Annotated in this window: 406 protein-coding genes, 1 tRNA gene, 4 pseudogenes and 1 riboswitch (2 of these 412 only partly in view); of the genes and pseudogenes, 181 read left to right on the top strand and 230 right to left on the bottom strand. The window is 59.7% G+C overall.

Translation table 11 applies throughout. The features are described 5' to 3' along the window. Positions 1 to 368, bottom strand: partial view of a Cd(II)/Pb(II)-responsive transcriptional regulator gene (cadR, locus tag HB633_RS11365; protein WP_213778188.1) — the 5' portion only. 64 nt of this gene lie to the left of the window's left edge; only the first 368 of its 432 coding nucleotides appear in the window; it begins with the start codon at positions 366 to 368; its stop codon lies beyond the left edge, outside the window. A 78-nt stretch (positions 369 to 446) separates the two neighbouring features. On the opposite strand from cadR, the gene HB633_RS11360 reads away from it, so the two are divergent. Further along, complete coding sequence (locus HB633_RS11360) at positions 447 to 2,699, top strand: heavy metal translocating P-type ATPase (RefSeq protein WP_213778187.1); 2,253 nt, start codon at positions 447 to 449, stop codon at positions 2,697 to 2,699. 17 nt (positions 2,700 to 2,716) lie between these two features. Here the strand turns inward: HB633_RS11360 and HB633_RS11355 are convergent, their stop codons facing one another. The 4 genes from HB633_RS11355 to HB633_RS11340 all read right to left on the bottom strand — a co-directional run bounded on the left by HB633_RS11355 (position 2,717) and on the right by HB633_RS11340 (position 11,113). Beyond that, the gene (locus tag HB633_RS11355) at positions 2,717 to 6,532 is read right to left on the bottom strand and encodes a chemotaxis protein CheB (protein WP_213778186.1); all 3,816 of its coding nucleotides are present in this window, start codon (positions 6,530 to 6,532) and stop codon (positions 2,717 to 2,719) included. Positions 6,533 to 6,754: 222 nt separating this feature from the next. Then, on the bottom strand, positions 6,755 to 7,303 hold the full coding sequence (locus HB633_RS11350) for a cytochrome b (RefSeq protein WP_213778185.1): 549 nt from the start codon (positions 7,301 to 7,303) through the stop codon (positions 6,755 to 6,757). A gap of 268 nt (positions 7,304 to 7,571) precedes the next feature. Then, complete coding sequence (locus HB633_RS11345) at positions 7,572 to 7,892, bottom strand: hypothetical protein (protein WP_213778184.1); 321 nt, start codon at positions 7,890 to 7,892, stop codon at positions 7,572 to 7,574. Positions 7,893 to 7,996: 104 nt separating this feature from the next. Next, a complete protein-coding gene (locus HB633_RS11340; protein ID WP_255580865.1) occupies positions 7,997 to 11,113 on the bottom strand; it encodes an ImcF-related family protein in 3,117 nt (1,038 codons plus the stop codon). Positions 11,114 to 11,143: 30 nt separating this feature from the next. Between HB633_RS11340 and HB633_RS30840 the strand changes: the two genes are divergently transcribed. After that, on the top strand, positions 11,144 to 11,620 hold the full coding sequence (locus tag HB633_RS30840; protein ID WP_255580864.1) for a hypothetical protein: 477 nt from the start codon (positions 11,144 to 11,146) through the stop codon (positions 11,618 to 11,620). Positions 11,621 to 11,651: 31 nt separating this feature from the next. On the opposite strand, the gene HB633_RS11335 is transcribed toward HB633_RS30840, so the two are convergent. From HB633_RS11335 to HB633_RS11285, 11 genes are all read right to left on the bottom strand, one after another. Then, positions 11,652 to 12,833: a hypothetical protein gene (locus HB633_RS11335; protein ID WP_213778182.1), complete on the bottom strand. Its 1,182-nt coding sequence runs from the start codon at positions 12,831 to 12,833 to the stop codon at positions 11,652 to 11,654. A 92-nt stretch (positions 12,834 to 12,925) separates the two neighbouring features. Beyond that, complete coding sequence (locus HB633_RS11330) at positions 12,926 to 13,183, bottom strand: PAAR domain-containing protein (RefSeq protein WP_213778181.1); 258 nt, start codon at positions 13,181 to 13,183, stop codon at positions 12,926 to 12,928. Positions 13,184 to 13,263: 80 nt separating this feature from the next. Then, complete coding sequence (locus HB633_RS11325; RefSeq protein ID WP_213778180.1) at positions 13,264 to 14,091, bottom strand: DUF6708 domain-containing protein; 828 nt, start codon at positions 14,089 to 14,091, stop codon at positions 13,264 to 13,266. Between the two features lie 73 nt (positions 14,092 to 14,164). Continuing rightward, positions 14,165 to 15,094 carry a DUF6708 domain-containing protein gene (locus HB633_RS11320; RefSeq protein WP_213778179.1) on the bottom strand — a complete coding sequence of 310 codons (930 nt, stop codon included), beginning with the start codon at positions 15,092 to 15,094 and terminating at the stop codon, positions 14,165 to 14,167. A 110-nt stretch (positions 15,095 to 15,204) separates the two neighbouring features. Continuing rightward, positions 15,205 to 15,966: a hypothetical protein gene (locus HB633_RS11315; protein ID WP_213778178.1), complete on the bottom strand. Its 762-nt coding sequence runs from the start codon at positions 15,964 to 15,966 to the stop codon at positions 15,205 to 15,207. Then, positions 15,963 to 16,901, bottom strand: coding sequence for a DUF6708 domain-containing protein (locus HB633_RS11310; RefSeq protein WP_213778177.1), 939 nt, complete (start codon positions 16,899 to 16,901; stop codon positions 15,963 to 15,965). Before HB633_RS11310 ends, HB633_RS11315 begins: the two co-directional genes overlap by 4 nt. Then, positions 16,886 to 17,734, bottom strand: a complete 849-nt coding sequence (locus HB633_RS11305; protein WP_213778176.1) for a hypothetical protein — start codon at positions 17,732 to 17,734, stop codon at positions 16,886 to 16,888. The genes HB633_RS11310 and HB633_RS11305 overlap by 16 nt, the downstream gene beginning before the upstream one ends. Further along, positions 17,731 to 18,666, bottom strand: coding sequence for a DUF6708 domain-containing protein (locus tag HB633_RS11300; RefSeq protein WP_213778175.1), 936 nt, complete (start codon positions 18,664 to 18,666; stop codon positions 17,731 to 17,733). The genes HB633_RS11305 and HB633_RS11300 overlap by 4 nt, the downstream gene beginning before the upstream one ends. Next, positions 18,666 to 21,719, bottom strand: coding sequence for a T6SS effector BTH_I2691 family protein (locus HB633_RS11295; RefSeq protein ID WP_213778174.1), 3,054 nt, complete (start codon positions 21,717 to 21,719; stop codon positions 18,666 to 18,668). The genes HB633_RS11300 and HB633_RS11295 overlap by 1 nt, the downstream gene beginning before the upstream one ends. Before the next feature lie 39 nt (positions 21,720 to 21,758). Beyond that, the gene (locus HB633_RS11290; protein WP_213778173.1) at positions 21,759 to 22,733 is read right to left on the bottom strand and encodes a hypothetical protein; all 975 of its coding nucleotides are present in this window, start codon (positions 22,731 to 22,733) and stop codon (positions 21,759 to 21,761) included. Next, the gene (locus HB633_RS11285) at positions 22,730 to 25,075 is read right to left on the bottom strand and encodes a type VI secretion system tip protein VgrG (protein WP_213778172.1); all 2,346 of its coding nucleotides are present in this window, start codon (positions 25,073 to 25,075) and stop codon (positions 22,730 to 22,732) included. The genes HB633_RS11290 and HB633_RS11285 overlap by 4 nt, the downstream gene beginning before the upstream one ends. Positions 25,076 to 25,972: 897 nt before the next feature. Here HB633_RS11285 and HB633_RS11280 point away from each other — a divergent pair. The 7 genes from HB633_RS11280 to HB633_RS11250 all read left to right on the top strand — a co-directional run bounded on the left by HB633_RS11280 (position 25,973) and on the right by HB633_RS11250 (position 34,473). After that, positions 25,973 to 28,138, top strand: coding sequence for a TonB-dependent siderophore receptor (locus HB633_RS11280; RefSeq protein WP_213778171.1), 2,166 nt, complete (start codon positions 25,973 to 25,975; stop codon positions 28,136 to 28,138). Positions 28,139 to 28,378: 240 nt separating this feature from the next. Further along, positions 28,379 to 29,743 (top strand): LLM class flavin-dependent oxidoreductase, encoded by a 1,365-nt coding sequence (locus HB633_RS11275; protein ID WP_213778170.1) that lies wholly within the window; start codon positions 28,379 to 28,381, stop codon positions 29,741 to 29,743. A gap of 153 nt (positions 29,744 to 29,896) precedes the next feature. Next, positions 29,897 to 30,814, top strand: a complete 918-nt coding sequence (locus HB633_RS11270; protein WP_213778169.1) for a TauD/TfdA family dioxygenase — start codon at positions 29,897 to 29,899, stop codon at positions 30,812 to 30,814. 64 nt (positions 30,815 to 30,878) lie between these two features. Then, positions 30,879 to 31,946, top strand: a complete 1,068-nt coding sequence (locus tag HB633_RS11265; protein ID WP_213778168.1) for an ABC transporter substrate-binding protein — start codon at positions 30,879 to 30,881, stop codon at positions 31,944 to 31,946. A gap of 40 nt (positions 31,947 to 31,986) precedes the next feature. Then, positions 31,987 to 32,823 carry an ABC transporter permease gene (locus HB633_RS11260; protein ID WP_213778167.1) on the top strand — a complete coding sequence of 279 codons (837 nt, stop codon included), beginning with the start codon at positions 31,987 to 31,989 and terminating at the stop codon, positions 32,821 to 32,823. Between the two features lie 12 nt (positions 32,824 to 32,835). Next, the gene (locus HB633_RS11255) at positions 32,836 to 33,651 is read left to right on the top strand and encodes an ABC transporter permease (RefSeq protein WP_213778166.1); all 816 of its coding nucleotides are present in this window, start codon (positions 32,836 to 32,838) and stop codon (positions 33,649 to 33,651) included. 39 nt (positions 33,652 to 33,690) lie between these two features. Beyond that, the gene (locus HB633_RS11250) at positions 33,691 to 34,473 is read left to right on the top strand and encodes an ABC transporter ATP-binding protein (RefSeq protein ID WP_213778165.1); all 783 of its coding nucleotides are present in this window, start codon (positions 33,691 to 33,693) and stop codon (positions 34,471 to 34,473) included. 48 nt (positions 34,474 to 34,521) lie between these two features. Here HB633_RS11250 and HB633_RS11245 read toward each other — a convergent pair whose 3' ends face one another. From HB633_RS11245 to HB633_RS11190, 12 genes are all read right to left on the bottom strand, one after another. Further along, positions 34,522 to 35,469 (bottom strand): TauD/TfdA family dioxygenase, encoded by a 948-nt coding sequence (locus HB633_RS11245; RefSeq protein ID WP_213778164.1) that lies wholly within the window; start codon positions 35,467 to 35,469, stop codon positions 34,522 to 34,524. Positions 35,470 to 35,491: 22 nt separating this feature from the next. Beyond that, entirely contained in the window at positions 35,492 to 36,709 is a 1,218-nt protein-coding gene (locus HB633_RS11240) for an acyl-CoA dehydrogenase family protein (protein ID WP_213778163.1), read from the bottom strand. 122 nt (positions 36,710 to 36,831) lie between these two features. Next, positions 36,832 to 37,572, bottom strand: a complete 741-nt coding sequence (locus tag HB633_RS11235; protein WP_213778162.1) for an amino acid ABC transporter permease — start codon at positions 37,570 to 37,572, stop codon at positions 36,832 to 36,834. Beyond that, entirely contained in the window at positions 37,569 to 38,294 is a 726-nt protein-coding gene (locus tag HB633_RS11230) for an ABC transporter permease subunit (RefSeq protein WP_213778231.1), read from the bottom strand. The genes HB633_RS11235 and HB633_RS11230 overlap by 4 nt, the downstream gene beginning before the upstream one ends. Before the next feature lie 94 nt (positions 38,295 to 38,388). Further along, on the bottom strand, positions 38,389 to 39,207 hold the full coding sequence (locus tag HB633_RS11225) for an ABC transporter substrate-binding protein (RefSeq protein ID WP_213778161.1): 819 nt from the start codon (positions 39,205 to 39,207) through the stop codon (positions 38,389 to 38,391). Between the two features lie 160 nt (positions 39,208 to 39,367). Next, entirely contained in the window at positions 39,368 to 39,760 is a 393-nt protein-coding gene (locus HB633_RS11220) for a carboxymuconolactone decarboxylase family protein (protein ID WP_213778160.1), read from the bottom strand. 173 nt (positions 39,761 to 39,933) lie between these two features. Then, a complete protein-coding gene (locus tag HB633_RS11215; RefSeq protein WP_255580882.1) occupies positions 39,934 to 40,812 on the bottom strand; it encodes a GNAT family N-acetyltransferase in 879 nt (292 codons plus the stop codon). Between the two features lie 145 nt (positions 40,813 to 40,957). After that, complete coding sequence (locus HB633_RS11210) at positions 40,958 to 41,800, bottom strand: formyltransferase family protein (protein WP_213778158.1); 843 nt, start codon at positions 41,798 to 41,800, stop codon at positions 40,958 to 40,960. Between the two features lie 94 nt (positions 41,801 to 41,894). Then, positions 41,895 to 44,120, bottom strand: coding sequence for a TonB-dependent siderophore receptor (locus HB633_RS11205; RefSeq protein WP_213778157.1), 2,226 nt, complete (start codon positions 44,118 to 44,120; stop codon positions 41,895 to 41,897). Between the two features lie 50 nt (positions 44,121 to 44,170). Then, complete coding sequence (locus HB633_RS11200) at positions 44,171 to 45,547, bottom strand: lysine N(6)-hydroxylase/L-ornithine N(5)-oxygenase family protein (RefSeq protein ID WP_213778156.1); 1,377 nt, start codon at positions 45,545 to 45,547, stop codon at positions 44,171 to 44,173. Positions 45,548 to 45,612: 65 nt separating this feature from the next. Next, positions 45,613 to 50,568: a non-ribosomal peptide synthetase gene (locus HB633_RS11195; RefSeq protein ID WP_213778155.1), complete on the bottom strand. Its 4,956-nt coding sequence runs from the start codon at positions 50,566 to 50,568 to the stop codon at positions 45,613 to 45,615. A 23-nt stretch (positions 50,569 to 50,591) separates the two neighbouring features. Next, a complete protein-coding gene (locus HB633_RS11190) occupies positions 50,592 to 60,182 on the bottom strand; it encodes a non-ribosomal peptide synthetase (RefSeq protein WP_213778154.1) in 9,591 nt (3,196 codons plus the stop codon). 217 nt (positions 60,183 to 60,399) lie between these two features. Between HB633_RS11190 and HB633_RS11185 the strand changes: the two genes are divergently transcribed. Then, the gene (locus HB633_RS11185) at positions 60,400 to 62,136 is read left to right on the top strand and encodes a cyclic peptide export ABC transporter (protein WP_213778153.1); all 1,737 of its coding nucleotides are present in this window, start codon (positions 60,400 to 60,402) and stop codon (positions 62,134 to 62,136) included. Between the two features lie 35 nt (positions 62,137 to 62,171). Here the strand turns inward: HB633_RS11185 and HB633_RS11180 are convergent, their stop codons facing one another. Next, entirely contained in the window at positions 62,172 to 62,462 is a 291-nt protein-coding gene (locus HB633_RS11180; RefSeq protein ID WP_213778152.1) for a hypothetical protein, read from the bottom strand. 120 nt (positions 62,463 to 62,582) lie between these two features. Further along, positions 62,583 to 63,428: a helix-turn-helix transcriptional regulator gene (locus HB633_RS11175; RefSeq protein ID WP_213778151.1), complete on the bottom strand. Its 846-nt coding sequence runs from the start codon at positions 63,426 to 63,428 to the stop codon at positions 62,583 to 62,585. Between the two features lie 289 nt (positions 63,429 to 63,717). Here HB633_RS11175 and HB633_RS11170 point away from each other — a divergent pair, with 289 nt between their 5' ends. The 6 genes from HB633_RS11170 (at position 63,718) to HB633_RS11145 (ending at position 68,497) form a co-directional block, all read left to right on the top strand. Then, on the top strand, positions 63,718 to 64,557 hold the full coding sequence (locus HB633_RS11170; RefSeq protein WP_213778150.1) for a universal stress protein: 840 nt from the start codon (positions 63,718 to 63,720) through the stop codon (positions 64,555 to 64,557). Between the two features lie 15 nt (positions 64,558 to 64,572). Continuing rightward, entirely contained in the window at positions 64,573 to 65,061 is a 489-nt protein-coding gene (locus HB633_RS11165) for a universal stress protein (protein ID WP_213778149.1), read from the top strand. Continuing rightward, the gene (locus HB633_RS11160; RefSeq protein ID WP_213778148.1) at positions 65,058 to 65,897 is read left to right on the top strand and encodes a universal stress protein; all 840 of its coding nucleotides are present in this window, start codon (positions 65,058 to 65,060) and stop codon (positions 65,895 to 65,897) included. The genes HB633_RS11165 and HB633_RS11160 overlap by 4 nt, the downstream gene beginning before the upstream one ends. Positions 65,898 to 66,031: 134 nt before the next feature. Beyond that, positions 66,032 to 66,679, top strand: coding sequence for a response regulator transcription factor (locus HB633_RS11155; RefSeq protein ID WP_213778147.1), 648 nt, complete (start codon positions 66,032 to 66,034; stop codon positions 66,677 to 66,679). A gap of 245 nt (positions 66,680 to 66,924) precedes the next feature. Next, positions 66,925 to 67,701: a fumarate/nitrate reduction transcriptional regulator Fnr gene (fnr, locus tag HB633_RS11150; RefSeq protein ID WP_213778146.1), complete on the top strand. Its 777-nt coding sequence runs from the start codon at positions 66,925 to 66,927 to the stop codon at positions 67,699 to 67,701. 46 nt (positions 67,702 to 67,747) lie between these two features. After that, positions 67,748 to 68,497: a YoaK family protein gene (locus HB633_RS11145; RefSeq protein WP_213778145.1), complete on the top strand. Its 750-nt coding sequence runs from the start codon at positions 67,748 to 67,750 to the stop codon at positions 68,495 to 68,497. Positions 68,498 to 68,512: 15 nt separating this feature from the next. On the opposite strand, the gene HB633_RS11140 is transcribed toward HB633_RS11145, so the two are convergent. The 3 genes from HB633_RS11140 to HB633_RS11130 are packed head-to-tail and all read right to left on the bottom strand — an operon-like array spanning position 68,513 to position 70,813. Continuing rightward, entirely contained in the window at positions 68,513 to 69,103 is a 591-nt protein-coding gene (locus tag HB633_RS11140; protein ID WP_213778144.1) for a flavin reductase family protein, read from the bottom strand. A gap of 25 nt (positions 69,104 to 69,128) precedes the next feature. Continuing rightward, positions 69,129 to 69,839 (bottom strand): GntR family transcriptional regulator, encoded by a 711-nt coding sequence (locus tag HB633_RS11135; RefSeq protein WP_213778143.1) that lies wholly within the window; start codon positions 69,837 to 69,839, stop codon positions 69,129 to 69,131. After that, the gene (locus tag HB633_RS11130) at positions 69,836 to 70,813 is read right to left on the bottom strand and encodes a polysaccharide deacetylase family protein (protein WP_213778142.1); all 978 of its coding nucleotides are present in this window, start codon (positions 70,811 to 70,813) and stop codon (positions 69,836 to 69,838) included. Before HB633_RS11130 ends, HB633_RS11135 begins: the two co-directional genes overlap by 4 nt. A 299-nt stretch (positions 70,814 to 71,112) precedes the next feature. Here HB633_RS11130 and HB633_RS11125 point away from each other — a divergent pair, with 299 nt between their 5' ends. From HB633_RS11125 to HB633_RS11110, 4 genes are all read left to right on the top strand, one after another. Then, positions 71,113 to 72,171 (top strand): ABC transporter ATP-binding protein, encoded by a 1,059-nt coding sequence (locus HB633_RS11125; RefSeq protein ID WP_213778141.1) that lies wholly within the window; start codon positions 71,113 to 71,115, stop codon positions 72,169 to 72,171. Positions 72,172 to 72,234: 63 nt separating this feature from the next. After that, positions 72,235 to 73,551 carry a PotD/PotF family extracellular solute-binding protein gene (locus tag HB633_RS11120; protein WP_255580863.1) on the top strand — a complete coding sequence of 439 codons (1,317 nt, stop codon included), beginning with the start codon at positions 72,235 to 72,237 and terminating at the stop codon, positions 73,549 to 73,551. Positions 73,552 to 73,621: 70 nt separating this feature from the next. After that, positions 73,622 to 74,536 (top strand): ABC transporter permease, encoded by a 915-nt coding sequence (locus HB633_RS11115; protein ID WP_213778140.1) that lies wholly within the window; start codon positions 73,622 to 73,624, stop codon positions 74,534 to 74,536. Position 74,537: 1 nt separating this feature from the next. Then, the gene (locus HB633_RS11110; RefSeq protein ID WP_213778139.1) at positions 74,538 to 75,461 is read left to right on the top strand and encodes an ABC transporter permease; all 924 of its coding nucleotides are present in this window, start codon (positions 74,538 to 74,540) and stop codon (positions 75,459 to 75,461) included. 19 nt (positions 75,462 to 75,480) lie between these two features. Here the strand turns inward: HB633_RS11110 and HB633_RS11105 are convergent, their stop codons facing one another. Beyond that, positions 75,481 to 75,807: a superinfection immunity protein gene (locus HB633_RS11105; protein ID WP_213778138.1), complete on the bottom strand. Its 327-nt coding sequence runs from the start codon at positions 75,805 to 75,807 to the stop codon at positions 75,481 to 75,483. Between the two features lie 1,222 nt (positions 75,808 to 77,029). Between HB633_RS11105 and HB633_RS11100 the strand changes: the two genes are divergently transcribed. Both HB633_RS11100 and HB633_RS11095 read left to right on the top strand, forming a co-directional pair. Next, a complete protein-coding gene (locus HB633_RS11100; RefSeq protein ID WP_213778137.1) occupies positions 77,030 to 78,364 on the top strand; it encodes a cellulase family glycosylhydrolase in 1,335 nt (444 codons plus the stop codon). Positions 78,365 to 78,485: 121 nt separating this feature from the next. Beyond that, positions 78,486 to 79,163: a hypothetical protein gene (locus HB633_RS11095; RefSeq protein ID WP_213778136.1), complete on the top strand. Its 678-nt coding sequence runs from the start codon at positions 78,486 to 78,488 to the stop codon at positions 79,161 to 79,163. Between the two features lie 13 nt (positions 79,164 to 79,176). Here the strand turns inward: HB633_RS11095 and HB633_RS11090 are convergent. From HB633_RS11090 to HB633_RS11070, 5 genes and pseudogenes are all read right to left on the bottom strand, one after another. Continuing rightward, positions 79,177 to 79,431: pseudogene (locus tag HB633_RS11090) on the bottom strand (3-beta hydroxysteroid dehydrogenase); the annotation flags it as partial. A 98-nt stretch (positions 79,432 to 79,529) separates the two neighbouring features. Further along, entirely contained in the window at positions 79,530 to 81,326 is a 1,797-nt protein-coding gene (locus HB633_RS11085; protein ID WP_213778134.1) for an ABC transporter transmembrane domain-containing protein, read from the bottom strand. A 54-nt stretch (positions 81,327 to 81,380) separates the two neighbouring features. Continuing rightward, positions 81,381 to 82,586: a multidrug effflux MFS transporter gene (locus HB633_RS11080; RefSeq protein WP_213778133.1), complete on the bottom strand. Its 1,206-nt coding sequence runs from the start codon at positions 82,584 to 82,586 to the stop codon at positions 81,381 to 81,383. A 177-nt stretch (positions 82,587 to 82,763) separates the two neighbouring features. Further along, positions 82,764 to 83,558 (bottom strand): alpha/beta hydrolase, encoded by a 795-nt coding sequence (locus HB633_RS11075; RefSeq protein ID WP_213778132.1) that lies wholly within the window; start codon positions 83,556 to 83,558, stop codon positions 82,764 to 82,766. A 109-nt stretch (positions 83,559 to 83,667) separates the two neighbouring features. Continuing rightward, a complete protein-coding gene (locus HB633_RS11070; RefSeq protein WP_213778229.1) occupies positions 83,668 to 84,198 on the bottom strand; it encodes a sigma-70 family RNA polymerase sigma factor in 531 nt (176 codons plus the stop codon). Positions 84,199 to 84,499: 301 nt separating this feature from the next. On the opposite strand from HB633_RS11070, the gene HB633_RS11065 reads away from it, so the two are divergent. Beyond that, on the top strand, positions 84,500 to 85,186 hold the full coding sequence (locus HB633_RS11065; protein WP_213778228.1) for a response regulator: 687 nt from the start codon (positions 84,500 to 84,502) through the stop codon (positions 85,184 to 85,186). Positions 85,187 to 85,193: 7 nt separating this feature from the next. Here HB633_RS11065 and HB633_RS11060 read toward each other — a convergent pair whose 3' ends face one another. Together HB633_RS11060 and HB633_RS11055 are read right to left on the bottom strand one after the other, a co-directional pair. Continuing rightward, positions 85,194 to 87,434, bottom strand: a complete 2,241-nt coding sequence (locus HB633_RS11060) for a PAS domain-containing sensor histidine kinase (protein ID WP_213778131.1) — start codon at positions 87,432 to 87,434, stop codon at positions 85,194 to 85,196. Between the two features lie 17 nt (positions 87,435 to 87,451). Next, entirely contained in the window at positions 87,452 to 87,847 is a 396-nt protein-coding gene (locus HB633_RS11055; protein ID WP_213778227.1) for a response regulator, read from the bottom strand. Positions 87,848 to 88,100: 253 nt separating this feature from the next. Here HB633_RS11055 and HB633_RS11050 point away from each other — a divergent pair, with 253 nt between their 5' ends. Next, a complete protein-coding gene (locus HB633_RS11050) occupies positions 88,101 to 88,469 on the top strand; it encodes a hypothetical protein (RefSeq protein ID WP_213778130.1) in 369 nt (122 codons plus the stop codon). Positions 88,470 to 88,519: 50 nt separating this feature from the next. On the opposite strand, the gene HB633_RS11045 is transcribed toward HB633_RS11050, so the two are convergent. The 3 genes from HB633_RS11045 to HB633_RS11035 all read right to left on the bottom strand — a co-directional run bounded on the left by HB633_RS11045 (position 88,520) and on the right by HB633_RS11035 (position 91,467). Beyond that, complete coding sequence (locus tag HB633_RS11045) at positions 88,520 to 89,227, bottom strand: extensin family protein (protein ID WP_346730296.1); 708 nt, start codon at positions 89,225 to 89,227, stop codon at positions 88,520 to 88,522. 56 nt (positions 89,228 to 89,283) lie between these two features. After that, entirely contained in the window at positions 89,284 to 90,018 is a 735-nt protein-coding gene (locus HB633_RS11040) for a Crp/Fnr family transcriptional regulator (protein WP_213778129.1), read from the bottom strand. A gap of 645 nt (positions 90,019 to 90,663) precedes the next feature. After that, positions 90,664 to 91,467, bottom strand: a complete 804-nt coding sequence (locus HB633_RS11035) for an exodeoxyribonuclease III (protein ID WP_213778128.1) — start codon at positions 91,465 to 91,467, stop codon at positions 90,664 to 90,666. 211 nt (positions 91,468 to 91,678) lie between these two features. On the opposite strand from HB633_RS11035, the gene HB633_RS11030 reads away from it, so the two are divergent. After that, positions 91,679 to 92,836: a porin gene (locus HB633_RS11030; protein WP_213778127.1), complete on the top strand. Its 1,158-nt coding sequence runs from the start codon at positions 91,679 to 91,681 to the stop codon at positions 92,834 to 92,836. A 2-nt stretch (positions 92,837 to 92,838) separates the two neighbouring features. On the opposite strand, the gene HB633_RS11025 is transcribed toward HB633_RS11030, so the two are convergent. The 3 genes from HB633_RS11025 to HB633_RS11015 all read right to left on the bottom strand — a co-directional run bounded on the left by HB633_RS11025 (position 92,839) and on the right by HB633_RS11015 (position 98,487). Beyond that, positions 92,839 to 94,914, bottom strand: a complete 2,076-nt coding sequence (locus HB633_RS11025; RefSeq protein WP_213778126.1) for a bifunctional diguanylate cyclase/phosphodiesterase — start codon at positions 94,912 to 94,914, stop codon at positions 92,839 to 92,841. A 209-nt stretch (positions 94,915 to 95,123) separates the two neighbouring features. Further along, entirely contained in the window at positions 95,124 to 96,026 is a 903-nt protein-coding gene (locus tag HB633_RS11020) for a ketopantoate reductase family protein (RefSeq protein ID WP_213778125.1), read from the bottom strand. A gap of 73 nt (positions 96,027 to 96,099) precedes the next feature. Continuing rightward, positions 96,100 to 98,487, bottom strand: coding sequence for a transglycosylase domain-containing protein (locus HB633_RS11015; protein ID WP_346730301.1), 2,388 nt, complete (start codon positions 98,485 to 98,487; stop codon positions 96,100 to 96,102). Positions 98,488 to 98,642: 155 nt separating this feature from the next. Here HB633_RS11015 and HB633_RS11010 point away from each other — a divergent pair, with 155 nt between their 5' ends. Continuing rightward, on the top strand, positions 98,643 to 99,794 hold the full coding sequence (locus HB633_RS11010) for a peptidyl-alpha-hydroxyglycine alpha-amidating lyase family protein (RefSeq protein WP_213778123.1): 1,152 nt from the start codon (positions 98,643 to 98,645) through the stop codon (positions 99,792 to 99,794). A gap of 62 nt (positions 99,795 to 99,856) precedes the next feature. On the opposite strand, the gene HB633_RS11005 is transcribed toward HB633_RS11010, so the two are convergent. Further along, positions 99,857 to 100,147 (bottom strand): type II toxin-antitoxin system CcdA family antitoxin, encoded by a 291-nt coding sequence (locus HB633_RS11005; protein WP_255580880.1) that lies wholly within the window; start codon positions 100,145 to 100,147, stop codon positions 99,857 to 99,859. Between the two features lie 879 nt (positions 100,148 to 101,026). Here HB633_RS11005 and HB633_RS11000 point away from each other — a divergent pair. The 12 genes from HB633_RS11000 to HB633_RS10945 all read left to right on the top strand — a co-directional run bounded on the left by HB633_RS11000 (position 101,027) and on the right by HB633_RS10945 (position 116,904). Next, the gene (locus tag HB633_RS11000) at positions 101,027 to 102,292 is read left to right on the top strand and encodes an efflux RND transporter periplasmic adaptor subunit (RefSeq protein WP_213778121.1); all 1,266 of its coding nucleotides are present in this window, start codon (positions 101,027 to 101,029) and stop codon (positions 102,290 to 102,292) included. An 18-nt stretch (positions 102,293 to 102,310) separates the two neighbouring features. Then, on the top strand, positions 102,311 to 105,436 hold the full coding sequence (locus HB633_RS10995) for an efflux RND transporter permease subunit (protein WP_213778120.1): 3,126 nt from the start codon (positions 102,311 to 102,313) through the stop codon (positions 105,434 to 105,436). Beyond that, the gene (locus HB633_RS10990; protein WP_213778119.1) at positions 105,433 to 108,762 is read left to right on the top strand and encodes an efflux RND transporter permease subunit; all 3,330 of its coding nucleotides are present in this window, start codon (positions 105,433 to 105,435) and stop codon (positions 108,760 to 108,762) included. The genes HB633_RS10995 and HB633_RS10990 overlap by 4 nt, the downstream gene beginning before the upstream one ends. 2 nt (positions 108,763 to 108,764) lie before the next feature. Next, positions 108,765 to 110,222: an efflux transporter outer membrane subunit gene (locus HB633_RS10985; protein WP_213778118.1), complete on the top strand. Its 1,458-nt coding sequence runs from the start codon at positions 108,765 to 108,767 to the stop codon at positions 110,220 to 110,222. A 95-nt stretch (positions 110,223 to 110,317) separates the two neighbouring features. After that, the gene (locus HB633_RS10980; RefSeq protein WP_213778117.1) at positions 110,318 to 111,334 is read left to right on the top strand and encodes a substrate-binding domain-containing protein; all 1,017 of its coding nucleotides are present in this window, start codon (positions 110,318 to 110,320) and stop codon (positions 111,332 to 111,334) included. Between the two features lie 23 nt (positions 111,335 to 111,357). Then, positions 111,358 to 112,302, top strand: a complete 945-nt coding sequence (locus HB633_RS10975; protein WP_213778116.1) for a substrate-binding domain-containing protein — start codon at positions 111,358 to 111,360, stop codon at positions 112,300 to 112,302. A gap of 6 nt (positions 112,303 to 112,308) precedes the next feature. Next, positions 112,309 to 113,082 carry an ATP-binding cassette domain-containing protein gene (locus tag HB633_RS10970; protein ID WP_213778115.1) on the top strand — a complete coding sequence of 258 codons (774 nt, stop codon included), beginning with the start codon at positions 112,309 to 112,311 and terminating at the stop codon, positions 113,080 to 113,082. Then, positions 113,079 to 114,086, top strand: coding sequence for an ABC transporter permease (locus HB633_RS10965; protein ID WP_213778114.1), 1,008 nt, complete (start codon positions 113,079 to 113,081; stop codon positions 114,084 to 114,086). Before HB633_RS10970 ends, HB633_RS10965 begins: the two co-directional genes overlap by 4 nt. Continuing rightward, entirely contained in the window at positions 114,086 to 114,730 is a 645-nt protein-coding gene (locus HB633_RS10960) for a TenA family protein (RefSeq protein ID WP_255580860.1), read from the top strand. The genes HB633_RS10965 and HB633_RS10960 overlap by 1 nt, the downstream gene beginning before the upstream one ends. 30 nt (positions 114,731 to 114,760) lie before the next feature. Continuing rightward, positions 114,761 to 115,606 (top strand): BtpA/SgcQ family protein, encoded by an 846-nt coding sequence (locus tag HB633_RS10955; protein WP_213778112.1) that lies wholly within the window; start codon positions 114,761 to 114,763, stop codon positions 115,604 to 115,606. Beyond that, a complete protein-coding gene (locus HB633_RS10950; protein ID WP_213778111.1) occupies positions 115,603 to 116,496 on the top strand; it encodes a ribokinase in 894 nt (297 codons plus the stop codon). Before HB633_RS10955 ends, HB633_RS10950 begins: the two co-directional genes overlap by 4 nt. A 147-nt stretch (positions 116,497 to 116,643) precedes the next feature. Next, positions 116,644 to 116,904, top strand: a complete 261-nt coding sequence (locus HB633_RS10945) for a hypothetical protein (RefSeq protein WP_213778110.1) — start codon at positions 116,644 to 116,646, stop codon at positions 116,902 to 116,904. Between the two features lie 5 nt (positions 116,905 to 116,909). Here the strand turns inward: HB633_RS10945 and HB633_RS10940 are convergent, their stop codons facing one another. Continuing rightward, positions 116,910 to 117,809: a LysR family transcriptional regulator gene (locus HB633_RS10940; RefSeq protein WP_213778109.1), complete on the bottom strand. Its 900-nt coding sequence runs from the start codon at positions 117,807 to 117,809 to the stop codon at positions 116,910 to 116,912. A gap of 110 nt (positions 117,810 to 117,919) precedes the next feature. Between HB633_RS10940 and HB633_RS10935 the strand changes: the two genes are divergently transcribed. After that, positions 117,920 to 118,750, top strand: coding sequence for an SDR family oxidoreductase (locus tag HB633_RS10935; RefSeq protein WP_213778108.1), 831 nt, complete (start codon positions 117,920 to 117,922; stop codon positions 118,748 to 118,750). 7 nt (positions 118,751 to 118,757) lie between these two features. On the opposite strand, the gene HB633_RS10930 is transcribed toward HB633_RS10935, so the two are convergent. The 7 genes from HB633_RS10930 to HB633_RS10900 all read right to left on the bottom strand — a co-directional run bounded on the left by HB633_RS10930 (position 118,758) and on the right by HB633_RS10900 (position 127,077). After that, on the bottom strand, positions 118,758 to 120,488 hold the full coding sequence (locus HB633_RS10930; RefSeq protein WP_213778107.1) for an IlvD/Edd family dehydratase: 1,731 nt from the start codon (positions 120,486 to 120,488) through the stop codon (positions 118,758 to 118,760). 4 nt (positions 120,489 to 120,492) lie between these two features. Beyond that, positions 120,493 to 121,386, bottom strand: a complete 894-nt coding sequence (locus tag HB633_RS10925) for an amidohydrolase family protein (protein WP_213778106.1) — start codon at positions 121,384 to 121,386, stop codon at positions 120,493 to 120,495. After that, positions 121,383 to 122,669, bottom strand: a complete 1,287-nt coding sequence (locus HB633_RS10920; protein ID WP_213778105.1) for an MFS transporter — start codon at positions 122,667 to 122,669, stop codon at positions 121,383 to 121,385. Before HB633_RS10920 ends, HB633_RS10925 begins: the two co-directional genes overlap by 4 nt. A gap of 40 nt (positions 122,670 to 122,709) precedes the next feature. Further along, positions 122,710 to 123,702, bottom strand: coding sequence for an ABC transporter permease (locus HB633_RS10915; RefSeq protein WP_213778104.1), 993 nt, complete (start codon positions 123,700 to 123,702; stop codon positions 122,710 to 122,712). A 14-nt stretch (positions 123,703 to 123,716) separates the two neighbouring features. Beyond that, entirely contained in the window at positions 123,717 to 125,273 is a 1,557-nt protein-coding gene (locus tag HB633_RS10910) for a sugar ABC transporter ATP-binding protein (RefSeq protein ID WP_213778103.1), read from the bottom strand. Further along, positions 125,255 to 126,211 carry a sugar-binding protein gene (locus tag HB633_RS10905; protein ID WP_213778102.1) on the bottom strand — a complete coding sequence of 319 codons (957 nt, stop codon included), beginning with the start codon at positions 126,209 to 126,211 and terminating at the stop codon, positions 125,255 to 125,257. Before HB633_RS10905 ends, HB633_RS10910 begins: the two co-directional genes overlap by 19 nt. Before the next feature lie 107 nt (positions 126,212 to 126,318). Continuing rightward, positions 126,319 to 127,077, bottom strand: a complete 759-nt coding sequence (locus HB633_RS10900; RefSeq protein WP_213778101.1) for a glucose 1-dehydrogenase — start codon at positions 127,075 to 127,077, stop codon at positions 126,319 to 126,321. 283 nt (positions 127,078 to 127,360) lie between these two features. Here HB633_RS10900 and HB633_RS10895 point away from each other — a divergent pair, with 283 nt between their 5' ends. Further along, positions 127,361 to 128,059, top strand: coding sequence for a GntR family transcriptional regulator (locus tag HB633_RS10895; RefSeq protein WP_213778100.1), 699 nt, complete (start codon positions 127,361 to 127,363; stop codon positions 128,057 to 128,059). Here HB633_RS10895 and HB633_RS10890 read toward each other — a convergent pair. The 10 genes from HB633_RS10890 to pxpA are packed head-to-tail and all read right to left on the bottom strand — an operon-like array spanning position 128,040 to position 138,052. Continuing rightward, positions 128,040 to 129,410 (bottom strand): acetyl-CoA carboxylase biotin carboxylase subunit, encoded by a 1,371-nt coding sequence (locus HB633_RS10890; RefSeq protein WP_213778099.1) that lies wholly within the window; start codon positions 129,408 to 129,410, stop codon positions 128,040 to 128,042. The genes HB633_RS10895 and HB633_RS10890 overlap by 20 nt on opposite strands. 1 nt (position 129,411) lies before the next feature. After that, positions 129,412 to 129,663: an acetyl-CoA carboxylase gene (locus HB633_RS10885; RefSeq protein ID WP_213778098.1), complete on the bottom strand. Its 252-nt coding sequence runs from the start codon at positions 129,661 to 129,663 to the stop codon at positions 129,412 to 129,414. Between the two features lie 30 nt (positions 129,664 to 129,693). Continuing rightward, positions 129,694 to 130,698 carry a biotin-dependent carboxyltransferase family protein gene (locus HB633_RS10880; protein ID WP_213778097.1) on the bottom strand — a complete coding sequence of 335 codons (1,005 nt, stop codon included), beginning with the start codon at positions 130,696 to 130,698 and terminating at the stop codon, positions 129,694 to 129,696. 3 nt (positions 130,699 to 130,701) lie between these two features. After that, entirely contained in the window at positions 130,702 to 131,562 is an 861-nt protein-coding gene (locus tag HB633_RS10875) for a carboxyltransferase domain-containing protein (protein ID WP_213778096.1), read from the bottom strand. A gap of 34 nt (positions 131,563 to 131,596) precedes the next feature. Beyond that, positions 131,597 to 132,451 (bottom strand): hypothetical protein, encoded by an 855-nt coding sequence (locus HB633_RS10870; protein WP_213778095.1) that lies wholly within the window; start codon positions 132,449 to 132,451, stop codon positions 131,597 to 131,599. Next, positions 132,448 to 133,362 (bottom strand): ABC transporter permease, encoded by a 915-nt coding sequence (locus tag HB633_RS10865; RefSeq protein ID WP_213778094.1) that lies wholly within the window; start codon positions 133,360 to 133,362, stop codon positions 132,448 to 132,450. Before HB633_RS10865 ends, HB633_RS10870 begins: the two co-directional genes overlap by 4 nt. A 37-nt stretch (positions 133,363 to 133,399) precedes the next feature. Then, entirely contained in the window at positions 133,400 to 134,605 is a 1,206-nt protein-coding gene (locus HB633_RS10860) for a twin-arginine translocation signal domain-containing protein (protein ID WP_213778093.1), read from the bottom strand. A 21-nt stretch (positions 134,606 to 134,626) separates the two neighbouring features. Then, a complete protein-coding gene (locus HB633_RS10855; RefSeq protein ID WP_213778092.1) occupies positions 134,627 to 135,817 on the bottom strand; it encodes an ABC transporter ATP-binding protein in 1,191 nt (396 codons plus the stop codon). Next, positions 135,811 to 137,316 (bottom strand): TCP-1/cpn60 chaperonin family protein, encoded by a 1,506-nt coding sequence (locus HB633_RS10850; protein WP_213778091.1) that lies wholly within the window; start codon positions 137,314 to 137,316, stop codon positions 135,811 to 135,813. The genes HB633_RS10855 and HB633_RS10850 overlap by 7 nt, the downstream gene beginning before the upstream one ends. Positions 137,317 to 137,326: 10 nt before the next feature. Beyond that, positions 137,327 to 138,052 carry a 5-oxoprolinase subunit PxpA gene (pxpA, locus tag HB633_RS10845; RefSeq protein ID WP_213778090.1) on the bottom strand — a complete coding sequence of 242 codons (726 nt, stop codon included), beginning with the start codon at positions 138,050 to 138,052 and terminating at the stop codon, positions 137,327 to 137,329. Between the two features lie 301 nt (positions 138,053 to 138,353). On the opposite strand from pxpA, the gene HB633_RS10840 reads away from it, so the two are divergent. Both HB633_RS10840 and HB633_RS10835 read left to right on the top strand, forming a co-directional pair. Further along, on the top strand, positions 138,354 to 139,439 hold the full coding sequence (locus tag HB633_RS10840; protein ID WP_213778089.1) for a phosphotransferase: 1,086 nt from the start codon (positions 138,354 to 138,356) through the stop codon (positions 139,437 to 139,439). Positions 139,440 to 139,459: 20 nt separating this feature from the next. After that, positions 139,460 to 140,782 carry an aspartate aminotransferase family protein gene (locus HB633_RS10835; protein WP_213778225.1) on the top strand — a complete coding sequence of 441 codons (1,323 nt, stop codon included), beginning with the start codon at positions 139,460 to 139,462 and terminating at the stop codon, positions 140,780 to 140,782. Here HB633_RS10835 and HB633_RS10830 read toward each other — a convergent pair. Further along, on the bottom strand, positions 140,779 to 141,609 hold the full coding sequence (locus HB633_RS10830; protein WP_213778088.1) for a GntR family transcriptional regulator: 831 nt from the start codon (positions 141,607 to 141,609) through the stop codon (positions 140,779 to 140,781). The two genes, HB633_RS10835 and HB633_RS10830, sit on opposite strands and share 4 nt — an antisense overlap. Before the next feature lie 669 nt (positions 141,610 to 142,278). Here HB633_RS10830 and cynR point away from each other — a divergent pair. Next, entirely contained in the window at positions 142,279 to 143,193 is a 915-nt protein-coding gene (cynR, locus tag HB633_RS10825; protein WP_213778087.1) for a transcriptional regulator CynR, read from the top strand. Positions 143,194 to 143,207: 14 nt separating this feature from the next. On the opposite strand, the gene HB633_RS10820 is transcribed toward cynR, so the two are convergent. Then, entirely contained in the window at positions 143,208 to 145,580 is a 2,373-nt protein-coding gene (locus HB633_RS10820; protein ID WP_255580877.1) for a penicillin acylase family protein, read from the bottom strand. A gap of 193 nt (positions 145,581 to 145,773) precedes the next feature. Then, positions 145,774 to 146,724 carry an AraC family transcriptional regulator gene (locus HB633_RS10815; protein WP_255580859.1) on the bottom strand — a complete coding sequence of 317 codons (951 nt, stop codon included), beginning with the start codon at positions 146,722 to 146,724 and terminating at the stop codon, positions 145,774 to 145,776. A gap of 177 nt (positions 146,725 to 146,901) precedes the next feature. On the opposite strand from HB633_RS10815, the gene HB633_RS10810 reads away from it, so the two are divergent. Beyond that, the gene (locus HB633_RS10810) at positions 146,902 to 147,747 is read left to right on the top strand and encodes an oxidoreductase (protein ID WP_213778085.1); all 846 of its coding nucleotides are present in this window, start codon (positions 146,902 to 146,904) and stop codon (positions 147,745 to 147,747) included. Between the two features lie 140 nt (positions 147,748 to 147,887). On the opposite strand, the gene HB633_RS10805 is transcribed toward HB633_RS10810, so the two are convergent. After that, positions 147,888 to 148,127, bottom strand: a complete 240-nt coding sequence (locus HB633_RS10805) for a hypothetical protein (protein WP_213778084.1) — start codon at positions 148,125 to 148,127, stop codon at positions 147,888 to 147,890. An 804-nt stretch (positions 148,128 to 148,931) separates the two neighbouring features. Beyond that, on the bottom strand, positions 148,932 to 149,591 hold the full coding sequence (locus tag HB633_RS10800) for a TetR/AcrR family transcriptional regulator (protein WP_213778083.1): 660 nt from the start codon (positions 149,589 to 149,591) through the stop codon (positions 148,932 to 148,934). Positions 149,592 to 149,865: 274 nt separating this feature from the next. Here HB633_RS10800 and HB633_RS10795 point away from each other — a divergent pair, with 274 nt between their 5' ends. Beyond that, positions 149,866 to 151,428: a DHA2 family efflux MFS transporter permease subunit gene (locus HB633_RS10795; protein WP_213778082.1), complete on the top strand. Its 1,563-nt coding sequence runs from the start codon at positions 149,866 to 149,868 to the stop codon at positions 151,426 to 151,428. A gap of 556 nt (positions 151,429 to 151,984) precedes the next feature. Beyond that, positions 151,985 to 152,416: an MOSC domain-containing protein gene (locus tag HB633_RS10790; protein ID WP_346730295.1), complete on the top strand. Its 432-nt coding sequence runs from the start codon at positions 151,985 to 151,987 to the stop codon at positions 152,414 to 152,416. Between the two features lie 374 nt (positions 152,417 to 152,790). Here HB633_RS10790 and HB633_RS10785 read toward each other — a convergent pair whose 3' ends face one another. Then, complete coding sequence (locus tag HB633_RS10785; protein ID WP_213778080.1) at positions 152,791 to 153,237, bottom strand: rhodanese-like domain-containing protein; 447 nt, start codon at positions 153,235 to 153,237, stop codon at positions 152,791 to 152,793. A 135-nt stretch (positions 153,238 to 153,372) separates the two neighbouring features. Here HB633_RS10785 and ftrA point away from each other — a divergent pair, with 135 nt between their 5' ends. Next, entirely contained in the window at positions 153,373 to 154,434 is a 1,062-nt protein-coding gene (ftrA, locus tag HB633_RS10780; RefSeq protein ID WP_255580857.1) for a transcriptional regulator FtrA, read from the top strand. A 97-nt stretch (positions 154,435 to 154,531) separates the two neighbouring features. Here ftrA and HB633_RS10775 read toward each other — a convergent pair. The 7 genes from HB633_RS10775 to fdnG form a co-directional block, all read right to left on the bottom strand. Beyond that, positions 154,532 to 154,627 (bottom strand) — tRNA-Sec (locus HB633_RS10775). Positions 154,628 to 154,667: 40 nt separating this feature from the next. Then, positions 154,668 to 156,581 (bottom strand): selenocysteine-specific translation elongation factor, encoded by a 1,914-nt coding sequence (selB, locus tag HB633_RS10770; protein WP_213778079.1) that lies wholly within the window; start codon positions 156,579 to 156,581, stop codon positions 154,668 to 154,670. Continuing rightward, positions 156,578 to 158,008, bottom strand: a complete 1,431-nt coding sequence (gene selA / locus HB633_RS10765) for an L-seryl-tRNA(Sec) selenium transferase (RefSeq protein WP_213778078.1) — start codon at positions 158,006 to 158,008, stop codon at positions 156,578 to 156,580. Before selA ends, selB begins: the two co-directional genes overlap by 4 nt. 13 nt (positions 158,009 to 158,021) lie before the next feature. After that, positions 158,022 to 159,017: a formate dehydrogenase accessory protein FdhE gene (fdhE, locus tag HB633_RS10760; RefSeq protein ID WP_213778077.1), complete on the bottom strand. Its 996-nt coding sequence runs from the start codon at positions 159,015 to 159,017 to the stop codon at positions 158,022 to 158,024. A 101-nt stretch (positions 159,018 to 159,118) separates the two neighbouring features. Next, entirely contained in the window at positions 159,119 to 159,775 is a 657-nt protein-coding gene (locus tag HB633_RS10755) for a formate dehydrogenase subunit gamma (RefSeq protein WP_213778076.1), read from the bottom strand. Continuing rightward, positions 159,762 to 160,685 (bottom strand): formate dehydrogenase subunit beta, encoded by a 924-nt coding sequence (fdxH, locus tag HB633_RS10750; protein ID WP_213778075.1) that lies wholly within the window; start codon positions 160,683 to 160,685, stop codon positions 159,762 to 159,764. The genes HB633_RS10755 and fdxH overlap by 14 nt, the downstream gene beginning before the upstream one ends. A gap of 9 nt (positions 160,686 to 160,694) precedes the next feature. Further along, positions 160,695 to 163,763 carry a formate dehydrogenase-N subunit alpha gene (gene fdnG / locus HB633_RS10745; protein ID WP_213778074.1) on the bottom strand — a complete coding sequence of 1,023 codons (3,069 nt, stop codon included), beginning with the start codon at positions 163,761 to 163,763 and terminating at the stop codon, positions 160,695 to 160,697. Between the two features lie 331 nt (positions 163,764 to 164,094). Between fdnG and HB633_RS10740 the strand changes: the two genes are divergently transcribed. After that, positions 164,095 to 164,352 carry a beta-xylosidase gene (locus tag HB633_RS10740; protein WP_255580856.1) on the top strand — a complete coding sequence of 86 codons (258 nt, stop codon included), beginning with the start codon at positions 164,095 to 164,097 and terminating at the stop codon, positions 164,350 to 164,352. A 10-nt stretch (positions 164,353 to 164,362) separates the two neighbouring features. Here HB633_RS10740 and HB633_RS10735 read toward each other — a convergent pair whose 3' ends face one another. From HB633_RS10735 to HB633_RS10700, 8 genes are all read right to left on the bottom strand, one after another. Further along, positions 164,363 to 164,707, bottom strand: coding sequence for a hypothetical protein (locus tag HB633_RS10735; protein WP_346730294.1), 345 nt, complete (start codon positions 164,705 to 164,707; stop codon positions 164,363 to 164,365). A 145-nt stretch (positions 164,708 to 164,852) separates the two neighbouring features. Then, positions 164,853 to 165,470 (bottom strand): transglycosylase SLT domain-containing protein, encoded by a 618-nt coding sequence (locus HB633_RS10730; RefSeq protein ID WP_213778073.1) that lies wholly within the window; start codon positions 165,468 to 165,470, stop codon positions 164,853 to 164,855. Between the two features lie 130 nt (positions 165,471 to 165,600). Then, the gene (kdpE, locus tag HB633_RS10725) at positions 165,601 to 166,299 is read right to left on the bottom strand and encodes a two-component system response regulator KdpE (RefSeq protein WP_213778072.1); all 699 of its coding nucleotides are present in this window, start codon (positions 166,297 to 166,299) and stop codon (positions 165,601 to 165,603) included. Then, complete coding sequence (locus tag HB633_RS10720) at positions 166,296 to 169,091, bottom strand: sensor histidine kinase KdpD (RefSeq protein WP_213778071.1); 2,796 nt, start codon at positions 169,089 to 169,091, stop codon at positions 166,296 to 166,298. Before HB633_RS10720 ends, kdpE begins: the two co-directional genes overlap by 4 nt. Continuing rightward, positions 169,091 to 169,672: a potassium-transporting ATPase subunit KdpC gene (gene kdpC / locus HB633_RS10715; RefSeq protein WP_213778070.1), complete on the bottom strand. Its 582-nt coding sequence runs from the start codon at positions 169,670 to 169,672 to the stop codon at positions 169,091 to 169,093. The genes HB633_RS10720 and kdpC overlap by 1 nt, the downstream gene beginning before the upstream one ends. Positions 169,673 to 169,754: 82 nt before the next feature. Beyond that, on the bottom strand, positions 169,755 to 171,812 hold the full coding sequence (kdpB, locus tag HB633_RS10710) for a potassium-transporting ATPase subunit KdpB (RefSeq protein WP_213778221.1): 2,058 nt from the start codon (positions 171,810 to 171,812) through the stop codon (positions 169,755 to 169,757). Between the two features lie 120 nt (positions 171,813 to 171,932). Next, positions 171,933 to 173,741: a potassium-transporting ATPase subunit KdpA gene (gene kdpA / locus HB633_RS10705; protein WP_213778069.1), complete on the bottom strand. Its 1,809-nt coding sequence runs from the start codon at positions 173,739 to 173,741 to the stop codon at positions 171,933 to 171,935. Next, positions 173,738 to 173,833: a potassium-transporting ATPase subunit F gene (locus HB633_RS10700; protein WP_056359778.1), complete on the bottom strand. Its 96-nt coding sequence runs from the start codon at positions 173,831 to 173,833 to the stop codon at positions 173,738 to 173,740. The genes kdpA and HB633_RS10700 overlap by 4 nt, the downstream gene beginning before the upstream one ends. Positions 173,834 to 174,435: 602 nt before the next feature. On the opposite strand from HB633_RS10700, the gene HB633_RS10695 reads away from it, so the two are divergent. Next, positions 174,436 to 175,119 carry a hypothetical protein gene (locus HB633_RS10695; protein WP_213778068.1) on the top strand — a complete coding sequence of 228 codons (684 nt, stop codon included), beginning with the start codon at positions 174,436 to 174,438 and terminating at the stop codon, positions 175,117 to 175,119. A gap of 50 nt (positions 175,120 to 175,169) precedes the next feature. Here the strand turns inward: HB633_RS10695 and HB633_RS10690 are convergent, their stop codons facing one another. The 6 genes from HB633_RS10690 to HB633_RS10665 form a co-directional block, all read right to left on the bottom strand. Then, entirely contained in the window at positions 175,170 to 175,619 is a 450-nt protein-coding gene (locus HB633_RS10690; RefSeq protein WP_213778067.1) for a hypothetical protein, read from the bottom strand. Continuing rightward, positions 175,579 to 176,238: a M35 family metallo-endopeptidase gene (locus HB633_RS10685; protein WP_213778066.1), complete on the bottom strand. Its 660-nt coding sequence runs from the start codon at positions 176,236 to 176,238 to the stop codon at positions 175,579 to 175,581. The genes HB633_RS10690 and HB633_RS10685 overlap by 41 nt, the downstream gene beginning before the upstream one ends. Beyond that, positions 176,183 to 176,779: a PAAR domain-containing protein gene (locus tag HB633_RS10680; RefSeq protein ID WP_213778065.1), complete on the bottom strand. Its 597-nt coding sequence runs from the start codon at positions 176,777 to 176,779 to the stop codon at positions 176,183 to 176,185. The genes HB633_RS10685 and HB633_RS10680 overlap by 56 nt, the downstream gene beginning before the upstream one ends. Further along, the gene (locus HB633_RS10675) at positions 176,776 to 177,312 is read right to left on the bottom strand and encodes a PAAR domain-containing protein (RefSeq protein ID WP_213778064.1); all 537 of its coding nucleotides are present in this window, start codon (positions 177,310 to 177,312) and stop codon (positions 176,776 to 176,778) included. Before HB633_RS10675 ends, HB633_RS10680 begins: the two co-directional genes overlap by 4 nt. Before the next feature lie 441 nt (positions 177,313 to 177,753). Continuing rightward, positions 177,754 to 178,734 (bottom strand): sterol desaturase family protein, encoded by a 981-nt coding sequence (locus HB633_RS10670; RefSeq protein WP_213778063.1) that lies wholly within the window; start codon positions 178,732 to 178,734, stop codon positions 177,754 to 177,756. A gap of 39 nt (positions 178,735 to 178,773) precedes the next feature. Next, complete coding sequence (locus HB633_RS10665; protein ID WP_255580855.1) at positions 178,774 to 179,751, bottom strand: beta-propeller fold lactonase family protein; 978 nt, start codon at positions 179,749 to 179,751, stop codon at positions 178,774 to 178,776. A 287-nt stretch (positions 179,752 to 180,038) separates the two neighbouring features. Here HB633_RS10665 and HB633_RS10660 point away from each other — a divergent pair, with 287 nt between their 5' ends. Together HB633_RS10660 and HB633_RS10655 are read left to right on the top strand one after the other, a co-directional pair. Then, complete coding sequence (locus HB633_RS10660; RefSeq protein WP_255580854.1) at positions 180,039 to 181,322, top strand: Nramp family divalent metal transporter; 1,284 nt, start codon at positions 180,039 to 180,041, stop codon at positions 181,320 to 181,322. Between the two features lie 121 nt (positions 181,323 to 181,443). Further along, positions 181,444 to 182,658, top strand: a complete 1,215-nt coding sequence (locus tag HB633_RS10655; RefSeq protein WP_213778060.1) for a YeeE/YedE family protein — start codon at positions 181,444 to 181,446, stop codon at positions 182,656 to 182,658. Between the two features lie 38 nt (positions 182,659 to 182,696). Here the strand turns inward: HB633_RS10655 and HB633_RS10650 are convergent, their stop codons facing one another. Next, positions 182,697 to 183,119: a GNAT family N-acetyltransferase gene (locus HB633_RS10650; protein ID WP_213778059.1), complete on the bottom strand. Its 423-nt coding sequence runs from the start codon at positions 183,117 to 183,119 to the stop codon at positions 182,697 to 182,699. A gap of 205 nt (positions 183,120 to 183,324) precedes the next feature. Between HB633_RS10650 and pncA the strand changes: the two genes are divergently transcribed. Next, positions 183,325 to 183,993 (top strand): bifunctional nicotinamidase/pyrazinamidase, encoded by a 669-nt coding sequence (pncA, locus tag HB633_RS10645; RefSeq protein ID WP_255580876.1) that lies wholly within the window; start codon positions 183,325 to 183,327, stop codon positions 183,991 to 183,993. On the opposite strand, the gene HB633_RS10640 is transcribed toward pncA, so the two are convergent. From HB633_RS10640 to HB633_RS10615, 6 genes are all read right to left on the bottom strand, one after another. Then, a complete protein-coding gene (locus HB633_RS10640; RefSeq protein WP_213778057.1) occupies positions 183,990 to 185,081 on the bottom strand; it encodes an LLM class flavin-dependent oxidoreductase in 1,092 nt (363 codons plus the stop codon). The two genes, pncA and HB633_RS10640, sit on opposite strands and share 4 nt — an antisense overlap. Before the next feature lie 24 nt (positions 185,082 to 185,105). After that, on the bottom strand, positions 185,106 to 186,080 hold the full coding sequence (locus HB633_RS10635) for an ABC transporter substrate-binding protein (protein WP_213778056.1): 975 nt from the start codon (positions 186,078 to 186,080) through the stop codon (positions 185,106 to 185,108). Between the two features lie 145 nt (positions 186,081 to 186,225). Beyond that, positions 186,226 to 187,026 carry a methyltransferase domain-containing protein gene (locus HB633_RS10630; RefSeq protein ID WP_213778055.1) on the bottom strand — a complete coding sequence of 267 codons (801 nt, stop codon included), beginning with the start codon at positions 187,024 to 187,026 and terminating at the stop codon, positions 186,226 to 186,228. 45 nt (positions 187,027 to 187,071) lie between these two features. After that, complete coding sequence (locus tag HB633_RS10625) at positions 187,072 to 187,926, bottom strand: AraC family transcriptional regulator (RefSeq protein ID WP_213778054.1); 855 nt, start codon at positions 187,924 to 187,926, stop codon at positions 187,072 to 187,074. 24 nt (positions 187,927 to 187,950) lie between these two features. After that, positions 187,951 to 188,235 carry a helix-turn-helix domain-containing protein gene (locus HB633_RS10620; RefSeq protein ID WP_213778053.1) on the bottom strand — a complete coding sequence of 95 codons (285 nt, stop codon included), beginning with the start codon at positions 188,233 to 188,235 and terminating at the stop codon, positions 187,951 to 187,953. Next, complete coding sequence (locus HB633_RS10615; protein WP_213778052.1) at positions 188,225 to 189,658, bottom strand: aminotransferase class I/II-fold pyridoxal phosphate-dependent enzyme; 1,434 nt, start codon at positions 189,656 to 189,658, stop codon at positions 188,225 to 188,227. Before HB633_RS10615 ends, HB633_RS10620 begins: the two co-directional genes overlap by 11 nt. Before the next feature lie 136 nt (positions 189,659 to 189,794). On the opposite strand from HB633_RS10615, the gene HB633_RS10610 reads away from it, so the two are divergent. Then, positions 189,795 to 192,113 (top strand): FdhF/YdeP family oxidoreductase, encoded by a 2,319-nt coding sequence (locus tag HB633_RS10610; RefSeq protein WP_213778051.1) that lies wholly within the window; start codon positions 189,795 to 189,797, stop codon positions 192,111 to 192,113. A gap of 67 nt (positions 192,114 to 192,180) precedes the next feature. On the opposite strand, the gene HB633_RS10605 is transcribed toward HB633_RS10610, so the two are convergent. Further along, positions 192,181 to 193,248 carry an SDR family oxidoreductase gene (locus tag HB633_RS10605; protein WP_213778050.1) on the bottom strand — a complete coding sequence of 356 codons (1,068 nt, stop codon included), beginning with the start codon at positions 193,246 to 193,248 and terminating at the stop codon, positions 192,181 to 192,183. Positions 193,249 to 193,427: 179 nt separating this feature from the next. Between HB633_RS10605 and HB633_RS10600 the strand changes: the two genes are divergently transcribed. From HB633_RS10600 to HB633_RS10590, 3 genes are read left to right on the top strand one after another with little or no spacing between them, the layout of a single operon-like run. Then, positions 193,428 to 193,880, top strand: a complete 453-nt coding sequence (locus tag HB633_RS10600) for a hypothetical protein (RefSeq protein ID WP_213778049.1) — start codon at positions 193,428 to 193,430, stop codon at positions 193,878 to 193,880. Positions 193,881 to 193,936: 56 nt separating this feature from the next. Next, positions 193,937 to 194,971: a M14 family zinc carboxypeptidase gene (locus HB633_RS10595; RefSeq protein ID WP_213778048.1), complete on the top strand. Its 1,035-nt coding sequence runs from the start codon at positions 193,937 to 193,939 to the stop codon at positions 194,969 to 194,971. Beyond that, the gene (locus HB633_RS10590) at positions 194,968 to 195,729 is read left to right on the top strand and encodes an alpha/beta hydrolase (RefSeq protein WP_213778047.1); all 762 of its coding nucleotides are present in this window, start codon (positions 194,968 to 194,970) and stop codon (positions 195,727 to 195,729) included. The genes HB633_RS10595 and HB633_RS10590 overlap by 4 nt, the downstream gene beginning before the upstream one ends. Here HB633_RS10590 and HB633_RS10585 read toward each other — a convergent pair. From HB633_RS10585 to HB633_RS10575, 3 genes are all read right to left on the bottom strand, one after another. Next, entirely contained in the window at positions 195,726 to 197,243 is a 1,518-nt protein-coding gene (locus HB633_RS10585) for an amino acid permease (RefSeq protein WP_213778046.1), read from the bottom strand. The genes HB633_RS10590 and HB633_RS10585 overlap by 4 nt on opposite strands. Before the next feature lie 99 nt (positions 197,244 to 197,342). Beyond that, on the bottom strand, positions 197,343 to 198,770 hold the full coding sequence (locus HB633_RS10580) for a gamma-aminobutyraldehyde dehydrogenase (protein WP_213778045.1): 1,428 nt from the start codon (positions 198,768 to 198,770) through the stop codon (positions 197,343 to 197,345). 257 nt (positions 198,771 to 199,027) lie between these two features. Then, a complete protein-coding gene (locus HB633_RS10575) occupies positions 199,028 to 199,945 on the bottom strand; it encodes a LysR substrate-binding domain-containing protein (protein WP_213778044.1) in 918 nt (305 codons plus the stop codon). A 274-nt stretch (positions 199,946 to 200,219) separates the two neighbouring features. Between HB633_RS10575 and HB633_RS10570 the strand changes: the two genes are divergently transcribed. Then, a complete protein-coding gene (locus HB633_RS10570; RefSeq protein WP_213778043.1) occupies positions 200,220 to 200,519 on the top strand; it encodes a hypothetical protein in 300 nt (99 codons plus the stop codon). A 29-nt stretch (positions 200,520 to 200,548) separates the two neighbouring features. On the opposite strand, the gene HB633_RS10565 is transcribed toward HB633_RS10570, so the two are convergent. The 6 genes from HB633_RS10565 to HB633_RS10540 all read right to left on the bottom strand — a co-directional run bounded on the left by HB633_RS10565 (position 200,549) and on the right by HB633_RS10540 (position 207,717). After that, a complete protein-coding gene (locus HB633_RS10565) occupies positions 200,549 to 201,511 on the bottom strand; it encodes a spore coat protein U domain-containing protein (protein ID WP_213778042.1) in 963 nt (320 codons plus the stop codon). Next, entirely contained in the window at positions 201,508 to 203,721 is a 2,214-nt protein-coding gene (locus tag HB633_RS10560; RefSeq protein ID WP_346730293.1) for a fimbria/pilus outer membrane usher protein, read from the bottom strand. Before HB633_RS10560 ends, HB633_RS10565 begins: the two co-directional genes overlap by 4 nt. A 236-nt stretch (positions 203,722 to 203,957) precedes the next feature. Continuing rightward, entirely contained in the window at positions 203,958 to 204,683 is a 726-nt protein-coding gene (locus HB633_RS10555; protein WP_213778040.1) for a molecular chaperone, read from the bottom strand. Between the two features lie 17 nt (positions 204,684 to 204,700). After that, positions 204,701 to 205,234 carry a spore coat U domain-containing protein gene (locus HB633_RS10550; protein WP_346730292.1) on the bottom strand — a complete coding sequence of 178 codons (534 nt, stop codon included), beginning with the start codon at positions 205,232 to 205,234 and terminating at the stop codon, positions 204,701 to 204,703. A 423-nt stretch (positions 205,235 to 205,657) separates the two neighbouring features. Then, the gene (locus HB633_RS10545) at positions 205,658 to 207,064 is read right to left on the bottom strand and encodes a glycerophosphodiester phosphodiesterase family protein (protein ID WP_255580853.1); all 1,407 of its coding nucleotides are present in this window, start codon (positions 207,062 to 207,064) and stop codon (positions 205,658 to 205,660) included. 215 nt (positions 207,065 to 207,279) lie between these two features. Beyond that, entirely contained in the window at positions 207,280 to 207,717 is a 438-nt protein-coding gene (locus tag HB633_RS10540) for a MarR family transcriptional regulator (protein ID WP_255580852.1), read from the bottom strand. 153 nt (positions 207,718 to 207,870) lie between these two features. Here HB633_RS10540 and HB633_RS10535 point away from each other — a divergent pair, with 153 nt between their 5' ends. The 5 genes from HB633_RS10535 (at position 207,871) to HB633_RS10515 (ending at position 214,354) form a co-directional block, all read left to right on the top strand. Then, the gene (locus HB633_RS10535) at positions 207,871 to 208,863 is read left to right on the top strand and encodes a 2-dehydropantoate 2-reductase (protein ID WP_218626719.1); all 993 of its coding nucleotides are present in this window, start codon (positions 207,871 to 207,873) and stop codon (positions 208,861 to 208,863) included. Positions 208,864 to 209,063: 200 nt separating this feature from the next. Further along, positions 209,064 to 209,213: riboswitch (adenosylcobalamin (AdoCbl) riboswitch) on the top strand. A gap of 200 nt (positions 209,214 to 209,413) precedes the next feature. After that, positions 209,414 to 211,585, top strand: coding sequence for a TonB-dependent siderophore receptor (locus HB633_RS10530; protein WP_213778037.1), 2,172 nt, complete (start codon positions 209,414 to 209,416; stop codon positions 211,583 to 211,585). Positions 211,586 to 211,587: 2 nt separating this feature from the next. Continuing rightward, on the top strand, positions 211,588 to 212,379 hold the full coding sequence (locus HB633_RS10525) for an ABC transporter ATP-binding protein (protein WP_213778036.1): 792 nt from the start codon (positions 211,588 to 211,590) through the stop codon (positions 212,377 to 212,379). After that, on the top strand, positions 212,376 to 213,338 hold the full coding sequence (locus tag HB633_RS10520; protein ID WP_213778035.1) for an ABC transporter substrate-binding protein: 963 nt from the start codon (positions 212,376 to 212,378) through the stop codon (positions 213,336 to 213,338). The genes HB633_RS10525 and HB633_RS10520 overlap by 4 nt, the downstream gene beginning before the upstream one ends. A 23-nt stretch (positions 213,339 to 213,361) precedes the next feature. Next, positions 213,362 to 214,354 carry an iron ABC transporter permease gene (locus tag HB633_RS10515; RefSeq protein WP_213778218.1) on the top strand — a complete coding sequence of 331 codons (993 nt, stop codon included), beginning with the start codon at positions 213,362 to 213,364 and terminating at the stop codon, positions 214,352 to 214,354. A gap of 10 nt (positions 214,355 to 214,364) precedes the next feature. Here HB633_RS10515 and HB633_RS10510 read toward each other — a convergent pair whose 3' ends face one another. The 3 genes from HB633_RS10510 to HB633_RS10500 form a co-directional block, all read right to left on the bottom strand. Beyond that, a complete protein-coding gene (locus tag HB633_RS10510) occupies positions 214,365 to 215,777 on the bottom strand; it encodes an FAD-binding oxidoreductase (protein WP_213778034.1) in 1,413 nt (470 codons plus the stop codon). Beyond that, positions 215,778 to 216,518: a FadR/GntR family transcriptional regulator gene (locus HB633_RS10505; RefSeq protein ID WP_213778033.1), complete on the bottom strand. Its 741-nt coding sequence runs from the start codon at positions 216,516 to 216,518 to the stop codon at positions 215,778 to 215,780. 99 nt (positions 216,519 to 216,617) lie between these two features. Beyond that, on the bottom strand, positions 216,618 to 217,358 hold the full coding sequence (locus HB633_RS10500) for an SDR family oxidoreductase (RefSeq protein WP_218626718.1): 741 nt from the start codon (positions 217,356 to 217,358) through the stop codon (positions 216,618 to 216,620). Positions 217,359 to 217,466: 108 nt separating this feature from the next. Between HB633_RS10500 and HB633_RS10495 the strand changes: the two genes are divergently transcribed. Next, positions 217,467 to 218,045, top strand: a complete 579-nt coding sequence (locus HB633_RS10495; RefSeq protein WP_346730300.1) for a TetR family transcriptional regulator — start codon at positions 217,467 to 217,469, stop codon at positions 218,043 to 218,045. Here HB633_RS10495 and HB633_RS10490 read toward each other — a convergent pair. From HB633_RS10490 to HB633_RS10455, 8 genes are all read right to left on the bottom strand, one after another. Further along, positions 218,042 to 218,431 (bottom strand): DUF3331 domain-containing protein, encoded by a 390-nt coding sequence (locus tag HB633_RS10490; protein ID WP_213778031.1) that lies wholly within the window; start codon positions 218,429 to 218,431, stop codon positions 218,042 to 218,044. The genes HB633_RS10495 and HB633_RS10490 overlap by 4 nt on opposite strands. Positions 218,432 to 218,469: 38 nt before the next feature. Then, complete coding sequence (locus HB633_RS10485; protein ID WP_213778030.1) at positions 218,470 to 218,970, bottom strand: Ohr family peroxiredoxin; 501 nt, start codon at positions 218,968 to 218,970, stop codon at positions 218,470 to 218,472. Between the two features lie 13 nt (positions 218,971 to 218,983). Next, positions 218,984 to 219,739: an SDR family oxidoreductase gene (locus tag HB633_RS10480; RefSeq protein ID WP_213778029.1), complete on the bottom strand. Its 756-nt coding sequence runs from the start codon at positions 219,737 to 219,739 to the stop codon at positions 218,984 to 218,986. A 160-nt stretch (positions 219,740 to 219,899) separates the two neighbouring features. Continuing rightward, a complete protein-coding gene (locus HB633_RS10475) occupies positions 219,900 to 220,895 on the bottom strand; it encodes a LysR family transcriptional regulator (RefSeq protein WP_213778216.1) in 996 nt (331 codons plus the stop codon). 158 nt (positions 220,896 to 221,053) lie between these two features. Then, positions 221,054 to 221,446, bottom strand: coding sequence for a cupin domain-containing protein (locus HB633_RS10470; RefSeq protein WP_213778028.1), 393 nt, complete (start codon positions 221,444 to 221,446; stop codon positions 221,054 to 221,056). A gap of 100 nt (positions 221,447 to 221,546) precedes the next feature. Continuing rightward, on the bottom strand, positions 221,547 to 222,026 hold the full coding sequence (locus HB633_RS10465; RefSeq protein ID WP_213778027.1) for a carboxymuconolactone decarboxylase family protein: 480 nt from the start codon (positions 222,024 to 222,026) through the stop codon (positions 221,547 to 221,549). 152 nt (positions 222,027 to 222,178) lie between these two features. After that, positions 222,179 to 223,060 carry an RNA polymerase sigma-70 factor gene (locus tag HB633_RS10460; protein WP_213778026.1) on the bottom strand — a complete coding sequence of 294 codons (882 nt, stop codon included), beginning with the start codon at positions 223,058 to 223,060 and terminating at the stop codon, positions 222,179 to 222,181. Between the two features lie 324 nt (positions 223,061 to 223,384). After that, positions 223,385 to 223,678, bottom strand: a complete 294-nt coding sequence (locus tag HB633_RS10455; RefSeq protein WP_346730299.1) for an HU family DNA-binding protein — start codon at positions 223,676 to 223,678, stop codon at positions 223,385 to 223,387. Positions 223,679 to 223,843: 165 nt separating this feature from the next. On the opposite strand from HB633_RS10455, the gene HB633_RS10450 reads away from it, so the two are divergent. Next, a complete protein-coding gene (locus HB633_RS10450) occupies positions 223,844 to 224,017 on the top strand; it encodes a hypothetical protein (protein ID WP_213778024.1) in 174 nt (57 codons plus the stop codon). Positions 224,018 to 224,227: 210 nt separating this feature from the next. On the opposite strand, the gene HB633_RS10445 is transcribed toward HB633_RS10450, so the two are convergent. The 5 genes from HB633_RS10445 to tauA are packed head-to-tail and all read right to left on the bottom strand — an operon-like array spanning position 224,228 to position 228,739. Then, positions 224,228 to 224,560 (bottom strand): ferredoxin family protein, encoded by a 333-nt coding sequence (locus HB633_RS10445; protein ID WP_213778023.1) that lies wholly within the window; start codon positions 224,558 to 224,560, stop codon positions 224,228 to 224,230. Positions 224,561 to 224,579: 19 nt separating this feature from the next. Further along, complete coding sequence (locus HB633_RS10440) at positions 224,580 to 226,091, bottom strand: FAD-binding protein (RefSeq protein ID WP_255580851.1); 1,512 nt, start codon at positions 226,089 to 226,091, stop codon at positions 224,580 to 224,582. Then, on the bottom strand, positions 226,088 to 226,933 hold the full coding sequence (gene tauC, locus HB633_RS10435) for a taurine ABC transporter permease TauC (protein ID WP_213778021.1): 846 nt from the start codon (positions 226,931 to 226,933) through the stop codon (positions 226,088 to 226,090). The genes HB633_RS10440 and tauC overlap by 4 nt, the downstream gene beginning before the upstream one ends. After that, positions 226,930 to 227,709 (bottom strand): ATP-binding cassette domain-containing protein, encoded by a 780-nt coding sequence (locus HB633_RS10430; protein ID WP_213778020.1) that lies wholly within the window; start codon positions 227,707 to 227,709, stop codon positions 226,930 to 226,932. Before HB633_RS10430 ends, tauC begins: the two co-directional genes overlap by 4 nt. A gap of 4 nt (positions 227,710 to 227,713) precedes the next feature. Beyond that, a complete protein-coding gene (tauA, locus tag HB633_RS10425) occupies positions 227,714 to 228,739 on the bottom strand; it encodes a taurine ABC transporter substrate-binding protein (protein WP_213778019.1) in 1,026 nt (341 codons plus the stop codon). A 382-nt stretch (positions 228,740 to 229,121) separates the two neighbouring features. Here tauA and HB633_RS10420 point away from each other — a divergent pair, with 382 nt between their 5' ends. The 5 genes from HB633_RS10420 (at position 229,122) to HB633_RS10400 (ending at position 233,199) form a co-directional block, all read left to right on the top strand. Further along, positions 229,122 to 229,853, top strand: a complete 732-nt coding sequence (locus HB633_RS10420) for a GntR family transcriptional regulator (RefSeq protein WP_213778018.1) — start codon at positions 229,122 to 229,124, stop codon at positions 229,851 to 229,853. Between the two features lie 122 nt (positions 229,854 to 229,975). Next, positions 229,976 to 231,397: an FAD/NAD(P)-binding protein gene (locus tag HB633_RS10415; protein ID WP_213778017.1), complete on the top strand. Its 1,422-nt coding sequence runs from the start codon at positions 229,976 to 229,978 to the stop codon at positions 231,395 to 231,397. Positions 231,398 to 231,402: 5 nt separating this feature from the next. Beyond that, positions 231,403 to 231,816, top strand: a complete 414-nt coding sequence (locus HB633_RS10410) for a RidA family protein (RefSeq protein ID WP_213778016.1) — start codon at positions 231,403 to 231,405, stop codon at positions 231,814 to 231,816. 117 nt (positions 231,817 to 231,933) lie between these two features. After that, entirely contained in the window at positions 231,934 to 232,740 is an 807-nt protein-coding gene (locus HB633_RS10405) for a MetQ/NlpA family ABC transporter substrate-binding protein (protein ID WP_213778015.1), read from the top strand. A gap of 255 nt (positions 232,741 to 232,995) precedes the next feature. Beyond that, the gene (locus tag HB633_RS10400) at positions 232,996 to 233,199 is read left to right on the top strand and encodes a cold-shock protein (RefSeq protein WP_031356584.1); all 204 of its coding nucleotides are present in this window, start codon (positions 232,996 to 232,998) and stop codon (positions 233,197 to 233,199) included. A 111-nt stretch (positions 233,200 to 233,310) separates the two neighbouring features. On the opposite strand, the gene HB633_RS10395 is transcribed toward HB633_RS10400, so the two are convergent. Beyond that, positions 233,311 to 234,594 carry an acyl-CoA dehydrogenase family protein gene (locus tag HB633_RS10395; RefSeq protein ID WP_213778014.1) on the bottom strand — a complete coding sequence of 428 codons (1,284 nt, stop codon included), beginning with the start codon at positions 234,592 to 234,594 and terminating at the stop codon, positions 233,311 to 233,313. Between the two features lie 26 nt (positions 234,595 to 234,620). Further along, the gene (locus HB633_RS10390) at positions 234,621 to 234,836 is read right to left on the bottom strand and encodes a molybdopterin-binding protein (RefSeq protein WP_213778013.1); all 216 of its coding nucleotides are present in this window, start codon (positions 234,834 to 234,836) and stop codon (positions 234,621 to 234,623) included. A 273-nt stretch (positions 234,837 to 235,109) separates the two neighbouring features. Between HB633_RS10390 and HB633_RS10385 the strand changes: the two genes are divergently transcribed. Next, positions 235,110 to 236,465, top strand: coding sequence for an LLM class flavin-dependent oxidoreductase (locus tag HB633_RS10385; RefSeq protein ID WP_213778012.1), 1,356 nt, complete (start codon positions 235,110 to 235,112; stop codon positions 236,463 to 236,465). Between the two features lie 8 nt (positions 236,466 to 236,473). Here the strand turns inward: HB633_RS10385 and HB633_RS10380 are convergent, their stop codons facing one another. Genes HB633_RS10380 through HB633_RS10365 form a run of 4 tightly spaced genes read right to left on the bottom strand, consistent with a single transcriptional unit; the run spans position 236,474 to position 241,662 of the window. Then, the gene (locus HB633_RS10380) at positions 236,474 to 238,225 is read right to left on the bottom strand and encodes an ABC transporter ATP-binding protein (protein ID WP_213778011.1); all 1,752 of its coding nucleotides are present in this window, start codon (positions 238,223 to 238,225) and stop codon (positions 236,474 to 236,476) included. Continuing rightward, a complete protein-coding gene (locus tag HB633_RS10375; RefSeq protein WP_213778010.1) occupies positions 238,222 to 239,079 on the bottom strand; it encodes an ABC transporter permease in 858 nt (285 codons plus the stop codon). Before HB633_RS10375 ends, HB633_RS10380 begins: the two co-directional genes overlap by 4 nt. After that, positions 239,076 to 240,005, bottom strand: a complete 930-nt coding sequence (locus tag HB633_RS10370) for an ABC transporter permease (RefSeq protein ID WP_213778009.1) — start codon at positions 240,003 to 240,005, stop codon at positions 239,076 to 239,078. Before HB633_RS10370 ends, HB633_RS10375 begins: the two co-directional genes overlap by 4 nt. A 1-nt stretch (position 240,006) precedes the next feature. Further along, positions 240,007 to 241,662: an ABC transporter substrate-binding protein gene (locus HB633_RS10365; RefSeq protein WP_213778008.1), complete on the bottom strand. Its 1,656-nt coding sequence runs from the start codon at positions 241,660 to 241,662 to the stop codon at positions 240,007 to 240,009. 279 nt (positions 241,663 to 241,941) lie between these two features. On the opposite strand from HB633_RS10365, the gene HB633_RS10360 reads away from it, so the two are divergent. Continuing rightward, positions 241,942 to 244,320, top strand: a complete 2,379-nt coding sequence (locus tag HB633_RS10360) for a DNA polymerase II (RefSeq protein WP_213778007.1) — start codon at positions 241,942 to 241,944, stop codon at positions 244,318 to 244,320. A 6-nt stretch (positions 244,321 to 244,326) separates the two neighbouring features. Here HB633_RS10360 and HB633_RS10355 read toward each other — a convergent pair whose 3' ends face one another. From HB633_RS10355 to HB633_RS10345, 3 genes are all read right to left on the bottom strand, one after another. Further along, positions 244,327 to 244,635: a HigA family addiction module antitoxin gene (locus HB633_RS10355; RefSeq protein WP_213778215.1), complete on the bottom strand. Its 309-nt coding sequence runs from the start codon at positions 244,633 to 244,635 to the stop codon at positions 244,327 to 244,329. Positions 244,636 to 244,764: 129 nt separating this feature from the next. Next, entirely contained in the window at positions 244,765 to 245,043 is a 279-nt protein-coding gene (locus HB633_RS10350) for a type II toxin-antitoxin system RelE/ParE family toxin (RefSeq protein WP_213778006.1), read from the bottom strand. A 274-nt stretch (positions 245,044 to 245,317) separates the two neighbouring features. Then, positions 245,318 to 245,599 (bottom strand): hypothetical protein, encoded by a 282-nt coding sequence (locus HB633_RS10345; protein WP_213778005.1) that lies wholly within the window; start codon positions 245,597 to 245,599, stop codon positions 245,318 to 245,320. A gap of 66 nt (positions 245,600 to 245,665) precedes the next feature. Between HB633_RS10345 and HB633_RS10340 the strand changes: the two genes are divergently transcribed. The 5 genes from HB633_RS10340 to HB633_RS10320 all read left to right on the top strand — a co-directional run bounded on the left by HB633_RS10340 (position 245,666) and on the right by HB633_RS10320 (position 251,012). Then, positions 245,666 to 246,373, top strand: a complete 708-nt coding sequence (locus HB633_RS10340) for a DUF3348 domain-containing protein (RefSeq protein WP_213778004.1) — start codon at positions 245,666 to 245,668, stop codon at positions 246,371 to 246,373. 10 nt (positions 246,374 to 246,383) lie between these two features. After that, the gene (locus HB633_RS10335; RefSeq protein WP_213778003.1) at positions 246,384 to 248,480 is read left to right on the top strand and encodes a DUF802 domain-containing protein; all 2,097 of its coding nucleotides are present in this window, start codon (positions 246,384 to 246,386) and stop codon (positions 248,478 to 248,480) included. Beyond that, entirely contained in the window at positions 248,477 to 249,121 is a 645-nt protein-coding gene (locus HB633_RS10330; protein WP_213778002.1) for an OmpA family protein, read from the top strand. The genes HB633_RS10335 and HB633_RS10330 overlap by 4 nt, the downstream gene beginning before the upstream one ends. Continuing rightward, complete coding sequence (locus HB633_RS10325) at positions 249,118 to 249,732, top strand: DUF2894 domain-containing protein (protein WP_213778001.1); 615 nt, start codon at positions 249,118 to 249,120, stop codon at positions 249,730 to 249,732. The genes HB633_RS10330 and HB633_RS10325 overlap by 4 nt, the downstream gene beginning before the upstream one ends. Positions 249,733 to 249,899: 167 nt before the next feature. Then, positions 249,900 to 251,012 (top strand): porin, encoded by a 1,113-nt coding sequence (locus HB633_RS10320; RefSeq protein ID WP_213778000.1) that lies wholly within the window; start codon positions 249,900 to 249,902, stop codon positions 251,010 to 251,012. Between the two features lie 91 nt (positions 251,013 to 251,103). Here the strand turns inward: HB633_RS10320 and HB633_RS10315 are convergent, their stop codons facing one another. Beyond that, positions 251,104 to 251,487, bottom strand: coding sequence for a hypothetical protein (locus tag HB633_RS10315; RefSeq protein ID WP_213777999.1), 384 nt, complete (start codon positions 251,485 to 251,487; stop codon positions 251,104 to 251,106). Between the two features lie 227 nt (positions 251,488 to 251,714). On the opposite strand from HB633_RS10315, the gene HB633_RS10310 reads away from it, so the two are divergent. Continuing rightward, a complete protein-coding gene (locus tag HB633_RS10310; protein WP_213777998.1) occupies positions 251,715 to 252,221 on the top strand; it encodes a GNAT family N-acetyltransferase in 507 nt (168 codons plus the stop codon). 30 nt (positions 252,222 to 252,251) lie between these two features. On the opposite strand, the gene HB633_RS10305 is transcribed toward HB633_RS10310, so the two are convergent. Together HB633_RS10305 and HB633_RS10300 are read right to left on the bottom strand one after the other, a co-directional pair. Continuing rightward, positions 252,252 to 253,013 (bottom strand): SDR family oxidoreductase, encoded by a 762-nt coding sequence (locus HB633_RS10305; RefSeq protein ID WP_213777997.1) that lies wholly within the window; start codon positions 253,011 to 253,013, stop codon positions 252,252 to 252,254. A gap of 173 nt (positions 253,014 to 253,186) precedes the next feature. Next, a pseudogene (locus HB633_RS10300) lies at positions 253,187 to 253,604 on the bottom strand (LysR substrate-binding domain-containing protein); the annotation flags it as partial. A gap of 3 nt (positions 253,605 to 253,607) precedes the next feature. Between HB633_RS10300 and HB633_RS10295 the strand changes: the two are divergent. The 4 genes and pseudogenes from HB633_RS10295 to HB633_RS10280 form a co-directional block, all read left to right on the top strand. Then, positions 253,608 to 254,015: pseudogene (locus HB633_RS10295) on the top strand (5-methyltetrahydropteroyltriglutamate--homocysteine S-methyltransferase); the annotation flags it as partial. A 50-nt stretch (positions 254,016 to 254,065) separates the two neighbouring features. Further along, the gene (locus tag HB633_RS10290) at positions 254,066 to 254,872 is read left to right on the top strand and encodes a hypothetical protein (RefSeq protein WP_213777996.1); all 807 of its coding nucleotides are present in this window, start codon (positions 254,066 to 254,068) and stop codon (positions 254,870 to 254,872) included. A 70-nt stretch (positions 254,873 to 254,942) separates the two neighbouring features. Continuing rightward, a complete protein-coding gene (solA, locus tag HB633_RS10285) occupies positions 254,943 to 256,157 on the top strand; it encodes an N-methyl-L-tryptophan oxidase (protein WP_213777995.1) in 1,215 nt (404 codons plus the stop codon). 156 nt (positions 256,158 to 256,313) lie between these two features. Then, a complete protein-coding gene (locus HB633_RS10280) occupies positions 256,314 to 256,487 on the top strand; it encodes a hypothetical protein (RefSeq protein WP_213777994.1) in 174 nt (57 codons plus the stop codon). Between the two features lie 84 nt (positions 256,488 to 256,571). Here HB633_RS10280 and HB633_RS10275 read toward each other — a convergent pair whose 3' ends face one another. From HB633_RS10275 to HB633_RS10245, 7 genes are all read right to left on the bottom strand, one after another. Then, positions 256,572 to 257,792 (bottom strand): ABC transporter substrate-binding protein, encoded by a 1,221-nt coding sequence (locus tag HB633_RS10275; protein ID WP_213777993.1) that lies wholly within the window; start codon positions 257,790 to 257,792, stop codon positions 256,572 to 256,574. A gap of 39 nt (positions 257,793 to 257,831) precedes the next feature. After that, on the bottom strand, positions 257,832 to 258,545 hold the full coding sequence (locus tag HB633_RS10270; protein WP_213777992.1) for an ABC transporter ATP-binding protein: 714 nt from the start codon (positions 258,543 to 258,545) through the stop codon (positions 257,832 to 257,834). Continuing rightward, positions 258,542 to 259,327: an ABC transporter ATP-binding protein gene (locus HB633_RS10265; protein WP_213777991.1), complete on the bottom strand. Its 786-nt coding sequence runs from the start codon at positions 259,325 to 259,327 to the stop codon at positions 258,542 to 258,544. The genes HB633_RS10270 and HB633_RS10265 overlap by 4 nt, the downstream gene beginning before the upstream one ends. Continuing rightward, positions 259,324 to 261,246, bottom strand: coding sequence for an ABC transporter permease (locus HB633_RS10260; protein ID WP_213777990.1), 1,923 nt, complete (start codon positions 261,244 to 261,246; stop codon positions 259,324 to 259,326). Before HB633_RS10260 ends, HB633_RS10265 begins: the two co-directional genes overlap by 4 nt. Positions 261,247 to 261,622: 376 nt before the next feature. Further along, positions 261,623 to 264,313 (bottom strand): c-type cytochrome, encoded by a 2,691-nt coding sequence (locus tag HB633_RS10255; protein WP_255580850.1) that lies wholly within the window; start codon positions 264,311 to 264,313, stop codon positions 261,623 to 261,625. A 4-nt stretch (positions 264,314 to 264,317) separates the two neighbouring features. Beyond that, entirely contained in the window at positions 264,318 to 264,791 is a 474-nt protein-coding gene (locus HB633_RS10250) for a (2Fe-2S)-binding protein (RefSeq protein WP_255580874.1), read from the bottom strand. A gap of 49 nt (positions 264,792 to 264,840) precedes the next feature. Further along, positions 264,841 to 266,001 (bottom strand): FAD-dependent monooxygenase, encoded by a 1,161-nt coding sequence (locus HB633_RS10245; RefSeq protein ID WP_218626717.1) that lies wholly within the window; start codon positions 265,999 to 266,001, stop codon positions 264,841 to 264,843. A gap of 307 nt (positions 266,002 to 266,308) precedes the next feature. Here HB633_RS10245 and HB633_RS10240 point away from each other — a divergent pair, with 307 nt between their 5' ends. The 7 genes from HB633_RS10240 (at position 266,309) to HB633_RS10210 (ending at position 274,796) form a co-directional block, all read left to right on the top strand. Next, positions 266,309 to 267,061, top strand: a complete 753-nt coding sequence (locus tag HB633_RS10240) for an Asp/Glu racemase (RefSeq protein ID WP_213777988.1) — start codon at positions 266,309 to 266,311, stop codon at positions 267,059 to 267,061. A gap of 53 nt (positions 267,062 to 267,114) precedes the next feature. Then, complete coding sequence (locus HB633_RS10235) at positions 267,115 to 267,942, top strand: alpha/beta hydrolase (RefSeq protein ID WP_213777987.1); 828 nt, start codon at positions 267,115 to 267,117, stop codon at positions 267,940 to 267,942. A gap of 9 nt (positions 267,943 to 267,951) precedes the next feature. Further along, positions 267,952 to 268,986: a 2,5-dihydroxypyridine 5,6-dioxygenase gene (locus HB633_RS10230; protein ID WP_213777986.1), complete on the top strand. Its 1,035-nt coding sequence runs from the start codon at positions 267,952 to 267,954 to the stop codon at positions 268,984 to 268,986. Between the two features lie 25 nt (positions 268,987 to 269,011). Next, complete coding sequence (locus HB633_RS10225; protein ID WP_213777985.1) at positions 269,012 to 269,650, top strand: N-carbamoylsarcosine amidohydrolase; 639 nt, start codon at positions 269,012 to 269,014, stop codon at positions 269,648 to 269,650. A gap of 276 nt (positions 269,651 to 269,926) precedes the next feature. Then, positions 269,927 to 271,159: a porin gene (locus tag HB633_RS10220; RefSeq protein WP_213777984.1), complete on the top strand. Its 1,233-nt coding sequence runs from the start codon at positions 269,927 to 269,929 to the stop codon at positions 271,157 to 271,159. Positions 271,160 to 271,206: 47 nt separating this feature from the next. Continuing rightward, positions 271,207 to 272,523, top strand: coding sequence for an MFS transporter (locus tag HB633_RS10215; protein WP_213777983.1), 1,317 nt, complete (start codon positions 271,207 to 271,209; stop codon positions 272,521 to 272,523). A gap of 23 nt (positions 272,524 to 272,546) precedes the next feature. Beyond that, positions 272,547 to 274,796 carry a molybdopterin cofactor-binding domain-containing protein gene (locus HB633_RS10210; protein WP_213777982.1) on the top strand — a complete coding sequence of 750 codons (2,250 nt, stop codon included), beginning with the start codon at positions 272,547 to 272,549 and terminating at the stop codon, positions 274,794 to 274,796. Here the strand turns inward: HB633_RS10210 and HB633_RS10205 are convergent. The 3 genes from HB633_RS10205 to HB633_RS10195 are packed head-to-tail and all read right to left on the bottom strand — an operon-like array spanning position 274,793 to position 276,576. Continuing rightward, positions 274,793 to 275,296 (bottom strand): MarR family winged helix-turn-helix transcriptional regulator, encoded by a 504-nt coding sequence (locus HB633_RS10205; RefSeq protein ID WP_213777981.1) that lies wholly within the window; start codon positions 275,294 to 275,296, stop codon positions 274,793 to 274,795. The genes HB633_RS10210 and HB633_RS10205 overlap by 4 nt on opposite strands. Positions 275,297 to 275,345: 49 nt before the next feature. Beyond that, entirely contained in the window at positions 275,346 to 276,305 is a 960-nt protein-coding gene (locus tag HB633_RS10200; protein WP_213777980.1) for a zinc-binding alcohol dehydrogenase family protein, read from the bottom strand. Between the two features lie 10 nt (positions 276,306 to 276,315). Continuing rightward, positions 276,316 to 276,576 carry a hypothetical protein gene (locus tag HB633_RS10195; protein ID WP_213777979.1) on the bottom strand — a complete coding sequence of 87 codons (261 nt, stop codon included), beginning with the start codon at positions 276,574 to 276,576 and terminating at the stop codon, positions 276,316 to 276,318. Positions 276,577 to 276,673: 97 nt separating this feature from the next. On the opposite strand from HB633_RS10195, the gene HB633_RS10190 reads away from it, so the two are divergent. Then, positions 276,674 to 277,450 (top strand): helix-turn-helix transcriptional regulator, encoded by a 777-nt coding sequence (locus HB633_RS10190; RefSeq protein ID WP_213777978.1) that lies wholly within the window; start codon positions 276,674 to 276,676, stop codon positions 277,448 to 277,450. Positions 277,451 to 277,456: 6 nt separating this feature from the next. Here HB633_RS10190 and HB633_RS10185 read toward each other — a convergent pair whose 3' ends face one another. Further along, on the bottom strand, positions 277,457 to 277,825 hold the full coding sequence (locus tag HB633_RS10185) for a helix-turn-helix domain-containing protein (protein ID WP_213777977.1): 369 nt from the start codon (positions 277,823 to 277,825) through the stop codon (positions 277,457 to 277,459). 100 nt (positions 277,826 to 277,925) lie between these two features. On the opposite strand from HB633_RS10185, the gene HB633_RS10180 reads away from it, so the two are divergent. Next, on the top strand, positions 277,926 to 278,657 hold the full coding sequence (locus HB633_RS10180) for a glucose 1-dehydrogenase (RefSeq protein ID WP_213777976.1): 732 nt from the start codon (positions 277,926 to 277,928) through the stop codon (positions 278,655 to 278,657). 45 nt (positions 278,658 to 278,702) lie between these two features. On the opposite strand, the gene HB633_RS10175 is transcribed toward HB633_RS10180, so the two are convergent. Both HB633_RS10175 and HB633_RS10170 read right to left on the bottom strand, forming a co-directional pair. Further along, positions 278,703 to 279,464, bottom strand: coding sequence for a DUF4239 domain-containing protein (locus tag HB633_RS10175; protein ID WP_213777975.1), 762 nt, complete (start codon positions 279,462 to 279,464; stop codon positions 278,703 to 278,705). A gap of 466 nt (positions 279,465 to 279,930) precedes the next feature. Further along, positions 279,931 to 281,610 carry an ATP-binding cassette domain-containing protein gene (locus HB633_RS10170; RefSeq protein WP_213777974.1) on the bottom strand — a complete coding sequence of 560 codons (1,680 nt, stop codon included), beginning with the start codon at positions 281,608 to 281,610 and terminating at the stop codon, positions 279,931 to 279,933. 398 nt (positions 281,611 to 282,008) lie between these two features. Between HB633_RS10170 and HB633_RS10165 the strand changes: the two genes are divergently transcribed. Beyond that, positions 282,009 to 282,194 (top strand): hypothetical protein, encoded by a 186-nt coding sequence (locus HB633_RS10165; RefSeq protein ID WP_213777973.1) that lies wholly within the window; start codon positions 282,009 to 282,011, stop codon positions 282,192 to 282,194. Positions 282,195 to 282,554: 360 nt separating this feature from the next. Here the strand turns inward: HB633_RS10165 and HB633_RS10160 are convergent, their stop codons facing one another. From HB633_RS10160 to HB633_RS10150, 3 genes are all read right to left on the bottom strand, one after another. Continuing rightward, positions 282,555 to 283,025: a ribonuclease gene (locus tag HB633_RS10160; protein WP_213777972.1), complete on the bottom strand. Its 471-nt coding sequence runs from the start codon at positions 283,023 to 283,025 to the stop codon at positions 282,555 to 282,557. A 317-nt stretch (positions 283,026 to 283,342) separates the two neighbouring features. Next, the gene (locus tag HB633_RS10155) at positions 283,343 to 284,215 is read right to left on the bottom strand and encodes an AraC family transcriptional regulator (RefSeq protein WP_213777971.1); all 873 of its coding nucleotides are present in this window, start codon (positions 284,213 to 284,215) and stop codon (positions 283,343 to 283,345) included. A 136-nt stretch (positions 284,216 to 284,351) separates the two neighbouring features. Beyond that, on the bottom strand, positions 284,352 to 284,852 hold the full coding sequence (locus tag HB633_RS10150; RefSeq protein WP_213777970.1) for a hypothetical protein: 501 nt from the start codon (positions 284,850 to 284,852) through the stop codon (positions 284,352 to 284,354). Between the two features lie 93 nt (positions 284,853 to 284,945). Between HB633_RS10150 and HB633_RS10145 the strand changes: the two genes are divergently transcribed. After that, positions 284,946 to 285,428: a hypothetical protein gene (locus tag HB633_RS10145; protein ID WP_213777969.1), complete on the top strand. Its 483-nt coding sequence runs from the start codon at positions 284,946 to 284,948 to the stop codon at positions 285,426 to 285,428. A 144-nt stretch (positions 285,429 to 285,572) separates the two neighbouring features. Here HB633_RS10145 and HB633_RS10140 read toward each other — a convergent pair whose 3' ends face one another. The 4 genes from HB633_RS10140 to HB633_RS10125 all read right to left on the bottom strand — a co-directional run bounded on the left by HB633_RS10140 (position 285,573) and on the right by HB633_RS10125 (position 292,094). Beyond that, positions 285,573 to 287,777, bottom strand: a complete 2,205-nt coding sequence (locus tag HB633_RS10140) for an OsmC domain/YcaO domain-containing protein (RefSeq protein WP_213777968.1) — start codon at positions 287,775 to 287,777, stop codon at positions 285,573 to 285,575. Positions 287,778 to 287,894: 117 nt separating this feature from the next. Further along, on the bottom strand, positions 287,895 to 289,448 hold the full coding sequence (locus HB633_RS10135) for an efflux transporter outer membrane subunit (RefSeq protein ID WP_213777967.1): 1,554 nt from the start codon (positions 289,446 to 289,448) through the stop codon (positions 287,895 to 287,897). Continuing rightward, positions 289,438 to 290,967, bottom strand: a complete 1,530-nt coding sequence (locus HB633_RS10130) for a DHA2 family efflux MFS transporter permease subunit (RefSeq protein WP_213777966.1) — start codon at positions 290,965 to 290,967, stop codon at positions 289,438 to 289,440. Before HB633_RS10130 ends, HB633_RS10135 begins: the two co-directional genes overlap by 11 nt. A 2-nt stretch (positions 290,968 to 290,969) precedes the next feature. Continuing rightward, a complete protein-coding gene (locus tag HB633_RS10125; RefSeq protein ID WP_213777965.1) occupies positions 290,970 to 292,094 on the bottom strand; it encodes an HlyD family secretion protein in 1,125 nt (374 codons plus the stop codon). 202 nt (positions 292,095 to 292,296) lie between these two features. Between HB633_RS10125 and HB633_RS10120 the strand changes: the two genes are divergently transcribed. The 3 genes from HB633_RS10120 (at position 292,297) to HB633_RS10110 (ending at position 294,308) form a co-directional block, all read left to right on the top strand. After that, positions 292,297 to 292,917 (top strand): TetR/AcrR family transcriptional regulator, encoded by a 621-nt coding sequence (locus HB633_RS10120; protein ID WP_213777964.1) that lies wholly within the window; start codon positions 292,297 to 292,299, stop codon positions 292,915 to 292,917. 107 nt (positions 292,918 to 293,024) lie between these two features. Beyond that, entirely contained in the window at positions 293,025 to 293,954 is a 930-nt protein-coding gene (locus HB633_RS10115; RefSeq protein WP_213777963.1) for a DnaJ C-terminal domain-containing protein, read from the top strand. Between the two features lie 6 nt (positions 293,955 to 293,960). Then, positions 293,961 to 294,308, top strand: a complete 348-nt coding sequence (locus HB633_RS10110; RefSeq protein ID WP_213777962.1) for a chaperone modulator CbpM — start codon at positions 293,961 to 293,963, stop codon at positions 294,306 to 294,308. On the opposite strand, the gene HB633_RS10105 is transcribed toward HB633_RS10110, so the two are convergent. Further along, on the bottom strand, positions 294,263 to 295,795 hold the full coding sequence (locus tag HB633_RS10105; protein ID WP_213778212.1) for a PLP-dependent aminotransferase family protein: 1,533 nt from the start codon (positions 295,793 to 295,795) through the stop codon (positions 294,263 to 294,265). The genes HB633_RS10110 and HB633_RS10105 overlap by 46 nt on opposite strands. Before the next feature lie 138 nt (positions 295,796 to 295,933). On the opposite strand from HB633_RS10105, the gene gabT reads away from it, so the two are divergent. Beyond that, positions 295,934 to 297,217, top strand: coding sequence for a 4-aminobutyrate--2-oxoglutarate transaminase (gene gabT, locus HB633_RS10100; RefSeq protein WP_213778211.1), 1,284 nt, complete (start codon positions 295,934 to 295,936; stop codon positions 297,215 to 297,217). Beyond that, positions 297,214 to 298,671, top strand: a complete 1,458-nt coding sequence (gene gabD, locus HB633_RS10095) for an NADP-dependent succinate-semialdehyde dehydrogenase (RefSeq protein ID WP_213777961.1) — start codon at positions 297,214 to 297,216, stop codon at positions 298,669 to 298,671. The genes gabT and gabD overlap by 4 nt, the downstream gene beginning before the upstream one ends. Positions 298,672 to 298,726: 55 nt before the next feature. Here gabD and HB633_RS10090 read toward each other — a convergent pair whose 3' ends face one another. Further along, complete coding sequence (locus tag HB633_RS10090) at positions 298,727 to 299,173, bottom strand: helix-turn-helix domain-containing protein (protein ID WP_213777960.1); 447 nt, start codon at positions 299,171 to 299,173, stop codon at positions 298,727 to 298,729. A 141-nt stretch (positions 299,174 to 299,314) separates the two neighbouring features. Between HB633_RS10090 and HB633_RS10085 the strand changes: the two genes are divergently transcribed. The 3 genes from HB633_RS10085 (at position 299,315) to HB633_RS10075 (ending at position 301,693) form a co-directional block, all read left to right on the top strand. Beyond that, positions 299,315 to 300,535: an MFS transporter gene (locus HB633_RS10085; RefSeq protein WP_213777959.1), complete on the top strand. Its 1,221-nt coding sequence runs from the start codon at positions 299,315 to 299,317 to the stop codon at positions 300,533 to 300,535. A gap of 250 nt (positions 300,536 to 300,785) precedes the next feature. Beyond that, complete coding sequence (locus HB633_RS30825) at positions 300,786 to 301,097, top strand: hypothetical protein (RefSeq protein ID WP_255580848.1); 312 nt, start codon at positions 300,786 to 300,788, stop codon at positions 301,095 to 301,097. A gap of 251 nt (positions 301,098 to 301,348) precedes the next feature. After that, entirely contained in the window at positions 301,349 to 301,693 is a 345-nt protein-coding gene (locus HB633_RS10075) for a response regulator (protein ID WP_213777958.1), read from the top strand. A gap of 212 nt (positions 301,694 to 301,905) precedes the next feature. Here the strand turns inward: HB633_RS10075 and HB633_RS10070 are convergent, their stop codons facing one another. The 5 genes from HB633_RS10070 to HB633_RS10050 form a co-directional block, all read right to left on the bottom strand. Then, complete coding sequence (locus HB633_RS10070; RefSeq protein WP_255580846.1) at positions 301,906 to 302,667, bottom strand: SDR family oxidoreductase; 762 nt, start codon at positions 302,665 to 302,667, stop codon at positions 301,906 to 301,908. A gap of 473 nt (positions 302,668 to 303,140) precedes the next feature. After that, positions 303,141 to 304,055, bottom strand: coding sequence for a transcriptional regulator GcvA (gene gcvA, locus HB633_RS10065; protein WP_213777956.1), 915 nt, complete (start codon positions 304,053 to 304,055; stop codon positions 303,141 to 303,143). 101 nt (positions 304,056 to 304,156) lie between these two features. Further along, the gene (locus HB633_RS10060) at positions 304,157 to 305,167 is read right to left on the bottom strand and encodes a D-cysteine desulfhydrase family protein (RefSeq protein ID WP_213777955.1); all 1,011 of its coding nucleotides are present in this window, start codon (positions 305,165 to 305,167) and stop codon (positions 304,157 to 304,159) included. A gap of 69 nt (positions 305,168 to 305,236) precedes the next feature. After that, the gene (locus tag HB633_RS10055; protein WP_213777954.1) at positions 305,237 to 305,983 is read right to left on the bottom strand and encodes an SDR family oxidoreductase; all 747 of its coding nucleotides are present in this window, start codon (positions 305,981 to 305,983) and stop codon (positions 305,237 to 305,239) included. Positions 305,984 to 306,172: 189 nt separating this feature from the next. Next, positions 306,173 to 307,039 (bottom strand): hypothetical protein, encoded by an 867-nt coding sequence (locus HB633_RS10050; protein ID WP_213777953.1) that lies wholly within the window; start codon positions 307,037 to 307,039, stop codon positions 306,173 to 306,175. Positions 307,040 to 307,741: 702 nt separating this feature from the next. Here HB633_RS10050 and HB633_RS10045 point away from each other — a divergent pair. The 16 genes from HB633_RS10045 to HB633_RS09975 all read left to right on the top strand — a co-directional run bounded on the left by HB633_RS10045 (position 307,742) and on the right by HB633_RS09975 (position 323,795). Continuing rightward, on the top strand, positions 307,742 to 308,731 hold the full coding sequence (locus HB633_RS10045) for a LysR family transcriptional regulator (protein WP_213777952.1): 990 nt from the start codon (positions 307,742 to 307,744) through the stop codon (positions 308,729 to 308,731). Further along, positions 308,728 to 310,206 (top strand): NAD(P)-binding domain-containing protein, encoded by a 1,479-nt coding sequence (locus HB633_RS10040; RefSeq protein WP_213777951.1) that lies wholly within the window; start codon positions 308,728 to 308,730, stop codon positions 310,204 to 310,206. The genes HB633_RS10045 and HB633_RS10040 overlap by 4 nt, the downstream gene beginning before the upstream one ends. Beyond that, positions 310,203 to 311,177, top strand: a complete 975-nt coding sequence (locus HB633_RS10035; RefSeq protein ID WP_213777950.1) for an ABC transporter permease — start codon at positions 310,203 to 310,205, stop codon at positions 311,175 to 311,177. The genes HB633_RS10040 and HB633_RS10035 overlap by 4 nt, the downstream gene beginning before the upstream one ends. Then, the gene (locus HB633_RS10030) at positions 311,174 to 312,091 is read left to right on the top strand and encodes an ABC transporter permease (RefSeq protein ID WP_213777949.1); all 918 of its coding nucleotides are present in this window, start codon (positions 311,174 to 311,176) and stop codon (positions 312,089 to 312,091) included. The genes HB633_RS10035 and HB633_RS10030 overlap by 4 nt, the downstream gene beginning before the upstream one ends. An 11-nt stretch (positions 312,092 to 312,102) precedes the next feature. Then, on the top strand, positions 312,103 to 313,125 hold the full coding sequence (locus tag HB633_RS10025; protein WP_213778210.1) for an oligopeptide/dipeptide ABC transporter ATP-binding protein: 1,023 nt from the start codon (positions 312,103 to 312,105) through the stop codon (positions 313,123 to 313,125). Next, the gene (locus tag HB633_RS10020; RefSeq protein WP_213777948.1) at positions 313,122 to 314,117 is read left to right on the top strand and encodes an oligopeptide/dipeptide ABC transporter ATP-binding protein; all 996 of its coding nucleotides are present in this window, start codon (positions 313,122 to 313,124) and stop codon (positions 314,115 to 314,117) included. Before HB633_RS10025 ends, HB633_RS10020 begins: the two co-directional genes overlap by 4 nt. Positions 314,118 to 314,156: 39 nt before the next feature. Continuing rightward, the gene (locus HB633_RS10015) at positions 314,157 to 315,734 is read left to right on the top strand and encodes an ABC transporter substrate-binding protein (protein WP_213777947.1); all 1,578 of its coding nucleotides are present in this window, start codon (positions 314,157 to 314,159) and stop codon (positions 315,732 to 315,734) included. A gap of 7 nt (positions 315,735 to 315,741) precedes the next feature. Continuing rightward, a complete protein-coding gene (locus HB633_RS10010; RefSeq protein ID WP_255580844.1) occupies positions 315,742 to 317,049 on the top strand; it encodes an acyl-CoA thioester hydrolase/BAAT C-terminal domain-containing protein in 1,308 nt (435 codons plus the stop codon). Further along, a complete protein-coding gene (locus HB633_RS30820) occupies positions 317,046 to 317,570 on the top strand; it encodes a CMD domain protein (protein ID WP_255580843.1) in 525 nt (174 codons plus the stop codon). Before HB633_RS10010 ends, HB633_RS30820 begins: the two co-directional genes overlap by 4 nt. After that, positions 317,567 to 318,145, top strand: coding sequence for a peroxidase-related enzyme (locus tag HB633_RS10005; protein WP_213777946.1), 579 nt, complete (start codon positions 317,567 to 317,569; stop codon positions 318,143 to 318,145). The genes HB633_RS30820 and HB633_RS10005 overlap by 4 nt, the downstream gene beginning before the upstream one ends. A 114-nt stretch (positions 318,146 to 318,259) precedes the next feature. Continuing rightward, complete coding sequence (locus tag HB633_RS10000) at positions 318,260 to 319,219, top strand: AraC family transcriptional regulator (protein WP_213778209.1); 960 nt, start codon at positions 318,260 to 318,262, stop codon at positions 319,217 to 319,219. A gap of 91 nt (positions 319,220 to 319,310) precedes the next feature. Beyond that, entirely contained in the window at positions 319,311 to 319,883 is a 573-nt protein-coding gene (locus HB633_RS09995; RefSeq protein ID WP_213777945.1) for a carboxymuconolactone decarboxylase family protein, read from the top strand. Next, complete coding sequence (locus HB633_RS09990) at positions 319,880 to 320,980, top strand: acyl-CoA dehydrogenase family protein (RefSeq protein WP_213777944.1); 1,101 nt, start codon at positions 319,880 to 319,882, stop codon at positions 320,978 to 320,980. Before HB633_RS09995 ends, HB633_RS09990 begins: the two co-directional genes overlap by 4 nt. After that, positions 320,977 to 321,741, top strand: coding sequence for an ABC transporter ATP-binding protein (locus HB633_RS09985; RefSeq protein WP_213777943.1), 765 nt, complete (start codon positions 320,977 to 320,979; stop codon positions 321,739 to 321,741). The genes HB633_RS09990 and HB633_RS09985 overlap by 4 nt, the downstream gene beginning before the upstream one ends. A 37-nt stretch (positions 321,742 to 321,778) precedes the next feature. Beyond that, positions 321,779 to 322,969 carry an ABC transporter substrate-binding protein gene (locus HB633_RS09980; RefSeq protein ID WP_213777942.1) on the top strand — a complete coding sequence of 397 codons (1,191 nt, stop codon included), beginning with the start codon at positions 321,779 to 321,781 and terminating at the stop codon, positions 322,967 to 322,969. 85 nt (positions 322,970 to 323,054) lie between these two features. Further along, positions 323,055 to 323,795 (top strand): ABC transporter permease, encoded by a 741-nt coding sequence (locus HB633_RS09975; protein WP_346730298.1) that lies wholly within the window; start codon positions 323,055 to 323,057, stop codon positions 323,793 to 323,795. 61 nt (positions 323,796 to 323,856) lie between these two features. Here the strand turns inward: HB633_RS09975 and HB633_RS09970 are convergent, their stop codons facing one another. After that, positions 323,857 to 324,909 (bottom strand): NAD(P)-dependent alcohol dehydrogenase, encoded by a 1,053-nt coding sequence (locus HB633_RS09970; protein ID WP_213777940.1) that lies wholly within the window; start codon positions 324,907 to 324,909, stop codon positions 323,857 to 323,859. A gap of 105 nt (positions 324,910 to 325,014) precedes the next feature. On the opposite strand from HB633_RS09970, the gene HB633_RS09965 reads away from it, so the two are divergent. Beyond that, positions 325,015 to 325,911: a LysR substrate-binding domain-containing protein gene (locus tag HB633_RS09965; RefSeq protein WP_213777939.1), complete on the top strand. Its 897-nt coding sequence runs from the start codon at positions 325,015 to 325,017 to the stop codon at positions 325,909 to 325,911. On the opposite strand, the gene HB633_RS09960 is transcribed toward HB633_RS09965, so the two are convergent. Further along, a complete protein-coding gene (locus tag HB633_RS09960; protein ID WP_213777938.1) occupies positions 325,912 to 326,781 on the bottom strand; it encodes an NmrA family NAD(P)-binding protein in 870 nt (289 codons plus the stop codon). A gap of 148 nt (positions 326,782 to 326,929) precedes the next feature. Between HB633_RS09960 and HB633_RS09955 the strand changes: the two genes are divergently transcribed. Both HB633_RS09955 and HB633_RS09950 read left to right on the top strand, forming a co-directional pair. Beyond that, the gene (locus HB633_RS09955; protein WP_213777937.1) at positions 326,930 to 327,841 is read left to right on the top strand and encodes a LysR family transcriptional regulator; all 912 of its coding nucleotides are present in this window, start codon (positions 326,930 to 326,932) and stop codon (positions 327,839 to 327,841) included. Positions 327,842 to 327,896: 55 nt separating this feature from the next. Further along, a complete protein-coding gene (locus HB633_RS09950; RefSeq protein ID WP_213777936.1) occupies positions 327,897 to 329,210 on the top strand; it encodes a protein kinase in 1,314 nt (437 codons plus the stop codon). Positions 329,211 to 329,247: 37 nt separating this feature from the next. Here the strand turns inward: HB633_RS09950 and HB633_RS09945 are convergent, their stop codons facing one another. Genes HB633_RS09945 through HB633_RS09935 form a run of 3 tightly spaced genes read right to left on the bottom strand, consistent with a single transcriptional unit; the run spans position 329,248 to position 331,237 of the window. Beyond that, entirely contained in the window at positions 329,248 to 329,628 is a 381-nt protein-coding gene (locus HB633_RS09945) for a DUF1090 domain-containing protein (RefSeq protein ID WP_213777935.1), read from the bottom strand. Between the two features lie 37 nt (positions 329,629 to 329,665). After that, positions 329,666 to 330,292, bottom strand: a complete 627-nt coding sequence (locus HB633_RS09940; protein WP_213777934.1) for a cysteine hydrolase family protein — start codon at positions 330,290 to 330,292, stop codon at positions 329,666 to 329,668. A gap of 33 nt (positions 330,293 to 330,325) precedes the next feature. After that, entirely contained in the window at positions 330,326 to 331,237 is a 912-nt protein-coding gene (locus HB633_RS09935; RefSeq protein ID WP_213777933.1) for a LysR family transcriptional regulator, read from the bottom strand. Positions 331,238 to 331,351: 114 nt separating this feature from the next. Between HB633_RS09935 and HB633_RS09930 the strand changes: the two genes are divergently transcribed. From HB633_RS09930 to HB633_RS09920, 3 genes are all read left to right on the top strand, one after another. Further along, positions 331,352 to 332,008, top strand: coding sequence for a glutathione S-transferase (locus HB633_RS09930; protein ID WP_213777932.1), 657 nt, complete (start codon positions 331,352 to 331,354; stop codon positions 332,006 to 332,008). 34 nt (positions 332,009 to 332,042) lie between these two features. Next, positions 332,043 to 334,085, top strand: coding sequence for a pyridoxamine 5'-phosphate oxidase family protein (locus tag HB633_RS09925; RefSeq protein ID WP_213777931.1), 2,043 nt, complete (start codon positions 332,043 to 332,045; stop codon positions 334,083 to 334,085). 135 nt (positions 334,086 to 334,220) lie between these two features. Then, positions 334,221 to 335,030, top strand: coding sequence for a class II aldolase/adducin family protein (locus HB633_RS09920; protein ID WP_213777930.1), 810 nt, complete (start codon positions 334,221 to 334,223; stop codon positions 335,028 to 335,030). 51 nt (positions 335,031 to 335,081) lie between these two features. On the opposite strand, the gene HB633_RS09915 is transcribed toward HB633_RS09920, so the two are convergent. Beyond that, complete coding sequence (locus HB633_RS09915; RefSeq protein ID WP_213777929.1) at positions 335,082 to 336,077, bottom strand: ABC transporter substrate-binding protein; 996 nt, start codon at positions 336,075 to 336,077, stop codon at positions 335,082 to 335,084. A gap of 281 nt (positions 336,078 to 336,358) precedes the next feature. On the opposite strand from HB633_RS09915, the gene HB633_RS09910 reads away from it, so the two are divergent. The 4 genes from HB633_RS09910 to HB633_RS09895 all read left to right on the top strand — a co-directional run bounded on the left by HB633_RS09910 (position 336,359) and on the right by HB633_RS09895 (position 340,480). Next, on the top strand, positions 336,359 to 337,051 hold the full coding sequence (locus HB633_RS09910; protein WP_213778208.1) for a PadR family transcriptional regulator: 693 nt from the start codon (positions 336,359 to 336,361) through the stop codon (positions 337,049 to 337,051). A 28-nt stretch (positions 337,052 to 337,079) separates the two neighbouring features. After that, a complete protein-coding gene (locus HB633_RS09905) occupies positions 337,080 to 337,895 on the top strand; it encodes a siderophore-interacting protein (RefSeq protein WP_213777928.1) in 816 nt (271 codons plus the stop codon). Positions 337,896 to 337,947: 52 nt separating this feature from the next. Continuing rightward, positions 337,948 to 339,201 (top strand): MFS transporter, encoded by a 1,254-nt coding sequence (locus tag HB633_RS09900; RefSeq protein ID WP_213777927.1) that lies wholly within the window; start codon positions 337,948 to 337,950, stop codon positions 339,199 to 339,201. 409 nt (positions 339,202 to 339,610) lie between these two features. Beyond that, positions 339,611 to 340,480, top strand: coding sequence for a DMT family transporter (locus tag HB633_RS09895; RefSeq protein WP_213777926.1), 870 nt, complete (start codon positions 339,611 to 339,613; stop codon positions 340,478 to 340,480). A 58-nt stretch (positions 340,481 to 340,538) separates the two neighbouring features. Here the strand turns inward: HB633_RS09895 and HB633_RS09890 are convergent, their stop codons facing one another. The 6 genes from HB633_RS09890 to HB633_RS09865 are packed head-to-tail and all read right to left on the bottom strand — an operon-like array spanning position 340,539 to position 344,927. Next, a complete protein-coding gene (locus HB633_RS09890) occupies positions 340,539 to 340,946 on the bottom strand; it encodes a RidA family protein (RefSeq protein WP_213777925.1) in 408 nt (135 codons plus the stop codon). A gap of 21 nt (positions 340,947 to 340,967) precedes the next feature. Further along, positions 340,968 to 341,696 carry an amino acid ABC transporter ATP-binding protein gene (locus HB633_RS09885; RefSeq protein WP_213777924.1) on the bottom strand — a complete coding sequence of 243 codons (729 nt, stop codon included), beginning with the start codon at positions 341,694 to 341,696 and terminating at the stop codon, positions 340,968 to 340,970. A 16-nt stretch (positions 341,697 to 341,712) separates the two neighbouring features. After that, positions 341,713 to 342,678 (bottom strand): agmatinase, encoded by a 966-nt coding sequence (locus HB633_RS09880; RefSeq protein ID WP_213777923.1) that lies wholly within the window; start codon positions 342,676 to 342,678, stop codon positions 341,713 to 341,715. Positions 342,679 to 342,729: 51 nt separating this feature from the next. After that, positions 342,730 to 343,392 carry an amino acid ABC transporter permease gene (locus tag HB633_RS09875; RefSeq protein WP_213777922.1) on the bottom strand — a complete coding sequence of 221 codons (663 nt, stop codon included), beginning with the start codon at positions 343,390 to 343,392 and terminating at the stop codon, positions 342,730 to 342,732. Then, entirely contained in the window at positions 343,382 to 344,065 is a 684-nt protein-coding gene (locus HB633_RS09870) for an amino acid ABC transporter permease (RefSeq protein WP_213777921.1), read from the bottom strand. The genes HB633_RS09875 and HB633_RS09870 overlap by 11 nt, the downstream gene beginning before the upstream one ends. Before the next feature lie 13 nt (positions 344,066 to 344,078). After that, positions 344,079 to 344,927, bottom strand: coding sequence for a transporter substrate-binding domain-containing protein (locus HB633_RS09865; RefSeq protein WP_213777920.1), 849 nt, complete (start codon positions 344,925 to 344,927; stop codon positions 344,079 to 344,081). Between the two features lie 121 nt (positions 344,928 to 345,048). On the opposite strand from HB633_RS09865, the gene HB633_RS09860 reads away from it, so the two are divergent. Further along, entirely contained in the window at positions 345,049 to 345,933 is an 885-nt protein-coding gene (locus tag HB633_RS09860) for a LysR family transcriptional regulator (RefSeq protein ID WP_213777919.1), read from the top strand. Between the two features lie 2 nt (positions 345,934 to 345,935). Here HB633_RS09860 and HB633_RS09855 read toward each other — a convergent pair whose 3' ends face one another. Beyond that, positions 345,936 to 346,856: a DMT family transporter gene (locus HB633_RS09855; RefSeq protein ID WP_213777918.1), complete on the bottom strand. Its 921-nt coding sequence runs from the start codon at positions 346,854 to 346,856 to the stop codon at positions 345,936 to 345,938. A gap of 108 nt (positions 346,857 to 346,964) precedes the next feature. On the opposite strand from HB633_RS09855, the gene HB633_RS09850 reads away from it, so the two are divergent. Together HB633_RS09850 and HB633_RS09845 are read left to right on the top strand one after the other, a co-directional pair. Further along, positions 346,965 to 347,882 carry a LysR family transcriptional regulator gene (locus HB633_RS09850; RefSeq protein ID WP_213777917.1) on the top strand — a complete coding sequence of 306 codons (918 nt, stop codon included), beginning with the start codon at positions 346,965 to 346,967 and terminating at the stop codon, positions 347,880 to 347,882. A gap of 92 nt (positions 347,883 to 347,974) precedes the next feature. Continuing rightward, positions 347,975 to 348,763, top strand: coding sequence for an aldolase (locus HB633_RS09845; protein ID WP_213777916.1), 789 nt, complete (start codon positions 347,975 to 347,977; stop codon positions 348,761 to 348,763). Between the two features lie 54 nt (positions 348,764 to 348,817). Here HB633_RS09845 and HB633_RS09840 read toward each other — a convergent pair whose 3' ends face one another. The 6 genes from HB633_RS09840 to HB633_RS09815 form a co-directional block, all read right to left on the bottom strand. Continuing rightward, positions 348,818 to 349,204, bottom strand: a complete 387-nt coding sequence (locus tag HB633_RS09840) for an HPP family protein (RefSeq protein ID WP_213777915.1) — start codon at positions 349,202 to 349,204, stop codon at positions 348,818 to 348,820. Positions 349,205 to 349,384: 180 nt separating this feature from the next. After that, positions 349,385 to 350,587 carry an NAD-dependent formate dehydrogenase gene (locus HB633_RS09835; RefSeq protein ID WP_213777914.1) on the bottom strand — a complete coding sequence of 401 codons (1,203 nt, stop codon included), beginning with the start codon at positions 350,585 to 350,587 and terminating at the stop codon, positions 349,385 to 349,387. A 200-nt stretch (positions 350,588 to 350,787) separates the two neighbouring features. After that, on the bottom strand, positions 350,788 to 351,717 hold the full coding sequence (locus HB633_RS09830) for a LysR family transcriptional regulator (RefSeq protein ID WP_213777913.1): 930 nt from the start codon (positions 351,715 to 351,717) through the stop codon (positions 350,788 to 350,790). A 61-nt stretch (positions 351,718 to 351,778) separates the two neighbouring features. Next, positions 351,779 to 352,435 (bottom strand): M24 family metallopeptidase, encoded by a 657-nt coding sequence (locus HB633_RS09825; RefSeq protein WP_213777912.1) that lies wholly within the window; start codon positions 352,433 to 352,435, stop codon positions 351,779 to 351,781. Positions 352,436 to 352,519: 84 nt separating this feature from the next. After that, positions 352,520 to 353,170, bottom strand: coding sequence for a response regulator transcription factor (locus tag HB633_RS09820; protein WP_213777911.1), 651 nt, complete (start codon positions 353,168 to 353,170; stop codon positions 352,520 to 352,522). After that, entirely contained in the window at positions 353,167 to 354,513 is a 1,347-nt protein-coding gene (locus HB633_RS09815; RefSeq protein ID WP_255580840.1) for a cache domain-containing protein, read from the bottom strand. The genes HB633_RS09820 and HB633_RS09815 overlap by 4 nt, the downstream gene beginning before the upstream one ends. A 352-nt stretch (positions 354,514 to 354,865) precedes the next feature. On the opposite strand from HB633_RS09815, the gene HB633_RS09810 reads away from it, so the two are divergent. From HB633_RS09810 to HB633_RS09790, 5 genes are all read left to right on the top strand, one after another. Then, complete coding sequence (locus HB633_RS09810; RefSeq protein ID WP_056360160.1) at positions 354,866 to 355,069, top strand: DUF3311 domain-containing protein; 204 nt, start codon at positions 354,866 to 354,868, stop codon at positions 355,067 to 355,069. Next, complete coding sequence (locus HB633_RS09805) at positions 355,069 to 356,556, top strand: sodium:solute symporter (protein WP_213777910.1); 1,488 nt, start codon at positions 355,069 to 355,071, stop codon at positions 356,554 to 356,556. Before HB633_RS09810 ends, HB633_RS09805 begins: the two co-directional genes overlap by 1 nt. Positions 356,557 to 356,844: 288 nt before the next feature. After that, on the top strand, positions 356,845 to 357,708 hold the full coding sequence (locus tag HB633_RS09800; protein ID WP_213777909.1) for a cytochrome c oxidase assembly protein: 864 nt from the start codon (positions 356,845 to 356,847) through the stop codon (positions 357,706 to 357,708). Positions 357,709 to 358,034: 326 nt separating this feature from the next. Beyond that, positions 358,035 to 359,456, top strand: coding sequence for an O-antigen ligase family protein (locus HB633_RS09795; protein WP_213777908.1), 1,422 nt, complete (start codon positions 358,035 to 358,037; stop codon positions 359,454 to 359,456). 149 nt (positions 359,457 to 359,605) lie between these two features. Next, complete coding sequence (locus tag HB633_RS09790) at positions 359,606 to 360,367, top strand: hypothetical protein (RefSeq protein WP_213777907.1); 762 nt, start codon at positions 359,606 to 359,608, stop codon at positions 360,365 to 360,367. 29 nt (positions 360,368 to 360,396) lie between these two features. Here the strand turns inward: HB633_RS09790 and HB633_RS09785 are convergent, their stop codons facing one another. Then, positions 360,397 to 361,293 (bottom strand): LysR family transcriptional regulator, encoded by an 897-nt coding sequence (locus tag HB633_RS09785; RefSeq protein ID WP_213777906.1) that lies wholly within the window; start codon positions 361,291 to 361,293, stop codon positions 360,397 to 360,399. Positions 361,294 to 361,391: 98 nt separating this feature from the next. On the opposite strand from HB633_RS09785, the gene HB633_RS09780 reads away from it, so the two are divergent. The 7 genes from HB633_RS09780 (at position 361,392) to HB633_RS09750 (ending at position 367,259) form a co-directional block, all read left to right on the top strand. After that, positions 361,392 to 362,351 (top strand): NAD-dependent epimerase/dehydratase family protein, encoded by a 960-nt coding sequence (locus HB633_RS09780; RefSeq protein WP_213777905.1) that lies wholly within the window; start codon positions 361,392 to 361,394, stop codon positions 362,349 to 362,351. A 116-nt stretch (positions 362,352 to 362,467) separates the two neighbouring features. Further along, complete coding sequence (locus HB633_RS09775; protein WP_213777904.1) at positions 362,468 to 363,304, top strand: oxidoreductase; 837 nt, start codon at positions 362,468 to 362,470, stop codon at positions 363,302 to 363,304. 111 nt (positions 363,305 to 363,415) lie between these two features. Beyond that, a complete protein-coding gene (locus tag HB633_RS09770; protein ID WP_213777903.1) occupies positions 363,416 to 363,991 on the top strand; it encodes a sigma-70 family RNA polymerase sigma factor in 576 nt (191 codons plus the stop codon). Between the two features lie 11 nt (positions 363,992 to 364,002). Next, a complete protein-coding gene (locus HB633_RS09765; protein WP_213777902.1) occupies positions 364,003 to 364,320 on the top strand; it encodes a hypothetical protein in 318 nt (105 codons plus the stop codon). After that, positions 364,317 to 364,619, top strand: a complete 303-nt coding sequence (locus HB633_RS09760) for a ferredoxin family protein (protein ID WP_213777901.1) — start codon at positions 364,317 to 364,319, stop codon at positions 364,617 to 364,619. The genes HB633_RS09765 and HB633_RS09760 overlap by 4 nt, the downstream gene beginning before the upstream one ends. Positions 364,620 to 364,788: 169 nt before the next feature. Next, positions 364,789 to 366,084, top strand: a complete 1,296-nt coding sequence (locus HB633_RS09755) for an L-fuconate dehydratase (RefSeq protein WP_213777900.1) — start codon at positions 364,789 to 364,791, stop codon at positions 366,082 to 366,084. A 125-nt stretch (positions 366,085 to 366,209) separates the two neighbouring features. Then, a complete protein-coding gene (locus HB633_RS09750) occupies positions 366,210 to 367,259 on the top strand; it encodes a HoxN/HupN/NixA family nickel/cobalt transporter (RefSeq protein WP_213777899.1) in 1,050 nt (349 codons plus the stop codon). Positions 367,260 to 367,278: 19 nt separating this feature from the next. Here HB633_RS09750 and HB633_RS09745 read toward each other — a convergent pair whose 3' ends face one another. Together HB633_RS09745 and HB633_RS09740 are read right to left on the bottom strand one after the other, a co-directional pair. Further along, complete coding sequence (locus HB633_RS09745; RefSeq protein ID WP_213777898.1) at positions 367,279 to 367,770, bottom strand: GAF domain-containing protein; 492 nt, start codon at positions 367,768 to 367,770, stop codon at positions 367,279 to 367,281. Positions 367,771 to 367,809: 39 nt separating this feature from the next. Next, the gene (locus HB633_RS09740; RefSeq protein ID WP_213777897.1) at positions 367,810 to 368,457 is read right to left on the bottom strand and encodes a 4'-phosphopantetheinyl transferase superfamily protein; all 648 of its coding nucleotides are present in this window, start codon (positions 368,455 to 368,457) and stop codon (positions 367,810 to 367,812) included. 142 nt (positions 368,458 to 368,599) lie between these two features. Between HB633_RS09740 and HB633_RS09735 the strand changes: the two genes are divergently transcribed. From HB633_RS09735 to HB633_RS09720, 4 genes are all read left to right on the top strand, one after another. Then, positions 368,600 to 369,202: a nitroreductase gene (locus HB633_RS09735; RefSeq protein WP_213777896.1), complete on the top strand. Its 603-nt coding sequence runs from the start codon at positions 368,600 to 368,602 to the stop codon at positions 369,200 to 369,202. Between the two features lie 2 nt (positions 369,203 to 369,204). Continuing rightward, positions 369,205 to 369,975 carry a hypothetical protein gene (locus HB633_RS09730; RefSeq protein ID WP_213777895.1) on the top strand — a complete coding sequence of 257 codons (771 nt, stop codon included), beginning with the start codon at positions 369,205 to 369,207 and terminating at the stop codon, positions 369,973 to 369,975. Between the two features lie 96 nt (positions 369,976 to 370,071). Beyond that, positions 370,072 to 370,488, top strand: coding sequence for a MarR family winged helix-turn-helix transcriptional regulator (locus HB633_RS09725; protein ID WP_213777894.1), 417 nt, complete (start codon positions 370,072 to 370,074; stop codon positions 370,486 to 370,488). 58 nt (positions 370,489 to 370,546) lie between these two features. Then, positions 370,547 to 370,804 carry a hypothetical protein gene (locus HB633_RS09720; protein WP_213777893.1) on the top strand — a complete coding sequence of 86 codons (258 nt, stop codon included), beginning with the start codon at positions 370,547 to 370,549 and terminating at the stop codon, positions 370,802 to 370,804. 10 nt (positions 370,805 to 370,814) lie between these two features. Here HB633_RS09720 and HB633_RS09715 read toward each other — a convergent pair whose 3' ends face one another. Both HB633_RS09715 and HB633_RS09710 read right to left on the bottom strand, forming a co-directional pair. Beyond that, entirely contained in the window at positions 370,815 to 371,105 is a 291-nt protein-coding gene (locus tag HB633_RS09715; RefSeq protein ID WP_213777892.1) for an H-NS histone family protein, read from the bottom strand. Between the two features lie 452 nt (positions 371,106 to 371,557). Next, a complete protein-coding gene (locus HB633_RS09710; protein ID WP_213777891.1) occupies positions 371,558 to 372,412 on the bottom strand; it encodes a LysR family transcriptional regulator in 855 nt (284 codons plus the stop codon). Between the two features lie 111 nt (positions 372,413 to 372,523). Here HB633_RS09710 and HB633_RS09705 point away from each other — a divergent pair, with 111 nt between their 5' ends. Then, positions 372,524 to 373,510, top strand: a complete 987-nt coding sequence (locus HB633_RS09705) for a zinc-dependent alcohol dehydrogenase family protein (protein WP_213777890.1) — start codon at positions 372,524 to 372,526, stop codon at positions 373,508 to 373,510. Between the two features lie 7 nt (positions 373,511 to 373,517). On the opposite strand, the gene HB633_RS09700 is transcribed toward HB633_RS09705, so the two are convergent. Next, complete coding sequence (locus tag HB633_RS09700; protein ID WP_213777889.1) at positions 373,518 to 374,414, bottom strand: DMT family transporter; 897 nt, start codon at positions 374,412 to 374,414, stop codon at positions 373,518 to 373,520. A 108-nt stretch (positions 374,415 to 374,522) separates the two neighbouring features. Here HB633_RS09700 and HB633_RS09695 point away from each other — a divergent pair, with 108 nt between their 5' ends. After that, positions 374,523 to 375,920, top strand: coding sequence for a PLP-dependent aminotransferase family protein (locus HB633_RS09695; protein ID WP_255580839.1), 1,398 nt, complete (start codon positions 374,523 to 374,525; stop codon positions 375,918 to 375,920). Positions 375,921 to 375,923: 3 nt separating this feature from the next. Here HB633_RS09695 and HB633_RS09690 read toward each other — a convergent pair whose 3' ends face one another. Continuing rightward, positions 375,924 to 376,994, bottom strand: coding sequence for a nitronate monooxygenase (locus HB633_RS09690; RefSeq protein WP_213777888.1), 1,071 nt, complete (start codon positions 376,992 to 376,994; stop codon positions 375,924 to 375,926). Positions 376,995 to 377,118: 124 nt separating this feature from the next. Here HB633_RS09690 and HB633_RS09685 point away from each other — a divergent pair, with 124 nt between their 5' ends. The 3 genes from HB633_RS09685 to HB633_RS09675 all read left to right on the top strand — a co-directional run bounded on the left by HB633_RS09685 (position 377,119) and on the right by HB633_RS09675 (position 378,861). After that, positions 377,119 to 378,006 carry a LysR family transcriptional regulator gene (locus HB633_RS09685; protein WP_213777887.1) on the top strand — a complete coding sequence of 296 codons (888 nt, stop codon included), beginning with the start codon at positions 377,119 to 377,121 and terminating at the stop codon, positions 378,004 to 378,006. 86 nt (positions 378,007 to 378,092) lie between these two features. Beyond that, entirely contained in the window at positions 378,093 to 378,530 is a 438-nt protein-coding gene (locus HB633_RS09680; RefSeq protein ID WP_213777886.1) for a MerR family transcriptional regulator, read from the top strand. Beyond that, entirely contained in the window at positions 378,454 to 378,861 is a 408-nt protein-coding gene (locus tag HB633_RS09675; RefSeq protein WP_213777885.1) for a carboxymuconolactone decarboxylase family protein, read from the top strand. The genes HB633_RS09680 and HB633_RS09675 overlap by 77 nt, the downstream gene beginning before the upstream one ends. Here the strand turns inward: HB633_RS09675 and HB633_RS09670 are convergent. Beyond that, positions 378,858 to 379,838, bottom strand: a complete 981-nt coding sequence (locus HB633_RS09670; protein ID WP_255580838.1) for a LysR family transcriptional regulator — start codon at positions 379,836 to 379,838, stop codon at positions 378,858 to 378,860. The two genes, HB633_RS09675 and HB633_RS09670, sit on opposite strands and share 4 nt — an antisense overlap. A 97-nt stretch (positions 379,839 to 379,935) precedes the next feature. Here HB633_RS09670 and HB633_RS09665 point away from each other — a divergent pair, with 97 nt between their 5' ends. The 4 genes from HB633_RS09665 to HB633_RS09650 all read left to right on the top strand — a co-directional run bounded on the left by HB633_RS09665 (position 379,936) and on the right by HB633_RS09650 (position 384,973). Beyond that, positions 379,936 to 381,120, top strand: a complete 1,185-nt coding sequence (locus tag HB633_RS09665) for a M20 aminoacylase family protein (RefSeq protein ID WP_213777884.1) — start codon at positions 379,936 to 379,938, stop codon at positions 381,118 to 381,120. Between the two features lie 23 nt (positions 381,121 to 381,143). Beyond that, positions 381,144 to 382,418, top strand: coding sequence for an MFS transporter (locus HB633_RS09660; RefSeq protein ID WP_213777883.1), 1,275 nt, complete (start codon positions 381,144 to 381,146; stop codon positions 382,416 to 382,418). Between the two features lie 193 nt (positions 382,419 to 382,611). Then, positions 382,612 to 383,946 (top strand): MFS transporter, encoded by a 1,335-nt coding sequence (locus tag HB633_RS09655; RefSeq protein ID WP_213777882.1) that lies wholly within the window; start codon positions 382,612 to 382,614, stop codon positions 383,944 to 383,946. Between the two features lie 70 nt (positions 383,947 to 384,016). Next, positions 384,017 to 384,973, top strand: coding sequence for a LysR substrate-binding domain-containing protein (locus HB633_RS09650; protein ID WP_255580836.1), 957 nt, complete (start codon positions 384,017 to 384,019; stop codon positions 384,971 to 384,973). A gap of 3 nt (positions 384,974 to 384,976) precedes the next feature. Here HB633_RS09650 and HB633_RS09645 read toward each other — a convergent pair whose 3' ends face one another. Beyond that, complete coding sequence (locus tag HB633_RS09645; RefSeq protein WP_346730291.1) at positions 384,977 to 385,861, bottom strand: class II aldolase/adducin family protein; 885 nt, start codon at positions 385,859 to 385,861, stop codon at positions 384,977 to 384,979. 177 nt (positions 385,862 to 386,038) lie between these two features. Here HB633_RS09645 and HB633_RS09640 point away from each other — a divergent pair, with 177 nt between their 5' ends. Continuing rightward, positions 386,039 to 387,094, top strand: a complete 1,056-nt coding sequence (locus HB633_RS09640) for a class I SAM-dependent methyltransferase (protein WP_213777880.1) — start codon at positions 386,039 to 386,041, stop codon at positions 387,092 to 387,094. An 18-nt stretch (positions 387,095 to 387,112) separates the two neighbouring features. Here HB633_RS09640 and HB633_RS09635 read toward each other — a convergent pair whose 3' ends face one another. Continuing rightward, positions 387,113 to 387,916, bottom strand: a complete 804-nt coding sequence (locus HB633_RS09635; RefSeq protein ID WP_213777879.1) for a CerR family C-terminal domain-containing protein — start codon at positions 387,914 to 387,916, stop codon at positions 387,113 to 387,115. A gap of 189 nt (positions 387,917 to 388,105) precedes the next feature. Between HB633_RS09635 and HB633_RS09630 the strand changes: the two genes are divergently transcribed. The 3 genes from HB633_RS09630 to HB633_RS09620 are packed head-to-tail and all read left to right on the top strand — an operon-like array spanning position 388,106 to position 392,214. Beyond that, positions 388,106 to 389,155, top strand: coding sequence for an HlyD family secretion protein (locus HB633_RS09630; protein WP_255580872.1), 1,050 nt, complete (start codon positions 388,106 to 388,108; stop codon positions 389,153 to 389,155). Beyond that, positions 389,148 to 390,734 (top strand): DHA2 family efflux MFS transporter permease subunit, encoded by a 1,587-nt coding sequence (locus HB633_RS09625; RefSeq protein ID WP_213777877.1) that lies wholly within the window; start codon positions 389,148 to 389,150, stop codon positions 390,732 to 390,734. Before HB633_RS09630 ends, HB633_RS09625 begins: the two co-directional genes overlap by 8 nt. Before the next feature lie 22 nt (positions 390,735 to 390,756). Next, entirely contained in the window at positions 390,757 to 392,214 is a 1,458-nt protein-coding gene (locus tag HB633_RS09620; protein ID WP_213777876.1) for an efflux transporter outer membrane subunit, read from the top strand. Here HB633_RS09620 and HB633_RS09615 read toward each other — a convergent pair whose 3' ends face one another. Together HB633_RS09615 and HB633_RS09610 are read right to left on the bottom strand one after the other, a co-directional pair. After that, positions 392,215 to 392,424, bottom strand: a complete 210-nt coding sequence (locus tag HB633_RS09615; RefSeq protein ID WP_213777875.1) for a hypothetical protein — start codon at positions 392,422 to 392,424, stop codon at positions 392,215 to 392,217. Between the two features lie 44 nt (positions 392,425 to 392,468). Further along, positions 392,469 to 393,425, bottom strand: a complete 957-nt coding sequence (locus tag HB633_RS09610; protein WP_213777874.1) for a DMT family transporter — start codon at positions 393,423 to 393,425, stop codon at positions 392,469 to 392,471. A 454-nt stretch (positions 393,426 to 393,879) separates the two neighbouring features. Here HB633_RS09610 and HB633_RS09605 point away from each other — a divergent pair, with 454 nt between their 5' ends. Next, on the top strand, positions 393,880 to 395,424 hold the full coding sequence (locus HB633_RS09605; protein ID WP_213777873.1) for a methyl-accepting chemotaxis protein: 1,545 nt from the start codon (positions 393,880 to 393,882) through the stop codon (positions 395,422 to 395,424). Between the two features lie 53 nt (positions 395,425 to 395,477). Here HB633_RS09605 and argC read toward each other — a convergent pair whose 3' ends face one another. After that, positions 395,478 to 396,407, bottom strand: a complete 930-nt coding sequence (gene argC, locus HB633_RS09600) for an N-acetyl-gamma-glutamyl-phosphate reductase (RefSeq protein WP_213777872.1) — start codon at positions 396,405 to 396,407, stop codon at positions 395,478 to 395,480. Between the two features lie 129 nt (positions 396,408 to 396,536). Here argC and HB633_RS09595 point away from each other — a divergent pair, with 129 nt between their 5' ends. Beyond that, positions 396,537 to 397,421, top strand: a complete 885-nt coding sequence (locus HB633_RS09595; protein ID WP_213777871.1) for a LysR family transcriptional regulator — start codon at positions 396,537 to 396,539, stop codon at positions 397,419 to 397,421. A gap of 40 nt (positions 397,422 to 397,461) precedes the next feature. Here HB633_RS09595 and HB633_RS09590 read toward each other — a convergent pair whose 3' ends face one another. From HB633_RS09590 to HB633_RS09580, 3 genes and pseudogenes are all read right to left on the bottom strand, one after another. After that, complete coding sequence (locus HB633_RS09590) at positions 397,462 to 397,863, bottom strand: nuclear transport factor 2 family protein (protein WP_213777870.1); 402 nt, start codon at positions 397,861 to 397,863, stop codon at positions 397,462 to 397,464. 162 nt (positions 397,864 to 398,025) lie between these two features. Then, a pseudogene (locus tag HB633_RS09585) lies at positions 398,026 to 398,196 on the bottom strand (NAD(P)-binding domain-containing protein); the annotation flags it as partial. A gap of 70 nt (positions 398,197 to 398,266) precedes the next feature. Continuing rightward, positions 398,267 to 399,001, bottom strand: coding sequence for an SDR family oxidoreductase (locus tag HB633_RS09580; RefSeq protein ID WP_213777869.1), 735 nt, complete (start codon positions 398,999 to 399,001; stop codon positions 398,267 to 398,269). Between the two features lie 109 nt (positions 399,002 to 399,110). Between HB633_RS09580 and HB633_RS09575 the strand changes: the two genes are divergently transcribed. Beyond that, a complete protein-coding gene (locus HB633_RS09575) occupies positions 399,111 to 399,479 on the top strand; it encodes a helix-turn-helix domain-containing protein (protein ID WP_213777868.1) in 369 nt (122 codons plus the stop codon). Between the two features lie 75 nt (positions 399,480 to 399,554). Here the strand turns inward: HB633_RS09575 and HB633_RS09570 are convergent, their stop codons facing one another. Continuing rightward, the gene (locus HB633_RS09570) at positions 399,555 to 400,202 is read right to left on the bottom strand and encodes an NADPH-dependent F420 reductase (RefSeq protein ID WP_346730297.1); all 648 of its coding nucleotides are present in this window, start codon (positions 400,200 to 400,202) and stop codon (positions 399,555 to 399,557) included. A gap of 96 nt (positions 400,203 to 400,298) precedes the next feature. Further along, entirely contained in the window at positions 400,299 to 401,264 is a 966-nt protein-coding gene (locus tag HB633_RS09565) for an SDR family oxidoreductase (protein ID WP_213777866.1), read from the bottom strand. Positions 401,265 to 401,700: 436 nt separating this feature from the next. Between HB633_RS09565 and HB633_RS09555 the strand changes: the two genes are divergently transcribed. From HB633_RS09555 to HB633_RS09545, 3 genes are all read left to right on the top strand, one after another. Further along, entirely contained in the window at positions 401,701 to 402,153 is a 453-nt protein-coding gene (locus HB633_RS09555) for a helix-turn-helix domain-containing protein (RefSeq protein ID WP_213777865.1), read from the top strand. 203 nt (positions 402,154 to 402,356) lie between these two features. Further along, positions 402,357 to 402,998, top strand: coding sequence for a glutathione S-transferase family protein (locus tag HB633_RS09550; protein ID WP_213777864.1), 642 nt, complete (start codon positions 402,357 to 402,359; stop codon positions 402,996 to 402,998). Positions 402,999 to 403,047: 49 nt separating this feature from the next. Then, entirely contained in the window at positions 403,048 to 403,671 is a 624-nt protein-coding gene (locus tag HB633_RS09545) for an NAD(P)H-dependent oxidoreductase (protein WP_213777863.1), read from the top strand. 50 nt (positions 403,672 to 403,721) lie between these two features. On the opposite strand, the gene HB633_RS09540 is transcribed toward HB633_RS09545, so the two are convergent. Together HB633_RS09540 and HB633_RS09535 are read right to left on the bottom strand one after the other, a co-directional pair. Beyond that, entirely contained in the window at positions 403,722 to 404,237 is a 516-nt protein-coding gene (locus HB633_RS09540) for a hypothetical protein (RefSeq protein WP_213777862.1), read from the bottom strand. A 76-nt stretch (positions 404,238 to 404,313) separates the two neighbouring features. Then, positions 404,314 to 405,057: an SDR family oxidoreductase gene (locus HB633_RS09535; protein ID WP_213777861.1), complete on the bottom strand. Its 744-nt coding sequence runs from the start codon at positions 405,055 to 405,057 to the stop codon at positions 404,314 to 404,316. Positions 405,058 to 405,189: 132 nt separating this feature from the next. Here HB633_RS09535 and HB633_RS09530 point away from each other — a divergent pair, with 132 nt between their 5' ends. The 5 genes from HB633_RS09530 to HB633_RS09510 all read left to right on the top strand — a co-directional run bounded on the left by HB633_RS09530 (position 405,190) and on the right by HB633_RS09510 (position 412,241). Further along, positions 405,190 to 406,080: a LysR family transcriptional regulator gene (locus HB633_RS09530; RefSeq protein ID WP_213777860.1), complete on the top strand. Its 891-nt coding sequence runs from the start codon at positions 405,190 to 405,192 to the stop codon at positions 406,078 to 406,080. A gap of 101 nt (positions 406,081 to 406,181) precedes the next feature. Beyond that, positions 406,182 to 407,576 carry a selenium-binding family protein gene (locus HB633_RS09525; RefSeq protein ID WP_213777859.1) on the top strand — a complete coding sequence of 465 codons (1,395 nt, stop codon included), beginning with the start codon at positions 406,182 to 406,184 and terminating at the stop codon, positions 407,574 to 407,576. 4 nt (positions 407,577 to 407,580) lie between these two features. After that, positions 407,581 to 408,201, top strand: a complete 621-nt coding sequence (locus HB633_RS09520; RefSeq protein ID WP_213777858.1) for a hypothetical protein — start codon at positions 407,581 to 407,583, stop codon at positions 408,199 to 408,201. Positions 408,202 to 408,292: 91 nt separating this feature from the next. Continuing rightward, positions 408,293 to 408,826, top strand: coding sequence for a spermidine N1-acetyltransferase (gene speG / locus HB633_RS09515; protein ID WP_213777857.1), 534 nt, complete (start codon positions 408,293 to 408,295; stop codon positions 408,824 to 408,826). Positions 408,827 to 409,064: 238 nt separating this feature from the next. Further along, on the top strand, positions 409,065 to 412,241 hold the full coding sequence (locus HB633_RS09510; protein WP_213777856.1) for an EAL domain-containing protein: 3,177 nt from the start codon (positions 409,065 to 409,067) through the stop codon (positions 412,239 to 412,241). Positions 412,242 to 412,260: 19 nt separating this feature from the next. On the opposite strand, the gene HB633_RS09505 is transcribed toward HB633_RS09510, so the two are convergent. From HB633_RS09505 to HB633_RS09495, 3 genes are all read right to left on the bottom strand, one after another. Beyond that, on the bottom strand, positions 412,261 to 413,760 hold the full coding sequence (locus HB633_RS09505) for a SulP family inorganic anion transporter (RefSeq protein ID WP_213777855.1): 1,500 nt from the start codon (positions 413,758 to 413,760) through the stop codon (positions 412,261 to 412,263). A 277-nt stretch (positions 413,761 to 414,037) separates the two neighbouring features. Continuing rightward, complete coding sequence (locus HB633_RS09500) at positions 414,038 to 415,414, bottom strand: undecaprenyl-phosphate glucose phosphotransferase (protein WP_213777854.1); 1,377 nt, start codon at positions 415,412 to 415,414, stop codon at positions 414,038 to 414,040. A 30-nt stretch (positions 415,415 to 415,444) separates the two neighbouring features. Beyond that, positions 415,445 to 416,959 carry a mannose-1-phosphate guanylyltransferase/mannose-6-phosphate isomerase gene (locus tag HB633_RS09495; protein ID WP_213777853.1) on the bottom strand — a complete coding sequence of 505 codons (1,515 nt, stop codon included), beginning with the start codon at positions 416,957 to 416,959 and terminating at the stop codon, positions 415,445 to 415,447. Between the two features lie 1,226 nt (positions 416,960 to 418,185). Here HB633_RS09495 and HB633_RS09490 point away from each other — a divergent pair. After that, a complete protein-coding gene (locus HB633_RS09490; protein ID WP_213777852.1) occupies positions 418,186 to 419,394 on the top strand; it encodes an O-antigen ligase family protein in 1,209 nt (402 codons plus the stop codon). A gap of 55 nt (positions 419,395 to 419,449) precedes the next feature. Continuing rightward, positions 419,450 to 420,040 (top strand): phosphatase PAP2 family protein, encoded by a 591-nt coding sequence (locus HB633_RS09485; protein WP_213777851.1) that lies wholly within the window; start codon positions 419,450 to 419,452, stop codon positions 420,038 to 420,040. Positions 420,041 to 420,077: 37 nt separating this feature from the next. On the opposite strand, the gene HB633_RS09480 is transcribed toward HB633_RS09485, so the two are convergent. The 7 genes from HB633_RS09480 to HB633_RS09450 form a co-directional block, all read right to left on the bottom strand. After that, positions 420,078 to 421,265 (bottom strand): glycosyltransferase, encoded by a 1,188-nt coding sequence (locus HB633_RS09480; RefSeq protein ID WP_213777850.1) that lies wholly within the window; start codon positions 421,263 to 421,265, stop codon positions 420,078 to 420,080. A 148-nt stretch (positions 421,266 to 421,413) separates the two neighbouring features. Beyond that, positions 421,414 to 422,724, bottom strand: coding sequence for an oligosaccharide flippase family protein (locus tag HB633_RS09475; protein WP_213777849.1), 1,311 nt, complete (start codon positions 422,722 to 422,724; stop codon positions 421,414 to 421,416). A gap of 40 nt (positions 422,725 to 422,764) precedes the next feature. Beyond that, entirely contained in the window at positions 422,765 to 423,775 is a 1,011-nt protein-coding gene (locus tag HB633_RS09470) for a glycosyltransferase family 2 protein (protein ID WP_213777848.1), read from the bottom strand. 38 nt (positions 423,776 to 423,813) lie between these two features. Further along, complete coding sequence (locus tag HB633_RS09465; protein ID WP_213777847.1) at positions 423,814 to 425,262, bottom strand: hypothetical protein; 1,449 nt, start codon at positions 425,260 to 425,262, stop codon at positions 423,814 to 423,816. A 30-nt stretch (positions 425,263 to 425,292) separates the two neighbouring features. Beyond that, positions 425,293 to 426,417: a glycosyltransferase family 1 protein gene (locus HB633_RS09460; protein ID WP_213777846.1), complete on the bottom strand. Its 1,125-nt coding sequence runs from the start codon at positions 426,415 to 426,417 to the stop codon at positions 425,293 to 425,295. A gap of 63 nt (positions 426,418 to 426,480) precedes the next feature. Then, positions 426,481 to 428,799: a polysaccharide biosynthesis tyrosine autokinase gene (locus HB633_RS09455; protein ID WP_346730290.1), complete on the bottom strand. Its 2,319-nt coding sequence runs from the start codon at positions 428,797 to 428,799 to the stop codon at positions 426,481 to 426,483. A 320-nt stretch (positions 428,800 to 429,119) separates the two neighbouring features. Beyond that, positions 429,120 to 429,854, bottom strand: coding sequence for a Crp/Fnr family transcriptional regulator (locus tag HB633_RS09450; protein WP_213777845.1), 735 nt, complete (start codon positions 429,852 to 429,854; stop codon positions 429,120 to 429,122). Positions 429,855 to 430,903: 1,049 nt separating this feature from the next. Between HB633_RS09450 and HB633_RS09445 the strand changes: the two genes are divergently transcribed. The 3 genes from HB633_RS09445 to HB633_RS09435 all read left to right on the top strand — a co-directional run bounded on the left by HB633_RS09445 (position 430,904) and on the right by HB633_RS09435 (position 433,369). Further along, positions 430,904 to 431,875, top strand: coding sequence for a helix-turn-helix domain-containing protein (locus HB633_RS09445; protein WP_213777844.1), 972 nt, complete (start codon positions 430,904 to 430,906; stop codon positions 431,873 to 431,875). A 142-nt stretch (positions 431,876 to 432,017) separates the two neighbouring features. After that, positions 432,018 to 432,893, top strand: a complete 876-nt coding sequence (locus HB633_RS09440; RefSeq protein ID WP_255580870.1) for an ATP-grasp fold amidoligase family protein — start codon at positions 432,018 to 432,020, stop codon at positions 432,891 to 432,893. A 206-nt stretch (positions 432,894 to 433,099) separates the two neighbouring features. Beyond that, entirely contained in the window at positions 433,100 to 433,369 is a 270-nt protein-coding gene (locus HB633_RS09435) for a hypothetical protein (protein ID WP_213777842.1), read from the top strand. Positions 433,370 to 433,479: 110 nt separating this feature from the next. Here the strand turns inward: HB633_RS09435 and HB633_RS09430 are convergent, their stop codons facing one another. From HB633_RS09430 to HB633_RS09375, 12 genes are all read right to left on the bottom strand, one after another. Beyond that, the gene (locus HB633_RS09430) at positions 433,480 to 435,063 is read right to left on the bottom strand and encodes a hypothetical protein (RefSeq protein WP_213777841.1); all 1,584 of its coding nucleotides are present in this window, start codon (positions 435,061 to 435,063) and stop codon (positions 433,480 to 433,482) included. A 1,263-nt stretch (positions 435,064 to 436,326) separates the two neighbouring features. Beyond that, positions 436,327 to 437,019: a YceH family protein gene (locus HB633_RS09425; RefSeq protein WP_213777840.1), complete on the bottom strand. Its 693-nt coding sequence runs from the start codon at positions 437,017 to 437,019 to the stop codon at positions 436,327 to 436,329. A 125-nt stretch (positions 437,020 to 437,144) separates the two neighbouring features. Further along, positions 437,145 to 438,209 (bottom strand): phytoene/squalene synthase family protein, encoded by a 1,065-nt coding sequence (locus tag HB633_RS09420; protein WP_213777839.1) that lies wholly within the window; start codon positions 438,207 to 438,209, stop codon positions 437,145 to 437,147. 190 nt (positions 438,210 to 438,399) lie between these two features. Further along, the gene (locus HB633_RS09415; RefSeq protein WP_056360302.1) at positions 438,400 to 438,756 is read right to left on the bottom strand and encodes a RidA family protein; all 357 of its coding nucleotides are present in this window, start codon (positions 438,754 to 438,756) and stop codon (positions 438,400 to 438,402) included. Positions 438,757 to 438,788: 32 nt separating this feature from the next. Continuing rightward, positions 438,789 to 439,940 carry an FAD-binding oxidoreductase gene (locus HB633_RS09410; RefSeq protein WP_346730289.1) on the bottom strand — a complete coding sequence of 384 codons (1,152 nt, stop codon included), beginning with the start codon at positions 439,938 to 439,940 and terminating at the stop codon, positions 438,789 to 438,791. Continuing rightward, positions 439,933 to 441,327 (bottom strand): NAD(P)/FAD-dependent oxidoreductase, encoded by a 1,395-nt coding sequence (locus HB633_RS09405; RefSeq protein WP_213777837.1) that lies wholly within the window; start codon positions 441,325 to 441,327, stop codon positions 439,933 to 439,935. The genes HB633_RS09410 and HB633_RS09405 overlap by 8 nt, the downstream gene beginning before the upstream one ends. Beyond that, entirely contained in the window at positions 441,317 to 441,676 is a 360-nt protein-coding gene (locus tag HB633_RS09400; protein ID WP_213777836.1) for a (2Fe-2S)-binding protein, read from the bottom strand. The genes HB633_RS09405 and HB633_RS09400 overlap by 11 nt, the downstream gene beginning before the upstream one ends. Positions 441,677 to 441,730: 54 nt before the next feature. After that, on the bottom strand, positions 441,731 to 442,873 hold the full coding sequence (locus HB633_RS09395) for an FAD-dependent oxidoreductase (protein ID WP_213777835.1): 1,143 nt from the start codon (positions 442,871 to 442,873) through the stop codon (positions 441,731 to 441,733). Further along, on the bottom strand, positions 442,870 to 443,667 hold the full coding sequence (locus HB633_RS09390; protein WP_213777834.1) for an ABC transporter permease: 798 nt from the start codon (positions 443,665 to 443,667) through the stop codon (positions 442,870 to 442,872). Before HB633_RS09390 ends, HB633_RS09395 begins: the two co-directional genes overlap by 4 nt. A gap of 13 nt (positions 443,668 to 443,680) precedes the next feature. After that, positions 443,681 to 444,553, bottom strand: a complete 873-nt coding sequence (locus HB633_RS09385) for an ABC transporter permease (protein WP_213777833.1) — start codon at positions 444,551 to 444,553, stop codon at positions 443,681 to 443,683. Further along, positions 444,540 to 445,619, bottom strand: a complete 1,080-nt coding sequence (locus HB633_RS09380; protein WP_213777832.1) for an ABC transporter ATP-binding protein — start codon at positions 445,617 to 445,619, stop codon at positions 444,540 to 444,542. Before HB633_RS09380 ends, HB633_RS09385 begins: the two co-directional genes overlap by 14 nt. Positions 445,620 to 445,649: 30 nt before the next feature. After that, on the bottom strand, positions 445,650 to 446,729 hold the full coding sequence (locus HB633_RS09375; protein ID WP_213777831.1) for an ABC transporter substrate-binding protein: 1,080 nt from the start codon (positions 446,727 to 446,729) through the stop codon (positions 445,650 to 445,652). Positions 446,730 to 446,866: 137 nt separating this feature from the next. Here HB633_RS09375 and HB633_RS09370 point away from each other — a divergent pair, with 137 nt between their 5' ends. Together HB633_RS09370 and HB633_RS09365 are read left to right on the top strand one after the other, a co-directional pair. Beyond that, positions 446,867 to 447,790, top strand: a complete 924-nt coding sequence (locus HB633_RS09370; protein ID WP_213777830.1) for a LysR substrate-binding domain-containing protein — start codon at positions 446,867 to 446,869, stop codon at positions 447,788 to 447,790. A gap of 90 nt (positions 447,791 to 447,880) precedes the next feature. Continuing rightward, on the top strand, positions 447,881 to 449,551 hold the full coding sequence (locus HB633_RS09365) for a peptidase S10 (protein ID WP_213777829.1): 1,671 nt from the start codon (positions 447,881 to 447,883) through the stop codon (positions 449,549 to 449,551). Here the strand turns inward: HB633_RS09365 and HB633_RS09360 are convergent. Together HB633_RS09360 and HB633_RS09355 are read right to left on the bottom strand one after the other, a co-directional pair. After that, positions 449,548 to 450,009 carry an Lrp/AsnC family transcriptional regulator gene (locus HB633_RS09360; protein WP_213777828.1) on the bottom strand — a complete coding sequence of 154 codons (462 nt, stop codon included), beginning with the start codon at positions 450,007 to 450,009 and terminating at the stop codon, positions 449,548 to 449,550. The genes HB633_RS09365 and HB633_RS09360 overlap by 4 nt on opposite strands. Positions 450,010 to 450,096: 87 nt before the next feature. Continuing rightward, on the bottom strand, positions 450,097 to 450,948 hold the full coding sequence (locus tag HB633_RS09355) for an oxidoreductase (protein ID WP_213777827.1): 852 nt from the start codon (positions 450,946 to 450,948) through the stop codon (positions 450,097 to 450,099). Positions 450,949 to 451,079: 131 nt separating this feature from the next. Between HB633_RS09355 and HB633_RS09350 the strand changes: the two genes are divergently transcribed. Then, on the top strand, positions 451,080 to 451,973 hold the full coding sequence (locus HB633_RS09350) for a LysR family transcriptional regulator (RefSeq protein ID WP_213777826.1): 894 nt from the start codon (positions 451,080 to 451,082) through the stop codon (positions 451,971 to 451,973). Here HB633_RS09350 and HB633_RS09345 read toward each other — a convergent pair whose 3' ends face one another. Next, on the bottom strand, positions 451,974 to 453,242 hold the full coding sequence (locus tag HB633_RS09345) for a cytochrome c peroxidase (protein ID WP_255580833.1): 1,269 nt from the start codon (positions 453,240 to 453,242) through the stop codon (positions 451,974 to 451,976). Positions 453,243 to 453,453: 211 nt separating this feature from the next. Between HB633_RS09345 and HB633_RS09340 the strand changes: the two genes are divergently transcribed. Then, the gene (locus tag HB633_RS09340; RefSeq protein WP_213777824.1) at positions 453,454 to 455,010 is read left to right on the top strand and encodes an acid phosphatase; all 1,557 of its coding nucleotides are present in this window, start codon (positions 453,454 to 453,456) and stop codon (positions 455,008 to 455,010) included. Between the two features lie 164 nt (positions 455,011 to 455,174). Here HB633_RS09340 and rpoD read toward each other — a convergent pair whose 3' ends face one another. Further along, positions 455,175 to 457,073 (bottom strand): RNA polymerase sigma factor RpoD, encoded by a 1,899-nt coding sequence (gene rpoD, locus HB633_RS09335; RefSeq protein WP_255580832.1) that lies wholly within the window; start codon positions 457,071 to 457,073, stop codon positions 455,175 to 455,177. Positions 457,074 to 457,776: 703 nt separating this feature from the next. Between rpoD and HB633_RS09330 the strand changes: the two genes are divergently transcribed. The 3 genes from HB633_RS09330 to HB633_RS09320 all read left to right on the top strand — a co-directional run. Continuing rightward, positions 457,777 to 459,204 (top strand): FAD-binding oxidoreductase, encoded by a 1,428-nt coding sequence (locus tag HB633_RS09330; protein WP_213777822.1) that lies wholly within the window; start codon positions 457,777 to 457,779, stop codon positions 459,202 to 459,204. A 91-nt stretch (positions 459,205 to 459,295) separates the two neighbouring features. Then, entirely contained in the window at positions 459,296 to 460,402 is a 1,107-nt protein-coding gene (locus HB633_RS09325) for an ABC transporter substrate-binding protein (RefSeq protein ID WP_213777821.1), read from the top strand. 43 nt (positions 460,403 to 460,445) lie between these two features. Next, positions 460,446 to 461,373 carry the 5' portion of an ABC transporter ATP-binding protein gene (locus HB633_RS09320; RefSeq protein ID WP_213777820.1) on the top strand. 170 nt of this gene lie beyond the right edge of the window, so 928 of the gene's 1,098 nt are visible here — the first part of the coding sequence; its start codon is at positions 460,446 to 460,448; its stop codon lies beyond the right edge, outside the window.

Raw genomic sequence — 461,373 nt, 5'->3', positions numbered from 1 at the left:
ATGCCGCAATCGCCCACTGCCTGTTCCACCAGGCATTGGCTTCGCAGTTTGGTGAGTTGGGCCTTCAACTGTTGCAGTTCTTCGATTCGATGGTCCACGTGGGAAATATGTTCATCGACAAGCGCGTTGACTGCGCCGCATTGCTCCGCCGGCTTGTCTGTCAAGCCCAGCAAGGCTCTGATTTCATCGTGCGCCATGTCGAGCGCACGGCAATTTCTGATGAAACGTAACCGCTCCACGTGGACCGCCGAATAATCCCGATAATTTCCGCCCGTCCGTTCCGCGTCGGGCATCAACCCTTCTTTCTCGTAGAAGCGGATCGTTTCCGTGGTGCATCGCGCGCTTTTCGCGAGTTCTCCGATTTTCATCCGGCCTCCGTGATTGTGCTTGACCTTGAAGTGGCTTCAAGGTGTCTACTAGAACACAAATCCAGTCAGGAAGCCACGATGTCCGATACAACCAAAGATGCAGCGCATGCGGAGCACGAGCACCACGAACACCATGCGCATGACCACGATCATCACGCGCACGCCGATTCCTGCTGCTCGGCCGCCGCGTCCACGCCCCTGAAGAGTCTTTCCAGTCCGCAGCAAGTCGGCGGCAACATCCGCACGCCGATCCGTATCATGCAGATGGACTGCCCGACCGAAGAGACGCTCATCCGCAAGGAGCTTGGCGCGATGCAATCCGTCAAAGGCATGGAATTCAATCTCATGCAGCGGGTGTTGACGGTCGAGCACGCACCTGATTCCCTCGATGCCGTCGCGGACGCAATCCGCTCGCTCGGGTTCACGCCGGAGATGCCGGATTCGGCGGGCAAACTCGATGCATCGATTGTTGAACACAAGAAGCCGTGGTGGCCGCTCGCCCTCGCCGGCGTTGCGGCGATCGGTTCGGAAGCGGCGAGCTGGCTGGGCGCGTCCGCCTGGCTCGCGGCGGCGCTCGCGATCATCGCCGTGCTTGCTTGTGGGGTGACCACCTACAAGAAAGGATGGGTTGCGCTTTCCAACGGCAACCTGAACATCAATGCGCTGATGAGCATCGCCGTAACCGGCGCGCTCGTTCTGCAGCAATGGCCGGAAGCCGCCATGGTCATGGTTCTCTTCACGGTTGCCGAACTCATCGAGGCGAAATCGCTCGATCGCGCGCGCAACGCGATTCAAGGACTCATGCAGCTCACGCCGGCGAAGGCGACCGTGCGTCAGGCCGACGGCACCTGGGCCGATATAGATGCAAAGACGGTTCCCATAGGATCCGTGGTTCGCATCAAACCCGGCGAGCGCATTGGTCTGGATGGCACGGTGGTCGCCGGCCGCTCAACCGTCAATCAGGCGCCGATCACCGGCGAAAGCCTTCCCGTCGATAAAACCACAGGCGACGCGGTCTTCGCCGGCACGATCAACGAAGCGGGTTCATTCGAGTTCGCGGTGACGGCAGCCGCCGGGAACACGACGCTTGCGCGCATCATCCATGCGGTGGAGGAAGCGCAAGGCGCGAAGGCGCCGACGCAGCGTTTTGTCGATCAGTTCGCCCGTGTCTATACACCGATCGTATTTGCGATCGCGCTGGCCGTCGCGGTCGTCCCGCCTCTTCTCGCTGGTGGAAGCTGGCACGACTGGATTTATAAAGCGCTTGTCCTGCTCGTGATCGCGTGCCCCTGCGCGCTCGTCATTTCGACCCCTGTGACGATCGTCAGCGGCCTGGCCGCAGCGGCGCGCAAGGGCATTTTGATCAAAGGCGGCGTGTACCTCGAAGAAGGCCGCAAACTCGCGTGGCTCGCGCTCGACAAGACCGGCACCATCACGCACGGCAAGCCCGTGCAAACCGATGCTGAACACATCAGCGGACTCGATCCCGCGCAAAACCGCCGGATCGCAGCAAGTCTTGCCGCACGCTCGGACCATCCGGTGTCGCAGTCGATCGCGCGATCGGCGGAAACTGATCTCGTCGAGCTTCTGACGGTCGATGCATTCGAAGCCATTGCCGGGCGCGGTGTTCGTGGCGTGATCGAAGGACGCACATATTCGCTCGGCAATCATCGGCTGGTCGAAGAGTTGGGCTTGTGCTCTACGGCACTTGAACAACGCCTCGAGGCGCTCGAACGCGAGGGCAAAACCGTGGTCGCGTTGAGCAACGGAACCGAGGTCATGGCGCTCTACGCCGTTGCCGATACCGTCAAGGAAACGAGCCGCGAAGCAATCGACGATCTGCACAGACTCGGCATCCGCACCGCCATGCTGACGGGCGACAACCCGCACACCGCGAGGACCATCGCTCAGAAAGTGGGTATCGATGAAGCACGTGGCAATCAGCTTCCCGAAGACAAACTCAAGGCTATCGTCGATCTTGGCGCCAATGGGTCGGTGGTGGGAATGGTGGGCGACGGCATCAACGACGCGCCTGCGCTTGCGCGCGCGAACATCGGCTTTGCGATGGGCGCCATGGGAACGGACACCGCGATCGAAACCGCCGACGTCGCGCTCATGGACGACGACCTCCGCAAGATTCCGGCGTTCGTGCGTTTGTCGAAGGCGACGCATTCAGTGCTGGTCCAGAACATCGTGCTGGCGCTTGGCATCAAGGCCATGTTCCTGACGCTGACGCTCATCGGTCTGGGAACGATGTGGATGGCCGTTTTCGCCGACGTGGGTGCTAGCCTTCTGGTGGTGGGCAACGGTTTGCGCTTGTTGCGCAAGTAGCATCGCTTATATGGCGGCTATTGGTTGCCCAATGGGAAACCTCTTTCGCGGCAAACGGCGATGATCGCACTCAATTGACTGAGGTCGGCCGGCTTGACGAGGTGGTGATCGAAACCCGCTTGACGGGCGCGCTGAAGATGCTCTTCCTCGCCATAACCACTATGTGCAATCAGCAAGGTATCGCACAGTTCCGGTAGCAGACGCAAACGCCGGGCGACCTCGTAGCCGTCCATTTCGGGCAAGCCGATATCGAGCAAGACAACGTCGGGACTGAACTCGACGGCGTCATGCAAGGCGGTGGCGCCGTCACGGGCAGTCTGCACCTCATGTCCGTCGATGCGCAACAACGCGGCGCTGCTTTCCAGCGCGTCGAGATTGTCGTCCACCACGAGGATGCGCATGGCCCCAAGCTCCGGCGCCGCATGTATCGTTGCATGAAGCGTTTCTTCCGGGATGGTCCCGCGCGGCATGGCCGGCAGGCGCACCACGAACTTGCTGCCGCGGTTGAGCCCTTCGCTATACGCGCGCACGGTGCCGCCGTGCAACTCGACCAGCCGCGACACCAGCGCGAGCCCGAGACCAAGGCCTGCCGCCTTGCGGTCGAGCGACCGCTCCGCCTGGACGAAGATATCGAAGATCGTGGGAATCAGGTCAGGCGCCATGCCGATGCCGTCATCAGCCAGTGTCAGCATTGCATCGTCGAAACGGCGTTCGACCGAGATGCGGATATGCCCGCCGGGCGGCGTGTATTTGATCGCATTGCCCAGCAGATTGGTCACGATCTGTTCAATGCGCGTTGCATCCGCGGCGACCGGCAACACATCCATGGGCAGCGCCAGCGTGACCTCGTGCCGGTAGGCCTCGAATTCGGTGCGCAAGGCTTCAACGGCCCGACGCACGGTTTCAACCAGATCGATCTTTTCGGACTTCAAAACGATAATGCCGCGCGTAATCCGCGAGACATCCAGCAAATCTTCCACCAGACGGATCTCGTGATCCAGTTGCCGCTGCGCTGCCTCGCGAGCAAGCTTCTGCGCCTGCTCGTCCGCATTGCCGCTGCCCCAGACCTGCAGGCCGTTGCGAATCGCGGCAAGCGGGTTTCTCAACTCATGCGCGAGCATGGCGAGAAATTCGTCCTTCTGCTGATCGGCCGATTGCAGCCGGTCGAACGCCTGATGCTGGCGGGTCACATCGGCAATGGTCAGCAAGATGAGCGCCTGCGCCGGCCACGCCACACGCATGGCGTTGAGTTGCATCGTGCGCACGCCAATGCCCGGAAATTCATGCGTGATCTGGAAATCGCGAACCGTCGTTCGTAGCGGCAGCAGCTCTTCGAGCAATTCCCGCAACGCGGGGATATTCCATTGCTCGTTGCCGAGGTCGTACAGCTTGGTGTCGATGGTCTCGTCGGGCGAAGTCTGGAATGTTTGATAAAACGCGCGGTTTGCGAGCGTGATCTTGAGATCCGCTTCGAGCACGAGCAACGGCTCCGACATGGTCTCCACAATCGCCTGCGCAAAATCGCGGGCGCGGGCGGCCTCGTCGTTTGCGTTTTTCAACTCGTGATTGCGATACCGCAATTCGTCGTTGGTTGTCGTCAATTCTTCGTTGACCGATTGCAGTTCTTCCTTGGCGGTCTCCAGTTCTTCGTTGGTGCTCTGGAACTCCTCGTTGCTCGACAGCAGTTCCTCCTCGCTTGCCCGCAGGTCTTCCCGCGCGCTTTCGTGTTCCTCGAGCATGGCCAGCAGATGCCGCTGGCTGCCTTCGAGCTCGGCGCCCAGCCGGGCGATTTCAAGATCGTGATCGCCACGACTGGTTTGCCCCGGCCGACCGGCCGCACGCTGCAAAACCTGCGCGACGACGTTTTTCAACGTTTCGCCGACGGTCCACCGCTGGCCGTCAGCCGTTGCTGCCGGAGCCTCGAAATAGATCAGAAAAAACCGGCCGGGGGCGTCGGCTGCGTGAACCGGATGCACCTCGAGGCCGACGTTGTGCGCGCGTCCAGCTGTTGTGTTGTCATTCAGGCGCAAGCTGCGCCGGGCGATCACCGTCCCTTCGCGGCGCGCTTGCCTCACGGCCTCGTCCACCGCCAGGAAGACTTCGGGTCGCGCGAGCCGCTTCAGGCTGCTGGTTGGCGGTCCGCTTGGATTGACGAGGTAAGCCGACGTATCGCCACGAAATTCGAGAACGTTCAGCTCTTCATCGCATAAGACGCTCGGCGGGGTGTATCGCGCGAGAGTCATGCGATCGACTTCGCGTCTCAACAATTCCGCGCGAGAGGCATTTTCACGGCCGGTGACCAAAGGTGTCAGGGCGGTGCTTGATTGCGGCGCAGGCCTTGCCGCGGGCAGACCCATGCGCGGCCGGCCCGGACGTGGCTTCTTGATGTAGAGCTTGCTCGCCACACTGGGGACGACGCTGAACAACTCCGAGGACGCCCCAACCGACTCGGAAGGCCCGAGCATCAGAACACCATCGGGCGCCAGTGCATAGTGAAACAGCGGCATGACATTGCGCTGAAGCGTCGGGTCGAGATAAATCAGCAGGTTGCGGCAGCTGATCAGGTCGATTCTCGAAAACGGCGGATCTGTTGCGACGTTGTGGCGGGCAAACGTGCAAAGGCTTCGGATCGATTTGTCGACGCAATAATGATCGCCGTCGCGGACAAAGAAGCGTTCCAGCCGTTCAGGCGAGACGTTACGCGCAATGTTCTCTATGTAGCGCCCGGCACGCGCGGTTTTCAGCGCATCGACGCTGACATCGGTGCCGAAGAACTGGATCTGTGTGCCGGGGGCACGCCCGTCGAGATATTCCATCAGGCAGATGGCGATTGAATACACCTCTTCGCCGCTTGCACATCCGGGCACCCAGATCCGGATGGACGATCGCGAATCGAGAGAATCCAACGCGCCGATCAAACGTGGAAACACGGTGCGGGTCAATTCATCGAACGTATCCGGATCACGGAAGAACTCCGTCACGCGAATCAGGAGATCGCGTCCGAGCGCTTGCGTTTCGACCGGGTCGGAATCAAGCAGCGTCACATAATCGGACACCGAGGTCATTTCGCGAAGCGCCATGCGCCGCGACAGCCGGCGCTGGACGGTGCCGCGCTTATAGAAGGTGAAGTCGATATTGCACGCGTTGCGCAGCACCCGGAACAAGGGGCGCAAATTTTGGTCGCCCGGATCGGCGGCCTGTCCCATCAATTCGAGCTCGTCCAGCGCCCGCTTCGGATAGTTTCCAACGCGGCCGATTTCCCGGGCAATATCGGCAGGCGAAAGAACGCTGTCGACGCAGCCAAGCCCGATCGCCGCACGCGGCATGCTGCTGTGCCGCGCCGACATGGGATCCTGCGCAAAGGTGATGCCGCCTTCGGCCTGAATGGCTTGCAGCCCGAGCGCGCCGTCCGAGCCGTTGCCCGAAAGGATCACGCCGATTGCATCGACGCCCAGGTCGGCGGCCAATGAATCGAACAGGTCGTCGACCGGCATCGGCGGACCGAGGGTTTCTCCGCGCGGGCGCAACCGGACGTGGCGCTGCTCGATCGACATGCTGGTGTTCGGCGGAATCACGTACACGTGGTCGATCTCGACGGCCATGCCGTCGAGCGCCTCAATAACGTGCATGGAAGTCTGTTTGGACAGGATTTCCGGCAGGAGGCTCGGCCTCAATGGCGCGAGATGCTGCACCACGAGGAAGGCCATGCCGCTGGCTGGGGCGATTCCCGCGAGCAACTCGGAGATGGCCTCCAGCCCGCCTGCCGATGCGCCGATCCCCACGACAGTGAACGATGCCGGAGGTTCTTCATTGTGCGTGCCGATGGTTGTCACCGATGCCCCCGTGACGATGTGCGGCCTTACATTCGCCGGCTCGAGTCACGCGACGCGGAGCAAAAAACGAAGTCGGCTTTCAAGGATTTTCGATTGAAAGCCAGGAAGTCCATCGGCCGCTGGTTCGGCGCATCGGACGCCGGGACGCAAAGACAGACTGACCGCGCCCCGATTATGCACCACTGGACAAATGCTCGAAAAATTGGCGGTGCCCGCCCGGACTTATCTGTCGCGTGAGAACCGGACCATACGCGCGAGCGTCGGGTCCTGCAGCACAAAATGATGCGCGAGCGCCGCGAACGCATGCAAGCCGATAAGCCAATAAGCGGCGTTGCCAATCAGGAAATGTGCGTCGTGAAGGAACCGATGGGCGAGCGGGTCCTTTGAGAACCACTGGACGTGCCATCCAATACCTGCAAGCGTCACGGCATTGCCGCCGGTGTTGACCATTGCGATGCCAAGCAAAGGCTGAACGAAGACCAACAGGTAAAGCGCGAGATGCACGAGGCGCGCCATGAACATTTGTGCGGGCGAATGCGCGAGTTCCGGCGGCGAGCCATGCCAAAGCTTCCAAAACAGCCGCAATATAGACAACCCGAGGATCAGCGACCCGGCCCAGATATGCACGCTGTTCCATAAGATCCGGCTCTCCGATCCCTTGGGACCGCGTACGTTGATGGCGAAGAGTCCCACCACGATGAGCACCGCCGTAGCCCAATGGAAGAACATGGCCGGCTTCGAATAGGACAAGGCGCGCTCGGACGACTGCATGGATTCACTCCGTTTATTGGTTAATGGCCGGTCTGCCTCAACGTAAACGGCTCGGTGGCCCGCAATATTCCTGGATTGATTGCAGCCGACGACGGTATTTTGTAATGGGATATGTTGGGGTGGGGCTTCTCGGGCTTTCAAAATCTCCTTCGCCATCGGAAACTGGTGCAAAACCACTCAAACAACGGCGCTGGGCGCGTCAGGCAAATGATTATGGCCGTAGAAGTATCGCTTGCGCAGACGCTGTCGATCGCGAAATCTGCATGAATCAGCCGATGCGCGCGGCGTCGCTCACCGAGCGCGTCGTCGCGACTGTGAACGGGGACATGCATGTCAAACGATAAAGCTCGAACGTTTTTTCCGGTGCGATATGACGAATAACGGGATCGCTGTACACCACGTGTACGAGCTCCAGAACACCGGGCAACGCGGCACCTGCAAACCCTTTGGTCGCACGTTCGCGCATCTCGGTCTCCGACACGCCTGCGTCGCGTTGCGTTGCTGTATGACGGGCAATCTCTGCTACGCGGGAACACATTGCCGCATCGATTGCATCGGCTCGGGCGGGCGTGCATATGGAAGCGGCCATCACAAGACCAGTAAGCGTGGCGCGTCTTATTGCTGACCTCGACGACGCCGGTGTTTGATTTGACGCGGTGACCGTGATCCAGCGCTGTGGTACCGAATGCAAGTTCATAGAGGATGATGTCCCACGTCGCCACCGGGCAGCGGCGTGGCGGCTCGTTTTGCGGCCTCACGCGCAGCTGTCGGCAAAGGCGGGGGGGTCGCGCCATTGCGTTGCGGCGTCACACCCGGCTTTTCAATGAACATGCGACTCGGCAACTTAAACCCTCTTAGCGCGAGCAATTCCAGCGAGCCTTTACCGACTTCCACGCGCATGAAATAGCTCAACGGATAGGTCAGATTCGCCGATGCAGCGGCGAGCGGCCGCTGCGCAACGAGGCTATCGAGCGAGGCTCGATTCGAGGATCCGCTGTCTTGCGCCGAAGCGCCCCAATCGTCGCTACTTCGATTTGTTACGCGTTCACTTGTCACAACGTTCACGGATGCCGGTGCTTTAACCACACCCGCTATTCGCGTGTCGGGCTCGGCCTGCCATGTCAGTTGAAACGTGGCGTTATCGATAGGTTCAATCTTCGCGCGCTCCAGCATCCGCACGAACGCCCAGCGACCGCGGAACTCGAAGTTCTTGCTTGTGCCCGCTGTTTCGGTTTGCCATTGCAGACGCGTCCCCGCAACCTGCGGATCGTTCGATGGCCACATCAATCCCTGCCAAGTTTCGCGCTGGTTGTAATAGTGCAGTTTCTGCGCATCGAGCGTGAGCACGGAGTCCGTAATGCCGGGCGTTGGAATCGGCTTGATATCGAACCGATACTGCGGCTCGCCCTCTGGCATCAAGTGCCCCGCGACGCGATGCAAGACATTCACAGTGCGCAAGAATTCGGGATCGAATTGCAGCGCACCGCTGTGCGTATTGACTTCCACCCATTGATCGCCTCGAAGCTCCAGAACGCCCGCAAGCTGCGTGCTCAAGAACGACGAAATCAAGCCGCCTTGCAGTCTGATGAATCGGGCGAGCTCGGGAATCGATGCGTCGTTTTCGGTGTTATCGAACGGATAGCGGCCCGAAAACGACTTGTTCCAGTGAACGGCGATGTCCTCGCGCCATACATCGTTCAGGCTCGCTTGCGCGGGCTGTATGACGATCTGCATGGCCTGGGCCACGGGGCGCACGAACAATGCATCGCCCATGCCGGACCATTGCGCGCCAAGGCTCGCTGAGACGAGTTGCGCGTACGCTTGCGTGTCGGCGAGTTCGGAGTTTTTGCCCTGGAATAACGCTTGGGCAAGTTGCCGGGTCTGAACATCGGAATCGGCGCCGCCGCTGATTTGCTGGAGCTTTAAACGCAATGCCGTGATGCGCTCGATGTAGCGTTGCAAGCTGACGTCGCTGGCAACTGTCGTCTTCGTCTTGTTCGACTCGCTCACCTCTCCGAGAAGTCGGAGAACCGGCCCAAAGGACGCCGATAACGGTCCCGTATCCTGCGTCGTAGTTGCAGCGTGAGGATCGTCTTTCTTGCCAAAAATGTTCTGCGCTTTCGCCACCAAAGTATCCGAGAGCGATGCCTGATGCACGCCTGCATTACCTTGATAATCGATCGATTTCATCAAGGCAATCACCGGCGACTGGCGAGCATCGGCGAGGAGTTTCATCTGCTCGATCGCTGCGGGGATGTTCGGTGCGGACTGCCATTGAAGCGCGTTCATGAAAGCCCGCCAGTGCTCGGCATAGTCGTTGAAGTACTGGGTGGTCAGCGCAGCTTCGAGGGCCTCGGTGGACTGGCCTTTTAAGGTATCGACCACATCGCCATTGTTCGCGAGTACCCAGTCGCGCGTCATGTCGCGGCTCTTGGCTGCTTCCCTGATCGCTGCGGCAACATAGCCTTCATAAGCTTGCCGGGTGTAGACACCCGGCACGGTGACGGTGGTTCGAATCAACCCACGCGTGTCGGTGCCAGTTGTGAGCGATGCCAGCGTCTGGTCCGGATACTTGTTACCGACGCCAGCAAGCACGCTTTGATAAACCGTGTCTTCAGAATTGCGCACGCCAATCACCGACAGCAAAGTTTGACGCGATGCGTTCACGAGTTCCGCGCGCGGCCGGATGCGCCAGGCATCGTGTGCTTTCAGGTGCTGCGCGTAAAAGCCTGACAAGCGTTCAGAGACATCCAGCTTCGCACCCTCGGAAATGTTTGCGTTCGTGGTCCAGTAATGCATCAGTTGCGGTGTGATGAAACCGGCATCGGCACGGTTTGGTTCGGCGAGCATCAAGTACGTTTTAAGGGCTTTGTGGCCTTCGAGCGCGGCGCTGTTTGCATGGTCATCGAGTGAGCCGGTGGGCATCTGGCTTAGGTCGACCAGCGTGGCTTCGAGGTTCTCCTGAATCGGCGCGATCAAGAGCGATTTACTTGCGGCGGAATATGGAGGCCACAACGCGGCGAGAATCGCCTTGTCCTGGTTCAGGCCAAAGCGGGTCCACAACGGTGGTTGGTGCGCGGCGCGCTGTTCAGAGAATCCGATTTGTTGCTGCAGGGCGAGCAACGCGTTCAGGCGCGCAGCTGAGTCGGGCGCGGTCGCAAGCGCCTGGATAGTCTCGCGGGCACCGGTCAGATTGTGGGCGTTGGTCATTCCGGAGATCAACATGCCAGCGGTCCATACGCCGATCACGGTAAGCGCGACGGTCGAAAATACTGTTACCGGATGCCAGCCCATGCGCTTGCCGCGATGCTTGCGAGCTTCTACGGCAAGATGATTCCATATTGGTAAGTCCGCACCGTCTAACGCGTTCCCGACGGCTCCTTGATCGTCTACATGAGCGGTCACAGGAAACGGCGCAAAGAACGCGCCGATCACCGACTGATGCCGCGACTTACGATCTGCCAGTGAAGAAATGATTGCGGCAAGGGACGCACTGCGCTTGTCGAGTTGCTCCGACAGTCTCGCGCTATACACGTCCTTGAAACTTCGCGTTAGCTGCCAAACGCCCTTATCGCCGAGGTGATTGCCCAGCGCGATCAAGGTCGACTCGATGGATCTCTCGTCGGCATCGGGCAACAGGTCACAGCCAATTGGCGCGGTACGGCCATTGTTGAGTGTGTCGGTCTGAGCAACGTCTAACACATACACCGGTGCCGACCAACGCAGGTTATCGGCGATACAAGCGAGAATCACGCTATGCGCATTCACGCCCCGACGCTGCGGCGGTTGATCGACGTCTCCATTTAACATCAGCACCACTGCATCAATCGGTCTGCGACGATGCAGCTTATAAATCCGCTTAAGCCAGTCTTGATCTGGGCGGCCATCCACGCCAGTATTGTTCCAAATCAGCACAGCGTCTTGCGTGACAAGCCAACTGTTCTCGAACAGATCAGGCAGCGCTTTCGCGATTGCAGACTCATCGCCCGTAAGCAGAAGCCACGATCGACCGGAGTGCCAGCGCATACCACTTTCTGCGCGCAAATGGGCTTGAAGTTCGGCAATAGTATCCGGTGTCTCCGGCAGCTCTTTTTCAGGCAAGGCTTCGACTACTTCAGCCGAACCCACCTCTCGACGCGCAGCATTCCGGTCAGCATTTCGTCCCACCGTGACATACAGAAGGACGACGCCAAGCCACGTAATAATCAATACGGCTACGCCCAGCATCCGCTGTGTGACAGTCATGAGGCCGATCACCTCACCCTTGCCAAGAATAAAAAGCGCGCCGGCGACCGCCGCCATCAGAAAAGCTATTAATTTGAAGTTCAAACGCATCCGTACATCCCTATCAAGACCGTGGCGCAACGACGGCAAGCGTCAACCGTTGCGCGCGCGCAATGCTAATTAGCTGCTTTCGTCCTGATTCGCGCGCCTGCTGCATGGCGAGAGCCATGCACAACCAAGGCGCCGCAATACCGGCTGATCCGAGCCAAAAATCGACGTCATGCTGTCCGCTTAAATCTTTGGTTTTAGCTACCTCGACAGCCTGAGCATCAAGTTCGCTTGCGAGTGCCCGGTTGAGTGGTGCCTCGGCGCCACCGGTCATCCATTGGTCAGTGAGTTCTGAACTACGGACGTGGCCCCACAGCATCGCTTGACGCAAGCCTTGTCCGATACCCTTTTCGTCACGCAGCTCAGGCCGAAACAGAAGTGTCGTGCTGGATAGCTGCTTTCGCGCCGTCAACGACGACGAAGCAAACAACACGATGACACCAGCTTCAGCGGACCCATCGTCTGGCACCGCGTTTAACAGCGAATTCAATTGCACGACGCAAAGCAGGTTCGCTGCATCAGAGTGTGCAACGCCTTTTCCATCGATCCAGAGGTCCGCGGCGATCAACTCCGGTGGTGTTGAGTCAATTTCAGCTTTTGCTGTCACTCGCAGTTCAAGTGCCATCCATTTGTCGCGCCACGCAGCTTCGACTTCCGATGTCGGAAGCAGGGTCGCAACTGCGAGCCGGACCGTCAGGCGGGTGCGCTCAGGCAGCACGCGTATAGCTGGAGCGATCTGAAGAAGGAGTGCATCGAATACATAAGGCAGCACTTCACGATGACGCTCCATATCCGACTGGTCATCGGTCGGCAACCACGTGCGCCCTTCGGGCACGATCCATCGTGCCGAAACCGGTTCGGTGTCTTCAGGAAAACGGCTTTGCTGGGTCAGTGTCAGTCGTCGTTGGGTCACCGCTTCGGCAGTGTTCTCGTGTTCTGTAGCCGAGAAAAGAAATCCCGAGCCCAGCACGTGTAGCGGAACGCTTGCCTTACGGCCGATATCGGTGAGATAGCCGTGTCTTGCGTTGTTGAAGTCGATTGCCCGCCGTCGCGGGGCTTGCAACACGCCGAGATAGATGAAGAACGGGATCAACCAGGAAAATAGAGGAAACGCGACGACGCACGTCCAGAACCACGGCGTATTGATGGGTTCAGTGGGTGGCCAAAACCGTATGACGCAAGCCGCGCCGCCGCCCACAATGACAACAGCCAGTATTGCCCATAAAGACCACGCAGGCTTGAATGCAGGAACGTCGCGCGCAGGTGCGACCTGCAGTAAATCGTAGGCCATCAGGTACTGCCCACTACCTGACTAGACGAAAACAGGATTGCGCCACAGCGCGTCCGATTGCCGTGGAACGCAAGTGGCAAATGGCCATCGAGCATTTTGTCGTTGCCTTCTGCAATCTCGTTGTCGCCGCAACGGGGACATGACACCTTGTCTGTTTTGCGAGCAGCTCCACGACCCTTTCGTGTTACGCGTGCGGACCCGGTTAGCACGACTCCGCCGTGGCTGGTTGCATCCCCGACATAGATTACATTTGGCATGGTTAGATTCCGTTGAAGATAAGTTGAGTGTGTTTGGAAGGCTGCTGACGGCTTCGCAAACGTCGTTGAGAATGACCTGCTTATCGATACCCCACCGGGTTCGTACTTGAATCACGCACGTAGGGATCGTCCGGTGCGATCCTGCACGCCGCTTCCACATCGGCAGGCCACAGGGGAACTTTGCTCGTCACGCGGCATACCAATCGGCCGATAAAAAACAGCACGTGAAACGTCAGCATTAGCCATTTGAGAGCGGGATTCCAGGCGTCTCTGGAAGAGAGTGCTATCCACCCTTGATAAAGCGTCTCGCGCTTGTCTGCAATGGGCAGGCAATACCGAAACCCTGGCGCATCGATCACCGCTTGCGGACCCTCTTCCATGTAGCGACGGATGTATTCCCAATGACGCAGGCAGTAGTCGCGGCTGCTTGATGCATAGCCGAATACAAACATTTCTTTGACCGTCTTCGGGTCCTTTAGCACGAGGCCGCAGATTCCCAGCGTGCGTACACCGAACGCCTGACTGTTAACTCTCAAGGTGAAGTACACATCGTCCCATGGTGCTTCGAGCACGGTGTCGTCACCTCGGAATACGTAGACCATGCGGTTACGGCGATTGAAGCGCATGGGGTAGTGCATGTAGCGGAACCATTCGCCGATGGTGCGATTAAATGCTACTAGACCCACAATGAAGAGAAACGAAACGGCAATGACAAAGCCCACAGATAAAAGCATCTCGGTTTGATCCTGACGATCCCAGTCCGGATTCAAATAGTTATGAAAAATCACCATATAAAGAATGCCGACGACGGCATAAGAGATCATCCCGATCGAAAATATGCCGACCGCGCTCATCATTCCGCGATTTGCGTAGATCCCGTCAACCAACTCCAGATAAGTCGAGTTCATCCTGATCGCCCGCCCCGACGCATGCGGTTCTGCGGAGCGCCTATCGATCGTCAGACTCCATAAGCGATCCTGATCAGTCAGTGGACGTTGCTTCTTGCTTGTTGTAAACATCAAGCCCTCGCCAACAGCCACGCCATCTTTTTAGTTGGGTCCTTGATGTTCGCGAGCTGCGACTTGATCGATACCCTACCGGGTTCGTACTTGAATCACGCACGTAGGGATCGTCCGGTGCGATCCTGCACGCCGCTTCCACATCGGCAGGCCACAGTGGCACCTTGCTCGTTACACGGCACACCAAGCGGCCGACGAAAAACAGCACGTGAAATGGCAGCATCAACCATTTGAGAACGGGATTCCACGCGTCTCTCGAAACCAGTGCTATCCAACCCTCGTAAAGCGTCTCGCGCTTGTCTGCAATGGGTAGGCAATATTGCAATCCTGGCGCATCGATCACAGCTTGCGGACCCTCTTCCATGTAGCGACGGATGAATTCCCAGTGACGCAGGCAGTAGTCGCGGCTGCTTGATGCATAGCCGAATACAAACATTTCTTTGACCGTCTTCGGGTCCTTCATCAACAGGCCGCAGATGCCTAAGGTCCGAACACCGAACGCCTGACTATTGACTCGCAAAGTGAAGTACACCTCGTCCCATGGCGCTTCGAGCACGGTGTCGTCGCCTCGGAATACGTAAACCATGCGGTTACGGCGGTTGAAGCGCATGGGATAGTGCGTATAGCGGAACCATTCGCCGATATTGCGGTTGAACGCGACTACTCCGGCTAGAAGTAGAGCACAAGTGATTGTTACAAGTCCCATAGATGACAACATAGGGATTTCGTCGTGACGATCCCAGTCAGGATTTAAATAAAAACCGAAAATAACTCCATGCGCAATTGCCGTTATCGCAAATAGGAACATCCCGACTGCGAAGATCCCAGCCGAGCTCATCATTCCGCGATTCGGGTAGATTCCGTCGACGAGTTCCAGGTATATAGAATTCATTCGGATCACTCGGCCCGACCCGTGTGGCTCGGCAGCGCGCTTGTTAACAGCTACATGCCAATCACGGTCCTGATCGCTCAGTAGGCGTTCCTTTTTACTTGTCGTAAACATTAGACACTCGCCATCGCTTCGTTGAAATCGGCCTGCTCGGTTCGCTGATCTGTGTAACGGCCGGAGGGCAGCGAGCCCCAGAAACAGCGCTCCAACCACTGCACGAAGTTATCGCCTTTAACGTGATCGATCGCGATGGCCAGTGCGATCAAAACCACTGCCAACACCACGCCCCATCCAGTCAAACTGAGTCCAGCAACCAACGTTGCACTGCCATCTGTAGCGAGCGCCGCCCAGAAAGAAGCGACCGTTGCGATCGCTCCAGTTGCGCCCGAAAGAATCTGCAGGCTCGCCAATTCCCATTTCACCATCACATTCTTTGCGCCGTCTGCGAGATCCATCATTGCCACCACCCCGGACACCGCCGCCGTCAAAGCCCCCGCCATGCGCAGCGCAATGCCAGCGCGTTCCGCCAGTCGCTCGCCCGCAATCCGCTCCGCCATTCCCGTCGCATATAAGTTGCGCCATGTGCCATAGGCTTTCACAACATTGCCGACTCCGGTACCCATCGCACCTACATACAGCGCGCCTCCCAGTGTCACCCTAACGTCCTGCGCCCACGTCTTCTGGAATGCCAGCGCCTTCGCCTCATCGACCAGCATCTGATTCCAGCCGGCGTACTTGCAAGCTACATCGATAGCCGTAAGTATTCCCTCAGATACCGCCGCAAACACAGGTAGCTTCGTCTGAATTCTCAGAACCGCATACTCGTGCGCGGTCGCCGGTGTGGTCACGTTCGCAACCAGCCACGCCACCTTCATCGATATCCCACTGGGTTCGTACTTGAATCACGCACGTAGGCATCGTCCGGTGCAATCCTGCACGCCGCTTCTACATCAGCAGGCCACAGTGGCACCTTGCTCGTTACACGGCACACCAAGCGGCCGACGAAAAACAGCACGTGAAATGGCAGCATCAGCCACTTGAGAACGGGATTCCACGCATCTCGCGATACCAGCGCCACCCAACCTTCGTAAAGCGTCTCGCGCTTGTTCGCGATGGGCAGGCAATACTGAAACCCTGGTGCATCGATCACCGCTTGCGGGCCTTCTTCCATATAACGACGGATGAACTCCCAATGGCGCAGGCAGTAGTCGCGACTGCTCGACGCATAGCCGAATACAAACATTTCTTTGACGGTCTTCGGGTCCTTCATCAACAGGCCGCAGATGCCCAAGGTCCGAACACCGAACGCCTGACTGTTGACTCGCAAGGTGAAGTACACCTCGTCCCATGGCGCTTCGAGCACGGTGTCGTCGCCTCGAAATACATAAACCATGCGGTTACGGCGATTGAAGCGCATGGGGTAGTGTGTATAGCGAAACCATTCCCCGATCGCACGATAGAAGACAACTAAACCTGTTATGAACAAACCGATAATGACGGTAGCAAAACCCATAAATGAAAGCATTTGGACCTCGTCATGACGATCCCAATTTGGGTTTAGATAGAAGTCGAAATAAGTCGACCACCACGAAACCATGAGAAAAATAAGGAGGATGCTCACGCCGAATATCCCGACTACACTCAGCATTCCTCGATTCGCATAGAACCCGTCGACTAGCTCCAAGTATGTCGAGTTCATGCGGATGACCCGACCCGATGCGTGGGGTTCAACGGTGCTGTCGAAAATTGACAAATGCCACTCATGATCCCGATCACTCAACGGGCGTAGTTTTTTCATTGTGGTGAACATCGAAATCCCGTCATGGCTTTATTGAAATCCGTCCGCTCCCGATCCGGATCAGAATATCGGCCTGCGTCCAGCGTGCCCCAATAGCAACGTTCGAGCCATTGGGCGAAGGCATCTCCCCTAATGTGGTCAATCGCCATAGCGAGGGCAACCAAAACAATAGCCAGCAAGACTCCCCAACCAGTTACGCTTAATCCTCCGACCACTGCGGCACTTCCTGCGCTTCCACCAGCCAAAATAGAGAAGACAGCAGCTGCAATACCTGCAAGGCCCGAGAGCAGTTGAAGTCCTGCCAATTCGTACTTCCCTACCGACCGACTTCGATTAGCGTCCGCGAGATCCATCGCTGCCACGCCCCCCGACACCGCCGCCGTCAAAGCCCCCGCTACGCGCAGCGCAATACCCGCGCGTCCCGCCAGTTGCTCGCCCGCAATCCGCTCCGCCATTCCCGTCGCATATAAGTTGCGCCATGTGCCATAGGCTTTCACAACATTGCCGACTCCGGTACCCATCGCACCGACATACAGCGCGCCTCCCAGTGTCACCCGAACGTCTTGCGCCCACGTCTTCTGGAATGACAGCGCCTTCGCCTCATCAACCAGCATCTGATTCCAGCCCGCGTACTTGCAAGCAATATCAATCGCCGTAAGTATTCCCTCGGATACCGCCGCAAACACAGGTAGCTTCGTCTGAATCCTCAGAACCGCATACTCGTGCGCGGTTGCCGGTGTGGTCACGTTCGCAACCAGCCACGCCACCTTTTTAGTCGGATCCGTGATATTCGCTAGCTCCTTGTGCATATCGTCCGTAATGAACACCGCGAGTTCCGACTTCATCTATACCCCACCGGGTTTGTACTTGAATCACGCACATAGGGATCGTCCGGTGCGATCCTGCACACCGCTTCCACATCGGCAGGCCACAGTGGCACCTTGCTCGTCACACGGCACACCAAGCGGCCGATAAAAAACAGCACGTGAAAGGGCAGCATCAGCCATTTGAGAATGGGGTTCCATGCGTCTTTCGAAACCAGTGCTATCCAACCCTCGTAAAGCGTCTCGCGCTTGTCTGCAATGGGCAGGCAATACCGAAACCCTGGTGCATCGATCACAGCTTGCGGACCCTCTTCCATGTAGCGACGAATGAATTCCCAATGACGAAGACAATCGTCACGGCTGCTCGATGCGTAGCCAAACACGAACATCTCTTCAACCGTCTGATGGTCCTTTAGCACGAGGCCGCAGATGCCCAGCGTGCGTACACCAAACGCCTGACTGTTGACTCGCAAGGTGAAGTACACCTCGTCCCATGGCGCTTCGAGCACTGTGTCGTCGCCTCGGAATACGTAGACCATGCGGTTACGGCGATTGAAGCGCATGGGATAGTGCGTATAGCGGAACCATTCGCCAATCGTACGGTTGAAAGCAACAATTCCCGCGATAAGAAGCGAAAGAATTGCAGCGCCAGAAATCGTGGAAGACAACATTTCGAACTCGTCGTGACGGTCCCAGCTGGGATCCAGGTAGTGGGTGACGATAGTAAGAAAAAGTGAAATCACAACGAATGCGCTGAGCCCGACTGCAAATACGCCGAACGCACTCATCATTCCACGGTTTGAATAGATCCCATCAACAAGTTCCACGTAGGAGGAGTTCATCCGTATCACCCGGCCGGACGCATGTGGCTCTTCCATACGCTTTGAGAGCGACAGATGACAATTGCGATCTTGATCAGTTAAAGCGCGTCGTTTTTTGCTGGTTGTGAACACTACTTCACCCCCATTAGCTTGTTGAAATCCAACCGCTCAGTTTCCGAATCGATATAGCGACCCGACGATAGTTCACCCCAGTAACAGCGCTCCAACCACTGAGCAAATGCATCACCCTTAAGATGGTCGATTGCCATGGCGAGCGCAACCAATACCACTGCGAGCAGCAGGCCCCATCCCGTTAAGCTGAGGCCGGCGACCATAGTCGATCCGCCATCAACGGCTAGCGCAGCCCAAAATGCAACGCCAGCATTTGTGATTCCGACAGCACCGGACCACAGTTGTAATGTCATTAATGACCATTGTTCGCGTTGCTTACTTACGATAACATCCACGAAATCCATCCCCGCCATCACTCCCGACACCGCCGCCGTCAAAGCCCCCGCCACGCGCAGCGCAATGCCAGCACGTCCCGCCAGTTGCTCGCCCGCCACCCGCTCAGCCATACCCGTCGCATACAGATTGCGCCAAGTGCCATAGGCCTTCACAACATTGCCGACTCCGGTACCCATCGCACCCACATACAGCGCGCCTCCCAGTGTCACCCTAACGTCTTGCGCCCACGTCTTCTGGAATGACAGCGCCTTCGCCTCATCAACCAGCATCTGGTTCCAACCCGCGTACTTGCAGGCTACATCGATAGCCGTAAGTATTCCCTCGGATACCGCCGCAAACACAGGTAGCTTCGTCTGAATTCTCAGAACCGCATACTCGTGCGCGGTCGCCGGTGTGGTCACATTTGCAACCAGCCACGCCACCTTTTTAGTCGGGTCCGTGATGTTCGCTAGCTCCTTGTGCATATCGTCCGTAATGAACACCGCGAGCTTCGAGTTCACCCTGGTTTTGCTAAAAGCAGCGGTCTCAAACGACGCAATATTGCCGCTCGCAAAGCTACCCGCGACCTGCCTTCTGGCATAAGTAGTCAGTTGCGTAACTTGATCGGCCGATAACGGCCTGCCACTCCGTTTAGCCGCTTCGCCAAGATTCGCCACAAATGTCTTTGACAGAAAATCAATCGTTTCGCGTACCCCGCCGCTGATCTTGATCACCCCGGCCGGTGTTCGCAATGTCACACCGATGATTGCCATCCAGCGCGCCAGCGCCTGTTCCGCTGCATTGCCGTTAAATTCCCGCAATGCCGTCGCGATAGGCGTTGCGATCTGCGTCAGCAACGCTGCAACCGAGTCTGGCAGCAGCTTCCCGTTCGTTTCCTGCTTGGCTTCACGAGCACTTATCTGAGCCGCCTTCATGCGGGACTCTGCGGCCTCCAACTTTCGACGTACCGGATTATTGAAGAGCAACACCGAACCTGCTCCCATCGCATCCGATGTCGCGACAAGGCTAAACAGATCGTCGTAATCTGTCTTTGCCTTAGCTGCTGCCTTCTGCGCCCCCTGCGCTTTCAGTTGTGCATCAGGCGCGGGCTTGAGCAGCATCTGAACATGCTTCGTGAACTGATCCATCAGAGTCGACCACGGCACGCTCGCGGAATCAAGCGGCGCCGCCGCCATTGCAGTAATGAGTTCGTCCTGGCGCAACACCAACGCACGCAACAAGAGATTCGTCTTCTCCGTAATATCGCCTTTGAGCCATCGCAGGTAGACATCGGCGCAACCAACGATTTGCTGTGTGGCCACCATGCAGCGCTGCAAGGTCTCTGCATAGACGTCGCCACTTAACGCATCTTTTCCATCGTGAGTGCAATCGAGCGTGTTAGCCAACAGGTTGCTCTGCATCCACGCCGCGTGCGTTCGCGCCAACACTTCGATATGGTTGTTTTGTAGCTGGTCCGACGCGGCCTTGAACTCATCGGCCCATTTCTTGTAAGGCGTTGGCTTGATCCGCGTCAAATACTCGTTCCACGAGTCGTGCTGATCGGCCGCGATGCGAACAGGTGGTGGATTTCGGTTTATTGCGTCAGCCTTCAGTTGCCGCGCTGTGACTTCCTGCGGGAACAGTTCCATTGCCATCTTTTGCATGTCGGTTGGCCGCTGCCCCATCGACTCGGCTCTCTTTCCGGCTAACCGTTCCTGGCGAAGTTCCTCATTGCCTGCCTTCATCATGTTTGCAAGCGCTTCAGCTTTCATGAACACCTGCATCTTGACTTTCTCGTCGTTCGACGCGTGCAACGCTTTGATCGCGCCATCTAGCGTGAGCAAGTTTCGATACGTCGTGGCGTAACTGCCGTAACCCTTACCATATGCATCCTTCGCCACCCGCGTGTCGAGCAGCCGCTCCTGATGCCAGTTGATCAATGCAGCAAGGTCCTGCGCGACACCCGCCGGATCGTCCAGCGCAACAATCGCGCCGACGAGCTTCGGACTGCGTCGGCTACATGACGAGAGCACGCCCTCAGCCTTGCCCACGTGCAACCGGTAATTCGGCGCCGACAGGGGCGCGAACGCCGCGCCCTGAGCGGGTTTGCCTGGCGCGTATTCAGCCACTGTGCTTGCCAGTTCGCTCATCGGTACGGTGTGTAATGTATTCCCACGACCCGCCGTCGCATTGCCAGCCGGCGTGCGGTGCGATTTCGCCCATGCGCCTGCGTCGAACTCGCGCATGTGGAGTTGGCGCAATGACTTGCCCTTTGCGCCCTTGTGTGCGTCGATCACCGCTTTTGTCCACTGCACATCTGAAAAACCCAACCACACGATGCCTGCATTCTCTGCGTCCGCTATCGCAATGCAACCCGCCAACTCACGATGCCCTTCATACGAACAAGGAGTGGCCGACTTGGCTTGCGCCGATACAGCTGCCTCGACAGGAATGCTCATGTAGTACCCGTCCGCCGTGATCCAGTACGCGTCCATACGGTCACGCTTCTCGTCATACACATACAGATAGCCGCTGCGCAACAAGCGCGCCGTGTACTGTGCACTGCCATGCAAGGTCACATCCTGCTTCTTGCCCTTGCCAACGCTTTGCGCTATGTCTTCCACCTTCATCGGTGCGCTGATCGATGGCAAACCCATTGCAAGCGGAGCAATTGCGTAACGCGCTGGCATCAAAAGCAAGCCCACTTTGTCGCAAAAGGCGCATTTCGGTTCTGCCATATACTTTGTCCCTCGAAATTTGTGTGTTCTGGATTGCGTTTATCTAACGGTCGGATCGCGAGGACGAGTGGGCTGCGCGAACTCCTCATATTCTTCTTGCGACAGCAGCGCAATCAGTTCGGAGCAACTGAAGGTTTCGACTCGCGTTTCGAGTTTCACCCAGTGATCCACGAGACGTGGGTGATTACGAAACGCCGCACCATAGCGGGCGATATGCTCCGCGTAATTCACCTGATCATCAGTCTGCTTCCAATGCAGACGGCGTTCCGCTTCGGTAACAGCCGACTCGACAACAGCAGCCGTTGCCGCTTTGTCCTGCCATGGAAGCTCCGACGGCAAACCTAGACGCGCCAACGTCTGATTGATCGTTGCAATCCGTTGCGTGCGATCCCATATGTCGATATCTATGCGGGCGAAGCCGCCGATCCTCTCAGGCGGCGCAACGTCGGATGCCGTATCCAGAATGCCGTTGCACTCGTACCAACTATCAAGCCACGGAAAGACCCATCGAGACGCAGGTCCAACAAGCGTTGTGAGATGTTCCGGTTCAAGCATCCAGCACAGGTTGGCGAAAACGCGGGGATCGAAGAACCGCCAGAGCGCACCCGGAAGAGCCCGATGGCCGCTTTTCTCGACCGGTAGTATCAGCAGTTGATTGGCCAAATGTCCGGCGAGTGTGTTCGCATCAACCGGCGCGTCAACATAAGCACAGACGCCGGGACGGGTGAGCTGCATGCGCAACCGGCTTTCGTGCTCGGCGTTGATGACTATTGCGAGCCAATCTCGCTGACCCGCATCGCAGTGCGCAAGATCGATGATCGCAGGCAATCCCGTAAAATCCCGGCCCCAGTTGGTCGGCCTGCACATCAGTGGTCGCAAAGAGTCCAACTCATCGCTTTCCGCAAACGCGCCCGGATCAACGATTAGATAACCGGTCTCAGGTAGCAATGGAACGGGAGATACAGAAACCCGCTCGACCCGCTGCGATAAGGTCGTCGCAGTTTGTCCGATCACGTGAGCGCCACACTATTTTCGCCAGCAGCGGCGGCCGAGGCCTCCGATGCGTGACATGTTGCAAAGGCGGGAAGTTTGCCTTGGATACTATCCGGGCCGTCCCATTGAAAATTGGCCATCTTGATCGACACCTTGTTGGGCGCTCCGATCGTTGCATTACCGTTTTCAAGCTTGATATACGCACCGGCGCCATCGGTTAGCGTGACTGACTTCCTTGCCTGCACGATCACGTGTCCGTCGCTACTGGTGACCGTCATGTTCTGCTGCGATGTCAGCTCCATTTCGTCGCTCTGCGCTTGAATTTGAATCTTCCCCTTGCTGGCGAAAAGCTTCATCCCCATTTTTTGAGCGAACAGGCTAATCGCTTCACCTGCGGCGACTGTGAACTTGCGCAACACGCCAACGTCGGTACTTCCGCCTGATGTCATCGTGATGTTTGTGCCTGCGGATTGCACGATTGCATCGGGCGTCACGAGCGCGATGGACGAACTCGCTGAAAGCAGCATAACTGCCTGTTGTATATCTTTGATTTGATTCTGAAGGACCTGCTGCATCTCTTTTGCATCGGCCGCCTCTGCCTTGGCGATCCTCGCCGCTTGTGCTAACCCTTCCATGCGTGCGTAGGCGTCGTCCAGCCGCTTCGTCGCCTCCTGCATGGCGAGTTGCAGGTCAGTCGCATTGGGCCGATCGTCTGTTGAAACCAGCAAACCTTTGCCGGCGCGAATCGCCCCATAGCCAGACGTACGAAGTTCATAGCCCTCACCACGCTTCTTGCGCGTGCTGTCGACCATGTGACCAAGATTGAGCTGACTCTTGCCCGAATGCTCGGTACTGATCTTGATGTGCTGTTCGCCCTCCCAGTCCTCCATCCGGATCTTGTTGTTCGACTGGGTGCGAATAACATTACGCGACATCCATCGTTCCTGGTTGTGGATCAGGTCGGACTGAATGCTGTTGTGGTGGAACTGCGAGATGAAGAGCTTGTTCGGGTCGCCATCGCGGGCCATGATGACCGCTTCAGTGCCATCGAGCACTGGGAAGTGGAAGCCGGTTTGCAGTGAACCTGCGAATGGCTTTGCCATGCGCAGCGGAATGCTTTCGCCGCCCGGATTCCATTCGTCGAAATCCAGATCGAGACGCACAGGGTAGTGCCCGGCCTTCGTCAAATACGCATACGGGTATTTGTTCGGCGACGTGACGCGTGCACTCAACGCGCCGTGGATTTTCGGCCACTTGCTTTCGTCTATCTTTAATCGGAATCGGCGGTCGGACGGAATTGCTTGATACGAATTGCTGTAAGCCACGCCCCGCCCGCCTGAGTGCGTCACCTCGATGATGACTTGTCCGCTCGGCGCATCAGGCAACTCGTCGTCGATACGCAGAATACGCCCTGGCCGCAGCTCCAGCGCATTGCTTTGTCCGTGATACACGACCTGCCACGCAATGGCCGCCTCGTGCCGTAACTGCGCTTCCCACTGCGCGCCGTCCTGGCTCAGGTGATTCGTGCCATAGACGTAGGGCTGACCATAAGTCGTCGTATCGTTGATCGCGACGTTTGCTTCGTCCTTGAAGCGTTCCCAGGCGGCGAGCGGGTTATAGTCGGCGACCAGAACCGATTGTGGCACTACCTCGGTGTGCGTCTCAAGCGCGAACACCGCTTCGACTCCTGCCTCAAGCCCGGCATTCTCCCGATACGGCACCTTCAATTCAGGCGTGTAGACATAGTGGTCGATATCGTCACCGAACACGACCAGATCACCGTGCTTCCCTTGCTCGATGTAGTAATAGATGCCTTCCTGCTCGCACAAAAGACGGATATAAGCCAGATCCGACATCTGGTACTGTAGGCGGAAGTCGTGCACGGGGTATTCACGGCGCAGCCTGAACACGAACTGGTGATCCATGAACTTGTCGTTCAGCAGGATCGATTCGATGATCTTCGGCCCGCTCTGATGCTGATACACGCGGCTTCTGTGCAGAAGGTCCAGTCGTTTCATTTGAGACACGACGACGATCGTGTAGCGGAAGTAGTCCTTGGTCTTTTTGATCCGCTTAAAGCGCGTGATGATGCCGCGATAAACGCGTGGTTCCGAGCTGTCTTCGGCGGTGATCGTAAAGTGCCCATCGCGCCCGAGGTAATCGGAGCGCGAAAGCTGTTCGGGGTGCGTGAATTCGATTGTGATCTCGTAAGGCGTCGCCATGCTCTCGCGCGCGTGATACGAGACCACTGAAATGTCTTTGGAATTCGCCGCATTCGGCACTTCAAGGCAATAGGCTTGTCGGCCCGTTACTCGTGCTTTATCCGAGCGATACGCTTCGCTGTCCCGATGAGTCTCCCGCATCTTTTGTAGCCTTTAATCTCTCAGGTGAATCACAAACCAACTGGCGCTGGCGATTCTTTTATTCAAACAATCGTTCTTATCATTGCGAAAATAAGACGTAATCGTGAATCATCCTTGAACCTTGCTCGCGTGGGAAGCCGTGTCAGAGCGGGCGGCACAAAATTCGGAATTTTCTGAGAAGGGCAATAGCGCGTGGCGTCCGCCGCGTCTTTATGTGAGGGGCACACCGTCGCAGCGTGCACCTTTTTCAAAGTCCCGCATTTAATAGAGGACTTCCGAATATTTCCATCTATCAGCGGTTGTCAGCTATCAGGTCATGTTCTCGCGTCTTCATCTCCTAAGGCAGCAACTTGGCTCCTCGCATCACGTCGAGTGGCGTGATCTTTCGACTATCCATCCGACTAACCAAAGGAGTGATGTAGTGGACGTGAAAATTGAGAATGTAGCTGCGGTACGTCACAAAGCCCTTGCCAATACGCCCCCATCCATTGCTCGCTGCCTAAAACGGCGCCCGCGCTTCGGGTGGGAAAACGACTTAGATTAACTTTTCGCGCTTAATAAAACCGTCGTTTTCAATCCCACGGTTAGCCGGATCTTCTAAGAGGTTTTCTGATTAGCGTCGCCCCAATTCCCCACCCACGGGCTTTGCAAGGCTTCATGCTCATGCCAAGCCGCTCCAAAGTACGAATCGAATTCCGTAAGCTTTCCGTTATGCGACCTTACCTCTGTTTACAGGCGTAACAAAACGCCAGCTCCAAAGCCCCTTTCACTTCAAGGCTTAGCTTGACCCGGATTAATGAGTTCAATATAAATGCAAACGCGAATCGATCTCATTCATTTTTATCGAAAGGCTAGTGAAAGAATTTGCGCCTTGCACACATTACCTCGGGGAAGTTCATGATTCGTAGTAACCGTGCGGGCAAGCGTTCGTTGCTCCACAGAAATATCCTGCTCGCTAACGCTCTATTCGCAATCGGCATGGCGGGATCGACGATCGATTTTGCGAAAGCGGACGAAACGAGCGACACCAAATCCGCTGCATCGGCTACCGACGCATCACAGCTGGCGCCCGTTCAGGTCTCGAGCAAAAGAGATCAGGGCTTTGCGCCCGTCTCAGTCGAGACCGGCCCGTATCGCGGACTCGATGCGCTCGACGTTCCGGCAACCGTCAACGTCGTAACCCGCGAGGTCATGGACGCGCAAGGCGACACCGGCCTGTACGATGCGCTGCGCAACGTCGCAGGCGTCTCGCGTCAGCAATTGAGCGGTCTCGCTTATGACAACCTCTCGATTCGCGGCATCCCGCTAGACAATCGCGCGAGCTATTACTTCAACGGCGTATTGCCCATCGACAACAACATCTGGATGCCGATGGAAGACAAGCAACGCGTCGAAGTCCTTAAGGGCGCTTCGGCGTTGTATTACGGATTTGCGGCACCGGCCGGCATCGTGAACATGGTGACGAAGCGTGCAGGTCCCGATCCGGTGACAAGCATATCGGCCTTGGGCGATTCGCATGGCTCGGTTGGAGCGTCCGTGGACATCGCGCGGCGTTTCGGCACGAACGACCAGTTCGGCGTGCGTGTGAATGCAATGGACGAACATGTCGATACACCCATCGACGGCGATCACGGTTATCGCAAATTCGTAAGCGCCGCGCTCGACTGGAAGGTGAACAGCAAGCTCAAGCTTCAATACGACTTCGAGCACATCGAGACAAGCGTGGTCGAGCAGGCCGGCATCACCCCGCTTGCCGCAAAGAACGGCGTGATCTCGCTGCCTGGTCTGCCCGACCCGACCAAGCTGCTGGTCAGCGGCGACAAACCCACGAAGGCAAGCGCGAACACGCAATTGCTGCGCGCCGACTACGCGATCTCCGACAACTGGTCGGCGAACTTCAGCATCGGCCAGTCGATCACACGGCGCGACCGATGGGCATGGGTGTTCCAGAAGTACAACGTCGCGACCGGCGCGGGCACGCTGCAGGCAAGCCAGCAAAACGGCCAGATGTACGAAAACAAGATCGTGCGGCTCGAAGCGAACGGTGACGTCAAGACCGGTTCGATCCACCACGACATCACAGTCGGCGTCTCGCAAGACTGGCTGTATCAGCCGGATTTCACCACGAACTTTTTCACTGCCGCGCAGAACATCTACGATCCAATCGATATCACCAAGCTGACACCCAGTGGCACACCTAAGCAATTTTTCGCGCAGCATGTTCGCAATAGCGGCGCGTATTTGTACGACCGGATCGACCTGACATCGAAATGGCAAATCGTCGCCGGCGTGCGCAGATCGGAATACATGACGTCGCAAGCAGGAACGCCGAGTTCGGATGTCAGCCGTACATCGCCATCGGGTAGCGTGATCTACAAGTTGACGCCGGCCACCAGCGTATATGCAAGCTACGTGGAAGCGCTCGAATCCGCGGGCAGCGCGCCCGTCACAGCGAACAATGCCAATCAGGTCTTGCCCGCAGCCGTCAGCAAGCAGGAAGAAATCGGCGTGCGTACGCGCTTTGCGAACAACACGCTGGTCTCGCTTGCGTTGTTCAACATCAAGCAGGCTTCCGCCGATACCAACGCCGACAACTTTTTCGTGCTCGATGGCAATGCACGGTATCGCGGCGTGGAGTTTTCGGTTCAGGGCGACCTGACGCGGGACGTGTCGTTCATCGGCACGGCAACGTATATAGACGCCAAGCAAATCGATTCCAGCGATCCCACGCTGCTCGGCAAGACGCCCGAGAACACGCCGCATGTGACTACAAGCCTGTTCGCGCAGTATCGCGTGCCGCTCGTCGCGGGATTGTCGTTGAATGCGGGCATGTATTACATCGGGCCGCGGCCGGTGAACAGCGCGGACCAGGCTTACATTGGCGGATATTCGCTTTACACGGCGGGCGCGAGTTACGCGACGCGCATCTATGGTAAGCGCGTGTCGTTCCAGGCCAACCTCGAGAACGCGACGAACAAGCGTTACTGGAGCGCCACCGGTTCGAGTCAGATTGGCGAAGGCTTGTCGCGCACGCTTGAATTGAGTTCGACCATCGAGTTCTGACTTGTAGCGAACATGGCGGGTGTTGGGGAAGGGGAAGCGTAAATCACCGTGCGTGGAAACGATCGAAGCAATGCTCGGTTCCACTGCGTTACCACGCTCCTTATGATCGGACTCGCATGCAGCAGAGCGGTTAATGTCACTGCAGGAAAATCGACGCTGCAGCTTCCGATGCTCCGTGCCACCGGCCAAACGTTGTAGTCGCGTGGCAAGAGAACCGCCTCCGCTCCAACGCCACGCCCCATGCCAAAACGAACAGGTCACATACGCCTCGGCGCCTTCCTTTATCCGTCGGGACATCACATTGCCGCGTGGCGCCATCCTGACAGCCAGGCAGATGCAGGCATCAACTTCCGGCATTACGTCCAGCTTGCACAGGCCGCGGAAGCCGCGAAGTTCGACCTGATCTTTCTCGCCGATGGCGTCGGCACGCGCGGCGACAACCTCGACTTCCTCAGCCGCACCGCGCACAGTTATATAGCGCAGTTCGAACCGATCACCCTGCTGTCCGCGCTTGCGGCCATCACCACGCGAATCGGTTTTGTCGCGACGGCATCGACCAGCTTCAACGAGCCGTATCACGTTGCAAGGAAGTTCGCGTCGCTCGACCATATTAGCGGCGGACGCGCGGGCTGGAACCTGGTGACGTCATCGAGCGAACACGAAGCGAAGAACTTCAACCGCGATAAACATTTCGATCACGCCGAGCGTTATGAACGTGCGGACGAGTTCGCAACCGTGGTGCGCGCGCTCTGGGACAGCTGGGAAGACGACGCCTTCTTGCGCAATAAAACCTCGGGACGTTTTTTTGATCCGGACAAGCGCCACGTGCTCGATCACAAGGGCCGTTTCTTCCAGGTCAAAGGGCCGCTCAACGTGGCGCGCTCGCCGCAGGGACAACCCGTACTCGTGCAGGCGGGTTCCTCCGAGTCCGGCCGTGCACTCGCCGCGCGCACTGCGGAAGTGATCTTCACTGCGCAGCAAACGCTGCAGGACGCGATCGACTTTTATGCCGACGTCAAAGGCCGTCTTGCCGCGCACGGACGTCATCCGGACGACCTCAAGATCATGCCCGGCGTATTCCCTATAGTCGGACGCACACGATCCGAGGCCGAGGAAAAGTTCGAAGAACTGCAGTCGCTGATCGATCCCGTGGTTGGACTCGCGCTTGTGTCGGGCCTGACGGGTGGCATCGATCTTTCCGGTTATCCGCTCGACGGCCCGATTCCCGAACTGCCCGAAACCAACGCAAGCAAAAGCCGGCAGGTGCTGACCATAGAACTTGCAAGGCGCGAGAACCTGACTATCAGGCAGCTTTATTTGCGCGTCGCCGGTGCGCGAGGTCATTGGCAACTTGTCGGGACTGCGGAAGATATTGCCGACCAGCTCGAAGAGCGTTTCGTCAATTACGGCGCCGACGGTTATAACGTCATGCCACCGACATTACCCGGCGGGTTGACCGACTTCATTGAACTGGTGCTGCCGGAGTTGCGTCGACGTGGATTGTTTCGTAGCGACTATGAAGGTCATACCTTGCGCGAGAATCTCGGACTCGGCCGGCCAGTCAACCACCACGAAACCAATCGGCAAGCGGCCTTGGTAATTTGACGGCTGGTGTTATCGAATCCCACATCCGGCATGTAAAGCTTAGTCCAATCGCTTCGTTGCCGCGCTCGCGGGCGGATGCTTCAATTTATCGGCGCTACAGCTTTTCGCCATCGTTGGTAAGAAAAGTGTCCCCACCCATAAAAGGAACATCCGATGACACTCGTTGCTACGTCTGCAGTGCAAGCTGAGCCCTCTCTCGAGCTCGACATTCATGCGGTCGGCGGCCGGATCGGCGCCGAAATCCGTGGCGTGCGTCTCGGCTCGGACCTGGACAGCTCCACACACGCCGCGATCAATGCGGCGCTGCTCAAATACAAGGTGATCTTCTTTCGCGGCCAATCACATCTGGACGATGCCGAACAGGAAGCGTTCGCCAGCCTTTTTGGCGAGACCGTGGCGCACCCGACGGTGCCGTCGCTTGCCAATACCAGCCGCCTGCTCGAACTCGACTCTAAGAACGGCACGCGCGCGAACTCGTGGCACACGGATGTGACTTTCGTGGAAGCGTATCCGAAGATCTCGATTCTGCGCGGCGTAGTGATTCCGCCCGCCGGCGGCGACACGGTCTGGGCGAACACCGTGCAGGCATATGAACGCCTGCCGGAGCCGCTGCGCGCGCTTGCGGATTCCTTGCGCGCCATTCATACGAACACCTACGACTACGCCGCGAATCGCAGCGCGCCGAGCACGGACGCAGAGCTAGCGTACCGCGAGCAATTCACGTCGACCGTGTATGAGACCGAGCATCCGGTGGTTCGCGTGCATCCGGAAACCGGCGAACGCAGCCTCGTACTCGGTCATTTCGTGCAGCGCTTCGTGGGCCTGTCGCAACGCGATTCGGACCGCCTGAAAGAACTCTTCCACGATCACATCACGCGCCTCGAAAACACCGTGCGCTGGCGCTGGAATCAGGGCGATGTCGCCATCTGGGATAACCGCGCAACGCAGCACTATGCGGTCGCGGACTACGATGAAAGCGAACGCCGCATCGTCCGCCGTGCAACGGTGCATGGCGACGTTCCGGTCGGCATTGACGGACAGCGTAGCCGTGCGCTGCGCGGTGCTCATTAAGTCTGCTGCCGCCGCGCTGGCTCTCCATTAGCGCGGCCTACCCTTTCCTCTTCAATTCCAATCAATGACAACACGGTTCTTTTTACGCACCCTTTTGGTCACGCTCGGCCTGGCCGCATTTACCAGCGCCTTCGCCGCAGCGCCCGCCGTCGTGCGTATCGGCGTTGCCACGCAGGGTTACGGCGACCCGCCGGTCTTCGGCGGCTCGCCCGCCGCCACCGCCCAATTGCAGCATCGTGTGGAGGATGCACTCGCGCCCGATGGCATCAAGGTCCAGTGGCTCTTTTTCAAGGGCGCGGGACCTGCGGTCAACGAAGCGCTTGCGAATCATCAGATCGACTTCGCCTATCAGGGCGATCTGCCCGCCGTGCTCGGACGTGCGAACGGACTCAAGACCAAGTTGCTGGTTGAATCGAATGTACGTACCGGTGTTTATCTTGCGGTTCCGCCCGACTCCGACATCAAGAGCGTGAAGGACCTCAAGGGCAAGCGCGTCGCTATATTCCGGGGCACCAATCTTCAGCTTGTCGCCGATAACGTCCTGAAGGCCAACGGCCTGTCCGAAAAGGACCTGCGCGTCATCAATCTCGACGACGCCGCATCGCAAGCAGCGCTGGCATCGAAAGGCGTCGATGCCGTCTTCCTCGATTTCAAGCTCTTCAAGTTACAGCGCCAGGGTCTGGCAAAAATCATTTACGCGTCGCGCGATGGCGGCCTGCAATACACACGCCAGGCGCATTTGCTCGTGCTCGATGATTTCGAGCACGATCACCCCGACGTCGTTCAAAAAGTCGTGACGTCGGTGGTCCAGGCGGCGCAATGGTCGTCCGAAGAACCGAATCGGGGCGCACTGTTTACGCTGTGGGCGAAGAGCGGCGTGCCGGTCGAATCGTGGGAATCAGAGTACGCGAACCAGGCGTTGAAAGACCGCAGTTCGCCGCTGATCGATCCGTTTATTGTCACCCGCTATCAATCCGTCGCCGATGACGCGCTGCGCCTGAACCTCATCCGTCAGCCTGTCAGCGTGAACGGCTGGTTCGAACCGAAGTATCTCGACCAGGCGTTGAAGTCCTTGAAGCTGGAAAACTACTGGCCACGTTTCGACGCTTCGGGCAAGCCGCTCAAATTGTAAGCGCATTTAGCTGCTGCACGCATTCCACGGAGAACTGATCATGGCGAATAGCATCGCCCGCGCCTTATTCCCCGGCCGCCCATCTGAAACAGCCGATACGAACCGTCGTGTCGCGCTCGCCGCACGTTCGATCGGCTGGACGGCGTTGCCGTGGCTGCTGCCGGCCGCGGCCGCGTTGTTATGGATTCTCGGCTCGCATTACGGATGGATTTCGGCGCAGATCCTGCCTTCGCCCCTGCTCGTCTTCGATACCCTCAGCGGCCTCGCCAAAAGCGGCGAACTGTGGATGCATGTCAGCGCAAGCCTCTCGCGGGTCGCGATCGGGTTTTCGGGTGGCGTTGTGCTCGGCTTGTTGCTGGGCGGTTTGCTCGGGCTTTCGCGCACGGCGGAAGCCTATATTCTTCCGAGCTTCAACGCGGTAGTGCAGGTGCCGGTTCTCGGCTGGCTGCCGTTCCTGATGATCGTGGTCGGGATTGGCGAGCCGTTGAAGTACTTGCTGATCGGACATGCGGCGCTTGTCCCCGTCACGCTCAGCACAATGCAGGGATTTCGCAAGACGCCGCCCGCTTATCTCGACGTTGCCCGTGTCTTCAAGTACACCCCTTTCCAGACGATATCGCGCGTCATCCTGCCATCGGCCGTGCCCGTGATCGGCACCGGGATCCGTCTTGCATTCACGAAGGCATGGCTCACGCTGGTGGTCGTGGAACTCGTGGCTTCATCGGAAGGACTAGGTTATCTGATCGTGTACGGACGCCAGTTGTTTCAACTCGATCTCGTGCTTGCCTCCGTGCTGATCGTCGGCGCGATTGGTTATGCGGCGGACAGGTTGCTTACGCTGCTCGAAAACAAGTTATCGCCGCCACGGCTGGCATGAAGGAGCTGGCACATGTCCACATCGTCTCTTGAACTCGAATCCGGCTCAGGCGCAATCACCGGCGCCAATGCCTCGGGCAAAAGCGGCCGCTGGCGCGGCTGGGTCATTCCAGTCGCAGCCTTCGCTATCTGGTGGTATCTGTCGCGCAACGTGGTGACAGGGCACGGCATGATGACTTCGCCGGCGCAGGTCTTGCATACCGCTGTCGACCAGGTCAGGACCGGCGCGTTGTGGCGCGCGCTCTCCGCGTCGCTTGCGCGCGAGTTGACGGGCTTTACGCTCGGTGCAAGCCTTGGGCTTGCGCTCGGCGCGTTACTCGGCGTGTCGCCGTTTGCCAATCGCCTGGTGGGCCCGAGCTTCAATACGTTCAAGCAGGTCTCGCTCTTTGCGTGGATACCGCTGATTTCCGTCTGGTTTGGTCTCGGCGATCTCGCCAAGGTGGTATTCCTTTCGCTTGCCGCGCTCGTGCCGGTGGTTGCGCACACAGCCGATGGCATTCGCGCGGTATCGCCGGAATTGCTCGACGTGGGCCGTGTCTTTCGCTACAGCAAATGGCAAACGGTTACGCGCATTGTCATTCCGGCCGCGTTGCCGTCCATCTTCACGGGCGTCTATCTTGCATTGATCTATTCGTGGCTGGCGACGCTCGGCGCCGAGTATCTGCTGGTTGCCGGCAGCGGTATCGGCAATACGCTGGTAGATGGCAGCGAACAGTTTCGCATGGACCTGGTGGTTTTCGGCGTCATTGTGATCGGCATTACCGGGTGGGCGTTGAACTCGTTGGCGCGTGCCGTGCAACGGCGTTGGTTCCGCGATCCGACGGCCTGACTACAGCCGCTATATATTTATTACGGATTCCATATAATCATGTCGACTTTTACCGAAACCCGGGCGAACGAGCTGAACCTGAATCGCGTAGCCAAGCGCTTCGCGGGCGACACCAACGTACCGCCCGTACTCGACGGCATCGATCTCAACGTGAGCAGCGGCGAGTTCGTCGCGATCGTGGGCGCCAGCGGCTGCGGCAAATCCACGTTGTTGCGCCTGATCGCCGGTCTCGACGATCAATTCGATGGGGATATCGAGTTCGGCGGAGAACGCATCCACACCACGGATCTCGCGCGTGGGCTAGTGTTTCAGGATCATCGGCTGTTTCCGTGGCTCAACGTCGAACAGAACATCGCCGTGGCGCTCAGGAACTCCGGGCGTAGCAAAGACGAGAAGCGCCGCGCCGTCGCGGAGCATATCGAGCTGGTCGGGTTGAAGGGTTATGAAGGACATCATCCGCATCAGTTGTCAGGCGGCATGGCGCAACGGGTATCGATTGCCCGCGGGCTCGTGAACCGGCCCAAGCTGCTGCTGCTCGATGAACCCTTCGGCGCGCTCGATGCCCTTACCCGCAGCCGCATGCAAAACGAGCTGCAGCGTATCTGGGAAAGCGAACGTATCACCATGATCCTCGTGACACACGATGTGGACGAAGCCGTGTTCCTCGCGGATCGCGTTGTGGTGATGCAGGCTCGGCCAGGGAGGATAAGCAAGGTGGTGCACGTTGGGCTTGAGCGGCCGCGCCGGCGTAGCGATCCGGCGTTCGTGCGATTGCGCGAAGATATTCTTGCGGACTTCAATACGCCGGTGGACGCGGTTTGACGCTGTTGACGTGGTCGGGAAATTAAAGAATCCCGACCACGCTATCGCTCAGTTCAGTTCCACCGCCGCAGCGGCAGCGACTGGCGATCCTTCAATTGCTATGGAAGCACCACCGTCCGGCCCGACGGGAATGTCGCCAACAAGCGTCGTTCTATACAACTGCCTGTCGAAATCCAGATCGAAGATATCCGAAGGCGCCAGGTGCGCGGTCGACCTGTTGTCCCAGAACGCGACACTGCCCTTTTGCCATTTGAAGCGCACCGTGAACTCCGGACGTGTTACGTGTTCCCAGAGCAATTCAAGCAGCGCCTGGCTTTCGCGCGGCGTCACCCCAACAATGCTCTTCAGAAAACTCGGACTCACGTAAAGCGCGCGCTCACCCGTTTCCGGATGCACACGCACGAGCGGATGTTCACTCACCAGCGAACGTTCCTTCACCGCCTGTTCGAACTCACTCGTTCCGCTTGCACCGGACGGTGCGGTGAACTTGTGAATACCCCGCAAGCCATCGATAAAACCCCGCAGCGGCGCCGACAACTTTCCGTAGGCAACAACGAGGTTGGTCCACTGCGTATCGCCGCCGTAAGGGGGAATAGTCACGCCCCGAAGGATCGATGCAAACGGCGGATTGACGGCCGCCGTGACGTCGGTATGCCAGCCTGTCCATGGGCGCAGAAGCGACTGTCCTTCAAAGCGCGTCGCCTTTCGAAACTTCGAGATGGAATAGATTTCCGGATGCCCATCTACGTGGCCGAACACCGGATGCCCAAGCGTCAACTCTCCAAATTGCGATGAAAATGCCACATGCTGTTCGTGCGTCAAGAATTGCTCTCGGAAGAACACGACTCGCCACTTGAGCAACGCCGCGCGAATCGCAGCAACCTGCTCAGCGGCAAGCGGCTTCGCAAGATCGACACCATGGATTTCCGCTCCAATGTGCGCGGACAACGGTGTTACGGCAATCTCATCGGTCCTGGGGTTCAGCGCTGCGCTCATCGTGCATCTCCTTTGAAACCGTTTAGAACACGCGCCCTTCCGTCAGGTGGGTCGTGTCGCCGTTCAACTGATAGTCGCCAATTACGCGCGCTTTGTGCAGCAGCGGGTTGTGGCTGAAGATCGTGCGCAGGTTGCGCCAGTGACGATCGAAGTTGTGCACGCGCGATGTCGCCGATGCACCGCCCGCCTCGAACAGCCGTTCCCCCGCATGCAACGCGAGCTTGCTCACCACGATCTGCGTCTTTGCCGTCGCAAGCGCACCTTGCAGCACGAGCTCCTCGGCGTTATCGCTGTTATTGCGGATCGCATTCGCGGAACGATCGAGCACGCGGGCGTTCTGTTGCACGAGAGCATCGATAGCGTGACTGTGCGCCCCGAGGTCGCCCACGACCTGCTGAATGAAATGGTCGGTACGTGCCGATTCAGCCGGGCTGTGCAGCACCGGCCGTCCGTGCTTGAGCACGTAGTTTTCCGCATCCGCTACCACGTTGCGCACGATGCCCGCCGCCACCGCAACCAGATGCAGTTGCCGCAGTGCCCCGCCGTGTCTGCCGGCGAGCGTGGTGTAGCCGCGCTTCATGACTTCGTGCGCGAACACTTGGACATCGTCGAGAACAAGGCTGCCGCTCGCGGTCATTCTTTGGCCCATGCCGTCCCAGTCGTCCAGTACCTGCACGCCTTCACGATTGACCGGAATGACAATGCTCACCGGTTCGTTCTCTTCGTTTTGCACATTGATGCGGGCGAAGTCGGAGAATGCGGTTCCTGTCGAATAGTATTTCTTCCCGCTTACACGAAAGTGATCGCCGTCGCGCTTCAACACGGTGCCGATCTCTCCCGGGCGCGAAGTGCCGCGCTCGGTCGAAGCGCCGCCAAAAATTGCGCCTTCCAGTACGCGTCCAATTTGTTTGTCGTTGAACTCCGATCTTGGAGCCAGCAACAGCGACTCGGTCAGGTCGAAGTGGATTCGCAATGCGTGCGCGACGTTGGACTCTTTTGCAGCGATCGTGGCGATCACTTGGAACAAGTCTTCCAGCGACCCGCCAAGGCCACCCCATTCGGAAGGAATTCGCAGCAAGCCCAGCTCCGATTTGCGAAACAGCGCGAAGCCGTCGAATGGCAGCTCGCGCCGTGACTCGCGCGCAGCGCTGTCTTCGCCAATCTTCTCCGCCAGTGCCGGCAACGCGGCCAAGGCGGTATCGAGACGAGATGTCGAGGCCGTTCCCTGCGCTGAAGTCATGCTTTTTATTCCTTGTTTGGTCGGTGATGCGCGCGAGGTTCGGGAATCCGATTTACCTGCAGCTCAAGCGTCAAAGTATAGAGACGCATTTCACGGCGCAAAACGACCGATTCCGGATAATGTTATTTCCGATGCTGGATTGGAACCGGCAACGGGGTCACTATCGCTCGTGGCTCGGCAACCGCCTCACGCCCCAGCAAAAGTCGCGTAGCCAACGCATCGAGCGAAGTGCAAAGGATCAGATAGAGAAGACCCACGAACAGAAAGACCTGCACCGGATAAATCATCAACCGGCTGTTTACCTGGTTCGCAAGGAACGCGAGCTCCGGCACGCCGACTATGTAAGCCAGAGACGTATCCTTCACAAGCGACACCCATTGATTGATGAAAGATGGCGCCATGATTCGGATTGCCTGTGGAAGCAGCACGTAACGCATGGACTGCCATCGCGTGAGTCCAAGTGATAAACCCGCCTGGGCCTGCCCGTCTCCAACCGCGACAATCCCGGCAAAAACCGAATGCGACAGATACGCTCCGCCGATCAGCGCAAGCGCGGCGACCACGGTCGCGAGACCCGGTACATTGATGTGAAGCAAGACCGGCAGTAAAAAGAAGGTCCAGAAGATCAGCATCAGGACGGGTATCGCGCGAAAGAACCCGATCACGGCGAGCAGAATTGTATGAAGCACGCCGCGCGTCATCGCGAGGCCAATGCCGCCTGCCAGTCCGAGCACGGCGGACAGCACCGCGGAAATAGCGGCCATGACCAGTGTCAGCGCCGCGCCACCTAACGGACCATCGGGAAAGCTGCCGACGAGCAAATACGGCACGTTTGCGAGAATCGCAGAGAAGGCGTCGTTCATCGGCGCACCGCGGTCCGCGCACCGCTGCGCTGAACGACGACGAGTACAACTTCCAGCATCGCGATGGTCAGGATGTACAGCACCGTCGCCACTCCGAACGCCTGAAAGGTCTTGAAGGTTTCAGTATCGACCTGACGCGAAGAGTACGAGAGTTCCGCCAGTCCGATCGCCATGGTCAGCGACGAGTTCTTCACGATGTTCATGTATTGCCCGAACAAGGGCGGCGTCGATATTCGCACCGCTTGCGGCAAGATGACATGAAAGAACGCGGCAAGCGGCGTGAGTCCGAGCGCTGCGGCCGCATTGTGCTGCCCGGCCGGAACACCCGATAACCCCGAGCGAAATTCCTCGCCTATGAACGTGATCGAATAGCAGGTCAAGCCGATCCACCCCGCCACGAATTCAAACGATGGCCAATGCAACCTGAAGATCCCTAAGTCGATGACGTGCGGCGTATTCAGCCACGTCATGGCATGCTCGGGCAGCAAGGTTGCCACGCCGAAATACCAGAACAGCAATTGCACGATCAGCGGCGAATTGCGGAAAACAAGGACATACAACGCGCCGGCGCGACGCAACGGCGCTATCCGCGACGTACGAGCAAGCGCCAACAAACAACCGCCTAAGGTCCCCGCCACAATCACCAGCGCCGACAGGCCCAGCGTCATGCCAAAGCCCTGCAGAAGCCACGTCAGGTATTTGGGCGCAAGCCATCCGTTTATCGGAATCATTCAGGTACACACGAATGGAAGATTGAAATGCGATGCCCGGTTCGACGTATCGCCGTCGAACCGGGCACGGTCAAACAGGCAGCAATCAGCTCTTTTGCGGATCGCCGATCTTGTACAAGCGCGGAAGCGGTGCGCGGCTTTTCGGACCGAACCATTGATCGTATATGTGACCGGCCGACCCATTTGCTTCGAGGTCCTTGAGCGTATCGTTGACGAAACTCAGGAGTCGCGGTTCGCCCTTTGGTACGCCGACACCTTCGTAGTCGTTGGAAATGGTGAAGGCCGGGATTTCATACTTGTCGCGATCAGGCACGTTGGCGAGCAAGCCAACGAGTTTCGGGCCATCCTGCGTGATTGCCTGTACATTGCCTGTTCGAAGCGCGGCGAATGCGAAAGGTGTGTCGTCGTAAGCGACGATGGTCGCGCGCGGGAACTGCGTACGAACCTGTTGCTCGTTCGTGGTCCCCTTGTCCGCGCCGACGCGCAGATCGTTCAACTGCTCGGGCGTTTTCAACGTACCCTTCTTCGCGATGAACTGCGTACCCGACGCGAAGTACGGCGTGCTGAAATCCACTTCCTTCTTGCGTTCATCGGTGATGGTGAAGTTCGCGAACACGAGGTCGACTTTCTTCGATGTCAAAAACGCGATCCGGTTGGCCGGGTTGGTCGGTTGGATCTCCAGTTTGACGCCGAGTTTGTCAGCGACGGCCTTCGCGTAGTCCACGTCGAGGCCCACGATCTTGTTGGTCTTCGGATCGACGAATCCGAAAGGCGGATTGCTGTCGAAGGTGGCTACACGAAGCACGCCGGCTTTCTTGATGTCATCGAGACGGTCAGCGTGGGCGAGGCTCGACATGACCAGTAGTGAGCCCGTCACCACGGCCGCGAGAAGTTTGATTTTCATTGTGGTTTGATCTGCGGAAATTTGGAAATTGTGCGCAGGCGAACCGTGCGTCACATGGCGCGAATGTAGCAGCGCATGGACGCGGGGTGAACCATCGATTTGTTTGGTGCTAAGTGTTGGGCGGAATAATGGCCACACGCTTGCCCGCCGCTACGACTTCTCACTCAAACGCAGGATCGATGGGCACGCGATATCCCACCGCGAGCCGGTTCGTCTCGTTTGCCATTCCAACGACCGCGATCAACTCTCCGAACATCTCGTCAGTCATTCCCGCACGCCGCGCGGCAGCCGTGTGGCTCGCCACACAATAGCCGCAGTTGTTCGTCACGCTCACCGCGACATACAACAATTCCTTGATGAGCGGATCGAGCGCACCAGGCGCCATCACGTCCTTCAAACTGTCCCATGTGCGCGCGAGCGTAGGCGGATGTTGCGCGATGAATTTCCAGAAATTATTGACGTCCGGAACACCTCGCTTTTCCTTGATGTCGTCATAAACGGCCTTTACCTCAGGCGCGGCGTCTGCATATTCGATGGGTTTCATCTGGCTCATAAATCCTCCGTCTTGCGATCAGGTTTTGAAAGGAAACGTCTAGCGGTTGCTTGGCAGTTGCTTGGCAGTTTTGCGGAATATATGAATATAACCAATCTGGATAAACGTCCAACATCAAAACCCGTCTGGCGTGGATATTCCCCGGCTCAACGAATTATTGCTACAGGCTCAAGCTAAAATTTGAAGTCATTGAAGAACTTCTCTCGCTCGAGCACCGTCAACGCGGCGCGCTTGTGCGGGAAGTCGAATTCCTTGAGGGTATAAAAACCCATCCTGTGCATGTACGCGATATGCCGCACATGATCAATACGCGGTTCGCCAACAAGTCGCTGCGTGCGCGGTTCATCGATAAACATGTAGTGCAACACGCCGCTCCACCACGCCTTGAGTTTTCCTGAACTCTGGAACTGCGCATCGCCAATCAGCAAATGCAGGCCGCGGTCGAAATCGCCGGCATCGTAGAACGGCCCAAGACGATCCTCTTTTGCCCAGTAGAACTCGAAATACCCGAAGGGTTTGTCGTCGAAGTAACCGATCATCGGATGCATGTGCGGGTCCGCCAGCCGTTCCTCGAGGTACGCGGCATGTTCTGCGCGCGTGCCTTTTTGATCCCAAAAGTATGCGACACGATCGAGATTCATCCACGCGCTGAAAACGTCCGCGTCGGCTCGTGGGTCGACCGTGCGCAAGCTCAGCGTCATGCCGATCAACGGAAAATATCGCTCATAGATGACACCCTTCGCATTCGGAGGGCGCACCGGATGCCGGCACTCCTGCGTCACGGTGTAGTTCAACGGCATGGCGCCAGAAGCAGTTGCCTTGAGCCACGGGCGCGCTTGCTGCCAGAAGGTCCTGCGCGATGTCGCAAGAAGGAGATGATCATCGAAAGGCAAAGCGCTATCGATCACGCCTTCTGCAATCGCGCGGGTTACGAATGCATCGACCGCCGGCGCGTCGGATCTCTTCGCCGACAGGGCGATCGTCGCGCTTTGACGCGATGGCTCACCGCAGAAAAGTTCGCCGAGCGCCGGCAAGAGATGCTCAGGCGCCATACCCGCGTGCCATTCGGCGGATGCCCCGTCAGCAACAGCGCTTTCGCCGTCAGTGACTTCAGGATAAAAAGAAACGTTCATCGTCGTGTCTCCGGCGTTGCGCGAGGTAGGTGTTCGGGGTGACGCGAATGCGAGCGTGGCACGCTCAAAGCGCCACCTTCGCAAAGCGATCCGCCATCACGGCAAGACCGCCTTCCAGCGCGGGGAAAAGACTCAAATTGAAGTTGTTCCAGCGCAGCTCGAGGATGGTGTCTTCTGTATGGATCGGCGTCTTCAGCACGTCGAAGATCACTTCGCCGGAGTCGATACCGTTATCGACATAATGAAACGATGCGCCCGTCATGTTCACCGGCGCGACGACTTCTGTTTGCATCGTGTTCCAGTCGGTCACCTTCTCGCCTCGGGCGCCGTACAGCGCGTCGAGCGTTGCGTACGCACCGCGACGTTCATACGGCGAATCGAGCCGCGTCACGCCCGGATGAATGTTCGCAATCCGCCGATGAAACATCGCGCCTGGACGCACGAGTTCATCGAGGATCACGAGCAAACCGTCGAGCACGACAAAGTCCGCCTCGAGCGCAAGCAGTTTCTCAAGCAGACGATGCTCGAAGGTGCTCTTTTGCGGCACGCGCTCCGGCGCATTCCTGGCAAGTCGCCGGTATGTCGATGGAATCGCATGAAGCAGCTTGTTGACACGGGTGCCCTGCACGCGCAGGTCCGCCGGATAAATCCACTGCTTGCCCGGCTGGCACGAGAAGCCGTAGTGCCTGAGCTTCTCACGATCCGCGGCCGAGCCTTCATCGTCGTCATAGATCACGCCCTCAAGCGAATATTCGTCGCCGAGCGCGGTACTGTTCAGACGCTCCACCAGGAATTCGAGCGGCGACTTCATGTACCTCCGGCCGCCCTTGTATTCGATCTGCTGCCCGGCACGATCGGCCGCTGCGTTCCTTAGCGACAGGACATAAACGAGTTTTTTCTTCGACATGACGTTGGATTGAAGAAGACTAGTGGTTTCGATACAAACGCGCGGTGCAATCGGACCGCGCGCTATTGCTCAATAAATGGACTTCGGGCCTTGCTTACCAGTCGTACCTCGCGGTCGCCACCACGGTGCGCGGGTTGCCGTAGAAGCATGTCGAGGTCGACTGGCAGCCGCTGACGAACGTGCGGTTGAAGATGTTCTGCGCATTGACCGCAAAGCGCCAGTTACGCGTGTCGTAATGGATCGCGGCGTCGTACACGGTGTAGCTCGGCACGTACAGCGAATTGTCGTAGGCGCCTGCCAGTCCACTTTGATACCGGATACCGGCTCCCAGACCCAGACCCGCGAGCGGACCCGTGTGCCATGTCCAGTCACCCCAGAGCGATGCCATCTGACGCGGCAAAGGAATCGACACTGGCCACTTGTTGAGCGAGTCGTCGTTGGCCTTGATGTTCTTCACGTCCTGATACACGTACGCCGCAATCACCGAGACATTGCGCGTCACCTTGCCGACCGCGCTCAATTCGATACCGCGCGAGCGCACCTCACCCGTTTGTATGGAAAACGTGTTGGTCGGATCGGTCGGATCAGGTGTGAGGACGTTGGTCTGGTTGATCTGATAGACCGCTGCGTTCAACATCAGGTTTTTGCTCGGCGGTTGCCAGCGCAGACCCGCCTCGATCTGACGTCCCTTCGTGGGTTCCGCGAGGCCGCCGCCGGACAACTTCACGCCAACGGTTGGATTAAACGATGTCGCGTAGTTGACGTACGGCGACAATCCGTAGTCGCCCAGGAACACCAGCCCCGCGCGCCCTGAGAACGCGTGATCGTTTTGTTTGAACTGCGTGCCTGCAACCAGATCGTCCTGCTTCGTATTGCTCCAGTCCTGCCTGCCGCCAAGCGTCAGCACCCAGCGCTGCCACTTGATCTGGTCCTGTGCATAGACGCCGAAGCTGTCCAGCGATGCCCGCGTATCGGTTTGTCCGTAAGAATCGGGGCCGCTGAAAATTGCATTCGATACCGGCGTATAAACCGGGTTGTACATGTTCAGACTCGGCCCCTGTGCAAGCCATTCGCTGTCGGTCGTGTTCTGACGGTTGTATTCGATACCGAGCAGCACCGTATGCTCGACGGGACCCGTGCCAAAACGCGCCTGCGCCTGGTTGTCGATATCGAAGCGGCTGTAGTTCGGCTGGAACAAACCCGCGTAACGTGACATGGTCTGCTGGGTCGGATCGCTGGCATCGAGACCTGCGCCCCAGACCGCGCCTTGATCCAACGACAGATGCATCCAGCGCACGTTCTGGCGGAAGGTCCAGATCGGATCGAACTTGTGCTCGAACTGATAGCCCACCGACCATTCCTTCTTCCGGTAATACGAATATGTCGGGTCTCCCGTGTACAGGTCCGGCGAAATCTTGCCGTTGGGGTTAGGCAGGACTGTGCCCTCGGCGGGCAGGAAGTTGTTCGACGCATCGCCCCAGTCCTGCAAGTAACTCGCAGCGATCGTTAGCGATGTGCTCGCGCTTGGCTGCCATCTGACAGATGGCGCGAACGCAACGCGCTGCTCCGCATGCGGACCCGTCAGCGAATTGCCGTCACGTCCCACGCCAACGAACCGATACGACAATGTTCCGTCCTTGTCGATCTTGTCGCCAATGTCGAAGGCGATCTGCTTGCGTGCATAGTCGCCGAGTTGCATCTCGATCTGACGTACGCGTTCGCCGTTCGCGAGCTTGCTCTGAATGTCCACGATCGCGCCCGGATCGCCTTGTCCGTAGAGCACCGACGTCGGGCCGCGCAGGATCGTGATGCTGTCGATCATGTATGGATCAACACGCCAGCTCGCCAGATTGAGGGTGTTGGGGACCTGCAGCCCGTCTTGGAATACGCTTGGCGTAAAGCCGCGCAACGCCGAATACCAGTCGGAACGGACGTCCGCACCGTACGATGAAAAACCAGGCGTATATCGCAACGCTTCATTGATACTGGTCGCGCCGGTCTGCTCGATCTGCGCCGCCGTGATCACGTTGATGGTTTGCGGGATTTCGTCGATCGGCGTATCGGTCTTCGTGCCTGTCGCGCTGCGTTTCGCCACGAGGCCCACAGTGCCGTTTGCTTCGGACGCCCCTTTGACCGTTATCGCAGGCAACGTGTCGCCCGGCGTCGCGCCTTGTTGTGTCTTGCTGTCCGGCTGCGCGCCCTGGGTTTCTGTTCCCTGAGCCGCGGCCTGAGCGTGCGCTTGTGCTGCCGCCGCTGCGTAGAATGCAATGCCCACCGCCGCCGCAATCGCATTCCGACGCGTCCCTGTTGCCCACTCCATTTTCCGTCGCTCCAAATCACAATGCGGCCTTTTATATGGCCGCGGTTTAATCAAAGAGCGATAGCCATGCGGCCGTCGCTCATCCCGTTTTTTTGTTGTGGTGTAATCCGGCTGGCCGGCCGGTCCCGTGCCGCGTGCTCGGCGAGCGACGCGACAATCTCATCCGAACGCAGCGCCAGGACAGACAACAGCGTGTCGGACAATCCGTGGCTGTCTTCACAGCAGCCTTGCAAATAAATTCGAGGTTTGAAATGCTCCGGCGTCGCGAGCCGGTAATCGCGTTCGACGTCGCCCTGGGCAAGTGCATCGCCGAGATGCGGCGCCAGTCCGTCGAGCAGGGCAATATGCGTATCGCGTCTGTAACCTGTCGCCAGCACGAGCGCGTCGAAGCGTTCGGCACGCCCGAGTCCCGTCAGGTTGTCGCGCAAGGTAAGCTCGATCTGCCCATCCGCCGTGCGTACCGCCGCTTCAATTCCAGTGTTTGCAAGCAGGCGGTGACGAACATCGTCGGAGACGTTTTGCAGATAAAGCATCTCGTAGATCTGTTCGATCAAAGGCCGGTCAACGACCGCGTAATTGGTATCGCGGAAACGCTCGATCAGCGAACGCCGGCCGTCTTTCGACTGACCGTAGACCACATCCGTGTAGGCGGGGCTAAAGATTTCGTTGACGAAGGGCGTGTCGTCCGCGGGCTTGAGCGCGCCCGAACGAATCACGAGGCTTGCATCGACATGCAGAAAGCGCCGCGACAAATCCACGAAGACCTCCGCCGCGCTCTGCCCGCCGCCGATCACTGCAACGCGTTTGCGGCGGGATGCATCGTTCGCCTTCCCCACCACGCGATCGATCGATGTCAGATACGTCGATGAGTGGATCACGTTGTGGCTGCCGAGCGCCGCAAACGCTTCGGGAACCTGCGCCGCCCCGCCTATGCCCACCGACAACGCGCGCGTGACGCGTTGCCATTCACGGCCATCCTGATCGCGGGAAGAGACGCGTAACGCACCGACTTCCTTGCTGCTGCCCGGCGTGTGAACGGGTTCTATCGATGTGACGGTTTCGCCGTAATGCAGCCGCTCTTCGAAGGCATCGGCCACCCAGCGAAGATAGTCGTGAAACTCGACGCGGGTCGGGTAGAAACTCTTCAGGTTGACGAAGTCGTTTAGGCGGCCGCGTTCGAACAGGTAGTTGATGAACGTGAAGCGGCTCTTCGGATCGCGCTGCGTGACGAGGTCTTTCAGGAAGGAGATCTGCATGCGGCAGTCGTCGAGCAGCATGCCGCGATGCCAGCCGAATTCGGGCTGCCGTTCGATGAAGCAATGCGCGAGGCGCGACGTGCCGGCCTCTTCTGCGAGACGCACGGCCAGTGAAAGATTCGACGGTCCGAAGCCGACGCCGATCAGATCGAATACGGTGTCTCTCTGCATGTCTCAGGTCCTTTATCGGTTTGCGCCGACGCGTTGAAATGGCGCGCGGCGGTTGAGTTGATCGGTCACGGTTCGCGCAGCTCCACGTTCGACGCGATCCTCGAGGCCAGGCCCGCGATGCTCGGCGTTTCGAAGACGTCGCGGATGGTCAATGCGAAACCGGCAGCGCGGGTTGCATCGATAAACCGGACGACGTCGAACGAGGTTGCGCCGGCATCGAAGAGGTTGTCGTCGTGGGAAAGCGGCTGGCCATTGAAGAGATCACGCCAGAGATGTTCGAGCGTGAGCGCTGTTGAAGCGGCCTCGGCGTCGAGCGTGAAAGGCGTCAGTGCGCCCGGTGTACCTTGGTGAAGCGGCTGCACGAATCCCAAGGTGGCGTTCGGAGCGTCTACGAATTGCATCACCACGTCCAGATACTCGCGCGCGAGCGCATCGGCGAACGTTGCATTGACCAGTTCGTTCGCGTAAGAAAATGCACCGGTCACGCGTCCATCGCGATGTTCGACAATATCCAGCTCGAGCTCGAAGACCACGCGATGCCGGACATCGTTGAACGCTTCAAGCGAGAGGCCCGCCCAGTCGTGCCCGGCGTTCGCCGCCGGACGCAAATAGTTGAACATCACCTGGAACAATGGATTCGTCATGCCTTCGCGTGGAGCGCGCAATGCCGCGACGACATCGGCGAAAGGCGTATCTGCATGTGCGTACGCCGCGAGCGCCGCGTCCCGTACCGCATCGAGGATGGTCGCTGGCGTGTCACATTCAGTCAGTTGCGTGCGGACGACCACCGCATTGATGAAGAGACCGAGCGCGTAGCGCGCGGCATCGCCCGAATGCTCGCGGGTTGAAGCGAGCACGCCGACGGGTTGGTCGATCGCGCCAGTCATCCGATACAACACCACGTTGAGCGCGGCGTGTAACAGCATGGGCAACGTTGCGTGCGCTTCGACCGACATTGCGCGCGCACGGCGTATGAGCGCTTCGTCGAACTCGAACGCGATGCGGCTCGCCGTCCAGCGCGGTTGCATTGCACGACCGGATGGCGGCGCCGGCAGGATGTTCGACGCAGCAGTGTCCAGCGTTTCCAGCGCGTCGCGCCAAAATGCAACGCGAGATTGCGGCGCGGCCATTGGAAGAACCGGCGATAACGGAGCTGAATGTGCGACCGGTGCACCGGACCGTAGCGCAACGTACGTCGAACGGATTTCATCGAGCCAGAGATCGATCGAATGACCGTCCGAGACAATGTGATGAATCACGAGCGAAAGCACGTGATCGTCGTCGGCAAGTCTAAGAAGCCGCACGCGCCAGAGCGGCGCTGCTTCAAGCAGGTCGAAGGGAGCCAGCGCGTCTTCGTCCGTAAGCCGATTCGCGCGCGCGACGGGCGCTGGATTGTTCGAGAGGTCGATCACGTGAAGTTCTATCGGTCGCGGGTCTTCAATACGCTGACCCGGGAGGCTTGTCCCTCTTTCAACAAAACGCGTGCGCAACGCAGGATGACGGGCAGCGGCCTGCGTGAACGCTCCACGCAACGCCTCGACGGAAAGCTCGCCACGCAGTCGCAACGCGACCGGTATGTTGTAAGCGGCACTATCGGGTTGCGTGCGCCACAAAAACCATAAGCCGAGTTGCGCGGGTGACAACGGCAAGATGCCATCGCCATCCGCTTCCAGTTGTTTTTCGACTGACGCATCCAGCAACGCGTCCGAATGTCTGGCAAGCGCCACGCGCTGGGCGTACTGCGATAAAACCGGCGCCTCGAAAAGCGTGCGAACCGGCACGTCCCGTCCAAGCTGCTCGGCAACGCGCGTTGCCACCCGCACCGCCGCGAGCGAGTGACCACCGAGTTCGAAGAAATGGTCCGCACGGCCGACGCGTTCGACCGCTTCCGCGCCCAGCACTTCGCGCCAGATCCGCGCTATGGCGATCTCCGTTGCGTCCAAGGGCACTTCATAAGCGCGCTGCACGCGCTGCGGTTCAGGCAATGCAGCGCGATCGACCTTGCTATTCGTATTGCGCGGCAAGGCGTCGAGCACGACTATGAACGCCGGCACCATGTAGTCCGGCAGCGTGTGGCGCAGGTGTGCGTCCAGCTCGGCGGCATCGGCACGAACGGAGCGCTTGCGTGCTTCATCGGTCAGTTCGACGTAGGCCACGAGCGCCGCTTGCGCGCCCTTGCCGTTCACCACCGCAACGGCCTCGCGCACATCGTCATGCGCCGCGAGTTGCGCTTCGATCTCTCCGAGCTCGATACGCAAGCCGCGCAGCTTGACCTGATGATCCACGCGGCCGATGAAATCAAACACGCCATCGGCGCGGCGCTTCACAAGATCCCCCGTTCGATACAGCCGCGCGCCCGGAACGCCGAACGGATCGGGCACGAAACGCTCAGCCGTCATTGCGGATCGATCGAGATAACCGCGCGCGACGCCAATGCCATCCCCACCCAGATACAACTCGCCGATCACACCGACAGGCAGCGTGTTCAGGCGTGCGTCGAGGACATGCGCGGTACGCGCCCCGACGAGCGTGCCGATCGGCAGATACGCGCTGTCGGCAAGCTTCGCGGGATCGTCGCCGGGGTTGAACATCCACAGCATTGGCGTGATGACCGTTTCCGTCGGGCCATAGCCATTGACGATGCGGGCATGCGGGAACGCGCGGCGCATCAGCGCAAAGGCTTCGCGCGACGTGGCCTCGCCGCCCACTGTCAGCGAGCGCAACGTAGGCGGCGCGCCGTGTGCGAGCGCCCACTCTGCAAGTTGCGTCGCGCAGCCGGGCGGCACGTAGGTCATGGTCACGCCTTCGCGCACCATCATCTTGCAAGTCAGCGCAGGCGGCCATAGCGTATCCGCCGTCACAGCAACGGCCGCGCCGGACATGTACTGCGAGAACCAGCCTTCGTGCGAACCATCGAAGTTCACGGACTGGAACAGCAGGAACACATCCTTCTCGCTTACCCCGTAGCGCCTCGCGATCGCCGCGCAATGCAGCGCGAACGATCCATGATCGACGATCACGCCTTTCGGCTTTCCCGTCGATCCCGATGTATAGATCACATAGGCTGCTTGCGTTCGCGAAACCGAGGGCAACGCGGTGCTGTCGTCGTGGAAGAGACTTTCGTCATCGACCAGCCAGATACGCACGTGATCCGAGACTGGTAGCGCGGACAGGCTTGCGCGCTCGGTGATGATGTGGAGAATCTGCGCATCGTCGATGATTTGCGCGAGGCGTTCGCGCGGATGGCTTGGGTCGAGCGGGACGAACGCACCGCCGGATTTCAGTGCTGCGATCAAACCGACTGGCAGGTCAACGGAGCGGCTCAGAGCGACTCCTACGCGCATTTCGGCGCTGACGCCTGCAGCAACCAGACGCTGTGCGAGCTGTGTTGCGCGTGTATTCACTTCGTGACGCGTGAGCGAGCGATCCACGTCCGCCACGCCGCGAGCATTGGGACGCGCACGCGCATGATCGGCTATGCGTTCGTGGACGGGCCTGAACGGGCCATCGTCGTCGGGCGGATTATGGTTCCATGCATCGAGCTGAATGCGTTCGGCGAGCGGCAACCATTGCAGGTCGCCGACTGCAATATCTGGTGTATCAAGTGCGTTCAACAGCAATTCGATAAACCGCTGCGCCAGGCGATCGATGGCATCGGCTTCGAACAGATCGAGCGCGTAAAGAAAAGCGGCGTCGATGAAGCCATCGTCGCGGACCTCGAAATTGAGCGTCAGGTCGAACTTTGCGAATGGCGTGCCCGAGGGCAACTCGGTCACGCGGACATCGGCGAAAGACGGCAACGGACGGCGTGCGCCATACGCGGCTATGACCTGGAACAGCGGATGATGGCTTGCGCTACGCGCGACGCCCGTGGCCTCGACCACTTGCTCGAAGGGCACGTCCTGATGCGCCTGGGCATCAATAAGACCTTGCGCCGTTGCATCGATAAGCGCAGAAAAACTTTTCGTTGTATCGATGCGCATTGCGAGCGTCAACGTGTTCACGAAGAAGCCGATCAATCCCGCGGTTTCGGCACGTTCGCGATTTGCGGCCGGCACGCCGATCTGGATATGTTGCTCCCCTGACGCACGCGCGAGCAATGCGTTGAGCGTTGCAAGCAAAACGGCGAATGGCGTTGTGCGGTGTGAGTGGGCAAGATTGGTGATGCGCTGCACGATCTGGGTGTCGAGCTTGATCACGTGACGCGCGGCGCGCGCGCTACGTTGCGCCGGACGTGGCGCCGCCCCTGGGAGCATCAGCACGTCACGCTCCGGGTCGATTTGTACACGCCAGAATTCAAGTTGACGATCACGCTCGCCAGCGTCGAGCCAACGTCGTTGCCATAGCGCGTAATCGGCGTACTGCACCGGCAGTGACTCGAGTGTGACCGCATCGCCCGTTGCATACGACCGGTAGAACGACGCCAGCTCCGCGAGCGCAACATCGCCCGACCAGCCGTCCGACACAATGTGATGGGTGGTCAACGCAAGCCAATGTGTCCGCGCATCGAGGCGAATCAGGCATGCGCGCATCAGCGGGCCGTGGGCCAGATCGAAGGGTTTGGTTTCATCGGCGAGCGCCAGTTCCTCTGCCCGGGCCTCGCGCTGCGCAAGCGCAATACCGCTCACGTCGAATGTCTGCCAGCGGCATGGCTCCGGCGCACGCACGGTCTGCATGACACCATTCGCACCTTCCGAAAACGTCGTGCGCAACGCCTCGTGACGCGCAATCAATGCGTCGCACGAACGCCGCAGCGCATGTTCGTCGAGTGTCCCGTCAAGACGCAGACGCTCGGTGATGTGATATGCGGCGGGCTCGTCGATCATCCGCGCATGCAGCCAGAGACGGGTCTGTGCGAACGAAGCCGGAACGCTTGCGGAGCGCTCGGCGCGCGGCGGTATCGGCAGCATTCGAAAGTCGATTCCCGTCGCCGGGAGTTTTTGCAGGAACACTTTGCGTTGTGCGTCAGGTAATTGCGCGAAGCGTGCTGCGAGAGAAAGCAAATCCGGTCGTGCCGTCATCGTTGATCCTTGGTTCCCGGTCTTCATTGCGCTTCGAGTTCGCCGAGCAGTGCATCGATGGCGCTTAACGCGTCTTTTTCATTTGTGTTGCCGCGTTCGGCCAGTGCCAGATCGATCTCTGCAGCGCAGCGCGCGAGCGTGCGTTGATCGAAAAGCATGCGTAGCGGGAGCATCAATGACCAATGAAGATTGGCTTGTGCATTGGCCTGTGTGGCAAGAAGAGAATGGCCGCCGAGGACGAAGAAATCGTCGTCGCGTCCTATCGATTCCACGCGCAACACGCGTTGCCAGATCGCGGCCAGTTGTTGCTCTGTGGTCGTTTTCGGCAATTCGATCGGACGGCCTTCGCGCGCCGGAGCCGGTAGCGCATTGCGATCACATTTACCGTTCGGCGTGACTGGTAGCGCTGCGAGCTCGATCACGCGCGCGGGCACCATGTAGGGTGGCAGTTGTGCTCGCAATGCATTCAGAAGCGCGGACTGATCCAGCGAGCCTTCGCCGCCACGCGCCACATACGCGACCAGTTGCTCGTCGCGCACGATGACCACGGCGTCATTGACGCCTGGATACGCGCGCAGCAATCCTTCAATTTCGCCGGGTTCGATGCGTTGGCCGCGCAGTTTCACCTGTGTATCGATACGGCCGAGATAGTCGAGCGCGCCATCACTGCGGCGGCACGCAAGATCACCCGTTCGATACAAACGTGCGCCCACTACGAAGGGATCGGGCACGAAACGCTCGGCGGTAAGCGCCGGCCGCCCGAGATACCCGCGTGCAAGCCCGGCTCCGCCCAAATACAACTCGCCGACCGCGCCTTCAGGCAGCGGATGCATCGCGGCATCGAGAACGTGCAGTTGCAGGTTGTCGATTGCGTGGCCGATAGGCACCGACACCGCGTTTCCATCGTTTGCACTGCAGGTCCAATGCGAGACATCTATGGCAGCTTCGGTCGGACCGTACAGGTTGTACAAGCGCGCGTTCGGCAGCAACTGCGCGACACGTGCAACGAGTTCCGGCGCAAGCGCCTCGCCGCTCGCAATGATCCGCTGTAGGGTCGTGCAACGTGCAGCAGCGTTGAAGTCTTCGAGGTACGCGACAAACGCCGCGAGCATCGAAGGAACGAAGTGCAACATCGTCACGCCGCGTGCTTCGATGGCAGCAACAAGTCGCGCCGGATCGCGATGATCGCCCGGCGCGGCAATCGCGAGCTTCGCTCCCACCGACAACGGCCAGACGAACTCCCACACGGAGACATCGAAACCGAACGGGGTCTTATGCAGCACGACATCACCACCGGTCAGTGTGTAAGCGCGTTGCATCCATGCAATGCGGTTCGACAACGCGCCGTGCGTGTTGCCCGCGCCCTTGGGCTTGCCCGTCGATCCCGACGTATAGATCAGGTATGCAAGCTGTTTTGCGTGAACGTCAGCGCGCGCGGCGAACGTCGTGTTGTCTTGCATCAACTCGGCGACGGTGGCAACGTTCGCGGCATTCGCTTCAACGCGCTCGCGCAGATGCGCTTGCGTCAACACGACGGCAGGCTGCGCATCCTTGAGCAAATACGCGATGCGCTCAGCGGGATAATCAGGGTCAATGGGCAAATACGCGGCGCCCGCCTTCAGCACGCCCATGAGCGCTATGACCATGTCAAACGAACGCTCCACGCACAACGCCACCACCATATCCGGCACGACGCTTCTTGCTACGAGCGCGGCCGCAACACGATTCGCCAGGGCGTCGAGTTCGCTGTAGCACATCTGGCGCAGCTCGCCGCTCGCATCAACGAATTCGAGCGCGATCGCATGCGGTGAGACCTTGGCAGCGAGTTCGAATTGGCGATGCAGCGGCAACTGCTGTTGCTCCGGTGAAATGTAGGTGGTCGCGTTGCATTGCGCGATCGCGGCGATATCATCCGGACTTGCTATCGAGATAGTGCCAAGCAATGCATGCGGGCTTTCGACAAGCGCTCCGAGACATGCCGCAAATGCGCGATGCAACATCGCGACGCGTTTTTCGTCGATACGCGCGGCGTCATAACCGTAGTCGATGGTCATCGATTCACCCGCTTCAACCACGAGCGTAACCGCGAAATCAGTCGATTCGATATTGCGCAAATCGCGCATCTTGAGCGAGCGCTCATCCCGGCCGGCCCATGCTTCATCTACGGGATAGTTTTCGAATACAAGCAGCGTGTCGAAGAGCGCACCGCCTCCCCGACCTGCCCACTGCTGGATATCGGCAAGCGGTGTGTGAGCGTGTTCTGCGGCAGCCGCGTTATCGGCTTGCAGCGCCCGTAACCATGTTGCGGCTTCACGCTGCGGCGAAGGTTCCGTGATGACGGGCAACGTATTGATGAAGAGTCCAAGCACGGTATCGACGTCGGGCAGCGCATCAGGACGCCCCGCCACCGTTGCGCCAAACGCGACCGTCGATTGATGCGTCACACGTTGCAACGCCAGCGCCCACGCTCCTTGCACAAGTGTGTTGAGCGTGATGTGAAGCCGGCGCGCGGTATCCGTGATGCGGGACATGGTCCTCGCGTCGAATGCCGCGCGCCACGTACGATTGCCAGTCTGCATATCCGGTTCGCGTTTCGCAACGAGCACGGGTTCATCGAGAAGTGCAAGACATTCAAGCCAGAATGCTTTTTCCGCGTTTGTATCCTTCTGCGCCAGCCACGCGATGAAATCGCGATAGCGTGCCTTTGCGGGCACCGCGAACTGCGGGCGTGCTGGCTCCATGCAGTCGCGCAGGATATCGGCGAAAAGACGCGCGGTGCTCCAGCCGTCGAGCAGAAGATGATGTCGGGTCCAGACAAGTTTCCATTCGTCGTCCGCGATCTGGATGAGCGTCACGCGCATCAGCGGCGGTTTGCTCAGATCAAAACCGCGGGCCCGATCGGCTGCAAGCCATGACTCGAGCGCAAGCTCACCCTGCCCACGCCAGTCGAGCATTTCTACGGGCAAGCGCGCCTGGCGATGCACGATCTGCATCGGTGTGGCTTCGCCGGGCGTGAAGCTTGTGCGCAAGATGTCGTGACGGGGAACCGCACTATCGAATGCGGTGCGCAGACGTTGTACGTCCGGCGCGTGCAGCGTTGCAACGAGTTGATTGATGTAGGTCGCCTGCTCCGGTGCGAGCAACGAATGGAACAGAATGCCCTGCTGCATCGGCGAAAGCGGATAGATGTCGTCGATGGAGCGCAGATCATGCGGCAAGCGGTTGAGCGCAGCCTGATTCAAACCTGCTGCGCGCGCCAATGGATAGTCACCCGGGGTCGCGCCGCCGCCATGAACTTCGAGACGAGTCGCGCATGCCGCCACGATGCTTGCGAGCGCGGTTTCGAAAAGCTGCGCCAATGCTTCAATCGTCGCGCGATGGAATTGGGTGCCAGCGTAGACCCAGTGCAACCTTAGCGACCGTGAACCGATCGTATCGATATATGCGTGGATCGCAAGCGTATTGCCTAGCGGTCCGGCCAGGTCCCGTTCACGACCTGCGCCGCCAAAGCGCGGGTTGAGCAAGGCGTCGCGGGGAACTTCGAACTGACCAAGATAGTTGAACGTAACGCGCGGACGCGGTATGGCTTCGAGCACTTTTCGGGTGGCATCGTCGCCGTAGTGACGCAGTACGCCAAAGCCAAGGCCCTTGTTGGGCACTGCGCGCAACGTGTCTTTCACCTGGGTGAGCGTGCCCAGAGGCGTTTCGCCAAGGTCCAGCGCAACCGGGTAATGACTCGTCAGCCAGCCGAGCGTTCGGCTTGCATCGATGTCATCGAACAACGCTTCACGGCCGTGGCCTTCGAGTTCGATACGGCACGACGTCTGTCCCGTTTTCTCCTGAAACGCATGAGCCAGCGCGGCAACAAGTATCTCGACCGTTTGCGTCCGGTACGCTGCGTTTGCTTCGCTCAGCGCGGCGCGCGTCAGATCGGCATCGAGTGTCTGTTCAAAAACCACGGCGTCAGCATTTGTCGCTGATGCTTCAGGATGGTCGATCGGCAAGTCATCGTAATCACCTGAAAGCGCGGACCAGTACGATGTTTCCTGTGCGAACTGGGAACTCGGATCACGCGCGGCGCGTGCAAGACGCGCAGCCCAATCCTGTGCCCGTGAACCCGTGGGCGGCAAACGTACCGCGCGCCGCTCGATCGCGGCCCGGTAGGTCGTGTCAAGATCCTCAAGCAAGATGCGCCACGAAACGCCATCGACGATCAGGTGATGAATCGCCAGATAGAGTTGCGCGCTTCCGTCAGGAAGCGTCGCCGCGAGCGCGCAGACAAGCGGGCCGTTCGTGATATCGAGTGTGCATTGCAATGCGTCGAATTGTGCGAGCGCATCGGCTCGATCGGTTGCGGTGGTGGCGGCAAGCGGTAAGGTATCGAAAGGCTTCGCCGCTTGAACTATCGACCAAGTATTCCCGCCAGAACGCTGTACGAAACGCTGGCTGAAAATCTCGTGATGCGTAAGCAGCGCGTTGAAGGCACGCGCGAAAGCGTCGAGGTCGAATGGCGTTTGTGTATCGAACTGAACCGACTGGTTCCAGTGTCCGCGTTGCGGCATGTCCAGTGCGAAAAACCGGAGTTGCGCAGGCGTAAGCACTGCATTTGAAGCACGAGGCGGCGTGCTTGGCTTCGGAATAACCGCTGCATCCGTCGAGGTTGCGACCGTTGCCAGTCGCGCGATAGTCGGGCCATCGAAGAGTTGCTTCGGCGTAAAACGCACACCACGTTTTCTCGATCGCGCGATCACTTGAAGCACGAGAATCGAGTCGCCGCCGAGTTCGAAGAAATTGTCGCCACGACCAATACGTTCGACTTTCAATACGTCTTTCCAGACAGCAGCGAGTGTATCTTCCGTCGGTCCGCGAGGTGCATCGCCGTCGCTTTCGACAGGTGCGGGAGCGCCCGCGATTTCGCGCAGCGCAGCGCGATCTACTTTGCCGTTAGGCGTCACCGGAAGTGCCTCCAGCACTGCGAGTACCGAGGGAATCATGTACTCAGGCACGCGCAGCGCGAGCGCTTCGCGCAAAGCCGCTTCCGTTTGAACGCTACCCTCGGTCAACGTCACGAACGATGCAAGCCGCAAGCGCCCATCCTGTTCGACCGCGAGCGTTTCCGCTTGCATGACGCCATCAATGGTTCGCAGCATCGCGCTTACTTCGCCTGGCTCAACCCTGTAACCGCGGATCTTTACTTGATCGTCGAGACGTCCGAGGAAGTCCAGGCGGCCATCGGCGCGTAAGCGAACACGATCGCCCGTTCTGTACAGACGTTCACCCGTCGCGCCGGGATGCGGAACGAACTTTTCCGCCGTGGCCGCCGCGCGACCGAGATAACCGCGCGCAACGCCCGGACCTCCCAGATAAAGCTCGCCGATCGCGCCAACCGGTACGCTTGATCCCAATGCATCGAACACGCACGCATAAGCGTTCGGCAACGGTCGGCCCACCGGAACCGATTGACTACGCAAATCCGCTTGTGTGAAACCGGAGGTATCGCAAACGAGCGACCCCACTGTGGTTTCAGTCGGCCCATAGTGGTTGATGACGCGGCAACCAGGTTTGAGCGCCGCGATCCGATCGACCAGAACCCACGGCAAGATCTCGCCACCCGTTATCAACGCATGCGATGGAAGCACGTCAGCCGGGCGCTGTGCATCGAGCAATGCATGAAGATGGCCTGGCACGATCTTCAGCACGCCGACATCGCGCGTACGCATTTCCTGCGCGAACCGGTCCGGATCGAAGGCGCATGCTGCCGGCAGCAAATGCAACGTGCGTCCCGAACACAATGCACCGAAGAGCGTCGTGTGCCCGAGGTCGGCAGCGACCGTGGAGACCATTGCCATAGATAGGTTGGGTGCGGGATCGAGTTCGTCGAGCATGCCTTGCACGTAATCGGCAAGCGCACGATGCGAAACCACAACGCCTTTTGGCGTACCCGTCGAGCCCGACGTAAAGATCAGATACGCAGCCTGTTCCGGTAATGGCGGCACGCGTCGACCGCTCGCGTTTGACAGCGAGTCGTCCTGTCCGATGGCATCGATATCCAGTACTTGCGCATTGCCAATGCTTCGCGTTGCGGTTGCAATAAGCGCCACGTGCGCTCCGCAAGAATCAGCGGCAGCCGCAAGACGTTCGGATGGCATCGCGGGATCGAGCAATACGGCGTATGCGCCCGACTTCAGCACGCCAAGTAACGCCACGACAAACTTTACCGAGCGCTCGATGCACACCACCACCGGCTGTTCGATCCCTGTGCCGCGCTGTTGCAACGCGATCGCAACACGGTTCGATGCATGATCGAGTTCGGCACACGTCAGTTGCGTGTGTTCATCGGCGACCGCCACGCGTTGCGGCGTCGTTACCGCATGAGCCACGATCAACGACAGAACATCGCTGCCGGGCGTTGCCAGCGTACGGCCCGATTGCACGTTTAGATTATTTGCGCAATCGACCAGCGCCACAGGAATTTGCGGATCGCGCACGGCGTGTGCGACTAGCGCGGCGAAACTCCGGAGCCACGCTTCTGCCGTACGGGTATCGATGCAATCCAACGCATACGCCGCCACGAGTTCGATACCACTCGAATTGTCCGTGAAATCGAGCGCGAAGTCGAAGCGCGCGGAGAGGTCGGGCCCCGGCGCCGCAACGGCGGACACACCGGCTAGTTCGGCTTTGATCTCGGCATCGAACTGTTGGGCGAACTTCACGCGCAACCATTCTTCGCCGCGACGCACGGGCGGTTTGATGGCGTCGAGAACCTGATCGAAGGGCACGTCCTGATGCGCGAACGCACTCAAAGTTGCCGCGCGAACCGAGTCGATCAACACCTCGAAAGATGCAAGCGGCTCGACCTTCGCACGCAGCGCGAGCGTATTCAAAAACAGTCCAATCAAAGGCGCAGTTTCCGCGCGCTGACGATGCGCCACGGGCACTGCAACAACCAGATCCGTGGTCCCTGTCAGCCGATAAAGCCACGCATCGAACGCCGCAAGCAGCACTGCAAACGGCGACGCGTGGACGCGGTGTGCAAGCGCGTGTAGCGCGTTTGTCGTGTCCGTATCGAGCCGCAACGCCACACGCCCTCCACGATGATCACGCTCGGCAGGTCGTGCACGATCGTAAGGCAGGGCAAGGGGTTCGGGCGCGGCATCGAGTTCCTTGCGCCAGAACCCGATCTGACGCGCGCCCTCCGCGCTCGCGACCAGATCGCGTTGCCATTGCGCGTAGTCGGCGTATTGAATCGGCAGCGCCGGCAGACGCGGATCGCGACCTTCAGTGAACGCGGTATACGCCAACGCGAGTTCATCGAAGGCGCAGCGTGAGCTCCAGCCGTCACTGACCGCGTGATGTACCGCGAGCATCAGCCGATGTGACTCGGTTGAGAATGTCACTAATGTCGCGCGCAGCAAAGGGCCCTCGGCAAGGTCGAACGACTGAGCCGCGTGGTCTTGCGCGAGACGATCCGATTGCGCGCGTTGTTCGCTATCGTTCAGGTGAATCAGGTTCACGTGCCCGATGCGCACCGGCAAATTCGAGTGAATGCGCTGCATGACAACGCCATCGTCGTTTTCGACGAGAGTCGTGCGCCAGGCTTCGTGACGCCCGATCACATGATCGAGCGCCTGTTGCAGCGCCTGCGTATCGAGCGCGCCACGAAGGGTCCAGTGACCAGCGATGTGATACGCCGAGCCTGCATTTTGCGTCTGCGCGATCACCCAGAATCGTTGCTGTGCAAAAGATGCCGGACGATCGATAAACCTCGCACCGGCGGGCATCGGAGGCATGCGTGTCAACGCAACCTGAGGCGTGCCGGATTCACGTTCGCTGCCGTCGATCAATGCCGCGAGTGCATCGAGTTGGGGATCATCGAATAGCGTATCGAGCCGCAGGTTGACGCCGAGTTCGCTGCGGATGGCGGCTTGCAGTTGCATCGCCGCGAGTGAATCGCCGCCGCGATTGAAGAAGCGATCCTCGCGGCCAACGAGCGAAGCGTCGCCCAGGATGCGTTGCCAACATGCCGCGAGCCAGCGTTCGGTATCGGTATGCGGCGCGGTGAAATTCTCATCCGGTTTGGCAACAAGCGCCAATACCGCCCGTCGCAGTGCATCGCGATCGAGCTTGCCATTGAGCGTGTACGAAAGGTGACCAAGACGTGTGTATCGATGCGGCTGCCACGCATCCGGCAACCGTTCCTCTACATATGCCTTGATCGTTGCATCGTCCAATTCATCTGTCGCCACGATGCACGCGGTCAACACTGTACGGCCATCGGCCAAATCGGCTAGCACGGCTGCATCGCGCACCAACGGATGCGCTCGCAAACACGCGGCGATCTCACCGGGCTCGACGCGCACGCCGCGAACCTGCACCTGATCATCGATACGGCCAAGATAGTCGTACGCGCCATCTTGACGTAAGCGCGCGCGATCCCCCGTTCGATAAATCCGCGCACCCGGCTCGCCGGATGCATCGGGAAGAAAACGTTCGGCCGTCAGCGCCGCGCGACCGTGGTAACCACGCGCAAGACACGCGCCGCCGAGCAGCAACTCGTCCGCATCGCCGATACGCGCAACTCGAGGCCCAATCGCACACCCGATGGGCAATGCCGCGTACGCGTCATCGCCTGAAAGCTCGGGCGTGACACCTGGTGCAACGGGCCATAACATCGGCGACATGATGGCTTCGGTCGGCCCGTAACCATTCACGAGCCGGACCGTTGGAAACACGCGCCGCACTGCATAGAAGGCATGCTGCGACAGTGCCTCGCCGCCAAACGCAAGCACCCGCAATGACTGAGGCACGCCGGATCGCTCGGCAAGCGCGGCAAACTCACGCAAATACGCCGGCGGAAAAGCCGCAATGTTCACCTGTTCGCGATCGATCATCGCGAGCGCGGCCTCGGGCGCGAACGGCGGCGGATCCGTAATGACGATGCTCGCACCCACAGCAAGCGGGGCCAGCCAGCATTCGTGCGCGGCATCGAAATTGACCGATGCAAAATGCAGAAGACGGTCATCGGCTGCGATAGGCAGCGTTGCCGTCAACGCATCGCAATGCGCGGCCAGCGGCCCATGTTCGACTACGACAGCCTTTGGCGTTCCTGTGGACCCGGACGTGTAGATCATGTACGCGGCGGCATGTGGATGGACGAACGTTTCGTCGGATTCCTGATCGATTCCTACGCTGCCCGAAATATCCTCACTCGATATCGTCAAACATTGCGAGAACCGCTGACGCATTGTTTCATCCGCTGCAACGTCCACGACGCCGTGCACCAGTCCTGCGTCCTTCACGATCCAGTCAAGCCGTGCCGCCGGATGATGAGGATCGAGCGGAACGAACACGCCGCCCGCCTTCAGTACAGCCAAAAGCGCCACGAACAACTCGCACGAGCGCTCGACGCACACGCCAACCCGCACCTCCGTCTTGACGCCCGCCGCACGTAATTGCGATGCCAGGTTTTCCGCACGGCGGTCCAGCTCACCTCGCGAAAGCCGCGTCTCCACCGGCGAGAACGACGTTAGCGCGGGAGCATCGGGCGCCAGGCGCGCCAATGCGCTGATACGTATATGCAGCGCGGTCGGAAAACGGGTCGTGTGCGTCGTCATAGGCGTGAAGTCCTCTGAGCCGGGCCGCTTCGGCACGCTCAATGGCCACAGGAATTGCGGCTTCATTGGGATGACGATTTGCGCACAAGAATATTTACCTTTATTTTTGCGGCCAGGAGATCGGCTTCACACACGACTAAAGATTTGCGCCGCCCAAACGTCAATGAGGCAAGGGGCGTATTCCGCGCCGCCATGCCTCTCTAAATTTCCAAACGTGATGACCTCAGCCACCGAGCGTTCCGACGCCTCCTCGAACGAGTCCGTGCCGCCCAAGCCAGCCTCGCGCCTGATCCTCACGCTGCTCAAGCGTTCACGCGGCGCGTTCACGCTTGCCATCGCCGCGTGTGTGTTGAACGGTGTTGCCAGCGTGACGCTCGTTGCAACGCTGAACCGTGCGCTTTCGCAGCCGTCATCGGCGGACAGCTCGCTCGCATGGCGGTTCGCGCTTTGCGCGATCGTCGCGCTTGCCACGCGGATCGTGTCGGGCGTGCTATTCGCGCGGCTTTCTCAGGACACCATGGCGCAACTGCGCGAACGGGTCGCGAGGCGCGTTGCGACGGCCGAGTTGCGCGATGTCGAACGCATCGGCGCGGCGCCCGTTCAATCGGTCCTGACCGACGACGCCACCAACGTTTCCATGCTGTTCTTCGCGTTGCCAAACATCGTGATGCACGGTTCCATCGTGTGTGGGTGTCTTGCTTATCTGGCTTGGCTGTCGTTGCCGGTGTGCTTGCTCGCGCTGACCGCAATCGTGGTCGGGTCGTTCGGCTATTACACAGGCGACAAACGTGCGATCGCATCGCTGGAAGCGGCCGGCAAGTCGCAGGACAAATTGTTCAGCTATCTCGGCGCGCTATTCACGGGCGCCAAGGAACTGAAGCTGCATCAGGCACGCGCAAGACAGTTCGTCGATGGACAACTGGGAATGGCGATCGGCGAAGTGCGTGATCATCGGCGGCGCGCGTTCAGCGCTTACGCTGTAGGCGTGGGCTGGATCATCTTTGTGTTCTACGTGTTCTTGGGCGCAGCCGCCTTCTGGCCGTCGCTTGGCGTACGCGCCGACGCCCCCGCCGCAGCCGGTTATGTGATCGTGTTCCTCTTCATGCTGGTACCGCTCGATGGCCTGCTCAACAACTTGCCGACCGTCAACGCCGCGCGCGTGTCGCTCGACCGGATCGAAAAGGTAATGGCCGAATTTGGCGGACTGTCCACGCCGGCCAGTCAGGCGCCGCCGTCACCGGGTGCTTCTCATGCGCCCTTCAAGACGTTGAATCTGCGCGGTGTCACTCACTCGTATTTCCATGAGCGCGACGAACGCATGTTCCGCATCGGGCCTGTCGACCTGACGTTCAGGCCGGGCGAGCTGGTGTTTATCGTGGGGGGAAATGGTAGCGGCAAGACTACGCTTGCAAAGGTGCTGACGGGTCTTTACGAGCCTGAAGGAGGTGTCATCGAGATCGATGGCAGGCCTGTAGGCGCGCTGGAACGTCCTGCTTATCGCGAGCGCTTCACGGCGGTTTTCAACGACTTCCATTTGTTCGATGCACTGCTTGGCATCGTCGATCCGAACGATCCTTCACGTGCCCAGGCCGATGCTCGCGCGAATGCGCTGATCGGCAAGCTCGCGCTGGATCACAAAGTGCAAGTGGTGGACGGCGCGTTCTCGACGCGCGCGCTTTCCACTGGACAACGCAAGCGGCTTGCGCTGGTGATCGCGTATCTCGAGGACCGGCCTTTCTATCTCTTCGATGAATGGGCCGCCGATCAGGACCCCGCGTTCAAGGCCGTGTTCTACGAGCAATTATTGCCGGAGTTGCGTCGCGCAGGAAAGACCGTGGTCGTGATCACGCACGATGACCGGTACTTCCCAATCGCCGATCGCGTGCTGAAACTCGACAACGGCAGCATCATCAGCGAGACGTATGGTTCCGAGCCAGCTGTTGTGAACGGATGAAGGTGAGGCGCTTAAGGACAAATACGCAACAGCCCTCAAAGTGCCGTACCGTTGATCGCGAGACCCGCCGGCCGCGCCTCGAACCTGTATTGGAGATGCGTTGGGTAGCGTGCATCGATCTCACGCACCAGGCGGTCGATCTCTTGCGTGAGTGCATCGATACGTTCCACCTTCAGCAAATAGCCGGCCTTCATCAGGCCCTCGCCGAACTTCTCCACCATCAGCGCTGCCAGCGCCGGCGTTTCCGCGCCGCGCTGCACGTCGTGGATGCGAGCGCATGCGTAGCGCTGGATTTCATCGATCAAAGCCCCGAGCTCATCAGTCATTGTTCTCACCGCCTTCATTTATTCGATAGCCAGCACCATCGCTATTGTCAAGTTTCGCGGGTATTTTTTGTATCGAAGGAAGGGTTCCCGGCGTATAGGTTTCGTAAAAATACTCCGGCGTCATTTCGCCTGAACATGTCCCAGCATTCGCAAATGCAGCGCCTCGGTTGTGTCGTCGGCCGGAAACATCGATTCGATCCGCAGCTCCTCCGCAGCAACCGTCTGCGGCGTGCCGACGGTGGTGATCATCGAGAAGTAATTCAGCGTCGCGCCGTCTTTCACGAAGCTGATGGGAATGACTGGCATGGCGCGCGTTGCCGCACCCGCGTTCAGCATCTCAGGGGACGTCCAACTGGACTTGACATCCGGGTAAGCCAATAACGAGGCCAGCAATTCGCGGGTCTTGTCATCGATAACCCTCCCTACCGATTCCCGATGCACACGTTGAATCAAGCTCCTCGCCACCTCGTCCCAGTTCGCGATAAATGGGCGCATGCCCATGGGATCGAACATCAAGTGCAGCATGTTACGCGGGCTTTTACGCGCGGACAGGTCGATAAAACAATCGAAGAAACGCGGCGCCGATTCATTCGGCAGCAGCACATCCCAATGGCGATCCATGACGACCGCCGGAAACGGCTCGTGTTGCTTCAACATGCGCGCGAGCGCACTCGTCACGCTCTGCATCTCCTCCGCGTTCCACGCGCTTTCCGAGTAAATGGGCGCATAACCCGCAGCAAGCAAGAGCGTGTTGCGTTCGCGAAGTGGAATATCGAGCGCCTGCGCAAGGCTGATAAGCGTCTGGCGGCTAGGCACGCTGCGCCCGCTTTCTATGAAGCTGACATGACGTTGCGATACGCCTGCATCGAGTGATAGACCGAACTGGCTTTTGCCGCGCGTACTGCGCCACTGGCGCAGCAGCGTGCCGAGTTCGGTAGCGGGCTTTGAAGATGGCGACGGCTTCATCGAATACTCGTTCGGTACGGGGATCGGCTGATCAGGATACGCCCAACCCTACTCAAGCCGGCCGCACGCTCATGCGTCAGTGGATGACTCTCATCTTAGAGATCGCCGGAATATGTTCAATTACCTCTGATGTAATAACGCGGCGGCGATCAGTCCGCCGGTAGATATCGCGCGTCAAGGAAACCGTTGATCTACATCAACGGGTGGGATTTTTGAGCTCATAGACTTTTTGCAAGCGCCGGGCGCGTCCGGCCAGGCGTCCTGAGCACCCACCGATGGAGTTTCTGCGATGAGCTACACAAGCATCCTGGTCCAGCTCGACACGAGTTCACGCTCGACCGCGCGCCTCAAGTTCGCGATGCAGCTTGCACGCAAATCCGGCGCCCATCTCACGGGAGCCCTGACCAGCTTCACGCCGGACCCGCGCACGTTCTACGTAATGGCCGGCTACTCCGAGTACTTCGAGGACCATCAAAAGTTGCGGCTCAAGCGGCAAAGCGCACTCGAACAGATATTTCACGCGGAGCTGGAACACGCCGGAGTCGCGGGGCGCTGGGTCGAAAACATCGACTATCCGATCAATGACATCACCCGCCTCGCCCGATGTGCGGATCTCGTCGTCGCAGGGCAGGAGGATCCGGACGATCCCGAATCGTTTATTGCCGATCACTTTCCGGCAACGCTCGTGATGTCCGCAGGCCGCCCGGTGCTTTTCCATCCCTGCGCTGGCGACTTTGCGACGCTTGGCGAGAATGTGATGGTCGCGTGGAACGGCAGCCGCGAGTCCGTGCGCGCCGTGCACGATGCCCTGCCTCTCCTGCGTCAAGCCAGGCGGACCACTATCGTCACGGTCGACGAACCGCGCGATCTGGTGCGCGCCGAGGGTATTCCCGGCGCTGATATCGCGATTGTCCTGGCGCGCCATGGCGTCAAAGCGGACGTGGTCCAGCTGGAGCAGATCCAGAACACGCCGGCGGGCAGCCTGTTGCTTTCGCAAGCATCGGAGTTGGCTGCGGACCTGATCGTGATGGGCGCCTACGGCCACTCGCGCTGGCACGAACTGGTCATGGGCGGCGCCACGCGCAGCATGTTCCAGTCGATGACCATCCCCGTTCTGATGTCGCATTGATCACAGGATCAGCCCATGTACAAGCGAATCATTGCACCCGTCGACGGCAGCGAAACCTCCAGACACGCGCTGGATGCGGCGCTCGAACTCGCGCGCGACCATGACGCCGAGCTCAATCCCGTCTATGTGGTCGATGTCCCGCCGCTGTCATATTCCGGCGCGGCGTTCGACCCCACGCCAGTACGCGACGCTTTCGTCGCTGAAGGCGAACACGTCCTGGCCGATGCAGCCGCGAAGATGAAGCGCTACGGCGTCAGGGGCACAACGAGCCTTGTCGAAGTCGAACCGCTTGCCGACGACATCGCGCAACGCATCGAGCATACGGCGCAAGCCTTCGATGCGGACCTTGTGGTGATGGGCACGCACGGCAGGCGCGGCTGGCGGCGGCTGTTGCTTGGCAGCGTCACCGAACACTTCCTGCGCATCTCGACGCGGCCAGTACTGCTCGTCCCGCATCATCCGCCGCCACAAACGGAGCCAGACGTCCCGGGAGTGCTGGTATGAGCTACAAGACCATTCTCGTTCATATCGATGACAGCCGATGCAGCGGTGCGCGAGTCGACTTCGCCGTCGATCTCGCTCTCAAGCACAACGCGCACCTTATCGGCTTGTACGTGGTTTGCCGGGACCCGCTGCGGCCCTTCCTCAAACCGGATGAAAGCCTGAACCTTGCGGTCCACGAGGCGCAGGCCCGCGCCCGGCTCGAGCGGGCGCACGAGCACTTTTTATCAGCGACGCGCTTGTCCGCTGCCACGGCCGAGTGGCGGGCGCCGGCAGGCCCATCAGTAGATGTCGCTGTGCTCCACGCGCGCCACGCAGACCTGATCGTCCTTGGACAGGCCGATCCGGCAGACCCGGCTGCGTACATTGCGAAGCATTTCGCCGATGATGTCGTGATGAGTTGCGGACGGCCAGCGATTTTGCTGCCATACATTGGTCGCACAGATCGGTTCGGCGAGACCGTGCTCATTGCGTGGGATGGCAGCCGCGCCGCCGCGCGCGCGGTAGCGGACGCCCTTCCTGTGCTCAGGCATGCGCGTCTGGTGCAGATCGTGACTGTCGAACCGCATCGCGGCGAAGACGCCGGGACCGGGCAAAACACCGGACATGCGCTCGCGGCATATCTCGGACACCACAAGGTGCGGGCCAGTGTTTTATCGATGCCGCCTGAATCCGGCGTGAGCACAAGCGCGGCTTTACTCGAGATTCTGACGGACACGAATTCCGACCTTCTGGTGCTCGGCGCATACGGACATACGCGCTTGCACGAGCGTTTTCTGGGTGGCGTCACACGAACAATATTGGAAAGCATGACCACGCCCGTGATAATGTCGCACTGATGCATCACGAATTCAGCGTTGCGTTCATGGCTCAGTGTCCTTGCGCATCCTTCATGCCCGCCAATCTTGCGGGCATCTTTTTGAGTGACGCGCGCCGCAGCCTTCGTGGGGCACAGCGAGGAACATATCCAGCAATGACCCGGGTTCTGATATCCGATGACCACACGCTCGTTCGCGACGGCCTGCGCCATATCCTGGACAGCGCCGATGGAATCGAGGTGGCGGGCGAAGCAAGCGACGGCGCCACGACCATTGCGATGATCCGCGAGATTCCGGCCGATGTGCTCGTCCTCGACCTGTCGATGCCCGGACGCAACGGCGTCGAACTGCTCAAGCAGATCAAGGACGAAAAGCCGGCGCTGCGCGTGCTGATCCTCACCATGCACGCGGAGCAGCAATATGCGGTGCGCGCGTTCAAGGCCGGCGCATCGGGCTACCTGACCAAGGAAAGCGCGAGCGCCGAACTGGTCGCGGCGGTCAACAAGCTTGCATCGGGTGGCGTGTATGTAAGCCTCGCCATGGCTGAACGCCTTGCGCTCAGCCTCTACGAGCGCGGTGACGACCTGCCGCATCAGCGCCTGTCGGACCGCGAGTTCGAAGTATTCAGGCGGATCGCGGGCGGCGAAACGATCACGCAGATCGCCCAGGCGCTCTCCGTCAGCGCCAAGACCATCAGCACCTATAAAACCCGCATTCTCGACAAGATGCAGATGCCCCACGACGCAGCGCTCGTGCGTTATGCCGTGCGACAGAAGCTCTTTGAAGACGACCACGAAACCTGAGCACCCAGGTTGGCTGCCAGATTCGTGTAGTCCTTTCCCTACACCCACTCCCAAACACCTACATCAAGCGCCGCCGCTCGCTGATTTTATTTTGAGACAGAGTCGCCCATACTCGTCTCACTGAGCGTCGGCTTGCTCCGGGGACATTGGCGAAAGCCGACAAGCACCCCATCAAATGGCCGGCGAATCATCCGCGCGGCACACCGCGCAAACGCACCCAAGCAAAATCATTCACGGGAGACGTCATGACGTCAGCGACCGCCTGCGCACCTTCAGTATCGAAGTCGGGGGGTTTCAAGCGTGCGCCACAGCGGCCGGCTTCGCTGCCCGTATCGCATCCCGATACCCGCTGTTCTGCCTGTTCGCTGCACCCCATCTGCATGCCGCCCCAACTGACCGGCGCCGAACTCGACAGGCTTGATGCGATCGTCTGCTCGACACGTCTCGTGCGGCGCGGCGAGACGCTATACAGGACGGGAGATGCGTTCAAGAGCATTTATGCCGTGCGCACCGGCTGCTTCAAGACAGTCGTGACGCATCGCGACGGGCAGCAGCAGGTCACGGGCTTTCACATTGCAGGCGAGCCGCTTGGACTCGACGGCGTCTGTTCCGACGAACAAAACTGCGATGCAATCGCGCTCGAAGACAGCAAGGTCTGCGTGATCCCCTTCGACCTACTCGAAGAGCTTTGCCACGATGTCAAAGCCGTGCAGCAGCACGTTCACCGGATGATGAGCGGCGAGATCGTGAGGGAATCCGGCCTGATGATGATGCTTGGCACCATGACCGCCGAGCAACGCGTCGCGACGTTCCTGATGAACCTGTCGTCGCGCATGAAGATACGCGGCTATTCGGCGGCCGAGTTCAATCTTCGTATGACGCGTGAAGAGATCGGCAGTTATCTCGGGTTGAAGCTCGAAACCGTGAGCCGGATGTTCTCCAGGTTCCAAAAGGAACGGATCGTCGACACTAACGGTAAGCAGATTCGCATCATCGATAGCGAGCGGCTCGCCGAGGTTTGACTCGCCGCGCGTCACGTTCCGGCTTTCAATGCCGCTGGCGGAACACATGCCATTGAATTATCTGCGCAGCTTCACGCGGCCTGAGCGCACCAACGAAAGCAACCGGCGTCTCGGACGCTGGCTCGCATTCATTGCCGGCGCTGCGAACGCAGGCGGTTTTCTCGCGGTCGGTCAATACACATCGCACATGTCGGGCGTGGTGTCGGCACTTGCCGACAACCTGTCGCTCGGCGAGAGCGGTCTTGTTGTTGCGGGCTTGAGTTCACTCGTGGCGTTCATGTCCGGCGCGGCCACATCCGCGATCATGATCAACTGGGGCAGGCGGCGGGCCGCGCAAAGCGAGTATGCGTTGCCCTTGCTGCTGGAGGCCGCGTTGCTGCTCGTCTTCGGGCTGATCGGCGCGAATCTTGAACAAGACAGGATCCTGTTCGTACCTGCTGCGGTTGCGTTGCTCTGCTTTGTCATGGGCCTGCAGAACGCCATGATCACGAAGATCTCGAAGGCCGAGATTCGCACCACGCACGTGACTGGACTCGTGACCGATATGGGTATCGAACTTGGCAAGCTCGTGTACTGGAATGCTTACAGCAACGAACCCGGCATGTGCGCCGTGAAAGCGGACCGGTCGAAGCTCCGGCTTCTGGCGTCCTTGCTCGCGATGTTTTTTACTGGCGGGATTGTGGGCGCGATGGGTTTCAAATACGTCGGTTTTATTGCAACGATTCCGCTCGCCGCAATGCTCGTCGTGCTCGCGGTCGTGCCGCTGGTCGATGATCTCGTCGGACAGCGGCATTGACTCACCCGCACTCGTTCACCCCAACGTGAAGCGTTCCCGCGTGGTCACGTAATCGCTCGCGCCGAAGCGCCCGACCGGGAAATAATGCTGCAGCCGCACGCGCCAGGTTTCGGTATCGATAAGTTCATCGCGGACGTGCAATCTGTGAACCCGCCCGATGAAAATATGCCGGCTCGTAGTTTCCAGCGTTTCCCACAACGTACATTCGAACGCAACCGGCGCCTCGGCAATTCTCGGCGGCGCGACGTGCGAACTCGCAACCGGCGTGAGCCCGACCTTCTCCAATTCGCTGACATCCGGCGGCAGGCGCTCTCCGCAGCGATGCATCTTTTCCGCCATCGCCTCGTCGCTGAGATGCACCACGAACTCCCGGCTGCGTGCAATGTTCGTGGCGGTGTCCTTGAGCGATCCATCGTCAAGACGGTTGATGCTGATCATAACAATGGGGGGTTCCTCGCCCATCATGTTGAACATCGAAAACGGCGCGGCGTTGATCGTGCCGCTCGCGCTCAGCGTTGTCACAAGGGCTATGGGACGCGGCACGATCAAGCTCGCCATGAGTTTGTATCGCTGATATTCGGTGATGGCTTCGAAGTCGATTTCCATGATGGCCTGTTCAGTTTATGAGTGTTCAGGGTTGAACCATGCCGAGCAGTTGCCCCAAGCTTTTCTCGCCTTGCATGCGCGATGTTTCGATGCGCTCTTCAAGCTCACGAAGATGCGCTTCCATGCGGCGAATGGCGCCAGGCGCATCGCGCGCTTCGATGCAATCGACGATCGCCGCATGTTCGTCGTGTTCGCACGGCGCGTTTCCCGGCGGTTCATACACGCCGACAATCAACGAGCATCGCGATACCAGTTCGCTCAAGTAGCGCTGCAGGATGGAGTTGCCCGCGAGTCCTGCAATGCGCAAATGGAAGTCGCTCGCAAGGCGCGCCCACGATGGCTGATCGAAGCGATGCATGGCTTCGTGTTCATCGGCGAGCTGGCGGCGCAATGCCTCAATGTCGTGCGCGCTCGCGCGTTGCACCGCGAGCTCCACGAGCACGCGTTCGAGCGAACGCCGTGCCTCGAAGATCTCACGCGTCTCTTCGGGCGTCGGCTCCGCGATCACCGCGCCCTTGTTGGGTCTGAGCGCAACGATACCTTCATACGCGAGGCGCTCCAGCACGCGCCGTACGACTGCGCGGCCAACGCCGAACAACTGGCATAGCTCCGGCTCCGGCAACTTGGTGCCGGGCGTCAGGCGATGGTTAAGGACACCATCGAAGATCGCTTGATAGAGGCGTGCATCGACATCTTGCGTGGCGTCTGGTTCAGGCGTCTTGTCTTTCAGTGTCATGTCTGTGCCTGAAGGTCCGATGAACCGGTCAGCCCCGCGCGTTCCATCTCGTCCATATGACGCGCGATCGCGCCCGGCGTGGTCGTCCACACATCGCCGTTCGCCCGCGCGGCCACAATATGTTTGAGCGCGCGCCGTAAATGGCGCAACCGGTACGGCTGCCCAACCAAGTACGGATGCAATGCGATACCCATGACGAGCGCCTGCTTGTGGCGGCTGTTGTTGGCTTGTTCGAGCATCTCGTCGAACTGATCGATGATCATGTCGGCAAAAGCACACGCATCCAGTTGACGGCCGATGATCATAGGCAAGTCGTTGAGTTCTTGCGGATAGGGAATCGACCAGAGCGAACCTGCGCGCGTCGCCATGCGAACCGGGCGGTCATCGTGACACCAGTTGAGCGTATAACCGTAGCCCGTTTCCGCGAGCAGATCGGGCGTCAGGTGCGTTTCCGATATCCATGGTGAAAGCCATCCCGATGGCGGCGTGCCCGAATGCAATGCAATGCGCTCGCGGCAATGAACCAGCAGCGCACGTTCGGCGTTTTCGTCGAGATCGCTCTGGCGATACGCGTTCGTATGTCCATGCGCGATGAGTTCGTCGCCGCGTGCAAGACATGCATCCATGACATCGGGGCAGTGATCATAAAGGGCGGTATTGATCAGCGTGCCGGAAGGCATGTCGAGCTGATCGAATAGTTCCATGCAGCGCCAGGCGCCCACACGGTTACCGTATTCGCGCCAGCTGTAGTTGAGCACGTCGGGTTGCGGCGACACTGGACCAAGCGCCGCGCCGAGACCTTCCCCAAACGCAAAGTGTTCGATGTTGAAGCCGAGATACACGGCGAGTCCGGTATCTCCCGGCCAGCGGAACGAATCGGTATTGGCGATCGATCTATATGGGAAACGCTCGTGCGTCACCAGCGGACCAAATTTTGATCCGCTTTGTGCGCCAGCGTGACGGATGATGTCCATGTGCGAAAACCCCGATAACAACGTGTGCTGCGTGTGAACCTTTTTGGTGGATTGCGCCCCGAAGCGGACCTGCGGCGCACCGTGATCGTGCGGTTTTCGATGTTCGATCGCCGACGCATCAGTTTCGAATCGTGTGCAATTTACACGCCATATCGTAGACGTTCAATAGCGGCGATGGTTTGCACAGAACTCAATGCGATGCGAACAAAGTGGCATGTGTCTTGCATTTGACGATGCGTCAGCCGACGTTCGTCAACCGTCACGCCCCGAACAGGAACGCATCGCATGAGTCCGTCCATATGAGTCAGTCCACTTCAGCCGTACTCAAGACAGAAGCCGCGGACATTGAACTCGTGCATGTGTCGAAGCAATATGGTGACTCGCTCGCAGTCGATTCCATCGACTTGCGGATTCCCGGCGGACAGTACTGCTGCCTGCTCGGGCCGTCGGGCTGCGGCAAGACATCGACATTGAGAATGATCGCGGGCCACGAATCGATCACCGATGGCGACATCCTCATTGGCCAGCGCAACGTCACGCGCGCGCAACCCGCCACACGCGGCACCGCAATGGTCTTCCAGAGCTACGCCCTCTTTCCACATTTGTCCGCGCTCGATAACGTCGCGTTCAGCCTGAAGATGCGCGGCGTTGCGAAAGACGCGCGCCGCAAGCGTGCGGGTGAACTGCTCGAACTGGTTGCGATGAGCGCTTTCGCCGAACGCAAGCCATCGCAATTGTCAGGCGGCCAGCAACAGCGCGTCGCCCTCGCGCGCGCGTTGCTGAACGAACCACGTTGCCTCTTGCTCGATGAACCCTTGTCTGCGCTCGACCCGTTCCTGCGCATCCAGATGCGCGCCGAACTCAAGCGCTGGCAAAAAGAACTCGGCATCACGTTCGTGCACGTCACGCATTCGCAGGAAGAAGCGATGGCGCTCGCTGACATGGTCGTGGTGATGAGTCATGGACGCATTGAACAAAGCGGCTCGCCACACGAAGTCTTCAATCGGCCGCGCACCGAATTCGTCGCGCGTTTCCTGGGCGGCCACAACGTGCTGAGCGCAAACGGGCATGCGTTCACCGTGCGTGCCGACCACTTACGCATCGCGCCTCACGGCGTCACGCCGGTACAGACACCGGGCGGCGATGGCGGCCTTAGCCGTATCGGCGGCATTCCTTGCACGGTCCGAGAGACCGAATATCAGGGCACGCATTTGCGCATGACGCTGGCGCCGCTCGACGGTTCGCCCGAACTCATCTCGCTGCTACCCGATAACGAATACGACCCCAAGCGCCTCGGCCCCGACGCGCGTGTCGTGGTCTGGTGGAACGAGCAGGACGCCCATGCATTTGCGGCATGAAAGACCGCTTTGCGTTGCACTGAACGAGAACATTGAACGACAACGTCACCAAGGGAGATTGCAATGACCGAGCGAAAAGAACATCCGTCGGATATCACCGCGACCGAGCCCGCCGAATCCGGCCTTGGATCAGGCCAGGGCCTGTCACGTCGCGCGTTGCTCAAGGGCGCAGTTGCCGCAGCGGGTATTGCGGGGTTCCCTTATGTCCACGCGCAGGAAAAGATCACGTTGCGATATCTCGGCACGGCGGTCAACCAGAGCTCGGATATCGCGAAGAAGTTTCAGGAAGACACGGGCATTCAGATCCAGTACATCCCGGTCACGACCGATGACGTCGCCAAGCGCATCATCACGCAACCGAATTCCTTCGATATCGTTGATACCGAATACTTCTCGCTGAAGAAGCTCATTCCCGCCGGCACACTCGCCGGCATGGACGCAAAGAAGATCAAGCTCGCCGACAAGATCACGCCCGTGCTCACGCGCGGCGAAGTCGATGGCAAGAAGATCGGCGACCAGGGCACCGCACCGAAGAAGGTGATGTTCCTGACGGGCGCGCGCTCGACGCAATTCTCCGCGACACCCACCGAATGGATGACGCTGATCCCGACCACCTACAACGCCGATACGCTCGGCATCCGCCCCGACCTCATCAAGCGTCCGATCACGAGCTGGTCCGAGTTGCTCAATCCCGAGTTCAAGGGCAAGGCCGCGTTGCTCAACATTCCGGCCATCGGCATCATGGATTCGGCAATGGCAATCGAAGCAATGGGTCATATGAAATACGGCGACAAAGGCAACATGACCAAAGCCGAGATCGACCAGACCATCAAGATCCTGATCGAAGCGAAGCGCGCTGGCCAGTTCCGCGCATTCTGGAAGGACTTCAACGAAAGCGTGAACCTGATGGCGTCGGGCGAAGTCGTGATCCAGTCGATGTGGTCGCCGGCCGTCACGAAGGTCCGCACGATGGGCGTTGCCTGCAAGTTCCAGCCGTTGAAGGAAGGGTATCGGTCATGGGCATCGGGCTTCGGCCTGCCACGTTCATTGCAGGGGCGCAAGCTCGACGCCGCGTATGAGTTCATCAACTGGTTCCAGGACGGCTGGGCCGGCGCTTACCTGATGCGCCAGGGTTATTACCCGGGTGTGACGGAGACCGCCAAGTCGCACATGCAAGCGTACGAATGGGACTACTGGATGGAAGGCAAGGCGGCCGCGCAGGACATCAAGGCGCCCGACGGCCAGTTGCTCGAAAAGGCCGGCTCCACACGCGACGGCGGCTCGTACAACCAGCGCATGGGGGCGATCGCGTGCTGGAATGCGGTGATGGACGAGAACATCTACATGGTCCAGAAGTGGAACGAGTTCATTGCGGCCTGAATTCGCAGGAGCCGGCTTCGTGGCTTGCATGAAGCCGGCTGCATCCGTTTAATCACTGGACATTCACGCAATGGCATCGATCGAGCTTCCCGCTCAAACACTTGACGCGCCGGTCAAACATCGGCGCGCCGCCGCATGGCTGCAGGCAACGCCGCTGACATTGACCTTTGCGTTGTTCTTCATCGTGCCGCTGATCATCACGCTGATCGTGAGCTTCTGGGACTTCAACGAGTACCAGATCATCCCCGCCTTTACACTGAAAAACTATGTGGCGATCTTCGATGGATGTTCATCGACTACCGATGTCTGCGTGACCTTCAAGACCTACTGGTCCACCATCAAGTTCTGCGCGATCGTCTGGGGGGTCACGCTTTTGATCGGCTTCACGATTGCTTATTTCCTCGCCTTCCACGTGCGCTCGTCGGGCATGCAGACGGTGCTGTTCCTGGTTTGCACCATACCGTTCTGGACCTCCAACGTGATCCGGATGATTTCATGGATGCCGCTGCTCGGCCGCAACGGCCTGGTGAATCAGGCATTGATCAGCGCGCACATGATCGACCGGCCGCTTGAATGGCTGTTGTACTCGAACTTTTCCGTCGTGCTCGCATTCGTACATCTCTACACGTTCTTCATGATCGTCCCCATATTCAACGCAATGATGCGCATCGACCGGTCGTTGCTCGAAGCCGCCCGCGATGCGGGTGCAAGCGGTTGGCAGGTCGTCCGCGAAGTGGTGCTGCCCCTGTCGAAGACGGGAATCGTCATTGGCTCGATCTTCGTGATCACGATCGTGATGGGCGACTTCCTGACGGTCGGCGTCATGGGCGGGCAGCAGATTGCCTCGGTGGGGAAGATCATCCAGGTGCAGACAGGCTATCTGCAGTTTCCTGCTGCCGCGGCCAACGCGATCATCCTGCTGGTGGTGGTGCTCATGATTGTCTGGGCGCTGACCCGTGTAGTCGATATCCGCAAGGAGCTCTGACATGGCTGGCAGCGGCTTCAAACCCGGTCTCAAACATCGAGAACGCAGGCCCGCGAGTTTCTACTGGCTTGCACTCGTGTTCGCGCTTTTCGTGCTGTTCCTCTACGGCCCGGTCATCACAATCTTCATCTTGTCGTTCCAGGGGCCGGAAGGCGGCCTCACGTTCCCGATGCGCGGCGTATCGCTGCATTGGTTCGAGGTATTGCGGCAGGGTGTTGGCGACATCGACATATGGGCGGCGTTCGCGCGTTCAGTGCGGCTTGCGGCGGTGGTTACGGTCCTGACAGTGTTGTTCTCGGTGAGTGCCGGACTTGCGTTTCGCAAGCGCTTTCGCGGTGACACCTCGGTGTTTTATATATCGGTCGCAAGTTTGATCATGCCGTCGATCATCGTGTCGCTCGGCATCGGTCTCACGTTCCGGCTTCTCGATAATGGCGTCAAGTACCTCGCCACCCTTTCAGGTCACGAGTCTTTCGTCGATAACTACACCACGTCGATGGGCCTCTACACGTCCGCGCTCGGCGCGCACCTGACGTGGACGTTGCCCTTCGGCCTGCTCGTCATGTTCGCCGTCTTCAATCGATTCAATCCGGCGTACGAAGAGGCAGCGCGCGATCTTGGCGCTTCCCCGTGGCAAAGCTTCAGACACGTCGTGTTGCCGATCATAGGACCTTCGGTGATCGGAGTCGGGATGTTCGGCTTCACGTTGTCGTGGGACGAGATTGCTCGCACGTCGCAGGCAATCGGCGACCAGAACACCTTGCCGCTGGAATTGCAGGGCCTCACGACTTCCGTAACCACACCGGTGATCTACGCGCTCGGCACCATGACCACCATGTTGTCGCTCACCGTGATGATCGTCGGGTTGCTCATGGTGCGCTGGCTGGCGCGGCGGCGCTCACGCGCGCTCGCTCTTGCAGGCTAGATGCCTGGCGCACTGTCTCTCAGTAAGGATCGCGCATGATGCGTATCGCCTTCGCTGGGGGGACGTTGCGTGCAAGTGCACGCGCTACGATCGCATCAGCCGTTGCATGTGCCTTGTTGCGCATTTGCATCCGCATGATGCGGTCGACTTTCTTAGGGCTATCGCGATGCAGCGCCCAGTAAAGCGCGCTCAGCCATCCAACGATCGTCCATCCGAGCAGTGCGTTCATCAGCGCAAGCAGCAGCACGTTGCGCCGCCCTCGCCTGTCCGCGACGATTGATGGCGTGAAGTACACGACCATTGCGACAACTGCGATAAGAGCCTGAACCAGCGTTTTTGCGACCATGTTTTCAATCTCCTTACAGATCGCCTGAGGCGGACATGGATGCAAATCGCGTGCATTGCAGTCGGAGGTCCGTTCAAGCGAAAATTCAGAATAGTCCCGATAGCCGCGAAGGTCCAAGTCACAAATTTAACCGCCGTAATAATCAGGCGCTATCGAATCTCCTTTTCACTCGTCAGAACATGCGGAAGCCACGCCGGATCGCATAGCGGGTGAGTCGAGCGCGCAATCGGCGCCGGCGCTGGTGGATACCTACGCGCGAATCGGGCTGAAAGCTGATGGCGTAATACCAACTGATAAGCGAATTGAAATGGCTATCCGAGTTTCATCCGCTGTTGATTTCCTGATTTTATTGAATGCCTTTTATTCCAATCTTTTCGGAACCCGGAAATTCTCTTGAGAAATTGTCATCCGAAATAGCTGGAATCCAAGTCATCGGCAACCAAGTCTGGATAAGACGCGTTTGTTTCTACAGACGCTCCTGGGCCACGTTCCACCGCCTTGTTCGATCACCTAACGCTATAAAAAACGGATTGCTAATAATAATGAATTTGGCCGCTTCGACTTAGAAGTCAGCCTGACAATCGCGTATTCGGTCACTTTTATCTGAATACATGCACCGCCATAACTTCAAGGTAAATATTGACGAAAAATTGTTACATAAATGAGCACTAATTACTCATACAGGTCAAAAGTGACCGGAAATTATTGGACAACCTCTTTCCATTCTTCAGATTAATAAAGCATTCGCATGAGGAAATAATTTTATGATCCCGTGTCTCGTTAGAAGATTTGCCCTTTTTCGGCAAAAAGATATTAATTCATTTGAGACGCGCCGCACATTCCGGGTAGGATTTGCGCCTGCCTTAGAGGGAAAAGGTAGAGTTTGCCGGGTCAGATCGCGATTTTTGCATCCGGAGTGAAACGTTTGCCGCAACCTTTGCGAGTGCGGCAACCGGTATCTGTAAGCGCTCACGCAGCGCACGGTGTTTCGCTAGCAGGATGGCACGACGCAGGACCATGACACTCGGTTCGCAGTCCAAACCGAATCGAAGGGGATGACCACGCCAGGACTGAACGAAGTTATCAAGCATTAAGATTTTTTAGGTCTACGAACAATTCAAGAGATATCAGTACGCAGCTTTCACAGTGCTTCGTGTTTCCAAACTGAAATTACCAACTTCTTTTTGTCGGGGCCTTTTCTCGACATTGGACACAACTCGCCATGTTAAAAAGACGTCAATTTCTAGGTTGCCTCACGGCTTTGAGCGGTAGCTATATCTTGACCGCATGCGGCGGATCGAGCGACAGCAGCAACGCAACGGGTGCAACCGTCAACAGTGCATCGAGTGGTAAAGCAGTCGTCAACGCCGCAGCAGTCAGCAATGCGTCACCCGACGCGACAATGATCCCGCCGGCTTCATCGCTTATCGACAAGCAAGGCAGGGTCTGGACCGTGTCCGGTGGCGTCATCTACAGAGACGGCACGGTTGTGGGCAACAACTACAACGTTGCCTTGCTCATGTGGTACGGCGGCATGATGTGGCACACGAACACGTCGGGCCAGTGCTACGTCTGGACCGATGCCGCCGGATGGTTGCAGGCAAGCGACCCGCGCCATGCGAGCGCGGCGACGCCGGGCAACTTCTACGGCATGAACGGGCACTGGGACGACCCCTATACCCCGGCTCAGATCATCTCCATCCTCAAGGGACTGGGTTGCACGACCTTCCGCGTGGGCTGCAGCGACGATCCCAAGCAGCTTGCAGCAGTGACCAAGCTGGCGGCGGCATTCCAGGCGGCGGGCATGACATTGTTCGTGCTGATCAACCAGGGCATGACCGACGCGTACGGCAACGTCTTCGGCAGTGAAGACGCCGCGTATAGCCAGGGTCATTGGATCGCCTCCACCGTGGCGGGCGCGCTGAAACAGTACGGTGTGACCATGTACGAGTGCGGCAATGAACTGACGCGGCAGAACTCCACCATTCTGGACTTCACGCAAGCGGGCACCAAAGCGTCCGACTTCAACAATGCAAACTGGCCGGCCATGCGAGGTGTGATGCGCGGCATGATCGATGGCGTGAAATCCGTTCAGTCGAACGCCAAGTGCGGCATCAACTTCTGCGTGGCTGACTACGCCGCAGCAGATGCGTTGTGGGAAGGCACGCAGCCCGATGGAAGCCGTGGCTATCCGCTGGTACGCTGGGATATCACGACATGGCACAACTACGAAGTGTATGGCGACATCTTCAATATCGGCTCCGATGGAGCAGGTCCCGGCTTCGATCTGCCCACATACTGCAAGGCGCGTTATAACGTGCCTTTCATGATCACCGAGTGGAACACGGGTCCTGAGCAAACGGCGGCTTATCGCGCCAATTACATCACGACTCAACTGGGCAACTTCTATAACGCCAGAAAGACGCACAACATCGCGTCTGCCATGTATTACGTGCTCGACAGCGGCAACGATACATTCGGCCTGGTGATGAACACCATCCAGCTCACTCCGTATGCCGCGTATGCAAACTTCGCGGGATCTCACCCGGACACCTGAGCGAATCAGCCGGTTTGTCCCGGCCGGGCACATTCGAGATGTGGCCGGCCTTTTTGGCGTCTCTTACAAGCAGGCGGTTATCATGGTCGAATTGCGTCGCTTAAACGAACCGTTGCTTCATATGAGGAATACACGCAAGACATTGATCATCACGGTGCTGCTCGCCGAGCTCGCCGTGGGCGCTTATCTCGTGTTCCACAAGGGCGACGAGACGACGGAAACGCACGCAACGCAGGAAGGCTCATCGCAGGAAGAAGAGTCGGACCCCGTGCTCAGCGACACGCATGTGACAGCTGGAAGCATTGCGGGCGCAGTTACGGCAGCCAGTAGCGTCAATGACATCGCCGTTTCTCCGAAGCAATCCACAGTCGGCAATGTCGTCTCTGCGGAGCCAGCTCCGCCGCCAGTCGAAAACACTGTGCAAACGCCGCAACCGGCCGCAAGGCCGAATCCCGAACCCGCGCCGGCACAAACCGCGGCGATTACGCAAAGCGCTCCGGATTCGGAGAAACGTCCGGCGCCAGTCGTGCGCGCTGATGCAAGCCGCGACTTTGGGCGCAGCCGCAATCCGAAACCGGCTACGTCCGCAATGACGGATCAGCTGGTCAGGGAATCGGCGCAGCTCGATCCGGCATTGCCGCCGCCGAGCCCGGTAGTGATTGCGCCTGGTCCTGTCGTGCGCGCAGATCCGTCGCACCGGTCAAACCCCGTTGCAGCAGCAATGACGGACAGTCTGATCAGGGATTCGGCCCGGCTCGATCCCTCCCTGCCAGCGCCGAAACGTCCCGGTACGCAGTAAGCGCGTTTGTGGATCACACCTTGAAATAACCCGGCTTGTCGATATCGTCGATAAGTCCCGGTTGCGTCGGCTCCCAACCCAACAACTTGCGCGTTTGCTCGCTCGATGCTGGCGCATCCATGCCGGCGAACACGGTGAACCAGGTGAAATGGTCCGCGGCTTCCTCGGACGTCTTGCTGAGCACCGGCAGCTCAAGACGCCGGCCGATCGCGCCGGCGATATCCCTGAACGGCACGCCTTCTTCCGCGACCGCGTAATACCGCGTTCCGCGATGCACTTCTGCACCCGCCGCCACGAGCGCCGCCGCGCCCGCATCCGATCGCATCAAACCAAGCACCTGATGGCCTGCGCCTATCAATTCCTGGATTATTGATGCAGCGGAAGCTCGACGCTTCCAAACTGCAACGCAGCGAGCTGCGCATAAAGCGGCGAGCTCAGAAGCAGATCGGCGTGCCGGCCTTGCGCGACAATGCACCCTTGCTCCATCACAACAATGCGGTCCGCCTGCTGCACCGTCGCGAGCCGATGCGCAATGACTAGTGTCGTACGGTTCTGTGCGGCGTTGTCCAGCGCCTGTTGCACGAGCCGTTCGCTTGCTGCATCGAGCGCACTGGTGGCTTCGTCGAGTAGCAGGATGGGCGGATTCTTCAGGATCGCCCGGGCGATCGCAATGCGCTGCCGCTGTCCGCCCGACAAGCGCACGCCGCGCTCGCCGAGAAAGGTCTCGTAGCCTTGCGGCAAGGCTTCGATAAACCCCGCCGCCGCAGCCATCCCGGCCGCGCGCTGTACTTGTTCGAGGGTGGCGTCGGGCGCGCCATAGCGGATGTTATCGAGTACGCTGCCCGAAAAGATCACCGATTCCTGCAGCACGACGCCGATCTCCTTGCGCAAGTCGGAGAGCGGCACGTCACGCGTCGAAACACCATTGATCAGGATGCCGCCGGTCTGTGGATCGTAGAAGCGCAGCAGCAACTGGAACAAGGTCGTCTTGCCCGCGCCCGAAGGTCCGACCAGCGCAACGTGTTCGCCCGAACGCACATTGAGCGAGATACCCGAAAGCGCGGCGATGCCGGGACGGGACGGGTACGAGAAACTCACGTTATCGAACCGGATGCCCTCGCCTTGCGCCGGCATTGTAATGGTCGTCGCGGCCTCCACCACCGGCGAACGCGACGAAAGCAGTTGCAACAGCCGCTCAGTGGCGCCGGCGGCACGTTGCAGATCGCCCCACACTTCCGCGAGCGCGCCCACGGCGCCCGCGGTGAACACCGCATAAAGGATGAACTGGGACAACTGGCCGGCAGTCATTCGCCCGGCCAGCACCGCCTGCGCGCCGAGCCACAGAACGAACACGATCGCGGTGAACACCAGCACGATCACCACCGCCGTCAACCACGCACGCGCGCGGATCCGCGTAAGCGCTGTTTCGAAAGCAAGTTCCACGGCGCCGCCGAACCGCCGCGCCTCGAACGGCTCTTGCGCGTACGACTGCACGGTCGGCATGGCGTTGAGGACCTCACCCGCCAGCGCGCTCGCATTGGCAATCTTGTCCTGGCTTGCGCGCGAAAGCCGCCGCACACGCCGGCCAAAAATCAGGATCGGCGCGATCACGACAACCAGCGTGCCGATGATGTAACCCGAAAGCACGGGACTCGTCACCGCGAGCATCGCCACGCCGCCCGTCAGCAAGAAGAAATTGCGCAATCCCATCGAAAGGCTGGTTCCGACGACCGTCTGGATCAGCGTGGTGTCGGCCGTGAGCCGCGACAAGACTTCCCCGCTCTGCGTGGTCTCGAAGAACTGCGGACTCATGTCGAGCATATGGTCGTACACCGCGCGCCGCAGGTCGGCTGTGACCCGCTCTCCCAGCCACGACACAAGATAAAAGCGCGCCGCCGTGGCGCCTGCCAGAACCAGCGAAACTGCAAACAACGCAAGAAAATAGCGATCGATATGCGCCCGGTCACCACCGGCAAAGCCCCGGTCGATCAGGTATTTGAACGCCACCGGCAACGCCAGCGTGGCGCCCGCCGAGGTGATCAGCGCGAGGAACGAGAGCGCCCATCGCCCGGCGTAAGGCCGCAGGAAGGGAAAGAGCGCGAACAGCGGTTCGACCGCTCGCGAAGGCGGCGATGCCTTCGGCGACAATGAAGCTAGTGGCATGGGATTCCTGGCAAAGCAAAGCTCGCGTGCATTGTGCCAGTGTGGCGGAAAACCTTACTCCGCCGCTGCCGGCAAGCGGAAATGTTCCGCGCGCAACGTCAAGTGAGCAATCACGAAGGCCGTAATGGCCGACAACGCGATGCAAACCACCATCGGCTTTGGCGCGCCGTTCGTGACCAGGCCGGAAAGCGCCATCACCGCCGCGCCGACCACGAACTGCAATGCGCCCATCAGTGCAGAAGCCGTGCCCGCAATTGCGCCATGGTGCTCGAGCGACAGCACCGCTGAAGTAGGCATGACCAGCCCCAGGAATCCATAACCAATAAAAAGGAACAGCATCATCAGCGGCAGGTTGTCGGCGCCGGCCAGGAACAACACGGCGAGAATCGCCATCGAAAGTGCGAAGCCCGAGACCGAGACGCGAATCACGCGCGGCAGGCCGTACTTTGCGGTAAAGCGTGCGGTGAACTGGCTGACGCCGAAAAACGCTGCCGCATTGAGCGCGAAGCAGAGGCTGAACATGGTCGGCGTCAAACCATAATGATCGATGATCACGAACGACGCGTTCGCCAGATAAACGAAGAACGACGACAAGCCGAACGCGCCAACCAGCGTCAGCCCCAGGAACGAAGGGTCCACGAGCAGCTTTCGATAACCCGCGAACGCGCTGGCCCAGGAACTGTCGGCACGATGATGCGCCTCGCGCGTTTCTTCCAGTTGCGTGGCGGCGAGCACGAACGCAATCCCGCCTGCAACTGTCAGCGCCCAGAACACACCGCGCCATCCAAACGCCGCGATGATGATACTGCCGGTCAACGGCGCGAGTATCGGCGATACGCTCACGACCAGCATCAGCAGCGACATCAGGCGCGTGGCGTCGTGTCCCGTGTACAGATCGCGCACGATCGCCCTCGGCACGACCATGCCCGCGCATGCGCCCAGCGCCTGCAACACACGAAAGCCGATCAGCACGTGCACATCCGGCGCGAACGCACAGCCCACGCTGCCTGCCGTGAAGATCGCGAGGCCAACGTAAATTGGCAACTTGCGCCCGAACATATCGGCGAGCGGTCCATAGACCAGCTGGCAGACCCCGAGCGTGACGAAGAACATCATCAGGCTCAACTGCACTTCGGCAGGAGTCGCATGCAGCGCGCCGCCTATGGACGGAAGCGCGGGAAGATACATGTCGATGGCAAACGGGCCGACGGCGGTGATGAGGCCCAGCACGATGGCAAGCTGCAAAAAACGTTGATTCATGGGTGACCGGTTGCTCAATGGAAAATCCCGGGGCACTTGCGTGGCCCGGGGTTGATATCTCGAAGTATTGACAGCGCGAGCGTTGGCTACCTGCTTCAATCGCTCGCCCAAAGATGCGACGTTACAGTGAAAATCGAATCCGCGCAGGACGGCCGGCAAAATCCCTACGTTCGTACCTTATTGTTGAGCATGTCTGGCTGCATCTTCAATGACAGCTGCAACCTGCTTTGGACGTGATTCATAGACCGAGTGGCTTGCGCCGGGTATCACAGTCGTGTGGCTGTGCGCACGCGCGTAGTACCAGCGCTCGAGATCCGGATTGATGATCTTGTCGGCGCCGGCGACAATGCCCCAACTCGGTTTCGTGGTCCACGCGGCGACTTTCATCGGCTGGGAAAATACCTTGGCGGCCGTCAGGATCTGCGAATGAGATTCGAACTCGGCTTGCTCGAGCGGCAAGTCGGCCGCAAAGTCCTTGGGAAAGTCCGCCGGGTTCAGGTACGTATAGCCGTCGTCCGTCTTCTTGATCGCTCCCGCCTGCTTCGATGTAAAACTCGGCATGACCTTGCCCAGATCGCTTTCGTCCTCGCCGACTGCAGGCGCGTGCGCCGCGACGTAAACCAGCCCCACCACATTCGGATGCTCGCCCGCTTCCGTGATGATCGAGCCGCCATAGCTGTGAGCCACGAGAATGGTCGGACCGTTCTGCAAATCAAGCACGCGCTTGGCGGCGGCGACATCGTCGTCGAGCGAGCTCAACGGTTCCTGCACCATGCTCACGTGATACCCGTCCTTTGTGAGAATGTCGTAGACCGGCTTCCAGCCGGAGCCGTCCACCCAGGCGCCATGAACAAGAACAATGTTCTTGACGGGAACATCCTTGGGCTTCGCATCTTGCGCGAACGCACTTGCCGATATGAACAAGCAGGCGGATATCGACAACACCGAACCAACGAAAGGCAACAGTTTCATTTTAAGACTCCTTGAAAATAAAGAAAGGGAAAAATACTTCGCAACTCTTAAATACTGCTTATCAATTTCCGTTTGGCACATTACGAAAAAATGGTTTCTAATCATCCTATTACCCGGCTGCCATTCGGGCCTTCGAAGCGTTACGGCCAACGCCCCTGCCCATCATCAGTTCGCGCAGCCGTTCACGGCCTCGCGACAGACGCGACATCACCGTTCCAACGGGAATGTTCAAAGCGAAAGCCGCATCCGTGTAGCTCATTTCTTCAAGCCCGACCAACAGCACGACCTGACGCTGCTCGACGGGAAGCATCTGTAACGCTGCATCAAGGTCACGCACCTCCAGCCGATGAGTCTGATTCGCGGCCACCGCGAACTCGGTCTCCGGCACGCCATCGTCATCCACGCTCACGTGGACCGCGTGCATGGATGCATGACGCCGTTGATTCGCGAACAGGTTGTGCATGATCGTGAAGAGCCATGCCCGCAAGTCGGTATCGCGCTCGAATTGTTCAAGACGCTGCAGCGCGCGTTGTAATGTGTCCTGTACGAGGTCGTCGGCAAGATCGTGGTTTCTGATCAGCGCGCGCGAGTACCGGCGCAACCTGGGAACATGGTCCATGAGCTGGTCCCGTACGTCGATGGCAATTCCGTCATTCGCCGCATATCCGGTGTTCTGCATGATCGTGACCTCGGTCGATAAGCTGAACGGCGCCGAAGATCAGAAGTGGGCTGCGTTCAAGCGAGTGACTTCAATTTAAGGCAAGCCTTGTCGCGCCACCAGCCCTACCAACGGATGCATCGATCACATGAAGCGGTGTCCCTCTAACACCTTCGTATGAGTTAGCGATTTCGTTGAGAGACGAAATTCCCGCCTGGACTGTCGTCCGGTACTAAAATGACGGCGGGACTTTTTGCGGCGCTTCGCCGCTGTCGGGGAGGTGATCTTGGTACATGATCCGCGCACGCTCACGGGCACGGGCACGGCTGATGCAAAACCGAACGCATCCGTGGTGTATGTCGTCGACGACGACGATTCCATGCGCTTCGCCGTGAGCAATCTGCTGCGCTCGGTCGGGCTGCAGGTCGAGGCGTTTGCATCGGCTCAGGAATTTCTCGACTGCCCGAAATCCAATGTCCCCAGCTGCCTTATTCTCGATGTGCGTCTGCGTCAGGAAAGCGGTCTGGCGCTTCAGGAGGACATGGCGCGTGGCGGCCTGCGCATTCCGGTTTTATTCATGACGGGTCATGGCGACATCGAAATGTCGGTGCGGGCGATGAAAGCGGGCGCAGTGGATTTCCTGACGAAACCGTTCCGCGATCAGGACATGCTCGACGCCGTCACGAGCGCGCTCGCACGCGATAACGAACGGCTTGCGCATGAGCAGTCGAAAGCTGACGTGACGCGCAGCTACGCGTCCCTGACACCGCGCGAGAAGGAGGTCATGGGTCATGTCGTCGCCGGGCTGATGAACAAGCAGATCGCCGCTGAAATGAACCTGAGCGAAATCACCGTCAAGATTCATCGTGGGCAATTGACGAAAAAAATGGGCTCGCGATCGGTTGCCGATCTGGTGCGCAAGGCCGAAGCGCTAGGTATCCGCCCGGACGTCGATCACAAAACGAAATAGCGTGGCGTCAGGCGGTCTGCTCGGCCGGTCTGAAAAGCGGCAACACGAAGCGCAATTCCGCGCCGCCCTCATCGGGCGAATGCGCCGAAATCCGGCCGCCATGGTTTTCGATTATCGAGCGGCAGATCGATAATCCCATGCCCATTCCATCGGCTTTGGTGGTGAAGAACGGGTTGAACAAATGCGCAGAGTCTGCATCGGCTATTCCTGTTCCCTGATCCTTTACGGTTGTCATCACGTTGTTATCGGCGAGAAGGCGCGTGGTGATTGTCAGCTGCCGCGGACCGCTGTTCAGGCTCGACATTGCCTGAGCGCCGTTCATCATCAGGTTGATCAGCACCTGCTGGATCTGCACCCGGTCCGCGCAAATCTGCAGTAATGCCGGATCGAAACGCGTCACCAGCGTTGCGCGGTGGTTTTGAAGCTCGCGGCGCACGAGTTCTATGGATTCCTCCACCAGCGCGTTGAGATCGAGCACGCTCTGGCTCGGGCCGCGCTTTTTCGCCATTTCCCGAGTCTGGCGGACTACGTCGCCCGCACGTTTTGCATCGCGGATCATCTGGGTGATCGATTGCGCCGCCTCGCCGAGATCCGGCTGCGGCCGGTTCAGCCAACGCAGCGCGGCGTCCCCGCACGTGACGATGGCGGCGATGGGTTGCGTCACCTCATGCGCGATCGATGACGCAAGCTCCCCCAGCGTCGTCACGCGCGACACATGCGCGAGTTCGGACATGGAGCGCGCCAGCGCTTCATGCGTGCGCTTTGTCTCCGTGATGTCGATCAGCGCGCCCACGTACTCCTGCCGTTCATCGGACAATCCAGCTTTGCACGCGAGCGCATGCGCGACGAAATGAACATGCTTGATGCTGCCGTCCGGCATGCAAAGTCTGTGCTCGGCATCGATATTCGGTTCACCGGCCAACGCGCGCCGCGAGACCTTCTGCACGATTGGCAGGTCTTCCGGCAGCGTGCGCGCTTCGATCAATTCCACGGATGGCGTGCAGTCCAGCGGGTAATCGTAGATCCGGTACGCCTCTTCCGACCAGCTCATTTCCCCGCGATCCATCCGCATGGCGATGCTGCCCGTCTTGCTCAAGCGCTGCGCCTCGGACAACAGCGCCTCGCTGCGTTCAAGCGCCTCCTCGGCGCGCTTGCGCTCTTCGATGTCGGTGTTGACGCCATACCAGCGCAGCACGTTGTCCTGCGCGTCGCGCATGGGTTCCGCGCCAATGTGCATCCATCTGTATTCGCCGTTGTTGCGGCGCACGCGCGCCGAATATTCGAACGATCTGCCCAATGCGATCGCGTCGCTCCATGCGCGATCCATACCTTGCAGGTCGTTCGCATGGATGATCTCGGACCAAATATCGCGGCCCGTGGAGGCATCCGTTGTGCTGCCGCCGATGTCAGCCGCGAAGACGCCGACCTCCTGCCATCGGCGGTTCACGAATTCAAGCTTGCCGTCGTTCGAGGACGTCCAGACCATGCCGGGAATTGCATCGATGGCCGCGCGCAGTTCGTCCTGCTTGCGCTGCAGCTCGGCTTCCATGCGCTTTTGCGCGGTGATGTCGTTGTTCGTCGCGAGCACGGCGCGCGGCCGCCCGAGACGATCCCGCCACAAGCGCAAGCGGCTCGATACCACTACGTGGGTACCGTCCTTGCGCGTTCGTTCGACTTCGCCGTCCCACTGCCCGGTGTTCAGCAGTTGCTGGCGAATATCCGCGAGCGGTACGGCCATTTGCGTATGCGTCAGGTCGTGCACGCGCTTGCCCACGGCTTGCGCCGATGTCCATCCGTACAGTTCTTCTGCGCCGTGGTTCCAGAAACTGATGACATCGTTCATGTCATACACGACGATTGCGTCGTGCGTCATGTCGAGCAATTGCACCTGCTCGACCAGCCGCGCGGTGCTCGCCAGGTTGCGCAGCGCCAGCACCGAAACAATTGCAATCGCCAGCAGGCTGACCGCACAGCGCGCGATGGACGGGTCGGTGAAATTGGTATCGTGAGAAGACAGGAATGCGCCGAGCGTCAGCAGCACGGAACACCATGCAACGAGCAACGTTGCCGTTCGGTTGCCGGTGACCGCGACCAGCATCACCACCACCACGTAGAGCACGGCAATGGCGATATCGAGCGGCGTGAATGCGTCGATCACGAACACGCTCAGTGCGACCAGCGCCGCGAGTCCCCATAACAGCCGTGCGTCGGGACGTTTCAGGCCAATGACGGGGACGCGGACATTCATGCTTGATTGGCTTTCCGTTAGCAGGTGCTGTGTTGGGCGCTTGCACCGTTGCCGCGAAGCTTGTCCAGGCATTGCGCGACCACGGCGCCATCCACCGGCTTGCTCAGGAAACACATGGCGCCGGCGGCCAGCGCTTGCCGGCTTGCGGCGTCCGAGCGAAACGCGGAGATGAAGATAAACGGCATGGTGTAGCCCTTTTCAGCCAGTCTCATTTGCAGCTCGAGTCCGCTCATGCCGGGCATCTGTACGTCGGAGATGATGCAGCGTGTGTCGGCGACAACGCCCGAGCCGAGGAATGACTCCGCCGACGCGTAGAGCCGCGCTTCCCATCCAAGCGAGCGCACCAGGCTGGAGGTTGCGGTCCTTACGGATTCGTCGTCATCGATAATGGAAACAATCAGGTCGCTTGGCAAGACAGTGGGTCCTCTGGCCGGTTCATCGGCTTTAGCAGTCGCCACATCTTGCGAACCACCGTATGACTCCATCATATTCAGAAAGGCGGCCACATACGATCATCTATGAGTATAGGGTCGGCTTTCATATGGCTTTCGTCTGAGCATTAGCGGAGGCCCACAGCTTGATTTAATTGGAATAGAACGGCCACGTCCGGTGTTTGCCTGTACGAGACCCAGCGTCCACGGGTCAATCGCTCAAGGAAAACGGAACATGCCGCCACATCTGGTGTTCACACAGGACTCGCTGCGTTTTTTCTCGAAACATGCGCAGCAGCTTCGCAAGCAGGGCGAAAACGCCAGCATGCTTTCGCTTAATCTCGCGATGCTTCTGCTCTTAGCGACTCTCCCGCTCGTGCAACTGTCCACGCGATACGAAATGGCCGCTGTGTTCCTGGTCTATGGCCCAATGCAGCTCTTGCGTAGCATTCCCTACGACATTCGCGTGTTCATCCTTACGCACAGCCGCGTGTCTTTATCGATTCTGCACCTGACGAGTCAACCCGAGCAGCACCGAACCGTGCGTCACAGTGATCGCACGCACCGACCCGAACGATCAGGAAAGCGTGATGCTGTTGCCTGAGCTCGACGCCATGCATCGTTGAGATTACGGCGAATCTGCGTAGCGCAGGTTCAACGACAGATGCTGTACGAGCCCATGTCCACGTGGAAATGCGTCTTGTGCAACGCGTTGTAGTCAGGACCGAGGGTGGTCCGGAACGCGCGGCAAGCGCCCTCATGCACGCGGCGCAGGAAAGCTCCGTCTCGTGAGGCGTCATTCCAGGCATCCAGCGTGATGCGCTTTCCATCGGCCAGCACGAAACCCGTGAGGTCGACGGCATTCGCGCTCGCATGCTGGCTGAGTGCCGTGTCCTGCTGATGATTGACGTTGCGGCACGCATAGCTGCCGACATGTTCCACGCGCGACACTCGCTCGCCGTAGAGCTCGGCAGCGGCAGGCTGTAAATACTGATGCTCGAAGAAGGCCATTCCGATAGCAAGCGGACAAGTGGCCATGAACGGCGAGCTAAAACGCAGACTCTCCGATTGCGTAATGCGCACCACACCCTTCAACATGCACCCGCCCGGCCCCGACGTTTCCGCAATCGGCCGATACACGAGGCCCGATCCTTCAAGGGCCGCCGCGCAAAGCGTTGCATCATGGGTTGTCCGCCACATCTTCAACGCAGTGAGCGGTCCTGGCGGCGCAAGAACGTCGAGCGGCGTGAACGGGTTATATCGATCAGGTATGGCGACGCGCCCCATGTACGCCAGACAAGCGAACGCCATTGCGGTGAACAGCATAAGCAACAAAAGAACATAAACGATCCGCCTTGTCACCCTGCACTCCGCATCCGGTCAAGTCCGGCAGAGGCAGCACGACGCATGCCCGTCGCTTAGCTGACTTCTTCAGTTTGACGAATGCGGGGCAGCATCCGGTCGAACTCGCGCTTGACGATGCCATAGCATTCGCACGCACGCGCTTCGAGGCCGGCACGATCAAGCACCTTGATGCAACCACGGCTGTGATGGATCAGGCCTTCGTCGTGAAGCTTTCCTGCCGCTTCGGTCACGCCTTCGCGGCGCACGCCCAGCATGTCGGCGATCATTTGTTGCGTGACTTGCAGCCTGTCCGTCGGCGTACGGTCGATCTCGATCAGCAACCAGCGGCACAACTGCTTGGAAAGCGAATGATGGCGGTTGCACGCCGCGGTCTGCGCGACTTGCGTGAGAAGCGCCTGCATATACAGCAGCATCAGGCGGCGCAGGAAATCAGAACGGCCGAACTGCTCGCGCAAAGCGGACGCGCTCATGCGATATGCAAACCCCGGGCATTGAACCTGAACGCGCGTTGGCATGGTGTCGCCGCCGGTCAGCACCGGAACGCCTGTCATGCCTTCGCGTCCGATGGCTGCGATTTCGACCGAGCCGCCGTCTTCCATTGTGTGGAGAAGGGAGATGATGGCCGTCGTCGGAAAATACACGTGCTGAATGCGTTGCCCCGAATCGCAGAGCAACTGTTCCGTACGGAGCTGAACGAGCTCGAGATGCGGCGTAAGCGCTTGCCATTCGTGCGCAGGCAGCGCGCCCAACAGATGATTGCCGTGCAGGTCGGACTGAAGGGTCAGCATGATGTTTTTCTCTTGTATTCGCGCGGTGCGCCGTTTTTTTATTCCGGCCGGTTTCGCGTTTCGTGATGCATCTGTCGGCATCGATCTAAAACGAGAATCCTGGCCAGCCCCGAAGCAGATCCCTTTATGTCGACTGTTTCTCTTTGTTTCAACATTAACGAGTGCTGCACCACATACTTAGCGAGGACTATGCCAGGAAGCGTCAAACCCAATGCCAGCATAGGCTTCATCGCGATATGGCATAGCGCACATTGCGCGCGTAAGGATTTATGTTTCAGTTATGAACAGATGGGCGCGACGGCGCGGCGATCCATCGGATCAATTCGAACAGCCTTTTGTCTATCGAATGCTTGGCTGGCGGGCTTTCGCGGGTTCGAGAATGCATCGGAGCCAGGATGTTCCCGACGTAAATCCTCAACGGGCAAGCCGTCCGCGGGGTCCTGCCGGAAATGATGCAAAAGTGTTCCATCAATACGCCGGCCGGCAGGCGACGCATGCGTATTCGCCGGGTGTGGGGCCGCCGGCACGCGGCTCGATAGCTGAAAGCCACGCATGCCGTGGTTGCGAGGGAAACCGACGGTCCGGCTCACCGCGATCGAAAAACGTTGCGTTGTTGTCGCGACGTCCGCCGTGGCCCGTTTCTGCTCAATTCTTTTTCGCCGCCCTGCTGCGCCGCTTCGCGCCGAGCTCGATCCAGACCGGCGCGTGATCGCTCGCATGGGGTTGATCGCGCACCCAGCGGTCAACGCCTGCGCCACGCAGTTTCGGCGCAAGATCCGCACTCAGCAACATGTGGTCGATACGCAACCCAGAGTTGGTTTTCCAGTGTTCGCGGAAGTAATCCCAGAACGTATAGATGCGCTCATCAGGATGGGTCGAGCGCAGTGCGTCCGTCCAGCCTTGTTCGAGCAGGCGCGCATAGCATTCGCGGCTTTCGGGCTGCAGCAACGCGTCCTTCTTCCATGAACGCGTGTTGTAGATGTCTTCATCGGTGGGAATGACGTTGAAGTCGCCGGCCAGCACGACCGGATGGCCGCTTGCGAAAAGCGTCGCGGCGTATTCGATCAATCGCTCGAACCACGCGAGCTTGTAATCGAACTTCGGCCCCGGCTGCGGGTTGCCGTTGGGAAGATAAAGACATCCAATCAGCATGCCGTCGACTGCCGCTTCTATATAGCGGCTATGCGTGTCGTCCTTGCCGCCCGGGAGGCCGCGGCGGCTTTCGAGCGGATCGGCGCCCTTTGCAAGGATCGCAACCCCGTTCCACGATTGTTGCCCGTGCCAGATCGCGCCATACCCTGCGGCACGAATTGCATCGATGGGGAACGCCGCGTCCTGCGCCTTGAGTTCCTGCAGGCAGGCGACGTCCGGCGCTTCGCGTTCCAGCCATTCGAGCAAGGCGGGCAGCCGCGACTTGATGCCGTTGATGTTGAACGTTGCGATCTTCACGCTGGCGCCTCCCGTGTCGAATAACTGTAACTGCACGATCCTACGCAATCTTCAGGCCTCCGGCCGGCGCCGCGCCAATCCATGGGTCCCATCCCTGCACGGTCTTTTTTTTCGACGCAATATGACCGGCGTGTTCCGGCAAGCCTTCGGCCGCCGATGCGAAAAAGCTCGCGACTCATTTCGATCATCGCCATTCATGGAGCTTACGAGGATGAAAAAAACCCTTCTTGCAGCCGCTATATCCGGCGCCTTCGCTGTCTCGGCGCATGCGCAAAGCAGCGTCACGCTCTACGGTCTTATCGATACGGGGCTGGTCTACACGAACAACCAGCAGGGACATAGCAACTGGCAGGAGGTCAGCAGCTCGACGCAGAACACAGTGTTCGGCCTCAAGGGTTCGGAGGATCTCGGAGCAGGCCTGCACGCGGTCTTCAAGCTGGAACAAGGCTTTCTGCTGAATAACGGCGCCCAGGCATTTTCCGGCGATGGCTTCGGCTCCCAGGCCTGGGTCGGCTTGCAAAGCGACCCGTACGGCACGGTCACGTTGGGCCGCCAGTTCGACGTAATGAACGACCTTGTCGGACCGCTCACGGCGGAATTCAACACATGGGGCGGCAGCATGGCCGCGCATCCGTTCGAAAACGACAACCTCGCCGCGAACTCGGTCGTGATCAACAACACGGTGAAGTACACGACCCCGACGTTCCATGGCGTGACCGTCGAAACCATGTATTCCTTCAGCAACAAGACGAATTTCGGCGATAACCGCTCCTACGGATTCGGCGTTTCTTATGCGGAGGGACCGGTCAATCTCGCCGCCGGCTACCTGCAATTGAACAACGCGGGCAACGGCAGCGGCGCGATAACCTCGGGCGACGCCAGCGCGAACTTCATCGCCCAACGCCAGCGGATCTGGTCGCTTGGCGGCAACTACACGTTCGGACCGGCGACCGTGGGATTGGTATGGAGCCACAGTCAGATAGATAACACATCAGGCGTGTTCTCGTTTGGCACGGGCACTTATCTGGGCGCCGACGATGCCTCTGCCGGAACGCTTGCCGGATCGCTCAGGCTCGATAACTACGAGGTGAACGCGAAGTACGCGCTAACTCCGGCGCTGAGCCTGTCGGGCGCGTACACGTACACGCATGGCGCCTACAACGGCGCGGCGCCGGGATGGAACACCGCCATGCTGCAGTCGGACTATGCGCTCAGCAAACGCACGGACTTCTATCTTGAAGGGGTCTATCAGAACGTGCACGGCGCGCCGCCGGACTCAGTGCTTTCGCACGCCATGATCAACACGCTTTCGCCTTCATCGACGAACACGCAAGTCGCCGTCACCGTGGGCCTGCGTCACACGTTCTGAAGTCACACGCCCTGAGGCAGCGCGCGCCCGAGGCCTTCGAATTCGAGGGCGGGCATCGGGCGCCCGAGCAGGAATCCTTGTAACGAATCACACCCGAGGCGTGTCAGCAGATCCCGCTGCGCGCCGGTTTCAACGCCCTCCGCCACGATCTTCAGATTCAGCGTCTGCCCCAGCGCGATGATCGCCGCGACGATCGCCGCATCTTCGCCATCGGCGACAAGTTCGCTCACGAACCCGCGATCGATCTTGAGCTCGCTCGCCGGCAGGCGCTTGAGATACAGCAGACTCGAATAGCCGGTTCCAAAATCATCGATCGAAATGCGAACGCCGAGCGCACGCAGGCGTTCGAGAATTTCGAGGCTGGCATCCACATCACGCATGGCCGTCGATTCGGTGATTTCGAGCGTCAGCGCCTCGCCTGCAAGCTGGTATCGCTCCAGCGCATTCTTTACGGCCGGCACGAGCCGCGTGTTGCTGAACTGCAGGGCTGAGATGTTCACGGCCATCGTGAGCGTGGGACGCCCGGTGCGCCGCCATTGCGAAACCTGCCGGCACGCTTCGTCGATGACCCATTCCCCTATCTGCACGATCAGGCCGGTTCGCTCGGCGATCGGAATGAATGTGTCGGGCGAGATCAGGCCGCGCGTCGGATGATTCCAGCGCAGCAGGGCTTCGACGCCCGTGATCGGTCCGCTTGGCGCAACGAATTTCGGCTGGTAATGCAGGACGAACTGCCGGCGCTTGCGCGCAAGCCGCAGGTCCTGCAAAAGCGCCAGGTGATCTTCGGTATGCGTGTTCATTGCGCCATCGAAGAAGCACGCCTGGTTGCGGCCGACGGATTTCGCGTGATACATCGCGACATCCGCGTTCTTGAGCAACGCTTCGACGTCCGCGCCGTCAGCCGGAAACAGCGCAATGCCAATGCTCACCGAAACCCGCAGGTCGTGTCCCGCGACGCTGAACGGCTCGTCGATGGCCGAGACCAGCTTGTCGGCGATGATCGACGCATCGGCGGGTTCGCGCACGCTGGCAATCAGCACGAATTCATCGCCGCCCACGCGCGCGCACGTGTCCTGCAAGCGGACGTTGGCGCGAATGCGATCGGCGGTCTGTATGAGCAACAGGTCGCCAATGGCGTGTCCGAACGTGTCGTTCACGCTTTTGAAGCCATCGAGGTCGAGGAACATCACCGCGAAGCACTGCTCAGCGGGACCGGCGGATTCGATCGCGAATTTCAGACGCTCTTCCAGCAGTACGCGGTTCGGCAACTTGGTCAGGTTGTCGTGCAGGACCAGATAGGAAAGCTCTTCATTCGCTTCTTCCAGCGACGCCGAGAGCGCCGCGGTCCGCATTTCCAGCCGCAAGTCGAGCACGGAGGTGATCAGCACGACCGCAAGCACGGCAATGGTCACCACGATGATCGGCAGCGCGAGCGTGTCGTTGTGCAAGCCGTTGCGCGCGGCGCCGCAGATCGAGCCAAGCGGGAAGCGCGCCGCGGCCATGCCCGTGTAGTGCATCGAAACGACGGCAAGTCCCATCACGAGCGCAGCGCCTACCCGGTAACTGCGCACGCGCGAGCTATATGCGCGCAGCCGGAACGCGATCCAGAGCGCCGCGCCCGCGGCCGCGATGGCGATCGCAATGGAAGCCACGACCAGCGCGGGTATATAGACGATGCCCGGTTGCATCTGCAGCGCGGCCATGCCGGTGTAGTGCATCGCGGCGATGCCGCAGCCGAGCATCAACGCGCCGAGGACGAGGTGTCGTGCCGGAAGATTGTCCCGGCTGGCGATCCAGAGCGCCAGCAGCGACGACGCAATCGCAATCAGGAGCGAGAGCACTGTCAGGCCGAAGTCGAAGCCGAGCTTGATCGGCAGATGGAAAGCGAGCATGCCGACGAAGTGCATCGACCAGACGCCGAGACCCATCGCGAGCGCGCCGCCGCATAGCCACCAGCGGGCGGCAACGCGCTCGGCGCTCGTGATCCGGCCGACCAGGTCGAGCGCCGTGTACGACGCCAGCACGGCGACCAGAAAAGAAAACAGCACCAGAAGGCTGTCGAAACTTCCCACTAACATGAAACGCTCCGGATCGACGATATACGAACCCCGACACGAGAAAGTCAGGTACGCGTTCGTTTAACGTCTTCAGAAGCGCGGACTTTATGGCGATTTGCAGCTGCCGGTGCATATTCGCTGGATATTCGAGAATTTCCAGCTTCTGTCCATGGCGTCCGGTCAGCAGTACCAGTGCGTCTGCATGCGTTGAGCGCCGTCACACAGCCCCGTCACACAGCGCCGCCGTACTTCGTCTCAAGCGCTTTCACTAACGCATGCAACACGCGATTGGCAGGCGTTGCAATCCCGTGCTTCTCGCCCAGACGCACGATCAACCCGTTCAGATGATCGATCTCCGTTGGCTTCGAACGCGCCACGTCCTGTGCCGTCGATGAGAACTGCGTCGGCATCTTTTCGGCGATCATGCGCACGGACGCATCCACGTCGCCGGGAATGGCGATGTCTTCCGCCTTTGCGACTGCCAGACATTCACCTACGATGTCGCGCATGCACGCCTCGACGCTTGCGTTCGCCGCAAGGCGTCCATACGGCAGTTGCGTGATCGCGGAGAGCGCGTTGTATGCGCAGTTCAGGATCAGTTTGGCCCAGAGCGCGCCACGTACGTTGGGAGAAATTTCGGTGGGAATCTGCGAGTCGATCAGCACGCGGGCGAACGCTTCGCTTTGACTCGATGGCTCGATCACCAGATCGCCGCGCCCGTGATGCCGCACGTGGCCGGAGCCTTCCATGCCGGCCGCCACATAGACAACGGCCGCAGCCACTTCCTGCGATATGACCGTACGCACGCGGTCGGCGTTATCGACACCGTTCTGCAGCACGAGCACCAACGCGTCTTCCTCGAGATACGGTTTCAGTTCGGCGGCGGCGCTTTCGGTATCGGTGGATTTCACGCAGAACAACACGAGCGAAGCGCCTTCCACCGCGCTCGGCTGTGTGCTCGCGGCCACGCGCACGTGTTCGTCGAACGTGAGGGTCTGCATGCGCAGGCCGTCACGGTTGATGGCATCGACGTGATTGGGGCGGCCGATCAGCGTCACCTCATGTCCCGCACGCGCCAGCATGCCGCCGTAATAACAGCCGACTGCGCCTGCACCCATCACTGCTACTTTCATCGTCGTAACTCGCCTGGTCGAAGTTGATCAGGGATTTTCCCATAGTTGCAATGTCGTAATACAAGTCGGGCCGCTAAGGCGCCGCCGCTGCGCTCGTCGGGTCGATGGTCGGAGCAAGTTGCGGAAGCGGTGCGGCGTAGCCTTCGTCGCGGACATCGCTGGGTTCGGTGGGTGGCGGCTGCAATATCGGCGGTTGAGCTGTGGGCGCCGGCGCGGGAGCCTCGACTGAAGGCGGCGCGGCGCGGCGCGGCGGAGTGCGCTTCACCGGCGCGGCTTTGGATGCGGCTTCATGCCCGGGCTTCGGCGACGCAAACACGCGTTGATACCAGTCGCGCAAGCGGTTGCGCACTGACTCGAAGAAGCCGGTTTGCGGTTCCATCACGAAACGTTCGCGCGGATCGATCATCCGCGTTTTGAGCGAGCGCTGGAAGAAGTCGCCGACGATTGGCAGCGCACTATGCGCGCCCTGCCCCCAGTAGTCGCTGCGCAGCGTCACGCGGCTATCGTTGAACCCGACCCATGCGCCGGCCACGAGTTGCGGATGCATCAGGATGAACCACCCGTCGGCATTGTCCTGCGTCGTGCCGGTCTTGCCCGCCACGTCGGCGCGAATCCCAAACCTGTTCCGGATGGCCGTGCCCGTGCCGCGGTTCACAACGTCGCGCATCACATCGAGCAATTCGTGATCTGCTGCGGGCGAGAGCACCTGCTCGGGTTTGTTCGGCCCGAAGTGCGCGAGCACTTCGCCCTTTCGGTCCTCGATACGCGTGACGAGCATTGGTTCGATGCGCGCCCCGCCATTGGCAATCGTGCCGTAGGACGAGACCATTTCCTTGAGCGTCACCGGACTCGTGCCAAGCGCAAGCGATGGCACGGCGTCGAGCGGGCTGTCACGCACGCCCATCGCCCGGGCAAGTCTTGCGACCTTGTTCGGGCCCACGTTCTCGACGAGTTGCGCAGTGATGCGGTTGCGTGAATACGCGAGACCATCGCGCAATGTCACGGGCCGGCCGCTTGGCGGAACGTCGTCGTTTGGACGCCAGATTTCGCCGCCGGCGAGCGGAATCTCGACAGCCTGATCGATGAGCGTATCGTCCGGTTTCGAACCTTGCGCGAAGGCCGCGCCGTACACGAAGGGCTTGAACGTGGAACCCGGCTGGCGGCGCGCCTGCTGGACGTGATCGAACGGATCAGTGCTGAAATCGCGGCTCCCGACCCACGCCTTGACTTGTCCGTTGCGCGGGTCGATGGCAAGAAACGCCGCCTGCACGCGCGTTTTGTTATCGCACAGCGCCTGCATGAAGTTGCGGTCGGCGTTGAGATGCTTGAGGGTGTCCGCATCGGTTTGTCCGGCATCTTTCGCCGCACGATACTGCTGCGTCTCGCGCACGAAAGCGCGGACCACGTCGGCATTGCCGCCATTGCAGCCGCTGCGCGCGCCCCACGCGGCATTGGCGATCGGCTGAAGCTGGTTGCCTTGCCAGATGACCGCTTGCGTCGCCATGGCCTGCAGACGTGAGTCGATGGTCGTGCGCACGACCAGTCCATCGGAGTAAATGTTGTAGTCGTTGCTGTCCGCCCAGTCGATCAGCCACTTGCGCAACTGCTGCGCGAAATGCGGCGCGCGACCGGGCGCTTCCACCTGACGCTCGAAGTCGATACGCAATGGCCGGCGTCTGAGCGTTTCATAAGCCGCTGGCGTGAGATGCCCGAACTTGACCATCTGCGCGAGCACGGTATTGCGGCGCTGCACCGCACGCTCCGGGTTGATCACCGGGTTGTAGTAGCTATTGCCCTTGAGCATGCCGATCAGCGTGGCGCTTTCGAGCACATCGAGATGGTCGGCGGATTTATCGAAGTAAGTACGCGCCGCCATTTCGATGCCATACGCGTTGTACAGAAACGGCACCGTATTCAGATAGGTTTCGAGGATCTCGCTCTTGGTGTAAAGCGCTTCGATCTTGAACGCGGTGATCGCTTCTTTGAGCTTGCGTGTGAGCGTCTGCGAGCGGCCGATTTCATCGGGATAAAGATTGCGCGCGAGTTGCTGCGTGATCGTCGAACCGCCCTGACGGCTGCCCGAAAACGTATGCAGCGCGGCGGACCCGGTGCGGCGCCAGTCGAGACCGTGATGCGAATAGAAGCGACGATCTTCGGTGGCGATAAGCGCGTCGATCACATTCGGCGAGATATCCGCAAGATGCACCCATTCGCGATTGGTGGGGCGGAATTCGGCGAGCAGCTTGCCATCGGCGGAATAGATCTGCGCCGGTTGCTCGATCTTGGCTTTACGAAGATCGCCGATACCCGGCGTGAAGGGAATCAGCAACAGCACGTAAAGGAGCACGAGCGCGGGGATGGCCACGAGCGTGCGGATCACGCCGCGACGCGTGGGATGCCTTAGTCGCGCGATGAAAGCATCGGCGTGCGGCTTGATCCAGACGCCCAGCTTTGCACCGATATTTCGAAAAACAGAGAGGTCTAAACGCTTCACACTTGCTTACCAACTGCTGACGAAGGCTGCATGCTAACAAAATAGCGGCGCTTTCCCGCCTAAGCCACGGGTGAGGTAATCGGATTAGCATAGGCCTGCGTTCAAAAATGGAGACAAACGCAATGAGCCAATATCACTCGATGTCCTGCCCATGCTGCGCAATCGAACAACGCGGTCTTGATCGACGAGGTTTTATCCGGCTGGCGGGAGGCGCCGCCGCGGCGCTGGCGCTCATGCCGCTTTCGGCTCATGCGCAGGATCAGACAGTCCCGAGCATTGCTTTCGATTCCATTCCGAACCCGGTCCATCTTCCGCGCGATGTCTATTTCGGCGAGTGTTCCGGCGTCGCGCTGAATTCACATGGTCACATCTTCGTGCTGTCGCGCGGCAATACGACGGGACCCGCTTACGCCGCAGCGGCTGCGCAACTGCTCGAATTCGCACCGAATGGAAAGTTCATCCGCGAGATCGGCCATAACCTTTACGCGTGGTCGTTCGCCCACAGCGTGAAGGTCGATAGACAAGACAACATCTGGGTCACCGACAAAGGCTCGGACATGGTCATCAAGTTCACGCCTGATGGCCGTGTCGCAATGGTGTTCGGGCGCAAGCAGGAAGCCGCCGACGAAGAGACCGGTCCGCTCAAGCATCCGAATCCGCCGCTGCCATCGGAGCCGGGCCGCTTCCGCCAGGTCACGGACGTCGCCTGGGACGACGCCGGCAACACGTACATCAGCGATGGCTACATCAACTCGCGCGTGGCTAAAGTGGATCGCGACGGCAACTGGCTCAAGTCGTGGGGTGAACGCGGCACGGGTCCGGGTCAGTTCCACACGCCGCACAGCATCGCGCTCGATGCCGATGGCCACGTCTACGTTGCAGACCGGAGCAATCGCCGGATTCAGGTGTTCGATGGCGAGGGCAATTTCCAGCGGCAATTCACCATCGACGTTCCCGTGCCGGCCGGCGCTCGGGCGGCGATTGGTTATGCGCCCGATGAAGCCGCCATCGCTGCCGGGACGTTCGCGCCGGGTTCGCCGTGGGCGATCTGTATATCGCCGGGACCGAATCAGGTTTTGTACAGCGCGGACGCTTTTCCGGGTCGCATCTACAAGATGACGCTCGATGGAAAATTGCTCGGCGTGCTCGGCGAATCCGGCAAACAGCTCAAGCAGTTTGGATGGATTCACCAGATGGCGTGTCCGTCGGAGAACACGCTTTTTGTGGCTGAGTTGCTCAACTGGCGCGTGCAAAAACTGATTTTGCATGCGTGATGATTCGGTTGTTATTGAGTCAGGGTGTGGGGCGCGGTGCCTGCGCTCCTGACTCTTGCCTTTTAGCATGCAACCGTAAGAAGGCGAATAAACACGCGAAAGTACGCAACTGCGCTTAGCCTGTACTTCGCGAGCGGCAACCCGTCGCGTTCAACCATTGCAGTGTACGCTGCGACCAAATCAGCATTGTCGTTTGCCCAACGGCGAGCGTCAGACTCCTGACTTTCTTCACACACGCCGCGCTCGCTTGCACGCGAAAGGTATATCCCCATCTCCTTGGCTCGATCCAAGACTTCTGGCGGCAATGTGATATTCGTCGACTTGCGGGGCCGAACTTCGGGTGCTTTACCCATGCGCATCTCTACGTTGAAAAAACACATGCATCATAGTCGACATATCTGATGCGCGCGGATAGCAAATCGCCGCGTGAAAGGGCATGAATTCGACGGCCAACACTCCGAGCTGCGGCTTGGCCAGGATTTGCCTTGGCAAGTGGGACGAGGAAGTGCGATTGGAATTGATGCGAGATAAAAGCATCCGCGCGTTGCAGGAGCGGTTGGCGAAATCGGACGCACACGCCCAGGCAATCGAACTCGCGGCGGGATAGCGTAAGAACGCCAGCAAGCAGAGAACCGATACCAGCAGCAACATGAGTCGGCGTGGGCGATGAGCGGATCACGGAGATTCCTGTATCGCGATGGCGCCCTCTTATACCCCCCAACATAGACCAGCCTACTCGAGAAAATCGACCTCAAGTGTTCGCCGATCGGCGCGACCATGGTCATCAATTGCCCGCACGCTACAACTGCCCGCCTTGGCACTTTCTTGCTATGCGTGCGGCCGACTCGTTCATAAACTGTCGACAACCGCGCCACGCACGCTCACACAAAACCAGGGCAACCTACACTCCGAAATCGAACTCCAACTCAACGCCCGCCCAAGCTGATACGAATCAACTCCCGTCCCCTCCCGCCCCCCTTTGGTAACAAAACGCAATGTTCCAGTAACCAGATTGGTGTCATCGATTGATACGATCTAGAAATGCGAACAACCATGTCGATGGCCTTTTGCATGCGTTCAGTAATTACTTCGTAATACATATCGTATTGATTACGTAAGCAACGCATCCGGTAATCGCCACGCGCGGGGCCTACGCCAAGCCGCCATGAATCGGAAACCGTAATCTCGATTCAATCGGTGCGTAATATTTTTGAGATGTTGCCAAGGTCTTTATGACGCCATCCGATCAAAGTATCGAATCTCCAAAGGCACGCAAACGCCCGCATTTGCTGCGAATCGTCGTTGCGGCGGTAATCATCGCGCTGATCGCGGTCGTTATCGTGCACTTGCTCCGCGCCAAAAAAGCCCCGCGTGCCGCCCCGCCGCAAGTCGTCAGCGTAGCCACTGCAAGCACAGGTTCGATGCCGGAGATACTGAGCGAACTCGGCACAGTCACGCCCACCGCGACCGTCACGGTGTTGCCGCAACTGAGCGGGTATCTGACGGCCGTTGGATACCACGAAGGCCAGGACGTGCAGAAAGGCCAGTTCCTCGCGCAGATCGATCCGCGTCAGTATGAAATCGACAAGCAACAGGCCGAGGCGACACTCGCCAAGGACCGCGCCGCACTTGCGCAGGCCCGCGCCGACCTCGCCCGCTTTACGCAGCTCAACGAGCGCAAATCCATTGCGGAACAGACCTTCGCCGACCAGCAGTTCCTCGTGCAACAGGACGAAGCGGCGGTGAAAGTGGATCTCGCCAACATCGCGCAATTCGATCTCGATCTGGCGTATTGCCATATCACGGCGCCGGTTTCAGGGCGCGTCGGCCTGCGTCTGGTCGATCCGGGAAATTACGTAACCGCGTCGTCATCGCCGGGGATCGTGGTGATCACGACCATGAAGCCCACCACCGTCCAGTTCACCGTGCCGCAGGATTCGCTCGCGAACGTGTTGCAACGCATGAACGCCGGCGCGCACTTGCCCGTAACCGCCTACAGCAGCGACAACTCGAAGGAGATCGCGACCGGCACGCTGTACGCGGTCAGCAATCAGATGGCGACAAGCACCGGCACCGTGACGCTGAGAGCAACCTTCCCCAACGACGACGAAGCGCTGTTCCCAAGCGAATTCGTCAACGTCAAATTGCTGGTCGATACGCTTCAGAACGCAGTACTGGTTCCCACGCCTGCGGTCCAAAGCGGCGCGCCGGGCGATTACGTTTACCTCGTGAACGCGAATAACACGGTCTCGGTGCACAAGGTCACGCTAGGCCCGAGCGACGGCAAGAATACGGTGATCACTTCGGGCCTTGTAGCGGGCAATATCGTCGTGACGGACGGCACCGATCGTCTGAGCGATGGCGCGAAAATCCAGGCGGCAAGAGCTGCGCCTGCCTCGGGCGGCGCAGCGCCGGCAAGCGGCGTCCAAGGGCCGCATAAACACGCCCGCGAGGGCGCATCCGGCGCGCCCGCGGCTTCCGCGCAAGCCGCTTCGTAGTATCGGACCCATGCGCCGATGAACATTTCCCGCCTGTTTATTCTTCGACCGGTAGCCACGCTGCTGCTGATGATCGCCCTCGTGCTGGTGGGCCTCGTCGCGGTGCGCGTGTTGCCGGTGTCATCGCTGCCGAACGTCGACTATCCGACCATCCAGGTGCAGACGTTCTACCCGGGAGCCAGCCCGGATGTAATGGCGACCACGGTCACCGCTCCGCTCGAAGTGCAACTGGGCGAGATTCCCGGCTTGCAGCAAATGACTTCGTACAGTTCGGACGGCGCATCGGTCATCACGCTGCAGTTCGACTTGTCGCTGAATCTCGATATCGCGCAGCAGAACGTCCAGCAGGCCATCAACGCTGCCAACAGTTTCCTGCCAAGCGGCCTGCCCGCGCCGCCGACCTACGCCAAGGTCAATCCGGCCGACCAACCGATCCTGACGCTCGCGGTCACGTCCACTTCGATGTCGCTCACGCAACTGGAGGACGCGACCAACAACCGCCTCGGAACGAAGATTTCGGAAGTATCCGGCGTGGGCGTGGTCACCGTTGGCGGCGGCAACGTGCCCGCAATCCGTGTGGAAGCGGACCCGCAAAAACTGGCCGCCTATGGCCTGAATATCGACGACCTGCGCACCTTGCTCAGCTACGTCAACGTGAGCCAGCCGAAGGGAAATTTCGATGGCCCCGATCTCGACTACACCATTAACGGAAACGACCAGATCTCCGATCCGAAGGACTATCTGAATACGGTCGTTGCCTACCAGAACGGCGCGCCCGTGTTCATCCGCGACGTCGCGAAGGTGACACAAGCGCCGCAGGATGTCGAGCGCGGCGCCTGGTACAACGGCACGCCCGCGATTGTGCTTAACGTGCAGCGCCAGCCGGGCGCGAATGTGATCGCAACCGTCAATCAGATCATGAAGCAGTTGCCGCACCTCGAATCCACGCTGCCGGCCGGCATGAAGGTCACGGTCGTATCGGATAGTACGGGCGTGATCCGCTCGTCGGTATCCGATGCCGCGTTCGAACTGCTGCTCGCAATCGTGCTCGTGGTGGCGGTGATCTTCGTGTTCCTGCGCAACGTGCCAGCCACCATCATTCCGAGCATCTCGGTGCCGGTGTCGCTGATCGGCACACTTGCTGTGATGTACCAGTTGAACTATTCCATCGACAACCTCTCGCTGATGGCGTTGATCATCGCAACCGGCTTCGTGGTCGACGATTCGATTGTGATGATCGAGAACATCGTGCGATATCTGGAGGAAGGCAAGACACCGCTCGAAGCCGCGCTCGAAGGCGCCGGTCAGATCGGCTTCACGATTCTCTCGCTGACGATTTCGCTGATCGCGGTGCTGATACCGCTGCTCTTCATGGGCGGCGTGATCGGACGTCTCTTCAGCGAATTCGCGGTGACGCTCGCGGTGACCATCGTGTTGTCGGCGGTGGTTTCCCTGACGGTCGTTCCCATGCTCTGTGCCCGTCTTCTGCGTGCGCAAGCCGAACGCCATCCAAGCCGTTTTGAGCGCATCAGCGAAGGCCTTTTCGATAAAACCCTCGCCGGCTACGAACGCGGATTGCGCTGGGTGCTCGATCATCAGATGCTTACGCTGATGGTCGCGATCGGCACGGTCGTGCTGACCGGCGTGCTGTACGTGGTGATCCCGAAGGGCCTCTTTCCGACGCAGGACATTGGCGTGATCGAGGGCATCAGCGTGGCCGACAACTCGGTCTCCTACAAAGCGATGGTCACGCGTCAACGCGCGCTTGCCGACGCCATCCTCAAGGATCCCGATGTCACGTCGCTCACTTCTTACGTGGGTATAGATGGAACAAACTCCACGCTGAACAACGGGCGTTTCCTGATCAACCTGCGCGATCGCGACAAGCGTTCGGACACGGCGCAAGAAATCGCGCGGCGCCTGCAGCAGGAAGTCGCCAATGTGTCGGGCATCAAGCTCTACATGCAGCCGGAGCAGGATCTCACGCTCGACACCACGGTCTCGCCGAATCAGTACAGCTTCGTGCTGCGCGGGCCGAACCAGCAGGCGTTCCAGAAGTACGTGCCGGAACTCGTCGACCGGCTGAAGCAGATTCCGTCTCTCGCCGATGTTCAAAGCGACATGAACACCGACGGCTTGAGCGTGAACGTGGAGGTCAACCGGCAACTGGCGGCGCGCTTCGGCATCACGCCGGCGACCATCGATAACGCGCTGTACGACGCGCTCGGCCAGCGGATTGTCTCGACCATCTTCCAGCAATCGGATCAGTATCGGGTGATCCTGGTTGCGAAGCCCGAGTCGCTTCCGAACGTTGCATCGATAGGAAACCTTTACCTGCCGAGCCAGACGAGCAGTGCGGGGCAAGTGCCGCTTTCCGCGATTGCGAAGATCCAGATCGTCAAGTCGCCGCTCGTGATCAGTCATCTCGCGCAATTCCCGGCCGTCACGATCTCGTTCAATCTTGCGCCGGGCGCGTCGTTGAGCACGGCAGTCGCGCGCATTCACGAAGCCGAACAGGCGGTCAAGCTGCCGCCATCGATCACGTCTTCGCTGCAGGGCGCGGCGCAGGCGTTCCAGGACTCGCTGTCGAGTGAGGTGTATTTGCTGATCGCCGCGTTGGTGGCGGTGTATATCGTGCTGGGCGTGCTTTATGAGAGCTTCATCCATCCGGTGACGATTCTTTCGACTTTGCCGTCGGCGGGGATCGGCGCGTTGCTTGCGTTGATGATCGCGGGCAGCGACCTCGATGTGATCGGCATCATCGGGATCGTGTTGCTGATCGGGATTGTGAAGAAGAACGCGATCATGATGGTCGACTTCGCGCTCGACGCCGAACGCAACCACGGCAAATCCCCGCGCGATGCGATCTTCGAAGCGTCATTGCTGCGCTTCCGGCCGATCCTGATGACAACGCTCGCCGCCATGCTCGGCGCGTTGCCGATGCTGCTCGGCTCTGGCACCGGTTCGGAGCTGCGCCGGCCGCTCGGCCTGGCGATCATCGGCGGATTGACGTTGAGCCAGATGCTGACGCTTTTCACCACGCCGGTCATCTATCTGTTCTTCGACCGGATGGCGGAGCGCGTGAGGAACCGGCGCAAGCGTCGAAACGATGTGCCTGATACACCGACGGAGCAGGCGCCGTGAATATCTCGGCGTTATTCATCCGGCGCCCGGTCGCGACCACGCTTCTGGCCATCGCGATCCTAATCGCGGGCGCCCTCGCCTACTTCCGGCTGCCGGTTGCGCCGCTGCCGAACATCGCGTTTCCGGTGATCGTGGTGCAGGCCAACATGGCTGGCGCGAGCCCGAACATCATGGCGTCGACGGTGGCCGAACCGCTCGAACGGCGGCTCGGCACGATTGCGGGCGTGGAGGAACTGACGTCGATCAGCTACGTGGGTTCATCGATGATCGTGGTCGAGTTCGCGCTGAACCGCGACATCAACGGCGCGGCGCGCGATGTCGAAGCCGCCATTCAGGCCGCGCGCGCCGACTTGCCGACGACCTTGCGCGCGAACCCGACGTATCGTCAGTACAACCCGGCCGATTCGCCGATCATGGTGCTGGCGCTGACCTCGGACACGCTCACCAAGGCGCAGCTTTATGACTCCGCGGATTCGGTGATCCAGCAGCAGCTCTCGCAAGTGAACGGCGTGGGCCAGATCACGCTGGGCGGCGGCGCGTTGCCTTCAGTGCGCGTCGAGTTGCAGCCGGGCAAGCTGAGCAGCTACGGCATCGGCCTGGAAGACGTGCGCGCGGCAATCTCCGCGGCCAACGCGGATAGCGCCAAGGGCCATCTCGATCAGGGCGATCAGCGCTACGTGGTTGTATCGAATGACCAGATCACCAAGGCGGCGCCGTATCGGCAACTCGTGGTCGCTTACCGCGACGGCGCGCCGGTACTGCTGAGCGATGTCGCCCAGGTGCGCGACTCGAACGAAAACATCCGCAACGCCGGGCTCTTCAACGCGAAGTCCGCGGTGCTGGTGATCGTCTATCCGATGCCCGGCAGCAACATCGTCAGCACAGTCAGGCAGATCCGGAACGTGCTGCCATCCATTGAAGCGACGTTGCCAAGCAGCGTGCATGTCAACGTCGCGATCGACCGCTCGGAATCGGTGCGATCTTCGGTGGGCGACACCGAGCGAACCTTGTTCATTGCCGTGCTGCTGGTCGTGGGCGTGGTGTTCATCTTCTTGCAGTCACCGCGCGCCACGCTCGTGCCGGCGGTGGCGTTGCCTTTATCGATTGTCGGCACGTTCGGGCCGATGTACCTGCTCGGCTATAGCATCGACAACCTGTCGCTGATGGCGTTGACCATCGGCACGGGCTTCGTGGTCGATGATGCCGTCGTGGTGCTGGAAAACATCGTGCGTCATCTGGAACTCGGGCTCAGCCCGAAAGAGGCCGCGCTCAAGGGCAGCGCCGAAGTGGGCTTCACGGTGATATCGATGAGCCTCTCCTTGATCGCCGTGTTCCTGCCGATCCTGTTGATGCCGGGCATCGTAGGATTGTTGTTCCACGAGTTCGCCGTCGTGCTTTCGATCGCGATCCTGATCTCGCTCGTGATCTCGCTCACCGTCACGCCGGCCATGTGCGCGTACGTGCTGAGCCGCGAGAACGCCGGACACGCGAAGGCGCGATGGGCGGCTTGGGTCGAAAGGCAATTCGACCGCTTCAAGAACGCCTACGCGCGTTCGCTCACGGCCGTGCTCGATCATTCGCTGCTCGTGATCCTGTTGCTGATCGGCTTGCTGGTCGCGAACGTGTTCCTCTTCAAACTCGTGCCGGCCACGTTCTTTCCCGAACAGGACACGGGCATTCTGATCGGACAGATCATCGCTGACCAGAGCATCTCCTTCCCCGCAATGGAAAAGAAACTCGCCCAGTTGCAGGAGATCGTGCAGAAGGACCCGGCGGTTCAATCGGTGGCCGGGTTTACCGGCGGGCGGGCGTTGAACACGGCGAACGTGTTTATCGAATTGAAGCCGCTTGCGCAGCGCCATGTGACCGCAACCGAAGTGGTCAATCGTCTTCGGCCGAAGCTGAACCAAGTCTCCGGCGCGCGGCTCTTTGTTCAGGCGCAGCAAGATCTGCGGATCGGCGGACGGCAATCGGCGGCTGAATATCAATACACGTTGACGAGCGATGACTCCGCCGCGCTTTTCGCATGGACACCGAAGCTCGTGACTGCGCTCAACAAGGACCGCAGCGCTCTGGTGGATGTCAACTCGGACCTTCAGCAAAACGGCCTGCAGACCTACGTCAACTTCAATCGCGCGACGGCGGCGCGTTACGGCTTTGCACCCAATCAGATCGATAACGTCCTGTACGATGCGTTCGGTCAGCGCACGGTATCGACTATTTATAACGCGCTGAACCAGTACTTCGTGGTAATGGAAGTCGCGCCGCAATACTGGCAATATCCGCAGACGCTCAACCAGATCTTCCTGAGCACGGCGGCGGGCAATCCGACCGGCAGCCAGCAGACGCAAATGCCGGGTGCGACGGTCAAGGGCGTGACGGCGGCGAGCGCGGTCAGCGCGGCATCGAGTGCGTCGTCGAACACCAATTCGCTGAACTCGAACGCCCAAGCCAACGCGACCACGAACAGCATTTCCAATAGCAAGGGCGGGAGTTCGAGCGGCAGCGCGGACAGTACATCGGCTGAAACCATGGTGCCGCTGCCCGCGCTCGCGAGCTACGTCAGCAACCACACATCGACGCAAGTCAACCACCAAAGCGGACTGGTCGCCGCGACGATCTCGTTCAATTTGCCGCCGGGCGGATCGTTGAGTCAGGCGCAGGTGGCGTTGCAGAACGCGGCGCGCGAGATCGGCATGCCGGCGAGCATTCATGGCGCGTTTGCGGGCGCGGCGCAAGCGTACGCGCAATCGATGGGCACCGTACCACTCCTGATCCTCGCCGCGCTGGGCGTGGTGTATATCGTGCTCGGCGTGCTCTATGAAAGCTCGATTCATCCGCTGACGATTTTGTCGACGCTGCCTTCGGCGGGCATTGGCGCGACGCTTGCGCTGCTGATCTTCGGCACGCCGTTCTCGGTGATCGCGCTGATCGGCATCATCTTGCTGATCGGTATCGTCAAGAAGAACGGGATCATGATGGTCGATGTCGCCATCCAGTTGCAACGCAACGAAGGCATGCCGGCGCGCGAAGCAATTCACGCCGCCGCTGTAGTGCGTCTGCGGCCGATCATGATGACGACCTTCGCGGCGGTGTTGGGCGCGGTGCCGCTGGCGATTGGCATCGGCCAGGGTGCGTCGCTGCGCCAGCCGCTCGGTATTACCGTGATGGGCGGCCTGATCGTGAGCCAGGTTTTCACGCTTTACACCACGCCGGTGATCTACCTGTACCTGGACCGGTTGCGCTTCAAGCTCGTCAAATGGTCGTCCGGTCTGCCGTGGAATCGCCAAGCCGACAACCTCGGGCAAACTGATACGAAGGCATGACGATGAAGATTTCCTCCAAACCCCTGGCCGCCGCGGCGGCCCTGCTGCTGGGCGGATGCATGGTCGGCCCGGACTACCATCGGCCGCAGGTCAGCGTTCCGGCGACCTTCCACGAATTGCCCGGCTGGACCCAGGCTCGACCGGACGCCGATGGCCCCAAGGGCGCATGGTGGACCGGCTTCAACGATCCGCTGCTCGATGAACTCGAACCGCTCGTGGAGGTATCGAACCAGACCGTGCGGCAGGACTACGCCAACTATCAGGAAGCGCTCGCCGAGGTGAAAGTCGCGCGCTCCGCCCTTTTCCCGACCATCGGCGTCACCGGCTCCGCCACGCGTCAGCGCAGCGCAACGGGGACATCGAGCGCGAGTTTGAGCCGCGGTATCGGCAATATCCAGACAGTGAGCAATTCCGGTTCACTCGAAGGCAATGTCAGTTGGGCGCCCGATTTATGGGGTTCGGTGCGGCGCACGATCGAGCAGAATGCCGCGACCGCACAGGCAAGTGAAGCGACGCTTGCGAACGCGACGCTCTCCGAACAGATCGCGCTTGCATCCGCCGTGATCCAGTTGCGTATCAGCGATGCCAACATCGATTTGCTGCAACAGACGGTCAAGGCGTACCAGCATTATCTGCAAGTGGTCGCGGATCAGGACAAGTTCGGCATCGTCCCGCCTTCCGATGTTTTGACCGCTCGCACGCAGCTCGAGAACGCACAATCGAGCCTGATCGCCCTTGGCGTCGCGCGCGCCCAGAACGCACATGCAATCGCCGTACTGGTCGGCAAGAACCCGGAAGACCTCGACATTCCCCACAGCACGGCAATGCCAAGCCTGCCTTCAATTCCGGTCGGCGTTCCGTCGACGGTGTTGCAGCGCCGGCCCGACATCGCAACAGCAGAGCGGCAGATGGCGGCGCAGAACGCGGCGATCGGCGTGGCGGTGGCGGCGTATTACCCCACGGTATCGTTGTCGGCGCTGGACGGCTTCACGCAGTCGCCGTTGGGCGGCCTGCTGCACGTCGCCAATTACGTCTGGTCGCTCGGCGGCAGCGCGACCGAAACACTGTTCGATGGCGGCGAGCGCAGCGGCGAAGTCGCGGCGGCCAAGGCAGCGTACCAGGCGGCCGTGGCCAACTATCGCGGCACGGTGCTGACCGCCTTCGAAGATGTGGAAAACGACCTGTCCGGCTTGCGCATCCTGGCCGAACAATCCGACACGCTCGATGCCGCCGTGCGCGACGCGAGCCGCGCCGCCGAAATCGCCTTCAACGAGTATCAGGCGGGAACCGTGGACTACACGACCGTCGCGACCGCGCAGGCGACGCAGTTGAGCAGCCAGCAAACGGCGCTGAACGTGCAGCAATCGCGTTTGCTCGATGCAGCATCGCTGATCGGCGACTTGGGGGGCGGCTGGTCGGACAGCCAGCTTCACGATGCCCGCACCGCAACTGCCCCATAGCCATTCGCGCTCCGACACAAATTCCCCTTGACATCGACTTTATGACGAATTTCAATACGAAAGCGGTTTAGTAAAGCGCTTTCGTAGAGGTCAAGGTGGCAAAAACGAAGTTGGGAGCAAGCCTGAGCGACGTCGCGTCCGCAGCCGGCGTTTCGCCGTCGACTGTGTCGCGATACCTCAACGCGGGGATCAAGTTGCCCGCATCGACCTCCGAACGGATCGACGCTGCAATCAAGACCTTGCGTTACGTACCCAATCCCCTCGCCAGAAGTCTGGGGCGGGGCCGGTCGGACACGGTAGGGCTTGTCATTCCCGATATTGCCAACCCATTCTTCGCGTCCCTGGCGTCTGCTGTCGAGCAAGCGGCCGAAGAGCACGGCCACGGAGTTCTGTTGAGCGCGACATCGAACAGCGCGGCACGCGAAGTGGAATACGTGTCCCGCATGCTACGCAACCGCGTGAGCGGCCTCTTGTTTGTAAGCGGACACCACAACTCGATTGACCTCGCCGAAACGCTGGCGGCAGCGCCGGGCCTGATCTTGATCGATGAAGACGTGCCGGGCATCGACTGCTCGAAGGTGTTTTGCGATAACGAGAACGGTGGCCGGCTGGCCGGGCAATATCTGGCCTCGGTGGGTCACAAGCGCATTGCGTTCATTGGCGGACTTGAGAAGCTGCGCAGCACGACTGAACGCCTGACCGGCTTGCGCGAAGCCGCGGAGGAAAACGGCGCGAAAGTCGTCATGACGCGCTTTGGTAACTACTCGCCGGAGTTCGGGCGGGCGGCGGCGGCGCAAATCCTCCAGTCGAGCGAAGCGCCCACGGCAGTTTTTGTTTCAAGCGGAGAGATTGCGTTTGGTTTGCTGGAGGCGCTTCAGGCGGCAAACATCGCGATTCCGGAGCGTCTGTCTCTCATTGTTTTCGATGATGCCGGACCATTGCATCTGTTCAATCCCGCGTTGACCGCAATCCGGCAGCCTATCAGGGAGATGGGAAGAAAAGCAGTTGAGTTGGCGTTAGCGGAGCCGGACGAAAACGCTGCGTTCGTTGAGTTTTTGCTGCCTGTCGAATTGATCGTCCGTGCATCGGTCACGGCGCCCCAAGCAACCTGAATATCCAACCTTAGAGGCTAAAAATGCTGAGCAAAAATCGTGGTCGCGTTCTCCGGAAGATAACGTTAGGATTACTACTTACAGCGTCTCTGCCTGCGCTCGCCGCGCAGACATATAGTCTTATCCTCATCAATCAACAAGCCACTTACTTCAATCAAATGCGCGAGGGCGCGCAGAAGCAAGCCGACAAGCTCGGCGCAAAGCTGATCGTCTTTAATGCCAACGACGTTCCAAGCGCACAGAACAATGCGCTGGATGACTACATTCAGCAGAAGGTCGACGGAATCGCCGTCGATGCAATCGACGTAAATGGTCTGCGTTCCTCGGTCAAGGCAGCAGCAGCGGCCGGAATCACGGTCGTGGGTATCGACGCCGTGCTGCCGCCCGGACCACAGAAAGCGCAAGTGGGCGTGGACAACGCAGTCGGCGGAAAGTTGATCGCAGACTATCTTGCCAAGTACGTCCAGGCGAATCTCGGCGGAAAAGCCAGGGTCGGTGTGGTCGGCGCGTTGAGTTCCACCATTCAGAATTCCCGGCAAAAAGCATCTATCGATGAACTGGCGAAGTCGCCCGGTATTTCCATCGCCGGGATTGTGGATGGGCGCAACAGCCAGGATGTCGCGCTTTCGGCCGCCGAGAATCTCATCACCGCGAACCCTGATATCAACGTCATCTATGCAACCGGCGAGCCCGCAATGCTTGGCGCCATCGCGGCGATCAATGCACAAGGGATGAACAAGAAGATCAAGGTGGTCGGTTGGGATCTTGCGTCGGAAGTCATTCGCGGTATCGACAACGGCGTCGTGCTGGGTGTCGTGCAACAGGACCCCGCCGCCATGGGCCGCGCCGCGATCCAGGCGCTCAACGACGTCCATGAAGGGAAAACCGTTCAGACCACGATCTCTGTGCCGCTCGCTGTCGTCACGAAAGCGAACGTCGATCCTTATCGTGCTGCTTTCAAGAAGTGACCCGATATGGAACAGCTTGAAACTCAGGAACGCACGGATCAGGCGCTCGGCCAGCCCGTACTTTCGTTGCGCGACATCAAGATTTCGTTTGGCTCGTTTCAGGCACTGCGTGGCGTCGATCTCGACCTTTATCCCGGCGAATGTCTTGGGCTGATTGGTGATAACGCGGCAGGAAAGTCGACGCTCACGAAGATCATGGCCGGAACCTACATTCCGGACAGCGGCGAGATATCGGTAGGAGGGGAAGCCGTCAAGCTGACAAATCCCGCCGATGCACGCGCGCGTCACATCGAAATGGTCTATCAGGATTTGAGCTTGTGCGATGCAATCGATGTCGCGGGAAATCTTTTTCTTGGACGCGAGCTGTGCAACAAGGGCTTTCTGAAACGAAGCGCGATGCTCGAAGAAGGGAAACGGCTCTTGTCGAATCTGAAGATCCGTATTCCAGACTTGAGCGCGAACGTGGAGCAGCTTTCGGGCGGCCAGCGGCAGGCGATTGCCATTGCGCGAGCCGCATCGTTCGAACCGCGCGTATTGATCATGGACGAACCCACGTCCGCGCTTGCCGTTGCCGAAGTCGAGGCCGTGCTTGCGTTGATCAATCGCGTCAAAGCGCAAGGTGTGTCCGTCGTGTTGATCACTCACCGGCTGCAGGATCTTTTTCGCGTATGTGACCGCATCGCGGTCATGTATGAGGGCACGAAGGTCGCCGAGCGCCGGGTGAAAGATACGAGTCTGGAAGAGCTGGTTCAATTGATCGTTGGGGAGCAGCACCGATGAGCACCTCTATCTATACAGAGCGCGAAAAGGGTTCGAAGTACCGGGACCTGCTTCTTGCCCACGCGCAGGTCGCATCGATTGCGATGTTCTTTATTGTTTGCTGCATTTTGTTCAGCGCCGCGACGCCGACCTTCCTGACTACGGCGAACCTGCTGAACATTCTCAGGCAGCTCGCGCCCATGCTGGTGGTCGCGATTGCAATGACGTTTGTCATTGCAACCGGCGGAATCGACCTGTCTGTGGGATCGGTCGTTGCATTGACGAATTCGCTCGCGGCCATCCTGATGCAAGCCGGTCTCTCATGGCCCATCGCAATGCTTGTGACGATACTTCTTGGCGCCATCATCGGTCTCGTGCAGGGCTGGTTTTCCGCGAGCCAGGCGATCCCATCGTTCATCGTCACGCTTGCCGGGCTGTCCACGTTGCGCGGCATTGCGCTGTATTCGACTCAGGGATTCTCCATACCCATTGAATCGGGTACGGGCTTCGATTTCTTTGGGGCCGGTACGGTCGCAGGCATTCCAGTCCCGGCAATCATCGCAATCGTTGCAGCCTTGATTGGCTACATCACGATCAACCGCACTCGATACGGACGCCAGGTCATCGCCGTCGGTTCGAACGCCGAGGCCGCGCGCCGGTCCGGCATGCCTGCTTTGCGCATCAAGGCATCGGTGTTCGTGATCTCCGGCGCTGCGCCCGCCATTGCGGGGTTGATGCTCGCGTCGCGCCTGGGCTCGGGTTCCTCGAACGCGGCATCCGGATTCGAACTCGATGTGATCGCGGCGGTGGTCCTTGGTGGAACTTCGCTGATGGGCGGACGCGCGACCGTGGTTGGGACCGTCCTCGGTGCACTGACAATCGCGACGCTTGGAAACGGACTAATCTTGTTGCATGTGTCGCCCTTCTTTACCCAGATCGTGACAGGGGTGATCATCCTTCTTGCAATCTGGTCGAACACGCGCGTCTTCAGCAAATTGCGTACGGCAAAAAAAGGAAAGAAATGATGGAACGTCAGTCTCATTCAGACCAGTTGCAAGAAAAGAATCGCGCCCTTTGGGACGAGATGCAGACGCACGCGTTCGTTGAAGACATCAAGAACGATTCCCTTGCAAGCAACGTGTTCCACAACTATCTTCGATACGAACATTTGTTTGTTGAAACCGCCATTACCATCTTCGGCTATGCGCTCGTGAAAGCGCCTGATCTGGGCAGGAAGCGTTGGCTTGCGGGCGTGCTGGACGCTTTATCGACCGAACAAATCCCTTATTTCGAAGCCGTGTTCGACGCATTGGATGTGCGTCCGGTTTTGGACCACGACGCCCTGCCCGCGCGCGTTGTTGCGTTCAATTCCGGCATGCTCGAGATCGCGGCCAACGGGTCTTATCACGACGTCGTCGTCGCCATGATGTGCGCCGAATGGATGTACGCAGAGTGGTGTCAGGCGGCGGCGAGCAATCCCATCTCCGACCCGAACGTCAAGGCCTGGGTTTTGTTGCATACCGATACTGCTTTCCTCAATCAGGCCGCGTGGCTCAAGAACGAAATCGACACCATCCCCCCGGCCGAATTCGATTTCGGGCGTACGAACGAGATCTTTTCGAAAGCCCTTTCGCTTGAAATCGGCTTTCATAGCGCCGCGTACGAATAACCGGATACCGACGTCAACCAGGATAAATATATGTCGCACAAGCTCGTTTTGAATGAAAAGCCCAACGTCATCGCCAGTCTTTTTGGCCGCAAGAAAGCGGTCATCGGAATGATTCATTGTCTTCCGCTACCCGGCTCCGCGCGATACGACGGAGAGCGGATGGAGGACATCATTGCGTTTTCGTGCAACGAAGCCCGCTTGCTTGTGGAAGGCGGCGTTGACGGACTGATGGTCGAGAATCACGGTGATATTCCGTTCAGCAAGCCCGACAGTATCGGCCCGGAAACGGTTGCGGCCATGACCATGATTACCGAAGCCGTCAGACGCACCGTGAAATGCCCCATCGGCATCAACGTGCTGGCTAACGGCGCGATACAAGCGCTTGCGATTGCCAAGGCGGCGTCGGCATCGTTCATTCGTGTGAACCAGTGGGCGAACGCTTACGTTGCCAATGAAGGCATTGTCGAAGGTCCTGCCGCGCAGGCGACACGTTACCGGTCGTGGCTGCATGCACGGGACATCAAGATCTTCGCCGATGTACACGTGAAGCATGGCGCGCACGCCATTACGGGCGACCGGTCGATCCCCGAACTCGCGCGCGACGTGGAATTCTTCGATGCCGACGCGGCCGTGGCGACAGGCCAGCGAACCGGCGACTCTGCGCAGCTCGATGAACTCGCGGCGATCGGCAAGGGAACGTCGCTGCCCGTGGTCGTTGGATCGGGCGTCACGCCCGCGAATATCGGCGATATGTTTTCTATTGCCGATGCCGTCATCGTCGCGAGTTTCCTGAAAAAAGACGGCCTGTGGTGGAACGACGTCGATCGCGATCGCGTGAATGAGTTCATGGCCGCCGCAAACAAGGCCCGTTCATGACACGCGTGTTCGTGGTGGGCAACGCGGTGTCGGACGTGACGCTCAACGTCCGGCGCGCACCGCGCCCGGGCGAGTCGGTCCTGGCGCAATCCATCGCTCGCGCGCCCGGCGGGAAAGGTCTTAACCAGGCCGTGGCGGCGCAGCGTTCGGGTGCGAAGGTCGTATTCGTCTCGGCGATAGGCACCGATGCTGCCGGTGCCGAGATTGAAAACGCGCTCTTGCGAGAAGTGTTCGACGATCTGCGCCTGATCAAGTTGTCCTGCAGCACCGACGTCTCGATCCTCACGGTGACCGCCGACGGCGAGAACTCGATCATCACCACAATCGATTGCACGCAGGCGAGCAGCGCGGAACGTCTCACGGCGTCGCTATACGGCGTGCGAGCGGGAGACTACGTGCTGATGCAGGGCAACTTGTCTCTTGCCAGCACGAATGCGGTCGCCGATCTGGCGCGCGAGCGCGGCGCGAAAGTCTTGATCAACGCGGCGCCGTGGCATTGGGACAGCACCGACGTACTCGAAAAGTGCGAAGGGGTCATCGCCAACGAGGGCGAAATTCTGGACATTGCAAAGGGCACCGATTTGCAGCATTCGGCGGCGTGGCTGCAAGCGAAAGGGCCGGCGTGGGTTATCGTGACCCTGGGTGCCAATGGCTGCCTGCTGTCGACGCAAGAAGGCATATCGAGCTTCGCGGCGAAGCCGGTGAAAGCATCCGATACATCGGGTGCGGGCGACGTTTTCTCGGGGGTGCTGGTCGGCGCGCTTGCACGAGGCGCCTCGCTGAATGACGCCATACACGCAGGGCAACGGGCCGCCGCGCTGACGGTCGAGCGCACGGGGACATTCAGCGCCATTCCTTCGGTGGAAGAAATGCGCGACATCGTCCGGTAGCTGGAATTTTCGGTAATCTGGCAGGTCCCTCCACGTTGGCGGAGCGCCGCCAAACGCGAGTACCATGCAGGTTTATCTACTCCGTTACGAGCCTGTTACGAGCCGTTCAGGCTCACGAATGCGGTCCATACCGTCAGGCGCTTTGCCATGCCAGAAAACCCACAAAAACCTGACATCGATACTTCCAGACAATCCAAACGCTGGCGGCCGTCCCAGGCCATGCGTCATATCCTGATGGTGATCGCGGGTTTCATCGCGCTCGTTGCGGTCTCGAGCGTCGTGCTCTATCACACGGTCCTCTACGGCGATGCAATCGAGAACTTCGGCATCGTCATGATGCTGACCGTGCCGGTGATCGCCGCCGTCGCGTTTCGCGTAGCGCTGGATACGTGGCTGGACCGGGAGTAACGCGGTCAACCGTCGTCGTTCACTTCCTTAAGCACATCGATAAACGCCCTTAGCCCGGCCGGCACATGCCGATGCCCGGGGTAGTACAGACAAAGTCCGGGTATCAACGGGCACCAGTCTTCCAGCACGATCACCAGTCGGCCGTCGTCCAGCGATTTCCGGGCAATGGACTCCGGCACGTATGCGAGCCCCAGTCCGTCGGCGGCGGCTTCGACCATCAGCCCGTTGTTATCGAGCGTGAGCGCGCCGGGAACATCGACCGATACTTCCTGCCTGCGTTTCGCGAACTCCCATCGATACCGCTTGCCGCTTGGCAAGCGCTGCCGAATGCAATCGTGGTCGACCAGGTCATCGGGCGTCGCGAGCGGCGTTCGTCCCGCAAGATACGAAGGCGCCGCGACCACGACGAACCGCAGGTCACCGCCAAAACGCACCGCTACCATGTCGCGCGGCACCGACTCTTCCAGCCGCACGCCGGCATCGAAACCCAGCTCGACGATATCCACGAGCCGCCCCTCCGCCACCAGATCGAGCGCCATGCCGGGAAAGCGTTCGAGAAAGCGCGGCACCACGGTTTTCAGGAGAATCCGCGCCGCGCCCTCGTTGGCGTTGATCCTGAGCGTACCGCTCGGATTGCCGCGTGCATCGGCAACATCGTCCAGCGCCTCATCGAGATCGCGGAGCACGGGCGCGATACGCGCGAGCAGCGCTTCGCCGGCCTCCGTGGGCGCCACGCTGCGCGTGGTGCGATTGAGCAAGCGTACTCCCAACTGGCGCTCGAGCCCGAGCATCGCGTGACTGAGCGATGAACGCGACACGCCGAGCGCATCGGCAGCGCGACGGAAACTTCGATGCGCCGAGACAGCGGAAAACGCGGTGAGGTCTGCTAGCGTGGGCTTGGTCATTGGTGTCGATTTTTCACGGGGGCATGCACACTATAGCGGCTTCCCGCACCAATCACCCACGCCTAGAATGGGTCTCAGACAATCCGATCCGACCACTTTTGGGAGACATCATGACAAAGACCTGGCTTATCACCGGCACGTCCACCGGCCTCGGCCGGCTGCTCGCCGAACGCCTGCTTGCGCGCGGCGACCGGGTTGTTGCGACCGTGCGCCGCGAAAGCGCGCTCGATGACCTTAAGCACAAGTACAACGACCGGCTTCACGTCCTGACACTCGATGTCACCGATACCCACGCAATCCGCTCCGGCATCGCCGAGGCATTCGAAGCCGCGGGCCGTATCGATGTTGTCGTGAGCAACGCGGGTTACGGCTTGTTCGGGGCGGCCGAGGAAGTGACCGACGAACAAATCGACCGGCAGATCGCCACCAATCTCACCGGCTCGATCCAGGTCATCCGTGCGGCGCTGCCGCATCTGCGCGCGCAAGGCGGCGGCCGGATCGTTCAGGTTTCGTCGGAGGGCGGACAGATCGCGTATCCGAACTTCAGCCTGTATCACGCGACGAAATGGGGAATCGAAGGCTTCGTGGAGTCGGTGGCGAAGGAGGTCGCGCCGTTTGGCATCGACTTCGTGATCGTGGAACCCGGACCGACGAGCACGCAGTTCGGCGCCGGTCTCGATCATGCAAAGCCGATGCCCGAATACGACAACACGCCGGCGGGCGATGTCCGGCGGGCGATCGCGACCAACAGCTTCGCGATTCGCGGCGATGCCGGCAATACGGTCGACGCGATGATCGCCGCCGCCGACGCCGCGCATCCGCCCCTGCGCCTGACGCTGGGCGGCACCGCCTACGAATCGATCGGCGCGGCGCTCGCCGGACGGCTGAAGGCGCTCGAAGCGCAGCGGGATATCGCTTACTCGGCCAACTCGGAAAACTGAGCAACCATCATTCGATAGTCGGCGTCGATCCGGTGAAATGCTCCGCGCGCAGGAAATCGAAATCGACGCCCTTGTCCGCCTGCGTCACCGTTTCCAGGAAGAGCTTCCGATAGCCGCGCCCGGCCGTCGGCACCACCACGGGTTCATCGAGCGCGCGTTGCGCCAGTTCTTCATCGGAGACGAGCAGCGCGATCTCGCGATTGGCCACGCTCAGCCGGATCTGGTCGCCGTTGTGCACGTGCGCGAGCGGACCGCCGATAGCGGCCTCCGGCGTCACGTGCAGCACGATGGTCCCGAACGCGGTGCCGCTCATGCGGCCATCGGAGATACGAACGATGTCCTTGACCCCCGCCTTCGCCAGCTTTTTCGGAATTGGAATGTAGCCCGCCTCCGGCATCCCCGGCGCGCCCTTCGGTCCAATGTTCTTGAGCACCAGGATGTCGTCGGCGGTGACGTCCAGATCGTCGGAATCGATGCGCAGCGCCATGTCGTCCGCGTTCTCGAACACGACCGCGCGGCCGGTGTGTTCCATCAGGTCGGGATGCGCCGCCGATTGCTTGATGATCGCGCCGCCCGGCGCAAGATTTCCTTCGAGCACGGCAATGCCGCCCTGCGGATAGATCGGCCGTTCGCGCGTCTTGACGACGTCTTGCGCAAACCCCGGCCCGCTGAGTTCGATCTCTTCGCCAAGCGTGCGGCCCGTGACGGTCAGTGCGTCGAGCTTGAGCAGCGGCTTGAGTTCGCGCAGCAGCGTGGCCATGCCGCCAGCGTGGTGGAAGTCTTCCATGTAATGCTGCCCGGACGGCTTCAGGTCGACGAGCACCGGGGTATCGCGTCCCATCCGGTCAAGCGCCTTGAGATCGACCTCGAGCCCGCAGCGTCCGGCGATCGCGGTCAGATGGATGATGCCGTTCGTCGATCCGCCGATTGCAAGCAAGACGCGCATCGCGTTATGAAACGCATCGGGCGTCAGGATCTTGTCGATGGTCAGCCGTTCGTGCGCCATCTTCACAGCCTGCGCGCCGCTTAGCTCGGCCACGCGCATGCGGTCGGCAGTGACGGCGGGCGGGGTCGCGCCGCCGGGCACGGTCATGCCCAGGGCCTCGGCAATGCACGCCATCGTGCTCGCCGTGCCCATCACCGAACAGGTGCCCACGCTCGCGACCAGCTGGTTGTTGACGTCGGCGATCTCCTGCTCGTCGATCTCTTCCGCGCGGAACTTGCCCCAGTAGCGGCGGCAATCCGTGCACGCGCCCACGCGTTCCGAACGATGCGAACCGGTCAGCATCGATCCGGTAATCAGTTGGATGGCAGGAAGTCCCGCCGATGCCGCGCCCATCAGTTGCGCCGGCACCGTCTTGTCGCAGCCACCGATCATCACGACGGCGTCCATGGGTTGCGCGCGCAGCATTTCCTCGGTGTCCATCGACATGAGGTTGCGCAAGTACATGCTCGTCGGCGACGAAAAGCTTTCGTGGATGCTGATGGTCGGGAAGTCCATCGGCAGGCCGCCGGCCAGCATCACGCCGCGCTTGACCGCCTCGATCAGTTGCGGCGCGTTGCCATGGCACGGGTTGTACGCGCTGCCCGTATTGACGATGCCGACCACCGGGCGATCGAGCGCGCTGTCGGTGTAGCCGGCGCCTTTGATGAACGCCTTGCGCAGGAAGAGCGAGAAGCCGCTGTCGCCGTAGCTGGTCAGGCCTTTGCGAAGACCCGTGGAGGATTTTTCTGACATGGTTTTAGTGGTTAGCGAAGCCGTAGAGCTTGTGTGCGTTAGTGGTAAGAATCGCCGTGCGCACGGCGGGGTCCGGCGCCCAGAGCGCAAGCGTATCGAGTAATTGGGCGACAGTCGGCATCGTGGTCCAGGTGGCGACGTGCGGCCAGTCCGAGCCCCACACGCAACGATCAGGCGCGGTTTCGATCAACGCCTGCGCATAAGCGATGGTGTCGCGATAAGGCGGTTCCTCGGCGCTCAGCCTGTAGGCGCCTGAAACCTTGACCCACGCGCCATCACGAACGAGCGCGAGCAATTCGCGAAATCCCGCCGATTCGACGCCTTCGGACGTCGGCATATGACCCATGTGATCTACAACAATAGTCGATTGGAGCTTTCTGAACTGCGGCGCGATCGACGGCAACTCCCGCGCGTCGAGCAGAAACTGCATGTGCCAGCCCCAGTCGCGCGCGAGCGCGTCGTATTCAGCTAGCTGCGCCAGACTCACGCCACCGCCGCCGTAGAGCACGTTCAGACGCAGGCCGACTGCGCCGGCGTCTTTCATCGATTGATAGTGTGCATCGGGAAGTCCGAGCGCCGGCACGACGACGCCGCGCAAGCGTTCAGGATGCGCACGCAAGGTGTCGAGCATCAGCGTGTTGTCCTGTCCGTGCACGCTCACCTGGACCAGCACGCCGTACTGCGAACCGACGGCATCGAGCATCTTCAGATAAGCCTCGGGCGTGGCGGGCGGCGGCGTGTAGGCACGATCCGGCATCCACGGATGAAGCGGCGGTGCGCCGATCACGTGCGCGTGGGTATCGACCGCGCCGGCGGGCATCTCGAACGCCGATGGCCCTGTCTTGACCGGCGCGGGTCCCGGACAAAGCGGCGCGGTGTCTGAAGCAGAAGTGGTCATTTGACGTCGTCCAGTTGAATGCCGCGCGTTTCGGGAAGCAGCGCCGCGCTTAGCAGAAGCAGCGTGTATGCCACCACGGCAAATATGGCGATGGCGGTCGCAAGCCCGAAGCGTACAGAAAATGCGCCGACGAGCGCAGGAAAAAGCGCGCCCATGCCACGGCCGAAGTTGTAGCAGAAACCCTGGCCGGAACCGCGCAGCCGGGTTGGGTAAAGCTCGGAAAGAAACGATCCTACGCCCGCGAGGTAACCGCTCGAAAAGAACCCGAGCGGAAAGCCGAGCCAGCGGATGGCTTCGTTACTGATCGTGAATTGCGTGTAGGCCAGCACCACGATGATCGCTGCTATCGAAAACGATACGAACAGTTTCTTGCGACCGAAGCGATCCGCCATCCACGCGCCGAACAGATAGCCGAGAAAACTTCCGCTTATCAGGAAGCCCAGATAGCCGGTCGAGTTGATGACGCTCAGGTGCCGCTCGGTCTTGAGAAAAGTGGGAATCCACGTCGATATGGCGTAGTAACCGCCCTGGCATCCCATCATGAATACCGAGCCGAGTATGGTCGTTTTCAGCGTGCCGGGACGGAAGATTTCCCAAAGCGATGGTGCATCGCCATCGATTGCACGTTGTTTCCGGGCCCGGTCGGCGATCTCGGGTTCTCTGACATGACGCCGCGCGTACACCAGCAGCAGCGCCGGCAAGACGCCGAATGCGAACATCGCGCGCCACGCGGTTTCAGGAGGGAAGACCGAGAACATCGCCGCCTGCAGCAAGACTGCCGCGCCCCAACCCACAGCCCACGCCGATTGGACGACGCCTACCGCGCGGCCCCGGAATTGCGGCCGGATCGTTTCGCCGATCAGCACCGCGCCCGCCGCCCACTCGCCGCCAAAGCCGAAACCAAGGATCGCGCGCGCGATCATCAACTGGTCGAAGTTCTGCACGAACGCGCATGCAATGCTGAAGATGCAGAACCAAGCAACCGTGATCTGCAGCGTCTTCACGCGGCCGATCCTGTCCGCGAGATAACCCGCAAGCCACCCGCCGATAGCCGATGTCAGCAACGTACCTGTCACCGCAAGGCCCGCAATGCCCGTATCGACTTTCCACATCGTCATGATGGTGCCGATCACGAGCGGATAGATCATGAAGTCGAGCGCGTCCAGCCCCCAGCCGGTGAAGCACGTCCAGAACGTGCGCCGCTCCTGCGTGGTCAGTTCCTTGTAGAACGCAGCAAGACCCGTGTCGTCGCGTTTATCAGGGTTCAGCGGTGTTTCACTCATACGGTGGGTATCCGTGTAGTCTTGCGTGCCGCGAAGCGAGTCACGCCTTCACGGCCACTTGTTGTTCCGTCGCCGGCCGCAGCGCGGCGCGCCGTTGCCGGAGCGCTTGCAACTGGCCATCGATCAAAACGCCGAGCACGATCACGCCGCCCATGACGGCGAAGTTCAGCGACGACGGAATCCCGAGCAGGTTCACGAGGTTCTGCAGGATCTGCAGCAGCACCGCGCCGAGCGCGATACCGAGTATCGAACCCTCGCCGCCGCGCAGCGAGCAGCCGCCCAGCACCGCAGCTGCGATCGCATAAAGCTCGTAGAACGTGCCGTGCGATGCGGGCGCAACGGAACGGGTGTACATCGCGAAGTAGACCGACGAGAGCCCCGCCAAGCCCGAGCAGATCACGTACGACGCGATCACCACTGCCCGCGTGTTGATGCCCGAGTAACGCGCCGCCTCCTCGTTTTTCCCGACCGCAAAAAGGTACCGCCCGAACACGGACTTGTGCAGGACCACGGCCATGATCGCCGCGATCACAACGAACGCAATGAAGCTGTTCGGCACGCCCCACACGTGTCCCGTGGTGAGCCGCTCTAAGGTGGGGAAGGTCTGGCCGAACTCGAAACCGGCGGTGCCGTCATCGGTGTAATAACGTGCTGCGCCACGATAAATCAGCAAGCCGCACAGCGTGACCACGAACGGCTGCATGCGCAGCTTCGTCACGAGAAAACCGTGTACCAGCCCGATCACCAATCCCGCCACGACCATCAGTGCGGTGGCGACGATCCAGTTCACGCCATCGGTTGAAAGCAGCGTCATGAAGATCACGCCGAGCAGCGCGAATAGCGAGCCAATCGACAAGTCGATGCCGCCCGTGATGATCACGAAACCCTCGCCGATCGCAAACAAGCCGAACAAACCGATCAGGTTCGCCGTGTTCGAGAGATTCGCGGGTGAGATGAAGCGCGGGTTGATGATCGCCACGATCGTGCCGACGACCAGGATGAGCACGAGTAGGCCCAAGTCTTTCTTCAACATGATGTCTGCCTGTGTTAATGAACCTGAACCGTCTCGGCTGTTTCGCCGACGGCGAGATGCATGATGGTCGCTTCGCTGAGCGCGTCCCGCTCGAGAATGCCGGCGATCGCGCCTTCGTGCATGACCGCTACGCGATCGCTCACGCCGATCACTTCTTCCATGTCACTCGATATCATCAGGATCGCCACGCCCTGGTCGGCAAGCTTGCGCATCAGCGCGTAGATTTCGCTCTTTGATCCCGCATCGACACCGCGTGTGGGTTCGTCGAAGATGATCAGCTTCGGCTGCATGCAGAGCCACTTGCCGAGCACCACCTTCTGCTGGTTGCCGCCGGAAAGCGCACCCGCGGGTACATCGACGGAAGGCGCCTTGATGCGCAGCGATTTCTGCTGTTCCTGTGCGACACGCTGCACGTTGCCGGCATCGACGAGATTCGCGCGTGAAACCGACGGCAGGCTCGCGAGCACGATGTTCTCAGCAATGCTGCTGTCAAGGATCAACCCGGCGTGCTTGCGGTCCTCCGGAATCAGATAGATGCCAAGCTTGATTGCGTCGCGTGGAGAACGGATCGCGACAGGCTTGCCGTTCAAACGCAACGCGCCTGCGGCCGGCCTGTCGATACCGAAGATCGCGCGCGCCAGTTCCGTGCGTCCCGATCCGATCAGACCTGCCAGGCCCAGGATTTCGCCGCCACGCAACGCAAGCGTCACGGGTTGCGAGGGATATGCCGGCGTTGCAAACGCGTCGAGTTCAAGGACGGATGCGCGCGGCGCGGTTTCCGGCGGCGTGTAGAGCGTGTTGAGACTGCGCCCGATCATCAGTCGGATCATTGCGTCGTGCCGGATATCCGCGCGATCGAGGCTGCCCACGAGCGCGCCATCACGCAATGCCACCACGCGATCCGCGCACTGCTCGATCTCGGACAAGCGGTGCGTGATGAAGATGATCGCCACACCACTTTTCCTCAAGTCCGCGACAATATCCAGCAAGCGCGACGTCTCGGACGTGGTGAGGCTGGACGTTGGCTCGTCCATGATGATGAGCTTTGCATCGAGCGACAACGCCTTGACGATTTCCAGCATCTGGCACTGGGCAATCGACAGATCCGCGACCGGCGTACTCGCCGAAAAATCGCAGCCGAGCCGTTTCAAAAGCGGCGTGACGCGCGCATGCAGAACCTTGTTATCCACCAGCCGCAACGGACCACCATAACGCGGCTCACGTCCGATAAAAACATTCGCGGCTACATCCAGGTTTTCAAACAGGTTGAGTTCCTGGTGCACGAACGCGATACCCGCGCCGAGTGATTGCGCAACGCTCAACGCGGCATGATCGCGCCCTTCAATGGCGATCGTGCCGCTCGTCGGTTCGATCACGCCGCCGAGCACTTTCATGAGCGTCGACTTGCCTGCGCCGTTCTCGCCGATCAGGCCGACGACTTCACCCGCATCGACGTGAAAGCTCACGCCCTTCAACGCCTGAACGGCGCCGTAGGTCTTTGTGATCGCAGTCAACGACAACAACGGCGCACGCGACGGCAGCGGCTCGATCGTCACTTCTTCGCCATCCACGTTTTCACCTGCCCGATGAAGGCATCGACGTTCGATTTATCGATGATCTGCGTCGGCACGATGATCTTGTGATCCTTCGGAATGAACGACTTGTCGCCTTCCACGTAGCGCGCCATGTACTTCATGCCGAGATAGCCCCATTGATACGGCTGCTGCACCACCGTTCCCGCCACCACGCCCTGCTTGATGCCGTTGAGCGTGCCCTGGTCGTTGTCGAAGCCGACGACCGTGACCTGACCGGCACGGCCGGATTGCTGCAGCGCCAGTTCGATCTGCGGCGTGTTGTACGCAAAAATGCCGATCATGCAGTTGACGTCCTTGCGCGCAGTCAGGATGTCGGCGGCATTGCTTTGCGCGCGCGCCTGATCCATTTCGTCGGAGCGCACACTGTCGATCGCGATCTTCGTGCCCTGCAAACCTTCCTTCATTCCCTTGAGGCGCTGCACGGCGAGGTCGGCACCCGGCAAGCCCGCGAACGCCACGCACTTGCCGCCGTTCGGCATGGCCTTTATCAGGATTTGCGCCGCCTGTTTGCCGGCATCGAAATTACTCGAACCGAGATAAAAAGCGCGCTTGGTGTCGGGCGCGTCGCCGTCGGTGGTAGCGAGCAACGTCTGACCCGCGACTTTGTTCAGCTCGTCAGTCTGCGTTTTAGGGTCCACCGAACTCAGGATGATGCCGGCCGCGCCATTGGCGACGAGGTCATCCAGCAAGCGATTCTGAACCGCCGCCGATGACTGCTCCGGATACTTCATCTCCAGCGTGAAATTCGGCAATTCAGCCTGGGCTTTGCGCATGCCGGCTTCGGCCAGCTTCCAGAAGTCCACCGCGCCGTTGGCGACGAAATAGAGGTGTTTTTTATCGGCTGCCTGCGTTGTCGATGCCGCTGACATCAACAAGGCTGCGCTCAGCGCGGCTATGGACCACTTTCGGGACATGACTATCTCCTGTCATCCCTCTTGACGAGGGAAACATATGTTGTTTTGGATGAGTTTTAAAAAACTTCGGATGGGTGAAACCAGCCTTGAATAACGCTTCGGTTTCCTTACGAGTTGAACGCGCCTCCATCCGCAAGCAGGGCCTGCGCATTCACATACGATGATTCATCGGAGGCGAGGAACACAAAGAGCGGGGCGATTTCGGAAGGCTTGCCCTGGCGGCCAAGCGGAACGAAGGTCGCGACCTTGTCGTCCTGGGTGGCGCGGCCCCCCATGAATCCGACTATTGGATCGTTGAACGCCGTATCGACCCAGCCTGGGCAGATCGTATTCACGCGAATATTCGATGACGCCAGTTCCAGCGCAAGCGTGGTTCCAAACGCGATCACCGCGCCCTTGGACGCCGAATATACGGTGAGCCCGGGCTGGCCGCGTTTGCCGGCAAGCGAAGCAGTGTTGATGATCGAGCCGCCGCCCGACTTGCGCAGATGCGGCACCGCGTACTTCGCGCCGAAGAAGAGCCCGCGCACGTTGACGGCGAAAACGCGATCGAATGCGGCGGCATCGAGCGCCGTGATATCGCCCGAAGTCATGACGCCCGCGTTTTGCGCCAGTACGTCCAGGCCGCCGAGCCACGCAGCCCCGGCATTGATGAAGTCCGCGACACTGTCCTCGCGTGCGACGTCCACGGCGATGAACTTAACGTCGGCGCCGAATTCCGCCGCAACCGCGGCGCCCCGCCCGGCATCGATGTCGCCAATTACGACCTTCGCACCTTCCGCGAGGAATGCCTCGACCGCCGCTTTCCCGATGTTGTTCACCGCACCCGTGATGATGATGCGCTTGCCATTCAGCCGCTGTTTCACGCGTCTGTCTCCGTTGTCATGAGCAATGATCCCGCGCCGGCGCTGGGCTCGGACGCGATATGGCGAACCGGGAACTGAGCGCCGCGCGCTACGAATATCCCGTGCAAAGTGGTTCGACTCGACAAGTCTCGTTTTCTTTGAACAGATTGTCAATGATCTTGTCGACGTATAATTCAATCACGCCGAGGGATAACGTTTGCCTGATAGGACGAAGCCTGCGGCTAGAATTGCGAAGATCGAACGCGACGCCTTTCAAACCTTCTCAACGGATTACAGGTTTTAGATGACAGACACGACCACTCGGAAACCATCGACAAATCAGGTTCAAGAGATCGTGAAAGCGCTCGAAGAGCAGATCGTGCTCGGCTGGCTGATGCCGCGCCAGCGGCTGCTGGAAGAAAAGCTCAGCGCTCAATTCGAGTGCAAGAAACACGTGATCCGCGAAGCCATCTTCGAGCTCGAACGCATGGGCCTGGTCGAGCACATCGCAAACAAGGGCGCGACAGTGCGCCTTCTGAGCCCGGAAGAAATCCGCCAGATCTATTCGGTGCGCGAGGCGCTGGAGATGCTTGCCGCGCAGCAGATTCCGTTGCCCGGCTCGCCCGAGTTCGTTGCGGAACTGACGCGGATCCAGACCGAACATACGCGTGCTGTCGAAGCGAAGGACTATCGCGCGGCCTTTCACGCGAACATGGCGTTTCACGATTGCCTGTTCTCGGCTTGCGGCAATCCGTATCTCGCGGAGATGATCCGCAGCTCGGCGCAGAAGGTGCATGGCGCACGCTTTTATACGTCCGCGAGCGAACCGCACTTGATGAACGCACGCGATGAACACTGGGCCATGATCCGCGCGATTGAAAGCGGCAGCCGCGAGAGCCTTGTGACGCTGTGCCGAAGCCACATTGGACCGTCGCTCGATACTTACTTGAATGCTGTGCGCGGATTGTTCGAGACGGCACCGATCAAACGACAGATCGAATGATCCGCTCGATGTTTTCCTCCAGGTAGCTCGTTTCATAAACGCCTGCCGCAACGGATGGATCGTCGAGCAACGCCAGGTGAAGCGCCCGGGTTGTCTTCACGCCCTCGACGTGAAATTCGCTGAGCGCGCGTCTCATGCGGTTGATGACTGTATCGCGATTTACGTCCCACGCAATCACCTTGCCAAGCAGTGAATCGTAGAACGGCGGCACACGGTAGCCGTCGAAGATATGGGTGTCGGTACGCACGCCCGGGCCGCCAGGCAGCTGCAAATTGCCGATAACGCCCGGCGAAGGCATGAAATTTTTGAGCGGGTCTTCTGCGTTGATCCGGCATTCCATCGCCGCACCTCGCAAAACGATATCCTCCTGTGCATATCCAAGTGCTTCGCCTGTCGCGAGGCGCAGCGACTCCCGCACAATGTCGATGCCCGTCACCATTTCCGTAACGGGATGCTCGACCTGCACACGCGTGTTCATTTCAATGAAGAAGAACTCGGCGGTTTTTTCATCGAACAAATATTCGATGGTGCCCACGCCCGCATACCCGACGGATTCCGCCAGCGCCACCGCCGACGCGCACAAGCGCTTCCTGACTTCGTCGTTGAGCGAAGGCGACGGGGCTTCTTCCATCAGCTTCTGCCTGCGCCTTTGCAGCGAGCATTCGCGATCATAGAGATGAATAGCGCGCACGCCGTCGCCCATGATCTGCACTTCAACGTGATGCGCGCGCCCAACAAAACGTTCCAGATATAGACCACCGTAACCGAAGGCGCTTTCGGCCTCACGGGTGGCTTTGTCGAATTCGGCGGCGAGCTCGTCCGCGTCATGCGCCACACGAATGCCACGTCCTCCGCCTCCTGCAGCGGCTTTCAACATCACCGGATAACCGACTCGAAGCGCCTCGCGCTGCGCCTCTGCGGCGTGTTCGACCACACCGTCGCTGCCGGGGACGGTTGGAACGCCCGCGCGCCGCGCACAGGCCCGCGCGGCGGCTTTGTCGCCCATCAGTGAAATAGTCCGGGGAGATGGTCCAACGAAGATCAGCCCCACATCGTCGAGCGCCTGCGCAAACGCCGCGCTCTCGGATAGGAAACCATAGTCGGGATGCACGGCGTCGGCCCCGCTCCGGCGGGCCGCTTCCACCACCGCGCGCGTGTCGAGATAGCTCTTCGCCGCGGGCGCCGGGCCCAGCACTTCGATGCTGTCCGCCATGCGTGCGGCAAGACTGTCGGTGTCGGCCTCGCTGCATCCCAGCACGGCCTGCATGCCAAGCTCGCGTGCCGCACGGATGATGCGCACCGCAATCTCCCCCCGGTTCGCGATGAACACTTTCTTGATCGTGCGCTTCATTTCAGGCACTTCCAGTATCGATCACAACGAGCACGGCGTCGGCGTCCACGGCGTCGCCATCGGCGACCGCAAAACTGCGCACCACGCCCGCAACGCCGGCAAGTACATCGTTGAACTGCTTCATCAGCTCCACAATCCCAATGACCGTATCGGCCGAGACACTCTGCCCTTCTTCAACAAGCGGCGGCTTGCCAGGCGCGGAGCTTCGATAAAACGTCCCCGGGATTTCGCTTTTGACTTCGAAGTCGGCCATCTGGTTATCACCTTTGATTTGCGTTACACGTCATGCTTGAGTAGTCGTTTCGATCAGAGATTTGCGTGTACATAACTCGTCTATATGCCGCCGCTCGGCATTGGCTTCGTCCATGCTCAGGCGTCGAAAGCGCAGCATTTCATTCGGACGCGCTTGTCCCAAACGCCATAGATCGCAGCGCGGAACCGTGAATGGAATGATGAAACCGCCGGCGCTCGGAGCGTCGTGAATGAGCACGATTGCCGTCTGCCCCGCAACACTGATCCCGCCGACCGGATACCCGTGATCGAGAATGTTCGACGGTTCCTGCCCGTGCTCGGGCCGCTTCGAATACGCCCGCTCGGCGAAGGTGAACTCAGGTCCGCTGAGCCTGAGGCCTGTACGGTTGCTTCGCGCCTGAACCATCCATTCGCTTTCGAAGAACATGTCGATGGCGTGCGAGTCCAGCCATGCATCGTTCGGGCCGAGCATGGCGGCAACGCGCTTTGAAGCCGCGCTGGTGCGAAGGGCCGGGTCTATCTGCGGGCGAGCGTGTGCTGCTACACGTTGCCGCTTAAGGGGCGCAGTCGGCGCGCCAAGTGGAACACGGTCGTCCTTTTTCAACGCACCGTTCCCCGTCCCGCCGATCGCAGCCATATGGAACGTCGCGCGTGAGCCGAGCACCGGCTCGGTCGCTATCCCCCCGGATACCGCGATATACCCTCGCGCACCCGTTCGCGCGGCGCCGCAACTGAGCACCTGCCCCGCCCTCACGATGAGCGTTTCCCACATCGGCACGACTGCGTCATCGAGCTTCGCGGCCATGTCGGCGCCCGTCAGCGCGATCGCGCAGTCACGGTGAAAGCGAACCGTAGGTCCGACGAACTGCCATTCGAGCGCGGCGGTATCGCGATCGTTTCCGACCAAAAGGTTGGCCAGTCGAAACGACCACGCATCAGCCGGCCCGGAAGGTGGAAAGCCCTGCTCCCAATGACCAATTCGACCGGGCAATTCCTGCACCGTGGTTTCCAGACCCGGTTTGACAATATCGAGCATCGGTCACTCCTTCCCGAGGGTTTGCAGCCACGCCTGGTACTTCGGCACCGAGAACGTCTGGTATTCGATCACCGGATGCTCGTAGCGCCCCTCGTTCACTTCCTGTTCTATGAAGTCGTATTCATCGCGCTGGATCGGCACGAACCGTACGCGGTCGCCCGGACGGAACAACGCGGGACTTTCGCGGAACGCGCGCAGCCGCTGATGCCGGTCCCATGTCGGCATGGGCGTGCGAGCGAAGATCTGATATCCACCGGGCGTACGGTCTGGATAGATGCATGTGAGACCACCGCCAAGACCGATCGCGCCCTTGGGCGTCCAGCCGCGTGGCGGGTTGTACTTCGGCGCATTGAGCCGCGAGCGGGGATCGAGCGGCATCAGCGAACACAGACCGGGCCAGAACCCAAGCGCGGCGACCCAGTACTCGCTCGCGGAGTGAACCCGCTGCAGTGCGGCCCGGTCGGCAAGGCCGTTTTGCTCGCACATCAGTTCGGGGTCGGGCGTTTTGTCAGGATAGGTCTTGCGATATTCATCGACGCATTCGGCCGTCCATGGGTCGTAATAAAGCAGCGGCACATGAAAGACGCGGCTGGTCATTTCCTGCATCGCGCCGCCTGAGAGCTGTTCTGACAACGCCTGGATTTCGCGGACGGTGTCAGCGTAGGAAATCCGGTCCGGATCGTAGGAGACGAGCAACGACGCCAGCTCGGGAATCAACTCGACAACGCCCCGAATCTGCGCCGCGCGGATCGCGGCGGCAAGCGCATGAACACGCACGTTCAGATCGAAACTCATTTCGTCGCCGAGTTCTACCTCGATGAAACAATCGCCGCCCGGCACGAAGCGCGGCTCAGGATAAAACATCGCAAGACCCTTGAGAGTTGAGGTGCAACGTCGATCAGCTCTTGTCCATACGCACGAACAAGACCCAGAAAAGCGCGGCCAGCAGCGGCAGGACGACGGCCAGAACGATCGTCTCGAGCGAGAAGATCACCGGCACCTGCGATTGCTGCGACGACGCCATTTCCCAGTTCCAGATCGGCATGGTCGTAGCGGTGCCACGAAGGAAAATGGACCGCTGTACTTCGTTGAACGAGATCAGAAACCCAAACGTGCCTGCGCCCACGATGCCCGGACGAAGTATCGGGAATTCGATGTCCCAGAAAGTGCGCCAGCCTGAAGCGCCCAGGTCGGCTGCGGCTTCTACCAGGCGGCTATCGAACCGGGTCGTCAGCACCAGCACGATCAGAAGCGAGAACGGAAACGCCCAGACCACGTGACCAAGAAAGATGGACCAGAATCCCAGCGTGAGTCCGAGCATGGGGCGCAGGAAAATGAACTGGGCCGCGCCCATCGACATGCCAGGAATGAAAAGCGGCAGCACGGCGAGCAGAACCAGGGTGCCCGCGCGCGGCGAATGCGGCAATGCGCGCCCGACTAGGGTGGCCGTCACCGCGGTCACGATCGCGACGCCCACAGCGATCATCACGCTGATGCCGAACGGCGCGAGCCAGCCGTCGTTCGTAAAAAGCGACACGTAGTTTGCGCCGGACAGCGGAAACGGAATGCCTGAGAGCGGACGCGCGCTCACCGACATCACGGCGAGCCAAAGCAGCGGAAAGTAGATCAGGCCCAGCACGCCGAACGTGATCCACTTTGCGAACGCCGGCCATCCGCGCCAGTAGCTCCACTCGCCACCCTTTGGCTGCGCGGCCGGTTCACGAACGGATAGCTGAAGGACGGGATGGCTCAACTCTGAAGATTCCGGAAAGAGGTGGAAAGGTCGGCAAAGCGGCGCGTGAGAAACATCAGCAACGCAAGCATCAGGCCGACCATCAGGATGACGAAGCTCGACAACGCCGCCACAACCGGATAACGCAACGCGCTGTAAGCGCTGTCCACTGAATTGCTCAGCAAGTTGACGAAACCTCCGCCCAGCATGTTGGGCTCTATCCACGATGCAAGCGCCGGCCCGAGTGTGAACACCACGCCGGCCAGAATGCCCGGCATGGAAAGCGGCAGGATGACATCGGCGAGAATGCGCCACGGTGGCGCGCCAAGATCGGCAGCGGCTGCGATAAGCGTGTCGTCTATCACGCTTATTGCCATGTAGATGGGCAGGACCATCATGGGAAAGTACGAGACGATCATGCCGAAATGCACCGCTTGCTCGGTGTAGAGCATCCCGCGGATGGGCGACGAGATGACATGCACTGCCATCAGCACATGATTGATGAGGCCATTTTCATCAAGAATGCCGCGCCACACTATGATGCGGGACGACAAATCGAGGAAGAACGGGATTGTCAGCAGCGCAAGCACCAGCGCCTTCGTTGTCTTGCTGCAGCCACCCTTCGCAAGCCATAGCGCGCTGGGGAACGCGAGCGCGAGTTCGATCACCGTCACCGTCAGCGCAATGCGCAGCGTGCGCACGGTGACTTCGAAGCGCCCGGAGGTGAATAGACTTTCCCAGGTCGCGAGCGACGGCTTGTAGATCATCGCGAAGTTGCGGCTCTCGAAGAAGCTGTAGGCGAACAGCACCAGCAAGGGCGCAATCACGAGCGTCAGCCATACCGAGAGAAACAGCGGCAACAGCCACGCAGAGCGCTCGAGCGGCGTTCGCATGGCGCCGCGCCGCGGGATGCTGATGCTTGCATCGCTCATGGTCAGATCCGAAAAGGTGAGAGGCTCAAGCAATAAACTAAGCGTTCAGAAAGCGCTGCCATTCTTCTTCGATAGCATCCGAATTCGACGGCGTGGTCGTGCTGACAAATTGCTTGGTGAACTTGCGATCGACCTTCTGTTGCGTCGCCTTCAGGTTCGCAATGTCCTCGGCTTTCCATCCGTTCGCAGTTGCGTACGTCACGGCGAGATCCATGTTCGGGCCGGCATAACCGCGGTCCCTTGCCTGCAGCGCGCGGTATTCGCCATCGAGGAAGTAGTTCAGCATCTTGTAGATGCTGTCCATGTTTCCGCGGCTCTTTGCCTGCGACGCAATGTAGGCGCCGTGGCCCCATTTGTAATAGCCTTCGGTCGTGTAGGCGTAGCGAGTCTTGCCGTCGCCGAGCTTGAGGTTCGCTTCGCGCACGGCGGGTTCCCAGCAATTCAGGATGTCAACCTCATGGTTCGAAAGCAGTTGAATCTGCTCCTCGAACGATGACACCAGCGTACGGAACTGGCCCGCCTTCTTGCGCGCAACAAGAAAATCCACCACGGTTTTGGCTTCCGCTGCGGTCGGGTCAGCGGGGTTCGCCACCTTCGCCTTGCCGGTCGCATTCAGATACAGCGCGGCCACGCCAATGGAATAGTTCCACGTCTTGTCGTAGCCCACGCGCCCGCGCGTGCGGTCGTCCTCGAACATCATCTTCCACGATACATCCGCGCTGCCGTCAGGATTCACGCCGAGTTTGTCGGGAAAATAGCCGAAGCTGTCTGCATTGCCGATCACCGGTACGCCGTACTGTTTGCCGTCGCGGCCAACGACGGTCTGCGAACGTTTCCATGTATCGGATGTGCGCTGCCACAGCTTGAGCTCCGGCTGCTTTTCGTCGATGACCAGATAGGCGCCTTGCGGTCCAAGCAGGTTCTGCGTGCCGCCTTCGAAGATGAAGATATCGACCTTGTTGCCCATCTGCGACGCCATCACGTCGCGCATGAACACGCCCACGTCATTGCCGGAGCCGACGTACTCCATCTTCAGGCCCGTGGTCTTCGTAAGCGCCGACCAGTCCTTGAGTTGCGCGGTGGTCACGCCGTACGCACGCACGGTGTTGGATGCCGCCGCGTGTGCGAGGCGGTTCAGACCCAGCGAGCCTGCAAGCGCAACTGCGCCCGTCGCGGCGATGCTCTTCAACATGTCCCGGCGGGACAGATCCAACTGCGATGTAATCGAATGCCGGTCTTTCATGATTCCCGCCTTAGTCAGTCGTTAGTGTGGAAGAACAACGCAATCTTGTGGGCGGCAAGCCACCGCATCGAAGCCGGATGCGCCCGAGCCATGCTGCGCGCCGCTCTGGTCCCAACTGCGAATCTTGAGCACCGTGCCGCCGGGTGTGCGCGCGGTCCGGTCGGTGTACTTGCCGCGATAAAGATGGCCTTCGGCCGTACACGTCAGCACGTTCAGGTTCGCCGCAGCCTGCGCGCGCAGCACCGGCGTCAGACGCTCGGCGCGCACGGCGAGCAGCGCGGGTTCACCGCGGCGCGCGCGGCAGTCGGGCGAGCGCTGGGCGCGCACCGTCACCCCGCCCAGGTCGACGGTCATGGCGGACGCATCGTCGTCGCTGATCACCGTGCATGGCAGGACGTTGTCGTAGCCCATGAACTCGGCTGCGAACCGGCTGCCCGGGCGATCGAAAAGGTCTTCAGGCGTGCCGCTCTGTTCAATGCGTCCACGCCGCATGAGGACAATGCGGTCGCTCATGGTGAGCGCTTCTTCCTGGCTGTGCGTGATGTAGATGAACGTCATGCCGAGCGCCTTGTGAATGTCCACGAGCTCTGCCTGCATGTCATAACGCAGCCGTTCGTCGAGCGCTCCGAGCGGCTCATCGAGTAACAGGATGGCGGGCTTCGTGACCACCGCGCGGGCCAATGCAACACGCTGCCGCTCGCCGCCCGACAACTGGCCAATACGCCTGCCGCCCTTCGCACCGAGCCGCACCATGTCGAGTGCCTCTCCGGCGCGACGGCGGCATTCATCGCGGGAAACGCCGCGCAGCTTCAACCCATAACCGACGTTTTCTTCAACCGACATATGCGGAAAAAGCGCGTAGCTCTGGAACACGGTCGTACAGTTTCGACGCGCGGCCGGGACGTTGGTTACATCCATTCCATCCAGCGATAACTGCGCCACATGCGACGCCCGTTCAAGGCCGGATATCACGCGCAGCATGGTCGTCTTGCCCGAGCCGCTTTCGCCGAGGATGGTGAGGAATTCGCCGCGCCGGACTTCAAGCGATACATGGTCGAGCGCCGTCACCGGACCATAGTGATGCACGACATCGATAGCGCGCAGGATCAGATCGGCGCCTGCCGTAGCGTCCTGCTGCGCGCGGAGCGCAGCGCCTGCCGACGGGACAAACGCGGGCGTCACGCGCTCGGCGTCGTGGCGTTCCTTCAACATATCAGGACCTCGATGGTCAAAAGGGTCATCGCCAGGGAAATCGCATGGCGAAGAATGGCGAGCGTGGTCGTGAGCGGATCAGCGACATCGGCCGGGACGACAAGCTCCCCCGGTTCGACGCCGGCGTTGCCGGCGATGCGCGTGGCAATCGACCGGCAACCTCGTATCAGCGCTTCGAGCACGGCGTCTTGTGCAACTGTTGCATCAACGGGATGCTCAGCGGCAAGCGCGTCGGCAAGCCGCATCAACGCCGTACCGCCGCCGGCCACGACGCCGAACGATGCCGCACGCGTAGCGGCGAGCGCGGCGCGCGCGCCGTCCAGACACTCGGCCGTCTCCCACGCCGTTCGCCCCGCAACACGCAATTCGCCCCACCCACCACCCAAGCGCGCGGCGCGGCGCAGCAGCCGCTCGCGATCCAGCGCGACATAGCGTTGCGCAGCGGCTTCCCGGGCGATCAGGTTGCGCCGGTTGGCGATAGCCTCGCGATCACCCGCAGGCTCAACCAAGATGGCTCGTCCGCCCTGCACGATCAGACGGCCGGCCCGGCCGAGCATCGCGGGGCGAACGCTTTCGATCGAAGTACCCGTTTCCGCGCTGATGAGCGTGGCGCCGGTCATCGTGCAAAGGTCTTCGAGCACGTGCATCGCGCTCAAGCCCGTGTCCGCCGGCAACAGTCCCAATACGTGCATGCCGAGACCCGCGCGGTTCGCAGTCAGCGTGGCCCGGGCGGCACCCTGTATGCCGCGCGCGATCACGACCAGCGACTTCGCCCGCGAAACAAACTGCTCCATCACGCGCGCAAGCGGCCCGAAATCGTCCAGGACTTCGTTGACCACCAGCACATGCACACTCTCCATCTCGATGCGCGCGCCTTGTTCCTTCAGCGACACACCCGCACGGTCCGCTTGCACATCCATGCAAAAACCGGTGAACTGTTCCAGCTCCACGCCAGGCCGATAACCTTCGGTGATCGAGATCGCGCCTTCATCGCGAAGTGTCTCCGACAGGACCGCAATGCTGGCCGCAATGTCCGCGTGGTTGCAGGCGCCGTGCGCCATTGCGAGTGCGCCGGGCGACTCGCGTCGCTCACGTTCGAGCAACTCGGGCAAGCGAGCTGTCAGATCGGCAAGCGCCTTTGCAAGCAGCCCGGGTGAGACACCTTGCTCCACCCGCCTGGCGGCCACTGCGTGCATAGAAATGGCAATGCACGCGATGCGCGCGGTGCCGTCGCCGAGGTCTCGTTGCGCATCCCACAAGGCATCACGAAGAATCCGCGGCGCCACCGACCACGCACCTTCCTCCTGCGTGATCTGACGCGCAATCGCAAGACCAGTGTTCGCGTGACGCGGTCCGCCCGAGCCGCCGTCGTACATCAGGCCCCGCCCCAGCGGACCCAGCGATGCACCGATCGCACGCTCGCACTGCGCAAGCGACCTCACCACGATCGCACGCGCGGCGTCGCCAGTCAGAATGGGGCTTGTATGAAGGGTCGTCATGCGATGGGCTTCAGAGCCTGTCGGCCACAGCGTCATACACCGCTTTTGCCAACGCCAATGCGCCGGGGGTATCGCTGTGTACGCAGATGGAATCTGCCGCGACCGCGACCGTTCGCCCATTCACGGATTTCGCCGTATGTTCGTTAAGCGCACGCAACACGCGCTCCACCGCATCTTCTGGCGCGACAGGATCGTGTTTCATGGTGATGATCTGGCGGCCTTCGTCGTCGTAATCGAGATCCGAATAAAATTCGCAGGCGTAGCTGATCTTGCGTTCATCGAATACGCGGGTCATCTCGCTGTCCGAGCAGCCGATGACCGGCAAACCCAGCGCAACCGCGGCGTCCGCGATCCCTTCGGCGACGGGCGCATATTTCATTGCCATACCCATCAGCGCGCCGTGCGGCTTGATGTGGGAAAGCTGCATGCCCTCCGCGTCGAGGAATGCGCGTAGCGCGCCCGTCTGATACAGCACCAGCGCCGCCGTCTCCTCACGCGACATTTTCATTTCGCGCCGGCCGAATCCCTCGCGGTCCGGCAACCCCGGATGTGATCCGACCTTGATGCCGTGGCGCTTCGCTGCGCGCACGGTCCGCCACATCACGTTCGGATCCGATGCATGAAAACCACATGCGACATTCGCATGCGTCACGAAAGGCATCACGTCTTCGTCGTCGCCGAGGTGGTAGATCCCAAACGCCTCGCCCATGTCGCAATTGATTGTCAGCTTGTTCATCGGCTTGCCTTTTCCTTCGCTGTCGGGCGGTTTTCACCGCGTCGGATATCGTCGTTCGCCTGCTTTTCGATGAGATATGATATATCGCAATTTCATCGGAAAAAAATAAATTCGTCGCACCGACAAATCCGCCAGAGTCTCGTCTGATATCGGCTTTCCACTTACTTTCCAGATTTCCGGCACCCGCAAATCTTTCTGAAATTTCCAATTTATTTGCGCTTCGACAGGCCGTTTTGACGTGTTATGCTTGTTGCATGATATATCATATCTCGTCAATTTTAGAAGGTTCAGGGGATAGGTGATGAGCGAGCTGGAAGCGAACGTCGACGGCGAACTTGCGGGGTCCGTGAACGACATCCTGCGGGTTGCGGCCGAGGAAGTGCCTATTGAGGACGCGCAGAAAACGGTGGCGATCCACTATGGAATCGCGGGGTCCGTTTCGCGCCTGACCAGCGAGCGCGACCAGAACTTCCGAATCGATGGCAACGACGGCCATGAGTACGCGCTCAAGATCAGCAATCCAGTCGAGGATCCGACCATCAATGAATTCCAGGTCCGCGCACTTCTCCATGTTGAATCGGTCGACCCGCCCCTGCCGGTGCCGCGCGTCATTCGCGCGCTGAACGGTCATGCGCACTTGCGGCTCGCGTACGGACATCATGCGGAGCGTGCAGTGCGCCTGCTTTCCTATTTGCCCGGGGTGCCGCTCTACACCGTCGAACGGACCGCGGCGCAGCGTCAGCAGTTGGGTGCACTGCTCGCACGGCTGGGCCTTGCGTTACGGGGCTTCTTTCATAGCGCGGCCGGTCACGATCTCGCCTGGGACATCAAGAATGCGAGCCGCTTGCGCGCGCTGATCGCGCATATTCCCGATGTCTCGCGCCGCCAGATGGTCGAAGCATTCCTCGACAACTTCGAACGCCATGCGCAGCTGGTGCTTCCACGTCTGCGGGCTCAAGTCGTGCACAACGACCTCAATCCCCACAACGTACTGGTAGACCCGGCCGATCACGACCGCGTCGCAGGAATTCTCGATTTTGGCGACATGGTGCACACGTCGCTGATCAACGATGTCGCCGTCGGCGCGTCCTATCACATGAGCGGCGTTGGTTCTGAAGATCCGTGGGATTGCGTCGCGCAGTTCGTCGCGGCGTACCACGCGGTGTCACCGCTGGAACGCGTCGAGCTGGACCTTCTCTACGACCTGATTGCAGCGCGTTTTGTGCTGACGGTATCGATCACCGGCTGGCGCGCCGCGCGTTATCCCGAGAACAGCGCCTATATCCTGAAGAACAATGCCAGTGCCTGGAGCGGCCTCGCGCATCTGTCAACCCTGCGGCGTGACGAGGCGCAGCGGCGCCTGCGTGCTGCATGCAACATGGAGTGAATTCGATGGTCAAGCCTTTGATGGTCAATGCATTCAACCCTGCGAACGCCGAGCGTCTCGACGCGCCGTTACGCGCGTTGCTCGAGCGCAGGCAGCGCGTGCTCGGGCCTTCGTACAAGCTCTTTTACGAGGAACCCGTGCATCTGGTCCGGGCAGAAGGCGTGTACATGTACGATGCCGACGGCAACCGTTACCTGGATGTCTATAACAACGTTCCATCGGTTGGTCATTGCCATCCGCGCGTGGTGGCAGCGATCGCGAAGCAGGCCGCAACGCTCAATACGCACACCCGCTATCTGCACGAACTGATTCTGGACTATGCGGAAAAACTGGTCGCCACCTTTCCGCCAGAACTCTCGAACGTCATGTTCACCTGCACCGGCAGTGAAACCTCGGATCTGGCCTTGAGGGTCGCGCGCAACTTCACGGGAGGCACGGGGGTTATCGTCACCGAGACGGCTTATCACGGGATTACCAGCGCAGTGTCGGAGATATCGCCGTCGCTTGGCGATCACGTCCCGCTCGGCAGCCATGTGCGCACGGTGCCGCCGCCTGACGCCACCCGTCTTGGTCATGCCGACGTGGGCGCGAAGTTCGCCGCGAACGTGGAGGCTGCCATTGCCGATCTCGCGCGCCATGGCATACGCACCGCAGCCTTGATCGTCGATACGATATTTTCAAGCGACGGCGTCTACGCCGACCCGGCCGGTTTCCTCGCGCCCGCAGTCGACGCGGTTCGTCGCGCAGGCGGCGTCTTCATTGCCGACGAAGTTCAGCCGGGCTTCGGCCGTACGGGCGACAGCATGTGGGGATTTCAGCGGCACGGCGTGCTTCCCGATCTGGTGATCCTCGGCAAGCCCATGGGCAATGGCATTCCCATTGCGGGACTGGTTGCGAAACCGGAAGTTCTGCAGGACTTTGCATTGCGGGCACGCTACTTCAACACCTTCGGCGGCAATCCTGTGTCTTGTGCCGCCGCGCTCGCCGTGCTCGAAGTGATCGAGGAAGAGCAATTGATGGCGAACGCGAAGAAGGTCGGGCGCTACATGAAAGACGGCATGGAATCGCTCGCACAACAATTCCCGTCGATAGGCGCAGTACGCGGTGCAGGCTTCTTTATTGGCGCGGATCTGGTGAGCGGCCCGGAAAATACGACGCCGGATCCCGCGCTCGCCACACGCCTGGTCAACGGCTTGCGCAAACGGCGCATATTGATTGGGGCGTCGGGACCCGAAGGTCATGTATTGAAGATTCGACCGCCGCTACCGTTTTCAAATGAACACGCAGACTTTTTCCTGAACGCGATGGAAGAGACCCTGCGCGAAGAGCGAAACGAAAACTAATGCACGACCGCTTTGGCCGCCCGCTTGCGGCGGCCGGCTTGAGGTTCATCGAATGTCTCGGGCGCCGGGACCAAACCGGCATCACTTGCGTCAACGCCCGGCTCTACGCCGGCTTCTGCGCCGGGCACCACCAGCATGCCGAGGCGAGGCCGCAGCGCATCGCCCGCGGCGACCAGGTCCTCGACGATCATCTGTCTCACTCTCGCTGCATCGCCATCTTCGAGCGCCTGAGCAATCTGCCGATGATGCAGGTTCGCGTGCTCGCCGCCATAGTCGGGTGCATCGAGTAATCCATAGAACACCGGGCCAACCTGCCCCCACAGGTTCTGAATCAGCTCCAGCAGGCGCGGAAGCTTCGCTTTGCGATAGATGTCGAAGTGAAACTTCTCGTTGAGCTCTCTGTAAGTGGTCTTCTCACCCCGCTCGATGGTTTTATCCATTGCAACCAAGGTCTTCTTCAGCCGCGCGATATCCGCAGCCCGGAAGTGCGCCGTTGCGACCTCGCCGGCGAGTCCTTCCAATTCGCAACGGATGCGATAGATTTCCGCGAAGTTCTCGGGCGACAGCGAAGGCACGACAATGGTGCGATTCGGCAGCATGACCAGGAGCCGCTCGGCGACCAGACGCTGCAACGCTTCACGAACCGGCGTGGTCGAAATGCCGTAACGCTCGGCCAGAGAGCGAATGATGAAAACCTGCCCGGGGTGGAAAGTCCCTGAAATCAAACCGCCCTTAAGGATCGCATAGGTCCGATCGTTAAGGTTTTGATGTTCGAGCTTATCTTGATGCATTCGGCAAAACCATCCATGAGGAAAATCCGGGGACACCTTTCATGATGGAAAGCCAAGGTTGAAGCCGCGCCATCATGGTTTATGGCTTGATATGATATATCAAGTGACGCGGATTCAGGCGGCCGAAATTGCAGTGTTTGAGCGCCGTTTTGGTTGTGACCTCGTGGCGAGAAGGCGCGTGTGCGATTTCCTCGCCGCACCCCAAATAGTTTAAGGGTCGCTCATCTTGCGAGGTGGCGCGAAGTTCTTGCATTCGGGGCGAGACGACCTGGATCAACTGGACATGCCGACGATGTTCGACCTCTATTGCGCCATGATTTTCGGGCGCGGCGCGCGGTGCCTGGCGGCTTTGCCGCCAACGCCTCGTCGTTTGCGAGGCCCGCAAAGCGGCCATGATCCTCCGCTTTCGCGAGGACCTCTTGGGGAAGCATTTGCGCCATCGCGAACGTGGCGAATGCACCGACCGCGATGAGAATGATTGATGTCACGATGACAGTTTCCATCTTGCCCTCTTTCCAATGACAGCCGTAGGACGTTTGCGGTGCGTGCCCGGCTTGGCCGGCAACTAGCACATACAATCAGCAGCGAAGCCAACGCCGTTCCCGACGCAGCATCGCGGCATGCATCTGATTTTGCCGCGTGCGACTTGCGTCGTCCAAGACTGGATACGGATGGGGGCTATAACGATCGCTTATGGAGACCGTCATGCTGCTTCGCCACATTCGATATTTGATGGCCGTCGCCGAGCAGGGCAATTTCACGCGCGCCGCGGAGACGCTACGCGTGTCGCAGCCCGCGTTATCGCAGCAGATCCGCCAACTTGAAGACGAACTGGGAGGGCAGCTTTTTGATCGCAGCGGCCGGACGGTCCGGTTGACGGATTTTGGGTCCGCTTATGTCGACTACGCACGGCGTGCGCTTCTGGACCTCGATGCGGGACGGCGGGCGCTGCACGACGTACGCGACCTGTCGCGCGGCCATGTCCGTGTCGCGGTAACGCCGACGTTCACCGAATACCTCGTCGGACCGCTTGTTGGAAGGTTCCGGACCCTGCACCCCGCGGTCAGCGTCGAGTTGTCCGAGAGTCCGCTGGAGGCCATCGAAACGGCATTGAACGATGACCAGATCGATCTCGGGATTGGTTTCTCCGATGTGCGCTCGGATGACATCGAAGTCGAGCCGCTGTTCAGCGAGCGGCTGACGCTCGTTGCCGGCGGCGCCCATCCCCTCGTGCGCACTTCAATAGCTGTCTTGCCAAGTCAGCTCGCGGAGATTCCGCTTGCGCTCCTGACGGGCAACTTCGTGTCCCGCCGCTATGTGGACGATTATTTCCTCGCACATAGGATCAAGCCGAACATCGCGTTGCAGGCGAATTCGATCAGCGCGGTGCTCAAGCTGGTCCGGCGCGGCGAAGTCGCAGCCATCTTGCCGAGCGCCATGCAACACGAACATCGCGACCTGTCGTACGTGCCGCTCGACCCGCCCTTTCCCACGCGTACGGTTGCGCTGCTTCGGCGGCGACACGCTTATAGAACGGTGGCGTCGGTCAGATTTTGCGCACTGTTGACCGAGATGCTGCTCACGGGTGAGCTTTCGGGCCTGAAAGCTTATGCAGCGTGAGCAGCACCCACGCGCTATTGCGTTTGTGCTCCCGGAACCAGGCGAATGCGTTGCTCGGTAGCGGCCTCCACTGCCGCGCGCGAATACAACAGCGGGAAATACGCCCCGTCGAGCCACATCTGCGCCAGATCGCGATAATGCGGACTGTCCGGATCGCCCGACTCCCCGGGCAAGTTCACCGCGCGTGAATTGTCCCAGTTGCCGACATCGACGATCACGCGAAACGACGGCCCGTTGGTCTGCCGGAAATCGCTTGCACGATACGTCGACTGATTCGGCGTGTACGCGCTACCGCCCTTTCCTGTCGGTCCGACGTTGAGTTTCGCGCGCATGTCTGCATCGACGAAATCAGCAAACGGATGCGCGTTCAGGTTGGTCTGGAGCTTGCCCCATTGCCATGCTGCGGCGTCGGTTCCTTGCAGATGCACCATCTCGCCATAGGCATCGTGGAGGCTTGCAAGCAGGACCGCATCGCGCTTTGATTGGGCGTCGTCACCGAATCGCGTTTGCGGGTGTTCGAGCGAATCGAGCATCACGGCGGTATCGGGCGCGCCAAAAGATGCCGCAGCAGCCTTGGGCAAGACGGCTTCCTTAAAAGCGCGGCCGAGATGACGGCTCAACCACACCTCCTCGAGTGCGGCTTGCGGCGAATTCGCGCTCATCTGCGCGTCCCAGCCCTTGAGCATCGTGAGCGCCGCGCTCGTATCCGGGTCCGTACTTGTCAGCGGCTGCAGCAGCGCAACGAGACGCCGTGCAGGAATCGATTCGATATCGTTTTGCAGCCGTTCCGAATCTTCGATCGATACCTTGGGATTCGCCTTGAGCACTTCATCGATTCGCTGATGCCGCGAGCCATTCGTCCACTCGAACCCAAGCTTGCGCTCGGAGGAAGGATAGCCGGCGGGCAGATTCATCTCGTTCGATGTCGTGAAGTAACCCGCCGGCGGATTGTAGACGGACGGCATGGCGTCGCGTGGCCAGAAGCCTGCCCATTCATACCGGCCGTCCCCGGGTACGGGCAAGAGGCCATCCCAGTTCGGACGCCTTGGAGCAAGACCGCTCGGCACCCAGCCGATGTCACCGTGCGTGTCCGCGTACACCTGGTTCACGGTCGGCGCGCCCCACGTGGACAGCGCGTCCTTGAACTGCGCGAAATTTTTCGCCCGCATGTAGCGCACTGAATCAAAGTACGGCGACATGCCAGGCGCGAGCCATGCGGTACGCACAGCAAACGCGCGATGTTTGACGTCTTCCGTATAGATCACCGGTCCGTGACGCGTGAATGCCAGCTCTGCAACCACAGGCGCACCGCCGCGAACGCTGATGGTCTCGCGCACGATGCGCATGGGTTCCCAGTGCCCTTTGTACTTGTACTCACGCGGGTTCGCCGGATTCAACTCGTAGACGTACAGGTCTTCCTGATCGATGTTGAAGATTGTCAGGCCGAACGCAATCGCGCCGTTGTGCCCGATCGATACACCCGGCGCCGATGGTTCCCCACCACCGATCAGGTCGAGCGTCGGCGTGCTGATCTGCTGGATATAACGCAGGCTCGGCGCGGCATAGGCGCGATGCGGATCGTTCGCCATGATGGCGCGGCCAGTCGCTGATTTGTCCGGCGCGATCACCCAGTTGTTGCTGCCCTCGGTCACTTCCTCGGGGTTATCGGCCGCGGCGATCAACGTGGTGGACGCGTCCGCGCTTTTCAGTGATTCACGCGTGACGCGCACGTTCTGCGTGGCGAGCGTGAAGACCTTAAGGACGTCGTCTGGAAGGCATGTGTCGAGTCCTTCGGGCATATGCGGCGTCCAGGCAGGCTGCAAACCGAAGCGCACCGAGTCGGCGTCGAGCGTGCTCTTGCAAGCGACCTTCGCACGCGCCACTTCGCTCGTGAGATTGCGCGTCAGGCCATGACTGCGAATGCGCACGACGTCGTCAGCCGACCACTTCGCGGGCCAGTACCCGGCCTTGCGGAACTCGTAGGGCAGACGCTCGGGATGCGCCGCCATCCAGTCGATATACGCATTCACGCCCGCGGAAAAACGCGTCGCGACGGGTTTCGCATCAGGACCATAGCGCTTCCACTCCGCCGCCATGTCACCGCGATACAAAAAGAGGCGCGTCGCCTTGTCCTGCTCGACATACGCCGGACCGAAAACTTCCGCCAATTGACCCATGCCGCGGCGACGCCATAGATCGATCTGGAACAGCCGATCGCGCGCCGCATTGAAACCCTGCACGAAAAAACCGTCTTGCTCGCTTGCGGCAAAGATATGCGGCACGCCCCAGCGATCGATCAGGATATCGGCCGGCTTCGACAGCCCTTCGAGCGTGATGGTATGTTGCGGGGTTTCATCGGCGTGTGCGGGGTGAAACCCCAAAGCCATCGCGATGATTCCAGCCGATGCCGCCAATCTGCGTACTGCCACCATTGTCTCCTCCTTGTTTTTACAACTGATGGGGAATGGATCGCACGACGCCGTCGTGCCGCGGGTCTTCGTCGATCGCGATCTTCCCACGCTTGTTGCGCCGAAGACGCACCGCGTATCCTACGCCTCACTACTCGACGACCTCAAAGCCCTAATGCGACGATACGTAGATCGATGACGGCAACGGGTCGGGCATCGCGAAATTCTGCTTCATGCGCGCGACCTCTTCATGCGGACTGCTACCGAAGAGCCGCTTGAACTCGCGGCTGAATTGCGATGCGCTCTCATATCCCACACTCGCCGCCGCGCTCGCCGCTGTCACGCCGTTGCGAGCCATCAGCAAGCGCGCCTGATGCAGCCGGGTCGACTTGATGTACTGAATGGGCGACGAATCGGTGACGCTCTTGAAGTGCGCGTGGAAAGTCGCGATGCTCATGTTGGCCTCGCCGGCAAGATCCTCGACAGTCAGCGCCTGTGCGAACGATGCATGGATCTTGCGGATCGCCCGTGAGATCTTGCCGAAGTGACCCTGACGGCTCAGCGCCGCGCGCATGGAACCACCCTGCTTGCCGATAAACACCCGGAAATAAAGTTCTCGCACAATCGACGGGCCGATCACCCGCGCCTCCAGCGGATCGCGCATGGCGTGCAGAAGCCGCAGGACCGTGCGCGCCAGGGGAAGATCGAGCGGCGTTGTTGCCATGCCGGCCGGCTCGGATAATGACATGGCGTCAAGCTCTTCAAGCTGCAACATCAATTCGGCTGCGAGGCTGAAGTCGAGACGCAAGTAGATGGCGAGCAGCGGCTCCTCTTCGCTTGCATCGGTTTCCATCGAAAACGGCAGGGGTACGGAGACGACCAGATACTGATTCGCGTCGTACAGGTAGACGTCGTCGCCGAGGTAACCCCGCTTGCGCCCCTGACACACGATCACGATGCCCGGATCGTAGAGCACCGGCGTGCGCGTCAACGGCCGGTTGGATCGAAGGAAGCGGACGTCGGGCAGCGCGCACAGGCTATAGCCTTCGATTGGCGCGAGTTCGAGCAAAAGCGCATTGGTCTCTCGACGCAAGGCGTCCATGGATTCTGAAGAGTCGTTCATGGCGTGTTGTCGGGCCAAAGCAAAAACCCCATCTTGCACCGCCCGATCAGGTGAGTCCAGAGGATCATAGGATTAGGCAAAGCTTTCAGATTATCGAACGTATCCCGTGCCGGGCCGGGAAACTACTATTTGATCGTTCCTTCCTGGAACACGCGGCTCATCAACCTGGATACGACCATGACTGAAACCACCCAAAAAATCTTCCTGATCACCGGAGTCAGCTCGGGCTTTGGACTCGCTTTTGCGCGCGCAGCGCTCGACGCGGGCCACACGGTAGTGGGCACCGTGCGCGACAGCGTCGCTGCAAATGCCTTCAAGGGGATGGCTCAAGAACGCGCGCATCCTCTCCTGCTGGATGTCACGGATTTTGCAGAGATCGAACCCGCCGTGCGATCGGTCGAGCAAGACATTGGTCCTGTCGATGTCCTGATCAATAACGCCGGATACGGTCACGAAGGCACACTTGAAGAGTCACCGCTCGAAGACATGCGCCGCCAGTTCGACGTCAATGTGTTCGGCGCGGTGGCCATGATCAAGGCAGTCGTGCCGTCCATGCGAACGCGCAGGAAAGGCCATATTCTCAACGTCACTTCGATGGGCGGCTTCATCACCATGCCCGGCATCTCGTACTACTGCGGCAGCAAGTTCGCGCTCGAAGGCATTTCGGAAACCCTGTCCAAGGAGTTGAAAGGGTTTGGCATTCACGTTACCGCCGTCGCGCCCGGATCGTTTCGCACCGACTGGGCCGGACGCTCGATGGTGCGCGCGGGCCGAAGTATTGACGACTACGATGCGTTGTTTGAACCCATCCGCCGCGCGCGCGAAGAAAAAAGCGGCAAGCAGGCAGGCGATCCGGCCAAGGCCGCAAAGGCGTTGCTGAAGGTCATTGCGTCGCCGAATCCGCCCGTCCATCTTCTGCTTGGCAATGACGCATTGAAGTTCGTTAAAGAGAAATTATCTTCACTCGCCGACGAAATCAGCGAGTGGGAAGCGGTGTCGAGTTCCACCGACTACGTGGAGTAGTCAAATTCGAGGGGTAAGAGGATCGGGCAAAGGCGGCTCGCGTGCCGGCTCGATGCTCGACGGCTTTTCTGGACCAATGCTTTTGAGGTTGTGACGTCGTTTCCGAAGCTGCGACGTCAACGAGCAACCTGTGCGGCTTATTAAGTCGTTTCGTCGTCTGAAACGAAAAGCATCGACACATAGAGAATCGTGGATATCACGATGATCCCAACACCGACAAACACCTTCACACGATTGAATTCCAGTCCTCCATCAATTGCAACGCCGATTCCGAGCACTGCAGATAACGTTCCTATTGCGGCGAGAGCGACGTGAACTTTACCAAGTAACAGCCTGCCTCGAGCTGACCTACCCGATCGAACAGAGGTCTTCGGATCCATTTTTTACTCTCCTGATCGTGTGGCGGATAGAAAGATTGTGCGAGAGCTTTACCAAAGCGGCAAGCACATCATTGCCATTAGCCCGCCTTGGACTTTTGCCTCGGATGTCTCCGTGGACACTCGCTCGTAGTTGGCTTCCAAAGGAAAGGACTGGCTCGGCGGCTGTATCGGAAAATGGAAATTCACCTTTGTGAAGAATGCGCTTAATCATAAGCGGGTGGTTTTCTACAATACGAGCGTTGTACGTTAGCCGGAATTTCGATCCAATCAAGGAGACACGTTGATGAACAAGACAATCGGAACGTTAGTCGCGGCGGTCACCGCACTCACAATGTCATGCGGCGCCTTCGCACAAGGCAACAACACGCTGGCACGACCGAGCGTGGTGTCGCCAGTCGCTGTGACAGGCGGCTACGGCACACCCGGAAATTCGACTTCGGAGAGTGGCCAGGCTGCCACGTCGTCGAGCTCAGGCCAGCAAAGTGGCGGTAATGCTTCCACGCCTGCTCCTACAGTTTGGAAAAGCAACAATTCGCTAGCGAGGCCTAGCGTAGTGTCGCCTGCCGCGGCCCAATAAAAACTGTTTTTGAATGCACCACGCGAGTTTCCCAATCGGGATGATCATTCGAAGTCGTTGCCAGATTGGGCACTAAGTAACGATCATCGCGGGCAAATCGTGGGGTGCATTAGCAGCGAACGCCATTAAAGTCATCGCTAAGCCGGAATGCACAAATGTGCTGCCTGTCAGGCGGCGTCCCCGCAAGAACGTGGTCCGACTCCGCGCTTAAAGCAAACTATTTGTCCCTAGGCAAGCATACTTAATGCGACGCCTAGGACCGCTTTGCGAAACTCTTTAGGACGTTGTGGCAGTGACGAAAACGGCGCAATCACATGGCTATAAGAAACGGTCTTGCTGATTGCGTTCATCAACATCCAGTAAATCAGCTCCGGATCGTTGCGCTTCAGGTTCGATGAGTCCATTGCGTCAATCAGCAGCAGCACGAACACGTCGTGATGCGGGCGCACAAGGCGCTCTGTAAGCACATTGAGCCGCTCACCCTGTTCGGTCGCGGCCGTCGAGAAGAAGAGCCCGACGTCAGGGTCGGTAAACACCCGGTCGATAAAAATGGTAAGCGCGCGCTCGACGCGCTCCCTCGGCCCCAAGTTGGACGACTGAAGCTTCCGAGTAGCCTCTATCATGGGAACCGCGGTCCCGGCTATCTGCTCCACTACTGCAATCCAAAGTTCTTCCTTGGAACCGAAGTGATGCGCCATTAGTGCGGAATTTACGCCTGCATCGCGTGCAATCTCACGCACGCTGGTCGCTTGGAAACCTTGTCTCGCGAACACTTGTCGCGAGATTCTAAGAAGCGCCTCACGGTCGACGGTAGCGCTGCGAGCAGGCCGCCCGCGTGAACGTTTTTCGATCGCAGGTTGCGCAGCATGGTTCGTGACAACTGCCATGGGTCGATATAAATCCAAGAAGTTTTAACGAAGACTTTACCGTACTTCAGGCAGATAAAGCCTCCACACGTGAACGTATGCAGTTGACAGGCCGCAGCGCGTTCTTCTAGCATTCGATATAATTCATCGGTCGCTGAATATTCGTGTTGCATTGCCCGCTGCATCGATTCTCCAACCTGATATGAACGTCCCGCCGCTTTGGCAGACTCCGCATGCGCATGTTGCCGCCGGACCTGTTTCGTCCGTCATTGCGTAACGGCAACTACCTTTATCCATGGCTTCAGCACCCACATCCCAGCCCAAGCAGTACCCGCCGCTCAAGGGCGGCCAGCTTGTCATCGCGACCATCGTCGTTGCGCTTGCGACCTTCATGACCGTGCTCGATACATCGATTGCCAATGTGGCGATCCCCAATTTATCGGGCAATCTAGGCGTATCGGTAGACGAAGGGACGTGGGTCATCACGATGTTCGCCGCCGCCAATGCGGTATCGATTCCGCTAACCGGCTGGCTGACGCAGCGCATCGGGCAGATCAAACTGTTTGTCGGTTCGATCTTGCTGTTCGTGCTCGCTTCCTGGCTGTGCGGCATCGCTCCGACCTTGCCGTTCCTGCTGGGCGCGCGAATTTTGCAAGGCATTGTGGCCGGTCCGCTGATTCCGCTTTCGCAAGCCGTCCTTCTTGGTTCCTACCCGAAGGAAAAAGCAGGCACTGCACTTGCCTTGTGGGCCATGACGGCAACGGTGGGACCTATTGCGGGTCCACTGCTCGGCGGCTGGATCACCGACAACTACAGCTGGTCGTGGATTTTCTACGTGAACATTCCCGTTGGCCTGCTGGCAGCGAGCGTGACGTGGATCATTTACCGCGACCGGGAAACCCAGACCAAAAAGCTTCCCATCGACATTGTCGGACTCGTTCTTTTGATTGCGTGGGTGGCGTCGTTGCAGATCATGCTCGACAAAGGCAAGGACCTCGACTGGTTCAACTCTGCGGTCATCATCTGGCTAGGTATCGCGGCTTTGATCAGTTTCGCGTTTTTCCTCGTGTGGGAACTGACGGAAGAAAACCCGATCGTGGATCTCAGGCTATTTGGAGTCCGAAATTTTGCTGGCGGTACTGTCGCGATCTCTATTTCTTACGCGATCTATTTCGGCAACCTCGTGCTGTTGCCGCAATGGATGCAGGAGTATCTCGGGTACCGTGCATTCGACGCGGGTATCGTGACTGCCCCGGTCGGGATATTCGCGGTAATCCTGTCACCATTCATGGGCCGCATCTTGCAACGATGGGACGCGCGGATCATTGCGACCATGGCGTTTTGCGGGTTCTCAGCCGTGTTCTACATGCGTACCTGGTACACAGCTGAAGTCGACACCTGGCATCTCGTCTTGCCAACACTGCTGCAGGGCATCCCTACCGTTCTATGGTTCGTGCCGCTCGTTTCGATCATTCTCTCCGGTCTCCCACCTGAACGAATTCCGGCCGCTGCGGGACTATCTAATTTTGTGCGGATCTTTTGCGGCGCAGCGGGGACGTCCATTGCAGGTACTGTTTGGAACAACCGCACCATCCTGCACCACGTGCGCCTGACTGAACAGGCCAACGTCGACAACCCGCTTTTCAATCAGACAATCGACTCTACCCAGTCGCTACTCCAAATGAGCCCGCAGTCGGCCCACGCCCTGTTCGACTTTACGGTGAACAGCCAGGCAGCCATCATGGGCTTGGACGATTTCTTTTATATCTCAACATTTATCTTCATTCTCATAATCCCGTTGATCTGGATCACGCGACCGGCGAAGGGCAGCAGTGACGCGGCGGCTGGAGCGCACTAGATCCGGTCGCACAGGATCGTTGACCCTCCGAAGATCCAACGCATCAAACCGGCCGAACACGGGCGATTGAGAAACCTCGCGTGTGTCATGCCGGCCATCGATCAACCTGCGGCTCAGGCCGGTGCACAACAGCCGGTCTCACCTTGCGATTACAACGCTTGGATGTACCCTTGGCGGTCTTCTTCCAAATGCCCTACTTCGTAAGTCGGGCAATCCGAGCTTCTGACGTAAGAGAATCGAGGTTGACTGAATCCAAGTCAGCGCCCGCCTCTTTCCCGCCCAGAATTTGGTGGTGGTACATTTCTCTATTCACTCTCATATTTGGCTCTTCGGCAGCTGCCTAGATCCCATTGCCATGAGTCAACAAGGCGTTGCGGCGGGCAGGCCCTCACTGGATGCGGCACACGCGCGGCGCGCAACTGATGTCCGTTCGGGATGATCTGCGTCATGCGCCTTTAACAAACATCTCCATTCAACACGTTTTCTATTCATGCCGCTCAACCCACAGTCCTCGCTCACCCGGCTTTTCAATGCACCGGTCAGATCCGGAATACTTATGTGGATCGGCGTGCGGCCCGAGCGGCGTTTGGCCATGTGCCCCGTCGACGAAGCCATCCTGGACCCGCACGTCGGGCTGGAAGGCGATCACTACGGTCGCGATTCGGGAAAGCGGCAAGTGACGCTCATCCAGGCCGAAGGTCTTGCGGCGATCGCAAGTCATCTTGGGGTGGAAACGCTCGCGCCTGAGGTCCTTCGTCGCAACCTGGTTACGCGCGGCATCAATCTATTGGCGTTGAAAGACCGGAAGTTCCGCGTTGGCGATGCGGTACTCGAAATGACTGGAGAATGTCATCCCTGCTCGCGCCTCGAGGAAACACTTGGCGTAGGTGGATATAACGCGACGCGGGGATTTGGTGGCATAACGGCGAAGGTACTTACGCGAGGCTGCATAGGCGTAGGCGATGCCATCGTGCGCATTGACGAGTGATCCCTCGGCCGCTAGCCAAGGATGATGCTGGTCAACCAGACCGTTAGTTGATTTTCACGGCGATGATAATTGTTCAGAATTGCACCGGATCGCTTTATTTTTTCAGGCGGAGCCCTGGCTTTCAAAACGCGTTGTGGTCGCGAAAGGTGACATCGCAGGTGCGCTGCACGAGCCGCAACACTATGCAGCGAACGTGGTGGTTCTGATCGGAGCATGCTGCTGGGTTGTCTACACGTTCAGCGCTCAAATCGTCGGCGCATGCATGACCGGTATGGCGCTGATCTTCAATAACGTCTACCTGCGGCGTCACGCCCGGAGATGCATACTTTCGCGCTGATGCAATGGAAAAGGATCGCGGAAATCGATCGTATCAATCAGCTTTCCTTCGTCGAAGGTCGTGGTTGCGCGACTTCGCTAGCAGAAAGTTCGAAGCCTTCGTCGAGCCAACCGGTAACACCTCCAATCATCACCTTCACCGGCCGTCCCAACTGAGCCAGCCGTATTGCACCTCGTGTTGCGCCGTTGCAGTGCGGACCTGCGCAGTACGTGACGAAAAAAGTATCGGACGCATAGTCCAAGAGCTTCGATGCCACGATCTTGCCGTGCGGCAGGTTCACAGCACCAGGCACATGGCCTTGCGCGAACAGCGCCGGACTTCGAACGTCGAGCAGCACGAAGCCGGGCGTGCCGCTGGCGAGCGCGGCGGCGACATCTGAGCAGTCGGTTTCGAATTGCAGCGACGCGTGAAAGTGAGCCAGCGCGGCGGCGCTGTCGGTGGCAGGGATAGCGTTGACGGCATTTATCACGTTGATGGTAGACATGTTTGAAGTCCGATTAATAAGGTGAACACGGTGACCTGACGAAGCGTCGCCCGGCGGAGCGATCCAGATGCATTTTGGAGTCGTGTCGACAATCCGGTAAGTGGCGTAATCGTCAATGTCCGGTAATATCACGCCATGGATAATCATCTCGTCGTCGCGCTGGCTTACGACCGGCTCTGTACTTTCGAATTCGGCTGCGTGACCGAATTGTTCGCACTGGAGCGTCCGGAACTCGGGGTCAACTGGTATCGCTTCGGGGTTTGCGCGAGCGAGCCCGGCCCGCTGCGCGCGGCGGGCGGCATCACGGTCGTCGCGCCCTACACCCTCAAGCTACTGGATCGCGCGAATACGATCGTCGTGCCCGGTTGGCGTGATGCGGACGAATTGCCACCTGAAGCGCTGCTGAAGAAGATCCGCGCTGCACATCGGCGTGGTGCGCGTCTTTGCTCTATCTGCTCCGGCGTTTTCGTGCTGGCGGCGGCAGGCGTGCTCAATGGCAAGACCGTGACGACCCACTGGCGCTACGCCACGAAACTGCAGCAGCGGTATCCGCAAGTGCGCGTGCAGCCCGACGCGCTCTATGTCGACGAAGGACAGATCATCACGTCGGCGGGATCGGCAGCGGGGCTGGACATGCTGCTCCATTTGGTGCGACGCGATCACGGCAGCGCAGTAGCGAACCGGGTCGCACAGCGGCTCGTGGTGCCGCCGCATCGCGAGGGCGGTCAAGCGCAATTTGTGCCGCGTCCAATGCCGCAGGACGAAAGCGGGCGTCTGGCAAAGTTGATGGACTGGGTGCGCCGGCATCCCGCGTTAAACCACACGCTGCGCTCGCTCGCCGACCGGGCGGCGATGAGTCCGCGCACGTTGCAGCGGCAATTTCACGACGCCACTGGCATGGCGCCATACGAATGGCTCGTGCGTGAGCGCGTGGCGCTGGCCCGTGAGTTGCTCGAAGCGCAAACACCCATGCCCATTGGCCGCATCGCCGAGTTAGCGGGGTTTGGGTCGGAAGAGTCGATGCGCAGGCACTTCCGGCGCATAGCCCTCACGAGTCCAGCCGCATACCGGCAAAAGTTTGGTCGTGCATCGAGGACGCAAAAAATCGGTTCTGGCGATGGTCCCGCAGGGCTCGCGCCGACACATTCCTCGACTGACCGTGACGCGACGCCTACAAGCGGCAGCCGCTCCTGTTAGATTCTGGAAACGCCTGGTACGAAGCGGAGCCACAAGCTGGCGCGCTCGACCTATGGTTTCCTCTACAACAAGAACGCCCGTGCCGGGGCGCGGTGTCTGGCGGAAGGCAGCCGGAGTCGAACCGACCTGAGAGCGTCTGACGCCCTCAACTGGGTTTGAAGCCCAGCCGTACCACCGGATACGAATGCCTTCCTTCGTTTTAACCATCTAGTACATTTTGTACTGTGTCTCGATCAAAGCAGCTCGAGCCAACCGCTATCTGTGCGCATCACATGCATTTCACGGTGGAAGCGAGTATATCCAACGCGGTCAAAAAATTCCAAAACCTGGATTGCGCGCTTGCGGCCGAGCGCAGTGGCATCGCGGAAAGGCGCTGCAGCCAGTCTTGCATCGTTGTTTTCTGCTTGCGATGCCGCGATCGCGGCGAGCTCACGAATTGCATCGCGATGGTAAAAAAGATCCCGCACCACCTGAAACACTTCTCCCTGCCGCGCGAGCTTGCGCAGTAACAGACGCACGCGCTCTTCTGACACGTCGATCGAAACAGCAAGGTCCCGAACCCACGGCGGATTGAAACCACCTGCTTTCACGGCGGGCAATAACTTCAGTGCAAGCACTTGATCGGCTTCGTCTAGCGTGACCGTGTGATCAGGCAACTGCAGCCACGGCCCGCTTCGAACGACATCGCCGCCCGCGCATGCGTCGTTGATCAGCGCGCGCCACAGTGCGTCGTCCATCTGCGGTGCAACGATGCGGCGCAAACGCGATGCATCGGGTCCCTGCTCATCCGGCGAACGCTCGTGGAACTGCTTCAACGCTGCAAGCAAACGAACGGTCAGCGCCCGCCACGTTGCGCCTGCAATGAACAGTGCATCGTCGCCGGATAGCGTAACCGTGCGAGTATCGGCGGGAAGGTTCAGCAGTGCCGCCGGCATGCCGCTCATTTGCTCCAGCAGCGAACGCGGCAGACCGTTGGGCGCGCGATCGAGCAGCGCATCGAGCGTGCCGGTGTCGAGCATTGCCTGGATTGCGTCGAGCCATTGAAGGCGTTCCGGCGTGCGCCGTTTGCGCGCTGGCCCGAATGGATCGAGAACATGACCGCCGCCGATCGTCCGGTTCGCCTGCGCATTCCTCACGATAAACCTGTCGCCCGGCAACGCGCAAAGCGGACGTTCGAAAACGAGCTGCACACGCCCGATCTGATCAGAGCCCAACGAATCGCCATCGAGCAGCGCAACATGCGCGACCTGATGCTGCGTGCCAAGATGCACATGTACCGGCGCCCAATGCTGCAACGTGACGGTGGCGTCGGGTAACACCGTAAGCGTTGCATCGATGCGCTCCGACGCCCGCGACAACCGCGGATCGACGATCCAGTCACCGCGATCGATCGCGTCCTTTTCGATCCCCGCAAGATTGAGCGCACACCGCTCGCCAGCTCGACCGGATTCGGCTGCGCGATTCTGTGCGTGAATACTTCGCACGCGCACGCGTTCGCCTTTCGGCGCAAGCATCAATGCATCGCCTGCTGTTACGCGCCCCGCGACCACGGTGCCCGTGACGATGGTGCCCTGCCCGGCGAGCGTGAACACGCGGTCTATGGCAAGCCGGAACAAGCCATCGTCGCGACGCATGCGCCATGCAGCGGCCGCCGCGCGCAAATGCGCATCGAGCGCGGCGACGCCGGGATCGTCGGCCAGGGTTGCGTTGGTATCGAAGACGGGCGCGTCTTGCAATGTGCTTCCCGCCAGAAACGAGTTGATCTCGTTGTGCACGTCGTGCAAACGCCGTGGGTCCACGCGATCTGTTTTGGTCAACGCAACCGCGCCCTGCTTCACGCCGAGCAACTGCAGAATCGCAAGATGTTCGCGCGTTTGCGGCATCACGCCGTCGTCCGCAGCAATCACGAGCAACGCGTAATCGATGCCGCTCGCGCCCGCCGTCATGGTGTGCACGAGTTTCTCGTGACCCGGGACATCGATGAAGCCCAGCACATCGCCGCTATCGAGCGGCACGTATGCGTACCCAAGCTCGATTGAAATGCCACGCGCCTTTTCTTCTTTCAGACGGTCCGTGTCCACGCCCGAGAGCGCGCGAACCAGCGTGGTCTTGCCGTGATCGATATGCCCCGCCGTGCCGACGATCATCCTTCGGAACCCGCCAGTTGCGCCACGAATTCTGCTTCGTCGGCAGCTTCGAGACAACGCAGATCGAGCCGCAATGCATCGTCCGCAACGCGGCCGACAAGCGGCCGTGGCAACTCGCGCAACTTCTTCTCGAGCGCAAGCAACTGGCGTCCGCCGCGTTTGCCATCGGCCGTCCTGACGACCAAGCCATAGCTCGGCAGGAGATCGACAGGCAACGCGCCGCTGCCGATCTGGCTGAACATTGGCTCTACAGTTACCGTATAACGCTCGCCCGCGGTGCGTTGCAACGCCGGCTGAACGCGTTCGGCGGCAGCGCGCATCGCGTCGGCGGGACGGGTCAGCAAACGCAATGTGGTGAGGCGCTCAGCGAGCAATTCCGGCGCACGATAAAGCTGCAACACGGGCTCCAGCGCGGCAAGCGTCAGCTTGCCAACGCGCAACGCACGCTTGAGTGGATGCTTCTTGATCTTCGCGATCAGGTCCCGCCTGCCGACAATCAAGCCGGCCTGTGGACCGCCGAGCAACTTGTCGCCGCTGAACGTGACGAGATCCGCACCGGCGGTGATCGTTTCGCGCACGGTCGCTTCACGCGGCAGCCCCCATTGCGTGAGATCGACCAGCGTGCCGCTGCCCAGATCGACCGCCATGGGCACGCTGCGCTCCTTCGAGAGCGGCGCCAGCTCCGCGACCGTCACCTCCTTGGTGAAGCCGTTGATGGCGTAATTGCTCGTGTGCACTTTCATGAGCAACGCGGTACGCGGACCGATGGCCTCGTCGTAATCCTTGAGATGCGTGCGGTTCGTCGTTCCGACTTCGCGCAGTCTCGCGCCGGCGCGCATCATGATGTCGGGAATGCGGAACGCGCCGCCGATTTCCACGAGTTCTCCGCGCGACACGATCACTTCTTTCTTCGGCGCGAGGGCCGACAAAGTCAGCAATACAGCCGCCGCGTTGTTGTTGACCACAGTCGCAGCTTCGGCGCCGGTCAGCTCGCAGATGAGTTCATCGATAAGATCATCGCGATCGCCGCGCTTGCCTGTTTCGAGATTGAACTCAAGGTTCGCCGGGCGCGTCAGCGCGGCGACGACCGCGCTCACGGCGGCATCGGGCAGCAAGGCTCGGCCGAGATTCGTGTGGAGAACGGTACCCGTCAAGTTGAAGACCGTGCGAAATTTCGCGCGATTGCGCTCGCGAAGATTCTGCTCGACCGAAGCCGTCAACGCCGGCAAATCGAGCGAACCCACGGACGCGCAACCGGCCAGCGCAGCCGCGCGCCAACCGTCGAGCGCGCCGCGCAGCGTAGCCAGCACCTGCGTGCGCCCGAATTCTTCCGCCAGCGCCGCGAACCCGTCCGACGCCATCACCTGCTCCACAGACGGCACGTGCGCCATCAGCGCCCGCAGCTCTGTGCCCGTTACATCGCTCACAAGCCGATCCTTTTTAATTGGACTCGCCAGGTTGGTCAGTTTTATCGTCGACTTGTTCCGGCCATAACCACGGATGGGGCGAGGCGCGCCGGTAGCCTTCCTCGCCCATCAACAGATCCAGCGTCAAGCTGGCGAGATCGTCGGCGAACGGTTCGAAGTCGTAATCCTTGTCCTGAAAGCCGATCTTCCTGTACGTATGGCATTCGTCACAAGATTCCGCTTTCAACGGTGCTTTTTTCGATTCGCGTTCCTTGGTTTCCGTATCAGCATCCGGTGTCCCCAGTGCGTGATAAGCAATTCCCTTGGTCGAATCGCAATTCGAACATTTCGAGCGGACCATGTGCCATTCGGTGGCGCACAAACCGCACTGCAGGAAGCGGTAATTCTCGTACGCGCCGCCCAGGCGCACCATGCTCGCGACGGGATGCGATCCGCAAATTGGGCAAAGGCCAAGCGTTTCGATATACGGCACATCGCGTTTATCAATATCCGCTGCAAGATCAGTCCACACCACTTGCAGCGCGGCCGAAATAAACGGCGCGCTCGCCGGATCCACTTCGGCGAAACGCTGCGCAAAAATCGCGTCAGCTTGCGCTTCGAGCGTGGCGGCATCAAGCGACTTGAGCCTGGAGATCAGTTGTTCCAAAGCCGGGGTGAGCGGACCGGCGACATTAAGTTTATCGAGCAAACGAACGAGCACATCACGCCATGCCGGATCGCGCACGCCTGACAAGGCGGGGATCAACGGCATGGAATGTTTCTGGGCGCTGGCAATCAGCTCGGGGCTTGGCGGTGTTGCCTTGAAATCCTGGATTACGTCTTGTTGTGCGTCGGCAAGCGCTGCCATCAGACGCAAATATCCCGCTATAGGGTTGCTGCGTTCTGCAAGCGCGCGCAAGCGTGCCGCACGCGCCAGAAACACCGTGCCACGCTCTGGCGTGCGGATGCGCGGTATTGCGGATTGATCGAGCGATTCGATATCGCCCGCTTCTAGAATGCGTTGGACCACGATTGTCGACCTCTTGAAACTGAAAAGCCGCCGCGTTTTTTCCAGAAGCAAAGAACGGCGGCGGCCTGGTTACATCGGATGCAGCCTTCAAACAGGCGGACTTACTTTCCGATGATCTCCTTGAACCATCTCGGATGATGCTTTTTCGCCCAGCCGTAAGTCACGGTGCCGCGCGTCATCGCACCGATCGATCCCTTGATCCACAACGCCGCATAAATATGCACCACGATTCCAACGATCAGCACGAACGCGGCAGCAGCATGCACGAGAGCGGCAAGACGGATGATCTCGATTGGAAAATAAAACGAGAAATACCGCCGCCAGATCACGATACCGCTTGCCAGAAGCAGCAACAGGCACGCAACCATGGTGAAGAACAGCAGCTTCTGGCCCGCGTTGTACTTGCCGATTGCGGGGAGTTTTTCTTCGCGATTGTTGAGTACGTCGCCAATCTGGCGCATCCATTGCACGTCGCTCTTGTCCAGATAATTATGGTGCCAGAAACGCAACGCAAGGATCAGGAACGAGAGAAACATCACGCAGCCAATGAACGGATGCAGAATGCGCGTCCATTGCCCGCCGCCCAGGAGCGCATATAACCACGACATGGCCGGATGAAACATGGCGAGTCCGGACAACGCCAGCAAGATAAACGTGATGGCGGTGATCCAGTGGTTGGTGCGTTCATTTGGCGTGTAGCGCAGGATCAGACCGTTACCCTTCACGTCCCTTGGAACAGCGTCTTTATCGTGCGTCATCGGATGCCTCCCGTGCTTCAGCGGCTTCACGTTGTGCCTCGGCTTCTTCCGCCTCCGACACCTCGTTCGGCCCAACCCGCGTGTAGTGGAAAAAACCCGCTAGCGCGGCCACCACAATGCCGGCGAGCGCCAACGGTTTTGCCAGGCCCTTCCAAAGATAAACCATCGCGCTGATCTTCGGATTTTGCGGCAGGCCGTGATAGAGGTTGGCTTTGTCGGCGTGATGCAGCACGTACATGACATGCGTGCCACCCACACCTGCAGGATCGTACAGACCTGCATTCGCAAAGCCGCGTTCCTTCAGGTCCACCACGCGGTCCGCAGCCTGTTGCTTCATGTCCTCTTTCGTGCCGAACATGATGGCGCCGGTAGGGCACGTTTTCACGCATGCCGGTTCTTGTCCAACTGCGACACGATCCGAACACAGCGTGCATTTATAAGCGCGATTGTCCTGCTTCGATATACGCGGCACGTTGAACGGGCAACCCGTCACGCAGTAACCGCAACCAATACAGCTCTCCTCGTGAAAGTCCACGATGCCGTTCGTGTACTGCACGATCGCACCCGGCGATGGACACGCTTTGAGACACCCCGGGTCCTCGCAATGCATGCAGCCGTCCTTGCGGATCAGCCACTCCAGATCGCCCTCGGTGTTCTCGTATTCCGAGAACCGCATGACCGTCCACGAATGTTCGGAGAGGTCACGCGGGTTGTCGTACACGCCAATGGAGTCGCCGACTTCGTCGCGCAAGTCGTTCCATTCCATGCACGCCGTTTGACAAGCCTTGCAGCCGATGCACTTCGATACATCGATCAGCTTAGCAACCGTTCCCGTAACAGGCACGCGAACTTGCGGCTCGGGCAGCGTCGTGGCGGAAAGACGTTTGATATCCAGTGATTGCAGTGCCATCTCTTTTCCTTATGCCTTTTCGACCTTGACGAGAAACGACTTGAATTCCGGTGTTTGAGAATTCCCATCGCCCACGGAAGGCGTCAGCGTGTTGACGAGATAGCCCGGCTTCGTAAGTCCTTTGAAGCCCCAATGCAGCGGCAATCCAACTGTTTGTACTTTCTTCCCCTCGATCATCAAAGGCCTGATCCGCTTCGTCACGACCGCAACGGCAACAATATGCCCGCGATTGGACGACACCTTCACGCGATCCCCCGCAACTACGCCGACCTCCTTCGCCAGGTCCTCGCCGATTTCCACGAACTGTTGCGGCTGCACGATCGCGTTGAGTCGCGCATGCTTGGTCCAGTAATGGAAATGCTCGGTCAGACGATAAGTCGTTGCCGTATGTGGGAAATTCTCGTGCGTGCCGAACGCGGCCCGGTCGTCAGGGAACACCCGCGCCGCCGGATTGCTGACAACCGCCTTGTTGTCCGGATGCATCGGGTTATAGCCCAGCGGATTTTCGAACGGTTCGTAATGCTCGGGGAACGGTCCTTCCACCAAGCCGTCGCGCGAGAAGAAACGCGCGACGCCTTCCGGATTCATGATGAACGGATTCATGCCGTTCTCAGGCGGTTCATCCGCCTTGAAGTCGGCAATATCCGCACCGGCCCACGCCTTGCCGTTCCATGCAATCAGCTTGCGGGTCATATCGAACGGTTTGCCGCTGACATCGCACGACGCACGGTTGTACAAGATCCGCCGGTTCGCGGGCCATGCCCACGCCCAGTTCAACGTGTTGCCGATACCCGTTGGGTCCGAGTTGTCGCGACGGCCCATCTGGTTGCCGGCTTGCGTCCACGATCCGCAGAAAATCCAGCAACCGCTTGCAGTGCTGCCGTCGTCGCGAAGTTGCGCGAAGCTCGACAACTGCTCGCCTTTCTTCGCGAGGACCTTGGTTTTATCGGCGACGTCAGTCACATCGTCCAACGCACGGCCGTTGAACTCCATCGCGATTTCTTCGGGCGTCGGGCTTTCCGGGTCCGAATAAGGCCAGCTCATGTTGAGAATCGGATCAGGATATTTACCGCCCTGCTCCTTGTACGCCTTCCTCATGCGCAGCCACAGACCCGACATGATCTCGAGGTCGCTCTTCGATTCACCCGGCCCGTCCGCGCCTTGCCAATGCCATTGCAACACGCGGCTTGAACTGACGAGCGATCCACGCTCTTCCGCGAAACACGTGGTCGGCAAGCGGAATACTTCCGTCTGGATCTTCGATGCATCCACGTCGTTGAATTCGCCAAAGTTCTTCCAGAACTCGGACGTTTCGGTAGCCAGCGGATCCATGATCACGAGCCACTTGAGCTTCGCGAGGCTCGCGCCGATCTTCGACTTGTTCGGCGCCGCGGCCAGCGGATTAAACCCCTGCGCGATGTACCCGTTCATCTTGCCCTGATTCATCAGCTCGAACACCTGCAGCATGTCGTAGGACTTATCGAGCTTGGGCAAATAGTCGAAACCGAAGTTGTTTTCAGCGGTCGCGTTGGCGCCCCACCACGACTTCATGAAACTCACATGAAACGCCCGATAGTTGCGCCAATAGCTCAACTGGTTCGGACGCAGCGGCTGCGTTGCGCGCTTCTTGATGAATTCGTCGAAGTCCTGCTCGCCTTCCATGGGCAATGTCATATAACCCGGCAGCAGGTTCGACATCAGCCCGAGGTCCGTCAAACCCTGAATGTTCGAGTGGCCGCGCAATGCATTCATGCCGCCACCCGCAATGCCGATGTTACCCAGCAGCAACTGCACCATCGCCCCGGTGCGGATGATCTGCGAACCGACCGAATGATGCGTCCATCCAAGCGCGTACAGGATGGTCCCGGCGCGACCAGGCACCGCGGTCGATGCGAGCATCTCGCAGACCTTCAGGAATTTCTCCTTCGGCGTGCCGCAAATTTTCTCCACCTGCTCGGGCGTATAGCGCGAATAGTGCTGCTTCATCAGGTTGTAGACGCAGCGCGGATGCTGCAACGTAGGATCGATCTTGGCGTAGCCGTCGTCGCCGCGTTCGTAGTCCCAAGTCGATTTGTCGTAGCTGTGCTTTTCCGCGTCATAGCCGGAATACAAGCCATCTGTAAACGCAAAATCTTCACGGACGATAAACGGGAAGTCCGTGTAGTTCTTGACGTACTCGTGCTGGATCTTGTCGTTGGTCAGCAGATAATTGATCACGCCGCCCAGGAACACGATGTCCGATCCCGTGCGAATCTGCGCGTAATAATCCGCGACCGAAGCTGTCCGCGTAAAGCGCGGATCGACCACGATGAGCCTTGCCTTTCTGTGCGCCTTGGCTTCGGTAACCCATTTGAAACCGCACGGGTGCGCCTCGGCTGCATTGCCGCCCATCACCAGAATCACATCCGCGTTCTTGATGTCGACCCAATGGTTCGTCATCGCTCCACGGCCAAACGTCGGGGCAAGACCTGCCACCGTCGGGCCGTGTCAGACACGTGCTTGATTATCGAATGCGAGCATGCCAAGACTACGAACAGTCTTGTGCGTCAAATATCCAACTTCGTTGCTTCCGGCCGATGCTGCAAGCATGCCAGTGGTCAGCCATCGATTGACCTTCTTGCCGTCTTCCGTCGTCTCGACAAAATTGGCGTCGCGATCGTCTTTCATCAACTGGGCGATGCGATCGAGCGCGTCTTCCCACGACATGCGTTTCCATTCATTCGATCCCGCCGCGCGATATTCCGGATACTTCAGCCGGCTCGGACTATGAATGAAGTCGATAAGACTTGCGCCTTTGGGGCACAACGTTCCGCGATTGACCGGGTGATCCGGATCGCCTTCGATATGAATGATGCTTGATTTGGCGTTCTTGGCGTTGTCGCCCAGACCGTACATCAGGATGCCGCAGCCGACTGAGCAGTACGGGCAGGTATTACGGGTTTCGGTAGTGCGCGACAGCTTGTACTGGCGGACTTCCGCTAAGGCAGGCGCCGGCGAGAAACCCATCAGGGCTAAACTCGATCCGGCAAGCGTGCTTGCGGAAACCTTCAGGAACTGTCGCCGGGACATTTGTAACATCGTTCGCCTCGGACTTTGTAGGGGACGGGGTCGATTATAAAGTCGCGGAGTTAATTTCGCAGAAAGGTTGGCGCTGAGCGTTGTCGGAAGAGGCGGGAAGCCGCTTTGGCGGCCGTTAACAAAAAACTTAACAACGCGATTTGTAATCAATGAGTAATGTGTTGTAGTTTTTCAGTAATAAGCGGGCATTGTTCGTGCGTAAGAAACCAATCCCCCAACTTTTTATGCGCTCATGGCTCAACAAACTAACAAAGCGGTGTCGGCCCCAGCCTTTAATGCGCAATTCCGCAAGCGCTTACTACCGCATTCGACTGCCGTCCTTCTAGGGTCCATGCTGCTTGCGTTCAGCACCTACAGCCTCGCGCAAATTTCGCAAGGAAATGGAAGCTCGTCTCAGGATAACCGTACGTCGGCGGCCGGCACGGCGCCGGACGCGTCCGCATCGACGGTACACGAATCGCTCAAGCCCCAATCGAAAGAGGCCGCAGGAAATGCGCGTGGCATGACCGCCGGCAAGCAGCACAAGACAGAAGGGGCCGGCGGCTTCAACAATGGTTTGTACGGAACCGGTGCAGGCAGCAACAAATAAAGCCGTAGATTTACAAACCGACTGCTGCAGGGTTCATTTCTATATGCAGGATCACGAGCCAGGGTTTGGGGCAATCCGGTGCAATCTTGAGCGCCGGATTCGTCTTGCTCACCGGCGTAATGCAGCCCTGCTCGCGCGCTCGTAAATAGGCGCGCCGGGCGTCAGCCTGTAGCCACATGCTGACGAGTGCACAGGTAACGAAGCTGAAAATGGTCGTAACCAGGGTTGGCGTGTTTGGATCGAGCTGGCTTACGGCATAAGCAAATATAGCTGTCAGCACCTGGTTTGCGATGATCGCAACGCAAATGACTTTGGCCGTTCCTCTGATACGCATTGCGGTATGAAGCTTTAACACGGTTGTGCACTCTTGGTTGTTTCTAGTCATCCGCTTGCACGAGGCGTTAGCTAGCAGAGCATGCAAGCGTCTTGAAGCAACTCGATTAAAGCAGGCGCCGCGTTAATCCTTTAAAAAATTCGCGCCGCGCGATATAAAAATAATCTCAAGGCGCCTTGGCAAAGTGATCCACTGACCCGTCCAGGCTCGCCGAAAACTGACGCATACGAAGAGCGACGCGCTGCGCATAACCTTTGCCACCACCGCTATAACGCTTGAGCGCGGCTCCCAGGTCGCCGCCGGAAGCGTCCAGATATTGACGCAAGATCGATGAACCAATGCGCACGTTCTCGGCAGGTTCGGTCAGATCGTGACTCGCCGCGATCAGTTGCGGATGAGCGGCAGGAAGTATCTGCATCAGGCCTTGCGCACCCACCGCGCTCACTGCTTGCCGATCAAAACCAGACTCGGTTGCAATGACTGCAAGCAACAATACGGGCGAAACCGCATATTGATTCGCTGCGTCCAGAACGGCTTGCGCAATCAGCGTGGCCTCTTGCCGCGCGACGCGATACTGCCGCCAAAGCACCACGGCTACGTTTGCGACCTGCGGAGATTGGCTTAAATCCTTCGCGACAACCTCTCTGACGGACCCGGTCACACCGTCACTCGCCTGAACCGCGCTTGCGATCGTCAGAAAGAGCGCAGCACACGCGATTTTGTAGTTCAGCAACTTGCGCAATGCGTTCGGTGCTCGCGCTTTCAATGCCTGGTGTGAATGCATCGCAGGGTCTTGTCGTTGACGTCCACGAAGGCTACGCCGCTTGATATATCGATCTAGATAAAAGCGTGCCGGCGACTATCAATAACGCGTCAATGCATCGCGGGAAATGTTGCCGAGTTCCAGCGCCTCTCTACTGCGTTCCCGCCAGCCTGTAGCCCACTCCCGTCTCGGTCAAAATATGCACGGGCTGCGTGGGATCGGCTTCAAGCTTGTGCCTGAGATGCCCCATATAGACGCGCAGATAGTGCTGGTTGTCCACGTATGCAGGCCCCCACACTTCGCGCAGCAATTGCTGATGCGTGATCACGCGACCGGCATGGCGAACCAGGGTCGTCAACAACCGGTATTCGATGGGCGTGAGATGTACCGGCACATCATCGCGCGTGACCCGTCGCTCGGATAAATCCACCGTGACCATCCCGAACCGGACCTGCGGCGTTTCCTGCTGCCCGCCGCGATTGCGCCGTCTCAACTGCGCACGAATACGCGCAAGAAGTTCGGACACGCCGAAGGGTTTGGTGAGGTAATCGTCCGCGCCTGCATCGAGCGCTGCCACCTTCGCGTCCTCGTGCGTGCGCGCCGAAAGCACGATCACGGGTTGCTCGGTCCACGTACGCAATTCGCGAATGACATCGATGCCGTCGGTATCCGGCAAACCCAGGTCGACAACGATCAGGTCCGGCAAGCGAAACGCGGCTTCCCGCAAGCCCTGTTGCCCGGTTTCCGCCTCGAACACGTTCATACCTTGCGCTTCCAGCGTCGTGCGCACGAAACGACGTATCTGCTTGTCGTCCTCTATCAGGACGACGGTCAACGTCGGCTCGCTCATGGGCGATCCGCGTTCGATGTGGCATCCGGAAGCTCGACGCCACTTTCATCGGGTAGCGCTTTGAAGGGCGGCATTTCACTCGCGGGCAACGTGAACCAGAAACGCGCGCCAAGCACTTTTCCATCGCTGTCCGGGCGGTTTTCTGCGCCGATCTTCCCACCATGCGCTTCAACAATCGCACGGCAAATCGCAAGCCCCAAACCAATACCCGGTTTAGCCGATTCCTTTTCGCCGCGCGTGAATTTATCGAAGAGGATGGGTTGGATGCCGGCCGGCAAACCGGGACCATTGTCATCCACGCAAACCCTCACGACACGCTCACCATCATGCTCTTCGACGGCCGCTGTGATGAAAAGCCCAGAACCGGCCGGCGTGTACTTCGCCGCGTTCTCGAACAGGTTTGCGAGCAGGCGCTCCATCAAGACGGCATCGAGTTGAATCAGCGGAAGGTCTGCCGGCACGCGCACTTGCACCGGCCTGCCGAGAAGCGTTCGACGGCACACCGCGAGTGCCGCGCCGACCACTTCTTCAAGCATCAACCACTGCCGGTTCAGCCGTATGCTTCCCGCCTGAAGGCGCGCCATGTCCAGCAGGTTCGTCACGAGCCCGCTCATGCGCAGCGCTTCTTCGTGAATTGCATGAACCAGTTCGCGGGAGTGGTCGGAAGCGGCATCGGGCGCGCGGCGCTGTTCTTCGAGCATGGACGCGAAGCCGACAATGGAAGTCAACGGCGTACGCAAGTCGTGCGAGATCGCTGACAAGAGCGAGTTGCGCATGCGCTCCGATTCCATGTTCACGAGCGCATCCTGCGCGATTTCCACGTAGTGCACACGTTCCAGCGCCAGCGCGATTTGAGAAGCAAAGGTATCGATCATGCGCTGCTGCTCGGGCACCGCAAGCTCTTCCTTGTTTGCCGTGATCAGCGCCAGGACACCGCGCGTGCGCATTGGCGCCTTGAGCGGCAAGTAGAGCGCATTGCTTGCGGGCAACGTATCGGTTCCACGTCCCGCCGGCTTTTGCTGGTCGTACACCCACTGCGCAATATCGATGTCGAGTTCCGCCGCATCGAGCGTCACTTGCGGGTTGGGATCGTCCACTTTCTGGCGGACTTTTTCAGTGCTGCCGGGAAGCAGGACCGCGACCTTCGCCTGGAAGACTTCGCCCACATGGCGCGTTCCTATTTCGATGATCTGTTCCGTCATCAACGCGCCGCCAAGCTCGCGCGTCATCGCATACATGGCGCCCGTGCGGCGTTCCCGTAGTGATGCAACGCGAGCCTGGCGCCGCAGGTTCGAGGTCAACTGACTGATCGTCAGCGACGTCAGCAACATGACAAAGAACGTCAGCAAATACTGCGTGTCCGATACCGCAAACGAAAGCTGCGGCGGAACGAAAAAGAAATCAAATGCGGCGACGCTCAGAAACGAAAGCAGCACACCCGGCCCGCGTCCAAGCCGCACAGCGGCGAAAACCACGCCGAGTAAATACAGCATCACCAGATTTGTCAGGTCGATGTGATGCGACAGCAGCCGCGCAACCGCGGTGATAGCAATGCCGACGGCAACCGTATAAAAATACGCGTTGGGCGGAGAGCGGTCTTCGCTCAAGACACCCGAGAACCTCGGCATGCTTTCGCCATGCTCACCCATTTGTTTCGCCGCGCCTGCGCCGACCAGCGTCACGTCAATATCATTGGCGCGACGAACGATCGATTCCGCCACAGGCTGATCGAACATGCGACGCCATGTAGGGGCATCGGATGCGCCGGCCACGATCTTCGATACATTTCGCATGCGTGCATACGCGACCAGCGTCGCGGCTGCATCGGTACCATCGAGCGTGACCGTTTCGGCGCCCAGTTCGGACGCAAGCTTGAGGGCGTCGAGCGTGCGTTTGCGCCATACATCAGGAAGACGTTGCAGCTTGGGTGTCTCGACATAGACGGCGAGCCAGTCGGCTTTCAGCCCCGCAGCCAGGCGCGCGGCCGAACGAACCAGCGCGGCGCTTTCGGGACCCGGTCCAATGCATGCGATCAAGCGTTCGCGCGCCTGCCAGATCCGACCGATGGATTGATCCGCGCGATATTCGCGCATTTGCGCATCCACGCGGTCCGCGGTACGTCGCAGCGCAAGTTCGCGCAACGCAATCAGGTTGCCCTTGCGAAAGAAGTTCTTGACCGCGTTGGCGGCTTGCTGCGGCAGATAAACCTTGCCATCTCTCAAGCGGTCGAGCAACTCTTCGGCTGGCAAATCGACGAGCGTGACTTCATCGGCGAGATCGAACACGCGATCCGGTACGGTCTCCCATACACGAATGCCGGTGATCTGCCCCACGATGTCGTTGAGACTCTCGAGGTGCTGTACGTTGACCGTGGTGTACACGTCGATACCGGCATCGAGCAGCTCGTACACATCCTGCCAGCGCTTCAGATGCCGCGCGCCCTGCACGTTCGAATGCGCGAGTTCATCGACGAGGATCAGTTGCGGCTTCCTCGCAAGCGCGCCGTCGAGATCGAACTCGGGCAACTGACGTTCGCGATATTCATACATTGTCAGCGGTAGGGCTTCGAGCCCCCCGACGAGCGCCAGCGTCTCCTTGCGGCCGTGCGTTTCCACGATGCCGACAACGGTATCGACGCCTTCATCGCGACGCCGGTGTCCGGCCTGCAACATCGCATAGGTCTTCCCGACACCAGCCGATGCACCGAAGAAAATCTTCAGCCTGCCGCGCTGCTTCTTCTCTTCGTCGCGCTGGATCTTGTCGAGCAGCTCGTCGGGGTCGGGACGGTCCATCAGCTTGCGGGCTTCAGTTCGTCGAGCGCAAGGTTCAGTTTCAGCACGTTCACGCGTGCTTCGCCAAGGATGCCGAACTGGCGGCCAGTCGTTGCGCGCTGAACGAGTGCATCGACGTCGTTGTGCGAGAGCTTGCGCGCTTTCGCCACGCGGTCGATCTGGTACGCGGCGGCAGCCGGGCTGATCTCCGGATCGAGACCGCTGCCCGATGACGTCACGAGGTCGACGGGAACTGGCGCGGTGTTGTTCGGATCGGCGTCATGGAGCGCGCTGATCCGGCCTTTGATTTCATCGGCGAGCGCGGGGTTGGTCGGACCGAGATTCGAGCCGCTCGATGCAGTCGCGTTGTACGGATTCGGCGAAGTTGCAGACAGACGGCCCCAGAAGTAGCCACGGGCATCGAATTGCTGCCCGATGAGTTCGGAGCCGATCGGCTTGCCGTTCTTCTCGATCACGCTGCCGTTCGACTGACCCGGAAACGCAGCGTGGGCCACGGCGGTCACCACGACCGGATATACGAGCCCGGTCACGACGGTCAGCGCCGCGAACAACACGATCACAGGACGAATGATGTTTTTCATGATTAACTATCCAGTTAAAAAGCGAACGTCGGAGCGGCCGGAGCACTTTCAAAAACGCGACCCCGGCCGCCTGCCCTCAGTTTCAAGCCCAGCCAAACGCGGTCAAAATCATGTCGATGATCTTGATGAACGGGAACGGCAGCAAGATACCGCCGAGGCCGTACACCAGCAGGTTGCGGCGCAACAGCGACGCCGCGCCCAGCGGGCGATACTTCACGCCCTTCAATGCCAGCGGAATCAACACCACGATGATCAGCGCGTTGAAGATCACCGCAGACAAGATGGCGGATGAAGGCGACGTCAGATGCATCACATCCAGCACGCGCAATTGCGGATACGTCGATGCAAACGCTGCCGGAATAATTGCGAAGTACTTGGCCACGTCGTTTGCAATCGAGAACGTGGTGAGCGAGCCGCGCGTCATCAGCATCTGCTTGCCGATCTCCACAATCTCGATCAGCTTGGTCGGGTTCGAATCGAGGTCGACCATGTTGCCGGCTTCCTTCGCCGCTTGCGTACCGGTGTTCATCGCGACCGCTACGTCGGCTTGAGCGAGCGCCGGGGCGTCGTTCGTACCGTCGCCGGTCATCGCGACAAGGCGGCCTTCAGCCTGATAGCTGCGAATGGTCGCGAGCTTGGCCTCGGGCGTGGCTTCCGCCAGGAAGTCGTCCACACCCGCTTCGGCCGCGATAGCAGCGGCGGTCAGGCGGTTATCGCCCGTCACCATCACGGTCTTGATACCCATCTTGCGCAGCTCGGCAAAACGCTCTTTAATGCCGCCCTTGACAATGTCTTTCAGCTCGATCACGCCAAGAACACGCGCGCCGTTATCGCTGCGTTCAGCTACGACCAGCGGCGTGCTGCCGCGACGTGCGATCTCATCGACCGCATTCGATACTTCCTGCGGATAGCGCCCACCGTTACGCTCCACGTACGTCTTGACCGCTTCGGCCGCGCCCTTGCGAATCTCGCGATCCGGCAAGTCGACACCGCTCATGCGCGTCTGCGCCGTGAAGTTCAGGAAGGTCGCGTGCAGCGCCGCCATCTCACGCTGGCGAATGTTGAAGCGCTGCTTGGCAAGCACGACAATGCTGCGGCCCTCGGGCGTTTCATCGGCGAGCGATGCGAGTTGCGCCGCGTCGGCAAGGTCCTGCTCGGAAAGACCCGGCGCCGGGACAAAGCTCGAAGCCTGACGATTGCCCAGCGTGATCGTGCCGGTCTTGTCGAGCAACAGCACGTCCACGTCACCGGCGGCTTCCACCGCACGGCCCGACGTCGCGATCACGTTCGCCTGCATCATGCGGCTCATGCCGGCCACGCCGATGGCTGACAACAAACCGCCGATGGTCGTCGGTATCAGGCACACGAGCAGCGCCGCGAGCGCCGTGATCGTCACTACGTGCCCGGCTTTCATTGCGCCGACCGAGAACATCGAGAACGGCAGCAGCGTCGCGGTCGCAAACAACAGCACCAGGCTCAACGCGACCAGCAAGATGGTCAACGCAATTTCGTTAGGCGTCTTCTGACGCTTCGCGCCTTCGACCATCGCGATCATGCGGTCGAGGAACGCTTCGCCCGGATTGACCGTCACGCGCACCACGATCCAGTCAGACAACACGCGCGTACCGCCCGTGACGGCTGTGAAGTCACCGCCCGATTCACGGATGACCGGCGCCGATTCACCCGTGATGGCGGATTCATCGACGGAAGCAACACCGTCGATGACTTCACCGTCGGCGGGGATCACGTCGCCCGTTTCCACGAGCACGACATCACCCTTGCGCAAGTCAGTCGCGGTCGTGATCTGGATTGCGCCCTTGTGATCGGGCTTGTCCAGCTTCTTCGCCATGACGTCGCGCTTGGCGCTGCGCAAGGACGCAGCCTGCGCCTTGGAACGGCCTTCAGCCAGCGCTTCGGCGAAGTTCGCGAACAGCACCGTGAACCACAGCCACAGCGACACCGCGAGAATGAAACCCGCGGGCGCCTCGGCCTGGCCTGACAATGCGGCGACCCACAGCACGGTCGTCAGGATGCTGCCCACATACACGCAGAACATCACCGGATTGCGAAGTTGCGTGCGCGGGTCGAGCTTCCTGAACGAGTCGGCGATCGCCGGCATGACAATGGCCGGATCGAACATGGAACGTGCAGCCGAGCGTGAATGGCCGGTAGGCTCCGGATTTTTCTCCGGCGCCTTGTTGGGCGTCTTCACTGGCGGTTTGACAATTGTGTTCATACTTTCCTCTGTATCAGTGACCGCTTATTTGCCCGCAAGCATCATCAGATGCTCGACGATCGGGCCCAGCGCGAGCGCGGGCACATACGTCAGCGCGCCTACCAGCACAACTGTGCCGAGCAGCAACACGACGAACAACGGACCGTGGGTCGGCAAGCTGCCGGCAGTCGTGGCGATACGTTTCTTGGCGGCCAGCGCACCCGCAATGGCGAGCACCGGAATGATCGAACCGAAGCGGCCGAACCACATCGCAATGCCGGTCGTGATGTTGTAGAACGGCGTGCTCACCGTGAGGCCCGCAAACGCGCTGCCGTTGTTGTTCGCGGCCGAGCTATAGGCGTAGAGAACCTCGGAGAAACCATGCGGTCCAGGGTTCGATATACCCGCCGTCCCAGCTGTCGTCAGCACACCAATCGACGCACCCAGCAACACCAGGAACGGCGTCAACAGCACCACGATCGCCACCATCTTCATCTCGTACGATTCGATCTTCTTGCCGATGTACTCGGGCGTTCGTCCGATCATCAAACCAGCAACAAACACCGCGAGCATCGCGAAAACGAGCATGCCGTAGAGACCCGAACCCACGCCGCCGAAGATCACTTCACCGAGCTGGATCAACAACATTGGAACGAAGCCGCCCATTGGCGTCAGCGAGTCGTGCGTGTTGTTCACCGCGCCGCACGAAGCCGCCGTAGTTGCGACCGTGAAGATGCCCGACTGTGCAATACCAAAGCGCGTTTCCTTGCCCTCGGCGTTGCCACCCGCTTGCAGCGGAGATGCGCTCTGATCGACATGAAGCGATGCAAACAGCGGATTGCCGGCTTGCTCGAACGAGATTTCGCCCCAGCATGCAATCGAAAACGCAATGGTCATGGCGGCGAGAATCGCGTAACCCTGCCGCCTGTCACCGACCATTCTTCCGAACACCACGCACAGCGCTGCCGGGATGATCAGCATCGATAGCATCTGGACGAAATTGGAAAACGGCGTCGGGTTTTCGTACGGATGGGCCGAGTTCGCGTTGAAGAAACCGCCACCATTTGTGCCAAGCATCTTGATCGCTTCTTGCGAAGCAACCGGGCCCATTGCGAGCGTCTGCTTGTCAGCCTTGTTGTCGACCATTACGGCATTGCCCTTGGCATCCTTCACCGCGTTGCCTTGCGCGTCCGTCTTCGGCGTCTGGTAGGTCGTCGTCTGAAGCGTGCCGACGTCCCGATAGGCTTCGAAGTTCTGGATCACGCCCTGGCTCACGAACACGAGCGCAATGACGGTTGCCATCGGCGCGAGGATGTAGAGCGTGATGCGCGTCAGGTCGACCCAGAAGTTGCCGATCGTCGTCGCCGTATGACGCGCGAAGCCGCGAATCAGCGCAACTACAACTGCAATACCCGTTGCCGCCGACAAGAAGTTCTGCACCGACAAGCCGACCATCTGCGACAGGTAGCTCGCGGTTGCTTCAGGCGTGTAGTCCTGCCAGTTCGTGTTGGTGACGAAACTGACGGCCGTGTTGAACGCGCCATCCGGTGTCATCGGGCCGAAGCCTTGCGGGTTCGACGGCAACCATTGCTGCAGGCGCAGGAATCCGAACACAACGAGCGTGCCGAGCGCATTGAACGCAAGCACGGCAAGGGCGTAATGCTTCCACGACATTTCGGCTTTGGCGTCGACGCCTGCAAGCTTGTACAACACGGATTCGATCGGGCGGCCGATACGGCGAACCACCACGGACGAGCCGTCGAGCACGCTCGTTATATAACGGCCGATAGGAACCGCGAGCGCGATCAATACGACAATGAAAAGGCCCGCTTGAAACAAGGTATTGGCGTTCATTCCAGATCCTCCGCACGCAGCAATGCGTACACGAGGTACACGAACAAGAGCAGTGTCGAGGCACCGGCCAGCACTAGCATCCAGGTGGTCATGGGCGGCCTCCCGGAGCGCGACGCAACTTGTCGCAACCGATGGTCAGGGCCGCGCATAAAGCCCAGAAGGCGACGATGCCGGCGATATAAAGCAGGTCCATTGTTTTGATCTCCCGTAGCGGATTTGGACGTGCTGAAGGTTAGTTGATCGCGTGTAAACGGCTGGCAAAGAGAACTGCTGCGGGTGTAAAAAACGTGTAAAAACGAATAACTGATGTTTTGGCGTGGCCAATAAACAAAGCAACAACGACCGTTGATAGCCCGGAATCGAGTCGCGCAAAGGACGTGTTAGCCGATTAAAACAGCGAGGTTTCGATCGCGGAGTTTTGCCGGCGCTTTAATCTGTCACAAACCACCTGTCGACAAATGCGTAAAGCGGGAAAAAGGCCGACCGAGATGCGACCATACGGGCGGATTGTTTTGGTTACCTGGCAAGCGCTCGACCTGTGGGTCGAAAAACAGAACCCATCGAAATGAAATTGTCGTAGCAGGGTGTCAGATACCTACACCCTGCTACGACACTCGACGAACTCGGATATGTCTTATCGACCGTATATTTTTGGCATCGTCTCCTGAGATGACTTTACCCAGGAGACGCATAGATGTTCACTGTTTCGCCCATCCCCAAAAGCAAGCTGCAAACGCGCTATATCGCACCGTTCGGCCTTACCGTCCTACTCCATCAAGGCAAACCCGGCGAGTCCATCGAATCCTTCTGGATTGGCGGTAGCGAAAGCGAGCCGGGAATCGTTCTTTTCGTTTCCGCGCTCGATGCCGAAATCTACCGGCTTCACGCTTTAACTTTGGGGCAAGAGTGGGTTCGTCATCCTCTTGAGGCTATCGGGTTTCAATACACCGTAGAAACGCTGGGGAAGGCGTGGACTAACCTAGTCTTCGCGTTCAATGCGAACGCACGCGGCGAACTCTTACGGGGTCAGTCGGGTTGCCTGTTACTGCCTCACTACCAGGAATGTTTTGGTCCGCTCGGTCAGCCATCGGCGCCCGTCACGTTCAAGTTCGACGAACGCACATTCGAGACGATGGAAGAACGATGGAATCTAATGGGTGAGCCAGATCACGCGGGCACGATCGCAAAGATGAATGCGCTAGGCACCACCGCCGCCGGCGCTGCGCAACTACAGGGCATTGCGGAAAAGGCGCTCGGCCGGGTCACGATCGGACCCGTCGGCGAACCAATTCACGAGGCAATCGACTACGCGACGTTCAACCCGCACACGTCACGCTGGAGTTACGGGCCGAACGAAGCGCGCCAGATCCTGCATTGACGCGCCTCACCCTTCTCACGCCACTTTGGTCGGCGAGGACATTTTGTGCATCACCTTTCAATAGGAGTATTGCAAAGGAATCCGCACCCCCCGGCCGGACAAATCGGTGAAAACTGTACGTCTGCAAGCGCGGTCTCTTCGCGCTTGCTGCTGGCCGGTACAATGGTACTTTCGACGTGAACCACGTCGGTAGTCGGAACGCCCATTTCAGCAAGAAATTTCACGACGGATTGCGTCCGCCGCATCGCGAGCGCGACAGGATTGCGTTCATCTGGCAAAGCATACCCGTACACAATTGCTTGGCTAGGCAACGGGAGATTCCGCACGTTGATAATGAGTTCAACCAGACGCAGGCGATCACCATTGGTGAGGTCGGCTGAATTTGGCGACATGGTTGCTGACATCTGCAAAGCCAAGCTGCACGCCGCAGCAGATATTGGCGCGAAGCACAGCACCGCGCTAGTCAGCACATAAGACATACCACGCAATGCTGTCAGCATTTGCGATTGCAAGTTCGGGGTTTGTTTGTGCAAGGCGTCGAGTGTTGTATTGAGTATAGGCATGATCAATTGATTTAAACGTGTCGTAGAAATGCGATGCTTCGTGCACGATGGTAAGTTGCTTCGAATCCAGTCTGCCAGCGGATCGATCGGGTAAGTTACAGAAGTTAAGGCTGATCGAAATGGTGTATGTTGCGGTGTCAGGCGCGCACACATGAGCTACTTCGCCGCTCAGGTTTTTCAAGTTCGGCGCGCATCCAGTTGCTTTGTCGGCGGTTGAATTGGACCGAACGAAATTGGTAGGTTTCAAACCAGCCAGAACCGTGCTTAGTCGAGTCAGGCCGCCGACTAACTCGGTTTTGGTCGCATCGTCGCTGGTGCCAAACCATGTCTTCACTCGATCGCGATCTGCATTAGACCAACGTCGCAGTCCGGCAAGCCTCGTTTGAACTTGTTCGTTCGCTTCCGTCGTCAATCTCATAACTTTGTTTCGAAACTCGGCATCCGTCATGTTGGGGCAAATTGGAGGCGCATCGAGATCCAGAAAAATATCCACGTTTGAATCAGGCGTGCGGTTCGTGGTGGCCGTCCCTACTTCTATCCAAGTTCCATCCGGCATAAGCCCCTCTCAGTGTTGAATTTGGATTGTTATTTTTTCCGCGCATGCCGCGTGTATGCGCGCTGTTTGTCCGGTCCGTGATGCCGCTATGAATGACACCGCTCGCAGATTGCACGCGATAGCGAACGCCTGCTAAAGGCTGCCCGGTATATCGATCCTTCAGCGTGAACGCCTGGTCGAAGTGACCGGCGCCATCGCCGAGGTATGCGGGTCCGGCTCGATAGTCATCGACCTTCCCCCGCGATTCGATCATGTCATCGTTTGTTGACGTGTTCTGCATCGTTGAGATCATGCGGGGCGGTTTTGCGCACTTGCAAAGCACGATATCGCCGTCGTGCGCTACCTCAACGCCGCGATACCACGAGCGCCGGGAGCCACCAGCTTTAACGATAGGTCCCGTCTTATTGCATGCGTTGCAGTGAACAGATGCACCGATCAACGCGACTCGATGACCTCGAATGCTGAACGACCCACCTGATGCGGGATCGATGAAGCCCCTGGTTTCTGGCTCGTCGCCGATACACAACAGCAATCGCATCATCGGCGGGTCGCTCCCGCGTGCTGTATCTCTATCACGATATTCGAAGCTTTATCTGTCACGACGCGCACTATCCGACCATTCGCATCGGTTACACCCGTTGTCAGGATCTGCGAGCCGTCTTTGATTCGATATGGAACGTTCGCGATTGGACGTAGAGTATTGCTGTCGCGCAGTCTGATTCCTTCGTCGTAGTGGCGCAAAAACGGAACACCCGTCGGCGTATAGCCTTGGGCTGCCAGTTCTTCGCTGGTGAACGACTGAGACATCGTGCCTTGTGACGCAATCATGCGCGGCGGTGGCCTGCATTTACACAAGCCCCAATCATTCTCAAGGGCGACTTCTTTGCCACCGATAGACAAAGGGTGTCGCGGACCGGTCGCCACGATGTGCCCATCCGACTTGCAAGCCGGGCAATATATCGGTGACCCAACGGTTGCTATCGGCGTTCCGTGATGGGTGCCTAGTTCCGCTCCTTGAACGACGAACGCGCCGCTGGTTGACTTGTCGTAGAGCTTGATAACGAATCGTTTCACTATGTGCACGCCCTTTTTTTCGCAGGAGAAAAGTTAAAAGTGTGAACGTGCTTTTTACGAGTGTGCGTTGGTCATGTCTATCAGACGAGTCTTAGTCAACGGAAAACCGCCCTATCAACGCGCTACCTATCTTCTTCATCGCTGTGTCTCGCGGCGGCCCACCCTGATTCGCTAGTCAGCAGAAAAAAATATTAATGCGAACAGCACGCAGTGATCCAAGCGGGTAGGTTTCGGTCTTTTTGGCGCGCTCTGCGGCATGACTGATTTGGCGAAGCCTGCCGCACCTGCGGTGGCATGACAGGCCATTCTTAGCGGTATGGTCGCTGTCCCACTTGAATCACGGTGAGCTGTATACAGACGAATAAGATGTTTTGGCGTGGCCAATAAAAAACGCCATGCGCGAAGCGCATGGCGTTGGTTGCAGCAGAGAAGTATCTGGAACTATTCGGACCGCAACCGCTGCGCAATACGCGCAAACGCATGCCACTGCTGCGCCCACATGCCCGTTCCGTAGTTGCGGCCGAGTCCCGCCGGCGCCGGCAACTGATCCCGGATTCCAGTTGGCTCGACCGCGCGATTCCACGAAGCCGTCTTGAACAGCATGTCCCACCACGGAAACAGCACGCCGAAATTGCAGCCATAACGCGTACCTTCGTGGCCATAGCCAATCGCGTGATGACGCCGGTGAAACGTGGGACTCACCAGCAGACGATCGAGCAAGGGCACGAATGGCAACCGGGCGTTCACATGCTGAATGCTTTGCAGCACATTGCTGAGCGCCACCAGCACGACGAACTGCGACGGCTCCACGCCAATGAAAAGCGAAACGCCCGCAAAGAACGCCGCCTGGATCATGTCATCGAGAAAATGATTGCGGTCGTCGGCCCATAGCGACATTTGCTGCTGGCTATGATGAACCGCGTGCAATTCCCACCACACGCCAAAGCGATGTTGCCAGCGGTGATACCAGTACCCCGCGAAATCCAGCACGATCAGATAGATCACGAACGACACAACCGGTTGATCGGTCACACCGGGCCACAAGCTGTCTACATCGATATTCGGAATGCCGTGGATCACCATCAGGCTTTGCCAATGATTGAAGACCGGCGTCAGCAGGAAAAAGAACGCAAGGTTGATGATGCCGAGCTTCGCGATCCACGTATAAAAAACGTCTGAACGAACCGCCTTCCTGTCCTGCCATTTTTCGATAGGACGCAGCGCCTCCAGCGGGCGCAGAATAGCGAACGTCGCCAACACTTCCAGCGCGCCGATGATCACCCAATACAGCGCGTCGTAAGTGTCTTCGTCGTAACCCATCAGGCCGACCTTGAAGAAGATCGGCTGGACAACATCGACGTAAAGCAGTGTCTGCAGACTCCCCACCGCGTTGTCGAGTTGCGCGAGAATTTCAGTAACCATCCAGATGCTCTCCTGCCTTGTCAATGAATACGGCGCGTCTCAGTCCGGATTCGGCGCATACACCGGTGCGTGATTGGCAAAGTAAATCCCGTGCGGCGAACGCCCGACGGCGATGGTATCGACAAGCTTGTTAGTGGTCAGATCAATCACGCCAACGTGGCGCGCAAAACGGAATGTGACCCACAAGGTCTTGCGATCCGCGGACAGTTCCATGTCATCCGGTCCGGGCAAAAGACCGGTGATGTCGGCGGTTTTTTGCAGCGTCGTGTAATCGATAATGCTGATCGTGCTCGCCACGCGATTGGTCAGCGCGACATGCTTGCCGTCGTCAAGGTTGCGGAAGTTGTGCGCGCCCTTGCCCGTCTGAATGCGCTTGATGACTTGCTGCTTATGCCAGTCGACCACGGCGACATCGTCTTCGCCGGTCATGCCCACGAGCAACTCCTTGTCGCCCGGCGTCATCCACAATCCCGCCGGCGTATTGCCCACCGGCATCTTCCATTTCACCGTTTGCGTCGCCAGGTCGATGGCTGCAAGTTCGCCAGAGTCCTGCAAGGTAATAAAGACCGTTTTCGCATCCGATGAAAACGTCATGTGGCTAGGCGTTTTTGCAAGCGGAACACGCTTGGCGAGCGTCAAATCGTGGCCGTCGTATTTGTAAATATCGATCCGATCCAGCCGCAAGCCGGCCGTGACGAACCACTTATGGTCAGGAGAAAACCCTAGCTGATACGGATCCTCGATATCTTCCAAGCGCTTTTGCACCTTGCCGCTATGCGGATCGAGAAAGATCAGATCATTCGAAACCGAATCTGCGACGATGAGGGAATTGCCGTCGGGCGTGATCATCAAATGATGCGGTTCTTTCCCCGTAGGCTGCGTGCCGACCACCTTGTGTGCGGCCTCATCGATAAGCGTAAGTTTTGCTTCGCCGGAATCCAGCACGATGACTTTCGAATCCGGAGCGATTGCGGCGAATGCGGCGTTGGAAGCCAGTACGGATACCAGCGCCATCATTGAAAGGTTTCTGAATACAGTTCGACGCATAGTGAAAGGAATTAATTCGAGGGAGGTCCGGGAAGACCAAAATTGTGCTTTGATAGCTCAAAATGACTGCGGATTATTCGCTAAGGACTAAAGATCCTCGCTTAGCGAGCGCAATATTAAGCTATTGAAGCATTGCACGTATGCCGCCGGACGGACCGACAAGCGATCGCCAGCAGCCGCACTTACGCGAACCCTTTATCTCTAACGTATCGAGTCGATTAATGGATGACCGGGCGCGCAAGGAAACTAGCCAGTCCATGAGCGAAAGCACCACGCTTGCCATGCAGGAAGTGCTCGACGGACGCCGTACAGGCTTGGCGGTCCTGCTTCCCTTTGCGGGACCGGCGGTGGTTGTCTCTGTCGCTTACATGGACCCAGGCAATTTCGCGACGAATATTCAGGCCGGGGCGCGCTATGGCTATGGATTATTGTGGGTTGTATTGCTCGCCAACCTGATTGCGATGCTATTCCAGTCACTTTCCGCAAAGCTTGGCATTGTCACCGGGAAGAATTTAGCGGAACTATGCCGGGACAATTTTCCCAAGCCGCTCGTTTATTTAATGTGGGCAGTGAGCGAAGTCGCCGCCATGGCAACCGATCTCGCGGAATTTCTAGGCGGCGCTATCGGGCTTAGCCTGCTGTTTCACATGCCGCTGCTGGTCGGCATGGCGGTGACGGCTGTCATCACTTACGGCCTATTGATGTTCGAGAAAGCGGGATATCGGCCGCTTGAACTGGTTATTGGCGCGCTGGTGGGAATTATCGGTTTGTCTTATCTGGCGGAGCTTTTCATTACGCCTGTCGCGTGGGGACAAGTCGGCTTGCACCTCTTCTCGCCGTCATTGCAGGACGCGCAAGCGGTCACGATTGCAGTCGGCATCATCGGTGCGACGGTCATGCCTCACGCACTGTTCCTGCATTCGGGATTGACGCAGCGGCGCTTGCCTGCGCGCACCGAAGTCGAACGCAAGAAGATCATTCTGTTTTCCAACGTGGAAGTGGTCATTGCCTTGACCATCGCCGGCATGATCAACATTGCGATGGTCATCATGGCATCCGGCGCGTTTCATTCGGGACATCCGGAAGTGGCGGAGATCGAAACGGCTTATCACACGCTTGCGCCGCTTTTGGGGATTGCCGCGGCCGGCATTTTTCTTTTGTCGCTGATCGCGTCGGGTATTTCGAGTTCTGTCGTCGGGACCATGGCCGGGCAGATGATCATGCAAGGTTTTGTCGGATTCCGCATTCCACTTTGGCTGCGCCGCGCATTGACGATGATTCCGAGTTTTGTCGTCGTATGGCTGGGCGTGAACGCGACGCAAGCGCTCGTCATGAGCCAGGTCGTGCTGAGTCTCGCGTTGCCCTTTCCGATGGCCGCGCTCGTCTGGTTTACGTGCAACAAGAAAGTCATGGGCCATTATCAAAATAGAACGCTCGTTAGAGCAGCATCGATTGTTGCAGCCGTCGCCGTGCTGGCGCTCAACATGGTTTTGCTGCTTCAGGCAGCTGGCATAAGCATTCCGGGTCTGCCGGATGCGTGAAGGCTGAAAACCGACGTTGAATGTGCCGATGTAAAGGTGTGTGGTTCACGAAGGTTTTAACCCCGTACGCTCCTCGAACGCGAGAAAATGCCTGTTTTGCAACCCTCTCGCGGAGCACCGAATGTCCGATCTAGCCTCACCGGTATCACGCCGTTTCAGCGTCGATCCCAAGCCGCTCGGCATTGCCGCGCTTCTCATTCTTGCCGGCGCGCTGTATCTCGCGCAAACCGTCAACGGCCGGCAGGCCGCGCTTTATATTGTCGGTGCGCTGCTCGGCGTCACGCTTTATCACGCGGCGTTTGGTTTTACGTCGGCCTGGCGGGTCTTCATTGCCGATGGCCGCGGCGCCGGCCTGCGCGCGCAAATGGTCATGCTCGCGGTCGGCGTTGCGCTGTTCTTCCCGGCGCTTGCAGCCGGCTCGTTGTTCGGCATGCCGGTCACGGGGCTCGTTTCGCCGGCAGGAACGTCGGTTGTCTTTGGTGCGTTCATATTCGGTATCGGCATGCAGCTCGGCGGCGGCTGCGCCTCGGGCACGCTGTACACCGTGGGCGGTGGCAGCACGCGCATGATCGTGACGCTCGTCGCGTTTATCGTCGGCTCGGTTGTCGCCACAGCCCATATGCCGTTCTGGACGGCGTTGCCGTCACTTCAGCCCATTTCGCTTGTCAAGTCGCTCGGCGCGGGTCCCGCGCTCGCGCTCAACTGGGCGGTGTTTGCGGCCATCGCAGGGATCACGGTCGTGATCGAAAAACGGCGGCATGGCCGGCTTGTCGCCGCACATACGCAGCCGCCGCACGCATCGCCTTGGTTGCACGGGCCGTGGCCGCTCGTCGCCGGCGCGATTGCGCTCGCGTTGCTCAACTTCGCCACGCTCGCGCTTTCGGGGCGGCCATGGGGTATCACGTCGGCGTTTGCGTTGTGGGGCGCGAAGGCGGCATCGGCAATTGGGTTCGATGTCGCGAGCTGGCCGTACTGGGCAAGCAAGGCGAACGCCGCCGCGCTCGCCGCGCCGGTTTCGCGCGATGTGACGTCCGTGATGGACATTGGCATTGTGCTCGGCGCGATGATGGCGGCGGGGCTTGCGGGGCGTTATGCGCCAGTATGGCGTTTGCCGTTGCGCTCGCTGATCGCGGCGATCGTCGGCGGACTGCTGCTTGGCTATGGCGCCCGACTCGCTTATGGCTGCAACATCGGCGCCTATTTCAGCGGCATAGTTTCGGGCAGCCTGCACGGCTGGGTGTGGCTCGTTGCGGCGTTTTTCGGCAATGTGGTCGGGACGCGGCTGCGTCCAGCGTTCGGTCTGGCCGTTGAACGGGTGAAGCCTACTGCCTGCTGATTGTCGAACTAAAGGGCCGTCGCGTTTTGCGCTTCGGCCTAAAGTTTTCGCGAAAGTCGCGTCAACGTTTCGACCGGATGCCAGCCGGCTTTTTGCCAGAACGCGCTGGCCGATGCGTTATCCGCGACCACATCCAGATGCACCCATCCAAGGTAATGTTCCCTTAAGCGCTCGATACAAATATCGATCATCTCGCGCGCAACGCCCTGACCACGCGCAACGGGCGCGACCACGACATGCTGCAGGAAACCGCGGCGACCGTCGTGGCTTGCGAGCGCGCAACCGACCAGCGTGTTTGCATCGAACGCTACAACGCTGAGACCGGGGTTCCTTGCCAGCAAGCGGCCGATTCCTTCCCTGCTGTCAGTCACCGGGCGAATGTCCACGCCCGGTGTTTCTCGCCAGAGAGCGATCACCGCATCGTAATCGTCGAGTACCATTTCCCGAATCTGCACGTCCATCGTTCATCCTGCAAAGTGCTGTTTGATTGATTGTCCGGCAGCAGTTTATAAGAACATGCCGCCAAACCTATCGAGCGTTCAAATAGTTTTGGCGATTCTATGATTGGGTTTCTAATCAGACTTGGGGAGATTGACCGTGGTAGAAAACCATCGCAGGACACTGATCAAGGCGGCCGGAGCATTCGGCATCGTTCAGCTTTTGGGGTTGGGGAGCCTGCGCGCCTTTGCCGCCGGCAATGCAATCAGGCCGGGCAGCGGGTCAGCGCTGATCGTGGTGGACGTGCAGAATTGTTTTATCGATGGCGGCACGCTCCCGGTCAAGGGCGGCGCCGATGTCGTCCCTGTAATCAACGCACTCGCCAGCAAGTTCGACAACATCGTGATCACGCAGGACTGGCATACGGCAGGCCATGCGTCGTTTGCGAGCGCGCATCCGGGCAAGAAACCGTTCGAGACGGCGCAGCTTTCTTACGGCACGCAAGTCTTGTGGCCGGATCATTGTGTGCAAGGTACCGATGACGCCGCGCTCGACAAGGACCTCAAGCTGCCGACGGCGCAAGTCATCATCCGCAAGGGTTATCACAAGGACATGGACAGCTATTCCGCGTTTGAGGAAGCCGATCACAAGACCAAGACGGGCTTGTCCGCGTACCTGAAGCAGCGGCACATCGATACCGTTTTCGTGACCGGGCTGGCGACCGATTTCTGCGTCGCGTGGACGGCAATGGACGCCCGCAAGGCGGGCTTCAAGGCGTACGTGATCGAAGACGCGACGCGCGCCATCGACCTCAATGGATCGCTCGCGGCCGCCTGGAAAAGCATGGACCGGGCGGGCGTGAAACGGATTCAGTCAAAGGACGTGGTGTCGGCTTAGGCCGCGATCCGCTTCTCGCGATCCAGCTCGGCAATGCGCTTGCGAATTGCCGGGATGAGCTGTTCGCCGTATGTGATGGCATCGTCCACGGGATCAAAACCGCGGATCAGGAAAGTCGATACGCCGAGCCGGTAATACGCGGCAAGCGAATCCGCGATCTGCCCGGCGGTCCCGACGAGCGCGGTCGAGTTCCAGCGCGCGCCCGTGAGATTCGCGATGCCCATCCACAAGCGTTCATCGAGCACGTCGCCTTGTTGCGCCGCTGCAAGCAAACGCTGCGAGCCGGCATTCTGCGGCGCATGACCGCTTACGGGTTGACCCGTGGCAACGCGTCTTGCACGCACTGCTTCGCGTATGCGCTCGGCTTTCTCCCACGCCTCGGCCTCGGTGTTGCCCACAATGGGACGAAACGAGACGCTGATACGCGGCGACCTGCCATGCAATGCGGCGGCTGCGCGCACGCGGCCGATCTGCTCCCCAATCGATGCGAGCGGTTCGCCCCACGTCATGTACACATCGGAATGACGGCCGGATACCGCGAGCGCCGCCGCGGATGAACCGCCAAAATAGATCGGCACGTGCGGACGCTGCACACCCTTCACAACCGGCGACGCACCTTCGACCCGATAAAACTCGCCCTCGTGATCCACCGGGGTATCCGACAACCAGATGCTGCGCAACACGCTTAGGTATTCATCGGCACGGCGGTAACGCGCGTCGTGATCGAGAAAATCTCCATCTCGATGCAGGTCCGTATCATCGCCGCCCGTGACAATGTTCAGCGCGAGGCGACCTTCGCTGAACGCATCGAGTGTTGCGATCTGCCGCGCGGCCACGGTCGGCGCAATCACGCCCGGCCGGTGCGCAAGCAAAATGCCCAATGTTTGGGTCGCCGCCGCCACGAACGAACTGACGATAAACCCGTCCGCCGCGTTCGTGAAATAGCCGACAAGCACCTTGTCGAAACCCGCCGCTTCATGCACTTGCGCGAAACGGCGCACATACGCGGGCTGCACGGCGTCGCCGCCGGGAACATCGACTTCCGCGCCCGGCGTTGCCGTGACCATGCCGAGGATTTCTACTGGCATTGCTTGGCTTTCCTTATGAAGTGATTACTTCGCGGTATCGCTTGCGACTTTTACGGCACGGCCATTGAAGGCATCCGTGTACGAGCGGTCGAGGATCTTCGCCGTATTGAACGGCTGAGGTATGACGCCGGCCTTGTTCAAAAAATCGGCCGTGTTTTGCGCGTCCAGCGCGGCGGCGTCGTCAATAGGACCAATGCTTTGATGCGCGCTCGACAACCATCGGTATGCCACTTCAGGATCCAGGTTCACGCGTTTGGCCCACAGGTCCGCGTATTCTTTCGGATGGGTATCGACCCATTTACGCGCGATGACGAGGCGGCGCAGAAAGTCATCGATCTCAACGCGTTTTCCGCTTGCCGATTGCTCGGTCGCAGCGACGAAACTCAGCGCGGGCATCAGCCCTTGCGCCGTGATGACCGGCCGCGCGCCCTGCTTCAATGCGAGCGTGCTGACGAAAGGTTCCCACAGCGAGACGGCATCAACGGAACCGTTAGCGAATGCCGTGCTTGCATCCACAGGCATCAGGTACGAGTACTTCACAGAGTCAGCAGGAAGACCTGCATGTTCAAGCGCGCGCAGCACCAGTTGCTGGCTCCACGCACCACGCCACACCGCGACGGTTTTTCCCTTGAGGTCCGCAATGGAGTGCACCGACGAATTTCCCGGCACCACGATTGCGACGCCATCCAGGTTTTGCCGCGAGACCGCCACGACCTTCACCGGCGCGCCACGCGCGGCAAGGGTCAACAAGCCCGAATCGCCGAGAAAACCGAGATCGAGCGCATTGCCGTTGAGACTTTCAGCAATAGGCGCAGCCGCTTGAAAGTGCTTCCACTCGATGCGATAAGGCAGGTCCTTCAAGACGCCGGATGCTTCCATCGACGCCTGGATGTTGTAGTAATTCTGCTCGCCGACGCTCAGTGTCACGAGGTCTTTGGCGTAGGCATGTTGAACGCCGAGCGCGAGCAGCAGCGCACCGGCGATATTCCGGAGTGACATGGAAACCTTTGATGTGGAAGATTGGAAAATGAGCGCGCAGCGGCACCCTATCTGCTCACAATACCGGGATCGAAGTCATGACGGAAATGCATTTTTCTGCTATCGAAAGATGCGTGAGTTGATTAAGGCAACCCGCACATTTGCACTATTTCACGCCGATAGCCTTGAAGAACGTGTAGCAGAACACGCCGTCATCTTCAGTCGTACGATAAAGATCCGCGATGCCGCGGTCGAACACCTCCGGCTCGATCAGCCCGGCGGACAACGCTGCCGCGCGCACCCCTTCGATCATTGCGGTGAAGGTCCTGCGCGTGAATCCATCGGCCAGTTCGGGACGGCTCGCGTCCACATAAACAAACCGCGGCGATACGCGCAGATCGTCAAAACCCGCAGCTGCGAGAAGCGGATAAAGCTGCCTGCCGATCAACGCATTGCCGCCCGCCTGTTGCTGCAACGCGACCTGACTCGCAATCGCCGCACGTGCATCAGCGCTGTCAGGATGAAAAAATGCCGAGCCGTGATCGCCTTCCATGACCGTGATCGTTCCGCCCGGTTTCAGCAGATGTTTAAGGCGCTTCAGCGCCTTGACCGGATCGCGAAGATGTTCCAGCACGAAACAGACGAATACGTGATCGAAGGAATCTGCCTCGAATGGCAACGCAAAGATATCGGCGTGATGGAATTGCACGTTCGTGAGTTGCGCGGCCTCTGCCTTGCGTCTTGCTTCATCAATGGATTGCGCGCTGATATCCACTGATACAAAGCGTGCGTCAGGACTTTGCCGCGCCAGCGTCACCGTCTGCGCTCCCACCCCGCACCCCGCTTCGAGCACGGTCGCGCCGGCGGGATAGATCGTATCGGTGTGCAGCAATTCGGCGAGCGTTCTCGCCTGATCGTGCAGCCGGCTGTTTTCCCGCGACAGATAACCATGTACGTAAGTGCTCATGAAACCAGACCTCCTGTTGATGGTCCGCCTAGTTTCGTTGGCGCGTCAACGCGTGTCTTGAATGTTATTGCGGGGCGATTCAAAGAAGGTCTTTCGCCACGCACCCGGTGTGAACCCGAAGTGCCGCGCGAAGATACGGGTCATATGGCTCTGGTCCGCAAAACCACAGTCGGCCGCTGCTTGGACGAGACTCGCGCCATTGCGGATAAGACCCCGCGCGAGTTCGGCGCGGTGCAGCAACAACCACGCGTGCGGCGGCACGCCGTAAGTTTTTTCGAATCGCCGTAAAACCTGGAACCTGCTTAGATCCACCATCGCCGCGAGGTCGCCGAGTGTGGGTGCCTCAAGCGATTCATCGGCGAGACGATCACGGACACGGCTGACGTCATGAGCGGTTTCACATTCGGTGCGTGCGGTGGAATGAGCGTTCAACAACAGCGTGCACGTTTCAACGAGCGACTCTTCGCACGCCAGTGCAGCCGCACTGTTCGAACCTTGCGTGATATCGAAGTTTTCAATCCGGCAAAGCAGCGTTTTCAATGCAATGCCGAGCCGCGGGTCCTGGATCACCGGGCGCGTCAGCGCGACCATATGCTGATCGCCTGACATCGATGCGAGCGTTTCAGGTTCGAGATAAACCATGCGCCATCTGCGCGAAGCGCCGCCGAGCGGGCGGCCATTGTGAACCTCGCCGGGGTTGGTCGTGATCAAGTCGCCCGCAAACGCATCGACCTGGCCGCAGCCGCTCGCCGAGCTTTGCGCGCCGCTTTGCAGATACCCAAGACCGTAGGTCGCGTGCCAGTGCTTGCCGAAATGACAGGCGCTTTCTATGTCGGTGCAATACACGCCGGTCCACGGAGAACCGACAACTTTGCATGCATGAGCGGGAGGCGCTTTCATGATTTCATGAGATCGAGCAACGCCTCATTGTTCGCCGGGGTCCGGTTCCACACCTTGCGCGAACAACTGCGCGCAGAGGTCCTTGCCGGCATCGGTGAGTGCAACCGCGGGCACGCCTGCATCGCTTGGCGTGGTATCAAGCAAACCCGTATCCGATAACGCCGTGAGTTGCCGGCGCAAGCTGCTCATGGGCAAGCCGGATTGCTTCGATAACTTCGCGAGCGACCATGCCCGCGCGGGGGACTCCTCCGCCGCACGCCACAATTGCGTGAGGATCGCGATCAGCGCCGGATCGATTTCATCGTTCATGCTGTCTCCTGCCGGCCATGCTCGCGGCCAGTTCGCCAAGCGTTTTCAACGCGGCTTCTGTTTGTATGTTCCAAGGATAACTGTAGTTGAGCCGGATGAAGTGGCGAAACGCATCACGCGATGAAAACATCGTCCCGGGACCAATCGTGATGCCGCGATCGAGCGCCGCTTTGTAGAGCTTCATCGAATCGACATTCGACGGTAATTCGACCCATAAAACGTAGCCGCCCATAGGCTCGGAGGTCTGCGTACCGGCCGGGAAAAAGCGCAACACAGTCGCGATCATGAGCCGCGCCTGCTGCCGGTACACACGGCGAACGTGGCGCAAATGATGGTCGTAACCGCCTTGCTTCAAATAATCCGCCACGGCGACTTGGGGCACAGAGGGCGTAGTCAGCGTATTGAGGAATTTGAGTTTCTCGACTTGCCGTAGGTATCGTCCAGGCATTGCCCAGCCGATGCGATAGGACGCCGTCAGGCTCTTCGAAAACGATGCGCAATGCAACACGAGGCCTTTTTGATCGAAATTCTTCAGGGCCGACGGGCGGGCGTCGCCGTAATAAAGCTCCTGGTACACATCGTTTTCTATCACGGGAATTTCGTGCGCCGCGAGCAGCGCGACAAGGCGCTGCTTGTTTGCATCGGACATCACGAAACCCAGTGGATTCTGGAAGTTCGGCATGACCATGCACGCCGCAATCTCATGTTCACCGATGATAATTGCCAGCGCATCGATATCGATGCCCTCGGCCGGATGCGTCGGCACTTCAATGGCGCGCATGCCCATGCGTTCGATGGCATGAAGCATCGCGTAGTAGGTCGGCGATTCGACCGCGACGGTGTCGCCCGGTTTGGCCACGGCCTGCAGGCTCAGGTTGATGGCCTCGGTCGCGCCGACCGTGATCACGATCTCGGCCGGATCCACCGGCACGCCGTTCTCCGCATAACGCCGCGCGATCTGCCGGATCAGTTCGGGATTGCCGGGCGGCAAGTCATCGATCAGGTTCCAGCTTGAATGCCGACGCGCGATGGCGTTCGCCAACTGGTTGATCTTGCGCCACGGAAACAGCGACGGGTCCGGATAGGGCGAACCCAGCGGCGTCGCGTCCTCGGAGCGGATCGAGCGCAACGTCGATAGCACGAGGCGGCTGACATCGACCTTCGATGCCACCGCCGGCGGCTGCGATACAGCGGGCGCATCGCCCTTGGCCGTCGGCATCTCGCGTACGAAATAGCCGGACTGCGGCCGCGTTTCAAGCAGGCCACGGCTTTCCAGCAGCGCGTACGCACGCAGGACCGTCTTGATGCTGACGTCGTACTGCGCGCTCGCCTGACGCACGGACGGCACCCGTTCGCCAACGGCGAACACGCCGCGCCGTATCGATTCCTCTACCTCTTCCGAAAGCTTTTCGTAAAGCATCACGATGCAATCGCCTTAAATGATACGAAATGTCAACTGTACTCCTCGTACATCTGTTTTTCTGTGCACCGCACGTCTTCGGGAACACAGTAGTCTTGGAAACATCGGCATAACGCCTCCTGCATCGCGGTCGAACGACATGAAAAAGCCAGAACCTCGCATCGAGCCGTACACGCACCCCGCCGCCGGCTGGGGCGCACTGAAATACGTTGCCATCAACCTGCTGAAAGAAAAGGTCTCGGGGGGCAATTACCGGCTTCTTCTCGGCCAGAATCAGCCCGACGGTTTCGATTGCCCCGGCTGCGCATGGCCGGATCGCGAACACGCGTCCACGTTCGAGTTCTGCGAAAACGGCGTGAAAGCCGTTGCCGCGGAGTCCACGAGCAAACGCGTCACGCCTGCATTCTTCGAAGACCACACCGTCGAAGCGTTGATGGCGCAGTCGGACTACGAACTCGAACAGCACGGACGTCTCACCGATCCGCTCGTCTATAACGCGGAGCGCGACCGCTATATCCCCATCTCCTGGGACGACGCGTTTGCGCTGATCGCCGACCACCTGAATCGCCTTGATAACCCCGACCGCGCCGCGTTCTATACATCGGGCCGCGCGAGCAACGAAGCCGCGTTCCTTTATCAATTGTTCGTGCGCATGTACGGCACGAACAACTTCCCCGATTGCTCGAACATGTGTCACGAAGCCACGAGCCGCGGCTTGCCGGTGACCGTTGGCGTCGGCAAGGGAACGGTCACGCTCGAGGATTTCGAACACGCCGACACGCTGCTTCTGTTCGGCCAGAATCCCGCGACCAATCATCCGCGTATGCTCGGCGAATTGCGTGAATGCGCGAAGCGTGGCGCGACCATCGTGTCGATCAACCCATTGCGCGAACGCGGTCTCGAACGTTTTGCGAGTCCGCAGCATCCTGTTGAAATGCTTACCGGCGGCAGCACGAAGATCAGCTCGGTTTTTATCCGCCCGAAGATTGGCGGCGACTTCGCGTTGATCAAGGGCGTGGCGAAACGCGTGATCGAACTCGACGATGAAGCCTTGAAACAAGGCACGGCACGCGTGCTCGATGTTGATTTTATCGAAGAACATACGGTGGGTTTCGACGCCTTCGCCGACGATCTTCGCGCTGAAAACTGGGATGCAATCGTCGCGGAATCTGGCGTGCCGATGGAAGACGTCCTGCAGCTCGCAGATATCTATGTACGCGGCCGCGCCGTGATCTCAACGTGGGGCATGGGCCTCACGCAGCACAAGAACTCCGTGCCGACGGTGCAGATCCTGTCGAACCTGATGATGATGCGCGGCAATATCGGCAAGCTCGGCGCGGGGCTGTGCCCGGTGCGCGGCCATTCGAACGTGCAGGGCGACCGGACCGTGGGTATCGAAGAGAGGCCGACGCAGGAGTTCCTCGATCGTCTTGGCGCCGCCTACGACTTCGAGCCGCCGCGCGAACATGGCTACGACGTGGTCCGTTCGATCGAAGCAATGCTCGCCGGCGACGTGAAGGTGTTCATTGGACTCGGTGGCAATTTTTCGATTGCCACGCCCGACACGCCACGCGTCTGGGAAGCCATGCGTTCGTGCGATCTCACCGTGCATATCACGACAAAGCTCAACCGCAGCCACCTCATTCATGGCCGCGATGCACTGATCCTGCCGACGCTTGGACGCACCGAGATCGATATGCAAAACGGCGTGCCGCAAGGCGTGAGCGTGGAAGATTCGATGAGCATGGTGCACATCTCGTACGGCATGAACAAGCCGGCATCGGCGAATCTGTTGTCCGAGATTGCGATCGTCGCGCGCATGGCGCATGCGACGCTCGGCAGCGCGAAAGTCGACTGGCTCGCCAACGCGAACGACTATGCGCTGATTCGCGACGGTATCGAGAAAGTGATCGATGGCTTCGAGAACTACAACGAACGCCTGAAGCATCCAGGCGGGTTTCATCTTGGTGTGGCATCGCGTGAACGTGTGTGGAATACGCCGACGGGCAAGGCGCAGTTCCTTGTGAACTCCATCGATCTGGATTCACCCATTCATCGCGCGCGTCATATGCATGGCGAGCGTTTGATGACGCTCATGACAACGCGCTCGCACGATCAATACAACACGACCATCTATGGCCTCGATGACCGGTATCGCGGCGTGTATGGCCAGCGCCGCGTGCTGTTTGCAAACGCGCTTGACATCGAGATGCTTGGTTTTGAAGCGGGACAACGCGTGGACATCACGAGCGTCTGGGACGACAACGTGAAGCGTCGTGCCGATGGTTTTCTGCTCGTTGCGTACGACATTCCGCGCGGTTGTCTCGGCGCTTATTATCCGGAAACGAATCCGCTCGTGCCGTTGTCGAGCGTCGCCGATGGCGCGGGGACGCCTACGTCGAAATCGATTCCGGTGTTGCTGCGGGCGTCGGCTGTAACACAACTGGAAGCGGCTTGAGTTTCCTTACGGGTTAACGAAGAACCGCGCTCGATTCAATGAGCGCGGTTCTTTTATGCCGCCACCGTCAAGGAATGATCCTCTCCGCCTTGAGGCGGTCGAACAGGTCGAAAAACGATTCATCGGTGGGCTGGAAATCGAGGAACCCGAGCTTGCGGCTCTTGGCCATGTCGGTGACGACTTCCATTGGACGGCCGAGGTCGGCATCCGTATGCCACCACGATGCAAGCTTGGCAATATCAGTTTCCACGAGATTGAAGCGACCCGCGATCTCCTTCCATAAAGCCGCACTCTCCTGCATCCGGCTTTCGAGCGGCCGTACTTCGCCATCGAACGGAACGGGTTCCACATCAAAGTACTCGGCAATCCGCGACCACATCCATTTCCAGCGAAACACGTCGCCATTCACGATGTTGAAGTCCTCGTCCTTCGCCGCGTCCGTGGTTGCGGCCCACTCGAGATGGCGCGCCAGCACGCGGGCGTCGGTCATGTCGGTGAGACCGTTCCACTGCATCGGTGAGCCGGGGAACACGAATGGCAAGCCTGAATGCTTGCAGAGCGTTGCGTACACGGCGAGCGTGGTGCCCATGTTCATGGCGTTGCCGACCGCGAAGCCAATGATCGTATGTGGACGATGCACGCTCCACGAAAAACCTTGCCGCTTCGCCGCGGCGAACACGCGATCTTCCTGCTCGTAATAAAAGTTATCGACGTCCTGACGGCCCTGGCTTTCGCGGAATGGCGTATCGGGCACGGCGCCCGTTGCATAAGCTTCGAACGGCCCGAGGTAATGCTTGAGTCCCGTGACGAGCGCGACGTGTTCGAGCTTCGATGGCCCCGCCTCCAGCGCGTCGAGCACATTGCTCACCATCGCGCCGTTCACGCGGATGTTCTCGCTCTCGGTCGCCTGGCGCGCCCACGTGGTGAGAAACACGTGCGTGACATCGATTCCTTCAAGCGCCGCTTTAACCGATTCCGCCGATGTCAGGTCGGCAATAACCGGCTTGACCTTCGACGAAACCGGCGTTCGGCCGCGTGAAAGTCCGTGGACTTCCCAGCCTGAATCGATAAGCCGGTCCGCGAGATTACTACCCGCGATGCCGCTGACTCCAACAATAAGTGCGCGATTTGTCATTGGGATTTAAATGAATGAGGGTTAAGGCGCTGACTTGAACAGCAATACCTGAGGCAACAATTGTTGCCAATGATGGCAGTATTCCGGGACATCTGCCGCGCCGCGCCTCACCGGCCGCTTATTTGAATGGCCAAATAAACCGTATATACTGTTTGCACTATTATTTTTTCGGAGACCTCATGCACACATCGACCACGAAGAGCTCAAGCAAGAAAGCCGCTGAAATTCTGAACGCCACGCCGATCGAAACCACGCCCGCAGCGCCCGTTACGGTCAGCAAACGCAAGGCAAGCGCAAAAGCCGTGGAAGCGGCCACCGCAGTGCAGGCGAAAACCGCGAAAGCTCCGGTCAAATCGAAAGCAAAAGCGGCACCGGCAGAACCCGATTCCCACGAAAAGCCCAAACGCGCGAAGAAGGAAAAAGTCGTGCGTGACAGTTTCACGATGCCGAAATCCGATTACGACAAGATCGCGGCACTGAAACAAAAATGCCTCGCGAATGGCGTGCATGTGAAAAAAGGCGAGTTGTTGCGCGCCGGATTGCTCATACTCGAGGCTGCGAATATTGAACAGCTTACGGCTGCTGTCGCTGCCGTGGAAACGGTCAAGACGGGAAGACCCGGCAAGTCCTGAGCGCCAAGGCGGCGGCTCACGGCTGCCGCCCATGATTCAATCAACCGGGCCGTGGCATGAGCACTTTACGCGTGGCGTCCGAAAGCTTTGCGGAGCTCGACGATCTCAACGCCATCCTGACTGCGGGCGCCAGGCGCCTGCAAATGCGCACAGTCGGCGAGGTGCGTGCGGGCGCACGTACCTTCCCCATCCTGACGGCGACCATCGGCTCGGATGATCCGCAAGCGCCCGCCATCGGATTTTTTGGCGGCGTGCATGGGCTGGAGCGCATCGGCACGCAACTGATCCTCGACTACATGCGCGCGCTTTTACGCCGCCTCGAATGGGACGAACTGCTGCATCAGCAGTTGCAAACGGTGCGGCTCGTCTTCATGCCGATCGTCAATCCTGGCGGCATGTGGGCGAACACGCGCTCGAACCCGAACGGCGTCGACCTGATGCGCAATGCGCCGCAAAACGCCGAAGGCCGCGTGCCATTTCTTGCGGGCGGACAACGGATCGGTTCGTGGTTGCCGTGGTATCGCGGGGCGCGCGACGACGCGCTCGAGGTTGAAAGCGAAGCGTTGCTCGGCGTCGTCAAGCAGGAACTGATGAGCCGCCCGCTCAGCTTTGCGCTCGATTGTCATTCGGGTTATGGCTGGGACGACAGCATCTGGTTTCCGTATGCGCGCACCCAAAAGCAAATGCCGCATCTTCCCGAGATGTACCAGCTCAAGCTCATGTTCGAGCAGGCATATCCGCATCACGGTTACGCATTCGAGCCGCAAAGTCATCAATATCTGCTTCACGGCGACTTGTGGGATTGCGCGTACGACCAGACGCCGCCGCCCAACGTCTTCCTGCCGATGACGCTCGAACTCGGCTCCTGGCGGTGGATCCGCAAAAACCCGAGCCAGCTTTTTTCGCGTCTCGGCATGTTCAATCCCGTCAAGGCGCATCGGGTGGAACGGGTGCTGCGTCGTCACGCAAACTTCTTCGATTTCCTGACGCGTGCGGCATTCGCATCGAATAGATGGATGCCTCTTGGCGACGCGCGCGCGCCGATTCTCGAGCGCGCGATGGAACACTGGCAGCGCAAGTCATCGCGATGAGCGCCTGGATATTGTTGCGCGGACTCACGCGCGAGGGACGCCACTGGGGCAAGTTCCTGGAGCATCTGCGGCTTGAAGCTGCATTGCCGAGCGACCAGATCACATTGCTCGACCTACCTGGAAATGGCCGCGAAAATGCGCTGCCCGCGCCCTTGTACGTTTCCGATATGACCACGTTCGTCCGCTCGCGCGCAGCCGCCGCGGGACTGAAGCCGCCGTATCGATTGCTCGCGATGTCGCTTGGCGGCATGGTTGCGACCGACTGGGCACAACGACATCCTCAGGATATCGAACGATTGGTTTTGATCAATACGAGCATGCGGCCGTTTGCAGCCATGCATGAGCGCCTGCAACTCTCCGCTTGGCCGCAGTTGCTCCGCGCGGCCGCACTATGGAACGATTCGCTGCGATGCGAAGGCATCATCCACGGCGTGACCTGCAATCGGACGGACACTTTCGACGACGACCTCGCTGTGTGGGCCACGATCCGCCGCGTTGCGCCGGTGAGCGCAAAAAACGCGTTGCGGCAGCTTTGGGCTGCTGCGCGTTTTCACGCTGGCGAGCAGGCGCCGGCGTGTCCCACGCTGTTGTTGTCATCGAAGATGGATCATCTGGTGAAAGCGGTTTGCTCGGAGCGGATTGCGGAAAAATGGCGATCACAACACAAGCAACACGCGTGGGCAGGTCACGACCTGCCCCATGACGATCCGGCGTGGACCGCTAATGCAATCGCCGGATGGCTTCAGACATTGCGTTAGGGATTGACCACTTCGCCTTCGGCCTTCATCTCGCTTTTTACTTCGGGCGGTCCGGCAAAACGGTTCCTCACCCCGAGTCCATACCAGCAGATCGCCATCACCGCGATCAGCAACAAGCTGATGTACAGCACCTTCTGGTTAGGCGGCTGAATCCCCACGTACACCAGCACCGCGCCGCCGAGAACCGCCAAAAGAGCAATCGGCCTGGACCATATACCGAGATCGAAAGGCCCCTTGCGCACCCATGTCTTGCCTTCGGCGCCAAGTCCAGCCGCGACCGGCATGACGTACGAGACATACAGGAACACCGCGCTGCCCGTCGATAAAACCGCGAACGCGTCGCCATATAACGTCGCAGCAATCGCCAACGCCGCAGATACCCAGATCGCCGCGCCCGGCGTGTGATGGGTATCGTTGACCTTCTTCAGCCAGTTCGATGCCGGCAGCCCGCCATCACGCGCAAACGCATACATCATGCGCGAGCACGATGTGAGACACGCGAGGCCGCACAGATAATTCGACAGGAAAATGCCGATGCCAAGCGGCACACGCAACCATGTAGGCACGGTGCCGAGCAACGCGTTGAAGAAGCCGCCGCCGGCCTTCACGCCTTCCTTGATATCGGGCATCACGAGCAGGAATGCGCAGACCATGATGTAGCCGAACAACGCCGACCAGCCCACCGCGCGAAGCATGCCCTTCGGCACATTGCGGGCGGCGTCGTGCGTTTCCTCGGATGTGTGGGCGGAAGCGTCGAAACCGGTGATGGTGTAGATGGTCAGCAACAAGCCAGATAAAAACGCGGCCAGCATGCCCTGCTTCGGCCACGCGCCGCCATCGAAACCGGTGAAGTTGCTAAAGTCGACCAGCCGTCCGAAGTCGAACGGCGTCTTCGAAAACACGAGCAATGCGAGCGTCAACAACACGGCGATCGCGAAGATGAGATAGCCCGAAAGATCAGTGAGTAGGGTAACGAACTTGATGCCGCTATGGTTCAGCCACGCCTGGCTCAACGTCACAGCCGCAATGAATGCAGTCTGATGCCAGAAGGTCAGTGCATCCGGGTTGATGCCGAAGAGCGGCGCGATCAGCGTCTTGAAGAAGGGATCGTAGACACCGAAGTTCACCGAAGCCACCACGAAAATCAGTCCCAGCAGATTGAACCATGCTGTGGCCCATCCCCAGCCCTTGTTGCCCAGTATCGAACTCCAGTGATACAGGCCGCCGGCCGTGGGATACGACGAAGCGATCTGCGCCATGGATGCCGCCACGACCATGGCGAAGAGCGCGCCAACCGGCCAGCCGATACCAATCGATGCGCCGCCCGCCGCGCTCAACGCCTGTGGAAACGCCGTGATGCCACCAGCAAGAATACAGATGATCGAAAACGAAATCGCGAAGTTCGAGAAGCCGCTCATGCGCCGCGCGAGCTCCTGCGTGTAACCCATGCTTTTGAGTTGCCGCGCGTCGTGGTCGAGCGCTGCGGGGGCGTCGGCCTGATTGACTGGTTCCATGATTTTCCTCTTGCTCGGTTTGACTTCAATGTTGAAGAACGGGTAAGGGACTCGGTATTCGATGAATCCAATCTGCTGCAACTTCGTCTTCTTTTTCCTCTACTCGAATTTCGCCATGATGTGCCGGGCGCACGTGTAGTCTTCGAGCGCGTACACCGACATGTCCTTGCCATAGCCCGAGCGTTTCATGCCTCCGTGCGGCATCTCGCTCACCAGCATGAAGTGCGTGTTGATCCACGTGCAGCCGTATTGCAGCTCGGCCGCGACCTTGAACGCACGGTTGACATCCTTCGTCCATACCGAACTTGCAAGCCCGAAATCCGAGTCGTTGGCCCACGTGATCGCTTGATCTGCGTCGTCGAATCGCGTCACCGATACCACCGGTCCGAACACCTCGCGCCGGACTATTTCATCGGCTTGAAGCGCGCCGGCGATCACCGTCGGCTCGTAGAAAAAGCCGCGCGAGTTGCCGGCCTTCCCGCCTGCAGTGACTTCTATATGACTCTGCGCTGCGGCCCGCTCCACAAAACTCGCCACGCGATTGCGCTGCCGTTCCGAGATCAGCGGCCCCATCTCCACGCCTTCCATGTGCTGCTCGCCAAAGCGAATCGTGCTGACCACGCTCGACAGATCGGCGACCAGCTTTTCGTAGATCTTCGGCCCCGCGTACACGCGGCACGCCGCCGTGCAGTCCTGCCCCGCGTTGTAGTAGCCGAAGGTGCGCAGGCCTTCGACGACCTGTTCGAGATCGGCGTCATCGAAGACGATCACTGGCGCCTTGCCGCCCAGTTCCAGATGCGTGCGCTTCACCGTGCGCGACGCGGCTTCGAGAATCTTTTGTCCGGTCGATACATCGCCGGTGATCGAAATCATCCGCACTTCCGGCTGCGATATCAGCGGAGCGCCGACCGTATCCCCGCGTCCGATCACCACGTTGATCACGCCCGGCGGGAAGATCGCAGCCATCAGCTCCGCGAGCTTGAGGGTGGTGAGCGGCGTCTGTTCGGACGGTTTGAGCACCACCGTATTGCCCGCCGCTACGGCCGGCGCGATTTTCCATGCAGCCATCATGAGCGGATAATTCCATGGCGCGATCGATGCCACCACGCCCAGCGGATCGCGCCGCACCATGCTGGTATAGCCCGGCAAATATTCGCCTGCAAGCTGCCCGTGCTGCGTGCGGCACGCGCCGGCGAAAAACCGGAAGACATCGGCGACAGCGGGAATCTCGTCGTTCAGTGCGCCAAGATATGGCTTGCCGCAATTGAGCGACTCCAGCCGCGCGAATTCGGTCGCGCGCGCTTCAATGGCGTCGGCGAGTTTGAGCAGCATGTTCGCGCGGTCCTTCGGCACGGTTTTGGCCCACCCGGGAAACGCGCGGCTTGCGGCCGCAACCGCTGCCTTGATTTGCTCCACCGAGGCCTCGGCGACACGCGCGATTACCTCGCCCGTTGCGGGGTTCAGCACGGCTTCCACATCGCCCTCGCCGGCTGTAAATTCGCCGCCAATCAGAAGACTCGTTTGCATCGACTGTTCCATATGGATGTCTCTTTACGAAGCGTTGTTCAAGGCGATGGCCGATTCTATGGCTGCGATTTTTTTGACCGCCAGCCCACACCGCAGATAGGAGTTATCGGTAAAACAGAATGCTTAGCGCGTTTAGCGGTTATTGCCGGCCAGCCTGCGAACGTTGGTCCACCGCATAGGGATTACCCTCGTATCAAGTAACAGGGTCGGGCGTCGTGTTCCGGAAAACAGAACGCACTGGCTTTGATATCGATAATTCAGATGGCGACTTTGGCGTGTCCACGCGTATGTTCGCGAGCGACCACGAGGAAGTTCTGCGCCGTTTCGGATTGTGTAAGTCCGCGGCGCCAAGCAATGCCAATATCGATCTTCGGCATTTCTTCCATGATGTTGCGCACTTCGAGCCGGTCGCCGTCGAGAGACCATGGCCGATACAGCACGTCGGGCAAGATCGACAAACCCGCGCCCGTCGCAACCAGGCTTCGCACGGCTTCCACCGATGCCGTGCGCATCACCACGTTTGGCTTCAGCCCCGACGCACGCCAGTACGCGTTGGTGTTGTCTTCGAGTTCATCGACCTTGAGCATGATCATCGCTTCGTCGGCGATCTCGCGCAAAGAAATGCTGCCCAGTCCGCGCAACGCGTGATTCGCCGGCAGCCACAAACGCCACGCCGCCGCGACGAGCGATTCGGTTTCTATCGCTTGCGTGTTCTCGACGTTCGACACGATCAACACCGCTACATCCAGTTCGCCGTTCACCAGCAAATGTTCGATGTAGTCGCGCTGATCTTCGATCACGTTCACCACGACCTTCGGGAAGACGCGCCTGAAATGATCGAGCAGATAAGGCAAAAAATAGCCGGTCATCATGGTCGTGACACCTATGTTCAGGCGTCCCGTCATGGTGTCCGGCCGCGACGACATGGCCTGCTGCGCGTTACGCACCGCAGCGAGGATCTGATGCGCGTGACGCAAGAACTGGTGGCCGGCGTGAGTCAGGACCATCCCGCGCGCGTGCCGCACGAAGAGTTGCGCGCCGACTTCAGTTTCGAGTGCCTTGATGGCGTCGGTGATGACGGATTGCGAAATGTTCAGCGACTGAGTTGCGCCCGTCACTGATTCGGCTTCTGCGACGGCGATGAAATAGCGCACGCTTCTGAGTGACAGGCTCATGGCGATCCGGGTGAGGGTTGGTGGCAAGGCAATCAGCCCGACTATATCCGAGCCGATAAAGAAGGTCCGGCGGTATGGTTTTTATCGGAGAATGTGGTTTGACGACGCGTGACCAGCGCCCGCGAAGAACGGGGAAAAGCGAAGTTGAACATTACTGGCGGCTAAAGTTTTCCCTGGAAAACGCCGTTATCGAACGAGCAACGTCGATTTGCGCCGTCCGTTGCATTTTGCACGTCCGGCGCTCATCCCTCGCGGCGCCACCTCTGAACCCGATATGTTGCGAAAAACCTTGACGCTCGCGATGGGCCCGCTCTTGATGGGCACATTTGCATCGAATGTCTCACCGACGGAACTGACCACGATCTCCGTCAGCCTTGTCGTGCAGGAAAGCTGTGTCATTCAGTCGACCATTGAACCGGCGCCTGTGCTGCGGCCGAGCGTGTCGTGCCTGCACGGCCAGCCCTACGACATTGCGCTCGTGACGGTCGATCCTGCACAAAAACCAGCCGCGCTGTACACGTCGGCGGGGACTGGCAATCCGTCAGCGCCGAACGTGTGGATGGTCGGCTTCTGAGCCATTGTTTCGCGAATGCTCGCCCTGCTTCAGAAGCTGATCGTCGCCGTGATGGTGTCTGTGTATGTACCCGGCGCAGGCGTGGTTTGCGCGGGCACGCGGCCGTAGACACTGATCACCTGCGCGAGCCCCGTACCCGTTCCCGTGAAGGCGGATGTACCCGCTGAACCATCACCCCAGGGCGTGGCGAATTGTTGATCTGTATATAGCTGATAGCCAATTTTCGCGCCGCCCGGCCGCAGCATGTTGCGTGCAGCGACCGTGCCGTTCACGCCCCCGTCCAGCGTGATCTTGTAGGCATCGCCATTCGTGCATTGCGCGGTGATCGCCCCGCTTGCAGTCAGGGGGGAGGTCAGCAATGCGGCAGGCGTGAACGCGATGTTGGTCGCGCTGATGTTGCAGTTATTGACGACCGTCGCGTTCGCGTTGAATCCGAAGGTGCCGCTCGTGGCCAGCGTCGAGCATGCGAGGCCGGTGCCCAGTAAATAAAATCCCACATTAAGCGATGTCTGCGCGCCGCCGAAACCCTGCGTATAAAGCGTGCTTGCATTGCCGGCGGTCGGCACCGTCGGCTGGTTTGCCGATATCTGTCCATAGACCGTCACTGCCTGCGTGATGGTGGTGCTGAGTGCGGGTTTGGTCATGGTGAACGAGATGGGCGTGGTGCCTGCATAAGTCGAACCCCAGGTCACCGAGTGCCCAGCGTCCTGATACAGGTCGTATTGCATCTGATTCGTGCCGTTGGCAAGCTGGCGTGGACTCGTGCCGCCGAGGTTCAGGCAGATCTGTGCATTCGGCACCAGCGTGACGGCGGGCCACGTGCATGTGACGCTTACGGTGCTGGTCGCGGCGAACGATGTCCGGCTGATCGGGCTCACCGTGCCGAAGTTCAGGTCTGTCGCGACCGCCGTGCACGATTGCGCGCTGGCGCGGCCAGGCATTGAAAGTGAAAGCACGACCGCCACGGCGATGAGGAAGAGCATGCGTTTCATCGCAGGTCTCCCACTTTGCTCAGGCAAGTCAATGGTCCGATGGTCGGCAACGAGCCGTCGTCGGGCCGGTTGTAGGCGAACGTCACGCGGCAATGCAATGTGCCGCTATCGACCACGAGATGGTTGTCTTTTTGCAGGCCCTCTATGAACGTCAGCCCGTCGTATCCAACAATGGTCTCCTTGCCGCTCTCCTCATGCCGCACTGTCGCGCCCGGCGGCAGCACCTTGCCGTCCAACCCCTGCAAAATCACCGATGCCGCGCTGTATCGCGTCACGCCAAAATGCGCGAGCACGCCGGATTGCGCCTGCGGCACGAGGTTCAGCGCAGTGGTGGCGATGCGTGCATCGGCGGGAAGCTTCATGCCGTCGATGCCAACCCGGTTGTCCTGATACGAGTTCAGATCGGGCACGAGCAAATGGCCTCCGCGATCCGTCACGCCAATCAGGCGGTTTTCATGCAGCACGGGAATCCCGGCGATGCCGTCCGTGGACACCAGCGCGAAACCGTCGTAGATCCGGCGCGACGGCTTCACGGCGCCGTCCATGAGCACCACCGTCCCCGAGAGATCGAGCGACCCTGTCGTGCGCCCGGAGATCTGCTGCGCGAGCGCCGTCACCTCGCCCCCCGTGCCGAGGTACTGCACCTGAGCCTGGCGATACGGCGACGCGCCCGCGTTCCCCGCCTGCACGCCCCATCCCCAGCCGCCGTCGTAGTTCGGCGGACGGCTGGCGTTGACGTTGTAGTTCGACTGTCCGTTCTGCCGCCCGACGGTCGTGTTCACCGACGTGTTGTTGCCAAGCCCGAAGCTCACACTGAGAAACGCGCCGCGCGAATCGCGCTGCCTGAAATCCTGGTAAGCGCTGACGTTCACCGAAGCAAGATTGCCCACGTTCAACGTGTACGCCACCGACCCGATCTGCGACGGCTGCGCCTGCGGATACTTGAAACCAATGTAGCTTACCGAAAACGTTTGCGTGTTGAAAAACGGGACGGCCACGGTTACGCGATCGGTCGCGGTGGGCACGGGCGTGCCATCGCGCGCGGCAAGATCGCCGTAGTTGCCGAACGCGCGGATGCTTTGTGCATCGATGGAAAAATGCGGCTCGATCAGTTCATAGCCGAGGCTCGCTTGCGTACCCGCAAGACGTCCCGTGCTCGCTGCGAGCGACCCGTTGAGCACACCCGCCATTCCCATGCGCACGAGCGCGCCGGCACCTGCGTTATAAACGCCGCTGGTGGCTTCGGTGTGGGCTTCGAGCGTGAGATAGTCGTTCAGGCCACGTCTTGCCGATGCACTCAGCGCCGGCTTCGGATCGTACTGAAACGAGTCGAGCCCGTACGCACGGCGCAGGAATCCGGCTTCGATCGAATAGCTCGACAGGCCGGCCGCGAGCAGGCGCGTATCCACATAGAGCGGCACGGACGTCTCGATCGTGCGGCCCAGTGCATCGCGCGTGATGACGGTCGCCTGGCCGCCGCCGGTAATCCCCGGCACGTTGTTCACAATGAACGGACCGCTCGGCACGTTGCCGCTGAACTGGCGCACGCTGTTCACATATAGATCCACCGACGAAGGCACCACCGCGGACCCGCCGAACGCAGGCACGGGAAACGTGACAAGATCGGGACGCAACGCAAAGTTGCTGCGCCACTGAAAACCACCGATGCGCACCGAGCGCGACCATGCGAGCGAAGACGAGATGGTGTCGCCGAACTGCTTCGTGCTGAGGGCGACAGGGTCCGACGTGCTCCACGATGTGTCGTAGCGTGTGTACCGATGATCGTTCTTGTACAAGTATGCAACGCCGGTATTGCTGAACACGCCGGCGGGATCGAAGTAACGCTCCTCGCTCCAGATCGCGAGTTGCGCATCCGTATTCGATTGCGCGTAGGCGTCGTAGTTGATCAGGAGTCCGCGTGACGATGTGGCGGGCGGCGTGGGGGTGAGCGCGCGGGTATCGAACGTAAAGGGTTTGCGGATAGCATCCGGCACTTGCAGCGTGACACGCTGACGCGCCGCGTCGTAGGTGTAATGCAACCCGCGAATGGAATCGAGCGGCACTTCGGCGCTCTCCCCGATGCCAAGCCGGCCGGTCGCCAGGCCGATGTTGTCCAGGTCGCGGCCACGCGCCGACAAGCGGCCGTTCAGCTCGCGAAACTGCGCGATCAAGGTGGAACGCTCGCCGTTGAGCGCCACTTCGAGATACACGTCATGAGGCTGGTTCGAGCTGGCGTCGGGACGGGCCGGGGGTTGTGGTTGCGCTTGCGCGAAACCGCGTGCGCACTCCAGTAAAACAACCAGCCCCGTTGCGACAAGCGCGATGCGGAAGCTCTGTGAATGACGTGCTGGGCGTCGTCGTATTCTCATCGATTGGATTGGGACGCATCATGTCAGCTCTCGGCGACATTCTCGACAACAACGCAGCGATGACCTTGCGCCCCCGGTCAACCCGGCGGCGCGACCGTCACCACTGCCTCGAGCGGTAATGAATTGACAGCGGCCCGAATCGTCACGGCGCCTCGAAGGTCGGTATCTGCGGGAAGCGGCACCGACCATTGGCGGGCGCGTCCGGCAAGCGCGTACCCGAGCAGCCCCTTGTTGATCTCGTGGACCTTGCCGGCGCTGTCCACCAGTTGCACCGCCGCGATCTGTGCGCGCCTCGCGCCCGTGTTGTCCACGCGCAGGACCCAGCCCTTCGGATCGCGCACGAGATGCCATGAAAGCGCGGGCATGGCCGCCTTTCCCGCAGGCTCGACAAACACCGGCACCGAATAGCGCAGGCGAATCGTCACGCCGTCTGCGGCGGCGGTATCGGGCGCCGGCAATTCGTCGATCAGGATCCGGTAGCTCTGCTCGGTGCCGACCGGAGCCGACGCCGTCCGCACCAGCCGCACGAGCTGATCCGCCTGCGCGCCGATCTGGATCAGCGGCGGACTGGCCACGAGTTCCTGGGTTGGCGTGAGCGTGTCGTCCTGGTTGGCCTGATCCCAGCGGAACACGCGGACCTGCCCGTACAAGGGCTTGTCGCCAGGATTACGCAACGTGATTCCCGTTGCGCTCTCGTTCGATTGCAGGTCGACCATCACGGGCGATATCTGCAGCGTGGCGGCCTGCACCGTGCACGACAGGACCGCGAACAGGACCGCGCCATAGCGCCGGATACCCGCCATGAAACCGCCGCGGGCGATCAAAAATAGACCGTTGCGGTGACTGTCGTCTGGTAGAGGTCAGGCCTCGGTGTGGCCTGCGCAGGAACCTGCCCATACACGGAGATGGACTGCGCCGCCCCGGTGCCCGTACCGGCTACGGTGTTCGTACCCTGCGTGTTGCCCCACAGGGTCGTGCGGCCGGCGTCCTGATACAACTGGAAGCCCACCGTGGTGGTGGTATTGCCGGTGGCGGTCCCTGCGAGCAAGCGCGCCGTGACGGTCGAGCCGGTCACGTTGCCGCCGTCGAGTCCAACGTTGTACGGCGTGGTATTCGTGCAGGTCACTGCGAGGGTGGTTTGCTGATTGATCGCTGTTGCCAGGACGCCGTTCGTGCCGAAATTCAAAGGCGTTGCGGCGATAGTGCAATTGGCTTGCAGCGTAAGCGACACAGTAAATGTGGCGGTCGCCGTACCGTTTGTATAAACGGCGGCATTTGCGACTTGCAAGACCGGCGCAAAAAGCAATGCGCCCGCGAGCACGGAAGAAATGATTCTTCGCTTCATTTTCGGCACCTCTCTCTCGTTGCGCTGACTTGATTTATATACGGCGTGCAGCAGCGCTGAGAATCATATTACCTATCGATTTAAACAATTCCAAGTTAATTGATCGAAACGATGTTTCAGATCACTTCGTCAGGTCGGGTTAATACCGACAAGAGCAGCGATCCAAAGCAAATAGTGGACATTTAAGGCGGATGACTTGCCGGGCGACTCCAACTGCAAATCTAATTCCATTGACCCTCAACAACAATTAAACACAAGCGAAATTGGTTTTGGCAGCCTTAGCTTGGGATAGCCTGATATTCGGTGCCTTGGCATAAAAACCCACCGTGCGAGCCGAACAGCGCATTCTCCGTCAATAAAAACGCGCGGGGTCCGTAATCGACCGCCGCGCGCCGCGACACAAGTTACTTCAATACACCTTCATTCAATAGTTCAGCGTCCAAGCTCCTTCAGATATATCGCTCGCGCTGCCACGCCGGTATTCGCGAAGTCTGAAAACACGCCGTCCACGCCGAGCCTATAAAACTTCAGGTATTCCGCGTTCGGGTCGGCCTGATAATCCGCCGCAAGATACTTCTTCTCGTTGCGGAAAGTAAAGATGTGAACGAATAAACCGGCCTTGTGCGCGTCGCTTATCACGCTCGTAGCAGGTTGCGTGGTCGCCGCGGTCGTCGAGCCGGAGAAGGGGGTGCCATCCGGGTTCGTCGCGGGAAACGGCGTGATCTTGAGCGGCACGATCTGCGGTTTCCACGGGCCGATTCCATCGGCGTATGTCTTGATTTCGGCGAGACCCGCGGGCGTAAGCATCGCGTCAAACCAACGTGAATCTCCGGCAACGGTCCAGTCGAACGGACGGCTGTCAGTGATTTCGTTGTAGATCACCGCGCCCGTCTTGTAGTCGGTGTCGTAGCCGTCGATCAGTTGCACGACCTTCGTATTCAAGCCATGGCTGCGCATGTATTTCAGGCTGCCCGGCTCGAAGCTCTGCACGAAAATTGCAGCGGTTTTCATATTCAGGCCGTTGTCGTCGAGAATCTTGATCAACGCGTCTTCCAGCGGATGGCCGCCCGCTGTACCGCAACCGTTCGCGATCGCCTGCGCATTGTTCCAGGTCGGGTTCTTCGTCTCGGGATAGACGGAAATCGGCCGGCCGGTTGATGCGCTCTTCGCCTTGGCAATATCGATGATCTGCTGGAATGTCAGCACCGGATATTTACCGTTGAATTCGGCCGACCGCTCGCTGGCTGCATCAAAGGTCGTACCGCCAATCAGCGTGGTCAATTCAAGCGCGGTGAAGTCGGTCACGGACCAGTCGTTCGTGTGATCTTCGCCATCCACGATCAAGGACTTCAGCACCGATTTGGGATCAGCCGGATTCGTCAGGTCGGTGAGGTATTGCGAGGGACCTGTGGTCGGCGTTGTCGCCCATTTCACGTTGACCATCACGCCCGGAACAACGCGTTTGCGCGCCGCCACTGAGGCGTTGGTTTTCGCGACATCCGCAATGTTGGTGTTATCCGAGAGCCAAGGGTTATGACGCGCCACCAGCACGCAATCCTTCGAAAGATGCAGGTCTTCTTCGAGCGCGTCGGCACCGCTATCGGCGGCAAGTTCGTAGGATGGCTGCGTTTCTTCAGGGCGCAATCCTGGCAGTCCGCGATGCCCGATCACCAGCGGCTGCTTGCCATCGAGCGTGGAAAAAGCGGTGACTGCCGGCGGGTTTGCATTGTCGTCATTGCCATTGCAACCGGCAAGCACGCTCAAACCGATAAACGCCGTCATCGCAGCGACACGTTTAAGCGGGAAAGGCACGTACTTATGCTTTCGTTCGTATTTCATGTAGTTTTCCGTAAGGTGTTTTAATTCTTACGGATTATTGCCAGCGATCGGTGACGCGGATGTGACTTCTATCCCGAAGGCCCGCTGGTCAAACTGGCCCGACATGAGATCGACGACCGACAGAAAATACGATCGTAAAGTCCGCGTGCGCTCACGCACCACGTGTCAACGCAATTTGTATGCAGTTTGAAACTGCAAGAAAGCCTTCCTCAAGCTTATTCAGCCAACTCTTCCGCGCATTGAGCCGCGACCAGTTTTGTAAGCATCGAATGGATCGCCTTGCGTTCAGCCGGAAGCAGCGCCCCGAGAATCTCGTCGTTTTGCGCTTGTGCGATGGCCGCCGCGCGCCCGTACGTCCTCTTGCCCTTCGTGGTCAGCGTCACAACAACGCCGCGCCCGTCAGTTGCGTTCGATGTCTTTTCCACCAGCCCTTTTCTTTCGAGAATGTCCGTTGCGCGGCTTGCCTGACTGCGGTCGAGATTGGAGGCCTTGCCCAAGTCCGATACCGAAAGCGCACCGAACGAACCTACGCTCAGCAACACGCGCGCTTCGGTTAACGTCAATGCGATTCCATCGCTGAATGCCTCGTTCATGGCTTTGTCGGTCTGCTTCTTAAGCACGTGCAACCGGTATGTAAACAAGCTTTGAATCATGGGCGTATCGTTCATTCCTTTCCTCTGGCTTTTTCTTTTCGATGAAAATGCACCGCATTTTTTACGATGCTTGCGCACGCATCAATTAATCGATAGCATCAGCTTAGCTTAATCCCGGCCCTTCGGGATAGGAATTGCTTTCGGGGAAAAGTCTTGAGCACGCAAGATGCAAAAATCACAGTGGTCGGCGGCGGCGCCATTGGCGGCATTATTGCAGCCCGGCTAGCGCGCGCGGGCGTGGCAGTCGGTCTGCTCGCACGCGGTGCACATCTCGACGCCATAAAACGCAATGGTCTTGCCATGATCGATGGCGATGATCGTTATGTAGTCAACGTCAATGCAACAGATCAGCCGGCAACGTTGGGCATTCAGGACCTGCTTTTCATCTGCCTCAAGGGGCCCGCGTTGACCGCGGCGGCGGCTTCATTAAAGCCGCTTGTCGGTCCCGCTACACATATTGTGTCGGTCATGAACGGCGTGCCGTGGTGGTATCTCAATGAGTCCGGCGGTGCGCTTGCAGGTCAGCGGCTGGAGTCCGTTGACCCTTCCGGCATGGTGTCGGCGGCGCTTCCACAGTCGCAAGCGTCGGGATGCGTTGTGCATATTTCGTCGGCGATTGCAGAACCGGGCGTGATAAAGAAAGGCTACGGCAATGAGCTCATTATCGGGCCAGGCTCTGTGCGAACGGCCGAACGCGCGGCTCATGCCATTGAACTGCTGCGGCGCGCGCAGTTCGACGTAGTTGCATCCGACGACATTCGACGCGACATCTGGGTGAAGCTGTGGGGCAACATGACCATGAACCCTATCAGCGCAATCACGCGATCAACCGGCGACATGATCCTGGACGATCCGCTCACCAGGAGCCTCGTTGTATCGGTCATGGAGGAAGCGCGGCGCATCGGCAAGGAGATTGGAATCGAGCTGACCATGACCACCGACGCCCGCAACGCAATGACGCGCAAGCTCGGCGCGTTCAAGACATCGATGCTTCAGGATGTGGAAGCGGGACGTCAACTGGAGATCGATGCGATCCTCGGCGCGCCGTATGAGATTGCAATGAAGGCAGGGATTCCTGCGCCGTTTATCAGCGTGCTGTACGGGCTCGCCGGACAATTGAACGCAAATCTGATCAAGCGATCATAAGCCTGCCTTACCCAGCACGTGGCGCGGCTTCGCCGCGCTGTCAATCAAAGCCATCGCGAAGACGTAATGCCTCGCGATGCGCCCTTCTCTTCGAAATAAATCTGGCGTCGCCCACAACAAATGCAATAATATTACATCGCATTTGGAGTCACGCCGCCGGACCGCGTGTTTCGAAACTTGTCTTGCACCAATTTCTTTCGCACGTAAAATGCGCGGCTACGACGTTTGGAAGCCGGTGAGAATCCGGCGCGGTCGCGCCACTGTAACTGGCCCTGCTTGGGCTGGAAGTCAGACCTGGGCGTCGTAATCCAGCCACTTTTGACGGGGCGCGAAACCCCTGGAGAACCTCGCATGACTAACGCCGCCAGCGTTATCGATTTCCCCGTACGCCCTTGCCTTCCCGATCGATGTCCGTTTGCGGGCCACGCAACAACATCGGCCTGATTCGATCGATTACGGCCACGCCGTAAGTCGATCATCAACGCGTCCAGATACAACATGCATTGCTGCCATCGCGCGGCGGGCACGTCATACGCTTTCGGGAAACAAGATGGGACGAAACTGGAGTTCGGCGCACAAGAGCCGACCGAGTCAGCTCGGATATCAACCGCGCCGTCAGAAAAGGACCGCGCTCGCGGTTATATGCTTGATCGGCACATCGCCGGTTCTCGCCGATGAAACCGCGCCCGCATTGCCGCCGGTCGTAGTGAACAATAAAAGCAACGTCGATACCGCGCCTCTCACCACGCCCACGCGCACCGGTTCGCGGCTTGGCCTTTCGAGCCTGGACACGCCGGCAAGCGTGGAAACGGTGACGGCCAGACAGATCGCGGAACGCGGCGACCAGAGCGTCTCTGACGCCGTCACGCGCGCGACCGGTTTCGTCAGCGACGCCTCACCTGGAAACGGCGGCACGGCGCTGAGCGTACGCGGCTTCAGCGGCCAGGAATCCGTCATGACGCTTTACGACGGCACCCGCCTCTACCCCGGCGCGGGCACCATGACCTATCCCTTCGACACATGGTCCGTCGATCGCATCGAGGTCTTGCGCGGGCCGGCATCGGTTTTATATGGCGAGGGCGCGATCGGCGGCGTGGTCAACGTCGTGCCAAAACAGCCGCAGCGCGAATACGCGACATCGCTTCAATTGGGCATTGGCACGGAAGGCCAGAAACGCGTCGCCTTCGATACCACCGGCGCACTCGGCCCCATGCTCTCCTATCGCTTTTATGTCAGCGACAACCGCTCGGACGGCTGGGTGGATCGTGGCGAATCGCACACCACGGCCCTTGGCGGCGCGCTGAAACTTGAAGTCTCACCGCGTTTGTCGTTCACGCTCGACTACGATTACGGCCGGCAGCGTCCGGCTACGTATCTTGGAACGCCCGTGACCGACGGCGCACTCGATACCTCCCTGCGCTACAAGAACTACAACGTCGGCAACCCGCTGATTGCGTACATCGACCAGTCGACGCGCTTGTCCGGCATCTATCGCGCATCCGATGGCATCACGATCCGCGACCAGCTCTATTACCTGACGACGAACCGGCACTACCGCGACAGTGAAAGTTATCTGCTCGATCCATCCACGCGTGAAATCACGCGCAGCGATTACATCGAGATCATTCACCATGAGCGCCAGATTGGTAACCGTCTCGACGCGACCTTCGATGGCACGGCCTGGGGTCACGCAAATGGTTTCGTGATTGGCGCCGAAGCAAACCAGATCACGTTCCAGCGCGATAGCAACTCGCCGTTCGATGGTTCATCAGTCATCAACGCCGACAACTCCAACCCCGCCGTTTTCGCGAGCAGCGACCCGACCGTGCCCGAGTTTTACACGCGCACGCGGCAAGCAGCGATCTTCGCGGAAGACCGCTTCGAGCTGACGCCGCAACTGTCCGTGGTCGGCGGCGTGCGTTACGACTACGTGGATTTCTGGCGCCAGCAACTCGGCAACGGCAGCACGTTCAGCAAGACTTTATCGAATGCGGGATGGCGCCTTGGACTTGTCTACCAACTGACGCCTTCGATGTCCGTCTACGGCCAGTACACGCGCGGCGCGGACAGCGTCGGTTCGCTCATCACCATGTCGCAAGCGCAGACCGCTTTCAAGCTTGCAACCGGCCAACAACTGGAGGCCGGATTCAAGCAGGACATCATGAACGGGCGCGGTTTTTGGACGCTCGCGGTCTATCAGATCGTGAAGAAAAACCTCTTGAGCCAGGACCCTTCGAATCCGACGATCCAGCAGCAAGTCGGCGAACAATCGTCGCGCGGTATCGAATGGTCGGGTGCGTTCAAGCTTGGCTGGGGATTCTCGATTGAAGCAAATGCCGCATTGCTGCGCGCGCGTTATGACGACTTCAACGAGAACGTGAACGGCGTTGCCATATCTCGCGCGGGCAACGTACCGCTCAATATCCCCGAGCAGACGGCAAACCTGTGGCTGACTTACAAACCCGCGGCGGACTGGGTCGTCGGTTCAGGGCTGCGCTACGTGGGCCGTCGTTATGGCGACGACGCAAACTCAGTCGATGTCCCTTCGTACACGGTCTTCGATCTGTCCGCACACTGGCAGGCCACGCGACAGGTCAACATCGCGCTTTATCTGCGCAACCTCGCGAACCGCGCGTACGCCGTGACGTCGGCGAACAACGGCACGCAATGGTTGCTCGGCCCCGCGCGTTCCGCCGAACTCGTCGCGACCATGGACTTCTGATCATGTCCTGCGGCCTTCACATCGATCACATGAGCTGGTCTCCTGCCGACCGCGAAGTGCATCGCCAAGCTCATTTGCTGCGCGAGATCACGCTCGATGCAGGGGCCGGCGAGTTCGTGGGCCTGATCGGGCCGAACGGCAGCGGCAAGACGAGTCTGTTGCGCTGCGCGTTTCGTTTTTCGAAGCCACATGGAGGTTCGGTATCACTCGATCAAACCAGTGTGTGGGGTGCGTCGCCCCGCTGGGCCGCGCAACGCATAGCGGTGCTGCTGCAGGAAATGCCCGATGACTTCGGTCTTACCGTAGAGCAAATCGCGCGCATGGGGCGCACGCCGCACAAGCGTTTGCTCGATGGCGCCACGCCAGAAGACGCACGCATTGTTGAAGGCGCACTACGCGATGTCGGTTTGTGGCAGGCACGCGAACGCGCATTCGCCTCGCTCTCGGGCGGCGAGAAACAGCGCGCGTTGCTGGCGCGGGCGCTGGTTCAGCGTCCGTCGCTACTCATGCTCGATGAACCTACGAACCATCTCGACCTGCGCCATCAAATCGAATTGCTCAAGCTCGTCAAGAACCAGAAGATCACCACGCTCGCCACCATTCATGACCTGAATCTCGCAGCGGCCTTTTGCGACCGGCTATACGTGATTTCCAATGGCGAAATCGTCACGCATGGCTCGCCGCATGACGTGTTGACATCCGAGATGTTGAAGAGCGTGTTCAACGTCGACGCCATTGTGGACCTCCATCCAGTTTCGCAATGCCCTCGCATCACTCTCATTCACTCGACATGATCCGACCTTTCCTGAGTGCATTTCTTGCGCTGCTGTTCGTCAGTCCCGAAGCACACGCCGGCCACTATCCGGTCACCATTCAAAGCTGCAACCGGGAAGTGGTATTCCAGCACGCGCCCGAACACGCGGTCAGCAACGACGTCAACCTCACGGAGATGATGCTTGCGTTGGGGCTTAAATCGCGCATGGCGGGTTATACCGGCATCAGCGGATGGAACACAGGCAACGAAGCGATGCGCGCGCAGTTAAAGGGTGTGCCGGAACTTGCGCGGCAATATCCATCGGTTGAAGTGCTGGTCAATGCAAGGGTCGACTTCTACTTCGCCGGATGGAACTACGGCATGCAAGTCGGTGGTCCCGTGACGCCGGCCACGCTCGCCCCGCTCGGAATCGCCGTTTATGAACTGAGCGAATCGTGCGCGCATGTGATGCGCCGCCCCGCAGCCTCTTTCGACGATGTCTACAACGACTTGCGAAATCTCGGACGCATCTTTGATGCAGACGCCCAGGCGTCAACGCTGATCCACGGTATGCAAAAGCGGCTTGCAACCGTGACACAGCGCATCGGCCCCAACACCACGCCGCCGCGCGTGTTCGTGTATGACAGCGGCGAAGATAAACCCTTCACCGCTGGCAATCTCGCGATGCCCACCGCGCTCATCAAGGCCGCGGGCGGACGCAACGTGATGGACGACGTGCAGCAAAGCTGGACCCGCGTTAGCTGGGAAAGCGTCGTGGCGCGCAATCCGCAGGCGATCGTGATCGTCGATTACGGCGCGGTGACGGCCGCGCAAAAAATCCGGTTCCTGCTCGATCAACCCGCGCTGCTTAACCTCGATGCCATTCGCGACCGGCGCTTCATCGTGATTCCCTACGATGGCGCGACGCCCGGCATTCGCAACGTCGCTGCCGTGGAAACCATCGCGAACGCGCTTTATCCGAAGGCGTACGCGCAGTGAAACGTGCCGCTCCGGCAGTGATCATGGCGAGCCTTGGGGTGATGCTCGTTGTGTCCGTCGTGCTTGCAACCGGTCTTGGACCTGTAGCGATCACGCCACGAATGACCGCGCGTATCGTTGCGGCACATCTGATGAATGAACCAGGCAACTGGAGCACGTCGCTCGATACCATCGTCTGGTTGATACGTTTGCCGCGCGTGCTGCTGGCCGGGATCGTGGGTGCATCGCTCGCGATGGTCGGCGTCGCGTTACAGGCCGTCACCGCGAACCGTCTAGCCGATCCTCACCTGCTCGGCGTCAGTTCCGGCGCCACGCTCGGCGCCGTGGCCGCAACACTGTTTCTTGGCGCCATCTTCGGCCCATTTACGCTCTCGATCCTAGCGCTCCTCGGCGCATTACTCGCAACGGTAGTGGTCATTGCTTTGGCGCATCGGCAAGGACGGCTCGACTCGGACCGCCTATTGTTATCAGGCGTCGCGGTCTCGTTCGTGATGCTTGCCGGCGCCAACCTGCTGCTTTATCTCGGCGACCAGCGCGCGGCATCGTCCATTCTGTTCTGGACGTTAGGCGGTGTCGGACTCGCTCGCTGGAGCCTGCTTGGGGTGCCTGCATCCGTTGTGCTTGCCGGCGGCATTCTTTTGCTTGCGCGCCGTCGCGAACTCAACGCGTTGATGACGGGCGATCTCGCCGCCGTATCCCTGGGCGTTCCGGTGAGCAAGATGCGCTGGGAGATTTTCCTGGTCAGCGCACTCATGACAGCGGCGATGGTCGCGGTAAGTGGCGCGATAGGTTTTGTCGGACTCGTGACGCCGCATTTGTGCCGCCCGCTGGTCGGGCCCGAACATGGACGTTTGCTTCCGGTATCGGCGTTGGGCGGCGCGATCCTCCTGATATGGGCCGATGTCGCCGCCCGCACGCTGATCGCGCCCGAAGACCTGCCCATAGGCGTGGTGACCGCGTTGCTGGGCGGGATGTTCTTTATCGCGCTGATGCGCTTTGGCGGTCGATCGCGTTGACCCAACGCGCTCAGAAAATCTTGCCCGGATTCATGATGCCGTTCGGATCGAAGACTTTGCGGATCTCTTTCATGAGCCGGATTTCCAGCGGATCTTTATAGCGGTTGAAATACTCGCGCTTGAGTTGTCCGATGCCATGTTCGGCGCTGATGCTGCCGCCATACCGCGCAACCTCGTCCAGCACTTCGGCCGTCAAGCCCTCGCCATGTTGCGCAAAGTAATCACGGGGCGCGCCGACCGGACGCGAGAGGTTGTAGTGGAGGTTGCCATCGCCAAAATGGCCGAAAACAATCAGACGCACACCCTCGCGATGGTTCCCGACGCGCTCGCCCGCGGTTTCGAGGAACGCTGGAATCGACTCGATTGGCAACGACACGTCATGCTTCAGATGGGGTCCATCGGCGCGTTGGGCCTCAGAGATTTCCTCGCGCAAACGCCACATGCCGTTCACTTGGGCAATTGATTCGGACACCGCAGCGTCAATGCAAAGATCGCGTTCGAGTCCTTCGCCAATGACGGTTTCAACGAGTTCGCGCAAGGCGTTTTCATCGACGGTATCTGCGAGTTCGATCAATACATAAGCGGGATGGCGCTCGGCAAACGGCGCACGCATGCCTTCGACTTGGGCGATCACCATGTCGAGACACTCTGCCGTGAAATACTCGAACGCCTGCATGCGCGGGCCGCCGCGCTCGAAAAGAAGCTCGAACAGTTCCAGCGCCTGTTGCGATGATTTGACCGCTGCCAGCACGACCACGCGCACGTCGTTGCGTGGATAAAGCCGCAACGCCGCCGTCGTGATAATGCCAAGCGTCCCTTCTGCGCCGATCATCAGTTGCTTCAGGTCGTAGCCGGTATTGTCCTTGCGCAACGTGCGCAGTCCGTGAAAGATCTCCCCATTCGGAAGCACCGCTTCGAGTCCGAGCACGAGTTCACGCGTCATGCCATAACGCACGACGTTGACGCCGCCTGCGTTGGTCGAAAGGTTGCCGCCCAGTTGGCACGAATCTTCGGCCGCGAGGCTGAGCGGCAACAGACGATGCTGCTCTTCTGCCGCACGTCGCAGGTTGCCGAGGATGCAGCCGGCCTCGGCGACCATCGTGTTGCCGACGGTGTCGATAGTGCGGATCGCATTCATGCGATCGAGGCTCAGGATCACGTTCGTTGGACTTGCGTCGGGCGTGGCCGCGCCGCATAAACCGGTGTTGCCGCCGCGGGGCACAACAGGCACGCGAGCGTCCGAACACAACGCGAGGCACGCAGCCACTTCGTCCGTTGTCGACGGACGTACGACCGCCTGCGCCTGGCCCTTGTACATGCCGCGCCAGTCCGAGAGCCACGGCTCGATTTCGTCGGTGGACATGATGACGGCATCGGTTCCGAGCTTGTCGGCGAGACGTTGGGCAAAAGAGAGTTCGGTCATCTATGTAATGGCAAGGGGGGAATTCGAGCCGCCGGCCGGCAGGTCGCGACCAGAGATGTCGAGACCAAGCCGCGCCGCGGCGCTTTGAAGATGCGACGTGGCAGCCGAACGTGCAGCAAGCGCGTCGCCGGCGCGGATCGCGTCGAAGATGCGGACATGTTCTCGATGCACCTCGTCCGGCAGCCGCTCGCGCGCAAGTGAATGCGTCCGCGCCGTTTGCACTGCCTCTCGGATCTGGAGGTTCAGGTACTGCAGCAGCTCGACGTAGTAGCGGTTATGCGTGGCATGCGCGATCGCCACATGAAACGCGATGTCCAGCTCGACTGCAGGCTCGGGCGTGTAGAGGTTATCGGCGAGGGATTTCAGAATGCTTTCCAGCGCTTCGATGTCCATGTTGGTGCGGCGCACGGCAGCGAGCGCCGCGGATGCGCTTTCCAGATCGAGCCGAAGTTCGTAGACGGCACTCAGGTCCGCCCGGTCAGCGCCGATTGCTTGCGGAACCCGAAAGCCGCCGCTCTGCGTGCGTGCCCTGACCGTGCAGCCGGCACCTTGGCGGCTATCGATAAGACCGTGCGCCCGCAAACGCTCCGTGACTTCGCGGATCACCGACTGGCTTACGCCAAAGCGGTTCGCGAGATCCTTGCCCGACGGAAGTTTTGTTCCGACCGGATAAACACCGTCGCCAATATCACGCGTCAATTGCTGCGCGACCTGGTGCGTCAGGGTAAGGGCCTTGGTCAACGATTTCCGCTCTATCTCAAATTATCAGGTTTGCATGTTATATTAAAACTTTTGAGCAGGAAACGCGAGGTTGACGATCAAGGGTTAACGCTAGTCGGATTAGACGTGGGCAAGGCCGCCATCGACTGTGATTTCCGAACCTGTCATGTATGAGGACGCATCCGACGCAAGGAACAGCGCCGCTTGTGCGATCTCGCGTGCTTCGCCCCATCGGCCCATGGGCACCATCTCCGCAATATATGCGTGAACCTCGGGATTCCCGGTCGCCTCCTGCGTCAATGGCGTCGCCGTCGCGCCCGGCGTGAGCACGTTCACGCGAATGCGCCGCGCAAGCACATCATCTTCCATTGCAAGCGTTCTGCCGAAACTACGGATCGCACCCTTGCTAGCCGCATAAAGCGGATCGCCGGGTCGTCCTTTGCGCGCCGCAACCGAACCCGTCAGGATGATCGAAGCACCCTCACGCAAGAACGGAAGCGCATGGATCACCGTGAAAATGGTGCCCTTGACATTGGTACCCATGAAATCATCGAAAGCTTGCTCCGATGTTTGCGCAATAGGAGGCGTCTCTGACACACCCGCATTGGCGAACAGGATATCGATACCACCCAGTTCTTTTTGAGCACTGGCAATTGCAAGCTTGAGCGCGTCAGGCTGCGAAATATCCGCCGTCATGCCAATAGCGCCTGTCCCGAGACGCCCTAACGCCGAGTCCAGCCGTGCACGGTCGCGCGCAATCAAAGCAACGCGCGCGCCTTCGTCCATAAACAATTTCGCGGCCGCGAAGCCGATGCCGCTGCTCCCGCCAGTGATGACAGCAAGCTTGCCGTTCAGACGCATGATCGTTTCCTGATTTAAGTCAACGACCGTAGACTAGTTTCAGAAATGGCGCTTGTCAACGACTGTTGATAAAATATCGATTCGATTATTCACGACCGGACCTTGACGGTGCAGACCCCAAAGAAAATCACGAGAGATTCGGAAGCATCGCGTTCGCGTATCCTCGACGCCGCAAAAATCCGCTTCTCTCAGAACAGCTACGACGGCGTAGGCGTGCGTGAAATTGCAGCCGATGCGAATCTCGACCCGGCCATGGTGCTGCGCTATTTCGGATCGAAGGAAAGCTTGTTCCGCGAAATTGCATCGCAGGCGTTCGATGTTGAAGCGCTATTGGCGGACGGAATCGAAGCGCTGCCGGAACGCGCGGCGGACTTGCTCATGGGCGAAGCCGACGACGAAGCATGGCGCTCGGGGTACGATCCATTGCGCCTGTTGCTTGCTTCCATAGGCAGCGTGACGGCTGGACCGATACTCTCCGAATACCTTCACCGCGACTTCATCGCGCCATTGGTCAAAGCAATCGGCGGGCGCGAAGCGCGCGAGCGCGGTGCGCTGCTGGCTGCGCAAATCGTGGGATTCGCACTTATCCGTGTTGCCGGAAACTCAAACGAGGGCGCCGTGCCAAGACGCAAACGGCTCAAACAACTGCTGGCAGAAGTCTTCATTAAACTGTCGCGCGCGGATTAACCTGCGCCGAACGGGGTCATACTGAAAGGCGGGACGACAGAGGCAAGGATCATCGCATGCGCATTGGCCGGGGTGCCGCGACCTCCTCGCGGGCGATAAACAAGGTCACCCCGCGCAATCGCCACACCGGTCGCCGCGCAAATTCCGGAGCATTTTGCTTTTCCTCTGCGCCATATCTGGTCACCGTAATAGCCCGAGGTCGAATCGCCCCATTCGACCGTCGCCGTCGATCCGCTGGGACGGTCGACAACACGAACGAAGACTTGCTGCGCGCTTGCCTGGAAAGTGGCGCGCCGGATTCTCATGTTTTTGGCATATGGTTGCGGGTCGCCCAACCTGCGAAGCACGGTCACGACTTGTTGCCACGGATGAATATCTTTGATCATCAGGATATCGTCACAAATAAACTTGCTGCTCGACCACGTCATCCATCGCGAGACAATGCAACTGTGCTCGCAATGCCTTGCCGAGCCATCTTGGCGTATGGACATACACGCTCGGCATTGCGCACGAGTTCCTCCGCAAGCGCCTGGTCGATGCCTGGCAGCTGGATCTTTATATCGGCGGCAAGCATGTACATGCCGTCCACGGGATCACGGCCAAACGTCACCGAAACATCCACCACAGCGCCGCAAATGGATATGTCGTTCTTCGCCGCAATCAAACTGAGCGCGCCGTGAAAACACGCCGCATAACTTGCCGCGAAAAGCTGTTCGGGGTTGGTTCCACCACCGGGGCCGCCAAGTGCATGCGGCAGGCGCAAGTCGGCTGCAAGATAGCCATCGTCAGAACGCGCGATGCCGGAAGCACGTCCGTGCCGCGCTTCGCCGCCGATTACGCGTACCGTAGTCGAATAAAGTCCGTGAAACTGCGGTCCGTAATAACGATCGAGCAGGGTCAATGGAGGCGGGAGTAAAAGCGCCATGCTGTCGATGCCACTATGCAGCCGCTCGCGATCCGCTCAACCACTCGTCGAACGTGATGCTGCCAAGACGCGGGTTATCGCCCGGAACGAGCGTGTCGTCCTTCAACTCCACGCCGAAATAGCGCGCGTGCGGATCTGTGACGACTTTGCGCGGATCGTGTGTGAGCGTCAGGTAACGCTGGATGAGTTCGGAAAGCGGCCAACGTTCAGGACCGGCGATCTCCACGGTCGCGTTCAACGGCGCGCCTAAGGTGTAATCCGCGACCGCCAGCGCAACATCGTCCGATGCAATCGGCTGCACCGATGCGTGCGAAAGCCGCACGGTGTCGCCCTCGGTTCCCGACTGGGCAATACCGCCGAGGAACTCCAGGAACTGCGTCGAATGAACGATCGTGTATGGAATTCCCGAAGCGCGGATCAGTGTTTCCTGCGCGATTTTCCCGCGGAAATAGCCGCTTCCAGACAAACGGTTGGTACCTACCACGGACAACGCCACATGGTACGCCACGCCTGCGGCAGCTTCCGCAGCGAAGAGGTTACGTCCGGAGGTCTCGAAGAAATCAAGCACCGCCTTGTCTTCGAACGAAGGCGAGTTCGCGAGATCGACGACCACTTGTGCGCCTGATAATGCATCGGCGAGTCCTTCGCCGGTGACTGTGTTCACGCCCGACTTCGGCGACGCCGCGATGACTTCATGACCACGCTCACGCAACAGGGCGACGACCTTGGTGCCGATCAGTCCGCTGCCGCCAACGACGACGATTTTCATGTTCCTTCTCCGGGATGAATCCGTATTCGACGGATCGCTGAGTTGAGACCTTGCGGCAGCCGGGGAACAGCACGGCCATCGTCAGGACAAATCGTACGGCCCGGAGATGATCTCCAGTAGCCTCGATGGAGGCCTCACGGTGTTGTCCGTACAGCAACAATCATCGAAGCGATGTAGACAAAAGCGCCAAGGGAACGTGCGTGGGGCACTGCAAATCGAGCGCCCTGATTTGCTCGGTCATATAGTCGATGAACACGCGGATTCGCGCAGGCAAATGTTTGCGGCTGAGATAGCACGCGTAATGGCCGCGATCGTCCGGCGCATGTTGAGCAAGACACGCCTGCAAGCGACCTTCACGCAGTAAGCCACTTACCTGGTATGCGGCGAGCTGCGCAAGTCCTTGCCCTTCGAGTACGGATTGAAGGACGAGATCCGCGTCGTTGAATGTGTTGAGCGCCTTGGGAGCGAGCTTGCGGCCAAGCCCGCCGATCTTGAATTCCCATTCGGCGACGCGGCCAGACGCCATGCGAAAGTTGATGCATCGATGACCTTCGAGATCGTCAACCGTTCGTGGCAAGCCATGCGCGCTGACATACGCACGCGATGCACACACCAGCATCTGCATGGGAATGATCTGCTTCGCGACGACCTGGCTGTCTTCCATCTTGCCGTCGCGAAACGCCACATCGACACGATCGGACGTGAAGTCGGCAGGACTATCCTTGAGCACGAAGTCGATCGTTATGTCCGGGTACATCGCATGAAAACCCTTGAGCAGTGGCGCGACGACCTTGCGGCCGAATCCGGTCGTGGAAGAGATGCATAAATGCCCCCGAGGCGGACCGTTGCGCAATTCGCGCATGTCTCCGAGTGCCTGGACAATGCGTTCGACGCCCGGATGACAGTTTTCGAAGAACAATTCGCCCTCGCGCGTAAGCGACGTGCTTCGCGTAGTCCGCACGAAAAGACGCGCGTCGAGTTGCGCTTCGAGCTTCTGGACGTTGCGGCTTACCGCAGAACGGCCAATGCCAAGCCGGTCACCCGCCTTCGCGAAACTGCCTTCGCTCACCACGGCGAGAAACGCAACCACGCCGGCATAACTCGTGGCGAAGCTGCACGCCAGGGAATCGTCGCCGCTACTTTGCAACGGGAGCATATGATTGACCGACATCATCATGCCCCGCGACGCACGTGGCGAAAAGTTGAGAGGTGGCTTGATGGTTTCATACCAGACAAGACGTTCCACCTACTGCTTTTGTGACGTAGGCCTTCAGATTTCGTTTGATTTGTTCTTCAGACTTTCCGCCTAAGCAGCTACTTCACCGGAATCAAAACGGGCGCATCCTTCTTTTTCAAAAGCACCACAAGGAACTTCGCCGGCTCGGTCTTGCTCGCATTGCGGCCAACCGTATGAATATCATTCGGGCCTTCGTAGAAGGTTTGCCCCGGCGTCAGTGTCACTTCTTTCCCGCCTTTGACGCCCATGATCACCGACCCCTCAAGGACGTAAAGAAAACTGTCGGCGTTATGCCGGTGCACTGGGTCCGAGCCGCCCGGCGGATAAGTGACGGTGATCACCAACGCCTCTTTGCCGGGAAAGTCCGGCAGCACCCTGGTCATCAACGGTGTGACTTGCGTCTCTTGCGCGAACGCGGGCAACGCGGCGAACGCAACCGTCGACAGAATGAATTTCTTTAAGCCATGCATCGCGTTACCTCGATAGCAGCCGTCTTGAACACGCCTGGAAACTATTCATCGGGGTTGCCGTGCGGCGTATCCGCGTCACGGCAACATCGTTTTAAATTCACTATGACAGGTTGGCTTTATCGAGTCCAAAAGCTTTGTCGGATGAACCCGGCACTGTCTGGAAGGCAACGTTGACGCGATTCCATCCGTTGATCGCGACAATCGCGTACGTCAGGTCGGACAATTCCTTCTCCGACAACTGGCTGCGAACACGCTCATAGGTTTCATCGGGCACGCCGTGCTCAGGCAGACGCGTCAGCACTTCGGTCCACTCGAGGGCCGCGCGCTCGCGCGCGGAAAACAGCGTCGACTCTCGCCATATTGCAACGTGATGCAGCCGCAGTTCACGCTCACCGTGAATCTTGGCTTGCTTGACATGCATGTCGAGGCAAAATCCGCAGCCATTCATTTGCGATGCACGGATCGTGACCAGGTCGCCGATCGATTCTTCGATCGAGCCATCCTTCACGAGCATACTGAACTCGAGATACTTCTTGAACAACTCAGGCGATTGCTGGATGTAGTTGAGACGTTGCGTCATCGTGACTCCTGAATCCGATGGATCAGCCAGGCCCTCGTGAAAGCGAAGCACTGGCGGCGGCGACATGCCGCTCGGGAACCATCGTAGGCCCAACGCTTTTGCACCGGTAGACAGGCTCAGGTGCTCACCGCGTTGACTCCATGACAACAATCTCAGCAACCGCCAAAAGCCGTCGTGATGCGAACCAGCTTGTCCGGATTGCGCTGAACATGGATACGCACGATTCGCTCGCCATCGGTCTCGTATGACTGTGCAGATTCCAGTTCGCCATCAATGAACCGAAGCAATGCCCATTGCCCGTTGAGCAATGCGAGTTCCATTCGCACGGCTGGTCCATGGCGTCTGCTCGCGGCGAAGAAAAGCTGCGCAATGCGCCTGCCGCCTTCGAGTGGCTTACCGAAGCTCGGCACCTTGCCACCTCCATCGCTGATGAGTTGCGCATCGGCCGCAAGCATGGCGTTGATCGCATGGAAGTTGCCGCCTTCCACCGCCTGTGCGAAGGCGTTCACCAGGCGATGATGAATCTCGCGAGGTACGGCAAAACGCGGGCGCTCATCGCGCAACTGGATCTTCGCGCGGCTCACCAACTGACGGCATGCGGTTTCACTCTTGCCGATGGCGCTGGCGACTTCGTCGTAGTCGGCGTCGAATACTTCACGCAGCAAGAACGCGGCGCGCGCCTCGGGCGTCAGGCGTTCGAGCACCATCAGGAAGGCCACCGATACATCGTCGGCCCGCTCTTTCATCTGCTCGGGCGACTGGGGCGAATCGCTGATTTCGGGCTCCGGCAACCAGATGCCGGCGTAATGTTCCCGCTGCACTTTCGCGGCGCGCAACCGGTCGATAGCCAGCCGCGTGGTGACGGCGACAAGCCATGCTTCGGTATTCTCGATCACATCGCGCTGGGCGGAATGCAAGCGCAACCAGGCGTCCTGTACGACGTCTTCAGCTTCGGCCACCGAGCCCAGCATGCGGTACGCAATGCCCTGCAAACGCGGGCGAAGCTTGTCAAACGCGCGGGTGGCATCGTCCATATTGCGTTGTTCCTCGGCGAAAACGTGGCTGGCTTCAATCCTTGATCGACAGAAGAAAACAGGCGCCTGCGATTCAGAAGGATGGATGTATACAGAACAGCAGACGTTCGAGACGCCGATTTTGTGACAGGAATAGTCCACGCGCAACGACGACGGTGCCAGGGCGTATGCTCGAGGAATTGTAAGTTGATACACGGCCCTGGTATGCAGCCATGTTTGAAACAGCCGGATCGCTGACGGATCCGGCCCGTTCCGCGAGCACCGACGGACGGCGCTCGTCTATGTCCCGCCGCTAGAACGCGATACAGGACATGCCGGCCTGTCTTACTGGTTTACCAGATCCTTGAACGCTTTGCCGGCGGTAAACTTGACCGTTTTGGCAGCGGCGATCTGGATGGTGTCGCCGGTCTTCGGATTACGGCCGGTGCGCGCGGCACGTTGACCCGTGCTGAACGTGCCGAAGCCGACAAATTGAACGCTGTCGCCGTTGACAACGGCTTGCGTCACGGTGGAGATAAATGCATCGATAGCCTCGGCAGCCGCGGCCTTGCTGGTGCCTGTAGCGGACGCCACGGCGTCAACGAGTTCTTGCTTGTTCATTTCTGTTTTCTCAAAGATGGGTACGACTCACTGCCCATGCGAGCGCACGGTGGAAGCGTCACCTTACCGGAGGCGGCGGTCGGAGGCAAATCAGTTTCGCCCTGATAGGGCAAGCGATCCCGGCCGCTACGCCCGCGCAGCGCGTCATGGACGAAGCCGCGGCGCCAGGAAGGAAGGCGTTGAATGTTAACCCGCTATCCGGCGTTTGGGGAGAGCAAGGCATTCCTGTTGGCTTCAACGGGCAAATGCACCGAAAAAGCGTCTAATTTCGATATTCTGAAGTTGGCCCATGCGCTCCACACCTGCGCGGTCAGCACCCAGCATGTGCGAGAACATTACTTTTTGCTTTCGATTTGATGAAGGACCATGTCTGAAACGCGCTTCTTAGTCGGCCAGAAAGGGCCATTTGGCAGGTAGCGAGACGAATGTTCTCGGCGACCGTGCCCCGAAATGCATCGTCCGTTTTTGCCGCAGTGACGCTTGGGCCTGTCCTCTGCTGAAAGACCCCCACCGCATCGTTATCGCTCTAATTAGTTTGATATCCAAACTAATTTAGATATTCGTCACTCAAGTCACACCGAGTTCGAAGAGCCTGTGCGTCTGATCATTCTCCGTCCCCGCCGCGCGCGCTTTCTTCCAGCCGAGCGCGTGCGCATACCCGCCAAGCAAACCTTGCGCGATAAGCACTTCCTCGGAAACCGTCACATGCTCGTCCGCATTCGGGTCCACATACATGGCATCGACCGGGCAGTACAGCTCGCACATGAAACAGGTCTGGCACTGGTCGGGCCGAGCGATCACAGGAATGCTTGCTTTAACCGCATCGAAAACATTGGTCGGACACACGTCCACGCAGCGATTACACGACGTGCAGCGCGCCTCGCTGATCAGTTCTATCAAAAACGCTCTCCTTTTTCGTTCACGTTGCAACGGCATCGGCGCTGAACTCGAACGAATCGAGCCCGCCCACGACCAGCCGGTGGCGCATCGCATCCGAACGTCCAGGATGATCGCTGCGCTGATGCAGCGCGCGCGATTCCTTGCGTTGCAACGCGCTCCTGTAGGCAAGCCGCGCAACGTATAACATCGCGCGTGCTGAACGGGCTTCGGCAAGTTGGGCAGCATCGGCAGGAGTTTCGCGCCATGCATCGTCGAGCAGGTTGACGGCGGGGGTGAGGACCGCCGCGCTGCGAAACAGATTCGTGCGCATCGACCATACATGCTGGCGGATCAGTTCCCTTGAAGGCTCAACTGGACTTAATGCAACGTCATCCCTGCGTGCGACGATTCGCGTCCCTTGGCGTTTCGCAAACTCACTTGCGGCAGCGCCGGCCCAACTACCCGTCACGATCGCCCACGCAGAGTTCGGCGATCCGCCACCGGTGCGTCCACCGACCACCGTCTCGCGCGATGCCGCGTCTCCTGCCGCGTACAGTCCCGGCACATCGGTCGCGCAATCGCGGGCGCACAGCCGTATGCCACCCGTCCCGCGCACCGTTCCTTCAAGCCGCAAGCCGACCGGAAAGCGTTGCGTAAAAGGATCGATACCCATGCGATCGAACGGAAGAAACGCGTTGGCCTGGCCGCTGCGCAGCCAGCGCTGGATGTTGGCGTTCGCGCGATCGAATACTGCGAACACGGGTTCATCGATCAGCACTCTGGCAACGGATACAAACGGTTCATCATCAGTAACCGGCACGACTGTACCGTCCTCGCGCGTATAGGTGCTCCATACAAAGGGCAAGCCTTTTGTCACCGACGAATGACTCGCGGCGAGTCCGTACTGATTGGAGAATTCCATGCCGGAAAATCGCGCGCCGGCCTCGCCTGCCGCGAGATGCCCATCGCCGGTGTTGACATTCGTGCCCAGTGCGCCGCTCATGAACGCGCAGCCGCCGGTGGCAAGCACGGTCGCGAAGGCGTTGACCTGCCAGCGCGAGCCGTCCCTCGACACCCCGTGCGCGCCGACCACGCGACCGTCTTGCTGAAGAAGACCAAGCATGGGACTGTGATCGAGGATCTGCACGCCGGCGCGCCTGATCTGCAAACGCATGAAACGCATGTAATCGGGACCGCGCAAGGTCGCGTAGTTGATATCACCCGTTTCGGTCTTTGGAAACGGATATCCAAGCTTGGCAAGAAGATGCAGTTGCTCAATGGCGCCTTCGAGCAAAGCGGCGGTCCATCCGGGTTCGCTGAGTCCACCGCCCGACGCAAACCGCGCGGCGAATTCCGCCTCGTGCACCGCGGGATTGGGGATGTACCAGACGTTGTTATTCGATGCAGCCGCCGCACCCGAAGTACCGCAATAGGCCTTGTCTGCCAGCACGACACGCGCGCCATTGCGCGCGGCATGCAACGCGGCCCATGTACCCGCAGGTCCTCCGCCGAGCACGAGGACATCCGTGTCCTGAATCGAAATGTCGGTCATGCGTGCCCTTCCCATGGCACCAGCACCCGTTGAAGCGACCTGAGCCCCCATTCGAATACGCCCGCAATCAACGCGATAACCACAATGCCCATGATCACCACATCGGTCACGAGGAACTGCGCCGCTGACTGGATCATGAAGCCGAGCCCGCGCGTGGCCGCGATCAACTCCGCCGCAACGAGCACGGACCAGCCCACGCCGAGACTCACGCGTATGCCCGTCAGCACGTCCGCCGCAGCCGATGGCACGACGATATACCGAATCAGCTGCCACCGTGTAGCGCCAAGCGCCTGCGCGCCACGCAAACGACTTTGCTTAACGCGCCGTACCCCTTGCTGGGTGGAGATGGTCAATGGCGCGAAGATCGCCAGCCAGATCAGCAGGATCTTTGAGGGTTCGCCAATGCCGCACCAGATCACGATCAGCGGCAGATACGCAAGCGGCGGCACCGGCCGATAAAACTCAATAAGCGGATCGGCAATCGCGCGCGCGGTCGGATTGAGACCGATCAGCACGCCAAGCGGCACCGCCGTGACGATCGCCAGCGCGAGCGCCGCGAACACGCGTGACAAGCTTGCGAGCGTGTGCTGCCATAGGGTGGCATCGCTGAAACCATTCACCGATACATCCACGAACTTATGCGCAACCGCTGCGGGTGAAGGCAGGAATACGGGGCTGATCAGTTTCAGCCGTGCCGCAAGCGTCCAAGCGGCGATGACGACAAGCACGGTCGCGATGCTGATCAAACGTTGCTTGTTGAAGCGGAACCGTGTGGGTTTGGAGTCGCTCTTTCCAGACGATTTGGCATCGGGGTAATACGCAACACGCTCGATCTCACTCATGGCAGGACCTCATCATCCGCAAAGAACTGACTTTCGATTTCGTCCCGCAAGCGAATGAACGCCGGGTCGCTCTTGATGCTGCGCGATGGCTCGCCCGCCACGAAGCGTTCGCCGAAATCAAGGCGCTGCACCGACGCGATGCGCCCCGGGTTCGCCTGCATCAAGACAAGATCTGTCGCCATGAACAGCGCTTCGGCAATGTCATGCGTGATCATCACCATGCCCTTTCCGTACCGCTTCCAGAGCGTCAGCAGATACTCCTGCATCCTCAGTCGCGTGGAGGAATCGAGTGCTCCCAGAGGTTCATCGAGGAGAAGAAAACGCGGATCCACGGCAAGCGCGCGGGCCAGCCCCACCCGTTGGCGCATGCCACCGGATATCTTCCATAACGGATATCGCGCGTAGCCGGCGAGGCCTGTCAGTTGCAGCAAAGCCGCGACCGTTGCCGCGCGTTTCGCCTTTGGTACGCCGGCAAGCGTCAGGCCAAAGCCTATGTTCTCTTCGACGTTCTGCCAGGGCAACAATGCATCGTTCTGGAACACCATGCCACGATCCGAACCCGGACCCGTGATCGCTTTGCCATCGATCGATGCCCGTCCCGATGACGGCGCAATGAAACCCGCGAGCACGTTGAGCAACGTGGTCTTGCCACAGCCCGACGGACCCAGCACAACGGTGAAGCTGCCATCGCGCAGCTCGAGGTCGATATCGGCCAGGACCGTGTGCGGGCCACTGGTTGTATCGAAGGAAACACTGAGCGAGTCGGTCCGGATCATGATGTTATTTGCCGCTTCCCGTGCTCGCTTGCTGCACGAACGAAGCCGTGACGGTAGGACTGTAATCGGGCAGCACGTCGTCCACGCGCTTTTGTTCCTTCAGGAACGCGGATGTATCAGCGAGCGCCTTGGCAATGCCGCCGCCAAGCAGACGCGGTGACGCTTGTTCATCGAGCAAGGGGAAGGTCGTTCCCTGCAGCAACGCGGGCAGATCGGCGGCGTCCGAACCGCTGATGCGCGCGATATCCGCCACTTGCGGCGTCGCTGCCGTCCACTTCGCGCCGTCCTTGCGATACTCGGCGTTCTGTGCACCCGTCACCCTGGAGAATGCTACGAGAAAGTCCGGGTGTGCCTGCGCGAAATCCTTGCGGGCGACCCACGCAAGGAAAGTCGGGGAGCCCCACTTGCGCACTTCCGCCGACGTGGTCAGCACCTTGCCCGTCTTCACGATCTTGCCAAGCGCCGGGTCCCACACATAAGCGGCGTCGATGTCACCACGCTGCCATGCGGCGGCAATCTCAGGCGGCGCCAGGTTCAGAATGGTGACCTGGTTGGCAGGAATGCCCCAGTGCTTAAGCGCTGCAAGAAGGCTGTAATGCGTGGTCGAGACAAATGGCACCGCGACTTTCTTGCCAATCAGGTCTTGGGGCTTGTTGATGTTGCTGCCGTTTCGCACGACCAGCGCTTCAGCCGTGCCAATCTCTGCTGCAACGAAAAACGTTTCCAGCGGCAAACCGCGCGTAACGCCCGCGGCAAGCGGACTGCTGCCGGTGAATCCGACCTGCACATCGCCCGATGCCATCGCGGCAATCACGTCCGCGCCCGTATTGAACTTGCGCCAGTTGATCTTGTAACCGCTGGCCTTCTCGTAGAGACCACCGGCCTGCGCGATCTTCGATGGCTCGATATCCGTCTGATATCCAACCGTGACGGTCTTGCTGTCGGCAGCAGACGCGGAAGATGTAAAACTCGCCGCGAGGCCGGAAACAAGCGCCAGCAACGCGGCGCCTCGAATAAGATGCTTGAACATGCTGTGCAACTCCCTCAAGAACACGTGCGGACACGGCGGACACGTCCGCGTTCCAGCGCTGTGTGGATTGGCTTACATAATATGATTCGGATTCCGATTCAAATGAATCGATGAATCACGTATCGGCAGGGCGGTTTTGGGTGCTTTGGTGCGATAACGCCGCACGGTCGTACGGTTGTCATTACAACTTTGCTGGGCACAGTATATGGACGGCGCCGCCTGGTTTCAAAGCAACGAATTCTCACTAGCTTAGTGAGTTTCAAGCTTTACGCAGCGTTCTGCAAAAGCGTGGACTGAGGTATCCTCGACACTTGAATGGAGGTTCCGCTGCGCGAGAACGGATCGCGTTGTCATAACATCGAACCTGGTGACGAACACTTTGATGCCTATGCAGGACCACGCCGGCCCGCTTTATAGACGCGTAAAAGACCAGCTTCGTGCGCGCATGCTCGACGGAACGTATGCACCGCACGCGCAGCTTCCCACCGAGCGCGCGCTGTGCGACATGTTCGAGGTCAGCCGCATTACCGTGCGGCAGGCGCTCGATGAACTGCGCCAGGAAGGCGCCGTCGAGAAGGTTCGCGGCCGTGGCACGTTCGTGGCTGCGCCCCGGGCTTACCAAAACATCGCCGCGCTGCAGGGATTTTCGGAAGCAATGACCCCGCTCGGTCATCAGGTAACGAACCGGCTCGAGGGGTTTCGCTACCTCGATCCTGACACGGCACTTCGTGGACGACTCGGGCTCGAGGACAACGCACGTGCTGCGGAAATCAAACGCATACGCATACTGGATGGAGCCCGCTTGTCGTTCGAGACGACTTATATTGGCGAAGCACTCGCGCAAAAACTGACGAGCGCAGACCTTGCCACGCAGGACATTTTTAAACTTATCGAAGAACGCAGCGCCGTTCGTATCGATCACGCGAATGTAGCGGTCGACGCAATGCTCGCCGATGAAGAAACCCGCACGGCACTGGGACTCGCGCCGTGCAGTCCCGTACTTCGGGTCGAGCGGCACGTATTCGACACCCAAGCACGCCCCGTCTTGTTCGAGCTCCTCCACTTTCGTAGCGACGCATTCCAGTACCGTATGCGTATCGACCGTGAACGCTAGGCAATCGACATGAAGGAACTGTCCCAAACACGCAGCGTTAAAGGTGCGCCGCCCGTGCGCACTCTTACGGGAAACGCGCCCCTTGCCTGCTTCGAGCAGGCGCTTCACGAGACTTCAGCATCATGATCGATTCATCAAGAACACTGGATAAGGGAACCGTGGTGAACATCGTCGTCATTGGCGGCGGTTTTACAGGGCTCGCGTTTGTTATTCATGCCATTCGGGCGCGTCCTGCCGGCGTGATTTTCGACCTCACCATTGTGGAACCATCGGCGAAACTGGGACGCGGGATCGCTTACGGCACAACGGAACCGTTGCACCGGATCAACGTCCCGAGCGACCGGATGAGTCTTTTCGCCGATGACTCGACACACGCCACGCGCTGGCTCAGGGAGCATGATGCGCTGGATACAGGTAGCGTCGACGAGCAGGGACACTACTACGTGTCACGCCAGCGATACGGCGAGTATGTCGATGCAACATTGAAACAGGTCGTAGCCGAAGCCGCTGCGCATGCGCGCGTGAATCATCGGCGGGCGAGTGCTACCGGGCTTTCCAAGATCAGCTCGGGCTTCAACGTCACGCTCGACGATGGCTCGCAACTGGAAGCGCAACGTGTCGCGCTCTGCTTCGGACATACACCGTCGAAACCGCCAGGACGTATCGATGAAGATGCGTTACGCGATCCGCGTCTGATCGCGCATCCTTGGTCGCATGACGCGTTGCACGCCATTCCGGGCGATGCATCGGTGCTTCTGGTGGGCACCGGACTGACCATGGCCGACGTCGCCGTCACGCTGATAGGCCGCGAGCACCGCGGACGCATCACGGCCATCTCGCGACGTGGCTTGCGCGCACAACCGCACGGCATTTTCGCCGATGCCGCCGACTTCCTGGGCAACACGACGCCCCCCACAACCGCGCGTGAACTGGTGCAAAGGCTGCGTCAGCGAATCGCGCGCGACAAGCAAGCGAACATCGGCTGGCAGCCTGCCGCCGACGCACTTCGCTTCGAGCTTCCGCGCATCTGGAACGCGCTGCCCGCGCACGAACAACGCCGGGTTGTCCGGAGGTTGCTGCCGTTCTGGGACGTGCACCGGTTCCGTATCGCGCCGCAGATTCACGCGGCCATCGAACGGGCAATTGAAACGGGACAGATGCGCGTGGTCAAGGCGGGTATCGGCGATATACAACGTCACGCGCATGGCTTTCGCGTGGGGCTCAAACGCCCGGGCGGGCGCATCGAGGAACATGACTTCGGTGCGGTGGTGTTCTGCACGGGACCGGCGCGCGACATCGAGAGAAACCCGCTCGTGAAGTCCTTGCTCGAAAGCAGGCTGGCGCGTCTGGATGCGGTAAAAGCGGGTCTCGATACCGATCTGCAAAGCCGCATACTCGATGCCGAGGGCAACGTGTCTCCCGGCCTCTTTGCATTCGGTCCGATGACCCGTGGCAGCTTCGGCGAGATGACCGGCGCGCCGGACATTGCGCGCCATCTTGAGCGGCTGCTGAAAGACGGCAGCCTGCTTGCGTACCCGGTGTAATGCACATGACCACTCACAAGACCCATCACGTTGTTCCCGATGCAAGTCCGCCACCGCCTTCGTCGCTGTATTCGCATTCGGTCGAAGCTGCGGGCTGGCTGTACATCACAGGCCAGCTACCCACCGACCCCGATGCGCCCGCCGCGGCGTTGGCCGAAGGCATAGAAGAACAAGCCGGCTTCTGCTTCGAGAACCTTGGCCGGATACTCCGGCACGCCGGCTACAAATACGAAGACGCGGTTTTCGTGCGTATTTACCTGAGCGAATTCGACCGTGACTTTGCGCGGTTCAACACGATATATGCGCGTCACTTTCCGCAAGACAGCGGGCGCTTGCCCGCTCGCACCACTATTGGTGTCGCACGTCTTGGCAGGGGTGCCTTAGTGGAAATCGACCTGGTTTGCTACAGGCAACCTTGATGCATGACGCCGCTTAGCAAAGCAGAATTACTTGTTTAGCAGGAGATTTCGTTTCCGCTAAGTTCTTGTCGGCAAGCTGTATGCAAGCTGGCCTATCTAGAACGAAGGGGAGAAAGAATGACTTTGCTGCGCGGAATCCATGCGTTGTTGCTCGCATCCGTTATAACTGCGTCGGCACATGCGGCCGATCCGGACAAGAAGGAAATCCGCTTTGGCGCGACCGCCGGACCTTACGCAGACCAGATCCGCTACGGCATCAAGCCGGTGCTGGAAAAGGAAGGCTATAAGGTCACCCTTGTCGAATTCACCGACTATGTTCAGCCAAATCTCGCGCTTGCCGACGGTGCGCTTGACGCCAATGCGTTCCAGCACGAGATCTATTTGAAGAAATTTTCCGACGATCACAAGCTCCAGCTTAGTGAACTCGTCAAGGTGCCGACTGCGCCTATCGGTATATACAGCCACAAGCTCAAAAGCCTTGGCGATGTAAAAGACGGCGCGACCGTTTCACTTCCTAATGACGTGACAAATCAGGCGCGTGCAATCGTGCTGCTGCAGCAAATTGGCTGGGTGACGCTCAAGCCGGGCGTCGATCCGGTAAAGTCGTCCGAGCGCGATATTGCAACAAACCCGCACCGGATAGAGTTACTGCCACTGGACGCCGCCCAATTGCCGCGCTCGCTGGACGACGTTGACTATGCATTCGTCAACGGAAACTTTGCTCTTGCTGCCGGGCTCAAGCTAACCGACGCGCTGCTGCTCGAAAAAATCCCGCCCTATTATCTGAACCTCGTAGCGGTACGTACAAACGATCTTCAAAAGCCGTACGTAAAGGATATTTCGGCTGCGTACCAGTCGCCGGAGTGCCGGCAAGTCGTAGATCAGCGTTTTCAGGGCTTTAGTAAACCCGATTATTTGCGTTAAGCTGAAACCCGCGCGCCGGCTCGTTTCGCATTGCAGGTTTTCCGGTTTGGAAAGCTTCAATAAATATTGGCACGGCGTACAATTGAATCGCGATAATTCCAAGAGCGTCCTGCACGGCAAGGTATCTTCGTTACGGACACGTTAAGCATTTGGCGAAGTCTTGTCACAACAATGCAATGCGACGCGTCTCGGCGCCCTGGCTTTATCCTCGGTTCTACTTTCATTTTTTAGCTTTAAATTTTTCTGGACACACTCATGGCAACCGGTACGGTCAAATGGTTCAACGATGCAAAGGGCTTCGGCTTCATCACGCCGGATGACGGCGGCGAAGACCTGTTCGCGCACTTCTCGGAAATCAAGGCAGAAGGCTTCAAGAGCCTTCAGGAGAATCAAAAGGTCACGTTCGAAGTGAAGCAAGGACCGAAGGGCAAGCAGGCGTCGAACATCGTTCCAGCCTGAGTTTCAAGCACAGCCAGATCAGTCTGGTGATCTGCACGCGGTCGTCGTAATGCGCAGCATTGCGGCGACCGCGGGTTTACCTTGGTGTGATCAAAAGCAGGTAAAGCATCTTCATTTGCCGGTTCCGGCAAATTCGTCTTGCACGACTTTTCGTTCGCCTGGCCTGAACGTTTTTCCTGCGGTATCCGCCGAAGCGTGAGCCAGGCTGAAACGTTCGTCCGGCGCTGTCCCATTCAAATGGTAGTTGCCAACGGCAGCCTCGCGCTGGATCGCCGGATTATGCGAGGCGATTACGCGCGCGTTGCGCCAGTGGCGGTCGAGCCTGCGTGCTTCGCTGGTCGCCGATGCACCACCCACTTCGAATAAAAGCGTCGCAGCCTCGAGCACCTGCTCGAGCACGATCTGCTGCGCCTGATAAGCCTGGATGTCCACGGCAATGTAATCAGCCGTGGTTGCCGTCCCTGCAGTGCGCGCCTGATGCACACGATCGAGAGCGGTAGCAACCGCATCGACCAAGGCTTCCGCAGAATACGCAAGGCTTCCAAGCCGCCCCACTACCCGATGCACGAGCGGATTGTCACGCGGACTCGATTGTCCGGCCACGCCAAAAGTGCGCGTACGGCCCTGAACAAACGCAACGCCGTCACGCAACACCGCACGGGCAATGCCGGCGAGCGTCGCAAGATGGACCGCCTGATAGAAAGCGGTAAGCAAGGAATTGCGGCGGGGCTCGGAGGCGTTGTATCGGGAAAGGATCTGCTCAACGGGAACGCGGACATTGTCGAAGCGGGTCGTGCCGCTCGCCGTCAGGCGCTGGCCGAAGCCGTCCCAGTCGTCGTTGCGCGCCACGCCCGGCGCGTCACTGCGCACCAGCACGTGAAGATCGTTTTGCGTATCGTGCGCGGCCACGTTGATCCATTCCGAATAGAGTGTGCCCGTGCTGTAGTACTTCTCTCCATTGAGCAGGACATAGGCGGGGTCTTTATCGGCGGTCACGGTCACGCTGTTGTGCGTGGAGCCTGTGCGTTCCGATGTGGCCGCGCCGATTGTTTCGCCTTTCGCAATGCGCCCGAGCCATCGTTCGCGCGCCGCAATATCGTCGCTTTCGAGCCGCTGTTCAATGAAACCCGAATGCGCGCGAATGATCTGCGGCAAGTTCGAATCGGCTTCACCCAGGCGCGTCAATAGGCGGAAGTATTGCGGCAAGCTGACGCCGGAGCCGCCATATTCACGCGGCACGCGCAGCGCAGTAAAACCGCTGTCCTTCAATTGCGTGACCGCGTCGCGCGCGAGTTCACGGTTTTGCTCACGCGCGAGCGCACCCTCGCCAATGTGCGTGAATACTTCGGCAAAACGCGCGTAAAGCGCAGCGTCCGGCAAAGCTGACGTCGTCATTCATTTCTCCGCAGATTAAACGCCCTTCAAAGACGCGCGATGGACACTTCCGTGGACTTCACCAGCGCAACAACTTCGGTGCCGACCTTCAGGTCGAGTTCATCGATAGACCTTGTCGTGATCACCGACGTCACGATTCCGTTTGGCGTCTCCACGTCCACCTCCGAGAGCACGGACCCGCGAATGATCTCCTTGATGTGCCCCCTGAACTGATTGCGCACATTGATGGCCGTCACGCCCATGGCGTTACTCCTTGATTGGTTGAATGAGCTTGTACGCGCGCGCTGCCACGCCGACAAAATAGTCTAGCGAGGCGAACTGGCCAGCTTAACGATTGATTTGATCTAAGGTTTGACGCAAATTTGCTTAAGCATTGTGCGCTTCAAAGCCTTAGTGCTATGCGGTATATCGATTAGCGGATTTATTGGTCGCGCTATACAGCGCTCAGCTTGAAAATGGCGAACTGGTCAATCAAAGCTCAGGTCTTGCGACCTGCAGATCAACAACGGACTGTCATGACTAACCTGCCGCCCCGTCGCCTGCATCTCAACGTCAACATTCTGCATTCGGGGTTCGTGCCGTCGGCATGGAGGCTTGCCGAGGCCGATCCGCACGCGTTCATCGACGTGAAGCATTACGTGCGCGTTGCGCAGATTGCGGAGGCAGCGAAGTTCGACGCCGTGTTTCTCGCCGATAACGCGTCCATTGCCGATCAGATCAACTTCCGCCCGATCACCGCGCTCGAGCCGACCATCCTGCTCGCGAGCATTGCGGCGGCGACGTCGCATATCGGTGTGATCGGCACCGCGTCCACGAGCTACAACGAGCCGTATAACATCGCGCGCCGGTTCGCAACGCTCGATCATGTCAGCGGCGGCCGCGCCGGGTGGAACGTGGTGACGACAGCGGACCTGGGTTCGGCACGCAACTTCGGGCGCGACGCCGTGCCTGATCACGCCGAACGCTACGCGCGCGCGGCGGAGTTCACGAGCGTCGTCAAGGCGCTCTGGGATAGCTGGGAAGAAGGCGCGATTGTCGGCAATAAGGCGACTGGCTTGTTCGCCGATACGGACCAAGTCCATCCCCTGGCGCATCAGGGCATGCATTTCTCTGTGCAAGGTCCGTTGAACGTTCCGCGATCACCGCAAGGTTATCCGGTGCTGGTGCAAGCGGGCGCATCGGGCGATGGCCGCGATCTCGCTGCGCGTCATGCCGAAGCGGTGTTCTCTGCCTCGCAATCATTCGATGAATCGCTGGGCTATGCGCGCGACCTCAAGACGCGTGCGGCCGCCTATGGCCGCGGTCCCGATGCTGTGAAAGTGCTCGCGGGGCTGACGACGATCATTGGCGCAACCGAGGCCGAGGCGCTGCGCCGCCGCGATGAACTCGTGGACCTGATTCCGTGGAGCTATAGCCTGACGCGGGTGGCCGGTACGCTCGGCATCACGCCCGACCGCCTGAAACTGGATGAGAAGCTGCCGGACAACCTGACCTTGCCGGGTCAGGGCAACGGCAACCATACGTTCTTCCATGCGACGATCGCGCAAGCCCGGCAACATGGTTATACGGTACGTGAACTCATTCGCGCGCTTGCGGGCGGTGGCGGCCATCGCGTAATCGTGGGGACACCTGAGCAAATAGCCGATGACATCGAACGCTGGTTCAAAGCCGGCGCCGCGGATGGTTTCAACCTGATGCCCGACACCTTGCCGGGTGGCTTGCAGGATTTCGTCGACGGCGTGATTCCGATTCTTCAGCAGCGCGGGGTCTTCAGGCGCGAGTACGAAGGGACCACGTTGCGTGATCACCTCGGCCTCGCAGTTCCAGAGAACAGATACACGGCCGAGCGTGCCTCAGCCGTGGCGGTTTGAACAAGCAACTAAAGCAACTCGCGTTCAAGCGCGGCGGCCGGCAGATCAACCGGCGCGCGCTCTTCCGCACGCCGCAGCGCAGGCGTCGCGGACATCAGCAACCTTGTGTACGCGTGCTCTGGCGCGGCGAATACACGTTCGGCATCGCCTTCTTCCACAACGCGTCCGTCCTTGAACACCAACACGCGGTCGCTGACATGACGAACCACATCGAGGTCGTGCGAGATGAACAACAGCGCCGTATTTAGCCGCGCCTGGAGCTCGGCGAGCAAATCGAGCACTTGCGCTTGCACGTACACGTCGAGCGCGGACACGGGCTCATCGCAGACGATCAATGCAGGTTCGGGCGCAAGCGCACGCGCAATGGCTACGCGTTGCCGTTGACCGCCCGAAAGCGACGAAGGACGGCGCGCAAGAAAAGCCGCGTCCAGTCCAACCTGCTCGAGCAACTCGACGCTCCGTGCAAGCAGCGCCGGTTTCGATAACTGCTTCGACCACAGCGCTTCCTCAAGCAACTGCTGCACGCTATGACGCGGATCGAAGGAACTCAGCGGGTCTTGCGGAATGTATTGAAGGCGCGGCCGCAATTCGCGACGCGCGCGCTCGGACACGCCGGGACCGTTCCAGCGTGTATCGAGAAACTCGACGTTGCCCGCATCCGGCGCGATCAACCCAAGCACGATGTTCGCACAAGTACTCTTGCCTGAGCCCGACTCGCCGACAATGCCGACCACTTCACCGCCAAGCACGGAGAACGAAACATCCTGCAACGCGGTGAACGCTTCGCCGCGATGCTTGCCACGACGTACATACTGCTTGCCGATGGCATCGACTCGCAACACTGCTTGTTCCGAACGTGCGCGCCTCGGCGGCAATGATTCACGCACGATCAAAGGTGCCGCGTCCGGCGCATCCAACGCAGCAGAAACGATGCGCGCCGAACTTAAACGATGCCCGCGCGATCGCGCGGAAGGCTGCGCCGCGAGCAACTGGCGCGTGTAGGGATGCGACGGATTGTTGAGCACGTTTTCCGTCGTGCCGCTATCGACGACTTCGCCGTTATGCATCACCAACACGCGATCCGCGATACCCGCAACGACCGCGAGATCATGGCTGATGAGCAAGACGCCCACGCCTTGCGCAAGACGCTCGGCAAGCACGGCGAGCACTTGCGCCTGGACGGTGACATCGAGCGCGGTGGTGGGTTCGTCGGCGATCACGATCGCGGGCCCCGCCGCAATCGCCGATGCGATCAGCGCACGCTGCCGCAAGCCACCGGACAATTCGTGCGCATATTGCGTCGCGCGATGCTCGGGATCGGGAATGCCGACGTCGCTCATGACTGCATGAACACGCGTGCGCCGCTCACCGCGAGAACGCACGAGCCGATGATGCGCGAGCACCTCGCCAATTTCCGCGCCGACCGTGCGCAGCGGATCGAGCGACACGAGCGCGTCCTGCATCACCAGTCCCGCAAACGTGCCGCGCAAGCCGCGCCATTCACGCTCGGTGAAGCGCAACGCCGGACGTCCATCGATATCGAACTGTTGCGCATCGATCACCGCTTGCGCTCCGGCCAGCCCGATCAGGCTACGCGCGGTCAGACTCTTGCCCGAACCGGACTCGCCCACAAGCGCGACACATTCACCCGCGTGTATGGAAAGATCGACACCGCGCACGAGCGGTTGGCCGCCGTTCGCGCCAGGGAAGCCGACGCTGAGGCCGCGTACATCGACGAGCTTTTTTGCTGTTGTGGTCATCGGGTGCGCACCTCGTATTTCCGTTGCAGGAACTTGCCTATGACAGAAAACGCGACAACGGTCAGCGTAATCGCCATGCCCGGGAACACGCTCGGCCACCACGCAACGCGCAGCACATCGCGTCCCTCGGCGAGCATCACGCCCCACTCCGGCGTGGGCGGTTGCGGACCGAGACCAAGAAAGCTCAGCGCCGATACCGCGATGATCGCGCTGCCTATATCGATGGTCGCGATCACCGGCACGACGACCAGCACGTTGGGCAGCACATGGCGCAGGAACACGCGGCTGCGCGACAAGCCATAGCTCACCGCGTGCGTGACATAGTCGGCGCGACGCACCACGAGTGTCTGGCTGCGCAACACGCGGCCGAATTTCGGAATCCCCGCAATGCCCACCGCAATCGCGATATTTACAATCCCCTGCCCGAGAAACGTCACCACGAACAGCGACAGCAAGACGGGCGGAAACGCGGAGAGGACGTCGAAAACGCGTGAGGCGGATTCATCGGCGAGGCGTTTCCCGAGGCCTGCCGTCATGCCGATCACGAGCCCGATGACAAGCGCCACGATCATGCTCGCAAGGCCGATCAGCATCGAATAACGCGCGCCGTAGATCACGCGTGCAAAGACATCGCGGCCAATGCGATCCGTGCCGAACCAATGCGCGGCACTCGGCGGCTGCAGCGTCTGGGCGATGTCACTGACAAGCGGATCGAAGTGCGTAACCAGCGGCGGATAAGCAATCGCCGCCGCCAGCACGAGCAGGAAAGCCGCGGCAAGGAACACCCCTGGCGGCGCCGCCTTCAAAAACTGGCGCCGGGGCTGCGGTATGGAAAGGTAATTGATCTCGCTCATTCGCTGCGCAGCCGTGGATCGATGAAAAGATAAGCGACGTCAAGCAGCGTCGAGATCACGACGTGCACGAAGGCCGCGAGCAACACCACTGCAAGCACGACCGGTACATCCTGCGATGTCACCGCGTTGAGCGTCACGCTTCCAATGCCAGGCCGTCCAAACATCTTCTCCGTGATGACCGCGCCACCGAGCAAGCTGCCGATAAGCCATCCGCCCAGCGTCACGACCGGCAGCAATGCGTGCCTGAGCACATGGCGAAAACGCAATGCGAGTTCACCAAGTCCTCGCGAGCGGACGGTGACAACAAAAGGTTTTTCAAGCGCGGCCTCGAGCGCCTCGCGCATGACTTGCGACAGGATCCCCGCAGTGGGCAGCGCCAGCGTCACGGCAGGCAACACGAGCGAGCGCCATCCATTCGCGCCGGAAACGGGAAAGAGCCGCAACTGGAATGAAAACGCGATCAGCAACAACATGCCGAGCCAGAAAACGGGCGTGGATGTGAAAGTGATTTCGAGTATCGACGCAATGCGACCGCCCCACGCGCCGTGAGACGTTGTCGTGCCAGCGGTCAGCGTTGCGATCAGGATCGCCAGTACGACGGCGAGCAGACCCGCTGAACCAGCGAGCTGCGCCGTTGGAAGAAGCTGGCTTTGCAGCACGGCCGCAACAGGCTGTTGCATCACAAACGATGTCCCCAGATCGGCATGGCCGAGACGCAACAGGAATTGCCCGTATTGCCACAGGAGACTGCGGTCCAGTCCCCACTGCGCGGCAATCGTCTCGCGCAGACCGGGATAAGCAAGATCGCCCGCGAGTACGTCCTCAATGCGTCCCGGCAACGCGTGGATCGCAATAAACGCAGCGGTTGCAGCAAGCCACAATACAAGTACGCCCGTGCCGAGCCGCGTGGCAATCTTCGCAAGCATCTCAGCCTCCTTGCTTTTCTACCCAGACATCGTAGGAACTCGCGGGGCCATCCAGTTGCGGTTCGAAACCAATTCCATGCACGTTCGATTTCGCCGCGAGGTGATACGCCGGCGCGAACAGCGGCACGATAAACGCCTGGTCCACCGCGCGCGTCTGGATCTTGGCGAGCAACTTGCGCCGCTCTTCGCCCACAGGCAGGAGACGCGCATGATTGATATCGTTCGTGATGGTTGCGTCCGGAGTCTTGATCGCGTTGTAGAGAAAGCCCTGGTCGCCGAGCATGTCCCACAGTTCCATTGCAACGTCGGACGGGTTATCCGTGTTCGGATAGATGGTCCAGTTACCGGTCGCCTTCTGATTCGCGAAGTCGCCCGCCGTGGTGATCTTCAGGCCGAGATCGAGACCGAGGTTCTGGCGCAGCGCTGACTGCACGGCACGAATGAGAACGTCGCGGCTGTCGCGTACATACGGTTGCGGATAACCTACTTCAATGGACAGACGCTTGCCGTTTTGAGTGCGGAACCCTTCGCTGTCGCGCTGGGTCCAGCCGGCTTCGTCGAGCAGCTTGTTTGCGTCCGCGATCTTGTTGCCCCATGAACCCTTTAGGGTTGCATCGTAATCCGCGTTGTCCGGCCCGATATTCGAATACGCGCGCCGCACGGTCCCGAGATAAACGCTCTTCACAATGCCATCGAGATCGAAGCCGTCACGCAGCGCGCGGCGCACACGGACGTCGCTGGCGGGCGCGACCGTGTAGTTGATGTTGAGCGTGAACGACGTCGTCGCCGACGGCCCCGTCAGATACTGGAATCCGTCGACTTTATCGAATACGCCGATGTCCGTGGGCTGCACGCCTTCGATCAAGTCGACTTGCCCCGAGCTCAGCGCCCCGGTTCGCACAGCCGCCTCCGGCAGGAACCGATACGTCACGCGATCCAGATAAGCCGGCCCCTGATGCTGCGCGTTGCCGGGTCCCCATTGGTAATCGGGATTGCGCTCGAAGACGGCCGACTGACCGCGCTGATACGACTTGAACACAAATGGTCCCGTTCCCACGATTCCCGGACCGCCGCCGCACAGGTCCTTGTTCTCGGCCAACGCTTTCGGCGAGATGAAACCGAGCTTGACGCTCGAGAGGGATTCGAGCGTTGTCGAATCGGCTTGCTTCATGACGAGTTTGACGACCGTTGGCGACACGACCTCTGCGTGATCGAAGTGCACCAGCAACGAAGCCGATGCCGACGTCGTGCTCACATTGGCGAGGATGTAATCGAAGTTCGCCTTGACCGCTGCCGCGTTGAACGGCGTTCCATCGGTGAATTTGACGTCATCGCGGAGATTGAAGGTATAGCTCTTGCCATCGTCGGCCACGCTCCACGACTTCGCGAGCCACGGCGCGTAAGTGCCGTCGGTCTTTTTGCTGATCAGCGAATCGATGAAATTGCGGATCACCCAGAACGCATTTTGCTGCGATGAACGATGCGGGTCGAAGCATGCAGGTTCAGTCGTGACGCCCCATGTGAGCGCGCCGCCGGACACGGGCTTGGCTGAGGCTTGCGATGAAGGCGCGGTGGATTCGGATTTGCTGCAAGCACTCAGCACGATGGAAAGGCCAAGGGTCGTCGCGCCGGCAAGCGCGATAAGTCGTGCATTCATCTAACGGAATTCCTGTCTGGGGTCGGGCGAGGAGGCGCTGCTGCGGACCGGTTGGGAACCGGGTCTCACATGCTAGGACGCACAACGCGCGTCGCAAACGTAGGAATTTTTATATGGATATCAAACGCGCACGCATATGGATGCGCGTTTCTACGAAATTGGATGGGCGTAGAGCTTCATGGCATCGATGTGAAAAATCTCGCGAATCAGCGTTTCGAACGCTGAACGTGTGCAGCCATTAAAATCCCTGTAGGCAACGGGTTTTTCCAAGGCGGGCATTTGAGCGGGCTTCAACACGGTTTCATTCTGACGCGGCATTGGCGGGACACGCCCGACGGCACCGACGTCGAATTCTGGCTGGCGACGGACGAAGGTCCCCGTCATCTGCGCCTGCGCCCGCAAGAATCGGTGGCGTTCATTCCGGCAGAACAACGCGAGCGCGCTGAATTTGTATTGCAGCGCGAAAAGCGCGCGGAGTTGCGGCCGCTGGATCTGGTCGATTTCAGTCATCGGCCGGTGCTTGGGTTATATACGGCGCAATACCGGCAATTGACGGCGCTCGAACGGCGCTTGAAGCAAGGCGGCGTGGATGTGTACGAAGCCGATGTCTTTCCACCTGATCGTTACATGATGGAGCGTTTCATCACGGCGCCTGTCGCGTTCAGCGGCGAACCGCTCGCTGACGCTCAACCTTTCTCTCCGCTCGTCAACGCCGAGTTGAAACCTGCGCAGGATTATCGGCCGAAGCTCAAACTCGTATCGCTCGATATTGAAACCAGCGCGCACGCGGAGCTTTATTCGATCGCGCTCGAAGGTTGCGGCGAGCGCCAGGTCTACATGCTCGGACCGCCTAACGGCGACGCCGGCGGCATCGACTTCAAGCTCGAATACTGCAAAACGCGCGGGCAGCTTCTGGAGAAGTTGAACGACTGGCTGGAACGCTTCGATCCTGACGCAATCATCGGCTGGAACGTGATCCAGTTCGACTTGCGCGTATTGCATGAACATTCGGAACGGTACAACGTGCCGCTGCGGCTCGGGCGCGGCGGCAGCATCATGGAATGGCGGCAACACGGTCTCAAGCAGAACCATTTCTTCGCGGGCGCGGCCGGACGCTTGTTGATCGATGGCATCGAGGCGCTGCGATCGGCGACGTGGAGTTTTCCATCGTTCAGTCTGGAATACGTGGCGCAAGCGCTGCTTGGCGAAGGCAAGGCCATCGACAACCCGTATCAGCGGATGGACGAGATCCAGCGCCGCTTCGACGAAGACAAACCCGCCCTCGCCCGCTACAACCTGAAGGATTGCGAGCTCGTCACACGCATTTTCGCGGTGACAGAACTGCTTGCGTTCCTGCTCGAACGCGCGTCGGTCACGGGATTGCCCGCCGACCGCATGGGCGGTTCCGTCGCCGCGTTCACGCATTTGTATATGCCGCGGATGCATCGGCAAGGCTTCGTTGCACCCAATCTCGGCGATGTCGTCGGCGCTGCAAGCCCCGGCGGTTTCGTGATGAATTCGCGCCCGGGTCTCTACGATTCAGTGCTGGTGCTCGACTATAAAAGCCTGTATCCATCGATCATTCGCACATTTCTGATCGACCCGGTGGGTCTTGTCGATGGCATGCGTCATCCCGATGACGAGCATTCCGTACCCGGCTTTCTTGGCGCGCGGTTTTCGCGCACGCGCCATAGCTTGCCGGCGATCGTGGGCCAGGTCTGGAAGGGACGCGACGAAGCCAAACGCGAGAACAACAAGCCGCTTTCGCAAGCGTTGAAGATCATCATGAACGCGTTTTACGGCGTGCTTGGTTCTACCGGATGCCGTTTTTTCGATCCCCGGCTGGCTTCGTCGATCACCATGCGCGGCCACGAGATCATGCGGCGCACGCGCGAGTTGATCGAGGCGGAAGGCTACGAAGTGATCTACGGCGATACAGATTCCACGTTCGTGTGGCTACGGCACGCACGCAACGAGGACGAAGCGGCGCGCATCGGCGGCGCGCTCGTTGACCGCGTCAACGCGTGGTGGCAGGAAGACGTGCGCGAACGGTTTGGACTCGAGAGCGCGCTGGAATTGCAGTTCGAACGGCACTATCGGCGATTTTTCATGCCTACGATTCGCGGCGCGGAAGAAGGCAGCAAGAAGCGCTACGCAGGTTTGAGCCTTCTTGCCGATGGCAGCGAAGAGATCGTCTACAAGGGACTCGAAACCGTACGCAGCGACTGGACGCCGCTTGCCCAGCAATTCCAACGCGAACTCTATTCGCGCATCTTCAAACGCGAGCCGTACGAGGACTATGTGCGCGACTATGTACGCCGCACTTTGAGCGGTGAATTCGATGCGTTGCTGATCTACAGAAAGCGCCTGCGCCGGCCACTGGATGCCTATGAGCGCAACGTGCCGCCGCATGTGCGCGCAGCCCGTATTGCCGATGAGTTCAATCGTGAACACGGACGGCCGCTGCAATATCAACGCGGCGGCTGGATCAGTTATTTGATGACAAGTGGCGGGCCCGAGCCGCTTGAGACCTGGAGGTCAGGCATTGACTACGACCATTATTTGACGCGCCAGCTTCAGCCCATCGCCGATGCCATCCTGCCGCTTTTGCAGTCTGACTTTCAGATGCTGATTTCGGGGCAGCATGAGTTGTTTTAGATCAGGCTATGCCGCAGCTTCGGCCGGTGCCCGCTTGATGGACTTTGGCGTGTGCTTGCGCGCCTGCCAAAGATCGTAGTCAAGCTGCATACCAAGCCACAGATCGGCCCGCCCTCCGCGCTCGACACCGAGCCATTGCTCGATACGCAGAGCCATTTCAGGCGTTATGCCGCCACGCTCGTTGAGCAGGCGCGACAAAGTGACACGCGACACACCGAGTTGCTCGGCTGCTTCTGTGACTGTCAGATTCAGTGCCGGAAGCACGTCTTCCCGAAGGATCGCCGCAGGGTGCGGCGGATTGAACATGTTTGACATAGCTTTCTTCACTATGGTGACTTCAATTGTATTGCTCAAAAAAGGGGGCTTTTTATACCGGTGAACCGGACCTCATTCACTTCATAAAGCCGAACCCCACATGTACTGCCCACCAACACAACCACCGTTTCAGTGATAGTCCCGGTAGTCGACGAGGATCGCATCCTCTCCTTCAAAGGTGAATGTCAGTCTCCAGTTACCGTTCACTGTTACTGACCATACTCCAGCTTCATTACCTTTAAGGGAATGTAGCTTCCAACCAGGCTGGTTCATGTCCTGCTGAGATTTCGCTCTGTTTAATGCCGTCAGTTGACGGCTTAGGCGTTCCTTGTGTGCTGCTTGAATCCCCGCTGCCGATCCGGTTTCAAACAAGCGTTGCACACCCTTATGCTTGAAGGACTTGATCATGGTGTGCCATTCGAATTACGTCCGGCTTATTGTAACATGTATTAATACACTTAACAAGCCGTACGTAGCCGAGCTGCTCGCATAACTTATCCCCAGTTTTTGTTAGCAAGGCTGTGGACAACTTCACGGAACGCAGGCCAATGTCTTGATTTGTTTGGAACTTGGCGCCCTGCCTCCATTGCGATGCACGCAACGAGCGAGCAGCATCCAATACCCTTTGCAACGTCGCTTAGGTCACTTCCTCCGCAGCCGAGCACTCTTTGCAAACAGCACTTCAAAATGTTCTTCTATCGATGCAACCGTCGCTTCGCCAAACCGTTTCAGCAGTATGGTTCCGCGTCGAGCATGCCTTGGAAAGCCGCCCACTGACAGCCTGCTCGACCAGGAATTTCGGGTGATCATCGGCGAGGCCGAGCGTAAAAACGGGCGGCCCACCGATCGCGCGATACATATCCAGAAGCGTCATTTCATCCAGCGCCTTCGCAAGCACCCAGCAAGCCGCCGTGTCGCTGGCATTGAGCAAAAACCATAATCGTCGAGCGCCAGTTTTGACCATTGGTCACATATCGGCGGCATCGACCCCGCCGCCGTGTAAACTAGCGGACTTTTTGACTCTGGCGAAATGGTGCAAGCTCCTCAGCGCACAGCTCTCAGCGGCCCGGCGCTCATTCGCTTACTTGCGCGCCTGACGGACGTCGAATTTACCGAATCCGCGCAATCGCTTTCGGACCGACTGAGCCATTGGCTCCACTGGACCGACGCAATCGCGCTGTCGACGGCGTTGGGCGGCAACCCGGTGGCCGCCGCCAAAGGCGTGCCAACTTCGAGCGGCGCGGAAGAAAGAGAATGCGCAGCCGCGCGCGGCGCGCTGGTGAATGCCATCGTGGGCGACAGCGTGTTCGGCGCCCCGAAGAAACGGCCGGGCGCGGCGCAAGTTCACATCGAAACAACCGCAGACTATCCAGTCTTCCGTCAAGGCTATCTGACCCTGCAACAGTCGATGGAAACCGGCATCGGCAATCTGCGCGGCCGCCTGCGGGCAAAACTCGCCGCGAGGACGCCGGCCATGAAGCGGCTCGCGGAAGTCGACGCAGTCATGGAGCGCGCATTGAGCCCGCGCGAGCGGACTCTGCTCGGAACGGTGCCAGCGCTGCTGGGCCGGCATTTCGAGCGTCTGCGTCGCGCGGAGCTGGACACGCTGACCGACGACCAGACGCCCGGCGCATGGCTCGAATCGTTCCGCAAGGATGCGCAGAGCGTGCTGCTGGCCGAACTGGATCTTCGTTTTCAACCGGTCGAGGGGTTGCTTGCTGCCCTTCGCACTAGCTAACTGGGACGCTATGTCCAGAAATCTGATCAATCTCGTTGTGTTCCTGGCAGGTCTTGCCGCCGTGTGCTGGATCGGCGCGGGTTATGTCGGCACGAATCTGCTGGCGCTGGCCGTCACGCTGCTGATTGCCGCCTGCTACGTGGCGGGCGCGCTCGAACTGAAACGATATAGCGAGGCCACATCCGGCCTCACGCGCGCCATCGGTGGATTGTCTTCACCGCCTGCAAGTCTCGGCACGTGGCTCGAACAATTGCCAACCAGCCTGCGCAACCCAACTCGTTTGCGTGTCGAGGGCGAACGCGTCGCCTTGCCCGGCCCGGCCCTTGCGCCGTATCTCGTGGGACTGCTCGTGTTGCTCGGCATGCTCGGGACGCTGCTCGGCATGGTCGCGACGCTGCGAGGCACGGGCATGGCGCTCGACAGCGCGACCGACTTGCAGGCCATCCGTGCATCGCTTGCTGCGCCGGTCAAAGGGCTGGGTTTCGCCTTCGGCACATCGATCGCGGGCGTGGCGACATCGGCCATGCTCGGATTGCTTTCCGCGTTGTGCCGCCGCGAACGGATTCAGGCCGCGCACATGCTCGACGTGAAAATCGCGACGACCTTGCGCATCTACTCGCAAACGCATCAGCGCGAGGAATCCTTCAGGCTTCTGCAGCGTCAGGCGGAAGTCATGCCCACGCTGGTCGATCGCCTGCAAGCGATGATGACGACCATCGAGCAACAGAACCTCGCGTTGAACGAACGGCAGATCGCGAGCCAGGACGCGTTTCATGGAAGGACGGAAGCGACTTACACGCGGCTGGCGGCATCGGTGGAACGTTCGATGAAAGAGAGCGTCGCCGAAAGCGCCCGCGCCGCTGGCGCCGCGTTGCAGCCGGTCATGGAAGCAACCATGGCCGGTCTCGCGCACGAATCAGCGTCGTTGCACCGCAATGTCGCGGCCGCCGTGCAACGGCAACTGGATGGTTTGTCGAGCGGTTTCGAATCGACGGCCACGACTGTTTCCGATATCTGGCATCAGGCGCTCGCCGCGCATCAGCGATCCACCGAAGCACTGTCCGAACATTTGCGCGTATCGCTTGATGGTTTTACCGAGACCTTCGAGCAGCGTTCCGCGAGCCTTCTGGACGGCGTCTCCACGCGGCTTGAAAGCACCACGGCAAGCGTATCGGCGGCATGGCACGATGCGTTGTCGCAGCAGGAACGTATCGGCGAGAAACTAGCGCAGCACAACGAGCACGCGCTGAACGCGGCGGCCGCGACCTTCGAGCAGCATTCGGCGACGTTGCTGAACAAGGTCAATGAATCGCACGCGGACTTGCAGACGAAATTTGCATCGCTCGATGAAGCGCGGCTCTCCGCATGGACCGGTCAGCTTGAGTTGATGGCCGCAACGCTCAGCCGCGAATGGGAGCAGTCCGGCGCGCGCACCGCGACGCGGCAACAGGAAATCTGCGACACGCTCGCCGATACCGCACGCAATATTTCAGCGCAGACGCAGGCGCACGCGAGCGAGACCATCGGCGAGATTTCGCGGCTTGTGCAGGCTGCATCGGAAGCGCCGAAGGCCGCAGCTGAAATGATCGCCGAATTGCGCATCAAGCTCACGGACAGCATGATCCGCGATACCGCCATGCTCGAAGAACGCAGCCATCTGCTGGCAACGCTTGAAACCCTGCTCGATGCCGTGAACCACGCATCCACCGAGCAGCGCTCGGCCGTCGATGCGCTCGTCAGCACATCGGCGGATCTGCTGGATCGCGTGGGCACCCGTTTCACCGACAAGGTCGAACAGGAGACCGGCAAGCTCGCCGGGATTGCAGCGCAAGTCACCGGCGGCGCGGTCGAGGTCGCGAGCCTTGGCGAAGTGTTCGGCGTTGCCGTGCAATTGTTCGGCGATTCGAACGAGAAGCTCGTGGCCCACCTTCAGCGCATTGAAACCGCACTCGACAAATCCCTCACGCGCAGCGACGAACAGCTTGCGTATTACGTCGCTCAAGCTCGGGAAGTCGTCGACTTGAGCGTGCGGTCGCAGAAACAGATCATTGAAGACTTGCAGCAGATCGGCGGCAAGCGGACCTCTGCCGGAGCCGAAGCGGCATGAGCGAGGATATCGACGGCGGCGTGGAACCCGCAGCGCCGGTCTGGGCCGTCTTTGGCGACCTGATGTCGGTGTTGCTGGGCGCGTTCATGCTGATCCTGGTGGGCGTTATCGGCGTGCAGCTGGAGCTTTCTAGCAAACTGGAAAACGAAGTCAAACAGCATCAGGCGGAAGCGCAGCGCCGCAAGACGCTGGAACAGGCACTCGCCGGACCGCTGGCGGCGGGTCGCGTGACGCTGGTCAACGGGCGCATCGGCATCAATGGCAGCGTGTTGTTCGCACTGAATTCCGATCAGTTGCAGCCTGAAGGCCGCAAGATCCTGAAGAGCCTGGCCGGGCCGCTTACCGCCTATCTGCAGGCCAACGAGCAAATCCTGATGGTGAGCGGCTTCACCGATGACCGGCAGTTGCGCGAAGGCAATCGCCGTTTTGCGGACAACTGGGAACTCTCGGCGCAGCGCGCGCTGACGGTCACGCGTGCTTTGATCGATGAAGGCGTGCCCTCGTCTTCGTTGTTTGCGGCTGCGTTCGGCTCGCAGCAGCCGGTTGAATCGAATGCGGACGATGCCGGGCGCGCCAAGAACCGGCGAGTCGAGATTGCGCCCGTTCCGAAACCATCGGCTGCAGCGGTGAAGGCGCCATGAGCGAGATCCGCGCGACGCTCGACGCCTGGCGCGATTGCGGCGCCGACCGGTTTGATCCGGTGCGCTTTCGGGTTATCGAAGCAATGGAGCGGCGCGCGATGGCACATGACGGCGAGACGCGGCGCGTTCTCGACGCGAAGATAGCCGGGTTGGTCGATGCCTATGCCGGCGATCTTGCTGCAAAGGAAAAAACTAAAGCGTCAGATAGCGAGCCGCCAAGTGGTCCGCTGGCCGGACTCGTTGATTACATTGCAAATGCGCGCGAGCTCACCGCCTACCCCGAAATGGCAGCGCTCGAATACTTCAGGCAAACGTGGAACACGCTCAGTACCGAAAGACAATTCCGGCAATCGCTCGCACAAGTGCCCGGGAACGCGGGCCCGCTTAATTCGAGCAGCCTCGTGCATCGGTCGTTGTCGTTGATGCGCGAATTGTCGCCCGGGTATTTGCAGCAGTTTTTATCGTATGCAGACGCGCTGTCATGGCTCGAAGAATTGAACGCTGCGAGCGGCGCAGCAGGCGACAAAGACACGCCTCGTGGCCCAGCTTCCAAAAAAAGCGCTCGTGATAATCGCGGGACGGATAAACGATTAATCAAAAACAAGAAATGAAAGCATCAAGTGATTCGCTCAAGTCAATCCCATGTTGTGAAGGGGAGACATTGGAGTTGAATACCAATCCCGCTTTTTAATCGACGCAAATATGATTGCGCCCGGACGACAAAATCGTTCGTGACCAGGGCCGTCAAAACCGGCCGGCGTTTATCTAAAAACTAAACATGCGGAGACACTCGGTGAACAAAATCACTGGCGCCATTACCGGCGCATTAATCGCCATCGCGGCTCAATCTTCTTTCGCGCAAAGTTCAGTCACGCTGTACGGCATTGTCGATACCAGCGTGCGCTATCTCACCAACGCGAATGCGAACAACGACAGCCAGGTATCGATGGGCAATGGCCCGATCACCGGCAGCCGCTGGGGTTTGAAAGGTTCCGAGGATCTGGGCGGCGGCCTGTCCACGGTGTTCCGTCTCGAGAACGGTTTCAACGTCTGGAACGGGCAACTGGCGAGCCAGAACACGCTCTTTAGCCGGATGGCTTACGTCGGCCTGTCGAGCAATCAATACGGCACCCTTACGTTCGGCCGCCAGAACACGCCGCTCTTCGATCAGTTGGGCAATGTTTACGATCCGCTGACCGTGGGTAACTTCGATCAGGACGGCTGGTTGCCCGGCGCGCTTGGCTACGGCCTGCGCTCGAACAACTCCGTCAAGTACAACGGCCAGTTCGGCGGCCTGAACGTGGAAGCCATGTACGCCTTCGGCAACACCGCCGGCAGCACGGGCGCGAACAACATGTACGGGTTGACGGCGTCCTACACGTTCAGCGGCTTGTCGCTCGATGCCGGCTACCAGCAAAACAGCGATGCGCAAAACCGGAAGTTCAAGGTCGTCAACGTGAGCGCGGTCTATGCGTTCAGCACCGTCAAGGCCTACGCAGGCTGGCTGCACGCGCAAGACAACACCGGCATGGTGGACCTTTTCATGGCGGCTGCGAACTCTCCGGCGGCCAACTTCACGGGGCCGGTGGCGAATACGAACCGCATCGACGATGGCTTCTATGTCGGCACCACATGGCAGGTCACGCCACCGTTGCTGCTGACCGCAGCCGGTTACTACGATCATTCCCGCAATGCGCTGAACGGGGACGGGTCCACGCTTGGCCGCGGCGTGCGCTACTCGGGCGTGCTGCTTGCCGAGTACTCACTGTCCAAGCGTACGGAAGTTTATGGCACCGTCGATTTCATCCGTGGCACGGGCGCAGCGCAAGCGGACTTCCCCGGACGCAACAACCAGACCGGCGTCGCAATCGGTCTTCGCAACGTATTCTGATGCTCGATGCCCGGGGCTTGCGGCCGGGCGTTGAACACCGGAACGAACGGCGCGCACTCCAAAGTGCGCGCCGTTTTTTATAGGCAGTTGTTCATTCCTCGCACTGCACATTCGGTCTCGGCACGACGATGATCGCGGGGTACGTCCCACGGTCGAGTTCCACGCGCGCGACGACGGTTATCGTCGCGTTGTCGGTGTCATCGTAGACACTGACTTTTTCGTGCCGGAAGCTTGTGATTCCGGTGCACGCGGACGCGCGACCTTCGTCGGAGACACGGCAATTGATCGGGTTGTCCGCAAGATACCGATATCTGTCGCGATCGGGCATCGCGAGGTATTCACGGACGTTTTGCGGTGCGCCGCCGACGCCCGTGACATACCCGATCGCGCATTCCTGTTTGGGCGTCTGGGCCATCGCGGCGGGAATCGTGGTCACGACGAGCGCCGCGATTGTCGATGCAAGGAGGTATCTCATGGCGCGTATCGCTATAGTTGTATCGGCCTGATTTTACGACGCATATGCGATGCACGGCGCGAGGGCCTTTCCACAAGCCCGTGTGAGTGGCTGAAAATCCCGGCCGTATGATGCCGTGCCCGCTATCTTTCAAAGAACCGCAAGCGCGAGCGAAACATGGAAAATGATCCGGATTCAGCAAGAGACTGGCCGGCATATGAGAATTAGATCCTGGGGAAACAGACACGATGACTTCCACATGCATTCGCAGAGCATCGATAGAAGACGTGCCGGTGCTGACAGAGATCAGGAACGACGCCCACGAGAAAAAAGTTGCGCACGGCGATCATGCGTGGGGCAAAGAAGGCGATGGATTCACCCAGACGTGGGTGCTTAACAGTCTTTCCCGAAGAGAAGTCTATGTCGTCGAGCAGGATGGCACGCCTGCTGGAACGTTTTCACTCGATTGGGACGATGCGGAACATTGGGGGCCACGAGAACCTGACGCGGGTTATGTGCATGGCATTTGCGTCAGGAAGGGCTTCAATGGCCGTGGGCTTGGCCGCGTCTCGATCGATTGGTGCGCAAAGAAGGTAAGCGCCTTGGACCGGCGTTTTGTCCGGCTCGACTGCGACGCAAAAAACACCAAGCTATGCGCCTACTACGAGTCGGGTGGTTTCACACGGGTTGGACTCAAACCAACGCCCAATTCCGGCGACTATGTCTGGTCGCTGTACGAAAAATTGGCCTGCTGATTCGCAGCCTTGATCGCTGCAGGCTGTTGATCACTTGCCGCCAGTGACATCGAGGAACGTGCCGGTGATGAAGGAAGCCTCGGCGCCTGCCAGCCACAGGATCGCTCGCGCAACCTCTTCGGGCTGCCCCCCTCTTCCCATGGGGATCGAGTCCTTGACGCGATCCACCCGGCCCGGCTCGCCGCCGCTCGCATGCATCTCCGTGTAGATGTGTCCGGGGCGGACGCAGTTGACGCGTATTCCATCCCGCGCGACTTCTTTGGCGAAACCGATAGTGAAGGTCTCGACGGCGCCCTTCGACGCGGCATAGTCGACGTATTCATTTGGACTGCCGAGCCGCGCCGACGCCGATGAGATGTTGATCACGGAACCGCCCCGCCCATTGTGACGATACGACATCCGCTTCACCGCTTGCTGCGCGCAGAGGATAGGGCCGATCGAGTTGACCGCGAAGACGCGCTGCATGCGCTCGAATCCGAGATCTTCCAGCCGGGACTGCTGCGCGATTATTGCGGCGTTGTTCACCAGCACATCGATCCGGCCGAACTCCCGGTCGATCGCGGCGAACAATTGAGCGACCTGCTCTGGATCCGCGCTATCTGCGCGCACGGCTAAAGCCCGGCGCCCAAGCGCTTCTACATCAGCCGCCACCGCGAGAGCTGCAGATTCGTTGGAGGCGAAGCTGATCGCTACGTCGTAGCCTTGTGCAGCAGCAAGCCGCGCGGTTGCCGCGCCTACACCACGACCTCCACCTGTTATCAAAATCAGCGGCGCTTGCGAAACGGTTTCCATCTAGCGAACCTTATGAGGTGGTGGATCACAGACAGAAGCGTATCCATGCCGTGCCGCGAAGGCAAAGCAGATTAATTCCCGGTCCGGGTTAGAAAAACTCTTTCGATGGATTGCACGCCGCCATCCACGTGCGCCACCCTTACTGCCGCAGAGTAAGTAGCAAACCGCTGCCCCTACGCATGCGCGTTGACGTCCGAGTTCCAGTCAGATTCGCGCGCAAGTTCGACAAAGGCCGTCATGTAATCGATGGCGTCATCCGTTTCCCGCATGCCCAAAAAAATCTGCTTGGCGATCCTTGGGCACCGAGCCGCACCGCGCTGACCGCCACTTTGTCCGCATATTCCTCGGCCAGCCAGCGCGGCAGCGCGGCAACGCCTCGTCCGCTCGCGACCATCTGCAACATGATGTCCGTGGTTTCTATGACCTTGTGGCGCTTGGGCACGACATTCGCCGGCATCAGGAACTGGTTGTAGATATCCAGGCGGTCGATCTCGACCGGATACGTGATCAGGACTTCTTCGGTGAGTTCATCGCGAGAATAAAAGGCGCTTCCGCCAGCCGATGCTGCCGCCCCACGACCAGCACCTGCTCGGCTGGGCGGTGGAATCGTTCCGCAACACGGCCAACGGCATGGACGACGAGACGCAGATCCACACCCATATGTGCTACTCGGAGTTCAACGACATCATTGCATCGATTGCCGACATGGACGCCGATGTGATCACCATTAAAACCTCGCGCTCGAACATGGAGTTGCTCGATGCATTCGATCACTTCAACTACCCGAACGAGATCGGCCCGGGCGTGTACGACATCCACTCGCCCAACATTCCGACGCAAGAGCACATCGTGCAACTGATGAGGAAGGCGGCCGACCGCATTCCGCCGCAACGCCTGTGGGTGAATCCGGACTGCGGCCTGAAGACGCGTCAATGGGAAGAGGTCATTCCGGCGCTGACCAACATGGTCGCGGCTGCCAGGACGCTGCGCGCTTTGGTTTAAGACGCTCTCCAGGACAAGCCGGAACTATACTGGGAGCCCTGGAGGGTTCAATGACCGATCAAGAAAGACTGCATCCGCTGCGTCCGTTCCTAAAGAACTGGGTTTGGGAGCACGGTCGAATCGGGACGCGGTATCTCGACTGCACAGACGGCGCCATCAAGTTCGATGAAGGCAAGAAATCCCATTTCGCCGCCGAGAAATACTTTTATGTCCCTCTCGACAAGGACCTTCAGGAAACCGCTACCGCGGAAGGCCCTGTGATACAGGAAGCGGGGCTTGCCCGCTTCTTGCGGGCGGCGCAACTGGGTACGCCGGCGGAGGCCGGTTCTGTCGCCGACGTTCAACGCGCCGTTCAGGATTGCATGGATCTAGGCATCTTCAGCGCGTATCAACGGGAGGCCCGTGAAGCATTCGCGCGCTACGCAGAAGAACCCATGTTCGATGACGAAATCCGCGCGGCCGTTGTTGAAGACATTCGTCGCGCTTACGCCGGGATGCGCGCGCAACTGGCGCTCTACGACTTCAGCGTGCTTTACGGTTTGCCGACGCCGCTGCTGATCAGCGAGACGCCGTTCATCGACTGGCGGGTTCGCGCGAAGCCGGCGCAGCCGTTCGTTTCCCTTCCGCTTGGACCTTATTGCCTGCTGGTAGGCGCGCCGTCGGGCAGGAGCAGCCGCGTTGGCCCGGTGGTCTGGAAGGCCGCCAGCGCGATGGGACCGTTGAAGGACCACAACCGGCACATCGCAGAACATGCGCGGCTGTGGCTGGTGGCGACGACGGATGATCAACTGATCGCGGAGCAAGGCCGCTTTGCTCCCCCCGCCGATCCCGCTAAAGAGAACGCTTCGAAGCCGTGACGACGGCCCGGCCCGAATGTCCGGCGCCAAGTATCATCTTTCGCTTGACCTCAACCGGACGGGTGGCTGAATGCAAGGAACAGCGCAAGAAGCAGGGCACAAAGCAGGGCACGAACAACGATGTGACGTCGTAGTTGTCGGACTCGGCGCGATGGGCGCGGCGACGCTTTATCAACTCGCCAGGGCGGGCGCCAGTGTTGTTGGTATCGACCGGTTCGCGCCGCCGCACGATCAGGGTTCGAGTCACGGCGATACGCGCATCACCCGCCTGGCTGTAGGCGAAGGCGCGGCTTACATCCCGTTTGTGCGCAGATCGCACGTGATCTGGCGTGAGCTGGAAGCCGAAAGCGGCGAAGCGCTTTTCGAACAATGCGGCGTGCTCGTGATGACATCCAGCGAAGCGCCCGCACGCCATCACGGCTCGGAAGATTTCACGGGGAACACCATCGAACTGGCGCGCCGTTACGGCATAGACCACGAAATACTGCACGCCTCGCAAATCAAGGCGCGCTTTCCCCAGTTTGGTCCGATTCGCGACGATGCCATCGGTTACTTCGAACCCGAAGGCGGTTTCGTGCGGCCGGAGAAATGCATTGCGGCACAACTGGACGCCGCGCGAAACCTCGGCGCGGCCGTCATCACCGGCGAGACGGTTTCATCGATCGAATCTGAAGGCGGCGTTGTGCGAATCAAAACCGGCGAGCGGACGATCATGGCCAACAAGGCGATTGTGTGCGCCGGAATGTGGTCCGCGAATCTGCTGGGTGAACCCTTCAGCGCGTTGCTGAAGGTCTGCAGGCAAAAGCTGTTCTGGTTCAAGCTCGAAGAACCATCCATATTCCCGCAACTTTCCCCGACCTTCATCCTCTCGCACGGCCCGTTGGAAACGGATATCTGCTACGGCTTTCCGCCCATCCCCGGCGAGGGAAGCATGAAGATCGCGACCGAGCAATACACCGCGCTGGATTCCATCGATACACTCGATCGCACCGTCTCGGACGAAGAAGTCGCGCAGATGTACCAATCCCATCTCGCGGGAAACTTCGCGGGCGTAACGCCGGAACTGGTCAAAGCCGCTGTTTGTACCTATACGGTCACGCCGGACTACGGTTTCATCATCGATGATCACCCTGCGTTCGCCAATGTAACCGTGGTTTCCGCCTGCTCGGGGCACGGCTTCAAGCATTCAGCGGGCATCGGCGAGGCGGTGGCGCAACGCACGCTCACCGGACGAAGCGATGTCGACCTCTCAGCGTTTTCGCTGAGCCGTTTCGGCGCCCGGTAATATTTGCGCAACGGTTGATCGGCGCGCGCCATTCTTCAGTGAATTGGCCGTAGAATGCCGCGCTTATCGGGGAATTGCTTTGCAGGCCGGAGCCTCACAATTCATCCATGCCAGTCGTTTTGGCAACTTTAAGAAACCAATCGGTTCGGGGATGAAATGAGCACGTTGATGTGGGTCTTGTCTGTGTGGGCGATGGCGGCACTCCTGGTCGTGTTGTTCGTGCATGGCGCGAGCGTCAAGTCGAAGCCGCCGGGCAAGCGCAAACCGGCCGATGCAAAGGTTCCGGCCGGTTCAACGGAGAATCTGCGTCGCGTTTCTTACGAAGGCTGAAGCTTTCGGATTACGTCGGGCCGAAACGAAAAAGCCGCGCTTGGTTTCAAAGCGCGGCTTTTTCTTATTGCAACAGCTACAACCTCAATCCGCAGGCCGCATCTTCGCCACTTCGGCGTCCGACGGCTGGACGCTCGCACCATCGATATACCGGTACGACGTCATCACGCCCTTGCCGTCCTTGAGCGCGGTCGTGCCAACGTACGCGCCCATGGTCGACTGATGATCCTGCGCGCGATACGAAATCGGGCCGAAAGGTGTATCGACGGACAAGCCCTTGAACGCTTCGGAAAGTTTCTCCGAGTCGGTCGACTTGGCCTTCTTCAAGCCGTCGGCAATGGACATCAGCGCCGAATAACCCACCACCGATCCCACCCGCGGATAGTCGTGAAATTTCGCCTGGTACGCCGCGACGAACTTCTTGTTCGCGGGGGTATCGATGGAATACCACGGGTAGCCCGTCACGATCCAGCCAACCGGCGCCTCAGCACCCAACGGATCGAGATACTCGGGCTCGCCGGTCAGCAACGACACCACCGAACGATCCTTGAACAGACCACGCGTATTCCCCTCGCGCACGAACTTGCCCAGGTCAGCGCCGAATTCGACGTTGAAAATGGCGTCGGGCTTGGCATCGGCGAGCGCTTGCGTGACGGCGCCGGCGTCGAGCTTGCCGAGCGGCGCTGCTTGATCGGCGACGAACTCGACATCCGGCTGCGCCGCTTTCAGCAAGCGCTTGAACGTGGCGACCGCCGACTGTCCATACTCGTAATTCGGATACACCACGGCCCAGCGTTTCTTGTGCAGCTTCGCCGCTTCGGGCACGAGCATCGCGACCTGCATATAGGTGGATGGACGCAACCGGTACGTGTATTTGTTGCCGTCCTGCCAGACGATCTTGTCGGTCAGCGGTTCAGCGGCCAGGAAGAAAATCTTGCGCTGCTTCGCGTAGTCGGCGAGCGCGAGACCCGTGTTCGATAGGAAGCCGCCGAACAACAGCGACACCTGTTCGCCCGTCGTCAGTTCCTGTGCGACGCGAACCGTATCGCCCGGATTGCCGTTGTCGTCGCGCGAGATGACTTCGAGCTTCTTGCCATCGATACCCCCGGCCGCGTTGACTTCATCCAGCGCCATGTTCCAGCCATTCTTGTACGGCCCGAGGAACGCCGGCTGCGCCTTGTAGCTGTTGATTTCGCCAATCTTGATGGTGTCGGCAGCCGCCGCGCCGCTCGACGCCAGGGCGGCAGCCAATGGCGCAAGCATCAGGACGGTCATGCGCAGCCGCGATCCAGCACGCGTGGTCATAGTTGTTCTCTCCAGGATGGGTGCTGATGAAATATCGCTTTATACACTCAGGTACGCCCGTCGCACGGCTTCGTCGCGGGCAAGTTCTTCTATGGTGCCGCTGAACCGGATCTGCCCTTTTTCAAGCACGTACGCGCGGTCGCTGACCAGTTCGGCAAAGTGCATGTTCTGTTCGGAAAGAAGAATGGAAAGCCCTTCCCGCTTCAATTCAAGGATCATGTTCGCCATCTGCTCGACGATGATCGGCGCCACACCTTCCGAAGGTTCATCGAGCAGCACGAGATACGGATTGCCCATCAGCGTACGCGATACGGTCAGCATCTGCTGCTCTCCGCCGCTCATCTGGCTGCCGGGACGGTTCGGCATCTCGCCGAGATTCGGAAACAGCTTGAAGAGCTTTTCGGGCGTCCATCGCGGCGCGTTTTCGCGTGGCGGCTGGCGGCCCGTATCGAGATTTTCCATCACCGATAAATCGCCGAACACGCGCCGGTCTTCCGGAACGAAACCCATCCCAAGCCGCGCGATCCGATACGGCGGCATGGTCGAAATATCCTGGCCGCAAAAGCTGATCGCGCCGCGCCGCGTGGGCAGCATGCCCATCAGGGCTTTCATGGTGGTCGATTTGCCGGCGCCGTTGCGGCCCATCAGCGCGACCACTTCGCCGCGACCGACTTCCAGGCCGACGTCATAGAGAATCTGCGCGCGGCCGTAGAACGCGTTCAGGCCCGAGACTTTCAGCATGGCCGTCATCAAGCGACTCCGTCTTCAGCCAGCGAAGCACGCGGCATGAACGATTTGCCCGTGCCGAAGTAGACCTCGCGTACACGGGGATCGTTGCGCACGGTCTCGGCATCGCCTTCGCGGATCAGTTTGCCGCGCGCGAGAACGATGAGTTTATCGGCGTAAGCGAAGACCACATCCATGCTGTGCTCGGTGAAAAGCACGCCGAGCTTGTGGTCGATCACGAGTTGCTTGGTCAGCGCCATGAGGTCGTTGCGCTCCTTGGGCGCCATGCCCGCGGTCGGTTCGTCCATCAGCAGAAGTTTCGGCTTGTTGGCAAGCGCAATGGCAAGTTCGACGCGTTTGACATCGCCGTAAGCGAGCACGCCGCAGGCGCGGTTTGCGTGCGCCGCCATGCCGACTTGTTCGAGCAAGGCGAGGGCTTCGTCCGCATGAAGCGATGGCGCCGGTTTCCACCAGTTGAACAACTCGCGATCGCGCGAGACCAGCGCCATCTGCACGTTTTCGATGACGGTCATGGAGTTGAACGTGGCCGCGATCTGGAAGGTCCGGCCCACGCCCAGGCGCCAGATGTCACGCGGACGTTTGCCGGCGATCTCGTGGCCGTCGAAGAGGATGGAACCCGAGCTCGGCTTCAACTGGCCGTTGAGCATGTTGAAGCACGTCGATTTGCCCGCGCCATTCGGGCCGATCAACGCAAGCAGCTGCCCAGCTTCGAGGTCGAAGGAGACATCGTCGACCGCCTTGAGGCCGCCGAACGACTTCGCAAGATTCGATACCCGCAGCAAGCTCATAGCGCCTCCTTGGCCGGTTGCGGCGCGGCGCCGTGATCGGCGTTGCGGCGTGAGTCGAGCTTGTGCTGCACGAAGCCCACGATACCCTGCGGAAACGCAATCACGAGAACCAGGATCGCGCCGCCGAGCAGCGCTTGCCAGTAGTCGGTCTGACGCGCCACGGTATCCTGCAGCCACGTGAACACCGCTGCGCCGACAATCGGTCCTGCCAACGTCTGTATGCCGCCGAGCAGCACCATCACGAGGCCATCGACCGAGCGACCCACGCTGATCACTTCCGGCGAGATGGAACCCTTGGAGAACGCGTACAAGGACCCGGCCAGCCCGCAAAACAGCGACGCAATAATGAACGCGACCCACTGAATCCGTTTTACATCGATACCGATGGCTTCTGCGCGCAGCACCGAATCACGCGAGGCGCGCATTGCATAGCCGAGCGGCGAGAACAACATGCGCCTGAGCATCCACACGCCGATCACCGCGAAGAACAAGGTCAGGTAGTAATACGCGATCGGCGAACTCAGCCACGCCGATGGCCAGAGGTTCAGAATGCCGTTGCTGCCGCCCGTCACCGCGTCCCACTGATACACGATCGACCATACGATCTGTGCGAAGGCGAGCGTCAGCATCGCGAGATAGACGCCCGATAAACGCACGCAGAACCACCCGAATACCAGCGCGCCTAAGCCCGCGAGCACGGACCCGAGGATGACGGCGGCTTCCATCGGCAGGTTGAGGACTTTCAGGAATAGCGCTGCACCGTAGGCACCGAGTCCGAAGTACGCGGCATGGCCGAACGAATGCATGCCGCCCGGTCCCATGATGAAATGCAAGCTCGTCGCGAACAGAACGGCGATCAGGATTTCAACGAGGAGCACCGGCATGTACGGAAACACGCCAGACAACAACGGCGCGAGCAACAGCACCGCAAGCACGATACCGGCGAATATCTTCAGCCGCGAATCCGCGCGGCGCAGCGGGGTTTCGGCGAACGCCATGGTGCGAACCGCGGTTTGGGCGCGGCCCAGCAGGCCCCAGGGCCGCACGACCAGCACGATCGCCATCACCACGAACTCCGCCACGAGCGTGAACTTGCTGAGTGAAAACACGACGCCGCCAATGGTCACATCGCCAATGCCGATGCACAGCGCCTTGATCTCCGCGATCAGCAACGCGGCCACGAACGCGCCGGGAATCGAACCCATGCCGCCGACCACCACGACCACGAACGCGTTGCCGATGGTATCGAGGTCGAGCGAAAGATTCGCCGACATCCGCGGCACTTGCAGCGCACCCCCGAGCCCCGCGAGAAATGCGCCGATAAAAAACACGCCCGTAAAAAGCCACGCCTGGTTGATGCCGAGCGCGCCGAGCATCTCGCGGTCGCTCGTCGCCGCACGCACGAGCGTGCCGAGCCGCGTGCGCGTCAGCCCGAACCACAACACAGCGAGCACGATGGGACCGATCACGATCAGCGCGATGTCATAGGTCGGCAGCGAATGGCCGAGCAGGTTGACCGCCCCGCCGAGCAACGGCGCACGCGGGCCGAACAAGTCTTCGGGACCCCAGATGTAAAGCGCGGCATCGCGAAAAATCAGCACGAGCGCGAAGGTCGCGAGCAAGTGGAACAGCTCGGGCGCCTGATAGATCCGCCTGAGCACGATCATTTCCACGAGCGCGCCAATCACGGCTACGACGATGGCTGCTGCGAGCATCGAAAGCCAGAAACCGGCGACGGTGGAACCGAAGCGGCTCGCAATGCTATAGGCCACGTACACGCCAAGCATATAGAAAGAGCCATGCGCGAAGTTGACGATACGCGTCACGCCGAAAATCAACGACAGACCGGATGCGACCAGAAACATGGCGCATGCATCCGCTAGTCCGTTGATGAGTTGCACAGCCAGATTCGACAACATCGACGCCTCTATCGCTTGGGTTTCGTCAGGAACACGGCGCTCGTCTTGCGCAGCGCGGGTTCAGACCGTCAATACATGTACACGCTCTAATTCTAGTCTTCTATGCAATGAGCGTGCCTGTTTTCCGGCTAGTGACTTGTACTAGTTATTTTGGCTTTCTGTCATTCAATAGAAGGACTTTAGGGCTGACAGCCCGCTGACTTACAGGTAGATCAATGTTCCGCATTGCACCTTTAAAACCCAGCGTACACGCCATAATCTCTTTTGCGGTGCGAGGGTCCCACTATTGGTGCAATGCCGCGAGGCGTACCACGAACCGATGCGACGCCTCGCTGATTATAGGAGCCGAGAGATGAAGTCGCCGATGCCGCGATTGTCAATGCGCGTGCTTGCGAACCCGCGCCGATGCCTGCTCAAGATCCTTCCACGGCGCTTCGTTCGGCGCGAAGCTCGCGCGGATATAGGTCACGAGGTCGGCCATCTGACGGTCATCGAAGGAATCCTTGAAGCCGGGCATGTAGCCGAGGGCATCGGTGGCGGGGACATCGATACCGTTCTGAATGACCTTCAGCAAATTGTCCGGCGTGGCTTCGCTCACGCTCGTATTCAACGACAACAACGGCCGCACGCCAAAGTTGCCCACACCACCCGTCGCCGCATGGCACACCGCGCACGCGCCATCGAATATACGACGGCCGCTGTCGAGGCCTTGCACCGTGACGGCTTCCGAGGACTGCGCGACCCTGGTCGGCTCGGCAACTTCCGCCGTGGGCGATAACGACGCCACGTAATGCGCCATCGCGCGGACATCGGCTTCGGGCAACGTCGACAGACTCGCGACAACTGGCGCCATGGGGCCAGCCGCGACGCCGTGCTCGTGCGAGAAACCCGTCTTCAGATAATCGTAGAGCGCCTGTTCGGTCCACTTGACGGGCGCTTTCGAGTTGCCGACCAGCGACGGCGCGACCCATCCCTCGGCGCTGCCGCCCGTCATGTACAAACGCCCGCCTTTTTCAGCTCCAAACGCGTTGCGCGGCGAATGGCATGCGCTGCAGTGGCCGGCGCCATCGACGAGATATCGGCCGCGGTTCCATGACGCCGAGCGCGCCGGGTCTGGCTTGAACTCGCCCTGCTTCAGATAAAGCGCGTTCCAGCCCGCGACCAGCGCACGCTGATTCAGCGGGAATGGCAAACGCGTTTGCGGCGGCGAGTTTTCGATGGCCGGCTGCGACATGAGATACGCGTACAGCGCGGTCATGTCGGCTTCGCTCATCTTCGTGAACGCCGTGTACGGGAACGCGGGATAAAGATGATGGCCGTCGCGCGAAATGCCCTGCCGCATCGCGCGATCGAACGCGGCGAACGACCAGTTGCCGATGCCCGTCTTCGGGTCAGGCGTGAGGTTGGTGGTGTAGACCATGCCGAACGGCGTTTCGAGCCCGAGCCCGCCCGCGTTGACCGCGCCGCCGGGTGCGGTGTGGCAGACGGCGCAATCGCCGAACTCGGCGATCTGGCGGCCGCGCGCGATGGTGGCCTCCGACCACGTGGAGGCTAATGGCCGCGCGATGGGTTCTATCGGCGCACGTAGCGGCCATAGCGTGCACGCGAGGCCGATCACGCCGCCCAGGCTGCCGGCCGCAAGCAAAGCCTTCAGCGAGCGTTTGCCGCGCCTTGGCGCGCCGACCATTGGCGACGCCGAGCCACCCAGCGCCGCGCGCACGCGTTCCGGCGTGAATGGCGGCGCGCGAAAGCGCACGCCGGTGGCATCGAAGAGCGCGTTGGCAATGGCCGCGGCGGCCGGTGAGGCATCGATGCTTTCGGCCGTCAGTTCTGCGGGAACGTCCGCGGACGACGCCAACGCCAGTTCATGCGAAACCGCCTGAGCGCCGGGCGTTTCATCGTGCGATGGACGCGCGGTAAGCCGCAACCCAAGCGCGCGCGATGCCGCCGCAGCGATCAGCCGAGCCGGTACGCCGCCTATGCTGCCCAACTTTCGGCGCCCGCTTGCACGCCCCGCCACCACGCGCTTGACCGCCACGTCGCCGGTCGCACGATTGACATCCAGATCGACGATCCACGCGGAATACGCGGGCGTTGCGGGATCGGTTTTGTGTTCATCGAAAGCGAAACCGCGACCGTGGGCAATATCCGTATTCGATTGCTTCGGCTTGCCGCCCCACGCGGCGCGTTCGGCGACCGTATTTATCAGTTCGCGCGCGCCGTCGTATTCCACGGGATCGAGATGATCGAGCCGGAACGACACGGGATCGCGGTTGTTGTCGCGTGCGATTTCATCGATGAACGATTCACGCGCGAAGGTATGGGCCGCGCTGGGAATGAGCCTGGCGGGATCATCGATCAGCGTTTTCGCGCGGCGGGACACATATGGCGTTGGATCTTGCGCGGTAGCTTCGTCACCGGAAACCCCCGGCGTTCGCGCAACGTATTGCCAGTCGAGCAGCGCGCCTTGATCGTCCAACGAAGCCGCGATTGAAAACGTCGCCTCACGCGCCGTCAATACCGACACAAATCCGCCGATACACACCGCGCTACCAACTTCGTTCATCAACGTTACAGCGGCTACGGCGGCGTGCGTGGCGAGCGTCGAGTCGACGCTTTTTTCCAGCGAATGAATTTCGATGCCATCGGCGGAAAATCCCGTCGCGTTGACGAGCTTCGCGACCAGGTCGGCATTCGCCGGTGCGCTCGTCCAAAGGGAAACGCAGTCGCCGTCAACGCGCGCGATCGCCTCGCATGGCGTGAACGTATCCGGGTAAAGCGGCCATGCGTAATGCGCTTCGTGCGGCAGACCCGCGAGCGGAACCGGCAGCGAAACATCCGCATCCGGAGTACCAACAACGCGGCGCGCGGCATCGCACGCAAGATCAAAACGGTCGGCCACGAACGCCGCCACGTTCCCCACGACAACACAACGCACGCCTTCTGTGTGCAATTCCGGGGCACGCTGCAGCAACGCCGCGTCGAAGTCCAACACCACGCACGCGTATAGCATCGACTCGGGCAGCAGCACGGGTTTGCCGGAATCTCGTTCACGCATGACGTCCATCAGATCAGCGCCCTTTTTCGCGTTTCAGATATTCCACCGCACGATGCACGGCCTTCATGATCTCGATGTGCGTACCGCAGCGGCACAGGTTGAAACGCAGCGCGTCGCGAATCGCCGCGTCATCGGGCTCGGGATTGCGATCGAGCAAGGCCTTCGCGCTCATGATCATGCCGTTGAGACAATAGCCGCACTGCGCTGCCTGTTCATCGATAAAAGCGCGCTGGATCGGGTGCAGCGAATCCACGGTTCCAAGCCCTTCGAGCGTAACCGTTTCCCGTCCGATGGCCGCCGCGACCGGCACCACGCATGATCGCGCGGGACCACCGTCGAGCAGTACCGTGCACGCACCGCATTGCCCGAGGCCACAGCCATACTTCGGCCCGTTCAGCTCGAAGTCGTTACGTAAGACGTAGAGCAAGGGCGTGTCGCGCGTCACGCCTTCGAGCGTACGCGATGAACCATTGACGCTCAACGTCATGTGTTCTGAAGCCGACGATGCCGACACGCTCATGTCTGGGTCTTCTAATTTAGGCCGCAGCCACCGAAGCCTGCTTCGCCGCCGGCGACTTCAACGGCTCGTTGAATACGTCATACGCAAATACCCACGCCGGATCTTCGTTCGTGCGCAACCACGTGTTGTTGTGCGACACCAGTTGCACCTTCGAAGCACGCTCCGCGCGATTCGCTTCGTACAACGCAAACGCGTTCGTGTAATCGTTCACGCCGATCTCGTCGAGGCAACGTGTCAGCATGGCCGCATCTTCGATCGCCATGGCCGCGCCTTGCGCCATGTGCGGTTTCATCGGATGGCAGGCGTCGCCGAGCAGGACCAGGCGGCCACGGCTCCACAACGGCAACGGATCGCGTTCCAGCAGCGGCCACTTCGTGACTTCCGGCGTGGCGTCGATCAGCTTTTGCACCGACGGATGGTAACCCGCGAAAACTTCGCGCATCTCGTCGCGGCTGCTCGGCGCAACCGATTGTCCCGCCGGCCACTCGGCTTGCGGAACGCCCGTCACGTAATAGATTTCATCGCGCTTGGACGTGACGTAATACACCATCATGTGACGATCTTCCGACCACCACTTGACGCACAGGTCGAACGGATCGGTGCCGAGCAACGACGCCGGAAACACCGCGCGATGCGCCACATAACCCGTATAACGCGGCGGTTCCGCGCCGAGCAAATGATCGCGGATCTTCGAGTTCACGCCATCGGCGCCGATCACGATGTCAGCCGTCTCAACGCTGCCATCCGCAAATGTCAGGCGCACGTCCTTGTCGGTTTCTTCGATATTGGTCAGGCACTTGTTGAATTCGATGGTGCCCGGCGCCACGGCTTCGGTCATCAGCGCATGGAAATCCCCGCGATGCACCGTCAGGTATGTCGCGCCATATTCCTTCACCGCGAAATCGCCGAGCGGAATCTGCGCGATCGCCTCGCCGCTTTTCCAGTCGCGGCTGTACCAGAAGTCCGGATGCGATCCCATGACGTTCAGCGCATCTTCGCAACCGATGCGACGCATGATCTTCATCACGTTCGGCCCGAGATGGATGCCCGCGCCGAGACGCGAGAACGCCGGCGCCTGCTCGTACAGGCGCACTGAATAACCGGCGCGCTGCATCAAGGCGGCCGCCGCCGTTCCTCCAAGGCCCGCGCCAACAATCGCGATACGGGGTTTGCTCATGATGATCTCTCCATGTCTGGCGCTCGGGCGAAAAGTCCTTCAGCCGAGCCTGTTGAATGAACTGATATCGAGTGTACACATTGCATTATTTTGGGTAAAGAAAATTTTCAATTGCTCTCGATAAGTGCGGTGAAGCCCTTTATCGGTGCGATTTATAAGGGTTTTCACCAACATAAAGCATTGCTGCACCATTAAAATTTATTTGTGGAATCTTGTTATATTCCAACGTGTACACTAGACTTTCCTGACGCATTCAATGAACCACGCAAGCTGCCCCGTGCGGCCCACGAAATACGGAGTCGAACAGATGACCAAAAGCTTCCGCATCGGCCAGATCGTGCCGAGCTCGAATACCACGATGGAAACCGAGATCCCGGCCATGCTGCTCGCGCGTCAGACCATCCGCCCGGAACGCTTCACGTTCCATTCGAGCCGCATGCGCATGAAGAAGGTGGTGAAGGAAGAACTCGCGGCCATGGACGCGGAATCGGATCGCTGCGCTCTGGAATTGAGCGACGCGCGCGTGGACGTGCTGGGTTATGCCTGTCTCGTCGCGATCATGGCGATGGGTCACGGTTATCACCGGGTGTCCCAGAAGCGCCTGCACGAACGTACGGTCGAAAACGGTGGCTCGGCGCCGGTCATTACGAGCGCGGGCGCGCTCGTCGACGCGCTGAAGGTGATCAAGGCGAAGCGTATTGTGGTGGTCGCGCCTTACATGAAGCCGCTGACCGAACTCGTGGTGGATTACATCCGCTCGGAAGGATTTGAAGTCGTGGATTACCGTGCGCTCGAAATTCCCGACAATCTGGACGTCGGCCGTCACGATCCGCGCCTCTTGCCGGAAATCGTGAAGGCGCTGAACTACAAGGACGTCGATGCGATCGTATTGTCGGCGTGCGTGCAAATGCCATCGCTTGCTGCGGTGCCGCAAGTGGAAGCAATGACGGGCAAGCCGGTAATCACCGCCGCGATTGCCACGACCTACGCCATGCTGCGCGAACTCGATCTCGAACGCGTCGTGCCGGGCGCAGGCGCGCTGTTGTCGGGCGCATATTGATCGGCTCGCCGGACCTTTCATTGAAAGCTTTCGACTCATCTACGGACTCCGCGATGGACTCAACTTTGCTCTACGGCGCGAACGTCAATGCCAACGGCATTCGCCAGCATTTCCTGCGCTACGGCGGCGCCGACGGCGTGCGCACCAACCGCCCTGCCGTAATCCTCATCCCCGGCATCACGAGCCCGGCGGTCACGTGGGGTTTTGTCGGCGAAGTGCTCGGCCGCCAGTTCGATACCTACGTGCTCGATGTCCGAGGCCGGGGTTTGTCGGAGGCGTCCGCAACGCTCGACTACAGTCTCGACGCGCAAGCCGCCGATGTCATCGCGCTGGCACAAACGCTCGGTCTTGAACACTATGCGCTCGTTGGCCACTCCATGGGTGCGCGCATTGCAATCCGTGCTGCCCGCACTGCGCCAAAAGGCCTGACGCGCACGGTTCTCGTCGATCCTCCCGTGTCCGGTCCCGGCCGCCGCGCATATCCGGCGAAGCTGCCGTGGTACGTGGATTCGATCCGCCTTGCAGTGAAGGGTATCGACGCGGAAGGCATGCTCGCCTTCTGCCCGACCTGGACTGAAGAACAACGTCGCGTGCGCGCGCAATGGCTCCATACCTGCGACGAACGCGCCATGCTCGCCTCGTTCGATGGTTTCCACACCGACGATATCTACGCCGACCTGCCGCTCTTGCGCGTGCCGTCGCTGCTGATCACGGCTGCACGCGGCGACGTCGTCCTCGACGAAGACGTGAAGGAAATGCAGGCGCTCGCACCCGGCTTGCTGCACACGCGCGTGCCGGACGCCGGCCACATGATTCCGTGGGACAACGAAGCCGGCTTCTACGAAGCATTCGGCGATTTCCTCGGCGCCAAACTCATCTAAGGAGCTGTCATGCCTATCAGCGATTACGAAATGATTGCCGCGTGGAAAGAGGTGTTGACGTTGTCGAAGCTGGAGGCCGGCCAGACCGTCACCATCCTCACGAGCGCGTCCACGCATCCGCAGACGCTTTCGAGCGCGCTGATCGCCACGCAGTCGATGGGTGCGATCGTCAACCGGCTCGACCTGTTGCCGGTAAACGGCGAGAAAGCGCTGAGCCGCGATTCGCTGGCTTACCTCGGCACGACGCCGTTGACCGGCAATCACGCGGCCATCGCGGCGTTGAAGGAAAGCGATCTCGTGCTGGACCTGATGACGCTGCTGTTTTCGCCCGAGCAGCACGAGATCCTCAAAACCGGCACGAAGATCCTGCTCGCCGTCGAACCGCCGGAAGTCCTCGCGCGCATGGTTCCGACCGAAGCCGACCGCACGCGCGTGCGCGCGGCGGCGGCGCGGATCACGGCATCGAAGGAAATGCGCGTGAAGTCGAAGGCGGGCACGGAACTGGTCTGTCCGCTCGGCGAATTCCCGGCGATCTCGGAATACGGTTTCGTCGATGAACCCGGCCGCTGGGATCATTGGCCAAGCGGTTTCGTGCTGACGTTCCCGAACGAAGGCCAGGCAAGCGGACAGATCGTGATCGATCGCGGCGACATTCTCTTGCCGCAAAAACGCTACGTGTCCGATCCGATCACGTTGACGGTGGAAAACGGTTACGCAACGCGCATCGATGGTGGCGTGGACGCCGCCCTGCTCAGCGATTACATGGCGTCGTTCAACGATCCCGAAGGTTACGCGATCTCGCATATCGGCTGGGGTCTGCAGCCGCGCGCACGCTGGTCGACGCTCGGGCTCTACGACCGCGAGGCGACCATCGGCATGGATGCACGCGCGTTCGAAGGCAACTTCCTGTTTTCGCTTGGGCCCAATAACGAAGCCGGCGGCAAACGCACCACGACGTGCCATATCGACATCCCGCTGCGTCATTGCGATGTGATGCTCGACGGCGACGCCGTGGTCCGCGACGGCGTGGTGATGGACCGCTAACCCAATCTTGAACCGGAGCATTTGAATGAGCGACATCCAGAGCCACGCGGAATCCGGCGTCTACAAGCAACAGGGATTCGGCACGCCGTTGCCCGTGAAAGGCAATATCGGTTTGCTGATCGTGGACTTCGTGGTCGGCTTCGCGGACCCGAAGACTTTTGGCGGCGGCAATATCGCGCCGGCTATCGAACGCACCACGCATTTGCTCGCCGCCGCACGGCGCCACAAATGGCCGGTTGCGCATAGCCGTATCGTCTATGCCGCCGATGGCAGCGACGACAACGTCTTCTCGCTGAAAGTCCCCGGCATGGCGACGCTGACGGAAGATCATCCGAACAGCGCGATCGTGCCCGAACTCACGCCGGCAGCCGGCGAACTCGTTGTACGCAAGACCGTGCCGTCCGCGTTCTTTGGCACGCAGCTCGCGCCGTGGTTGTCACAGCGCGCGGTGCAGACGTTGATCGTGGCGGGCGCGGTGACGAGTGGATGCGTGCGCGCGAGCGTCGTCGATGCCATGTCGCATGGCTTCCGGCCGCTGGTTATTTCTGATTGCGTCGGCGATCGCGCCATCGGTCCGCACGATGCCAACCTCTTCGACATGCAGCAGAAATACGCCGCCGTGATGACGCTCGATGAAGCGCTTTCGAGTATCGAAAATCGCTAGGGCAGTCACTCCAAACCGCGCCTGAATCAACTCGTTTTTCACCTTGAAGCGTCCTGTGGGTAGAGCCCACGGGACGTTTCGACACGCCTGAAGCAATAACCCTAACTAATTGATTTATAACGATATTTTGTTATAAATCTGTTGCTTTTCGGATTTTGGTTTCGTAACTTTAGAGGTGCCGCGACGCTCACGTCTGCACCTGAAAACAGCGTAGTCGTCGCCCCTCGCGGAACTCGATGTACCCGCGTCTACAACGAAGTCATCCAGCCAAAATTCATGACTCATTTTTCGCGTTCGCTTTACTCACGCAACCGGATGTTCAAACCCGCGGCCGCCACCGCCGCTGTCATCGCTACAGCAACCTTGCCCCACGCGGCCCATGCGCAAGTCACGCTGTACGGCGCGGTCGATTCGGGCATCACCTGGGTGAACAATGTGCGCACAACGGCCAACGCCGCAGGCAATTTCACGGGCGGGTCCGTCGCGCGCATGGCGAACGGCGTGGTGTGGGGATCGCGTTTCGGCTTCAAGGGAACCGAAGATCTCGGCGGCGGCAATCAGGCCATCTTCACGCTTGAAAACGGCTTCACGCCATCGAACGGCGCACTGGGAAACAACGGGCGTTTGTTCGGACGGCAGGCGTTCGCGGGTTTATCGAATTCGAAGTACGGCACGGTCACGCTGGGCCGCCAGTACGACTCGGCGAACGAGTACGTGGGCAACATGATCTACGGCATGGGCAGCAGTTTCGTGCACGTCGGCGACCTGGATCATCTCGACACCATCGCGCGCGTCGATAACGCCATCAAGTACACGAGCCCGCTGTTGAGCGGCTTCCGCTTCGGCGGTCTGTATTCGTTCGGCGGCACGGCCGGCACGATGTCATCCGGCTCGACGTGGAGCGTCGGCGGATCGTACGCGCAGGGACCGCTCGCGCTGGCAGCAAGCTATGTGGACATGCGCCGCTCAGTCACCGCCGATCCAGCCACATGGACCGCGACTGCGGACAGCGTGTTCAATTCATCGGTGAATGAAGGGTATGCGAGCGCTGCGAGCGCCAAGTTCGCGGCGCTCGCAGCGCAATACCAGATCGGCGGATTGCGCGCAGGTCTGACGTACACGAATACGCGATACATAGCCGGAAGCAACTCGCTCTTCGATGGCTCCGCCGTCTTCGACAACTACACCACTTACCTCAAATACCTCGTCACGCCGGCGACGCAACTGTTCGCCGAATACGGCTACACGGCGCGCCACGATGTATCCACGTCGAAGGGCGAAGCCGGCACGGCGCACTACAACCAGTACGTGACGGGCATCAACTACTCGCTCTCAAAACGCACCGGCGTCTATGCGCAGGCCGTCTACGTGCGCGCCAGCGGCAATGCGGTCAACGCGCGCGGTCAGATCGTCGCCGCGACCGGCGTGGCCGGCGACCTGACGCTCGGCGCATCGGCCGCGACCGCCGGACAGTTCGCCGGAACGCTCGGGCTTTATCACCTGTTCTGAACGTATTCACAGCAACTTATTTCAGTCGGATTTTCAGGAGACACCTCATGTCGACCCCGATCACGGACACTGCGCGCGGCACGCTGCACACCGACGCCCAGGCAGAACGCGAGCTGTACCGCAAGCTCACCTGGCGGCTGATTCCGTTCTTTTGCCTGTGCTATTTCTCGGCTTATCTGGACCGCGTGAATGTGGGCCTCGCGAAACTGCAGATGCTCGATGCTCTGCATTTCAGCGATACCGTCTACGGACTCGGTGCCGGCCTCTTTTTTGTCGGTTATATCCTGTTCGAAGTGCCGAGCAACCTGATCTTGCAGAAGGTCGGCGCGAAGCTCTGGATTGCGCGGATCATGGTCACGTGGGGCATCCTTTCCGGCCTCACGATGTTCGTCAAAACGCCCGGCCAGTTCTACGTGCTGCGTTTCATGCTGGGCGTGGCCGAAGCGGGTTTTCTGCCAGGCGTGCTGCTGTACCTGACAAACTGGTTCCCCGATGCACGGCGCAGCAAGATCATTGCGCTCTTCATGATGGGACTGCCGTTGTCGAGCCTGATCGGCGGGCCGTTGTCCGGCTGGATCCTGACTTTCTTCGATGGCATGCACGGCTGGCAAGGCTGGCAATGGCTGTTCGGGCTGGAGGCATTGCCGTCCATTGTGCTCGGTGTGCTGGTGTTCTTTTACCTGCCAAATACGGTGGAATCGGCCAAGTTTCTCGATCACGATGAACGCCGGCGCCTGAAGCACGATCTCGCGCAGGAATCGCACGCAGGCAAGGGACATCGTCTGCGCGACGCGTTCACGGACCCGAAGGTGTGGGCGCTGGGTTTGATCGATTTGTGCGTGCTGCTGGGGACGTATGCCATCAGCTTCTGGCTGCCCAGCATCATCCGCGATTCGGGCGTAAAAAGCGCGCTGGAAATCGGCATGCTGACGGCAATTCCGAATGCGCTCGCCGTGATCATGATGCTGGTGACAGGCGCGAGTTCGGACAAGTATCGCGAACGCCGCTGGCATATCGTCGTGCCGTTTGCATGCACGGCGTTTGGTCTGATTGCGAGCACGTTCTTCAGCGGCAGTACGGCGATTACCGTGATCCTGTTGTCGATTGCGAATGCAGGCGTGGCCGCGGCAATGCCGGTCGTTTGGGCGCTGCCCTCCACGTTCCTGCGCGGCACGGCGGCGGCTGCGGGCATCGCGTTCGCATGTTCGATCGCGAACCTCGGCGGTTTTGCAAGCACCTACGTGCTCGGCTGGATGAAGGACACCACGCACAGCATGAGCGCCGGCTTGATCACCTTCGGCATTTGCATGCTGGCCGGATGTCTCTTGGCGCTGGCGATGCCCAAGAGTATTGTTAATCGATAAACGCATTTTCTGGATAACGCGTCATGCCCATTGCAGGAACGCCTTCCCGAGGTGAACTGCTCGCGCGCAACGGCTGCCTGAACATAATCAGGCAGCCCGCCGCGCCGGTAAAACCCGCGCCCGGGCAACCGGGCAGCGGGTCTTCGTATGTTCAGGACACGCCGGAAATATTCGTCTCCATTCTCGACGATGACCGCATTTTCGCGTTCAACGGTCACGTGGATCTGGGAACGGGCATACGCACGTCGCTTGGACAGATCGTGGCGGAAGAACTGGATGTCCCCGTCGCGCGCGTGCAGATGACCCTCGGGGATTCGGCGGAAGTGCCGAACCAGGGACCGACGATTGCGAGCGCCACGATCCAGATTTCAGCCGTACCGCTGCGCTTCGCGGCGGCGCAGGCGCGGCTCGCGTTGATTGGATTGGCGGCACGTGCGTGGGATATGGATGCCGCGCTGCTTCGTACCGACGACGGTTGCGTGATCGCGCCCGACGACACCCGCCTCACGTTCGGCGCATTGCTTCGAGGCGAGCGTCTGACGCTCGCGCTCGACATCACCGTCGCGGTGAAAGATCCGTCGACGTATCGTATTGTTGGACGCGCTTCGCCACGCGTCGATCTGCCCGCCAAGGCGACCGGCGCGCTGACCTTCGTGCACGACATGCGCGTGCCGGGCATGTTGCACGGGCGCGTGGTGCGACCGCCGTATGCGGGCCATGATTGCGGCGAGTTCATCGGCAAGATGCTGATCGATGTGGATCGTGCCTTGGTTGAAGCGCTGCCGGGCGTGCGTGGTGTCGTGGTGATCGGCGACTTCATCGGCGTGGTCGCCGAGCGCGAGGAACAGGCCATTCGCGCCGCCCGCGCATTGCGCGTGAAATGGCGTCCGATGCCGTCGCTGCCTTCTCTCGATGACCCCGCGAAGGCAATATCGGACGCGCCCGCCAAGCGGCGCTTGCTGCTCGAAGAAGGCGATGTCGCATCCGTGCAAGGCAAGGCCAATACCACGACGCTGACGCGCACGTATGTGTGGCCCTACCAGATGCATGCATCGATAGGACCATCCTGCGCGCTCGCCGATTATCGCGATGACCGCATCACCGTGTGGTCGGGAACGCAGAATCCGCAGAGCTTGCGCTACGACCTGTCGCGCCTCGTGGAGCGCGCGGAGGGTGACATCGATATCGTGCGCATGGAGGCCTCCGGATGCTATGGCCGCAATTGCGCCGATGATGTCGCCGGCGACGCACTGCTGCTTTCGCGCGCGATGCGTCGGCCCGTGCGCGTGCAGCTATCGCGCGCCGATGAACATCAATGGGAACCCAAAGGCACCGCGCAAGTGGTCGACGTGACCGGCACCGTGTCTGACAGCGGCGAGACGCTCGCGTATGAGTTCGCGTCGCGGTATCCATCGAACGATGCGCCGTTGCTGGCGCTGCTGCTCACGGGCGCAATGCCGGCCGAACCGCGTGTCTTCGAGATGGGCGACCGGACGGCGGTGTCGCCGTACGCGTTCGAGCATCGGCGATTTGTTTGCAACGACATGGCGCCGCTAATCAGGGCGTCGTGGTTCAGGGGGGTATCGGCGCTGCCGAACTCGTTTGCGCACGATGTGTTTATCGATGAACTCGCGGTCGAGACCGGCGCCGATCCGCTTGAATTCCGGTTGCGGCATTTGCAGGACCAGCGCGCAAAGGAATTGCTGGAGGCTGTGGCCATGCGGGCGGGCTGGCAACGTCGAGTAAAGCCCAACGTCCCGACCGCGCGCCTGTTGCAAGGCCGCGGCGTGGCATATGCGCGTTACGTTCATAGCCGCTTTCCGGGGTTTGGCGCGGCATGGTCGGCGTGGATCGTCGATCTGGAAGTGGACCGCGTCACTGGCGAGATACGGATGAAGCGCGTGACCGTCGGGCAGGACACCGGGACCGTCGTCAATCCCGATGGCGTGCGTCATCAGATCCACGGCAACGTCATTCAAACGCTCAGCCGTGTATTGAAAGAGCGTGTTCGCTTTACCGATGGCCTGGTTGCCAGCCGCGAATGGGGCAGTTACCCAATCCTGAGCTTCCCGGAATTGCCGCCAATCGATGTCGTGCAAATGGAGCGGCAGGGAGAACCGCCGCTTGGGTCGGGCGAGTCGGCGTCGTTGCCGGGCGCGGCGGCTATTGCCAATGCGCTGTTCGATGCTACCGGCGTGAGGTTTCGTGAAGCGCCGTTTACGGCGGATGTGGTGCGGGCTGCGTTGAAGGCGGCTTTGTTGCCCGCGCCTTAACCCTCTTCCGCCCGCGTCATTGCCTTCAACAGATAAACGATCGCCACGCGTTCGGCCGGGTTCAGTCCGCCGAACGTTTGCTCGCTGACTTGCTTGGCGAACGGAATGCTCTGATCAATCAGCGCAAGACCTTCCGGTGTAGTGCGAACCAAAAGCTTGCGTCCATCGAGCGGATCGGGGGAAACAACGATCAGCGAACGTGCCTTGAGCCGTTCGACCACGCCGCGAATGGTTGCCTGATCGATGGCGGTCGCCTTGACGATATCGTTCAACGAGCAGGATTGCTGCTCCTTCACTGCGCACAGCGTCACGAATTGCGCGGCGGTCAGATCTGAATCAGGAATCGCCGCCTGGAAAATCGCGACGTGGCGCTGATAGGCGCGCCGCAGCAGGTGGCCGATCTGCTCGGAGAAGTGATACGCGTCGGCGCCGGGAGCGTTCGGGACGTCCGCAACAACACGAACGTCCTTGGCAGCAGCGAGAGGGGATTTTTTAGCCATGCGCCAATTGTAGCGTACACGTTATACCTCCGGCATGCTGCTTCGACGTTTAAGGCCTGGGAACAAAGACGGTTCGACGCAAACTGTCTGTATTTGCCCAATGCTTGCCGATATCCGCGAGCGATACGACCTGGGTTTCGGTCTGCAATCCGGCGGGAACAGCCGCGTTGAACACTTCCTGCATGGCATGCAGAAGGCGAGGCAGCGGAACACTTCCAATCCCGCTGCCCGAAAGCGTAATCGCCGCCGAGCGCAGGACGGCGGCCGGCAACTGGATATCAGCGCCGCTGATCGAACCGATCTGGACAAAGCGGACCGGATGATCGTCGGGCGATGCCTTGGCCGCCGAGATCAGCAACGCCCGGGCGCTGGTTCCCCACAAGTAATCCAGCACCACATCCACGCCTACGGCAAATTGCGACTCGAAGGCGCGGTTCAACGCATCCTCATCCTGTTCCAACGAAATCGTGACGTCGGCGCCGGCGAGTTTCATCGCTTGAAGCGCAGCCTTGCGCCGCCCGGTCGCGATGATCCTCCCCGCGCCAAGGTGCTTCGCGATCTGCACCGCGAGGCGCCCGGAGGTGCCCGTTGCGCCGTTGATCAGCACCGTCTCGCCCGCGGCGAACCCGCCCCGCTCGACGAGCGCCGCCCATGACGACATGCCCGGAATCGCGATGGCCGCAGCGGTGACATCATCGAGCGCATCGGGCAGCTTGGCGCAATGATCGCCGGACACGATCGTGTAGTCGGCGAACGACCCAAACGGCGCTTCCGGCTTGAAAAAATAGACCCGCTGTCCGTCTTCCAGACGTCCGGTTCCATCGACGCCCGCAACGAACGGGAACGTCGCTGCCGACGAATAATGCGTCCCCGACGCCCTCGCCCGCGCAACATGACTCAGCGCACTCGCCGTCACCTCGATCAGCCGATGACCTGCGTGCGCGGCGGGTTTATCGAAGTCGGCGTAAATGGGGCCTTGGCCCGGCGCTTTGATGATTGCAGCTTTCATGGCGTTTTCCTCAGTCTTTGATGTTTGCGGCGACCCAGGCGCGCAAGGCGCTATCGCGGATATCCAGGACTTCGAACAAGCCGACGGCGCGCAGCGCCGGCAGCGCTTCGAGCATGTCCGTCTCGGCTTCGGCACGTGCCGTTGCGGTGGTTTCCAGATTGGTCCAAACGCGCGCATTCGCGAGAAACGCGGCAACGGTACCCTTGCGGATCGTGATCCCGCCCAAGTCGGCCTGATTAACATGGTCGGGGAGAATGTCTTGGGCTCGCATTGCGGTGGCCTCCTGAAGCAGTAAGAGTGAAGCCAGTTTAGGCGTGCGGAATCGGCCGGTCTCCGGTATAAATGCCAATCAATACCGCGTTTCAGCCATGACTTCATATTTGATCCGACCTGATCTCGTGACCTCGCCCGACGGTCCGTTTCTCGCTGCGGCGGAACTGACGCAGGACGAGGCGCGCGCCACGCCGTCGCACAGCCATGCGCGCGGGCAACTCATGGGCGCGTTGAGCGGACTGATGTCGGTCGGACTCGACAAGCAGCATTGGGTCGTCCCCGCCGTGCACGCGATCTGGATTCCGCCGCATTGCGTGCATTCGGTGCGCTCGTACGGGCCGTTCTCGGGCTGGAGCGTTTTCATCACCGAACGCCGATGTGCAAATCTGCCGGCGGATCCCCGCGCGATAAGGACAACGCCGCTATTGCGCGAAGCAGTGCGCCGCGCCGCGACCTGGCCCGGCGCCGAGCTGGACCAGACACAGGCGAGGATCGCAGAAGTTGTCATCGACGAACTGGCGGCATCGAAAGAAGAATCGCTGGCGCTTCCGCGTCCCGAAGATGCGCGGCTCATCCGGATAACGGATGCGTTGGCCGGCGATTTGTCCGATAACCGTCGCCTCGAGGAATGGGCGGCGTGGGCGGGTCTCGCGCCGCGAACGCTCAGCCGCCGGTTCGTGGAAGAGACGGGCTTGAGCTTCGCGCAATGGCGTCAGCAGGCGCGTTTGCTTCGCGCGCTGGAACTGATCGCGGATGGCGTCGCGGTGACCACCATCGCGCTTGAACTGGGATACGACAACGTCAGCGCGTTTATCGATATGTTCCGGCGGGCGTTGGGGACCACGCCGGGGCGGTACAGGTCTGCCGGGTGATCCGGCTCAAACTGTCCTTTCATCGTAATTCAGCTGCGCCCTTTCAATACCGCCGCCATGCTTCGCCGCCCACAGCACGAGCGCCTCGAACGGGTCCTGTAGCGTTCGGCCGAGCGGCGTGATCGAATACTCGACCGCCACCGGCGATGACGCTATGACGCGTCGATTGACCAACCCGTTTCTCTCCAGCCGGCGCAACGCCTCCGTCAACGCCTTGTGCGTGATCGGGTCGAGGCGTCGCTTGATCGCGTTGAAACGCGAGGGTTCGGTGCACAGCACGGTCAGGATCAGCACCGACCATTTGTTCGCGATCTGTTCAAGGACAGGCCGCGTTGCGTTGATCTCGGCGAGCGGCGGTTCCACCTTCGACGCCATGACGGTTTCCTCTCGTATATCTAGTCTACGCACGGTGCGTAATTGACACTAAATATACACGGTGTATCTTCAGCCGCACCGAACAAACAAGGGGTTGACTGTGCTGAAGCTCGAAGGAAAGACAGCGGTTGTCACGGGTGGCAATAGCGGAATTGGTCTCGCAATAGCCCGGCGTTTTGCCGAGCAAGGCGCCCATGTTTTTATCACCGGCCGTCGCCAGGCTCAGCTCGATGAAGCTGTTGCACTGATCGGCGGTCGCGTGGAAGCCGTGCAAGGCGACGTGACGAATGCGGGCGATCTCGACCGGCTGTTCGATACCGTCAAGGCGAAGGCCGGCAAGCTGGATATCCTCGTGACGTCGTCGGGAGTGTCAGAATACTCGACGCTCGAATCCACGACCGAAGAACATTTCGATAAAGCCTTCGACGTGAATGTCCGGGGCATGGTGTTCACCGTGCAGCGCGCGGTGCAACACATGGCTGGCGGCGGCAGCATCGTATTGGTGGGATCGATTGCCGGGTCGATTGGTAATCCGGGCTACGGGACCTACTCGGCCACGAAAGCAGCCGTGCGGTCATACGCGCGTACGTGGACCGCTGAACTGGCGGCAAGAAAAATTCGCGTGAATGTGCTGAGCCCCGGTCCCATCGATACACCCATGTTCGAAAACGTCAGCGATGAAGTACGGCTTTCGCTGACCAGCCGGATTCCGTTGGATCGTTTGGGCCGTCCCGAGGAAGTGGCGGACGCGGCATTGTTCCTTGCGTCGTCGGATAGCAGTTTTGTGGCCGGTGCGGAGTTGTGTATCGATGGAGGGATGACACAGGTTTGAGTGAGCGGTTATCGCCCGGCGGTGCAACGGCGGCAAATGCCGAAACTAGGGTTGCCGCTTCATTTCGGCCAGCACCCGTTGGAGCGGTGCCGGAGAAACGCTGATGGCGCCTGAAAAGGGAGCGTCGAGTTCGAGGATCAAATATATCGTGCTCGACATCAGTGCCGCCGCAACGAGAAGACTGCCAATGACTATGGCATTGCGCGGCGCGCGATATCCGAAACTCGCGAACACAAGCAACAGCCAGGTCACGACCATTGCCACGATTGGCGGGGGAATGGATCCCTCCGATTGCTCCAGCAGAGCCCAGCGCAACTCGACGATCTTGCTGTATTCCTGCCGGGCGTCGTTCCATACGGCCAGATGCTCGCCATCAGCCGGAGAAAAGGATCGAAGGCTATTTCCGACGTCGTTGAGCAACTCCTCGGAAGTCTTGTCCGACACCAGAAGCGGATCGCGGCTGGTCCACTTCCCGTCCGCTGCGCGCTCCACGTACCTGGCCAGGCGTCGCCGCGCGTCAGCGGCATCGCTACCATAGAGTTGCAGTGTTCGATCGAGGAGAACCAGATCGGTGGCGAAAGCGTGAACGTCGCGATTGATCCCGTCGAACCTGTTTTTTGCCGAGTTGATCATCAGGCCAAGAACCAGCGACGTCATCACCACGAAAATACCCGCGATCAGCCTGATCACGCTCAGTGTCGCGTCATCGTGATGGCGGGACATCACTCGGTGATGGAAAAAAAGACAGCCGATCCCCGCCGAACTCAGAATGGCGAATATCAGGATTGCGGTTGCGATCAGCGCCATGCTTGCCTGCCTCGCCCCAAATGTCGGGAAAACGCTGCAATGGATTGAGCCACCTCGATGGTACGCGTTGCGTGCTGCGCAGCAAGTGCAGTATAGGATCAGTCAACCGAACGACTTAAGGCGGTGAAACCCGGTGTAATGTTGACTCGCTGGGTCCAACCTGTGCGCGAGCAAACGCCTGGCGCCTCGATCCCGCAGGATGTTTTTGTCGAAGGCTATCAGCCCGGTTGCATAGGGCTGGCCGGGTTTGTGGCGTCCTTGCCGGCTCCTGACAAGGCGCTTTGACTTTACGTGGAAAATGGAAGGTCGCTGGCTTCGCTGACAATTGATAGCGACGATACAGCGGGCGTGGCCCATCTGCGTTGGTCATCGTCGACGATTCGCGAGGCAGAGGGAAAACAATGGGGCTCGACTGTCGTGGAACAACGGTTTAGCCGAGCGTCGAACAAAACAACGAATTAGAAATTCAGGCGGCGACCTTTTGCTCCGCTGCTGCCTGCTCGCGCATGCGACGGGCTTCGTCGCGCAGGAACTCCTGGTAATCGTCCAGATCGCCATCGAAGGGCTCTACGCCGCCCTTGGTGACAAGCCAGAACTCGTCACACACCGCACGCAACAGGGACCGGTCGTGACTGACCAGCATCACCGTGCCTTCGAATCCGTTGAGTGCCATGCCTAGCGCTTCGCGAGTAGACAGGTCGAGGTGATTGGTAGGCTCGTCGAGCAGCAGCAGGTTGGGACGCTGCCACACGATCATGCACAACACGAGGCGCGCCTTTTCGCCGCCGCTCATCGTGCCGACCTTCTGGTGGACCATGTCGCCACTGAAATTGAAGGTGCCGAGGAAGGTGCGAAGCGATTGTTCGGTGCCACTCTGGCCGGGGCCGCGCATGTTCGCCGGCGTGTCCTTGGCAAGGCGGATCATGTGTTCCATCGGCGTGTCGAGAGGACGCAGCACGTCGAGTTCCTGCTGTGCGAAGTAGCCGATGTTCAGGCCTTTGCCTTCGCTGATTTCGCCGGCAATCGGCGCGAGTTCGTGCGCCACCGTCTTCACCAGCGTGGACTTGCCTTGGCCGTTGGCACCGAGAATGCCAATGCGCTGCCCCGCCAGCACGGACCGATTGATGCCCCGCACGATGACCGTCGGCGGTGAATCAGGCGGTGCGTCGGTCGGCGCCGGGTAGCCGAAGCTCGCGTCCAGCATCGACAAAAGCGGATTCGGGACGTTGAGCGGCTCCTTGAACTCGAAGGTGAACTCTGCGTCTGCAAGCACCGGCGCGATCTTTTCCATGCGTTCGAGCGCCTTGACCCGGCTCTGCGCCTGCTTCGCCTTCGAGGCCGTGGCCTTGAAACGGTCGATGAATTTCTGCAAGTGGGCGATCTTGTCCGCCTGCTTGGCCATCGAGGCCTGCTGCAACAGCATCTGCTCGGCGCGCATCTCTTCGAATTTGCTGTAGTTACCGCCGTAACGCACGAGCTTGGCGTTGTCGACGTGCACCGTAACCTGCGTCACCGCGTCGAGGAATTCACGATCGTGGCTGATCACGACCATGGTTCCTTGATAGCGCTTGAGCCACGCTTCCAGCCAGACCAGCGCGTCGAGGTCCAGGTGATTGGTCGGTTCGTCGAGCAACAGCAAGTCGGACGGACACATGAGCGCGCGCGCCAGCTGCAGTCGCATGCGCCAGCCGCCGGAGAAACTGTTGACCGGCTGGCTGAGCTGCGCAGCACTGAAGCCAAGGCCCAGGATCAGCGCTTGGGCACGCGCGGGGGCATCGTGCGCACCGGCGTCGTGCAGGGCCATGTAGGCGTGCGCCATGCGCATGCCGTCGTCGCTGGCCTCAGCGGCGTCTACTTCAGCCTGCGCTGCCAGCAGTGCAGTGTCACCGTCGACTACGAAGTCGGTCGCACTCTGCTCAGTCTCCGGCATGTCCTGCGCGACCTGGCCCATCTTCCATGCAGCGGGGATGGAAAACTCGCCGCCGTCTTCGTGCAACGTGCCGTTGAGAAGGCCGAAAAAGGACGACTTGCCAGCGCCATTACGGCCAACAAGGCCAATCTTTTCGCCAGGAGTGAAGGTGACGGACGCGCTATCGAGCACGACGTTGACGCCACGGCGCAGCGTGACATTACGGACGGAAATCATAAAGAGCTACTTCGGAGAGGACACGCATGATAGCCGACCGACGTACTGGGCGGTCTCTTTTCTGGCCGCACGAGTGAAGCGCTGTTCGCACTTTGCGGCACCTGGCTGGCGCAAACCGAAGCGGACACTGGCTCACCGGGCATTGCGGGTGCGGGGCCAGGAACAGACGGTAACCAACAGTTCTTGGCCGGGTTCCGTCACACGCCGCGTAAAAAGCGTCGGAAAAGCAAGGCTAACTTGCCTTTTCATCTCTATAGACCCTAAAGCGCATTGTTCGATAGCGGACGGATCTACCTGATCAACCCGAGCACAATTCGTCTAATGTAAAGCGATCGGTAGATGTCTTCGACATCGGGACAAGTGCCGTCACGGTCGATGAAGTTCATCAAGGGAATCGAGTGAAACAATTACCGGTGGTGCCGCATGCGGCGAGACTCAAGATCGCGGTAGGTCCAAAGCGTCAAACCTTTTCCTGCTCCGGCGATCAGTTCGACATCATTGTCGCCTACGCCGAGAGCCACGGCTTGCTCTGTGCGCCGTTCCACCTGGTGGTTTCGGAATACATGCGCTCCAGGCTGCATTGATCTAGCCGCCTTCTGGCGGAATGTCTTTAGAAGTGGTTGAGGATGCCGTTATCACGGTTGTTACTCAGTGTGCGGAACAGCAAAGCTTTGCTTCGTCCGTCTCTCAACTCTCCATCGGTGTTGTTACATGAAAACCTTGATCCTCGCGCTTGCCGCTGCAACCGTAACCTTTGCAACAATCGTCCCGGCGATCGCCGCGCCGTACCATCATCATCGCGAATGTCATAAGGTACGCGTTCATCATCATTGGGAACACCGTTGCCGTTAAGACGATGTAGTCCGTTACCGGAGGAAGGCTCTTGGGTAGCGGGCTATCTGTGAACAGCTGAGCGGTCGCAGGACTCCAACAATTGGCTGCAGTCACTGAGCAACGCGTTTAAAACTGACATAGTAATCGTCGGTGTAATAGCAGTCGCTGGTCTGCCGGCGCAGTCCTCCACATATGATCCGGCGCTTCCCGCGATCCGCAGCGCCAGGCGTACGAACTGTGTACGCGTGGTAATAGCCCCGCGGATGCTGCGGCAGCAGTGCATCGCTATTGCGGAACAGGACGCCATCCTCGGAGAACGGGTAAGGGCCGCCCGCTTTGATTAGACGGAATGTTTCGGAAGCTTCCGCTGGCAACTGCGCGTGAGTGACAACGGCCAGCACGCTTTGTCCCTGCGGGTGAGATGCAGCAAGTGTGTCGCTTGCGGCTTGCCCGAGCGGGGCCGCTGCCTGGCTTGCGGGTGCCCCCGGTTCCTGAGTAGTGGTTCGCGAGTCGTCCTTACCGCATCCAACAAGGATAGCGCTCAGAGCGAGCGTGCAAGAGTAAGCCCATGCTCGCTTCATGATGCGGATATCTCCCGGTTGTGTGGCCTTCGACGATCACGAGCATTCAGGTTAGCGCTTATGGCAGGGCGAATCAACGTTTCGCCCTTCGCAAAAGTCACCGTGTATCTGCTGGCACCCGAGAGCCGCTGTCCCGTCGCGTCGAGCTCTTGATAGAGATATTTCGTTTCGGCCGGCGCATTGACCAGTATGTTTGACTTGGCTACTGCGGTCCGTGTGAAATAGTCTGTGCCGAACGCAGCGTTATTCTGGGTCGAGGTCCAGGAGTAGTGGCCGATCGCATCCCAACGACGATCGGTTCACCTTTCCCCTCCCCGTCACACAAGAGGAATGTAGATATCGGTGCGCCATTGGTCTTGCGGCGTTTCCGGAAAGACACTCAGGTAATGAAAAAACAGTGGATGGTCCCGAAGTTCTTCTCCGCTTCCGGGAAGCCAATCACGGTAGATCGGATAGATTGTTTCGCCGATGTGGTCGGGCGATCCGGTATGCCGAACCACTGCGCATCGACCGCCCGGAATGACGACTTCGCGGATACCGTAGGCGTTCAATGCCACCGGCTCGTCAATTTCTCCGCAGATGTCGAAGCGAAATGCATCTGCCGGTGTCGTTTCCGGGTTATTGCGCGGAATGCCAAAAGTTTTGCTCGACGCAATCGGCGACTGACCACTTTGCTTGCGCCAGTCGATGAACTTCCGCACGCTCTCGTTAACGAGCCCAGGCGATCCGCAGTGCTCAAGCGCGGCGACGCGTGCCTCAAAAAAATCGATGACCTTGACTTGCATAGTGAGTTTCCTCGAAAGATATGGGACGATAAACGTCGCACTCCAGATCTGCCAATTGGGCTGCTGTCGAAATGAACTCGGCGCCATACCAAACGCGCGCTTGAACGCGCGACTGAAGGCTTCGGGGCTTTCGAAGCCCGCGTCGTACGCGGCATCGAGCACCGAACAGAACTCACGTGAAGCGAGGCGGTGTGCAGCCTTGCGCAAGCGAATCAACTGCACGAAGCGCGCGACCGGCATTCCGACATACGCGGCAAACTGTCGATGAAAATGGAACTTCGAGAAGTTCGCAATGCGACTTAGCGCTTCAACCGACAGGTCGCCCTCGATGTTCATGTCGATGTACGCAAGTACGGCATCGAAGCGTTTTGTGTATGCGCGAGTGGCGTCAACGTGAGTTTGCATGGTCTGGATTTGAATCGTGCGACTTGCGCTATGGTCGCTCATAGCCGCGACATTGCGCCTAGCCGCTCTTGCTCAAACCTGAAGACGGCGTGTCCGGTAAAGGCCCGCTCCAGCTTCGCGGGCGCGCTGGATGGTCCTACCCGACGTAAGAAAAAACTGCAAAGCCAGACCCGTTGAACTGGAACTCCGCGACCTCGCGCATTCCCATCCTTGCGTGCGCCCGAAACGATGCCTCGTTGTCATGCCGTATAAAAAGAACCCCTTCACGTCCCGGTTCCAGACGACGCAATTCCGCAAACATCACCTGTGCCAACCCTTTGCCCCGCTCCTGCACATCAACACAAACTGGCCCGTACACGTACGCGTCAGCCGTGCCGTGATAGGCGGCAAACATGGCTTGGACGATGGGCATATCGGCATTCATTTGCCGTGTGGTCGCCATAAGAAAGCCGGTAACTCTGCGGTTACGACGCGCAACGATAAGCGGCATGCTGTCCATCATCGCAACGATCCGGGACCGCGGCAAACTAGCCGACAGCGTACCGCCCTGCTCTATCTGATTTGCGGCCTGAAGCTCCAGAATTCCTTCCAGATCAGCTTCGGTTGCTTTGCTTACATTGGTTACGGTATCTGCCATGATCTGTCGTCCGGGTATCTGAAACTGAACGCCTATCCAATTTGCCCGGCGCAACCAGCTATTTCCCGATACAACAACCTCTGAATCGGGACTATGATCGGCAAACCGGGCGGCTCTGATTTGAAATTAGCGGAGGTTCCTTTGAAAGCAGAAACCAATTTCATCTTTTTCCCAGGCAACAATACTCCCAACTGGATTCGAGCGGCAGTCGCAGTCTATTGGATTGGATTTGCAGTTTTTATAGTCCGTATTGTTCGTGGAGTGGGTCTTCCGCGTTTCAGTACTCGCCCGGACATAGAAGCGGCGATTACGGTGTTTGCGCTGCTCTCCGCAATCTCGGTCTTCTATGCATTTACTATCATGCGGCTTTCAGCCGGAAAACTTTGGGCAAGAAACCTCGCGCTTTTATTCACGGCATACCTCATCATCACAAGTCTTTATCATCTGTCTGCGCACGGGTTATCCTCCGATCAGAACAATGCCATGGGTTTAATAATCATTGCCGCGGAAACAGCCGCCGGGTTATTTTTGCTCACCTCGGAAAGTACCGCATGGTTCAAATCGAAGATTAGCTAGACCGGAATACATGAACAGGCTGGGATCAACCCCGGCGGCATCGTCATTGCTGCACGCCGGGCGCAAAGGGTCGCCCGGGTATTCAACATGCGTTTGTGCCGGGGGATAAACGGCGCTTATCCCATCCAGCCATGACTCGGAACCCTAGCGCGCTGCAGCGGCCACGCTGGCCCGCGCCTTATGCAATTTCCTGTAACTGTCGATCAAGCGGTGGTGCCTGTCGAGACCCTCCAGATTCATGCTCGTGGGCGTCAAACCATAGAACCGCACGCTGCCGTCTACTGATCCCATTACTGCGTCCATCCGGGCGTCGCCGAACATCCGGCGGAAGTTGACCACGTAGTCATCCAGTTCCAGGTCGTCGTCGAGCATCACTTCCAGCACCACATTCAAGGCCTGGTAAAACAATCCCCGCTCGACCGTATTGTCGTTGTACTGCAGGAAGGCGCCTACCAACTCTTGCGCCTCCTCGAATTGCTGCAAGGCGACATGAATCAGCAGCTTCAACTCGAGAACGGTCAGTTGTCCCCACTCCGTATTTTCATCGAACTCGATGCCGATCAAAGTGGCAATATCGGAGTGCTCATCCAGTTCATTGTTATCCAGGCGCTCGAGCAATGCGGCCAGGCCGGCATCGTCCAGTCGATGCAAGTTCAGGATATCGGCACGGAACAACAACGCCTTGTTTGTGTTATCCCAGACCAAATCCTCTACCGGGTAAACTTCCGAATACCCCGGCACCAGAATCCGGCACGCCACGGCGCCCAGTTGGTCATACACCGCCACGTAAGCCTCTTTGCCGATGTCTTCGAGAATTCCGAACAAGGTCGCGGCTTCCTCCGCATTAGAGTTTTCACCCTGACCAGAAAAATCCCACTCGACAAAATCGAAATCCGCTTTGGCGCTGAAAAAGCGCCATGACACAATGCCGCTGGAATCGATGAAGTGCTCGACAAAGTTATTCGGCTCAGTCACCGCTTCACTGGCAAAGGTGGGCCGAGGTAATTCGTTCAGGCCTTCAAAACTGCGGCCCTGCAGCAATTCCGTCAGGCTACGCTCAAGCGCCACCTCCAAGCTCGGGTGCGCGCCGAACGAGGCAAACACACCGCCTGTCCGAGGGTTCATCAAGGTGACGCACATCACGGGGTACACCCCGCCCAGCGACGCATCCTTGACCAGCACCGGAAAGCCCTGCTCTTCCAACCCATTGATGCCGGCCAGAATGCCAGGGTATTTCGCCAGCACTTCCTGGGGCACATCGGGCAATGCAATTTCGCCTTCCAGAATTTCGCGTTTGACCGCCCGTTCGAAAATCTCCGACAGACATTGCACTTGCGCCTCAACCAGCGTATTCCCGGCACTCATGCCATTGCTGACGTACAGGTTTTCGATCAGGTTGGAGGGGAAATAGACCGCCTCACCATCCGACTGCCGCACATACGGCAGCGCACAGATGCCGCGCTGTGTATTGCCTGAGTTGGTATCGATCAGATGCGAGCTGCGTAACTCGCCGTCCGGATTGTAGATTTGCAGAGAATAATCATCCAGAATCTCAGCCGGCAGCGCATCCTTGCGGCCAGGCTTGAACCAGCGCTCGTTCGGGTAATGTACAAACGCCGCGTTGGCGATGTCTTCGCCCCAAAACGCGCCGGCGTAGAAATGGTTGCAATTCAATCGCTCGATGTACTCTCCCAGCGCCGACGCCAAAGCGCTTTCCTTGGTCGCTCCCTTGCCATTGGTAAAGCACATCGGCGAGTGCGCATCGCGAATATGCAGCGACCACACATTGGGAACAAGATTGCGCCATGAAGCGATTTCAATCTTGATGCCCAATGCCGCCAAAGTGCCCGACATGTTGGCGATGGTTTGCTCCAACGGCAGATCCTTGCCCGCAATATAAGTGCTCGCGTCGGAAGCCGGCTTCAACGTCAGCAACGACTGGGCATCGGCATCCAGGTTCTCTACCTCTTCAATCACGAACTCGGGTCCGGCCTGGACCACTTTTTTCACCGTACAACGGTCGATGGAGCGCAAGATGCCCTGCCGGTCTTTGGCAGAGATATCCGCTGGCAACTCGACCTGAATCTTGAAAATCTGCTGGTACCGGTTTTCCGGATCAACAATATTGTTCTGCGACAGGCGGATATTTTCGGTAGGAATATTGCGAGTCACGCAGTACAACTTCACGAAATAAGCTGCGCACAAGGCCGATGAGGCCAGAAAATAGTCGAAGGGACCCGGCGCCGAGCCGTCGCCCTTATATCGGATAGGCTGGTCGGCTATTACCGTGAAGTCATCGAACTTGGCTTCAAGACGCAGCTTATCGAGGAAGTTGACTTTGATTTCCATGGGGGAATCCTAAAATAGCGCTCAAAATGTCGTAGCCGCTATTATCCGCTGCCAAGTGCAGTTGCACCTAACTGACGTTCGCGGCAAGTCCCTGTTTGACCACGGTCGCTTCCCCCTTCATTCTCGCCCTGCGGTAGCCATCGCCCCGCGGCTCGCGTACTCCGCGTCCTCGACATCCCAGCCGCCACCCAGCGCTTTGTACAGCGAGACAAGATTCGTCGATACCGTCGCCGTGCTGTCGACCCATTGCTGCTCGCTCGTCAGCAAGGCTTTCTGCGCCGTCAGCACATCGAGATAATTCGACAGCCCCCGCACATAGCGTTTGTTCGCGATATCCAACGCACGCTTGGACGCCTGCACACTCGCATCCAGCCGGTCACGCCGGCGCTGCTCTGAAGCAAAGCCCGTAAGCGCGTCGTCGACTTCCTGAAACGCCGACAACACCGTCTTGCGATACGTGATCGCCGCCTCCTGCTGCTGCGCCTCCCTCAACGCGAGCGTCGCGCGCAGACGACCGCCCTCGAAAATGGGAATCGACAGACTCGGGCCCGCGCTATAGCTGCGCGCGCCCCAGCTTCCCAGATTCGTGAACTGCGTAGCCTGAATGGCGACGCTCCCTGACAGCGTGATCTTCGGGAAAAAATCCGCCTTCGCCGCGCCGATACTCGCCGTCGCCGCGTGAAGCTGCGCTTCGGCCTCGCGGATATCCGGCCTGCATCGCGCCAGTTCCGATGAAAGCCCGATCGGCACGCGCGGCGGCGCCATCGGCACTGCTGAAGCCGGCGCCAACTGCGCCGCGAGCGCTTGCGGGTACTCGCCGAGCAACACGCCAATGGCGTTGATCAGCTTCGCTTCCTGCTGCTCTTCCTGCGGAATGTCGGCGGCGTTCGATTCGGCCTGGCTCTGCGCATTGGCGACATCCAGGTCCGTAGCAAGTCCGTGCTTCGCGCGCTCGTCCGTGAGTTGCACGGTGCGCTGCGCGAACGCCAGGTTCTCGCGCGTGATACGCAGCTTCTCCTGCGTGCCGCGCAAATTCAGATAATCGCGGGCGACTTCCGCAGCGGTCGAAACGATCGCGTCATGCCGTGCTTCGTTCTGGGCATCGACGGTAGCGCTGGCATTTTCCGCCGTGCGCCTCACGCGACCCCAGAGGTCGAGTTCCCACGATGCATCGAAGCCATATTGGAACAGGTTGAACGGCGGCAGTGCGCTCGACGTGGCGCTTTGCGTGGGCACGCCGCCCTGCCGTCCGCCGAGCCCGTTCGTATCGGTGGCCGATGGTGACCCGCTGCCTCCGAGCAAACCGATGACGCCATCGGCGCTCTGCAGCTCGCGGGTATAGGACGCGTTGCCGTTAAGCGTAGGGAATTCATCCGCCTTCGCTTGCCCGAGTTGCGCGCGCGACTCGGCGACGCGCGCCGCCGCGACCTTGATATCCAGATTATTGTCGATGGCGCGCTTGACCAGTTGCGTCAAAAGCGGATCGCCGAAACTGTTCCACCACAACGGATCGACCGGCTCGGGCACCGCGACCGAACGAACGGCATCGGCGGTAGACGCGGCGTCGGGCCATTGCGCCGGCGTCTGCAGTGCGGGACGCTCGAAGTTGGGTCCCATCGTGCAGGCGGACAAGAAGGCTACAAACGGAATCCATCGATAATCAATGCGCATTGACCTGTGCCCCCTTCGGCAGCTTCGGCAACAACAAACAGATGGGACACAGCACGAGCGAGATGACGCCCAGCATGATGAACACATCGAGGTAACTCAAGACGGACGCCTGCTGCTCGACTCTGCTTGCGATCGATCCGAGCGAATTGACAAAGCCGTTGTATGGCGTGATGTGCTCGGCGAGCCGCGCATGGTGAAACTGGTCCCGCCACGCAAGCTGCGTGGTCACCAGCGACACCCCGAAACTGCCGCCGAGATTGCGCATCATGTTGATGAGCGCTGACGCGTTGTTGTTTTCTTTCGGCGGAATGCCGATGAACTGCACGGTCGAAAGCGGAATGAAGAGGAAGGGCAGCCAGATGACCTGATAAAGCCGCGACAACGAAACATCCCAGAACCCGATGTTCAGGTTGAGTCCGGCGGTATGAAGCAACGCGACTCCGGTGCCCGCGAGCGACATCATCACGAGCCACTTGGGCTGGAAAACGCGGCCGGTCACCACGCCGGCTATCGGCATGATGAACAGCGTGACGAGGCCGCCAAGTCCGAGCGTGAGGCCCGCGTTGGTTGCGTCGTAGCCCAGCAGTTCCTGCGTGAATTGCGGCAGGATCTGCGTCGTGCTGTTGATGATGAAACCGAACGCGAACATCACGCTGCAACTGATGGCGAACGCGCGCGACTTGAACAGCCGCAGGTTCACGATCGGCTGCGCGACGGTCAGCTCGCGAATGACCAGCGCAATCAGCGCAACGCAAGCAACCACGGTGAAGGAGCAAATGAAGTTCGACGAAAACCCGTCCTCGCGCTCGAACTTGTCGAGCACGATCTGCAGGCAGCCAAAACCGACCGCAACCAGGAAGAACCCGAGATAGTCGATGCGCAGCCCTTTGTCGAGCAGCGCGCGCCGTTCCTGCTGCACGAGCTTGCTGTCGCTCACGAACATCCACGTCAAAACAAGCGACACGATGCCAACGGGCAGGTTGATCAGGAACACCCAGTGCCACGAATAGTTCTCGGTGATCCAGCCGCCCAGCATCGGTCCAATAGCGGGCGCCGTCACGACCGTGAAGCCGTATAGCGCGAACGCCATCGCGCGTTTTTCGGGCGTGAAGGTATCGGCGAAGATGCTTTGCTCGACGGGCGCGAGGCCGCCGCCGCCGAGACCTTGAAGCACGCGAAAGACGATCATCATCGGCAAGGAAGTCGCAAACCCGCACGCCACCGAACTGACCGTGAACAGCAGCACGCAGATCATGTAGAACCGCTTGCGGCCGATCACGTTCGCAAGCCAGCCGCTGATCGGCAATACGATCGCGTTGCTCACGAGATAACTGGTCGTGATGTACGTGCTCTGGTCTAGACTCGCGCCAAGACCACCGGCAATATGCCGGAGCGCCACGTTCGCGATGGTGGTGTCGAGCACTTCCATGAAGGTCGCAATCGACACGATGACCGCAATCAGCCACGGGTTGAACGGCCCCGCCGCCGACCTTGGCAACGCTACATGAGTCGTGGCCATGTTTATCGCACCGTCACGCGCGGGCTGACCGAGAGGCCGGGCGCGAGAGGCAGGTGGCGCCAGTCGTCGCCATCGAAGACGATCTTCACGGGCAGGCGCTGCACGACCTTCACATAGTTACCCGTCGCGTTTTCCGCGGGCAGGCTGCTGAAGACCGACCCGGTCCCGCGTTGCAGACTCTCTACGTGTGCGTGAAGGACCTTGTCCGGATAGGCGTCGACGGTGACATCCACGGCTTGTCCCACGTTCATGTGAACAAGCTGGGTTTCCTTGAAGTTGGCGGTCACCCACATTTCATCAGGTACGACCGCGACCAGTGCCTGCCCGGGCGTGACGTAGTTGCCAAGGTTCACAGTACGCCGCGTCACCTTCCCGGCTTGCGGCGCGAGCACTTCCGTATAGCTCAGTTGCAGCTTGGCGTTGTCGACATCGGCATGATTCTGTCGCACGGAAGCCAGCGCGGCATCGATCTTCGTTTTCTGCGATGCAACCTGCGCTTCGCCCGCCTGAACCGCCTGCTTGGCGCTGTCGAGCTTGGCAAGCGAGCTCTTGGTCGTCGCCTGGCTTTGTTCCAGTTGCTGGCGCGTGATGGCGGCCGGGTCCGTTCCCGTGAAGCGGGTCAGGTCCTGCTGCGCCTGCGTCAGGTCGGCTTGCGCCACGCGCACTTGCGCGGTCTGCTGCGCGAGGCTCGCCGTCTGGTAAAGCAGGTCGGCGCGCGCCTGCGCGACCTGTGCAATAGCGTTTGCTTCCTGCGCTTCGGCTTGTTCGAGCTTCACTTCAAAGTCGCGCCGGTCAATGCGCAGCAGCGGCTGGTCTTTCTCGACATGCTGGTTGTCTGACACGAGCAGTTCGACCACCCGACCGCTCACCTGCGAGGCGATCTGGCTCTGATTACTATCTATGAAGGCGTCGTCCGTGCTTTCGTAATGTCGGCTATGCAGCCAGTAGGCAACGCCTGCAGCCACGCAAATCAGCAGCACCACTCCGCCTATGACCGCGTTCATGCGCTTGCGCGCCGGGCTCATCGGCTTCGATGATTCCTGGTCCTGCCCCTTTTCTCCGGCGTGGTCTCCATCAGGTTTTTCTTCGCCGGAGGGCGTGCTGTTTTCGCTTTCACTTCCGGCCATTGCATTCTCCAAAATAATATTGAGATGCATTCTACAATAGAACGGAACGGTATCGTTCTATTAAAAAAGCCTGCGATAATCCTTGCAGGCAATTCCCGAAGGAACCGTTGTGAGCCGCATCCCGAAAAGTGTTGATGCAGAGACTTTGTCTTGTCCGATCCGGTCAATTTTCTCGCGCAAGAAAGGCCGACCATCGAATGCAATGGCGGGCGACGTCGAAGAGCGGATCCTCGATGCCGCTACGGCCATGTTCCTTCAGCATGGTTTTGGCGGGGCTTCGCTCGAACGGATCGCGGAGGCAGCCGGCGCGGGCAAGGCAACGCTTTACAGCCGGTACAGCGGCAAGGAAGCGCTGTTTTCAGAAGTGGTCAAACGAAACTGCGAACGCAGCCTGCGTCTGGTGTTCGACGCGCCGCAATCAGCCGAACTCCAGCAGCGTCTGGTGCTGGTGACACAGACGCTCGTCACGCGATTGCTGAGCGACGAGGTGATCGGACTGATCAGGATGGTGGTCGCGGACGCGCCGCGGTTTCCATCGCTTGCGAAGTTGACAAGCGACGCCGGCAGGTCGCGCGCAATAGACGCAGTGGCGACGATGATCGCCGATCATTCCGGGCGCGCGCTCGACGCCCGCGCACAAGCCGCGAGCAAGCGGCACGCACACGCGCTCGCAACCCAGCTCCTCGACGCAATCGTCTCGCCCATGCTTATGCGCGCCCTGATGGGCGAAGAGCTGGATGTCATCCGTGGCGACATCCGGGCGCACGTAAAGCAGACGGTCGCCCTCTTCGTGGCCGCCGGCACACTGAAGCCTTTTCTGTAAGCGTTCGACGGCATGGGAACATGCTTGTATATTTGTGGGACAGCTTGGCCGAGGGCCGCAGGTCACCTTCAGTGCGGGTCTAACGATTAGACGAAACAGGCTAAACCATGAAATACAAGGACTATTACGCCGTAATGGGTGTTCCGCGAACGGCAACCGAGGCGGAGATCAAGACCGCTCATCGCAAGCTCGCACGCAAGTTTCACCCGGACCTCAACAAGGACGCCGACGCCGAGTCGCGTTTCAAGGAGGTGGGCGAGGCCTACCAGGTGTTGCGAGATCCCGAGAAGCGCGCCGCCTTCGATGCCCTCGGCACCGGTCTGAAAGACGGCGACGAGATTCGCCCGCGCCCGGATGTCAGCGACGGCTTCGAGTACCACGGAGCGGGCGGCGCTCAGGACACGGACGATTTCTTCAGCGATCTCTTCGGCGCGCGTCAACGCCATGCGCCGCGCTCCCAGTCGTTCGACTGGCGTGGCGAAGACCATCACGCGCGGGTATCGGTCAGTCTTGCGGACACGTACAACGGCGCGCACCGGACGTTCACGTTGCAAATGCCTTCGGTCGATGACCAGGGCCGCGTCACTTATCAAACGCGCACGCTCGATGTATCGATCCCGAAAGGCATTCTCGATGGACAGCGGCTGCGCCTCGCCGGCCAAGGCGGCGCGGGCACCGGCAATGCACCGGCGGGCGATTTGTATCTTGAGGTCACGCTCGAGGAACACAAGCAATATCGGGTCGATGGTCGCGATGTGACGCTGGATCTTCCCGTGGCGCCGTGGGAAGCGGCATTGGGCGCCGAAGTGGTCGTACCGACGCCATCCGGTCAGGTGACCATGACCGTCCCGGCCGGTTCGGCGGCCGGCCGCCGTCTAAGACTTCGAGGACGTGGCATCCCTGGAAACCCGGCCGGCGATCTATACGTCGTGCTCGGAATCGTTCTGCCCCAGGCTGATACCGAAGCCCGCAAAGCGGCCTACAACGCCTTGCGCGAGGCGTTCGAGTTCGACCCGCGCGCGAATTTTTATGGGTGACCCATCATGAAAGAAAGCGATCCGGTCTATCTGCAGGGCGATATTGTCGAGGAACATGTCGAGTTCACACTGATCGAACTGTGCCGCGTCACTGGCGCGTCCGAAGAACAGTTCACGCTATGGGTGAATGAAGGAGCGTTCGAGCCTCGCGGGGCGCGCATCGAGGAATGGCGGTTCAGTGGCGCCTCACTGCGACGCGCCGTCACCGCACAACGGCTGACGCGCGATCTGCAACTGAATGCGCAAGGCGTAGCGCTGGCACTCGATCTGCTCGACCAGATCGACACGTTGCGCGCCCGCCTCGCACGTCAGGACGATCGAGGCGATACGTTCGAGACGTCCTGCAAGCCTTGATACGGAAGCACGCCGTATCGGCTCAATACTTCGGTCAGCCGGTCGAACGCCGGCTCGATCTCGTCTTCCGGCACGCCGCCATATCCGATCAGCAAACCAGAAACCTCCCTCCCCGGCCGCAAGAAATACCCTGACAGCGGTCGCACGACGACGTTCACATCGAGCGCGGCTTTTGCCACTTGCCGGTCATCCACGCCGTCGGGCAGCCGAAGCACCAGATGCAAGCCCGCATCGCCTCCTTCGATTTGCAACGTATCGCCGTAGCGCTTTCTGATCGTATCCAACACGATCTGGCGGCGTTGGCCGTAGACCCCGCGCATGCGCCGGATATGCGACGTGAAATGCCCTTCCGCGATGAACTCCGCCAGCACCGCCTGCTGCAGCAACTGCCCCTCGCGATACAACTCGGCGGACGCCGTGGCGAAACTTGCGGACAACCCCTCCGGCACCACGATATAACCGACCCGCAACCCCGGAAACAGCGTCTTCCCGAAGCTGCCGACGTAGATCACCTGACCGTCCTTATCGAGCCCTTGCAGCGACGCCAGCGGCCGGCTGCCATATCGAAACTCGCTGTCGTAATCGTCCTCGATGATCCAGCAGCCGTTTTGCCGCGCGAACTCCAGCAACATGCGCCGCCGCGCGAGGCTCATCACCATGCCGAGCGGGTATTGATGCGATGGCGTGACGAGCATCAGCTTGGGCGGATCGGCGAGATCATCGGCGGACGGATTGATGCCTTCGGCGTCGACGGGAATCGCTTTCATCGATAAACCCGAGACCTGCAGCACGCTGCGAACGCCCCAATAACATGGGTCCTCGGTCCAGATGACATCGCCGGAATCGGTCAGCAGGCGCACCGCGAGATCGATGGACTGATGAATCCCCGTCGTCACGATGATCTGCTCGGGCGTGCATCGAACCGAGCGCGACGTACGCAAATAATCCGCAAGCACCTGCCGCAGTTTCGGCAAGCCGCCGCCGGGCGCGTAGGTCAGCAGATCGGGCCGCAGCCGCCGCCAGTACTTGCTCTGCAACCGGCTCCATACCGCCGCGGGAAACCGCGACACATCCGGCACACCCGGCATGAACGCGCCCTCCTGCCGCGTGGAAACACCGGCGCCTTGCAGCAGGCGCGTGCCGCGCTGCGACAGCACACGCGGCTCGATGTCCGGCTCCACGCCTGAGACGATTGCGTCATTGCCGACGATCTCATCGGGCGCGCTATCGGCCACGAAAGTCCCTTGCCCCGTCGCCGACCACACATAGCCTTCGAGCGCGAGCTGCTCATAGACCTGCGTAACGGTATTGCGCCCGAGTCCCAACTCGCTTGCGAGCAACCTCGACGACGGCACCTTGGTTCCCGCGGGCAACTCGCGCGACAGGATCGCCTGCTGCAACAGCCCATGCAATTGCCGATAAATCGGCTGCTCGCCATTGCGTTCGATCCGCTGAGCCAGCCAGTCGGACAACATGCTTGCGCGCATCGGGGAAGTGGCCCGCACGAATTGGCTCCTATAAAAACACGGAAATGGCTCTGATTTAAAGAGCCAAATCTTACTATAGTCGATGGCATCGCTTATTACCCGAACAACTTGCCAAGGAACCACGCCGTGAGCCAGAACCTGAAAAACGCCGACCTCAAAGCACGCAAGGACGCCGCCACGCCGCGCGGTGTTGGAGTGATGTGCGACTTCTACGCCGACCGCGCTGCAAACGCCGAGTTGTGGGACGTCGAGGGGCGACGGTTTATCGACTTCGCGGCGGGGATCGCAGTGTGCAACACGGGGCATCGGCATCCGAAGATCGTTGCGGCCATGCGCGCACAGCTCGAACGCTTCACGCATACCGCGTATCAGATCGTGCCGTATGAATCGTATGTGTCGCTGGCCGAGAAGATCATCGCGCGTGCGCCCGGCAATTTCGAAAAGAAAGCCGCGTTCTTCACGACCGGCGCCGAAGCCGTCGAAAACGCCATCAAGATCGCGCGCGCCGCGACCGGGCGTCCGGGCGTGATCGCGTTCACGGGCGGCTTCCACGGCCGCACGTTCATGGGCATGGCGCTGACCGGCAAGGTCGCGCCGTACAAGATCGGCTTCGGTCCGTTCCCATCGGACATCTATCACGCGCCGTTCCCCAATCCCGTGCGCGGTGTCACGGTCGAGGACTCGCTTCGGGCCATCGAATATCTGTTTGCCGCCGACATTGAAGCGAAGCGGGTCGCCGCGATCATCTTCGAACCGGTGCAGGGCGAAGGCGGTTTTTATCAGGCGCCGGCAGAATTCGTGCGCGCGCTGCGCAAGCTCTGCGATACCCACGGCATCCTGCTCATTGCCGATGAAGTCCAGACCGGCTTCGCGCGCACCGGCAAGCTCTTCGCCATGCAGCACTATGACGTGACGCCGGACCTGATGACTATCGCCAAGAGTCTCGCGGGCGGCATGCCGCTTTCAGGCGTTGTCGGCCGCGCGGACCTGATGGATTCGGTCGCGCCCGGCGGGCTCGGTGGCACGTATGCGGGGAACCCGCTGGCGGTGGCGTCGGCGCATGCGGTGCTCGATATCATCGATGAAGAAAAGCTCTGTGAGCGCGCGACGCGTCTTGGCGACAAGCTGAAGTCGACGTTGACGAAGCTGAAAACGGACGTACCCCAGATCGCCGATGTTCGCGGCCCGGGCGGCATGATCGCCGTCGAGTTCTGCAAGCCGGGGACGACCGAAGGCGATGCAGCGTTCGCGAAGCGCGTTCAGACACGCGCGCTTGAACGCGGCTTGTTGCTGCTGATTTGCGGCGTGTACAGCAACGTGATCCGTTTCCTGTTTCCGCTGACGATCCAGGACGCCGTCTTCGATGAAGCCCTCGAAATTCTCGAAGAAGTGCTGACGGAAGAAGTCGGAGCAACGGCATGAGCATGATCGCGTTGAAAGATCCAACGCTGCTGCGTCACGCGGCGTTCATCGATGGTGAATGGCAAGGCGCCGACAACAACGCCACGTTTGAAGTCACCGATCCCGCCACCGGCGAGTCCCTCGGCACCGTGCCCAATATGGGGACTGCGGAAACACGTCGTGCAATCGATGCAGCCAACAAAGCGTGGCCCGCGTGGCGCAAGAAAACGGCGAAGGAACGCGCCGCCATCATGCGCCGCTGGTACGATCTGATGCTCGAAAACGCCGACGACCTCGCGATGATCCTCACGCGCGAACAAGGCAAGCCGCTTGCCGAAGCGAAGGGCGAAATCGGTTATGCGGCATCGTTCATTGAATGGTTCGCGGAAGAAGGCAAACGCGTTTCAGGCGATACGCTGGCTTCCCCCGCCGCCGACAAACGCATCGTGGTGACGAAGGAACCCATTGGCGTGTGCGCCGCGATCACGCCCTGGAATTTCCCCGCCGCGATGATCACGCGCAAGGTCGGCCCCGCGCTCGCAGCCGGCTGCCCGATCGTGGTCAAGCCCGCCGAAGCCACGCCATTCTCGGCGTTCGCAATGGCGGTGCTCGCCGAGCGCGCGGGGGTGCCGAAGGGCGTGCTGAACATCGTGACCGGCGACCCTAAAGCGATTGGGGCAGAGTTGACGAGTAACCCCGTCGTGCGCAAGTTGTCGTTCACGGGGTCCACGCAAGTCGGCCGCTTGCTGATGGCGCAAAGCGCGCCGACGGTCAAGAAGGTATCGCTGGAACTGGGCGGCAATGCGCCGTTCATCGTGTTCGATGACGCCGATATCGACGCTGCCGTTGAAGGCGCGTTGGCATCGAAGTACCGGAACAGCGGGCAGACGTGCGTATGTACGAACCGGTTTTATGTGCACGACCGCGTGTACGACGCGTTTGCAGCGAAGCTGAGCGCGGCCGTCGAAAAGCTGAAGGTCGGCAACGGCGTGGATTCCGGCGTGCTGCTCGGACCGCTGATCAACGATGCCGCTGTGCGGAAGGTTGAATCTCACATTCACGATGCCGTGGAAAAAGGCGCGCGGGTTTTGTCCGGCGGCAAACGCCATGCGCTTGGGCATGGTTTCTTTGAACCGACGGTTCTGGCCGATGTGACGCCGGACATGCTGGTTTCAAAGGAAGAAACCTTCGGTCCGCTCGCGCCGCTCTTCCGTTTTTCATCCGATGAAGACGTCATTGGGATGGCCAACGATACCGAGTTCGGTCTTGCAGCGTATTTTTATAGCCGCGATATCGGGCGTATCTGGCGGGTGGCCGAAGCGCTCGAATACGGCATGGTCGGCATCAATACCGGATTGATATCGAATGAAGTTGCGCCGTTTGGCGGCGTCAAGCAATCGGGTTTGGGGCGCGAAGGATCACGTTATGGGATCGATGATTATCTTGTGATCAAGTATTTGTGCATGGCGGTCTGATGTTTGCAGGCTTCCCCGGCATTGCCCGGGGAAGCCTCTCTGGCAACTGTCAGCGTCAATCCACTTTCTTTACGAACGTCCCTTCGGCTGCAAGCGCCTTTCCCTCCGCGTTTTTTATCGCGAGCTTCGGCACGGGCTTCCCATTGGCCCGGTCGATCAATACCGAATGCTTCTCCCCGCGTTCAAATAAATTCCCCTCGCCCCACTGGCGCAACGTGACGATCACAGGGAACAACGCCTTGCCCTTGGGCGTCAGCACATATTCCCAATAAGCCGATCCGTCGGATGCAGGAACGCAATCCAGCAGACCCGACTCGACGAGCTGCTTGAGCCGGTCCGTCAAAATATTTCGCGCAATCAGGAGGCTCTCCTGAAACTCTCCAAACCGGCGAATGCCGTCGAATGCGTCGCGAATGATCAGCAGCGACCATCGGTCACCGACCACATCGAGTGCCCGCGCGACCGGACATGAAGAATCCGCTGGGCTTTTACCTCGAGCCATGAGACTACCTCCATCGTTGTTTTCGGCAGAACAATCGCCTGTACATCACCGCCCAAACTAGTTGCATTTTAAAACAAGTTTCCTTTACACTCAAACCAGTTTCAAAACACAACTAGATTTTATCGAACCGAGGAATCACCGATGAATGCCGCAAGCACGCAACGCTTACCTCTTCGTGTTCCGACCCCGTTGGTGCTGCTGCTCGCGATATGTTGCGCAGTGAGCGTCGCGAACGTCTATTACGCGCAACCGTTGCTGGATGCCATCTCGTCAGACTTTCATATCAGCCATGCGGCGGTCGGCGGCGTAGTCACTGCCACGCAAATTGGCTGCGCACTTGCGTTGTTGCTGGTTGTGCCGCTCGGCGACCTTGTGAACCGAAAGCGCCTGATCTGCGTGCAGCTCGTGTTTCTTGTAGCTGCGCTAATCGTAGTTGGAATTTCGGCGTCGCCGGTCGTGTTGTTGATCGGCATGGTTGGCGTGGGTATGGCCGGCACCGCAATGACGCAAGGGCTGATCGCATATTCCGCGACGCTTGCGCACGAATCGGAGCGTGGCAGGGTGGTCGGCGCAACTCAAAGCGGCGTGGTGGTCGGTTTGCTCATGGCGCGGTCCCTGGCCGGTGTCGTGACAGACATTGCGGGCTGGCGCTGGGTGTATTTCTTGTCGAGCGTGTTCGCGACCATCATGTTGGTGGTGCTGTCGCGTGTATTGCCGTTGTCGCATGTCCAGCCGGTTGCGCTTACGTACCGCAAGCTGTTGCGCTCCATGTTCACGCTGCTTGCCGAAGAACGTGTGCTCCAGGTTCGCGGGATGATTGGATTGCTGATGTTCGGAGCCTTCAGCATCTTCTGGAGCGCTTTGGTTTTGCCGCTGAGCGCGCCGCCTTTTTCGATGTCGCATACGCAAATAGGAAGCTTCGGTCTGGTCGGCGCAATCGGCGCGCTTGCAGCGGCGCGCGCGGGTCATCTTGCGGACCGCGGACTCGGGCAATGGACTACGGGCATCGCGCTGATATGCATGCTTGCGTGCTGGATTCCGATTGGCTTCATGCCGCACAGCATTGCGCTTCTGATCGTTGGAATCGTCCTGCTCGACATGGGTGGACAAGCCATACACGTTATCAACCAGAGCATGATCTTCAGCACCCGGCCCGAAGCGCACGGGCGGCTGGTTGGCTGCTACATGCTGTTTTATTCGGCCGGCAGCGGACTCGGCGCCGTTTTATCGACATGGGTTTATGCGAAAGCCGGATGGAATGGCGTATGCGCGCTCGGCTTTGCGGTTAGCGGCATGGCGATGGTGTTCTGGGCGCTCACATTGCGATTGACGCATGCGCGCCGCGTTGTTAACGGACGATAAAGTTGCGACTATCGCTCACGGCAGGATGGCCTCCACGGCTCATTGAACCTACCCCAACCAGCGACAAGTTTCGATTTTCCAGCGCCCAAACCAGAATTTCTCAACTTAAATATCGAATAAGTTTCGCCTTTCGTTGTCCAGCAAGTGTTCTGGCGATCGCTACAATGGCGCGCCTCGAGCATGCATCCTAGCCGAAGCGACCCGTGTTGCAATGGATTGCGCACCGCCCATATCTGATACGGACCCAAACATGGACCTGCTATTCACACCCTCCGTGATCAAGCTCGATCACACCCATGTATTGGCCGCATTTCACCGTTACAGGACTGACGCCCTTAAATGGCGCAAGGCGGCGCTTGTAAATACGATTTGTGCCGCACCTGAAATCCACGCGCAGCTTGAAGAAGAGGTTTTTTATCCGGCGCTTCCTACTGCACGACCGACCGCCATCGCTCTGGACAAGAGTGTCCCGGAGCACAATAAAAAATGCGCGAGAGCATTCCGAAGCTCCACACTATGGCTCTCGACACCTCCGCCTATGACGATACGTTCATGCAGCTAATACGCGAAGTCATCCATCACGTCGTCGACGAAGAAACTATACTGCTTCCCATGGCCGAGGATGTGCTTGCGGCCGACCTCCGCAAGTCAGGCACACAAATGAAGATGCGTCGGCTCCGACTGGTTGCACATTGCCCCACTAAGATTGCGGTTAATCAGTCGATAGCTCTTTCGCCCAAATGCCGATCGGCGTCAGCCCGGCGTTCGTCGGATATAGTATCGACCACATGAACCACGACACTGGAGACTCGCTTGAAGGTCTTGTTCGTTGACGACAATTCAGCATCGGCAGATGCGCTGGGTGCCCTCGCGGCAGCGATGGGTCATGAGGCTCTCGTGGCATACGACGGAGAAAGAGCCGTTGAACTCGCCCATACCACGGCTTTTGATTTAATACTTTTGGACCTCCAGCTTGGCGACGTAGACGGTCGAACCGTTTGCGCCGACATGAGGCGTGAGGGCTTGTCCCGACACTCCCAGATTCTGGCAATGACCGGGCATGTCGGACTGGAACAAGGCGTGAGCCTTGGCGACTTCAATGGCTACGTTTTGAAACCGCTGGAATTTGACCGCCTTGAAGAGCTATTGACGTCCTAGATCTTTGTATTCATGTGGACTCTGTTATTACGCAATGTTGGATGTGCATGTTAAGTCTGCGCCCTTATTGCTTTGCGGCCTTGGCCTCGGCGTTGTTGTTTAAATCGATGCGGTGGCCGCTTCCGAAATGCTTGCTTTAGGGCTCCGCTCAATGTTTGATAAACCTTCTTGAGAGCCTTCTTCGGCCAGCCGCAGAGAAGCCACCATCATTGTTAGAAAACGCTGGGAACCAGGTTCTCGCCACCGGATACCTCTATAACGGTGCCCGTTACATAAGGATTGGTCATCAGGAACAACGCGGCGTGGCCGATATCATCCGCCGTACCCGCACGTTGAGCCGGAAAGGATTCACGTACCTTTGCTCTCAAGGCATCGCGCTCGCCGTCGGCCATAACGCGCCACAGGTCTGTGTCGACAAAGCCGGGACGTATCGTGTTGACACGGGTAGGAGCCAGTTCGAGCGCCAGCGAGCCCGATAACGCTTCCACCGCGACAAATGCAGAAGTGACAGCGCTGAAGCCGCGTTTTGACCGCGCTGCCAATCCACCGGTAAGGAAGGTAATCGAGCTTCCGGCTTTCAGGTAGGGCGCGGCATAGCGTGCGCAAGCCCAACTGCCCAGGAACTTATTCTCAATATAGCTTCGGACGCCGCGCATGTCGTCGTCCATAAAAGTCCCCCAACTTCCCAAGTCGGGCCCTGCCGTGACGGCGAGATGGTCAAATGATCCTATGCTGTCGAAGGCCTCTTTCACTGCCGCCTCATCGCATATATCTAAGGTCACTTGATCGAAACTAGCCAGATCTGGTCGCTTCTCCACGGAGGTAATACGCCGACTAGCGACCGTTACGGAAGCACCCGCTGCATACGCCGCGCGCGCGATTCCAAGGCCAATTCCCGTTTTCCCACCGACCACCACTAACTTTTTCTTCGAAAGGCTCAGTATGGGCGGTGACGATTGCGTTTGATCATCCATTGCTGTACTCATGGCTTCAGTCCCTTTTGATGCGCACGTTCGTTGTTAACCAAGAAATCGGCTTCCTACCAGCTGAAAACTTGACGAGTGTTTCCTGCAGGAAGCTTCAAGTTGCGCGATAGCGCTGGCAGCAGATCGCGAACGGATAGATGCTAATTTGATCCACCAAGATTGATAATGGGCTGCCAATACATAGGTCTCATTCTCGGAAAGAATAGGTCGATACGGCCCTCGCCGAGTTACAGAGTTGAATGCGAGCGGATTCAGCCCCGGACTAAGAGGAAGATCGAGATTTTGCAAAGGGAATCGGGTGAATTGCTTATCCGTCGCGCGTGTCGCCTGCGAACCGAGGCTGTCGCGATCAGGCCGTGGACGCAAAGCAGATAAGGATGCGCTCTCGAACATGCCTGCTTGGATGACGCAAACAGCATCGTTACCGGCCATTCAACAACATCCAAACGATACCGCCGTCATCAGAGAGCGCCGGCTTCCTCAATCAACCACTCCTTAAATGCAACCACTGCAGGCGAATTCTCGCTGGCCTTTCGGTGCACAAGGTAATAGGCAAGTTCGCAACGCTGCACTATGTCGAACGGCCGGACGAGCATTCCTTCCTGGAGATCGAATTCGACAAGGGTGGTTCGGCCAAGCGCGACACCGTTGCCTTCTATTGCAGTCCGATAGGCGGCCGCTGAATCGTTAATCTGGATGCCGCGATTGTGATCGACGACGTTCTTGCATCCGGCCTTCTGTAGCCAGGATTGCCACGTCGGGAAGACACCGGTCGATTGCATGGAAACGTCGTGAATCAGAAGATGGTGTTGCAGATCGACGGGTGTCTTTAGTCGATTTTTACCCCGCATCAGGGCTGGGCTGCACACGGGAAAAAACTCGTCTCGCAGCAAGTAAGTGGAGACAAGATCGGGCCACACGCCGGTGCCATAGCGAATGCCGACGTCGACGCGATCGGCGGCAAAATCCGCGAGGCGGTTGCTCGTATCGATACGCAGCTCGTAATACGGATGGCGCTGCTGGAAGCGCTCGACCCGTCGCAGGAGCCACTTGTCGGCGAATGCGGCTGGCACTGTGATGGTGAACACCGTGCGTGCCTTGCTTGCCTTTAGCTGTTCGACCGCTTCGGATAGCAAGTCGAAGCCGGACTGGAGTGCAGGCAGCACGGATCTTGCCGCGTCGGTGAGAAACAGCCGGGTCGCGCCGGAAGACGTCCGATAAAAAAGCTGGACGTCGAGCGTATCTTCAAGTCCGCGAATCAAATGCCCGACCGCTGCGGGCGTCACGTTCAGTTCCTCCGCCGCAGCGGCGTAGCTCAGGTGCCGGGAGACCGCCTCGAAAGCCCGGAGAGCGTTCAAATTGTTTGGAGCACGCATCGGATGAATTGTCGTTGGGATTCATGTATCTTCCCCGGGCCGAGTTTGCGGTCAGCAAATCTTCGTGCCTCGGACTGTCTCTAAGCTCGCTGATTGTGCTGTTAGAAGGCGTCGCGATAAGCGAACAATCCGGGTAGGCCGCCTGTCATCACAAACAGCACATTCTCCCCCACGCGATATCGGCCACTGTCGATGTCATGCAGTAGTCCGGCGAACGCCTTGCCGCTATACACCGGATCGAGCAACAGTCCTTCCGTGCGCGCGAGCAGCCGCAGCGCGTCACGCATGCTGTCGGTGGGTGCGCCGTATCCGTCGCCAAGGTGAGTGGCGTCGATGTTGAGATCATCCGCCGAGAGCTTCGCATTGTGACCCAGCAGGCGCAATGCTGCGGTTGCCTTCTCCAAGGATGCAGCGCGTGCCTGCTCGTCTTGCGCCAGGACGGTGTGTGCTCGCACGTCAGCTGCACTGCGCCCTAATGCGGCGTAGCCCGCAACCAGGCCGGCGTGCGTGCCGCCGCTGCCGTGCGGTACGACAATCTCGTCAAACCGAACACCCATTTCCGCGGACTGCAACTCGATCTCGAGCGCGCAGGCTGCATAACCCAAACAGCCTGTTGCGCTTGATCCACCGAGCGGGCAGATGTAGACACGATGCCCATTCGCTTCCAATTCACTCGCACGGTGCTGGGCGAAGCTCATTGCATCTTCCGAAGCCGGAAGGTCGTGAATGACCGCGCCGAGCAGTTCGTCGAGCAGCACGTTGCCGTTAGTCACGTACGCTTCGCTAGTTCTCGGGACGGTTCGTGTCAGAACCAGTTCGCAGGCGAGGCCGGCGCGAGCCGCAGCAGCAGCGGTGAGGCGCGCGTGGTTCGACTGGCGCGCCCCGACGGTGATCACGGTATCGGCGCCAGATGAAATCGCTTCGCCGATTAGAAACTCTAGCTTCCTGAGTTTGTTGCCACCGCCGCCCACACCCATCACGTCGTCGCGTTTCACGTAGACGTTCACGCCGCCCAACCGGCGTTGAAGCCGCTCCAGCGCCTGTATGGACGTTGGCCCTTCCATCAGTTTAAAACGCGGATACGTTGCAAGTGCGGGAATTTCAAGGTGCATCGGCGGGCTCCGTTAGTTGGCACAACCAGGGCATCGTATCCTTCAATACGGATTGATGCCCTTAGGCGTTCAGACTTGCGACAGCCCTCCATCTACCACGAATTCTGCACCCGTCGTGAACGATGAATCATCGCTCGCGAGGAACAGCGCCGCCTTCGCGATCTCGGCGGCTTCGCCGAAGCGCTTCAGAGGCACTTGCGCCTCGATAGCAGCGGCTGTTTCGGACAACAGGCTATCTGGCAGCCCGAGCTTCGTATGGAACGGCGTCGCGATCGGGCCGGGGCTCACAGCATTTACGCGGATGCCACGTGGCGCGAGTTCGGCGGCAAGCGAGCGGACCAGCGAGCGGGTCGCCGCCTTGGTCGCGGACAGGATGGACAGCCCGGGCGTGCCGACCGTGTTAAGAAATGATGTCGTCGCCACGATGCTGCCGCCCTTTGGAATGAGCGGTGCAGCCTTCTGGATAGTGAGAAACAGGCCGGTGAAATTCAGCGCGAACTGTTCGCTGATCATCTCAGGTGTAACCTCTTCGAGCGGCGCAGCCGTGCCCGCGCCAGCATTCGCAAATACGATGTCGATGCGGCCGAACGTTGCCGCGACGTCGCCGATTGCGCGGTCGATATCAGCCGGATTGCGTAAATCGGCGGACAGCACAAGTGCGTCGCCGCCAAGCGCGTGGGCAGCGGCTTCCAGGCGTGCAGAGTTCGTACCGATGACCGCAACCTTAGCGCCTTCTGCGAGGAAAAGTTTTGCGGCTTCAAGACCAATGCCCGACGTACCGCCCGTGATCAGGGCAACCTTGTTTTGCAGCTTCATTTTCAATCTCCTTGAGGTCAGTAGCGAGAACCGTTGGCGTCCTCGATGGAAACCATTGTGTTCGGCCCCTGCTCCCCGGACAAATGAGAAGAACTTGCGAACCAAAGTAGAAAAACTAGTGCGCTCGGTCTCGTTCACCATAAATGACGTCGAAGCGCGCAAGCTAAAACCGGCAGAGATACTGCGAGGCTATGTCACATCCGGAAGGTACTGATCGAGGATTACCAGAAACTTCTCGACTCGTTCGATCATGAACTTTGCCTCGGCCGCCCGCAAAGCCGGGTCCTGGGTTGGCCGCCATGGTGGCGGATTTCTGAGTTCCGGTTTGAGCAGTCCTATACGCCGCCGGACTTCACCCGTTATTTTTTGGTGCCATTGCTTTTCACGCTTGGCCGCGCTGAGGTAGCCCTCGTTTCGGACACTCAGAAGATTCGTCTCTTGCGTGACTCGCTTAAGCTCGGTCAACACCACGAATTGATGCTTATCCAGAAGCGCGCTGAGATCTTCAAAATCAGTCAGCATTTTAGGCATCTCGCTCATCGCTCTTTGAGCAAAAACAAACACTTTATCCAGAACGAGTTGCGTCACATCAACCGGTCGAACAAACAGCGCAGGCCCAACGTTCACTTCGCGCTGCGAAGTCTCTTCATACACGCCGGACGATGTAAGGCTGATTTCAATCCCTAGTTCCGTCACTACATTTTTATGCAACTTAGCGGTGGTTCGCTTCACCCGAAAATCAGAAAGTCGGTCTATGATTTTCAAACGAAGAACGTACTGCAACTGCTTTTTTGACGATAAGTTATCGAGCTGAATCCGGTATCCCAGCTTCGTAAGGTTCGAAAATAGGCTGTCAGTGATCGTCTTGCGTTTAGCTTCGTCTTTCCAGTCCGCTTTCAAGCGTTGCCCCATTTTAAAATCCAGATCCTTTACCGGACGTGGGCCGCTCCAGACTGTCGCCGCACCGCCGCCGCCCAAATAGACGCGATAACCAAGCTGAGAGAATATTGTCGCGAATGCTTGTGCGGCACTGTACTTTGCTTCTTCGGAGATCATGGTTCCAAATGTTAAGTTAGATACCGCTGTTCAGATACTTGAGGTCGGGTAAGCGTCCTTGGGGAGCAATTCCGAACCGACTGCGATCGCTTTTACCGTCCAGGCTTAGCACTCCTGCCAGGGATATCGCATCGATAACATCAAGAACGCCTAGCGGAACAGGTTTATTCCTATAACTCGCGCGATGTCTGCCACGCCGCGACAAAAGGCCAACCAAACTGACAAACCCCGCGCTGCCCATGCTGATGACAGGCTCTCTCGCGTGCATTGGTTTCAATATCAACCTGCATAAGCGCCGCTCCGAAAACCCACCAAGACCACGCGTTTATCGAGCGTCTGCGCAACGATCTCGTCTCCCGTTATTTCGTCTTCACGGACAGCGGGCTGTGAACACGATCCGTCGTCCTTGCGAGCGAAGCTACAGCTTTCGGCGAGCCGCTTCACAACCTCATCCTCGGGAGTAGCGACGGCATCATCCGGGTTCACCTGGTTTGAAACCCGGTTTGGGGATTTCGCTTCCCGCTTCGCTTTTGCATGTGGATTCCCTTACGGAAAGTCGCGACTTATTGTCCGCTGATAGCCGTTTTTTCGTGCTACCCCGCCTGTTTCTTCTATCAATATAATTTTTGATCATTTGCATTAAGCATGATCAAGGCGCAAGAATGCGTTTTCTGCATTCATCGATATCTGATACGCCGGCCAATGGAAATTCGCCAACTCGAAGCGTTTGCCGCCGTCATGTCGGCCGGAAGCGTCACCGCTGCCGGGCGCTTGCTCGGACGATCGCAACCCGCGGTATCGCGCTCCATACAGGAACTCGAGGCCGAGATTGGCTATCCGCTGTTCCAACGGTTTGGTCCGCGCGTCGCGCCCACGCGGGAAGCGTCCGAGCTTTACCAGGATGTGGAACGCACGCTGGCGAGCCTCAGGCAAGTCAAATCGCGCGCCGAGCAGATCGCGCTGCACGCGCCGCCGCCGCTGACCATCGCTGCAACATCCGCGCTCGCAGCCGGCCTCGTGCCTCACGCGCTGGCCAGGCTCAACCTGACCCACGCTCTGGAATCCGTGCATCTGCGCAGCGCCGCACCCGAACAAGTTGTCGATGCCGTCCTGAACGGCATGGTCGACATGGGCGTTTCCAGTTTGCCGCTTGAGCACCGCGGTGTGCTCGTGCACTGGATTGGCGAGTCGGCGTGCGTGGCCGCCGTGCGCGCCGATGACCCGCTGGCGAAAGCGCCGCGGATCGCGTTGAGCGATTTCGCCGGCCGTCGTCTGGTGACGATGCAAAACCCTTACCGCTTGCGGCCACGCCTGGATTCTGCGTTCGCTCAGGCCGGCGTGCGCACCGCCGGCGTGATCGAGACAAACTCGTCGCTGAATGCGCTCGGCGCCGTGCGCGCGGGACTCGGACTCGCCGTACTTGAACCCGTGACCGCGCACGGCTTGCCCGTTGAAGGCGTGGTGCTGCGCCCGCTCGATATCCGCATCCCGTTCCTGTTCGGTGTCATCACGCCGGAGTTCCGATCGCCAAGCGCCGCGACTTTGGCCGCCGCTGAGGCCCTGATGCGCGCGGCCGCAGAAATACTTCCCGACTTCGTTCTGCACGACGCCAGCCAGCACGGCGCGATCCTCCAGGCGTTGTACGGCGAAGCCGACGATACCTTCAATCCGACCGAAGAGCCCGCCACGTGAGCCTCGATACCACCGTTTCATCGAATCAGATCAGAGGGCTCGCAGCGCTCGAAACGCGGCTTGCGGAAGACCTGTCCCTCCTCGAATTGCCTGCCCGCGAATGGGTGATAGGCAGAACGCACGCAGGCCACGAAGTGCTCGACGTCGCGGTGATCGGCGGCGGGATGGCGGGGCTGGCAGCATCGGCGGCATTGAAGCTGCTGGGCGTGCGCGCGCGGATTTTCGACCGCTCGCCGCAGGGATGTGAAGGGCCCTGGGCCACGACCGCGCGCATGGAAACGCTGCGCTCACCCAAGCAATTGACCGGTCCCGCGCTGGGCTTGCCCGCGCTGACTTTCCGTGCGTGGTTCGAAGCGCAATTCGGCGCCGACGCATGGCAGGCGCTCGATAAAATCGACCGCCTGCAGTGGATGAACTATCTGGTCTGGTACCGCCGCGTGCTTGCGCTCGATGTACGCAACAGCCACACCATCGAAGCCGTGACGCCGCGTGCGGATGGTCTTGTCGTGCTGAGCATCCGCACGCCTGAAAAACGATTCGATGTCTACGCTCGGCGCGTCGTGCTCGCAACCGGGCGCGATGGTCTGGGCGGACCGGCATTGCCGGGTTTTATCGATGGATTGCCGCGTTCGCGTTGGGCGCATTCGTCGGATACGCTTGATTTCAGCACGCTTCGCGGCAAACGCCTGGCCGTTGTTGGCGGCGGATCGTCTGCAATGGACAGCGCGGCGACCGCGCTCGAAGCGGGCGCTGCAAGCGTCGATCTGCTGATCCGGCGCCACGACCTGCCGCGCGTGAACAAAGGCAAGGGCGCGGGTAATCCGGGCCTCACGCACGGACATCAAACGCTCCCCGATGAATGGAAATGGAAGATCCGCCATTACATCAATACGGTTCAAGTGCCGCCGCCGCGAGGCAGTACGTTGCGTGTATCGCGCCATCATCCGGATGTGCGATTCAATCTTGGTTGCCCGGTTTTAACAGTTGAAGAAACAGCCGATGGTCTCGCCATCCAGACGCCCAAGGGCACGTTCGCGGCCGACTTCCTGATCGTCTCGACGGGTTTCAAAGTGGACTGGAGCGCACGTCCGGAATTCGCCGCGTTCGCGCCGTTCATCCGCACCTGGGCCGACCGATACACCCCGCCCCCCGGCGACGAAGACGCCGAATTGTCCGACTCGCCGGATGTGGGTCCGGCCTTCGATTTCCTCGAAAAGACGCCGGGCGATTGTCCGGGTTTATCGAATATTCATTGCTTCTGCTATCCGGCAACGCTTTCGCATGGTGCTGTCTCCGGTGATATTCCCGCTATCAGCACGGGGGCAAAACGTCTCGCGCAAGGCATTGCGAGTCTGCTGTACCAGGAGGACGTGGAGGAGCATTACGCAGCGCTTGAAGCGTACGCGGAACCCGAGCTTTACGGCGATGAATTCACACCCGCCGATGCACCGCCCCAGTACGCGGAGGGCCAATGAGCGGCTGGCTCGTTCGCCGCGTCGCGCAAGCGGCGTTCGTGGTGTTGCTGATGACGCTGATCGTGTTTATCGGCTTGCACGCGATCGGCAATCCAATCGATATCCTCATTGGGCAGGATGTCGATCAGGTCGACCGCGCGCGGATCATTGCGCAACTTGGCCTCGATCAGCCGCTCTGGAAGCAATACCTCGCGTTCCTCGTGGGCGCCATGCACGGCGATCTCGGCAATAGCTTCGTCTACAACGAGCCCGCGATCCGGCTGATCCTGCAGCGCCTTCCGGCGACGTTGGAACTGGCGGTATCGGCTCTGCTGCTGGCGCTTTTTATTGGCATTCCGCTCGGGCTTTTTGCGGGCTTGCATCCGCGCAATCCGCTTTCGAAGATGCTGATGACGGGCAGCATTGTGGGCTTCTCGTTGCCTACATTCTGGGTCGGCCTCATGCTGATCATGCTCTTCAGCGTGAAGCTCGGCTGGCTGCCCGCAAGCGGACGCGGCGCGACCGCAAGCCTCTTCGGCGTGCAATGGTCGTGGTTCACCATCGACGGGTTGCGCCATCTGATCCTTCCCGCGCTGAACCTGTCGCTCTTCAAGGTATCGCTCGTGTTGCGCCTGACGAGCGCCGGCGTGCGCGAAGTCATGCCGATGGAACACGTGCGCTTTGCACGCGCCAAGGGTTTGTCGCCGATACGTGTCGTACTCGTGCATATCCTGCGCAACACGCTGATTCCGCTCGTCACGGTGATTGGACTGGAGTTCGGTTCGACCATCGCATTCGCGGTCGTGACGGAAACCGTGTTCTCGTGGCCGGGCGCGGGCAAGCTGATTCTGGACAGCATCAACGCGCTCGACCGGCCGGTGATTCTTTCGTATCTGGTCGTGGTCGTGTGCATGTTCGTCACGCTGAACCTGCTCGTCGATATTCTCTACAAATTCCTCGATCCGCGCGTGCGGCTGGAGGGCGCGCGATGAGCACGACGCCTCTGACTGCAAACGCTTCGCCCAAACGCCGTCCTTCGCCGTGGCGTCAACTGGTGGGGGATTTCGTGCGCTCGCCGGTCGCGCTGGGCGCGTTGATCGTTGCGGTCCTGCTCATGCTTGCCGCGGTTTTCGCGCCATACATCACGCCGCAAAACCCCTACGATCTGCTGCAGCTCGATGTCCTCGACGCCCGTCTTCCGCCCGGCTCCATGAACAGCGCCGGCACACACGCGTACTGGCTCGGCACCGACGGCCAAGGGCGCGATCTGTATTCCGCGATGCTCTACGGCTTGCGCCTGAGCTTGTCAGTGGGTCTCGGCTCGGCGATCATCGCGGGCGTGGTCGGCACGGTGTTCGGGTTGATCGCGGCGTACGCGGGCGGCAAGGTCGATAGCCTCATCATGCGGCTCGTTGACTTGTTGCTCGCCTTCCCGTCCATCCTCGTCGCGATGATGCTGCTCGCGTTCCTCGGCAAAAGCGTGACGAATGTCGTGCTTACTCTGGTGCTGATCGAATGGGCTTACTACGCACGCACGGCACGCGCGCAAGCCTTGGTCGAAGCGCGGCGCGAGTACGTTGAAGCCGCGCGCAGTCTCGCGATCCCGAACTGGCGCATCGTGCTGGTTCACATGCTGCCGAATTGCCTGCCGCCGCTGATCGTGGTCGGCACGCTGCAGGTTGCACGCGCGATCACGCTGGAAGCAACGTTATCGTTCCTTGGCCTCGGCGTGCCGATCACGGAGCCATCGCTCGGGCTGCTGATTGCCAACGGCTACCAGACCATGCTCTCCGGCGAATACTGGACGAGCGTGTACCCGGGACTTGCGCTGCTCGCCATTCTTGTATCGATCAACATGGTCGGCGACCGGCTGCGCGAGTTGCTCAATCCGAGGTTCGTGAAATGAGCGACATGTCAATTCACACTTCCGACACCACGCTGGAAGTCCGCGGCCTGATGACGCGTTTCTTCACGCGCGAAGGCGAGTTGCCGGCGGTCGAGGATGTATCGCTGACGCTTGGACGCGGCCGCGTACTGGGTCTTGTCGGCGAGTCTGGATCGGGCAAGTCGGTGACGGGTTTTTCGATCATGGGCTTGATCGATGCCCCCGGCCGCGTGGTCGGCGGCGAGATTCTTTTCAAAGGCAGGAACATTGTCGGTTTGCCGGAAGCCGAGATGCGGCGTCTGCGCGGCAGCCGTATTGCGATGGTGTTCCAGGACCCGATGTCCACGCTCAACCCGGTACAGCGCGTCGATGCGCAGATGATCGAAGCGGTGCGCGCGCACAAGAATGTGAGCCGCAGCGCAGCACGTGAACAAGCGAGTGAAGCGCTCGCTGCGATGGGTATAGCGAGTCCCGGCGAACGACTGCGCGCGTATCCGCACCAGCTATCAGGCGGCATGCGCCAGCGCGTGGCTATCGCCATTGCGATGCTGCACAAGCCCGATTTGATCATCGCCGACGAACCCACGACCGCACTCGACGTCACCATCCAGGCGCAAATCCTGTCCGAGGTGCAGACGCTGGTGCGCACGCAAGGAACGTCGCTGATATGGATCACACACGATCTGTCCGTGGTCGCGGGTCTTGCCGATGACATCGCCGTGATGTATGCCGGAAGGATCGTCGAGCAAGGCACCGTCGATGCGGTACTCGATCATCCGCAGCATCCGTACACGGCCGGTTTGATCGATAGTTTGCCGAGCCTCAATACGCGTCATGGAAGGCTTACGCAGATCGCAGGCATCACGCCCGATCTGCGCGCGCTGCCGCCCGGTTGTGCATTCGCACCGCGCTGCACGCGCGCGACATCCCTATGCGCCACGCCGCCGGCGCTTGGCCCCTCGCCCGCCGCGAAGGCGTCAGAACATGGCACGCATCTCGTGCGCTGCTTCCATCCGGGCCGTCGTGCCGACCTGCCCACGGAGGCCACCGCATGAGCCTCATAGAACTGCGCGGCGTCAGCCAGCGCTTCGGTGAACGCGACGACAACGCCGCCACACGTTGGCTTCGCGACCGGCGTTTCCTTGCGCCGCATGCCGTCACCCGCGCGGTCGATCACGTCGATCTGGCGATACAACCCGGCGAGGTAGTGGGTCTTGTCGGTGAATCGGGCTGCGGAAAATCGACGCTCGGCCGCATTGTTTCAGGCCTTATCGCGCCGACGGAAGGCGACGTGCTGGTCGACGGTCACGACCGCGAAGCGATGTCACCGGACGCCTTGCGTGCTGCACGGCTCGCGATTCAAATGATCTTCCAGGATCCGTATTCGAGCCTGAATCCGAGGCGGCGCGTTAGCGACATAATCGGCGAAGCGCCGCTGATCCACGGCATGGTCGAACGTGCCGACCTCGATGAATATGTAGCCGCCCAATTGAAACGCGCGGGACTCGATCCATCGCTTGCGGATAGATATCCGCACGAGTTCAGCGGCGGCCAGCGGCAGCGTATTGGCATTGCGCGGGCGCTCGCCGTCAATCCGTCCATGCTTGTCTGCGATGAAGCCGTCGCGGCGCTGGATGTATCGATTCAAGCGCAGATCCTGAACCTTTTCATGGACCTGCGAGAACAACTCAATCTCACGTACCTCTTCATCAGTCACGACCTGGGCGTGGTCGAACAGTTATCGGATCGTGTGGTGATCATGTATCTCGGGCGCGTTGTTGAAAGCGCGCCGGTTGAAGAGATCTTCCGCCACCCGAACCACCCGTACACGCAAACCTTGCTGGCGGAAATCCCCCGTATCGATGCACGCAAGAAGCATTTCACCGCCATTCGCGGCGAAATGCCGAGTCCGCTCGCACCGCCATCCGGTTGTCATTTTCATCCGCGATGTCCGCACGCGATGCCGCGTTGCAAGACCGAGGTTCCACGCCTGCGCGGTATCGCCGTCGAACATGTCAGCGCCTGTCATCTGAACGACGCTCATTGATTCTTCAATCCAGAACACATTTAAAAAAGGAATTGCATTGTGAATCGCCTGATCCTTTCCACGCTCAGCGTGGCGCTCGCCGGCGCGGCGTTGTTCAGTACGGCCTCATCCGCGCAGACACTCAACATTGCGTTCGCCGATCCGCTGTCCTCCCTCGATCCACAGTTGAACAACTATGCAGGCGACCGTTCCGTGGATCTGCACTTCTGGGACTTGCTGGTCGAGAATCAGGACAACGTGCTCGCGCCCGGCCTTGCAACAAGCTGGAAAGCGACCGGCAACGACACGTGGGAATTCAAGCTGCGCCATGACGTAAAGTGGCAGGACGGTACGCCCTTTACCGCCGACGACGTCATATATTCATACCAGCGCGCCCGCAACGTGCCGGGCACCATCGCGACGTTTGCGGGTTATCTGCGCACCATCGCTTCGGTGACGGCGCCCGATCCGTACACCCTCATCATCAAGACGAGTACGCCGACGCCCGACCTGCCTTTGAATTTGACGTCGGTGCATATCATCAGCAAGCACGTTGGCGAGAAGTCATCGAGTGAAGACTACAACGCCGGACGCGCGATGGTCGGATCGGGACCCTACAAGTTCGTTTCCTACACGCCGGGCGACCGCGTGGTGATGAAGCGCAATGACGCGTACTGGGGCGCAAAACCCATCTGGGACACGGTGAATTACCGCTATGTGAGCAACGCGGCGGCACGCACGGCGGCGCTGCTTTCAGGCGATGTCGATGTGATCGACAAGGTATCCGTCTCCGACCTGCCGCGCCTGAAGCAATCGCCAAAGGTTTCCGTCTACGCTTATCCAGGCCTGCGCGTCTTGTTGCTACAACCAAGTTTCCGCGAAGGACCGAGCCCCTACATCACCGATAACGCCGGCAAGCCCCTGCCAAAAAACCCGCTGCTCGATGTACGCGTGCGCCGCGCGTTGTCCCTTGCGATCAATCGTCCCGCGATTACCGATCGCATTTTGCAAGGCGCGGCAACGGTCGCGAACCAGTGGATGCCGGCGAAGACCTTCGGCTACAACCCCGACGTGAAGGACATCCCAAACGATCCGGCCCAGGCGAAGAAACTGCTTGCAGAAGCAGGTTTCCCAGATGGTTTCCAGTTGACCCTCAGCGTGCCGAACGACCGTTATCCGCAAGCGCCTGAAACGGCGCAGGCCGTTGCGCAATTCTGGACGCGCATTGGCGTGAAGACGAAGGTCGAGGTCATGCCGTGGGCAAGCTACGCGAGCCGCGCCAACAAAAACGAGTTCGCCATGAGCATGATCGCGTGGGGCAACGGCACGGGCGAAGCGAGCTACGCGCTCGTGAACATCCTCGGCACCGTCGATGCAAAGAAGGGCATTGGTTCATCGAACTGGGGCCGCTATAGCAGTCCGGCCGTGGATCATGCGCTCGATGCCGCGACCGCCGAGTTCGATGCCGCAAAGCGTGAGGCAATCCTGCGCGGGTCCGTGAAGGTGGTCAGCGACGACGTAGGCATCATTCCGCTTTTCCACTATCAGAACATCTGGGCTGCGAAGAAGGGCCTGAAGGTCACGCCCGCAGTCAGCGACCGGACCACCGCGATGATGGTCACGCGCATTGGCAATTGAGACCGGCATGGCACATATCGCGATCACTCCCGCCGATGACCTGATCGATGTCCCGCGCCGCATTCTGATTGGCGGCGTGCAAGCGGACACGTTGATCGAGTTGCGCACAAGAACCGCGCGCGGCGACGGCGCGATCTGGACGAGCCGCGCGGGGTTTCGCGCGAATGCGCATGGCGTTATCGACCTTTCGCGCGATGCACCCATTGAAGGCGATTACAGCGATGTATCGCCGATGGGACTGGTCTGGTCGCAAGCGCCCGTTGAAGTGGGAAAGCGCGAGGTGTTTCCGGCGGATGTACGCGAAGCGTTGATCACGCACATCGAAGTATTCGACACCAACGCAAACCGCTTGACCGAAGGCGTCTTGACGCAACGCCTGATTGCATCCGGCGTTCAGCGACGTGAAATGCGCGAGGACGGTTGCGTCGGCACGTTGTTCGTTCCGGCAACGCCCGGACCGCATCCCGTCGTGCTCGTGCTGAACGGCTCGGGCGGCGGCATCAACGAACCGCGCGGCGCGTTGTATGCATCGCGTGGATATGCGGCTCTCGCGCTCGGCTACTTCAAGACACCGGGACTTTCGGATTACATCTCGAACACGCCGCTCGAATACTTCCGCCGCGCGCTCGACTGGATTCACCGCGAGCTGCAACCCGCGCACGGCTTCATTGCAGTCAGCGGCCAATCGCGCGGTGGCGAGCTGGCGTTGCTGCTCGGCGCGACCTATCCGGACCGGCTGAAGGCGGTGATCGGTTACGTGCCCGGCGCTGTGGTTCATAGCGCGCAGAATGCCGCCGATCCCGCAACAGGCCGCGAAGGCCCAGCGTGGTTGCTCGATGGCAAACCGCTACCGCATCTGTGGGAAAACAATCGCACTGCAAGCTGGAGACCTTTCGATGAAGGTCCGCCGCCGCATCGCCATGAGCGCGCCATTCGCACCGCCTTGCTCGATCAGGAAGCGGTGGAACGCGCGCGGATTCGCGTCGAAAAAATCGATGGACCCGTCCTGCTGCTTTCCGCCACTGACGACGGTTCGTGGCCATCGTCCGACTATTCGCGCATGGTCGTGGAAAGGTTGAAGCAACAAGAGCACGCATACCCGGTCGACCATTTCGACTTCGATGAAGCCGGCCACGCCATCGTCTTTCCGTACGTGCCGACTACGCAACTCGTCTACGCGCATCCCGTGTCGGGACGCATCAGCACGGGCGGCGGACATCCGGCAGCAAACGCGCACGCCGATGAAGCATCGTGGCGCGCCGTCCTTGATTTCCTCAACGCCGCAGTGAGCGCACGCGCATTGGAGCACCCATGACAGATACGTACGATCCGAACACGGATATCGTCGACCGGATTGCAGGTCTTACGCCAGGCACGTCGACCCATGCCACAAGGCATAAGCGCGAAAAAGTCGCCGAGGCAACCCAGCGCAGCTATGAAGCGCTGTTTGATCCGGCGCTGCCGGATTTACTGCTGAGCGATCGCTTGCTGGTCGCGTTGTACGCATGCACGTTATCGAACGCGCCGGCGTTGGCCACGCACTACGCGGAACGGCTTGCATCAATCGATACTGACCGTGCCGTGATCAACGCGATCGCGCAAGGTTCCATCGATACACAAGAGCCGCGTCTGCACGCCATGCTTGTGTTCACGCGCGCGCTGATCGAGTCACCCATCGATGGCGATAAGGCTGCGCTCGAACGCCTGCCCGCTGCCGGCATTTCAACGCCGGCCGTGGTCGCGCTCGCGCAGTTGATTGCTTTCCTTTCCTACCAGATTCGCCTCGCCGCGGGATTGCGCGCGCTGCAGGCGTTGAATGCAACGGAGGCTGCATGAGCCGCCTGATTGAATCGCATGGCTTTACGAATCGCGTGCTCGGATGGGACGCGTGGCTTGATGTCGTGCAATTCGCCGATGCCTCCGCCGAACAAGTTGCCGTGCTCGAAGAAAGCCATCCGAAGGCGAAGGAATCCGACTACTACTTGTTCCTCGTGCATCAGCCGGAGATCCTGCGCCAGCGTTCGGCCGCGTTCAACGCGATCATGTATGCGCCGGGCGGCCTGCCGCGCGCGGAACGCGAGCTGGCGTCCACGGTGGTATCGCGCATCAACGGTTGCGTGTATTGCGCGTCGGTGCATGCTCAGCGTTTCGAGCAGCTGGCCAAGCGCGATGATGTCATCGAACAGGTATTCGACGATCCTGTAACGGCCGGAACGTCGCCGCGCGAGAAGGCGATCGTGCAGGCATCGATCGATCTGACGCTCACGCCGGGTAACGTGGAACCGGCTCAGTTGCAGGCGCTGCGGGACGTTGGCCTGAACGATGACGAGATCCTCGACCTGATTCATTCAATCGCCATTTTTGCGTGGGCCAACCGGTTGATGCTTAACCTCGGTGAGCCGGTGGGGTGAATCGAATGGATCGAAAGCGCGAAAGCGCATAAGCATCCAACTACAAGTTCTTTGCTTAAAAACGGCATGACAGGTACCTATAGAGCTCGCTCGCCGACCATCGCCAACCTTGTCATGTCACCCAACGCCGAAAAAATTGCCGACTGGCTGCTTGCTGGTCTGGAACTGAAAAGTACGCTGTTTCATGTCGGCCAGTATTGCGGGGCGTGGCAGGCGTCGACTGCCGGGCATCAACAAGCCAGCTTTCATGTAGTGCTTCATGGCGAATGCTGGCTGCATTTGCCGGCCAAGCCGGGGCGCGAGGCATCGAGCGTGCATTTGAATCAGGGCGACGCGGTTTTCCTTTTGCACGACATGCCGCACTGCCTTTCGCCTTCGCCTGTCGCGCCGTCGACCGGTCAGGAAAGCGCTCGCGCCGGCGCCATGCAGCCTTTAACTTCTGCCGAGTCGTTACCGCAACAAAGCCTTGGCCTCGCCTGCGGGTTCTTCGAATTCCGCTCAGGCCTCGACGATCAGCTGCTCGCCCTGATTCCCGATCACATCGTTGCCCGCCAAGACTCCGCTGTACTCGATGGTCCCCGCGCCGTGTTCGACCTGATTCGCGCGGAGGCGCATCGTCATCCGGAAACGCCGTCGCCGTTGATCGCACGTCTCACAGAACTACTGTTTTTTTACGCGCTGCGCTCGGTCGCGGCACGCGACGACATTGCGCCCGGTCTGTGGTCGCTCATGCGCCGCGCGGAATTCGCGCCGCTGATTACGGCGATCATCGATACCCCCGCGAAGCGCTGGACCACCGACTCCATGGCCGAGTTTGTGCATATGTCCCGCGCGCGTTTCTGCAAGCAGTTCATGGAAGCATGCGGTCAGCCGCCCGCGCAGTTCGTGACGCTGGTTCGTATGAAGGTAGCGGCCGCGATGCTCCGGGCCGGCACGCCGACGCCCGATGCCGCGGAACTCGTCGGCTACCAGTCCGAATCGGCGTTCGCGCAAGCGTTCAAGCGCGTGACTGGCGAACAACCGGGCGCTTACCGAAAGAACCGGGCGCAAGACCAGGCGGATCCGGTCCACTAAATAGACAAACGCGCATGAATCGCAGACGGGCGCGCATTGCCGGGCGCACCGCCGCTCGCGGACAATGCAGGCTCGACTACAAGGAAATGTCATGAGCCGTCTGCCGTTGCAAACCATTGAAAGCGCGCCCGAAGCAAGCCGCCCTTTTCTCGAGAAGGCGTTGGCGAACAACGGCTTCCTGCCGAACCTGGTGGCATCGCTTGCGAACGCGCCCGTCGCGCTCGAAACCTACTTGACCGTCGCCGGCATCAATGGGCGCAGCGGCCTCACGCTCGCCGAACGCGAGACCGTGCAGGTCACCGCCGCCGCCATTCACGGCTGCGGTTTTTGTGTCGCCGGACACACGGCGGTCGCCTTGAAGAAGGCACAATTGAACGCCCCGGTCGTCGATTCGATTCGTGATCAAACGCCGATTGCCGATGCGCGACTCGATGCAATCGCGGTCTTCACGCGTGAGGTGATCGCGGCACGCGGCGCGGTATCGGATCACGCGTTGAACAGCTTTCGCGCCGCCGGCTTCACCGACGCCAACGCACTCGAAGTCGTGCTCGGCGTGAGCCTCGCTACGCTTTGCAACTTCGCCAACAACCTGGCGCAAAACGAACTCAATCCGGAACTTGCGGCATACAAATGGCAACCACAGGCCAAGGCGAACGCTGCATGACAACCCAAGGGGCGCAGCCCGACACGACCGAACTCGAAGCGTGGCTCGACGCGAACGCTGAAGCGATCGATGCTCATCAGGAACTCGCGTCCGAGATCTTGCCGCAGCTCGGCCGCGCGGGCGTGTTTCGCATTGGCGTACCTGCGCATCTTGGCGGATCGGGCGCAACGATCGCCGACGCAATCGAGGCCGTGGCGCACGTCGCCGAGCATTCGCTTGCGGCCGCGTTTGTGTTCTGGGGACAGCGGACGTTCATCGAATACGTGCTGCAGAGCCCGAACGAAACATTGCGTACGCGCTGGATCGATGCGCTGATAAGCGGTGAGCTGGCGGGCGCGACGGGTTTGTCGAATGCGATGAAATACTTGTCGAACATCGAACCGCTGCAGATGAAAGCGCGCTCTCTTGGCAACAGCCAATGGACACTCGAAGGCGCCCTGCCGTGGATCACCAACCTGCGTCCGCAAGCTTTCGTAGCGGCTGCGGCGTTCGATCATGCATCGCTAGAGAGCAACACGCCACCCTCCATCTTCGCAATTCCGCACAATGCGAAAGGCGTCACGCGCAGCGAAGACCTCGACCTGATCGCGTTGCGCGCAAGCAATACGGCTGCGCTGCGCGTGGAAGGCACGGTGCTCGATGAAACCTACCGCATCACCGCCGATGCCCCGACATGGCTCGCACAGGTGCGCCCGAGCTTTCTCGGCCTTCAATGCGGCATGTCGATCGGGCTTGCACGACGCTGCCTTGCCGCCGTCAGCGAAACGGGCCCGGCATCGCGGGCCGCCGTCGCGGACGAAGCACAACACCTCGCACGTGATCTCGACGACCTCACGCATCGATTGAAAGACGGTGTGCTCAAGGGCATCTTCGTTACCGCGCCCGCCGCGCTGTTCGAAATTCGTATCGCGCTGGCGGGGGTTGTCGAAGCTGCCGTTGGACTCGAAGTCCAGGTCACCAGCGGCCGTGGCTACTTGCGCGGACAAGGCGGCACCGCCCGGCGCATGCGCGAAGCGGCGTTCGTGCCCATTGTCACGCCGAGTCTCGTGCAGCTCAAAAACCAGCTTGCGATGCACAGAAAGGCGCAAGCCGCATGAGCCTTGTCGATGCGCGGGGCGTAAGCCTGAGTTATCCCGGACGCACCGTCTTGCGCGGTGTGGATTTCAGCGTTCAGCCTGGCGAGCTGGTCTCCGTCCTCGGGCCCAGCGGCTCGGGCAAGTCCACGTTGCTGCGCATTCTTGCCGGATTGCTCAAGCCGACATCGGGGCACATTCTCGTGGATGGCGCACCGCTCGAAGGACCGCGCCCGGATGTCGCCCTTGCGTTTCAGGATCCTTGTCTGCTGCCGTGGTTGTCGGTGGAACGCAATGTGGGGTTTGGACTCGGCTTCTCTCGCCAACCATCGCTCACGCGCGCCGAACGGCGCGAGCGCGTCACCGCCGCACTCCATGAAGTCGGCCTCGCTCACGCGCGAGCCTACATGCCGCGCCAGCTATCCGGCGGCATGGCGCAGCGCACGGCCCTCGCCCGCTGTCTCACGCGCCAGCCACGCACGCTGTTACTCGACGAACCCTTCGGTGCACTCGATGAAGTCACGCGCACCGACATGCAGCGCCTCTTGCTCAAGGTCGTGCAGGACACGCACGCGGGTACGGTGCTGGTGACGCATGACATCGACGAAGCGTTGCTGGTTTCCGATCGCATCGTGTTGCTCGGCGCGCAAGGTTCGCTGATCGCCCAATGGCACGTCACGGTTCCGGCGCCGCGTGCGGCTCAGGTTCAGGCGCTCGGCGCGTTACGCATCGAGATCCTCCAGGCGCTGCAGGATTCCATGGCGCGCAGCAGGACTGCGGCATAACAAGCTCCTCATAAAAACAAGGAAACGCAAAACCACCATGTGCCAGCTTCCAATGTCCCGCCGCGAGTGGCTGAAACTCGCCTCCATGTTCACTGTCGCGGGCGCGGCGCCGTTGCTGAGTTCTCTGAACGCGCGCGCGGCGAGCGACCCGAACGCACCGGTGCGCATCGGCTATTTGCCGATCACCGACGCCACGCCGCTGCTCGTCGCGCACAACAACGGCTACTTCGATGCAGCCGGCATCGCCGCTGAAAAGCCGACGTTGCTGCGTAGCTGGGCGCAACTAGTCGAAGCGTTCCTCTCGGGACAGGTCAACGTGGTCCACCTGCTTTCACCGATGACCGTCTGGGCGCGTTATGGCAGTCAGGCGCCCGCAAAAGTGGTCGCGTGGAATCACGTCAACGGCTCGGGGCTGACAGTTGCGCCTTCCATCGACAAGCTTGGCGATCTCGGCGGCAAGACGGTTGCGGTGCCGTTCTGGTATTCCATCCATAACCTCGTTTTGCAGGACATGCTGCGCGCGCAAGGGCTCGTGCCGGTGCTCAAGAAAACCGATGCCGTCAAGTCGAACGAAGTGAACCTGATTGTGATGTCGCCCTCCGATATGCCGCCGGCTCTCGCGTCGGGGCAGATCGCGGGGTTTATCGTGGCTGAACCGTTCAATGCTGCGGCCGAAGGCTTGAAGATCGGCAAGGTGCTGCGCTTTACAGGCGATGTCTGGAAGAACCACGCGTGCTGCGTCGTGTTCATGCACGAGCAGGACCTGACCGGGCGCGCGGCATGGTCGCAGAAGGTCGTCGATGCCATTGTCAAGGCGCAGGTCTGGACGCGTGAACATCCGGCGGAAGCGGCGCAGCTTTTGTCAAAGGAAGGCAAGAATCATTACACGCCGCACACTCCGCAAGTGCTTACGCGCGTGCTGGCGCCATCAGCGGATGACGCGGGCCGTTATCTCGCCGATCGCGCCATCGTTCATGCGGACTGGCACGAGAAGCGCATCGATTTCCAGCCGTATCCGTTCCCGAGTTATACCGAGGAACTCGTCAAGCGGATGAAGACAACGCAGGTTGAAGGAAATGCGCAATTTCTCGCGAAGCTCGATCCGGCGTTCGTCGCGCGTGATCTCGTCGATGACCGTTTCGTGAAGAACAGCGTCGCGGCGGTCGGCGGCATGAAGACCTTCGGTTTGCCGGAAGGCTTCGCGCGTTCGGAGAGCATCGTTGTCTAGCGTGTCTTCTTCATCCGCGCTCGCGGAGGCCGGTTCGAAACCGTCTCCGCGCAAGCGCTCGTGGTTCGCACGCACGTGGCCCGGGATCGCGGGCATCGTGGCCGTGGTTGCGTTGTGGTGGATTGTGTTGACGCTCGCGGCCGGTCGCGACAGCCTCGCCGCGCAATTTCTGCCGACGCGCGCCATTGCTGCACTGCCCTCGCTCATCAACGACGACCGCTTGTTCGAACACATCGTCACGAGCTTGCGCCGTATTGCGGTGGGACTTGCCTGGGCGTTATTGATCGGCGTGCCGCTGGGGTTTCTTGTCGGCAAGTTGCGCTGGCTCGACGCCGCGTTGTCCCCGACCTTGCAATTCCTGCGCATGATCTCGCCGCTTTCGTGGATGCCGATAGCGGTGATGTCGCTCGGTGTCGGCGATAAAGCCGTGTACTTCCTGCTTGCGTTCGCCGCGTTGTGGCCGCTCGTGATGAGCACCGCGGCAGGTGTCGCGCAGATCGACAAGCGCTGGCTGCAGCTTGGCGAAAGTCTCGCCGCCACGCGCTTTGAGATGCTGTGGCACGTGTATGTGCCCGGTATTGCGGCGCACGTGCTGACCGGCGTGCGCCTTGCGATCGGGATTCTCTGGATCGTGCTCGTGCCGGCTGAAATGCTCGGCGTCAGCGCGGGGCTGGGTTATCTGATCCTCGATACTCGCGACCGGCTCGCGTATTCCGAGCTGACCGCGGTGATTCTCGTGATCGGTGCGCTCGGATTCTTGCTGGATTACGCAGCGCGGATGGTTTATCGGCGATTCGGGGCGGGACACGTCGCAGGCGACGAATAAAAGCAAAGGCCACGCGCATGCGTGGCCTTTGCATATGTGTCCGCAATCGTCCGCTTAAGCTTCAGGCTTCCGCAAGCGAAGCCATATCGATTACGAATCGGTACTTCACGTCATTCTTCAACAGACGTTCATACGCGTCGTTGACGCCCTGGATCTGCACGATTTCCACGTCGCTCACAATGCCGTGCTCGGCGCAGAAATCCATCATCTCCTGCGTCTCGGCGAGACCACCGATTGCCGAACCCGCCACGGATTTCCGTCCAATGATGACGCTCACACCCGCAAGCGGCTCCGTATCCGTCAACACGCCCACTAAAGCCATGGTCCGGTCGCGCTTGAGCAGCGTCATGTACGGATTGAGATCGTGTCCGACTGGAATGGTGTTGAGCAGGAAGTCGAAGCTGCCCGCATGCGCGGCCATCTGCGCGGCATCGGTCGATATCAGCACTTCGTCGGCGCCCAGGCGGCTCGCATCCTGCCCTTTGCCCGGCGACGTCGTGATCATGACCACGTGCGCGCCAAACGCCTTCGCGAACTTGACGCCCATATGCCCGAGCCCGCCGAGCCCGATCACGCCGACCTTTTGCCCCGGCCCGACTTTCCAGTGACGCAGCGGCGAATAGGTCGTGATACCGGCGCACAACAACGGCGCGACCGCTTTCAAGTCAAGATTCGCTGAGACCTTCACCACAAAACGCTCTTCGACCACGATCTGATCGGAATAGCCGCCAAAGGTCAGTTGCTCGCTGCCGCGTTCCTTCCCGTTGTAGGTCGGTGTCGGGCCTTCCTCGCAGTATTGTTCGAGGTTCTCGCGGCACGCCGAACATTGCCGGCATGAATCGACGAGACATCCAACGCCTGCGTAATCGCCGACTTTCAATTTCTTCACGTTGCTGCCGACCTCGACCACGCGTCCGACAATTTCATGCCCCGGCACCATCGGATATAAGGAGTTGCTCCAGTCGTTGCGCGCCTGGTGCAGGTCCGAATGGCAAATCCCCGCGAACAGGATTTCGATGCGAACGTCGTTGGGCCCGGTATCGCGGCGAGTAAAGCTGAACGGAACAAGCGGCGTGGTCGCGCTGTGGACTGCATATCCTCTGGCTTGAAACATGGTGTCCTTATCTGACTTTGTTGAACGTATACGCACAATAAGCACACCAACCGCCAGGCGCAAGCTTGAGTTATCGCATGAATCGTTGAATAATCCTGCACAATCATGCTCACCGATAACCTCTCACACCTTTCCGCGTTCGCAGCAGTCGCCCGGCATGGCAGTTTCCGGAAAGCCGGCGCCGAACTGGGGCTTTCCACGTCGGCGATCAGTTACGCGATCCGCGGACTCGAGGAACGGCTGGGCGTCAATCTGTTCAACCGCACCACGCGCAGTGTTGCGCTGACCGACGCCGGCCAGCGTCTGCTCGAACGCCTTCAACCGGTTTTGCACGATCTTGGCGACGCGCTAGAGGAAATGAACAACTTTCGCGCAACGCCCACCGGCACATTGCGCCTCAACATGTCGCACGTCGCGGCGCGTCTCGTGGTGGCGCCGCTCATGCCGCGCTTTCTGGCAACTTACCCGGATATTGCGCTTGAGATCGTCGAAGACGACAGCCTCGCCGATATCGTCGGTCTCGGTTTCGATGCCGGCATCCGGTTCCAGGAGTCCGTACCCGAAGACATGGTCGCGGTTCATATCGGCCCGGCGCAGCGCAGTCTCGCGGTTGCGAGCCCGGCCTATCTGGAAGGTCGCCCGCCCGTGCGCCATCCAGACGATCTGCTCGCCCACAACTGCATCCGTCACCGGTTTCCGAGCGGTCGGCTTTATAAATGGGAATTCGAAAAGGACGGCACGCGGCTGGAGATCGACGTGAAAGGACGCGTCACGGTAAGCACCCTGGAGCGGACGTTGCAGGCGGCGCTGGATGGCATCGGGATCGGGTTCAGCATGGAAGCGATCGTTGCCGATCTCATCCAACAAGGCCGTCTGGTTACGGTGCTCGAGGACTGGTGCCCGTATTACCCGGGCTTCATGTTGTACTACCCGCGCCAGCGGAGAACGTCGCCGGCGTTGCGTGCTTTCATCGATATGGCGCGGGAATCCAGTTCCAGCTGATCATCCGGCCGTGCGTTCCACCAGTTCGCGCAAGACCGTCTCCAGTCTCACTTCGCCTTTCATCACGCTGTTCGCGGCGCCTTCGAACTTGATCCATCCTTCGTTGAAGCCATCGAGCATCTGGATGCGCGGCATCGGATCGTTCGTTCCTTGCGACCTGAAAAGCGCGCCCCACGTTTCGCGCGGCACCGCTTCTGCACGGACATCGCGCCCGAGGATTTTCGCGAACGCCGCCGCAATGTCGTTCGGACTCACGCGATGCGGCCCTTCCAGTTCCACCACACGTGTCCCGGTCCAGTCCTGCTGAAGGAGTTCGGCAGCCACGCGCCCGACGTCCGCTGTTGCGATCATTGGCACGGGTTTATCGAGCGGTTGCAGGAAGCTTTGAACGACGCCTTGATCGCGCGCAGACGCTACGTCCCACGCCGAGTTTTCCATGAACCACGCCGGCCTGAGGAACGTGACAGGTATGGAAAGCTGACTCAACGCATGTTCCATCAGCGAGCGCTGCGTAAGCAGATTCGACTGGCTGGCCTGTGCGCCAATAGTCGACAAGCACACGACCTTGGCGGGACGCGCGGCTTCCAGCGCGGCCTTGACTGCATCGATCACAACACGTGCCTCAGGGAATCCCGGCGATGGATCGAAGTTCGACGGAGGCAATATGAACACGCTCTGCGCACCGCTGAACGCGGCGGTCAGGGCGGCCACATCTTCCATGTCGGCGAGCGCGCTTTCGCAGCCATGTGAGGTCCAGTGGTGCGCTTTGCCTGCGTCCCGCACAACGGCGCGCACCGGAAGGTTCTTCAGTAACAGCGTGCGAGCAAGCGCGCCGCCGACCTTGCCGCTAATGCCTGTGATTGCGTACATGATGAGGCTCCGGATAAAGTTGAAAAAGCGCAAACCGTTTGATTCATCTGCGATTGAGTGCATCATAGAGGCGCACGATCATTGATGGAATCGACCATACGTCACTTCATTAGTGACCTTTCAGCACGAATCCAGAACGAGTCAAATCATGAGCTTCGACGGACGTACGCTTGCCAACATCAGCGTCCTTGCCGCAATTGTGGAAGGCGGTAGTTTTGCGCGCGCGGCGGATGCGCTGGGTTTATCGCCGTCCGGAGTTAGCCGCGCCGTTGGGCGTCTGGAGACGAGCATAGGCGTGAGGCTGCTCGACAGGACCACGCGTTCGGTGATGCTGACGGACGAAGGACGCCGGCTTTACCAGGAGATTGGTCCGCTGCTGGCGAGCATTGGCGACGCCGTCACCATGACGGCCGGCGCGTCCGCTGCCGTGCAGGGACGTCTGCGCGTGAATGTGGACGGGTATTTTTCGCGGCGGATGCTGGCAGCGCATCTCGCGAAGTTCCTGGATCGCTATCCCGAGCTTTCGCTCGAACTGGTCACGCGAGATCAACTCGGCGATCTGGTGGCAGACGGATTCGATATCGCCATTCGCTTCGGACAACCTCCATCGTCGTCGCTCATTGCGCGCAAGTTGCTCGAGACACGCACCGTGACCGTCGCTGCACCGTCATACATCAGGAAACATGGCCGGCCGGAAACGCCCGCTGATTTGATCCAGCACGCCTGCATCCAGATGCGCAATTCGCTGACGGGCGAGCCAATGGAATGGGAATACAAACTGGGCCGGAAGATCGTTCCGGCAAAAACATCAGGACGTTTGCTCGTAACCGATGCCGGCACGTTGCTCGGTGCGTGCCTTGCAGGCGCGGGCATCGCGCGGCTGAAGGCGAGCGGCGTGCAGGAACTCATCGACAAAGGCAGGCTCGTGCAATTATTGCCGGAATGGACCGGCGAGGCGTTTGCGCTCTACGCGCTTTATCCGTCACGACATTTGCCGGCGGCCAAGGTGCGGGCGTTTATCGATTTCGTGATCGAGATTCTGGGTGCCGATGCGTTATAACGATTCCCCGTAAAATCTTGCGATACAAAACAGCATCGACCATGGATTTCGCATTGTGATCACTTCGCTTGAAGAACTACGCGCCGGAATGCCGGCGGGCACGCGGGAATTGAAGATGTCCTGCGGCTTGACCGAGTTCCCGCGCGAAATTTTCGATCTCGCCGATACGCTCGAATCACTCGATTTATCTGGTAACGCGTTGTCGTCGCTTCCGGACGATCTTCCGCGCCTGCGCAAACTGCGCATCATCTTCTGCTCGAACAATCAGTTCACCGAGTTGCCCGAGGTGCTCGGGCAATGTCCCCAGTTGAGCATGATCGGGTTCAAGGCGAATCGTATCGCCACAGTCGCGGGCACAGCGCTGCCGGTGACGCTTCGCTGGCTGATCCTCACCGATAACCACATTGAAGCGCTTCCCCTCGAGATAGGAAATTGCAGACAGCTTCAGAAACTGATGCTCGCAGGTAATCGCTTAACGACATTACCGCCCGGACTTGCTGCGTGCTCGCGGCTCGAACTGCTGCGGCTCGCCGCGAACCGGCTTGATGAGTTGCCGGCTTGGCTCACGTCCATGCCGCGCTTGTCGTGGCTCGCTTATGCGGGCAATCCGCTCGGTGAAGCGCTGGAAATGGAAGCGTTGACGCATACGCCGATCAAGCCTATCGAGTGGCGCGATCTGGAGCTTCAACAAGTTTTGGGCGAAGGTGCTTCCGGCGTGATCTATAGTGCAATCTATTCAACGCCGGATGGCGGACATCAACCGGTCGCGGTCAAGCTGTTCAAGGGCGCGGTTACCAGCGATGGTCTGCCCCGTTGCGAAATGGCGGCATGCATCAACGCGGGCGAGCATCCAAATCTGATCTCGGTGCTCGGCAGGGTGCACGCGCATCCGCAAGGCGCCGATGCACTCGTGCTCTCATTGATTGACCCACAGTTCAGGAATCTCGCGGGTCCGCCAAGCCTCGACTCCTGCACACGCGATATCTACGCCAACAATATTCGCTTCACGTTATCAACCGCATTGAGCATCGCTTTCGGGATTGCATCGGCCGCGTGTCATTTGCATGCGAAAGGCATCATGCACGGGGACCTTTACGCACACAACATCCTGCATTGCGGCGAGGGCCGCGCGCTGATGGGCGACTTCGGCGCGGCTTCATTTTATTCGCGGCAAGCGACCCACGCTTTATCGCTTCAGCGTCTGGAGGTAAGGGCGTTTGGTTGCCTGCTGGAAGAATTGATCGATCGATGCGACTCAGCCAAGCCTTCGCTGACCGAGCTGAAAAACAGATGCTTGAGCGAAACAATCGATGAACGGCCGCTGTTCGGCGAGATCGTCGCGGCGTTGGCGGCGCTTATGCATAATTGAAGAGCGTCCGGCGCAGCGCCCGACGCTCTCGGGTCATTCAAGGACCAACCGGATCCTGAGCGCGCTTGAGTTCTTCACGCGCCTCATCCAGTTTGCGCTGTCGCGAGGCGATTTTCTTCGGTCCGTCGCCTTTGTCCTGCGCTTTCTTTAGGTCCGCTTCTCGCGCATTGACCTTTGCCTGTGCGTTCGTGATCCGGCTTTGCCGCCTCTTTTCCAGCGACGCCTCCGAGCAGTTTCGCTTGGCCTGATCGAGTGCCGTCTGCAGGCCCTTGAGTTGCGCTGTATTGTTATGCGCCTGAGCGTATTCAATTTGCTGGTTGATCCTGTCCTGCTTCTGCTGGCACGTCTCGCTATTCGCGTCGGCAAAGGCGCTCGTTGCAAGCACGCTTAGAGTGGCAGCTACAAGAAAACGTCGCATTTCTTCTCCTGGTTGGTATTGCAGACGAGACTCGATGTCAACCGCGAGCGATTGCTTTCTGGTTCGACGTATAGATGTTGTCGCGCACGGGCGCGGCACCGCTTTCCAGCACGCCGATCCATTCATCGGTGGAAAGCACTGCGGCGAACCGCGACTGCATGACCACCGTGAAGACGCGATGAATCTCTTCCGCACTCGCATATCCCGCGCGATTTTCGTAAGGCACGGAACCGGTTGCATCGACGAGAAACTCGACTGAAAGACCCGCGTGAACCGCATGCTTCACGGTCGAGTCATCGCAGTTGTGCGTCATGTACCCGGCTATCACGAGCGTGTCGATTTCGTGCGCCTTCAACCAGTCGCCCAGATTCGTTCCTGCAAAAGCGCTTGGCAGAGACTTCTCTATCAACTGCGCGTGCGGCCGGGAGCTCACCACGTCGTGCAGCGCGGCGCCCGCAGATCCACGCGCGAACAACGGCGAAGTTTCAGGCGCGATGTTCTGGATCAGGACCACCGGCACGTTGTGGTGGTTCGCGGCGTCGATTGCGCGGCCTATGTTTGCAAGCGATACGTTCACGTCCGGATATTCGATCAACAGATTGCCCGTAACGTATTCATTTTGCACGTCGATAACGATCAGCGCGCGGCGGGGTGAGGACGGCATGGCAAAGCTCCTTTGTGACGACACTGCTCGCGACTATACAACGTCCCGCGCTAGATAAGCCTTAAGCGCGTCGATGAAGACGCGCACTTTCGGCACCGGATACCGCGCCGATGGAAACACCGCGTGAATCCCGGTCGGCGGCCCCGACCACTCCGGCAACAAGCGCAACAGTTTCCCTGCGGCAACGTCGCCGCCAATCGAAAAATCCGTGAGAAACGCCACGCCACCGCCCGCGAGCGTCGCCGCGCGGCAGGTGGGCGCGGTATCGGCGAAAAAGCCTGCGCTGAAGCGGATCGTGCGCTTGGCGCCGCGCCGGCTTTCAACCGACACCACCAGGGGTTTCGTCAACGCTGACATGGCCACGAACGGCAGCTTCGCGAGCGCTTCGGGCTTGCTCGGCTTGCCCCATGTACCAACGAACTCAGGACTTGCGACCAGCCACTTCTCGAAGCCGCTGATTTTCACCGCGCGATAACTCGAGTCCGCAAGCTTCCCGAGGCGGATGGCGACGTCGACACCTTCGGCAACCAGATCCACCAGCCTGTCCGCCGATACCAGCTCGACCTTCAACTCCGGATGCGTTTGACGCATGCCAACGAGCATGGGCGCAATCACGTTCGTCCCGTAGTCGATCGGCGTTGCCACGCGCAACGTCCCGCGCAGGTCGCCGGAGCCTTGCGCGAGGGCCGAGATGGCGTCTTCGGCCGTGTTGAGGATATGCCGGCTGGCCGCGTAAAACGCGTGGCCCGCCTCGGTCACGCTGACGCGGCGCGTGGTTCGCACGAGCAGGCTGGCGCCTACTTCCGCCTCGAGCCGCTGCATATGCGTGCTGACCATGGTCTTCGCTATCCCCAGGCGGTCGGCGGCGGCAGTCAGCGATCCTGCCTCGACCACTGCCGCGAAGACCACCAGCCGGTTGAGATTCACCCCACTCAGGTCGGTCATCCGATTGTCCACTTTAAGAGGATTGTGTTACCGCGATTATCCGTCTTCTCGCGTCGTCCGTGGCGTTTTATGCTAGGGGCATTCATTCACGATTCACATCGCCGGGATCCAACCATGACTGCCTCAAACAAGCCAAAGCCAGAACAGCCAATCCGTTTGCATACCACCTTGTTGTCCGGACACGGGCATCGCGTAAAGCTTTTCCTGACGTTGCTCGACCTGCCGTTCACGACGATCGAACTCAACATGAAAGCGGGCGATAACCGCAAGCCTGCGCATCTTGCGCTCAATCCGTTCGGCGAAGTGCCGGTGATCGAAGACGGAGATATTGTTCTGACGGATTCAAACGCAATCCTCGTGTATCTCGCAAGCAAGTACGGCGATGCTTCCTGGTTGCCTGAAGATCCTCTGGGTGCCGCTGCCGTTCAACGCTGGTTGTCGCTTGCGGCGGGCAAGATTGCATACGGCCCATGTGCGGCCCGCCTCGTCACCGTGTTCGGCGCGCCGCGCGATCACGCTGCGGCGAAGCGCATTGCCGAGGATCTCTTTGCGATCATCGAGCCGGAATTCCGTGACAAGCCTTTCGCGGTCGGGCAAAAGCCCACCATCGCGGATATCGCGGCGTACTCGTACATTGCCCATGCGCCCGAGGGCGGCATCTCGCTCGAGCCCTATCCGAATCTGCGCGCGTGGTTAAAACGCGTCGAAGCGCTGCCGCATTTCCTGCCCATGCCTGTCACGAAGGCCGGCCTGCTCGCCGAGTCGGCCTGACCTTCAGCATTGACCAACCAACGGGTGAACGATCATGTCCGATACCCTCGTCGCAACGCCTCCAGCAGGATGGAGCGCCGCTGAATCACCCTTCCACGCCGGCGAACTCGCGGCGCAGGAACGTGCAGGCGTACGTGAGCGCATGGACGTCAACGCGCGGCGTGGGATTCGTGACTACATGCCCGAGCAGCACAGGTTGTTTTTCGCGGAGCAACCGTTCATGGTGCTCGGTGGCGTCGACGCGTCCGGGCAACCGTGGGCTACGTTGCGCATCGGTGAGGCGGGTTTTGTCTCCACGCCCGATGAGCGCACGCTGCGCATTGCCGGCCGCAGCCTGAAGGGTGATCCGCTTGCAGGCACATGGAAAGTGGGCGCCTTGCTGGGCGGACTTGGCATTCAGCCTGCCACGCGCAGACGCAATCGTGTGAATGGCGTCGTCACATCTATCGACGAACATGCAATGACCGTGGCCGTCAGCCAGAGCTACGGCAACTGCGCGAAGTACATTCAAAGCCGTACCCCTGAGCCGGTCGATTTCAGCATGCAAGCGCACGACGATGAGACGCCGGTCGTATCGGATCATCTGAGCGATGCCGACCGCGAACTGATCGCCAACGCTGATACGTTCTTTATTGCGAGCGCGAACACGTCGGACGATGCAGGCTTCGGCCGCGGCGCGGATGTGTCGCATCGTGGAGGCAAGCCGGGTTTCATTCGTATAGACGATAACCGTACCCTCACAACGCCCGATTTCAGCGGCAACCTGTTTTTCAATACCATTGGCAACCTGCTGCGCGATCCGCGCGCCGGTTTGCTCGTGATCGACTTTGTCAGCGGCGATCTGTTGTACCTCGCCGTGGATGCCGAAGTGATCTGGGAAGGGAAGGATCTCGAATCATTCGTTGGCGCGGAACGCCTCATTCGCTGGACGGTTCGTGAAGTTCGGCGGACTCGTCGTGCCCTGCCCTTACGCTGGTCAGGTGTGCAATATGCGCCGCAGTTGGAAAAGACAGGAAGCTGGGCAAAAGCACCGAGCGTATGGCGCAAGCTTAAGGTGATCGATGTTCGCGACGAAGCGCCTGGCATCAGGTCGTTTTATTTCGAAGCGGCCGACGTCATGTCACTTCAGGCTTTCGAGCCGGGTCAGTTCTTACCGATCCGTTTGAGCATCCCAGGCCACGCTGCGCCGCTGATCAGGACCTACACGCTATCCGACGCGCATGATGGCCGGCACTATCGGATCACGGTGAAGCGCGAGGGCGTAGCGTCGACGTGGCTCCATGAACACGTTGAGGCCGGCGCCGTGATCGAGGCCAAGGCGCCAGGCGGTGCATTCGTACTCGACCAGACGACCTCGCGTCCCGTTGTGTTTGTATCGGCGGGAATTGGTATCACGCCGATGATCGCAATGTTGAACAGCGCGCTCGCGAACCGGATCGACCGCGCTCAGCCGGAGCATGTTTATTTCATCCACGGCGCGCGCCGGCCGATCGATCATCCGTTCGCCAATGAACTCTACGCTGCGGCGCAAGCGTTTCCGAATCTCTCCGTTCATCTGCGCGATTCGTCCTCAGGCGGACGGGTTGATATCGCTTATTTGAAAAGCGTATTGCCGTTCGGCGACTACGACTTCTACCTATGCGGTCCGGCCGCCTTCATGCAGGACCTGTACACCGGCTTACGCGCGCTCAACGTAGCCGATGACCGGATTCGTTTCGAAGCCTTCGGGCCGGCAAGTGTCAAGCGAACTGAAAGGCTTGCCGCCGTGATCCCGGTTGCGTCTGTGCGAGATCCCGTGCGTTCGTCGAAGGTTGTTTTCATGCGCTCGCAAAAGACCGCGCAATGGTCTGCCGACGATGGAAGCTTGCTGGACTTCGCAGAGGCGAACGGCGTGGCGGTGCCATCGAATTGCAGATCGGGCGTATGCGGCACGTGCTCTACGCGAGTGGTGTCCGGCGAGGTGGCGTATCCCGTGCCATGCGAGGGAGATATTGAACCGGGACATGCCCTGATTTGCAGCGCGATTCCGGCCAGAACAGGTCAGGGCGATGACTCGGTCGTGATGCTGGTTGCTTGAGTTTGACCGGCTCAATCATGCGCATTCGATATGGTTATCTGCATTTGATATTTAACCCTTGAATGCGCGAATGTTAGCCTTTGAAGCATCCACCGGGTAGCCGATTCCCGGCTGATCGCCAAAGGACATTCAACCATGAGCACGCTCCCCGCCACACCCGATCTCGCGCTTCACGCGTCGCCCATTCGCAAATTCTGGTTCGACGAAGTCCCTCCTCCCGCATCGCTTGCAGCCGAACGCCGGCACAGGCTCGAACGTCTTGCGGGCGCGTTCCGCCTGTTCGCGCGATACGGGTTCGATCAAGGTCTCGCAGGCCACATCACCGCACGCGACCCGGAATGGACCGATCACTTCTGGGTCAACCCGCTGGGCCGTCACTTTTCGCGCATGCGGGTTTCCGACTTGCTGCTCGTGAACAGCGAAGGCGAGATCGTGGTCGGCAAGGGTCCCGTCAACCAGGCTGCATTCGCCATCCACGCGGCGATTCATGAAGCGCGCCCGGATATTGTCGCGGCGGCCCATACGCATTCGCTATATGGCAAGGCATGGTCGACGCTTGGCCGCAAGCTCGATCCCCTGACGCAGGACTCATGCTCGTTCTATCAGGATCACGAACTATTCGATGATTTCCAGGGCGTCGTGCTCGACACCAAGGAAGGCTCACGCATTGCCGACGCACTCGGCACGAGCAAAGCGGTGATCCTGAAGAACCACGGCATTCTGACTGCGGGTCCGACCGTGGAAGCTGCCGCATGGTGGTATCTCGCGCTCGATAACGCGTGCCACACACAATTGCTCGCCGAGGCCGCAGGCACGCCGCAGCCCATTCCGCACGATGTCGCCGCGCTCACGCATGAACGCGTGGGACGACCGGGCGGCGCGCTGTTTTCATTCCAGAGCTTGTACGAAGGACTGGTCGAAGCCGAACCGGACCTGCTGGACTAATACTAAGCCTCAAGCGTGAACGCATTCGCCGTCCACGCTTGACTGCCTGTCTCAAGCCTTCGCGATTTGCGTATCCGATATCGCCCGAACATCGATCCGCCTTGGCAGGATCGCGTCGCGAAACGCGCTATCCGCCACCTTTTGCAGCGCCGCGATGTCGTTGTCCGCAACGAAGCGCTGCTTTAGCGCGGAACGCGCGGTGATGGTCTTGGCTGCATCGAGCGGAAGGCGGGTAAGCGATGCATACACGCGTGCGTATTCGTCAGGATTGGCAATCGCCCAATCGCCCGCACGCTGAAAGCGCTGCAGCACGTCGGCTATCGCAAGCCGTTTCAACGGGTTCGCCGCAGCCTCGCCCGACGCCGTAATGAACCCCAATCCACTATTGATCCCCGTGCCATCGCGCAGCACGCGCGCGCCATGTTGCACGGCGGTGCCGAAGTATGGATCGAACGTCGCCCATACATCGATACTGCCGGATGCGAACGCAGTGAACGCATCGACCGGCAACACGAATCTCACCGATACATCATTGCGCGAGAGCCCGGCCTCGGCGAGCGCGCCGTAAAGCTGGAACTGCGAAATGCTACCCCGCGCGGACGATACAAACACCGTGCGCCCCTTCAAGTCGGCGACGCTGCGCAGCGGCGAATTCGCGGGCACCAGGATGCCCAGTTGCGATCCGGAACCTACGCGCGTCGCGACGATCTTGAGCGTGGGATCTCCAACGGCCGCCGCCAGCACGGGCAGGTCGCCTGCCGGGGCGATATCGACAGCACCCGCGCGCTGCGCTTCGAAGAGTGGCGCCGCGCCCTGGAAATTGGCCCATTTGAAGGCGTACGGCGTGCCATCGAGAACTTTCGCGGCCTCGGCGAGCGCGCGCGTGCCGCCCGCCTGATCACCCAGAACGAGTGTGACTGAAGACAGCGCGGCATCCGCCGCCCTCGCTGAACGCATCGTCAACCCGCCAATTGCGGCAAAAGCTGGCACCGCTCCCAACAATCGCAACGCGCGACGCCTCGCGGCAAAAACCTCCGAACCAGCCATGTGCATAACCCTCGTGGACTTAATCAGTGTCCAGAGTAACGACGCGCATCCGCCTTGAGAATTATTCAATTCCCATATGGTTATGAGGCCGTACACCCTAAGCAATGCATGTTTTTATCGCGCAAAAAACACAAAAACACGTTGACTTCGTATCTTTAGATATATATCTTAAGATGTGTTTTACGATACTACGGAGTTTCACGATGAAACGTCATCACCTGCACGCACAAGATTCATCCGGTTTCGACGGCCGCTCGGCCCTTCATGCACTGTGGCACGCAATGAGCCGTCCCCATCGTCATCGTCACCACGGCGAAGACCGTTTCGGCGGCCGTGGTGGACACGGCGGCCCCGGTGGCTTTGGCCGCGGCGGTCCTGATGGATTCGGCGGAGGCCGCGGCGGATTTGGTGGCGGTCCGGGCGGGTTTGGCGGCGGCGAAGACGGCATGCCGCGCGGCCGTAAATTCACCTCCGACGACCTGCAGCTTCTCCTCCTAGCCCTGCTCGCGGAGCAAGCGCGCCACGGCTACGAGTTGATCAAGGCGCTCGAAGTCCGCTCGAACGGTTTCTACACGCCGAGTCCCGGCATGGTTTATCCGGCGCTGACCTACCTCGAAGAACTCGGTTACGCGACCGTCGAACTGGAAGGAAACCGCAAGCGTTATGCGCTCGCCGATCCGGGCCGCGAGCATCTGGCCGCCAACCGGGAACGCGTCGACGTCATGTTCGCGAAGCTCAGCCATTTTGCTCGCAAGATGGATTCAGTGCGCCGCGCGTTTGCTGGCGAAACGTCGGACGAAAACGGCGACGGCGACAATACGTGGTTGCCGGAATACATCCGCGCACGCCACGCGCTAAAGCACGCGCTGCTGATGCGCACCGAGGCCACTATTGAAGAACAACGCCGAATCGCAGCCATTCTCGCGCGCGCCACGGCTGAAATAGAAGGCAAGGCACCGAGCGATCCGGCTTGAGCCCAAATCCCGATCAAGGAAAGACAGCATGCAAAACAGACCCGATCTGGCGGTCGTCCGCGTTCGCCACACACTCAAATTCCGCCTGCTCCAGGTCAAGCGGGTTCATCTGGTAACGCCACATCTCGTTCGTGTCACGATGGGCGGCGAGGATCTTCACGACTTCGAATCCGCATCCTTCGATGATCACATCAAGGTGTTCTTTCCAGCACCCGGCGCCGATAAACCCGTGGTCCCCACGGCCGGCCCCAATGGACCCGTCTTTGCCGACGACCAGCCACGGCCGATCGCGCGCGATTTCACGCCGCGCCGTTTCGACCGTTCGGCTGGCGAGTTGGACATTGAATTCGCGCTGCACGAAGCAGGTCCGGCGGCGACCTGGGCCAAACAAGCCCAGGTTGGCCAGTACCTCGGTATTGGCGGCCCGCGCGGCTCGTTCACCATTCCCACGGGTTTCGACTGGCATCTTCTTATCGGCGATGAATCTGCGCTTCCCGCCATTGCACGCCGTCTGGAAGAGTTGCCAGCGGGAACGCGTGTTGCAGCGCTGATCGAAGTTGAAGACCCCTCGGCACGCATCGAATTCGATACCCAAGCCGACCTGTACGCTGAATGGCGTTACCGGAGCGAATCGGACTTCCCGGGCGGTGCGTTACTGCTCGCGTTGCGCGAAATGTATCTGCCTACTGGCGAAGGTTATGTCTGGGCGGCGGCCGAGTCGAGCGTGGTCCGTGCCGTGCGTCAGCATTTGTGCACGGAACGCGGTATCGATAAAACCCGTATCCGCGCCTCGAGCTACTGGAAGCGCGGGGCGGTTGCGGTTCATGAGTCTATCGACGACTAGTCGTTGAATTGCATGCGCCGCGTCCAAAAGAATAAATTTAATCAGGATGGCTATGTATAGTCTTGACACCAATCGCGAGCGGCGCCTGCTGTGGCTGCTTGCGCTGACGCAATTCACCATCATCATGGACTTCATGGTGATGATGCCGCTCGGCCCGCAAATCATGCGGAGCTTTCAGATTTCACCCGCTGCGTTCGCCACGGCGGTATCGGCGTACTCGTGGTGCTCGGGACTTTCCGGGCTGCTAGGCGCGACGTATATCGACCGGTTCGACCGGCGTCGTTTGTTGTTGGGCGTGTACGCGTTGTTTGCCTTGTCGAATCTTGCTTGCGCCTTCGCACCAAGTTTTTCTATCTTGCTGGTAGCACGGGCATTCGCAGGCATTACCGGCGGCATGCTGGGTTCGGTCGTGATGGCAATTGTCAGCGACGTCATTCCTATAGCAAGACGCGGCGCCGCGACGGGTACCATCATGACGGCGTTTTCGTTGGCGGCAGTGGCGGGTGTTCCGGCGGGCATCCTGCTTGGCGCCCACTTCGGGTGGTACACGCCGTTCATCTTGCTAACAGTGCTTTCGGTGCTGATCTGGCTCGGCTGCATGCGGGTTGTACCCGTGCTCGCAGAACATCTGGGAAGACAGCAGCCCGCATTGCGAAGCGTGTTGCCGTCGCTCTGGCGGCTGCTATCGAACCCTCGTTACATGAGTGCGTTCGCCATGACCTTCGTGGTCATGGGGTCGCAGATGCTGGTGATCCCGTTCATATCGCCTGTGCTGGTCGCCAATCACGGGGTGCAGCCAGCGCAACTCTCGTGGCTTTACATGGGCGGTGGCGCGGCGACGTTCTTCACTTCGCGTTTTATTGGCCGCCTGTCCGATCGATACGGCAGCCGCCACATGTTCCGCGTGATGGTCGCCGTGTCGCTTCTGCCGATCCTGTTCGTCACACACTTGCCTGCCCTGCCGTACATATTGCTGCTGCTGTTTTTCCCGGTGTTCATGGTGACAGTTTCGGGCCGGATGGTTCCCATGCAGGCATTGCTCACGACAGTTCCGGAGCCTGCAAACCGGGGCGCATTCCTCAGCACGAACAGCGCGCTGCAAGCGCTTGGCAGTGGCTGCGGTGCGTGGCTCGGGGGGTTGCTGCTATCGAATGGCGCTAACGGGACCATTCAAGGCTACGGCGTCAATGGATGGCTCGCGACCGTCTTAGTCGTGGCAGCGGCGATATGGGTCAGCCGTGTGAGGTCTTCTTCCGAGAAGCCGATGCAAGGCGCCGTTGCAGCCGAACCGCTGGGAGAGGCATAGAAGCAGCGCGGACCAGCTCGTTCAGTGGTCCGCCAGGCTACCCGAATATGCGTTGCACAACGCGCACAGAACCGGTAATCTGACCTCCACAACGCAACGAAACCCTGATTCAATTCAATGACGAAGCCCGCGCACATCTGCTCTGTTGATATCGAGTCCGACTCGATATTCAGCCGCGTGCGCGCCGCCCGTCCGTCTGCTTGTTCTGTTTCCCCACCTGTCGTTTCGCCCCCCGCATCTCCTCCGAACGCCGTGACCGCGGGCGCAGTAGCGCCTCCGAGTACGCACGTTCGCGGCTGATTTACAGCCACTGAATCCCGGCAACCGGCTCGACCGCTGCACCTTGCGTGCTTTAGCGGCTTGACCGTGTTTGCCCTGGTCATCTATTCCCTCGACAGGTGAATGAATCATGGTCTTTTTAAAAACCGCTTTCGCGGCCTGTGGCTCGACTGCGCTCTTCGTGTTGCTCTGGAGCAGCGGCGCGATCGTTTCAGAAACAGGGCTTCAGCACGCTCCCGCTTTGCCTTTTCTGGTCCTGCGTTTTGGGCTGGCTTCGGCGGTCCTCGCGTCCCTCGGCGCATGGCGCGGACGATGGTTGCCCGCGCCCGGAACGAGACTCCAAGTTGCGCTTACCGGCGGCTTGCTCACCGGCGGTTATTCCATCTCCTATCTGCTTGCACTTGACCATGGAATGACCCCCGGCATTCTCGCCACCATCCTCGGCGTTCAGCCTGTATTGACGCTTTTGCTTGTGGAACGATGCTTGACGATGCGGCGCGTGGGCGGCCTTTTTCTCGCCTTGATCGGCTTGTGTCTGGTCGTGCGGGGAGCGGGGGAAGCGGGAGACTTTCCGGCAATGGGATTGCTGTTCGCGTCCGCATCGCTCGTTTGCATGACGATCGGAGCCATTCTGCAGAAGCGCCTGAAGCAGGCGCCTATCGACGTATTGCCTTTGCAGAACGCAGTCAGCCTCGCGCTATGCGTGTTGTTCTTGCCGTTCCAGCCTTCGAGCATTGCCCTGGACACGGGCATGCTCTTGCCGCTGTTCTGGCTTGGCATCGTGATCTCGGTGTTTGCGCAGTTGTTGTTCTACCGCCTGGTGCGTGCAGGGAACCTCGTCAACGTGACGAGCCTGTTTTATCTCGTACCGATATGCACAGCGGTCATGGACTACGTGTTCCTCGGTAATCGCCTTGCCCCTGCCGGCGTTGCGGGCATGGCATTGATACTGGCCGGGCTGGTTCTCGTGTTTCGCGCGACGCCCGCAAACAGACGCTGATACTGCGCAGCTTGCTGGCGGCCGAAAACCATATCCCGGTCGCCAGCAATGATGAGGCTTACGACTTCACCGCGATCACATCGACCTCGACCAGCCATTCCGGTCGCGCGAGCGCCGTCACGGTAAGTCCCGTCGATACCGCGTGCACGCCTTTCAACCAGCGTCCGACCACCCGATACACCGCCTCGCGATAGCGCACATCAGTCAGGTAGATAGTCACCTTGCAGATGTCCTCAAGCTTGCTGCCTGCTTCTTCCAGCAGCATCTTCACATTGGCCATCGCCTTCTCGGCCTGCGCCGCGGCGTCGCCGATACCGACCGATTCGTAGGTATCGATGTCCTGACCAATCTGACCGCGCAGAAAGATCATGTTGCCGGCTACAACGGCTTGCGCAAGATCGTTATCGAGCGATTGTTCGGGGTAAGTGATTTTCGTGTTGAACGGACGAATGCGAGTGTGTTCCATGGTGTCTCGTAGAGAATAAAATTAATGCGTCAGGATGCGCGACAAGAACAGCCGTGCGCGTTCTGACTTCGCGCCTGCAAAAAATTCATCGGCTTTGGCGTCCTCCACGATCGCGCCGCTCTCCATGAAGACGACGCGATCCGCCACCTTTCGCGCAAAGCCCATCTCGTGCGTGACGACCATCATGGTCATGCCCTCGCGCGCGAGATCCACCATCACGTCGAGCACTTCGTTCACCATCTCGGGATCGAGGGCGGACGTGGGTTCATCGAAGAGCATGGCAGCCGGGTCCATCGATAACGCGCGGACGATCGCCACGCGTTGCTGTTGCCCGCCCGATAACTGCCCGGGAAACTTCCTGGCATGATCACGCAAACCGACGCGCGCGAGCAGCGTCAACGCCTTGGCTTCCGCTTCATCGCGACGCCGGCCCAGCACTTTGACCTGCGCAAGCGCCACGTTGTCGAGCACGCTCATATGCGGGAAAAGCTCAAAGTGCTGGAACACCATGCCCACGCGCGCACGCAAAGCGGACAGGCGTGTGGAAGGCGCACCGACCGATACGCCGTCCACAATGATCTCGCCCGACTGGAACGGTTCGAGTCCGTTCACGCATTTGATCAAGGTGCTTTTGCCCGACCCTGACGGACCGCATACAACGACGACTTCACCCTTGGCAACTTCGGTCGTGCATGTATCGAGCACCTTGAACGCGCCGTATTGCTTGCTGATCTGGTGGATGTGAATCATGCGAGCTCGATGATGCTTAGCGACGGTTATCGAAATAACCTGCGCGGATGGCGCTGCCAATCAGATTCAAAATCAGCCGCCCTGCCGTGACACACGAGATCTGGTTCACATCTTTCTCAGGCTGGATCTCGACAATATCCATCCCCACCACGCGACCCTTCTTGACCAGGCCGTGAATCAGTTTGCGGGCTTGCAGGAAAGTCACGCCACCAGGCGCCGGGCCAGCAACTGCGGGCATGACGGAAGGATCGAGGCCATCGGCGTCGATGGTCAGGTAGTAGTTGCCGCCATCCGGAATGCGCGCGAGCACTGCGTCCATACCGACATCGTGAAGCTCGTAAGCGGTGATCAGGTCCGAGCCATAAGCCTTGGCCGCGCGAAATTCCTCTGGGCGTCCGCTGCCCTGCGCACGCAGTCCGATCTGGACGATCTTCGCGACATGCTTCATTTCCGATGCACGGCGGATCGGGCTCGAAAGACCATCACGCACGCCGTTCACTTCGTCGCGCCAGTCGAGATGAGCATCGACGTGAACCAGCGTGATCGGGCCGAGACTGTCGAACGCGCGCAGCACCGGCGTGGTAATGCCGTGATCGCCACCCATCACAATAGGCAATGCACCCGCCGCCAGGATCTTGCGCACGACTTGCTCGACGCGTTCGTAATGACTGCCCGGGGCGGCGAGATCGGCGATCACATCGCCGCAATCGACAAAGCGGATATCCGTGCGCTCCTGCAGCAACGGACCATCGATATCGAAATCGTAGTGGCCCGGCGAACGCACCACACGGTCAGTAGCCTGGCGGATCGCGGTGGGTGCGTTGGTCTGGTCGTTGGTGAAATCGGCAGCGGAATAGGCCGATCCATAAGGCATGCCGAGCACGGCAATGTCCGCGTCGAGATTGTCGAGGTCCATCGCCAGATCGGAATAGAGCAGCGTCTTGTGGCCGGTCTTCGGAGGAACGGTGAGTGGTTTTGTCATAATCAGGAATCCTTTATTAAATGGGTTATCTACTGCAAGGGACGCGCGGCATCAGACGCGCCGGTATCGGGTTGCGTATCGCTCCGACCATTGCCCGGCTACGTCTAGCAGCACGCTGCACAGCCAGTAGATGAGCGCGGTAGTGCCGAGCACTTCGACGTACGCGAAGGTATCGGCGGTGAGCAGGTTGCTTTGATAAGTCAGCTCCGTCAGGCTCATCACCGAGAATATGGACGAGTCCTTGAACATCATGATCGTGAGACTGGTCGTGGCCGGCGCAAGAAAACCGAAGATCTGCGGCAACACCACGTGACGCTGCACCTGAAGCCCCGATAACCCGAGCGAGCGGGCGGCCTGCACTTGTCCGTGCGCAAGGCTGCCGAATGCGGCACGCAGGATTTCGCTGAAGTAACCGCCTGTGTAGAACGCTGTAGCCGCTACCCCGATGGCAAACGCAGGCATCGAGACGCCCAGCTTCGGCAAGCCGAAGAAGCTCAGATAGACGAGTATCAGAAACGGTACATTGCGCACGAACTCCACATACGAGAGCGCCACTGCCCGCAACACGCGCCATGTCGAAGCACGAAAGTATGCGGCAACGGTGCCCGCCACGATCCCGAGTGGAATGCCGAGTACGCAGACCTGGGCGGTGACCTTCAGTCCCTTTAGAAGTGGAAGAATCGACGATTGAACGATAGCCAGATCAATGGACATTAGGCAGTACCTTCGCAACACGGCGTTCAAGTCCACGCGATGCCGACGACGCAATGAACAGAATCGCGAAGTAGACGGCGGCCGTCGCGGAAAACACCTGCAGCGGCAAATTGGTCTGCAGCGTGGCGTCGCGTGCGACCGTTGCGAGATCGTGCACCGCGATGATCGACATGAGCGAAGACGCCTTCAGCAGCATCGTGAATTCGTTGGTCAGCGGCGGGATGGATCGATAAAAGAGCTGCGGAAACACGATGTATCGCCATGCTTGAAACGCAGGCATGCCGAGCGCACGCGCCGCCGGAATCTGCCCGCGGCCAAGCGAGTTCAATGCGCCACGCAAGATCTCCGAGACATACGCCGCAGTGTTCAACGCAAGCGCAAGAATGCCTGCCTGCAGTGGCGATATGTTCAGGTTGAGCACCGCGGGTAGCACGTAATACGCGACCAGCATCTGAATCAGCGCGGGTGTACCGCGTATCACGCTGACATAAAGAATGACGAGCCACGCGAGTGCGCGGCCGCCATGCTGTCGCACGAGCAGCAACACCGCGCCAATCCCGATACCAAGCACGAACGCCGCCACGCTCGATAGAATCGTCGTGATAGCGCCCGCAATGACATCGTGAAAAAACGGCGCGAGCACGGCGAGCTGACTGCTTAGGAAAGCGAACATGCAGCGCTCCGCCTCAGACCGCACCTTCAGGCAAATAGCCGCTGGTCGGCAAGTTCATGGTGTAGCCGAACCACTTTTTCTGCATCTGCGCGAGCTGGCCGCTCTTGGTCAGTTCCGCGAGCGACGTATTGATGAACGTCCGAATCTCAAGGTCCTGCGGGTTGGCGACCCACGCAAGCATCTTCGGCTCGCCAATCTTGCCGATGACGCGGAACTGTCCCGGCTCTTTCTTCATCAACACGGCAACGACGTTCGACGGCATGATGCCGACGTCTAGCGTCTTGTTCGTCAGCGCGACCATCACGTCGGGATAAGCCTGGAACAGTTTGATATCTGCGTAACCGGCGCCTTTGGTTTTTAATTGTGTATCGAAGGCTTGCGCGATGGGTTGCGATGACGAACCCATCTGCGTGCCGACCACACGGCCTGCAGCATCTTCGGCTTTTGAAATGGCGCTATCGTTTGAACGCACTACCAGGACTGTATCGACAACACCTACGGGCTCAGAGAACGCAAACCGTTTCGCGCGTTCCGGATTGATGCCGACGCTCGTTGCGACGAAGTCGAACTTGTGTGTCATCAGGCCGGGCAACAAGCCCTGGAACGGCAGGTTGACCTGGTTCAGCGTAACGCCCAGCTTGCTTGCCATGTATTCCAGAATATCGTGACCGTAGCCCACCACCTTGCCGTTTTCAACGAACTCGTAGGGCTCGTAAGCCGCCTCGGTGCCGACTGTAAGTTTGCCCCGCTTGCGGATGTCTGCAAGCGTTCCGCCTTCCGCGAACGCAAGGGAGGGCAAGGCCATCGCAAGCAAAACGCCGCCTGCGATGGTGATGAATTTGCGGCGGTTGAGCGTGCTCATATGATTTCCCCGGATCGTTAAAAGCTTTGATGAGGGAAATGTAGGCAGTCAAAAAAGTTTTGAAAAACCATTTTTTCGCGGTTATGGTTCCGGAAACCGAAACCTTTCGAAGCCCGCCCCGATGAAAAAAATGGATCTGACCGAGCGCGACCTGCGATCGCTTCGCGTGTTTTGCGCGGCAGCGCAGGCGAGCGGATTCGCGGCGGCGGAGCGGGCTTTATCGATGTCGAAGGCGTCGATCAGCAGGCATATCAACGAGGTCGAGGCGCATCTCGGACTGAAGCTGTGCGAGCGGGGCCCCGGCGGGTTTCAGTTGACGGAAGGCGGCGAAGTTGCGCTCAGGGTGGCGATGCAGGCGCTCGAAGCGCTGGAGCGCATCAAACCGGAAGTCGATGCCGTGCGCGGAATCTTGTCCGGGCCGCTGCTGCTCGGCACTTCCGAACATGTGCTTACGCACGAGGGATGCCGGATATCGGAAGCGCTTGGGGAGTTGCATCGAATTGCGCCGCTGGTCAGGCCGTCGTTGTCGGTCATGACATTCAGCGACCTTGGTGCCGCACTTACTGAGCGGCGTGTGCAAATAGCAATACGCGGCGCTTATAAAAGAATTCGCGCCTTTCGGCATTACCCGCTTTTCACGGAGACGCATCGCGTGTTTTACCGGCCGGCAGCGGCAGGCGAAATACGTGCAAATGAAAATACGCGCGTTTTACCGCTTGCGTACCGGCCTCATCCGTTCGTCGAGGACGCGCTCGCGACGCAAGGATTCACACAGGGACTCGAAGTCAGCGGGCTAGAAGCGGTTGCCATGATGGTCGCCACCGGCCGCCACGTTGGCTTGTTGCCCGAGCACTATGCGGCACAACTTTCGCCGCGTTATGAGTTCGCGGTCCTGCCTGAATCTCCCGTTTATTCGATGCCCTTTTGCGCCATCGTGGAAGAAGCGCGACCCTTGACTCGCAGCGCGGAGGCGTTTTTAGATCTTCTACTAGAGGCGCATCGCTGAGATCAGGCGCTTCCCGCGGACAACTCGACGCTTGCAGGTTTTCCCCAGCGTACGGTTGCGAGCAGCGACGCCGCAACGATCAGACCGCCACCGACCCAGGCAGTTAGCGAAATTCTCTCACCCAGCCAAAGGCACGCAAACAACGCGCCGAACGCAGGCTCGCTGCCCATCAACAACGCGACGCGCGTGGGGCTGCTGCGTTTGATTGCGTAGTTCTGGGCGAAAAATGCAAACAGCGTGCACGCGAGCACCAGATAAAAGATGCTGGTCCAGAATGGCACATGTCCCGCGAAGGAAGGCACATGCTGCAACTGCTGCGGTGCGAACACGAGCGCCACGGCAGCGCTGCCGAACGCAACGACGCCCGATTGCACCGCCGTGACTGACAACGGCGGCAGCGCCGAATCGCGCATCACGCGCTTGGTCACGCAAACGTTGAGTGCACGCAAAAATGCAGCGACGAGTATTAGCGCATCGCCGGGATTGAAAACGAAGGTTCCGTCGTCCGCAAGCAACCATGCGCCCAAAAGCGAGAGCACGACCGCGCCCCATTCCATGCGGCCCGGCTTGCGCTTAAGCAGAAACCACTCGACCATCGGCGTCAGCACCACGCACAAGCTGATCAAAAATGCGGCGTTAGCTGCACGCGTGAGCAACACGCCAAATGTTTCGCATAGAAAAATACCGAGCAACAACATCCCCGCGATAAACACGCCGCGCAGCGTGCGTGCGTCGGCATGACGCAAATGGCGCAATGCGGGCGACAACACCAGGAACGTCATGCCGAACCGCAGCGTCAACAAGCCGAGCACGGGATAAACCACAAGTGCATTCTTGACGACGCCATAGCTCGTGCCCCATACCAAGGCGACCACCAGCAGCATTAAATCGGAGACTAATAACAGGCGATCTTGCTTCTGCATGTCGGACCTCTATGGAAAAGTCCGTATTGTCTAGCGTTGCGCTTGCGGTGATAATCGGGCCGCCGTGCACAGCCTTTATGTCGCAGATGCATTAATCCGGAATCGCCGATGAACCCAGCAGAACTGTTTGCTTTGTTACCGGACATGGCCGTATTTGCGCGTGTCGTAGATTGCGGCAATTTTTCGGTCGCCGCGCGCCAGCTTGGCAGCACGCCTTCAACGGTGAGCCGTCAGATCAAGCGTCTGGAGGAAGCGTTGGCAACCCGCCTGCTCGAACGGTCCACGCGCAAGGTGCGGGTCACCGAATCGGGCGAGCACGTGGTTCGATATTGCCGCGATATCGTCGGCGCGGCATCAGGCGCCGTGGATGCAGCCGGCTCACTGGTTGGCCGGCCGCAAGGCAAGGTAAGCCTCAGTGCGCCCACCGCTTTTGCCAAAACGGTGATCCATCCACTCGTGCCGGGATTCTTGCGCATGTATGAGGAAGTCGATTTGCAATTGCTTTACGCCGATTATGAAGTCGACCCGCTTCACGACGACATCGATCTGGTAATCCGGCTCACGGAGCAACCGCCGCCCGGTTTGGCAGGACGGCAGTTAGGTTCGGTACGTTGGGTATTGTGTGCGTCGCCCGCTTATTTGAAGGCGCGCAGCACGCCAACGCATCCGCGCGACCTGGTGCAGCATGATTGTTTGTATCTGGGTGAGACCGCCGATGACAACCGCTGGCGTTTCCGGCGTGGCTCCGAAACGCAAACGGTCGAGGTTCATGGCCGTTACATAGCGAATCATGCGGGCGCGCGTCTAGAGGCTGCGCTGCAGGATTTCGGCATTGCCAACTTGCCTGAATTCACCGCCGCGGACGCGTTGGCACGTGGCGAACTGGTGCAGGTCCTCAAGGACTGGACTTTGGAGGCGCGGGCTTACGTCGGCGCGGTGTGGCTGCTCTATCCGCCGAACAGGTTTTTACCGCCCAAAGTCAGGGTGCTGATCGACTATCTGGTCGAGAAAGGTGTCGGGGCTTGAGCGCGTCAAGATCGAAAGCGCTTAAGCGCTTCAATTAGAGACGCAGCCTCGCTTCTATATACTCAAATCACCGAAACTCCACGGCAATCATCATGGCTCATACGCTTTCAACCAGCGAACAGCGCGCATCGTCCAGTCGTGTACGGCTGGATTCGGATGCAATCATGCAGGCACGGATCGAGCTCGCGGCGTGTTTCCAACTCGCTGCACAGCGCGGATTCGAGGAAGGCGTCTGCAATCATTTCTCGGCGGTTGTACCGGGACATGACGACTTGTTCTTCGTGAATCCCTACGGCTATGCATTCGCGGAAATCACAGCGTCGCGCCTGCTGGTCTGTGATTTCGAAGGGCATGTGATTGACGGCGAAGGCAAACCCGAAGCAACGGCATTTTTTATCCATGCTCGCCTGCATCGAGCAAAACCCCGCATCAAAGCGGCCTTTCATACGCATATGCCGAACGCGACTGCGCTGTGCCTGCTCGAAGGGCCGCCGCTTCTCTGGCTGGGCCAAACCGCGCTGAAGTTTTATGGCCGTACTGCGGTGGATGAGGATTACAACGGCCTCGCGCTGGACACGTCGGAAGGCGATCGCATTGCATCGGCAATGGGCGATGCCGACGTGCTCTTTCTCAAGAACCATGGCGTGATGGTGGGCGGTGCGAGCATCGCTGAAGCCTGGGACGATCTGTATTATTTGGAGCGCGCGGCGGAGGTACAGCTCAAGGCCATGGCAAGCAACCGGCCGATCAAACCCATACCGCACGACGTGGCGCAGCGCGCTTATGAACAAATGCGCCTGGGAGACGCAGAAAGTGCGCGTGCGCATCTTGACAGTGCACTGCGTATCTTGCGCAGCGAGGGAAACAGATTCGAGCAATAGGCCTTGGCGCGCATCAGGAAAATGGCGGTAGGCACGCTGCCGCCATCGGTTGAACTACAACCACTTCTGAGGCCATCGGTGGCGACGCACGAAGTTGTTGAAAACCAGCGCGATCATGAGGAGCAGGCAAACACCGGCAAACACCGGGACAAAGAAAAATGCCACCGAAGCATTGCCACTCAACATGATCACGAGCGGATCGGCGCCCGCCGGCGGATGCACACAACGTCCAAGCTGCATGAGCCCGATAGCGATTCCCACGGCCAGCGCCATCTGCCATATTCCCGGTCCCGCGATCCAGACCATCGCAAGCCCGACTGCAGTAGAAAGCAAATGCCCGAAGACCAGATTGCGCGGCTGGGCAAAGGCACTGTCGGGCGCGCCAAAAAGCAGGACGCTCGACGCACCAAATGGCGCTATCACCAGCGGACTGCTGGTCACATGCCCAAGCCATGCAATCAATGCTATTGCACACGTCCCGCCAAGAAAACCGAATAGTGCCTGTTTAAATTGGGTTGGATGATGAACGGCTGGCGCCGCTCTAACTGTCTGCTCGCTCATAAGGTCTAGCGTCCTCGCCGTCAGGCACGCCGGTCAGTGATTCCCGACGTGCCTGCTACGTTATGCCTTCTTATAACGGGCAGCTTCTTCAGAGCCCTTCGTCGCATTGCCTGCGCTGTACGAGTGAGCGCCCACGCCGGCGAGACGGCCACCATCGACGATCAGATACTCGTCGCGAATCGGTTCGTTGGCGAACCAGCATTCGAGGATCTCGCGCGTTCCCGCTGCATAACGGGCCTGTGCGGAAAGCGTCGTGCCCGACGTATGCGGCGTCATGCCCTGGTTCGGCATGGTGCGCCACGGATGATCGGCAGGCGCCGGTTGCGGGAACCACACATCACCCGCGTAACCTGCCAGTTGACCGCTTTCCAGTGCACGCACGATGGCGTCGCGATCCACGATCTTGCCGCGTGCCGTGTTGATGATGTATGCGCCGCGCTTCATCTTGTTGATCATCGCTTCGTCGAAGAGATGCTCGGTTTCCGGATGCAGCGGACAGTTGATAGTGACGATATCGCAGACCTTCGCCATGGACTCGGCAGTCGGGTGCCACGTAGCGCCCAACTCGCGCTCGACAGCTTCCGGCAAACGGTGACGGTCCGTGTAATGCAGTTTCACGTCGAACGGCTTGAGGCGGCGCAGCACGGCTGCACCAATGCGGCCGGCCGCGACCGTGCCCACGTTCATGCCTTCCAGATCGTATGCACGCGACACGCAATCCGCAATATTCCAGCCGCCCTTCTTGACCCACTCATGCGACGGCAGATAGTTACGAACTTGCGACAGGATCATCATGACAACATGTTCAGCCACGCTGATGCTGTTGCAGAATGTCACTTCGGCAACGGTAATGCCGCGGTCGATAGCAGCTTGCAAATCGACGTGATCCGAACCAATACCAGCGGTCAGCGCGAGCTTCAGCTTCGGCGCCTTTGCGATGCGTTCCGCCGTCAGGTACGCGGGCCAGAACGGCTGCGAGATGACAATTTCGGCATCTTCGAGTTCGCGCTCGAACGTGGAGTTCGGCCCGTCCTTGTCCGAGGTGACAACCAGTGTGTGGCCCTGTGATTCAAGGAACTTGCGCAGGCCCAGTTCACCCGACACGCTACCCAGCAATTCGCCCGGTTTGAAATCGATTGCCTTGGGCGTCGGCGCGCTTTGGCCGTCGTGATACTTCGTGATGTTCGGTACATCATCCCGTGCATACTTCTTCGGCATGCCATCAACGGGATCATCGTATAAAACGCACAGAACCTTGGCCATGATTGTCTCCACTCCACTTTGATTTGATTAACACCGGCGCTTCTGGCGAAAGGCGCCGCCTCGTCGAACATGAGGTTGGTACGTCGACAAGGTTCAGTGTCTACAAGTCGCAGTAGTGGGTCCAATCGTTTGGATGGATCACTTGATAAGCCCTTGTTATCAAGGCAGGCGAATGGGCGCGCAGACTCGATCGTGCGGGCTCAGGCAGTCTGGGCAGCAGCCGGCATGAGAGCGTCGAAGTCGCGCTGAAGATTGAGTTGCTCGACCGAGCGCCACATGGCGGCAACAAGCGGCGGCAGCGCATTGCGGCTGCGCGCAATCAAGCCAATGCCGCGCGTCAATTCGGGAAGCAGGAGCGACGCACGTATGTCGTTACCCGAGGGAAGCACGCTAAGCAGGCTATGAGGGAATACGCTATACAGGCCGGCGTGCTGAATATGAGCATAAAGAGAGAGCAGCGAGTCAGTCTCCAGCACTACGCGGGGCTGCACGTTCCCACGCCGGAATGCCGCGTTGATCACCTGACGGTTCTGCATGGTCGATGTGAGCAGCCCTAACGGCAACTCACCGACATCGCTCCATGACTGTATGGGCGCGCGAAAGCTGTCCTCCGCGCTTGCGGGAGACAACAGTACATAACGTTCGAGATAAAGCGGCAGGACGCTGAAACCGGCTTGCACCTGATCGTCGAGGTAAGTCAGGCCTACGTCGAGTTCGTACTCGTCGAGCTGACGAAGTATGGCGTCGGAACTCAGCGAACGAACCTCATAGCGCATATCCGGATGCTCGCGCATGCAAGGCGCAAGCATCCGCGCGGTGACCGGAATAATGGTCGGAATAGCCCCTATGCGAAGGGTCCCGATAAGTTTGACCTGCGCGGCAGAAGCATCGTGGCGCATGTTCTGAAGCGACGCCAACGTTTGCTTGGCCCACCCGAGCACGCGCTCGCCGTCTTCGGTGAAGCCCACGAACCGCCGTGTCCGTTCGACAATGACGAGACCCAGTTCTGTCTCAAGAGTCCGAATAGCCGATGACAACGCCGGCTGGGATACGTGGCACGCTTCTGCTGCCCGCGCGAAATGCTTCTCCCTTGCCAACGTGACGAGATACTCGAGCTGGCGAATGAACATCGCTTTCCTTGGTTGGCTGTTATCCGTCGAGATCCTTCATGCACCCTCGCATCCACGTGTCTCAGACGAGCAGGTCCTCGTAGAAAGCGCCGAAAGTACGCGTTGGATGCATGAGCTGAATCTCCAAGATCCAAAGCCCCGCGTCCGGGTGCGGCTGGAAATCGCCGAGATTGCCCGCCTTGTAAATGGCGTGCGGAAAATCGCTGACGCGATGCCCCTTGATGTCGAGATTCAGTTTCCATCCCAGCGCGTGTGCACGTTCGGCGGCATAGTCATAAAGCGCCTTGCCGCCCGCGCCGGTTGTGCGCCAGTGATGTTCGACTTCATCGAAGATGGTCTTCGCGGCTTGCGCGCAAGCGTGCATTTCGACGTCGGCGCCGACTACGAACGTCGCGCCAGAATCGCCTTCATGGCCTTGCCAGACCACGCCAAGGTCAATGAAAAAGATGTCGTCGTCCTTAAGCTGCGGATCGCCTTCGGAACGCTCCTTGAACGTTCGCAAGGTGTTCTCGCCAAAGCGGATCAGGATGGGATGCCAGATCCGTTCCATCTTCATTTCCTGGAGAACGCTTTTGCATTCTGCCAAGGCTTCCGACTCGAGCATTCCAGGCCGGACTTTCGACGCAACGCGTTCGACCACTTCCCATGTCCTGTCACGTGCATGGCGCATGGATTCAAAAACGAATTTTTCGCCGACTGCCTCTTGCGCGCTATTCACCACAGTGACGCTCCGTCGTTATATCCTGATAAATATATCGGTGACTGAAAAGAAAGTCTACCGCGGTCACAAATGGGGCATGCCTCAGGCGCTGAAAAACTCCACCGCGAACTTGATCAATTCAGCCTGACCCTCAATATCCAGTTTGCGTTTGATCGACATCCGGTGTGTCTCCACCGTCCTGACCGACAACCCATGCAAAACGGCAATTTGCTTGTTCGACAAACCGTTCGCAAGGTCGCGCAGCAACTCCTGCTCGCGCGGCGTCAGCTTTTCGATTTGCCGGTAGCTGCTGCGATCCCGCGCGTGGCTTTTGACGGGAACGCCCGCAGCCTGTTTCAACTGTTCGTTGAAATAGGCGCCGCCGCCAAGAATGGTATGAATGGCCGCAATGATCTCGGTTGCCGGGGCATCCTTGAGCACGTATCCGCTTGCGCCCGCCGCACGTGCTTCGGCCATGTATTCGGCGTTGTTGTGCATCGATAAAACCAGCACGTGCATGGCCGGATGACGTTGCCGTATCTCGCGTGTAAGCGCTACGCCGCTGCCGCCCTTCATGCTGAGATCCGTGAGCACGAGACGCGGAGCGACTCGCTCTATGACCCTGAGCGCCTCCGGCATGTTGCTCGCCTCGCCCACCACCCTGAAGCCGTCGATGGCGTCCAGGCGGAGCCTCAACCCGTCGCGCACGAGTTGATGATCGTCTACCAGCAAGATGTCGATAGTGCCTGTCATGTGCTCGCGTGGCTCAAAGCGGTTGAAGCATATTCGACCGGAATCGAGGCCGTCAGGCCGGTCCATCCGGGTCGCGATTCGATCGTGAAGGAACCATTGAGCGACTCGACCCGTTCACGCATGTTACGCAGCCCGATGCCTTGTCGCGGGTCCGACTGGACCGCGCCGGAACCAAATCCGATACCGTCATCGATGATCGTCAGAACGACGCGACCCTGTCCGCAAGCCAGCGTGACGCGCGCGTTGGCCGCATGCGCGTGGCGCTGGACGTTGGTCAGCGCTTCTTGCGCGACACGAAATAGCGCGGTGTTCACGGCGTCGGGCAACGGACGCGCGTCGCTCTTTGCAGCATCGACCGTGACGTTCGTGTGCGGGGTATTACCCGCTTCGTTGAATTCGAGCGCCAGCTGCCGCAAGGCGGCGCCCAGGCCGAAGTCGTCGAGCATCGCCGGACGCAGGTCGTGAGAAATTTGCCGTATTTCCGCCAGCGTCCGGTTGGTCTGCGCCAGCGCGTTATGTATTGGTGGTCCGCTAGGATCGTCACGGCCGGGATTGGCGGGTTTTAGCGCGAGCGCCGACTCGAGCAGCAACTTGATGGACACGAGCATCTGGCTAATGCCGTCGTGAAGTTCGCGCGACAGACGGCCTCGTTCCGCCTCCTGCGACTCAACCACCTGGCGCGCCATGATCTTCAGTTGCGCGTCCGAACTGCGGTGATCGGTGACGTTCATTGCAACGCCGCACGCGCCGATAAACCCCATGCCCAGCGCACCAATCAATCCGATCAAAAACAGCGTGTGACGAATGTTCGATGACGCTTGCCGTCCGGTTTGCGACAGCGCCGTATTGACGTCGTCAAGATAGATGCCGGTGCCGACCATCCATCCCCACCGTTCGAACGTCACTACGTAACCAAGCTTCGATTCCATCTTGTGAGTCGACGGCCGTTCCCAAAGATACTCGACGAAACCGCCGCCGCTTTTTGCCTTCGCCAAAAGAGATTGAATGGTAAGCGCGCCGTGAGGATCGTGCATTGACCACAGGTTCGTGCCTACGAGTTGCGCGAGACGCGGATGCATCAGCAAATTGCCTTGCAGGTCGTAGACGAAAAAATAGCCGTCGCTGCCAAACTCCAGTTTCGCCAAGATCGCTAGGGCCTGAGCGCGCGTGGCGGCGTCGTCGCGGCCGGAGTTGTATAGCGGTGCAACCGCGCTTTCCGCAAGCGCGACGTAATTTTTAAGCTCGACTTCCTTGCTGCTGCGGTAAGCCGCTGCAATTTCGCGCTGCTCGGAATTCGATAACGCCTTGGCCTGGAACGCCACGGCAACCGCAATTGTCGCCATTGCTCCGATGAATGGTAAAAGGGCGAGAATCAGCCACTTTCGCTTCATCCCGTGGAGAGAGAGTCGCATTGATTTTCCCGCTAGGACGCCGGACTTGTTCGGGCGAACGGTCACGTCAGCCCGGAATTGTGCCATCTCGCCGCTAGAGGGGCGCTTAAGACACTTGTAGCCTGCGTAGTATTACGTAGGGTGATTCCGCCCTTGACGTCTTAGCGAAGCACGCGGCTTAAGCCTTGCAAGGCCAAGGCCGGCCAAGCCTGGCGCGTCTACGTATTACTACGGAAGGCGGCAAGGAAAATTACGCCAATACTCCGGCTCCAGTTCGAAAAGAGACTGGTTCCAGGAGATATCCATGAGTTCAGAAAGCGTTTCCCCCGGAAAACGCGCGGCCGGCAGGCTGTTGCTGTTGATCCCTTATGTCGCCCTATTGTGGCTTCCCTTCTATAACGACGCGCGACCGTCGTTCGCCGGTTTTCCCTTCTTTTATTGGTACCAGTTGCTGTGGGTGCCGCTGACGTCGCTGATCCTGTACGTCATTTACAAGTGGGTCCGATAATGCCGACGACATTCAACTGGACCTCCGGTCTCGTATTCCTGGGATTCTTTGCGCTCGTTACGGTGCTGGGATTTTTTGCGGCACGCTGGAAAGCAGGCGACCTGACTCAGTTGCACGAATGGGGCCTTGGCGGCCGCCAATTCGGCGCAGTCATTTCGTGGTTCCTGGTAGGCGGCGACTTCTATACGGCGTACACGGTGATCGCCGTGCCCGCGCTCGTTTATGCAGTTGGCGCGTATGGTTTCTTTGCGTTGCCTTACACGATCATCGTGTACCCGTTTGTATTCGCGGTCATGCCCAAGCTCTGGTCGGTTTGCCAGAGGAACAATCACATTACGGCTGCCGACTTCGTGCAAGGCATTTACGGCGGGCGCTGGTTTGCCGCGGCTATCGCGCTGACGGGGATTATTGCGACGATGCCGTACATCGCATTGCAACTCGTCGGCATGCAAGTGGTGATCAAGAGCCTTGGTGTGACCGGTGAAACGCCGCTGGTGGTCGCGTTTATCATCCTTGCGGTGTACACGTATGCGAGCGGCCTGCGCGCGCCTGCCATGATCGCCTTCGTCAAGGACATCATGATTTATATCGTGGTGATCGCAGCGATCTGGCTCATTCCAAGCAAGCTCGGCGGTTACGCATCCGTCTTCGATGCAGCCGATCACTTCTTCACTGCCAAGGGCGGAGCGACAGGCATTACGCTCAAGGCAAGCCAGTTCACCGCTTATGCGTCGCTTGCGTTCGGATCGGCTATGGCGGCGTTCATGTATCCGCATACGCTGACCGGCGTGCTTAGTTCAAAGAGTGCCAAGACCATCAAGCAGAATGCAATTGCCTTGCCGGCTTACACGTTGCTCCTCGGGTTGATTGCATTGCTTGGTTACATGGCGATCGCGGCTGGCGTAAAGGTTACTTCGCCAACAGACGTGGTTCCTGCACTCTTCCTCAAGCTGTTTCCGTCGTGGTTCGTCGGCTTTGCAGCGGCCGCTATCGCGATCAGTGCGCTGGTACCCGCTGCCATCATGTCGATTGGATCGGCCAACCTGTTCACACGTAATTTGTGGAAGCCGCTGATTCAGCCGAACATTACGCCGGCGCAGGAAGCGACCAATGCGAAGGTGGTGTCGTTGGCCGTGAAACTGGGCGCGCTGATATTCATCATTTTCCTGCCGACGCAATTTGCCATCGACCTGCAATTGCTTGGCGGCGTGTGGATACTGCAGACGTTCCCGGCAGTTGTGTTTTCTCTCTACACGCGCTGGCTCAAGCTGCCTGCATTGTTTATTGGCTGGCTGGCAGGGATTGGGCTCGGCACGACAATGGTGTTCATGCAAGGCCTCAAGCCCATCTACGCATTGCATCTCGGTGCTACGACGTATCCGGTTTATATCGGCGTGCTTGCATTGGCAGTCAATATTGTCGTGACGCTCGTGCTGTCTGCGGTGTTCCCAGCGCGAGTTGCGTCTGCAACGCGCTCGGCTGCTTAAGGCGGTTGTAATGGGCGCCGAGGCCAGATCCGCTCTGGCGGCGGCGCCCTAGTTGAAGAATTGAAGCGCTAAGCCCAAGCGGCAAATCGACGCGGTTGAATTAAAAGAAAAATACCACGCGCTACGCTTTTGGCACTTTCCGGCTAGTCCATCGCACTTGCTTAAGCCGGCCTTCAGGTCCGCGTTAATGCCTTGACGCCAACGCCCTATTAACGCAACTGCTAACATTCGACTCGCCGAGACGCGCGTCCACGCACGCCCGCGCTTCCTTACATTGTTCAAGACGCTATGTCTCTATTCGATCTGCTCGTCCCTTGGGAACCATCTTTTGCGCTCGTGGCAATCTTTGTTGGGACCGCAGTTCTGTTTGCCCGCGGATCACGCCGCATTCGAATCAGCCGGACTCGTCAGGGCGCGTTCTGGATCGGCCTCGCGCTCTTCTATATCGCGCTGCATACGCGGCTCGACTATTACGCCGAGCACGAATTCTTCGTGCACAGGCTCCAGCATCTCGTACTGCATCACCTTGCACCGTTGATCCTGATGGCGGCTTACCCAGGCAGTGCGCTTAGAGCCGGGCTGCCCCTGCGCTGGCGCAGCGCATTGCGTCGCTGGCAATACCGCCGTCCCGCGCGCCTGTTTGCAGCCGTTGTGCTGAACCCGACTTTCATATCGGCAGCGTTTGTCATCTCGGTGGTGTTCTGGCTGATCCCATCGGTGCAATTCGTTGCAATGCTCGATTGGCGGATCTACACCTTCATGAACTGGTCGGTTGCGTTAAGCGGCCTGCTTTACTGGTGGATGCTGCTGGATCATCGTCCGCATCCGCCCAGCCGCACACGGCCTGGTTTGCGGGTGCTTTCACCCGTCATTACAATGGCGCCGCAGATTCTGGTCGGCGCGATCATCACGTTCTCAAGTCACGACCTCTATCCGATTTTTACGCTGTGCGGCCGCGCATTCACGTCGGTTCCTGCGGCGCTCGACCAAAGCCTCGGCGGACTCATCATGTGGGTCCCTGCTGCCGTGCTGGAAGCAATCGGCGCAATGATGGCGCTGCGTCATCTCATGCGGCTTTCCGAATTGCCACCGCGCGTACCACCGAAATCGAAACTGAAAAACCAGCCGCCCACGCCTAGTCTCGCGAAGTAGGGAATCGCATTATTGTGGTTTGGTCATTACCTACTCAATCAAATGAACGCTAATGCGTCTGGCCGTTTTTGGTCACTCGTCTAGCGTTCAAATTTTTTGCGTCATCAAAAACACACTAAGAGACGTGCCTAATGGCGTCGCTTGCCAAAGGCTTGCGCAACACGCGATTCGGCTTTGAATCTGTAAGAAAAACCGATTCTCAAGGATTTTGGCGTAGTGTCCGGTAAAAATACCCCTTATTTCCGCGTTCCAAGTGCCTAAAACTTCAGCACGCGTCGTACAATTCCGCGCCGTCTTCTCTTAATTCAATAAATTCCGGCATCGCAATGATCATCCTGAGATCGAAGTCTTGGGCCGGGGAAGCCCTGTCCACGGTATGTGCCGTACTGCTCTTCGTCGTCATGTTCGATCATGTGACAGCAGTCAAATTCATTGGACTGGGCATTCTTATCGCGATCCTGGCGGTGCTTGCCGGCACCTCCATGCTTGGCAATACGACCAGACGCTCGTTGCCTCCGCGGCCCTTGTTATTGGCGCTAGCGGCTTGGGCGGCATGGACCTTGATCTCGACCGTCTGGTCTTTCGACCGCGAAGTTTCGCTTGGCGCGTGGCTGGATGAAGTCTTATATCCTTTTGCGGCATTCTTCGGTTTCTGGCTGATTGGAAAGGAAGCGCTTAACAAACGGCGATTACAAACGGTCGTATGGGTGACCTGCCTGATATTGGCGGTCGCCAGTGTTGCGTGGTTCAACTACCTCGACCCTGCGGCCCCCAAGCCGGGCCTGCTGCACTTTTATGCTCGCGTCGGACACACAAGCACGCTTGCGCTCATGGCCATCCCGCTCTTTGCGTTGATGACCCACGCCCCCCGGACGAGAATGCAGGGGCTTACGGGTATTGCGTTTTGCGTCGTAATTGGCGGCGCAACGTTGAACCGCTTTTTCTGGATCGCGCTTGCGGTAGTCGCGGCCGTGTTGCTGTGGCCGCATTCGTCGCGCGACCGTTTGCGGGCGTGGACGGTGCTGGGCGTGCTGCTCATCGCGACGCTGGCCGCTGTCGGCTTCAGCAATCGACTGCGGCTCATGGATCTGCCTGCAAGCGCAGCAACGGCCATCCCGGTGGTCAGCGTCGTGCGCGTGAATGGCAGCATGGCCGACATGCAGGACGACGCCCCGCACCCGCTCGCCGAACGCCTTGCGGACAGGTTGAATGTCGCCAGCGGTGTGAATCGCGCGATCACATCCGATGCACGGCCCAGAATCTGGGCTTTCTACGTGAGCCAGGTGCGTACTCATCCGTGGCTAGGCGTTGGTTTTGGCAAGCCTCTACCATCGCTTGCATATGGAAGCCTGATTCCCGATGATCTCGTCAAACTGGACGGCAACGTCCGTACCCATGCGCATGATATTTTCCTCAATACGCTTCTGCAGGTTGGCGTAGTCGGGCTGTTGATCGAGTTGTCGTTGTTCGGCTGCCTGGCCTATCAGTTCTTCGCCATACGTCACGCCCATCCTCAATTGTTCCGCGCGGGAATTGCGCTGGTCGCGGGCATGCTTGCCAAAAACCTTACCGATGACTTCATGTGGCAATCGACCATGCTGATGTTCTGGTCGTATAGCGGCTGGCTGCTGGGTCAATCCGCGGTTCGCCTTGATTCGCTTGGGGCTACGACGCCCTTTTATCGCGCGCCGCGGCGCACCCTTGAGACCGTGCCCACAGAGCAGCCGCTAGAACCCGTGAGTAGCTAAGCGTCGTCCCGTAGAGCCTGCGCAACACCCAAGCATCTTCTTCGAGCCATTTGAGGAAAGTGCGATCGATTTATGGTAAATGTAGCAGCCGAAAAAATAGATAAGAATTCGTAACCGGTTGCTAGCGCACCTATTCAAGAAGACCAAAAATGAAAATGAAATTACTTGGCTGCGCTCTGGCAGCCCTCACGCTTTCTGCATGCGGCGGCGGTGGTGGTAGCGACAATAGCGGGGGATCGAATTTCGTCCAGCCCGATACATCCGGCGGCGTGGCCCAGGGCTTTTATAGCGGCACCGATAACGCTGGCGACACGGTTACCGGCGTAGTGCTCGATACCGGCGTCTATTACTTCGTCTACGTCAATCAGACGTCCAACACCTTGGGTCTTGTCCAGGGTACCGCGAGCCGCGCGAATGGTCCGCTTGCATCGGCGGATGCACGCAATTACGTCATCGGCCAGAACAGCGTGACGCCCGCTAACATCGCGTTTTCCTTGGCGGCGCAAAGCAGCTTGAACGGCACGATCACACCGGTGGCTTCGGGCAGCACGCCAGTCAGCTTCACGACCCAATACAGCACGGTCTACGATCAAACCCCGAGTCTTGCTGCCATTGCAGGGACATACACCGGCGTGGCGGGATCGATCAAAGGCGGTGAATCCGTGTCGGTCACGATCACGGCTGCCGGCGCGGTATCCGGTCACGGCACGAGCGGGTGCACATTCACGGGCACCGCGGCACCGCATGGTTCGAAAAATGTCTACGACGCAACCGTAACGTTTGGCGCCGCGCCCTGCCTGTCGCCGAACAGGACGCTCACCGGCGTGCTCGTCGTCAACGACAACTCAATACTCGCCGCAGCGCCTCTGGCCGATCGTAGCGACGCGTTTGTGCTGGCCGGATCGAAGTAATCAATCGTGCAAGGGGGCAAGACGACGCGTCAAGCCCCCCGCACGTACTTTTCCAGTCCGTTGGTTAAAGCCGCGAACGCGACCTTGCAACTCGGGTTTTCGCGAAGGTCTTCGTGCATGGCGAGCCACGTGTCGAGCTTGAGCGATATCCGCTTCGGGAACAGCCGCACGAGATCCGGATTGCGCCGCGCAAGACCAATCTGACAAAAGCCAATGCCGAAGCCCGCCCTCAGCATTGCGAGCGATGCGAGGTCGCTGTCCGTGCGCAACGCCAGCAATTCGCGCCGCACCTCGGGCAACTGCGTTTTCATGCTGCGAATAAAAGCAGTTTCCTTGTCGAATCCTATTAACGCATGACCCGCCAGGTCATCGATTCGAACAGGCTTGCCGCGCCGCGCCAAATAGTCCTTGTGCGCATACATGCCCAGTTCGATGTCGCCAATACGGCGCGCGATCAACACGCCCTGACTTGGCCGCTGCATACGCACCGCAATATCCGCCTCACGTTGCAACAGATCCTCTATCCGATTTGACGGCATCAGTTCGATCGTCAATTCCGGATAGGCCGCGTGCAATTCCGTAATGATCGCCGGCAGGACTTCGACCGTGATCACATCGCTCGCGGTAATGCGGATGGTGCCGCGCACCCCGCTCTCCTGACTCGATGCCGCGCGCAACAACGCCATGCTCGTCGACTCCAGGGCCTCCGCATAGGGACGTAGTGCCAGCGCTTGCTGCGTCGGGCTCAAGCCCTGTTGCGTTCGAATAAAGAGCGCATAGCCAAGCGCCTCTTCAAGCGCGTCCACGTGGCGGCCGACGGTTGGCTGCGTGAGCCCGAGCGACCGCGCGGCGCCTGACAAGGAACCTTCGCGCAGCACCTCAAGAAACGTTCGATAAAAATCCCAGCTCATTGCAGTTCCAGTCATACAAAAATGTATATCAGGTCTATGAATTTCGACAATTTCATTTAACCACGATTCGCGCAAGAATGATCGTCAATCGAAGAACACAACAGGAGTCGGAAATGAGCGAAAGCCGGATTGCATTGGTGTTGGGCGCGACAGGCGGCATTGGCGGAGAAGTTGCGCGACAGCTCGCCGGGCAAGGCTGGCGCGTACGTGCGCTGCACCGCCAGCCCGCGAATCTGACCACACGGGACGAGCGCTTTGAATGGCGGCAGGGCGATGCAATGAACCGCGACGACGTCGTCGGGGCGGCCAGCGGCGTGCATCTCATTGTTCATGCGGTCAATCCGCCGGGGTATCGGAATTGGGCGGCACTGGTACTGCCCATGATCGATAACACCATTGCAGCAGCGCGGGCTTCGGGCGCGCGAATTCTCTTGCCAGGCACCGTCTATAACTACGGTCCAGATGCGCTTCCTTTGCTAAGCGAAACGTCGCCGCAAAATCCGGTGACCCGCAAAGGGGCGATTCGCGTTGAACTGGAACGCCACTTGAAAGATGCAAGCGCAGATGGCGTGCGTAGTCTCGTCGTGCGCGCCGGCGACTTCTTCGGACCCGGCAGCACTGGGAATAGCTGGTTGTCGAGCGCTTTGGTAAAACCAGGCAAGCCCGTGCAGAGCATGTTTTATCCGGGCCAGCGTGGCACCGGACATCAGTGGGCGTATGTACCCGACGTCGCGCGAACAATGGTTCGGCTGGTTGAACGGGAACAAACGCTTCCCGACTTTGCTTCGTATCAGATGCTGGGACATTGGGACGCCGACGGCACTCGCATGATCAGTGCAATCAAACATGCAACCGGTCGTCCGCAGATCAAGGTACGAGCTTTTCCTTGGTGGGCATTACCTGCTATCGCACCATTTTCAGAGACATTCCGGGAGCTTCTCGAAATGCGCTATTTGTGGAAAGAGCCTGTCCACATGAACAATGCGGCGTTGCTGAGCGTGCTTGGCGAAGAGCCGCACACGCCATGGAATGAAGCAGTAAAGACGACCTTGACCGCTTTGAAATGTCTGTAGACAAGCCGAGCGTGTGAAAGCGCTTTGCAGAATCAAGCAAGAACGCACGAGGAACGGGCTACCGGTCAAGCATCGCCACGTGTTCCTATGGAACTCCGATCATAAAGGAGCACGTCATGCAGGCAACCTGGTTCATCACGGGCGCGAGCCGCGGACTCGGCGCAAACATAGCGGAAGCTGCCTTGCGAGCCGGCGATCGTGTGGTCGCAACGGGCCGCAAGCGGGAAGACGTGAGCGCGCGGCTGGGTCACGACAGCGAACAATTGCTGAGCCTCGCGCTGGATGTCGCCGATCCAGCGCAAGCGCAAGCCGCGGTCGGTGCAGCATTGAAAAAATTCGGCGCAATCGATGTGCTGGTCAACAACGCCGGTTATGGTCATCTCGGGTTCTTCGAGGAAACCACATTGCAAGACGTCCAGGCCCAGTTCTCAACCAATCTCTTCGGCACCTTCAACGTTACCTGGGCGGCGCTGCCGGTCATGCGTTCTGCCCGCCGGGGCCGGATTTTCAACGTGTCGTCGCTTGCAGGCATTCTCGGCGCCGAACTGTGCTCGTTGTATAGCGCGAGCAAGTTTGCGCTCGAAGGTTTCTCCGAGTCGCTGGCCAAGGAAGTCGCGCCGTTCGGATTGCATGTGACCATCGTCGAGCCGGGTCCGTTTCGTACGGATTTCCTGAAGCCGGAGTCGCTTCGTTTCGGCGACAAACCCATCGCGGATTACGACGAGCGGCGAGGCAAACTTCGCGCGTCGTTCGAGGAGCGCAACGGTCAGCAACCCGGTGATCCGTTGAAGCTTGCGCAAGCCCTGGTCAAACTGGCGAGCGAGCCGGAACCGCCGTTGCGCTTCATTGCAGGTTCCATCGCCGTCAATGCAGTGGATGCCAAACTCGCCGCCATGCAAGCCGAATTGAAGCGATGGCACGCGACGTCCGTAAGCACCGACGGTACCTATTAAACGCAGCGCATTGGCAAAGCCACAAATCCACTTCTTCCCCGTATAGCGGCCACGCGGCCGCTTTTCTCATTTCGGCCACAATATTCCCGTTTGTGAATCGTCATCAGATGTATGCAACCGCAGAAGCCGCAAGGCCCGATCATCATCGAAAGCGATAACGAGATCACCGCAACCGTCTTGCGTGAGCGCTCGAAGCTCGGAAATTTTATCCGGCGTCGCGTGCGAGATCCCAGTGACGCCGAAGACATCCTGCAGGATGTGCTGCACGAGTTCGTCCAGGCGTATCGGCTTCCCGAGCCTATCGAACAAGTCAGCGCATGGCTGTTCCGGGTTGCGCGTAATCGGATCATCGACCGGTTTCGCAAGAAAAGGGAGCAGCCGCTAAGCGAAATCGACGATGAAGCCGACGAAGACTATCGGCTCGATCTCGCCCTGCCTGCGCAGAACGGCGGTCCCGAGGCGGAATATGCGCGCACGGTGTTGCTGACGGCGTTGCAGGAGGCTATCGATGAGCTTCCCGGCAATCAGCGCGACGTTTTTGTTGCTCACGAACTGGATGGGCGCAGCTTCAAGGAGCTTGCGCTGGAAACAGGCGTGAGCATCAACACGCTACTTGCTCGCAAGCGTTATGCGGTATTGCACCTGCGTACGCGCTTGCAGCCTGTTTATGACGATCTGGATATTTGAGGAGAAAGTAAATGAACTTCAGACTGAAGATATTGGCCAAGGTGGTGCTTGCGTTTGTCGCGGTCGCCGCTCTGGGGTGGCTCGTCATGACCTTGTGGAACTGGGTGGTGCCGGCGTTGTTCATCGGTGCCCGGGCGATTGATTTTCCCCATGCGCTGGGCTTGATGGTCTTGAGCCGGATCTTGTTCGGCGGTTTCCGGGGGCATGGCGGTGGCTGGCGTGGACGCCGGCAGTGGCGGCGTTGGGAACAGATGACGCCCGAGGAACGCGAGCAATTCAAGAACCGGCGGTGCGGCGTTCGCAAGCCGCGCGAGGCTGACACGGTATGAGCGCCGGACTCGCGTCTTCGGCGAACTGCAAGCAGGCGCCCGGTGTCATCGTGCCGGTGGTGAATCTGAAACGCTGTGAAGGCAAGGCCGACTGCGCCGTGGTTTGTCCAGAAGACATATTCGTGATTCGTCGAATCGATACGGCGGACTACGCGTCCATGGGTCCTCTGAACAAGCTCAAACTGCGTGTACATGGAATGAAGGTCGCATACACGCCAAACGAGGACGCGTGCCGCGCATGCGGTTTATGCGTGACCGCTTGCCCCGAGCATGCAATCACCCTGGCGAGAAAGACCTGAACGCTCGAGGCACCACGGATGCCCCGTAGTGCGTAGTGGCCTTTGATAACGCTGCTGTACCCCGTGCTAGCATGCCAGCAACCAAACTCAGCGGGCGCGCGATTGCATCGTTGAACGTCGCGCCCGGGGTTGTACCGAGTCGAATCTGCCATTGCACGGAGGTGTTCAGATGACCACGATCACGAATCTGTCCGTCAGGGACATCCGCTTTCCAACCTCGCGATCGCTCGACGGCTCCGACGCAATGAACGCCGCGCCGGACTATTCCGCCACCTACGTCATCCTCGAAACCGACGCGCCCGCGCAGCTCGCAGGCCATGGCCTCACGTTCACCATAGGGCGCGGCAACGAGATCTGCGTGGCCGCAGTGAATGCGCTTGCGCCGCTGATCATCGGCAAGAAGCTCGAAGACATCACCGCGAACATGGGTGCCTTCTGGCGGGCCTTTACATCGGACAGCCAGTTGCGCTGGATCGGCCCGGACAAAGGCGCGATTCATCTTGCAACGGCCGCGGTCGTCAACGCGGTATGGGACCTGTGGGCGAAATCCGTGCAGAAGCCTGTATGGAAAATGCTCGTTGACATGAGCCCCGAAGAGCTCGTGCGTTGCCTCGATTTTCGCTACGTCACGGACGCGCTTACGCCAGAGGAAGCATTGGCAATATTGCGCCGCCATTCGGCGACACGCGCCGAACGCGAGCGGGAAATGCTGGCTGCCGGTTATCCGGCATACACCACATCGGCAGGATGGCTTGGCTACGACGACGATAAAATCCGCCGCCTCGCGCGCGAAGGCGTGGCCCAGGGGTGGACGCATTTCAAGCAGAAGGTCGGCGGCAACATAGAAGAGGACATCCGTCGCGCGCGCATTCTTCGTGACGAAATCGGCGCCGATCGAAAACTGATGATGGACGCCAACCAGGTATGGGACGTCGATGAAGCCGTCGCCAACATGCGCCGCCTGGCCCAGTTCGATCCATGGTGGATCGAAGAGCCAACGAGCCCGGACGATATTCTCGGCCATGCTTCGATCCGCCGCCGGATTGCGCCCATAGGCGTCGCCACCGGCGAGCATTGCCAGAACCGGGTGATGTTCAAGCAATTGCTGCAGGCGCAGGCCATCGACTTTTGCCAGATCGACAGTTGCCGGCTAGGCGGCCTGAACGAAGTGATCATCGTATTGCTGATGGCTGCGAAGTTCGGCGTGCCGGTGTGTCCGCATGCGGGCGGCGTTGGTTTGTGTGAGTACGTCCAGCATATTTCCATATTCGATTATGTCTGCGTGTCGGCATCGCTTGATAATCGAGTACTCGAATATGTCGATCATTTGCATGAGCATTTTGTCAGTCCCGTCGTGATCCGCAACGGCCGATACATGCCGCCGGAATCGGCCGGCTATAGCATCGAGATGCATGCAGATTCGCTCGAACGATTCCATTTCCCCGATGGCGACGGCTGGGCTTAAAAGCCCCATCGGGGCTACCGCTATTGGCTGCTTTGGAATTTTGGCACGCTATCATTCGAGCGCTATCGTGATCAGTCAGGTCTCTTGCTCGGTCCGGCGCCCAAAAATCTAAAGACGGAAAATCAATGCGAGCACTGATAAAGGCAGTCTTCGGCGACGAACAAGGCCACATGCGCCAAAAGATCATCAGCCTTTATGCCTTACTGATTGCCTTCAATGTCGGCGCATGGATCTGGGCCTTCGTCGCATTCCATAACTATCCGCTGCTGCTTGGAACAAGCTTGCTTGCCTATTCGTTCGGCTTGCGACACGCGGTCGACGCCGATCATATTGCGGCTATCGACAACGTCACGCGCAAGCTCATGCAGGACGGCAAGCGCCCTATCACCGTGGGCTTGATGTTCTCGCTGGGACATTCGACGGTTGTCGTGCTGGCGTCCATCGCAATAGCGGCAACGGCCATGGCGCTGCAAACACGCATGGCCGAATTCAAGGAGATCGGCGGGCTGATTGGCACGCTGGTTTCCACGTTCTTCCTGTTCGCCATCGCGATCATGAACCTGGTGATCTTGCGCGCGGTAATCGGCGCGTTCCGGCGCGTGCGCCGCGGCGAACCGTATGTGGATGAAGACTTCGACTTGCTGCTCGCGAACCGCGGTTTCTTCGCGCGTATCTTCAGGCCGCTTTTTCGCCTGATCACGAAAAGCCGCCACATGTACCTGCTTGGCTTCCTCTTCGGCCTCGGGTTCGACACCGCCACCGAAGTCGGCCTGCTCGGCATTTCGGCCGCGGGCGCGTCGCAAGGCTTGCCCATCTGGTCGATCATCGTGTTCCCGGTGCTCTTCACCGCGGGCATGACGCTGATCGATACAACCGACAGTATCCTGATGCTCGGCGCGTACGGCTGGGCCTTCGTGAAGCCGATCCGCAAGCTCTACTACAACATCACCATCACCACGATTTCCGTGGTCGTCGCGCTGCTGGTCGGAAGCATAGAGGGATTGGGGTTGCTTGCCGACAAGCTGCAACTCGGCGGATGGTTCTGGAACACGATCGGCAGTCTCAACGATAACTTCGGCATGATCGGCTACGTGATCGTCGGGGTGTTCGCGGCGAGCTGGCTGATCTCGGCCGCCGTGTACCGGTGGAAACGCTTCGATGAGCTCGAGACGTAACTGACGCTCGCGCAGACATTCACGCCCAGGCCAGTTCCATGAACACCTTGCACAGCGCTTCCATGCCGCGGGCATCGTCGGCATCGAAGCGATTCACGATCGGGCTATCCACGTCCCACACCCCAACAAGCGAACCATCCTTCGCGATCAACGGCACCACGATCTCCGATTGAGACGCCGAATCACACGCAATGTGTCCGGGAAACTCGTGGACATCGCGAACGACCTGCGTCTCGCGCGTCTTAGCGGCGGTTCCACAAACACCCTTGCCCAGTGCAATGCGGACGCAAGCCGGTTTCCCCTGGAACGGACCGACGACCAGTTCAGCGCCATCGAAGAAATAAAAGCCGCTCCAATTCAAGTCGGGCAGCGTGTGATAAACCAGCGCCGAAAAATTCGCTGCATTGGCAATGCGATCGGTTTCATCGCTCAGGAGCGAGCGAGCTTGAGCAAGCAGTTCCTGATATTGCTCGGCTTTGGAACCGGCTGTGTGCTGGATGGTGAATGACATGACAATGCGCGATGAGTGGATATTGAGCGTTTCAACATATCACAGCGCGCTTGTATCGGCATGGACGCCGAACGCCATGGCTGCTGCATAGCCATCGAAATCATCAAGCCGGACGAAGTTGAATCCTGATGGAATCCGGTCATTTGCAAGATCAATGGACTTCAGGCCGTCGCCAACACCAATGCCCGCGCCAGTTGCTTTCAGCAAAGCTTCCTTGGCGGTCCAGCATCGATAAAAATCGCGGATGCTCACTATTCGCGATGCTTCTTCTTTCACGCATACCGTGTCCGAAAGCGAGCGCCAGTCGAGCGCCGGATTCAGTTCTTCGATATCCACGCCGACTGCCCGCTGCATTGATACAGCAATCAAAACACGCTCTCCCGAATGCGACACGTTGAAAGACACGTGTGGAAAACCGGCAAGCCATGGCCGTCCATAAGCGCCGGCTTCGAATTCAAGTTCCGCCGGATCGCGAGCCACGCGCTCGCCAAGAATCTCGCGGAGACTCGATCGCGCCGCCGCGAACCGCAGTTGGTCGCCAAGTCGCTTGTAACGCGCCATCCGATTGCATTCGTCTGCACTGAGAAAGCGGCTGACGGCTGGCGCGTGTTTTTTCAGGTCCACATCCACGGACCACAACGCGATATCCGAGGGCCAGCGGCCAGAGTTGGCGAAAAGGACGGGCATCGATCAGAGGTGGAAAAGAGGCGTCAAAACGAAGCCAGAATTATAAAGCCTTAACATGAGAAAATCTCGGTATTGAGAATCATTTGCAATTAGAGCGAAATTTGGCCATCATGGGTGCCTTCGGAAAGCCTGGATATTTCCTATGGAAACCATGACTCCCCTTGGCGCCGACGCATTGCAGGTATTGATGACGCGCCAGTCTCACTGGCCGCTCGCCGAGCCCGCGCCTGACGACGCGCAGCTTCGCCAGATCTTCGATGCCGCCCTGCGCGCGCCCGATCACGGCGGTTTGCGCCCGTGGCGCTTCGTGCTGATTCGCGGCGATGCACGTCTGAAACTGGGCGAAATACTCGTCGATCTTGCCTCCTCGCGCTCGCCAGACGAACCGCGTTCGGCGCACGAACACCGCCGTGGCCGTGCGCTGGCGGCGCCGGTGGTGATCGCGCTGGTGGCATCGATCACCACCCGGACCAAAGTGCCCGAAGTCGAGCAACTGCTCGCCGTCGGAGCTGCCGCCATGAACATGCTGAACGCCGTCCACGCAATGGGTTTCGGCGGCTTCTGGGCGACCGGCGCGGACAGTTACGAGCCTGGAATGCACCGCGCGCTAGGACTCGCGGACAGCGACCGTCTGCTCGGATTCCTGTTCGTCGGCACGCCGCCTGAAGGCACGCGCGCCGTCGCACGCCCTTCCAGCGACGCCTTCGTCACCGAATGGTTCGGCGCGCGTCTAGAAACGGACTGACTATGGCAAGCCCTGCTCTAACCGAAATATCGCGCGTGGACCGGACCTGTGAATCCAGGCCGCCGCCAAGGCGCGTCGATCACGGTCCGCCGCCGCAATTCGTTCCATTGCGCATGAACGAAACTTTATCGATGGGACCCTGCGTGCCGCCGCCCGGCGAAGTCTTCGTGTTCCGTTTTCGAAGCCAATGGCAGCGCATCAGCGCGCACGATGCCGCAACCTGGCTCACGCAGGACGAGACGCGCCGTGCGGCGTTGCTGCCGAGTCCTGCCTTGCGATACCGCTATATATCCAGCCGCGCTGTGCTCAGGCTGGCCGTGGCGCGTCTGTTCGGCTGCGAGCCGGACGCCGTCGATCTGCGAGACGACGCCAAAGGCCGTTTGCTTGCACAAGCAGCGGGACGCAACGAGGTCCTGCGTGCGGATATCGGCTATGCAGGCGTGTGGATCATGCTCGGCATCAGCGCGACGCATGTTGGGCTTGGAACGTCGCTGCCATCGTTCGGATCGGCCTCGGACGACTTGTTGGCCGATACCGCCAGTACCTTGCCCCTCGGAAGTCAGCGGGCCCGTGACAACAGCATGCTGAGCGCGGCGGGTTATCGCTCGGCTATCGATAACCCAGGCGGCGCTGATGATTTCACCGCGACCGAGCCCTGGTACGTTTTCGATTTGCCGATGCCCGGACAGCTTTGTGCATCGATTTGCAGCTCGGCGCCGTTGAACACCATCCACGCATTCGGATGGAGCAAGCGCAACGGAAACGGCCGATAACAAGAGTCAGGCCGTTTGCATAATCGAAGCGTCGTTTGACTTCCGCGACGCGATCAATTAGTTGTTTTGCTAACTATCATGTGCTCTAATGCTCGCATGTTCGATCACTGCCTTTACTTCAATTCCGCCGCACTCGCGCGCCTTGTGGAACGCGAGTGGACCGCCGCCTACGCGAAGTTTGGCCTGACGCCGCCGCAAGGATTCGTGCTGCGGGTTGTCCTCGCCACGCCCGGTTGCCTCAGCAGTCAGGTTGCTGACATCCTCGGAATAGCGAGGCCTACAGCCACGCGTCTTATCGACAGCTTGTGCGAAAAGCAACTGGTCGAACGCAGCCAGGCGAAGACCGATGGCCGCGAGTGGACGGTCAGCGCGACCGCGGCCGGCCGCGCGCTTGACCGGCCCATCAACAACGCTAGCGCTCGAATTGCCAGAACCCTGCGTGCGAAGGTTGGCCCGGAATTATTCGAATCCGCCGTTACGTCGATGCACAACGTCAGGAAAGCGCTGGTATAGCAGCGACTGTTTTTATCGTCACCAATAGTTGTCTTGCTAACCATCAAGAGGCAAAAACGTGAACAATGACTGGCAATGCGTAGGCGCCGTAAAAGGAATCCGTTCGTCGAGAAAGCGGCTGGGCGCGGCGATTGCCATCGTCTGCGTTGCGTTGCTGATGATTGGAATCAGCACATCGGTGACGAGCGCCCGCATGAATACCGCGCGATGTCTCGAAGCGTTCGCGCATGACCAGAATCGCAGCGTTGAAGAACTGTTTCGTGACCCTGCATTGCAAGAGTCACTTATAGAGGTAACGACCCTTTGCTCGCAATAAGAAAACCCGCTTAAGCACCTACCAGAAAATCCGCACGATTTTTATCGGCGATCCAGTGCGGCGCGCGTCCTCGACCTGACCATGTAGCGCCAGTCGCGGTGTCGCGGTATTTGGGCGCGACCGACGCAACAGGCGCCTTTGCCTGAACGTTGTGCCCCATCAACTCGGATAGCGAAATCTTGTATTCGCCCATCTTCGCGACTATTTCCGCGAGAACGATTTCAGCCTGACGTTGCCGTGCTACTTCCAATTGATCCTGCAGCGCTTCGCGCTGCGCAAGCAGTTCTTTGAGGGTGGGCATTTCACTTTGCATTATAAAAATTGTTGTTCAAAAGCACTTTGGTGTTCTCGGGCCCAGCACGAGAGTGCTGTTCCAAAACTGCTTCAAGAATTGCCGGACTAGTCCGTTGCAGTATTTCAATGCGACGCGGATAAACAGGATTCGCCAGTTTTGACCGGCATTGTTCCAGCCCCGATTAGCCGCAAACCTGTAATCAGGCATGTTTCAGGAAGTGCCGGCAGAGGAAGAAGTCCGGGAAGCCGCGTGACGGCTTTGCGCCTCTTCGTTGCAGCGGGGCCAAGTGTACGCGTTTTATTCGGCGGCGCGCAGAACGGCGTCGCATTGACGCTATTAAAACATAAGAACCGGCTTTCTGATAATCCCTTGTGAACGCTACGTCGAAAGGTTTCGATAAAGCCCGGAGACTAAGGACTTATTTCAATGTTTTGGATAATCGGCGCTCACCATCGCACTCAGGAATCTGCCAGCCTTTCAATAATCAAATCGAGCAGCGCCCGCAATCTAGCGAGGCGGCGCAGGTCGCGATGATAGCCAAACCACACGTCCCTTCCCGGCGGCGCGTCACCCAGGTCGATCCGATAAATACCCGGCGTGGCGTCGCCGAGTGGACACGGCAGGACAGCGAGCCCCGCGCCTTGCGCGCACATCCGCGCCTGGGCATCGCGGTTATTGCTGCCGAACGCCACATGCGCCTGCGGCAACATGCGACGTACCCAGGCGACATCGGGCAGCGTGCCGAACGCGCTGTCCATGGTCACAAGTCCGTAGCCCTTACCATCGCCGGCGCGGGGCGGAGGTTTGCCGGCGGGACCGTAGAGCGCGTATTCCATATGGATGAATTTTCGCTGAACGACGTCGGCCTCGTCGAAAGGCGTGATGCGAAACAACAGGTCCGCCTCGCGCCGCGCGAGACTCAGCCGGCGCGAGTCCGTGACGAGTTCAATACTGACGCCTGGATGCATCTGCAGAAACTCGGCGAACACCGGCGTCAGGACATGCACGCCAAACCAGTCCGACGACGATACCCGTAGCACACCGGACAATTGCTGTTCCTTGCCCGCAAGCGAGCGCTCGAATGCGAGCGCATCTTCTTCCATTCGCTCCGCGTGCGCGAGCACGGCCGAGCCTTCGTCGGTGAGGATGAAGCCGTCGGCTGTGCGCTGGAACAGGGCCTGCCCCGTTGCTTCCTCGAGCGCGCGAAGGCGGCGCCCCATGGTCGGCTGAGTCTGGCCCGCCTGCCTGGCCGCCGCGCTGAGCGAGCCTGTGCGGGCAATCGCGAGGAAGATCCGTACGTCGCTCCAGTCCATTTTTCCCCATGCAGAAATGTTTAGCCGGCGTGCGATAACGTCGATTGTCGTAATTTCTCGCATGGACGAAGATGAATCAAGCAAATTCATTTCGTCTTGGGGAGAAATATCATGGACATGCAGGCTCTGGTTTTGCAGCGCTACAACGGACCGCTCGAACTGACGGCGCTGTCGCGGCCCGTTGCGCAAGCGGGCCAAGTGTTGGTGCGCATCAAGGCTGCCGGACTGAATCCGCTCGATACAAAGATCCGCGCCGGCAGCGCGGCGCATGCAAAACACCCGCTGCCGCTGGTTCTTGGTATCGATATGGCCGGGGTGATCGAAGCTATCGGCGAAGGCGTGACGCAGTTCAAACCCGGCGATGAGGTCTACGGAATGACCGGCGGCGTCGCGGGAATTCAGGGTTCGCTCGCGCAGTTTGCCGCCGTCGATGCCCGGTTGATCGCGCTGAAGCCATCGAATCTATCGATGAAAGAAGCCGCCGCATTGCCGCTCAGTTTTATCACGTCGTATCAGGGAATCGTCGATCGCGCGCGCGTTCAGGCCGGACAAACCGTGTTGGTGCAGGGCGGCGCGGGCGGCGTCGGGCACGTGTCGGTTCAGCTTGCGCGGGCGCTGGGCGCACGGGTTTTTGCCACGGTCAGCGAGGCAGACGTTGCGCTGATGGAGCGGTATGGGGCGATTGGCATCGATTACCGGAAGTTTGCCGTCGAGCAGTACGTGAACGCGCATACGAACGGCGAGGGCTTCGATGTGGTTGCGGATACCGTCGGCGGCGCGACGCTCGACGCGTCGTTTTCGGCGGTCAAACAATTCGGGCATGTGGTGAGCGCGCTCGGCTGGGGAACGCATTCGCTCGCACCGTTGTCATTTCGCGAGGCAAGCTATTCCGGCGTGTTCACGCTTGCGCCGCTGTTGACGGGCAAGCATCGCGAACATCACGGCGAGATGCTCAGGGCCGCGACCGCGCTTGTAGAAGACGGAAAGCTAGTGCCCAAACTGGATCCGCGCACGTTCGACCTGAACAGCGCCGAACTCGCATACCAGTCGATGACCGAAGGCACTGCCAAGGGAAAGATGGTGATCGAGATTTCCTGACGCGCCTTTAACGCGCCGCCGCCAACGTCACTGGTCGCGCGAAGCGCTTCGCGCCGACCACGCAAAGCACCACGGCTGTGGCGACGGCGACCATCGACCAGCCGACCGGTTCGTGTAGCAGCGTTGCCGCGAGCACCAACCCGAAAAACGGCTGAAGCAGTTGCAATTGCCCGACAGCGGCAATACCGCCCAGAGCCAGCCCGCGATACCAGAACACAAAACCGATCAGCATGCTGAACAAGGACACGTAAGCGAGTCCCAGCCACGCCGGTTCGCCGATGCCGGCCCAGGAAGCCGGCAATGTTGCAAGCGCGGCCGGAATCATGACGGGCAGCGACATCACCAGCGCCCAGGAGATTACCTGCCAGCCGCCGAGCTTGCGCGAGAGCTTCGCGCCTTCCGCGTAACCGAGACCGCACACGATCACCGCGCCGATCATCAAAATATCGCCGACAGACGTTGCGCCGCCGCCCTGCATCAGCGCAAATCCCGCAACGAGCGCCGCGCCCAGCCCTGAAAAAATCCAGAACGCAGGACGCGGGCGTTCGCCACCACGCAACACGCCGAAGATTGCAGTCGTCAGCGGCAAAACCGCCACGAAGACCACTGAATGTGCCGCCGTGATGTGCTTGAGCGCAAGCGCCGTCAGCAACGGAAAGCCGATTACCACGCCGAACGCAACCACGGCCAGCGGTATCAGGTCGCTGCGTTGCGGCCGCTTTTCCCGGAAGACCAGCAACAGCGCGAGACCGAGCGCGCCCGCAATGCACGCACGCGCCACGGTCAGAAAGACCGGGTCGAAACTCGCGACCGCGAGACGCGTGGCGGGCAGCGAGCCGCTGAAAATCAGCATCCCGAGAAAGCCGTTCACCCATCCGCTCGCCGTCTTGTCCGTCTCGCTCATTGTCATACCTCTGGTTTCAAGCTCGCAGTATCGGTTGACGGGGCATGGCTTTTCCAGAGACAGTGCACTACAGTTCTGCAAAACTGTCTTGGCCGGAAACCAGTACACATGGAAGACACCATACAAGCTGAAATGGGCACGCTCGTCGAACGCGTGATGCAGGCGGTTCAGCAACGCATCTCGAATCGCACGCTCGCAGCGGGCGCCAAAGTGCCGTCCATCCGCGGCCTGGCGGAGACGCTGCAGGTCTCGAAGTCCACCGTGGTCGAGGCCTATGACCGGCTCGCGGCCGAGGGCGTGATTCAGTCGCGGCGCGGATCGGGGTTTTATGTCACGAGCCACCTGCCCCCGCTGTCGCTGACCGAACTCGGTCCGCTACTGGACCGCGCGGTCGATCCGTTCTGGGTATCGCGTCAATCGCTCGATGCCGCCGACGACACCATCAAGGCGGGCTGCGGCTGGCTGCCCGGGTCGTGGTTGCCTGAGGCCGGGATACGCCGCGCGCTGCGCTCCGCCGCCCGCGCGGACGTGAGCATGCTCGCCGATTACGGCACGTCGCGCGGGCTCCCGGCGCTGCGGCAATTGCTCGCGCGGCGCATGGCGGATCGCGGTATCGATGCAGCGCCCGACCAGATCATGCTCACCGAATCCGGCACGCAGGCCATCGACCTGCTGTGCCGTTTCCTGCTGGAACCGGGCGATACGGTTCTCGTCGATGACCCGTGTTATTTCAACTTTCTCGCGCTCTTGCGGGCGCATCGCGTGAAGCTCGTGAGCGTTCCGTACACGCCTTCCGGCCCCGACATGACGCTCTTCGCGCAGGCGCTTGCCGAACATCGGCCGCGTCTTTACATCACGAACTCGGCGCTGCACAACCCGACCGGCGCAACACTTTCACCGGTGGTCGCGCATCGCTTGCTGAAGCTCGCCGATCAGGCCGGACTGACGATCATCGAAGACGATATCTTCGGCGACTTCGAGCACGAGCCGTCGCCGCGCCTCGCCGCCTTCGATGGCCTCGACCGGGTCGTGCATATCGGCAGCTTTTCGAAGAGCCTTTCGGCGGCGGTGCGTTGCGGGTTTATCGCGGCAAGGCACGACTGGATTGAAAGTCTGATCGACCTGAAGATCGCAACGTCGTTCGGCAGCGGGCGGCTTTCGTCCGAACTCGTGCTGAGCGTGCTGAAGGACGGCACGTATCGCAAACATATGGAAGCGCTGCGAGAACGGTTATCGCGTTCGATGGGACCCGTCAGCGCGCGGCTGGAAACGCTCGGTATCGAGCCGTGGATAGAACCGCGCGCGGGCATGTTTCTCTGGTCTGCATTGCCCGAAGGCATCGATGCAGCGGATGTTGCCCGGCGCGCGTTGATGGAAAATGTCGTTCTCGCGCCTGGCAACGCGTTCAGCGTGGCGCAGTCAGCCAGCCGGTTCCTGCGCTTCAACATAGCGCAATGCGCAGACCCGCGCGTCTTCAAAGTACTCGAACGTGCGATGCGCAAATAGCGCTCAGGACATGCGTTCCAATGTCTCCGCAATCAACGTGCGCGTCAGCTCGCCCGCAGGCATCTCGCGCGCAAGGCGCGCCGCCTGTCCCGACCAGAGGCTCGTAAAGTCACCCTGGCCCGCTTCCTCCGCTTTTGCTTTCAACGGCGCAAGCGCAGCCGACGCAAGCGGAAAAGCCGGCGCCACGTCCGACAGCGGCCCGACTTCGCGCATCACGCGGTTCATGATGCCGCGAGCCGGCCGTCCGGTGAACACGTTGGTCACCGCGGTGGAATCATCGCTTGATTCGCGCAGCGCAACGCGATGCACCTCCGGCACTTTGGCTTCCGGGCAAAACAGATAGGCCGTCCCGATCTGCACCGCCGATGCACCCAGCGCAAACGCAGCAACAATCCCCCGCGCATCTGCGATACCGCCAGCCGCGATCACCGGCACCGATACCGCGTCCGCAACCTGCGGAACGAGCGCAAAGGTCCCGACCTGCGTCGCCATGTCGTGATTCAGGAATGTGCCGCGATGGCCGCCCGCCTCGAAGCCCATCGCGATGATTGCATCGCAGCCATGTGCTTCGAGCCAGCGCGCTTCGGCCACCGTCGTAGCCGATGCAATGATCTTCGCGCCGGTCGCCCGGACACGATCGAAGAGCGTTTTCTCCGGCAGTCCGAAATGAAAGCTCACGACCTCGGGTTTGAACTCTTCGACGAGTGCGCAGAAAGCGCTATCGAACGGCCGACGGACCGCGCCCGCCGGCGTGACTTCGGGATCGATACCGTGTTCGATGTAATACGAAGCGAGCCGTGCCCGCCAGGCGAGGTGGCGCGCGGCATCGGCTTCTGGCGGGGTGTGACAGAAGAAATTGAGGTTGACCGGTGCGCGGGTTTTCGTGCGAATCAACGTGAGCGCGTCACGTGCCTGCTCGGCGCTCAACAGCGCACAAGGCAGCGATGCAAGACCGCCCGCTTCGCCCACCGCGATGGCAAGTTCCGCTGTACCCGGCCCTGCCATGGGAGCAAGAATAATAGGTGCTTCAATTCCGAACAAATCGATGATTCGACGATCGCGCCAGGTGCCCATGTTCGTTCCTTTCTTCGGGTTGTTGCTTGATCATTCAGTGCCGTCAAGCTTAACAAGCTTTGATCAGGCAAGCGGCGCTTTGATGTGATAATTGTTATCACTTCTTCCGATACCTGGAGTCATCATGGACGCCGCCGATCTGCGCATCTTCGAGTCGGTCGCACGCAATGGCAGCATGAATCGCGCGGCGCTCGAACTTCATACCGTTCAATCGAACGTGACCGCACGCGTTCGCTTACTTGAGGAAGAACTCGGCGCGTCGCTGTTTCACCGGCATCATCGCGGCGTTGAATTGACGGCTGCAGGACGCAGGTTATTGCCTTTCTCCAGACAGATGGCGCGCCTGCTCGACGACGCCCGATTAGCGGTGAAAGACGAAGGCGTGGCAAGCGGACCGCTTGTGCTGGGTACGCTCGAAACCACCGCGGCGTTGCGTATGCCGAGCGTCCTCGCGCAGTTCACGCTCGGCTTCCCGAAGGTCGAACTCGTCATGCGAACCGGCACGACGGCGAGTCTGGTGGAAGACGTCTTGCAGTATCGGCTTGATGGTGCGTTTGTCGCCGGTCCGATCACCCACGAAGACTTGCATACCGAAACCATCTTCAACGAGGAAATGGTGTTGGTCACCGCGCGCCGGATTCGCTCCTTCAAGGATCTCACGCAAATGGGCGTCGTGAAGACCATCGTGTTCCGGCAAGGTTGTTCGTATCGGGCGCGGCTTGAGAGCGTCCTCACGCGACTCGGCCTGCAAGTCAGCACGCCGCTTGAATTCGGTTCACTCGATGCCATGCTCGGATGCGTCGCGGCGGGCGTGGGCGTGACGCTCTTGCCGAAGGGCGTTGTCATGGCGGCATCGCGTGAAGGACGCGTCACCTTGCATGATCTTGCGCCCGAGGATGCTTTCGTGGATACCGTGTTCGTGCGTCGTCGCGACGTGTATGCAAGCAGCGCCATGAACGCCTTTCTTGCCATCGCCCGTCCGGTGGCCGTGCCTGCGCTCGTGTCCGCCTGAACCCGCTCGTTTCATCGATAAAAACACGCTTGACTTAGAGTGCACTCGAAGTCCCACCATGCCTGAAGTCGTACCGGAACACAGCCATGAAAATCGGTGATATCGCGAAACACACGGGCCTCACAGCGCACACGATCCGCTATTACGAACGAATCGGATTGCTGCCGTTCGCCCCTCGGGACAGCATGGGCCAACGCGTCTACGACGCGTCCGTGCTGACATGGATCGAATTCCTCGGCCGCCTCAAGACGACCGGCATGACGATTCAGGAAATGCTCCGCTACGCGCAACTTCGAGCGCAAGGCGCGGCAACCGGGCAAGAACGCTGCGCGCTGCTGGCAGCGCATCGCGACAACGTCCGCATTCGAGTGGCTGAACTTCAGGCCTGCCTCGTGGTTCTCGATACCAAGATCGCAGGTTATGCCAACACTCCAAATGGGAATGGACATGCAAAGCACGAACGCACACGCAGCAAATCAGGAAAGCCGTCTGGAACGAGGCAAGCGAGTGTTGTCGGAGATTGACGGTTCGGCGGGCGAAAAGGTCATCAGTTCGCTTGCGGATATCGCTCCGGACTTCGCCCAATATCTGCTCGAGTTTCCTTTCGGCGATATCTATTCACGGCCCGGTCTCGACACACGTGCGCGCGAGATTGCGACCATCGCGGCGCTCACCGCGATGGGCAACGCAACGCCTCAACTGAAAGTGCATATCGCGGCCGGATTGAACGTCGGCATCACGCGCGATGAGATCGTCGAGATCATCATGCAGATGGCGGTTTATGCGGGCTTTCCAGCGGCGCTCAACGGCCTGTTTGCCGCGAAGGAAGTTTTCCAGGCACACGACCTGGCTTAAGCGGCGCCGGTTCCTCGACCCGATGCGGGCCATCTGCGCTGCATCGCTTCCACGAGTTGCCGCCATAAGAATTCAGCAGCGGGCGATAAACGCCGTCCCACCCGGCGTATCACCTGGCTGCTGAATTCGCGCGCTATCGGATGCTCGATTTCGAGCGCAACGAGGCGTCCTGCGTCGAGATATTGACGCGCTGCGTCGGTGGACATGAACGCCACGCCCAACCCCGCTGCCGCAATTGCCTGAGCCGCGGAAAACAGATCGCATCTGTACGAGGGCGTCACCGTCAGCCGCTCGGCGCGGATGATGGCTTCCAGATACTGCTGCACGCCGAACCGTTCAGGCATGAAGATCAGCCGCTCTTCGCGCAGCTGTTCGAAGCGAATCCTGCGTTCGCCGGCAAGCGCATGACGCGGACTGACGAGCGCGCAAAACGGCGCCGCGCGAAAGATCCGCGCGCGAATCGCTGGATCGCTGCCGCCGCCCGCGCACAGGCCGAGATCCACGTCGTCGTTGCGCACCATCGAAATGATTTCGGAAGTGGCGCCGCTGCGAAATTCCACCACGATGTCAGGAAACTGCAAGCTGAACCGCTCCAGAACGGTAGCCAGCAAGTTCTCGATAAATCCCTCGCCCACGCCAATGCCCAGCCTCCCGCGCCGCAGACTTTTGAAGTCTTCAAGTTGTGCGAGCATGTCGGCGTCGCGGCGTGTGCTCTCACGAAAATGCTCGACCAGACTCATGCCAATCTCGGTGAGCACCGCGCGCCGCCCGCTTCGCTCGAGCAGAACAACCTCGTATTCCCGCTCCAGTTGCCCGACTTGCCGGCTGATCACCGAAGGATTGATGCCGAGCGCATCGGCCGCCGCGCGCACGCCGCCGTGCGCTTCGACCTCATGCAGATACCGCAGGCTTCGCGCGCTCAACACCGGCTCACGCGCGGAGGAAATATCGATTGTCATGGCGTCTAATGTTGACATCTGAGTCAACATTATCGGTCAAGGAACGTCATTGATTGGTGGATTTTGCAGCGGAATACTGCCCCATTCCGTTTCCCCAATACAGGCGCCACAGACCATGGAAAATACCAAGGGTTTTTGCTTACTCGAAGACACGAGCGATCTGCGCGATGAACTCAGCGTCATCCGCCATCACCTGCACCAGAATCCGGAACTCGCGTACAAGGAATTCCAGACCTCGGACTTCGTGGCGCAAAAGCTCGAAACGTGGGGCTACAAGCTCACGCGCGGCCTGGGTGGAACGGGCATGGTGGCATCGCTTACGGCCGGCACCGGGACGCGCGCAGTCGCCGTGCGCGCCGACATGGACGCGTTGCCTATCGCCGAGGAAACCGGCTTGCCGTACGCAAGCAGCAACGCCGGCCTGATGCACGCGTGCGGTCACGACGGACATACCACGATGGTTCTGGGCGCCGCGCGCCATCTGGCCCGCACGCGCGCCTTCAACGGCACCGTGCATCTCGTGTTCCAGCCGGCCGAGGAAATCGGCGCGGACAGCGGCGCGAAACGCATGATCGAAGATGGTCTGTTCGAGCGTTTTCCGTGTGAAGCGATCTTCGGGCTGCACAATCATCCCGGTTATCCGACCGGCACGTTCATGTTCCGCAGCGGGCCGTTCATGGCGGCATCGGATACGGTCAACATCACCGTGCATGGCCGCGGCGGTCATGCGGCGCGGCCGCAATTGTCGATCGATCCGGTCGTGATCGGCTCGGCTCTGGTCATGGCCTTGCAGACGGTGGTCGCGCGCAGTATCGACCCGATGCAAACGGCCGTTGTCACCGTTGGCGCGTTCAACGCGGGTCACGCGGCAAACGTGATTCCGGAATCGGCGCGCCTGCAGATCAGCGTTCGTTCGTTCGATGCCACGGTGCGCAAGCAGTTGGAAACCCGCATCCGCGCACTCGCCGATGCCCACGCAAGCGGCTACGGCGCGAAGATCGATGTCGACTACGTGCCGGGTTATCCGGTCGTGATCAATAGCGAAGCGGAGACGCAACTGGCGCTTGAAGTGGCGCGCGAACTGGTTGGCGAAGAGCGTGTGGTCGATAACTTCGGCCCCATCGCCGGCAGCGAGGACTTTGCGTATTACCTGCAGCAAAAGCCGGGGTGTTTCCTGCGTCTGGGCAATGGCGAAGGCGCGCCGATGCTTCACAACGCCTCTTACGATTTCAACGATGACAACCTGACCGTCGGCGCTGCGTACTGGACGCGTCTGGTCGAGCGCTTCCTCTCGCGATAAGAAAAACCATCTACGGGTTCCCCATGGCGACCACCACAATTCAACCTGTCAAAGCTGTATCGCAAAGCAAGATCGTGATTGCGGCGATCATCGGCAACCTGCTCGAGTTTTTCGATTTCACCGTCTACAGCTTTTTCGCGCTGACGATCGCCAAGCTGTTTTTCCCGGCGCACGATCCGGTGGTGTCGACATTGCTTGCGCTGTCCGCATTCGCGATCGGTTTCGTGGCGCGTCCGGTTGGCGGTTTCGTGCTCGGACATTACGCCGATAAACGCGGCCGCCGCGCCGCCCTCACGCTGACCATTTTCCTGATGGCGGTCGGTTCGGCGATCATCGGTCTTGCGCCGACTTACGCGAGCATCGGCCTGGCTGCGCCCGCGCTGATCATCTTCGCGCGTTTGTTGCAAGGCTTCGCGCAAGGCGGCGAGTTCGGCGCAGCCACGGCCACGCTGCTTGAAACGGGATCGGCCAAGGGACGTGGTTTCCGCGCGAGCTGGCAGCTTGCAAGCCAGGGCGCCGCGGCGCTGATGGGCTCCGGTATCGCAGCCTTGCTCACGTATCAGCTGAGTCCCGAGCAACTGCTCGACTGGGGTTGGCGCGTGCCGTTCCTGATCGGCACGCTGATCATGCCCGTGGGCGTTTATCTGCGTCGCCACATCGTGGAAGAACCGCCAAAGCCGGCAAAGACCCGCGCGTCCGCGTTCGAACCGGGAATGGTCCGCAAGTGGATCCTGACCGTGTTCGCGATCATGGGCATGACGGTCGCGACCTACGTCCTCATGTATTTTATCCCCACGTACATGATCCAGTATCTCAAGGTGCCGGCCAAGCTTTCGATGCTGGTATCGATCAGCGCAGCGATTGCGTCGTTGGCGTTGTGCCCGGTATGGGGCGCGTTATCGGACAAGATGCAGCGCCGCAAGCCGTTGATCCTGGTCGGGCGCGTTGCGCTGATCGCGCTGTTGTACCCGTGCTTCTGGCTGATGAACCAGTTCCCTTCGCTGCCCGTGGTGATGAGTCTGATCGTGTTGCTGATGCTCTTCTACACAATGGGTTCGGCCCCCGCCTATTCGCTGATGCCGGAGAACTTTCCCAAGCATCTGCGCGCGGGATATCTCGCGAGCGCGTATGCGGTGGCGGTATCGGTATTCGGCGGCAGCGCGCAACTCGTGGTCGCGTGGTTGATCAAGATCACCGGCAATACCATGGCGCCGGCGTGGTACATGATCGTGTGCGTGGTGATTTCGCTGATCGCCGTGTCCAAACTCGATGAAACCGGCGGACGCGAGCTGACCTGATCGTCTTCGCCACGACTTGAAAGAAAGGCCGGACGCCCCATGCGTCCGGCCTTTTTCCGTTGCGGAGCCGGCTTGGCCGCTCCCTGTGACTTTTCCTCACAGCCTCAATATTTTTAGTGCATTGTCGGGCGCATTTTGCGCGGTGCTTAATCCCGTACGAACCATCGCTTAACGCGTGTTTTAAAGGGACATCATGGACACCGGCGTGCTCAAACCTGCAATCTCCGATCAGTTGATGAAGCGAATCGCTTGGCGGCTCGCGCCGTTGATGATCCTGATGTACATCGCCAATCAGCTGGACCGCGCGAACATCGGCTACGCCGCTTTGACGATGAACGCCGAGCTCCACATGACGGCCGCGCAATACGGACTCGCCGCGAGCCTGTTCTTTCTTGGTTATATCCTCTTCGAGGTGCCGAGCAACCTGTGCATGCATCGCTTCGGCGCGCGCATCTGGATGACCCGTATTCTGCTTAGCTGGGGTCTGCTTTCATCGCTGACGAGTTTCGTGCCGAATGCACACTGGCTTTTTGTTGCGCGCTTCTTTCTTGGTGCATTCGAAGCAGGCCTCTTTCCCGGCATGGTGTATTACCTGACGCTCTGGATGCCGGCGCGCAACCGCGTATGGATGATGTCGCTGTTCGTCACCGCCATTCCGCTGACCGGCGTGCTCGGCGCGCCCGTTTCGACCTGGCTCATGGCGCATGCCAGCGTGTTCGGCATCACCGGGTGGCGCGCGATGATCTTGCTCGAAGGTCTGCCCGCAATCGTGCTTGGTTTTATCGCGTATTTCTGGCTCGCCGATGGCCCGTCGAAGTCGCGCTGGCTTTCCGCCGCCGATAAAGCCGAAATCGCTGCGGCGCTTGCAATCGAACAAACACAAGCGGCGGCGGCAACCGCTCCGTCGAGCGCATGGAAAGCGCTCAAGAACCCGAAGGTCTGGGCGTTGGGCGTGGTGTATTTCGGCACGAATGCGGGAATCATCGGCTTGCTGTATTTCCTGCCGCAAGTCGTGAAGACCTTCGAGGCGACGTTCGGCGTGAAGTACACCATCACGGATATCGGCCTGATCACCGCGATTCCGTTCGGCGTCGCCGTGATCGCGACGCTGGTCTGGGGACGCCTTGTCAGCCGCCAGCAAATCAGCGCGGTGCATGTGGCCGGGCCGCTGCTCGTGTGCGCTGCGGCATTGTCGGTTGCGTTGCTGCTGAAGTCGCCCTATCAGACCATCGTCGCGCTTGCGATAGGCACCTCCGCGTGTTTCTGCAGCATCACCACGTTCTGGCAGTTGCCAAGCCGCATTCTCACCGATCGCGCCGCCGCAGCCGGCATTGCGCTGATCACGAGCATCGGCGTGTCGTCGGGATTCCTGCTGCCGTATTTCATCGGCTGGGTGAAAGACGCGACGGGCACCTTCGTGCTGGCGTTCATCGGCATTGCCGTGGCCATGGTGATTGCATCCGTTGTGGTCATCATGCTCGAAGCCGGCCGCTATAAAGTCGATGAAGCCAATCTCGCAAGCGAATGAGCGCGATGGTTTATGCGGCGTTATCATCGGCGCAATTGCTGTCTGTTCCTCATGTGCGAAAGGATTGCCGATGCGTCGCGGAGTGCCCAGCCTGAGTGCGCTGCAAGCGTTTGAAGCGGCCGCGCGCCACGAAAGTTTTTCCAAGGCCGCGATCGAGCTTTCGCAGACGCACGGCGCCGTCTGCAAGAAGGTCAACGAGCTCGAAGCACATCTCGGCATTACGCTGTTCGAGCGCGTGCGTCAGCGGCTCGTGCTCTCCGCGGCCGGCGCTGAATACGCGCGGCGCATTCGTGTGCACCTCGACCAGATCCGCCGCGATACCGTCGATGTCGTGCGCAAGCAAAGCGAGGTTCCGGTCGAGCTGGCCGTGGGCGTGACCTTCGCATCGCAATGGTTGATCCCGCGTCTGCACGATTTCTACGAGCGCAATCCGGATATCCAGTTGCATATCATGGGTCGCGACCAACCGACTTTCTTCGATGACTCCAGCTTCGATGCCGCGATCTATTTCGGCCAGGCGTTGTGGCCGGCCATGCCGGGACGACCGCTTGTCAACGACGACAAGATCCTCGCGGTTTGCGCGCCTTCGCTCACCAACGGCCGGGGCAATCTGAGCGGCGCGGAAATTGGCGCAATGCCCTGGATTCACACGCGCGACCTGCCGCGTGCATGGCTGTCATGGTCTGAAACCGCGGGCACGCGCGTGATCGAACATGATGCGTCGAATCAGCACTACGACATGTTCATCATGGCGATCAACGCCGCGGTTTCAGGCCTGGGCGTGGCGTTGCTGCCGCGCATTCTTATCGATCGCGAATTGCGCACGGGCGCGCTCGTGCAGGTTCATCCGCATGCAATCCCCAACCCCGAAACCGTGTACTACTCGTTCCCGGAGCAGAAGCGCGACTGGGAGCCGCTCAGGCGTTTCGATCAATGGCTTGGTGCTGCAATCGATGAATATCGTGATGGCTGGGGACGGCGCGAACGTATCAAGGCACTAGAGACTTCGACGTTCGCGAGCGGTTGATCACTACGTTGCCGCATAGTCGCGCAGGTCGGGGTTATCGCGCAGCAGCTGCTGATATAAGCCTTGAAATCCAAGCCAAGCGACATAATCCGATCCGAGCTGCTTGCTCGTCTCGCGTGCTTCGTCGTCGTTGAGCGGCTCTAGCGTGCCGGCCGCTTCCGCAAGCAGTTGCACCTGGCAACAACGCTCCATGGCGATGAACCGGTACGCGGCGGCATCGACGGATGAAGCCACTGTCAGCAAGCCGTGGTTGAGCAAAATGGCGGAGCGCTTCGCGCCCATTGTCTCCGCAATGCGGCGGCCTTCATCGGCGGCGAGCACGACAATGTCGCCGCGAAACAGCACGTGGTCATCGTAGAAAAGGCACGCTTCCTGATTGAGCGGCGCGAGCAAACGTGCGCGCGCGGAAAATGCGCGGCCGTAAGTGGTGTGCGTGTGCGCGGCGGCGATCACATCGGGATTTGCGCCATGAATGCCGCAATGGATCGCGGCCGCCGCCGCGTTCACCGGGCCCGTGCCGTGATAGACGTTGGCGTCTTCGTCGATGCATACGAGATCATCCGGATGCACCGATGAAAAATGTTGCGCGTACGGATTGACCCAGAAACGGTCATGGAACTCGGGATCGCGCACGGTGATGTGTCCGGCGATGCCTTCGGCCAGCCCGAAGCGCGCGAAAATGCGAAAGGCCGCCGCGAGCTTGAGCTTGCGATGCCGGCGTTCATCTTCGAGGCTTGCGAACACGGGAGGCTCGGGCAACGCGCCGCCGATAGGCTTGGGAATGCGTCGATCGTTGAAATCCGCGTGGCCCATGACACCCTCTTCAATGGCGAAAGAAGCATCGATTTTCAGGCGCACGAAAGGTACCGTCCATCGACGATTAGTCACAGGGTTGCGTCTTGCGCTCACAAGCTTTTTATATCGTTGGCGAATTAAAAGTCACGGGCCTTGCCGGTAACAATCAAGCAAGCATAAAGACCGCAAGCTCTCTGTCAGCGACCTATACTTTTCGCAAGATGAGATTTGCACGCGTGATTAAACGAAGTGCTTTTAAAGGAGCGCATCATGGCCGTCGATCAAGCAAGACTCGATGCATTCATGGGCGGTTTCGTGCATGACCTCGGCGCTGTGATGCACGCGGCCACGGTTGTTGTCGGCGATCAGCTCGGACTTTATAAAGCGCTTGCTGCAAAGCCTTTGCTTCCTGAAGAACTCGCCCGGGAAACCGAAACCGACGCACGATACGTGCGCGAGTGGCTAAGCGCTCAGGCAGCGAGCGGTTATGTCAACTATGAGCCCGCGTCCGGCCGCTTCAGCCTGAGCGAAGAACAGTCGTTCGCGCTCGCGCAAGAAGGCAGCCCGGCCTTCATTCCCGGCGCATTCCAGATCGCCGTCGCGCAGTTCAAGATCATCCCGAAGATGGTCAAGTCGTTCAAAACGGGGCTAGGCGTAGGCTGGCACGAACACGACACCTCGCTCTTTCACGGCACCGAGCGCTTCTTTCGTCCAGGCTATGCGGCTTATCTCGTGAATGACTGGATTCCGGCGCTGGATGGCGTGAAGGCGAAGCTCGATGAAGGCGCGCGCGTCGCGGACATTGGCTGCGGACATGGCGCGTCGACCACCATCATGGCGCAGGCTTTTCCAAAATCCACCTTCGTGGGCTACGACTATCACGAGCCTTCAATTGCATATGCGAGAAACGCGGCACAGAGCGCGGGTGTCGGCAATCACGTGAGCTTCGAGGTCGCTTCTTCAACGGACTATCCCGGCAACGACTACGATCTCGTCACCATGTTCGACTGCCTGCACGACATGGGCGATCCGCTCGCGGCATCGCGTCATGTATTCGATACCTTGCGAAATGACGGGACGTGGATGATCGTCGAGCCGTTTGCGAACGACGAACTCGAAGGCAATCTGAATCCGGTTGGACGGATCTTTTATTCGGCTTCTACCTTGATATGCACGCCGGCCTCGAGGGCGCAGCCGGGCGCCATGTGCCTGGGCGCGCAGGCGGGGGAGCGGCGGATCAGGGAAGTCGTGACGGCGGGAGGATTCCGGCAATTCCGCCGCGCCACCGCGACGCCGTTCAATCTTGTTATTGAGGCGCGGCGCTGAGCGGGATTGCCGGACGGGTCAAGCCGGCCTGGTGGTTTTCTTTGCGGCGGCGGTGGCCGGACGCTTTCGCGCGGCCGGCTTGACGGCGAGTTTCAACGCGCCCTTGCGTTCAGTCGCCGCCGTCTCGCGCGCCCATTTTTCCAGCAGGGTACGCGTCTGCTCGCGCACGATCCCCTTCAGGAATTCGCCCTTCTCCAGGTCAATGTCCTTCCAGCCAAGCAGTCCGAGCGTCGTGCGGGGCGCGACGTGAAACATCAGCAGTTGACCGTTCAGGCTGATCATCCGGATCAGGGTTACGGGGTCGTCGGGCGTGGTGCCGGTGATGCGCGCCATGAGCCGCGAGGCGACATCGTTTAATGGCTGACGCACGCGACGCGTCAATATCTCCGTTGCAATAGTCGGCTCGTGGCCGACCTGTTCGCGCGCAAAAAACAGCCGGTGATTCGTGGTCCCGCAGCCTTTTGCAAACATCCGGTCGGCAATGGCTTCCTGAATGCGAATGAAAGCATCGATCAACGCCGGCATGGCTTCGTTGTTTTCCAGCACTCTATTCGCGTGCGCTACGACAGGCTCGAAGTTGAGCGCAGCTTCGTCGGCCATGTATTCCGCACACGCGCGATACACGCCCTCCTTGTTCTCGAAGTAATACTGCAGCGCCGGCGCGTTGACCCCCGCGCGCGCGGCGATCTCGCGTGTCGACGCACCGTCGAACCCGTGTTCTCCAAAAGATTCGATCGCCGCCACAATAATTCGCAGGCGTGTTTCGTCTCCACGTACGTAACCGCCTTCTGACGGACGGCGCAGCCGTTTTGTGTCGTTCATTCCAGCCTCCCAACGTCCAGGTGCAAAATATATCACTTGACACAATTCTTCCAACTGGAATAATTCTTCCGATTGGAATAATTTGGATCTAAAAGAACAATGTCAACGACAGCAGGATCACCTCCGCAGGACCGCCTGCCGCAAGACTCCGCCGCGCAAGCTCCCCGTTCCCGACGACGCCTGGTCCTGATGGGGTTGGGGCTCGTGGTCATTGTGGCCGGTGGAATCTGGTTAGCGCGCTGGTGGACGGTCGGACGCTTCATCGAAAGCACCGACGACGCTTATCTCCAGGCCGACAGTGTCACCGTCGCGCCGAAAGTCAGCGGTTATGTGACGGACGTGTATGTGGGTGACAACGCGACCGTCAAGGCCGGTGACCCGCTCGTGCGGCTCGACACACGCCAATACCAGGCTTCGCTCGATCAGGCCGAGGCGACCATCGCGGCGCGCACGGCGGATATCCAGAAGGCGCAAGCCGATATCCTTCAGCAGCACGCGAATATCGATCAGGCGAAGGCGCAGGAGCAGGTCGCGCGTTTCAGTGCCCAGCATGCACGCGATGAAGTCCAGCGTTACGCGCCGCTCACCGCGACCGGCGCTGAGACCAGCGAACGTCTTGCCCAGCTTACAAACACCCGCGATCAGGCCAACGCAACGCTTGCGGCAAACACGGCGGCGGTCAAATCAGCCGAAACGCAGATCGCGTCCACAACGGCGCAAATCGCCCAGGCGCGCGCCCAGCTCGAAGCCGCGCAAGCCAGCGCGAAACAGGCGCAACTCGACATGCAGGACACCATCGTGCGCAGCGCCTTGCCGGGGAAGGTCGGCGATCGCTCGGTGCGGGTCGGCCAGTACGTGCAGCCCGGCACGCGCATGATGAGCGTGGTTCCCATTCAAAGCACCTATCTGGTCGCCAACTTCAAGGAAACGCAGGTGGGCCATATGCGTATCGGCCAGCCGGTAACGCTGCATGTGGATGCGCTGTCCGGCACCGATCTGCACGGCGTGGTGGACAGCTTCGCGCCGGGCACGGGCGCGCAGTTCGCGCTGCTGCCGCCGGAAAACGCGACCGGCAACTTCACCAAGATCGTCCAGCGCGTGCCGGTGCGAATTCGCATCAATACGGGTCCTGAGACGCGCAGCGTGCTGTTGCCGGGTTTGTCGGTGACGGCAGATGTCGATACCCGTTCCTCGCGCGAAGGCGACAAGCGCATTGAAGCCGAGAACGATCATGGCTGAAGCAAGCAGCACGGCGCCGGCCGCGCCGGAGGCCGAGCGTGCGAGCGGAGCGGACTGGCTTGCAGTCGCCGCCGGTTCGCTCGGCGCGTTAATGGCGACGCTGGACATTTCGATCACGAACTCGGCGCTGCCGCAGATCCAGGGCGAGATTGGCGCAACGGGCACGGAAGGCACGTGGATCTCGACGGGCTATCTGATGTCCGAAATCGTGATGATCCCGCTCGCTGCGTGGCTCACCCGCGTCTTCGGCCTGCGCAATTTTCTGCTCGCCAACGCCACGCTCTTCATCCTCTTTTCGATGATGTGCGGCTGGTCCCACAGCCTGCCCATGATGATCGCCGGGCGCATAGGCCAGGGTTTCGCCGGCGGCGCGATGATCCCGACCGCGCAGACCATCATCCGCACAAGACTGCCGCGCTCGCAGATGCCGGTCGGCATGACCATGTTCGGCCTGATCGTGCTGCTCGGGCCGTTGCTTGGTCCCGTGCTCGGCGGCTGGCTGGCGGAAAACATCAGCTGGTCGTGGTGTTTCTTCATCAACTTGCCCGTGTGTATTGCGCTGATCACGTTGCTGATCGTCGGCCTGCCGTCGGACCGGCCGAACTGGAGCACGTTCCTCAAGGCCGACTGGGTCGGCATCGTCGGGCTCACCATCGGTCTGAGTTCGTTGACTGTCGTGCTCGAAGAAGGCCAGCGGGAACGCTGGTTCGAATCGAGCTTGATCGTCGCGCTGACCTGCGTGACGCTTGCAGGCTTCCTGCTGATCGCAATCTCGCAGTTCACCGCGAAGAAACCCATCATGCGGCTGAGCCTGATGAGCAACCCGCGCTATGCGAGCGTCATCATCATTGTTTTCGCGGTCGGCGCGGGTCTGTACGGCGTGTCGTATTTGCTGCCGCAATTCCTCGGCATCGTGTCCGGATACAACGCGCAGCAGTCGGGCGCGATCATGCTGATATCCGGCGTGCCCGCTTTCCTGATCATGCCCATACTCCCGCGCATTCTCGGCAAGCTCGACTTTCGCGTGCTGGTGATCGTCGGACTACTGATGTTCGCGTGGAGCTGCATGCTGGACATCGACCTCACCGCGCAAAGCGTCGGCCACGATTTCTTCTGGTCGCAACTGATACGCGGCTTCGCGCAGATCCTCGCCATGATGCCGCTGAACCAGGCGTCCATGGCAGCGGTCTCGCGCGAAGATTCAGGCGATGCCGCAGGCCTCTACAACATGGCCCGCAACCTGGGCGGGTCGGTGGGGCTGGCGATCATCGGTACGGTGATCGACCGGCGCACGACATTCCATACCGCGATGATCCGCGAATCGCTGACGGCAAACTCGGTGATCGGACAGGATCGCGTTGCATCGAGTGCGGCGAGCTGGTTCGCGCAAACCGGCGACATGGCGTACGCAAAGATGCGCGCGATCGGCCAGATCGCAGCCCAGATCCATATGCAGGCCACGGTGATCACGTACTCGGAAACTTTCTACCTGCTTGGTCTCGCACTGCTCGCCTGCATACCGCTCGCGCTGTTGCTGAAAAACCCTAGCAGCCCCGTATCGTCCTCCGCCGGCCATTGACGGCACAAAAATGATATCGACGATGTTCTCTCGCTCTACGCCTCCTGTTTTTTTGACGCTGCTGGCGCTTGCCGCATTATCCGCATGCACCGTGGGTCCCGACTATGCCGGTGCGCCGCAAGTCGCGCCCGACGCCGCGCACGCGGCCGGCTTCGTGCGCACGCCCGCAACCGGCATGGCTGCCACACGCGCGCCGAGCCAATGGTGGCTATCGCTGAACGATCCGCAACTGAACGCGTTGATCGATGCCGCCCTCGCCCACAACCCCGACGTCCACGCCGCCCAAGCGCGTCTGCGCGAAGCACGCGCGCAGTTGCAGCATTCCAAGGCGAACGGCATGCCGACCGCTTCCTTCGATGCCGCCGCGCTGCGCACGCGTTCGCCCGACCTGAGTTCGCTCGCGTCGTCGCAAGACGGTTCGTCGGGATCGTCCGGCCGTGGTCCGCTCCAGCTCTACACCGCCGGTTTCGATGCATCGTGGGAAATCGACTTGTTCGGCGGGACGCGCCGGGCGGTGGAAGCGGCATCGGCGGAAGCGGATGCGGTAAATGCCGATCTCGCCGATACCCAGGTTTCACTCGCCGCCGAAGTGGCCCAGGCGTACATCGATTTACGCGATGAACAGCATCGCCTGCAATTGGCGCAGCAAAGCGCCGACCTCGAGCAGCAAATGCTCACGTTGACGCAGCAACGCCGGGCGGGTGGCACGGCGGCGGACGTGGATGTGGAACGCCTGACCACGCAGGTCGAGAACACGCGGGCGACGCTCACACCGCTCGATCAGCAAGTGACCGAGTCGCTCGACCAGCTTGCGGTGCTGACGGGCCGCGCGCCGGGCGCGCTGGATCAGGAGTTGTCGGCATTGCGCGAGATGCCGGCGCTGCCCGCTTCCGTTCAAGTCGGCGACCCGGGCTCGCTGCTGCAGCAGCGGCCCGACATCCGCGCCGCCGAACGAAGGTTGGCGTCGAGCAATGCGCAGATCGGCGAGCAGAAAGCTGATTTCTTTCCGAAAGTGACCTTGCTCGGCGACATTGGCTTCAGCGCCGCCGATCCGGGCCATCTCGTGCGCAAGAACAGTTTCAGCTGGCTCGGCGTGCCGTATCTGCAGTGGAACATTCTGGACTTCGGACGCACCTTGTCGAGCGTTCATAGCGCGGAAGCTTCGCGTGACGAAGCCGATGCCAAGTACACGAAGGCGGTGCTCGGCGCGTTGCAGGACGCGAATACCTCATTGTCGCGTTACGGGCATCAGCGTGAGCATCTGGTCACGCTGCAAAAGGTGCAGGCGTCGGCGGACCGGTCGGCCACGCTCACGCGGCAGCGGTATCGTGCGGGGGCATCGAGTCTTATCGACTTGCTCGATACACAGCGCACCCAGTTCAGCGCCCAGCAAAATGTGGTCGCGGGGCAGGCCGAATTGCTGAAGGATTTCGTGTCGCTGCAAAAGAGCCTGGGCCTCGGCTGGCGCCTGGACGGCTGATCAACGGTCCTGTGTCCGCCGCACGTTCTCTGGCGGCACGCGGTCGCCGGAGAACGCGTCAGTTGATGCATTAGGCAATTGCCGGCGCATCAACATATCAACGCGATCCGCGTCAGCTGACACAGGCGCGGTGAACGCCCGTATCAGCACAATGCCAACAAACGCCAGAACGACGACCACTGCCGGAATCTCATACCAGATCGGGTTCATGACATCACCTCCTCCGAATAACGCGGACCGTGCGCTTGCGACGATCAGGTTTTATCGCGCAATGTAATGACGTCCGCGGGTTTTGGATTTGCCGCACGAGCAAACGGCAGCTTCTTCACGACGCCTGTAGCCAGCGCCGTACCGATCAGGATGATCACGCACGCGCCCACCATCCCCGCCGATACCTGCTCGCCCAGAAACATCGCGCCCCACAGAATGCCGAAGACCGGGATCACGAAGGTTACGGTGATCGCACGCGCCGGGCCGACCACTGCGATCAGGTGGAAGAACAGCATGTAGGCGACGCCCGTGCACGCAACGCCGAGGGCGATCACCGATCCCCATGCGACCGTCGAAACCGGCGCGACGGGCCACCAGAAAATCGCGAACGGCAACAACACGATGGTCGCGCCCGTCATGGTTCCGGCCGCAACCGTGAGTGAATCGACGCCCGTAAGACGCCGCTTCGTATAACTCGCCGCAATGCCATAAAGCAGTGTCGCGCCCAAGGCCGCCAGTGCAGCCAGCGCAGTCGTTGCCGGCGACACGCCCGCTTCCTGAGGCGTTGCCATCTGGTTCCACACGAGCGCCAGCACGCCTGCAAAACCGATCGCGAGGCCGGCAACACGCAGCGTGCTCAAGCGGTCTTTCAACCACAGGTACGCGACGATCGCCCCCCATAGCGGCGTGGTTGCATTGATCACCGAGGTCACCCCGGCCGACAGCGTGAGTTCCGCGAAAGCAAACAGGCAAAACGGCGCAGCCGAGTTGAGGATGCCCACCACCAGCAGCGATCCCGCGTGCTTGCGCATGGTGCTGACCGCCTCTCGCGCAGGCCGCCGCGAGAACAGCAGCACCAGCAGGAAGAGCGCGCCGATACCCACGCGCAACGCCATCAACGGCGCAACGCCGAAGTCGGTCACACCTACCCGAATGAATAGAAACGATCCGCCCCAGAGGGCGGCGAGAACAAGCAATTGAACGATGTTGGTCGGGTTCATCGGGTATCTGGCGAGGGCATCGCGTCTGTTGAGCCGGAAGGCGAAGCCATCATATCGATGCCCTTGCGCATGAAGTTTCACGCCAAGGCGAAATGTCACGGACCGGCCGCGAATCGGCGATTCACGCTGCCATCGTAGACGCGGGATTGAAGGGCTTCAAACGAGCAATTCTCACCGGTATGTGAGAAAAATTGCTATCGCTTCTTGCGGTGTCGTTCGAGTTGTTTTCGTTTTTTTGCGTGAATGCTTCACTGACCATCACCGGTTATCGGCACGGACGTGCCAAATCTGAAGGCGCACATTTCCCGATGTCGCTAACCCGGGCATTCCGCAAGAATCGCGCTACGGGGCGCTTTGCGTCGTCACACGCGCTTCCCGTTTATTCAATAAAACTAAACGATACCTGAGGAATCACGCGCGCGGCGCGCTTGCCGGTGCCCGCGCGTTCATCGCCATGTTCAATAATTTCACGATTCGCCGCGGTCTCACGATCACTATCGCCGGGTACACGCTCGCGCTCGTCGCGGTGCTGCTTGCCGCGGCCGCCTGCCTGCGCCAGAGCAACCAGGCGCTCGAACAGATGGTCGCCACCGACACCGCTGCCATCACGCATCTCAAGACGAGTTCGCAGCGGCTCCTGCAAGTGCGGCTTGCGCTCGGCAACTACGAGACGCTGTTCATGCTCGGAAAGGCCAGCGACGACATGTTGCCGAACGCGCGCAAGACGCTGAAGATCAGCGACGCCGAGTTCGACGCGTATCTCGCCAAGCCGCGCGACGCGCAGGAAGAACCGCTCGCGCAAGCCGCGAAGACCGCGCGCGCTGCGTTGATTGCGAAGGCGCTGAACCTCGAATTCGATGCCCTCGCGCAAAACGATTTCACGACTTTTCGGACGCTGCAGGTTCAGACCGCGGATGGCTTATACGCGACCTACGATCATGCGATGTCCGCGCTCGAAGCGTTGCAGATCGCACGCCAGCAAGCGCGATATGAACAGGCGCAGCAGCAGTTCCACGCAATGGCGACCGGCGCGGTTGTAGTCGCGGCGCTGGCCCTGGTACTTGGGTTTATCGCGCGCGGGGCCTTGAGCGCGGCCGTGATGAAGCCGATCGAATCCGCCATTCACCACTTCGAACAGATCGCGGCGGGGGATCTGACGGCGACTATCGATGCATCGCGCGATAACGAAATGGGCCGTCTGTTCGCCGCGCTCAGGCGCATGCAGCAGGGGCTCGTAGGCACGGTCACGCAGGTGCGCGGCGGCACCGGCGCGATCTCGCATGGCGCGCGGGAAATTGCGGCTGGCAACATCGACTTGTCGCAGCGCACTGAAGAACAGGCCGCTTCGTTGCAGCAGACGGCGTCGAGCATGGAGCAATTGACCGCAACCGTCAGGCAGAACGCCGATAACGCGCGGCAGGCGAGCGAGCTGGCCGTGGATGCATCGACCACGGCAGTGCGCGGCGGCAACGTGGTGGGCAAGTTCGTGCACACCATGGACGACATCGCGACGAGTTCCACGCGCATTGCGGACATCATCGGCGTGATCGAGGGGATTGCGTTCCAGACAAATATCCTGGCGCTGAACGCGGCCGTTGAAGCGGCGCGGGCGGGAGAAGAAGGACGCGGGTTCGCCGTGGTCGCGGGCGAAGTGCGCAGTCTCGCGCAACGCAGCGCGGCGGCGGCGAAGGAGATCAAGGAACTGATCAGCGCATCGGCGGACAAGGTTCAGACGGGGAATGCGCTTGCAGGGCAAGCCGGACAAACAATGGGCGAAGTCGTTGCGGCGGTGAAGCGCGTGTCGGACATCATCGGCGAGATCAGCGCGGCTTCGTCGGAACAGACGGGCGGGATCGAGCTGATCAACCGCGCCGTCGCGCAAATGGATGAAGTGACGCAGCAGAATGCGGCGCTTGTGGAGGAAGCTGCAGCTGCGGCCGCGTCACTTGAGCAGCAGGCAGAGCAGCTGGATGTGGCGGTGGCGGTGTTTCGGGTTTAGGGCCGACAATAGTTGCAATTGCGTTGCCGAACATCAGCGCAAGCCATCGGCCACTATTGCTGCGCAAGCATCAGATTCAGGTTCTGAACCGCCGCGCCGGCTGCGCCTTTGCCGAGATTATCGAAAACTGCTGACAGCAAAACGTGCCCGTGTTCCATGTTAGAAAACACGCTCAAGCGCATATCGTCCGTACCGTTCAGAACCTGCGGATCCAACTGCTTTAAAACGCACGATTCATGCAGCGGCAAGACATGTACGTGGGCCGCCTCGGCATAGTGGCGTGCGAGGCATGCGTGTAACGTGGCCCCGTCTATGTCGCGTGCCAGCAGCCGTAGATCCAAGGGTACCGTCAACACAATGCCCTGACGGAACGCGCCATACGCAGGGACGAAGATGGGACGCTGCGCGAGTCCGGCGTGCTGCTGAATCTCCGGGGTGTGCTTGTGCGCGAGCTCAAGACCGTACACCTGGTACGACGGCGCGTTGGCAGCACCCGGCCCCTCGTGTTCTTCCACACCGGCACGCCCTCGTCCGGAGTAGCCAGACACCGCGTAAATGCTGACGGGGTGGCGCTCTGGAATGAGGCCGGCGTGCTGCAGGGGACGCAGCAGGCCAATTGCACCCGTTGGATAGCAACCTGGATTGGTGACCCGACGCGCGGTCGCAATGCGGTCAGCCTGTCCCGGTGTCATTTCCGGAAAACCGTATGTCCAGTCCGCCTGTGTGCGATGAGCGGAACTTGCGTCGATTACTCTGACGACGGGATTGACTATGGCGTCCACAGCCTCGCGTGCGGCGGCGTCGGGCAGGCAGAGGATGGCGATATCGCAGGCATTGATGGCTTCGGCGCGACGCTTGGAATCCTTGCGCTCCGCCGCAGGAAGCGTGACCAGCTTCAGATCGGTCCGGCCACGAAGCCGTTCGTGAATTTGCAACCCTGTGGTGCCTTGGTCGCCGTCGATGAAAACAAGGGGAGAGCTCATGCGCGGGGATCCTCCGGTGACTGAATGACAACAAGTAGAACGTGCCTGCTATCTTCCGCGCACCGCTAGAATAGCGAAAGTTGAATTTCATAACCTGGAGATTCAGTTTTTCTGAATCTGGAGGCCGACATGCGAGAGATCAGCCTGGACCGTTTGCGTACCCTGGTGTCTATTGTCGACCGTGGCTCATTCGCCGACGCGGCGCGTGCGTTGCATCTGGCGCCGCCAACGGTCAGCCTTCACATCGCCGAACTGGAAGAGCGTATCGGGGCTCCGCTCCTGTCGCGCAAGCGCGGACATGTTCGGCCGTCGGCAACAGGCGAGGTGTTGGTCGAGCGCGCGCGTCGACTGCTGGCCGACGCGGAACAGGCGTTAGACGATGTTCACCGCCAGGTTCAAGGACTTGTCGGACGCGTCCGGCTCGGCGCATCGACCGGCGCGATTGCGCACCTGTTGCCTCGAGCGCTCGAAGTGCTGCGTGAGCACCATCCCGCTATCGATATTCAGATCGCGGTTCTCACTTCGCATGAAACGCTGACCCGATTGGCGGATGGAACGCTGGATGTCGGGCTGGTCGCACTGCCCCAGCCTCCGGCGGCGGGACTCGTGATAAAGCCTTGGCGCCGCGATCCCGTGATGGCTTTTGTGCCGGCCCATTGGCAGTGTCCGGCTCGCCTCACACCTGAATGGCTCGCCGCTCGCCCTCTCATTCTCAATGATGCGACCACGCGTCTCTCGCGTCTGACCGCCGAGTGGTTTGCAACCGGAGGGCATCATCCTGCGCCGCGCATTCAGCTCAATTACAACGATGCGATCAAGAGTCTCGTAGCGGCAGGTTATGGCGCGGCGCTGTTACCTCACGAGGCCACTACACCTTTACCCGACAGCCGCATTGTCATGCGTCCGCTACGTCCGGCGTTGTGGCGCCGGCTCGGCATTGCGCATCGTACGGGGCACATCGAACGATCCACGCAACATGTACTCGATGCACTGTGGGATCTGCGATTGGCATAGGACCGCTATCCGAGTTGTGTTGCCGGATTCATCGCTGGCGTCAGCGTTGAAGCTCCGAGGCCCGCGCCAGTGCAAGCGTGTCGATGTACTCCCGGATCTTCGCCACTTTGCCATTCCGGACGGTGATGGCGAAGACCCAATTGTCCTCGAACGTCCTATTCGTGGCTCTGAGTTTGCCAGTAGCGAAGCCGACGACCAGAACCCGGTCGCCCTGCGCTATGAATTCGGGGGGCTCGGGGTATGACGTCTCCACCATTTCTGAAGCCTTCTGAAGCAAATCCGTCAATCCCTCGTGTCTGCGGTGCGTGCCGGCCAGCGGCCACTCGCCTGGAATGATCCACTCGATGTCTTCGTCAGAAATCGCCAACAGACCTTGCTTGTCGCCGCTGCCCATTGCTGCAAAAAAATCCTTCACTATCTGGACATTCTCTTGCGTGCTCATCGAAAACTCTCCATTTCTGTTGTTCCCAGTGGTCGCGTGCAGGAACGGCCGGCGTCGCCCTCGCTTCAATCGAACTGGCTGCCGTTTGTCCACGATGCAGAATTGCATCAAAATTTTGGATAACGAATCATTAGTCGAACTTGACCAGGTCCTTGAAGATCAGACGGCTTCCGCCAGTTTTTTGGGGATGATCTCGGGTCCAATCGCGGCCGCGGCGGATGCAAAGCTTTCCGGGTCGCGCGTGGTCGCAACGGATACTTCGATGCCGTTGCGGGCAAACGCCTTGGCCAGCGCCTGGCCGATCTTGCCGAAGCCAATAATTGCGTAGTTCATATATCTTCTTCGATTTACCACGCCTCGCGGGCTCCGAATATCGAATGGAGTAACCGGCGGGCGTAACGCATTAGAGTTGCGCCAGGCCGCCGTCGACGGCGACTTCGCTGGCGGTCATGAAGCTGCTGTCCGACGAGGCGAGAAAGGCAGCCGCCGCCGCGATCTCCGACGGATCGGCCATGCGCTGGAGCGGAGTGAACGAGGCGTAGAGCTTTTGACCTTCCTCGCCTAGTGTTTCCTTCGCGAGTTCGGTCGCAGTCGCGCCGGGTGACAGCACATTGACCCGGATGCCGGTGCCTTTGAGGTCCTCCGCCCAGGTCTTCGCGAGGTTGCGCACTGCGGCCTTGCTCGCACTGTAGGCGGTCATTCCCGGGGCGCCCGTGGTGCCCGCGCTCGATCCCGTGAGGATGATCGAACCGCCGTCGCGCATGAGCGGCAGCGCCTTCTGGACGGTGAAGATCGTACCCTTCACATTGGTGTCGAAGATTTCGTCGATGTGCCCGGCGGTGAGCTCACCGAGCTTGAGCCGGCTTGCAGCCCCGGCATTGGCAAGGACAATGTCGAGAGTTCCGCGCTCGGCCTTCACCGCAGCGTAAAGCCGGTCCAGGTCGGCCTGATTGGTGATCGATCCCTGCACCCCGCGCGCATTGGGTCCAAGCTCGGCCACAGCGGCGTCGAGCGATTCCTGCCGGCGGGCAAAAATGAAAACGATGGCGCCCTCTTCGATGAAGCGCTTTGCTGACGCGAGGCCGATGCCGGTTGCGCCGCCAGTGATCACGGCGGTCTTTCCATTGAGTCTGGTCATGTCGTGCATCCTTCCTTCAAGTTGTACGGAAGCAGGCAACTGCTTGCTTGAGACAAGCATGCACTTCTGATAACCTAAGCACAAGTATGCACCTTTAGGTAACCATGAAATGACGGACTCTTCTGAACATTGCGGCGGCCGCTACTCATACGGGCTCGCCGCCACGCTCAGCATCATCGCGGGTAAGTGGAAGCCGTTAATTCTGTACTTCCTGCTCGACGGCCCGAAGCGCTATGGCGAGCTCAAGCGCAACGTCCACGGCGTCAGCGCCAAGGTGCTGATCCAGCAATTGAAGGAACTGGAGGCGGATCGCGTGCTCGCGCGGACCGACTACAAGGAAGTGCCGCCGCGCGTGGAATACGCGCTTACCCCGCTAGGCCGCAGTCTGGCCGACAAGATTGTCCCGCTGTGCATTTGGGGAACCGAGAACATGGCAGACATGGTGAACAGACTCGTCGAGCGCGACAGTTTGCTTTAGCAGGACGCCTAATAACCGTTGCGCAGGACGGTCTCTGCTCCTTTGACCGGCTGGTGAGAACGTGGGGTCTGTGCTTCAGCCGACATCGACGTTCAAGGCGATGTCGAAGGTGCCGGCGCCATTTTTGGCCAGGCCGATGAGCATCAGACCGAGCGACTCGAGCGTCGCGGCCATGTGCAGGCCGCCGACATCGAACGGACGCAGCCCCAGACTCTCGAGGAAGGTCGAGACGCGCGCCTTGGCCTTCGGATCATCGGCGGCAATGAACGCGTCGAGGCGTCCACTCCGGGCAAGTACAGGGCCAAAGAGAGTGTTGAACGCCTTCACCACGCGCGCGCCGGCGGGGGCGGCCTTGGCGATCTCCTCCGCGCCCGAACTGCCGTGGGGTGTGACGAGGGATGTGACGTCGGGGGAGACCGGATTGGTGATGTCGATGATCACCTTGCCGTCGAGCGCATCCCCATACTCGGCCACCACCGCCGCCGCACTGGTGTATGGCACGGCGAGGATCACGATGTCGCCCGCCGGCGCAGCGCCGTACGTCCCTGTGGTCGCTCCGGCGGCAAGCTGGTCGGCCAGCGCCCGTGCCTTTGCAGGATCGCGGCTGACCACCTCGACGGTATATTGAGCCTTTGCGGAACGGCCGCCGATCGCTGCAGCCATGCCTCCTGTGCCGATGATCGTAATAGTGCTCATATGTAGTTTCCTCGTAAGTTGGGGTATTGCTTGCAATCTCTGAACGGGGCATTCCCCGGTTGATATTCCTTGTGGGCCGAGCCGCGTGCGTCATCCCTCGTGCCATACCAGCGTCGACAGCGCTCAGACGGCAGGGAAGTAATGGCCGTTATCAAGGTCCTTGAGAAGGCCGGGCTGAGCAGGTTCCCAGCCGAGAGTCTGGCGGGTGATGAGGTTGGACGCCGGCAGATCCAGCGTGACCAAATTCGCAAGGAATCCAAAGTATCCCGGCAGCGTCAGTACGTCCACGGGAATGCTCATGGCCGGCAGGCCGAGACGGCTGCCAATGGCCTCGGCGATTTCGCGGAACCGGATGCCTTCGCCCTCAGTCCCATGCCAGGTTCTGCCTGCCGGACCCTTCTCCAGCGCCAGGCGAAAAAGCGAAGCGAGGTCGCGGGCATGCACGGCCGGCCACAGATTGACGCCGTCTCCAGGGTAGCCGACGACACCCTTCTCCTTCGCGAGCCCAATCAGCAGCGGGAGGAACCCGGTATTGTCGGTCGTGCTGTGCGCGATAGTAGGAATCCGCACGATCGAGGACCGCACGCCCCGCTCCGCAAGGCCGACTACCGTGAGCTCCACGACGTTACGAACCCGGAGGGAACCCTTGAACGCATCGCCGCCGGGAAGGGCCGGATCCTCTTCGGTCGCCGGTCGGTCCAAGAAGCGGGCCCCGGGCGCCGCCCAGCCCAGGTTCGTAGGCGAGCCAATGCTCCCTGAAACGACCAGCGGCTTTCCGGTTCCGGCCAGTGCCTCGCCGTACGCGAGCATGATCTGCAGCTCCGCAGCGGCCACGGCGTCAAGCCCGCCGGAGGGCAGCAGGTCTTGCCTGTGCGCGACGTGGATGACACCGTCGGGCTCAGCCGCCGCCGTCTTGAGCCCCTCGAGGTCGGAAACATCCCCGCGACGCACCTTGGCGCCGAGCGCGGACACTGCCGCCGCGGACTTGTCCGACCTGGCCAGGCCGGTTACCTCGTGGCCAGCTGCAATGAGTTCGGGGATGATGTACGAACCGATATGGCCGGTCCCGCCAGTGACTAAAACGTGCATGTTATTGCTCCTTGCAGGCGATGTGATGCGAGATGTGACGGTACCGGCGCGCTCAGCCGGGAAGGCTGACGCCGATTGAGAAGCTGGTGTGTTTGACAGAGTGGGCGAGGAGGGCTAGCGACAACAGGCAGGCGTACTCCAGCGTCCTCGCCATGGGTAGCGGCCCGGTATCCATAGGGCGCAGTCCGAGGCTCACACACACACCGTGGCGTCGCGGCTCATCACCTCGACGGTGTGTCCGGCCTTGGCGGCAAGGCCGCCGATCGCTACGGCCATGCCGCCTGTACCGATGATGCTGATAGTGCTCATGTGCAGCCTCCTGGTTGATTGGGTGCTGCTCGTTCTCTCTGACAACCATGCTAATCATATTACTTGCTAAAAACAAGTAAACAATGGAAATTTACTTGTAATATGCAAGTGATGTTAAAATCCACGTATGAAGACAACATCTAAAGAAGACCTTCGGTCCCATTGCGCGGTGAACTACGGCGTGGAGATCTTCGGCGACCGGTGGTCGCTCCTGATCATTCGCGACATCGTTTTTGTCGGCAAGAAGACGTATGGCGAGTTTTTGAAATCGGAAGAGGGAATCGCGACCAACGTTCTTGCTTCGCGCCTTTCCTTTCTCGAAGAGCAGGGAATTCTTTCGAGGGCGCCCAGCCCCGACGACGGGCGCAAGGACTTTTACACGCTGACCGAGAAAGGCCTGGACCTCATTCCCATCGTCCTTGACATCATCCTTTGGAGCGCGAAGTACGATTCGAAGTCGTACGTGCGGCGCAGTAAAGACTTCCTCGCTCGATTAAGACGGAGCCACACTGAGGTGAGCGAAGAGGTTCAGGCATTGGTCCGCAATGGCGGATGTCTGTTTCCCGAGAGCAAGGAATGAGGATGACTTAAGCGTGCCCTGTCAGGTCGCACGAACGACATGCATACATCAATGGCGGGGCCGGTGTCCGCCTTCGGCAAAACAAACGGCACAGAATATGCTCCATCGACGGGCGCCCAGCCTCGTCTTTCGAATCAATACGCCTGCCGACGGTACCCTGGTGAACCAGCTCCCACTTGCCGCACATCCAAAAGGAACGATTCATGCTAGAAATCCATCACCTTGGTCACTCACAATCGGAGCGGATCGTCTGGCTTTGTGAAGAACTCGAGGTTCCCTATGAACTCGAAAAATACACGCGCGATCCAGTCACGAAATTGTCGCCACCGGAGCTGAAGGCACTGCATCCGCTTGGCGCAGCACCGCTGATTGAAGACGATGGAATCCTGCTTGCCGAATCGGCTGCGATCGTCGAATTCATCCTCGCCCGATATGGCCGCGGACATTTGCAGCATGCGCCCGACCATCCGGATTTCGCTTCCTATCTTTACTGGTTTCACTTTGCCAATGGCAATCTTCAGCCGGTCATGGGTCGATCCATGTTCATTGGGCGTTGCGGCCTGGCGCCGGACCATCCGATTCAAGCGTCGGCGCAGGAACGACTGGACAAGGTGCTCGCGCTGATCGAAGCGCGGCTTGCACAGAACGACTATCTGGCTGGAAGCGCGTTCACCGCGGCTGACATCATGAGCGTCTTTTCGCTGACCACGATGCGCCTGTTTCATCCTGTTGATCTCAAGCCTTATCCGTACATACTGGCGTATCTTCAGCGTATCGGCGCACGGGCCGGATACCAACGGGCGATGGCCAAAGGCGATCCCGACCTGACGCCCATGCTTACGTGACGTCGCGGCGGGAATCACCCTTTGTCCACCTTATTGTTTGCGAGGACTTATGCATCTTCTTCACGTGATTGGTTCGCCACGTACCGGGCGCTCTGCCTCCCGACAGGTCGCTCAAGCCTTTGCTGAAGTCTGGAAGGAGCGGCATCTTGACGGAACGGTCGATGAACTGAACGTTTGGGAAATCGACCTGCCCGTTTTCGACGGGCCAGTGCTCGAAGCAAAATACGCAGGCATCGAGGGCCGGCCGCTCGATGCCGCGCAGGCCGACGCATGGCGCGCCGTTCACACGCTTGCTGAACGGTTCCGGGAGGCCAATGTCATTCTCTTCAGCGTGCCCATGTGGAACTTCGGCATTCCATATCGCCTGAAACATCTGATCGATGTCATATCGCAGAAGGACGTGCTGTTTACATTCGACGAGAAAGGATTAAACGGCATGCTTGGCGGCAGGACGGTCGTCACGATCGCGGCGCGAGGCGTTCAGCTTGGAGCGGACTTTCCACCGGATCAGTTCGACTTTCAGGCCGACTATCTGACCATGTGGTCGCGCATGGTTGGAATCACCGACGTGCATGTGATCAGCGTCGAAAAAACGTTGGCAGGCCCCGAGCAGGATCATGCGTCCCGCAACGAGGCCAGCGAAAAAGCTCGCGAGCTTGCTCGCGGTTTATAAAGGGGACTGCGGGTTCCTTTCATTTGCGTGAGTGATTGCACGTCGAGCGATCACTCGCCAACCACCGCCCCCGCGAACATCGCCCGGTAATACTCGCGCCCTTGTTTCAGGTGCGCATTGAACGCAAACCCGCGCGCCAGCATGTCGTTCATATCGGCGCGGGTTATCTTCATCACGTAGCTGTGTTCGGTCGTCACCAGCCTGCAGCTCCCATGCGCATCACGTGCACTGAACCACTTTCCAGGATCGGCATGTCCTGCGGGGTACATGTGGCCATTGTGTTCGACTTGCCATCGGCCATCGAGCAATATCCAGTACGCGTCATCCTTCGACGCCGGCGCACATTCCGCCACCACTGTCCCCGCCTGCGCTTCCCACTCACGCGAGTGGTCGATGGTCCAACGCAACTGCTCGTAGTTCAGCGCCGTGAAGAACGGCGTTTTCCTGAGCAGATACAAATACGTCGTCGATGCCTTCATGGTCGTCCCGCCTCCCTCATCGGCGTGGCCCTGCTGACCGCATGCCGCGGCGGTCAGCAAAAGAAGGCCAAGCCAGACGCCGCGCATGAAACGCCCGCCTCTCATCACGCCCTCGCCTTCGCTTCAAGCAGGTCGCCCATGCCAATGCGCCGCGCAAACGCGTTCATGCGATCCCGCCGTTGCCGCGCAGAACCTGCCCGTTGATCCAGCCTGAATCCGTACCCGCGAGAAAAGACACGATCGACGCGATGTCTTCCGGCTGACCGAGCCGTTGCAGCGGCGGCATCTTGGCGAAGGTCTGGACCTGTTCCTCAGTTTTTCCATCGAGGAAAAGCGAGGTCGCGATCGGACCCGGCGCGACCGCATTCACGCGAATGTCGCGGCCGCGCAATTCCTTCGCGAACACGTGCGTGAAGGCTTCGACAGCGGCTTTCGTCGCGTTGTAAATGGCGTAGCCGGGCATGTTCAGCGCCAGCGTGGTGCTCGAAAAATTCACGATACGGCCGCCGTTGTTCATGCGCGCCGCCGCTTCGCGCAGCGTGTTGAAGGTGCCTCGAACGTTGATGCCGAAGGTCTGGTCATAGAGCGCGTCGGACGTTTCGGCGAGCGGCACGGTCTTCAGCACGCCGGCGTTGTTCACCAGCACGTCGACCTTGCCGAGTTGCTGTTCGGTGGCATCGAACATGGCGTGGACATCGTCCGCCTTCGATACATCCGCCTTGATCGCGATGGCCTTCGTTCCCTTCGCGGTCAATTCGGCAACCAGCGCGTCGGCTTCGTTCGAGCTCGACGCGTAGTTGATGGCAACGGCAAAACCGTCGTCCGCGAGACGCCGCGCCACTTCTGCACCGATACCCCGCGATGCGCCCGTGACAATGGCCACCTGGCTGTTCTTGATCACATTCATGATTCGCTCCGTTCGTTTGAGTTGCAGATGGGAAATGCGTGGAATGAAGTATCGATCATTAACGCCGGTTGATAATTACTCTCAATTTGGTAATATCGTTCCATTTACATTAACAATAAAGCGCATTAAGTCATGGACCGGTTTCAGGAAATGCAGGTATTTATTCGTATCGCCGAGCGCAGCAGCTTTACGCAGGCGGCCGACGACCTCCAGATCCCGCGCGCCACGGTGACCAACCTCATCAAGCGCATGGAGGAGCGGCTCGGCACGCGCCTCTTGGAGCGCACGACGCGTACCGTGCGCCTCACGCACGACGGCGAGGCGTTCTACCGGCGCTGCGTGCGCCTGATCGCCGATATGGAGGAAGCCGAAGGCTCGTTTCGCAACGTCGCACCGAAGGGACTCTTGCGCGTGAACGTGCAGGGCACGCTTGCGAAGAATTTTGTGGTCCCGGCGCTGCCCGGGTTTATCGCGATGTATCCGGATATCGAACTGCAGATCGGCGAGGACGACCGGCTAGTCGATCTGGTGCGCGAAGGCATTGATTGCGTGTTGCGCGCGGGAACGCTGCAGGACTCGTCGATGGTCGGACGCCGCGTCGCGCTGATGGAACAAGTGACGGTTGCAAGTCCCGCCTATCTCGCGCAGTTCGGCGAACCGGTGACGCTCGAAAGCTTGAGTGCGCATCGCGCGGTGAATTATGTATCGAGCGGATCGGGACGCGTTTTCCCGCTGGAATTTACCGTCGATGAACGCGTGGTCGAGATGCAGTTGCCGGCGGTGGTATCGGTGACCGGGGCGGATCTTTACACCGGCGCCGCGGTGGCGGGACTGGGGATGGTTCAGGTGCCGCGGTATCGGGTCAAGGAGGAATTGTCGGAAGGAAAGCTCAAGGTCGTACTCGACGCTTTTCCGCCGCCGCCCATGCCGGTGAGCGTGCTTTATCCGCAGAACCGGCAGTTGTCGTCGAGAGTGCGGGTCTTCGCGCAATGGCTCAGGGAAATTTTTGAAGCGGCTTTCTGATCAAGCGCAAGACCGTTCGTCAAGCTTACGAACCGGCGTATATTAGGTCCCCTGAGTCTGCGGACAAGACGAACGGCGTAGCGATTCCCTGGAGAAATACCATGGCAAACTGGACACCGGATCCGAGCTTCTACCCTTCCCCACGCATGGCGATGAAGGCGCCGCCCGAGACGCTTGCTTACGTCGCGAGTTTCGACCCCACACGACAAATTCCCGATGCCATTGCAGTCATCGACGTGGACCCCGCGTCCGCGACCTATTCACAGTTGCTCAACAACGTCAGCATGCCCAATACGGGCGACGAGCTGCATCATTTCGGCTGGAACGCATGCAGTTCATGTCTGTGTCCCAACGCGCCGCACGCGCATGCAGAACGACGCTATCTTGTCGTGCCGGGTTTGCGGTCATCGAGAATCCATATTCTCGATACCAAGGCGGACCCGCGCAATCCGAAGATCGTACGGGTGCTTGAACCTGCGGAGGTCGCCGAGAAAGCGGGTTACACGCGGCCGCACACGGTCCATTGCGGCCCCGAGGGAATCTATGTTGCGGCGCTGAGCAATGCACAGGGTGAAGCACCGGGCGGCATTTTCCTCATGGATCACGAAACCTTCGACATACGCGGCCAATGGGAAATCGATCGCGGCCCGCAACAACTCGCGTACGACGCATGGTGGCATCTCGGACACGACACGCTGGTCACGAGCGAATGGGGCTTGCCCGCCACGTTCGAAAACGGTCTCGTGCCGGAGGTGCTGCTCGGCGGCAAGTATGGACACAAGCTGCACTTCTGGGACTTGCATACACGCAAGCACAAACAGGAAATCGATTTCGGCGAAGAGAACCAGCTCGTTTTCGAACTGCGCCCGGCACATGATCCGACCCGCGCATACGGCTTCGTCAATTCGGTGATCAGCCTGAAGGATTTGTCGTCGTCCATCTGGACGTGGTATCGCGATGGCGACAAGTGGGCGGTCAAGAAGATCATCGAGATCCCGGCCGAACCCGCGGACGCCGATCTGCTTCCGCCCATGCTCAAGGGCTTTGGCGCGGTGCCGCCGCTCGTGACGGACATCGATTTGTCGATGGACGATCGTTTTCTCTACGTTGCCTGTTGGGGTACGGGCGACCTGCGTCAATACGATGTCTCCAATCCATTCGAGCCCAAGCTCACGGGAACGGTGCGCATTGGCGGGATTGTGTCGCGCGAGTCGCATCCGAAGGCGGACGGCCGCAAGCTCAACGGTGGTCCGCAAATGGTCGAAGTGAGCCGCGACGGACGCCGCGTGTATTTCACCAACTCGCTGTACGGCGCGATCGATGAACAGTTTTATCCCGAAGGCCTGAAGGGATGGATGGTGAAGCTCGACGCGGCGCCGGAGGGAGGCATCGAATTCGATCCACGCTTTTTGGTGGAGTGGCCTTCTACGCACCGGCCGCATCAGGTGAGGCTCGAAGGCGGCGATTGCTCGTCGGACTCGTACTGTTATCCATGAGTACGTGAACGTGGCCTGGGAATGGTTTGCCATCGCCGGGCTCGGTTTGTTTCACGGCATCAATCCGGCCATGGGATGGCTCTTCGCCGTGGCGCTCGGACTGCACAGGCGCCGCCGGCGCGCAGTGTTATGGGCTATTCCGCCGATGGCATTGGGGCATGCATTATCCATCGGCGTGGTCGCGGGTCTCGTGCTCGCGACCGGCTTTATCTTCAACGGTCATGCTATCCGTATCGCGAGCGGCGGCTTGCTGATTGCATGGGCCGTCTATCACCTGAAATACGGCCACCGGCACCGCGTGCGTGTTGGCATGACAACGGGGTTCGTCGGACTCGTTCTCTGGTCGTTTCTGATGGCGACCGCGCACGGCGCAGGGCTGATGCTCATTCCGGTCCTGATTCCGTTATGCAGCGCAATGCCGGCTCACTCGTCCGGGCCGCTGATGGTTTCAATTGCGGCGGTCGGCTTGCATACGCTGACCACCTTGCTCGTGACCGGCGCCATTGCCTTGCTGGTTTATGACTGGCTCGGCGTAGGCGTGTTGAGACGCGGCTGGATCAACTTCGACAAGCTCTGGACCGCCGGGCTCGTCGGCACGGGCGTGTTGTTGATCGCGACGGCTTGATGTGCCTGACTGTGCCTGACATGGTCGTGCCCGATCGGTGGGTTATATTGCCTCTTGCTTTTGAGGACCCATTGTTCACGGAGTACCAATAATGATCATCGAAGAAAACCATCAGCTCATGCTAAGGCCGCTCGAGCGCACCGACCTTCACTTCGTTCACGGCCTGAACAACAACGCGAAGATCATGCGTTACTGGTTCGAAGAGCCTTACGAAACCTTCTCGGAACTCTCGCAGCTTTATGACCGGCACGTGCACGACTTGCGCGAACGCCGCTTCGTTGCCGTCGACAAATCCGGCGAGCCGATCGGCCTCGCGGAATTGATCGAGCTCGATTACATCCACAGGCGCGGCGAGTTCCAGATCATCATCGCGCCGAGCGCACAAGGCCAAGGCTATGCAACAAGCGCAACGCTGCTTGCAACCGACTATGCATTCTCGGTACTCAACATGCGCAAGCTGTATCTGATCGTGGATGTATCGAACACGGCTGCGATTCACGTCTACGAGAAATGTGGCTTCAGGCAGGAAGCGGAGCTGATCGAAGAGTTTTTTGGCAACGGCAAATATCACAACGCTTACCGCATGTGCATTTTCCAGCACGAATTTCTCAAGCAGGGTAAATGATAAAAGCGCCTCTCACGCACCATCGCAAAGAATTTGTGCACCGCGGAAGTGAATTTTAAGCAGACGCTAAAGTAACCAGGTCCCAAGCCGATAATCCGCTTAATAGGCGTGGCATTATCGCGTCCAGACGCGCTTCCGTTCGAACCCGTCGTCTATCGGCAAGCGAGCCAACAACCTTCGTTGATCGTGGCTCGTTGCCGCGAGTTGCATGGCCCATGATCCGACACGGCTGCACACCATGAAACGGAACCTGTTCTTCCGGATGCTGGCTCGCTTGCGAGTCGGCCGAAAACTCCTGCTCATCTACCTGCTTGACTTGAGCGCGGTGGTTTTCATCAGCGGCATCCTGATTCACGAGAAGTACATTGCCATCGATTTCTCCGATAAGGAAATCGTCGGCAACGCCTACCTGCATACGGTGCGCGACGCGCTGGTCGATGTCACGCTGATCGGCGCCGGCAAGCACGTATCGGCGGCTACGCTGCAACAGGACGCCGGACGTCTCGCGGTCGCTGAGCAACTTTACGGCGCGAACATGCAAAGCGCCGCACTCAACGACCACGTGCGCGATACGCTGAAGATACTCGCGCAGGAAGCGCGGCCAACGCCGTTGTCCATCACCGACGCGCTCACCGCCTGCCGCGAGCTCATCACGCGCGTGGGCAACCAGTCGAACCTCATTCTCGATCCCGACCTCGACAGCTATTACGCAATGTCGCTGTCCGTGCTGCGTTATCCCGCGTTGCTCGAATCCATCAATGGCATTGGCGTGCAGTTGCGTGACACGCCGGTCACGCCGTCGAAAGCCGAGCAGATGCGCACGCGCTATCTCGTGCTCGAAGGCCAGCTCGACGCCGTGCTGCAAGGACTCAAATCCGACTTCGCGGAAGCAACCGCCGCCAACCAGGGCTTGACGGTGTCGCTTACGCCCGCGGTCAGCAAGATGCTGGAGGCGATCGAAACCTATCGCGAGGTCGCGCGCGCAACCGTGGACCTGGGTGCGTCCGCCGACCCGGCGCTGCTGAAGACCGCCGATGAAGCACAACAAGCCGTGGTGGAGCTCGCGCGGGATTCGTGGCGCAAGACAGGCACGGAACTTACCGGCCTGCTGCGTGCCCGCGTGAGCGGATTGTTCTCGCGCATGTGGCTGCATCTTGGCACGGCACTGTTCCTGCTGTGCGGCATCCTGGTGATGGTCTTTTTCGTGGCGCAACAAATCTCGCGTCCGCTGCGCCAGCTTGCACGCGTCATGGATACTGTTCGTCGCACCGGCGATCATTCGTTGCGCGCAAGCTGGCCGAGCCAGGATGAAATCGGGCAACTGGTGATCGGCTTCAACGAGATGCTCGAACAACTCGATCACGAGCGCGATGTACAAAAGGAACTCGCCGCGACCGCGCGCGCATCTGAAGCGCAACACGCGCTGGTCGAAGCCACGCCGGTACCCATGGTCGTCACCGCCATCCCCGGCCACGAAATTCTTCACGCCAACAAACCCGCACTTTTCTGGTTGAACCATGGCGTTTCCGATCCATGGGCCCGCGGACTGGATTCCGCCGTGCGGGCGCGCTTTTTCCAGCAGTTGTCCGATCGCGGTGCTGTCGATCAGTTCGAAGTGCGCTGGCACGCAACCGACGAACCCACGTGGGCGATGCTCTCGGCACGGCGCCTTGTCTTCCAGGGGCAGGACGCGGTGCTCACCGCGTTCACGCCCATCGACCAGATCAAGCTCATGGAGCAGCGCCTGGAACTGTGGGCAAAAGTATTCGAGGCGTCCTCGGAAGCCATTCTCATACTCGACAGCGACTACCGTTTGCTCACGGCGAATCCCTCGTTTTATCGCGCGACGGGGTATGGCGCCGACGACGTCCTGCGCAAACAGCCCGAATTCATATCGATCGGGCTTGCCAGCGCGGACGAGGGATCGAGCGTCGCCGCGGCGGTCGGACGTTCCAGCAACTGGCATGGCGAGGCGCAGGTCCGGCGTCCGCATGGCGGCGAATATCCGGCATGGCTGATCGTCAGCGCCGTGCGCGATAAACGCGGCAACGTCTCGCACTACATCTGCACGCTGATCGATGTCACCGAGCGCAAACGCAGCGAAGCACGCATCCAGTTTCTCGCCGAACACGACGTGCTCACCGAACTGCCGAACCGAGCGCTGTTTTCAAAGCGGCTCGATAACGAGTTGCACAAGTCCGAGCGCAACGGCGATTGTGCGGCGGTGTTGTTCATTGACCTCGACCGCTTCAAGAACATCAACGATTCGCTGGGACATCATGTTGGCGACGGCTTGCTGCGGTCCGTATCGCGCCGCCTGCTGGCCGCGGTCAGATCGGGCGACACGGTCAGCCGTCTGGGTGGCGACGAGTTCACCGTGGCGCTAAGCGGCGTGTGCAGCGCTGCGGAAGCGGCGCAGATCATCGATGAAAGGCTCATTCCGCTCTTGCGCGAACCGCATCAGATCGGCGGACTGACGCTGCAGGTGTCGAGCAGCATAGGCGTGGCGATGTACCCCGCCGACGGACACGACATCAGCACGCTGATGCAGAACGCCGACGCCGCCATGTACCAGGCAAAGGCCGACGGCCGCAATCTCGTGCGGTTCTTCTCGCCCGACATGGCGGAGCGCACACGCATGCGCTTATCGCTTGAAACGTGCTTGCGCTCGGCGATAGAACGCAATGAACTGCGGCTCGCGTACCAGCCGTGTCTGGATGCACAGACCGGCGCACTCGCGGGCGTTGAAGGCCTGCTCCGATGGACCAATTCCGAACTTGGACCGGTCGAGCCCGCGCAGTTTGTTCCCATTGCCGAAGAGACGGGTCTGATCATATCCATTGGCGCGTGGGTGATTGATGAAGCCTGCCGCCAGATCGCACAATGGCGCGACGAAGACTCGATGAACGTGAAGGTGTCGATCAATCTCTCGGCCATCCAGTTACGCGATACCAATGTAGTGGAGACCTTGCGCCACGCGCTCGCAGCACACGACGTGGACCCCGCGTTGCTCGAACTCGAGATCACGGAAACCGTGCTGATGGACAGCGCCGAAAATTATCTCGATGCCATTACCGGACTGCGCGCATCAGGCGTGAAGCTTTCTCTCGATGACTTCGGCACCGGCTATTCGAGCCTGAGCTACCTGAACCGTTTTCCGCTCGACCGCATCAAGATCGATCGTGCGTTCGTGCACGACATGCTCGATGCACCCGGCGACCTTGCCGTGATCAAATCAATCATCGAACTGGGTCATGAACTCGGGTTGAAAGTCGTGGCGGAAGGCGTCGAAACGGAACGCGAGGCGCAGATACTGCGTGGCATTGGCTGCGATGAACTTCAGGGCTTTCTGTTTGCGCGGCCCATGGAACCATCGCTGCTTTGGGCATGGGCCGACGAACAAGCGCTTGTTTGAGGCGTGTACGCAACCAACCTTAGGCTGCGCTTGCGAATTCGAATCCCACGCGTTGCAACAGCCGCTGATTGCGCGCCGACAAATTGATGAAGGCGAGTTGCTTGGCCGCCTTTTCATAACGCCTGTTCAACGCTTCGAGCGCCGCTATTGCCGAATGATCGGCAAGATGCAAATGACCACAATCGATGACGACCCGGTTGGGGTCTTTCAGCGGATCGAACAGTTCGTGGAAACGCGTTGTCGATGCAAAGAACAACGTACCGCGTGGAACATAAGTCTTGTCGCCGGAGGCACTGGCGGTGACATCTGCGTGAATGTCGCGTGCGTGCTGCCACGCGAAATTCAGCGCGGCAATCACAATGCCGCACAACACCGCAATGGCAAGATCCGTGAATACGGTGATGACGGTGACCGCGATGATCACGACCGCGTCGCTGCGCGGCACTTTTCCCAGCACGCGCAACGATCCCCACGCGAAGGTTTGTTGCGCCACGACAAGCATCACGCCCGCCAGAGCCGCCAGCGGAATACGCTCGATCAACGGCGACAGGAACAGGATGAACAGCAGGATCATGACGCCGCTGACCACGCCCGACAGACGCGATCGGCCACCGGAACTGAGGTTGATCATGGTCTGGCCGATCATCGCGCAACCGCCCATTCCACCGAAGAGACCGGACACCACGTTCGCCGCACCGAGCGCCAGGCATTCGCGGTTGGGCTGACCTTGGGTGCTGGTAATTTCGTCGGTGAGATTGAGCGTCAGCAAGGTTTCCAGCAAGCCTACTACCGCCATCAGCACCGCATAAGGAAGCACAATGCCGAGCGTCTCGAGCGTCATTGGGACGCCGGGAATCCGGAATACAGGCAGGCTGCCTGCGACGTGCGCCATGTCGCCGAGCGTGCGCGTGGGCACGTGCAAGAGCTGGCAAAGCACGCCGATACCGACGATCGCAGCCAGCGCCGGCGGTATCGCTTTCGTCACACGTGGCAGCAGATAGACAATTGCAATCGTCAACGTAACGAGGCCGCACATCACATAAAGCTCGGTCCCTCGCAGCCATTGCACGCCGTCTGTCGTGACATGCTTGAAATGCTCGAGCTGCGCCATCGCAATGATGATCGCCAGGCCATTCACGAAGCCCAGCATGACCGGATGCGGAACCATGCGAATCAGCTTGCCCAGCTTGAGCAGGCCGAACATCGCCATAATCAGACCGCTTAGCACAACGGTGGCCAACAGGTATTGCGCGCCGTGCTGCACCACCAGCGCGACGATAACCACGGCCATGGAGCCGGCCGCGCCGGAAATCATGCCCGGACGCCCGCCGAAGAGCGCTGTGATCGTGCAGATCATGAATGCGCCATACAAGCCCATCAATGGGTTCACTTGCGCCACGAGCGCAAACGCAATGCATTCGGGAACCAGTGCGAACGACGACGTAAGGCCTGCGAGGACGTTGCTTTTTATATCGTCGATTGCGCGGGTTTGCCGCTGCTGAAGAGAGCCGGTTTTCATGTGGTGCGTGGATTGTGCGAACAGCAAAACGGGATCAGCGCCGGCCGAACGCGCAGTTCGTGACCGGTGGCCGTAATGACTTTTGGACAATGCCTGCGCGACTACATCGGTCTGATCAAGCGATGAATGTGTAAGGAAGATGAGAGGCGGTCATGCGAGCGCGAATTTTACAACAATTGAAGCAAACGCTTCGGGACAGCACGAGTACGCCGGGTATCGAAGATTGTCATGACGAAAAAAAGGGGCAGCGCGCGCTGCCCCTTTTCACATGCTTCGTTCAATAAGCGTTCGAGTGACGAAGCCCCTTGAACACTGTTGCCGCAATGATCTTCATGTCGAGGCCGAAGGACCAGTTGCCGAGATAATACAAATCATGCGCCACGCGTCCTTCCATCTTTTCGATGCGATCGGTCTCGCCGCGAAAGCCGTTGACCTGGGCCCAGCCCGTGATGCCCGGCTTGATCCGGTATCGATGGATATAGCCTGACACGACCTTTTGATACAGATCGTCATGCTCAAGCGCATGCGGTCGCGGACCCACTACGGACATGTCGCCGCGCAGCACATTGAAGAACTGCGGCAACTCATCCAGGCTCGTGCGCCGAAGAAACGCGCCGACTCGCGTGATGCGTGGATCGCCACGTGTGGCCTGCTCTACAACACCTTCTTTCTGCACATGCTGACGCATGGAGCGGAACTTGTAGATGTTGAAGACCTGACCATCAGCGCCCTTGCGACGTTGCGTGAAGAACACGGGACCGCGCGAGCTGAGCTTCACGGCAATCGCGCATGCAATCAAGATTGGCGAGACTGCGAGCAAAGCACCCGCCGCGAAGATTCGATCGAAGATCTCTTTTTGCATCAGCGCATTAGGCGGCAGTGGCGAGGCAGCGAGGTTGATCGTCGGTACGCCGAGCAGGCTCGTCACACTGCCTTCGAACAGCGAAAGCGTGCGCACGTCCGGCATGAAACGGATGTTGATGAGGTCATCGCGGAACTCGTCAACCAGCTTCAGGATCGTGCGTTCCTCGGTCAACGGCAACGCGAGCCAGACCTCTGCGATGTTTTGCGTGCGGACATAACTGGCGAACGCGTCGTGGTCTTCATACACCGGCACGCGGCTATTCATCTTCGTGCCCGCTTGCACGTTGTACGCTGCCGTAGCGCGAAAGCCGGCGGCGGGCGCTGTATCGATCTTGCGCACGATTGCGTCGCAATGGTCGCCAATACCCGCAACCGCGACCTGAGACAAGTTCAGTCCTGCATTGCGCACGCGCCCAAGTACGGTATGCGTCACCATGCGTCCCGCGATCATCGCAGCGCCCGCAATGCCGGTCCAATACACGAACCAGAGCCGCGAGACAAAATCGATGCGATGCAGCGAGAACATCAGCGCCATCGCGCACGCCTGCACGATCAGCCAGCTCAGCGCGACTTGTCCGGCGAGCGCGCTTTTCGAGCGTCCTCGCCATGAGTCGTACACGCCGAATGCCGGAAACACGGCAAGCGAAAACGCGGCGGCGAAGGCCACGAATGCCAGATAGAAACTACGTTGCGAGACATCGTCGAAACGAATCTGTGACGCGATGAGCGCGCCGCCCACGATCATCGAAACGTCGAACAGCCTCGCCAGCAGCTTGCTTATTCCGCGCATGTTCTTCTCCCCGAGCGATTGGCTTCTGGCTTAGCTGCGGCCATACTTGTCGTCAAATCGGACGATGTCGTCTTCGCCGAGGTACGTGCCCGACTGCACTTCAATGATTTCGAGCGGCACGCGGCCGGGGTTTTCGAGCCGATGCTTCACGCCCAGCGGGATGTAGACCGATTCGTTTTCGCTGAGGAGGATTTCTTCTTCGCCGCGCGTGACGAGCGCCGTTCCGGTGACAACGACCCAATGTTCGGCACGATGATGATGCATCTGCAGCGACAGGCGCGCACCCGGATTCACCACGATGCGTTTGACCTGAAAACGCGGACCATTGTCGATGGAATCGTAGAAACCCCACGGCCGGCGCACCTTTCTGTGCATGTCCGCTTCAGGCGATTTCGAGAGCTTGATGCGGGAAACAAGGCCTTTGATGTCCTGCACGCGTGAACGGTCGGCCACGAGCACGGCGTCGTCGGTCTCGACCACGATGATGTTGTTCGTCCCCACGCACGCAACCAGCCTGCCACCTTCCGAACGTGCATAACTTGCAGTCGCACCTTCAAACAGCACGCGGCCGCTTCCCACGTTGCCATCTTCGTCCTTCTCCAGCGCATCGCATACGGCATCCCACGAACCGAGATCTGACCAGCCGGCCTCGAGCGGAACGACCACACCCTTGAACGGCGAACCTGACTTGCCGAGATGCTCCATCACCGCGTAGTCGATGGAGTCCGACGGCGACGTTGCGAACGCGGCCGCATTGGGGCGGAGGTATTCATCGGTGCGCGTTGCCTGCTTGAACGACGCTACGCACGCTGCATGCATTTCCGGCTGAAGCTGTTCGAGCGCTGCAAGCCATACCGACGCGCGCACAATGAAGATACCGCTATTCCACCAGTAGCTGCCCGAAGCAACGTACTGAGCTGCGAGTTCGGCAGCCGGCTTCTCGACGAAGCGCTCGATCGCGTGTGCGCCGTTGTCGAGCGGTGCGCCCAGGCGGATGTAGCCGAAGCCGGTATCGGCACGGGTCGGCGGAATGCCGAGCGTTGCAATCTCGCCTGCTTGCGCGTGACGTGCGGCAATATCGATTGCGCCGTGAAGCGCTTCCAGGTCTGCTATGGCGTGATCCGCCGGCATTGCGACGAGGATTGCATCGTCGCCATCTGCGACCGCCGACAATGCGGCAAGCGTAAGCGCCGGCGCCGTGTCGCGACGTGCGGGCTCGACCACGATACGCGCGGTTACGCCGCTTGCACGAACCTGCTCGCCCGTTGCGAAGCGATGATCTTCACCGCAAACAATGACCGGGTCCGCCGCAACTTCCCAACCCGCCGGAAAGCCTTTCATGCGCATCACGGTAGCCTGCAACAAGGACTCGTTGCCGATCACGCCAATCAACTGCTTGGGAAAATGTTCACGCGAGACAGGCCACAAACGCGTGCCGGAACCGCCCGCAAGGATCACCTGCACCAGACGGCGGCAATCTGTTGCGGCGCCTTCTGCAACGGTTGCGCCAGCGGCGTCGTCGATGCCCAACTTTAGCTTGTCCATTTTCATATTCCTTGTGCTTGAGCCCGTTACCGGGCATTTCTCTGCGCGCTCAAATATTTCTGCGCGATGAAAACGCGTAAATAATTTGCCCCGCCATTCGTCATGTATTCGGCCGCGCGGACAATTCCCGTCCCGCATTCGAAAATGCGAATCAGCAGGTCATGAGTCTCCTGGCTTGATCGACTTGGATCGTGCCGTTGTTGTCGGCTGAACGCGCTCGCTTGAATGCATCAACGAGCCGGTACATACGCGAAACGGCGTGCTTAGATTGCAACTGCGCCGGATGCGCCTGAAACTTTTTTGGCAGTGCGTCTTGATCTTCCAAGGGCCACACTTAAGGTCTAAAGAATGAACCGGAGGTCCCTTCAAACTTCTAAGGTTAACTTACGTCCTGCAATGAAGACTACGGACTTAGCAGCAAGCTACTGGCCTGAGCATCTTGAATGCGATACGCAACAAATGCCTGCGGCAAAGAAGCAAAACCGGGACAACTGAATTTGTGAGGTACTGCTGGGTTGAACATGAAGCTTGCAAGGGCCAGACATCGGTATTCCTCTCGCATTGGCTAACCTCAGATCACGCCTCGCGTTGCCGGGTGAACCAAGGGCTTGTGAAAGCGTGCTCGATGACCGAATCATATGCAGAGTAAATTGCATTAGGGTTTTCCTGGCGTAAAGCGTTGAGGTTTTGGCGCGGATCCTCAAGTGCCTCGCGTGGTGTTGGCAGGTCGGCTCCACCGAAGCACACGCGAATACGTCAGCATTGCTGATAATGTGACAGGGTGTAAATAAAATCTTCTCGGAATTACCTGTTGAACATTGCGATTAATACAGACGCATTAAGTTACGTTCAGTAGCAATTGTTTTCAACAAACTAAAATTTAAATGTGGAAACAGTGGAAAATGAAAGCCCACGCTAAGTGATGCGTTTAGGTGCGGCCGTGGATCCGACGCACGCCTGCTGTGTTCCGCCAAAACATCTGTTTAATACGCCGCGCTCGACGAAGAACTGAACGTATCTGCGCTCCGCGTCTCGAACAGCTTTCGCTAAGACCCCACATTTAAATTGGCCGGTCCCACGCAGCACCAAGGACCGGTAAAATTCCGCGTGCCCGCGCGATGCATGCGTCACGCGTTCTCCAATCATTTGACCACGTTGAACTGACCGGTCGTACTTGACCGGCCATCCAAGAACGGCCGTGCGCCGTCTAAACAATAGGACCCGCAATGGCTTACGTAACGCTGCTTGCGTTATTCCTTACCGTTACCAATCTCGTGCCTCTCAGCGCGGTTGGCTTGCTGCCAATCTTCCTGTGCGGCTGGCGCTTCTTCGGCAGAAATTATCCCCGGTTCATTACGCCGTTGGTCGCGTTCACCGCTTTCGCCGTGATCTCGACCTTGCTGTACGACCCTATCGCTCTCGTAACCTTCGAGTTCTACAGGCGCGATGGCAACTTCTTCATCTCGTATGCACCGATCCTCGCCGGTTGCCTCTATATTCATCGATGGGATCTGAACAAGGTCTTGCGCACGTTCTACTTGTTCGCCATCGTGATCAACGTTCCTTTGTATCTGTACTACATCACGCAAAGCGGCCTGCTGGGAATCTTCACGAACCCCGACCTGAGTTTTGGCAGCTACTTCATTGCGCGTAACGCGGCAGGCGGATTTCTCGCGATGTTGTTCTGTCTCGGCCTCGCCTGCTATCTCCAGCAACGCAGCAAGCTGCTTCTCGCCATGCTTGCGTTCAACCTGCTGATGCTTTTCTCCACTTATAGCCGGGGATCGTTGCTGGGTGCCATGGCGGTCCTGCCTTATCTGTTCTTCAACCGTAAGCGCTGGTGCCTGGCCACGCTCATCGTGGTTCTGCTAGCCGGTTCGATTGCGATGGCAATCCACAACACCGATCCCACGGTGAACTACATGGGCTACACCTTCACTATCGCGAACGCGGATGCGAAGGTCGCCAACCTCAATATCCGCTATGAGTGGCTGTGGCCGCGCGCCCTCGCCTACTTCGAGCAAAGCCCGATCATCGGACTGGGTTTCGGTTCGTTTGACGACCAGATCCATACCGTGACGTCGTATTTCGGCCTCGTCGGCATTCCTTCAGGGATCACCGTCGAACATAGCGATTCACATGCTCACAATTCGTATCTGAACTTCCTTGCGGAAACTGGCATAGTTGGACTCACACTCATGCTCGCTTTCTACTGGCGGCTCATCCAGTGGGCCAAAGACGGTGCAGCGGTTTCTGCAATCGCCGAGCGAGGCGTGAATTTCACCGCCTATAGATTCGTCGAGTTGTCGGCCATCTGCCTGCTTGTCATGGCGGCGACTGAGCACAGGCTGGTGTCGCCGTCGAACGTGCTCATTCTTTCCCTCGTTGTGTCGTTGTTGCTGGCATGGCGTCCGCCGGCACGATATTCAATGTAAGCGACGGGCTGGCCTTCAAGCGAGGCGGCCCGTCAAGACAAGGACAATCCATTTTATGTGGCCAGTGTTTACCAACATCGGCGATGCAGCCATGACGTTGCCCGCAGCGTTTATTTGCACCGTCTGGTTTGCAAAATCGGACCTGCGGCTGGCATTGCGCTGGGTGCTGGCGCTCGCACTTGGCATGGCGCTCGTAGGCGCAACCAAGATCCTGTACGCCGGCTGGGACATCTCGTTTCCTGCCATCGACTTCCGCGTGATCAGCGGACACGCGATGCTCTCGACGTCCGTATGGACCGTGGCGTTCGCGTTGCTGCTGCGAAGCTGGCGTTTGCCGCCCGTTCTAGGCGTTGCTGGCGGCCTGTTGCTGGGTGCGCTCACAGGGCTTGCACGCGTCAACGATCATTCCCATTCTTTATCGGAAGTGGCGATTGGATGGGCGCTCGGCGCGCTGGTTGCGGCGGTGGTTTTGCGAAGCGCGTGGCGCGGGGAGACGGGGCGCTTTAGTCCCATCGGCGCCACGGCGGTCTTATTGTTTGTTTCGGTGCTGACCTACGGACACACGGCGCCGTTCGAACGGCTGATCGATGCGCATTCCACTGGGCTACATAATCGCTTTGCGGCGAACATCGCGCGATTCTTCTAACTTAGCGACGCCGGCATGCGGCGCCGCCCGCACAGTATCAACCGTAGTCCACCAGCGAGTGCTCTTCAGCCGGCCTCACGTCCTTGACCGGATAAAGGAACGGCACATCCGGGCGTACGCGGGGCAGCTTTGCATCGATAAAATCAACCAGCTTCGCCTTGAAGTTCTCTGCAGAAAACTGCTCGGCATTTCTTCGGCATTGCCGTGGATCGAACAAGCTTGCGTTGGCTTCGAACTGGCTGACGGCAGCAAGTAGAGACTCAGTCGTCTGTTCACGGAAGAACACACCGGTCGGACGTTCGCGCGGCAAGCCGATGACAGATTCGAGTGCGCCGCCTTTCCCGAACGCAATAACAGGCGTGCCACAAGCCTGTGCTTCCACAATCGAGATACCGAAATCTTCTTCTGCAGCGAAGACGAACGCGCGCGCACGGCGCAAATGGTCGAGAAGTACCTCGAACGACTGATAGCCCAGGATGGTCACGTTGTCGCCGGCAACTGCTCGGATGCGTTTCATCTCGGGGCCATCGCCAATCACTACGAGCTTTCGCTCCGGCGTCTGCGAGAATGCTTTTACGATCAGGTCGATGCGCTTGTACGGGACCATGCGCGACGCTGTCACATAAAAGTCGTCCTTCTCAGTGTTCAAAGTCATGCCCTTGAAATCGACGGGAGGATAAAGCACGGTTGCATCGCGCTGATACGCCTTCTTGATGCGCCTTGCAATGAATTGCGAGTTCGCCAGGATGTGGTCCACACCGTTGGCCGAGCGTGCGTCCCAGCCGCGAATGTAGTGCAACAGAACGCGCGCCATCACCGACTTCAAACCACTTGCCAAGCCCGACTCGCGCAGATATTGATGCTGGAGATCCCACGCGTATCGAATCGGCGAATGTACGTAGCTGACATGCATCTGGTCGGGACCTGTCAGTACCCCTTTAGCGACCGCATGCGAACTCGAGATGATGAGATCGTAGCCGGACAAATCGAGTTGCTCGATCGCGAGCGGCATCAGCGGCAAATATCCGCGATAGCGCTTCTTCGCAAACGGCAGCTTCTGAATAAACGATGTCTTGACCGATTTGCCCCTAAGGCAAGCGCGATCCTCCAGGAAGTCGACGAGCGCAAACACGTCGGCTTGCGGATAGCATTCAATGATGTGCTGGAGCACTTTCTCAGCTCCACCCGACACCACCAGCCAGTCGTGAACAATAGCAACTTTCACTTCTACCTCCTGTACGTTTAAGGCCGAAAGCGCCCGTGGATGCGCCGCTGTTTCCGGGTCATGCAAAGCATGCTGAAGATGGCGCCCGGCGGAGCCTCACGCCGGGTGGATAATGTAAAACGCCCGGCGCTGGAATTGGACATGTGACTCATTCCTTGCCGCTGACGGGCGTGCGTGGACCAAAGGCGGTACGGAACATTGCCAGGGCTCTAGCCGAACCCGGCAGCAATCCCGTCATATCCGAACGGACCATCAAGCCCATCAGCATTACGGAAAGCGTGGCTTCACCAATTACGCGCGCAAACGCCATGCCGATAGCGCCGTAACGCGGCGCGAGGAACAGAGCGGCCGCAAGATTGGCGACGCCGGAAGCGAGTCCTGCGATCGCGAGCAAGCGATCCTTCTTGCGCGGCACGAATACGTAGAACGCAACAAACTGGTTGAAGGCCGCGAATGGGAACATCACAGCAAGGCACTGCAGCACGTGCGCGCTAGGCGCAAATGCGGCGCCGAGAATCAAAGGCAGAATGAATGGCGACAAGGTCAGCGCACCGCACATCGCAAGCAACCCGTATCCCATCAGCAAGCTTGCGCCGCGACGGCTGGTGACGCGTGCACCGTCGTTGTCGCCCTGTGCGAGCTGACGTGAAATAGTCGGGATAAACACTTGCGCTGCAGGGCCCATCAAACTCAACCCGATCGTCGCAAAACGTTCGGCCGCGCCGAAATAACCGACCTGAGGCGGCGTGGACAGCAGCGTGAGGAGATACGTGGACGACGCGGTCAACACGGCCGAACCCGTCGAATAGCAGAAAAGCATGGTCGAGCCGCGAATGAGCGGGACGATGCCATCAAGCTTGAAGCGCGGAAATCCGATGTGCGCGAAGGTCAGGCCATAAGAGATGGCAGCGGAGATTGCTCCGGCAATCAGCAGACTGGCTACAACCCAGACCGAATCCGCGGGGCCTCTTACTATCGACAGAATCAAGACAAGGCTTAATGCAAAGCCGACGACCTCAAGGATGATCGGCGTACGAAAACGCTGACGCCCTTGGAACAGCCAACCAAGATTCAATGCGGACACAATGCCAAGCGCGGTCGCCAACAGCCCCATCGCGGGACGCTCGGCGAGCGCCGGTGAAGACAACGTGGCGATGACGCCGACGGCAATGCCTATTGCGCACGTAAAGACACGCGCGCTCGAATGCAAGGAGAAGACCGCGTTATGGTGACTCGCCTCGTGCGACTTGGCGACGTCGCGCATGCCGACGAACGTGAACCCGTAGCTCGAGAGCATCCAGATCACGTTCATGAGCGACATGGCCGCAAGTACGCGACCGTATTCCGTTACGCCAAGCACGCGTCCATAGAACGGAATGACGACGATGAGGTACAAATACCTCATCACGTATCCGCCATAAACGAACACCAGAATCTTGGCGTTTTCTTTCTTATCCATTCCGTTCCTTTCTCTTAATCAGCGTGGCGGCCAGCACGTATCAGCGTGCGGCCACGCGACGGCGTGCCAGTGGATTCGCGATATAGCGAACCGCATAGTCCGACAACGGCGCGTACGGCAAGAGGCACAGGCTCGAGAGAACCAGCGTGCCCACTTTTTTCTTAACGCCCCAAAACGGGTTCGCGACAATCGAATGGAAATAACCGTGCGATTCGCGTGTCATCCAGTGCCAGCGCGCCGCGAGTGGCGCGTGATAGACACCCGAACAGAAATGCGCCTTCTCGTGCGAAAAGTCATGAAAGGTAGCCGGCAATTCCACGTTCAAACGTGAGCGGGCTATTTCCTTGAGCGTGGTCCAACGCATGTTCAACGCCTTGGGCGCCTTAGTCAGGCTCTCCGAATTTGCGAACGACACGCTGGGCGCGCTTGCGTTATGTACGCGGTAAGCGCCTAACGATTTGGAAATGGTCGCGACGGGGCCGAGCAATGCAACGCCGTAGATTGCATAGAAGTCGGCGCCATAGCGATTGACGCTGGATTGCGGCACCGGAAATATTTCGCGCAGCGCACTGACGCTATAAGCATTGCCGGACGCAGGCGGTGACGGATACAGCCAGCCTCTTCTAAGCAGGCTGCCGCAATCCGCCGGCGGCTCCGAATGCGGCACGTGCGTACCGGTAGGCTCGCCTTCCGGTCCGATCACGTCCAGCCGGAATTGCACCTTCGTGTAATCACCGGCGTTGAACGCCCCCATGACTTCCGATACCGCCGTCGGATAAAGCAGGTCATCCGAATCGAGCAGGATGGCGTAGTCGGTATCGATGATCTCGACCGCGCAGTTGTAGGCGGAGACCTGCCCGCCGTTCTCCTTGAACACCGACTTGATGCGCGATCCATAACTCGCGATGATCGCGCGCGATCCATCGGTGGAACCGTCGTCGACGACCACCACGCGCGTCGCCGGATAGTCCTGGTCCAACGCCGACTCGATCGCTTGCGTGATAAAGCGCTCGTAGTTGTAATTGCAGATGACGATGGTCACGTGTTTCATGATGCCTCTGTACGGGCTATTGATTTCGGTCGGCAAAGTCAGGCTACCTGCCGCGTGCTGACGACCACATACGCCAGATGCACCGGCACTTCCGGCGGTTTTTTCCGCGCGCCGTTCACAATTTCAGGAACCTTGAAGCGGATATTCAAGGTGTCGCTGCCGTTATCCTTGCCCCATGTAAGCGCAACGTCGCTGGCGGGCGCGGCCTGGCCCGTCAAGGCATCGATAAACCTTACGTCCGCGCGGCTCGACACCGGAGCCTTGAGTCCAGGCACCGAGATCGTCCGCCAGCCGCTTGGAGCCGCGACCTGAAATACGAGGTCCTTGTTCGAATACACCGCGCTGCCGGCGACATCCGGGCCCAGCTTCAATTGCGCCGGTACGCGTTGCAGCGCGCCTGGCACTGTCCGGTTCAACACGATCAACGCACGGCCTGAAACCGTGTAGGTCCGCGGCGTTCCGCGTTGAGTGAGACGGAAAGGCTCGACACCATCCCAGTGATAGACCATCGATACGTACTTGTCCGGGTCGTCCCAGTTCCGGTCCAGCGCCCACACCGCAAAGTCGAAGAAGTACCGCGCCAGATAGTGCGGGTCCTCCATGTAGCGGTCGCCAATTTCCGTCTGCCAGAGTCCCCGAGCGGGACCGTTGCGGACATAACGCTGATACAACGGGTCCAGCTCGGCGACCTTCATGTAATGAATGTCGATGTAATCGACCCAGTCGAGCATGCGTGCATTGACCACCGGACTTCTGTATTCAAGCCACTTGATGTAAGTTTCGACCCCGCCCTGATCGGGCCAGCCGCCGTACACGATGTGGCAGCGATATTTGCGGATGATCCGCGCCGCCGGTATGTGGATGCGTTCGACGTAGTCCTGCATGGCGCGGTCGTACACGCCGTCCTTGTCGCCATCTGCGCTCGGGCCATGCCAGAACGTCGCCTGGTGCAGACCGCCCGACAAGCGGCCAGCCGCCTCATTCCAGATCTGGAAATAGCGCACGTTGTACGGCGGCGCCGAATACTTGCGAACGACTGCATCGACGTATTGCGTCCACGCATCGACGTCGACGGGCGCGGATTTCGAATCGTCAGCAACGGTCGCGTTCCAGCCCGGTGTATAGGCAAGCAGCAAGAGCGACCGGAACCCATTCCGGTTGTTGCTGAGAAGCACCGGCGAAAGGTCGCTGTCATAGCGCGGACCCGTTCTGTCGACGCGCATTGCGTCATGCGGGGAATCGGGCTGCCCCGGGCCTGCTACATCGCGTCCCCAGGAGATACCCATCTGCCGCCACATTGCGATGTCTTGCGGCGCGCCAGCCCACCCGTTGCTTCCGATCAATTGCGTCAGCCGGCGCGTGCCGGTAGTGCTCGAACCAGGAACGGCAACAGCCGTTGCGGCCATCGCATGAAACGGCACCGTCGCCACCGCTGCGAGCGTTTGCAACGCGCGCCGTCTTCCGCGCTTGTACCGCTGGTCAAACATTGGGCCACCCCGAATGCGGATTCATGGGGCTTAACCTGCAGATGCGCGCGGCGTGAGGTTGAACGGACGCTGACTGGAATCTTCCTGCAGGATTCTCAGCAGGTCACGCGCCGCGCGGTCCCAGCGGAACTGCTGCGCGTGTTCAAGACCGATCTCGCGGTAATGCTGCCGCAAATCGCTGTCGCTCATCATGAGCGAGATCTTCTCTGCGATGTCATCGGCAGAGGTCGCATCGCAATACATCGCCGCTTGTCCACAGGCCTCAGGTATCGAAGCGTGCGTGGACGCAATCACCGGACAGCCGCAATACATCGCCTCGAGCGGCGGCAATCCGAACCCTTCATAGAGCGATGGAAAGATCAGGCACGCGGCACCTTCATAAAGCGATTTGAGTTCGCCGTCGGACACGAAGCCCGCCCAGACCACGCGCTTGTCTTCGGTCGCGGCGTCGAGCGCAGTGCTGCTCGCAGCCTTGAACACCCGCGAATTCTTGCCGCCGGCAATCACGAACTTGAGGTCCGGCAGGTGCCCGAGCAGCTTGATGGCTTCGAGCGCGCGCTGCAGGTTCTTGCGCGGATCGAGACTTCCCACGATCACGCAATACGAATCCTTGGAAAGCTTCAAACGATCGATGATCGCCGGTTCCGAAGCAATACGGTCGAGATGATCCGCGCCCGGAGGCAACACGACCACACGCGATTTATCGAGCTTGAGGTGATGACAAATACGCTCTTGCGAGAACGTCGAGATGGTCAGGATCAGCGGTTGTAGTCGCGGCAGTATCGAAAACCGGAGCTTGTACCAAAGCAGGAATTTCTTGGAGAACGCTTCGGGTACATCGAAGACCGCCATGTCATGAACCATCACGATCTGCCTGCGTTTGAACAGTGGATTCGTATTGCACAGGTTGACGAGCGTGGTCTTTCGCGATGCGATCGGCAACGTGATCTGTTCCCACAGGTTGCCCCGAAACCATGGGAAGCGTCTTTGCCGCTTGAGCAACGTGCCGGGCGCCACCGCATCCTGCGGCACGAAGACTTCGAGCTCCTTGCCCGGCATCGCGCGCATTTGCATGGCGCGCGTCAATTCAAATGCAACTCGCTGTACGCCGGTGATTCTTTGCGACGTGAACTTCCCGTTAATTGCTATGGCCATTGCACCTTCCCTTGAACGATGTGGCGCGCACCCGGCTTGGGGCGCGCTGTTGATCCAGCGAACTCAGTGAACCGTTTCCACATCACCGTGGTCGCTTGCATAGTTCGTGGCATAGCCATAGCCGCGGTTGCTTCGTTTAAGCGGTATTCCGTTGAACACTGCACCCGCAATGCGCCCTTCGGCACGCGCGAGCTTCCTGACCGTATCGGATATCTCTTCCTCGCTTTGCATGCCCGAGCGCAGGACGAGCAACGAGGAACCCGCTTCGCTTGCGATGATCGAGGCATCTGTCACGGCGAGGAACGGAGGTGTATCGACAATCACCAGATCGAACTGCTTGCTGAGCCGATCCAGCAACTCCTTGAACCCGGGCTGCATCAGCAACGCGGCCGGGTTGGTCGGGCGTACACCGCATGAGAGGAACGACACGCCTTCCACGCCGACCTGGCGCAGCGCGTTACGCACGGGCATGCGGTTGGACAGCACTTCGGCCAGCCCGCCGCGATTGCGTTGCTTGAAGAACGACGCGAGATGGCCGCGACGCATGTCTGCATCGATCAGAAGAACCCGCGAGCCCGTCTCAGCATGCAGCACGGCAAGATTTGCCGCAACAAAGCTCTTGCCCGCCGAAGGCGTAGGACCGGTGACCATCACGATGTTGTTCGGAGCATGGGCCAGGTCGCGTGTCAGCGCCGTACGCACGGCACGCAACGCCTCGACAGATGGGTCATGCGGGAAGCGCGCAGCGAGCACCCTGCTGCCGATGCCGTCCAGCGTGCCAGCGTTGCTGAAGTCGCCTACCGGCTCAGCGCGCGGGAACGGAAGTCCAGGTTTCAAGACCGGAGGTAGCGCCTTCTTTGGCACGCCTGCGCTGCTTGGATCGAGACGCATCTGTTGATGACTGAACAGGACCTCGCCAAGGACCGGCACGCTCAGGCGGCGCTCGACATAACGCGGGTCCGTCACGCCGATCATCACGTGGCGGCGCATGAAGACAAGGAACACACCAGTGAGAAGACCCAGCACCACACCACCGCCCAGTACCGCGGGACGATTCGGCTTGACCGGACGATGCGGCCGCACAGCGGTATCGACCACGTGAGCGCCACCCGAGGTGCTTGCCCGCCGCACGGTCAACTGTTCGGCCTTTTGGACCATCCCGAGATAGATCGTTTCAGCAACCTTCTGCGCGCGAATCAGATCGACGCTTTGGCGTTCCGACGAAGGCATGCTGCGAAAGCGTCCGTCGAATTCGCCCTTGGCCTTGTTCAACTGAGCGAGCTGGGTATCGACGTTTTGGACCCAGCGGCTCGTCGGCGTAAAGCGCTCGAGCAATTGCGTGCGCTGCAGTTGCAGTGTTGCAATCTGGCGATCGAAGTCGATACCACCTTGAAGGAACGACTGCGCTTCAGCTGTCGGCTGCATCGAATTGGCGGTCGAGCGGTAGCTCTTCAGCGCCTCTTCCGACTTGCGCAAATCAGTCAGCAAGCGCGGCAATTCGCCGTTGATGAACGCGAGCGTCTTGGTGTCGTTGGATTGACGGCTGGCAACCGCGGCAGCCAGGTATTGCGCCGCCAGCGCGTTGGTGACTTCCGTCGCTTTCGCGGGGCTCTTGTCCGCGTACTCGATCTCGATCAGGCCCGAATCCTTCACCTTGTCGCTGACCTTCACCGTGTCGGCGAAACGCTTGACGGCGTCGAGGTCGTTCCAGCGGATCACCTCGAACGACGTACCCGGACGCGCAACAAGTTGCTTCATCACAATGGACACGCCGTTTGCGCTGGCGGGAACGCCGACCATGCCGCTCACCAGCAATTCATTCGACGGACCCCGCAGTTCATATCGGCCACCATCGAGTGCAATGAGCTTCAGCTTTTCTTCTTCCAGGCTTTGCGGAACATCGAGGCTTCCGACCTGCACGCGTTCGCCGCCCCAGGCGAATGACTTGAGGCCAAGCCACGGCGCCGACGGTTCACCCGGCGTAGCAAATTTTTCCGCGATATCGCCGAGCAGCGGGAACGTATGCGGCGTGACCGAAACATCGAAGCGATACTTTTCGATGACGGGCTCAAGCACGGAGCGGCTGCGCATCACGGCCATTTCAGCGCTTGGCGCGGGTGCGGGCGGCGGCAGCGTTTCCTGGTTCTGCAGCGCGATACCCAACTGGTTTTGTTCCGGCGGGTCTACGCGAATGAGGACATCGGCAGAATAGACTGGAGGCGCAATGAAGATGTAGGCCACCGCTAGCGCGACGACAACTACGGTCGCGACCAGGATCTCCCAGATGTGATCCCGCATCAGGTTGAGCATGTCCTTGGCGCTGAGTTGCCCGCGCTCATGGCCTGCAGAGGGATTTAGCGAATTTGAAGGGTAGTAATCCACCGGCGTATTCCTTCGATGTTCAATGTATGTCGCGACCGTGCGGCGAAGGTGCCGCTGTCGGGTAATGCCGCACGACTGCACGGCCCGCTAAGAATGATGAAAGGGACAGCCCGCTACGTTCAAGCAGCCGGCAAGTCCACGGCGAAGTAATCGCCTAAGGAAACGCGGAACGGGTTTTCCGCTGACTTGGCTGGAAATTTTCGAGACATTTAATAGAATCTTCCACGATCCGTACTCCAAAACGTTTGAGCATCTGCCTTCAGCTCCCATGCATATCGTGTGACCCGTTGTGCGCACAGCGCATTCAAGGATGGTCACCGTCATACAACTTCTTCCCTTGCCGGCACCTGCGGCAGCAGCCTGCTGAACTCGCGCGCTACGACGCCGTAGCACGCGCACGCATGAGCCTGCAGCCCTTCACGGTCGTTCACCGTGATGGACTTCCGGCTCGTATAAATCACGCCCGCGTCCTGCAGCTTGCCGACCGCCGCGCTGATGCCTTCCCGGCGCACACCCAGCATCTCCGCAATCAACTGATGGCTCACCTGAACCTCGTTGCCCGGCATACGATCTGTTTCAAGAAGCAGCCATCGGCACACCTGCTCGCAAACCGAGTGGTACCGGTTGCAGATCGCGGTCTGCGCAACCTGCACGAGCAAAGCCTGCATATACAACAGCAAGAGCCTTCGCAACCCGTCCGAACTCGTGAACTGTTGTTGCAAAGCTGCGGCCTTCATCCGATATGCAGTTCCCTCGAACTGCACCTGGACACTCATCGGCATCGTCTTGCCGCCTGTGAGGACCGGCACGCCGATCATTCCCTCCGCACCTACCGCTGCGACCTGGTTCGACAAGCCATCCTCCATCCGGTAGATAAGCGATACGACCGCCGTCACGGGGAAGTAGACATGCTCTATCGGTTGCCCGCTCTCGCACAGCACCTGGCCTTCTCGAAGCGAAACGGTTTCGAGGAACGGATGCAGCGCTTGCCATTCTCTGGCGGGCAGTGCGTCAAGCAAATGATTCGTGTGCCCTTCGTCCTCGGCTCTTAGCATTTAGAGTGCCCTGTTGTTGTCCATAAAAAACGCGTACTACGCCATAGCCCCGCCTTCGCCATTCCGCTTGCGAAATCCAGCTAAATCACGCCAGAGCCGCGGCAAGGTCACTGGCGCACGTCTTCATGCATTCGCAGGTTCTGCGCCAACGCAACACGCTTGGCTCTGAAGGCATCGGGTTGAATACGTCATACGCTGCGAGCGGCAGAACACCCGGATCGCGGACAACATTTCCGATTTGATAAACACGCAGACCCTGAACCCGCCAAATTTGCCGCCGGATATTCAAGCGGCTTTCGACGTGTGTCAGGTTGGATTCATGGATTCGCCGCGGCGCACTGCATGCTGGAGGCTGATCCAGGCGCCGAAAGCGCGTTCAGAAAAGGCCTAGCCCGAATTCACTCAATCCTCTGAGGAATCCAAACTCAATTTCCCTTTCATGTTGCGTTGAAGCATAGACCGGGGAAATCGAATGAAATCGGTCAAGGCTTAAAATCAAGAACTATTGGCCGATTATGTTGAACGCTTTACGGGTTTCATAGGGAAAGAAAGAATTGTTGCGATCTGCAATATGTGTAACAGAAATTGTATATCTAGAATCTTTTCTGTTTTTCTGGTCTTCTGATACATTCGGCAGGAAGTTGGACATGTCACGTCCAGCAGGAACGAAACTAGCTAAAGTCTTGTTCTGTATAGGGTTACACAAAAGCCCGTGGCACCACCTTCCTGCCTGAATTCGTTTTTATATTAATAATACCGATCGGAAAATCTTTCCGTCGACCGTTAATGTACAAGCAATTCTTTTGATCAAGAGTAATTATTTCTTAATCAAGCCGCTGCATTCGCCATTCATTAGGACCGCTCCGCCAATTCATCAGCTGGTTATTGCGCGGAGCTACGCTGTGTTGCACAAAGTCATGCTTGCAGCTTTGGAGGAATAAATAGTGGACACGTTGACGGACTTTTATCGGCCTAGCGACATACATCACCGGGATGAATCTAAAGTTAATAAACGACACATTGGGCTGCTGATCTCAAACGAATGCTCCGTGGCAAACGCCGGGGCAATCGGCGAAGCCTTCCGCCTTGCGAATGAGTTCGAACAGGCCGGCGGCGGTGAGCCTCCGTACAGACTATCGGTGTTGTCGGACGCTGGCGGCTTCGTCACGAGCTCTTCCAGCATTTCCATCTGGACGCAGAAGCTCGAGACATACGCGCTGATCGATTTCCATGCGTTTTTTGTGGCATGCCGCGATGCGGACGCAGCAGGGAGCCCTGACGACCGCCTCTTGTCGTGGATGTCACGTCCTGGCCGCGAAGCGTCCCTGCGAAGCCAGCCGGGCGCCAACTCCGTCTTTGATCCAAAGAATCTGGCTCGGTCCCCAGTGCCGATCTTTTGGTTCAAGGACGCACCGGTCGCGGACTGGTCAACCACCACGACGCCTGCCGACATGGCGCTCGCTCAAATCGAACGCGACCTGAGCGCCGATACCGCGCGAAGAATCGCGCGCGTCTTGCAACCGCACGCCATCCAGCGCACCAAGCCCGACCTTGACGACCTGAACGCACGCACGACAACCGAAAAGATCCACGAGTCTGCCCGGTGGATCAAGGAAAACTACAGCAAGCCGATCTCCGTGGCGCAAGCAGCAGAGTCGGCCGCCATGAGCAAGCGCAACTATCTTCGTCGCTTCAAGTCCGAATTCGGCGTAACGCCATTGGAATATCTGATCCGAACGCGCTTTGAGATCGTGTGCACGCTGTTGATGGATACGGACTTGCCTATCGACAAGATTGCGAGACGTTGCGGCATGGGGGACGGCAATCGGTTGGGACGTCTGTTCAGGCAGCGCTTCGGCGTTTCACCAATGCACTTCCGGTCCCGCGGACAGATACGGGCCGGGGCGCAATCCCCTAACACAGCAGACGCCCGGGACGCAACAGCGAGGTCCTCACTATCGGACGCTGAATCGCTGCAACGCGACCTGGTTGCGCTTAGCACGAGTGGAAAGCATGCGTAAAACCAAAACAGGGCAGTTTGGCGATTGGAATGCCGCGCCGAACCGGGGCAATTCTTCAGCGCTGCCGCTGAAAGAGATCGTGGTTTCGAATCAAACGTCTGCTTTGACGACGGCCGATTCACCGCTGAAGAAGCCCGCCACGATGCAATCGACCGCTTCCTTGAGCAGGAAAATCAAGGAAGGCGCCAAGTCGATGTTGCCTGATGCGCTGTTCCTCACTCTGATGCATCGCAAGTTCATTGGCCGCTTTCCACGATTGCTGCACCCGGTCACTTTCAACGAAAAGATCCTGCAACGCAGTCTCAAGCCCGATGCCCGCTATGCCGAGTTGACGGACAAGCTGACCGTTCGCGACTACGTGCGGACAAAACTCGGCGAAGAGCATCTGGTTCCACTGATAGCGGCGCCCGACAGCTTTACGCAATCGGTCTTCGATGCGCTGCCGAACTCGTTCGTGATGAAAGCAAACCACGGCAGCAGCTTCGTGGAAGTGGTGAGAGATAAGTCGCAAACGTCGTTCGAGAAATTGCAGACGCTTGGCGCACGTTGGCTCGCGACGGATTTCTATAAGGTCGGACGGGAACGCCATTACACGAACATCGAGCCGCGGATTTTTTTCGAAAAACTTTTACTCGACAAAAGTGGCCAGATCCCTGCTGACTACAAGCTGCACTGTTTTGGCGGCAATACGGGAAGGCCGGTCATGTACATACTCGTGATATCGGACAGGTTCGGAAGCAACACGCACGGTGATGTGTACGACATCAACTGGAATCATCTCGATGTGGCGATCGGCTATTACAAACGCAGCGATTCGCCCAGCCCTGCGCCGGAGAACCTGAAGGCGATATTGGACACTGCGGCTATTCTTGCGGAAGACTTCGACTACGTCCGGGTGGATCTGTATGCGCCGGACAACGATGTCTATTTTGGGGAGCTGACTTTCACGCCAGGTGCCGGCGTTTTGCCGTTTGGCCCGGACGGCGTGGACTACGAATGGGGCCGGCTGTTGTCGTGAAGCGCGGACAGCACACAACACGCTTCTGTAAAAACGGGAAAGTTTTGCAATTAATACAGGAAACCTAAACATATCGATCGCCATAAATGGCGGTACGTACTCGCTGCTATTTGTTGCCGAAGATATTCCTGAAACACTCCCTGCCTTTCCGCGTAAAGATCCCACCCAGACTAAGCCACACTGCCGTCACGACGAGCAGAAACACCATGACGGCCAAGCCGAAGATAGACTTGGCATTGGCAAATTTGATCGGCTTCATCTGCGCGCTCATGCGTATAGGGCGGGGTCGAGTGACGATGTGGGTGAATGGGAATGCAATGGAAAGCGGCCAATACCAACGTCAGCCGGACAGTTCACACTTTACAGCGGTTGATGCAATCGTTGCCGCCAATCTTCTTACGACTCGCACGTTCACTGCAAGCAGAGAATGTGGCGTGCCGATCCAGATTGAGCAAGAAGCGAGCAAGGGAATTTGATGGCACGGCGCTGGAATAGTTCGCCCGCATTGCAGATGCAAAGAGCCGGGATAGCGCAACGCTACCCCGGCCCTTGTAACCTCGAACAATCGACTTACCAAAGCTTGGTCTCAGACATCCGCATGCGACGCTGTAAAGCCGGTGAACGCCGCATACGGCGCACTGAGTGGGGCACCATTGATCATGATGCCGTACGTGCTGTTTCCGCTATCGAGTACGTAATACATCACAGAAAGAATGTTGTGGGTCTTTCTCGCCGCGTAGAAATTCCCCAACTGCGACGTGATGTAATTCGCCCGATAAGCCTGCGTTTGCTCCGGACCCGTGTTCCACTCCGTGATCATGAACGGAACACCGTAGCGCGCCTTGCAGTACGTAGGTAGATCGAAGCCCGGGCCTGCGCCGTCAGTGCCGATATTGAAGATGTCGCCATACACTTCGTAGTTGTGCCACGTTGTGATGTCCCAGCGAACTTTCGGATAACCGCGGGTTCCATCTGGTTGCGTGCCTTCCCACAACGCATCGGCCGCGCCGACGTCCGCGACACAGAAGTTGATGCCGCATTTCGCGTTCGACTGTACCGATTTCACCCCGTCTATCATGCCGCGCATGACGCCACGCATGGCGGGCCAATTCGCATTATTGAAATCGACAGCCTTGGTGCCCGCTTCCGTGAAGTTCAGGATAGTAGAGTTTTGTCGCGTCAGCTCGTTGCCGCATTCGTACATCGTCACGCCATATTGCTTGAGCGCATTCGCTACCGTCGATCCAACCATGTACCCCTGGTTGTACGCGACGCTCTCGCCCTTCAGCACATTGCCACTGGCATCGGTCATGCCCTGGTTGATGAGCACCAGCAGCGTCATGCCAGCGGACTGAAACGCAGCTGCGAGTTTTGCCACAGCGGCAAGCTGCTTCGGGTCGTCGCTGCATCCCACACGATAACTCTTGCAGCCCATGCTCTTCAAAATGGAGATGATCTGAGCCGGGGTATAGGTGTAGTCCCAGTGACCGTTCACGCCGAAAAAGCTGCCGGCGGTAGCGGCGACGGGAGTGCGCGGATCCGCAGATGCCAGCCACCCTGCGGCATCGGTCCATACATAGAATTGGCCGCCGGTGTTCTTGTGCCACATCACGCCACCGTACCAAAGCAGCAAAGCCACGTTGTAGTTGACGCCGACGACTGTGCCGTCTCTATAGATGACACCACTGCTTACTGTCCACTTGCGGCCTAGCTTGTCGATCAGCACCGACCCCGACGGAATGGTCGCGCCATCTGCAGAAGTGCCTGCCGTGCGCGGATCGAGACTGGCTGACCATGCGGAACCGGTCCACGAGTAAAACTGGCCGCCAGTGTTCTGGTGATAGATGGTGCCGCCATACCAGAGCACCAAAGCGGCGTTGTAGTTGACGCCTGCAACCGAACCGTTCTTGTAGACCACCCCTCCTGAAAGCGTCCAGACGTTGCCAGAGTTATCTGTGATCGAGGATCCCGAAGGCAAGCTAGCGCCGTTGGCAGATGCCGTGGTTGCGGCATTGGCGACTGCGTTTCCGACTGCGGCGCCGTTCGTTGCGCTGTTTGCGACTGCACCGGCGTTACCGATTCCATCGCTCGAGCCACCGCCACATGCGGTTAGAAGATAGCTGCCACCGACCGCGGTAAGGCAACCAAGAAATTGACGTCGTTTGATCATGGCGAGTTCGTCCACTGTCGAGAAAAGCCCGACAGAAAATAAGCAAATGATTTTTAGTTTTCGACACACGAAATGCTGTTGGGCGCGGGGGCGCCCGAAACGCTTTATTTACTTCGTATATCTAACTAACCCAATGAATTATTTGACCCATTCCGTGCTCAGTAACAGATGGCGCTCTAAACGATTGGGACTGCTTGCGACCTGGGATCACGAATGCGAAGGCATAGCTGACGCTTGCAGTCACCTATGTGACCACACGCCTTCGTCGTGCACTTGGAACACTTGCGTGCGAACCCGACCCCGGTATCGCGGCTGTCAAAGCAGTCGCCGTAATGTCTATTACGCAAACGTTTAACCGAGTATGCCGCTTACTGGAGCGATTCGGCAAAGTCTACCTTTCCCACTGACCACGGGTGTAAATGTACCCGGTATGTGCGCTAGACCACAAACGAATCAGTAATATTCAGTTAAATAGCGAAATTCTTCCCACGACCTGTTGCGACGCAAAAATATTTACTCAAACTGGCCGGACATTAATAGGATGATTTCAGCAAAAATTATATTTCTTCTGACCCTTAACTGAAACTCGCGGTATTAAATTCGGAAATCGCTTTCTAATGAAATGGAATATGGGTTGAATCGGTAAATTATAATTGTATGATGAAATTCATATTCTGTATTAATCTGACAAATCAGCTTCGATGTAATCAAATGCGAAGGATTTTTTTCGTCTTATCTCAAGCAAAGCGGCGCGCATGTAGCACAGAATAGACTTATCTTCATACAATTAAGACGCGCGAGAACCCTTAGACCAATAAGATTTAGCCGTATATATTACCTATACCTCACTGTCATTGACGTACTTATTACTGGACCAATCCGTGCAATTAGTGCCGCAAATTTGCTTTTGCACACATTTTCCAAACGTATTAATTCGGCTTTTCTAAACCAATTGTTCGGCACACGGTGTTACGCGGAGCATGCTCTTCGTTGGAATGATCAGACTATTAATGCGTGTCCGCTGTGTGAAATCGGTAAGCGGCTCAACAAAGTGTTTTATTGGGCCTGATGCACGCATTATCAAGATTACGGATTTTGGGCGTAGGGATTCCTTCGCACGAACTGACGTTCGTGACGCGTGAATCGCAACCGTTTTTCGCCGGCTGGATCTGTTCTTGTCATAAGACGATTAATATCGGATTCCTGATTATTATCTACGCGCATCTTATGAAAGAGGCGCTTGAACGCGCCTCGTCCGTCCGCTCAATCTCCATCGGTCTTGATTCCTAGCTCCGCTGCCATCCTCTCGACCAGCGCGCGCAAGCGCAACACTTCTTCGGCTAACCGCTTCTGCTCCGCCTTCAACATATCGAAGTCGTTGAAAGAAACCGAATCGTCGGTGATTGCGCCAGCCGGTACGTCACTGACCGTAACTTCGCCACACAACAGATGTGCCCATCGGCTTTCGCGCTCTCCAGGCGTACGCGGCAATTTGATCACGCGGGGCGGATCGTTCACAGCGAGTTCATCGAGGAAGGCTTCCACCGACGATATATCGGCAAAACCGTGCAAACGCGCGGCGTTCAGGCGCAACTCGGCGGGCGTCTGCGGACCACGCAATATCAAGGTGGTCAACAATGCCGCTGCCTGGCTCGGAACGCTCAGCGAACGCGTGATGTTGTGCTCGAAGCGCGGTACGCGGCTGCTGCTGCCCTCGAATACGAGGCTCAGGCGCTTGAGCTCGTCGATAGCCGTGAGCACATCGGCTTCCGTTACGTTCATCACCGGCGACCGGGCGGTCTTCTGATTGCAACCAAGCGTCAGTGCATTGACAGACAGCGGATAAGCGTCCGGCACCGTGTGCTGCTTCTCGACAAGCACGCCCAGCACGCGCGCCTCCAGAGGGGTCAGGGAACGCATTGCGGGACGCGAGGGGATATCTGGAGTGGAGTTCATGCGTGACAGAGCCGGTGCTGCTACTTGAATTCTGGTCCGGCGTGAGCCGGGCGAAGAGTCGTCATGTGAGAACGACGACCCATATGATATCCGCCCTGCCGCACCCGCAGGAACCGGCGCCCCGGTTAGCTGATTTCCTGACGGTTCAGGCGCGCATCAATACGCGCGATCAGCCGGTCAGTCCACGCGCGCAGCATTCGATTAGATGGCTCGAGCAGCGTCGAACCAGCAACGATCCTGTACACCTTGTTGCGGCCGATCTTCGAAATTTTCGCGGGGTCGAGCCAGTCATCGTTGTTGACGAGCAGCACGAGTGTTTCCAGCCCGATCAACACCGGCCACAAACAAGAAAGCCTGAGCCGGACCGACAATGCGGGAATGGCGAACGTATAGTCGACAGCCGCGCGATAATGATCCAGCGTCAAGCGCAACAGTTCAAACAACAGCGGTTGCGAACGAAGCGACGCGCCCGGCTTGAGCAGGTCCTCGGGCGTCAGGCCGTATCGATCGAGCATTGGCACTGGAAGATAACAACGGCCGATGCGCAGGTCCTTGCTGCAATCCCGCAGCACATTGGTCATTTGCAGCGCTTTTCCGAAACGAACTCCGTTCGCCAGCGTTGTTTCAGGCTCGCCCGTCAATGTGCCCGGCATGTGGGCATAGGTCATCCGGGTCCAGAATTCGCCGACGCAACCCGCGACCAGGTATGTGTACGTATCGAGCTCTTCGAGTGTGCTGAGTGCAGCAATGCGGCCCGACGATTCGTCCGGGAACGTGTGCAGATCGAATTCCATGCCCTGCGTCAGCGTGGTCACGATCCCGCGCACCGCGTCCCGGTCCGGATCGCTCAACTGAGAGAGCACGGTCAACGCGCCGCCAAGCGATTCGAGCAGCACTTTCTCGTCGGCAAGGCTTTGCTGGCCCGCGACTTCTTGCGCGAGACGCTGAGTCAATGTGCCGTCATCAGGCGCGCCGTTCACCAGTTTTCGCAGCGATAACAACAACTCCAGCCGCTGCTTTGGCGAGATCAGCGAAGTATCCGCGATCGTGTCCGCAGCCCGTGCCAGCAAGTAGGCGAGCCCGATCGGATCGCGCATCCCGACAGGCAGCACACGAAGGGTGAGGTAGAAGGACCGCGAAACGCCCTTCAGGAGCGGGCCGAGAAGTACGGCCCGGGATGGATTACGCATTGGATGGAATCTGGACGGTGTTGGACAAATCAGGCGCTGCCGAATTGTATCTGCGTTCCGGCCGGCGCTCCTGATCCCAACAACCCATCGATTCGTGTACGCGACGAAGCCATTGCCGGCATGCGAACCACCACCGGCTTCTAGCCGTTAAACGCGGCCGGTGCGAATTAATGCGCAGCGGCCGCAAGCATCATTCGCCCAATGCGGTCACGGTGATTTCGACCAGCAAGTCAGGTGCGGCGAGCTTCGACTCGACCGTTGCCCGCGTCGGCGCGCAACCCGGCGCGACCCACGCGTCCCACACTTCGTTCATGCCGGCAAAGTCGCGGGCAATATCCGCGAGCCAGATCTGCGCGGAGATCAGCCGCGTCTTGTCAATGCCAGCTTGAGCGAGAAATCCATCGATCTTCGCCAGCACTTGTTGCGTCTGCAGTTTGACATCGGGCGTGCGGTCATTCGATGTCTGGCCGCCGATAAACACGAGCCCCGCTGCTTTCACAACCCGGCTCATGCGTTGATTGGTTTCGATCCTGACGATATCGCTCATAGGGTTCCTTTTGAAATTAAAAATGGCTGCGTTCAACTTACCGCGGCCGGTGCGCTATTTAACCCGTTGAACCGGTCGATGGCAAACGCATCGAGCGGCAACGACGCCGCGCCGTCCAGCACCAGTTCGGATACCAGCTTGCCGCAGCCCGGTCCAAGCTGGAAACCGCTGCCGCAATATCCGAACGAGTACGTGAGGTTCGACGCACGTTTGCTGCGCGAGATCACTGGCAGCGAGTCATCGGTGAATGCTTCCACGCCCGCCCACGCGCGATTGATGCCGAGATGGCGCAGATGTGGAAACAGATCGACGACGGTGTTCGCGCTCTTCACCAGCCGCACGAAATCAACTTCGCCGTGACGTCCCGGCAGATCGGCGATGCCAATCAACTTCCCGCCGATCACGACTGTGCCGTTATCGAATTGCTTGAACGACAACGGCCTGCCCGTTGCACCCAGCGTCGCGCGACAGAACGGCGCCACGCGATGCGTGACCATCAGCATCAGGCCTTCCGGATGGACCGGAACCGGTTCGCCGACTTGCGCCGCGAGTTCACCCGCCCATGCACCCGCCGTGACAACAAGTTGCGCCGCAGAAAAATCACCATGTGGCGTATGCGCGATCCATCGTTCGCCTTGTTGTTCGATACGCGTCACGGGCGTGCCTTCGTGAAACACCGCGCCGTTTCGTTCGGCCCCGATCCGGAACGCGGTCGTCGCGCGAAACGGCAGCGCGTAGCCATCGCGCTCGACCCAGATACCGCCGGTCACGTGCGGCGTGATTGCCGGCTCGAGTTCAAGCAGCGTCTCGCGATCGATGATCTTTTCATGCGTGAAGCCATGCGATTCCAATAGCGCCACGCGTTCGCGGCATTCGTCGAGTTCGGCTTCGGTTTCCGCGATCTTGAGCTGGCCCGACGCGACGAAACCGGCGTCGTCGCCGACCGTCTCCACAATGTTGTGCCAGATCTCGCGCGACATCAGCGCCAGCGGAATCTCGGGCACCGGGCGGCCGAGCGTGCGCACGCCGCCCGCGTTCACGCCCGACGCATGCCGTCCGATGTAATCCGCCTCCAGCACGGTCACGCTCGCACCACGGCGCGCGAGATGAAACGCACTGCTCGATCCATGCAAGCCGCCGCCGATCACCAGCACGTCCGACTCGTTCGCTGCGGGCTTAGTCACCGGCGAGTTCTCCGAGCGTGAGCGGTTTGATCGGCGGACGGATACGGTAATAGCCAACGGTTTCCGGTGTAACGCTGCGCGCATTGGCGATCACCTCGGTGACCGTCAGGCCGCACATGCGTCCCTGGCACGGACCCATGCCGCATCGGCCGAAAGACTTCGCCTGGTTCGGTCCAAGACAACCCAGTTCCACGAATTGCCTGAGTTGACCCGCTGTCACTTCTTCGCAACGGCACACAATGACCTCGTCTTTCGGCACGCGGTTTTCATCGCGCGGACGATAAAGGCTGTCAAGGAACGGCCGGATGCGCATCACTTCGGCGAGGCGCCGCAAACGCGGCAAGGCGCTTTGATCGCGGGTCTTTTCATCGATGGCGTGGAGTTGCGCCGCGATGGCTAAAGCCGTCACTTCGCCCTGCATTTCCGCGGCCTGCGCGCCGCCGATGCCACCGCCATCGCCCGCGACGAAGATGCCTGGGACATCGAGTTCGCCCCATTTGTCCGTGACTGGCGTGAAGCAGAGTTGCGCATCGTCCCATGTGTGCGATGCCCGCAACGACAACGAAAACTGCGTATTCGGCACCACGCCCTGATGCAGCAGGATCACCTTCGCCTCGATGCGATGCGACACGCCGCGCACCGAAAACGTCAGGGCATTGGCGCGCTCGGCACCGTCTTCACCCATCACGCCTTCCACGCGCAGATCGTCCGCGGCTTCGTGCATGGGCACGCCGGCATCGCGCAATGTGCGCATCAGTTGCAAGCCTTTGCTAAGGTACGGCCATGCGCGCAACGCGGACACCATGTGACGTTTCGCGCGCCAGCGATCCTCGTGGCGAGTGGTATCGATAAGCGCGCGGATCGGAACGCCCGCACGCACGTATTGCCAGCCAAGCAAATACAGAAGCGGCCCGCAGCCGACGAGAACCGGCGGTTCGCTCGGCACTTCGCCCGCGCTTTTCAGCAGGATCTGCGCCGCGCCCGCGGTCAATACCCCGGGCAAGGTCCAGCCCGGAATCGGGAATGGCCGCTCCAGCGCGCCGGTCGCCAGCACCACGCGTTTTGCCTCGAAGCTGCCGACCTTTCCGTCTTTCAGGTAATGCACCGTCTTCTCGCGCGTTACCTGCCAGACGGACGCGTTCGGCACGTAACGCGCGCCGGAACGGGCGAACGCCGTGGCAAGCGCGCTGCCCGCCTGATAGTCCGGACCGAGTATCTCGCGGCGCTGCGCATCGCTGCGTTCTATCGCGCGATAAATCTGGCCGCCGACCGACTCCTGTTCATCGAGCACGACAACGGACAGGCCCGCGCGCGCTGCCTGTGTTGCCGCTGCGAGCCCTGCGGGACCTGCGCCGATCACGGCGACATCGATGGTTTCAGCGGCCATGAACGCTCTCCTTGGTCGTATATGACATTGGAGGAAGATCGCTCGCGCCTTCTTGCGAGTGAATACGCATGCCGTCGCGCACCGAGACGAGACAACTTTGCCGGCTCGGAACCCCGTCGATTTCGACCAGGCATTCGAAGCACGCGCCCATCATGCAGTACGGTGCGCGCGGCGCGCCCGATACCGGCGTCGCGCGGAACCGCTGCACGCCTGCCGCGAGCAATGCAGCGGCGACGGAACGGCCGCTGGGCACGTTAAGCGGCTGGTCGTTGAACCAGATCTGGACGATGTCGTCGGCCATGGCGGGCGCGACCGGTGCAAGCACCCTGAATAGCGGTTTGGATGTCATATCGATGCGAAATGTCGGTGTTCTGGATTGGCTGTTTTGGGCGTCAGCACGCGGCTAATGAGCATTGGCGGCAACGTAGCCCGGTTCGAGAAACCGTCCGCCGCGAAACGCGGGAAGCTCCTCTGGAATCTCGCCACCGGCGACCCACGGCGCGACCCGTCTCGCGTGCGCGGCGGCAAGCGTGACGCCGCTGTGGCAAGTGACGACAAACGCGCCGGGGTATTGCAACGATTGTTCGTAGATGGGAAAACCATCGGGGCTATAGACGCGCAGCGCGGCCCATGTGCGTACCAGCCGCACGTTCTTCAGCATGGGAAAGCTGCGCACGCCGCGGCGCGCAATGGTCGCAAGCACATCCGTCGTGGTGAAGTCGTTGTAGCCAACTTCTTCCATGGAGTCGCCAAATTGCACCGAACCTTCATCGGTCTGGCGCACGTTGATGGTCGGGTAGTGCAGGAAGGGCGCAACGCGTTCGCTCACCAGAACCTGACCACGATTCGGTGCGACCGGCGCATGCAGACCGACCTGCGTGCTGAGCGCGCGGTTACCCAGACCGGCGGACAACACCACGCGCGGCGCACGCCATGTGGAGTTCTTGCCATGCACCGCAAAGCCGCCCGAATCCGGCACGATCCGTCCGATCTCCTCGCCGCTCACAAGCTTCACGCCGCGCCGCTGCATGGCTTCATGAAGTGCGCGCAGCAGCCTGAGCGGGTTCACGTGACCATCCATGGGCGTGTAGCTCGCGCCAATCACATCAGGGCCGACGGCGGGCAAGCGCTCGCGCAACGCTTTCGCATCGAGCAACTCGAACGGGTAATCGCCGCCGAGTTCGGCTTGCAATGTAGACAGGCGCTTTTCCCGTTCGGCGAGTTCATCGTCGGAAAAACAGAGGTGAAAACCGCCCGGCTGTTTCAGCGATACATCGATCCCCGTCTCCTCGAGCAGCGACTTCGCGAGCCCCGGCCATAGTTGCGATGAACTGCGTGACCAGCGTGCGTAGGGCGACAGGCCGTAACCCTTGCCCTGCACCCATACGAGCCCGAAGTTGCCACGCGACGCGCGAAAGCCTCCATCGCCCTGATCCAGCACGGTCACTTTCAAGCCTTCGCACGCGAGCCCGTAGGCCACTGCGGTTCCCACCAGCCCGCCCCCGACCACCAGCACGTCGGGACTGTCGACTGCATTACCTTTCATCGTGTTTCTCCTATCAGGACGCGGTCCAGACCAACCATTCGGTCCAGCACGAGCATCAGGATGACCGTACCCACGATCATTACGGTCGAGACAGACGCGACCAACGGGTCGATGGTCTGAGCGATCTGGTTGTACATTGCAACTGGCAGCGTGGTTGTGCCGGGTGTCGCGACGAAAATGGTCATGGTGAGTTCATCGAAACTCTGGATGAACGACAGTACCCATCCGCCGGCAACGCCGGTACGGATCATCGGCAACACGACGCGGCGAAAGGCCGTGAAGCGGCTCGCTCCGCACGACAGAGCTGCCCGCTCGGCGTCGCGATCGAGCCCGATGGCCGACGACAACGCGAGCCTCAACGCATACGGCAAGACGATGATCACGTGCGTGGCGCACAGCGCCCAGAACGATCCGCCGAGCCCGAGCAGGCTCAGGAAACGCAGGAACGCGATGCCGAGCACGACAGCGGGGATCATCATCGGCGAGAGGAAAAAGCCGGTGAGCGTGCCGCGACCCGGAAAGCGATAACGCGCGATTGCAAGCGCCGCCGGGACGGCAAGCGCCACGCCAATTGTCGATGCAACCAGCGCGAGTTTCAGCGAGAGAAGAAATGCATCGAGGATCTGGTCATTCTCCAGAATTGCCCTGAACCAGCGCAACGAAGCGCCGTCGAAGGGCAGCGAGATAAAGCCTTTGTCGGTGAACGCCACGGCGATCACCACGACCAGCGGCGCGGCGATGAACGTCAGGAACAGCGCATTGAACAGCAGCCCCAGGAATCCGTTTTGTTTCATGACGTCTCCCGGTTCAGTCGAAGATGTGTTTGAAGCGGCGCTCGGCGAGCCGGCTGCAGCCGATCACGATCGCCACGTTCGCAATCAGCAACAACACCGCAATGGTCGCGCCGAGCGGCCAGTTCAGCGTGCCGAGGAATTCATCGTAAGCAGCGGTCGCGACCACTTTCAAGCGGCGCCCGCCGATCAACGCAGGCGTTGCGAACGCGGATGCCGACAACGCGAACACAATGATCGATCCGGACAGGATGCCAGGCAGGATCTGAGGCAACACCACGCGACGAAACACGCGAAAGGGCGAAGCACCCATTGAAAGACCGGCCCATTCCACCTGCGGATCGAGCTTCTGCAGCGTGGCCCATACCGACATCACCATGAACGGCACGAGCACATGCGTGAGCGCGATGATGACACCGGTCATCGTGAAGACGAGCCGGATGGGTTCGGACGTGATGTGCAGCGCCTGAAGCGCATTGTTCAAGACACCGTTATTGCCGAGCAGGATTTGCCATCCCAACGTGCGCACCACTACGGATATCAGTAACGGACCAAGCACGATCAACAGGCAAATGGATTGCCAGGGCCGCTTCATGCGCGCAAGCACGATGGTTTCCGGCACGCCCAGCAAGATGCAGAAGAACGTCACCGCAAATGCAAGTGCGGCGGTGCGCCCGAAAATCGCGCCGTAATACGGATCGGTAACTACCTCGAAATAGTTGCGCCACGTGTAGGTTGCGAGCGTGCCCGCCGTATCGCTGAAAACATGGAAGGACAACACGAACGTCAGCAGCAACGGAACGAGCAGCAGGCCGCAAAACAAAAGCAGTGCAGGCGCCGACAAAATCCACGGCGCGGCACCGGCGCGATCGTCATCAAGCGTGGCCATCGAGCGCCTCCTTCTGCAGCACGCGCAAGTCGTCGTCCGACCACATCAGTCCCACTTGCTCGCCTTCATTTGGCGGCGGTGCGCCGTTGTTCGGCTGCGCGACGCTGACTTGCCCAAGACCCGTATCGATGAGCAAAAGCCACTGGTTGCCGGTGAACACGCGCGTGGTAATGCGGCCAGTCGCGCGAATATCTCCGGCGCCGCCACTCGCCAGATGCACTTTCTCCGGCCGGATATAAACGTTCACTTTGCCCTGTACATGGCGGCCTTCGTGCGGCACCTTAAGCGTGGTGCCGGCGACATCGACTTCCGCGCAACGGCCATTGCGTCGCAACACTTCGCCCGGAAGCAGATTGGTCTTGCCGAGGAACGCCGATGCAAACGGCGTCTCCGGCCGCTCGTATGCTTCGAACGGCGTGCTCAACTGCGCGATCGTTCCGCGATGCATCACCGCGATCCGATCGCTCATGGTCATGGCTTCGACTTGATCGTGCGTGACGAGGATCGTCGTGATGCCAAGACGCTTCTGGATTCCCCTCAATTCGATGTGCATTTCCTCGCGCAGTTTCGCATCGAGATTGGACATGGGTTCGTCGAGGAGCAGCAGTTCCGGACGCATAGCCAGCGCGCGGGCAATTGCCACGCGCTGCCGTTGGCCACCCGACAATTCCTTCGGATAACGCCCGCCAAGTCCAGTGAGACGCACGAGTTCCAGCGCTTCGGCCACGCGCTCGGCGCGCGCCGCGCGCTTCATATTGCGCATCTCCAGACCGAAACCCACGTTGCCGTCCACCGTCATGTGCGGGAACAACGCATAGCTCTGGAACACCACGCCCATGCCGCGTTTCTCGGGGCGTTCGTGCGTGATGTCGCGGCCATCGAGCATGATGGTGCCGCTGGTCGGCGTGACGAAACCTGCGACCATCTGCAAGGTCGTGGTCTTGCCGCAACCGGATGGACCGAGCAACGACAAGAACTCACCGCGTTCAACCTCGAGGTCGATCTGCTCGATTGCCGTGAAGTCGCCGTAGCGCTTCGAGATGCCTTTGAGTGTCAGAAAGCTCATGGGGGTTCTTGTCTGCTTATAAAGTTATTTTCAGCGCTCGACGGTGCGATTCCAGCGGTCCGTCCATTCCGTCCGATGCTGGTTGATCGTCGTCCAGTCCACCGCGATCAGCTTGGCGATTTGCTCGGGACCATAAGGCACACGTGCCGCGACTTCCGGCGCCAGTTGCACGGTCTTGTTGACCGGACCGAGGCCAATTGCCTGGGCCTGGATCGTCTGCACTTCCGGGCTCAGCAAATACTGGATGAACTGCTGCGACAAGGCAGGCTGCGCATTCTCCGCGACCGAACAGGCAGCGACCTGCAACGCTACGCCGCCTTCTTTCGGATAGAAAAACTTGAGCGGAAAACCCGTGTTCTGCAACGCGACCGCGCGGCCGCTTCCGTACGGCGCGAGGATCACATCGCCGCTTTGCATCAAGCCATCCATCTCGCCGGGGGTAGGCGCCCACGAGAGCACATCGGGTGCGACCTGTTTCGTGATCGTAGTGAAACCCGGATCGATGTTCTTCTCGCCGCCGCCATTCATGCGCGCCAGCATTACGAGCGTATGCAGGCCGTAGGTATTCGTGATTGGCGGAACGCCGAGTTTTCCCTTCAGACGTTTATCGGTGAGAACGTTCCAGGAATCCGGCGCGGGCAGGCCCATCTTCTTGAAGGCATCGGCGTTATAACCAATCCCGGTCGCCACCATCCCCACGCCTACAGACGTAGGCCCAAGACGCGAAAGCGGATACAGGTCCTTCATGACCGGCGCTTCATCGATTTTTCCGCACAGGCCCGCCTGCATCGCCTGATACATGGGGCCGTCGTCCATCACGGCGACGTTGATCTGTTGATGACCCTTTTGCGCCTGCAGCTTGGCGAGCGTATCGCTGGAATTGCCCGCGACGTAGACGATCTTCACGTCATGCGCCTTCTCGAACGGCGGAATGATTTTCTGCCGATACATGGTCTCGTTCGAGCCACCGACATTCGCGACATACAAGGTCGTTTCGGCCTGCGCGAGAAGTGGAGCGCCGAGTGCGCCGGCAACGCCCAGTGCAAGCACGCACCTCTGCAGAGATAAACGGGAAGACGACGAGCGACGGACGTGCTGCAGTTTTTTCATGTGCGTTTTCTCCAGACAATGCAGGGTCGGATGTTCAACGAATGTGGGGCAGACGAATTAATTTTGTTCGTGACGAGGCATATCGTCCAATACGAATAAAATAACTACCCATACAACAATGATATGGGTCGGCTGACATGAATCTTAAGCATATCGAGGCGTTCCGGGCCGTCATGCTCGCCGGCTCCATGACCGCCGCGGCCAAAGAGCTGTTCACATCGCAGCCCAATATCAGCCGCCTGATCACGCAACTCGAACGTGAAACCGGCCTGCAGTTGTTCCTTCGCAGCGGCGTGCGGCTGATTCCCACGAGCGAAGGAAACTCGTTTTTCCGCGAGGTCGAACGCGCGTATGTCGGCCTGCAAGGGCTGACGAATGCTGCGGCGCAAATCAAGAATCTCGGTACCGGGCGTTTGCGCATTGCAGCAATGCCGTCCGCCGGAATGACACTCGTGCCGCATGCGATCCAACGCTTCCAGGCGAAGTATCCCGAGGTCACCGTATCCCTGCATGTGAATACTTCAGGAACGGTCAATCACTGGACCAGTTCGCAGTTTTGCGATCTTGGCGTTGCGATCTATTCGAGCGAGGCCTCGAATTGCGAGGTCGAGTTGTTGTCGAAAGTGGCGGCGGTATGCGTTCTGCCGGCGAGTCATCGGCTGGCTAAAAAAGCGTCGCTCAAACCGAAGGATTTCGCGGGCGAGCCGTTTGTTTCGCTATGTCACGGCGACGGCACGCGCACGCTGATGGACGAAGCCTTCACACGCGCAGGTGTGGAGCGCGTGCTTGCAATCGAAGCGCAATACGCGGCGATCTGCTGCGAGATGGTCCGGTGCGGAATGGGCGTGACGCTGGCGCATCCGATCGTGGCTCAGGATTTCGCGGGGCCTGAGATCGCGATCCGCCCGTTCTCGCCAGCAGTGATGTTTCCCATGTATCTGCTGTTTCCACCGCATCAGCCACGAGCGCGTTTGACGATGGATTTCGTCGATATGCTGAGGCTCACGCATGACGAGCAGCTGGCGGCAGTGGACAAGCCGCAGCGTTTGAAGCGGGCTTGATCTTCGTATATCCAACTGTTCGTCACCTGCGAATGCGGAACGTAATCAGCACGCGATAACATCGAACGACAACAACGGCCGGGGATAAAGATGCACGCTTGTTTCAGCAGCTTGGTACGAGGCCTGATCGTGATCGGTCTGGCAAGCAGTGCATTCGCGGTCGGCGCGCAAGAGGATGCCGCAAGCGCGGTGCAAGCTGAAGAACCGGCGCAGACAGCGAGTCCCCGGCCCGCGTCGGGACCGGCCGTGAATACGCCTCGTCCGGAACGTACACGCGCTGCCAAGGCGTCAGCAGCAAGCGATGCCGCAAGCGGCGTCAAGGCAGACAACGTCATCCCCGTTCCGCCCGAAACACAATCCGTCACGCAACATTCCATCAGGCTCGACGGCAAGAAGATCGACTACACGGCCACGGCCGGCACTCTGCTCTTGCGCAACAACGCGGGTCAGGCCGAAGCCAGCATTTTCTACGTCGCGTACACGTCGGATCCAAAGCACGCCGCCGCGCGCCCGATCACGTTTCTTTTCAACGGCGGCCCAGGCGCAGGCACCATGTTCCTGCTGATGGGATCGTTCGGGCCCAAGCGCGCGCATACATCCAGTCCGGCCATCACGCCACCCGCGCCTTATGTGCTCGCGGATAACCCGGACAGTCTTGTCGATACAACCGATCTCGTCTTCATCGATGCCCCCGGCGCCGGCTTTTCACGCATCGTGGGCCGCGCGACGGGCAAGCAATTCTGGGGCGTCGACGAAGACCTCGGCGCGTTCGAGCATTTCATCGAGCGATACCTCACGGTGAACCAGCGCTGGAACTCGCCCAAGTATTTGCTTGGAGAGTCGTATGGCACGGCGCGCGCCGCCATGCTCGCGTATAAATTGAGTCAGAACAACATTCCGTTGAACGGCGTGGTGCTGATGTCGTCGGTGCTGAACTCGGCCACGCGCGCGCCCGGGACCGACCTGGAAGCCGTGAGCTATTTGCCGACGTACGCGGCCATTGCCTGGTATCACGGCAAGCTCGTGCCGAAACCGCCCAACCTGGAGACTTATCTCGCCGAAGTCCGCGCCTTCGCTGCAGGCCCTTATGCGCAAGCGTTGGCGAAAGGGGACGCGCTGCCCGATTCCGAACGCGATGCAATCGCGGCGCGCGTCGCCGAGTACACGGGTCTCAGCACGGAGTACGTCAAACAGACGCGGCTGGAAATCTGGCCATCGCGTTTTCGCAAACAACTGCTGCGCGGCGAGTCGCGCACCCTCGGACGATACGACGCGCGCTTCGAAGGCATCGACTACGACGACGCCGCCGAGCGCCCCGATTACGACGCTTCGGTAACGAGCGTGTCGAGCGCCTACGATGCCGCGCTGCATCAGCATCTTGTGCAGGATCTGCATTTCGACGCGCCCGATGCGTATCGCGTATTCAACGACAACGCGTTGTCGCAATGGAACTGGAAGCATCGGGCGTCGTGGGGCGAGCAATTGTCCCAGCCCTACGCGGCAGGCGATCTCGCCGCAGCGATGCGCCAGAACCCGCGCCTTCGCGTGTTGTCGCTCAACGGTTACTTCGACTTGGCGACGCCATTTTTTCAGACCGAATATGACTTGTCGCACATGGACCTGGACAAGTCCTTGCAGCCGAACATCCAGCGCACGTATTACCCGACGGGTCACATGATCTATCTGGACGACGCCTCGCTGCACACGCTTAAAGCCGACCTGACGCGCTTTTATAAAGCCGATAACGCCGCAAGCCCCTAAAGCAGCGGCAAACCGGCATCGCGCTTTACTTCGCGCAAGGACAACGTGGATTCAACCGCCGATACACCCGGCAGCACGCGCAGGACATCACGCATGAAGAGGCCGTAATCATCGAGATCACGCGCCACGACTTGCAGCAGATAGTCCGCCGTGCCCGAGATGTTGTGGCACGAGACAATGCGTGGAATCGCCTGAATTTCGCGCTCGAAGCGGTCCGATATCTTCCGATCATGCATGCTGAAACGCACTTGCACGAACGCGACCAGGCCGAGCCCTAACGCGGACCGTGAAAGGATCGCCCGATAGCCTTGTATATATCCATCCGCCTCGAGACGCTTGAGCCGCCGGGCGCACGGCGTTTCGCTCAAGCCGACGGTCTCGGCAATACTTGCGTTCGTGGCCCGGCCATCCGCCTGCAGCGCGATCAGGATTGCGCGGTCAATTTTATCGAGGTCCATTCGTCACTTATCCTCCAAAGAGGATTCGGATGTTAGTGCATTCCGCCCAGATTCACGCTTTTCTCGGCGGATCACGTCAAACATTCGTCAGGCGGGAAAATCCGTCGACCGCGCGAGACTTTCCCAGGCCTGAAGCTCGCTCTCGACGAACGCATTCTTTTCACGGATGCGAGCCACGGCATCCGTGCCCATTTGCAGCCTGAGCGGCGGCGTTTCTGCTTGAACCAGAGTCAGCATTGCACGCGCAAGGCGTTTCGGATCGCCCGGCTGCTTGCCGTTGTATGCCTTCGCTGTTGCGCGGACCCGGCCGGCGGTATCGGCGTAATCGTCGATCACGGTTTTCGATTCCACCACCGACGATGAATCCAGGAACTCAGTACGGAAATACCCCGGCTCCACGACCGTGACGTGAATTCCCAATGGCGCGAGTTCGGCATGCAGCGATTCCGACAAGCCTTCGACCGCGAACTTCGTGGACCCGTACACGCCGAAACCCGCGCCGACCTGATAACCGCCCAGCGACGAAATATTGATCACATGCCCGCCGCGCTGGCCGCGCATTTGCGGCAGGACGGCGCGCGTCACGTTGAGCAGTCCCAGGACGTTCGTCTCGTAGATGTTGCGGACTTCTGCCGCGCTCGCCTCTTCCACCGCGCCCGCCAAGCCGTAGCCGGCGTTGTTGACGAGTACATCGATGCGCCCGAACCGTTGCACCGCGAGCTTCACCGCTTCGTGCGCGGCGGCTTCGCTGGTGACGTCGAGGTCGATCGGCAGGAGGGCCGCCTGTTCGCCAAACGTTTCGGCGATGGCCTTCGATTTGCGCGCGGTCGCCACAACGGCGTCGCCATTGGAAAGCGCTGCGGCGGCGATTTCCGCGCCAATTCCACGCGATGCGCCCGTGATGAACCACACGCGTTTAAAGCTGGCTTGATCGGTCATTCTCATGCTCCCTGTTGGCATGGAAGCCGCGAACCGGCTTCCATGAAGCAGATCGTACGCATTCGATACCCCCGGAAAAACGGGTTCAAGGTACATTCGCTTTGAACCACAGGTTCATAATGGATCGAAACATGGACAAGGACCTGCTCGACGGCGTTGCGATGTTCCTCGCCGTTGCAGAGCACAAAAGTTTCACCCTCGCGGGCGCGCGCCTGCAGGTTTCGGCAACTGCGGTCAGCAAGTCGATCCGTGTTCTGGAACGGCGCCATGGCGTCTCGCTGTTCCAGCGCACGACGCGCCATGTGGCGCTCACCGAAGCGGGCGACGCGCTCTACAAGCGTCTACGTCCGGCGGTGGAAGATATCGATGGCGCGTTCGAGGCGCTCAACGGCTTTCGCGATAACGCATCCGGCACGTTGCGCGTGACCATGACGCGCTCGGCGTGCACGTTGTTGATCGAACCGATGATCGAACGTTTCCGCCTGGCGCATCCCGATGTCCACCTCGACCTCACGCTTGATGAAGCCGCCGTCGATCTGGTGGAAAGCGGTTTCGATGCCGGCATTCGGCTGGGGGAAGCGCTCGCGAAAGACATGGTCGCGCTTCGGCTGACGCCCGACATCACGTGGTCGATAGTCGGCAGCCCCGCGTACTTCGCCAGGGCGGGACGGCCGCAAACGCCGCAGGATCTGATCGGCCACGAGGGGATTCAGTATCGCTTCGGGGGTTCGGGCGCAATCCACAGATGGGATTTTCAGGTCGATGGCCGCAAGGTCATCGTCGACATTCAAAGCAAGATCACCGTCAACGACCGCAATACGCTGCTCGATTTCGCGCGCATGGGTTTGGGGCTGGCCTATATGGGCGACTTCGAGGTGAGCCGCGAACTTGCACGCGGCGAGCTGGAGCAAGTGCTGTTGCCGTTCACCCCGCCGAGCGACGGCCTGTACCTCTATTTCCCCGTTCGCACGCAATCGCAGGCCAAGCTCAGGGCGTTCATCGATGCGTTGAAGCCCGCGGCTTGATCACTTCGTCGCCTGATACCCATCAGTCAGCGTGTTCAGGAACGCAACCACGTCCTTGATTTCGGCTTCGTTCATCGCAGGTTTATCGCCCGGCTTGCGATCGAACGGCGCTTCCGTATTGATGTTCGACCAGTAGCGCCGTGGCAAGTCATCGAACTTCTGCACCTTGCCGTGGACGACTGGATAGAACTTCTCCGGGTTGGTGTCGCGTTGAACGTAGAAGCGCACGACTTCATCGAGCGAGTGATAGATGCCGTTGTGAAAGAACGCCTTGCGCGTTGCCACGTTTCTCAGCGACGGCGTCCTGAAGATGCCGCAATATTCCGCCTCGCCCTTCAGGTCCTTGCGCTCCGGGCCGCACGCGCCGAGATCGAAGAACTTCGGATCCTTGTTGATAGGCAATGCGCGATTGCGCGGCACGCCAACGGCAATCAAACCGAAGTCGCTGAATTGCGGCGGCGATCCATCCTTGGCGCGCTGGCTGATATGGCACGCGGCGCAATTGCCCTTCTTTTCATCGTTGAAAAGCTCCAGGCCGCGCAGTTCCGCTTCGTTCAGCTTTCCCTTGCCCGCGAGAAACGCATCGAACTTGCTCGTGTACGGATAGAACTGTTGCGGCGTCTGTTCGAAGGCTTCGAGGGAACGCAGGATGGCATCGAACGCTTTGTCGTCGCGATCGAATACGCCGGCGCCGAACGCCTCGCGGAACTCTACCGCGTACGGCGCGGCCTTGACCGCCGCCACGACTTGCGCCTGCGTGCTGCCCATTTCAAACGATGAAGTCAGCGGTATGCGCGCCTGATCCGCGCCATGATCCACGCGTCCGTCCCACGTCAGGCCGCCGGTCGGGCCCGCGTCGACGCTTTCATCGCCTTCGTCGTCCGAGTCGTGGAAATGCTGCGTGAATTGCGGCACCGACTGGAGATATCGCAGCGACGGAACCGCGCGAAAACCCGGCCTGTGCATATCGCTTCCGCCGAGTTGCACGGACAAACCATTCGGCGGCCCGAACGCATGACTCGGGCTATGGCACGACGCGCATGCGAGTTTTCCCGACCCGGAGAGCGACGGGTCCATGAACATCTTCTCGCCCACCGACGTCATCAGCTTCACCTGCGCAAAAACCTGCGCGCGAGATTTCGCTTCGCTTGCACTGTAAGACCCGGCTTGCGGCGTGGAAGACGCGGCGTGCGAATCGCAACCGGTCAAGACAAACGCGGAGATGCATAACGCGGCAAGAGACAGCGACAACGAAACAATGGATGGCATGTGCATAAGGCTTCAGGAAGAAGCCGAAGCGTATGACGTTCATATGTCACATGCGTGACATGACAAATTCCCTTCGTTGTTTCCGATTAAACCTGACATAGTCTTACTTAATGAAAGCAATATTAAATGTTCCTGTCAAATCCAGTTGGGACACTGCGGCACCGGCAAACCTGCAACCATCCGCCGGTTCCCCAACGACAGAGACCTATCGATGAACAAGAAACTCGTCCTCGCCGTGCCGCTCACGGCGTCGATCGCATTCGGCCTATACGCATGCGGCGGCAATGACGACAAGAAAGCCGACCTGACATCGGTTAAAAACATTGTCGTGATCTACGCGGAAAACCGCAGCTTCGACAACCTCTATGGCAACTTCCCGGGCGCAAACGGCTTGCAAGGCGTCACAGCCGCGAGCGCGCAACAGCTCGACCGCGACGGCAGCGTGCTGCCGGTATTGCCGCCCATCTGGAATGGCCTGACCGCTACCGGCGTCACGCCCGCGGTCACGCAAGCCATGACTGCGAACTTGCCGAATGCGCCGTTTGCCATCGATGACCCCGCCGGTTTCAACACGCCCCTGTCGCTGACCACGCGTGACCTGTATCACCGTTTCTATGAAAACCAGATGCAGATCAATGGCGGCAAGAACGACAAGTTCGCCGCATGGGCCGACTCGGGCGGCTTAGTCATGGGCCACTACAACACCAACGCCGACAAACTGCCGCTCTACAAGATCGCCCAGCAATACACGCTTGCCGACAACTTCTTCATGGGCGCGTTCGGCGGCTCGTTCCTGAACCACCAATGGCTCGTCTGCGCGTGCACGCCGGTCTATCCGAACGCGGACAAGAGTGTGGCGGCGGGATCGATTTCATCGGTGAATGCGGATGGTGTGTCGCTGAAGGTGACGGCGGCTTCCCCGGTATCGGCTGTCACCGGCATCCCGAAGTTCGTGAACTCGGGCAACCTGACGCCTGACTTCTTCGCCATCAATACGATGCAGCCGCCGTATCAGCCGAGCGGCAACACGCCGCCCACGGGCGGAGACGCAACGCTCGCCGATCCCGCTGTCGCGACCACGCTGCCGCCGCAAACGCAGACGCATATCGGCGATTTGTTGAATACGGCGAACGTATCGTGGGCGTGGTATGGCGGGTCGTGGGGCGCGGCGCTGGCCGATCGAACCAAGATCAGCGGCTCGACGAACTCGGTGCCGAACTTCCAGACGCATCATCAGCCGTTCAACTACTTTGCCGACCTGGCGCCGGGCACCACCAATCGCTCGCAGCATTTGCTCGATGGCGGCACGGACGGCACCGAGTTCATCAAGGCAATCGATGCCGGCACGCTGCCGTCCGTTGCGTTCTACAAGCCGCAAGGCAACTTGAACGAACACGCGGGTTACACGGACGTGGCTTCGGGCGATGCACACATCGCGAACGTGATCCAGCATCTGCAGGCGAGCCCGCAGTGGAAGAACATGATCGTGGTCGTGACATACGATGAAAACGGCGGCTTCTGGGATCACGTGGCGCCGCCGAAGGGCGATCGCTGGGGTCCGGGTACGCGCATTCCGGCGCTCGTGATTTCGCCGTTCGCGAAGAAGGGTTTTGTCGATCACACGCAATACGACACGACATCGATCCTGCGTCTGATCACCGCGCGTTATTCGTTGCCGAAGTTGCCGGGCCTGACGGCACGCGATGCCGCGATGGTTGCGGCCGGCGGCAAGCCAATGGGTGACCTGACGGCGGCATTGGACTTCTGATAACACCAAGCCTGGCGAATAAAGCGCGATGTGGCTCACGGGCCCATCGCGCTTTCTCGACGTCTTTTCATTGCCGTTTGCGAGACCAAAAAAAATCCGCAATTGGAGACCCGGAAATCCGGACCCGCCAACTGCGGACATCTGCTTCTGCTTCTACGCCAAGCTTAGTGCGCGAGGAACGACCTTAACTTCTCCGACCGGCTCGGATGCACGAGCTTGCGCATTGCCTTGCTTTCGATCTGGCGAATCCGCTCACGCGTCACGTCGAACTGCTTGCCGACCTCTTCCAGCGTATGGTCGGAAACCGTATCGATACCAAAACGCATTCTCAGCACCTTCGCCTCACGCGGCGACAGCGAATCGAGCGCATCCTTGATCGCGAGACGCATGTCCGCATGCATGGCGGCGTCGGCCGGCGACTCGGTCGCCGAATCTTCCACCATATCGCCGAGCGTGGTGTCGCCGTCTTCGCCCAAAGGCGTTTCCAGCGAAACCGGCTGACGCGCAATTTTCAGAATGCTGCGGACCTTCTCTTCCGACAAGTCGAGGCGAACCGCCAGCACCGACGGATGCGCTTCCTGCCCGGTCTGCTGCAGGATTTCACGCGATACACGGTTCAGCTTGTTGATGGTTTCGATCATGTGCACCGGCACACGAATGGTCCGGCCCTGGTCGGCGAGCGAACGCGTCACGGCCTGGCGAACCCACCACGTGGCGTAAGTCGAAAACTTCCAGCCGCGACGATATTCGAACTTGTCCACTGCCTTCATCAAGCCGATGTTGCCTTCCTGGATCAGATCCAGGAAATGCATGCCGCGATTCACGTACTTCTTCGCAATCGAGATCACCAGACGCAAGTTCGCTTCCGTCATCTCACGCTTCGCCTGACGCATCTTGTGCTCGGCCGAAGTCATCTGCTTGTTCAGCGCCTTCAGTTGCGACAACGGCAACATCAATTGCGCTTCAATCTCGATCAGCTTTTGCTGTTCGGCCTGAATGGCAGGCAGCGCGCGCTCGAGCGCCTTGCCATACGAATTCGATGCCGCAGCGTGACGCATGGTCCACTCGAGATCGGTCTCGTGACCCGGGAACACTTCGACAAACTTCTCGCGCGGCATGCCCGCGAGATCCACGGCGATCTTCAGGATACGACGCTCGATGGTGCGAACCTGCTCGACCTGCTCATGCACTTCGGCGCACAACCGGTCGATGGTACGCGCGGTAAAACGCACGGTAGCCAGTTCGTTCTGGATGTGTTCCTGCACGGTCGGCCAGTCGCCCGTACGCGAATCGTCCGCGCTGTATGCCGCGTGGAATGCGTCGAATTGATCGCGCACGTTGACGAAGATCGGCAGGCAATCGCGCAGCAAGTGCTTCAGGCGCGTGGCGTTTGCACGCGTGGCTTGTTCGTCGTCGGTTTCGCCTTCTTCGTCGTCGCTTTCCGACGCGAGTTCGGCTTCATCGATTTCGGCGTCCGAGTCGTCGACGGCTGCTTCGTCGAGCGTGCTCACGTCCTTGAAACCATCGACGAGTTCGTCGATACGCAGTTCACCCGCCACGACCTTGTCCACCGTCGTGAGAAGCGTCACAACCGTCGACGGACATGCGAACGCCGCCTTGATCATTTCGCCAAGGCCGTCTTCAATGCGCTTCGCAATCTCGATCTCGCCGGCACGCGTCAGCAACTCCGTGCTGCCCATTTCGCGCATATACATGCGCACCGGGTCGGTCGTGCGGCCGAATTCCGAATCCACGGTCGCGAGCGTGACTTCCGCTTCTTCGTCCGATTGCTCGTCCGACACCGCGGTCGGCGTGGAATCGTTCAGCAGCAGCGTCTCGGAGTCCGGCGCTTCTTCGTAGACGGCCACGCCCATGTCGCGGAACGTGCTGACGATGGTTTCGATAGCCGACGTCTGGGCAAAGTTACCGGGCAGGTGGTCGTTGATCTCCGCGTGCGTCAGATAGCCTTGCTGTTTTCCCAGCTGGATCAACGCGCGCATCTGGCGTTGACGTTCGTCGGCCTGCTCGGGCGAGACGGTGCCTTCGTCCATTGGACGCGACATCTTGTCTGCGGACCCACGGCGGGCTTTCGATTTTTTGGCAGGAACGCCGTTTCCGGCGGTAGATTCGGTTGGATCAAAACTTGTCATACATTTCCTCGATAGCCTTGCTCTGAGAAAAGCAAACCGGTGCACAGGCGGTCAGACACGCGCAATACCGTGAAGACCGACAGGATCGTCACCTCGGGTTGAACTCATCAAATGCGTTGATTCGAGCAAGCTGAATCAGTTGGAGGCGGGGAGCGCTAACAAGCGCAGGATTCGCGCGGGTCGTACAGTCTATAGCAACTTGAATGCTGCAGGTGCGTTACGCGCTAATTAACGGGCGTTTCCAGCATCTTCACGCAGCGAAACAACAACATTTAATCGGATACGAGTTCATTTGCGGACGAATCGGGCCGAATCAAGGCCGCAGCGGGCTTGGGCAAGTTTGAATTCATCTGGTCGCGCCCCGTTTGTTTGCTGTTTGCAAAAGTGAAACTACCGTCCTTAGATTCGGTTTGGCCGAAAAATTCCCGTCAATTGTCTGCGGCACCGTGCCGCAGCGCCTTGATGCGTCGCCGTTAAGTATCCGCGAAAACGCTTAATGTAATCGCATTGCGATTAAAGGCATTTCATTGCGATTTTTTTCTTCATATCCTGCTTCTCAGACGCGGCCCTTTAGCTGATTCGAGCGACAGCCGGTGCCCTTCCCGAGGACTGGAACATGAATGACGTCACGACGTTGATTGCGGCGCTGAAAAGCGAAATCGGAGCCGATGCAGTTTTGACCGGCGAGTCCGATCTCGCGCCCTTCACCGAAGACTGGCGCGGCCGCTACAAAGGCCCCGCCGCGGCTGTCGTGCAGCCGTCGAACACGGCGCAGGTCGCGGCGGTCGTCCGGCTTTGCGCGGCGCACGGGGTGCCGGTCCTGCCGCAAGGCGGCAACACCAGCCTCTGCGCCGGCGCGATTCCGCGCAATGAAGGCGTGGCGCCCGTCATCGTCAATCTGGCGCGCATGCGGCGCATCCGTCACGTCGACGCCGCCAATGGTTCCATGGAGGTCGAAGCCGGCTGCGTACTCAAAACCGTGCAGGACGCGGCCGCTGCCGAAAACCGGCTCTACGCGGTAAGCCTCGGCGCGGAAGGTTCGTGTCAGATCGGCGGAAATTTGTCGACGAACGCAGGCGGCACGGGCGTCGTGCGCTACGGCAACACGCGCGACAACGTGCTCGGCCTGGAAGTCGTTCTCGCCGATGGCACCATCTGGAACGGCCTGCACGCGCTGCGCAAGGACAACACCGGCCTCGACCTGAAGCATTTGTTCATCGGGACGGAGGGCACGCTCGGGATCATCACGGCGGCCACGCTGAAACTGCATCCGCTGCCGACACAACACGCGCTCGCGTGGTTCGCGCCAACCGATCCGGCCGCCGCGTTGCAAATCCTCGGCATGTTCCAGGCCGCGTGCGGTTCACGCCTCTCCGCCTTCGAGATGATCAACCGCCGTCAACTGGAACTGGTTATCGAGCATGTGCCGGGGCGGCGCAATCCCCTCAGCGAATTGCATGAATGGCACGTGCTCGTCGAACTCGCCGATACAAACGGCGGCGACGAAATGGCCGCCCTGCTTCAGCAAACGCTCGAGCTTGCTACCGAACAAAGCCTGATTCACGACGCGATCCTCGCCAGCAACGAGACGCAACGCGCGACGCTCTGGGAGATTCGCCATAGCGTCTCGGAGGCGAACAAAAAAGGCGGCGTGGGTCTCACGACGGATTGCGCAGTGCCGGTATCGGCGGTTCCTGCGTTTATCGAACGGGCGACGCTCGCCGTGCACGCCATTGTCCCCGCGCTCGACATCCTGGTGGTCGCGCATCTTGGCGATGGCAACGCGCATTTCATCCCCTTCTTTACCTTCGACGCCTGGCGCGAACTCCCCGATCCCACCGCGATGGCCAATGCCATGCGCCGCTGCGTGAACGATGTCGCGCACGAATTGCACGGCACGTTCAGCGCGGAGCATGGCGTCGGGCAAACCGGATTGCCGGAAATGGCGCACTACAAGTCACTGGCGGAACTGGGCCTGATGCGCGCCGTGAAGAACGCGCTCGATCCGCAGAATCTTTTCAATCCGGGACGTCTGATTCCTTGAACGTCCCTGCCTGATCCGGGCCGCCGCAAAAAGAAGCCCGGACATTCGCACCCCTAGCGTTTCTGTTTCCATCCACACCCTTGGAGCCGACATGAAAAAGCAGCCCGCACGCGATGAGATTCAAGCGATTCAAAATCCCGGCCGCCGCACGGTCATCAAGACTGCTGCCGCCGGTGCGGCGGCGGTCGCGTTCCCGTTCGTCTGGACGCCGTCGCGCGCGGCGAGCAAACGCATCGTGATTCGCGACGATGGCGGCATCTACACGAAAGCGTACGGCGCCGTTTTCTACAAGCCGTTCACGGAAAAGACCGGGATCGAAGTAGTCGGGGTTCAGGCGAACGCCGAACCGACCGCGCAGATCAAGAGCATGGTCGAGACCGGCAGCTATACCTGGGACATGGCGAAGATCAGCCAGCCGGCGATCCTCCTGCTCACCGGCGGCGGCAAGGAATATCTGGAGAAGCACGGTCTCGAAGCCGACCCGATGATCTCGAAGATTCCTGCGCAGTACATGTCGCCATATGGCGTCGGCACGAACGTTTATACGACCGTGCTTGCGTATCGCACGGATGCGTTCAAAGGCCGCAAGGCGCCGACGTCCTGGGCCGATATGTGGAACGTGAACGACTTTCCGGGTCGTCGCGGCTTGCGCAAATATCCGTTCGATACCTTCGAGGAAGCGCTGATGGGCGCGGGCGTCCCGGCATCGCAGGTCTATCCGGTCAATTTCGATAAAGGCATTGCAAGTCTCGACAAGATTTCGAAGCACGTGGACGTGTGGTGGACGACGGGCTCGCAAGTCGAACAGATGCTCGGTTCGGGTGAAGTCGACATGATCAGCACGTGGGTGTCACGCGCGCAATCGGCGATTGCAAATGGCGCGCCGGTCGCGATTGTGTGGAACCAGAACATCTGGGGCTGCGACAACTGGTCGATTCTCAAAGGCACGCCGAACGCCGCCGCATGCCGCGAGTTCATCAAGTTCGCATCCGATCCGAAGCGTCAGGCCGCGCTCGTCGAATACTTCCCTGCAGGCGTGACGCAGCCCGAAGCATTCAACTTCATCAAACCGGAGATCGCGAAGAATTGCCCGACGTTCCCGGAAAACATGAAGAACGGCCTGCATATCGATGCGAAATTCTGGCAAGAAAAACAAAGCGTCGCGCTGGAAAAATTCAATAGCTGGATCCTGACGTAAGTCTTTCAAGTCACCGCGTTTTACTGCAAGGGATGCCATCAACATGTCTGCCTCGAATCTTCAAATCACGGGACTGTGCAAGCGCTACGGTGACTTCGTCGCGCTCGCTCCCATCGATCTCGATGTCGCCCAGGGCGAATTCCTGACCCTGCTCGGACCGAGCGGTTCGGGCAAGACCACGTTGCTGAGTCTTATCGCCGGATTGTCGCAACCGGACGATGGACAAGTGCGCATCAATGGCGTCGATGTGACGTATGGCGCGCCATATGAACGGGACATCGGCATGGTGTTTCAGAACTATGCGCTGTTCCCGCACATGACGGTCGCGGAGAACGTCGCGTTCCCGCTGCAGATGCGCAAGACCGACGCAAAGGCCACGCGCGAGAAGGTCATGCAGGCGCTGGAAATGGTGCATCTGCCGCATGTGGCCGGACGTTATCCGCGTGAATTGTCGGGTGGCCAGCAACAGCGGATCGCGCTCGCGCGATGCATGGTCTACAGACCGTCGATCATCCTGATGGACGAACCGCTCGGCGCGCTCGACAAGAAACTGCGCGACCAGATGCAACTGGAGATCAAGCGGATTCATCGTGATCTCGGGACGACGATTGTGTACGTCACGCACGATCAGGAAGAAGCGATGACCATGTCCGATCGCATCTGCCTGATGAACGCGGGTTCTATCGCGCAGCTTGGATCGCCGGCCGATTTGTATTTCCGGCCGAAAAGCGTCTTCGTTGCGGACTTCCTGGGTGAATCGAATCTGCTCGATGCAGTGGTCACCGGCCGCACCGGCGATCAGGTGCAGATCTGCGTGCAGGGCGGCGCGAATGTGAACGCCATGGCGTACGACACCGTGATCCGCGATGGCAAGCCCGTGAAACTGATGCTTCGTCCGCAGAACCTGCAGATCCACGATGGTCCACCGGCCGGGTTCATCAATGGCGGCACGTTGTCGGCGAAGCTCACTG

Origin of the sequence: Caballeronia sp. dw_276 (assembly GCF_018449635.1) — a bacterium.
In the GTDB taxonomy this organism is placed as follows: Bacteria; Pseudomonadota; Gammaproteobacteria; order Burkholderiales; family Burkholderiaceae; genus Caballeronia.
Note: the sequence above shows the minus strand (reverse complement) of the source record. Positions and strands in the feature narration are given on the sequence as shown.

Excerpts from the sequence above, each read along its gene's own strand:
- HB633_RS09580 (WP_213777869.1), bottom strand. The coding sequence starts at position 399,001 with ATGACCAGACTCAATGGAAAGACCGCCGTGATCACTGGCGGCGCAACC.
- HB633_RS10125 (WP_213777965.1), bottom strand. The coding sequence starts at position 292,094 with ATGGCCGGAAGTGAAAGCGAAAACAGCACGCCCTCCGGCGAAGAAAAA.
- HB633_RS10230 (WP_213777986.1), top strand. The coding sequence starts at position 267,952 with ATGCCTATCAGCGATTACGAAATGATTGCCGCGTGGAAAGAGGTGTTG.
- HB633_RS10915 (WP_213778104.1), bottom strand. The coding sequence starts at position 123,702 with ATGTTGAAGAAAGACTTGGGCCTACTCGTGCTCATCCTGGTCGTCGGC.
- selB (WP_213778079.1), bottom strand. The coding sequence starts at position 156,581 with ATGATCGTCGGCACGGCGGGGCATATCGATCACGGCAAGACCACGCTG.
- HB633_RS10530 (WP_213778037.1), top strand. The coding sequence starts at position 209,414 with ATGGGACGAAACTGGAGTTCGGCGCACAAGAGCCGACCGAGTCAGCTC.
- HB633_RS10660 (WP_255580854.1), top strand. The coding sequence starts at position 180,039 with ATGAGCGAAAGCACCACGCTTGCCATGCAGGAAGTGCTCGACGGACGC.
- HB633_RS11135 (WP_213778143.1), bottom strand. The coding sequence starts at position 69,839 with ATGACACTGAAAGACAAGACGCCTGAACCAGACGCCACGCAAGATGTC.
- HB633_RS09465 (WP_213777847.1), bottom strand. The coding sequence starts at position 425,262 with ATGTTTGACCAGCGGTACAAGCGCGGAAGACGGCGCGCGTTGCAAACG.
- HB633_RS10520 (WP_213778035.1), top strand. The coding sequence starts at position 212,376 with ATGATCCGACCTTTCCTGAGTGCATTTCTTGCGCTGCTGTTCGTCAGT.
- HB633_RS09960 (WP_213777938.1), bottom strand. The coding sequence starts at position 326,781 with ATGTACGCAATCACAGGCATTAGCGGCAAGGTCGGCGGCGCGCTTGCT.
- HB633_RS10145 (WP_213777969.1), top strand. The coding sequence starts at position 284,946 with ATGATCGGCAAACCGGGCGGCTCTGATTTGAAATTAGCGGAGGTTCCT.
- HB633_RS10740 (WP_255580856.1), top strand. The coding sequence starts at position 164,095 with ATGCTGCTTGCGTTCAGCACCTACAGCCTCGCGCAAATTTCGCAAGGA.
- HB633_RS11040 (WP_213778129.1), bottom strand. The coding sequence starts at position 90,018 with ATGCTGACCCTTCAGTCCGACCTGCACGGCAATCATCTGTTGGGCGCG.
- rpoD (WP_255580832.1), bottom strand. The coding sequence starts at position 457,073 with ATGTCGCGTCCAATGGACGAAGGCACCGTCTCGCCCGAGCAGGCCGAC.
- HB633_RS09945 (WP_213777935.1), bottom strand. The coding sequence starts at position 329,628 with ATGCGACGTTTTCTTGTAGCTGCCACTCTAAGCGTGCTTGCAACGAGC.
- HB633_RS10240 (WP_213777988.1), top strand. The coding sequence starts at position 266,309 with ATGACCAAAAGCTTCCGCATCGGCCAGATCGTGCCGAGCTCGAATACC.
- HB633_RS09910 (WP_213778208.1), top strand. The coding sequence starts at position 336,359 with ATGAGCCGTCCCCATCGTCATCGTCACCACGGCGAAGACCGTTTCGGC.
- HB633_RS10995 (WP_213778120.1), top strand. The coding sequence starts at position 102,311 with ATGAACATTTCCCGCCTGTTTATTCTTCGACCGGTAGCCACGCTGCTG.
- HB633_RS11095 (WP_213778136.1), top strand. The coding sequence starts at position 78,486 with ATGAGGAATACACGCAAGACATTGATCATCACGGTGCTGCTCGCCGAG.
- HB633_RS09785 (WP_213777906.1), bottom strand. The coding sequence starts at position 361,293 with ATGACTGGAACTGCAATGAGCTGGGATTTTTATCGAACGTTTCTTGAG.
- HB633_RS11170 (WP_213778150.1), top strand. The coding sequence starts at position 63,718 with ATGAGCTACACAAGCATCCTGGTCCAGCTCGACACGAGTTCACGCTCG.
- HB633_RS10605 (WP_213778050.1), bottom strand. The coding sequence starts at position 193,248 with ATGACAAATCGCGCACTTATTGTTGGAGTCAGCGGCATCGCGGGTAGT.
- HB633_RS10785 (WP_213778080.1), bottom strand. The coding sequence starts at position 153,237 with ATGTCTACCATCAACGTGATAAATGCCGTCAACGCTATCCCTGCCACC.
- HB633_RS10480 (WP_213778029.1), bottom strand. The coding sequence starts at position 219,739 with ATGAAAATCGTCGTCGTTGGCGGCAGCGGACTGATCGGCACCAAGGTC.
- HB633_RS09385 (WP_213777833.1), bottom strand. The coding sequence starts at position 444,553 with ATGGCCACGCTTGATGACGATCGCGCCGGTGCCGCGCCGTGGATTTTG.
- HB633_RS09390 (WP_213777834.1), bottom strand. The coding sequence starts at position 443,667 with ATGAAACAAAACGGATTCCTGGGGCTGCTGTTCAATGCGCTGTTCCTG.
- HB633_RS11005 (WP_255580880.1), bottom strand. The coding sequence starts at position 100,147 with ATGGGTAAAGCACCCGAAGTTCGGCCCCGCAAGTCGACGAATATCACA.
- HB633_RS09845 (WP_213777916.1), top strand. The coding sequence starts at position 347,975 with ATGGCTCATACGCTTTCAACCAGCGAACAGCGCGCATCGTCCAGTCGT.
- HB633_RS11130 (WP_213778142.1), bottom strand. The coding sequence starts at position 70,813 with ATGGACATCATCCGTCACGCTGGCGCACAAAGCGGATCAAAATTTGGT.
- HB633_RS10005 (WP_213777946.1), top strand. The coding sequence starts at position 317,567 with ATGAGCCGCCTGATTGAATCGCATGGCTTTACGAATCGCGTGCTCGGA.
- HB633_RS11165 (WP_213778149.1), top strand. The coding sequence starts at position 64,573 with ATGTACAAGCGAATCATTGCACCCGTCGACGGCAGCGAAACCTCCAGA.
- HB633_RS11280 (WP_213778171.1), top strand. The coding sequence starts at position 25,973 with ATGATTCGTAGTAACCGTGCGGGCAAGCGTTCGTTGCTCCACAGAAAT.
- HB633_RS10565 (WP_213778042.1), bottom strand. The coding sequence starts at position 201,511 with ATGAAACGCATGCTCTTCCTCATCGCCGTGGCGGTCGTGCTTTCACTT.
- HB633_RS10635 (WP_213778056.1), bottom strand. The coding sequence starts at position 186,080 with ATGTCACTCCGGAATATCGCCGGTGCGCTGCTGCTCGCGCTCGGCGTT.
- HB633_RS10105 (WP_213778212.1), bottom strand. The coding sequence starts at position 295,795 with ATGCGCGCAAGCATGTTGTCCGACTGGCTGGCTCAGCGGATCGAACGC.
- HB633_RS10920 (WP_213778105.1), bottom strand. The coding sequence starts at position 122,669 with ATGAGTGAAACACCGCTGAACCCTGATAAACGCGACGACACGGGTCTT.
- HB633_RS10840 (WP_213778089.1), top strand. The coding sequence starts at position 138,354 with ATGAGCGAGCTGGAAGCGAACGTCGACGGCGAACTTGCGGGGTCCGTG.
- HB633_RS09725 (WP_213777894.1), top strand. The coding sequence starts at position 370,072 with ATGTTCGATCACTGCCTTTACTTCAATTCCGCCGCACTCGCGCGCCTT.
- HB633_RS10265 (WP_213777991.1), bottom strand. The coding sequence starts at position 259,327 with ATGAGCTTGCTGCGGGTATCGAATCTTGCGAAGTCGTTCGGCGGCCTC.
- HB633_RS10460 (WP_213778026.1), bottom strand. The coding sequence starts at position 223,060 with ATGGACGATGCCACCCGCGCGTTTGACAAGCTTCGCCCGCGTTTGCAG.
- HB633_RS10110 (WP_213777962.1), top strand. The coding sequence starts at position 293,961 with ATGAAAGAAAGCGATCCGGTCTATCTGCAGGGCGATATTGTCGAGGAA.
- HB633_RS10880 (WP_213778097.1), bottom strand. The coding sequence starts at position 130,698 with ATGCTCGATATTGTCAAACCGGGTCTGGAAACCACGGTGCAGGAATTG.
- HB633_RS10815 (WP_255580859.1), bottom strand. The coding sequence starts at position 146,724 with ATGAACGACTCTTCAGAATCCATGGACGCCTTGCGTCGAGAGACCAAT.
- HB633_RS10385 (WP_213778012.1), top strand. The coding sequence starts at position 235,110 with ATGACTAACCTGCCGCCCCGTCGCCTGCATCTCAACGTCAACATTCTG.
- HB633_RS09940 (WP_213777934.1), bottom strand. The coding sequence starts at position 330,292 with ATGCCGTCCTCACCCCGCCGCGCGCTGATCGTTATCGACGTGCAAAAT.
- HB633_RS10415 (WP_213778017.1), top strand. The coding sequence starts at position 229,976 with ATGATCGATTCATCAAGAACACTGGATAAGGGAACCGTGGTGAACATC.
- HB633_RS09765 (WP_213777902.1), top strand. The coding sequence starts at position 364,003 with ATGAACTTCAGACTGAAGATATTGGCCAAGGTGGTGCTTGCGTTTGTC.
- HB633_RS10625 (WP_213778054.1), bottom strand. The coding sequence starts at position 187,926 with ATGAAAGCGCCTCCCGCTCATGCATGCAAAGTTGTCGGTTCTCCGTGG.
- HB633_RS11270 (WP_213778169.1), top strand. The coding sequence starts at position 29,897 with ATGACACTCGTTGCTACGTCTGCAGTGCAAGCTGAGCCCTCTCTCGAG.
- HB633_RS10200 (WP_213777980.1), bottom strand. The coding sequence starts at position 276,305 with ATGAAAGCTGCAATCATCAAAGCGCCGGGCCAAGGCCCCATTTACGCC.
- HB633_RS10510 (WP_213778034.1), bottom strand. The coding sequence starts at position 215,777 with ATGACCGAACTCTCTTTTGCCCAACGTCTCGCCGACAAGCTCGGAACC.
- HB633_RS10790 (WP_346730295.1), top strand. The coding sequence starts at position 151,985 with ATGTGGATCGGCGTGCGGCCCGAGCGGCGTTTGGCCATGTGCCCCGTC.
- HB633_RS10850 (WP_213778091.1), bottom strand. The coding sequence starts at position 137,316 with ATGACGACCCTTCATACAAGCCCCATTCTGACTGGCGACGCCGCGCGT.
- HB633_RS11295 (WP_213778174.1), bottom strand. The coding sequence starts at position 21,719 with ATGGCAGAACCGAAATGCGCCTTTTGCGACAAAGTGGGCTTGCTTTTG.
- HB633_RS09775 (WP_213777904.1), top strand. The coding sequence starts at position 362,468 with ATGCAGGCAACCTGGTTCATCACGGGCGCGAGCCGCGGACTCGGCGCA.
- HB633_RS09885 (WP_213777924.1), bottom strand. The coding sequence starts at position 341,696 with ATGATTCACATCCACCAGATCAGCAAGCAATACGGCGCGTTCAAGGTG.
- HB633_RS10730 (WP_213778073.1), bottom strand. The coding sequence starts at position 165,470 with ATGCATTCACACCAGGCATTGAAAGCGCGAGCACCGAACGCATTGCGC.
- HB633_RS09555 (WP_213777865.1), top strand. The coding sequence starts at position 401,701 with ATGAAGACAACATCTAAAGAAGACCTTCGGTCCCATTGCGCGGTGAAC.
- HB633_RS10155 (WP_213777971.1), bottom strand. The coding sequence starts at position 284,215 with ATGCAAACTCACGTTGACGCCACTCGCGCATACACAAAACGCTTCGAT.
- HB633_RS10690 (WP_213778067.1), bottom strand. The coding sequence starts at position 175,619 with ATGCTGACAGCATTGCGTGGTATGTCTTATGTGCTGACTAGCGCGGTG.
- HB633_RS09805 (WP_213777910.1), top strand. The coding sequence starts at position 355,069 with ATGCCGACGACATTCAACTGGACCTCCGGTCTCGTATTCCTGGGATTC.
- HB633_RS10410 (WP_213778016.1), top strand. The coding sequence starts at position 231,403 with ATGACCACTCACAAGACCCATCACGTTGTTCCCGATGCAAGTCCGCCA.
- HB633_RS10540 (WP_255580852.1), bottom strand. The coding sequence starts at position 207,717 with ATGATTCAAAGCTTGTTTACATACCGGTTGCACGTGCTTAAGAAGCAG.
- tauC (WP_213778021.1), bottom strand. The coding sequence starts at position 226,933 with ATGAGTGAGATCGAGCGTGTTGCGTATTACCCCGATGCCAAATCGTCT.
- HB633_RS09920 (WP_213777930.1), top strand. The coding sequence starts at position 334,221 with ATGAGCACGCTCCCCGCCACACCCGATCTCGCGCTTCACGCGTCGCCC.
- HB633_RS10975 (WP_213778116.1), top strand. The coding sequence starts at position 111,358 with ATGCTGAGCAAAAATCGTGGTCGCGTTCTCCGGAAGATAACGTTAGGA.
- HB633_RS10515 (WP_213778218.1), top strand. The coding sequence starts at position 213,362 with ATGGCGAGCCTTGGGGTGATGCTCGTTGTGTCCGTCGTGCTTGCAACC.
- HB633_RS10640 (WP_213778057.1), bottom strand. The coding sequence starts at position 185,081 with ATGCCAGTAGAAATCCTCGGCATGGTCACGGCAACGCCGGGCGCGGAA.
- HB633_RS11050 (WP_213778130.1), top strand. The coding sequence starts at position 88,101 with ATGCCGCCACATCTGGTGTTCACACAGGACTCGCTGCGTTTTTTCTCG.
- HB633_RS09365 (WP_213777829.1), top strand. The coding sequence starts at position 447,881 with ATGCACGCTTGTTTCAGCAGCTTGGTACGAGGCCTGATCGTGATCGGT.
- HB633_RS09590 (WP_213777870.1), bottom strand. The coding sequence starts at position 397,863 with ATGAGCACGCAAGAGAATGTCCAGATAGTGAAGGATTTTTTTGCAGCA.
- HB633_RS09400 (WP_213777836.1), bottom strand. The coding sequence starts at position 441,676 with ATGACATCCAAACCGCTATTCAGGGTGCTTGCACCGGTCGCGCCCGCC.
- HB633_RS09980 (WP_213777942.1), top strand. The coding sequence starts at position 321,779 with ATGTGCCAGCTTCCAATGTCCCGCCGCGAGTGGCTGAAACTCGCCTCC.
- HB633_RS11320 (WP_213778179.1), bottom strand. The coding sequence starts at position 15,094 with ATGAATTCTATATACCTGGAACTCGTCGACGGAATCTACCCGAATCGC.
- HB633_RS10260 (WP_213777990.1), bottom strand. The coding sequence starts at position 261,246 with ATGTTGTCGAATCTGGCTGTGCAACTCATCAACGGACTAGCGGATGCA.
- HB633_RS10380 (WP_213778011.1), bottom strand. The coding sequence starts at position 238,225 with ATGACCACAACAGCAAAAAAGCTCGTCGATGTACGCGGCCTCAGCGTC.
- fdxH (WP_213778075.1), bottom strand. The coding sequence starts at position 160,685 with ATGGCACTGCAATCACTGGATATCAAACGTCTTTCCGCCACGACGCTG.
- HB633_RS10685 (WP_213778066.1), bottom strand. The coding sequence starts at position 176,238 with ATGCCGGATGGAACTTGGATAGAAGTAGGGACGGCCACCACGAACCGC.
- HB633_RS09430 (WP_213777841.1), bottom strand. The coding sequence starts at position 435,063 with ATGATCAAACGACGTCAATTTCTTGGTTGCCTTACCGCGGTCGGTGGC.
- HB633_RS10055 (WP_213777954.1), bottom strand. The coding sequence starts at position 305,983 with ATGAAGCTGCAAAACAAGGTTGCCCTGATCACGGGCGGTACGTCGGGC.
- HB633_RS10930 (WP_213778107.1), bottom strand. The coding sequence starts at position 120,488 with ATGTCAGAAAAATCCTCCACGGGTCTTCGCAAAGGCCTGACCAGCTAC.
- HB633_RS10320 (WP_213778000.1), top strand. The coding sequence starts at position 249,900 with ATGCGGAGACACTCGGTGAACAAAATCACTGGCGCCATTACCGGCGCA.
- HB633_RS09490 (WP_213777852.1), top strand. The coding sequence starts at position 418,186 with ATGGCTTACGTAACGCTGCTTGCGTTATTCCTTACCGTTACCAATCTC.
- HB633_RS09735 (WP_213777896.1), top strand. The coding sequence starts at position 368,600 with ATGGAAACCATGACTCCCCTTGGCGCCGACGCATTGCAGGTATTGATG.
- HB633_RS09370 (WP_213777830.1), top strand. The coding sequence starts at position 446,867 with ATGAATCTTAAGCATATCGAGGCGTTCCGGGCCGTCATGCTCGCCGGC.
- HB633_RS09985 (WP_213777943.1), top strand. The coding sequence starts at position 320,977 with ATGAGCCTTGTCGATGCGCGGGGCGTAAGCCTGAGTTATCCCGGACGC.
- HB633_RS10905 (WP_213778102.1), bottom strand. The coding sequence starts at position 126,211 with ATGTCCCGAAAGTGGTCCATAGCCGCGCTGAGCGCAGCCTTGTTGATG.
- HB633_RS10945 (WP_213778110.1), top strand. The coding sequence starts at position 116,644 with ATGCCAGAAAACCCACAAAAACCTGACATCGATACTTCCAGACAATCC.
- argC (WP_213777872.1), bottom strand. The coding sequence starts at position 396,407 with ATGAGCTCTCCCCTTGTTTTCATCGACGGCGACCAAGGCACCACAGGG.
- HB633_RS10655 (WP_213778060.1), top strand. The coding sequence starts at position 181,444 with ATGTCCGATCTAGCCTCACCGGTATCACGCCGTTTCAGCGTCGATCCC.
- HB633_RS10280 (WP_213777994.1), top strand. The coding sequence starts at position 256,314 with ATGAGCACGTTGATGTGGGTCTTGTCTGTGTGGGCGATGGCGGCACTC.
- HB633_RS11275 (WP_213778170.1), top strand. The coding sequence starts at position 28,379 with ATGCCAAAACGAACAGGTCACATACGCCTCGGCGCCTTCCTTTATCCG.
- HB633_RS10485 (WP_213778030.1), bottom strand. The coding sequence starts at position 218,970 with ATGGCGCTTTTACTCCCGCCTCCATTGACCCTGCTCGATCGTTATTAC.
- HB633_RS10835 (WP_213778225.1), top strand. The coding sequence starts at position 139,460 with ATGGTCAATGCATTCAACCCTGCGAACGCCGAGCGTCTCGACGCGCCG.
- HB633_RS09690 (WP_213777888.1), bottom strand. The coding sequence starts at position 376,994 with ATGGGCACCTGGCGCGATCGTCGAATCATCGATTTGTTCGGAATTGAA.
- solA (WP_213777995.1), top strand. The coding sequence starts at position 254,943 with ATGCAAGGAACAGCGCAAGAAGCAGGGCACAAAGCAGGGCACGAACAA.
- HB633_RS10205 (WP_213777981.1), bottom strand. The coding sequence starts at position 275,296 with ATGGCTAAAAAATCCCCTCTCGCTGCTGCCAAGGACGTTCGTGTTGTT.
- HB633_RS09420 (WP_213777839.1), bottom strand. The coding sequence starts at position 438,209 with ATGCGTAATCCATCCCGGGCCGTACTTCTCGGCCCGCTCCTGAAGGGC.
- HB633_RS11315 (WP_213778178.1), bottom strand. The coding sequence starts at position 15,966 with ATGAAGGTGGCGTGGCTGGTTGCGAACGTGACCACACCGGCGACCGCG.
- HB633_RS10395 (WP_213778014.1), bottom strand. The coding sequence starts at position 234,594 with ATGACGACGTCAGCTTTGCCGGACGCTGCGCTTTACGCGCGTTTTGCC.
- HB633_RS10805 (WP_213778084.1), bottom strand. The coding sequence starts at position 148,127 with ATGGATCCGAAGACCTCTGTTCGATCGGGTAGGTCAGCTCGAGGCAGG.
- HB633_RS10390 (WP_213778013.1), bottom strand. The coding sequence starts at position 234,836 with ATGGGCGTGACGGCCATCAATGTGCGCAATCAGTTCAGGGGGCACATC.
- HB633_RS10720 (WP_213778071.1), bottom strand. The coding sequence starts at position 169,091 with ATGGACCGTCCCGACCCCGACGAGCTGCTCGACAAGATCCAGCGCGAC.
- HB633_RS09595 (WP_213777871.1), top strand. The coding sequence starts at position 396,537 with ATGCGAGAGATCAGCCTGGACCGTTTGCGTACCCTGGTGTCTATTGTC.
- HB633_RS10695 (WP_213778068.1), top strand. The coding sequence starts at position 174,436 with ATGTTCACTGTTTCGCCCATCCCCAAAAGCAAGCTGCAAACGCGCTAT.
- HB633_RS10275 (WP_213777993.1), bottom strand. The coding sequence starts at position 257,792 with ATGACCACGCGTGCTGGATCGCGGCTGCGCATGACCGTCCTGATGCTT.
- HB633_RS09360 (WP_213777828.1), bottom strand. The coding sequence starts at position 450,009 with ATGGACCTCGATAAAATTGACCGCGCAATCCTGATCGCGCTGCAGGCG.
- HB633_RS09610 (WP_213777874.1), bottom strand. The coding sequence starts at position 393,425 with ATGAACCCGACCAACATCGTTCAATTGCTTGTTCTCGCCGCCCTCTGG.
- HB633_RS10420 (WP_213778018.1), top strand. The coding sequence starts at position 229,122 with ATGCCTATGCAGGACCACGCCGGCCCGCTTTATAGACGCGTAAAAGAC.
- HB633_RS09915 (WP_213777929.1), bottom strand. The coding sequence starts at position 336,077 with ATGGCTGGTTCGGAGGTTTTTGCCGCGAGGCGTCGCGCGTTGCGATTG.
- HB633_RS10345 (WP_213778005.1), bottom strand. The coding sequence starts at position 245,599 with ATGGTCAAAACTGGCGCTCGACGATTATGGTTTTTGCTCAATGCCAGC.
- HB633_RS11310 (WP_213778177.1), bottom strand. The coding sequence starts at position 16,901 with ATGTTCACCACAATGAAAAAACTACGCCCGTTGAGTGATCGGGATCAT.
- kdpA (WP_213778069.1), bottom strand. The coding sequence starts at position 173,741 with ATGAACGCCAATACCTTGTTTCAAGCGGGCCTTTTCATTGTCGTATTG.
- HB633_RS09890 (WP_213777925.1), bottom strand. The coding sequence starts at position 340,946 with ATGGAACACACTCGCATTCGTCCGTTCAACACGAAAATCACTTACCCC.
- HB633_RS09500 (WP_213777854.1), bottom strand. The coding sequence starts at position 415,414 with ATGCGCGGAATAAGCAAGCTGCTGGCGAGGCTGTTCGACGTTTCGATG.
- pxpA (WP_213778090.1), bottom strand. The coding sequence starts at position 138,052 with ATGAACAAGCTGACAATCAATTGCGACATGGGCGAGGCGTTTGGGATC.
- HB633_RS30840 (WP_255580864.1), top strand. The coding sequence starts at position 11,144 with ATGCAGCTTATAAATCCGCTTAAGCCAGTCTTGATCTGGGCGGCCATC.
- HB633_RS09375 (WP_213777831.1), bottom strand. The coding sequence starts at position 446,729 with ATGAAAAAACTGCAGCACGTCCGTCGCTCGTCGTCTTCCCGTTTATCT.
- HB633_RS10795 (WP_213778082.1), top strand. The coding sequence starts at position 149,866 with ATGGCTTCAGCACCCACATCCCAGCCCAAGCAGTACCCGCCGCTCAAG.
- HB633_RS10335 (WP_213778003.1), top strand. The coding sequence starts at position 246,384 with ATGTCCAGAAATCTGATCAATCTCGTTGTGTTCCTGGCAGGTCTTGCC.
- HB633_RS09620 (WP_213777876.1), top strand. The coding sequence starts at position 390,757 with ATGTTCTCTCGCTCTACGCCTCCTGTTTTTTTGACGCTGCTGGCGCTT.
- HB633_RS10620 (WP_213778053.1), bottom strand. The coding sequence starts at position 188,235 with ATGAACGATGAAATCGATCCGGCGCTGATCGCGATCCTCACGCAATTG.
- HB633_RS09900 (WP_213777927.1), top strand. The coding sequence starts at position 337,948 with ATGTATAGTCTTGACACCAATCGCGAGCGGCGCCTGCTGTGGCTGCTT.
- HB633_RS10290 (WP_213777996.1), top strand. The coding sequence starts at position 254,066 with ATGACCGATCAAGAAAGACTGCATCCGCTGCGTCCGTTCCTAAAGAAC.
- HB633_RS09505 (WP_213777855.1), bottom strand. The coding sequence starts at position 413,760 with ATGAAAACCGGCTCTCTTCAGCAGCGGCAAACCCGCGCAATCGACGAT.
- HB633_RS11350 (WP_213778185.1), bottom strand. The coding sequence starts at position 7,303 with ATGCAGTCGTCCGAGCGCGCCTTGTCCTATTCGAAGCCGGCCATGTTC.
- HB633_RS10310 (WP_213777998.1), top strand. The coding sequence starts at position 251,715 with ATGACTTCCACATGCATTCGCAGAGCATCGATAGAAGACGTGCCGGTG.
- HB633_RS10755 (WP_213778076.1), bottom strand. The coding sequence starts at position 159,775 with ATGACGCACGATAAAGACGCTGTTCCAAGGGACGTGAAGGGTAACGGT.
- HB633_RS10595 (WP_213778048.1), top strand. The coding sequence starts at position 193,937 with ATGAGCACTTTACGCGTGGCGTCCGAAAGCTTTGCGGAGCTCGACGAT.
- HB633_RS10665 (WP_255580855.1), bottom strand. The coding sequence starts at position 179,751 with ATGATGGCGCTGGTATCCGTACTGGCTTCCAACGCCGCATTCGCCGCA.
- HB633_RS10365 (WP_213778008.1), bottom strand. The coding sequence starts at position 241,662 with ATGAATGCACGACTTATCGCGCTTGCCGGCGCGACGACCCTTGGCCTT.
- HB633_RS09740 (WP_213777897.1), bottom strand. The coding sequence starts at position 368,457 with ATGCCCGTCCTTTTCGCCAACTCTGGCCGCTGGCCCTCGGATATCGCG.
- HB633_RS10965 (WP_213778114.1), top strand. The coding sequence starts at position 113,079 with ATGAGCACCTCTATCTATACAGAGCGCGAAAAGGGTTCGAAGTACCGG.
- HB633_RS11205 (WP_213778157.1), bottom strand. The coding sequence starts at position 44,120 with ATGGAGTGGGCAACAGGGACGCGTCGGAATGCGATTGCGGCGGCGGTG.
- HB633_RS11190 (WP_213778154.1), bottom strand. The coding sequence starts at position 60,182 with ATGACGACGCACACGACCCGTTTTCCGACCGCGCTGCATATACGTATC.
- cynR (WP_213778087.1), top strand. The coding sequence starts at position 142,279 with ATGCTGCTTCGCCACATTCGATATTTGATGGCCGTCGCCGAGCAGGGC.
- HB633_RS10580 (WP_213778045.1), bottom strand. The coding sequence starts at position 198,770 with ATGCAAACGAGTCTTCTGATTGGCGGCGAATTTACAGCCGGCGAGGGC.
- HB633_RS09330 (WP_213777822.1), top strand. The coding sequence starts at position 457,777 with ATGAATGACGTCACGACGTTGATTGCGGCGCTGAAAAGCGAAATCGGA.
- HB633_RS09655 (WP_213777882.1), top strand. The coding sequence starts at position 382,612 with ATGGACACCGGCGTGCTCAAACCTGCAATCTCCGATCAGTTGATGAAG.
- HB633_RS10350 (WP_213778006.1), bottom strand. The coding sequence starts at position 245,043 with ATGATCAAGTCCTTCAAGCATAAGGGTGTGCAACGCTTGTTTGAAACC.
- HB633_RS09710 (WP_213777891.1), bottom strand. The coding sequence starts at position 372,412 with ATGGACTGGAGCGACGTACGGATCTTCCTCGCGATTGCCCGCACAGGC.
- HB633_RS10030 (WP_213777949.1), top strand. The coding sequence starts at position 311,174 with ATGAGCACGACGCCTCTGACTGCAAACGCTTCGCCCAAACGCCGTCCT.
- HB633_RS10220 (WP_213777984.1), top strand. The coding sequence starts at position 269,927 with ATGACTCATTTTTCGCGTTCGCTTTACTCACGCAACCGGATGTTCAAA.
- HB633_RS10430 (WP_213778020.1), bottom strand. The coding sequence starts at position 227,709 with ATGATCCGGACCGACTCGCTCAGTGTTTCCTTCGATACAACCAGTGGC.
- HB633_RS10375 (WP_213778010.1), bottom strand. The coding sequence starts at position 239,079 with ATGAGCGAGATCAATTACCTTTCCATACCGCAGCCCCGGCGCCAGTTT.
- HB633_RS09660 (WP_213777883.1), top strand. The coding sequence starts at position 381,144 with ATGGCGACCACCACAATTCAACCTGTCAAAGCTGTATCGCAAAGCAAG.
- HB633_RS10680 (WP_213778065.1), bottom strand. The coding sequence starts at position 176,779 with ATGATGCGATTGCTGTTGTGTATCGGCGACGAGCCAGAAACCAGGGGC.
- HB633_RS10195 (WP_213777979.1), bottom strand. The coding sequence starts at position 276,576 with ATGCGAGCCCAAGACATTCTCCCCGACCATGTTAATCAGGCCGACTTG.
- HB633_RS10340 (WP_213778004.1), top strand. The coding sequence starts at position 245,666 with ATGGTGCAAGCTCCTCAGCGCACAGCTCTCAGCGGCCCGGCGCTCATT.
- HB633_RS09395 (WP_213777835.1), bottom strand. The coding sequence starts at position 442,873 with ATGAAAGGTAATGCAGTCGACAGTCCCGACGTGCTGGTGGTCGGGGGC.
- HB633_RS09665 (WP_213777884.1), top strand. The coding sequence starts at position 379,936 with ATGGAAAATACCAAGGGTTTTTGCTTACTCGAAGACACGAGCGATCTG.
- HB633_RS09965 (WP_213777939.1), top strand. The coding sequence starts at position 325,015 with ATGCTCACCGATAACCTCTCACACCTTTCCGCGTTCGCAGCAGTCGCC.
- HB633_RS11000 (WP_213778121.1), top strand. The coding sequence starts at position 101,027 with ATGACGCCATCCGATCAAAGTATCGAATCTCCAAAGGCACGCAAACGC.
- HB633_RS11225 (WP_213778161.1), bottom strand. The coding sequence starts at position 39,207 with ATGAAAATCAAACTTCTCGCGGCCGTGGTGACGGGCTCACTACTGGTC.
- HB633_RS09425 (WP_213777840.1), bottom strand. The coding sequence starts at position 437,019 with ATGAACTCCACTCCAGATATCCCCTCGCGTCCCGCAATGCGTTCCCTG.
- HB633_RS10955 (WP_213778112.1), top strand. The coding sequence starts at position 114,761 with ATGTCGCACAAGCTCGTTTTGAATGAAAAGCCCAACGTCATCGCCAGT.
- HB633_RS10010 (WP_255580844.1), top strand. The coding sequence starts at position 315,742 with ATGGCACATATCGCGATCACTCCCGCCGATGACCTGATCGATGTCCCG.
- HB633_RS11025 (WP_213778126.1), bottom strand. The coding sequence starts at position 94,914 with ATGTTAGTGGGAAGTTTCGACAGCCTTCTGGTGCTGTTTTCTTTTCTG.
- HB633_RS09880 (WP_213777923.1), bottom strand. The coding sequence starts at position 342,678 with ATGACAAAACCACTCACCGTTCCTCCGAAGACCGGCCACAAGACGCTG.
- HB633_RS10185 (WP_213777977.1), bottom strand. The coding sequence starts at position 277,825 with ATGGCGTCGAAGGTGGAACCGCCGCTCGCCGAGATCAACGCAACGCGG.
- HB633_RS10470 (WP_213778028.1), bottom strand. The coding sequence starts at position 221,446 with ATGCATGGCTTAAAGAAATTCATTCTGTCGACGGTTGCGTTCGCCGCG.
- HB633_RS11330 (WP_213778181.1), bottom strand. The coding sequence starts at position 13,183 with ATGCCAAATGTAATCTATGTCGGGGATGCAACCAGCCACGGCGGAGTC.
- HB633_RS10045 (WP_213777952.1), top strand. The coding sequence starts at position 307,742 with ATGGAAATTCGCCAACTCGAAGCGTTTGCCGCCGTCATGTCGGCCGGA.
- HB633_RS09860 (WP_213777919.1), top strand. The coding sequence starts at position 345,049 with ATGAAAAAAATGGATCTGACCGAGCGCGACCTGCGATCGCTTCGCGTG.
- HB633_RS10215 (WP_213777983.1), top strand. The coding sequence starts at position 271,207 with ATGTCGACCCCGATCACGGACACTGCGCGCGGCACGCTGCACACCGAC.
- HB633_RS09625 (WP_213777877.1), top strand. The coding sequence starts at position 389,148 with ATGGCTGAAGCAAGCAGCACGGCGCCGGCCGCGCCGGAGGCCGAGCGT.
- HB633_RS11145 (WP_213778145.1), top strand. The coding sequence starts at position 67,748 with ATGCCATTGAATTATCTGCGCAGCTTCACGCGGCCTGAGCGCACCAAC.
- HB633_RS09530 (WP_213777860.1), top strand. The coding sequence starts at position 405,190 with ATGGACCGGTTTCAGGAAATGCAGGTATTTATTCGTATCGCCGAGCGC.
- HB633_RS09750 (WP_213777899.1), top strand. The coding sequence starts at position 366,210 with ATGCGAGCACTGATAAAGGCAGTCTTCGGCGACGAACAAGGCCACATG.
- HB633_RS10130 (WP_213777966.1), bottom strand. The coding sequence starts at position 290,967 with ATGGCCACGACTCATGTAGCGTTGCCAAGGTCGGCGGCGGGGCCGTTC.
- HB633_RS11250 (WP_213778165.1), top strand. The coding sequence starts at position 33,691 with ATGTCGACTTTTACCGAAACCCGGGCGAACGAGCTGAACCTGAATCGC.
- HB633_RS11235 (WP_213778162.1), bottom strand. The coding sequence starts at position 37,572 with ATGAACGACGCCTTCTCTGCGATTCTCGCAAACGTGCCGTATTTGCTC.
- HB633_RS11265 (WP_213778168.1), top strand. The coding sequence starts at position 30,879 with ATGACAACACGGTTCTTTTTACGCACCCTTTTGGTCACGCTCGGCCTG.
- HB633_RS09990 (WP_213777944.1), top strand. The coding sequence starts at position 319,880 with ATGACAACCCAAGGGGCGCAGCCCGACACGACCGAACTCGAAGCGTGG.
- HB633_RS09440 (WP_255580870.1), top strand. The coding sequence starts at position 432,018 with ATGCAATCGACCGCTTCCTTGAGCAGGAAAATCAAGGAAGGCGCCAAG.
- HB633_RS10140 (WP_213777968.1), bottom strand. The coding sequence starts at position 287,777 with ATGGAAATCAAAGTCAACTTCCTCGATAAGCTGCGTCTTGAAGCCAAG.
- HB633_RS11155 (WP_213778147.1), top strand. The coding sequence starts at position 66,032 with ATGACCCGGGTTCTGATATCCGATGACCACACGCTCGTTCGCGACGGC.
- HB633_RS09525 (WP_213777859.1), top strand. The coding sequence starts at position 406,182 with ATGGCAAACTGGACACCGGATCCGAGCTTCTACCCTTCCCCACGCATG.
- HB633_RS09790 (WP_213777907.1), top strand. The coding sequence starts at position 359,606 with ATGAAAATGAAATTACTTGGCTGCGCTCTGGCAGCCCTCACGCTTTCT.
- HB633_RS11060 (WP_213778131.1), bottom strand. The coding sequence starts at position 87,434 with ATGAATGTCCGCGTCCCCGTCATTGGCCTGAAACGTCCCGACGCACGG.
- HB633_RS11010 (WP_213778123.1), top strand. The coding sequence starts at position 98,643 with ATGAGCCAATATCACTCGATGTCCTGCCCATGCTGCGCAATCGAACAA.
- HB633_RS09405 (WP_213777837.1), bottom strand. The coding sequence starts at position 441,327 with ATGGCCGCTGAAACCATCGATGTCGCCGTGATCGGCGCAGGTCCCGCA.
- HB633_RS09895 (WP_213777926.1), top strand. The coding sequence starts at position 339,611 with ATGGTCTTTTTAAAAACCGCTTTCGCGGCCTGTGGCTCGACTGCGCTC.
- HB633_RS09470 (WP_213777848.1), bottom strand. The coding sequence starts at position 423,775 with ATGAAACACGTGACCATCGTCATCTGCAATTACAACTACGAGCGCTTT.
- HB633_RS10875 (WP_213778096.1), bottom strand. The coding sequence starts at position 131,562 with ATGTTTTATCCTGAGCCGCGCTTCGTGCCGGGCGGCGATTGTTTCATC.
- HB633_RS10475 (WP_213778216.1), bottom strand. The coding sequence starts at position 220,895 with ATGCTCCCGTTGCAAAGTAGCGGCGACGATTCCCTGGCGTGCAGCTTC.
- HB633_RS10210 (WP_213777982.1), top strand. The coding sequence starts at position 272,547 with ATGCCCATTGCAGGAACGCCTTCCCGAGGTGAACTGCTCGCGCGCAAC.
- HB633_RS09670 (WP_255580838.1), bottom strand. The coding sequence starts at position 379,838 with ATGTCAACATTAGACGCCATGACAATCGATATTTCCTCCGCGCGTGAG.
- speG (WP_213777857.1), top strand. The coding sequence starts at position 408,293 with ATGATCATCGAAGAAAACCATCAGCTCATGCTAAGGCCGCTCGAGCGC.
- HB633_RS10325 (WP_213778001.1), top strand. The coding sequence starts at position 249,118 with ATGAGCGAGATCCGCGCGACGCTCGACGCCTGGCGCGATTGCGGCGCC.
- HB633_RS30825 (WP_255580848.1), top strand. The coding sequence starts at position 300,786 with ATGGACCTGCTATTCACACCCTCCGTGATCAAGCTCGATCACACCCAT.
- HB633_RS10950 (WP_213778111.1), top strand. The coding sequence starts at position 115,603 with ATGACACGCGTGTTCGTGGTGGGCAACGCGGTGTCGGACGTGACGCTC.
- HB633_RS10500 (WP_218626718.1), bottom strand. The coding sequence starts at position 217,358 with ATGCGTCTGAACGGCAAGCTTGCTGTCATCACTGGCGGGAGCAGCGGC.
- HB633_RS10570 (WP_213778043.1), top strand. The coding sequence starts at position 200,220 with ATGTTGCGAAAAACCTTGACGCTCGCGATGGGCCCGCTCTTGATGGGC.
- HB633_RS09810 (WP_056360160.1), top strand. The coding sequence starts at position 354,866 with ATGAGTTCAGAAAGCGTTTCCCCCGGAAAACGCGCGGCCGGCAGGCTG.
- HB633_RS11305 (WP_213778176.1), bottom strand. The coding sequence starts at position 17,734 with ATGAAGTCGGAACTCGCGGTGTTCATTACGGACGATATGCACAAGGAG.
- HB633_RS10895 (WP_213778100.1), top strand. The coding sequence starts at position 127,361 with ATGACAGACACGACCACTCGGAAACCATCGACAAATCAGGTTCAAGAG.
- HB633_RS09650 (WP_255580836.1), top strand. The coding sequence starts at position 384,017 with ATGCGTCGCGGAGTGCCCAGCCTGAGTGCGCTGCAAGCGTTTGAAGCG.
- HB633_RS09755 (WP_213777900.1), top strand. The coding sequence starts at position 364,789 with ATGACCACGATCACGAATCTGTCCGTCAGGGACATCCGCTTTCCAACC.
- HB633_RS10225 (WP_213777985.1), top strand. The coding sequence starts at position 269,012 with ATGAGCGACATCCAGAGCCACGCGGAATCCGGCGTCTACAAGCAACAG.
- HB633_RS11160 (WP_213778148.1), top strand. The coding sequence starts at position 65,058 with ATGAGCTACAAGACCATTCTCGTTCATATCGATGACAGCCGATGCAGC.
- HB633_RS09350 (WP_213777826.1), top strand. The coding sequence starts at position 451,080 with ATGGACAAGGACCTGCTCGACGGCGTTGCGATGTTCCTCGCCGTTGCA.
- HB633_RS10935 (WP_213778108.1), top strand. The coding sequence starts at position 117,920 with ATGACAAAGACCTGGCTTATCACCGGCACGTCCACCGGCCTCGGCCGG.
- HB633_RS10170 (WP_213777974.1), bottom strand. The coding sequence starts at position 281,610 with ATGATTTCCGTCCGTAATGTCACGCTGCGCCGTGGCGTCAACGTCGTG.
- HB633_RS09545 (WP_213777863.1), top strand. The coding sequence starts at position 403,048 with ATGCATCTTCTTCACGTGATTGGTTCGCCACGTACCGGGCGCTCTGCC.
- HB633_RS11185 (WP_213778153.1), top strand. The coding sequence starts at position 60,400 with ATGACCTCAGCCACCGAGCGTTCCGACGCCTCCTCGAACGAGTCCGTG.
- HB633_RS11340 (WP_255580865.1), bottom strand. The coding sequence starts at position 11,113 with ATGTTAAATGGAGACGTCGATCAACCGCCGCAGCGTCGGGGCGTGAAT.
- HB633_RS10890 (WP_213778099.1), bottom strand. The coding sequence starts at position 129,410 with ATGAAGCGCACGATCAAGAAAGTGTTCATCGCGAACCGGGGGGAGATT.
- HB633_RS11345 (WP_213778184.1), bottom strand. The coding sequence starts at position 7,892 with ATGGCCGCTTCCATATGCACGCCCGCCCGAGCCGATGCAATCGATGCG.
- HB633_RS09575 (WP_213777868.1), top strand. The coding sequence starts at position 399,111 with ATGACGGACTCTTCTGAACATTGCGGCGGCCGCTACTCATACGGGCTC.
- HB633_RS09605 (WP_213777873.1), top strand. The coding sequence starts at position 393,880 with ATGTTCAATAATTTCACGATTCGCCGCGGTCTCACGATCACTATCGCC.
- HB633_RS10305 (WP_213777997.1), bottom strand. The coding sequence starts at position 253,013 with ATGGAAACCGTTTCGCAAGCGCCGCTGATTTTGATAACAGGTGGAGGT.
- HB633_RS10035 (WP_213777950.1), top strand. The coding sequence starts at position 310,203 with ATGAGCGGCTGGCTCGTTCGCCGCGTCGCGCAAGCGGCGTTCGTGGTG.
- HB633_RS09935 (WP_213777933.1), bottom strand. The coding sequence starts at position 331,237 with ATGACCGACCTGAGTGGGGTGAATCTCAACCGGCTGGTGGTCTTCGCG.
- gabD (WP_213777961.1), top strand. The coding sequence starts at position 297,214 with ATGAGCATGATCGCGTTGAAAGATCCAACGCTGCTGCGTCACGCGGCG.
- HB633_RS10160 (WP_213777972.1), bottom strand. The coding sequence starts at position 283,025 with ATGAAGCGAGCATGGGCTTACTCTTGCACGCTCGCTCTGAGCGCTATC.
- HB633_RS09800 (WP_213777909.1), top strand. The coding sequence starts at position 356,845 with ATGTCTCTATTCGATCTGCTCGTCCCTTGGGAACCATCTTTTGCGCTC.
- HB633_RS09820 (WP_213777911.1), bottom strand. The coding sequence starts at position 353,170 with ATGACAGGCACTATCGACATCTTGCTGGTAGACGATCATCAACTCGTG.
- HB633_RS10050 (WP_213777953.1), bottom strand. The coding sequence starts at position 307,039 with ATGATCTCCGAAGAAGCAAAGTACAGTGCCGCACAAGCATTCGCGACA.
- HB633_RS10135 (WP_213777967.1), bottom strand. The coding sequence starts at position 289,448 with ATGCGCATTGATTATCGATGGATTCCGTTTGTAGCCTTCTTGTCCGCC.
- HB633_RS11255 (WP_213778166.1), top strand. The coding sequence starts at position 32,836 with ATGTCCACATCGTCTCTTGAACTCGAATCCGGCTCAGGCGCAATCACC.
- HB633_RS10235 (WP_213777987.1), top strand. The coding sequence starts at position 267,115 with ATGGACTCAACTTTGCTCTACGGCGCGAACGTCAATGCCAACGGCATT.
- HB633_RS11215 (WP_255580882.1), bottom strand. The coding sequence starts at position 40,812 with ATGGCGCCTGAGCATCTCTTGCCGGCGCTCGGCGAACTTTTCTGCGGT.
- HB633_RS09715 (WP_213777892.1), bottom strand. The coding sequence starts at position 371,105 with ATGCCCACCCTCAAAGAACTGCTTGCGCAGCGCGAAGCGCTGCAGGAT.
- HB633_RS09640 (WP_213777880.1), top strand. The coding sequence starts at position 386,039 with ATGGCCGTCGATCAAGCAAGACTCGATGCATTCATGGGCGGTTTCGTG.
- HB633_RS10370 (WP_213778009.1), bottom strand. The coding sequence starts at position 240,005 with ATGCTTGCGAAGATTGCCACGCGGCTCGGCACGGGCGTACTTGTATTG.
- HB633_RS11080 (WP_213778133.1), bottom strand. The coding sequence starts at position 82,586 with ATGAATCAACGTTTTTTGCAGCTTGCCATCGTGCTGGGCCTCATCACC.
- HB633_RS10585 (WP_213778046.1), bottom strand. The coding sequence starts at position 197,243 with ATGGAACCAGTCAATCAGGCCGACGCCCCCGCAGCGCTCGACCACGAC.
- HB633_RS10115 (WP_213777963.1), top strand. The coding sequence starts at position 293,025 with ATGAAATACAAGGACTATTACGCCGTAATGGGTGTTCCGCGAACGGCA.
- HB633_RS10575 (WP_213778044.1), bottom strand. The coding sequence starts at position 199,945 with ATGAGCCTGTCACTCAGAAGCGTGCGCTATTTCATCGCCGTCGCAGAA.
- HB633_RS09905 (WP_213777928.1), top strand. The coding sequence starts at position 337,080 with ATGCAAAACAGACCCGATCTGGCGGTCGTCCGCGTTCGCCACACACTC.
- HB633_RS10970 (WP_213778115.1), top strand. The coding sequence starts at position 112,309 with ATGGAACAGCTTGAAACTCAGGAACGCACGGATCAGGCGCTCGGCCAG.
- HB633_RS09815 (WP_255580840.1), bottom strand. The coding sequence starts at position 354,513 with ATGGCGACAATTGCGGTTGCCGTGGCGTTCCAGGCCAAGGCGTTATCG.
- HB633_RS09675 (WP_213777885.1), top strand. The coding sequence starts at position 378,454 with ATGCAAAGCACGAACGCACACGCAGCAAATCAGGAAAGCCGTCTGGAA.
- HB633_RS10405 (WP_213778015.1), top strand. The coding sequence starts at position 231,934 with ATGACTTTGCTGCGCGGAATCCATGCGTTGTTGCTCGCATCCGTTATA.
- HB633_RS10490 (WP_213778031.1), bottom strand. The coding sequence starts at position 218,431 with ATGATCAAAGATATTCATCCGTGGCAACAAGTCGTGACCGTGCTTCGC.
- HB633_RS11360 (WP_213778187.1), top strand. The coding sequence starts at position 447 with ATGTCCGATACAACCAAAGATGCAGCGCATGCGGAGCACGAGCACCAC.
- HB633_RS09970 (WP_213777940.1), bottom strand. The coding sequence starts at position 324,909 with ATGTTTCAAGCCAGAGGATATGCAGTCCACAGCGCGACCACGCCGCTT.
- HB633_RS10250 (WP_255580874.1), bottom strand. The coding sequence starts at position 264,791 with ATGACGTTGAGCGTCAATGGTTCATCGCGTACGCTCGAAGGCGTGACG.
- HB633_RS09355 (WP_213777827.1), bottom strand. The coding sequence starts at position 450,948 with ATGACCGATCAAGCCAGCTTTAAACGCGTGTGGTTCATCACGGGCGCA.
- HB633_RS09540 (WP_213777862.1), bottom strand. The coding sequence starts at position 404,237 with ATGCGCGGCGTCTGGCTTGGCCTTCTTTTGCTGACCGCCGCGGCATGC.
- tauA (WP_213778019.1), bottom strand. The coding sequence starts at position 228,739 with ATGTTCAAGCATCTTATTCGAGGCGCCGCGTTGCTGGCGCTTGTTTCC.
- HB633_RS10940 (WP_213778109.1), bottom strand. The coding sequence starts at position 117,809 with ATGACCAAGCCCACGCTAGCAGACCTCACCGCGTTTTCCGCTGTCTCG.
- HB633_RS10885 (WP_213778098.1), bottom strand. The coding sequence starts at position 129,663 with ATGGCCGACTTCGAAGTCAAAAGCGAAATCCCGGGGACGTTTTATCGA.
- HB633_RS09770 (WP_213777903.1), top strand. The coding sequence starts at position 363,416 with ATGCAACCGCAGAAGCCGCAAGGCCCGATCATCATCGAAAGCGATAAC.
- HB633_RS11115 (WP_213778140.1), top strand. The coding sequence starts at position 73,622 with ATGGCATCGATCGAGCTTCCCGCTCAAACACTTGACGCGCCGGTCAAA.
- HB633_RS10525 (WP_213778036.1), top strand. The coding sequence starts at position 211,588 with ATGTCCTGCGGCCTTCACATCGATCACATGAGCTGGTCTCCTGCCGAC.
- HB633_RS10820 (WP_255580877.1), bottom strand. The coding sequence starts at position 145,580 with ATGGCTTTGGGGTTTCACCCCGCACACGCCGATGAAACCCCGCAACAT.
- HB633_RS10190 (WP_213777978.1), top strand. The coding sequence starts at position 276,674 with ATGACTTCATATTTGATCCGACCTGATCTCGTGACCTCGCCCGACGGT.
- kdpE (WP_213778072.1), bottom strand. The coding sequence starts at position 166,299 with ATGAGCGAGCCGACGTTGACCGTCGTCCTGATAGAGGACGACAAGCAG.
- HB633_RS10400 (WP_031356584.1), top strand. The coding sequence starts at position 232,996 with ATGGCAACCGGTACGGTCAAATGGTTCAACGATGCAAAGGGCTTCGGC.
- HB633_RS09345 (WP_255580833.1), bottom strand. The coding sequence starts at position 453,242 with ATGCCATCCATTGTTTCGTTGTCGCTGTCTCTTGCCGCGTTATGCATC.
- HB633_RS09795 (WP_213777908.1), top strand. The coding sequence starts at position 358,035 with ATGATCATCCTGAGATCGAAGTCTTGGGCCGGGGAAGCCCTGTCCACG.
- HB633_RS11195 (WP_213778155.1), bottom strand. The coding sequence starts at position 50,568 with ATGACGGCACGACCGGATTTGCTTTCTCTCGCAGCACGCTTCGCGCAA.
- fnr (WP_213778146.1), top strand. The coding sequence starts at position 66,925 with ATGACGTCAGCGACCGCCTGCGCACCTTCAGTATCGAAGTCGGGGGGT.
- HB633_RS09565 (WP_213777866.1), bottom strand. The coding sequence starts at position 401,264 with ATGCACGTTTTAGTCACTGGCGGGACCGGCCATATCGGTTCGTACATC.
- HB633_RS30820 (WP_255580843.1), top strand. The coding sequence starts at position 317,046 with ATGACAGATACGTACGATCCGAACACGGATATCGTCGACCGGATTGCA.
- HB633_RS11325 (WP_213778180.1), bottom strand. The coding sequence starts at position 14,091 with ATGAACTCGACTTATCTGGAGTTGGTTGACGGGATCTACGCAAATCGC.
- HB633_RS09340 (WP_213777824.1), top strand. The coding sequence starts at position 453,454 with ATGAACAAGAAACTCGTCCTCGCCGTGCCGCTCACGGCGTCGATCGCA.
- HB633_RS11220 (WP_213778160.1), bottom strand. The coding sequence starts at position 39,760 with ATGAGCCAGATGAAACCCATCGAATATGCAGACGCCGCGCCTGAGGTA.
- HB633_RS10630 (WP_213778055.1), bottom strand. The coding sequence starts at position 187,026 with ATGAGCACTTACGTACATGGTTATCTGTCGCGGGAAAACAGCCGGCTG.
- HB633_RS10610 (WP_213778051.1), top strand. The coding sequence starts at position 189,795 with ATGAAAAAGCCAGAACCTCGCATCGAGCCGTACACGCACCCCGCCGCC.
- HB633_RS10860 (WP_213778093.1), bottom strand. The coding sequence starts at position 134,605 with ATGAAAGACCGGCATTCGATTACATCGCAGTTGGATCTGTCCCGCCGG.
- HB633_RS10090 (WP_213777960.1), bottom strand. The coding sequence starts at position 299,173 with ATGGCTCGAGGTAAAAGCCCAGCGGATTCTTCATGTCCGGTCGCGCGG.
- HB633_RS10810 (WP_213778085.1), top strand. The coding sequence starts at position 146,902 with ATGACTGAAACCACCCAAAAAATCTTCCTGATCACCGGAGTCAGCTCG.
- HB633_RS10255 (WP_255580850.1), bottom strand. The coding sequence starts at position 264,313 with ATGGACGTCATGCGTGAACGAGATTCCGGCAAACCCGTGCTGCTGCCC.
- HB633_RS09680 (WP_213777886.1), top strand. The coding sequence starts at position 378,093 with ATGAAAATCGGTGATATCGCGAAACACACGGGCCTCACAGCGCACACG.
- HB633_RS11175 (WP_213778151.1), bottom strand. The coding sequence starts at position 63,428 with ATGAAGCCGTCGCCATCTTCAAAGCCCGCTACCGAACTCGGCACGCTG.
- HB633_RS10330 (WP_213778002.1), top strand. The coding sequence starts at position 248,477 with ATGAGCGAGGATATCGACGGCGGCGTGGAACCCGCAGCGCCGGTCTGG.
- HB633_RS09630 (WP_255580872.1), top strand. The coding sequence starts at position 388,106 with ATGGGGTTGGGGCTCGTGGTCATTGTGGCCGGTGGAATCTGGTTAGCG.
- HB633_RS09780 (WP_213777905.1), top strand. The coding sequence starts at position 361,392 with ATGAGCGAAAGCCGGATTGCATTGGTGTTGGGCGCGACAGGCGGCATT.
- HB633_RS10555 (WP_213778040.1), bottom strand. The coding sequence starts at position 204,683 with ATGGCGGGTATCCGGCGCTATGGCGCGGTCCTGTTCGCGGTCCTGTCG.
- HB633_RS09995 (WP_213777945.1), top strand. The coding sequence starts at position 319,311 with ATGAGCCGTCTGCCGTTGCAAACCATTGAAAGCGCGCCCGAAGCAAGC.
- HB633_RS11180 (WP_213778152.1), bottom strand. The coding sequence starts at position 62,462 with ATGACTGATGAGCTCGGGGCTTTGATCGATGAAATCCAGCGCTACGCA.
- HB633_RS09930 (WP_213777932.1), top strand. The coding sequence starts at position 331,352 with ATGACTGCCTCAAACAAGCCAAAGCCAGAACAGCCAATCCGTTTGCAT.
- HB633_RS11020 (WP_213778125.1), bottom strand. The coding sequence starts at position 96,026 with ATGAAAGTAGCAGTGATGGGTGCAGGCGCAGTCGGCTGTTATTACGGC.
- HB633_RS11240 (WP_213778163.1), bottom strand. The coding sequence starts at position 36,709 with ATGACTTCAGCGCAGGGAACGGCCTCGACATCTCGTCTCGATACCGCC.
- kdpC (WP_213778070.1), bottom strand. The coding sequence starts at position 169,672 with ATGAAAAACATCATTCGTCCTGTGATCGTGTTGTTCGCGGCGCTGACC.
- kdpB (WP_213778221.1), bottom strand. The coding sequence starts at position 171,812 with ATGTTCGATCCGGCCATTGTCATGCCGGCGATCGCCGACTCGTTCAGG.
- HB633_RS10315 (WP_213777999.1), bottom strand. The coding sequence starts at position 251,487 with ATGAGATACCTCCTTGCATCGACAATCGCGGCGCTCGTCGTGACCACG.
- HB633_RS11210 (WP_213778158.1), bottom strand. The coding sequence starts at position 41,800 with ATGTCGAAGAAAAAACTCGTTTATGTCCTGTCGCTAAGGAACGCAGCG.
- HB633_RS09460 (WP_213777846.1), bottom strand. The coding sequence starts at position 426,417 with ATGGCCATAGCAATTAACGGGAAGTTCACGTCGCAAAGAATCACCGGC.
- HB633_RS10865 (WP_213778094.1), bottom strand. The coding sequence starts at position 133,362 with ATGAGCGATGCAAGCATCAGCATCCCGCGGCGCGGCGCCATGCGAACG.
- HB633_RS11140 (WP_213778144.1), bottom strand. The coding sequence starts at position 69,103 with ATGGAAATCGACTTCGAAGCCATCACCGAATATCAGCGATACAAACTC.
- HB633_RS09865 (WP_213777920.1), bottom strand. The coding sequence starts at position 344,927 with ATGAGCACGCTCAACCGCCGCAAATTCATCACCATCGCAGGCGGCGTT.
- HB633_RS11245 (WP_213778164.1), bottom strand. The coding sequence starts at position 35,469 with ATGAGCGCAGCGCTGAACCCCAGGACCGATGAGATTGCCGTAACACCG.
- HB633_RS10465 (WP_213778027.1), bottom strand. The coding sequence starts at position 222,026 with ATGACGCAACGTCTCAACTACATCCAGCAATCGCCTGAGTTGTTCAAG.
- HB633_RS09730 (WP_213777895.1), top strand. The coding sequence starts at position 369,205 with ATGGCAAGCCCTGCTCTAACCGAAATATCGCGCGTGGACCGGACCTGT.
- HB633_RS09510 (WP_213777856.1), top strand. The coding sequence starts at position 409,065 with ATGAAACGGAACCTGTTCTTCCGGATGCTGGCTCGCTTGCGAGTCGGC.
- HB633_RS09635 (WP_213777879.1), bottom strand. The coding sequence starts at position 387,916 with ATGAACGACACAAAACGGCTGCGCCGTCCGTCAGAAGGCGGTTACGTA.
- HB633_RS09450 (WP_213777845.1), bottom strand. The coding sequence starts at position 429,854 with ATGCTAAGAGCCGAGGACGAAGGGCACACGAATCATTTGCTTGACGCA.
- HB633_RS09325 (WP_213777821.1), top strand. The coding sequence starts at position 459,296 with ATGAAAAAGCAGCCCGCACGCGATGAGATTCAAGCGATTCAAAATCCC.
- HB633_RS10960 (WP_255580860.1), top strand. The coding sequence starts at position 114,086 with ATGGAACGTCAGTCTCATTCAGACCAGTTGCAAGAAAAGAATCGCGCC.
- HB633_RS10245 (WP_218626717.1), bottom strand. The coding sequence starts at position 266,001 with ATGAGCAAACCCCGTATCGCGATTGTTGGCGCGGGCCTTGGAGGAACG.
- HB633_RS09835 (WP_213777914.1), bottom strand. The coding sequence starts at position 350,587 with ATGGCCAAGGTTCTGTGCGTTTTATACGATGATCCCGTTGATGGCATG.
- HB633_RS11200 (WP_213778156.1), bottom strand. The coding sequence starts at position 45,547 with ATGCAGAGAGACACCGTATTCGATCTGATCGGCGTCGGCTTCGGACCG.
- HB633_RS09435 (WP_213777842.1), top strand. The coding sequence starts at position 433,100 with ATGACGGCCAAGCCGAAGATAGACTTGGCATTGGCAAATTTGATCGGC.
- HB633_RS11085 (WP_213778134.1), bottom strand. The coding sequence starts at position 81,326 with ATGCCACTAGCTTCATTGTCGCCGAAGGCATCGCCGCCTTCGCGAGCG.
- HB633_RS09495 (WP_213777853.1), bottom strand. The coding sequence starts at position 416,959 with ATGGACAAGCTAAAGTTGGGCATCGACGACGCCGCTGGCGCAACCGTT.
- HB633_RS10120 (WP_213777964.1), top strand. The coding sequence starts at position 292,297 with ATGGCGGGCGACGTCGAAGAGCGGATCCTCGATGCCGCTACGGCCATG.
- HB633_RS09380 (WP_213777832.1), bottom strand. The coding sequence starts at position 445,619 with ATGAGCTTTCTGACACTCAAAGGCATCTCGAAGCGCTACGGCGACTTC.
- gcvA (WP_213777956.1), bottom strand. The coding sequence starts at position 304,055 with ATGCGTGCTCCAAACAATTTGAACGCTCTCCGGGCTTTCGAGGCGGTC.
- HB633_RS10440 (WP_255580851.1), bottom strand. The coding sequence starts at position 226,091 with ATGACCGACATTTCGATTCAGGACACGGATGTCCTCGTGCTCGGCGGA.
- HB633_RS10800 (WP_213778083.1), bottom strand. The coding sequence starts at position 149,591 with ATGGCAGTTGTCACGAACCATGCTGCGCAACCTGCGATCGAAAAACGT.
- HB633_RS11260 (WP_213778167.1), top strand. The coding sequence starts at position 31,987 with ATGGCGAATAGCATCGCCCGCGCCTTATTCCCCGGCCGCCCATCTGAA.
- HB633_RS10020 (WP_213777948.1), top strand. The coding sequence starts at position 313,122 with ATGAGCCTCATAGAACTGCGCGGCGTCAGCCAGCGCTTCGGTGAACGC.
- HB633_RS10670 (WP_213778063.1), bottom strand. The coding sequence starts at position 178,734 with ATGGTTACTGAAATTCTCGCGCAACTCGACAACGCGGTGGGGAGTCTG.
- HB633_RS09875 (WP_213777922.1), bottom strand. The coding sequence starts at position 343,392 with ATGTCCATTGATCTGGCTATCGTTCAATCGTCGATTCTTCCACTTCTA.
- HB633_RS10000 (WP_213778209.1), top strand. The coding sequence starts at position 318,260 with ATGTCACCCAACGCCGAAAAAATTGCCGACTGGCTGCTTGCTGGTCTG.
- HB633_RS09705 (WP_213777890.1), top strand. The coding sequence starts at position 372,524 with ATGGACATGCAGGCTCTGGTTTTGCAGCGCTACAACGGACCGCTCGAA.
- HB633_RS09550 (WP_213777864.1), top strand. The coding sequence starts at position 402,357 with ATGCTAGAAATCCATCACCTTGGTCACTCACAATCGGAGCGGATCGTC.
- HB633_RS10650 (WP_213778059.1), bottom strand. The coding sequence starts at position 183,119 with ATGGACGTGCAGATTCGGGAAATGGTACTCGACGATTACGATGCGGTG.
- HB633_RS09830 (WP_213777913.1), bottom strand. The coding sequence starts at position 351,717 with ATGTTCATTCGCCAGCTCGAGTATCTCGTCACGTTGGCAAGGGAGAAG.
- HB633_RS09870 (WP_213777921.1), bottom strand. The coding sequence starts at position 344,065 with ATGTTCGCTTTCCTAAGCAGTCAGCTCGCCGTGCTCGCGCCGTTTTTT.
- HB633_RS11125 (WP_213778141.1), top strand. The coding sequence starts at position 71,113 with ATGAGTCAGTCCACTTCAGCCGTACTCAAGACAGAAGCCGCGGACATT.
- ftrA (WP_255580857.1), top strand. The coding sequence starts at position 153,373 with ATGGATAATCATCTCGTCGTCGCGCTGGCTTACGACCGGCTCTGTACT.
- HB633_RS10450 (WP_213778024.1), top strand. The coding sequence starts at position 223,844 with ATGTTAACCCGCTATCCGGCGTTTGGGGAGAGCAAGGCATTCCTGTTG.
- HB633_RS11100 (WP_213778137.1), top strand. The coding sequence starts at position 77,030 with ATGTTAAAAAGACGTCAATTTCTAGGTTGCCTCACGGCTTTGAGCGGT.
- HB633_RS10925 (WP_213778106.1), bottom strand. The coding sequence starts at position 121,386 with ATGACCACTTCTGCTTCAGACACCGCGCCGCTTTGTCCGGGACCCGCG.
- HB633_RS10590 (WP_213778047.1), top strand. The coding sequence starts at position 194,968 with ATGAGCGCCTGGATATTGTTGCGCGGACTCACGCGCGAGGGACGCCAC.
- HB633_RS09855 (WP_213777918.1), bottom strand. The coding sequence starts at position 346,856 with ATGCAGAAGCAAGATCGCCTGTTATTAGTCTCCGATTTAATGCTGCTG.
- HB633_RS09850 (WP_213777917.1), top strand. The coding sequence starts at position 346,965 with ATGAACCCAGCAGAACTGTTTGCTTTGTTACCGGACATGGCCGTATTT.
- HB633_RS10150 (WP_213777970.1), bottom strand. The coding sequence starts at position 284,852 with ATGGCAGATACCGTAACCAATGTAAGCAAAGCAACCGAAGCTGATCTG.
- HB633_RS10060 (WP_213777955.1), bottom strand. The coding sequence starts at position 305,167 with ATGCACCTTGAAATTCCCGCACTTGCAACGTATCCGCGTTTTAAACTG.
- HB633_RS09700 (WP_213777889.1), bottom strand. The coding sequence starts at position 374,414 with ATGAGCGAGACGGACAAGACGGCGAGCGGATGGGTGAACGGCTTTCTC.
- HB633_RS11030 (WP_213778127.1), top strand. The coding sequence starts at position 91,679 with ATGAAAAAAACCCTTCTTGCAGCCGCTATATCCGGCGCCTTCGCTGTC.
- HB633_RS09955 (WP_213777937.1), top strand. The coding sequence starts at position 326,930 with ATGAGCTTCGACGGACGTACGCTTGCCAACATCAGCGTCCTTGCCGCA.
- HB633_RS10545 (WP_255580853.1), bottom strand. The coding sequence starts at position 207,064 with ATGAAATACGAACGAAAGCATAAGTACGTGCCTTTCCCGCTTAAACGT.
- HB633_RS10085 (WP_213777959.1), top strand. The coding sequence starts at position 299,315 with ATGAATGCCGCAAGCACGCAACGCTTACCTCTTCGTGTTCCGACCCCG.
- HB633_RS11285 (WP_213778172.1), bottom strand. The coding sequence starts at position 25,075 with ATGCGGGAGACTCATCGGGACAGCGAAGCGTATCGCTCGGATAAAGCA.
- HB633_RS11110 (WP_213778139.1), top strand. The coding sequence starts at position 74,538 with ATGGCTGGCAGCGGCTTCAAACCCGGTCTCAAACATCGAGAACGCAGG.
- HB633_RS09415 (WP_056360302.1), bottom strand. The coding sequence starts at position 438,756 with ATGAGCGATATCGTCAGGATCGAAACCAATCAACGCATGAGCCGGGTT.
- HB633_RS11120 (WP_255580863.1), top strand. The coding sequence starts at position 72,235 with ATGACCGAGCGAAAAGAACATCCGTCGGATATCACCGCGACCGAGCCC.
- HB633_RS09535 (WP_213777861.1), bottom strand. The coding sequence starts at position 405,057 with ATGAATGTGATCAAGAACAGCCAGGTGGCCATTGTCACGGGCGCATCG.
- HB633_RS10600 (WP_213778049.1), top strand. The coding sequence starts at position 193,428 with ATGCACACATCGACCACGAAGAGCTCAAGCAAGAAAGCCGCTGAAATT.
- HB633_RS09475 (WP_213777849.1), bottom strand. The coding sequence starts at position 422,724 with ATGGATAAGAAAGAAAACGCCAAGATTCTGGTGTTCGTTTATGGCGGA.
- HB633_RS11075 (WP_213778132.1), bottom strand. The coding sequence starts at position 83,558 with ATGAAACTGTTGCCTTTCGTTGGTTCGGTGTTGTCGATATCCGCCTGC.
- HB633_RS10070 (WP_255580846.1), bottom strand. The coding sequence starts at position 302,667 with ATGGATGATCAAACGCAATCGTCACCGCCCATACTGAGCCTTTCGAAG.
- HB633_RS09695 (WP_255580839.1), top strand. The coding sequence starts at position 374,523 with ATGGAAGACACCATACAAGCTGAAATGGGCACGCTCGTCGAACGCGTG.
- HB633_RS09685 (WP_213777887.1), top strand. The coding sequence starts at position 377,119 with ATGGACGCCGCCGATCTGCGCATCTTCGAGTCGGTCGCACGCAATGGC.
- HB633_RS10355 (WP_213778215.1), bottom strand. The coding sequence starts at position 244,635 with ATGTCAAACATGTTCAATCCGCCGCACCCTGCGGCGATCCTTCGGGAA.
- HB633_RS10175 (WP_213777975.1), bottom strand. The coding sequence starts at position 279,464 with ATGGCGCTGATCGCAACCGCAATCCTGATATTCGCCATTCTGAGTTCG.
- HB633_RS09615 (WP_213777875.1), bottom strand. The coding sequence starts at position 392,424 with ATGAACCCGATCTGGTATGAGATTCCGGCAGTGGTCGTCGTTCTGGCG.
- HB633_RS09760 (WP_213777901.1), top strand. The coding sequence starts at position 364,317 with ATGAGCGCCGGACTCGCGTCTTCGGCGAACTGCAAGCAGGCGCCCGGT.
- HB633_RS10985 (WP_213778118.1), top strand. The coding sequence starts at position 108,765 with ATGAAGATTTCCTCCAAACCCCTGGCCGCCGCGGCGGCCCTGCTGCTG.
- HB633_RS09745 (WP_213777898.1), bottom strand. The coding sequence starts at position 367,770 with ATGTCATTCACCATCCAGCACACAGCCGGTTCCAAAGCCGAGCAATAT.
- HB633_RS09485 (WP_213777851.1), top strand. The coding sequence starts at position 419,450 with ATGTGGCCAGTGTTTACCAACATCGGCGATGCAGCCATGACGTTGCCC.
- HB633_RS09925 (WP_213777931.1), top strand. The coding sequence starts at position 332,043 with ATGTCCGATACCCTCGTCGCAACGCCTCCAGCAGGATGGAGCGCCGCT.
- HB633_RS11105 (WP_213778138.1), bottom strand. The coding sequence starts at position 75,807 with ATGGTCGCAAAAACGCTGGTTCAGGCTCTTATCGCAGTTGTCGCAATG.
- HB633_RS10700 (WP_056359778.1), bottom strand. The coding sequence starts at position 173,833 with ATGACCACCTGGATGCTAGTGCTGGCCGGTGCCTCGACACTGCTCTTG.
- HB633_RS10855 (WP_213778092.1), bottom strand. The coding sequence starts at position 135,817 with ATGTTGAAGGAACGCCACGACGCCGAGCGCGTGACGCCCGCGTTTGTC.